A 455,140-nucleotide genomic window follows, 5' to 3' on the forward strand; every position below is an offset into this window, starting at 1 on the left:
TCGAAGACGGGGAGCACGGCCTTGCGGCTGGCCGAGGTCCAGCAGCCGAAGACGGCGGCGACCTGGTCCTGCTGGATGAGCTTGCCGGCCTTCTCGGCGAAGGTGGGCCAGTCGGAGGCGCCGTCCTCGCCGATGGGCTCGATCTGCTTGCCGAGGACGCCGCCGTCCGCGTTGATCTCCTCGATGGCCAGGAGGATGGCGTCGCGCACGGTCACCTCGCTGATGGCCATGGTGCCGGAGAGCGAGTTGAGCAGGCCCACCTTGATGGTGTCGCCCGAGGTGTCGATGGTGGCGGCCCCTGGGGCCGTGTCCTCGTCCCCGGTACGGGCGCCGCAGCCGCTGAGCGCGGCGGCGGTGGCCAGGGCGAGAACGCATGAGGCCAGACGGTATCCCCGGGCTGTGGGCATCGCGGTTCCTCCTCGGCCCTTGCGGAAGGGCCTGCACGATCGGAAGTTGCCGCCGGGCAGCGCCGCCCGGCGAGGGCATGCCACAGCTTTGGAGGGAGCCGTTTCCGGGGAATGTCACGTTCATTAATACTTCCGTCCGGAAGTATTAATGGGTCGTCAGCGGGTCCAGGCGTCCAGGTCGCCGGTCACCCGGAAGTCCAGGCCGTCCGCCTCCGCGAGATAGATGCGCTGCCGTACATGACGGCCGGTCAGCCGCAGGATGCCCCGGGCGCCCTCGTAACTGACCTCCTGCGCCGTGCCCTCGATCGCCGGGACATCCCAGGACCCGGCCCGCGCGATCAGCGCCGCCAGCAGCAGCACCCCCTCGTAACAGGACTCCCCCAGGCTGCTGGGCGCCGGGGCCGCCGGGCCGAAACGTCCCGCGTACCGGCCGTGGAAGTCCAGGGTGTCGGCGGTGGCCAGTGCCCCGAAGAAGCCGGCCGTCGCGGACAGGTTCCGGGTGCCGGCCACCCCGGAGGCGACCAGCATGTTCTCGTCCATCAGGGTGGACAGCCGCAGCGCCCGCTGGTCCAGGGCGGCGGCCCCGAAGGCCCGGTTGAACCGCACCGCGTCACTGCCCACCAGCAGCATCAGCACGGCGTCCGCCTCGCTGCGCTCGATCGCGCGCAGGGGGGCCGCGAAGTCGTCGGTGCCCAGCGGAAGATAGCTCTCGCCGCAGATCACCGTCCCCGACTCGCGGGCGTAGCGGTGGGCGGCCCGGGCGGTGTGCCGGGGCCAGACGTAGTCGTTGCCGACCACGTACCAGCGGCGCACCCGGCGTTCGGCGGCCAGCAGCCGCATGGCGGGCCGCAGCTGGCCGCCGGGGGTCTCGCTGGTGAGGTAGACGCCGGTGGTGTTCTCGCCGCCCTCGTACAGGGCGGTGTAGACGTACGGGACCCGGTGCCCGATCCGCGGGGCGAGGGCCCGGCGCACCGAGGAGATGTGCCAGCCGGTGACGCCCTGCACGGCGCCCGCCTCGATGAGGGCGCATACCTCGGCCGCCACCCGGTGCGGTGGCGCGCCGCCGTCCACGGTGATCAGCCGCAGCGCGCGTCCCATGACGCCGCCGGCCGCGTTGACCTCCTCGGCGGCGAGCTGGGCGCACAGTTCGCAGCCCGGCCCGAAGATCCCGGCCGGGCCCTGCCGCGGCACGACCAGGGCGACGCCGAGGGTGCCGGTGGCGGCGGGGGCGAGCTGTTCCCGGTACGTCACCCGGCCATCATGACGCGGTTTGTAGGATGGTCGTTCCCGCGGCCCGAGGAGCGAGATGCCCGCTGACGATCTGGCCACGCTGCTCACCCGTGCCGAACGGCTCGCGGTCCGCCGGCTGCGTGCCGTGCTGGAGGGCACGGGCTGCACGGTGGACGCCTGGCGGGTCCTGTCGCTGCTGGCGGACGGCGAGGGGCACGGCATGACGGCGATCGCCGAGCGGGTGCTGCTGCCGCCGCCCACCCTGACCCGGCTGGTGGATCAGCTGGTGGACGAGGGTCTGGTGCACCGCCGGGTGGACCCGCTGGACCGGCGGCGGGTGCTGGCCGCGCTGACCCCGCGCGGCACCGAGCACTGGCGGCGGCTGGACGGCCTGGTGCGCGCGGACGGCCCCGAACTGCCGGGCGGTGACGGGGACGAGGAGGTGCTCACCGCCCTGCTGGCCCGCCTGATCACCCGTCTCGAGGAGGTCGGCGACTCCTCCGCCCGCAGGCTCCCGGCCGGTACCTGAGCGCGGGCCGCCCGGCCCGGGGCCGCCGGTGACGGGCGGGGCAGGGCGGTACGGTCAGCCGGCCGACATCGGCCGCTACCTCCAGTGCGGCGGGCAGCTGTAGATGTACGCGGCCGCGATGGAGGCTGGATGAGTCCGCAGTCGGGGCGGTGACCGCCGTGGTGTTGCCCGCGGGGGGCCGCCGCCTCCTACTTCCGCGCGCGGCCGGCTGATCTGTGCCTGCTGGAGCGGGCGGTGGCCGTTCAGGTGCTGCCCGGGGGCCGACCGGAGATGGTGCTGCCGGCCGTCGGCCACCCCCGCAGCGGCTACCTCTCCTACACCGACCTGGGGGCCGCCCCGCCCCTCGCCGACGACATCGCCATCGAAAGCCGGTGCTACGGATACTCGCCGGCCGCGATCGCCCGGCACATCGTGTGGGTGCGGGCGAGGAAGGAGGCACGGTGATGCGGGTCAGGCCGTACGGTCGAGGAAGTCCGCCACCACCGGCACCTGGTGGTGGCCGACCAACTTGGATCGCAGGTCGGTAAGTGTGCTGCTGCCTCGGGCGGAGGTGACGCCTCCCATGTGGGTGACGGCGCGGTGTGCGGTGTCCACCGCGCCGTCGAGGTCGTCCAGGGCAATGCGTGCCTCCGCTTCCCTGGCCAGATAGATTGCCGCACCTCGGGGGAAGGCGTCTTCGCGGTAGGCGTCGCGGAGTTCGGCGGTCGCGGCCTCGAACTGTCTCAGCGCGTCAGCGGGCCGGCCGAGGTTGAGGGCGCAGGATCCGGAAAGCATCCGGAGTTCGCCGAGGTTCACCCAGTAGACGCAGTCGGGTTCTTCGGCCGGGTCTTGGCTACGGGTGCGGTCGTAGGCGTCGATGGCGGCGTTCTGGGAACGTGCGCTGGCGCGGTGGTCGCCGGCCTTGGCGTGGGCGCGGGCGGCGCGGGCGTGGAGCATCGCCCGCAGGCGCGGGGAGCCGACGGTGCGGCCGTGGGTGAGGGCGTGGTTGGTGAGGTCGGCGGCGCCGTGTGGGTCGCCGGTCGAGTAGCGCTGGATCGCCCAGAAGGCCAGGGTGTTGGCGGTGACGACCGGGTCGCCGGCGGATGCGGCAGCCCGCAGGGCGGTGACGTAGAACTCTTCGGCCAGGGCGTGGCGGCCGGAGTCGTAGGCGGTCCAGCCGCAGATACGGGCGGCTTCGGCAGCGCACGAGTAGAGGCGGCGGCTGACCGCTTCGGTGTAGGAGGCGTCCGCGAGGGTGTGGGTGATCAGGCGTAGTTGTGCGCGGGCGGCGGTGTGGACTTGGCCGCTGCCGAATTGGTCGTCCTGGCGGCGGAGCAGGGCCAGGCTCTTTTCGAAGAGTTCGGGGACGTCGGCGCCGATGCGGCGTCCGGCGGTGGCGGTGGCGGTGGCGGTGGGTGCGGTGGCGGCCTGGGCGAGTACGGGGGCCAGACCCCCGACGACCAGGAATGCTCTGCGGTCCATCTGGCCTCCCACGGTGGCGACATAGTCAAGGAGCTGGGTGGCGGTGTGCGGGTTCCACGGGGCGTTGAGGAGGTCCTGATTGCTGACGCACGCCAGGGTCAGCCAGTGGGGCCACGAGCGGGCGGTGACTTCTGCCTTCGGCACACGGTGGATGGCTGCCATCGCCAACTGGACCGTGTGCTCGGGCACGACACCGTGCCGAATCCAGCGGGTGACCCGCTTGCGGTCTTTGACTGTCAGCGCACCGAATCCAAGGTGCTGGTGCATCGCGTCCAGGCGCGTGAGGTATTGCAGGGCCGACCAGCGGTTGGCGCGCAGTAGGTAAGCCAGCGGGTGTACATCCAACTCGTCAACGCCCACGCCCACGGTGATCTCCCCGATGAAGCCGTCCGGTGAGCCTATGGTCCCGCTCCCGCAGGTTTCCCTACCCGCGTTTGCCGAACGTGGTAACACCTGGGCATAGCGCGGGCACAGGCGGGCGGTTCCGCTGCGGCCGGCGGGGCGCGATGGTGGGAGCACCCCGAGCGGTTCCGCTGGGGGAACCGGATCAGATGAGGAGGTAGCCCGATGGATGCTTACACCCCGCCTGTGGTCGAGGACGCCGGCCGTGTCACTGAGGTGACGCTCGGCAACAAGAACTTCGACACCGCCGACGAGAGCAACTACGTCAAGGACGAGAACGACTGACGTCCGACGACGCCGGCATGGGCCGGGGCTCGGCCTGGCGAACCCAGGCTGGGCCCCGGCCTTCTCATTCCACCCAGCAAGAAGGAAGGGCAGCACGATGCGGTGGTGTGCAGGAACGATCCCAGGGCGCAGCGGCGCGGTAACCCGCCCGTGTGCGGGCCGGGAAGTGCCGGGCTTGCCCGGAGCATGGTCCGTGGGCTGGGCGAAAGACGCGGTGCGGGCCGTGGAGAGCGACAGTGCCGCCCTGGCGGTGATCGGGGCGTGCGGGGCTACAGACGGCCAGCTGCGGCGGTCGCTGGCGGCGGTGCGCGCGAAACGGTGGCGCGAACTCACCACCTGGCCAGGCTCCTCCCTCACGATCGCCCGCACCGGGACCACGTGGGCAGTCATCGGGGACCTGGCCACGCAGCACCCGGTGTACTGGCGGATGCTGGAGGGCCGCGCGTGGTGGGGCACCTCCGCCATAGCCCTGGCCGCCCTCGATGACGCCCCCGTCGATCCGCTCGCCCTGGCCGCGCGCCTCGCGTTCGGGCAACCCGACGTCCTCGCCGACCGGTCGCTGTCCCGCGAGGTGCGCCGCGTGCCCGGCGGCCACCTCCTCCTCATCGAGGACGGGGTGCCGCGCACCGACCGGTACGAGCCCACCGAGTACGACCCGGTCAGCCTGCCCGACGGCGCTCCGGCGGTCCGGGCGGCGCTGTCCCTGGCCGTAGCCGCCCGCATCGACGGTCGGCCCGTCTCCGCCGACCTCGCCGGTGTGGACTCCACCACCCTGGTGTGCCTGGCCGCCCAGCACACCACCATCCGGGCCATCACCCACACCCACACCCTGCTGCGTAACGACGACATCGACTACGCGCACCGCACCGCAGCCGCCGTCGGTCTCAACCACCGGGTGGTCGAGGGCGACGACCGCACCCTCTACTACAGCGGGCTGAACGACCTCCCGGGTCTGCCGGCCACCGACGCCCCGACCGCCTACACGGTCACCGCCCGCATGAAGCGTGCCAACCTCACCGCGATCCCGGCCGGTGCTGTGCACTTCGCCGGCACCGCTGGCGACACCGTGCTGTCCGCGCCCGGCGCGTACATCGCCGATCTGCTGCGCCGCCGCGCCTACCGCACTGCCCTCTCCCACGCGCAGGCGCGCGCCCGCGTCGCGCACACCTCCCTGTGGACGATCCTGGGCCGCGCCCGGCCCTCCTCCCGCCTCACCCTGGCCGGCTGCTGGCGCCAGCACGCTGCCGAACTCCGGCGCCCGGCACCACCGTGGGCGCACAACCCGCAGGCGTCCTACATCTGGACGCCGAAGCTGGCCACGGCAGATTGGATGACCGGGGCCGCCCGCAACGCCCTGGCCCAGGCGCTCGATGACGCCGCCGACCACACCGACGATCACCCCGCCCAGCTGGTCACGTGGCTGGACCGCCAGGACATCGCCAGCCTGGGAACGGACATCGCGGGATGGCAGGCCCTGGCCGACCCGCACGGCGTGGAACTCGCACACCCGTACCTAGAGAACGAGGTGATCCGCGCCTGCCTGTCCGTGCCGCCCGAACAACGCGCCACCCCAGGGACGTACAAGGCGCTGGTGGCCGCTGCGTTTCCCAACGGGCCCGTACCCGACTTCGTTCTGCAGCGGCGCACGAAGGGCATCTTCAACGGCGTCTCACACGCCGGCCTCCAGCGCAACGCCGCCACGATCTCTCACCTCCTGGGCCCGGCGTCCCGCTTAGGGGCACTCGGGCTGATCACCCCCGAACCCGTCGCCGACGTGATTCGCCGCTCCCTCGCCGGCCAGCGCGCGCCGCACGGCTCCCTGCACCTGGCCGTGGCCACTGAGGTGTGGCTGCGCCAGCTCGAACAGCACACCGACTGGTGGGAGGCTCGCCATGTGGCAGCTGCGTGACCGCGTGCACCCTGTCCTGACCGATGATGGCGGCGCGATCCTGGACGAACGATCCGGCCGCTGGACTCATCTCGTACCGACCGCCGCAGCGGCAGTCATGGCCCTGTGTGCCTGCACCACCATGGAGCAGGCCGCCCGCCAGTACGCCACCCGCTACGGACTGACCACCGACCACGCCACCGCCGACATCACCACCGTGGCCGACGCCCTGGTGGCGGCCGGCATCGCCACCACGAACCCCCGGCCGCGCCGCTCCTGGTGGTGGTCGCGGTGACCACCACCGAGACCTACCGCACCATCCGCACCGGCACCCTCGCCGAACGCTGCGCCGCCCGCGCCGGCCTCCTCCTCGCCCTGGTGCTGCTGCGCCTGCCCTTCCGGTGGACCGCCCGCGCCGTGCGCTGCGCCCGGGTCGTCGGCCGCCGCTCACTCACCCCGGCCGCCGGCGAAACCCTGGTCGAGGCGGCCCGGTACAGCGGGCGGCGGTGGCCGGTCCGTATCGCCTGCATGGAAACCAGTCTGGGCGCGGTGCTGGCGGCGGCGCTGCTGGGGCGGCGCCTCACCTGGTGTCTGGGTGCCCGCTTCGCGCCGCCGCCGGTCGCCTACCACGCCTGGGCCGAAGTCCCCGGGCACGGTCCGGTGGGCGAGTACACCACCGGCGGATGGCACCACCACACCGCCCTGTCCATCTGACCCGCGCTGACCCGTGACCTTCACCCGTCCGGGTCAGTTGGGCACACGAGTTCCCACCGATCTCTGAGGAGTAGCACGTGACGTCCGCCGTCATCACCACCGAATCCGTGGAGCAGGCCGCCGCCACGGTGCCAGAGCAGCACTACACCCGCAACCACGAGCGGGGCGCGACCATCCACACCACCGCAGCGGCGTTCGTTCACCGCGATGTTTCCAGCATGGACATCGCCCCCGGCATGAACGTGCTGGAGATCGGCACCGGCTCCGGCTACTCCGGCGCCCTCCTGTCCGAACTCGTCGGCGAGAGCGGGCACGTGACCAGCCTGGACATCGACCACTACCTCACCCGCTGGGCCAACGCCATCCACCACGGCCAAGGCCGCACGAACGTGCGGTGCATCACCCAGGACGGTACTGCGCCACTGCCCGGCACCGGCCGCTTCGACCGCATCGGCGCCTGGTGCACACCGCCGCTGTTGCCCCGGGAATGGGCGGACCGCATCAACGACGGGGGGCTGATCGTCGCCGCACTGCCCGTGGTGGAGCTGCCGGACATCACCGTCGTCGCAACCGTGCGCGTCACGAACGGGGTGCCCGAGGTCGTCGCGACGGCGCCGGGCACGTACATCGACGCCACCAGCTCCCCCAAGCGCGACGTCCGGGTTCCGGACCGGTGGCTTGACTGGGAGTACCGCCACCCCGAGCCCGCGTGGATCTCCGTAAACTGGCGGGCCGACGACGACTGGCGCCACACCGCCGCCCGCCGCACTCTGGACCGGATCATCACCCCCGGCCTGACCGATGTCGCATCGCTGCCGGAGTGGGGGCAGTTCCGGTTCTGGGCCGCTGCCGGCAACGACGTAGCCGGCCTCACCCTCGCGTCCCTGCCCGGCGGACAGCTCGCCATCGGGCACTCAACACCGGACAGCATCGCTGTGGTCACCAAGGACGGCCGGTTCCTGGCGGACAGCCCGGACTCGGCATCCGTCGCCATCCTCCAGTCCTGGATGTCCGCATGGACGGCCGCAGGCACCCCCCATTGGTCCATCCACACCCCCCACCTCGTAGAGGTCGAGTCCGGATGGCGCCTGCGGCTCAGCCGCACCTCATAGGAAGCCGCTCAACGCCAGCAGCACGCCAGAGGGCCCGGTACACCGCCCAGCGTGCGGGGCTTCGTCGTGTTCATCTGCGGGTGGCCGGTGCGGTGGTGCCGGGCGGGGCCGCGTCGCCCGCATCGTCGCGGAGCAGCGCCATGGTCTGGCGCTGGGACAGCTCGTGCTCCTTGCCCGGCAACAGGGACACGTGCAGCATCTCGAAGCCGGTGGCCGAGACCCGGCCACTGCGTTCGCCGGTGCGCCACGGCAGCAGCCCCGCGCGGCCGGCGCGCAGCAGCAGCTGGTCGGCGGAGGCCACCGCCGTCAGCGCGATGACCAGCCCCGGCAGGGTCATGAGAACGATCAGCTCCATGCCACATCCTTCCGCCGCCGCCACTGTCGCACCGCCCACACGGCGGGCACCAGGGCCAGGACCACCACGGCCCCGGTGGTGAGCTGCCAGGCGGGGACGCCGAACCAGTGCAGCAGCCGGTCGTCGTAGTACACCCTGCGGAACTCGGTGTCCTCGGCCGTGCGGCGCAGCACGTGGTCGCCCTCGATCAGTCCCGGCCGGGCGAACTCCTGGCGGATCACGGTGAGGAAGGCGTCCTCGCCCGCCAGGTCGCGCAGGGGACCGGGCGCGGGGGTGAGGCGGCCGGCGAAGGTGACCTCGGGCTGATCGCCGCCGAGGGTGGAGGCGGGCTCCATGCGGTGGCCGGACAGCACGTAGAGGGTCAGCAGCTGCTCGGTCTCGGCCAGCCGCGACAGCCGCATGGGGTAGACGAGTTCGTCGGAGGCGAAGGTGAGGCTGATGGGGTCAAGGGTGCCGCCCAGGACCGCGTCCTGCTCGCCGGCCGCGTCCGGGGCGAGCCGCAGCGCCACGTACTCCCACTCCTGCTCGACGTAGGGGGTGAGTTCGGCGGCCATGTCCGCGGGGAGGGTGAAGCCGTTCTCCCGCAGCCAGTCCTCCAGCGCGGTGGGGTCGGTGGCGGTCAGCCGGGCGACGTCGAAGGGGCCCAGGCGGTCCCGGCTGACCACCCCCACGGGGGGTGCGCCCGTGCCGGGTGCCGCGCCCGCCATGGCGCCGTCGCCCTCCTCGCCGCGCGGCCAGTCGCCCGAGCGCGGCCAGAAGTAGAAGCGGTCGCGGTACTCGGGGGCGGCGGCCGACCACAGTTCGTCGAACAGCCCGGGGTCGCCGAGGGAGACCTCGGCACGGCTGGGCACCGGCATGATCCAGGCGGCCTCGGCGGCGTCCCCGGCCACCGTGAGGCTCATGACGATCTGTTCGGTCTCGCCGTCCCAGCGCACCGCCGAGGTCTCCTGCTCGACCGTGAGCCGCTGCCCGGGCCCGGTGACCATGCCGCCGCAGCCGCAGGCGTACGCGGGCCAGGCGACGGCGACCAGTTGGGTGGCCAGCAGCAGCAGGACGAGCAGAGCCGATCTGCGGGCCGTGGTCCGGGCCGGTGCACGGGCCGGTGTACGCATGTCTCCCCCTCGGTGGTGCCTACAGCGCGCGGGCGGCGGCGCGGCCGGCCGCACGGCCGGAGAACAGGCAGCCGCCCAGGAACGTCCCCTCCAGGGAACGGTATCCGTGCATGCCGCCGCCGCCGAAGCCGGCCGCCTCGCCGGCCGCGTACAGGCCGGGCAGCGGTTCGCCGTCCTCGCCCAGGACCCGGCCGCCGAGGTCGGTGAGCAGGCCGCCGAGCGTCTTGCGGGTGAGCAGGTTCAGCCGGACGGCGATCAGCGGGCCGGCCTTGGGGTCGAGCAGCCGGTGCGGGGCGGCCACCCGGATGAGCTTGTCGCCGAGGTAACGCCGGGCCCCGTGCACGGCGGTCAGCTGGAGATCCTTGGAGAACGGGTTACCTATCTCGCGGTCGCGCGCCTCGATCTCGCGGCGCAGCAGGGCCTCGTCGATCAGTCCGTCGCCGGTGACGCCGTTCATGCCGCGGGCCAGGGCGGCCGGGTCGCGGGCGACGACGAAGTCCGCGCCGTGCTCCAGGAACGCGCGCACCGGGGCCGGGGCGCCCGCTCGTGCCCGCCCCAGGACCTGGCGCACGCTCTTGCCGGTCAGGTCCGGGTTCTGTTCGGAGCCGGAGAGGGCGAACTCCTTCTCGATGATGCGCTGGGTGAGCACGAACCAGGTGTGTTCGTGTCCGGTGCGCATGATGTGTTCGAGGGTGCCGAGGGTGTCGAAGCCGGGGAAGAGCGGCACGGGCAGCCGTTTGCCGGTGGCGTCCAGCCACAGCGAGGACGGTCCGGGCAGGATGCGGATGCCGTGCCGGGCCCACACCGGATTCCAGTTGTGGATGCCCTCGGTGTAGTGCCACATCCGGTCCCGGTTGACCAGGCGCGCGCCGGCCCGTTCGGCGATGCCCAGCATCAGGCCGTCGACGTGCGCGGGCACCCCGGTGAGCATCCGGCGCGGGGCGGTGCCCAGCCGCTGGGGCCAGTGGGCGCGCACCAGTTCGGGGTTGCCGCCGATGCCGCCGGTGGTGATGATGACGGCCTGGGCGCGCAGTTCGAAGGCGCCGGCCACCTCGCGGCTGCTGGCCGCCCCGCGCGGCACGGAGTCGGGGGTGAGCACCTCGCCGGTGACGGTGTCCACAGTGCCGTCGGTGGTGGCCAGTGCGGTGACCCGGTGCCGGAAGCGCAGGTCCACCAGCCCGGAGGCCGCGGCCTCCCTGACCCGGCGTTCGAAGGGGGCGAGCAGGCCGGGGCCGGTGCCCCAGGTGATGTGGAACCGGGGTACGGAGTTGCCGTGGCCGCCGGCGTCGCCGCCGCCGCGCTCGGCCCAGCCGACGACGGGGAAGAAGCGCACCCCCTGGCCGTGCAGCCAGGCGCGCTTCTCCCCCGCGGCGAACTCGGTGTAGGCGCGGGCCCAGCGGCGCGGCCACGCGTCCTCCTCGCGGTCGAAGCCCGCCGTGCCCTGCCAGTCCTGCCACGCGAGTTCGTGGCTGTCGCGGATGCGCAGCCGGCGCTGCTCGGGTGAGTTGACGAGGAACAGGCCGCCGAAGGACCAGTGGGCCTGGCCGCCCAGGGACGCCTCGGGTTCCTGGTCGAGGAGGATCACCGTGCGGCCGGCCGAGGCCAGTTCGGCGGTGGCGACGAGTCCGGCGAGGCCGGCTCCGATCACGATCACGTCGGCGTCGTACGCCATGCCTGCCCCGCCCCATCGCCTCGGCCCCGGACTGGCTTCAGATCTTGGGTGCCCGGCGGGCCGCCGTCAACCTTCGGTGCGTGCCCTACTGAAGGGTGACCCGGTGTACGGCGTCGCTGCCGGGGCCGTTGGAGGTGGACAGCCACAGGGCGTCGCCCGAGGGGGTGGTGAGGACGGTGCGCTGCCGGCCGACTTCGCCCTGGTAGTACGCCTGGGGGGTGCCGGTGTCGGTGCCCTCCACCGGGATGCGCCACAGCCGCTGGCCACGCAGCGCGGCCATGTAGAGGGAGCCGTCCGCGTAGGCCAGGCCGCTGGGGGATGCCTCCGCGGTGGACCAAGTCTCCTTGGGGTCGGTGAACCCCTCGCGTCCGCAGACGCCTTCGCACTCGGGCCAGCCGTAGTTGGCGCCGGGCTCGATGAGGTTCAGTTCGTCCCAGGTGTTCTGGCCCAGTTCGGAGGACCACAGGCGTCCTTCGTCGTCCCAGGCCAGGCCCTGGGCGTTGCGGTGGCCCAGGCTGTAGACGGGGGTGCCGAAGGGGTTGCCGGGGGCGGGGTCGCCGTCGGTGGTGATGCGCAGGATCTTGCCCTCCAGGGCGGCGGGGTCCTGGGCGAGTTGCGGGTCGGCGGCGTCGCCGGTGGTGGCGTAGAGGTGGCCGTCGGGCCCGAAGGCGAGCCGGCCGCCGTTGTGGATGCTCGCCTTGGCGATGCCGGTGAGGATGGTCTCGTAGCCGCCGAGGGTGTCGCCGTCCCAGGTCAGCCGGGCGATGCGGTTGTCGCTCGCGGCGGTGTGGAAGACGTACAGCGTCCGGTCGGTGGCGAAGCCGGGGGAAACGGCGAGGCCCAGCAGTCCGCCCTCGCCGCCGTGCACGACGTCGGGGACGGTGCCGATGACCGTGCGGGTGCCGTCCGGTGCGAGGTGCACCACGCGGTGGGTGTCGCGTTCGGTGTACAGGGCGGAGCCGTCCGGCAGCCAGTCGGCGCCCCAGGGCATCGACCAGCCCGCGGACAGTTCCTCGATGCCAGCGGGCGCGCTGAACGCGCCGGGCGGCGTGGCCTCCCCGGGGCCGGTGGCCGGGGCGCTGCTGGTGGGGTTCTCGTCGGGGGTCTCGGTGGCGCAGGCACCGCCGGCGGTCAGCAGTGAGACGGTCAGTGCCGCGACGGCGGTGAGGACGGTTGTTCTGGCCCGGTGGGCGCGCATGGAATCTCCCATGTCCCTGGTGAGTACGGCAGTTCGAACCAGCCCCCACGGCGCTCCCGATCAGATCATCGGCCGCGCGCACCGTCAATGGGGCCGCCCCGGCGGCGCCGGGGCGTTGACAGTGGTGAGGGCCGTCAGCATGCTGGGCGGATGGCGGAGCCGCGGATCTTTACGTCGGTCGATGAGCTGCGGGGCGCGTCCGGCGCCCACTTGGGGACGAGTGACTGGCTGGAGGTCGACCAGCGGAGGATCGATCTGTTCGCCGAGGCGACGGGCGATCACCAGTGGATCCATGTGGATCCGGAGCGGGCGGCCGGTGGCCCGTTCGGCTCGACGGTCGCGCACGGCTATCTCACGCTCGCCCTGCTGCCCGAGTTCGTGCGCCGGCTGATCCGGGTGGAGGGGACCAGGCTGGCCGTCAACTACGGGGTGAACCGGGTACGGTTCCCCGCCCCGGTGCCGGTCGGCTCGCGGCTGCGCGGCACGGCGGGGATCCATGAGGTGGTGCAGGTGCCGGGGGACGGGGTGCAGCTCACCCTCACGGTGACGGTGGAGCGCGAGGGCGGGCACAAGCCGGTGTGCGTGGCGGAGACGGTCACCCGGTACTTCCTCTGACGCCGGGCCACGACCGCTTCCCGTGCGCGGTCGCACGCTCCTTCCCAAGGGTGACATCGCACTGAAATTCTTACCCAATGGTGTGATATTGGGTCAGAATCGGGCGGACCCGTGCGCCGATGCGCCCTGCCACCCGTGCCCCCGGCTGTGAGACCAAGAAGGCATGACGGAACGGCGCGGCCCCAATGACCAGCTGCGAGCCCTGCTGCGGGAGGCCGGCTGGACACAGGCGGACCTGGCCCGCGCGGTCAACGCCCTCGGCGCCGAGGCCGGCACCGCGCTGCGCTACGACCGCACGGCCGTCGCGCACTGGCTCTCCGGCACCCAGCCCCGGCACCCCGTCCCCCAGCTGATCGCCGAGGCGCTGTCGCGGCGCACCGGACGGCCGCTCACCGTGCGCGAGGCCGGCTTCCCCGGCGGCCCGCCGCCCGCCGCCGGCCCGCAGGCCGCCCAGCGGGCCGGCCCCGTACCCCGCTTCGCCCAGCTGTGCCGCACGGACGCGGACGGCGGACGGCGTGCCGCCCTGCTGCGGCAGCGTCCCTACCGGGTGGCGGACGCCGCGGTACCGCAGCCGGTGCCCGGGCCCCGGCCGCCCCTGCCGGAAGGACCGCCCACCGAGGCCACCCGCGCGCTGTACGAGGCGACGGTGTTCTTCGCCACCGCGATGCGCTCCCACGGCGGGCGGCACGCCCGCGGCGCGCTCGCCCTGCATCTCGCCGAGGACGTCGCCCCGTTGCTGGCCGTGCCGGGGCGGCCCCCGGCCACCCGCGCCGAACTGCTCACCGGCGCCGCCCGGCTGGCCTTCGTCCTGGCCCGGATGTATGAGGACGGCCAGCGGCACGGGCTCGCCCAGCGGTACTTCACCAGCGCCCACCAGCTGGCGGGCGAGGCCGGGGACCGGGCCACCTGGAGCGTGGTGCTGCGGGCGATGAGCGGGCAGGCGCAGCGGCTGGGCCAGCTGCCCTCCGCGCTGCGGCTGGCGGAGGCCGCCGCTCGTACCGCCCGCTGGGCGCCGCCGGCGCAGCAGTCGTACATCCAGGCGCAGCTGGGCGTCGTGCTGGCGCACTGCGGGGACCGGCGCGGCGCCCTGCGGGCGCTGGTGCGGGCCGAGTACGCGGGGCAGCGGGCGGAGGAGCGGGGGCCGGGGGCCGGGGGCCCGTTCGACAGTTATCCCCGCTGGTGTCTGCTGTACCAGACCGCGCTGACGCTGGAGGCGCTCGGCGATCTGCCGGGCGCGCTGGCGGCGCTGCGCCGCGGGGCGGTCGAGCGGCCCGCCGCCGATGTCCGCGGCCACGCGCTCACCCAGGCGAAATGCGGTCGGCTCCTGCTGCGCGCGGGGCATCTGGAGGAGGCGTGCGCGGCCTGGGAGGCGTTCGTGACCGGCCGGGAGCGGCTGCGCTCGGGCGATGTGGAGCTGGCGCTGCGCGCGATGCGGCAGGTGCTGCGCCCGTACCGGGGCCGGCCGCGGGTGGCCAGGCTGCTGGCGCGGTCCGGGCGGCCGGCCGGGGAGGGCGGATTCTGAACAAAGGATTCACCACGGGAACCGGTCCGGGTGGTTGACTTGCCCTCCTTCGATTCCTACGGTCTCTCACAGGAATGATCGTCGGGACCGATGGACGGGAGTACGCCATGGGCAGCGGACAGCGAACGACGGTGGCGGCCGGCGACGGGATCCGCTACTCCACGGGCTTCGGCAACGAGCACTCCAGTGAGGCCGTCCCCGGCGCCCTGCCCATCGGCCGCAACTCCCCGCAGCGCGCCCCGCTGGGCCTGTACGCCGAGCAGCTGAGCGGCAGCGCCTTCACCGAGCCGCGCGGCGCCTCGCGCCGCTCCTGGCTGTACCGCATCAGGCCCTCGGCGGCGCACCCCCCGTACACCCGGATCAGCCAGGGTGCCCTGCGCGGGACGCCGTTCGACGAGACGGTGCCCGACCCGAACCGGCTGCGCTGGGACCCGCTGCCCGAGCCGACCGCCGGCACCGACTTCGTCGCCGGGCTGTGGACCCTGGGCGGCAACGGGGACATCCGGCAGCGCTCCGGGATGGCGGTGCACCTGTACCACGCCAACGCGTCCATGCGGGACCGGGTGTTCGGCAACGCCGACGGCGAACTGCTGATCGTCCCGGAGCGCGGCACCGTGCTGCTGCGCACCGAGTTCGGCGTGCTGGAGGCGGGCCCCGGGCACATCGCGCTCATCCCGCGCGGGGTGCGCTTCCGGGTGGAGCTGCCGGACGGGGCGGCGCGCGGGTACGTCTGCGAGAACTACGGCCGCCCCTTCGTCCTCCCGGACCTCGGCCCCATCGGTGCCAACGGCCTCGCAGCCGCCCGGGACTTCGAGGCGCCGGTGGCCGCCTACGAGGACGTCGAACGCCCGGTGGAGGTGATCACCAAGTTCTGCGGCCATCTGTGGGCGGCCGTCCACGACCACTCGCCGCTGGACGTGGTGGCCTGGCACGGCAGCCATGTGCCCTACCGCTACGATCTGCACCGCTTCAACGTCATCGGCTCGATCAGCTACGACCACCCCGACCCGTCCATCTTCACCGTGCTGACCTCGCCCTCGGACACCCCGGGCCTGGCCAACGCCGACTTCGTGGTGTTCGCGCCTCGCTGGCTGGTGGGTGAGGACACCTTCCGCCCGCCGTACTTCCACCGCAATGTGATGAGCGAGTACATGGGCCTGATCGAGGGCGCCTACGACGCCAAGGCCGAGGGCTTCGTCCCGGGCGGCGGCTCGCTGCACAACATGATGTCGGCGCACGGTCCCGACCGCGAGACCTTCGAACGGGCCAGCGCCGCCGAGCTCGTACCGGCGAAGGTGGCGGACGGCCTGGCCTTCATGTTCGAGACCCGCTGGCCGGTGACGCTGAGCGCGGCGGCGGTCGGCGAGCACCGTCCGCAGCATGGATACGACAATGTGTGGGAGGGTCTTCAACGGCACTTCACCGCCTGAGCCCCCCAGTTCCCGGAGCGCGCCGTGACCGTCTTCGCCCCCGACTCCCTCGAACTGAACCGCAAGCTGCCCTTGTGGTATCAGGTCTCGCAGTCGCTGCGGGCGTCCATACTCGGCCGCCCGCCGCAGGCACCGCTGCGGCTGCCCACCGAGGAACAGCTGGCCGAGCACTACGGAGTGTCCGTCCTCACCATGCGGCAGGCGCTCAAGGAGCTGGAGCTGGAAGGGCTGATCAGCCGGCACCGGCGGCGCGGCACCTTCATCGAACCGGCGGCCAGGCCGGGTTCACCGGTGCGGCTGCTCGGCTCGGTGGACGCCATCGTGGCCCAGCAGTCGGGCGAGACCACCACCTTGCTCGAACACGGCCCGGTGCCGGTCCCGGTGGAGGTGGCGCCGTACTTCCCCGGCCTCGCCGAAGTCGTCGCCTTCCGGCGGCTGCGGTATGACCGGGAGAGCGGAGACGCCGCCAACTGGGCGGAGAATTTGCTCCACCCGGAGGTCGCCGCGCGCATCCGGCCCGAGGATCTGGAACGCTGGCCGATGACCAGGGTGCTGCGGGACGTCGCGGGAGTGACGGTGGGTCGGATCGCCAACACGGTTCAGGCACGGCTGGCTGACCCGACCACCTCGCAGCTGCTCGCGGTGCCGCTGCTGAGCCCGATCCTGCACATCACGGGGGTGGTGTACGACGAGAACGGACGCACCGTGGATGTCGCGCGCATCCACTACCGGGGCGACCGCTTCTCCTTTGCCGTATCGGTGGACTCCTCCCCCGAGTGACGCGTGAGAGACCAGGCGGCTGGTACGGAAGTGACGTTCCGTATCAGCCGTGACTGCCGAAGAGCGTGCGCCGCAGCCTCCGCAGCGGGGTGAACAGCCGCACCCGGGCACCACGCGTGGTGGTGTTCCTGGTGGACTGCCGATCCCGCGTCGTCAGCTCGCGCATCAGCATGGTGGCCTCTTCGGTCTCGCGCGCCGGCACGGCAGGTCCGGACAGCACGCTCAGATGGCGTTCCAGGCGCGTAGAGCTTGCGCCGCTCCCGCAATCGATCGCAGGCACTCGGGGCCTGCCGCGTGTTATCTGCTCCATGACTCTCCCACCCGTACGAGGGCACCCGGTCCGGGCAGAGTAACCCTAACGCCCCCCGAGTGCGCGTGGGTATCCCGGTCCCAGCTTTCACCTTTCCCCACAAGGGTGTTGACGAACATCGTCCTTGCACGCTTTTGCGTCAGAAATCCGGGTGCGCACCGGGCCGGCGCGGGCAATCATGGCGGGCATGACTCCCGTTCCCCCGACCGCCCGACCCCCAGAGGAGCCCGCCCTGCCCGTCACCATCACCGACAGCACCGCGCCCGCCGACATCGTCGACATGCTGCTGGTCAGCGAATTCGCCTCGGGACGGCTCCCGTACGCGCGCAGCCGCCGGCTGGAAAAGGTGCGCAGGCACCACCTGCTGGTCCCCGACGGTGCCGAGGTGCACCGCACGGTGCGCGGCGACGACACCTACGCCGTGCTGGCGAGCGGGCCTGGCTGGATGCTGCGTTCGCGGCGCTGGACGTACGGCGCCCAGGTGACCGTGATCGCCGAAAGTGATGAACTCGCGCAGCAGGTCCTCAAGCAGACGGTCACCGGTGCCGAAGCGCCGCCGGACCCCGATCCGGGGAACGTGACCATGGGCTTCTGGCACTTCTCCCCCGGTGGCCGGGGCGCGGTGCGCACCACCCGGCGGATCGCGGCGGAGAGCTGGGAGACCGTACGCCCCGGGTACTCGGCGCCGGTGGCGCGGGCCATGGACGACCTGATGGGGGTCACGGCCGCCGATGTGGCCGGCCGGCTGCTGCTGCTCCACGGGCCGCCGGGCACCGGCAAGACCTCGGCGCTGCGCACCCTGGCCCGTTCCTGGCGGGAGTGGTGCCAGGTGGACTGCGTGCTGGACCCCGAGCGGCTGTTCTCCGAGGTCGGCTATCTGATGGACGTGGTCATCGGGGACGACGAGGAGGACGAGGACGGCGGCGAGGACGAGCTGCGGTACGAGGAGGAGCCGGCCGGGGAGGGGCAGCGGGCGCGGCGGGACCGCTGGCGGCTGCTGATCCTGGAGGACTGCGACGAGCTGATCAGGGGCGGCGCGAAGGACGCGGCGGGCCAGGCGCTGTCCCGGCTGCTGAATCTCACCGACGGGCTGCTGGGACAGGGCCGCCGGGTGCTGGTGGGCATCACCACCAACGAGGATCTGGAGCGGCTGCATCCGGCGGTGGTACGGCCCGGGCGCTGTCTGGCGCGGATCGAGGTGGGGCCGCTGACCCGCCCGGAGGCGGTGGCGTGGCTGGGTACCGAGGAGGGGGTGCCGCGTGCGGGGGCCACACTGGCGGAGCTGTACGCGCTGCGCCGGGGCACCGCGCCCACGGCGGTGGCGCCGCTGCCCTCCCGCGCGGAGGCGGGGCTGTATCTGTAGGGCCTGCCGGTTGTCAGTGGCCGTTCGTAGGGTGAGGGACATGGTGAGGAACGGGGAGCCGCGGCCGGGAGAGGCTCTCGCGGCGGAGCTGGCGGCCAGGGCCGCGCGCGGTGAACGGCTGAAGTACCTGTACTTCTGGGGGCACCGGCCGCAGCGGGACGGCAGCGTGGGGGCGGGCTGTCTGAGCCAGTGGTGGCCGGCGCCGTTCACGGTGGCCGGGGAGACCTACGCCACCGCCGAGCACTGGATGATGGCGGGCAAGGCGCGGCTGTTCGGGGACGAGGAGGCGCGGGCGGGGGTGCTGGCCGCGGGTCATCCCCGCGACGCCAAGGCCGCGGGCCGCACGGTGCGCGGCTTCGACGAGGAGCGCTGGCGCGCGGAGCGGTTCGCCGTCGTGGTGGAGGGCAGCGTGCACAAATTCGGGCAGCATCCGGCGCTGCGGTCCTATCTGCGGGGCACCGGGGAGCGGGTGCTGGTGGAGGCCAGCCCGGTGGACCGGATCTGGGGCATCGGGCTGGCGGCCGACGATGCCCCGGCACAGGACCCGGCCCACTGGCGTGGGCTCAATCTGCTGGGTTTCGCGCTGATGGCGGCGCGGGAGCGGCTGCGGGCTCCGCAGCCGTAGCCGCCGGTACGGGTCCGGCCGGGGTCTTCGGCCTGCGGGCGGCGGAGGCCAGGGTGCTGACGAGCAGCGCCACGGCGGCGACGGCGAGCATGGCGTGGCGCAGGCCGGTGTGTTCGCCGAGCAGCCCCAGCAGCGGGGGCCCGGCGAGGAAGGCCAGATAGGCGATGGTGGCCACGGCGCTCACCCGGGCGGCGGCGTGGTGCGGGCTGTCGCCGGCGGCGGAGAGGGTGACGGGGAAGCCGAGGGAGGCGCCCAGGCCCCACAGCACCACGGCGGCGGCGGCCAGTGCGGGATGCGGGGCGAAGACGACGACGAGGATGCCGATGGCGGCCAGGACGGCGCTGCCACGGACCACGGCGACCCGGCCGAGCCGGGCGAGCACGAACTCCCCGCCGAACCGGCCGGTCGCCATGGCGGCGGCGAACAGAGTGTAGACGAGCGAGCCGGTGGTGGCGTTCAGCTCGTAGCCGTCGACCATGATCAGCGGCAGCCAGTCGTTGGCGGCGCCCTCGGCCAGGGCCATGCCGAGCACGATCGCGCCCAGCATGAGGGTGCGCGGTTCGCGCCACACCGCGAGCCGTTCCGCCCTGGTCAGGCGCGGCTCGTCGGTGGAGGCCGCGCCCTCGCGGCCCGTTCCGGCGGGCAGTTGCCGTACCGCCCAGGCGGCGGCCGGGGCGCACAGGGCGGTCACCAGCCACAGATGCCAGGCGACGGAGAAGTCGACGGCGGTCAGCGCGATGCCGGTGGCGGCGCCGACGACGGTGCCGGCGCTGAAGCAGCCGTGCAGGGCGGGCAGCACGGAGCGGGACAGGGCCCGTTCGACGGCGGCGCCCTCGATGTTGACGGCGATCTCCATCAGGCCGCTGCCGGCGCCGAAGATCACCAGGGCGGCGAACACCAGCCAGGCGGAGCCGGTGGCCGCGCCGATCCCCACCAGCAGGGGGCCGAGCAGCAGAACGCCAATGCCGGTCGCGGTGACGGGCCGGCCGCCGAAGCGGGCGACCAGCTGCCCCGAGCTGAGCACTCCCGTCATGGCGCCGACCGAGAGGCCGAAGATGACCAGGCCCATTCCGGCGGTGGAGGCGCCGATGGCGTCACGGATGTCGGGGGTGCGGGTGATCCAGGACGACATGGAGACGCCGACGATCACGAAAAGGACGAAGAGCCCGGCGCGCCAGCGGCGGATGTCGCTGAGCGGCTGCTCCTTCCTGCTGGTCATGAGGTCCTCTCGCAGGGACGTTCGAGTGATGCCGGTGCCCGGTCAGGCTGTCACGCGGCGCCGGAAACCGGCAAGATCCCCCGGTTTCGGTAGGCGGCGCCGGCCGCCGTGTCAGTTTCCTGCCGAGTCCTCGGGACGCCATGGCCAACGCGCGTAGACCTGGGGCAGCATGTCGGGGCACCACCTGCACGGTCATCTGATGAAATGCGCCCGCAATCCGGGCGCCCAGCAGGAGGGTTCCCCCCACCCATGAGAATCCGTTCGGTCCTCACCGCTCTCGCCCTCACCGGTGCCGCGCTGGCCGCCGCCCCGGCCGCCGGCGCCGCGACCACGTCCGCGCCGGTGTCCGAGGTCACGGATGTCACGCCGTACGCCACCAAGATCACCCACGCGCAGGCCACCTCGATGTTCCAGGCGGTCGGCATCACCTGGTCGTCCTCGGGCGGGTGCTCCAACCGCAACGTGTCCACCTGTACGTCCTTCGACCAGCTCAACCTGGAGTCGGCCCAGGGCGCCCAGACCCTCAAGCGGGCCAGCGGCTGCGCGCTCAACATCACCGGGGGCACCGAGACGGGGCACGCCAGCGGCACCTACAGCCACTGGAACGGCTACAAGCTCGACTACGGGCTGAACACCTGCATCAACAACTACATCACCGGCAGCTTCACCTTCATCGGCAACCGGGCGGACGGCGCGGCCCAGTACCGGTCGGGTTCGGGCAACATCTACGCCCGCGAGGGCAACCACTGGGATGTGACCTACTACAACTGCGGCGGCTGCTGACGCTCCGTCCAGCAGTGTCCGACATCCGGCCCCGGTGACGGCATGTCACCGGGGCCTCGGCACGCGCCCGTCCGGGCCAATCCGACCGTGTGTGCGATGACCGGGCAACTTTCCGAGCCCGAAAGTTCCCGGAGTCTACGCCCGTTGCACCAGGTCAGCGCCGTTTTCACTGGACTGGTCCACGGGGGGACGCCGAACTCCCTTTACGGGGTGCCGGTTGGTGTGCGTGACTATTGGCGCGCACACTTCAAGACACGCCGAACGTACACCCCCACGTCCCCCCACACGACGACGCGGCGGCCCGGCCTGCCCTGCCCTATGACCGTCGGGCTGTTTGACTCGCTCTGTGGCACTCACCCCACATCTCTGTGCCAGGAGGTAGTACATGTCCATCCGACGTGCCCGGACCGCCGGACCCCGCCGGCGACGGCTGACCCTCGCCGGTGTCCTCGCCGCTTCCCTCACCCTGCTGGTCGCGCCGCTGAGCGCCACCGCCGCGACCGCCGCCGACAGCGGGGCCGACGCCCCGGCCGGCGAGCCCACCACCCTGGAGGTGGGCGAGCTGGCCCCCGGAACCGCCTTCATGGGCGCCGGTGAGCTGGCGCACGGCGACGCCACCCCGGACGACGCGCCGCAGTTCACCCCGTACGCGCCGACCGACGGCGTCCAGGGCATCGACGTCTCGCACTGGCAGGGCTCCATCAACTGGACCTCGGTGCGCAACTCCGGGATCCAGTTCGCCTGGATGAAGGCCACCGAGGGGACCACGTACCGCGACCCCAGCTTCAACACCAACTACCCCGCCGCCCACGCCGCGGGCGTCATCCGGGGCACCTACCACTTCGCGCTGCCGAACTCCTCCAGCGGCGCGACCCAGGCCAACTTCTTCGCGTCCAACGGCGGAGCCTGGTCGGCGGACAACCTGACGCTGCCCGGCGTGCTGGACATCGAGTCCAACCCGTACGGCGCCCAGTGCTACGGCCTGTCCACCACGCAGATGCGCACCTGGATCCAGGACTTCTACAACACGTACAAGGCCAGGACCGGCCGTGACGTGGTCATCTACACCTCCCCGAGCTGGTGGAACACCTGCACCGGCAGCTGGAGCGGCATGGCGAGCCAGAGCCCGCTGTGGGTGGCCCACTGGACCACCGCCAACAGCCCGACCCTGCCCGGCGGCTTCAACGTGCACACCGTGTGGCAGTACACCGACTCCGGGTCGGTGAGCGGCATCTCCGGCAACGTGGACCGCGACCAGTTCAACGGCTCCCGCGACCGGCTGCTCGCGCTGGCCAACAACACCCCGTAGCGCCCGCCCCGGGGAGCCGGCCCGCGCGGCCGGCTCCCCGGGCGTTCCGTGTCCCGCCCCCCGCACGCTCAGCACGAAGGAGATCCCATGTCCGGTGCCGATCTGACGCGGCGTCGTCTGCTGCTGGCCGGTTCGGCCGGCCTGGTGGCCGGTGGAACCGCCCTCGCCCTGTCCGGAACCGCAAGCGCCGCACCCCGGTCGGCCCCCGTCGTGGAGCCGGACATCGACAGCACGGCCGTGTGGGGCGCCCGGCCGGCGTCCGGCACCATCACGGTGCTGGACAACCGGCCGAACAAAATCATCGTCCACCACGCGGCCGGCCCCAACAGCACGGACTACTCCCGTGCCCAGGCCCACGCGCACGCCAAGTGGGTCCAGAACATCCACATGGACGACAACAACTGGGCCGACACCGGCTACCACTTCGTGGTCAGCCGGGGCGGCTGGATCACCGAGGGCCGCCACGAGAGCCTGCGCACCCTGCGCGCCGGGCAGGGCCTGGTGCTCGGCGCCCACACCTCCGGGCAAAACTACGACGGCATCGGGATCTGCACCGAGGGCGCCTACCACGACGGGGCCACCCCGCCGCAGGCCCAGTGGGACGTCCTGGTCAGCCTGTGCGCCTACACCTGCCAGCGGTACGGCATCGCGCCCACCCAGCTGTACGGGCACAAGGACTTCAACGCCACCCTGTGCCCCGGGGTGCTGCACGACATGCTGCCCCAGCTGCGTACCGAGGTGGCGGCGGCCCTGGGCTGACCCGGCAGGCACGGTCAGTACACCACCGTCACCGACAGCAGGCCGACCGACTCGTCGGTGCAGCCGGTGACCCCCTCCCGCGGCAGGAACAGCGCGTCCGTCTCGTCCGGCGGGTAGACCAGCAGCCCGGCGGCCGGGGCGGGCGAGCACTCCTCGGCCGGGTAGTTCTCCGCCCGAGCCAGCCGCAGATCGGCGCGGGCCGTGCCCCCGGGCGCCAGCTCCACCCGGAGCGCCTCGCCGCCCTCGGGCCCGCGCACCGCCGGGGCACCGATCTGCTCGCCGCCCTCGGCGGTCAGCAGCGACACCCCGGGGAAGCCGGTCAGCGTGCAGGCGGTGTCACCGGTATTGGTGAAGGCCAGCGTGTACATGAGCGAACCCGCCCCGGCGTTCGGGTTCTCCACGCTGAGCGCGAGCGCCTCGGTGGCACACACCGAGGAGGTGCTCGTACCGGCCGTCCCGTTCACCTCCTCCCCCGGCGGCGTGTCGTCGGCGTCCGGTTCGGCCTGCCCGGTGGGCGGCGCGGCCGGCTCGTCGGAGGGCTCGGAGGACGGCTCGGGCGACGGCTCGGCGCGCTGCTCGTCCCCGGACGGGGGTTCGGCGGCCACCGGTGCCTGGCGCTGCTCCCCGTCGGAGCGCGCCATCGCGGCGACCACCGTCGTCCCGCCGGCCGACAGCACGACGGCCGCCGTCACCGCGACCAGCCGGCGTCTGCGCCGGGCGGCGGCGCGATGCCGCAGCTCCTCGTACGCGCCCGGCGGCGGGTCCAGCCGCAGCTCGGCCGTGGTGAACGCCTCGGCGATCTCCGAGGGCTCGTGCGGCTGCTCGGAATCACGTGCTGATCTCATGAAGTCCCCTCAAGGCGGTGCGCAGCCGCTCGCGTGCCTGGTGCAGATCGCCCTTCACGGTGCCCGGGCGCCGGTGCAGCACGGCCGCGATCTCGGCGATCGGCAGGCCGGCGTAGTAGTACAGCAGGACCGGCACCCGCAGCCGTGCGGGCAGCGCCTCCACGAGGCTGCGCAGATCGAATCCCTGGTCGGCGGCCGGCGCGTGCTCGCGTCGACCGGCCAGCAGCCGGCGTACGGCGCTGCGCTCGTTCTCGCGTGCGCGCCAGTGGTCCTTGACCAGGTTGGCGGCGATGCTGAAGAGGTACGACTCGGGTCGGTCCACGGTGCGCCATCGCGCCCACAGGCGGGTGAACGCCTCTGACGCGATGTCATGGGCGACACCGTCGTCATCCACCAGCCCCCGGCACCAGCCGGCGAGCCGCGGGTAGAAGTCGGTGAAGAACTCCTCAGCTTCCCTGTCCACGCCCCATAGACTCCGTACCGCCGCCTCCGGTTATCACAGAAGCATAACGAACCCGCCGGCCGGGCCCGGCCGCGTTTCCTCAGGGTTCTTCGGGCCGATCACCCAGAAGCCTGGGGGCCTCGGCGCCCACCTCGGGCACTTGCCGACGCAGGAGTCCCGCCAGCGCGTTGATGCATGCCTCTTCGTTCGTCATCCCGCGCTCCAGGCTCATCGCCAGGTCCCTCACGAAGATCTGATCAGCCGTGAACGTGCGCGAGAGGTCCGACCGCTCGGCCCCGGCGCGGTGAGGACTCGCGATGGTCACCTCCACCTGGGGGTACCGCGTCGGGCGAGTCTTCGGCGGTTTCTGGCTTCTCGCCCGCACCGGACGCATCTGAGGAGGCTTGACCGTCGGATACAGAACCGCGTACCAGTGCCGGTATCGCTGCAGGTGCACTGCGCCGTGCGGAGACAGCTGATATCCCTCCGTGGTGCTGTCCTGATATCGGGTGATGAGCGACGGTGGGAGACGCTTGAAGAGTGCCTTCTCGCTTTCGGTGTGCGGCTGCACTACCCGGCCGCGGTTCCATCGGGGGCGGGCAAGAGCTTCCCTGGCGTGCAGATGAACCAGCAGCTGCCACAGGTCGGAGGGCAGGGGCCGCCAGAAAAATGCCTCCAACTGGTCGGCGATCCGCTGCAGGCGGTCATCCAGGGTCGGCTCGCCGTTGAGGTTGTTCCGGGCCAGACGCCGCCGGTCCGGGTCGGGGTCATAGTCGGCGGAGATCCGCTCACGGTCCATCCGCACCTTTCTCTGGCGCAGGAGTCCGAGCTCATGGGAAAGGATCTTTGTGGCCATGCGCGTGGAACGGCCGTAGAGGGAGGCGATGGCCTGCACATCCGGATCGTGCGCATCGGGACCTGACCAGTCCCCCGGCTCTGGGACGTACCGCTCGTGAAGCTCCGAGAGGTGCCGGATCACCTGCTGGATCCGCTCCTTCACGCCCGGCACGCAGCGGATGGCGACCTCAAGGGCGCTGGTACCGACCTGGAGAGCCACAGAGAGGTCATCGACAAATGACAGCAGGCGTGCCGGAACCAGCCCCGTGCTCTCGAACCGCCGGTAGGCCTTGACGGACACCTGCAGCCGTGACGCGACGTCAGTGGCCCGCATTCCGCAGGCCTGACGCAGACCCGCCACGTCCCACCGATAGCGATCGCTCTGCTGCATGAGTTTGGTCGGGTGGACTTCCAGGGCTTCGGCGAGACTCCGCAGCCTCGGTGGGTCAGGGGCGCGGTCACCGTTCTCGTAGGCGAGGATCTGGGCCTTCGTCGTGCCCACGAGTTCCGCCAATCGTTCGCGGCTCATCGCGGGGCTGCCGAAGCCTTGCTGCCCGGTCCGAAATTCCCGCAACGCCTGTGGGCTGAAGTTCGTCACCCCCCGAGCCATGCGGCCTCCTTCTGTTCAGGATCCAGTTTAGGGGCAGTTTCCTCGTGCCGCGAAGGTGACTCTGCAAGTGGCAAAGTGCGTTGGCCTGCGACTCTTCCCTTTTAGGAGTCCAATCTGGTAGCCATGGATCGGGAAATCGGGGAGATTGAGCGCCGATTCACGAGCTGCAAGCACGACACATCATGGCGTGCGCCGCGCTCGTTGGCCGTTGCTGCCGCACTATGAAGAAGGGCCCTGCTCCCTTGGGTTAGCTACGCCGTACGGGGGCAGGGCCACGTGGAGCCACAACGGTCCCGGGGCCTCCTGTTCGCGCAGGAGGCCCTTCCGGTCAGCAGAGCCCGTCGAGCAGAGCCGCGATCAGATACGCGAGTACCTGCCGCGCGACCCAGACAACGGCTCGCACCACCGGCCGGTTCCGCCGATCCCCCTCGTTGCCTCGGGAGTTCCCCTCGTTGCCTCGGGAGTCAGCATCCACGTTCACCACCTCCCTCCCGGGGTCGATCGACCCCGATCGGGCCTGCCGATCGAACCCATTGCCGGAGGGTGGTGTGAGGATGAGGGTACCGGGTTGTCCCGACACATCACGGCCCCGAGTCGCTGCTACGGACAGCAACAACGCGAAGAACACGTACCGCTGACGGGGCATCACGCAAAGCCCCGTATTTCTGAGTGGCCATCACTTTCGCGAAGACCTTTCCCACCTGCGAGTTCAGCGCCACGTGCGGGACATGCGCCTTCCACGCGCCCGGATCGGACCGTGGAGTGATCTGAATCACTCGGATGAGAAGATGGTGCGAATCGGCGGAGACGCTCCCCGTGCCCGGGGCTTTGAGACAGCCGATGATGGCGGAGCGTGAGCGATCGCCCTTCTTGTCGTGGCGACAGCGGGCCATGGTCGGCACGCGCCAAGTGCCTCACTTCGGCCCGGTCCTGGGACGAGCCCGAAGGGCGGGCGATCGGCGTCAGCGGGTTCCCGCGGACAGGCTCTCCTCGATGGCGCCCACGGTGTCGAGCAGGGCGCGGCCCGCGCTGCGCAGGTCCCGGTTGTGGACCGTGTCGCCGACCACCACCGCGGCCATCGGGCCCGAACGCCCCAGGCTGACGGGGGCGGCCAGTTCGACCAGTTCGGGGACGCAGCGGCTCCTGGCGTACGACAGTCCGGTGCGCCGGATCCGCTCGAACTCGCGGCGCATCGAGTCGGCGCCGGCCGCGCCGCGCCGGGTGCCCGCCGGTGCCCCGTCGCTGAAGTCCGCCGGGTTGCGCATGGCCTTGGCCAGCAGCAGCTTGCCGGCCGCCGACCAGTGCGCCGGGAAGGGGCGGCGCAGCGCGGTGGCGAGCCGGACGTGCTCCTGCCCGTACAGGGTGCCCACGTGCTGGATGCGGGTCCCGGAGAGCATCCCGAGGCTCACGATCTTGTGGGTGAGCTGGAACAGCTCGATCAGGTACGGGGTGACCGTGTGGCCCAGGCTGTGCAGCCGGGCCGGGCCGCTGGTGGAGGCCAGCTGGAAGAGATAGGTGCCCAGTTCGTAGGACTTGGACTCCATGCGGACGGCGAGGCCGAGGTCGGTCAGCACCCGCATGTGGCGGTGGAGCGTCGACTTCGGCTGGTTGACCAGGCGGGAGAGTTCGGAGAGGGTCAGCGGCCCGGGGGCCTCCGCCAAGGCCTCCAGCACGGCCATCGACTTGCGCAGCGGGCCGCCCGCGAGTCCGCCCGCGCCCGGGTCCGCCACCTCGCCGGCGGCCGGCCCGGCCCAGACCGCCCGGGGTTCGCGTCCACCGTCCACCGTGATGCTCCCGTCGCAGCAGCGCGTCCAACACGCTCATGGCTACCGGAAGCGGAACGCCGCGCTCAAGATCGGGACGGTGCCCTGGCCCGTGGGACCGTGCGACCGGTCCCTTTGTGACAGCGTTCCCCGGGCCCGCCGCGGGCCCGTTCTGGAAAGTGGAAAGCGCCGTTGAGCGCACCGGCGCGGCGTTCCTACGCTGCCCGGCATGGCTGATGTGAGCTCGGACGAGTACGTGCAGAACGGAGTCACCCGTCGCATTCTGCTGGCCGGACCACGGTCCTTCTGCGCGGGTGTCGAGAGGGCCATCGAGATCGTCGAACGGGCGCTGGAGTCCCGGGGCGCACCGGTGTATGTCCGCAAGCAGATCGTGCACAACGTCTCCGTCGTGGACGACCTCGCCGGGCGCGGGGCGGTCTTCGTCGAGGAGCTGGAGGAGGTGCCGGACGGTTCGACGGTGGTGTTCTCGGCGCACGGGGTCTCCCCCGCCGTGCGCGAGGAGGCGGAGAAGCGCGGGCTGGACGTCATCGACGGGACCTGCCCGCTGGTGGCCAAGGTGCACGCCAAGGCGCGGCGTTACGCGGCGCGCGGCGACACGGTGGTGCTGATCGGGCACGCCGGGCACGAGGAGGTGGAGGGCACCCTCGGGGAGGCGCCGGAGTCGATGGTGCTGGTCCAGACGGCCGAGGAGGTGCAGCGGCTGTCGGCCGACGATGCCCCGCAGATCTCCTATCTGACCCAGACCACGCTGGGCGTCGACGAGACGGCTGAGGTGGTCGACGCGCTGCGGGAGCGGTTCCCGCTGCTGTACGAGCCGCCGTCCGAGGACATCTGCTACGCCACCACCAACCGGCAGAACGCCCTGAAGGCGATCATCCCCGAGGCCGATCTGGTCCTGGTGGTCGGCTCGGCGAACTCCTCCAACTCGGTGCGCCTGGTGGAGCTGTCGCGGTACGCGGGCACCCCCGCCGAACTGATCGACACCGCCGAGGACATCCGGCCCGAGTGGCTGGAGGGCGTGCGCACCATCGGGCTGACCGGCGGCGCCTCGGCCCCGCCCGCCCTCGTCGAGGGGGTGGTCAGCGCGCTGTCCGCGCACGGTCCCGTCACGGTCGAGGAACGCGAGATCGCCCGCGAGACGGTGTACTTCGATCTTCCGTCGGCCGTGCGCGGCGACGCGCCCCGGCCGGCGGACGGCCTTTCCAGCTGAGTGGGTGAGACATGTCGACAAGTGTGCTCGACCGTGTATCGGGGCCCCGGTCCCTCAAGGAGCTGCACCGGGACCAGTTGCCCGCGCTCGCGCGGGAGATCAGGGACCTGCTCGTCGCGCGGGTGACCGCGGCCGGCGGGCATCTGGGCCCCAACCTGGGGGTGGTCGAACTGACCATCGCGCTGCACCGGGTGTTCGACTCGCCCACCGACCGCATCGTGTTCGACACCGGCCACCAGGCCTATGTGCACAAGATGCTCACCGGCCGGCGGGACGCCTTCGGCACCCTGCGCGCGCCCGGCGGTCTGTCGGGTTACCCGATGCGCCAGGAGTCGGCGCATGACCATGTGGAGAACTCGCACGCCTCCACGGCGCTGTCCTACGCGGACGGTCTGGCCCGCGCGCAGCGGCTGCTGGGCGAGGAGCACCGGCGGGTGGTCGCGGTGATCGGCGACGGCGCGCTGACCGGCGGCCTGGCCTGGGAGGCGATGAACAACCTGGGCCGCTCCTCCCGCCCGGTGGTGATCGTCCTCAACGACAACGGGCGCTCCTACGATCCGACGGTCGGCGGCCTGGCCGAGCATCTGGCGGTGCTGCGGCGCGGCCGGCACGAGGGCCCGAACCTCTTCGAGAACCTCGGCTTCGCCTACCTCGGCCCAGTGGACGGCCATGACCTCACCGCGCTGGAGGAGGCGTACCGGCGGGCGGTGGAGCTGGGCTGCCCGGTCGTGGTGCACTGCGTCACCGAGAAGGGCCGCGGTTACGCGCCCGCCGAGACCCACGAGGCCGACCGGATGCACGGGATCGGCGTCCTGGACGCGGCGACGGGCCGGCCGCGACCGGGCGGCGGCGCGTCGGTCAGCTGGACGAAGGCGTTCGGCACGGAGCTGGAGCGGGTGGCCGCGGAGCGGCCCGAGGTCGTGGCGCTGACGGCCGCGATGCTGGAGCCGGTGGGACTGCGCGCGTTCTCGCGGCGCTTCCCCGAGCGGGTCTTCGACGTGGGCATCGCCGAGCAGCACGCGGCCACCAGCGCCGCCGGGCTGGCCATGGGCGGTCTGCACCCGGTGGTGTGTCTGTACGCCACGTTCCTGAACCGGGCGCTGGACCAGATCATGATGGATGTGGCGCTGCACCGGCTGCCGGTGACGTTCGTGCTGGACCGGGCGGGCATCACCGGTCCCGACGGCGCCAGCCACCACGGCATGTGGGACATGGCGCTGCTGGGCGCGGTGCCCGGCATGCGGGTCGCGGCCCCGCGCGACGCCCGTCAGCTCGGTGAGCTGCTGGGCGAGGCGGTGGCCACCCGGGACGCGCCGACGGCGCTGCGGTTCCCCAAGGGCTCCCCCGGGCCCGACATCCCCGCCCTCACCCGGCTCGAAGGGCTCGACATCCTGCACCGCACCCGCTCGCGTCCGCTGGACGTCCTGCTGGTCTCCGCCGGGGTGCTGGCGGGCCCCGCCGTACGCGCGGCGGAGCTGCTGGCCCGGCGGGGCATCGGGGTCACCGTCGTCGATCCGCGCTGGCTGCTGCCGGTCAACCCCACCCTCGTCCATCTGGTGTCCCGGCACCGGCTGGTGCTCACGCTGGAGGACGGGCTGCGCTCCGGTGGCGTGGGCGCGGCGCTCGCCCAGGCGTGCGCGGACGCCCGGATCGGGACGCCGGTGCACACGCTGGGACTGCCCCGGGCGTTCCTCACCCACGGGGAGCGGTCCGCCATCCTCGCCGAACACGGTCTGAGCGCGGAGTCCGTCGCCGAGACCGTCCTGTCGCTGCACCGTGCCGTTCCGGCACCTCCCGTACCCCACTTGGAAAGGACACCGCGGTGACCCAGGTCGCGCTCGGTATGCCCGCTCCGCCGCCGCTCACGCTCGCCGACCGCCGCCCGACCCGGCAGTTGCGGGTGGGCTCGGTGGGGGTGGGCAGTGAACACCCGATCTCCGTGCAGTCGATGACGACGACCGTCACGGCGGACGTCAACGCCACGCTCCAGCAGATCGCGGAGCTGACGGCGGCCGGCTGTGACATCGTGCGGGTGGCCTGCCCCAGCACCGACGACGCGGCGGCGCTGCCGGAAATCGCCAGGAAGTCCAAGATCCCGGTGATCGCGGACATCCACTTCCAGCCCAAGTACGTGTTCGCGGCCATCGAGGCCGGCTGCGCGGCGGTGCGCGTGAACCCCGGCAACATCAAGAAGTTCGACGACCGGATCGGGGAGATCGCCCAGGCGGCGACCGAGCGCGGCACCCCGATCCGGATCGGGGTGAACGCGGGTTCGCTGGACCGGCGGCTGATGGCGAAGTACGGCCGGGCGACCCCGGAGGCACTGGCCGAGTCCGCGCTGTGGGAAGCCTCGCTCTTCGCCGAACACGGCTTCCATGACCTGAAGATCTCGGTCAAGCACAACGATCCGGTGATCATGATCCGGGCGTACGAGATCCTCGCCGAGAGCTGCGACTATCCGCTGCACCTGGGCGTCACCGAGGCCGGGCCGGCGTTCCAGGGCACCATCAAGTCGGCGGTCGCCTTCGGGGCGCTGCTGCGCCGGGGCATCGGGGACACCATCCGGGTGTCGCTGTCGGCACCGCCGGTGGAGGAGGCCAAGGTCGGCGGGCAGATCCTCCAGTCGCTCAATCTGCGCCCGCGCAAGCTGGAGATCGTCTCCTGCCCGTCCTGCGGGCGGGCCCAGGTGGACGTCTACAAGCTGGCGGACGAGGTCACCGCCGGCCTGGAGGGCATGGAAGTGCCGCTGCGGGTCGCGGTGATGGGGTGTGTGGTGAACGGCCCCGGCGAGGCGCGCGAGGCGGACCTGGGGGTGGCCTCCGGCAACGGCAAGGGGCAGATCTTCGTGAAGGGTGAGGTGGTCAAGACCGTCCCCGAGTCCAAGATCGTGGAGACCCTGATCGAGGAAGCGCTGCGCATCGCCGAGGAGATGGAGACCGCCGACGAAGGCTCTCCCACCGTCGTCGTGGGCTGAATGAGGGATTCCCCTGGCGGGAACGAGAACAGCCCGATCTCGTCGACTCCCCGAAGTCGGCCACAGTATGGTCTTTGCAGTTGTCTTTCCGACTGCCAATGACCGAATGAGGCCGCTCTCGGGGAGTTTTGACGTGGTGACGAGGAAATGCACGAGAAGGTGACCATGCGGCCCCAAGCCGTACTTCCGTGCCGGATCTTCGGTGTTGACCGACCTCCACGTGCACATTTCCCGGTCTCATGGACGCAACACAGGGGAAACGGGGGGAGAACTTTCATCCTGAAACCATGGCGCCCGGCGCCCGCCACGGCTCTTGCTGTATGCCCCGGCGAACGTCCTGTGAATTCTTGGAGGTCCTCCAGTGACGACCGACACCACGACACGCACCGTGAAAGCGATCGTGCGCGCACCCGATCCGCTCACCTATACGGCCGTGCGCAATCATCTGGGTTCGACGGCGAACATCGAGGTCGCCACCGGTGAATACCGGGGCCCGGTCGACGTCGCCGTCTTCGTCGCCGAGCGGATGACCGTGGAGGTGATGTCGGCGCTGCGCAGGCTCAAGGACTCCCTGGGCGTGCCGGTGGTGCTCATCCCGTCCGAGATCGACCGGGCCGAGCTGTTCGCCGCGGTGGAGTGCAATGTGGTGGCCGTGCTGCCGCGCGCCGCGGCCACCACCGGCCGCATCGAGGAGGCGGTGCTGACCGCGGCGGCCGGCGGCGGGGTGCTCCCGCCGAAGATGCTGGGCGAGTTACTGCGGCAGATCGAACGGATCCAGCGCGAGGTGCTCTCCCCGTCCGGGCTGCACACCTCCGGGCTGACCCCGCGCGAGATCGGTGTGCTGCGGCTCATGTCGGAGGGCCTGGACACCGCCGAGATCGCCGTCAAGATGTGCCTGTCCGAACGGGCCGTCAAGCGCGTCATCTTCGGGGTCACCCGGCGGCTGAACCTGCGCAACCGGCCGCACGCGGTCGCCTACGCGCTACGCAGCGGCGTCATCTGACCGCGCGCCCGCAGCCGCACGCCGGAGGGACGCCGGCGTCGGCCCGGCGCCGGGCTCCGGCAGCGGACCGGTGCCGGGCGGGGGGGCACGCAGGGCCCACAGCGGCCGGCCCTCGCGGAGCATCGTGCGGCGCAGCAGCACGATGTAGGTGATGTCCAGGGCGACATACGTCACCACCAGGACCTGCAGCAGATGGTGCGAGGGGTAGACGACGAGGGCGGTCATCCCCGCGAACAGCGAGCCGGTGAACTTGGTGACCGCGATGTGCATCGACTGGCCCGCGCTGGAACCGCGCCGCTTGAGCAGCAGCAGGAACGAGGCGCTCAGCGGCACCTGGATGATCATGCCGGTGTACATGCCGTCCATGTCGTGGAACTCGTTGGCGCCCACCACCACGATCACCGCGGCCCACAGCAGCACCCCGGTCATCATCCACCGGAAGGCCCGCAGGGTGAGCGCCGGATAGTCGCGCGGCCCGTAGCGGAACGCCAGATACAGCAGGACGACGTTGAAGACGCACCACAGGACATTGATCTGCCGCTGTGTCTCCGTCTGTTCCAGCACGAACGTCAGGCTGAACTCCCAGGCGAAGTTCACCGCCACCAGCGGGGCGGGGATGGCGGTCCAGCCCTCCCGCAGCGCGAGCCGGATCGCCAGCACATAGGTGGCGATCCAGCCCAGCGCCGTGGGTCCGGCCACGGACCAGAACAGCCAGCCGGGAACGTCGGCCGCCCCCACCGTGACCGGTGCGACCTGCGACATCGGGATGAGGAAGGGGGGCAGCCAGTCCATGGGGTTCCTTCGGGGCGGGGGCGGGGGCGGGGCGGGGTGTCAGAGGCTGGGGACGATGGAGTCGAGGCCGAAGAAGGAGCCGCCGTACAGTTCGTGGCCGACCTGGACGTTGAGCATCGCGTGCCGGGCGGCCGTGTTGGCGTCCCGCCAGTACTGCTGGAGCGGGTTGGCCTCGGCGAAGGACGCCGCCCCGTGGGCCCACATGAGGTCATCGAGGGCACCGGTCACCAGCTGCGCCGCCTGGGAGACGTCCCCGCGGACGCGGCGCAGTTCGCTCTCGGGCAGGGCGACCGCCGCCGCCGCCGCGGCGTCGATGCTCTCCGCCGCCCGGCGCACATGCATCTCGGCGGCGTCGACGGTCAGCGCGGTGCGGCCCAGCGAGGCCACGAACGCCCCTGAGTCCGGCTGGCGTTTGTAGACGGTCGGGGTGACGCCGCGCTGCGGTGCCCGCTGTTCGACGAAGGCGAGCGCGGCCTGGCCGGCGCCCACCACCACGGAGGCGCAGATGACGGCCATGGCCGCCACCGCCGGGGAGCGCAGCAGCGGGGGCAGCGAGACATCGGTGACGTGCGCCCGCCCCAGTTGCGCGGGCAGGGGCAGCACGCGGTGCTCGGGGACGAAGACCTCGTGGGCGACGGCGGTGTGGCTGCCGGTGGCGCGCATGCCCACCGTGGACCAGGTGTCCTCGACGGTCAGTTCGGCGACCGGCACCAGGACCGACAGGGGGCGTACGGTCTCCCCGTCGGGGCTGGTCTCCTTCGCGCTCAGGATCGCCCAGTCGTCGTGCAGAATGCCTGAGGCGTACGGCCACGCGCCGGTCAGCACATGGCCGCCGCCGGCGGGTTCCGCCCGGCCGGGCGCCACGAACACCGAGGCCAGCTTGGCGCCCGGGTGGTCACCGAACACCTCGTCCCGGGCCCGGCGCGGGAAGCGGGTGGCGAGCAGGTTCGAGCCGTTGATGTTGTTGACCACCCAGGAGGTGGACGGGCAGTAGTGCGCCAGGGCCTTGGTGACCTCGCTCAGGGTGCGGACGTCGCCCTCCAGGCCGCCGTACTCCTTCGCGGTCCACACCATGCCCACCTGGGAGCTGTCGATGGCGCGCACCGAGGCGTCGGGCAGCCGCCGTTCACGGTCTCCCTCGGCGACCCCGTCCGCGAGGACAGGGCCGATGGCGTGGACGCGTTCCACCAGCTCCGCGCACAGGCCCTTGCTGTCGGTTCGTGTGGTCGTCATGTCCGGTCCTCACCCTTCCTCGTCGTCGGAGATGAGGCGGGTGATGTCGAAGTAGTCCCGCCACGCGGCGATGCGGCCCTCGCGCACCTCGAAGGCGGCCATCACCTTGAGGTTGCGGGCGATGGGGGTGCCGTCGGTGCGCAGCATGTTCTCCACCCGCTCCACCAGGACGGTGTCGCCCGCCGTGGCGACGTGCCGGAAGCGGTACTCCAGCTGGGCGAAGTCGGCCGGCATGAGGTCGAGGATCTGCCGCTTGCCCACGCACACCGGGGAACCGGGGTTCTCCCACACGCAGTCCTCGGTCAGATAGCGGTCCACGGCCGAGCGGACGGCGGCCGGGGTCGGCCCCATCGCGGACAGGAACGCGCGGACGAGGTGCTCGCCGTCCAGGTCCGTCATCACGGCCGCCCCGTGGTCACGCCCGCCGGCCGGCCCAGGGCGCGGGCCAGGGCCTCGTCCAGTTCCCGCTCGGCGTGCGGGCTCGCCGACGCCCCGCGCCAGGCGACGTGCTGGTCGGGACGGACCAGGACGGCGCCGTCGTCACCCACCCCGCGCACGGCGGACCAGGCGCCCTCGGCGTCCCGGTAGCGGGCCGTCTCGTCGTCGGCGCCGACGGACACCACCTCCAGCGGCACGCCGTGCGCCTGCGCCACCCGCTTGGCCGCGAGCCGCCAGCCGTCCGCCGCCGGCCCGGTGATGAGCACGAAGCCGCCCGCGCGGCCCACCAGGTCCTGGGTGCTGACGCGTTCGGCGCCCCGGGAGAGCCAGGCGTGCGGCAGCCGGTGGCCCGGCCGGGTGACGGGGTGGTGGACGCTGCCCATCGGGTCCAGCGGCGGGCGCTCGGTGCCGTCCGGGACGAGGGCACCCTGCTCGTAGTGGAAGCCGATCTCGATGTCGTGCGCCTGGTACTCCACGCGCTGCGTCGCGAACACCTCGGCCGTCCTGGCGCGCAGTGTGTCGCCCATCGGGGTGTCGGCGAACAGGGCGCGGAAGTTGGCCTGGGTGACCTCGGGCGGCGCGCCGGGCATCAGGCCAAGACCGGCGTGCAGCACGCCGTGGTTGCGGAAGGCGAAGAACGCCCACTCCATGGAGCGGCGCGCCACCGGCAGCCGTTCGGCCTCGTAGGTGTCCAGCAGCGACTCGTCGGCGGTGCCGCCCAGGACGGCGGCCAGCTTCCAGGCGGCGTTGTGGGCGTCCTGGACCGCCGTGTTCAGCCCCAGGCCGGTGGCCGGCGGCTGGCGGTGCGCGGCGTCCCCGGCCAGCAGGACCCGGCCCACCCGGAAGGTGTCGGCGATGACGGCCTCCGGCGTGTACCGGCTCACCTGGTGCACGGTGACGTCCAGGTCGGGCAGCTTGAGCAGTTCCCGCACCCGGGCGATGGTGGCCTCCTCGCCCAGGTCCAGGTCGACGCCGGCCGGCAGGTGGAAGTGGAGCGCCCACTCCTGGGAGGCCAGGCCCCAGCGCGGGCCCATGGCGACCATGCCGTAGCGGGAGATGAGTCCGCCGTCGGGGCTGACGAAGTTGGTGATGAGCACCTTGTCGCCGCTCCACCAGCGCGACAGGTCGGCGCTGAAGTGCACGGAGATGACGTTCCACGCGCCGCCCTGGCCCTGCATGGTGACGCCGAGGGTGTCGCCGATGCTCCGTCCGCCGTCGGCGCCCAGCAGATAGCGGGCGCGTACGGTGCGGGTGGTGCCGGTGGTGCGGTCGGTGATCCTGGCGGTCACCCCGTCCTCGTCCTGGGTGAACTCCTCCATCATGTGGTGGAAGCGCACCATGCCGGGGGCCCGTTCCTCGGCGTGCCGGCGCAGCAGCGGTTCGAGCCGGTGCTGTGGCAGGTTGGTGGAGGGGCAGGGGCTGTCGGCCGCGTACGGGGCTTCCGTGCTGCCGCCGCCGAAGGAGTCCATCCGGTGCAGGTCCCGTGCGTCCAGGGGGCCGTCGCCCGCCAGGGAGGTGCGCCAGGCGACCTCGCTCATGTTGGCCAGCGGGGCGCTGAGCGCGTAGACGTCGTCGGCGACGCCGTGCTGGCGGAAGATCTCCATGGTGCGCTGGTTGAGGTAGTGCGCTCTGGGCAGCACCGAGGTGGACTCGCGCCGTTCGACGAGCAGATGGCGGATGCCCAGGTCGGACAGGAACAGCGAGGCGGTGAGTCCGCAGCCGCCACCGCCGACGATGAGTACCGGTACGTCTTCGTCGATCATCGTTCGCTCTCCGGAAGGGGACGTGTGCTGTGACAGCTGTGACATGTCGGGGTCCTTGTTCTCTCGGGGCGCGGCGGGCCCCGGGGGCGGGGCGGGCGCCGCTCAGGCGTCGGTGAGCAGATGGCGTGCCCGGCGGGCGCCGCGCGGGCTGTTCCAGCCGATGACGCCGACGGGGCGCCCGCCGGCCTCGGCGACCGCGGTGAACGGGCCGCTGTCCGGGTCCCCTTCGGTTACCCGCAGGTGGTCGCCGGCGGCCGGGTCGCCGAAGATCTGCACCCGTACGCCGTGCTGGTCGGTCCAGAAGTACGGGACCGGGGTGTAGGCCCGGTCGGCCCCGAGGATGTTGTCGGCGACGGCGAGGGCCTGTTCCGCCGCGTGGGAGCGGTTCTCCAGCCGCATGGCGCGCCCTTGGCCGGTGTGCCACCAGCGGGCCACGTCGCCTGCGGCGTACACGTGGTCGGCCGCCCGGCACCGGGCGTCGCACACGATGCCGTCGTCCAGCGGCAGTCCGCTCCCGCGCAGCCAGTCGGTGGCGGGCAGCGAGCCGACCGCGATCACCACGACGTCCGCGGGCACCGGCCCCTGGGAGGTGACCACCGCGGTGACCCGCCCGCCCTCGGTGACCGGGGCCTCCGCCTTGGTGCCGGTCAGCAGCGTCACGCCGTGCGCACGGTGCAGGGCGGCGAGCCGCAGGCCGGTCGCGGTGCCGAGCCGGTCGGCCATCGGCACCGGCGCCGGGTCGATCACGGTCACCTCCAGGCCCAGCGCCCGGCCCGTGGCGGCGATCTCGCAGCCGAGCACCCCGGCGCCGATCACGGCGAGGCGGCGGGCATCCGCCAGGTCGGCGCGCAGCCGCCGCACATCGTCCAGGGTGCGCAGCGTGTGCACCCCGGCCACGCCCTCGAACGCCGGCAGCCGGCGGGGCGTCAGCCCGGTGGCGAGCACCAGATCGCCGTAGCCGAGCCGGGTCCCGTCGGCGAGCGTCACCTCGCGCCGTCCGGTGTCCACGGCCACGGCCCGGCGGCCCGGCAGCACGTCGATGCCCTGCCCGGCCAGGTCGGCGGGTTGGCGCAGCACCGTACGATCGGGCTCCCAGGTGCCCAGCAGGACCTGCTTGGACAGCGGCGGCCGGTCGTACGGCGGGTGCGGCTCCTCCCCCACCAGGCGGACGGTGCCGGTGAAGCCGCGCCGGCGCAGGGACTCGGCGGTGGCGAGACCGGCCGCCGAGGCGCCGACGATCAGGACATCGCTGCGCGCGGACATCACGAACCGTCGCGCTCGTGCAGCAGGATGGCGGCGGCCGGGCACAGCAGCGCCGCCTCCCTGACCCGTTCGCGCTCGCCGGCCGGCGGCGCCGCGTCGAGCAGCACCACCACGCCGTCGGAGTCGCGCTGGTCGAACACCTCGGGGGCCGCCGTGACGCAGTGCCCGGCGGCGACGCAGCGCGGTTCCTCGATCTCGACCCGCAGGACCATGGTGTCTCCGGTTTTTCTCACGGCGTCACCACGTGACCGGCAGCGCGTTGACGCTGAAGACGAGGGTGGTGGTGCGGTAGTCGATCTCCTCCTGCGGGGCGGCCAGGCGCAGCGTGGGGAACCGGCGGAAGAGGGCGGGCAGCGCCGTCCGCAGTTCCGCGCGGGCCAGTTGCTGCCCCAGGCACTGGTGGGCGCCGTAGCCGAAGACGACGTGCGGCGGCGCGGTGCGGCGTACGTCGAGGGTGTCCAGGTCCCCGTCGGCCAGGGTGTGGTCGCGGTTGGCGGCCAGCACCGACAGCACGACGCGTTCGCCCTGCTTGATCGTGCGTCCGCGGACCTCGATGTCCTCGGCGGCCTCGCGCGGCATGGTGATGGCGGGCGAGATGTAGCGCAGCAGTTCCTCGATGGCGCCGTCCACGGCCTCGGGTTCGTCGCGCAGCACGGCGAGTTGGTCGGGGTGCTGGAGCAGCAGGGTGCTGCCGGCCGAGAGCATGCTGGCGGTGGTCTCGTGCCCGGCGACCAGCAGCATGTTGCCGATGCCGACCAGTTCGTCCTCGCTCAGCTTGTCGCCGTGCTCGCGCACCACGGCGCCCAGCAGGTTGTCGCCGGGGCTGCGCCGGTGGGCGGCGACCAGTTCGCCCATGTAGGCGTCCATCTCCATGAGGTTGCTGATGTGCTCCTCACGGGTGGCGTTGACGTCCAGGCCCACCTGGGCGCGGCGCTGGAAGTCCGCCCGGTGCTCGTAGGGGACGCCCAGGAGTTCGCAGATGACCAGCGTCGGGATCGGGGTGCAGAAGGTGGAGATCAGGTCGGCGCCGGGGCCGGCGGCCTCCAGGGCGTCCAGCCGCGAGGCGACGATCTGCTCGATGGTGGGCTGGAGGGCACGCACGCGCTTGACGGTGAAGGCGCCGGTGAGCATGCGGCGCAGCCGGGCGTGGTCGGCGCCGTTGTAGTTGAGCAGGTTGCCGGGCTGGTTGAGCATGCTGCGCGGGGCGTCCGGGTCGAAGACGAAGCCCATTTGCAGGCGTTCGTCGCTCAGCAGGGCGCGGGCGTCCTCGTAGCGGGTGATGGCGACGGCCTCGAACTCGTCGAGGATGGGGCTGGGTACGCCGATGCGGGGCAGTTCCTCGTCCTTCTGCATGGCGTACAGCTCGGGCGCGGGGGTGAAGGGGCAGCCGGCGGCGCGGGCCGCGAACGGGAGCACCTTGGGTTCGGGCATGGCGGAAGTGCCTCTCTGGATGGGGGTGCGGGCGCGGGGAGGACGGCGGGGCGCGGGGTGGCCATGGTGCGGAGGGTGCGTCAGTGGGTGCGGGGTCAGAAGCGCCTGCCGACGATGAATCCGCCGATCTCCAGGAACTCGGCGTGCGGCGCGTCCGCGAGCCCGGCCTCGGCCAGGCAGCGTTCGGCCGCCGCCAGTTGACGGTCCGCCTCCTGCCGCGCCCAGTCCCGGCCGCCGGCGCGTTCCACGAGATCGGCGACGTGCTGGATCTCGGCCTCGGTCAGGGGCTCGGCGCGCAGGTACAGGGCGCGCAGCTCCTCGGTGCGGTCCGCGTTCAGCGCGGCCACCACGGGCAGGGACTTCTTGCGTACCCGCAGATCGGCGCCCACCTGCTTGCCGGTGCGCTCCGGGTCGCCCCAGATGCCGAGCAGGTCGTCGATGAGCTGGAAGGCCAGCCCGATGTGTTCGCCGAAGGCGGCGAGCCGGTCCACCAGGACGGGTTCGGCGCCCACGAGTTCGGCGCCCAGCGAGCAGGCGCAGCCCAGCAGGGCTCCGGTCTTGTCCCCGGCCATCCGGACGCACTCGGCGAGCAGGACGTCCTCGCGCCGTTCGAAGGCGACGTCGGCGGCCTGGCCGCTGATCATCCGCTGGGTGGCGGTCATCAGCGAGGCCGTGGCCGGACGTGCGCCCGGGTGCGGGGCGTCGAGCAGCGCGCTGGTGGCGGCGGTGACCATGGCGTCGCCGGCCAGGATGGCGTGCGGCACCCCGAAGACCGTCCAGGCGGTGGCCCGTCCGCGCCGGGTGGCGTCGCCGTCCATGATGTCGTCGTGCAGCAGCGAGAAGTTGTGGACCAGTTCGATGGCCACGGCCGCCGCGAGGCCGTCGGCCGCGGTGCCGCCCGCCGCGCGCGCCGAGAGCAGGGACAGGGTGGGGCGCACCAGCTTGCCGCCCCAGCTGCCGGTGGGCCGGCCGTCGGCGTCGGCCCAGCCGAGGTGGTACTGGGCGATGCGCCGCATCTCGGGGTTCAGCCGGCTTCCCACGGTGTCCCGCAGGGCGGGTTCGAGCAGGGAGCGGCCGGTGTCCAGGCTCGCGGAGAGCGTCCTGATCGGGGTCGTCGTCATGCGGTCCGCCCTCCGCCCGCACCGGGCACGGGCACGTTCGGGACCGCCGGCGGGCGGAGGGGTGACGCGCTGGGCAGTGGCATGGTGCACCTTCGCTGTCGGCTGGTGGTGGTCACGGCGTGGGCAGATCACGCGGGGTCGGCACCGCGGGGGTCAACAGGGTCCGGCGCAGGACCCGGGGTGAGGTGAGCAGGGTGTGGGGCGGCGCCAGCAGGAACAGGACGTCCCGGTTGGCGGTGCACACCACCGGGTCGCCGGGCACGTGGTCGCGCACCCGGTCGAGGTAGCGGGTGAGGACACGGGCGGCGGGGCCGGTGCGGGCCGCGTTGCCGGTGGCGCCGGGCATGGGGCTGTCCGCGCCGGTCGCGACCTCCCAGGCCGTACGGGAGGCGCGCAGGACCGCCCGCTGGAGCGCGTGGACGGACGGGGTGCGGCCGGCGCCGGCCAGGGTTTCGGCCAGCGCCAGCGCGCTCAGCGCGGCGACCGAAAGGCCCTGTCCGTAGACGGGGTTGAGCGCGCAGGCGGCGTCCCCGACGACGAGCAGTCCGGTGCGGGCGCGGTCCAGCCGGTCGTAGCGGCGGCGCCGGTTGGCGGTGTGCCGGTAGCCCACGGGCCGGCCGGCCGGTTCCGCGGTGCTGAGCCACTTGTACGGCGCGGGGTGCGGGAGCCGGTGGGCGAACTCGACGAAGCCGTCCGCGTCGTTGGGCGGCGCCTGGTCGCGCAGGCCGGAGAGGGTGACCGACCAGCGGCCGTCCTCCAGCGGCATGATGATCGCGCCGAGCGGTGCTCCCGCGTCGGGCACGATGTAGAACCCGCGCAGGTCGCCGGGTGGTTCGTCGGCCTCGAAGACACAGGTGGCGTACCCCCGGCCGGTCTCCACCACCTCCTCGGCGGGCGGTGTGCCACCGAGGTCGGCGAGCCACCGGGGGGTACGGCTGGAGCGGCCGGTGGCGTCCACGACGAGGTCGGCCCGCAGTTCCCGGGGGCCCGGCCGGCCGGTGCCGCGACCGCGCAGGGTCACGCCGGTGACGCGGTCGGGCCGGCCCAGCAGCCCGGTGACCTCGGCGCCGGTGCGCAGGTGGACGCGCGGGTGGGCCAGCACCAGGCGCCGCACGTGGTGTTCCAGCAGGGGGCGGGACGGGGTGAGGATCGGCCGGGAGGGGTTGCGGCGGGAGATCCACTGTCCGCCCAGCCACACCCCGAGGTCTCCTGGGACCGCGAGGCGCGGGGCGCCGGCCGCCGTCAGTTCGGGGACGAGGTCGGGCAGCAGTGCGCCCAGGGCGTTGATGCCGCTGGTGAGCAGCACATGGGTGTGGCGGGACTGCGGCACGCCGGGCCGGGGCGCCGGGGTGTCGCCGACCTGGTCGCGTTCGAGGATCGTCACCCGGTCCGCGTACGGGGCGAGGACGTGCGCGGTCAGCAGGCCGGCGACGCTGCCGCCGAGCACGACCACCTCGCCGAGCGAGGGCCGCCGACCGGTCCGCACGTCCTGGGGGCGCGGTTGCTCCGCGCCGTCCGGCCCGGCTCCGTGAGCCTCGGCCGCCCCCGGCCGGGGCGGGGTCTCCTCCAGGCGTGCGGCCAGGAACGCGGCGCCGGAGGTGTCGCCGCTGCCCGGCGCGTCGCCGAGCATGTGGCCGACCAGTTCCAGATGGGTGCGCCGCCAGCGCCGCACCGCGCCGCCGAGCCGTTCGTAGGGGCCGGTGCCGTCGGCGGCCAGCCGCCGCGTCAGCGTGAACAGTTCGCGGAACTGCTCGGACTGGAGCCCGCTGGCCGTGCCGAACCGGTCGCGGAACGCCAGGAACTCCTCCCGCCGCAGGGTGCCCCGAAGCAGCGTCAACTGCCCTTCCAGCGCGTCGATCAGCCGGGTCGCCCGGTCCGTGCGGTGGGCGTAGCAGGCGGGTTCGCACTGGCCGGCGTCGATGTGCCGCAGGTCGACGAGGACCTGGCTGAGCAGGGTCTCCGACGCCTGGTGGACGACGATGAACAGCCGCTCGCTGTCGCTCACGTCCCGCTGTTCCACGGGGGTGAGGGGCTGTTGCAGCGAGAGCAGTTCGTCCAGGCGCAGATACGTCGCGTAGGTCGGGCAGGTCATGGGGCCAGCTCCTCGGGGTGAGTGCGCGTTACACCAGGCGGCCCGGCACGGTGAGGTCCTCCAGCGCGTCGCGGTGCGGGCTGGGCGGGAGGGTCTCCAGCGCCTGGGTGGCCAGCTGTACGTGGCGGTGCGACACCTCCCGGGCGGCCTGCGCCCCGTCGTACGCGCCGACCAGATCGGCCATGGCCCGGTAGCGCTCGGCGGCCGGTGCGGCGGTGTCGGCGAGCAGCCGCTCGATGCGCAGCTGCTGTTCCCTGGGGGCGCGTTCGTGGGCGAGCAGCACGGGCAGCGTGGGCCGGCCGTTGCGGACGTCGGAGATGTTGGGCTTGCCGGCCCGCGTCCCGTCGTACGCCATGAGGTCGTCCCGGATCTGGTAGGCGATGCCCAGCTGGTCGCTGTACTGGCTGAGCGCCTTCAGGGCGGTGTCGTCCGCGCCGCCGAGCGTGCCGCCGACGCCGCAGGCCATCCACAGCAGGGCCCCGCTCTTGTCCGCGATCATGTCGAGGTAGTCCTGGACGGAGCAGATCTCGCGGCTCATCCGGATCTCCCGCAGGGCCGCGCTGCCGATCCGCAGTCCGGCCCGGGACAGGACGGTGAACGCCTGGGCGACCCGCTCGGCGGGGGCGCCGGCCTCCTGGCACTCGGACAGGGCGGCGAAGCCGTGGAAGAACAGGCCGTCGCCGCCGACGATCGCGGTCGGCTCACCGAAGACGGTGTGCGCGGCCGGTTTGCTGCGGCGCTGGGCGTCGCAGTCGATGATGTCGTCGTGCATCATGGCGCCGACCTGGACGCACTCCAGGGCGACGGCGGCGGGCAGGGCGGGGGCGATGTCACCCCCGACCGCCAGGGCGGAGCGGATGAGCAGCCAGGGGCCCATCATCTTGCCGAAGGGGACCAGCCCGTACCGCACCACTTCGTCGAGGCCCGAAACGCCGAGCGGCCAGCGGTCCTCCACCTCGGCTCGCACCATGGCGGCCACCTCGGGATCGGCGACCTGGGGCACATCGATGTCGGTCATGGCATCGACGGTAGGGACGGGGCCCTGGGGGTGTCCGTACGGTGTGCCGAGCTGGTCCCGAGAGGGACCACGGGTTGGCATCTTTGGTCCGGCGTGCCGCGGGGCCCGGCGGCGAGGGGCGGGCCCGGTGCGCGGGTCAGGGGGCGGGCAGCCGTCCGCCCAGGCTGGCGGCGGCGAGTTCGACCCGGGAGCGGCAGCCGGTGCGGGCGAACAGCCGGGTCAGATAGTGCTCCACGGTCTTCTCGCTGATCCCCAGCCGCTGCGCGATCTGACGGTTCGTCAGCCCCGCGCCGATCAGCTCGACGATGGCCGCCTCCGTCCCGGCGGCGGGCCCGCGCCGGCCCCGGGCGCGCGGGGCGGGTACCCCGCGCTCCCTGGTGACCGCGCGGATGCGTTCCAGCAGCACGGACGCGCCGCACTGCGTGGCCACGTCGTGCGCCTCCCGCAGCCACGGCCGGGGGTCCTCGGCGAACCGGGCGACGACCAGGCAGGAGTCCAGCAGCGCCGCCTTGTCGCCACGGTCACGTGCCAGGCCGGTGGCGACCCGGGCATGGACGATGTCGGGGCGTACCAGGCCCCGCGCCAGATGGACGCTCTCCGTCATCAGGGTGCGGCCGCCGTCGCGGTGCAACTGCTCGGTCTGCTCCAGCAGATAGGCGGCGCTGTCGTGGTCGTCGACGTAGACGGCGATCCCCACCGCCCGCATGAGCAGCGGGTCCATCCCCACCCGCAGCCCGGCCCGGTGCAGATGCCGGCAGAATTTCCTGGCCTGCCGCACCGCCCGCCGGTCCTGGCCCATCCGGCTGAACAGGCCGATCCGCGCCCAGGCGCGCAGCGCCGCGAGCCGGGGGGCGGGCGCGGCGGCGGCCAGCCACTCCGCCGCCTGCCGGAACTCGCCCCGGGCGGCGCAGATGTCGGCGGCGAACAGCCGGGCCGCGTGGTGCACCAGGGTGTCGGTGTGGCCCGAGAGTTCCAGCTCGCGGACCGCGGACATGGCCTGGGACCAGTCGGCGTCGCGGTGACTGCGCACCACCCGCTGGTAGACGCCCAGCGGGCCGGTCTCCGGCACCCGGTAGCGGTCGCCGAGGACGATCCGGGTCACGGTCGCGATGTCCAGCACGGCCGCGGCGTCGTGCAGCGCGTCCAGCTCCGGGGAGGGGGCGGGGCGGCCCGCGCGGCGCCAGGCGCGTTCGCAGGCCTCGGCGTCCCCGTACAGCGCGGCGCTCAGCATTTCCATCTCGTCGGGCGAGATGAGGCCGGGGACGCCCGACCAGTGGATCGACGCCTGCCGTTCCGGCGGCCCGCCGGCCGTCAGCCGGCGGCCGAACCACCACTGCGCGAAGCCGATCCGGCCGCCGCCGGGCAACTCCTCGTCCAGCAGCGACCGCAGGGCCGGCTCGGCGGGCGGCTCTCCGGTGTGCACGGCGACGAGGGTGGCGGCCAGCCGGAGTTCGGCCAGCGGGGCGGGTGCGGCGGCCGGTACCTGAGGCCCGTCGGGCACCTGGGGTCCGTCCGGATCGGGGTAGCCGCTCAGCACATCACCCAGCAGGGCGTACTGCCCGGTGCGCACGACGAGGGTCAGCAAGGTGGTCAGCGCCGTGGCGTGTTCGGGCGCGGTGGGCGGCAGGCGGTGCAGCGCGGCGGCGCACAGCAGGGCGGCCCGCTCCGGTTCCTCCCCGGCGGTGGCCGCCGCCAGGTCCAGCAGCCGGCCGGTCATGTCCTCGCCGAGGTCCACCGCCGCCCCGCCGCGCGCGATGTGGTCGGCCAGCGCCACCGGATCCACCCCGCCGCCGCCGCGCTGCCGGGCCAGCAGCCGTTCGGCGATCGAGGCGTGCAGCCCGGCGCCCCAGAAGACCTTCGTGCGCCGGACGGCGGCTGCCGCCAGGGCGGGGCAGCGGCAGTTCACCCGGCCCGCCGGGTCGGCGACCAGGACGCCCGCCTCGATCAGCCGGTCGAGTGTACGGCCGCAGGCCGCGAGATCCGCGCCGATCGTCTCGGCCAGCAGCGGCAGATCGTCCACGCTGATGCCGTCCCACACGGCGACCGAGGACACCAGCCAAGGCGCGAGCGGGCCGTGCGAGGCGGCCCGGCGCAAGAGCGGGTGACCGTCGGGCAACGCGATGGGCTCGGCGGGCGCGCGCAGGCACAGCCGACCGCGGAAGACCGTCAGCCGGCCCCGTTCCCGCAGGTCGGCCAGGGTGCTCAGCAAGGTGCCCGGGTGTGTGAACAGCGGCCCGAGCGCCGTGCGCAGCGCCTCCGGCACCGCCTCGTCCAGCCGGGCACCTGCCGTACGGCGCACCAGCGCTTCGGCATCGGCGTCGGCCAGTGGCCCGAGGGTGATGACCCGGTCGGCGGCGGTGAACAACTCGGCCACGCCCGGGCCGTGTTCGGTGCCCTCCTCACAGGTGACCAGCACGGGCCAGCCGCAGCGGCGGGCGGCGGCGAGCACCGGCGCCGGCTCGGCCACCAGGTGCGCGTCGTCCGCGAGCAGCGCGGTGCGCCCCCGCAGGCCGATCCGCTCGAAGAGCGCGCCCAGTTCACCCACCATGGAAGGCGCCCACCCCCGCGCGTCCCCGCCCGGACTCTGGCTCAGCCGGGCCACCGGCTGCAGCACGTCGGCGAGCTGCGCGTCCGCGAACTCCTCGAAGCGGTCGCGCACGCTGCGCACCAGCGGTGCGATCCCGTAGGTGTCGTCGGCGCCCCGCTCCCCCTGCCCGGCGCCGAACCGCACCGGCAGCACCCGGACCCCCCGCGCGCGCAGGGCACGGCCCACCTCCTTCTGCAGCGCGGATCTGCCGATTCCGGCCGGACCGCGCAGCACGACCAGGGAGCCGGCGTCCGCCGCCAGCAGCCCGTGCAGCAGTGTCAGTTCCCGTTCCCTTCCGACCAGCGCGCTACGGTCTCGGGCCACGGCCGCCTCCTTGTGGGGGGATGTCACACCTCGGCCCGGGGGCGCCTTTTGGGCCGAACTCTCATTGTGCAGAAGGCTTTACAGGTCGAAGATGTGCGAATGCGCGGCGAACCTGTGGGCATGCTGCCCGGGTGATCGACAGCCTGCCCGATCAGGTCACCACGGTCCGGCCCCCGCACGGGCTGCCGGGCCGCACCACCACCGTCACCCGCGTCATCGACACCGCCACCGCGCCCGGCAGCGGTCCGCTGGTCCTGGTCACGGGACCCCTGGGCATCGGACGCAGCGCGGTGCTCACCGCCGTCCGGGACGGGCTCACCGAGCGCGGCCACCACGTCCTGGCGCTGCGGGTGGCACGCAACGAACGTGACCGTCCCTACTCCCTGGCTGCCCGGCTGTCCGCCGAACTCGGTGCCCTGCACCGCGGCGCCGACGCCCGCCGGGCGACCCACACCGCTGCCCCGGTGCCGCATCCGGAGGCGGGGCGGCACCTGACGGCCGTGCTGCGGGCCGCCGTCACGGCCGGAGAGCCGCTGTTCGTGCTGATCGACGATCTGCACTGGACCGACCCGGCCTCGCGCGCGGTGCTGCTGCCCAAGCTCCGCTCGCTGGCGGGCAGTCCGGTCACCTTCGTGTGCAGCTTCCGCACCCTGCCCGCCGTCACCGAGCACGACCGGGTCGCGCTGGAGCGGCTGCGGGCCGCCGGACTCGTGCACGTGGTGCCGCTGCGCCCGCTGCACGCCCGGGAGATCGACACCCTCGTCGCGCACGAACTGCAGGCCACCCCGTCCGCCTCGCTCTCCGAACGGCTGCGCCGGGACTGCCGCGGCGTACCCTCCGCCGCGCTCGGCGCCGTGGCGGGGTACCGGCGCGCCGGGTCGCTGCGCGTGGTCGACCGGCACGCCTATCTCGCCTCGCCGGACCGGCCGCCCGAGATGCCCCCCGGGCTGCCCTGCGTCGAGCATCTGCGCGCTCTCGGCGCGCCCGTGTGGCCGGTGGTCAAGGCGCTGGCGGTGCTGCACCCGCTGGGCTCCGCCGCCACCGGGCTGATCGCCGAGGCGCTGGACACCGGCGAGGACGAGGTGCGCGCGACGCTGGAGTCACTGCGCGCCGAGGGGCTGGTGTGCCACGGGCCCCGGCCCGGGCACTGGCGGTTCCGGTTGCCGCTGCACGCGTCCTCGCTGGCCGCCTGCCTGGGGCAGTACGAACGGCGCAGGCTCTCCCAGCTGGCCGTCACCGCCGTGTGGTCGGGGACGGCCACCGCCCAGGGCTGTTATCTCGCCGAACACCTGGTCACGGCGGGCCGGTTCGTGGACCCGGCGCGGGCCGCCGAGGAACTGTTCACGCACGGCAGCGCCGCGATGCTGGAGGACGGCCACTCCGCCGAACGCTGGCTGCGGGCCGCCCTGGACCTGATCACCGAACCCGAACTGCGGGCCAGGGTCCTGCTCGTGCACGCCTCCACCTGCACCATCCATCTGCGCCACGCGGAGGCCGCGGAGAGCGCGTGGGCGGTGCTGTCGCGGTACGCGGACCTGGTGACCGACGAGAACCTGCTCGAAATGGAGATGGTGTACATCGTCTCGCTGGCCGGAATGTCCGACCAGGCGGCGCTCACCGCACTCGCCGACGAGGGCTGGCGCACGCTCCCCGGCGGCCCGGGGCACCGCATCATCAGCAGGTACAACGCCCTGTGCCACCTGGAGCGGTGGCAGGAGGCCGCCGACCATCTGGCGGCGACCCGGCAGGAGTGGAGCGCGGACAACGACTTCGTGGCCGGGGTGGGCCAGATCCTGGACGAGATCTCGCACGCCTTCCTGGGCCGGCCCCGGGACTTCGAGCGGGCCGTCGCCGATCCGACCCGGTGGCCGCTGTGGGAACGGGGGCCGCGGCACCGTTTCCAGCGGCTGTCCTGGCTCACCAGAACCCTGATGACCTTCGGCGAACTGGCCCCAGCGCAGCGGCTACTGGAGACGTACGGCCTGCCCTCGGGGTACCGGCCCGTGCCCGACCAGGTGGTGGCGGCCAGTCAGTCCGGGCACTGGGACCGGGCGCTGGACCTCGCCCGGCGCGCCCTGGCCACCGGGGCGTGGGTCGGCGACCTGACCAGCCACACCATGGCGTCCCGGGAGATGAGCGTCATCCTGGGCGCGCGCGGCCGGATCACCCAGGCCAGGTCGGTGATCGAGAACGCCCGTACCGTGCACTCCCTGCTGCTGCATCTGCTGGCCGGGCCCGAGGCCGAGCAGGAACAGTCCCTGGGGGCGACCGAGCGCGCCCACCGGGTGATCACCGACGCGCTCGCCCTGGCCGAGCGGCTGGGCCTGGTCGTCGGCACCGACGAACTGTGGCTGCGCAGGACCGAGGTGGAGCTGAACACGGGCGACCCGGCGGCGGCCAGGCGCTGCGCGCGGGAGGTTGCCCGGGTCGCGGAGCTGACCGGCACCGAACGCAGCCGGCTGTGCCATCTGATCGCCACCTCCATGGCGCACCGCAACCCGGCCGCCGCGGCGGAGGCGGTGGCCCTGGCCCGGCACCGCGGCCAGCCACTGGAACTGGCGGACACCCTGGTCACCGTGGTCCGCCACGGGCAGGCCGACCCGGGCCTGCTGCGGGAGGCGTACGCGGTGTACGGCGATCTCGACGCGCTGCTGCGCAAGGCCCAGTTGCGGAATCTGATGCGCGAGCGGGGGGTGCCGGTGCCGGGCCGCAGCGCGACGATGGCGGAGAACGAGCGGCTGCTGGCGGTGCTGGTGACCGAGGGCCTGACCAACCGGGAGATGGCGGTCGCGCTCGGGTGCAGCGAGAAGAGCGTGGAGAGCCGTATGACGCGGCTGTTCAAGCGCGCCGGCTACCGCTCCCGCGTCGAGCTGGCCTCGGCCATGCTGACGGGCGACTACACCGTGTGAGACGCGCCGGGCCGCGCGGTGCGGTGGGGGCGCGCGCGGTGGGCGGCCGGTCAGGCGCCCCGGGGCCGGTCGGCGGCGATCAGGAACCGGTGGGCCCGTACGTCCAGACGTCCCTCCGCACGGATCCGCCGATCCAGGCGGCGCAGCGCCGCGTCGTAACGCGCGGGGCCGAAGTCGGGGATCTGCCACGCCACCAGGCGCAGGTGGTGGACGACGGCGCCGATGTCGTGGAAGGAGAGCACCGGGTGCTCCTCCTGCGCCCGCACCGGCTCCAGACCCGCGTCGGCGAGCGCCGCGCGGGCGGTGTCCAGGGTCCAGCTGCCCGGGGGATGTGCAGGCGGGGCGCCGAGCAGGTCGTTCAGCCCGGCGCAGTCCTCGCTGCCCACCTGCTGGGTCAGCACGGTGCCCCCGGGGCGCAGCACCCGCCGGATCTCTCGGGCGGCGAGCCGCCCGTGGCGGTTGAGCACGACATCGACCGACGCGTCGGGCAGCGGCAGGAGTTCGGGGTCGGAGGCCGGGAGGACGGTGACCCCCAGTGGTTCGAGCCGCGCGCGGGCGACGGGGAGGTTGGGTGGCCACCCCTCGGTCGCCCAGGTGTGCCGGGGCAGCGGCCCGAGCGCGGCCAGCAGTTCACCGCCGCCGGTGTCGATGTCCAGCAGGCGTTCCGCTCCGGCGAGGCGGGCGCGGGCCGCCCGCGGGTAGGACCAGGACGGATCCGAGCCCCGTACCCGCCCGGCCAGCGCGCCGAAGTCCCAGCCCCCGACCGGGGCCGCCATCGCGGCGGTGACCAACTCCTCGTATCCGCTGTCGACCACCCCCGGAGGCTAGGAGAACCCCCGCCCCCGGGCAACGGGTTATCGGGCCCGCACCGGATGCCGGGCCGCCCCCGCCCGACACGGCGGGGCGACCGTCCCGTACCGGCTGGGCGAGTCGGCGGACGCGTGCCCCCGGGCGTGTCCGGGGCGGTCTCGCCCCGCTCGGGCGCTGACGTTTGTCACTACTGGCGCGGTGGCGCGGCGAGAACACTGGGCCGTGCCGTGGAAAACGTGGCCGTTCCGGCCGCACGCGGCCGGCGCGAACGCGCCCGGATCGGCGTGCCGGTCCGGGCGAACGGCCGGCGGCCGTCGTGCCGAGCGGGCCCGTTCCGGCGCCCCCGCGCTCCGAGGAGGACATCCCGATGCCCAGAACCTTGTCCCTCGCGCTCGCCGCCCTCGTGGTGGCGACCGCCCTGCCCGGGGCGGCGGTGGCCGCGACACCGGACCCTGTGCGGTGGGGCCGGTGCCCCGAGGAGGTCGCCGCGCCCCGTCTGGAGTGCTCGACGCTCGACGTCCCGCTGGACTACGGCGACCCGGACGGACGACGGATCGAGATCTCCCTCTCCCGGCTGGCGAGCGAGAAACCGGCACAGCGCCGCGGCGTGCTGCTGACCAACCCGGGCGGTCCCGGCGGCCCGGGCCTCGGCTACCCCGCCGTGCTCGCCGCCGCGGGGCTGCCGCAGGAGGTGCTGGACTCCTACGACCTGATCGGCTTCGACCCCCGCGGCGTCGGCCACAGCACCCCGGTGACCTGCGACCTGACGGAGGAACAGCAGCAGCGCGGCGCCTTCGCCCCGTACGCGCACACCGCCGCCGACGTCACGCGGGAGGCGGGATACGCGCGGACCGTCGCCGAGAGCTGCGCCGCCTCCGAGACCGCGTGGATGCTGCCGCACACCACCACCGCGAACACCGCGCGCGACATGGACGCGATCCGCACAGCGCTCGGCGAGCAGACGATCTCGTACCTCGGCGCCTCCTACGGCACCTACCTCGGCGCGGTGTACGCGACGATGTTCCCGCACCGCGGCGACCGGATGGTGCTCGACAGCGGCCTGGGGCCCGGCGGTTACGACGTCACCGCCATGCGGAAGTTCGCCCGTGGGCTGGAGGACCGCTTCCCGGACTTCGCGGCATTCGCGTCCGCCCGCCCCGAGTACGGCCTGGGCAGCACCCCGGAACAGATGCGCGCGACGTTCTTCGAGCTCGCGGAACGGCTGGAGGCGGCGCCGGTCGCAGGGGTCGACGGAACCATGTTCCGCGCCCTCACCTTCGAATACCTCTACAGCGACGCACTGATGCCCATGCTGGCCGAGATGTGGCAGGGCCTCGACACGGACAGCCCGCTGCCGCCCGCTCTGCCGCCGCCGTCGGGGGACCTGGAGAACCTCATGGCGTCCCGGCTCCATGTGATCTGCGCTGATTCCCGCTGGCCGGGGACCGTGCGGGAGTACCAGCGCAACGTCGCGGTCGACCGGATGAGGTACCCGATGCTGGGCGGGTCCACCGCGAGCATCGGTCCGTGCGCGTTCTGGCCGTCCGAGCGGGTCGAGCCGCCGGTACGCATCAATGACCGGGGGCCCTCGAACGTCCTCATCGTGCAGAACGAGCGCGACCCGGGAACACCGCTGGCCGGCGCCGTGGAGCTGCGGCGGGCGTTCGGGGACCGGGCCACGCTGGTGACCGCCGACCAGGGCGGGCACGGTGTCTACCCGTTCGGCGGCAACACGTGCGCGAAGGACGCGGCGACGGCGTTCCTCACCTCCGGGGAACGCCCGTCCGGGGACCTCGCCTGCGCGGCGGAGCCGGGCGCGTAACGGGAACGGGCACGCCGTGCGCCGTGCCCGGCGCGGCGACCACCCCGGGCCCCGGGGGCGAGGACCGGCTCGCCGCGGGCCCGGGCAGGGCCCGTCAGCGCTGTCGGCGGGCGTTGAGCCGGGCGGCCTGGCGCGTGAGGTGGTCCCGCTCGGCGAGGTGGGGGGCCACGTGGGCCGCCTCGGCGTACAGCCGTGCCGCCGTCGCCAGGTCGCCCCGGCGCTCATGGAGGTGGGCCGCCACCGCCGTGTACCGGGGCAGTGCGGCGTCCAGCCCCGAGAGCGCCGCCAGGCCGGCGTCCGGGCCTTCGGCCTCCCCGACGGCGACCGCGCGGTTGAGCCGGACGACCGGGCTGTCGGTCAGGCGCGTCAGCTCGTCGTACCACTCGACGATCTGCGGCCAGTCGGTCTCCCGGGCTGTGGGCGCGTCGGCGTGGAGCGCCGCGACGGCGGCCTGGGCCTGGAACTCGCCCAGCCGGTCGCGGGCGAGCGCCGCCTGCAGGATCCGCACCCCCTCGGCGATCAGCACGGTGTCCCAGCGCCCGCGGTCCTGCTCGGCGAGCGGCACCAGGCTGCCGTCGGCCGCGGTCCTGGCGGCACGCCGGGCGTGGTGCAGCAGCATGAGGGCGAGCAGCCCGGCGACCTCGGGGTGGTCGACGCGGGCCGCGAGCTGCCGGGTGAGGCGGATGGCTTCGGCGGCGAGGTCGATGTCGCCGGAGTAGCCCTCGTTGAAGACGAGGTAGAGGACGCGCAGCACGGTGGCGACATCGCCGGGCCGGTCGAACCGCACGCCGGAGACGGTGCGCTTGGCGCGGCTGATGCGCTGCGCCATGGTGGCCTCGGGCACCAGGTAGGCCCGGGCGATCTGGCGGGTGGTGAGGCCGCCGACGGCGCGCAGGGTGAGGGCGACCGCCGACGCGGGGGTGAGCGACGGGTGGGCGCACAGGAAGTAGAGCTGGAGCGTGTCGTCCACGGCGGGCGCGGGCCCGGGGGCCGGTTCCTCGTCGGCGAGTTCCTCGCGCCGGCGTCGTGCGGTGTCGGCGCGGGTCGCGTCGAGGAACCTGCGCCAGGCCACCGTGATCAGCCAGCCCTTGGCGTCCCGCAGGGGCTCCGCCGGGCCGGCGGAGTCAGGGGAGGAGTCGGCCGGACGGCGGCGGAGCGCCTCGATCAGCGCCTCCTGCACGGCGTCCTCGGCCGCCGCGAAGTCGGCTCCGCGGCGGACGAGGACGGTGATGACGCCCGGGATGAGGCTCCTGAGCAGGGCCTCGTCCAGCGATGAGGTCATTCGGTGACGGTGGGCGGCGCGGTCAGGAACGGGCGAACCTCCAGCCACTCGTGGATCGGCCTGCCGCCGGCTCCCGGGGCGGCCGACAGTTCTCCGGCCAGCTCGACGGCGCGTTCGTAGCTGTCCACGTCGATGATCATCCAGCCGGCGATGAGGTCCTTGGTCTCCGCGAACGGGCCGTCGGTGACCGGCGGGCGCCCCTCACCGTCGTAGCGGACCCACGCTCCCTCGGGGGCGAGTGCCTGACCGTCGACGAACTCGCCGCTGCTCTCCAGGCGGGCGGCGAAGTCGTTCATGTACTGGATGTGGGCCGAGATCTCCTCGGGGGTCCACCGGTCCATCGGCACGTCGTTGACGGCGGCCGGGGCGCCGCGGTAGTGCTTCAGCAGCAGGTACTTGGCCATGGTGGTTCTCCTCGGTGCGCGTGCGACCCATTGTGGTCGCGTTCACCCCGGGGACGGAGCCGGACACGGGTTCTCGACATCACCGTCCGGCTCTCTTTTCCGGACCCGGACCCGGACCCGGACCCGGACCCGGACCCGGACCCGGCGGTGATCCTCCCCCACCCGCGTTGTCAGTGCTCCCTGCTTCGATGGCCCCGTCGTGATGGGACACCACCAGGCGGAGGAGAGACCGTGGGCACGTGGGGCAGTGGAAACTTCGAGAGCGACACCGCCAGGGACTATCTGTCCTCCTTCATGGATCAGCTCGTCGCGGAGGTTGCCGAGGTCATGGACGGGGATCCGGTCGCCGTCGAGCCCGACGAGTACTGGGGTGTCGCCGTGCCGTGCCAGCTGGAGCTGCTGCACGTCCTGATCCGGGCCGGCCACACCTCCGACACGCCGCTGCGCCCGGAGCTGGTGGAGAAGTGGAAGACGCACTTCATGGCCGTCTGGGAGCGGACCATCGACGAGCTGGAACCCTCGCGGGGGTACAAGGAGGAACGCCGCGCCGTGCTGGTCCGCACCTTCGACCAGTTGGCCGGGGCGGCAGCCGAACGCGCCGCCTAGCCCACCCCGGCCGTTCGCCCGCCCGCCCGCCCGCCGTGACCGAACTCGGTGACGGGCGGACGACGTCGTTGTCCCGGGTGCCTACGCCACTCGCCGCAGGGGGGTCAGTGCGGAGACCGCGCCGGCGATCGCGGCGGCGAGTGCGGCGGACTGGGACAGGAAGGGCGAGTGGGAGGAGTCGAGTTCGGTCACGGCGGTCGGGGCGGCCGGTCCGGCGGCGATATGCGTGCCAACACGTCCGATCTCCTGTGAACCCTGGTGCGAAACGAGCCCGTCGGACCGACGCGAAGGGGGAGGACGCGTCGGTGCCGAGTGTGCGGGACGACACGGACCAGCCCCGGAACGTGGCACCGCGCCGCCCGTATCGCCGTTCCCGACGCTAGCGAGACATGTGCGGGTGCGGCAGTGTCAGATTTTCCGAGCGGTGCCCGTACGCCTGGTCACCCGCACGCCTGGTCGCCGGTGAAGGCGATCGCGGTGGGCCGGCCCGCGACGGTGGTGCTCAGGATCGGAGAGCCGCGCCGGTGAGGTACTTCAGAAACGGGAGCAGCGTCGCGAGCGCGGCGGCGGCGAACACCCCGAAGGCCAGACGCGGGCCGCCCGCCGCGGCGAGCACTCCCGCCAGGGCGGTTCCCACGGGCATCGCGCCGAAGGTGAACATCCGGGCGGCGGCGCTGTAGCGGCCGAGCATCGCATCGGGGACCCTGCGCTGGGCAAGGGTGCGGGCGTTGACCGACCACAGCGTGCCACCCGTCCCGCCGAGGAGAGCCCCGGCCGCCACCGCCCAGATGTTGGTGGTGAGGGCGGGAAGAGCGACCATCGCGGCGGTGCCCAGGAGGTCGGCGAGCATCGCCCGGCGGACACCGAGGAGCCGGTTGACCCAGGTCACCGAGGCCGCGCCGACGAGCCCGCCCACACCCAGGGCGCTGAGCAGAACGCCGTACTCCCGCGGGCCCAGCTCCATGGCCGTCGTGGCATGGAGCGGCATGAGCCCGAGCCAGGCTCCCCACACGGAGGCGAGCACGGCGACGACCAGCGACAGGGTCCGCAGGACCGGGTCGCGCCACAGGAAGCCCAGTCCCTCGGCGATCCTGCGGCGGGTCGGCACGGCGACGGTGCCGGACGGGGGCGGCGCGGGACGGAAGCGTCCTGCGAGCAGCAGCAGGGAGAGGGCGGCCAGCGCGTAGGCGGCGCCGGTGAGCCCCAGGGCGAGGGAGGTTCCGGCGGCCAGCAGCAGCCCGCCGACGAAGGGTCCGGCGAACTCCTGCCCCACGGTTTCCGCTCCCACCATCCAGGCGTTGGCGCGCTCGCGGCGGGCCGGTGGGACGGCGGCGGGGACCAGGGCGGAGGCGGAGGTGGCGGCGAGGACATCGGCGATGCCGAGGACGGCGCCCGCCACCAGGAGCTGGGGCAGGGACGGGCCCTGGGCCGCCGCCGAGACCGTGAGTCCTCCCATCGCGGCCATGCGCAGCGCGTTGGCCGCCCACAGCAGGCGGCGGCGGTCGACCCGGTCGGCGAGGACGCCGATGTGCAGCGCGAAGAGCAGCCACGGCAGCGTGAACGTGAGGGCCACCGCCGTGATCTGCAGCGGAGCGTCGGTGCGCTGGGCGGCCAGCAGCGGAAGGGCCATCTTGACCACGCCGTCGGCCAGGTTGGTCACGGCGGTGAAGCCGACCAGCACGGCGGTGTTGCGGGGGGCCGGAGGCGTTGGGTGCTGGGGAAGCGCTGGGTGTTCCGGTGGCGCGTCGGTCCGTTTCCTGCGGGCTGTGAGCGCGGCCATGACGATCCCCTCACCATCTAAACGCTTAGCAGGTGACGTTACTGTGGCACGACCGCGCGTGACCGCGCAACCGGCAAAGCGCTTAGCCCGTAACATGGAGAGCGAGCCACACCCACCCGCGCCGAAAGGAAGACCGCGATGCTGGAGCAGCCCGCCTCGGCCGGACTGGTGCAGGAGTTCGCCAACACGCTGGACATCCACGCCGGAACCGACGCGCTCGCCACCCCGGCGGACCTAGCCGGCTGGCTCACCGACCGGGGCCTGCTCGACTCCCCCGGCCGCTTCTCCGACACGTCGCACGCCGCCTATCTCGCCCTGCGCGCCGGGATCCGCGAGGAACTCGCCGCTCACGCCGCCCCTCCCGACCCCGCCCGCACCACCGCGGCCGACCAGGTACTCGCCGAGCATCCGGTCCTGCTCACCACGGGCGGCGCCCTCCTCCAACCGCCCGGCCTGCCGACCCTCCACACGCCCCTGGTCACGCTCGCGATCGCCTGGCACGAACTCGTCACCACCGGCGAGGCCGCCCGGCTCAAGTCATGCGCGGAACACACCTGCCGCGAGACGTTCTGGGACGCCACGAAGAACCGCAGCCGCCGCTGGTGCTCCATGAAGTCCTGCGGCGACCGCGCCAAATCCCGCGCCTACCGGCAGCGCAGGCCCACCGGCGACTGACCCCGGCCGCCGCAGGGCGATCCGAGGTGTTTTGTCCCTGACGTGACGGGTACCCGCGCCGATCACACGCGACCACCTGACGGAGGGAACACAGGGATGCCTGCGGGATCCAGCCGGAAGCGAGAGCGGCAGTACGAGCACATCAAGGAGGGCGCGGAGAAGCGCGGCACCTCCGAGAAGCGCGCCAAGGAAATCGCCTCACGGACGGTGAACAAACAGCGGGCGCGGTCCGGCGAGTCCGGAACGAAGAGCAAGGTCTCGACGCAGGACCCCAAGTCGGCCTACGAGCGAGGCGGGCGTCGTTCACACAGCGGTTCCCAGGGGCCGACAAAGGACCAGCTCTACGCGGATGCGAAGCGGCGCGGGATCGAGGGCCGCTCCTCCATGGACAAGGAGCAGCTGCGCAAGGCGCTCGGCCGCTGAAACGCCCACCGCCGCGCCGACCGACGTGCGGCCGGGGAGCGTACGGTCGGCGTACGGCCCCGGTCGGCCGGGTTCGCGCGGCGCGCGGCGGGTACCCGGCGGCCCGGCGATCGACCGGACATCGGCCCCCTCGGAAGGAAGACCAGCTCATGCGCGTCGTCATCGTGGGCGCAACCGGCAATGTCGGCAGTGCCGTCATCCGGGCCCTGGCCGCGGAACCCGCCGTCACCTCCCTCACCGGTCTGGCCCGCAGACTGCCGCACTGGGAGGCGGACAAGACGGTCTGGAAACGGTGCGACCTGCGCTTGGCCGACGGCGACGGGCCCTCGCTGACCGAACTCTTCCGGGGAGCCGACGCCGTCGTCCACCTCGCCTGGCTGATCCAGCCGACCCGGGACCCCGCCGAGACCTGGCGCACCAATGTGCTGGGCACGGCCCGCGTCCTCAGAGCGGTCTCCGCCGCCCGCGTCCCCGCCCTCATCTGTGCGTCTTCGGTGGCCGCCTACTCCCCGGGGCCCGGCGACCACCACGCGGTGGACGAGAGCTGGCCCACGCACGGCTGGCCCACCGCGGCCTACAGCCGTGAAAAGGCCTATGTGGAACGCATGCTGGACACGTTCGAGGCGGAGCATCCGGACACCCGGGTGGTCCGGATGCGCCCCGGTTTCCTGTTCTCCCGGTCCTCCGCGGCGCAGCAGCGCCGCTACTTCATCGGACCGCTCCTGTTCGGCCCGCTCGCACGTCCCGAGCTGAGCCCCGTCGTCCCCGACGTGCACGGGCTGCGCTTCCAGGTCCTGCACACCGACGATGCCGCCGACGCCTACCGGCGTGCCCTCGTCCGGGACGTCCGCGGGGCCTTCAACCTCGCGGCCGACCCGGTGATCGACCCCTCCCAGCTCTCCCGGATCTTCCACGCGCGGAAGCTGAAGGTACCGCCGGGAGTACTGCGTGCCGTGATGGCGGGCGCCTGGCACGGCCGGCTGACACCCGCCTCTCCCGGGCTGCTGGACACTCTCCTGCGGCTGCCCGTCATGGACTGTTCCCGCGCCCACGGCATCCTGGGCTGGCAGCCGCGGCGCGACGCCGAGGAAACCCTGCGCGACGTCATCGAGGGACTGCGGCACAACACCGGCGGGCCCACGCCGCCCCTGGACGCCCACCCACCGGGCGGCCGGCTGCACGAGCTCGCCACCGGCATCGGCCGGCGGCCGTGACCGCGACGCATTCTTCGAGTTCCACCGCACCCGCGTGCTCCCCGGGCTGGGCTGACCCGGCCCGGGGAGGCCCGGCCCGCCATCGCCGCGGGCGCCGCCGGGCGACGGCCCCGTTTCACGCGGTGGCGGTCAGCAGCTGCGGGCTGAGGACCTTCAACTGCGCGTTCGCCCAGCGCACCTGCCGCAGGGTGTCGGGGTGGCACTGCTGGGCGAGGCGCAGGAGTTCGGGCCTGCGTTTCGCCTGCGCCGCCTGGGCGAGCAGTTCCCAGTCGACGGACACGGCCGCGGCGTGCAGATGCAGTTGCCGCAGATCGCGCAGGAGACGCAGCCCCGCCTCCGCCTCGAGCACGGGGTTGGGGTGGCAGTCCCCGGGGACGCGCCGCACGTGGCCGTCCGGGCCGGAGCCGGTCGCTTCGGCCAACGCCTCGGCGTGCCGGCGGGACCAGCCGGCCAGGTCCCGCGCCACATGGTGCACCTCGTGCTCGGCCCGGTGACGCCCGGCCACCTCGAGCAGGTGCTGGGCGAGCGCGTTCTCCGCCTGGTGGAGCGCGTGCAGCAAGGGAGTCAGGTTCACCGGGGTTCTCCTCCCGCCGTGACGGTGAGCTGGGCACCGGCCAGCGCCGTCGGCCCACCCGCCGTGGCGGGTACGCCGGCGGCGAGGGGCGCCGAGGCGGTGGTGGTCGGTGCGGGGGCGGGGGCCTGCGCGGGGGCCAGCCGTCGCACGCGGGCGGCGGCGGTCTTGAACAGGGGCTGTTTGGAGGCCGGGTCCCAGTCGGTGAGGGTGAGTTCGTTGGCCGCACGGGGCCGGCCGTCGGGGCGGTCGCCGGCGGGGGTGTCCCAGTAGCCGTAGTGGAAGGGCAGGAAGACGACGCCCGGGCGGATACCGGTGATGCGGGCGGCGGCGGTGACGCTGCCGCGTGCGGTGGTGATCTCGACCTGGTCGCCCTCCTCGACGCCGTGCCGCCGGGCGTCGGCGGCGGAGAGTTCCGCCCACATGTCAGGCGCGGCGGACTGGAGTGGAGGGGCGCGGGCGGTCTTGGTGCGGGTGTGGAAGTGGTAGAGCGTGCGCCCGGTGATGAGCCACAGGGGATGGCTGTCGCTGGTGGTCTCGTGCGGCGGCAGATAGCCGGCGGCCTTGATGACGGCTTTGCCGAACGGGTTGAGCGCCTGGTATTCGACGGGCTCCAGTGGCGCGCCGGTCACCATGTCCTTCCCGTAGCTCTCGCATTCCTGGGGCGAGCTGAAGAACCGGCCGTCCGCGTACAGCCGTTCGGTCCCGCGCGGGTTGCGTGCGTCGCACGGCCACTGGATGCCGCCGTGCTCGCGCAGCAGGGCGTAGCTCATCCCGGTGTAGTCGCACGGCCGGCCCCGGCTGCACTCCTGCCAGGCGCGGAAGGCCGATTCGGGATCGTGCCAGCGCACCAGCGGGCCGCCGTCGCGGTCGCGCAGCCCGAGCCGGGCCGCGTAGTCGAGGAAGATGTCGAGGTCGGGCCTGGCGTCACCGGGCGGTTCGACGGCTTTGCCGGAAAGGTGCACGGTGCGGTCCGCGTTGGTGAACGTTCCGGTCTTCTCCCCCCAGGTGGCGGCCGGCAGCACCACGTCCGCGAGACGAGCGGTCTCGGTGAGGAAGATGTCCTGCACCACGGTGAACAGGCCCTCGCCGCCCAGGATCGCGCGTACCCGGGCGAGTTCGGGGAGGGAGACCGCCGGGTTGGTGCCGGAGATCCACAGCAGGCGCAGGGAGCCCTGCTCGGCGTAGCGGAACATCTGCATCGCGTGGGTGGGCGGGCCGTGGTGCGGGATACGGTCCGGCTCGACGTTCCAGATCCGGGCGAGTTCGGCGACCTGCGCGTCGTTCGCCCAGTTCCGGAAGCCGGGCAGATCGCCGTTGGCACCACACTCGCGGGTGTTCTGGGCCGTGGGCTGGCCGTTCATCTGGAGCACCCCGCAGCCGGGACGCCCCAGCATGCCGCGCAGCAGATGGAGGTTGTTGACCTGAACGGCGGCGGCGGTCGCCTGGTGCGACTGGTAGAAGCCCTGGAGCACGGTGGACAGCAACCGGCGGGCGCGGCCCAGCACACGGGCGGCCCGCCGGATGTCGGCGGCCGGGACGTCACAGATCCGCTCCGTCGCCTCGGGGGTGCAGTCCGCGACGCGGGCCCGGAGTTCGTCGAAGCCGACGGTGTGGGCGTCGAGGTAGGTCCGGTCGATCCAGTCCTGGGCGATGATCTCGTGGAGCAGCCCGTTCATCAGGGCGACGTTGGTGCCGGGCAGCGGCGCCAGATGCACGGTGGCGACCTCGGCGACACGCGTGGGCCGGGGGTCGACGCAGACGATCTGCGGCGGCCGGGGCCCGGCGAGCCGGTCCAGGACACGGGACCACAGCACGCTCTGGGTCTCCGCCATGTTGTGGCCGAAGAGCGCGATGACATCCGCGTGATCGATGTCCGTGTACGAGCCGGGCTGCCCGTCGCAGCCGAAGGTCTCCTTCAGGGCCGCCGCGGCGGTGGCGGTGCACAACCGGGTGTTGCCGTCCAGGTGCGGGGTGCCCAGGCCGGCGTGGGCGATGACGGCGAGGGTGTAGTACTCCTCCAGGAACAGCTGCCCGGTGGTGTAGAAGCCGAGGGCGGACGGGCCGTGCTCGTCCAGCAGCCGGCGGGTGCGCCGCACCACCCGGTCCATGGCGGTGTCCCAGTCGGTGGGCACCAGTTCGCCCTCGACCCGGATCAGTGGCGTGGTCAGCCGGTCCCCGGAGGCACCGGCCTGCCAGCCGTAGAGGTCCTTCGGGCCGAGCCGTCCGTGGTTGACCCGGTCGCTTCCCCGGCCGCGCACGCCGACGATCCGGCCGTCGCGGACCGCGATGTCCATGGCATCGCCGTTCGAATGGAGGAGTGAGGCGGTGGGGACCCAGCGGTCGACGTCCTCGGGGCCAACACCCTCGGCGAAGAAGGAGTCGACGCGGACGGGCCAGCGTTCGCCGGGACCGTACATGGTGCGCGCCGTCGACCTGAACCTCCCGCCCGGTGTCGAGAGCGACATGGGAGAGGGCGACGACTGGCCCGGCGTCCGGGAACGGGTGCTGTCCTCGGAGATCCTCATCATGGCGTCGCCCACCTGGCTGGGCCGGCCGTCCTCGGTGGCCCAACGGGTGCTGGAGCGGATGGACGCCAACCTGGCCGGCACCGCCAAGGCCCTGGCCGCCAACCCGCTGGGCCCGCCACCCTCCTGAAGCGCCCCGCCGTCAGGTCCGGGCGGGCCGGGCCGGTCCGGCGCGCCGCGCCCGTCAGGTCCAGGGCGGGCCGGGAGCGCGGGCCAGGTCGTCCAGGGCCCGCCGGGCATCGGTGAGCAGCGCACCGTACAGCGGCCATTCGCCCGGTGCCCGCAGGTCTGCCCGGCGGCTGTTGCCCGCCAGTTCGGCGGCCCGGCGCCGGCCACCGGCCACCGGCCCGCCGTCCGGATCCGGGCCCGCTCCGGCGGGCGCCGCGGAACCGCTCTCGCCCAGCTGATGCGCCGCCCGGCCGATGTCCTCCAGCAATCCGGCGAAGGGCAGGAGGAAGTCGCCGGCCAGCGCCGGCCGGTTGTCACGCCCGGCCGCGTAGTCGAGCCCCCGGACGACCGACTCCAGCTGGTAGGAGGCCCGCTCCAGGGCGGTCACCCGGCCGTGGTGATCCGACAGGCTCAGCAGGCCGCCGCTCACCAGCCGCCGCGGATTGAGCCGGACGTTCTCCTCGCCCAGCTCCACCGTCGCCCGGGCCTGACGGGCCATGGTCCGCAGTGCTGCGCCTCGTCCCACCAGGCACGGGTCTCCGCCTCTCCGGTCCGCCCTCGCGCAGATTGCGGGCGACCCCGGCCGCCAGATCGCCGACCCGCCCGGCCAGGTACGCGACGGACCGGTCGGCGTCCCGGTGGTGCACCGCCGGCGCCAGCACCACGACGGCCACCAGGCCGCAACCGATCCCGATCAGCACCGCGGCCGCCAGCCCGGCGCCGTAGTCCCACTCCCCGTTGCCGGTGGAAAAGGCGAACAGGGCGGTGACCGGCACCTGGAGCCGCTGGGCGCCCAGCGGCTGCGCCCGGGAGAGAGCCAGCGCCACCAGGAGCAGCACGGCCAGGGTCCACGCGGTGCGTCCCGCGGCCGATCCGAAGACGGCGGCCAGCACCACCCCGAGCGTGACGGCCGCCAGATAGCGCCAGGACTGCTGGATCGAGCGGTGCACCGTTCCCTGGATGGCCAGCAGCGTCGTGAACGGGGCGAAGGTGGCGACGCCCGGCGCCAGCAGCCACGAGGCGAGAGACCAGGCGGCCACCGCCGCGGCCACCGTCTTCAGCTGGAGCAGCAGGTCCTCCCGCTCCCAGCCGGGCCCGCGCACGGCCTGCCGGAGCCGGTCCCGCAGCACCGCGACCCGTACCGTCACCGCGTGGACGGGTCCGGTCCCGTCCTTCCGCACACGCCTCCTCACAGCCACCTCGACTGCCCCGCGAGACCGGCGGCAAACGTGCGCGGCGGGGCCGTCCGACCGCCCCTCCGAGCTGCCGCGCGCCCCGGAAAGTGCTTCCATCCGTACAGGAAGAACGCGGCGCCCTCCCCCAAAGGGAACAGCGCGGCACCCGTGAGAGCAGGCTCCGTACCGCTCGCCCAGGCGTCTGGAGGCATCCATGGCCGTACGGCACCGACTGATCGCCCATCCCCCCGACACGGTGTGGGACGTGCTGGCCGACCCCTCCCAGTACGCCGCCTGGGTGGTCGGCACCAAGGATTCCGCACCGGCGGAGGGCGAGTGGCCCCAGGTCGGCTCCGCGCTGGCCTACACCGTGCGGCTCGGCCGCAAGGATCTGCACGGCCGCACCTGGGTGCGGCGCTGCGAGCCGCCGCGGGCCCTGGAGCTGGAGGTCGACAGCGGGCGGCTGGGCACCGCGCGCATCTCCCTGGACATCCGCCCGTGGGGCGAGGAGACCCTGGTCATCATGGACGAGCACCCGCTGCGCGGCTTCGGTGGCACGGTGCACAACGCCGTGCTGGACGCGGTGCAGCAGGTGCGGCACCGCGGCATGCTCGCCCGGCTGGAACGGCTGGTGGACGAGCGGGCGCCGCTGCCGTCCGGGCACCGGCCCGGCTCCAGGGCACGGGGGCGATGACGGACGCCGTCGTGGTGGGGGCCGGACCCAACGGACTCGTCGCGGCCAATCTGCTGGCCGACGCCGGCTGGTCCGTGGAGGTCCTGGAGGCGCAGCCGGAACCGGGCGGGGCGGTGCGCAGCGACCGTGGTGTGCACCCGGATTACGTGAGCGACCGGTTCAGCGCGTTCTACCCGCTGGCGGCGGCTTCCCCCGTGCTGCGGGCGCTGCGGCTGGAGCGGGAGGGGCTGCGCTGGAGTCATGCTCCGCAGGTGCTCGCCCACCCCTTGGCGGACGGGCGCTGTGCGGTGCTGGACCGCGATCGGGCGGTCACCGCCGCCCGGCTGGACACGTTCGCCGCGGGCGACGGACGGGCGTGGGAGGACCTCAGCGCCCTGTGGGACGGCATGCGGGAGAACCTGCTGGCGGCCCTGTTCACCCCGTTTCCCCCGGTGCGTGCCGCGGCCGGGCTGGCGTTCGGACTGGGCGCGGCCGAGGGGCTGCGGGTGGCGCGGCGCCTGCTGTTGCCGGTGCGGCGGCTCGGCGAGGAGGAGTTCGACGGCGAGGGCGGCCGGCTGCTGCTGGCGGGCAGTGCGCTGCACGCCGATCTGCCGCCCGAGGCGTCGGGCAGCGGCGGTTTCGGCTGGCTGATGGCGATGCTCGGCCAGAGCTACGGGTTCCCCGTACCGGTGGGCGGGTCGGGCGAGCTGACGGCGGCGCTCGTCCGCAGACTGAGCCGGCGCGGCGTCACCGTACGGTGCGGGGAGCGGGTCACCGAGATCGTGGTGCGGGGCGGACGGGCGGTGGGCGTGCGCACGGCGGACGGGACGGCGGTCTCCGCGCGCCGCGCGATCCTCGCCGACGTGACGGCGCCACAGCTCTACCTCGACCTGGTCGGACGGGAGCAGCTGCCCGGCCGGCTGCTGGCGGATCTGCGGCGTTTCCAGTGGGACTTCGCCACCTTCAAGGTGGACTGGGCCCTCACCGGGCCGATCCCCTGGAGCGCGGGGGCGGCCTCCTCGGCCGGGACGGTGCATGTGGCCGACGGTGTGAACGACCTCACGCGCTTCGCCGCCCAGCTGGCCATGGGCGAGGTTCCCGACCGGCCTTTCCTGCTGCTCGGCCAGATGACCACCGCCGACCCCTCCCGCTCCCCCGCCGGCACCGAGTCGGCGTGGGCCTACACCCATGTGCCGCACCACGTGCTCGCGGACGCCGGCCCGCAGGGCCTGACCGGACGCTGGGACCGGCGGGAGCGGCAGCTGATGGCCGACCGGGTCGAGGAGCAGGTCGAACGGTACGCGCCCGGTTTCCGTGCGCTGATCGCGGCCCGCCGGGTGCTGAGCCCGCCCGATCTGGAGGCGTCCGACGCCAACCTGCGCAGCGGGGCCGTCAACGGGGGCACCACCGGCCTCCACCAGCAGCTGGTGTTCCGGCCGGTACCGGGCACCGGCCGGCCCGAGACCCCGGTGACCGGCCTGTACCTCGCCTCCGCCTCCGCCCACCCGGGCGGCGGCGTGCACGGCGCGCCGGGGGCCAACGCCGCCCGGGCCGCGCTGCAGGCGGGCAGCACCGCCCGGGTGGTGACCGCCGCCCGGCGGGCCTTGGCCCGCCGGGGCCGGCGCCGCCCCACGAAGCCCGGCTGAGGCAGCGCGGGAGGGCCGCGCCCGGCGAGGGTCCGCCCGTCAGTCGCCGGGCCCTGCCAGGGGTGAGCGCAACGCCGAGCCGCCCGAGCGCCAGGCGGTCAGCACCTCCCGCGCCAGGCGGTCCTCCAGATGAGCGGTCGCCCCGATGCCGAAGGCCACATCGGCCGCCAGCGCGGGCTCGTCCGCCAGCAGCCCTCCCACGACCTCGTGCCGGACCACCTGTTCGTGCACCGCGTCCGCCTCCACGTGTTCGTCGTAGAACCGGGCGGCGGCCGGGCCCGCGCCCACCGCACGCATCGTGGCGGCCAGCCGACGGGAGGCCGGCGGGGACGTCACCTCCACCGCGGCGAAGTGGCCCACCAGCGCCCCGCGCAGCGACCGGTGCAGGCCGAACAGCGACATGAGGTTGACGGTGGCCAGGGCCGGTGCCGGGGCCGCGTCGAGGTAACGGCCGTAGGCCGGGTCCAGCCCGAGATCCGTCATCAGCGCCGCGAACAGCTCGGCGTGCACCCGCTCGGCGCGCCCCGCCCCGAACTCGTCGTACTCGATGGCGACCATCGCGGCCTTCGCCCGCCCCCGCAGCCGGGGCACGACCCACAGGTGCGGGTCCGCCTCCTTGAGGTGGTAGAGGGAACGCAGCGCCGCGTACTCCCGCACCTGCCACAGGGCGCCTTCCCGGGCGAGGTGGTGGCTCATGCTGTCCCCGCTGTCGCCCACCGGTTCCACCAGCAGCTCGCCCAGGGCCTGGTCGGCGTTGTCACCGGCGGCGGCGTCGCGCCGCAGGGCCGTCAGGAAACGGTCCTCCGCGTCGGCGCGCAGCCGCAGCAGCGCGGGGTCCCACTCGTACGCGTCGTCGATGCCGGCGAAGCCCCGGTAGTGCAGTTCGTAGAGGAGGTACAGGGCCAGGTGCAGATCCGCTCCGTAGGGATCGGCGCCGGAGACCGCGGCGGCCGGCGGCAGCGGACCCGCCGCCCCGCGCAGGGCGCCGATCACCGCGCCCGACAGGTCGCCCCTGGCCGGGGGCAGCGGAGGGGACGCGGTGACGCGCAGCGGCAGCGTGGTCACGGGGCTTCCTCCGTTCCGGCGGCCGGCGGCGGTCCGGGCCGGGGCGGCCGTTCGGGTGAGTTCCGCCGGTCGTTCCCGCGGGACCGGCGGCGGTGGCTGGTGTCGCACCACGGATAGCTGCGGCTGCGCCGGCACGCGCACAGCGCGACCTGGAACCGCTGGGAGGACACGACGCCGCCGTCCGGGAGGACGACCTCCACGGGCCCCTCCACCAGGATGGGTCCGTCCGCGTCGAGCCGTATCCGGCGGGGCCGTTCAGAGTCGTTCGGCACGGATGACCACCAGCTCCTCCTCGTCCTGGCCGTGCTCCAGCAGCCCCTGGGCGCGCAGCCAGGGGGCCCGCTGCCGCAGGACGGGGCCCAGCGGGATCCGGGCCTGGTCGCCGACGGTGGCGTGCAGTCCTGAGCGTTGCAGCCGGAGCAGGGTCTCCTCCGTTCCGCACAGTGCGGAGTGGACCAGGAGCAGCACCCCGCGCGGGCGCAGCAGGCCGGGGGCGGTCGCGCAGATGCGGTTCAGCAGGGTCCGGCCGTCGGCACCCGCGTCCCAGGCGACGGCGGCGCCGTGGCGGGCGGGCCGGCGGGGCGGCGCCGGTACGTACGGCGGGTTGCTGACCACCAGGTCGAAGGTCAGGCCCCGCAGGCTTCCGGCCAGGTCCCCCCGGCGCACGTCGATGGCCACGCGGGCCAGCAGGGCGTTCAGCCGGGCCGTCCACACCGCGCGGCGGGCGATGTCCACGGCGGTCACATCGGCGCCCGTGAGGGCGGCGCGCACGGCGAGCACCCCGGTGCCGGTGCACAGGTCCAGCACGGCGGTGCCCGGGCCGGTGCGCTCGCGGGCCAGGGCACCGGCCACGAGCCGGCTGTCGTGCTGCGGCGGGTAGACACCCGGAACCGTGAGGACTCTGCCGAGGGCCGGTGGTGCGGTGGTCGTCATGCGCGCTCCTGTCGCCTCCTCGCACCGGGGGTGCGTCCGGGGGTCCGGTTCCGTGGGGCATGCGTCGACGGTGACGGTCAGCCGCGATTGAGGCCCTTCAGGTCCGGGAGGAACTCCTGGACCTTCTGCTTGATGCCTCTCTTCACCACATTCGTCCGGTCGCTGTCACCGCGCAACAGCGCTTCGGCGGTGGACTGCGCCTGCTCCCAGGTGGCGTGCGGGGGAATCGGCGGCACGGCGGGATCGGTGACGAATTCCAGCAGGCAGGGCCGGTCGGCCGCGAGCGCCTGCCGCCAGGCGGACTCGACGCCGCCCGGCTCGTCGACCCGGATGCCGTGCAGGCCGATGGAGCGGGCGAACTCCGCGTACGGGACGTCGGGCAGGTGCTGGGAGGGCTCGAACTGCGGGGCGCCGGACATCGACCGCATCTCCCAGGTGACCTGGTTGAGGTCCTGGTTGTTGAACACGCCCACGATCAGCCGCGGGTCGCTCCAGCGCCGCCAGTAGCGGGCGGCGGTGATCAGCTCCGCCATCCCGTTCATCTGCATCGCGCCGTCGCCGACGAGCGCGATCGCCGGCCGTTCCGGGTGGGCGAATTTGGCGCCGATGAGGTAGGGGACGCCCGGGCCCATGGTGGCCAGGGTGCCCGACAGGGAGCCGCGCATCCCCGGCCGCAGCCGCAGGTGACGGGCGTACCAGTTGGCCGCCGAGCCGGAGTCCGCCGCGAGCATGACGTCGTCGGGCAGCAGCGGGGACAGGGCGGCGGCCACGTATTCGGGGTTGACGGGGTCGGCCTCGGTGGCGGCCCGCCGGTCCATCACCTCCCACCAGCGGGCGACGTCGCGCTCCAGGTCTTTGCGCCACTTTCCGTGCTTCTTCGGCTCCAGCAGCGGCAGCAGTTCCCGCAGCGCGGTCGCGGCGTCCCCGATGAGGTTGACCTCGTACGGGTAGCGCATGCCCGCCATGTGCGGGTCGATCTCGATCTGCACCGCCCTGGCCTGACCGAACTCCGGCAGGAACTGGGCGTACGGAAAGCTGGAGCCGATCGTCAGCAGGGTGTCGCACCCCCGCATCAGCTCGTACGAGGGCCGGGTGCCCAGCAGTCCGATGGCGCCGGTGACGTACGGCAGTTCGTCGGAGAGCACGTCCTTGCCCAGCAGCGCCTTGGCCACCCCGGCGGACAGCACCTCGGCCGCCTGCTCCACCTCCGCGCGGGCGCCGGCGGCGCCCTGGCCCACCAGCACGGCCACCCGTTCGCCGGCGTTCAGCACGGCGGCGGCGCGCTCCAGGTCCTCCCGGGCCGGGACCGGGGCCGAGCGGCCGAGGCCCAGGGAGGAGGGCACCATCTTGAACGCGTGCGACGGTGCCTCGTACTCCAGCTCCTGCACGTCGGCGGGGACAATCACGGCGGTGACCGTGCGCCGGCCGTACGCGGTGCGGATGGCACGGTCGAGCACGTTGGGCAGCTGCTCGGGAACGGTGACGGTCTCCAGGAAGTCGGAGGCGACGTCCTTGAACAGGTTCGCCAGGTCCACCTCCTGCTGGTAGGAGCCGCCCATGGCGCTGCGGTTGGTCTGGCCGATGACCGCGACCACCGGGACGTGATCGAGTTTCGCGTCGTACAGGCCGTTGAGCAGATGGATGGCTCCGGGCCCGGAGGTCGCCACGCAGACGCCCAGCCGGCCGGAGTACTTGGCGTAGCCGACGGCCTCGAAGGCCGCCATCTCCTCGTGCCGCGCCTGCACGAACATGGGGTCGTCCGCGGCCCTCCCCCACGCGGCGAGGAGCCCGTTGATCCCGTCACCGGCGTACCCGAAGACGTGTTCCACATCCCACTCCCGCAGCCGCCGCAGCAGGAAATCCGCCACCTTCTCACCCATGCGCGCGCTCCCAGTCCTCGCTCACGTCGCGGCCCGCCCGTAGCTGCGCGCCCCGGCCCGCGTGGTCCGGCCGCAAGGGTGAACGGCGGACACGCGGACGGGCCGGGTACCCGGTGCGGCGCGCTCCAATCACGGGATCGGCCCCCCGTCCGTCACCCGCTCGGCGCAACGCCAGGGGGCGCGGGCGATGTCGTGGGACGGCCTCGCCGCGGAAGCCACGGAGCGCGCCGGTGCGCGCGGGCGCCGGTCGGTCCGTCAGGTCCCGGGGGCGGGCGGGCCCAGCCAGTGGTCGATCGCCGCCGCCAGGGCCAGGTGGTGCGGCGGGCGCAGCATGCTGTGGTGGTCGCCCTCGACGACGTCCACCGTGAGGCAGTCCCCCATCAGCTCCCGGAACACGGCCCCGCGCCGGGCCCCGTCCCCGTCCCGGGCGGCGAGGTAGAGGCACGGCACGCGCAGCGGGGCCGGCCGGTACGCGTCCAGGGCCCGCATGTTGGCCCTGAAGACCTCGAAGACACGCCGCAGACCGGCCTCCGATGTCTCCTCACCGAGGACGCCCTCGGCCCTGGCCCAGCGCAGCAGCGCCTGAAGGGGACGGCCGCGGGCCTCCCGCACCGTGAGGGTGCTGCGGCGACCGGCCGAGGCCGCGAGGTACTGGCTGTGCAGGACCGCGAGTTCCGTCTCGTCCTCGGGAGCCCGCTCCGGCTCCACCGGGGTGTCGATCAGCACCAGCGACTCCACCACCCGACCGCGCTCTGCTGCCCGTCCGGCCATCTCGTACGCCACGGAGCCGCCCATCGACCAGCCCGCCAGCACCACGGGCCCGGCGCCCAACTCGGCTTCCATCCGGTCCAGGTAGCGGTCGGCCAGCTCCTCGACGGTGTGCAGCGGGCTGCCCCCGGTGAGGCCCTCGGCCTCCACGCCGTACACCGGCCGGTCCGTGGCCAGCGCCGCGCACAGCTCCGCGTAGCCCAGGACGCTGCCGCCCACGGCGTGGACGAGCACGAGGGGCACGCCCGTACCGGTGCGCAGCCGGATCAGCGCGCGGCCCGTGCCACGGCCGGGCCGGCCGGCGGAGTCGATGAGCGCGGCGAGTTCGGCGACCGTCGGTGTCTCGAACAGCGCCGACACCCCGAGGGCCACGCCGAACTCCTCCTGCACGAGGGAGGCCATCCGCAGCGCCGCGAGCGACTGTCCACCGAGGGCGAAGAAGTCGTCGCGCACGCCGATGTCCTCGGTACCCAGCGTGCGGCGCCAGATGGCGAGCAGTCGCTCCTCGCTCTCGGTGCTCGGCTCGACCGGGCCCGGCCGGTCCGGGGCGGCCGGCCGCCGAGGGGCCGGCAGCGCGCGCACGTCGAGCTTTCCGTTGGGGTTGAGCGGAAGTGCGTCGAGCACGGTCACGGTGCCCGGCACCATGTGGGGCGGCAGCCGCCGCCCCAGCGTTCCGCGGAGGTCCGGCGGCGGTGGGTGGCCGGGCCGGTGGACCACGTACGCGGCCAGCCGGTGGTCACCGGCGACGCGGTGCGCCACCACGGCGGCCTGGGCGACCGCCGGGTGGGCGCGCAGGGCCGCCTCCACTTCGGCGGGCTCGACGCGGCAGCCGTTCACCTTGATCTGGCGGTCGATCCGCCCGAGGCACACGAGGTGGCCGTCGGAGCGGTGCCGCACCAGGTCACCGGTGCGGTACATCCGCTCCCCCGGCACGAACGGGTCGGGCAGGAACCGTTCCCCGGTGAGCTCGGGGCGGCCCAGGTACCCCCTGGACGGGCCCGCGCCGGCGATGTACAGCTCGCCGCGGGCCCCGGGCGGCACCGGACGGAACTGGGGATCGAGCACATAGAGGCGTACGCCGGGCAGCGGTTCCCCCAGGCCCGGGTGCCGGGTTCCGCGTTCGACCAGGCACCAGGTGGAGTCGGCGGTGCACTCGGTCACGCCGTAGATGTTGTAGATCCGCTTCACCGAACCCGTCGCGTACAGCCGTTCGATCAGCTCGCCCGGCAGCGCCTCCCCGCTGAGCATGATCGTGGTCACCCCGCCGGGCAGCGGCCCGGCCGCGAGCAGTTCCCGCAGCAGGCTCGGGACGCCCTGCACCAGGGTCACCGTCTCCCGCTCGGGAAGGGTGTGCAGATCGAACACCGAGTCGACGAGCAGCACCGTCCCGCCGAGCAGCAGGGTCGCGAAGTACTCCTGGATGGTGGCGTCGAAGCCGCTCGGGGTCGAGGCGAGAACGCCGGCCACCTCCTGCGGCTCCAGGGTGCGCCGGTAGTACTCGACGAGTGCCACCACGTGGCGGTGCTCCACCACGACGCCCTTGGGAGTACCCGTTGAGCCGGAGGTGTACATGACGTAGGCCATGTTCTCCGGGCCGACCCGGACCGGGGGCGGCGTGGCGGGGTGGGCGCGGAGACCCGGCTCGTCCACCGACACGACGGCGTCCGCCCACTGCGCCAGCCGGTCCCGGTGAACGTCGTCGGTGACCAGGAGGGGCATCCGGGTGTCCGCGATGAGCAGGGCGAGCCGCTCGTCGGGCAGCGCCGGTTCCATCGGCACATAGCCGCCGCCCGCCTTGAGGACGGCCAGGATCGCGACCAGCAGCCGGGGTTCCCGCGACACGCAGACGCCGACCGGCACCTCGGGGCCCACGCCCGCCGCCCGCAGCCGCCGGGCGAGGCGGTTCGCCGCCGCGTCCAGCTCCCGGTATGTGAGCCGGTCCGCCCCGCGCGCCACCGCGACGGCGTCCGGGTGGGCCGCGACGGCCGCCTCCACGAAGCGGTGCAGCAGGTCGACCGACGGCTCCAGCGCCGGGTGCCTGGCGCTCAGCAGTGCGGCGCGCTCGGCCTCGTCCAGCAGCGGCAGATCCCCCAGCGGAGTGTCCGGGGCCGCCACGACCGCCGCGGCGAGCCGGGCCAGGTGGCGGAGCATGCGCCGCGCCGTCTCGGCGTCGAACACATCGAGGGCGTAGGTGAGGGCGAGCTCCGCCCGACCGTCCGCGAGGTCGGCGACGTGCAGGTCCACATCCAGCACGGTGGTCGTCCGCGCGATGACGAGGGGTTCCCCGGGGATCCCGTCGAGCACGAAGTCCGGTCCCCCGGCGGGTTCGTGGGTGAAGAACGCCTGGAAGAGCGGGTTGCGGCCGGGTACTCGGGGCGCCCCCCGCGCCTCCACGAGGTGGTCGAACGGCACGGTGGCATGCCGGTACGCCTCCAGCGCGCGGTGCCTGGTTCTGGCCAGCAGTTCGGCGAACGACGGGTCGCCCGACAGATCGGAGCGCAGGACGACCGTGTTGACGAAGTTGCCGACGACGTGGGCGAACTCGCGCCGCTCCCGCCCGGCGTAGGGGACGCCGATCACCAGGTCGTGCTGGCCCGAGTAGTGCGCCAAGGTGGCGGCGTACAGCGCGTGGTGGACCATGAACGCGGTGGCGCCCGCCCGGCGGCCGAGATCGGTGAGCCGGCCTGCCAGATCGGCCGGCAGGGTGGCGCTCACCGTGCCGCCCCGCAGGCTGGGCCTCGGCGGGCGGGGCCGGTCGCCCGGCAGGTCGAGGACGGCCGGGGCGCCGCGCAGCCGTTCGCGCCAGTGCTCCAGCGCCGGCGCGTGCACGCCCGCCGCCGACGTCTCCTCCTGCCAGGCGGCGAAGTCCGCGTACTGGAAGGCGGGATCGGGCAGGGCCGCCGGGGCGCCGCCGAGCTCCGCCCGGTAGAGCTCGGAGAGCTCGCCCAGCAGCACCCCGAGCGACCAGCCGTCGATCACCGTGTGGTGGGCGGTGAGGAGGACGAGAAATTCCTCCGCCGCGGTCGCCACCACGAGACCACGGATGAGGGGCCCGCCCTCCAGCGTGAAGGGGCGGCGCGCCTCGTCCTCGACGAGCGAACGCCACTCCTCCTCGTCGCCCGCCCGGGCGGTCCCCCGGAGATCCTCGAAGCGGAACGGCGGCGGCGCGGCCGAGGTGAGGACCAGCAACTCACCGCGGGCGTCGACGAACCGCGCGCCGAGCGCCGCGTGCCGGTGGCACACGGCGGTGAAGGCGCGCTCCAGCGCCCCGGGGTCCAGCCGTCCTCGGAAGCGGAACGCGGCGGGCGCGTTGTAATCGCCCCGGTCGAGACCCGCGCGGTACAGGAACCACATCCGCCGCTGCGCGGCCGAGGGGGTGACCTGCCGCCGTGCGGCCGGGGAGCCGAGGAGCCGGGTGAGGAAGTCGTGGCGCTGTGTCGCGGACAGGCTGGTGTACCGCTCGTAGACGCCTTGCCTCAACACCACATCACCGCGCTCCCGCCGTCGTCCCCGCGCGTCCCGGCCGAGGCCGGGATGCCGTCAGAATGTGTGCTCCGCCCGCAGGTGGAGCAGCTCCGCCCGCGCTCCCCACTGCTCACAGCTGGCCTCAAGCCGGTCGCACTCCTTCTTCTGCGGGGAGCCCGGGTCGTAGTCGGAACCTGTGAGGTGCTTGAGCCAGGGGTCGAAGCCCATGGCGTAGGTGAAGATCCGCTTGACCCCCAGCGCCTTGGCCAGCTGCTCGGCCATGGCGGCGTCCGCGCCGTTCAGCCGGCGCCCGCGGTTGTGCCTGCGGTCGGGCATGCGGCCCATCAGCGGGCCGTACAGCCAGGACAGCGGCGCGCCCACGCATTCGAGCCCGATGAAGAGGGCGTCGATGCCGGTGATCAGGTCCTCGATCCTGCGGTACAGCTCCGGCTCGATGGGCGTGGTGTCGGTGGCGAAGACGAACCGGCGCCCCTCGATCTCCACCAGCGGCACCATCTTCGCCCGGATGTCGAGGTCGGCGTGCTCGCCGAGGAAGGGCAGCGAGGTGACGGTCAGTCCGTGGCCGGCGGTGACGCTGTCGAGTTCCTCCAGCTTGGTCACGGTGCGGAACCCGAGGGCGGTCAGCATCGCCGCGAGGGAGGGGTCGAGCACGGATCCGGAGGCCGAGCCCGGCACCACGACGGTGTCCACGATGTGGCGCAGCTGGAGCAGCGTCTCCACCGACACGTGGTCGCAGTGGGCGTGGCTGAGCACGATCGCGTCGAGCCGGCGTGGCAGGTCGTTGAGGGTGTAGTGGTCGATGCCGTCGTCGCTGTAGCCGAGCAGCGGGTCGAGCAGCACGGCCGCGTGCGCCGACTCCAGCAGCACCGAGGCGTGGCCGAAGAAGCGGACCCGCACCCGGCCCTCGGGCACGGGGGGCGGCGAGGTGGGCTCGGTGTCGGTGAAGAAGCCGGCGAATCGCGTCAGGTGTTCCTGGTCGAGGCCGAGCCGCTCCGCCAGTTCCGGGACCTCGACGGAGGACCAGCGGGCCGCGAAGAGCTCGTCGAGGACAGGGGCGTCGAACGGCACGGAGAGGTCGAGTCGGGTGTCGTTCGGCAGGATGGGGCTGTTGAAGATGTACGGCTGGGCCCGGTCGGGCCTGGGCAGCAGCGAGATCTGCTGCCCGGCGGCCATGACGGCGCGGTAGGACCGGTACAGCAGGGGCTCGAAGATCCGCATCGAGGCACGGTTGATGTCGTCGTAGACGAGTTCGACGACCCCGCGCAGCGAGTCGGGGAGCCGGTCGTAGAGCGGGGTGAGCGCGCCGCCGTCGGCCTGCTGCTCCAGCCAGGTGCGCGCGGTGCTGAAGTCGTCGGCGAGGTCGGTCAACGGTGCGGCCCTGACCGTGACCTCGTCGTGGAAGGTCTTCAGCTGGTCGTAGCTGGAGCCGTAGGCGTCGAGGAAGGGATGACCGTAGTTGGCCGGTTTGGCCACGGCCTTGGTGTGCAGGTCGGGGTCGGCGAGGTAGCTCCTGAGCGTGGCCAGCTGTCGTTCACGGAGATTGAGCCCGGCGGCAAGGGGGTTGATCATGTGTGGCCACGCGTACCACCGGTGGATGAGTGGTTGAGGACTCACTGCGGACGACAGGTAGCGCTTTCCCACGATCTCTGTCCTTTCTCGACGGTGGTGTGCCGCACGGTCACGCGCCGAAGCGGAAGCCGCCGAAGACGGCGTGCGCGGTGTCGGGTCCCGATCCGGCGCCGGGGTGGGCGAGGCGTTCCGCGGTGTCGACGACGCGGCACGCCATCCGGTCCGCGGTGTCGCGGTCGTAGCGGCTGGTGTCGTGTTGCAGCACGAGCCGCAGCCCGTGGGCGTGTTCCACGAACTGGAACGACAGTTCGGCGATGCCCTGGCGCAGGGGCACCGGGCCTCCGCTCAGCCGGATGCCGTCCGGGGCCGGGCCGGTGTCGATGTGGGGGTAGACGGCGGCGAACACATCGAACAGCGGGGGGCGCCAGGGACGGCGCGGGGGGTCGAGGTCCGCGACGATCTCGTCGAAGGACGCGGCGCTGTGGTCCACGGCTTCGACGGTGGCGGCGGCCACCTCGGTGAGCAGCGGGCGCCACCCGGCGCCCGGTTCGACGGTGACCCGCAGCGGCACGGTGACCACGTGGAAGCCGACCGCGTCGGCCAGGCCGAGCCGCGCCCGCCGGTCCACGGCGGTGCCCAGGCACACGTCCCGGGCGCCGGTGAACTCCGCCAGGGTGTGGGCGACGGCCGCCGCGGCCGGCACGAACAGGCCGGCCCGCAGTTCCCGGGCGAGCGATCGCAGCCGGTCGACGGTGGGCCGGGGGATCTCGTGGGTGACGATGTCGGTCCGCATGCCCACCGGGCCCCGCCGGGGGCGGCTGACGGGCAGCGCCAACGGCTCGGGCGGGGGTGAGAGCACCCGCCGCCAGTGCCCGAGCGCCTCCTCGATCTGCCCCTCGTCGCGGACGAGTCGCGCCGGTTCGACGACCTCGACCGGCCGCTGCGGGGTGTGATGGGCCGCGACCAGGTCGTGGGCCAGCACCCGCAGACTCGTGCCGTCGCACACCAGATGGTCGGCGACGAGCAGCAGCGACGGGCGTGCCCCGCCGCGCAGCAGGGTGGCCCGGAACAGGGGCCCGCGCGCCAGGTCGAAGGGGCGGTCGATCTCGGCCCGCACGGCGGCGGTGAGGTCCGGCACGTCCTCGATGACGGTCAGCGGCGCGAAGTGCGGTGTCGTCACCGCGTGCGGGGCGCCCCGCCGTTCGGCGAACACGGTGCGCAACACGGGGTGTCGCCGCTGTACGGCCCGGACGGCGGCGCGGAGCCGTTCGACGTCCAGCTCGCCCCGCACCTCGAAGAGGCAGGGCACGCTGTACGCCGTGGCGGGGATCTGGCCGCGCTGGCGTTCGAGCCACAGTGATCGGGCCTCGTTGCCCATGGCTCCTCGCGCGACGCGCCGGGGACGTGGCGGAGTGCGCCGCTCGCTCAGCCGCTCGGCCAGCAAGGCCGGGGTCGCGCACTCGACGAGGTCCCGCACGCTCACCGGAACGCCCAGCGCCTGTTCCACGGACATGGCGAGAGCCAGAGCGCTCAGGCTGTGCCCACCGGCGAGGAAGAAGTCGGCGTCCGGCGGCACCGAGTCCAGTTCCAGGTGCTCCGCGAACAGCGCGCACAGCGCGGCGAGGCGTTCCGGCGGGCTAGCCACGGGAGTCGGGGTCGCCGTCGAGGAGCCGCCACAGGGCGCTGTCGTCGGACGCGGTCGGGGCCGGTGCCGCGGGGGTGCCCGTCTCGCGGACGAGCTCCGCGACTTCGCGCGCGGTGCCGAGGTCGAGGAAGTCACCGAGGTCGAGCAGCACCCCGAGTCGCTCCTCGATGCGGCCGATGACCGTCACCGCGGCGAGGCTGTGGCCACCGCGCAGGAAGAAGTCGTCGTCGGGGCCGAACGGCGCCCCGCCGAGCACCGACTGGAAGATGCCGCCGATGGTGCCCACCAGGTCGGCGGCACCGGTTCCGGGCTCTGCGGGCCGCTGCGCGGCGGCGTCGAGCAGGACCTCACGGGCGAGCCCGGTGAGCCGGGCGCCGTCCGGCTTGCCGCTGACCAGGCGTGGGATCGCCGCCAAGCGGACGTGGTGGGCGGGCACCATCGCCGCCGGCAGCCGCTCGGCCACGGCGCGCGCGACGGACTCCGGGCTGCGCGCCGTCTCCAGGAACGCCACCAGGCTCGGGGCGCCTTCCCGGTCGGGTGCGGCGACGACCACGGCCGCGTCCACCCCGTCGAGGCGGCTCAGCGCCCCCTCGATCTCGCCCCGTTCGACCCGGTGGCCCCGGATCTTGAGCTGCCCGTCGGCCCGCCCGCAGAACTCCAGCAGGCCGTCGGGGCGCCACCAGCCGAGGTCGCCCGTGCGGTACCACCGGCCGCAGGCCGCCTCGTCCGAGCGGGGGAAGGCGGCGGCGGTCAGCTCGGGACCGGCGTGGTACCCGGCGGCGAGGCCGGTGCCGGTGAGCAGCAGTTCGCCGATGAATCCGGCCGGCAGGGGGCTGAGGTCGGGGGCCGCCACGCGCACGTGGGTGTTCGCGATGGGGCGCCCGATCGGGAAGCCGGGGCCGGCGTCGGGTCCGTGGTCGAAGGCGGTGGCGCAGACCGCGTTCTCGGTCGGGCCGTACTCGTTGACCAGCCGGACGCCGGGCAGCTCCGTGTGGTGCCGCGCGACCAGCTCGGCGGGTACCGCCTCCCCCGCCACGGTGACCAGTCGCAGCGCGGTGCCGTCGAGTTCGGGCAGCAGGAGCCGGTACAGGCTCGGCACGACGGTGGCGTGGGTGACGGCGTGTTCGCGCATCGTTCCGGCGAGGTCGCGCGGCAGGTCCCGGTGGGCGTCGACGAGCACGAGCAGGGCGCCGGCGGCCAGGGCCGGGAAGATGTCGGAGACGGAGCTGTCGAAGGCGAGCGAGGGGATCTGCAGCACGCGGCTGGTGCCGTCCAGCGCGTCGTAGTCGACCTTCCAGCTCACATAGCCGGCGATCGCCCGGTGGGTGACCCGGACCCCCTTGGGGGTTCCGGTGGAGCCGGAGGTGTAGATGACGTACGCGAGGTCGTCGGGCTCGGGGCCGGGGCCGGGAAGATCGGTGGCCGGGTCACCGCGCAGCACCTCACCGACGTCGGTCACCGGGGCGCCGGGCAGCCGCGTGGCGAGGTTCCCCGCGGTCAGCACGGTGACGCAGCCCGCGTCCGCGATCATCTCGGTCAGCCTGTGCTCCGGGGACCCGGGGTCGAGGGGCACGTAGGCGGCGCGGGCCCGCAGCACGCCGAGCACCGCGGGCAGTGCCTCGATCGCCTTGCCGGTCAGGACCCCGACCCGGTCCCCGGGCCGGGCGCCGAGGGCGACCAGGCGTGCGGCGACCCGGCCGGCCGCGTGCCAGAGTTCGCCGTAGGTGAGGGTGTCCTTTCCGGCGACGACGGCCGGCCGCTCGGGGTGTTCGCGGACGACGGTCTCGATCGGGGTGAGGAGCGTACGGTCGGCGGCCTCGGTGAGGTCTGCGGGCGAGCCCAGGGCGCGCGCCGTGGCGAGGTCCTGGGGCGCGGCCCGGCGCATCCGGTCGAGCGGGCGGCTGGGCTCGGCGAAGTCGGCGAGCACCTGGTCCACGGCCCGGGCCAGCACGCCGAGGAACCACGGCTCGCGGTCGCCGGCGGCGTCGCGCAGCCGGAGGAGGCCGTCCTCCAGGGTCAGTTCCAGGACGGCGCGCGACGGGGGGCCGACGCGGGAGGTCCGTACGGTGAGCCCGCCGCCGTCGCGATCCTCGCCGTTCTCGCCGTTCTCACCGGCGGCGGGCGCCCGGCGCAGCGCGCCGTCGGTGGCCCGCACCAACTCGCCGACCGTGCCCACGGTGGCCAGGTCGAGCTGGAAGATCACCGGCCCCTCGGGGCCCACGGCGAGGAGTCCGGGTTCCGCGGTGGCCTCGGCGGCGGAGGTCACCAGCGCGGCGGCGGCCACCAGGGCGACGAGTTCCTCCAGCGGTCGCCCGCCGGACACCCTCGCGAGACCGGCCACCGCTGCCGGTGAGAGGAGCTGTTCCGTGCTGCTCGGGCCGGTGGCGGCTTCGGTGCGACGGGACCGGAACCGGGTGGGAAGGGGGTCCTGATCAGAAGTCATAGCGGGTTCCAGTCCACGAGGATCGCTGTTCGTCCGAGCGGGATGCGGGATCGACCGGTGCGGTCGGCCGGGTGATGACGTCCGTGCTGAGCGCGCACATCCGGTCGACGAGTTCCTCGGCCTCCGCCGGGCGCAGGAGGGCGTTGTCGTAGGTGAGGTCCAGGTGGAGGCGGTCGCCGCGGCGGCTGGCGTACAGCCACAGGTCGCTGCTGGCCGGCAGCCGGTCGGGCAGCACGTCCTCCAGGTGGTGGCGTTCGTCCCCGACGGTGGCGTTCTCCCAGCTCACGCCGGTGTCCAGCAGGACACTGCGGCCCGGCGGGGCGAGCAGCCGCAGCTCTTCGGCCAGAACGTCGAACGGGACCCTGGCGTGCTGGTACGCCTCGGCCGTGGCTTCGGTCACCTGGGAGAGCAGCTCGCCCAGCGTCGCGTGGTCCGGGTAGCGCAACCGCAGCGGGACGGCGTTGGCGAGGTAGCCGATGACGGCGTCGGCGGCCGGGTGGTGGCGCAGTCCGGCCGCGAAGCCGACGACCAGGTCGCGTACGCCCGTCGTCCGGGCGAGAGTCGCGGTGAAGGCCGTGACCACGAGGGCGAAGGGGGTCGCGGGGGCGCCGGCGATCGCCTCCCAGGGCAGCGTCCTGCGGGCGTAGCCGGTGGTGCCCCGGGTGACGCCGCGCCGGGCGGGGTCGACCGGGTCGGGCGAGGGCCGGGCGCCCGCGAGGCGCTCGCGCCAGAAGGCGATCTCGGCCGCCGCCTCCTCGCTCGCCAGCCAGGCCCGTTCCGCCGCGACCTCGTCCATGAAGGTGCGGGTCAGCGGGGGCAGTTCGACGGCCTCCCCGGCCAGCGCCCGGTCGTAGGCGGGCCACAGCTCGTCGAGCAGGATCTGGCCGCTGGCCCCGTCGTGGATCAGGTGGTGGGCGGTGAGCATCAGCAGGTCGCCGCCCTGCGGGCCGGTGAGCAGCCGCACCTGGAACAGCGGGGCCCGGCCGAGGTCGAAGGAGACGGCGCGGCCGACGCGCAGCGCGGCGGCGACCTCGGGGCCGTCCGGGGCGACGCCGGGCAGGTCGACGACGACGAGCGGCACGTCGACATCGTCGAGCACGATCTGCCGCGCTCGCACTCCCTCACCGGTGACCTGCGACCGCAGGACGTGCTGGCGGCGCATCACGGCGCCGAGCGCGCTCCTGAGTGCGGCGGCGTCCAGGCGGCGGCCGGTTCTGGTGACGGTGGAGACGATGAACGCGTCGGCCGTCGTCCGCCGTGCGGTGAGCCACACCCGGCGCTGCGCGTGGGACAGCGGGAAGGGGCCCTCGGTGTGACGCGTGGGGAGGGACGGTGGGTGGACCTCGTGCGGCAGCACGGCGGCCAGCTGGCGGACCGTCGGGTGAGCGAAGACCACGCTCACCGGGACGCCGAGCCGCAGGCCGGCCCGGGCGGCGGTGAGGCTGTGGCCGCCCAGCCGGAACAGGCTCTCGTCCAGTTCGGTGACGGGGCGGTCCAGGAGCTCGGCCCACACGTCGGCGACCCGTCGCTGGGCCGGCGTGAAGCGCACCGGGGCGGCGGGGAGCCGCGCGGCGGGCGGGTCGGGCAGCGCGGCCCGGTCGAGTTTGCCGTTGGGGGTGACCGGGAGCGCGGGAACGCGTACGAAGACGTCCGGGATCATCGCGGCGGTCAGACGCCGGGTCAGGAAGGCCCGCAGCGCGGCCGGGTCGGCGTCCCCGGCGAAGTAGGCGACCAGCCGTGGCGCGGGATCGGTCCTGGGCACCACGACGGCCTGCCGCACGCCCTCGGCCCGGACGAGTTGGGCGGTGATCTCGCCCGGCTCGACGCGCTGCCCGCGGATCTTGACCTGGTCGTCCATCCGGCCGAGGATGCGCAGCCGACCGTCGCTGCGGCGGACTGCCACATCGCCGGTGCGGTACATCCGGGCCCCGTCGCGGACCGGGGAGGGCACGAACTTCCGGGCGGTCTCCTCGGGATCGGCCAGGTAGCCGCGTGCGAGTCCCGCTCCGCCGAGGCAGATCTCGCCGGGGGCGCCGAACGGGACGAGACGCCCGTGCGCGTCGAGGAGATCGGCCCACTGGTTCGCGATACTGGTTCCGATCGGGATCTCGCCGGTGAGACCGTCGACGCGGCACACCGTGGAGGTCACCGCGTTCTCGGCCGGCCCGTAGTCGTTGTGCAGTTCGGTGTGCGGGGCCAGCGCCCCGTGTCGTGCGACCAGGGACTCGGTGACCCGTTCGCCGCCGAGCACCACCTGCCGCAGCTTCCGCAGCGCCGACACCCCGGCGTCCAGCAGCAGTTCGTACAGGCTGGGCACCATCATCGCGTGGGTGATCCGGTGGCGCCCGATGGTGTCGGCCACCTCGACCGGGTCGAGCAGTTGCTCGCGCCCCACGACCACTTGGGGGCAGCCGGTGGCGAGGGCGGTGAAGACGTCGAGGATGCCGCCGTCGAAGTGCACCGGGTCGACCTGGAGCGTCGCGTCCCGCTCGGTCAGGGCGTAGTGGCCGATGCGGTGCGTGATCGTGTTGACGATGGCCCGGTGTTCGACCATGACGCCCTTGGGCGTTCCGGTGGAGCCCGAGGTGCACACCACGTAGGCGAGGTCCTCCGCCCGGGCGCGGGCGAACGGGGCGTGCTGCGCGGCCGGGTGGTCGGTGAGGGTCAGCACCGGAAGACCGGTGTCCGCGTACGCCTCGGCGCTCCCGGGGTCCGTCAGGACGGCGATCGCGCCGCTGTCGCGCAGCAACGCCGCGCGGCGGCCGAGGGGTTGGCCGGGATCGAGGGCCATGAAGGCCGACCCGGTCCTGAGCACCGCGAGCAGGGCGACGACCATCCGTTCGGTGCGGTCGCACACCACGCCGACGACGCGGTCTCGGCCCGCCGGTGCGACGGCGGCCAGCCGTGTCGCCAGGCGGGTGGACGCCTCGTCCAGGGCCCGGAAGGTGAGCGAGCGCGGTCCGTGCACGACGGCGACCGCCTCGGGGCGTCGTCGCACCTGTGCGTCCACGAGGTCGAGCAGGGTGGTGCCCGGGTCGAGGGCGAGGGCCGGGCCGGTACCGGCGGCGATCAGCTCGGCGGTGTGGTCCGCGGGCAGTGCGGGGACGGCGCCGACGGGCGCGGTGGGGTCGGCGACGAGTTCGACCAGCAAATGCCGCAGGTGATCGGCGAGGCGGCGGCCCGTGACGTCGTCGAAGACGTCCCGCAGATGGGTCAGGGTGATCTCGGGGGTGCCGGTCGCGGGCTCCGTCACGCCGATCGTCAGGTCGAATCCGGAGACACCGGCGTCCACCGGCAGGTGTTCCAGGACGTGCGGGGCGTCGGCGTCGAGGGCGAACGCCCCGGAGAACGGCGCCTCGACCAGCACGTCGAACAGCGGGTTGCGTCCGGCGGCCCGGTCGACGGCGAGGTCTTCGACCAGTTCACCGAAGGGAAAGTCCTCGTAAGCGCGGGCCGCCCGGGCCGTCTCGGCCACCGCGCCGACCAGATCGGCGAACCCGCGCTCGGGGTCCACCGGGGTGCGCAGGACCAGGGTGTTCGCGAAGAACCCGACGGAGTGGACGAGTCGGGGGTCATCGCGCCCCGAGGTGATCGTGCCCAGCGCGACATCCTCGGCCCGGCACAGCCGCAGCAGCAGAATCCGTACGGCGGCCACCACGGCGGAGAACGGGGTGACGCCGAGGCCGGCGCACAGGGCGCGCAGCCGGGCGACCGTGTCCGGGTCCAGGGGCCGGCGGATGGTGCGCGCCTCGGTGGCGCGTACCGCCTCGCGGCGCCGGTCCAGCGGCAGTTCGACGTCCGGCAGGCCCGCCAGCGTACGGCGCCAGAACGCGCGTGCCGCGTCGGTGTCGCGCTCCGCCAGCGCAATGCTGTGTTCGGCGTACTGCACCGGTTCGGGTGCGGGGCCGGTGCCCCGGGGGTCCAGGAACGCGCTCAGGTCACGTACCAGGACGCCGAAGGACCATCCGTCGCACACGCTGTGGTGCACCGACAGCACGAGGACGGCTTCGGCGGCGAGCCAGTGGGCGCGCAGCACGGGAGGGGTCTCCAGCCTCGCCCTGCGGCGCTGTTCGCCGGCCGTGACCTCCGCGAGCGTGCGGTCGGTCACGACCAGGCGCACGCGTGCGTCCTCGGGCGGCAGGATCACCTGGGTGACCTTGTCGTCCCTCAGGCGCAGGACCGTGCGCAGCGCCTCGTGCCGGGCGACGAGCCGGTTGAGTACCTCCTCCAGAGCGGCGGGCCCGACATCGCGGTGCACCCGGTAGGCCTCCACGACGTTGTAAGGGCGCAGTTCGGCGTCCTCGGACTGTTCGAGGAGCCACAGCCGGCGCTGGGCGTTGCTCGCGGGCAGCGTGCTCGGCCGGGCGCGGCGCACGGCGGGGGGCGCGGCGGCGGCGCGCAGGGCGGCCACGAGCCCGTCCGGGGTGGGCGCGTCGAAGATCTGACGGACCGTGACGTGATGGTCCCCGGCCGCCGTGTACAGGCCGCGGGCGAGCAGCGCGGCGCTGAGGCTGTGCCCGCCGGCCGTGAAGAAGTCCTCGTCGGCGGCGCGTGGTGGCCTGCCGAGCACCTCGGTCCACGCCGCCGCGACGTGTCGGCCCAGCTCGTCCGCGGGCTGCCAGGTGGCGTCTGCGGCGTCCGCGAACGCCGTCACGGCCGCCGCGTCCACCTTTCCGTGCGGGGTGAGCGGGATGCTGTCCATGCGGACGATCCGGCCGGGCACCATGACGCTCGGGAGCCGGGCGGTGAGCCGGGTGCGTACCGACTCGGTGGCGGCGTCCCCGGTGTAGGCGGCGATGATCAGCGGGGGGCGGCCGGGGTGGTGCGCGACCACGACCGCGCCGGTGGTGATCTCGGGGAGCGCGGCCAGCGCCGCCTCGACCTCGCCCAACTCGACACGGTTGCCGTGGATCTGGATCTGCCGGTCGCGCCGGCCGAGGAACTCGAGCCGGCCGTCGGGCCGCCAGCGTCCGAAGTCGCCGGTGCGGAACGCGGGGACGCCGGGCGCGCAGGAGAGTTCGACGAACCGGTCGGGTCCGGTGGGCGTGTCATCGAGGTATCCGTCGGCCACGGCGGGGCCGAGTACATGGATCTCCCCGGGGACGCCCGCCGGGGCGAGGTCGCCGCCGGGGGTCAGCACGGCGACGGCGTAGCCGGGCGAGGGCCGGCCGATGGGCACGGAGGTGAGTTCGGCCAGCTCCGTGCCCGCGCACAGGAAGCCGACCGCCTCGATGGTGGCCTCGGTGGGCCCGTAGAGGTTCGCGAAGGTGCCGATCCGCATGCGGCGGGCCAGCCGGGGCAGGAGGCCGGCCGGGATGAAGTCGCCGCCGAGGAAGCAGTGCCGCAGTTCGTGGTCGGCGCCCGGTCCTTCGGCCAGCACGGACAGCAGTGTCGGCACGCAGTTGACGGCGTTGATCTCCATCTTGCGCAGGAACGCCCAGAATTCGCCGGGGTCCATCTCCTGCAGCCCGTTCATCGGCACCACGCTGCCGCCCGCGGCCATGGTGGTGAAAACGTGGTAGGCCAGCATGTCCGAGGAGATCGCGGCCAGCATGGCGATGCGGGTGTGCTCGTCGAACCCGACGTGGGCGGACGAGCTGGTCGCCTTGTGCGCGAGCTGGCGGTGCCGGATGGCCACCGGCCGCGGCAGGCCGGTCGAGCCCGAGGTGAAGAAGAGCACGGCCTCGTCGTCGGGGTGTGGCCCGGCGGGGGCGGGGGCCGCGGGGGCGGTGAGCAGGTCGGCCGCCTCGATGACCGCGATGTCGTGGAGTTCCGTGGCCGGTGGCCCCTCGGTCACCACGCACCGCGCTCCGCTCAGCCTCAGCTGGCGCGCCCAGCGGGCCGGCGGGTGGTCCGGGTCCAGCGGTACACAGGTGGCGCCGGCCCGCAGGACGGCGTGCAGGACGGTCACCAGTTGGGGGCCGCGCCGCAGGAGCAGGGCCACTCGGTCGCCGCGGCCGATGCCCTGGCGGGCGGCCAGTGCGCCGGCCGCGTTCGTGGCGCTCCGGGCGAGTTCGGCGTGGCTCAGCACGGTGGCGGGCGTGACCACCGCGGGGCGCTCGGGCCACCGTTCGGCGGCGGCGTCGAGCACGTCGACGAGGGTGCGCCCCGGCAGTTCGGCGAGGCTGTCGAGCGCGGACCACGCACGCAGTTCGGTGCGCTGCTCCGTGCCCAGCACGTCGACCTGGCGGCAGCGCTGGTGCGGCGCGTCCACGACGGAGGTGATGGCGGCCGCGACGCAGCGGGCCAACGACGCGGCGGCCACCGGGAGGTCGGGGCCGGAGACCGAGACCACGAGTTCGCCCTGCTCGCGGCGCACCGAGATCAGGATCCGTACGGCGGCCGGGAGCGGGGTGTCCTCGCAGACCACGCCGAGCCGGCCGAGGGCAGCGGCGGCGGCGGGTTCGGCGGCGCCGAGGCGCTCGATGATCCGGTCGCGGTCGGTCCAGGCGAGGGCGGACCCCGATTCGAGTTCCTGGTGGAGTGCGGTGAGGAACGCGCTCGCCGGCGCGTCCGGGTCGAGCGGGGCGCACAGCGCCAACTCGCCCTCCCCCGCCGGGGCGGGCACCAGCACCGCGGGGCGGGACGATCCGGGGTCCAGCGCCGCGAGGACCAGCCTGGTCGCCGCGACGGCCACCAGGTGGTTCCCCACACCGCTGCCGCCCGTCATCCTCTCCAGTCGCGCCACGACGGATCGGGCGACTCGACCCGGTGCGGCGGTCACGGCGGCCGGCCCGGTCCCCTCCAGCAGCCCTGCCCGCCGAGCCGGAGCGAGGCGGGCGACCCAGGCTTCCGGCAGCGCCTCACCACTCAGCATGCGCACGAACCGATGACGTACACGAAATTCCCCCACGGGTACCGAAGTCGAGCCACCTATCACGAATCGGTCACTTGAAAGTACCGAGGCTCGCGCACCCGCGCAAGAGGCTCTGCATACCGTTGCCGAGGGCTTCTACAGTGACCGTGCGACGTGATTGTCGCCGCACATCACCCCATGTAAAGTGGCAACCTCACGAGGTTTGTGAGTGTTTAATTGGGGGTACCATGCTCAAGTCGAAACGACTGGCCACTCTGCCCATCCCTGACCTCACGGCGGAGTTTGCCGTACTTGATTCTCAGCAGGCCAGTGGCGAATACGACGCCTTCACCTTCGGTTCGTGGTCGAGCCATGTCCTGGCCAATGGCAGCGGATCGGCAAAGGACACCGCTTTCCGACCGCACGACGAAGCGATCACGCCGACCGAACTCGGCGGCCGGCTTCCCGGCATCATGCGACTGGTCACCGATCACTTCGCCACCGAGAACCTGCAATGGGTGCGTGTCTTCGCCCTTCAGGACGGCATTCTCGCACCGCACGTGGACTTCCTCGAATTCGACGAGCCAGGGGTGCGGCTCCAAGTGCCGCTGCGGACCACGACCGAGGCGCTGCACTCGGAGGACGACCTGGTCTACCACCTGCGCAGGGGCGAGGTCTGGCAGATCCACACCACCGTTCCGCATTCCGCCCGCAGCGGATCCGGACCCGGCCGGCTGTCGCTCTGCCTGGATTTCGCCGGCACCGGATTCGCTCCCGAGGATGTCATTCGCGACGCCGTCCCCACCGAGCAGGACATTCACATCGTGGACCGACAGCCCCCCTCGGCCGAGGAGCTGGATAAACTTCTCTCCCTCGGTGACGGCATGACACCGAGTACCCTGCGCACCGCATTCCGCCCGTTCGCGGCGATGCATTTCGAGCGGCGGGCGAGCGCCCGGGACACCTTCGACTGGTACGTGCGCGCTGCGGAACGCAGCGGTGATCCCCGGTCGGCCGAGAAGGCCGCCGCATTCCGGACGTACTGCATTGAGCAGCGCGCCTACAAGGAAGTCTTCGACTGGTGACGCAAGATCGCCAATGGGCGGGCCGCTGGACCGGGAAGGGATTTCCGGTCCAGTTTTCCGTTCGGGCTGACCGGGAATTCATCGACCACCCACCAGCGCACCGGCACCAGGTAGTCGGGCAAGGAGGCGAGCAACTCTTTACGGAGGTCGACCGCCGCCGGGGGATCACCGATCAGGGCCGCGTGCAGTTCCACCGAGCCGTCGTCCCGGCGCACCCCGAACGCGGCGGCATCGCTCACCCCCGGACAGGGCCGCAACCGCTCCTCGACCTCCCGGGGTTCCACCGCGTAGCCCCGGATCTTGATCAGGTCGTCGATGCGGCCGAGTAGCCCCAGCGTGCCGTCCGGACGCCACACGCCCCGGTCCCGGGTGCGGTACAGCCGGGCGCCCGGCCGGAACGGATCGTCTCCGAAGACGGTCCTGTCGAGTTCGGGGTCGGTGTAGCGACCCACGCCCACGCCTCCGATGTAGACCTCGCCCTCCACGCCGTCCGGGACGGGCCGCCCGTGCTCGTCGAGGACATAGAGGTAGGTGTTCCACACCGGCGAACCGACGGGCGGGCGCGGTTCGAGATTGCCCAGCGCCGCGGACATCGCGTGGCTGGTCACCATGTGGTTCTCGGCCGGCCCGTAGTGGTTGTGCAGGGTGAGCTCGGGCCGGGCGGTCAGCAGGGCCGTCAACGCGGGCGTGACGCGTACCGTTTCTCCCGCGCTGATGATGTGGCGCAGGGCCGGCGCGTGCGTGAAGTTCGTCGGCAGATCCATGATCACGTCGATCAGCGACTGGGGGAAGTCCACCACCTCGATCGCCTCGTCGACGATGAACCGCATGAGTTCGCGCGGGTCCTGCCGCTCCGCCGGACCCGGCACGACCAGGCACCCGCCCGAGGCCAGGGTGTAGAAGATCTCCTGCACCGACACGTCGAACGTGAGCGGGGCGCATTGCAGCACCTGTCGCTCACGCCCCAGACCGGAGGCGTGCACCTGCCAGGACACGAAGTTCACCAGGCAGCGGTGCGTCTGCACGATGCCCTTCGGGGTGCCCGTCGACCCCGAGGAGAAGATGACGTAGGCGGTGTCCGCGCCGTCGAGCGGGGGCCGGCGCACCTCGCCCGGCCCGCTCGTCAACAGCTCCTCGGCCGTGGTCTGTTCAGCCGCCGCGACCAGCCGCTCCATGGGCTCGGCGGTGACCACGAGCGCGGCCGAGCCGGCCCGGCAGATCGTCGCGATGCGATCGGCCGGATACCCCAGATCCACCGGCAGGTAGGCGGCCCCGCTGCGCATCGCGCCGAGCATGACGGCGGTGAACGCGCTGCCGGCCCGGGCAGCGATCAGCACCGTGTCGCCCCGTCCGATACCGAACCGGGTGCTCAGGGCGTGGGCCGCGACATCGGCCAGCCGGTCGAGCTCCGCATAGGTCACGGCACGGTCCGGCTCGATGACGGCGTAGGCGTCCGGATGGGCGGCCATCTCGCGGTCCACCAGATCGAGCACGGTCCGCTCCCGAACGGGAACCACCGGGCCCGCATGGCCCGGGAAGGCATCCTTCCTACGCATCGTCACCTGCCCGGGCCGGATTGTGCGGGTGGTGCCACGCCTCGGTACTCGGACTGGTTGCCGGCGATAACGACATCGGAACTCCCCCTGGTTGGCCGGCCCGGCGCCCGAGTGCGCCGCGCCCTCAGTCGGTGGTGGACGGGGCCGCCTCTACGGGCGCGCGCCGCGCGCGTCCGTGCCACGCTTCCCACAGATCGGCGTAGAGGCCCTCTTGGGCCAACAGCTCCTCGTGGCTGCCGTGTTCGCGTACCCGCCCGTCCTCCATGACCACCACCGTGTCCGCGTCCCGGGCCGTGTGCAGCCGGTGCGCGATCGCGATGACCGTCCGGTCGGCCAGCACCGCGGCCATGGACCGCTCCAGGCGGCGTGCCGCGCGCGGGTCCAGCAGCGAGGTCGCCTCGTCGAGGACGAGCGTGTGCGGGTTGGCGAGCACCAGCCGGGCCAGCGCGATCTGCTGGGCCTGCGCCGGGGACAGGGCAGCCCCGCCGGCGCCCAGTTCGGTGTCGAGCCCCCCGGGCAGGGCCTGCACCCACTCCAGCGCGAAGACGACCTCCAGCGCCGATTCCACCTCGGCGTCGTCCACGTCCGCGCCGAGCGCGACGTTGTCCCGCACCGATCCCATGAACAGGTGGTGCTCCTGCGTGACCAGGGCGACCTCGCCGCGCCGCTGGACCAGTGGCAGTTCGGTCAGCGGGACCCCGCCCAGCGTGACCGAGCCGGGCCGCGGCGGATGGATGCCCGCCAGGATGCGGCCGAGGGTCGACTTGCCCGCGCCGGAGGCCCCGACGATCGCGAGCCGCTCGCCGGGTCTGACGTCGAGATCGACGTCGCGCAGCACAGCGTGGCCGTCCCGGTAGGCGTATCCGACCCCGGCGGCTGCCAGGTGGTGCCCCTCGGTGGCCACCGGGCCGGCCGGCTCGGCGGTCAGCCCCTCGTTCACCCCGATGAGGCGGGCCAGCGAGGCGTCACCGATCTGCAACTCGTCCAGCCAGGAGAGCAGCAGGTCCAGGGGGTCGACCAGGGCCCTGGTGTAGAGCACGGCCGCCGCCACCTGGCCCAGGCCCACCCAGCCGTTGATGTAGAAGACGCCGCCGGCCAGCAGGGTGGCGGCGACGGGCAGCACGTAGCCGATGTCCATCAGCGGGTACCAGACGCTGCGCAGGTACAGCGTGCGGCGCTCCGCCGCCGTGGAGCGGGCGATGTCGGTCTCGACGCGCTCCATGCGGCGGGGGCCCAGGCCCAGGGCCGCCACGGTCCTGGCTCCCGACATGGACTCGGTGAGCCCCTGCGTCAGGTCCGAATAGCTGGCCGCCTCCGCGAGATAGGCGTTCCGCGCGCGGCGCAGGTACCAGCGGGTGGAGATGACGAGCAGGGGTACCGCGACCAGGCAGGGCAGGGCCATCAGCGGGCTCACGATGACCAGCGCCAGGACGGTCAGCAGCACCGAAAGGGCCGAGACCAGGATGGAGGGGGCGGCCGTGCGCACGGCCAGGGACAGCCCGTCGACGTCCCGCGAGCTGCGGGTCAACAGGTCGCCGGTGCCCGCTCGTTCGACGAGGGAGAGGGGCAGGGTCAACACCCGGTCGATGAAGCCCTCGCGGATGTCGGCGAGTACGCGTTCCCCGAGCCGGGCGCCGAGCAGCCGCGCCGTCCGGGTGAGGACGCACTGGAGCAGCAGGAACCCGGTGATCGCCGCCATGGTGACGTTGACCCGGGTCGCCGTGATGCCCTCGCCGATCCCGTCGATGAGGTCACCGATCAGCGCGGGCACGACGAGCCCGCACGCGGTGGCCAGGGCGAACCACAGCACGGTGCGGATGAGCGGCGCGCGGTGCTGCCGCATCAGGACTTTGACCTCGCGACGCACCGTGGGTGCGTCGGCCACGGGCAGGCTCACATTTCCTCCCGCAGGATGGTCGCGGTGTAGTGCTCGTTGGTCCGCACGAGTTCGTGGTGGGCACCGGTGGCCGCCACCGCGCCCTCGCGCAGGTACGCGACCTCGTCGGCGCGGTCGAGCACCAGCGGGCTCGTGGTGATCACGACGGTGGTGCGGCCCGCCCGGGCGGTGCGCAGCCGGTCCGCGATGGTCGCTTCGGTGTGCGCGTCCACCGCGCTGGTGGGGTCGACGAGGACGAGGACGTCCGGGTCGTGCGCGAAGGCTCTGGCCAGCCGGAGCCGTTGGCGTTGTCCGCCGGACAGGCTCAGGCCGCGCTCGGTCAGTTCGCTGTCGGGTCCGTCCGGCAGCGACGCGACGATGTCCTCGGCGACCGCGCCGCGCAGCGCCGCGTCCCGCTCCTCGACGGAGGCGGCCCCGATGGTGTCCGTGAGCGGACCGCTGAACAGATAGGCGTCGTTGTCGGCCACCAGGATGTGGCGGCGCAGCGTGTCGAGGGGGTACTGCTCCAGGGGCACGCCGTCGGCCGTCACCGTGCCCGCGCGGTGGCGGCCGATCCGGTCGGCGAGTTCGACGCCCTGCTCGGGGGTCTGGGGCACCACGGCGGTCAGGACGCCGGGCCGCACCACCAGTCCGGTGGTCTCGTCGACGAGCGTGGCCCGCGGCGGGAAGGGCTCGGCGGGGTGCGCGGCGGTGTCACCCCGCGGCTGCAGGGTCAGGAGCGCCACGACCTGACGTGCGGCCACCAGCGCGCCGGTGAACTCCGTGAAGGTGGCGGTGACCGTCCGCATGGGAAGCATCAGGAAGGCGGCGTACCCGTAGAACGCGAGGAGGTCGCCGGCGCTGATCGAGCCGCCCACGGCCAGGTGCGCGCTCACCCACAGCACGGCGACCACGAAGACCCCGGGGAGCAGGATCTCGGCGGCGACGAGGATCGAGTCGATCTTGGCGACCTCGACGCCGGCCTTCCGTACCCGCTGGGAGTGGGCGCGGTAGCGTCCGGCGAAGAGCCGTTCGCCACCGACTCCGCGCAGCACCGGGAGTCCGGTCACGATGTCGGTCGCCCGCCCGGCCAGGTCGGCCTGCAGCGCGCGGCGCTCGGCCATCCGGCGGTGCAGGGGGGCGAGCAGCGGGCCGGTGCCCGCCAGCAGCAGCGGGACGCCGATGAAGATCATCAGCGCCAGCGGCCAGGAGACGGTGAGCAGCACGGCGGCCACCAGCACGATGGAGACCACGCCGCCGATGCCCCGGGCGGCGACGCCCAGCGCCGCGCCGAGCCGCATGATGTCGGCCGTGCCCACGGTGACCAGGTCGCCCTTGACGACCTGTTGGTGCAGGGTGTCGCCGAGCCTGACGGTCTGCGCGGTGACGAGGCGGGCCGTGCGGTAGACGGTGTGCAGCCGGTTGAAGGTGTCGCACCGGTGCCGTACCAGGCTGCCGAGGGCGGTGGCGAGCGCCAGCGCGAACACCACGCCGGTCCAGGCCAGCACGCCGCTGTTGGACTTCTGGACGATCTGGTCCAGCGCCCGGCCAACCGCGTACGGGGTGAGCGCGAGACTCACCATCCACACGCAGCCCCAGAAGACGCCCCAGGACAGCGTGGCGGCCTGCTTCCGGGCCAGCCAGAGCAGGAACCGGGTGGGCGAGCGGGTGTCGGGCGGCCCCTCGTCCGGGGGCGGCGGCGGGATCTCTTCCCGCTGGTCGAGGGGGGTGCCCGGCGGGGCGGTGCGGTGCGGTGACACTACGAGTAGTCCTCCAGTAAGCCGGTACGCCGGATGTCGAGGGACACGCAGTGGAAGCCTCCACTGAGTACCCGGGAGTGCCTGATCGGCAGGGCCTCCGTCTCGATGCCGTGCCGGTTGAGTTCCTTGATCAGGGGCTGGGCCGCGGCGTCCACCACGGCGAGTCCGGGGTTGATCATCAGCAGATTCATGCCGATCCATGAGGAGGCACGGATCGGTTCCGCCGTGGCCACCACGCCCGGCAGCGGCGGGCACCAGATGATGTCCCAGTTCTTGAACACCGCGGGCACCCGCTCCGCGCTCACCCGTTCGGGGTTGAGCAGGACCAGGCCGGGCCGGAGCGGCATGATCGTCGTGTCGAGGTGGGAGCCGTCGTAGACGCCTTCCACGACGTGCACGGTGTACGCGTCGCCGAGCACGCGTTGCAGCCACCGGGCGCCGAGCCGGTTGCCGCTGCACGAGATCTGGTAGAGCACGTCCTTGCCGATCCGCAGCACGTTGGCCGCGTCGAAGACCGGCTCGAGGTTCGCCAGGACCTGGCCGGCGCCGGGCCCGGTCTCATAGGTCTCGTCGGCGAGTCGCGGCTTGGGCGCGGAGACCCAGTTCGCACCGGCCTCGAAGTACTCCAGCAGGATGTCCTTGTAGGAGAAGGGTTCGAAGTAGCGGGTGCGCAGGGCCATCGGGGCCTCGATCAGCGTGTCGCCGATCGGCAGGATCACATCGCGCGGGCAGTAGTTGTACTCGCCGTCGACGCTCCACTCCGGGCTCGCGAAGGGCCGGGAGTGGTCGGCGACCCGGGGGCGCCGGACCACGACCCCGTAGGAGCGCAGCAGTTCCGCGAACCGTTCGAGGTCCGCCGCGCTCTCCCGCACCACCCGCTCGCTGTAGGGGCCGCTGGGGATCTGGTCCATGCTCGTGAGCTGGTCGGCGTAGTCGACGGCGAACAGGCCGCGATCGGGCGAGGGGACGCGCGCGTTGTCCACGACCCCGACGATGACCTCTTCCAGGGGGTCCCACTCGTTGTGCGCGTTGACGACAGGCATCACGACACCTTTCGGCTACCGGCCGGGAAGCAAGGATCGGGGGGCGGCGCGGGTCAGGGCGCGGTACCGCGGAGTGTGGGGTCGGGGTTGGTGTACAGCGTCCCGTCGGACCAGATGGAGCGGGTGTGGCCCCAGCGCGCCGCGGAGGCGACGTCGGGGAAGAATCCGCGGCCGTTGAGGTTGGCGCTGGTGTTGCACAGCACGGGGATACCGCTCAGCTTCTCGTACTCGGCGAGCACCGTCGCGGTCGCGCTTCCGGAGGTCGCGTCGATGGTCTGCAGGCGCGCGGTGCCGTCCAGGTGCACCACGGCGGGCACCCGCTGGGCCCAGTCGCCGCGCAGGGTGTGTTCGAAGAGCATGTACGGGTCGGCGCCGCCCGGTTCGAACACCTGCGCCGCGCGGTCGGTCAGGCAGATCGGTGCCACCGGCCGGTAGTCCGCCCGGTCCTTGATGAGATTGAGCCGCTTCTTCATCGCGATGTCGGTGGCGGGCGCGAGAATGCTGCGGTTGCCCAGCGCGCGCGGGCCGATCTCGGCACGCCCGTCGAGGACGACGACGGGTTCGCCCTCGGTGTGCAGCAGCCGGGCCAGGGCGCGTTCGTCGCAGTCGGTGGCGGTCCAGCCGGCCGGCAGGTCGCCCACCGTGATCCGCGGACCGCAGTAGACGTTCCAGTCGAGGGCGGTGTGTTCGCCGGCTTGGAACATCTCGCAGCACGCGGTGCCGATCGCCGCGCCGGAGTCGTTGGGGAACGGCGGGATCCAGATCGAGGTGAAGAGCCCGGTCTCGCGGAGTCTGCTGTTCCATTTGATGTTCAGCGCGCAGCCGCCGCCGAGGCAGAGGTTGACCCGCCGGCCGGGGAAGCGGCGGCGTACCAGCGCGGTCAGCCGGTCGGTGAGGGCGCGGCCCAGGTACTCCTGGAAGGTCGCGATGATGTCGGCGTTGCTCAGTCCGGGCATGAACTGCTCCCGGTTGGCGAGGATTTTCTCGCCGAGCACGAACGCGTTGTCCGGGGAGATGCTGGGGAAGCCGGCGATCACCTGGCGGAACACCGGGAACGCCGCGGGCTCCACCCGGCCGAGCGCCGCGTAGGCCATGGCCTTGCCCGCCACCGACAGGTGGTGCCGCACCCGGCTCTCGCGGTCCATGCCGGTGGTGTCGCGGTGGAAGGGCTCGAAGTGCGAGCAGAAGTCCGAGAAGTAGTTGCCCGGCAGGGGCAGCAGGGACGAGACCAGCCGTACGGCGCGGGTCCCGCCGGTGACCTCGTAGAGGCGGGGGGTCGTCCCGCCGTCCCACACCAGCACGAGCGCGTCCTCACCGCGGGCCGCGAAGGGGCTGGAGCAGTAGGAGCCGAGCAGATGGTTGGCGACGTGGAAGTAGCTGGAGTACCCGCCGCCGCGCGGGCCGAAGTCATGGGCCGTGAAGGTGTACCGGTGCAGCGGGTCACGCACTCCGTCGCTCTCCAGGTAGGGCGCGACGGGCAGGACCGTCTCCCGGCCGCCGTCGGAGATGGGCACGCCGGGCTCGTCCAGCCCGTCCTCCGCCCACCATCCGTCCACGACGAAGCGGTCGACCTCGGCGGGGTCCACGCCTTCCGCGCGTAACACCTCACCCACCCGCCGGAGGTCCCCGAGGCGGCTGTATCTGAGGCCGTTGTCCAGTTTCTCTGTTTCGACGCTGAAAACGAGGCGTTGTCCGTCGATAAGCGCCACTCCACCGTCGTGTGACGCCTTCACTCCACAAATGAGCATGCGAACACCCCCTTGGTCGGTGCACGCTGGAGCATCGCGACCGAATTCCCCCAGGGCAGCCAAGAACTACCCACCATCAGGCCATGCCATGCCGTTTGCCAATACGGTGTCACCGGGCCCCGAACCGGGCCACAGGCAACGGGCGAACGCGAGTATTCCAGAGATCTTCAGCCCGCGCACCCCCTCCGCGACACTCTCGCCGCCGGTGTGGAAGGCGCGTTGACCGGGTGGGAAATAGCCCTTCCGCTTTGCTCGCCGAACCGGTTCGTAAAACGATCATGAACGGCCGGTCACTGCCTTCGGGCGGTCGGTTCGTGAGCGGTTATGGGCATTCGGTGTCTTTCCACTCGATGACCGGTGGAGGTGATCACGAGCTGTTCTCACCGGCGCACGGCTACGGTACGATCTGGATTTCTCCAGGGAAATTGCTCGCGCCATGCATGTGTCCGCCTGCCGCTGACCGACATCACACTCCTGGAGGGATCTCTGGTGAGCAGGCCCTCGACAGCCGGGGCGCTCGACGCGCCGCGTTGGTTCCTGCGCTCCGCACCGCGCGCCGACGCCGAACTCGTCCTGTACTGCGTACCGCACGCCGGCGCGGGCGCCTCCTTCTACCGCTCGTGGTCCGCGCTGCTGCCGCCCTGGATCGATGTGGCCGCGGTGCGGCTGCCCGGCCGGGAGCGCCGCATCGCCGAGCCGCCCGCGGTCGATCCCGGTCAGCTCGCCGCCGCCATCACGGCGGACGCGGCGGGGCGACCGTACGCCCTCTTCGGCCACAGCATGGGCGGGCTGCTGTCGTTCGAGGTCGCCCGGCTGCTCGCCGCGGCGCACCGGCCAGGACCGGTGCGGCTTGCCGTGTCCGCCACCGCGCCGCCGCGTACACCGGTGCCCAGCACGATCTCCGACCTGCCGCAGGAGTCGCTCCTCGCGTGGCTGCGCGAGCAGGGCGCACCCCATCAGCTCCTCGAGGACCCGCAGTTGCTCGAACTGCTGATACCGCCGCTGCGCGCGGACTCCGCCTGGATGGAGAACTACCGCTACCGGACCGGACCTTCGCTGCCCTGCCCCATCTCGGTCTTCGCGGGAGAGGCGGACCCCCGCACCCGGGCCTGCCAGCTCTCCGAGTGGTCCGCGGAAACCCGCGCCGGATGCGTCGTCCGCCGCTATCCCGGCGACCACTTCTACCTCGCGCGGCAGCCGGAGCGACTGCTCGGCGACCTCGCCGGGGACCTCACACCGTACCGGGGGAAGCGTTGACCACCAGCTACTGGGAAGACCCGTATCCGGAGTACGAGGAGGTGCGGGCGGCCGGGCCGCTGCACTTCAACGAGGACCTGGGAACCTGGATCGTGACCGGCCACGACGAGGCCAGGGCGGCGCTGACCAACGAGGACCTGTCCTCGGACTGGCTGCGCGGCCCGCTCTTCCGCGAGGTCGGGGCCCCGGCCGCCGAGCACGTGCGGGACTGGCTGATGTGGATGGACCCGCCCGCGCACGGCGCCGCCCGCACCGCCGTGGCCTCGGTCTTCAACCGCACCATGTCCCGCATCCGGGCGGCCTGGACGAGCGAACTGGTGACCACGCGGTGGGAGCGGTTCGCCACCGAGGGCGGCGGGGACCTGGTGGAGGGGTACGCCCTGCCGTTGACCACCACGGTGATCACCCGGGTGGCGGGGCTCAGCGCGACGGAGGAGACGCTGCGGGCCTGGTCGGGCGCGGCGGGCACGCTGATGGCCACGCCGCGCCACCCGCCGGCCGTGGCCGCCGCCGACCGGGCGCTGGCCGCGCTCGCGGCGGAGCTCGCGGACGCGGACCGCGCGGACCGCACGGACGGCACGGGCTCCGCCGCCGGTGCGCGGGACACGGTGGTCGGCCGCGCCGACCCGGGCGTCCGTGGCAGTGGCAGGCTGCATCTGGCGTCGCTGTTCGCCTTCGCCGGCATCGAGACGACCTCACAGGCGATCGCCCGGCTGGTCGACCTGCACCTCGACGGCGCACTCGACCTCGCCCGGCCCGCCGAGACCGTCGTCCATGAACTGCTGCGGTACGACACCCCGGTGCCGCAGGTGCCGCGACTCGCCACCCGAGACACCGTCGTGGCCGGCCGGCGGATCAGCGCGGGGGACGCGGTCTTGGTGCTGCTCGCCGCGGCGAACCGGGACCCGCGGCGGTTCCCCGACCCCACCACCGCCGCCCCCCGGGAGGACGCGGCCCGTCACCTGGCCTACGGACACGGCAGGCACCGGTGCCTGGGAGCGCCCCTCGCCCAGCACATTCTCACCGCGCTCGTCCCCGCCGTGCGCACCACCGCCCCACGCCGCGCGAGCCGCACCACCTGGCACCGGGGCCGCGGCTACCGCGGCATCGAGCGTCTTGAGGTGAGCTTCTGACATGCGCCTCACCCTCGACGCGATCCACCACCAGGTACTGGCCCGACCGCAGCACGCCGCCGTGGTCGACGGGCCGGGGACGACCACCTACCAGCAGCTGTGGGCACGGGCCGGCGCCGTGGCGACGGACCTGCGGCGGCACCTGGCCCCCGGGGACGGCGTCGCCGTGGCCGCCGAGCGGGGCACGCCGTTCATCACGGCCGCCCTCGGATGCTGGCTGGCCGGCGCCCCCTATCTGCCGCTGGACCCGGCGCAGCCCGTGCGGCGGCTGCGGGGCATCGTCGCCGACGCGGGCACACCGGTTGTCCTCGTCTCCCCCGGACACCGCGGACTCGGCACCGACCTGGGAGTGACCGAACTCCTGCCCACCGCCGCGCCGGTGTACCTCCCGCCGCCGCCCAACGCCGACACGGCCGCGTACGTGCTCTACACCTCCGGCACCACGGGCGCGCCCAAGGGCGTTGTGGTGGGCCACGATTCCCTCGCGAACCTCGTCGACTGGCACGGGCGGACCTACCGGATCACGCCCGAGGACCGTGCCCTGCACACGGCCGGGCTCGGGTTCGACGCGGCGGTGTGGGAGATCTGGCCGTACCTGGCAGCCGGTGCCACCGTGGTCACCTGCCGGGGCGATGACCGGCTGGTCGCCGACTTCATCGCGGACCGGATCACCGAGGACCGGTGCACCACGGCGTTCATGGCGACGGCCCTCGTCGAGGAGCTGCTGACGCTCGGCCCGGACCTGCCGTCACTGCGGCTGCTGCTCACCGGTGGTGACGCGTTGCGGCTGAGCGCCCCGGTCGCCGGGCCGTACCGGTTGGTGAACCACTACGGTCCGACGGAGGCCACGGTGGTGACCACCGCCCACCCGGTGCCGGACGACGCGCCGGCCGGATCCGCACCGCCGATCGGCCGGCCGATCGACGGGGTCGCCGTGGCGGTGCTGGACGAGGAGTTGCGCCCGGCGGAGGAGGGGGAGCTGTACATCGGCGGACGGGGGCTGGCCCGGGGCTATCTCCACGCGCCCGAGCTCACGGCGGCCCGGTTCGTGTCGCTGCCCGGCCGGTCCGGCCGCTGGTACCGCAGCGGTGACGTGGTGCGCAGCCGTGCCGGTCTGCTGGAGTTCGTGGGGCGGGTCGGCCACGAACAGCTGAAGGTGCGCGGCGTGCGGGTCGCCGCCGCGGAGATCGAGGCCGCCCTGACCGCCCATCACGAGGTGCGCGCGGCCTGCGCCGTGGTGGTGGGACACGGCGCGCAGGCCGCTCTCGTCGCGGTGATCGCCACCACCGGGCGGGTCGAGGGGGACGAGGTCCGCCGGTACGCGCGGACCCGGCTGCCCGCCGCGGTGGTGCCGACCAGGATGGTGGTCGTGGAACGCCTGCCGCTGACGCCCAACGGAAAGCTCGACCGCCCGGCCGTTGCCCGGCTGGCGGCGGGCGGGACGTAGCTCGTCCTGCGCCTAGGTCCTGTCCGGGCGATCTTCGAGGATCAGCCCGCGACGTCAGACGCGGTGCATCGCAAGGCACCGGATCGCAGCTCATACTTGGCCGTATTCGCGCGATGCGGTAACGCAGCGAGGTGCCGTGTATGGCGTCGCGGGCCCGAAGAAGATCGCCCGGACAGGGCCTAGGCGGCGAACGGCTCGGCGAGGCGCCGCAGGAGCGTCCGCACCTCGCCCGCCAGCCGGTCCGTGAATCGCGGGTCGACCGTGCCGGCCGAGCTCACCCGCAGCAGCGGCTCCTCCGCCGTGACCAGCTCGACCGCGAGGTCGGCGGGCGGGACCACGGTGTCCGGCCGCAGCGGCTCGGCCACGGCCCCGGGTAGCAGGAGCCGGGGCGGGGGCGCGTCCTGAACGGCGGCGAGCACCCGGTACAGGGGACGCCGCGCCGCCCCGCCGCGGGGCCGGAGGGCACGGACCACCTCGGGAAAGGGAAGATCGGAGTGGGCCAGCGCCGCCCGTACCGCGGACGCCGTCTCCCGTACCGGGTCGGGGCCGTCCGGGCGCAGGCGCACGCACACCGTGTTGACCAGGCAGCTGATCACGCCTGTGCTGGCGGTCGTGCCACGCAGTGACACCGGCACCCCCACGCCGAAGTCGTCCCTTCCGGTCAGCTCCCGCAGCGCCGCGCCGAGCGCCGTCAGCAGGAGGGTCAGTCTGCCGGTGCCGGCCGCCGCGGCGGCCCGGTCCAGGGCGCTCAGCTCCCCGGCCCGCAGCGGGAGCTGCCGCAGGGCGGGCCGGCCCGAGGGCGCGGTGGGCAGGTCCAGGTCCGGCAGATCCGCCAGGGTCACGCTCCAGTACGCACGTTGAGCGGGCAGGTCGGCGGCTTGGAGGCCGGCCAGCAGTTCCCCGACGGCCGACGTTCCGCCCGCCTCGGTGGGGAAGGCGGGCGCCGCCCCGGCCAGCCGGGCCGTGTAGGCGGCGGCCAGGTCGCTCGTCACCAGGTGCTCGGACCAGCCGTCGAAGGCGATGTGATGCACATTCACCCCGAACAGCCACTGCTGGGCCCGGTCCGTCTCCACCAGCACCGCCCGCCAGACGCGCCCGTCCCGCAGCGCCAACGGGCGGCCGAGCCGCCGCTCCAGGGTGGCACGGGGGTCCTCGCCTCCGGCGGCGATCTCCAGGGTTGTTCCGGCGGCGCCGGGCGAGGCCACGGGCTCGCCGTCCAGGTCGTAGCGCAGGCCGAGATAGGGGTGGCGGCGGTGAACGTCCGCGACCGCCGCGGCCAGCGCCTCGGGGCGCAGTGCGCCGCTGATCCGCCATGCGAGGAGGCAGTGGTTCTGCACGTCGTTGTCGCTGTCCTCGTGGGCCAGCAGGAACGACAGCTGCGCCGGCGTCAGCGGGACCTGGTCGCTGACGGCCGGCGGCGCGGGCCGGTCCTCCAACCAGGCCGCCAGGGCGGTCACCGACGGGGTGCGGGACAGTTGCGAGACGGGAATGACGCGCTGGTGCGCCGCGCCCAGCCGCGTACAGAGGCGGACGGCGTCCAGCGAGGTGCCGCCCTGGGCGAGGAACGGCACGTCCGGGTCCACGTCCCACCGGCCGAGGACGGTCGCGAACGCGGCGGCCACCCGGTCCGCGGTGGAGTCGCCGGCCGGCGCCGCCGACGGCGACCCCCACGTGATCTCGGCGCGCGCCCACGCACGCAGCCGGGCTCCGTCGAGCTTGCCGTTGTCGGTCAGGGGAAAGGCGCTCAGCTCCCGGATCAGGTCGGGGCGCGCGTACGACGGCAGCGCCTCGCGCAGCGCGGCGGCCAGCTCCCGTTCGCCGCATCCCGGTCGCGCGGCACGGAAGTAGAGCACCAGGGCGCGGCAGTTGCCCGTCTCCTCATGGACGGGTACGACCTCGGCCCGGGCGACGCCGGCCACGCCGTGCGCGGTGTGTTCGAGGGCGGACAGTTCGACGCGGTGCCCACGGATCTTCACCTGGCGGTCGGTGCGGCCGGCGAAACGGAAAACACCGCTCTCGCTGAACCGGCCCCGGTCGCCGGTGCGGTACAGCCGCTCGCCCCGGACCGTCACGAACGACCGCGCCGTCAGTTCGGGCTCCCCGGCGTAGCCGAGGGCGAGTCCGTCACCCCCGAGGCAGAGCTCCCCGGTCTCCCCCGGCGCGCAGGGGGTGTCGCCCGCCAGCACGTGCACCGTGGTGCCGGGTACGGGGCGGCCCACGGGGATGTCGTGGCCGAGGTCTGCGGGCGAGACGTCGTGGGTGAGTGCGAAGACGGTGCTCTCCACCGGGCCGTACCCGTTGACCAGCCGGATGTCCGGGTGGGCCGCGAGGAACCTGGCCGCGTGCGCCGGGCTGAGGACCTCGCCGCCCGTCATCACGCAGCGCAGACCGCGGAAGGAGTCGATGTCCTCGTCCGTGAAGAGATGGAAGAGCGAGGTGGTGAGGAACAGGACGTTGGCCCCCTCTGCCGCGATCAGCCGGCGCAACGCGCCCGGGGTGAGGGGTCGTTCGTCGAGCTGCACGCTGGTCCCCCCGGTGAGCAGGACGCCCCACAGCTCCAGGGCGAACGCGTCCCACGGAGCGGGCGCGGCCTGCGGCATCACCGTGGCCGGATCGAGTGGGGCGAAGGGGCAGTCGCGCGTCAGACGGAGGACGGCTCGGTGAGGGGTGAGGACGGCCTTCGGCGGCCCGCTGGTGCCGGAGGTGAAGAACACCATCGCCGGGTCGGCCCCGCCCACCGGGACCGGTGGCGGCGCGGGCGGGGCGACGGTCGCGGTCACGCCCGCCGGGTCGTCGGCGGCCAGGTCGTCGGCCGCCGGCGTCCAGGTGCGGGGGAACGCGTCGGTCTCCACCCCGGGGGCCACCAGCGCCGTCGGGCCGCACAGGGCGGCGATCGCCCGCAACCGTTGACGTGGCCATCCCGGGTCGATCACCGCGTACGCGGCTCCCCGCTTGAGCACTCCGAGCAGGGTCGCGACCAGCAGGCGCCCCGGGGGGAGGAGCACCGGCACGATGTGGCCCGGCCGCACCGCGCGGTGGGCGAGTTCGGCGGCGATGGCGTCGGAGGTGAGGTCCAGAGCCCGGTAGGTGACGCGCCGGGTGCCGTCGACCACGGCGATCGCGTCCGGCCGGGCGGCGGCGCGCTGCCGGAAGATCTCGTGTATCGCCTCGGTGCTCATGTCACACTCTCCAGGCCACGGAACAGAAGAACCTGTCACACCCTGCCCATCTTGGCCATCAGGCCCCCCATAGAGATATTGCAACCCCACAACACCTCGCGATTTTCGGACATTTACTGCCTCGCATATCGCCATGGGGAGAGTACGGCGTGTTATGGTATTAGCTTCCGCGAAGAAACCGTGATATCGGTGCTCGCCCGGTACCGAGTCAGCGTGACCGCTAGGTGCCCCCCGGCGAACGGGGGCTTCGTATTGGGGGGAAAGCCTTGTCCAGCGTTGAGGATATCCAGTCGTCCGTGCGGGAGATGTTCACCGCCGTCCTGAACGTGGAGAAGGTCGATCTGGACGACGATTTCTTCGCACTCGGCGGCCATTCCCTCACCGCGGGCCGTATCACCGGCCGAATCAAACGGGAGCTGGGCGTGCGCATCGCCCTCAGCGACTTCTTCTCCGAGCCGACCGTACGGGGTCTGAGCGAACTCGTCCTGGCCGCACGCCAGGTGAGGTCGACCTCCTGACCGTCGCACCGCGATGACACCGCGAACGCCCCCCGGCGTCGCTTCGCACGCTGTGTCGTCCGCGGCCCTCACGTCCGGAGGTGAACACCCGCATGTCCCCTCCCGCCGAACCCCCCTCCCAGCCCTACAGCTACGTCCGCCGTGAACTGGTCGAGCCGGACTGGCGCCGGCTCCCCGGCTGGAAGGACGTGACCGAGACGCAGTGGCGTGACGCCCAGTGGCAGCGCGTGCACTGCGTCCGGAACGCCCGCCAGCTGCGCCTGGTCATGGGGGCGTTGCTCACCGAAGCGTTCTACGAGGATCTCTCGGCGGACCGTCGCCGGTACGCGACCATGTCGATCCTCCTCCCGCCCCAGATGCTCAACGTCATGGCGGTCCACGCGCCCCTGGAGCCCGAGGCGTTCACCGCGGCGTTCCTCGTCGACCCGGTGCGCCGCTACATGCTCCCCGTCGCCTCCGATCGCGACCCGCGCTGGCCCAGTCACCCGCACGCCCAGCGCGATTCCCTGCACGAGGCGGAGATGTGGGCCGTCGAAGGGCTGACCCACCGCTATCCCACCAAGGTCCTGGCCGAGTTGGTCTCCACCTGCCCCCAGTACTGCGGCCACTGCACGCGCATGGATCTCGTGGGCCAATCCACCTCCCAGGTGGCCAAACACCGACTCGCGCTCCGGCCCGCGGAGCGCCAGGATCAGATCCTCGGCTACCTCCGGCGCACCCCCATCGTGCGTGATGTCGTCGTCTCGGGCGGCGATGTCGCCAACGTGCCCTGGGCGCAGCTTGAATCCTTTGTCATGCGCCTGCTGGCCATCGACAGCGTCCGCGATGTGCGCCTGGCGAGCAAGTCCCTGGCCGGGCTGCCGCAACACTGGCTGCAGCCCCAGGTCGTCGAGGGCCTGGAACGGATCGCCCGCACCGCCCTGCGTCGCGGCGTGAATCTCGCGATCCACACCCACGTCAATCACGCACAGTCGGTCACACCCCTGGTGGCCGAGGCGGCACGGACCGCGCTCGCCGTCGGGGTGCGGGACGTGCGCAACCAGGGTGTCCTGATGCGGGGTGTCAACGCCACCCCCGACGACCTGCTCGACCTGTCCTTCGCACTGCAGGACGAAGCCGGCATCATCCCGTACTACTTCTACATGTGCGACCTGATCCCGCACGCCGAGCACTGGCGCGTCGCCGTCTGGGAGGCGCAGGAGCTCCAGCACGCCATCATGGGGTACCTGCCGGGCTATGCGACGCCGCGCATCGTCTGCGACGTGCCCTACGTCGGCAAACGCTGGGTGCACCAGGTCACCGCGTACGATCGCGAACTCGGCATCTCGTACTGGACCAAGAACTACCGCACGCCCATCGAGCTGGACGACCCTCAGGCGCTCGAACAGCGCTTCCCGTACTACGATCCGCTCTCCACGCTCGACGAAACCGGCCGAAAGTGGTGGAGCGGCCCGCTGTGAGAGCGGAGCGGGGTGCGCCGGAAACCCGACGTCGACCGGCCGGGCGCGGACACCTGCTACGGGCCGGGCGGCGGACGGACCTCTTCGGCCGGCCGAGACACGGAGGCCCACGGATCACCTCGGACGGCCACGTCCGGCCCCGGGTGGAACCCCCTCATCGGCTGACCCGGCCGCTGCCCACATCGGCCGACGGAGTGCGATGCGAAGGCGCTCAGTTGATGATCTCTCCCCGGACCGAGGCGAGACGATCCCGCCAGTCCCGCAGCGCGTCCGGGGTCAGTCGCGTCCAGTCGTCCACCTCGCCGACGATCCGGAGCGGTTCCTCGCTGCGATAGGAGCGGGTCGGGTTGCCGGGAAACTTCTTGTCGGTCACGTTCGGGTCGTCCTGGAAGTCACCGGTCGGTTCCACCAGGTAGACCCGCGGCTCACCGTCTCCGGCGGCGAGTTCGGCCGCGAGGCCGGCACCGTCGCGAAGCGCCGTGAAGTAGATGTGCCGCATGATGACCTCTGGCCGGTAGTTGGAGCGGAAGCCCGCGGTCAGCAGGTCTCCGGCCCGCAGCGCGGCCTTCGTGCCGTGGTAGAACGGCCCCGGATCCCGTGTTTCCCCCATCCGAACAGCCTACTGGCCCGGGCCGAGGCGTCCGAGCGGGAGCCCGGGTCCCCGCTCGTTCCGGGACACCAGGCGCGTGGTCACCGCGCGCGGTCCTCCCGCAGGACAGCACGGCCTCGTTCGTACCCACCTTCCTTCCAGCCGTGGAACGGAGGTCTCCGCCCAGGAGAGCTCTCAGCGGCGGCGCGGCGGCCACGGCCGCCGAAGCCTCCCTTCTCCACTGTCACGAACACCGCCGATCGGCACTGGCGAATGGAGAGCGCCGCAGCCCGCGTTCGGCGTCTGCGCGAGCGGGAGCGCTCCCACAACAGCGTGTGAAGAACGTCGGCCCGGTGGCGGCCACCCCTCCTGAGCGACCGGCAAGGCCGACGGTGCCATCGATGCGGAACGGTAGGAGTGCCGAACCGCCCCGTCAAGCCTGCGCGCGCCCACACACCGCGCGGGCGCCCCCGGAGCCGGGTCAGCCCCGGCAAGCCGCCGGCCGGCAGGCCCGTCACCAGGGGCGATGTCCGGCCGGGGGCGCGATGCTCGGGGCCGACAGCGAATCCGTACCGGGGTCATTGACGCGGCTCGCGCCATGCTCCATCATCCATGCTGTTTGGCAAGCCGGTCGGCGTCCGGTATATCGAATGTGCTTCTGCGGGGATGACCTCCGCTCCCCCGGCACATCACAGTCTTGATCGTTTTTCTCAGCGCCTCCCCCGGGCCGGAGAGGTTTCCCCGTCCCGGAGGTCACGCTCCCCGGGAACAGGATCACTCCTTCGTGCCCCAGGGCCCGCACATCGTTCCACCGGAACGCGCACGCCGCACTTTCAGCACCATGCTCTCCCGCCGCACCGCACGGCCCGCGCCCACCTTCGGCTCCGGCCAGGGGCTGCGGTTCCGCACTCTCGCATCTTGATCAAGGAGTCACCGATGTCATTACGACGCCGCACCGTCCTGAGCAGTGCGTTTGGCATGGGCACGGCATTACTGGGCGCACCCCTCCTCAGCGCCGGTCCGGCCACGGCCGCCGGACCGCTCGACGCACCGACCCAGCGCTTCGCCATCGGCGTACGCGAGTTCGACTGGAGCCGCGGAGCCCGCCGCCTGGTCACGCGGATCTTCTACCCGGCGACCGGGAGCCCGGGCGGCAATCCGGTACGCGATGCCGCCATCGCCAACGGAGTCTTCCCGGTGGTCGAGTTCAGCCACGGCCTCGGCGGCAACCCGGAGAGCTACGCACCGCTGATCCGCCCGCTGGCGGAAGCCGGCTTCGTGGTGCCGGCCCCGGTCTTCCCCACCACCTCGACCGGGACCCCGGGCAACATCGGGGATGTCTACAACGGCAACCAGTCCCAGGACGTCTCCGAAGTCATCACCCGCACCCTGGCACTCAACACCACCGCGGGCTCCCCCTTCGCCGGGCGCCTGGACACCGCCACCGGCGTGGGCGTCGCTGGGCACTCCCTCGGCGGGATGACCACGCACGGCCTTCTCACCGCGTGGCCCGACGAGCGCGTCGTGGCCGCCGTACCGTTCGCCACCGTGGACATGGGCAACCCTTCCGGGCGCCCCGCGGCGAAGGTCCTGTTCGTCCACGGCGACCAGGACCCGATCTGCCAGTACTCCTCGGCTCGTGAGGCGTACACCGAGCTGCCGGCTCCCAAGGCGTTCCTCACCCATCTGGGCACCGGCCACGACGAGTACATCTGGAGCGGCGTCAACCACACCCAGACCGTGAACACGTACGTGGACTGGATGCGCTGGAGCCTGTACGCGGACACGGCGGCCCGGGACCGACTGCCCGCCGGCGCGGCCGGGAGCCGTACCCGCTGGGAGTCCGTCCTCACCCCGGCCGAATCCGGCCCGGCGGTCGCGCTGCGGTCCGCGGCCAATGGCCAGTACGTGTGTGCGGAGAACGCCGGGGCCGAAGCCCTCATCGCCAACCGGCCCACGGCAGGCCCGTGGGAGCGCTTTGAGTTGGTCGACGCCGGCGGTGGTTCGGTGGCCCTGCGCGCGCTGATCAACGGCCAGTACGTGTGCGCGGAGAACGCCGGAGCCAGTCCTCTCATCGCCAACCGTTCCGCCGTCGGCCCGTGGGAGACCTTCACCCGGATCGACAACGGCGACGGTTCCCTCAGCCTGCGCGCGCACGCCAACGACCGCTATGTCACGGCGGGGTCCCAGCCGTTGATCGCCGCCGCCACGACGATCGGATCAGCCGAGTCCTTCCACCTCACGGCCTCCTGAGTCCGGTCCCCGGATTTCCGCCCGCTCCACCTGATCGGAGAAACACCAGATGATCCTCACCGCACAACCAGCTTCACACAGCGCCCTGTTACGCCGCTTCAGACTGCTCGTCATGCTCCTGGCGGCCGTACTCATCGCCAGCGGCACCGTCGTGGCATCGGCGGGAACCGCCGCGGCGGGCACCACGCTGGGAACATCCGCCGCCGAACGGGGGCGCTATTTCGGCGCCGCGGTCGCCGGGCACAAGCTCAACGAGAGCGCCTACACCACGATCGTGAACAGGGAGTTCAACAGCCTCACCGCCGAGAACGAGATGAAGTGGGACGCCACGGAACCGTCCCGCGGCTCCTTCAACTTCTCCGCCGGTGACCGCATCGTCAACCATGCCCGCCAGCAGGGCATGTCCGTCAGGGGACACGCCCTGGTATGGCACTCGCAGCAGCCGGGGTGGGCACAGGGCCTGGAAGGCAGCACACTCCGCTCCGCGATGATCAACCACATCAACCAGGTGGCCGGCCACTACCGGGGCCAGATTCACTCCTGGGACGTGGTGAACGAGGCGTTCGCCGACGGCGGCAGCGGGGCGCGGCGCGACTCCAACCTCCAGCGCACCGGGAACGACTGGATCGAGGTCGCGTTCCGCACGGCACGTGCCGCGGATCCCGGGGCCAAGCTCTGCTACAACGACTACAACACCGACGGTATCAACACCAAGAGCACCGGTATCTACAACATGGTGCGCGACTTCGTCGCCCGCGGGGTGCCGATCGACTGCGTGGGGTTCCAGTCCCATCTGACGAACTCCGTACCCGGTGACTACCAGGCGAATCTCCAGAGGTTCGCCGACCTCGGGGTCGAGGTGCAGATCACCGAACTGGACATCTCGGGTGCCGATCAGGCGAACGCCTACGCCGCCGTCACGCGTGCCTGCCTGGCCGTGAGCCGCTGCACGGGCATCACCGTGTGGGGCGTACGGGACAGCGACTCGTGGCGCACGGGCCAGAATCCGCTGCTGTTCGACGCGGCGGGGAACAAGAAGGCGGCCTACACCGCCGTGCTCAACACTCTCAATAGCGGCGGCACACAGCCTCCCGGTCAGATCGACACGAGTGCGTGGTACGTGCTGGTGAATCGCAACAGCGGCAAGGCGCTCGACGTGTACAACCTGGCGACGAACGACGGTGCCCGGATCACCCAGTGGTCACGCAACGACCAGGCCCAGCAACAGTGGCAGTTCGTGGACTCCGGCGGCGGCTACTACCGGCTCCGCTCACGACACTCGGGCAAGGTCCTCGACGTCCACAACTGGTCCACCGCCGACGGCGGCGCCATCGTCCAGTGGAGCGACAACAACGCCGCCAACCAGCAATGGCGAGCAGCCGACTCCGACAGCGGAAACATCCGCCTCATCAACCGCAACAGCGGCAAAGCACTCGAAGTCCAGGGAGCCTCCACCGCCGACGGAGCCAACATCGTCCAGTACAGCGACTGGGGCGGCACCAACCAGCAATGGCAACTCGCGCGCGTGGGCTGACACAGGACACGGGGCGCCGGCGCGGGGCGGGTTCACGACGTTCGCGGTCCGCGCCGGCTGCAGTTCCTCTATCAGGGATGGATCCGGGCGCGGGCGGTGAGTACGTCCTCCTGCCGTGGCGCATGGGTCTGCTCACGCAGACCAACTCCACCTGCTGAACCACCCCGCGCGGTGCGGAGGTGGCCGGCGGGACCCCGGCTCGTCCACTCCCGCGAGCCCGTGCGGCTTCCGGGAGTGGGCGGCGTGCTGCCCCGACGGGTCCGGTGAGGAAAAGGCCGGGTCAGCGGATGCGGCCCCGGGGTTTCAGGGGGACCGGGGGGAGGGCGGGGGCGGACAGGCGGTGGCCCGCGTAGCCCTGCACCTCGCCGAAGCGGCTGCCCTGTTCCCAGTCGGCGCGCGCCTGGACGATGTCCTCGGCCGACCTGCCGATGAAGTTCCACCACATGACGATCTCCTCCTCGAAGGGAACGCCGCCCAGCAGCATCACCGCCGCGTCGTGGTCGGAGCGCAGCGGCAGTTGGCGGCGGCCCTCGCCCAGGTAGAGCAGGGAACCGGGGGGCAGCGGCACGCCGTCGATCTCGGGGGCGCCGGACATCGACAGGACCGCGTACTCGAAGTCCTCGGTCAGCGGCAGCGCGGTGTCGGTGCCGGCGGCCAGGGTGAGGTCGGCGCCCACCAGCGGGCTGAAGGTGGTGCCGGGCGAGACGGCCCCGTCGAGTTCGCCCAGGATGACGGTGGCGGAGAGCCCGCCGCCACCGCGCAGCACCGGCAGGCTGCTGTGGTGCTCGAAGGAGGGCGCGGTGTGGCGGTGTTCGCCGGGCAGCGCCACCCAGAGCTGGGCGCCGTGCAGGATCGGGGCGTTGCGGTGCGGGCTCGGCGACTCCTCGGAGTGGGCGATGGCGCGCCCGGAGGTCATCAGGCCGAGTTCGCGCGGGCGGACGGTCTGCAGGCTGCCGAGGCTGTCGCGGTGCAGCACCTCTCCGGCGTGCAGCCAGCTGACGGTCTGCAGGCCGATGTGCGGGTGCGGGGGTACCTGCATGCCGGGCTCGTCGGCGATGTCGTCGGGGCCGTAGTGGTCGACGAACACCCAGGCGCCCACCATGCGGCGGCCGAGGCTGGGAAGCAGCCGGCGCACCACGGTGCTCTCGCCGAGCGGGACCTCACGGCCCGCGAGGAGTTCGTGAACGGGGCCGGTCCTGGGCTCGGCACCGCAGGGGGTGGGGGCGGGGCGCTGGTCGAGGTTGCTCATGACCCGATCCTGCCTCACTCCGGCAGCCAGCGGCCGGTGGGGATGTCGTGGACGAGAACGGGTCCCGTGCTGCCGCTGGTGCGGAAGGGATGGCCGTCGTCGTCGATGCGGGTGGTGCCGGAGCGCCCGCCGCTGTTCCAGTCGAGTTCGATGTACCAGTCGACGTCGCCGGTGGCGGCCCTGGCCTCGAAGCGCAGCAGCAGGGGCTCGTCCGCGCCGAGCGCGAAGGGCAGGCGGGGGGCGGGGAATTCCTCGCCGGTGGCGGCGTCGCCGCCGTCGACCGGGTGGGCCAGTGGGCGGTCGGCATCGAGGTCGACGCCGAAGGCGGCGGGGGCCAGGGAGCCGCCGCAGCCGTTGTCCATGCGGTACACCGGCCAGGGCAGCGGGGCGCGGCGCTCGGCGATCCGGATGTGGGCGGCCTCCACGACGACCGGGGCGCCGGTGCCGGGTTCGGCGGTCAGGGTGATCTCGATGATGGCCGCCTCCGCGTGCACGGCCCCCTGACCGGCCGACCAGCGCTCGGCGTCCTGGGCGACCGGTGGTGCGGGGACCTCCTGCGGCTCGGCGTCCACCAGGTAGCGGTGACCACAGCCGAAGGCCCAGACGTGCGAGCGGGTGGTCCACTCCAGTGGCGCCGCGTCCTCCCCCGCCGTCCCGGCCTTCGCCCCGCCCGCGGCGTCCAGGGTGAGCGCGGCGGTCAGCAGCAGCGCGGCGAGCCCCACCGTCACGCGCGCGGTCGGCCGCCGGCGCCACCACGGGCGCGCCGGTCCGGGCGCGGCGGGGAGTTCGGCGGTGGGCTCCGCCGGGGTTGCCTCGGAAGGTACGGCGGAAGGTACGGCGGTGGGCTCCGCCGGGGAGCCGGGCGCGGGTTTCGCCGGGGTGGCGCCGCGCTGGGCGTCGGCCAGCAGCCACAGGCGGTGCAGGTGTCGCCGTTCCGGCTCGGTGGCCCCGCACAGCGCGGCGAGGCGGTCGGCCGTCGCGTACTCCTGGGGCAGCGCCGCTCCCGAGCAGTAGCGGTGCAGCGTCGAGGTGCTGGTGTGCAGCCGTGTGGACAGCGCGCCGAAGCTGAGCCCCGAACGTTCCTTCAGCTCACGCAGTGCCCGCGCGAACTCCTGTGCCGGTGTCGCGTCCCCCATGGCCTCCCCCGCCCTGTCCGCCGTCCCGTTCCACCATTCCAGCCCTCCGCATCGTCCCACGTCAGTGGGGGTGGAATGGTTCCGCCGTCCCGGTTCGGGCCGGAAGCGTTGCCGGGGCCCGGGTGGGACGCACAGGGTTTCGGGTGTCACGCCGAGCATCACCTGGAGGGGACCCACCCATGCGACGCACCCGCACCCGAATCCTTACCCGTACCGCCCTGGCCGCCGGGGCGCTGGCCGCCGTCGCGGCGTTCGCACCGGCCGCCGGTGCCGCGACCGCGAGCGCGGCCACCGCCCCGCAGGCGCCGGCGTTCCTGGAGCCCGGTGAACTGCCGCCGCACTCCTCCTCGCAGTGGTTCGCGCAGAGCCCGCGGCACGGGCAGCCCGAGCTGCCGCTGTTCTGCTTCGAGGAGGTGGAACTGCCGGCCGCCGGGACCTGGATCCGGGAGTACCACACCGACCTGGACACCACGGCGCGTCAGCTGGTCGTGGAGACCGGCGGCACCGCTGAGGCCCAGGCGCTGGCCGCCGAACTCTCGGACGCCGCGGCGGACTGCGCCGCCGACTGGCTGCGCGAGAACCCCGGCGCGGGGGCTGCCTGGGACGACTACGGCACCGTGGACGCCGCCGACGGGGCGCGCGTCTTCGGCGTACACGTCGCGCCGCCGCAGGCCGGGACCGGCGTGCACCTGTTCGGCATCGGCCGCGACGGTGACACCGTCACCGTCGTCGTGTGGGGCGAGATGGGTGACCTGGCGCAGGCGCCGGTGACCGCGTTCAAGGACACCACGGCCACCGCGCTCACCAAGCTCGGCGCCTGACCCTGGCTCGCCGGGGCGGGCAGGACCGTACGAATCCGGCCACTCATCCGCCCGCCCGCCCCGGCCGGCTCCGCTCTCCGAGGGCACTCACCCGCGCGGCAACGCCGGGACATGTACACGTTTACATCACCTTTCACGTCTCTCATCTGCGTTTTTGATGCTTCAACGGCCCGCAGCCTCCCGGCATGGCGGATATCGAAGATCTTTTCATGTAAACGATTGCATTCCCTCCGTCATCGGCAGTACGTTCGGGCTCGTCGCAGCGAACGGAGGGTCAGCAGAGCGTATGGCCGCCAGCATCATCGATGTCGCCAGACGCGCGAAGGTGTCCACGGCCACCGTCTCGCGCGCGCTGCGCGGTCTGCCGAATGTCTCCGAGACGACCCGGGACCGGGTGCTGCGGGCGGCCGAGGAACTCTCGTACGCGATCTCCCCGCACGCCTCCAGCCTCGCCTCGGGCCGGACCGGCACCATCGGTGTCGTACTGCCGTTCGTCAACCGGTGGTTCTACAGCCAGGTGCTCTCCGGCATCGACGCGGTGCTGCGCGCCAACGACCTGGACCTCCTCCTGTACAACCTGGGCGATGCCCGCGTCCATGAACGGTTCTTCGCCCGGATGCCGCTGCGCCGCCGGGTGGACGCGCTGATCGTCCTCAACCTCCCGCTGTCCGGGGCGGAGTCCGACGCGCTGGTCTCGATGGAGGTGCCGGTGGCCGTCCTGGGCACCCGGGTGCCGGGCTGCTGGCACGTCTCCATCGACAATGCCCAGGGCGCCACCACGGCGGTGCGCCATCTCATCAACCTCGGGCACCGGCGGATCGGCATGATCACCGGTGCGCTGGGCGACCCCCGGGGCTTCACCACGCCCATCGTCCGTGAGCACGCCTACCGTTCGGTGCTGGCCGAGGCCGGCATCCCGTACGAGCCCGAGCTGGAGGCCCCCGGCAACTTCGGCATCGAGGAGGGCGCCTCCGCGATGGCCCGGCTGCTGAGCCTTCCCGACCCGCCGACCGCCGTGTTCGCGGAGTCCGACCTGATGGCGTTCGGCGCGCTGCGCACCCTGACCAGAATGGGCCTGCGGGCCCCCGACGATGTCTCGGTCATCGGGTTCGACGACCACGAGACGGCCGAGTTGCTGAACCTCACCACCATCGCGCAACCCGTTGCCCACCAAGGGGAGCTGCTGGCCCGCCAGATCCTGGACGCGCTGTCCGGGGCGAGCGAGGAGCCGACCGAGGTGGTGGTGCCCACCCGGCTCGTGGTCCGGGGCACCACCGGAGCGGCCCGCGTGGCCGGCCCCCGGACCACTCCCGAGCACCCGCCCGAACCCGCGGCGGACTCCGCCCCGCACCCGGGCGGAACACCCGAACGTCACCCGGACCAGCACACCCGCACCACTGCGCGGTGAGCCGCTGAAGCCGCGCATCTCCCAGGGTCAACTCGCAAGAGGAATGGAAGATACGTGCCCCGCACCCGTATTCACCGGACACCGGCCACGCCCTGGTGGCGTACGGCCGTCAGCTATCAGGTCTACATCCGCAGCTTCGCCGACGGCAACGGCGACGGCATCGGCGACATCGCCGGACTGCGGGCCCGGCTCCCGTATCTGAAGGAGCTGGGCGTCGACGCCATCTGGGTCACCCCCTGGTACCCCTCCCCCATGAAGGACGGCGGCTACGACGTCGCCGACTACCGCGCCATCGATCCGTCCTTCGGCACGCTCGCCGAGGCCGAGGAGATGATCGCCGAGGCGCACGCGCACGGCATCCGTGTCCTGCTGGACATCGTCCCCAACCACACCTCCGACCAGCACACCTGGTTCGCCGAGGCGCTGGCCTCGCCGCCCGGTTCGCCCGAGCGGGACCGCTACCTGTTCCGCGACGGGCGCGGCCCGGACGGGTCGCTGCCGCCCAACGACTGGCGCAGCCGGTTCGGCGGCCGGGCCTGGACCCGTACGACCGACCCGGACGGCACCCCCGGGCAGTGGTATCTGCATCTGTTCGCGTCCGAGCAGCCCGACCTCAACTGGGCGAGCCGGGAGGTGCGCGCGGAGTTCGAATCGATTCTGCGGTTCTGGTTCGACCGGGGCGTGGACGGCTTCCGCGTCGATGTGGCGCACGGCCTGGCCAAGGACCCGGCGCTGCCGGACCTGGGCATACCCGAGGAACTGCTGTTCGAGCACGAGCGGCACCGCGAGGGGCATCCGCACTGGGACCACGACGACGTGCACGAGATCTACCAGACCTGGCGGAAGATCGCCGACAGCTACGCCGGGGACCGGGTGTTCGTGGCCGAGGCGCATGTCCGTGAGGACCGGCTGGCGAACTATCTGCGCTCCGACGAGCTGCACACCGCGTTCAACTTCCCGTTCCTGACCGCCCCCTGGGAGCCGGAGGCGCTGCGCTCCGTCATCGACCGCAACCTGGCTTCGCACGGCGCGGTGGGCGCGCCCGCCACCTGGGTGCTGGCCAACCACGATGTCACCCGGCAGGTCACCCGGTTCGGCCGCAAGGAGACGCTGCTGGGGGAGCACGGGTACGACATCGAGTCGGCCGGCCCGTGCGACCTCGACCTGGGCACCCGCCGGGCGCGTGCGGCGGCGCTGCTGATGCTGGCGCTGCCGGGGAACGCGTACCTCTACCAGGGCGAGGAACTGGGCCTGTGGGAGGTCGAGGACATTCCGGAGGCGCTGCTGCGCGACCCGACCTGGGAACGTACCGGGGGTACGGTGCGCGGCCGGGACGGCTGCCGGGTGCCGATGCCGTGGTCGGGTGTGGAGGCGCCGTTCGGCTTCGGGCCGCGCGGCAGCAAGCCGTGGCTGCCCCAGCCCCGGGAGTGGCACGGGCGTACGGCGCAGACGCAGTCGGGTACGCCCGGGTCGATGCTGGAGCTGTACCGCTCGGCGCTGCGGCTGCGGCGCGGGCAGCGCGGGTTCGCGGCGGAGTCGCTGCGCTGGCTGGAGGCGCCACCGGGGGTGCTGTCGTTCGAGCGGGCGGCGGTGCTGCGCTGCGCGGTGAACCTCTCCTCCGAGCCGTATCCGCTGGCCAAGGACTGGGGTGTGCTGCTGTCCAGTGACCGGATCGAGAACGGCAAGCTGCCCCCGGACACCACGGTGTGGCTGTGGGGCGGGGGCGCGCGGGCCGTGTAGGCGCGCTGCGCACCGGGGTGGTGCTGCCACGGTTGAGGGCCTGTGCGGCCCGGTGGGGACGGCGACATCCGCACCGGGAGCCGGAGGGGTCCTCGTCCCCCGCCGTGGCAGTTCCCCGAACCGAACACTCAGACGCGGCGGAGACGGTACAGCAGGCCCCGGTGTGCCCAGCCCGTTCGCTGGAGGCCGGCCCAGACGCAGCCGGCGGCGATGAGGACCGCGAGGGCGCCCGCGCCGAGGGCCGAGGGCACGGCGTTCAGCACGGCGACGCCGATCAGTACGGCGACGAACCCGTCGAACTGCCACGCCACGACGCGCAGCCCGGACAGGTCACCGAGTGGCGTGACGACCGGGAGCAGCAGTTCCAGCGGCAGGTTCAGCTTCATCTCCCGCAGGAATCTGGCGCCGAGCACCAGCACCACGGAGCCCGCGGCGAGCAGCACCGCGTGCGCCGCCGGCCGGCCGGTGAGCGGCCACGGGAGGAGGAGCGCGAGGACGCCCCCCAGCCCCGCCCCGGCCGCCACGGCGGTCAGGGGCCAGGCCAGGGCGCGGGCGAGCGTGCCGCCCCACCACTCGCCGAGCAGCGGCGCCAGGGTCAGCTCGTCGCGCAGGCCGCGCCAGGTCTCGCTCACCCAGCCGGATCCCAGGTAGACCCCGATCGCCCCGGCCAGCCACAGCGACAGCGACAGGCCGCCCTCCGGCCCGGCCACCCCGCGGGTGAGCACCGCGCCGCCGGTCAGCAGGAGCAGCACGGCCGCGAGGGCGCGGCCGCGGGTGCGCAGCGCGCGGACGGCGCCCTGGGTGAGATGGCCGCGCAGCCGCCCGTCGGGGCGGATCAGCGCGGAGGTGAGCCCGCGTGGCTCCGGGCGGTAGAGGTCCAGAGCGTGGTGGAGGGTTCCCGTCCAGGCGTACGTCTGGGCCTGGGAGGCGCGGGCCGACTCGCGGGCCAGCCGGGCGAGGTCGATCGTGCGGATCGAGCGGAAGGCCGCCCGCCCCAGGAGGGCGGCGCCGGCCGCCAGGACGGCGGCCACCAGCCACAGGCCGCCCTCGCCGTCCGGGACGGCCAGGCTCAGGGCGCTCACGAGGAGGGCCGTGCCGCCTGCGGCCGAGGCGAGGAGCAGGTTGTCGCGCACCGCCCGGACCTGGCCCCACAGCCAGGCCACCGCGGCCAGGGCGCTCATGCCCGCCGCGACCGCGAGGCCCGGCAGCGCGGTGCTCGGACGGTCGAACAGGTCGGTGGTGAGGTAGGCGGCGGTGGTCGCGGCCAGCAGGACGGCGGTGCCCGCGGCGGCCAGCCGGCGCCTGGCGATGGTGCCGAGGTAGCTCATGGGCGACATGTCGGTGGACATGAACACGTGCAGCAGGAACGGCTGGAGCACCAGCGGTCCCCAGAACCGGCCGGTCAGCTGGGCGCCCCAGCAGCCCGCCAGGGCGAGGGCGCAGGTCAGGGGCGCCGCCGCGGTCAGCGTCCGCACGGCGAGGAGGGCCGGTGAGGTGCTGGCGGTGTAGAGGACCGGCACGAGGTAGATCAGGGCGAACAGCGCGATGAGATAGACGGTGTACGCGCGGCCCCGCACCGTGGCGCGGTCCCCCCGGTGGGCGTAGTGGTGCCGTACGGCCTGGACGCGCCCCGCCGCCCCGGCGTCGGGGCCGGGGTCCGCCTCGTCGTCGGCGTCGGGTGTCGTGAGGCCGGGCGTGGTGATCATCCCAGCTCCACGCGGCCGTCGCAGGCGTCCACCAGGGCGGGTTCGTGGGTGGCGACCAGGAACGCGGTGCCGTTGCGGGCCCGTTCGGTCAGCAGGGTGGCGACCAGGTCGACGCGATGGGCGTCGAGGTGCCGTTCGGGCTCGTCGAGCAGGACGACCTCGGCGGGGCGGACCAGCGTCAGCGCGAGGTTGAACAGCTGGAGCTGTCCGGAGGAGACCTGGTGGGGGAAGCGTTCGGCCAGCGCGGACAGTCCCAGCCGGTCGATGACGGCTTCGGCGCGTTCGCCGGTCTCCGGGGTGTTGCCGTACCAAGAGGCGGCGACGAGCATGACCTGCTCGTGCAGGGTCATGTCGCGGGCGATGGGGATCGGCTCGACGAGTGAGGCCAGGAGACGGCGTTGGCGGGGGCGGGCCGGGTTGGCGGGTTCGCCCCGCACCGAGCACGAGCCGGCGCTCAGGCTGCGGCTGCCGAGGAAGGCCCGCAGGAGTGTGGTCTTCCCCGATCCGTTGCTTCCGGTGAGGCACCAGAGTTCACCCGGCCGCACGCTGAACGTGGTGGGCGCGAGCAGGGTGGTGTCACCCAGCGTGACCGTTGCACCGTCCGCCGCGATGACAGGAACTCCGGTCACTTGGCCTCCAGGACCACAAGCATTTCTCGTGAACGTGCAGTGTAATCCTCGCCCGCGTACGAGCCGTTGACGCCCGTCACTTCCAGGCCGGCCATCCGTGCCAGCAGCCGGATCTCCGGAAGCGTCGCCCAGGTGGCTATCTCGTGAAACGCGGTGAGAGTGGACGGGCCCTGCACCATGAAGATGCTCATGATCGCCTGGGTGGCGCGATCGGATGTCTGGGTGATGGTGACCATCCGGTCCCGGCCCAGGGGGTAGGACACCGAGGTCGCGTCTCCGCCGGCGCCGGTGAATTCGGCCGGGTCGGTGCAATCGAGGAAGGCCGCGCCGCCCGGCTTCAGATGCCGGGCGATGACGCGCAGCAGAGCGATTTTCTCGTCGTGGCTCTGGGCGAGGAAGAACGTGTTCCGGGACAGCGTGATGACGTCGAACGTGGAATCGAGCTGAGCGTCGCGGAAATCGGCTTCCACCACCTCGATGTCCTGGTCACCGCGGCGGCTCTCCAGCAGGTCCAGCGAGGGCCGTGACGCGTCGACCGCCACCACCCGCGCACCGGCTTCGGCGAGCGCGAACGACGACACGCCCGTGCCGGCTCCGAGGTCCAGCACGGAGGACCCGGCCAGCGGGCGGTGCGAGGACACCCATGTCACCAGGCCGGTTCCCGGGGAAATCCGCGAGGACACCAGATCGTAGGCGTCGATCGCCGCCGCGTCGTACACACTCGGGTCACTCATGGGCTCGGCCTTTCCTCACCATGTCGTTGGCCACGGACACGGCGCCGGGCAGATTGAATCCCAGCTCCGCCGGTGAACGGTCACCGGCGCGGACACCGGTCGTCCGGGGTGCGAATGCGACGTTCGAGCGCTGTCGCAGGGTGCGCAGGTGGTTCTCGACGATGTCGTTGGAACCGGGAAGCGTATCGGCGATGACGATGGGGCGGTCCGTCACCTGGAACATCATCAGGGCCGGGGAATCCGCCCTGCCCTGTGCGAGTCGCATCAGGGTGTCCAGGGTCGCGGGGAATATCAGGAAGCAGGTGGATTCCCCGCTCTTCCCGTAATTGACCTGCCGCGGAAGGTCCGGTTCGTCCCAGGAATCGGTCCACACCTGCCCGTTGGCGAGGTGACGCAGGGATTTCACCGTGACGAAGCGCGTTGCGGACCGCGTCACCGAGACATTGACGACCAGCTCGGTGTTCACCTGCCGCAGCCAGTGGATCCACCACGGCACGAGCGCGGCGCTGATGGAACCCGTGACATGCAGGTGCAGTTCGGCTCCCTCGAATGTCTCCACGTTCATCCGGCGGCTTCCTTCGGGTCGGACGCGGAGTCGAGCGGAATCCACTCGGAGGTGAGAATCGGCTTCATCCGCTGCTCGGGCGGCGCGCTGGGGAAAACATTCATGAGCAGGAACTGGAGGGCCACCGATCCGTCCGCCGCGGCGGCGCGGCTCGCGGAGAACACCAGCTGATACGGCAGGCTCTGGGTGACCCAGGAGAAATCGGCCTGGTTCGCGCTCATGACGGAGAGCTGCTGCATGGCGTCGAACAGCGCTTTCGGTCCTCGGCTGCCGGGGTTCCACAGCACCTGTTTCCACCCGTGCGACACCGCCGGCGTCACGTCCCGCCAGGGTGTGGCGGGCGCACCGCCCGCGGGGACCTCGCGCACCAGCAGATGGACGTTCTGCACCCCCGGATTCGGGGCGAAGAACCGCCAGCCGGGTATCGGCCAGCCACCGGTGAATTTCCGGAGGTCCTGATTGTAGGAATCGGGTGTGTTCTGCAGGACGGTCGAGACCAGATGCGCCGCGAGCGCTCCCACGGCGAAGGCGCCCGCCGCGCCCCGGATGCGGTTACCCGTCATGGATGAACCTTCTGATGGCGCCCTCCACCTTTTCGGCGTGCTGCTGGTAGCCGATGATCGACCGGTGTGCCGACCCCTCGACCACCTCGACGCCGGCTCCGATCTTCGCGGCGAGTTCCGCCTGTTGCCCGGCGTTCTCGGCCGACGCGACCACCAGCACGGACGGCACCGCGCCGAGGTCGGCCAGGGCGCGCTCCGTCCGCACCCTGGTGTACTCACGGACCGAGTTGATGATGTTCCGGGGCGTGAACACGAACTGCACATGGCTGTACTGGATGTCGGGGGTGTATCCGGCCTGGCGCTGCACCGCGTTCGGCGCCCATTCGTAGATTCCGGTCACGGCGGCGAAGAGCGTGTGCACCTGGACCTGGAGGAATTTGCCGAACCGCCGGCGATCGGAGCGGTCCGCCTCCAGCAGTTCCGGGTCGGTGCCGTCGACGACGACGAGCCGGCGGACGCGGTCGGCGAACCGGGCGTCCCCGACGTAGGAGGCGGCGCTCAGCGCGCCGATCGAATGGGTGACGACCACGATCTCGCCCTTGGCGCCGACCTCGTCGAGAAGGGCGGAGAGGAGATCACCGCTGGACGCGCGTGCTGTGGTGAAGCCGTAGCCGGACCGGTGGTAGCGGATGACGGTGTGGTCCCGGGCGAGCCGCTCCGCGACCCACTCCCAGGATTCGAGCGACTGCCCGAGGCCGCATTCCAGGACGACGGCGGGACGGGAGTGATCCGCCCCCGCCGGCGGCTGGTTCACCACGTATTCGATGTCGCCGGCCTCGCTCCGGAGTCGTGCGGCGCCCTTCGGCCCGAGCCGCCGCTGCTCGGCGATGTTCCGTTTCTCCCGGGCGATCAGCGCGCTCGCGACCGCCACCCCGACCGCGATTCCGGCCACGGATTTCTCGAAGGTGCGTCGTTCCCCCCGGGTGTCCAGCACATAGCCGACCGCCCCGTGGGAACCGGTGAAACCCCACACGAAGCGCGGAAGTTCCATGGTGGCCGCCACCCCGGCGTGGAACACCTTGACCGCGGACAGCGCGTAGGTCGCCTGCGGGCGCGGCAGCAGATAGATGAGCGGGAAGGACGCTTCCCACGCGATCGTGCCGATCGTCAGTGCCCTGCACAACCGTGGGTATGACCGCAGCAGTTGTGCCGCAGGACCCCTGCCGTACGCCTCGGTCCGCAGGACCTCGGGCAGCGCGTCGCCCTGGACCCAGCTGCTGCCGAATGCCTTGGAGACGCCCGAGACGGCGTAACTCAGGCCGGCCTGGAAATTGACCGCGCGCAGGAACATGTCGTCGGACGTCCGCGGGTCGGGTATCAGCGCGGTCAGCGCGCGGTACTGCGTGATCACCGCCGTCATCTGGTCCGCGCCGTCACGGCCGTACGGGGTGCGTATCTCGCTCAGCCGGTTGCAGGTGCCGATGACCGCCGCCGCCGCGATCTGCACGCGCCGGTTTCCGCGGCCCAGTGCCAGTCCGGCCGCCGCCGCGAGCGTGACGCCGGCGAGCACCTTGGGGGTGCGCCGGTGGTCGAGCAGGCGGCCCAGGCGGTGTCGCAGACTTCCCTCCGGATACTGCTGGGCGGACACGCCGCGCAGATATCCGTTGTCGTCGAAGCCGTCCTTGAGACTCAGGGTCTCGGCGGAGGCAAGAATCTGTCCGATCGCGACCGGCAGAAATACCCGGTCAGCCGCTTTCTGCGCTGCGGTCGCCTGCGGGGCGCTCGGCCGCCGCGCCCACCACCGTCGTAAGCTCACCAAACTCTTCGTCATTCCTTCTCGGACTCGGACGCCGCTGTGCACACACCGGATGTACGTACCGGAGAAGACCCGTTGACCGGGCCTTCTCCGGTACGTGGGTGAAAACCGTCAGCAGACCAGGCAGATCGTGCTGCCCTGAATCACGAACTGAACGGCGGTCGGCGTGGCCGGTGTGGCCATCGCGGGTGTCTCGGAATCCGAGTGGAATCCCGGAGCCGCCGTGCACAGAACGCTGTTCGCGAATTCCTGTGCGGCGATGGTCTCCGAGGGTGCCCCACTGCCCTGTTCTTGCGCCGCAATCGAGTCTAGTCGCATTTCGCTACCCTTCCTCGCTGTTCACGGGTGAGCGAAAGGGTCATGGCGGTCGTGTTGTTGCCTTCCCCCGTCGCTCGCTCTGAAATGAACGTGCTTCGCAACGCCAGCAACTCAACATTGCGGACTCAGGCTAACCAGTGCCATGGGGGCCGTCAATGCTTGTACATACCATCAACTCATATACGTGGCGCGCAGGGCGTCGTGGACGGCGGCCAGCGCGGCGTCGCGGTCCAGGCCGAGCCGCTGGGCGCGGCGCGCGTAGTCGAGAGCCGCCGTCGCCGCCTCCCTGCTCGCGGCGTCCCCCGCGGCGGCGACGAAGGTGCCGTTGCGGCCCCGGGTCTCGATGACGCCGTCGCTCTCCAGGGCCCGGTAGGCCTTGGCGACGGTATTGGCGGCGAGGCCGAGCTGCTCGGCGAGACCGCGTACGGTCGGCAGCCGGTATCCGGCGGGCAGGGTGCCGGCGCGGGCCTGTGCGGCGATCTGGGCGCGCAGCTGCTCGAACGGGGCGGTCGCGGAGGCGGCGTCGATGGCGATCTTCACGCCGCCCATTGTCCCCGGTGCGTGGCCGGGCAGCCCGTCCGCACGGCTGCCAGTCACACCTAGGCCGCCCCCACCGGGCCGTCGGCCTGCTCCCGCAGCCGGGCGTTGACCGTGCCCAGGGCGTCGGCGAGGGCGAGCAGCTGCCGCCGGTCCAGCTGGTCGATGAGCACCTCGCGCACCCGCGCCACATGCCCGGGGGCCGCCGCCCGCAGGACGTCCATGCCCTCGGGGGTGATCCGCGCGGTGACCCCGCGGACGTCGGCGTCGCATGCCCGGCGCAGGACGAGGCCCCGCTTCTCCAGCTGGCCGACCTGGTAGGTCAGCCCGCTCTTGGGGGTGATGAGCGAATCGGCCAGGAGCGTCATCCGCAGTCCGGCCTCGCCCGCCGCGGCCAGTTTCACGAGGATCTCGTACTGGGGGTGCGAGAGCCCCTCGTCCTCCTTGAGCTGGGTCTCCACGGAGCGGAAGACGCGATGGGTCACCTCGAGGAAGGAAATCCAGGCGGCCATCTCCTGCTCGTCCAGCCATCGCGTCGTCGCCATGCCCCCATCGTACGCGGTTGTTCAAATTCGAACCGTCCCGTACGCTCCTGGAAAACGTGGTTCGAATTTGAACAACAACGTCCCCTGGAGACCCTCACTCATGACCTCCCCCACAACTCTGACGTCCCGTGCCGCCCTCGGCGGCGGTGAGCGCACCGCGCCCAGCGGCGCCGACCTGGGACTGCTCGTGCTGCGGCTGGCCGTCGGGCTGACCATGGCCGCGCACGGCACGCAGAAGCTGTTCGGCTGGTTCGACGGCGGCGGCCTCGACGGCACCGGCCAGTTCTTCGAGTTCCTCGGCTACCCCTCCGGGAGCACCATGGCGCTGATCGCCGGGCTCTCGGAGACGCTGGGCGGCCTCGGACTCGCTCTCGGGCTGCTCACCCCGCTGGCCGGCGCCGCGATCGTGGGCACCATGGTCAATGTCATCGTCTCCGCGCACTGGGACGACCCGTTCCTCGGCGGCTTCGAGCTGCCGCTGCTGCTGGGCCTGTCCGCCGTCGCCCTGACCCTGTCCGGCCCCGGCCGGTACGCGGTCGACCACGTCCTCCCGCTGCCCGAACAGGTGCGTGAGCACCGGCTGGTCCACGGCGTCGCCGCGCTGGCGCTCGCCCTGGTGGTCGCGGGCATCACCCTGCTCATCCGGAACTGATCACAGCTCCGGGACTGACACCGGCCTGCTCCGGGACCCACCCGGAGCAGGCCGCTTTCCCCTTCGAGGAGTGCCATGACCACCGCAGCCGACCGGATGCCCGTGCTGTACCTCAGCCACGGAGCCCCGCCGCTGGCCGACGACGCCCTGTGGACCCGGCAGCTGGCGGGCTGGTCCGCCGCACTCCCGCGGCCCCGGGCGATCCTGATCGTCTCCGCGCACTGGGAGTCCGCACCGCTCACCATCGGCGCCACCCGCACCGTCCCCCTGGTGTACGACTTCGGCGGCTTCCCCGCGCACTACTACCAGGTGACCTACGCGGCGCCCGGGGCTCCCGAGCTGGCCGCGCGGGTGCGGGCCCTGGTCGGCGGTCCCGGCGCCCCCGTGCACCAGGACCCGGCGCGCGGGCTCGACCACGGCGCCTACGTACCCCTGAAGGAGATGTACCCGGACGCGGACATCCCGGTGCTCCAGGTGTCCATGCCCACCCTCGACCCGCAGCGGCTGCTCGCCCTCGGCAGGCGGCTGGCCCCGCTGCGGGACGAGGGGGTGCTGATCGTGGGCAGCGGCTTCTTCACCCACAATCTGAGCGGCTTCACCTGGGGCAGCGCCCCCCAGGAGGCGCCGGGGTGGTCCCGGGAGTTCGACGCCTGGGGCGAGGAGGCGCTGGGCGCCGGCGACATCGACGCGCTGCTCGACTTCGAACACGCCTCGCCGGCCGGGCGGATCGCCCACCCCCGTACGGAACACTTCGCCCCGCTGTTCGTGACCCTCGGCGCGGGCGAGGCGGAACTCGCCACCCAGCGGTCGGTCATCGACGGCTTCTGGGGCGGGCTGGCCAAGCGCTCCATCCAGCTGGGCTGAGGGGCGCCGGGCGGGCGGGGCTCGGCCGGGCGGCCGGCGGGCCCGCTGCCCGGGATGCCCCCGCCACCGGAATGCCCGGGCCGCAGGGAACGCCCCGTGCGACCGCTGTCACACGCGCAGCAAGCGCCAGGTGGCGAGTGCGGCGTCGGCGGCGGGCACGGGCGGGTCGGCGCTGATCCAGGTGGTGATCACCCCGCACAGCGCGCCGGCCAGATACCCGGCGTGCAGATCGAGGGGGACGTCGGCGGCGCCGGGCGGGCGGCGGCCCTGCGCGAAGCGTTCGGCGAGACCGGCCGCGAGGCGGTGCTGCATCCGCCGGGCGAACCGGGCGCTGCCGCCCTCCGAGAGCATCCGGCGGTAGAGCACGGCGCCGGCCTCGACCTCCGTGAAGAGGTCGAGGAGGGGCGGCGGCGGGGCGTCGCGGGGGGCCTGGAGCGGGCAGAGCGCGGCGGCCCGGGCGAGCCGGCCGATGGCGTCGTCCATGGCGTCGGTCACCAGGGCGTCGAGGTCCGGGTAGTGCGCGTAGACGGTGGCGCGGTTGATCGCGGCGCGCCGGGCGATGAGGGACATGGTGATGGCGCTGAGCTCGCGCTCACCGGCGAGTTCGAGCGCGGCGGCGCGCAGGCGTTCGCGGGTGCGGCGGGCGCGGGGATCGTCGGGGTTCACGGCGGCAGTGTACGACAGGTGTTGCATAACCAACACCTGTTGCTTATATTGGCGGCATGCGTATCGAGATCTGGGCGGATGTCGTCTGCCCCTGGGCGTACATCGGCAAGCGGCGCTTCGAGGCGGCCCTCGCCGGGTGGGACGGCGAGCCGGTCGAGGTCGTGTGGCAGCCGTACCGCATCGACCCCATGGCACCGGCGAAGGCCGAGCCGCTGGCGGAATGGCAGATCGATCCGCTGGTCGACGAGGCGCTGAGCGCCTGCGGCCCCGAGGGCACGACCTGGGCCGAGAACCGGACCCGGGTCTCGCAGATCGCGGCGGACGAGGGGCTCGGCACCCCCTTCGGCGCGGTGTGGCGCGCGGACAGCGGACCGGCGCACCGGCTGATCGCCCTCGCGTACGAGGAGGGCGGGGCGGACCTCCAGAACGCGGTGGTGGAAGAAGTCCTCAAGGCGCACTTCGTGGACGCCCGGGACATCAGCGACCCGGCCGTCCTGGAGCGCGTCGCCCGCACGGCGGGCTTCGGCCACGGCGGCGCGCTGCTGGCCGCCGGGGGCGGCACGCGGCAGGTGAAGGAGGCGCTGCTGCGCGGCAAGGCCGTCGGCGTGCGCACCTCCCCCACCCTGGTGGCCGGCACCCTGGCCCTGGCGGGCGCCCAGCACCCGGACGCGATGGCCGCGTTCCTGCGGGACGCGGCTCAGGCCCCGCCGGTACGGGAGCTTCCCGAGGAGGTGCGGCGCCTGCGGCAGGCGGAATCGCTGCTGGACCAGAGCGACCCGCTGGGTGCGCTGACCCTGCTGCGGCCCCTGCTGGCCGAGCACGGGACGGACCGCGCCGTCCAGGTGCTGGCCGCACGGGCGTACTACCACTCCGCGCAGCTGGAGCGGGCCCGGGTGACGCTGGAGCGGCTGACCCGGGACACCCCCGACGACGCCTACCTGCGGCTGCTGCTCGGCCGCACGCTGGAGCGGCAGGGGCGGGACGCGGACGCGGCCCCGCACCTGCGGCTGGCGGCGGCGATGCGGCCGGACGAGGCGTAGCGCGTCACGCACGGCGGAACGGACACGCGCGGGCCCCGGGGCCCGCGCGCTCCCCGGCCGGTCAGGGGCGCCGATCGAGTGTCGGGCCGACCTGGCTGGTGTGCCGTATGTAGGCGGCGAGCTCCGGACTCAGCAGGCCGGTGACGGTCAGCAGGTCCTTCGTCCGCAGAGCGACGGGCGCGGCCAGCAGGGGTTCCCAGTGCGCGGCGCGATTGCGCAGCTCGTGCAGGGCGCCGATGAGCTGGTCGACCGTCGCGCGGTGGGTACCGGGCGGGAACGCGTGATGGAGATGTGGCACCCACAGCGTCTTCTCGTGGGCGGAGGTGGACAGGTACCGCCACACGCCCAGCGACAGCTCCGCGATGACCTTTCCCGGGGGAGCCGTGTGCCCGTACCGTTTACGGGCTCCGTCGATGGCGCCGCGGGTCTTGTCGTTGATGTCGACCCGCCGCCGTGGGCCGCGGCGGCCTTTGCGCACCCGGATCAGCGGGGCCCGCAGCGGACTGCCCGGGTCGTCCAGCCAGTGCCCCGTACCGGTCCAGGTGGTGTCCAGGGCCCGCGCGTACGCGTTGCGCAGGGCGATCTCGAAGTGGCTCAGGTCGCGCAGGACCGCGCAGGCCAAGGCCGTGTTCCACTCGTAGAGGGCCAGCGCGCGGGCGCGATCGCCGTCGGCCGCGGTCAGGTAGACCGCGTACCGGGCGGGGCTCAGCCAGTTCTCCACCCACGGCCCCGGTGCGGGGACCGGGGATACCTGCGTCACAGGTTCCTCCTGCTGAGAAATCGGGTAAGGTAACGGGTGACAAGCCCCGGTGGACCGCTGATCTTCACGATCACGTCGCCGGGGCTAAGACTTTTTACGGACCCGGTACGCCTGGCCCCGGCCCCGTTCCGTGTGCTCGCCGCCCCCGGCCTGCGCTGTATGACGCCTCACCCCCTCGAACACGCGGACAGTGAGCCGCAACCTACAGGGCGGCCCGTGGTTGTCCAAACGCCCTCCGCCGGGCCGGACATGGCCTCGGCGGACGCCGATGCGGCGTGCGCCGGCCGCCAGTTGGACCCAGGACCTCCTGGGCCTCCGGTTCAGGCCGTCATGGTCCGTGCGATCAGGGCGTACCGCTCGTCCCGCACCGGGCGGCCCCACAGGGCCGGGTCGTCCGTCAGATCCTCGTGGCGGATCGCGGCGGGGGGAACGTCCGGCAACGACGAGAGCATCGCGCGGAGTGCGGTCGCCGCGATGCCCGTGGGGGCCGACTCGCCCCAGCGGCCCTCCACCAGGATCAGCCGGCCCCCGGGCCGGACCAGGGCGGCCCAGCGGGACAGGACGGCCTGGGGGTCGGACAGCGCCCACAGCACATGGCGCACCAGCAGCACGTCGAACGCCTGGGCCCGCACGGGCGGGTGGGCGGCGTCGCCCACCGCCAGGGTGGCGGCAGCGCCCGCCAGTTTGGCCCGGGCGAGCCGCACCATCGGCTCGGACCTGTCGATCGCCGTCACCGTGTGGCCGTGTTCCAGGGCCAGTTCGGACAGGCTGCCCGTTCCGCAGCCCAGGTCCAGGACCCGCGAGGGCCGCCCGGGCAGCCAGCTGCGCAGCCGCGCGTCCCACGCCGCCCGTACCGCTGGATCCCGCAGACCGTGGTCGGGTTCCTCGTCGAACGTCGCCGCGGCGTCGTCCCAGTACGTGTCCCTCATACGACCAACTCCCGCGCGTGTCCGCGATGTCGGTGCTCCCCCGACACACCACCCCATCATCTCCGGTCGGCGGACGGTCGGGCCAGGGGCGAGGACACCGGGCGCTGCGGGGGATCCGCCCGGGTCCGGGCCCGGCCGCCGCGTGCGGCCGGGCCCGGGGGCTACTGGGGGCCGAAGGTCTGGAACGCGGTACGGCGTGGGATGGGGAAGGTGTCCTTGCCGCTGACCGCGTTCAGGATCAGGGCGCCGCGGTAGGCGCCGATGCCCAGGTCGGGGGCGGCCGCTCCGTGGGTGTGGAGTTCGGCGTTCTGGACGTAGAGCCCGGCGCCCACCTCGGGGACGGTCCGTACGCGGTGGCCCTCGGTGATGTCGTACCGGCCCTGGGCGTCCCAGGCGATCAGTTTGTCCACCGGGGTCAGGCACGCGGGGCGGCGCGGCGCGTAGCCGGTGGCGGCGATGACCGCCTCCGTCTCCCGTACCGCCCGCCCGCCGGTGTCGGCGTGGGCCGTCGTCAGGCGGATCGTTTCCCCGCCCTGCCCCGTCCCCACCGTTCCCGCCGTCTCCGCCGCGGTGAGCGCCGTGGCCGGCAGCAGGGTCACCGGCGGCCGGTCGCCGTCCAGCAGATGGTCGTACAGCTCCTCGTGGATGAGGTCGATCGTCTCCGAGTCGATGCCCTTGTACAGCTGCCACTGCGAGGCGATCAGCCGGTCGCGCACCCCGGGCTCCAGGGCGTGGAAGTACCGCATGTACTCCGGGGTGGTGTACTCCAGCACCAGCTTGGAGTAGTCGAGCGGCGCGAACCCCCACGACCGGGTGAGCCAGCTGACCGCCCAGCCACTCTCCTTCTGCCGGCGGATGAGGTCGAGGAAGACCTCGGCCCCGGACTGGCCGGAGCCGAGCACCGTGATGTCGCGTACGCCGGCCGCCGCGAACTCCTCGATCCGGTGGAGGTGTTCGCCGGAGTGGATGACCCGGGGGTGGCCGGCCAGGTCCTTCAGTGGTGCGGGCAGCGCCGCCTCGGTGCCGATGCCCAGAGTGATGTTCCTGGCCGGCTGAACCCGGACGGTGCCCGTGGCCACCTCCCGCAGTGTCAGCAGCCACAGGTCGCGCCGGGCGTCCCACTCCACCGCGTCCACCGACGTGCCGAAGTGCAGCCCGGGTACGCGGGCCGCCGCCCAGGCGCAGTAGTCGGCGTACTCCCGGCGCGGGATGTGGAAGCGCTCGGAGATGTAGAACGGGTACATCCGGTCGTGCTCGACGAGGTAGTTGAGGAACGACCAGCGGCTGGTGGGCCGGATCAGCGAGACGAGGTCGGCGAGGAAGCCGACCTGGAGCTTCGCCCAGTCGAACATCAGCCCGGGATGCCAGTCGTAGTGCGGGCGTTGGTCGTACGCCGCGTAGGTCAGGCCGGGTACGTCGTCGGCCAGGGCCGACAGCGACAGGTTGAACGGGCCGATGCCGACGGCCGCGAGGTCGAGGACGGTTCCGGTTTCTTTCTCAGACATGGTGCTGTTCCTCCTCGGCCGCCCCGGCCGCGTCCACGGCGGCCAGCATTTCCTCGATGTCGCTCGTCCTGGCCTGCGGGTTGAGCAGGGTGAGTTTCAGCTGGACCGCGCCCTCGGTCTCGGTGCGTCCGATGAGCGCGCTGCCCTCGCGCAGCAGTCGCCGGCGCAGCGCGCCGTTGATGGCGTCGACGGTGGCGGGATCGGTGGTGGTGCGCGGCCGGTAGCGGAAGACGACCGTGGTGAGGACGGGTTCCGTGGTCAGTTCCAGGCGCGGGTGGGCGGCCACGGACCGTGCCGCGTGCCGGGCGAGATCGTGGCAGGCGTCGAGCATGGCGCCGACTCCCTCCCGCCCCAGGGCGAGGAAGGTGGCGGCGACCTTGAGGGCGTCGGCCCGCCGGGTGGTCTGCAGGGAGTGGCCCAGCAGCCCGTCGTAGCCGGCCTCGCCGTCGTCCTCCGGGTTGAGGTAGGCGACGCGCAGCCCGGTGGTGGCGGTGAAGCCGGCCCGGTCGCGCAGCAGCAGGGCGCTGGCGGCGGCCGGCTGCCAGGCGGTTTTGTGCAGGTCGATGGTGATGCTGTCGGCGAGTTCGATGCCGTCCAGCAGGGGGCGCAGCCGGTCGGAGAACAGGGCGCCGCCGCCGTAGGCCGCGTCCACGTGCAGCCGTACCCCGTGGTCGCGGGCGATGGCGGCGAGTTGCGGCATCGGGTCGATGGAGCCGTAGTCGGTGGTTCCGGCGGTGGCGACGACGGCGATGGGGAGTTCGTCGGCGGCCCGGGTGCGCAGCGCGCGGTCGAGTTCCTCGGGGCGCATCCGGTGGTGTTCGTCGGCGGCCACGGGGCGTACGGCGTCCTCGCCGAGTCCCAGCAGCGCGGCGGCACGTGCCATGGAGAAGTGGGCCAGTGCGGAGCAGTAGAGGACGGGGCGTACGGTCAGCCCGCTCAGCCCCGCGGCGCGTACGTCGCGGCCCGGGCGCAGGGCGGTGTCGCGGGCGATGAGCAGGGCCTGGAGGTTGGAGGCGCTGCCGCCGGGGGTGAGGACGCCGCCGGCGGCGGGCCCGTAGCCGGCGAGGTCGGTGAGGGCGGTGATGAGGCGGCGTTCGAGCTCCACGGCGTAGGGGCCGGAGTCCCAGGTGTCGACGGAGGCGTTGAAGACGGAGGCGAGGACGTCGGCGGCGGCGGCGACGCTGAGCGAGGGGGGCTGGAGGTGGGCGGCGGCGCGCGGATCGGCGAGGTCCACGGTGCCGGCCGCGTAGGCGCGGGCCAGTGCGAGAACGGCTTCCCGTCCCCCGCCGTGACGGGGTATCGGCCCGTCGGGGAGCTGGCGGTCCACGAGGGCGGCCAGTTGGCGGGGGGTCTGGACGGGCAGCGGTCCGGTGCGGCGGCGCAGGGCGCCGGCGGCTTCGCGCGTGATCTCGGTGACCAGACGGCCGACGTCGGCGAGTCCCGCCGGGTCGGCGGCCAGCAGGTCGGGCTCCAGCAGGGTGGGGGGCACGGGCACGGTTGGTGCGTGGCCGGGCATGCTCATGGGCTCTGTACGGTCCCTTGCGTTGACGGTGGGGCGGGTCGTGCGGGGTCGTGTGTCGTGGAGCGGGTGTGCTGGTGGTGCGGGTGGTGCTCAGCGGTCGAGTGCGGCTCGGCCGTCGATCAATTTAGGTTAGGCATACCTAACCATGTCAACCATGCCTGTCCCACCCCGGGCTCTATGACCGAAAGTCCACCGTCCATCCGAGGTGCCCCACCTGCCCCTTCCGTGCTTAACCCCGCCTTGCGCCCGTCCTTAGCCCGGACTTAAAGACCCGTGAAAGGCCGCTTCTCGCCAAGATCGGGCCCCGTTGGGCCGCTAGCGTGCTCACTCCCCGGGCCGTTGATCCCCCGTCACGGCCCGGGTCCCCGATCCGAGGAGACGTTCCACGATGACTGCGCTGCGCACCGCCGCCACGGTCGCCGCCCTGGCCGTAGCACCGCTGATGATCACCCTGGCCACCGCGACCCCGGCCGACGCCCACGGCTCGCTGGAGGACCCGGTGAGCCGGGTGAAGACCTGCTTCGACGAGGGACCGGAGAGCCCGGCGTCGGCCGCGTGCCGCGACCTGGTGGGCATCGGCGGCACCCAGCCGCTGTACGACTGGAACGAGGTCAACCTCGCCGACGCCGCCGGCCGCCACCAGGAACTGATCCCGGACGGCAAGCTGTGCAGCGCGGGCCGCGACAAGTACGCCGGTCTCGACCAGGCGCGCGCGGACTGGCCCGCCTCCGAACTCGCACCGGGGCAGCACACCTTCCGCTACCGGGCCACCGCACCGCACCGCGGCGGCTTCGAACTGTTCATCACCAAGGAGGGGTACGACCCCGCCGCCCCGCTGCGCTGGTCCGACCTGGAGTCCTTCGGCCAGGTGACCGACCCGCCGCTGGAGGACGGCTCGTACGTCTTCGACCTCACCGTGCCCGAGCGTTCGGGACGGCACCTCGTGTACAGCGTCTGGCAGCGCAGCGACAGCCCCGAGGCGTTCTACACCTGCTCGGACGTGGTGTTCGGCGGCAGCGGTGGGACGGGCGGTGGTGGCGACCCGGTGATCGAACCGGCGCCGCCGGCCACCGAGCCGGAGCCCGGGCCGGAGGGCGGGGGCCACGAAGGCCACGGCGACCATGGCGACCACGACCAGCACGGCGAGGACCCGCACGACGGGCACGAGGAGCCCGCCGGCGATCAGCGGGAGGAGGGCGCGGCACCCGAGGCCAACCGCCCGGCCCCGGCCGGCGGCGCGGACGAGGCCATCAACGACACCGAGCCGGCCGATGACCGCGAACTGGCCGCCACCGGCGGCGACTCCACCACCACCGCGCTCGCCCTGGGCGGCGCCGCGGCCCTGAGCGTCGGCACCGCCACGCTCCTGCTGGCCGCCCGCCGCCGGGCCGCCGCCGCCCGCCGCGCCTGACCGGCGCGGCCCCGTGAACCGGTGCCGCCGTCTCCCGGCCCCCACCTTCAGGGGAGACGGCGGCACCGCCGTACGCTTCGTGCTGTCAGCACCTGGGGGGCAGACCCGGAAAGGGGAGCGCGATGACGACGGAGCCCGACGCCTTCGTGGAAGTCACCTCCGAGAGTGAACTGCGCGAGCTGATCGGCGAACCCGCCCCGTACACCCGGGACAAGGCGCGCACCGCGCTGCACGCCCTGGACCGCGCGTGGCTGGCCCGCTCACCGCTGTGCCTGATCGCCACCAGCGCCGCCGACGGCAGCTGCGACGTCTCCCCCAAGGGCGATCCGCCCGGCTTCACCCTCGTGCTGGACGACCGCACCCTCGCCATCCCCGACCGCCCCGGCAACAAGCGTCTGGACGGGTTCCGCAACATTCTCGCCAACCCGCGGGTGGGGCTCATCTACCTGCTGCCCGGACGCGGCGACACCCTGCGGATCAACGGCCGCGCCCGGATCGTGCGCGAGGCGCCGTTCCTCGACGAGATGATCGTGCGGCGCAACCGTCCCAAGCTCGCCCTGGTGGTGGAGATCGAGGAGGTCTTCCACCACTGTTCCAAGGCGTTCCTGCGCTCGCACACCTGGGACCCGGACAGCTGGCAGCCCGAGGCGCTGCCCAGCCGGGCCCGGATCGCCCAGGCGCTGGAGCGTCCCACCGACTCCCTGGCGCGGCTGGAGGAGCACTACGGCCCCCGCTACGCCGAGGGGCTGTACGAGGCGAACTAGCACTCCGGTGCGGTTGCGTGATCCACGCAGCAGGCGCCGCATCGGCCCGGGCCGGCCATGGCCCGCCTGTTCGGCCGGCTGCCGGCAGTTCTTCCGCCCGACACCCGACAGCAGTCCGAGCAGAGGGGCGCCGGCGGTCGTCCGTGGCTCAACTCGGCCGCACCGGCCCGCGATCCGGGTCAGGCCTGGTCGAACATCGCCCCCGGCGGGCAGGACCTACGCTCTGGCCCACGGCCACCGCCAGACCTTCAGGAGTCCGCGCAAACCCCCGGTGATCACGCAGTGGGCCTGACCCGTTTCCAGCCGGCTTCCCTGCGGGATCGCGAGGTCGGACCGGAGTGCCAGGTGGGTGCTGCGCCTGTTTGCGGCAGCCTCAGCGGACTGTTGGAGCCGGTGGCGCGACCGCCTCGCGCAGCTCGGCGGCGGCCTGGGCCATGAGCTGAGCGAGGGTGGTGTCCGGCTCGGCCAGCCAGCGGGGCATGGCACGCCGGTGGATCGCCAGCACCACGTCGATGATGAAGCGTGCCGTGCCGGGCTCGACGCCGCGGCCCTCGAGCGCCGGTGCCAGCGCGTCGGCGATGTCGGCGAGCTTGATCAGATCGCGCTCGGCCAGTGCCGGGTTGGCGGCGATCACTCGTGCCCGGCGCAGCAGGAACTCGCGTGGGCGGAAGATCCCCTCGGCGGTTCCCAGCGCGGTCAGCAGCACCTCGATCGGGGTGAGGCCCGGGTCGGCCGCCTCGACCTGGGCGACAAGGTGAGCCTCGATGCCGTTGTCGGCGAAGAGGACTTCCCGCTTGTCGGGGAAGTAGCGGTAGAACGAGCGCTCCTTCAGTCCGGCGGCGCCCGCGATCTGCGCGACCGAGGTGCGCTCGAACCCCTGCGTCTCGAACAGCTGGAGCGCCGCGCGTTCGAGCCGGCCCTGTGCGTCGGATTCCCATCGCGGCATACCCACCAGGATACGACAACAGGAGCTGTCATCAGCTGATACGGTCAATGACAACAGATGCTGTCATCATCCAGGAGATCGCCATGAAGGCTCTGCAGTTCGACCGGTTCGGCTCCCCGGACGTGATCGTGCTCCGCGATGTCCCACAGCCGGAGCCGGGGCCCGGCCAGATCCGGATCGCCGTGCGGGCGTGCGGTCTGACACCGGCCGACTGGCACGTCGTCGACGGTCTCCTCGCCGACCAACTGCCGCCGCTGCCGCGCGGGCTCGGCTTCGAGGTCGCGGGCACCGTCGACGCGCTCGGCGCGGGCGTCACCGGCGTCGGGATCGGCGACCGCGTGTTCGGCCCGGCGAGCTTGGACCGCCCGACGGCCGGGGCCGCCGAGTACGCCCTGATGCCGGCCTGGGCGCGCATTCCCGAGGGCGTCACCGCCGAGCAGGCCGCCGCGCTGCCGATGGCGGCCGAGACGGCGTGGCGCGCGCTCGAGGACCTCGGTGTCCAGCCGGGTGAGCGGCTGCTCGTCCACGGTGCGGGCACCACCGTGGGTGAGGCGGCGGTGCGCCTTGCGCTGCACCGGGGTATCCGGGTGATCGCCACCGCCGGGCCGACCCGGGCCGCCGCCCTGGAAGAGATCGGCGCTCAGGTGACCGGCTACGGCGACGGCATGACCGAACGCGTTGCCGCCCTGGCAGGAGGCCGCGTCGACCGCGCCCTGGACACCACCCCGACCGGCGGCCGGATCGACCGCGCCGACCAGCCCGGCCCGGCCGGCGGCTCGCTGCCGGCCCTGATCGAGCTGACCGGGGACCCCGACCGTGTCACCACCGTCTCGGACTTCGCCGCCGCGGCCGAACTCGGCACCCGGGTCACCCGGATCGACATGCGCTACGACCTGATGGATGAGTTTGCCCGGCTGGCCGGCGAAGGCGTCCTGGTCGTATCGGTCGCCCGCACCTACACACTCGACCAGATCCAGGAGGCGGCCGGGCTCAGCCGGTCCCGCCGGCCAGGCGGCAAACTCATGCTCGTCCTGTGATCACCTTGCCGACCCGTCCGGATGACAGGAGTCCACACCATCCCCGGTGATCACGCGGTGGCCGTGCCCCTTCCCGGCCAAGGTCCCTGCGAGATCGCTCAGTAGCACGGGAGTACGAGGGACTGTATCGAAAGTAGATCTTGGGCTGTGAATGATCACAGTTCATGGGGCGGGGAGATCTCACGGACGAGCAGTGGGCGGTGCTGGAGCCGTTGTTGCCGAAGGGCACAACGGCGGGTCGGCCGCCCGTCTGGCCCCGGCGGACTACCGCGAGCGCCATGCGGTCGAGCCTCCGCGCCCTCTCAGCCGGCGCGCAGGATCCGAAAGCGATCGGGCTCCGCGGGGTCCCGGTCAACGACTTGGATCGGTGTCCAAGCCCATTGCCACACGCTGATGCCCGTGGTGCGGGAGAACCGGATCGGCCCGCGGGTGCCATCGACCACCACGCGCGGCCAAGACTCGGCGATGGCTGCCCGGTCCGTGCCGTGGGAACGCAGCACCTCGGCGAGGACAGTGACGGTGTCCCAGCCCTCGAAGGCGACGAAGGAAGGCGCTTCGCCCAGACGCTCGCGGAGCTCCTTCCCGACGCGTTCGCCAAGCGGGCCGAGGACCTCAGGCAGGTAACGCAGAAACGGGATCCCGGCGCCGTCCTCGCCCAGAAGCGCGGCCCATTCAGCGAACTCCGGTTGCCCGGCCGGAGCGCCGATCAGGATCTCCGCGAGCCGCACGTCATCCCGTACGGCCCTGACGATCGGCACCGCCGGCTCCGGGTGGCCGACCAGCAGGAGCAGCGCCGTCGCGCCGTGGTCCACGAGCGCATCGCACAGGGCCTCGGGGGTGAGCGCGCTCGTGTCGAGTTCGACGACGGTGCCGCCGTGGGGAGCCAGGTGCTCCCGCAGGACGCGGGTCCCGGACGCCCAGTAGACGCTCGGCTGGGTCGCCACGGCGATCCGGCGTCGTCCCTCACCGAGGAGGAAGTCCGCGTAGATCCGCCAGCCACGAGACTGCGCCGGGGCAAGGCGCGCGACCCACTTCGTCGGCTCCTCGGTGAACTCGTCAAGCACTGCGGACGAGCAGAGGAACGGCACGCCCAGGGCGTCGGCCCGGCCGGCGGCGGCGCGGGCGACGACGCTGTGATACTCGCCCGCCACAACAGCCACGCCCAGGGCGGCCAGTTCGTCCACGGCCGCCAAGGCCCGCTCCGGATCGGCCGCGGTGTCCCGGACCACCAGCTCCAGTGGTCTGCCGTCAATCCCGCCTGTGTCGTTGACCTTGTCAACGGCCAGCTCGAACCCTGCGAGCAAGTGTCGCCCCGCCTCGGCCCAGCCTGGCCGCGTCAAAGGGACGAGTACGCCCACACGGACAGACGACCCCTCTGCGTGCTCCGCTCCGGACAGCGATGGTGGTGTGGTCATCGGTTAGCGTCTCCCTTGGGGCTGTGCGGTCACGGTCTGCCCGAATCGCACCTGGTCAGGGCCGCCGGTCCGCATTCATCACGTCTCGCCGCGGCAGGAGCGCCCGGGTGATCATGCTGGTCATTGGATCCGCCACCAGAGCGAATAATCAACCGACTATCCGCTCGCCGAGCTGCCGAGCCCAGCAAACATCAGCACCACCAAGCACCTGCACCTCAGCAAGCCACTGTCGACACACGCCCTAGGACAGGAACGACCAGCAGTTCGTCGGCCGCGCGTTCGCCGGGTCGAGGGCGTTGGCCGTCTCGTGGAAGGCCGTCCGGTCGAGCAGCCCGATCGTGGCGTGCTCGGAGATGTTCAGCGGGCACAGATCCTGGAGCAGCACATTGCGCACCCCGGGCTCATCGATGAACTGCGAGCGGTACGGGGTGACCACCTCGTCGTACCGGGTGGCGATCACCGTGTACGTGACGCCGGGCACCGTGTAGCCGCCGGCGTTCAGTTCCCGCAGGAAGTCGGAGCCGGCGACCTGCTGGGAGAGGGCGGGGGCGGCCTCGGCGATGGCCCGGTCCAGGCCGGGGAAGAGGTCGAGCAGCCTGGTGAGTCCCAGCAGGGTGGTGCCGTTGGTGCTGGGGGCGATCGCCACGAACGCGTTGACCTTGTCCGCCGCCCCGGGGTGGTGCTTGAGGTAGTAGCGGGGCATCAGGCCGCCCTGCGAGTGGCCGACCAGGTCGACCTCGGCCGCGCCGGTGCGGGCCAGGACCCGGTCGATGTGGGCGGCGAGTTCACCGGCCGAGTCCTCCATCGGGGTCAGGCCGCCGACGATCGGCACGCCCGGCAGCCGGCCGTAGTCGAAGGAGTGGACGCAGTAGCCGCGCTGGGCGAGATAGGGCGCCAGGCCAAGCCAGTTGTTGGTGCCGTCGGCGAAGGTGCCGTGCACCAGGACCACGGGGCGGGGGTGGGCGGCGGCGGGGACGCAGTTCTCCTTGTTCCAGCCGCCGGTGGCGGCAGCGGCCGGGGCACCGGTGGAGGCGGAGGCGGTGGCGGCCGTGGCCGGGGCGGGCAGCACGGCGAGCAGGGCGGCCAGCAGCAGGCCGGTGGTCAGTCGTCTCGTGCGGGTACGGATGGCGTTCCGGGGCAGCTTCACGGGGCGGCTCCTCGCTGGACTCACATGGGGGGTGACAGCGCGGCAGATGCTGGGTCCGGACCACAGTTACTGCTGAGTACCCCTCACGTTACGAGCAGGTAACCCCGGCGCCCAGCACCCGGTACGTGAAGAATCCGGCACACCGTCACCACGTTGGCCGCACACCTGTCGCGGCCCGTCACCACCCCTGATAGGAACCGGTTATGCGCCGCTCCCCCGCCCTCCTGGCCGTCGCCGCGGTCGCCGGTACCGCACTCGTGCTGCCGCTGTCCGGCTCCCAGGGGCCGCCCGCGGTCACGGACACCGCCCCCGCCGGTTTCGTGGCGCTGCGCGAGGTCGCCCCGGCCATCCGGCAGGAGATGCGGTACGCGGGTCCGCACAACTTCACCGGCGAGCGGGTGGAGGGGTACGAGCAGGCCGAGTGCCTGCTCACCTCGGACGCGGCGCACGCCCTGGAACGCGCCGCCCGCGCCCTGGAGGGACAGGGCTACGGGCTGCTGGTGTACGACTGCTACCGGCCGCAGCGTGCCGTGGACCACTTCCTGCGCTGGATGGCACAGCCCGAGGACGGCCGCACCCGGGCGGAGTTCTATCCCCGGGTGCCCAAGGAGCGGCTGGTCGAGGACGGTTACCTGGCCGAGAAGTCGGGCCACAGCAGGGGCAGTACGGTCGATCTGACGCTGACCGGGGCGGACGGCGGCGATCCGGTGGACATGGGCACCGGCTTCGACTTCTTCGATCCGCGCTCGCACGGCGACTCCCCCGACATCCCCGGGGAGGCGCGGGCCGCGCGCCGGGTGCTGGCCTCCGCCATGGAGGCGGAGGGGTTCGCACCGGTGGAGACCGAGTGGTGGCACTTCGGCCACCGGGCCGAGCCGTACCCGGAGACTTTCTTCGACTTCCCCGTGTCCCTGGACTCGCTCAGTCGTTGACACGGGCAACGGCGGCGGCCACCGGAGCCACCCCCGTGGGTCCCGATGACCGCCACCGTCGCTGATCACCGACGCGCCGGGCGCGCCGAATGGTTTCGCCCCTCCGGGCGTTGTCACCTTTTCGCGACACGGGCGGGACAACCTCAGGACGTCACAGCCGCAACTCCCGTTCAGGACACGGCTGAACGCTGCCGTGCCGACCGGTGCAGCGCGTGCTCCACCACCGCCACCAGCGCGTCCCTGGCCGAGGAACGCTCGCGCGCGTCGCACAGCAGAACCGGCACGTCCTCATCCAGGTCCAGCGCGCGCCGCACCTGCTCCGGCGGGTAACGCACCGCCCCGTCGAAGCAGTTGACCGCCACCGCGAACGGCAGCCCACGGGTCTCGAAGAAGTCGACCACCGAGAAACTGTCCGCCAGCCGCCGCGTGTCCACGAGGATCAGCGCGCCCAGCGCCCCGCGCGCCAGCTCGTCCCACAGGAAGCGGAACCGTTCCTGCCCCGGTGTGCCGAAGAGGTACACGATCACCGAGTCGCTGATGGTGATCCGGCCGAAGTCCATGGCCACGGTGGTGGATCGTTTCCCCGCCACCCCCCGGATGTCGTCCACCGGCCGTCCGGCCTCCGTCAGCGACTCCTCCGTCTGGAGGGTCTTGATGTCGCTGACGGCGCCGACCAGCGTCGTCTTCCCGACACCGAAGGCCCCCGCGACGAGGATCTTCAGTGCCGTGGGGTCCGCGGACCTGCCGCGGCCGCGTTCAAAGGGCCCGGAGACCATCGATCACCTCACGGAGTGTGCTGTCGTCCTGCAACTGGGAGGCGGGGACCGGACGGCTGACCCGTACCAGACCGGCGTCCAGCAGATCACTGATGAGCACCCGTACCACCCCGACCGGCAGGTCGAGGCCGGTGGCGAGTTCCGCCACCGACTCGGTGGTACGGCGGCAGCGGCGCATGATCTCGGCGTGCTCGGGGGCCAGTTCGCGGTCGGTGAGATCGCTTCCGGTTCCGGCCGCGCCCTCCTGGTCACCGGTCTCGGCCGTCACCAGGGCGATCAGGTCGAGGGGATGATCGACGGTCCCGCGGGTGCGGCCGCGCGTCATCGCGTAGGGCCGCACAATGGGTCCCGCCTCCTCGTCGAACCAGCCGTGGCTCATCGGCCGGCCGGTCAGCTCTCGCCCGGGCCACCGCGCGGCGCGGTGCCCAGGTGCGCGCCGACCCGCTTGATCAGCAGCGTCATCTCGTAGCCGATCTGTCCTATGTCCGCCTCGATGTCGGCGAAGACGGCGAGCGCGCTGCCCTGGCCCGCCGCGGCCACGAAGAGAAACGCGTCATCCAGCTCCACCAGGGTCTGGCGGACCCCGCCGGTCGCGAAGTGGCGTCCCACGCCCCGGGCCAGTGAGTGGAACCCGGAGGCCACGGCCGCCAGTTGCTCGCTGTCCTCCCGGCTCAGCGCCTGGGAGGCGCCGCGCGCCAGACCGTCGGCGGAGAGTATCAGCGCGTGGCGGATTCCCGCCACTCGTCCGACGAGTTCGTCGAGCAGCCAGTCGAGCCGCTCACCATCCTGAGGTGTGCCGTCCTGGGCGTCGGCCCCCGGTGCAGTCATGGGTCTGCCCCTTACGGTGTCGGTGCCTGCGGGTCATCGCCCCGCCTGATGTTGTCGCGGTGGTCGTTGTGCTGCCGGCCGCGCCGCCAGCCGAGTTGCAGTGCGGCCATCCGGGCCCGCACCTCGTCGGCGTCCTGCTCCGTCAGGTCGGTGACGCTGGCGTGGACGCCCGGCTCCTCGTCGTCCCAGGTGTCCGGGATCGCGGCGGGGGCGGAGGCGGGTGGGGTGCGGCGCTGCCGCCGCGGCAGCCCGGCGACGGTGGTGCCACCGTCCTCCTCCTGGTGGCCGGGCGCGGGATTCTCCTCGCCCGGTGGTTCGCCGACCTGCCGCCCGTGGTCGGCGACCAGCACCGGGGTGCGGCGCCGCTGCGGCAGCGGGATCGGCGGTGCGGGATCGGCCGCGGTGGTGTGCTCGGCCTGATCCACGGGGTCCGCGGGGCGCGGTGGCGCGGGGTACGCGGAGGGTTCGTGGTGTGCGGGGTACTCGTCGGGGCGGGCGTGCCGGGGCCGTTCGCCGCGCCGGCTGTCGCCGTCGGCCTCGTCGGGGAAGGGGTAGGGCCCGAAGCCGCGTGCGCCCTCCCCCGCGTGCTCCAGGCTCCGGAAGCCGACCGGCGCCTCCAGCTCGACGGGCCCGTCCACCGGGCCGTTCAACAGCTCGGGGGGCGCGGGGCGTTCGGGCAGCGGATTGCGCTCCCCCGGGCTGTCGCCGGTCTCGGTGAGCAGCTCGCCGGGCAGCAGCACGACCGCGGTGGTGCCGCCGTACGGGGACTCCCTCAGGGAGACGCGTACCCCGTGCCGCTCCGCCAGCCGGGAGACCACGAACAGACCGAGCCTGTCGGTGTCGGACAGGTCGAACTCGGGTGTGTCCGCCAGCCGTTCGTTGGCCTCGTGGAGCGCCTCGGCGGTCATGCCCAGGCCCCGGTCGTGGATCTCCAGGGTGTAGCCGTGCGGGACCCGTTCCCCGGACACCTGGACGGCGGTGTGCGGCGGGGAGAAGACGGTGGCGTTCTCCAGGAGTTCGGCGATGAGATGTGTGAGGTCGGCCACCGCGCCGCCGGCCACCGCCAGTTGGGGCATGCGGTGCAGCTCGACGCGCTCGTAGTCCTCGACCTCGGCCACCGACGCCCGCACCACGTCCATGAGCTGGACGGGCTTGCGCCACTGCCGGGCCGGGGCCGCTCCGGAGAGGATGACCAAGCCCTCGGCGTGCCGGCGCATCCGGGTGGTGAGGTGGTCGAGGCGGAAGAGATCGGCGAGTTCGTCGGCGTCGTCGGTGCGCCGCTCCATCGCGTCCAGCAGGCCCAGCTGACGGTGGAGCAACACCTGGTTGCGGCGTGCCAGGTTGACCAGGACGTCGGAGATGCCGCGCCGCACGGTGGCCTGTTCGACGGCGGCGGCGACGGCGGCGCGCTGGAGGGTGTTGAGGGACTGGCCGACCTGGCCGACCTCGTCGCGGCCGTACTCCAGGTGCGGGGCCTCGGTCTCCACGTCCACCCGCTCGCCGGCGGCCAGGCGGCGCAGCACGCCGGGCAGCCGTACCTCGGCGGCGTCCTTGGCCTCCTTGGAGAGCGTCATCAGGTCACGGATCAGCGCCCGGCCGATGCGCAGCGAGACGACCAGCGAGAGGATCACCGCGGCGGCGCCGAGCACTCCGGCCGCCCCGGCCCGTACCAGCACGGCCGTGGCCTCGGGGTCGACGGCGTCCTGGTAGCGCTCCTGGGCGGTCTCGCCGAGGGCGCGCAGTTGTTCCAGGGCGTTGCCGCCGGTGTCCACCCACTGGTCGGCGCGGGCGGAGCGGGTGCCGCCGTCCAGCAGCCGGCCCTCGACGACGGTGAGGACGTGGCCGGGCCCGGTGTCCCAGAAGGTGTCGTGGGCCTGCTGGTCGCGCAGCGGGAGGTCGGGGAGGTAGGTGGTGTAGGCCAGGTCGCGTTCGGTGATGCGGTCGCCGACCTGGCGCAGTTCGGTGTCGGTGATGCGGCCCGCCGCCAGGGCGCCGGCCACCAGCGCGTCCTCGCGGGAGAGGTACTCACGGGCCTGGGCGATGCCGACGACGGCGCGGCCGTGCCGGTCGAGGTCCACGTTCTCCACGAGGTGCAGGGCGGCCAGGAAACGGAATCCCGGGTCGATGACGACCGTGTAGGCATCGAGTGCGGCGGTACGGGAGATGGTGTTGCTGTGGACCTGATCGCGCAGTGCGGCAAGGCCGTCCAGACCGGACAGGAAGGCGTCCAGCCGTTCCTTGGCACCGCCGTTGAGGTCGTCGCGGGCGCCGCCTGCGGCTTCTTCGCGTACCTCGGCGACGGTCTGGTTGGTGGACTCCTGGGTGGTGCGCAGCTGGGCGAGGGCGTCCGAGCGGCGCGGGTCGGCGAGGAACACCAGGGTCTGGCGCCGCTCTTGCTGGATGGCGTGGATGACGCTCTCGGCGGGGGTGCCGAGTCTGTCGGAGACGGAGGCGACGGCGAGCAGGGATCTGGCCTCGGCGACGGTGATGGCCGTGGCGAACGCCCAGATCGACACGAGCGACAGCAGAGGCACCAGCAGCAGGGCCCCTATCTTCCGTCGGATCGACTTCCCTCGCACGTGCGGGCCCTCCCAGGGGTGTGTCCGTGCTGTTGCGTGCTGCGACAGCGCGAGCCTACTACCGCTGATAGCGGCTGGGCGTGAGGACTTGGTGAGGGCGTGAGCGGGGCGGGGCCGTACCATGGAGCGGCAGGACATACCAGCACATCTCACCGTACCGGAGGACGGCGGAGTGTATGCGAGACCCCGGATGCCCGATCCGGTGCGCAACGCGGCGGTGCGGGCGGTCATCATCATCGCACTGACGCTCAGTCAGGTCGTCGTGGTCTTGTTGTGCACGCTGGCCGGATCCTGGCTGGCGCTGCCGATGACGATCTCGTCGGTGGCCTCCACGGTCGTGGCGACCTGGGCGGTGCTGGACATCTGGATCACCCGGCAGGCCTGGCGGCAGCGGAACGGCGTGACGTCCGTACCGAGCAGCGTGGCCCGCCGGCGCACCTCCCTGTGGCACTACGATCAGTGAGCCGGCGCCTGCGGGCTGTCGGCGGGCTTGCGGTAGACCCGGGTGGCGGTGATCTCCCCGTGGATGGCCTCTGATTCACCGCCGCGCTGCTGCGGCAGCCCGGGCCGCAGATGCTCCTCGACGCTGATGTACTTGAGCCCGGCCCGCAGGTCCGCGTCGTTGCGCAGCCGGATGACCAGCGGGAACTCGGCGAGCGCGGTCGTGTCGAACAGCCCCGTGGTGTACAGGAGCTGGACGCCCAGCGCGTCGGCGACCGCCCGCTGGAGCTCCAGCAGATAGGTGGCGTTGGCGCGGCCGATGGGGTTGTCGAGGAAGAGGGTGCCGGCGTGCCGGTGCTTGTCGCGGCCCCGGTCGTTGCTGCGCAGCGCGGCCATGGTGCAGTACAGGGCGATGGCGGCGGTCAGCAGCTGGCCGCCGGAGAACACGTCGCCCATCTGACCGACCGGCACCCGCTCGGCGCGCAGCACGGCGTCCGGTTTGAGGATCTCCACGGACACGCCGCCCGGGCGCAGGGCGGCGTGGGTGCCGCGCAGCAGCAGGGACATGCCGTCCCGGCGCAGGTCGGAGTTCTTCTTGACGGCGGCGCGGGTGGTCTCGTCGATGACCTCGCCGAGCCGTTCGCTCAGGGTGGCCTGGTCGGGGTCCTCGAACCGGATGCGCAGGAACTCCTGCCCCGACCACTCGCCGAGCCCCTCGGGCAGCCGGGACAGCCGCTGGGCGGAGCGCAGGGTGGCCAGCGATGACTCCACCAGGCCGCGCAGCCGGTCCACGATGGAGTCGCGGTTGCGTTCGAGCTGGGCGAGTTCGTCGGTGAGGACGCGCAGCCGGGGGGCGAACGCCTCGGCCCAGGCGGTGGCGTGCTCGGGCAGCGCGGCGGCGGGCAGCTCGCGGATCTGCTGCCGGGCGGGGGTGCGTACCTGTTCGTAGCGGGCGGCGTTGGCGTGCCGTACGAGGAGGTCGCCCGCCTCGCGGACGGCGCTGTCGGCGGCGGAGAGCGCGGTGGCGCAGGCGCGCAGGGCGCGGCGGGCGTCGGTGGCGGACTGCCGGGCCTCGGCGAGGGTGCCGGGGTAGGGCGTGTCGTCGGGCTCGGTGCCCTCGGCGGCCGGCTGCCCGGGCTGCGGGTCGCGCAGCAGATCGCGGAGCAGGGCGGCGGTCTCCTCGAAGCCGCCGGCGCCGTCGCGGGCGGTGTGGTGCTCGCGCAGCAGCTCCTCGTGGGTGGCCCGGGCGGCGTGCAGCGTGTCCTCGCGGGCGGCGAGTTCGGCGGTGGCGGTGCGCAGCAGATCGCGGGCGTGCTCGGCGTCGGCCGGGGCGCGGTCCTCCGGGAGGTCGGTGTGGGCCTCGCCCTGCTCGGGGGCGAGCCGTTCGGCCTCGCCGCGCAGCCGGCCGAGTTGCTCGCTGGCGGTGGAGGAGCGGGACTCCAGCAGTTGGACGTGGGATTCGGCGCGGGCGGCGGCGGCCTGCCGGGAGGGGCCGTCTGCGCCGTCGAGTTCGGCGAGGAGCTTGGCGGCGCGGGTACGGACCTTGTTGGTCAGCCGCTCCAGGGCGGCGCTGGCGGCGCTCTCGTCGCCCTCGGCGCGGGCCTGTTCGGCCCGCAGATCGGCGCCGACGCCGACCTTCTCGTACAGCTGGGAGGCGGTGCGGTACGCCTCGCGCAGGTCGGGCAGCGCGGCGGCCGGTACCCCGGCGGGCAGTTCGTCGGGGGCGCCGGTGACCTGGGCGCGTTCGGCGCGCAGCGCGCGGGCGGTGCGGCGGGTGTCGTCGGCGGTGCGCTGGGCGGCGCGGCGGTCCTCGTCGGCGGCCCGGGCCCGCTCCAGGCACTCGGTGGCGGCGGCCTCCGACTCGGCTGCCTCGACGGCGAGTTCACGGACTCTGAGCTGCCAGTTGACGCGTTCGCGCAGCCGGAACGCCAGCCCGGCGAGGGCGTCGGCGGAACGGCGGGCGCGCTGCACGCGTTCCTGGGCCTCGTCGCGGACGCGGGTGGCCTCGCCGGCGATCTCCTCGGCCTCGGCGCGGGCGGTGGCCGCGTGGGCGAGCCGCTGCGAGGCGGTGGCGGCGCTCTCCTTCGCCTCCCGTGCGGCGGCGGCCAGTTCGGCCAGCCGTCCGGCGGGGCAGCCGGCCCGCCAGGAGGAGAGCCGGGCGGCGAGCGTACGGTCGCCGGCGAGGCGGGCGGCCAGCGTACGGATCTCCGTGTCGCGCTCGGTGGCGCGCCGGCGCAGTGCCTGCCGCTCGTCGTCGGCGGCACGTTCGTCGTGCATGGCCGGGTTGGGCGGGACGAGGAAGACGCCGCTGTCCGGTCCGCCGGACGGCGGGGTGGGCGCGAGCAGGGCGGCGGCGGTGCCGACCGCGACGGTGGAGCGGGGCAGCAGGGCCGCGCCCGCCAGGGCCTCGCGGGCCCGGGCGTGGCTGCCGGGGTCGGTGATGATCACGCCGTCGACCAGCTCGGGCCGGGCGGCGAGCACGGCGGCGTGGTCGGCGGGGTCCACGGCCTGGGCGAGATAGCGCCAGCCGGGCAGCGCGGGGATGCCGTGCTCGCCGAGGAACTCGACGGTGGCCAGCACGTCGGGGCCCGGCGGCAGCAGCCCGCCGTCCCCGAGCGCGCCGAGGATCCGGGAGTCGTCGGCGGCGGCGGTGCGCAGCTCGAACAGCAGCCGCTCGGCCCCGCCGACCCGCTCCTCCAGCAGGGCGGTCAGCGCCTCGGCGTTGCGGTCCAGTTCCTCGGCGGTGAGCGACCCGTCGTCCTCGGCGCGCGCCGCCTCCTCGGGGCGGCCGGTGGCGGGCTCGGGCGCGGTGGCGTCCCGCGAGGTGTCGCCGCTGTCCCCGGCCGGGCGGCGGGTGGGGGCCAGGCTGAGCAGTTCGGCCAGCCGTGGTTCGCGGGCCAGCGCGGTGGCGGTGGCGTGCTCGGATTCCCAGGCGGCCTGTGCCGCTTGCGCCGCGTCCATCGAGCGGGCGGCCAGGAGATCGGCGCCGGTGTGCGCCGCGGTGGCGTCGCGCAGCGCTTCCGTGGCGCGGATCGCTGCCTCGCGGGCCGATTCCCAGGCGGCCGTCGCCGACTTCTCCGCGTCGGAGGCGGACAGGGCGGCACGGGCCGGATCCTCGCCCTCCAGCCAGCCGTTGCGGACGGCTTCCGCCGTCTCCGCCTCGACCTCGGCCAGCCGCTGGCGCAGATGCTCGGACTCGCTGCGGGCCCGCTGGGCGGCGGTGGCCGCCGCCGTGGCGTCACGGTGCGCCGACTCGGACGCACGCTGCAGCCCGGCGGAGCGCTCCTCCTGTTCGCCGGCCGCCCGTTCGCTGTCCTCGGCCGCCGCGTGCAGCGCCCGTACCAGCTCGCCGGCCGCCTTGCTACGGGCCGCCAGCGCGGGGGCGGCGTCCCGTTCCGCCTCCTGGATGGCCGCCGCCACCCGGGCCGAGCGGTCGGCGGCGGCCCGGTGGGCCAGTACGGTCTCGGCCGCCTGCCACGCGGCCTGCAGCGTCCTGGCGTCGGTCAGCTCCCGGCGCTGCGCCGCCGCCGCCTTCTCGGCCGCCGCCAGCGCCAGCGAGGCGTGGCGGTAGGCCAGTTCGGCCGCGATCAGGGAGGCGTCGGCCCGCTCGTGCTCGGCGTCGGCGACCGCCGCCTGCGCCGACTCGACCCCGGCGGCCAGCTCCGCCGCCCGGTCGCGCTCCGTCCTGCCACGGGAGGCCAGCCGGGCGGCCAGGGCGCGTACCCGCCGCTCGGCGGTGCCGTGCACCGTACGGGCCTGCTCGCGCTCGGCGGCGGACTCGGAGATGCGGCCCAGCAGGTCCAGGGACCCGGCGGTGAAGTCGCGTTCGGCGGTCAGTTCGGCGCGGCGGCCCAGTTTGTGGGCGAAGCCGTGCACCAGGTCGGCGAGCCCGTCCGTGTCCCGGGTGTCGGTGACCGCGCGCAGCAGCAGATCGGTGAAGTCGGAGTCGTTCTTGACCGCGAAGAGCCCGGCCGCCTCACCCTCGTCGGCGTTCATCTCCCGCTGGTAGCGGAAGAGTTCCGGGTCCAGGCCGAGCCGCTGCAACTGCTCGATCCACCGTTCGTGGATCTCCTCCCACACCACGTCCAGGTTCGGGTAGGCCTTGCCGGTCTCGGTGAGGACGTCCCGGAACCCCTTCATGGTGCGGCGCCGTCCGCGCGCGCCGGAGGCGCCCTCGCCCCGGTCCTCGCGGGGTCGCAGCGCGGTGGACTCGGCCACCGGCAGCGAGTCCAGGTTCATCCCCGGGCCGGGCCGGAAGGAGTACCAGGCCTCGGCGAACTTCCGCGGGTCGCCGGACACCTGGCGCCCGCGCCACTCGCTGACCTTGCCGACCACCACGCTCTCGCCGGTGAGCGTGTGCTGCCACTCCAGGGCCACGTGCCCGCAGTCGTCCGCGAGCAGGAACTTGCGCAGCACACCGGAGCTGGCCCCGCCCAGGGTGTTGCGGTGGCCGGGCAGCATCACCGAGAAGATCAGCTTCAGCAGGACGGACTTGCCGCCGCCGTTCTCCAGGAAGAGCACCCCGGCGGGCGCGGGGCGGCGCGGCGGCCCGGTGGGCTCCTCCTCGAAGAAGTCCGCCTGGGCGGGCGCGGGGGTGGGCACCACATCGCCGACTCCGCGCAGATCGAGGACGGTGTCGGCGTAGCGCGCGCCGGCCGGTCCGATCGAGTAGAGGCGGACCCGGGACAACTCGTACATGTGGCTGGGCTCTCGTAGGTCGTGGTGGCGTCGTGGTGGTGTCGGGGTGGCCTGGCCGGGAGGGAGCGGCCGAGGGGGCCGGCGGTGGAACGGTCAGCTGTGGAACGGCAGACCCGCGCCGTCCGCCAGGTCGAGGTCGTCGGTGGTGTCGGGCGGCAGCAGCGAGGCGGTGCCGTCGCTCACCGGCACGATGCCCAGCTCCAGCAGTTCGCCCATCGCGGCACCGGCCGCCATGTCGCGGACCTGGAGCTGGTAGCGGGCGGTGGTGCGGTACGCGCCGCCCGCGTCGTCCCCGGTGCGCTGCAGGAAGCCGGAGTCGGTGAGGAAGGCGACCGCCTTGCCGACGATGCCGGTGGTGGAACCGGCCAGCCGCCGCGCGTCCTTGGTCGCCCCGGTGGCGCTGCGCCGCGCGTACACCCGCCAGGCGGCCTCCAGTCCGGGCGCGCCGGAGGCCGGGTCGGTGTTCTCGCCTTCCTCGGCGGCGCGCTGCTCCAGGCGCCGGCATGCCTGCCGTACGAAGGCGTCCACCCCGTTGATGGTGATGCGGCCGATGTAACCGTCGTCGGCGAGGTCCTGGGGGCGCGGGAAGGCCAGGGCGGCGACGGCGAGATGGGCGAGCCCGTGCAGGAAGCGGTCGGTGGAGTCGGCGGTGGTGCGGCGGGCGTACTCGCTCATGCGGACCGCGAACACCGAGTCCTCGGCGGCGGTCATGGCCATCCCGGCGCGGGTGGAGACCTCCAGGACGATCAGCCCGAGCCCGGTGGCGACGGCGTCGGCGAGCCGGGCGAACGCGGGCTCCTCCTGGTAGCGGCGCAGCAGTCCCGCGTATTCGGCGTCGCGGGCGGGCAGCAGCTTGGGCTGGAGTCCGAAGGAGACCAGCCGGGCGGCGTCGGCGGCGTCGGCCGGGGTGACGGGGGCGGGTGCCGACGGCGGTGGCGCGGTGCCCTCGTCGTCGCCTTCCGTTCCCAGGACGTCGGCTGCGGTGGTCATGACGTGCTCTCCGAGCGATCGGCGGCCATCGAGGCCGCGTCCAGCAGTGCGGTGCCGACGATCAGGTCGGCGCCGCCGAACTCCGGATCCCGCAGCACCGTGCCGTCGTCGACGGCGAACAGCAGCCGGCGTTCGCCCTGCCGGTAGGCGGTGCCCACCGGGGGGCTGGCGGCGTGCACGGCCAGCAGGGTCAGCAGGTAGGGCAGTTCGGGGTCCCCGGGGGCCTTGCGGCGGGCCTGCTCCAGCAGTCCGGACAGCCGGCGCGGGGCGTCGGGCGCAAGGTCCAGTATCTCCAGGGCGGCGGCCAGTTGTTCCTCGCTGAAGCGGGAGTCGTCGGGGGTGGCGACGAGGTCGGGCTCCGGCAGTTCCGCGCCGAGGTGTTCGCGGGGCGCGGGCGGGGTCAGCAGCAGTTCGGTCAGGTCGGCCAGGCGCACCGCGCCGGGGGTGCGCGGCCCTGTGCCCTTGGCGAACCAGGCGTCGGTGACCCGGGCGGCCCGCTCCAGCGGCTCGGGCAGCAGCGGGGCCAGCAGTTGGCCGTAGAGGTCGATGCCGGCCCGGGCGGCCCGCGGGGCGAACGCCTGCCGGTCCTGCTCGGCGCGGAACAGCGGCCCGGCCTCCAGCAGCCGGGACTGGAGCTGGGTGTGGCGGCGGATGCAGTCCTTGACGATGTCGACCAGTTCGGCGGCGCGCAGCTTGTTCTCGGGCTCTATGGCCTCGTCCCTGGCGCGCCGGATGTTGGTGAGGATGGCGTTCTCGTGCCGGTAGCGGTCGGCGATGTGCTCCAGCGCCTCGCCGATGAGGTCGGGCACGGTGCGCAGCCAGTCGACGGCGCGGACGTTGCGCCGGGTGGCCTCCAGGGCGCGGCGCAGCGTCTCGGCGTACTGCACGGTGCGGTAGCGGGCGGCCTCGGCGGCGAGTTGGGCGTCGGCGAGCCGGCCGCGGCTGATCAGCACCTCCAGCTTGACCTCGGCGGCGATCTGGGCGCTGGTGACGTCGGTGTCCAGCGCGCCGACCAGGACGTTGACGGCCTCGTCGGTGGTGCGCAGATACACCCCGCCGCCGGGCCCCGGCACTTCCTCGATCAGCTTGAAGTCGTAGTCGCGGCGCACATAGGCGCCGTCGGGCCCGAAGGTGCCGTAGACGGCGCGGAAACCGCGGTCCACGCTGCCGACGTTGATGAGGTTGTCGAGCACCCAGCGGGCCACCCGCTCGTGTTCGGCGGCGGCCCGCTCCGGTGCCTGGGCCGCGACGCGCGGCAGCAGCCGCAGGATGACCTGCTCGTGGTCGGCCCCGGTGTCGAAGTCCATGCTGAGGGTGACCAGATCGATGGCGGCGAGCGCCACCTCGGCCATGGCGTAGGTGCCGTACTCGCCGGCGAGGTTGGCCTTGCGGGTGTCCAGGTCGTGCAGGGGCGCGGTGCAGGCCAGCGCGCGCAGCCGCCGGGCGAGCCCTTCGTCGGCGGCGGGACCCAGGGCCGGGGTCGCGTGGGTCGTTCCTGCTGGTGCGGTCACGGATCCCACACTAAGCGGTGGCACGGACATTGATCGATTCGGCACGGATGGTTCGGATGACCCAGATCGTTCGGATGGTGTGGATGGTTCGTTTGGTACGGATACGGACAGGACGGCTCAGGCGCCGACTTCGGCCTCGTCGTCGGCCGCCATCGCGGTCGCAGTGGAACGGCGGCCGGTCACGCGGACCGCTCCTCGCTGTCGACCCCACCCCGGTGCACCCGCGCCACCAGCAGCGCGACATCGTCCTGCGGAGCGGTGTCGCGCCCCCGGGTGCCCAGCACAGTGTCGCAGGTTTCCTCCAGTGATCCTGGCGGCCCCTCCAGCAGCCGCAGCACCGCCCGCAGCCCCTCGTCGATCGAGTGCCCGCGCTCCTCCACCAGGCCGTCCGTGAACAGCGCCAGCGTTGCCCCCGGGGCCAGCCGCACCCGGGCGCTCAGGAACGGCACACCGCCCACCCCCAGCGGCACCGCCGGGGGCAGGTGCAGCAACTCGCCCCGTCCGTCCGGCTGCACCAGCACCGGGGGCAGATGCCCGGCGCTCGCCAGCTCGCACCATCCCGCGCGGGGGTCGCACTCCGCGTACAGGCAGGTGGCGATCGAGTCGCCGAGGAACTCCGCGATGCCGTCCAGATGCCCCAGCAGTTCCGCCGGGGGCACCCCCATGCGGGCCAGCGCCCGGATGGTGGAGCGCAGTTGCCCCATGATGGCCGCGGCCCGTACCCCCTTGCCCATCACATCGCCCACCACCAGGCCGAACCGCCCCCCGGACAGCCGCAGCACATCGATCCAGTCCCCGCCCACCTCGGAGACGGCGGGCCGGTAGCGGTAGGCGATGTCGATGTCCGAACGGTCCTGGGGCAGTTGCGGCAGCAGGCTGCGCTGGAGGGTGAGCGCGGTGTTCCGCTCCCTGGTGTACAGCCGGGCGTTGTCGACACTGATCGCGGCGCGCGCCGCCAGCTCCCCGGCCAGCTCCCGGTCGTCCTCGTCGAACGCCCGGCTGCCTGCGGTCCGCAGGAGGGTGAGGGTGCCCAGCACCTCGCCGCGCGCGATGAGCGGGGTGACCAGGACGGAGTGCACCCCGGCGGACTCCAGCAGCCGCGCCTCCCGCTCGTCGCTGGTCAGCCGCCGCAGCCCCTGCGGGGTGGCCCGCGCCAGCAGGATCGCGCGGGAGTGCCGCACCGCCTGGGTGTTGATCCTGGCCGGGCCGAAGGTCACCGGGCCGCCGATGTCCTGCACCTCCGGCTCCAGCGCGGTGCCCTCGGCGCCGGCGAACGCCAGCAGCCGGAAGACCGCCGAGCCGTCGCGCTGGACGGGCGGGGCCGCGCCGCCGCCGAGCACCGCGTCGAGGATGTCGACGCCCGCCAGGTCGGCGTAGCGCGGTACGGCGGCCCGCACCAGTTCGTGCGCGGTCTGCCGCAGATCGAGGGTGGTGCCGACCTTGGTGCCCGCCTCGGCGATCAGCGCGAGCCGTACCCGGGCCCTGGCCACCTCGGTGTTGGCGCGCACCCGTTCGCTGACGTCGATGGCGGACATCGCCACGCCCAGCGGGCGCCCGTCCGGCTCGTCGAGACGGTAGAAGGAGGCGGACCACACGTGGTCGCGGTCGGGGTCGGCGGGGGTACGTCCGGTGGTGCGGTGGTCGATGACGGGCCGGCCGGTCTCCAGGACCCGGCGCAACACCTCGACGACGCCGCTCACGTCGGTCTCGGTCAGTGTCGCGCCGAACGAGCGGCCGATCAGCTCGGATGCCGGGACCCCGTGCAGCCGGGCGAGCGCGGGGTTGACCCGCCGCCAGTTCAGGTCGGCGTCGAACAGGCCCAGGGCGACCGGGGACTGGTTGATGAGCCCGGTGGACAGGGCGAGGTCGGAGGCGAGTTCGCGCAGGGTGCCGGCGTCGGCGGCCTGGCTGATGACGCGGACGGCGCCGCCGGGCGCGGGGGCGGGGCGGCTGCGGACCTCGACCAGCCGGGTGTGCCCGTCGGCGTGCCGGGCCGGCAGCATGCCGGCCCACTCGCGCCCGGTCCGGGCCTTGCGCTGCCACTCCCGCGCCAGCCCGGCGGGGCCGTCGGGGAGCAGCAGGTCGGCGGCCTGCTGCCCCAGCGCCTGCTCGGGCGGGTAGCCGAACAGCAGTTGGGCCTCCGGGCCCCACAGGATGATGGCGCCGCTCTCGTCCTGTACGAAGACGGCCTGCCGCATCAGGTCGGTGAGGGCGCCGCTGGACCGGTCCGGCATGGCGCCGCCGGCCATGGCGCCGGCCCTCTGCTCCGGTCCGCGGTTCACCATCGCCTACCCCGGTTCCGTGTCCAGGAGCTGTTCAGTCCAGATGGTCTTGCCCCGGGAGGTGTAGCGGCTGCCCCAGCGGTGGGCGAGCTGGGCGACCAGGAACAGTCCCCGGCCGCCCTCGTCGGTGGGCCTGGCGCGGCGCAGGTGCGGCTGGGTCTCGCTGGGGTCCGAGACCTCGCAGATGAGCGTCTCGTCCCGGATGAGCCGCAGTTCGACGGGGCCGCCCGCGTACCGGATGGCGTTGGTGACGAGTTCGCTGACGATCAGTTCGGTGGCGAAGACGTTGGCGTCCAGGCCCCACTCCGTCAGCCGGTCGAGGACGGCGTTGCGGGCGTCGCCCACCACGGCGGGGTCGGCGGCGAAGCTCCAGTGCGCCGTGGCGTCCTCGGGCAGGGTGCGGACGCGGGCGACCAGCAGCGCCACCTCGCTGTCGGGTGTGCGGCGCGGCAGCAGCACGTCCAGGACGGCGCGGCCCAGTTCGGCGGGGGTGCGGTCGCCGGCCGCCGAGAGTTCGGCGCGCAGCAGCTCCATCCGCTCCTCGGGGGTGTTCTCCGCCGGTTTCAGGATGTCGCCGTCGCCCGCCCTGGCCGCGACCAGTTCGTCGCTGAACAGCAGCAGCCAGCTGTCCGGTTCGAGCCGCACCCGGAAGGATTCGTAGGGGGTGCCGCCGACCCCCAGCGGCGGTCCCGCCGTCAGCGGCACGACCTCCGGCGGCCGTCCCGGCAGGGCCAGGACCGGGGGCACCCGTCCGGCGCCCGCCATCGTGCACTCGCCGCTGACCGGGTCGTACACGCAGTACAGGCAGGTGGCGCCGACCGCCCCGGTGCCGTCGCGCGGTTCGTGCTCGGCGTCGGCGAGCCGGATGGCCAGGTCATCGAGGCGGGTGAGCAACTCATCGGGGGCAAGGTCGAGGTCGGCGAGGGTCTGGACGGCGGTACGCAGCCGGCCCATGGTGGCGGTGGCGTTCAGGCCGTGCCCGGCGATGTCCCCGATGACGAACGCGACCCGCGCGGAGGAGAGCGGGATCACGTCATACCAGGTGCCGCCCGTACCGGCGGCGGTGCGGGCCGCGACGTAGCTGCCGGCGGTGCGGGCGGCGCTCAGCTCGACGACGGGCTGCGGCAGCAGGCTGCGCTGGAGCGATTCGACAGTGCGGTGCTCGCGGGTGTAGCGGCGCGCGTTGTCGAGGCTGAGGGCGGCCCGGGAGCCGATCTCCTCGCCGAGCCAGGCGTCCTGGAGGGTGAAGGTGAGCCGCCCCGGCGCGCGCCACAGGTGCAGGGCGCCCAGTACCTGGCCTCGGGCGGTGAGCGGCACGATCATCCGTGACCCCTCCCCCTGCGGCAGCTGGTACGCGGCCGGGCCCGGCTCGGCGCCCGGCGGGGTCAGCGGCGTGGTCCGCACCGCCTCGGGCAGCGGGTCGCGCAGCGCGCGGTCGGCGGTCAGCCGCTGGTCGGCGAACTCCTCGACGCGGAAGCGCGCTCCGGGCGGGTAGACCTCGGCGGGCCACTCGCCGCCGGCGATCTCGCCGCCGAGCCGGCGCAGTTGCGCGCCGGGCACGGTCCATTCGGGTTCGTCGCCGCCGAGCATCAGTCCGGAGATGTCGACGCCGGCGAGGTCGGCGAAGCCGGGCACCAGCACCTTGGCCAGTTCCTGGGCGTTGGTGGCGATGTCGAGGGTGGCGCCGATGCGTTCGGCGACCGCGTGCAGCAGGGCCATCCGGCGGCGCGAGATGTACTGCTCGGTGACGTCGGTGAAGATACTGACGGCGCCCTGGACCCGTCCGGCGCGGTCGCGCAGCTGGAACATCTGGATGCTGAGCACCCGTTCGCTGTCGGGCGCGTCCCGCAGCCGCGCCGTGTGCTCCCAGTCGATGACGGGCTCGCCGCTGTCCACGACCTGGCGCAGCCGGCCGGTGAGAGCGTCGGCGTCCTCGGGGACGAGCATGGCGCTGATCGGGGCGGGCAGCGGGGACGGCGACGACGGCCCGTCCCCGGTCTTCGTGGCGCTCAGCAGCACCTGCGGGGTGAGGTTGAGGCGGGTGATCAGCAGGTCGGTGCGGTGGATGGCGATGCCGACGCGGCGCTGCGAGAACAGCGCGCGGACCAGCGCCTGGTCCTCCTCGTGGCGGTGGGCGGCGTCCTCGGGGGTGAGGGTGACCAGGCGGCGCGCGGTGCCGCCGCCGGGAAGGTCGACGGTGGTCAGGCGCAGGCGCAGGGAGTCGGGGTGACCGGGGCGGGTGAGCGTGGCGGCGCAGTGGTCGACGCGGTCCAGCAGCCGGTCGAGGCTCTGCCCGGTGATGCGCTCGGCGGGCCGCCCCAGCAGTTCCGCGGCGTCCGGGGTACAGGTCAGTACCTCGTCGCGCGCGCCGAGCACCAGGACCACGGCGGCGTCCAGGGGCAGTGGATCGGGGCTGGCGGTCACATTCCTCCTCTGCCACGGGGGCGGGCCCTTTCCCTTCCCCACATTGAACGCCGCGGGCCGGGCGGGCGCGCGGCGGGAGCGGCGGCGGTGGGGCCCGGGGACGGCGGGGGCGGCGGCCGGGGATGCGGGATGCGCCCGAATGGGGTGCCATGGAGAGAACGGGAAGGCACGGGAGGAGGCGCGGCGATGACGGCTTCCACGCGCTTGCTGCGGGTGCTGCCGCCCACGCACCGGGAGCGGCTGATGGCACTGGCGCAGGAGGTGTCCTTCGACCAGGGCGAACGGATCTTCGAGGAGAAGGGGCGTGCGGACCGGTTCTGGGTGCTGCGCTCGGGCACCGTGACCCTGGACATGCGGCTGTCGGGCCCGCGCCCGACGCCGGTGACCTCGCTGGAGACCGGCGATCTGCTGGGCTGGTCGTGGCTGTTTCCGCCGTACGAGTGGGATTTCGGCGCGGAGGCGCTCAGCCCGGTGCGGGCGTACGAGTTCGACGGGGCCCAGGTGCAGGCGGTGTGCGACGACGATCCGGACTTCGGGTACGCGCTGCTGCGGGTGATCGCCGAGATCCTGGCCTTCCGGGTGCGGGCGGCCCGTACCCGGCTGCTGGACCTGTTCGCGCCGCATGCGGGACGGTACGGGCCGGGCGTGCCCTAAGCCCTCTCCTGCGGGTCTTCGCCGGACCGCGCCGGGCGGGGGCAGGGGGCGGGTGGCCCGTACCCCCCGCCGCCCGGCGTGTCGATGATCACCTCGTCCCCGGCCGCGACCCGCGCGGTGTCGGCACCGGCGAGCGGCTCCGTACGGCCGTCGGCACGCCGCACCGCGTTGCGGCCGAGCGCGCCGGGCGCGCCGCCCGCCATGCCGTACGGGGGCACCCGCCGGTGCCCGGACAGCACAGTGACCGTCATCGGCTCCAGGAACCGGATCCGCCGCCGCACCCCGTCCCCGCCGCGCCGGCGCCCGGGCCCGCCGCTGCCCTCGCGGATGCGGAACTCCTCCACCCGGACCGGGTAGCGCCACTCCAGCACCTCGGGGTCGGTGATCCGGGAGTTGGTCATGTGGGTCTGGACGGCGTCGGCGCCGCGGAACCCGTCCCCGGCACCGGACCCGCTGGCGATCGTCTCGTAGTACTGGACGTGGTCATTGCCGAAGGTGAGGTTGTTCATGGTGCCCGAGCCCTCGGCCTGGACCCGGAGCGCGGCGTACAGCGCGCCGGTGACCGCCTGGGAGGTCTCGACATTGCCGGCCACGGTGGCGGCCGGATGGGCGGGCGCCAGCATCGAGCCGGGCGGAATCCGTACCTCCAGCGGCTTCAGGCACCCGCTGTTGAGCGGGATCTCGTCCGCGATGAGGGTGCGGAAGACGTACAGCACCGCCGCCATCACCACCGAGGAGGGCGCGTTGGTGTTGTCGGGCCGCTGCGCGGAGGTGCCGGTGAAGTCGAGCACGGCGGACCGGTTCGTACGGTCCACGGTGACCGCGATCCGGATGACGGCCCCGGCGTCGGTCTCGTAGCGGTACGAGCCGTCGTGCAGCGCCCCGATGACGCGGCGCACCGATTCCTCGGCGTTGTCCTGGACGTGCCCCATGTAGGCGTGCACCACGTCCAGGCCGAACTGCTCGATCAGGGCGCGCAGATCGGCGATGCCCTTCTCGTTCGCGGCGATCTGGGCGCGCAGGTCGGCGAGATTGGCGTCCGGGTTCCGGGAGGGGTGGCGGGCCCCGGTGAGCAGCGCCCGGGTCTCGGCCTCGCGCAGGACGCCGTCGCGCACCAGCAGCCAGTTGTCGAAGAGGACGCCCTCCTCGTCGATGGTGCGGCTGAAGGCGGGCATGGAGCCGGGCGTGATGCCGCCGATCTCGGCGTGGTGCCCGCGGGAGGCGACGAGGAAGAGCAGGCGCCGCCCGCCCGTCCCGGCCCCGCCGCCCCCGCCACCCTCTTCATGCTCGCCGAACACCGGGGTGACGACCGTGACATCGGGCAGATGGGTCCCGCCGTGATACGGATCGTTGATCGCGTACACGTCGCCGGGTCGCATCGTGCCGGTGTTGCGCCGCAGTACCTCCTTGATGGACTCCCCCATCGAGCCCAGATGCACCGGGATGTGCGGCGCGTTGGCGATCAGGTTGCCCGAGGCGTCGAACAGGGCGCAGGAAAAGTCGAGCCGTTCCTTGATGTTGACGGAGTGGGCGGTGTTCTCCAGCCGCACGCCCATCTGTTCGGCGATCGCCATGAAGAGGTGGTTGAAGACCTCGAGCCGCACCGGGTCCACCGCGGTGCCGACGGCGGCGGTGCGCGGCCGGTCCCGCACCCGCCGCAGGATCAGATGGCCCCGCGCCCCGGCCTCGGCCCGCCACCCCGGGTCGACGACGGTCGTGGCGTCCGGCTCGGCGATGATCGCCGGCCCCTCCACGCTGTCCCCGGCCCGCAGGTCGGCCCGCCGGTGGAGTGCGGCCCGCGGGTACCAGCGCCCCGCCGCGTACATCCGTACCCGGTCGACGGGTTCCGGTGGCGCCTCGTCCGCGCCGCGCGCCGGGGTCGGCGTCTGTGGTGCGGCCGGCCCCGCCGACCCCACGGCTTCGGCGACCGCCAGCGCGACGACCAGGGGCTTGTCCATGGCGAACCCGTAGCGGGCCCGGTGGGCGGCGGTGAACTCCGCCGTCATGGCGTCGAGTTCGCCGAGTCCGACGGGCAGGTCGGCGTCGGTCCCGGCGTAGCGCAGATGGAGCCGGGAGACGGTGCGCACGGAGTCGGCCGGGATGCCGTCCGAGAGCAGTTCACCGCGCGCCCGCTCCGCCAGCTCCCGGCACATCTCCCGTACGCCGCCGAGGGCTTCGGGGGTCAGCTCCGTCTCGATGGAGTGCTCCCGCAGGGCGGTGGCGTCCGCCACCCCGATCCCGTACGCGGAGAGCACCCCGGCCAGCGGCGGGGCGATGACGGTGTCGATGCCCAGCGCGTCGGCGACCGCGCACGCGTGCTGCCCGCCCGCGCCGCCGAAACTCGCCAGCGCGTACCGGGTGACGTCACGACCGCGCTGCACGGAGATCTTCTTCACCGCGTTGGCCATGCCGAGCACCGCGATCTCCAGGAAGCCGGCCGCGACCCGCTCCGGGCTGCGGGTGTCCCCGGTCGCGCCGGAGATCTCCCGGGCGAGCCCCGCGAACTCCTCCCGCACCACGGCGGCGTCCAGCGGCTGGTCCCCGCCGGGACCGAACACGGCCGGGAAGTGGCCGGGCTGGATCCGCCCCAGCATCACATTGGCGTCAGTGACCGTCGGCGGCCCGCCGCGCCGGTAGCAGGCCGGACCGGGCACCGCCCCGGCCGACTCGGGGCCGACGCGGTAGCGCGTCCCGTCGAACCACAGGAGCGAGCCGCCACCGGCGGCCACGGTGTGGATGTCCATCATCGGCGCGCCCATCCGGACCCCGGCGACGGCGGTGCCGAAGACCCGCTCGAATTCCCCCGCGTAGTGGGAGACATCGGTGGAGGTGCCGCCCATGTCGAAGCCGATGACGCGGTCGTGGCCGGCCTCGGCACACCTGCGCGCCATCCCGACCACCCCACCGGCAGGCCCGGACAGGACGGCGTCCTTCCCACGGAAGTGGCCGGCCTCCCGCAGACCGCCGCTGGACTGCATGAACATCAGCCGTACGCCGCGCAGTTCACCCGCCACCCGGGCCACGTACCGGCGCAGCACGGGTGAGAGGTACGCGTCGACGACCGTGGTGTCCCCGCGCGTGACGAGCCGGATCAGCGGACTGACCTCGTGGGAGGCGGACACCTGGGTGAACCCCGCCTCCCGGGCGAGCCGGACGACGGCCCGCTCGTGCTCCGGGTACCGGTAGCCGTGCAGGAGGACGACGGCGGCGCTGCGGTACCCGGCGGCGTGGGCCCGGCGCAGCCGGGCGCGGAGGGCGGGCTCGTCGAGGGCGGCGACGATCTCCCCGTGGGCGCCGACCCGCTCCGGCACCTCGATGACCCGCTCGTACAGCGCCTGCGGCAGCACGATCCGCCGGTCGAAAAGCCGGGGCCGGTTCTGGTACGCGATGCGCAGGGCGTCCCGGAAGCCGGCGCTGATCAGCAGCACGGTGGGTTCGCCGCGCCGCTCCAGCAGCGCGTTGGTGGCCACGGTGGTGCCCATCTTCACGACGGAGATCCGCTCGGCGGGCACCTCCTCGCCGGGCGAGAGGCCCAGCATCCGCCGGATCCCGGCGACGGCGGCGTCGCGGTACCGCTCGGGATCGTGCGACAGCAGCTTGGCCGTCGCCAGCGAACCGTCGGGCCGCCGCCCCACGACATCGGTGAAGGTGCCGCCCCGGTCGACCCAGAACTCCCAGCGTCCGCTCACCCGCGCTCCTCGGTCGTCCGGAGACCCCTGCGTGACGTTGAGCATACGTACCGTCGCCGTGTGTGAGGGAAGGTCGGCGGGTGAGCGGTCACGGTGTCACCCGGCGATCGTGTCCCGGATCCACTCCCGCTCGGCGTGGCTGGAACCGTAGACGCCGTGCTGGTCGAGGCTGCCCCGGGAGACCACCCCGACGACGGTCCAGGTGCCGCGGGTCCGCGTCAGCAGGGGGCCGCCGGAGTCACCCGCCCGCGCGGTCTGCGGCCACTTGCTGCCCTCACCGGGCAGCGCCTCCACGCACAGCTCCCCGGGAAGGATGGGTTCGCCGCTCATGCCGGTGCAGCGTTCGGGGGCGATGAGGCGCGTGTCCAGCTGTCGCAGCATCACCGGATTCGGGCCCCACGGGTCGCCCGGGTTCTCCGGCAGCAGGTGGTCGCCCCAGCCCATGGTGCGTACGGCGTCCCCGGTGTCCGGGGCCCGGCGGGGCAGGGCGGCGGGTGTGGCCGCGACCGGGGCGTCCAGTGCGAGCAGTGCCATGTCCTGGCCCGCAGGGGCGGCGACGATCCGCTCGCCGCGCCGCACCTCGCCGCCCCGGGTGCGGTCGTCGCTGCCCACCCGGACCTGGATCGTGGCCGGATCCCGCAGGTCGCTCTCGAAGTCGCCCGGGTCGGCCAGCACGCAGTGCTCGGCGGTGAGGATCCACCGCGCCGCGATGAGCGTGCCGCCGCAGAAGTGGTCGCCGCTGCCGGCGTCCTGGAGGGAGGCCATGAAGGAGTAGGCGGCGGTGGCCTGTTCGCCGCCGGTGATGGCCTGTGCCGGCGTGGCGCCCGCCAGTGCCCCGGCCGCCGCCGCGCCGGCCGCGCACCACATCCGCAGCTTCCGGGGCGCCCGCCCCACCCGTCCGTCGTTCGCTGTGCTCGTCATGAACTCAGCTCACCACGGGGGCGATTGCAGCGCCGTAAGGCCGGCGCCCGCCCGCCCGCTCAGGACGGTGCCAGCCGGCCCCTGACCGCCGTCTGGACGCCCTCCTGCTCGGCCGGGTCCGCCGCCAGGGAACGCAGCCGGTCCAGGACGCGGGCGTCCGCCGTGGCGGCGTGGTGGGCGGCGACCTCCCTGGTCTCCTCCTCGCAGTCCCACAGGCACTCCACCGCGAACCCCGAAGCGAACGTCGGGTCGGTGACGGCCAGCGCGCGGGCGGTGTGGCCGCGCAGCTGGGAGGAGATGGTCTGCCGGTAGATGTGCCGCAGCACCGGCACCGCCGGCCCTATGGCCAGCCGGGCCGAGCCCTCCACCAGGGCCCGCAGTTCCTTGGCGTCGGTGCCCCTGGTGCGCACCACCCGGCGCAGCGCGGCCAGCACTCCCGGCGCGTCCGGTGCGGAGCCGCGGCGGGCGAGCATCACGGCGGCGGTGCGGCCGAGCTCGTCCGTGCGCTCCAGCCAGCCGCGCGCCTGGCGCAGCGCGCCGTCGTCGTTCATCCGGGCGTACGCGGTGACCGCCGCCTGGGCCAGCTCCTCGTCCGGCTCCTCCGCCGCCCGCTGGATCAGCTCGAAGACGGCCGGGTCGCCGCGTTCGGCGAGGTGGCGCAGGGCGGCGGCCCGCACCACCGGGCTGGGTCCTTCCACGGCCGCCCGGAGCAGCACCGCGCGGTCGCCGGGGCCCGCCACCGCGCCGAGGCAGCGGGCCGCGGCGGCCTCCCGCCACTGGCGCGGGGTCTGTTCATACCCTTCCCTGGCCCAGTCCAGGACGGCGCGCACGCTCCAGCCCGGCTGCGGGGTCGGCGGGCGCAGCTGGCGCTGCCAGCGGTCGAAATCGCCGATCTCCAGGGCCCTGGCCAGCCGTTCGCGCTGGCCGGAGCGGGCGGGGTCCTCGGCCCACAGATGCCAGGGGCGGGGCTCGAAGGAGTCCCGGACGGCTTCGATGAGGGCGCGTTCTCCGGCCTCGGTGACGGGGAAGCGGGCCAGGATCGCGGGGCCCAGTTCGCGCAGCCCGGCGTCGTCCTCGCGCACCGCCAGCTCGTCCAGGGCCCAGCGCCAGTTGGCGCCGGTCACCGCGTACCGGCGCAGCAGCGCCAGCGCGTCCTGCCGCCCCGCGGTCACCAGGTGGCCCAGGACGGACAGGGCGAGCCCGGTGCGCTGCTCGCACTCCTCCAGGGCGTCGACGGGGTCGAAGAGGTGCTCGCCGATGGCGTCGAGCGGGGCGTCCAGCTCGCGGTAGAGGCGCGCGTAGTAGAGCGACCGGTGTTCGAGTTGCCAGTCCGGGCGTGGGTCGCGGAGCACGCAGTGGTTCAGCGCGGCGACGGCGTCCGGCCGTGGCGCCGCGAGGGCGTGCAGCCATCCGTCGCCGCGCCCTCGCTGGAGAAGCCCGAGAAGGGTTCCGCTAGGCGCTATGTCTGTTTCGATGGGACTGGCGAACATATGAGTCAGCATCCGGTTGGGGAAGTCCGGTGGCAACGGGATTTCCGGATCGAGCAGTGGGACGCCGGTCATCCTTGCCGTTGGGAGCCTGTCTACACCTGCGGTCGGCCCGCTGTCGAAGTGTCCTCGGCCATGCCCGGCGGCAAGCGGCCGAATCTCTTACGGAGCGGCGCGCGGCATGGCACAGTCAGTAGTCAACCGCGCCCGGTTCCGACCGGCGTCGGTGTCCGGCACGAACCGCGCGCCGTACCAGGTATCAGGGATCAGACATGCTCTCCTCCCCCCATTCGGAATCCTCCGCGAACGATCTGCCAGCAGGGAGCGACACCTTCGACACCCTCGATCAGTTCGACACCCTGATGGCCAGGGCCCGCCGGCTGCGGGAGGACGCGCGGACGCTGCGGCACGCGGAACGCTCGCCGCTGCGCCGGGCGGCCTGGGACGCGGCGACGGAGCGGCTGGACGAGTTCGGCCGGCAGGTGGCGGAGCTGCGGCCGGTGCCGGCCGCCGGGCCGCCGCTGTCCGGAGCGGCGGCGCTTCCGGCGCGGGCGGCGGAGGAGGCCGGGACGGTACGGCTGGGGGCGCGGATCGGCAGTGCGGAGTGGAGCCTGCTGACGGACGGGGCGGTGTGGTCGGAGGAGCTGTTCGCGATCTTCGGGCGCTCGGAGCGGGACGGGCCGCTCACCCTGGACCAGCTGCCGTCCTGCCTGGTGGCCGCGGATCAGCCGGTGCTGTCGGCCGCGATGACCGGCTGTCTGGTGGACGGGCGGGCGATGGACTGCGAGTTCCGCGTCAACCGTCCCGACGGTTCGCAGCGCACGGTGCGGATGGCGGGCGAACCGGTGCTGGACGAGGCGGGTGGCACGGTCGCGATGTGGGCGGTGATCCGTGACATCAGCGGGCTCGACGAGGAGGACAGGGAGCGGGAGGACGAGGAGGGCCGGCCGGGGGAAGAGGCGCGGCAGCGGCGGCGGCTGGCGCTGGCCGGGCACCGGCTGACGGTGGAGCTCCAGGAACCGGCGGAGAGCGGCCCCGCGCCGTGGCTGGCCGGACCGGCGTCACGGACCGTGCCGGCGCAGCGCGCAGCGTCCGGTTCGCTGGAGCTGGCCGCCCGTTATCTGCCCGCGCTGGACGGCGGGGCACCGGGCGGGAAGTGGTACGACGCGCTGGACCTCGCCGACGGCGGCACCGTGCTGAGCCTGGGCGATCTGCCGGGCCGGGGGGCGGTCGCCACGGCGGGCACGGCGACGGCGCTGGGGGCGATCCGCGGGATCGCGCTGACGGGGGCCGGCCCCGGGGCGGTGCTGGGCCACCTCAACGAGCTGCTCGATCTCGGCAGTCATCCGCTGCTGGCCAGCGCGCTGTGCTGCCGCTACCAGCCGGGCGAGCGGCTGCTGACCTGGGCGCAGGCGGGCCATCCGGCGCCACTGCTGTGCCGGGCGGGCGCGGGGCGGGCGCTGGCGCGGCCGGTGGGCCCGCTGCTGGGCACGCTGTCGGGGGCGGGGTACGAGGAGCGGGTGGAACGGCTGGAGCCCGGGGATGTGCTGGTGCTGCACACCGACGGGCTATTTTCGGACAGCCGGGCCGCCGGGGCGCCACGGGACGATCACGACGGGAACGAGCGGCTGCTGGCGCTGGCCGGCCGGCTGGCGGCGGCGGGCAGCGCCGGGGAAGGTCTGCGGATCCTGGTGGCCGCGTCGCAGGAGGCCGGGGCGCCGCGCGAGGACGACGCGTGCGTGCTGGTGGTGCGGATCCGGCCGTGACGGACGGCGGGCCCGCCGGTGTCCGGTGACCCGCCCGGGATGACTGTCCCGCCGCGTCCGCTGTCCGTTCGGTGCCCGCTGCGGGCCCGCTCCCGGCTCACGCCTCGTCGGTGCGCAGGGTGCCCGGCGGGCGGTAACTCCACTCGCGGTCGGCGTCCGTGATCGGGCGCAGGACGCGGGCTGGGGTCCCGGCCGCGACGACCATCGGCGGCACGTTGGCCGTCACGACGCTGCCGGCGCCGATGACCGAGCCGCGGCCTATGGTGATGCCGGGCAGCACGGTGACGCCGGCGCCGATCCACACGTCGTCCTCGATCCGCACCGGTGCGGAGAACTGTCTGCCGTCCGCCCGCAGTGCGGGGTGGACGGGATGACTGGTGGTGGTGATCGTGACGTGCGGGGCGAACATCACCCGGTCGCCGATGACGACCTCGGTGTCGTCGATGAGGGTGAGGCCGAAATTGGCGTAGACGTCGTCGCCCAGCTGTACATGGGTGCCGTAGGCGACATGCAGGGGTGGCTCGATCCACGCCCGCTCCCCGATCGCGCCGAACAGCTCGCGCAGCAGGTGCTCGCGACCGGCCGCGTCGCGCGCGCCGGTCCGGTTGTACGCGTCGGCCCGTTCCTTGCCGCGCAGCCGTTCCTCCGCCAGCCCCTCAAGCCCTGGAGCGCCGTCGCTGTACAGCTCGTGGGCCGCCATCCGGCGGCGCACCTCCCGCTCACGGTCGTCCATGGCGCCGGGCCCGCCCGCGCCGTCCGTGTCCACCTCGCCCATCGGATCTCCCTCGATCAGGTGGGCGGGATTCTCCCAGAGCGGCCGGCACGGCCGGCGGCCCGGTCCGCGGAGAGCGCCGGGGCGCAACCGGGGGCAGGGCCGGGGCCGGGGGCTGACACCTCCCGCCCGGCCCGCGACTCCCCCGGCTGTGGGGTCCCCCGGACGGAGTCCGGGGGGAGGCCGGGAGGTGCCTCCGGCACGGCGCCTCGCCGCGCTCCACTCCGCTCTGTCCCCGCTGTTGCGCGAGGGCCGTGGAGGCGGAGCCGTCGGGACGCCCCCGCGACCCACGCTCCCCCGGCCTCGGCCGGGAGCCGACCCGAGCACCGGACACCGCCGGCTCAACCGGCGCTCCGGGCCGGGCCGGACGCTCCCTAGACCCGGGCGCTGCCCGAGGGCAGCGCCCTGGGCATGGCGGCCTCCAGCTCCTCCCGCAGTTCGTCCACCGTGGCGTAGCCCCGGTAGTAGGCGCTGAGCCGGTACATCTGGCGCAGCCGGACCCAGGTCCGCAGGGACGAGTTCTCGCGGATGCTGTGCAGGGCCAGCCGCGCCGTGTTCGTCGCCTGGTCGGGTTCGTCCGCGATGAAGTGCGCGGAGGCCAGCGAGATCTGGTCGAACAGCATGGCCCGCTGCCGGTCCTTGATCCGCAGCGCCAGCGCCTCATTCGCGTGCCGCTCGGCGATCCGGGCCGCCGCCGGGTCGTGTTCGGCCAGTGTGCGGTACGCCAGGGCCTGCATCCCGTGCAGATCCGCCTCGTCGAACATCTGCATCCAGCTCGGCGGCGGCACGTCGGTGCGGTCGGAGACGAACAGGTCCTCGGCCTCGCCCAGGGTGCGGCGCATCGCCTGCCCGCGCCCCAGGGACGCCTGCGCCCACGCCTCGATGGTGAACAGCATGGCGCGGGTGCGCGGCAGCGCCTCGTCCCCGGCACCGCGCTTGGCGAGCTGCATCAGGTCCAGCGCCTCGTCGGGCCGGCCCAGGTGCACCATCTGGCGTGCCGCCCGGGACAGTGCCTCCCCGGTCCGGGGCCGGTCACCACTCTCCTTGGCCGCGTGGGCCGCTATCACGAAGTACTTCTGCGCGGTGGGTTCCAGGCCCACGTCGTGGGACATCCACCCGGCCAGGACGGCCAGGTTGGCCGCCACCCCCCACAGCCGCCGCTGCAGATGCGGGGGGTGGCGGTAGGCGAGTATGCCGCCCACCTCGTTGAGCTGGCCGACCACCGCCTTGCGCTGGAGTCCGCCGCCCTTCTTGGCGTCCCAGGCGCGGAAGATGTCGACGGAGCTTTCCAGGGCGTCGATCTCCTCGGAGCCGACCGGGGCCGCCTCGTAACGGTCGAGGCCCGCTGAATCGATACTGCCGGGAGTGAGTTCGGAGGGGGAGGAGGCCCCTGAGCCCGGAGGGGTCAGAAGCCAGTCGTGCATGGCGTCGCTGAGTGCGGAGCCTGCGGCGAGCGCGGCGCCCGCGCCCACCATGCCGCGTCGGTTGAGCATGAGGTCCATTCCCGTGAATTCGGTGAGAACCTCGGCTGTCCGCCGGGGAGCCCACGGCAGCCCGTCGATGGACTGGCGTGTCCCCGCTTCCCCTGGCCGGCGCAACCCGAGATCCTCGATGGTCACGACACGGCCGAGTCGCTCGGTGAACAGCGCCGCCAGCACCCCGGGCACCGGATCACGGGGGGTTTCCCCCACCTCGATCCAGCGCCGTACCCGTGACGTGTCCGTGGACAGCTGGGGATGGCCCTGGGCGGCCGCCTGGCGGTTGACCAGGCGGGCGAGTTCGCCCTTGGACCACCCCGCCAGCCTGAACAGGTCGGCCAGGCGGTTGTTGGGTCGTCTGCTCACGTCAAGCCCCCAGGATCTCGGCTGAGTTGACAGTAACCGCCAAGGGGGGCCGCGATGCCCATTCGCCAGGGTTCGCCAGGGTCCGCTTGGTGGTGCGCCACCCGCCCGGGGCGGTGGTGTAGAACCGCGCCACCCCGGTCCGGTCTCCGGCGGGCATTCCCCAGGATGCCAGTGCGGGCCCGGGTCGGGGGCGCCCTCGAACGTACCGGCGTACGAAGGGACCCTGCCCGCCCATGTACTCAGCACCCTCACCCGTGTTCAACCGGCCCCGGCCGCGCCTGGCCGACCGGACCGGCGCAGGCGCCCCGGCCGCCGCGCTCACCGCTGAGCGACCCGGCCGGGCCGGCGGCCGTGCCGTCCCGCCGCCGGGCGGCGCCCGGCTGGACCTCTCGGGTGCGCGTGGGGCCCGGCTGCGTGCGGCGCTGGCCGCGGTGCAGGAGGTCTGTCCGGAGTTCAGCGCGGTCCAGGTACTGCGCGAGCGCGGCCCCTCCCTGGTGATCGCCGGGATGACGGGGCGGCGGGCGGCCGTCGCCAAATGCCTGCTGGACGCCCCCGCGCACCCGGCGCGGGCCGAGCGGGCCCGGCAGGAGATAGCGGCGTACCGCAGCTTCGTACGGCACCGGCCGCCGGTCCGGGTGCCGAAGCTGGTGGCCGCCGATCCGCACAGCTGCACGCTGGTGACGGAGTTCATCCCGGGGCGGCCGGCCGCCGGCGTGCGGCATCCGCTGTCGCCGCCGGGCGTGGCGGACGAGCGGGCGCTGCTGGGCGCGCTGGTGCGGCTCGGCCAGTGGCAGCCTCCGGCCGGTGCCTTCGACGACGCCGTCAACTATCCGGCGCAGCTGGCCCGCTACCACGCGCTGGGGCTGCTCACCGATCGCGACATCGGCGATCTGCAGGCGCTGCTGCACGGGTTGCGCGGGCTGCGGGACCCGGGGCAGGAGCTGCCGCGGCAGTTCTGCCACGGCGAGGCGCTGGTGAGCAGCGTGGTGCTGTCGCCGACCGGTCCTGTGCTGGTGGGCTGGGACGCGGCGGGCTGGTATCTGCCGGGGTACGACCTGGCGACCCTGTGGGCGTGTCTGGGGGACGCGCCGCTGGCGCGCCGCCGGATCAGCCAGACGGCGCAGACGTCGGGGCCGGCCGGCCGGGACGCCTTTCTGGTGAATCTGATGCTGATCCTCACCCGGGAGATCCGGATCTGTGAGGAAGCGGTGCAGCGGGCGATGCGGGCGGCGCCGGGTCCGGCGACGGCGGGCGGGATGGCGTACGGCGAGGAGCAGCGGCTGTTGCTGCGCCGGCTGCACGACGACTGGGCGCTGGCGCGGCGGGCGGTGCGGGCGGCGGTGGGGACGCGCTGAGGCGGTGCGGGCGGGGCGGCGCGCGGGTGAGGTCATTGACTCACGCATAGCAGACATATAGTCATACGAGCGTGGAGTCCGTACACCGCACCGGCCGCCGCGCCGTCCGCGCCGTCCTGGGCCTCGCCGTCGCGACGGCACTGCTGCTCCCCGGCGGCGCACTCGCCGCGCCACCGGCACCGGCACCGCCGCACGAAACGACCCTGCGGCAGGCGTTCGGCACCGCCGCCGAACGCTACGGCGTGCCCGAGGCGCTCCTCCTCGGCCTCGGCTACCTCCACTCCCGCTGGGAACACCACGACGGCGCCCCCTCGGTCACCGGCGGCCACGGCCCGATGCATCTGCGGGAGGACGGCCCCGGCTGGGCCACCGTGGAGCGCGCCGCCGAACTGACCGGCCTGCCCGCCGAACAGCTGCGCACCGACCAGGCCGCCAACGCCGCCGGCGGGGCCGCGCTCCTCGCCCGCGCCCAGCGCGACCTCGGCCTGCCCGCGAGCGGTGACCCGGCGAACTGGTACGGCGCGGTGGCCCGATACTCCGGCGCCGACACCGCGCAGGGCGCCGCGGCCTTCGCCGACGAGCTGTACGCCGTCCTCACCGAGGGCCAGGCCCGCCGCACCCCCGAGGGCCAGTACCTGCGCCTGCCCGCCCACCCGCGCCTGTCCCCCGCCACCGCCCAGCTGGCGCTGCTCGGCCTGCCCGGCGCCGCGAACACCACGGCGGACGCCACCGAATGCCCCGCCGACGTGACCTGCGTGTGGCAGCCCGCCGCGTACGAGGAGTACCCCGGCGCCGACGGCGAACCCGACTACGGCAACCACGACAAGGCCGACCGGCCCGCCTCGCAGCGCGTGGAGTACATCGTCATCCACGACATCGAGGGCTACTTCGACAGCATGACCGACCTGATCGAGGACCCGCGCTACGTCTCCTGGCACTACACCCTGCGCTCCTCGGACGGCCTGATCGCCCAGCACGTGCCCACCTCGGACGTCGCCTGGCACGCCGGGAACTGGTACGTCAACAGCAAGTCCATCGGCATCGAGCACGAGGGCTTCCTGGCCGATCCCACCGCCTGGTACACGGAGGCGATGTACCGCTCCTCGGCCCGCCTGGTGCGCCACCTGGCCGCCGCGTACGACATCCCGCTGGACCGGCACCACATCATCGGCCACCACAACGTGCCTCCCACGCTGCCCGAGAACGCCTCCGCCATGCACAACGACCCGGGCCCGTACTGGGACTGGGCGCACTACTTCGACCTGCTCGGGGCGCCCTTCGGATCGGCGGACGAGGAAGTGGCCGACGGCCCGCTGGTGGTCATCGACCCGCCGTACGCGGGCGGCACCGGCGACGGCTTCTCCGGGGTGGCGTTGCGCTCCTCCCCCGACCCGAAGGCGCCGCTGCTGGGCAACTCCTCGCTGGACATCGGGGACACCGGCGCCCGCGCCGCCGCCGGACAGACCTTCGTGCTCGCCGAGCAGCGCGGAGAGTGGACGGCGATCTGGTACGACGGCCGCAAGGGCTGGTTCCACAACCCGCCGGACGCCCGGACCGCGTACCGCGCCGACGGGGTGCGCGTCACCGGCGCGAGCGGCACCGGCAAGGGGGACACCGTTCCGGTGTACGGCCGCGCCTACCCCGAGGCGGCGGCCTATCCGGAGGACCTGCCGCCGGAGGACGTGACGCCGATCGCGGAGATCCCGGCGGACCAGGAGTACGCGCTCGGGCTGAGCACCGCCGCCGAGTTCCTCGCGGCACGCTCCTTCGATCCGACGCGGCACCGGGTGATCAGGGGCGAGGAGTACCACCAGATCCAGCTGGGCCACCGGATCGGGTACGTACGGGCGGCCGACGTCCGCCTGCTGCCACCCTCCTGAGGCGCCTCGGGCCGGCCCCTGCCGCGCCGCGCGCTACTGCTGGAACATCTCCGCGGGCAGCGGCTTCAGCAGCTGGTACAGCTCGTCGGTGATCGGCCGCTCCCAGCTGGCGATGGTGACCAGCACCCCGTCGCTGCGGTCGAACTGCACGCAGGAGACCCGGCTCTCCGAGCAGGTGATGCGGTGCACGATCAGCAGGTTGTCGTCGTGCATCACGGGGATGTCCTCGGACCCGGTGACCCGCACGTCCTCGTCGATCTCCAGGGCCGCGAGCAGCTGATGCACCTCGAAGGGCACATCGTCCTCTTCGATGTCGCGGGCCGGCGAACCCTGCGGGAGGTTGCCGATGACCATCGCGGGGCCGCGCCCGCCGAACAGGTCGTAGCGCAGCACCACACCCTGGCAGCTGCCGTCGGGCGCGGGCAGCAGGCCGGCGCCCAGAACTCCCGGCCAGTCACCGGGATCCATGGCCAGTACGTCGAAGTCCGGGCCCGCGGGGGACGCGGCGCTGCGGCGGCGGAGAAAGGACATACCCGCAATGGTACGTGGCCCGCGCCGGTCATCCGCCGGGACCGGCACCGCTGTCCCAGCCGCTCTCCCACCCGTTGTCCCAGCCGTCCGCCGCCCGCCGGTACAGCAGTGCCGCCTCCTGCGGGCGGCCCAGCCGTTCCAGGCAGTACGCCTCGTCGTTGCGGCTGGTGGCGGTGTCCGGATGGGTGGCGCCCAGCACCTTCTCCCGGGCCCGGCGCACCTGCCGGTACTCGGTCAGCGCCTCCGCCCAGCGGCCCAGCCAGCCCAGCGCGATGGCGATCTCGCGGCGGCTGACGAGGGTGTCCCGGTCGTCCGGGCCCAGCACCCTGGCGCGCAGCGACCACACCTGCCGGGCCTCCGCCAGTGCCTCCGCCCAGCGGCCCAGCCGCCCCAGCGAGATGCCCCGGCCGTGCCGGGCGCGCAGCGTCCGCGGATGGCGGTCCCCGAACCGGCCCGCGCACACCGCGATCAGCTCCTGGTACAGGGCCAGGGCCTGATCGGGGTGGCCGAGCCGGCCCAGGCAGATGCCCATCTCGAACCGGGCGTCCAGCGCCTCGGGCACACCCGTAGCGGCGACCGGCCGGTGGGCCGCGAGCGCCTCCGCCCAGCGGCCCAGCCGGCGCAGCGCGTGGGCGAGCTGGTACTGGCTGGCCAGGGTGTCCGGATGAGCGGCTCCCAGGGCGCGTTCACGTTCGGCGGCCAGCGCGCGGTGTGCCTCGTACGCCTCGGGCCAGCGGTCGAGGCGGCCCAGCGCGAGGGCGGCGCGGTGCCGTCCGGCGAGCACGGCCAGGTACTCGGGGGCGGGGCGCGGCCCCGGCAGCGTGCCGGTGACCGGGCCGGTCCACGGTCCGGTGAGGCCGGACGTGCGGTCGGGGGGCGGCAGGCGCAGCGACCACGAGCCGCTGGCCCGGGACCCGGCGCGCATCCCGCGGGTCCACTCCGGCAGCGGTGCCTCGCCGTCGAGGCCGCTGCCATTGCCGGTGCCGCCGGCCGGGGTCACCGGGCCGGCGTCCAGCTCCCGTACCAGCACGGCGGCGTCCGCCGGGCGGTCCTCGGGACGTTTGGCGAGCAGCGCGAGGATCAGCCGGTCCAGCGGCTCGGGGATCTCCGGGCGGTGGCTGCTGGGCGGTGCCGGGAGGTGGTCACGGTGGCCGATCAGGATGGCCCAGGGGTCGCCGAGGTCGAAGGGCGGGGCGCCGGTGGCCAGCTCGTACAGCACACAGCCCAGCGAGTACAGATCACCGCGGTGGTCCACGGGCTGTCCGGCGATCTGCTCGGGCGACATGTAGTGCGGGGTGCCCATGGCCATGCCGAAGCCGGTCAGTTTGGCGGAGAACCCGATGTCGTGGGCGAGCCTGGCGATGCCGAAGTCGCAGATCTTGACGGTGCCGTCGGTCAGCCGCATCACATTGGCGGGCTTGAGGTCGCGGTGCACCACACCCTGTTCGTGGGTGTAGGCGAGGGCGGCGGCGGTCTGGGCCGCGATGTCGGTGACGTCCTCGACGGGCAGCGGGGCGCCGCCGCCCTCGCTCAGCACCTGGCTGAGGTTGCGGCCGACGAGCAGTTCCATGACGAGGTACAGCAGTCCGTCGTCCTCGCCGAAGTCGTGGACGACGGTGATCCCCCGGTGCTGAAGCCCGGCCGCCACCCGCGCCTCGCGCCGGAAGCGCTGCCGCAGCACCCGCAGGAAGGACTCCTCGCGCCCCGACCCCAGCGGCTTGAGGCATTTGACGGCCACCCGCCGGTCCAGCGCCTCGTCCCTGGCGCTCCAGACCTCCCCCATGCCGCCCCGGCCGATCAGCTCCAGCAGCTGATACCGGCCGTGAATCACCGGACGCTCCGTCATGTCCCCCTTCTTCCGCCATTCCCGACCCGGGCGGAGACGTCTCCGCAGGGGGCCAGTATGACGGTCCCGGCCGCCCCCGTAACGGTGAGCGGCCGGTCTCGGAAGGGGGTGGGGAACGCCTCAGGCGGCGGCCACGGCGGCCCTCGGGTCCGGCAGCGCGTCACTCAAGGAGGTGACCGCCTTCGCCAGCCTGGCTCCCGCCTCCGCGTCCAGCCGGGCCGGGAGGCCGTCGGCCGGCCGGGTCAGGGCCCGGTCCAGGACGAAGCAGCCCTGCACGATGTGCGCCGCTCCCATGGTGGCCAGGACCGGGCGCAGCGCGTAGTCCAGCACCAGGGCGTGCGCCAGGCTGCCGCCGGTGGCCAGTGGCAGCACGGCCTTGCCGGCCAGGGCGTACTGCGGCAGCACGTCGAGCCAGGACTTGAGCACGCCGGAGAACGACGCCTTGTACACGGGGGTGCCGATCACCAGCGCGTCGGCGGCGGCGACCCGGGCGGCGGCGGCGCGCAGCAGCGGGTCACCGAAGTCGGCGCGCAGCAGGGCGTGCGGCGGGAGGTCGCGTACGGCGAGGGTGTCCGTACGGTGCCCGGCGGCGGCCAGGGCCTGGCCCGCGAGGTGGACGGCGGCGGTGGTGCGGGAAGGGTCGGAGGGGCTGCCGCTGACGAGGAGGACGCGGGGCATGGCGGGTTCCTTCCGTTACGGGCGGGGCGGGGTTGGCGGGATCGGGAGCGGGGACGGGCGGCGCGGGGCGGTACGGCGGACGAACGGCCGGGGCGGGCCCGGCGGTCAGCGCCCGTGCGGTGCGTTGTCGACGTGCTCGGCGACATCGACGTGGGGGTCCAGGACGCCGATGCCGTGCATGGTGTCGGCGGTGCCCTGGATGGCGGCGATCGCCTCGTCGGTCACCGGCCCGAAGGAGAGGTAGGAGGACCGGGCGAGGGCCTCGGCGACGTACGGGGAGGCGCCGTTCTTGTCCTGGATGACCCGGGCGTACTCCTCGGGGTGCTCGGCGGCCCAGGCGAAGGCCCGGCCCAGGCGTTCCAGCACATCGGCAAGCGCGGCGCTCTTGTCCTCGTCGGCAAGGGTGCGTTCGGTGGCGGTGATGAGCCCGTAGCCGCTGGTGAGTCCGTCCCGGCCGTCGATCAGAACGCGACCGCCCTGCTCGACGGCGCCGTGCTGGTAGGCGCCGAAGATGGCCCAGACCTCGATCCGGCCGGAGGCGAAGGCGGCCTGGGCGTCGGTGGGCAGCAGATACTGCACCTCGACGTCGTCGTAGGACAGGCCGGCCTGCTCCAGGGCGTTGGCGAGCAGCAGTTCGGCGATGCTGCCCTGGGCGGAGGAGACGACGACCTTGCGGCCGGCCAGATCGGCGACGGTGCGGATGGCGGAGTCCTCCTGGACGAGGATCGCGGTGCCGCTGCCGTCGTTGCGCAGGGCGGCGACGGCCCGCAGCGGGACGCCGCCGCTGAGAGCCTGGAGGGTGGGCAGGTCGGCGGCGTAGCCGGTGTCGGCGGCGCCGCCCTGGACGGCCTGGAAGAGGGGGGCGGCGCCCTCGAACTCGGCCCACTTGACGGTGTAGTCGGTGTCCTCCAGGACGCCGGCTGCGGTGGCCAGGGTCTGGAGATTGCCGGCCTGGTCGCCGAGGGTGAGGGTGACGGAGCCGCCCTCACCCGTGCCGCTGTCGCCGGAGCCGCAGCCGGCGGTGGTGAGCAGCAGCGCGGCGGCGGCGAGTGCGGTGGTGAGGGTACGGGCGATGCGTCGCATGACGGTGTCCAGGTGCTCGGTGGGGCGGGGGCCGGTCGGGTCGGGGTCGGGGGATTCGGGACGGTTCAGGGGGTCCGGGGGGTCTCGGTGCCGGTGACGCCGAGCCAGGAGAGCAGCCGGCCGCGCAGGGCGATGATGTCCGGGCTGTCGATGGCGCGGGGGCGGGGGACATCGACGGTGACCTCGTGGGCGATGCCGCCGCCGTCCATCACCAGGACCCGGTCGGCGAGCAGCAGCGCCTCCTCGACGTCGTGGGTGACCAGGAGGATCGAGCAGCCGTGCCGCCGCCACAGTTCGCCGACCAGGCGCTGGGCCTTGCCCCGGGTCAGCGCGTCGAGCGCGCCGAAGGGTTCGTCCAGCAGGAGGAGTTCGGGTTCGCGCACGAGGGCGCGGGCGAGGGAGACGCGCTGCGCCTCGCCGCCGGACAGCGTCTTGGGCCACACGCCGGCGCGGGAGGCGATGCCGACCTCGTCGAGGTACCGGGTGGCCAGGGCGCGGTCGGCGCGGCCGGGCAGGCCGAGGACGACGTTGCGCCACACCCGCAGCCACGGCAGCAGCCGCGGTGACTGGAAGGCGACGGCGCGGCGCGCCGGTACGGTGACCTGCCCGGCGATCTCGTCGTCCAGGCCGGCGAGGATGCGCAGCAGGGTGCTCTTGCCGCAGCCGCTGTGCCCCAGGAGGGCGACGAACTCGCCCTGCCGGATGGTCAGGTCCAAGTCCTCGATGACGGTGCGGCCGTCGAAGGCGCGGCTGAGGCCACGGATCTCGACCCCGGAGCCGGTGGCGGCCCCGGTGCCGGGCTCCGCGCCAGCGGCTCGTTCGGAGGCTCGTTCGGCGGGGTGTCGCGTCGGGTTGGCGTCGGTGGTGGCCATGGTGGGTCTCACGCACCCTCTCCGTCGAAGGACGCCCGCCAGGACAGCAGCCAGCGGGACAGCAGCCGGACGATGAAGTCGCCGAGCAGGCCGAGAACGGCGTAGACGGCGAGGCAGAGCACGATCACATCGGTGCGGAAGTACTGCTGGGCGTTGATCATCAGATAGCCGATGCCCTCGGTGGCGTTGACCTGTTCGGCGAAGACCAGGGCCAGCCAGGCGGTGGACAGGGCGTAGCGCAGTCCGACCAGGGCGCCGGGCAGGGCGGACGGCAGGATCACGTGCCGGATCAGCCCGATCCGTCCCAGGCCCAGCATCCGGGCGGCCTCCACCAGTTGGGCGTCGGTGGAGCGGATGCCGCCGTAGATGTTGAAGTACAGCGGGTAGGTGACGGCGAGCGCGACCAGGGCGATCTTGGGTGTCTCGTCGATGCCGAACCAGATGATGAACAGCGGGATGAGGCCCACCCAGGGGATGGCGCGCAGCATGCCCATGGAGGAGTCCACGAGGTCCTCGCCGATCCGGAAGAGTCCGGCGGTGAGCGCGAGGGTGATCGCGACGACGGCGCCGAGGGCGAAGCCGGTGCCGGCCCGCACCGCCGAGGTACCGATGGCGCTGGGGAGTTCACCGGAGGCGGTCAGTTCGACGGCGCGGCGCAGCACGTCGACGGGCGAGGTCAGCACCTCGGACGGCAACAGGCCGGTGACGGAGGCGAGGTACCAGGCGAGCAGCAGGGCGGCGGGGCCGCCGGCGCGGCGGACGCCGCGCGGGATCAGGGGGCCGCGGCGGCCACGGGTGGCGGGACGGATGGTGGTGCGGGGCCCGCCCGTGGGGCCGGGCGCGGACCCGGGGACGGTGCGTGGTCCAGCACCTGTTGCGGCCCGGATGCCGGGTTCGACGGTGCCGGGTTCGATGGTGGCGACGGCCGGGGCGGGGGCGGTGCCGGCGGGTGGGTGCTCCGATACGGACATCGGCGGGTTCCTTCCTCGGTCGGGGTCAGCCGGGCAGCGGACCGGTGGCGACGGGGCGGGCGGGATCGGCCGACCAGGCCGACCAGGAGCCGGGGTAGAGCGCCGCGTCGATGCCGGCGGCGGCCAGCGCGGCGATCTGGTGGGCGGCGGTGACACCGGAGCCGCAGTAGACGCCGACGGCGGGGGCAGTGTCGGCCCCGAGCGCGGCGAAACGTTCCCGCAGCCGGGCGGGCGGACGGAAGCGCCCGTTCTCGTCGAGGTTGTCGCCGGTCGGCGCCGACCGGGCACCGGGAATGTGACCGGCCCGGGGATCGACCGGCTCGTTCTCCCCCCGGTAGCGGTCGGCGGCCCGGGCGTCCAGCAGCAGCCCGCCCCTGGCGAGAGCCGCCGCCTCGTCGGCGCTCAGCACGGGCAACTGCCCGGCCGTCAGGGTGATGTCGCCGGACGGTACGGGCCCGGGCCGCCCGCTGGCCAGCGGTTCACCGGCGGCCCTCCAGCCGGCCAGCGCCCCGTCCAGAAGGCGTACCCGCGCCACCCCGCCCCAGCGCAGCAGCCACCAGGCGCGGGCGGCGGCGAGCCCGCCGGCGTCGTCGTACACCACCACGGACCGCCCCTCGCTCACGCCCCAGCGGCGCGCCGCCGCCTGGAGCGCGTCCGGCTCGGGCAGGGGGTGCCGGCCCGCCCCGGGGGTGGCGGGGGCGGCGAGTTCGCGGTCGAGGTCCACGTACACGGCGCCGGGCAGATGTCCGGCCTCGTACTGCTGCCGCCCGTCGCTCTCCCCCAGCCGCCAGCGCACGTCGAGCAGCACGGGCGGGGCGGATCCGTCAAGAAGCGCGGCGAGTTCCGCGGCGCCGATGGTCACCTGGCTCATGCGCCGGCCTCCGGGACGCGGCGGGCCGCTCCGGTGCGCCCTGCGGCTGCGTGGCCGACCGTGCCGTTCACGCGGCTACCTCCCGCAGCAGACCGGTCTCGGCGGTGGCGATGGGCGGCAACCCGGCGGCGAGCCGCAGCCGTTCCAGGAACAGCACGACGGAGGCGGCGGCGGTGCGGTGGGTGAGGTCGTTCAGGGCGTCGTGGCGAGTGCCGGCCAGGGAGACCAGATGCACCTCGGGGAAACCGCTGTAGACCCGGCGGGCCGCGCTCAGCGGACTGACGGCGTCCTTTGCGCCGTGCAGGGCGAGTACGGGCACGCCCACCCGGTCCAGCGCGGGCGGCCGGTGCTCCCCGGTGAGCGCGCCGCGCCGGAACGCGGCGTCGGCGGTGAGCCGCCCCCGGTGTGTGGGGCAGGCGGTGCGCAGTTCCAGCTCGGCTCCGAAGTCCGCGCCGGACCCGGTGGGTTCGTCCGCCGCCGTGGGCAGTCCGGCCAGGACGAGCGCGTCCGGTGCCACGACGCCGTCCGCGACCAGGGAGACCGCCGCCAGGGCTCCGGTGTCGGAGCCGAGCAGCACGCGCGGCCCGGCCGTCTCCTCCCGGGCGAGCAGCGCGGGGACGGCGGTGGCCGCGGTGGCCGGATCGGCCAATGCCCGTACCCGGTAGGCGTCGAACGCCAGCCGGCGGCCGAGCCGTTCGTACACTCCGCCGTGCTCGCCGCGCCCGGGGAGCACGATCACGGTGCCCCGGGCGGCGAGCCCCGCAGGTTCGTCCCAGTGGTGGACGGTGGGGCGGCTGGTCACGGTGGTCCTCGTTTCGGTGGGGACGGCGGGCGGCAGGGCAGCCGGGGACGCGCCGCGCGGGCAGGCCGGGGCAGCGGACGGCGGGCCCGGCGGCGCGGGCAGGCGCAGGAGTGGAGGGGAGCGGGCGGAACGGGACGGCTCGCGGGCGCCGGATCAGCGGATCGGGCCGCGGCGGTACCGGCGGTGACGGGCGCTCAGCGCAGGCGACAGCGGGTGGCGCCGGCCAGGCCGAAGTCGACCACCCGGCGCTGGGTGAGGAGCACTCCCCGGCCCACGGCGGCACCCCGCACCTCGCGGCCGGCCAGCGGCCGCCGTGCGGTGTCCTGGCGGCGCGGCCCGGCGGGGGCCGCACCCTGCGGGGTGCGCGACATGCCCTCAGCATGACGGGCTTCGCCCGGTGCCGTCCAGCGACGATTCGTCATCGGAACCGATCACGAACCGCGATCGGTCACCGGCCGGGGCAGCGACGGGGCCCCGGGTCGCGGCGAGGCGGCGCGCGTGACGCCGTGGCACGCGGGGTACGCGGACCCGGCCGGTGAGCTGATCGACGGCACGAGCGGGCGCCGGCCCCGCGCGGCGCACACCGCCGGGCGCACCGTGACCGATGATGCGGGAACAAGGACGGACCGCCCCGCCGTACAGCCGTACAGGAGTCGCCCCGATGACGGATCTGCCCCTCCCCCGCTCCACGTTCTTCGACGAGGCGTTCGCCGGTGCCCCGGTGATGGGGATCTTCCGGGGGTACGACCCGGAAGCCACCGTGGAGCTGTGCGGGCGGGCCTGGGATCTGGGCATCCGGATGGTCGAGGTGCCGGTCCAGGACCCGTCCGCCTACCCCTCCCTGCGGGCCGCCGTCGCCGCCGGGGCCGAGCGCGGGCTGCCGGTCGGGGCCGGGTCGGTGCTCTCGGCGGCGCAGGTGCGGGAGGTGGCGGTGGCGGGCGCCGCGTTCGCCGTCTCACCGGGGATGCTGCCGGAGGTGGCCGGGGCCTGCGGGGAGCACGGGCTGCCGTATCTGCCGGGGGTCGCGAGCGCCACGGAGATCGCGCAGGCGCTGGCACTCGGCCTCGGGTGGCTGAAGGTGTTCCCGGCCGCCCAGCTGACCCCGGGCTGGGTCCGTGCCCAGCTCGCCCCGTTCCCCGACGTGTCGCTGGTGGCGACGGGCGGCGTCGACGCCTACAACGCCCAGGACTTCCTGGCCGCCGGCTGCCGGGCGGTGGCAGTGGGCTCGGCCCTGGAGGACGGGGCGCAGCTGGAGCAGTTGGCGGATCTGATGCGGGCCTGACGCCGGTCGGGCCCGGTCCGACCGCTCAGCCGTCGGCGGCGTGCGCGGCGCGCTGGGACGCGCTGCGCAGCACGCAGAACTCGTTGCCCTCGGGATCTGCCAGGATGACCCACCCCGTTCCGTCGGGCCGCCGGTGGTCCGCGACCAGGGTGGCGCCGAGGGCCAGCAACCGTGCGGTCTCCTCCTCGCGGCTGGTGTCCGGACGCAGACACAGATGGATCCGGTTCTTGACGGTCTTGGGTTCCGGCACCTGGTTGAAGTGCAGCAGCGGCCCGGAGGGCAGCAGCACCTGGGTCTCCTCGTCGCCGGGAGCGTCCTCCGCGTGCTGCGGGTATCCGGTCACCTTGCTCCAGAACTCGGCCAGCTCGTAGGCGTTCGCGCAGTCGATCGCCACGTTCTCCACTATCGACACCATGGCGCCGACCCTCCCCCACCACCCCGTCCCGCCGCCACCGGATTACCCGAGGCGGCGGCGGCCACCACCAATACCGCCACCTGAGTGACCAGCGCCGGCAACAGACCCAGGAGCGGATGCCAGCGGATCAGCAGCGCCCCACCGACGGCGCCCAGCAGCAGCGCCACCGGGGCCGCCAGCCTGCGCCGCCGCCACGGGGGCTCGGCGATCGCCAGCGCGGTGAGGGTGCTGGTGATGACGGTGGTGGGCAGGTCGGCGACGCCCAGCCGCCGGACGGCGCCGCCCTGCAGCCCCATGGCGAAGCCGAGCAGCCCGGCCAGCACGTCACGGGTGGCGACCGTCCACAGGGCCGTCACCAGCACCAGCGTCAGGGTGCTCGCGGTCAGCGCCGCGACGACCCGGGCCGGCCAGGCGCCGGGCGGCACCGTCTGCCGTGCGACCCGCCCGGCCGCGACCGCGCCGGCCACGAACGCCGCCAGCGCGATGCCCGTGCGCAACAGCGGGATCTCTCCGTGCCCGGCGGCGGCGAAGCCGAGCAGGGCCACGTTGCCGGTCATGTTGGCGGTGAAGACCCGGTCCAGGGTCAGATAGCTGACGGCGTCGACCGAGCCGGTGGCGAAGGTCAGCGCGATGAGCAGTGCCACCCGCAGCCTGCTCTGCGTCACCTCGGCCTCCTCCGCCCGCCGCCGCGTCCCCCTTCTCCCTCACCCTGTCCGGCGCGGCGCCGCTCCGCATCCGGCCCGCCCGCGCCCCCGGGGTCCCGCTCCCCCGGACGCCGCGCGCCCGGGTGCCGTACCGGTCCCGCGTCCGTAGGCTGGCCGAATGAAGATGCTGATGAACGTCCCGGAACGGGTGGTCTCCGACGCGTTGCACGGAATGGCCCTGGCCCACCCGGAGTTGGTCGTCGACGTCGACAACCGGGTGATCGTGCGGCGGGACGCCCCGGTGGCCGGCAAGGTGGGCCTGGTCTCCGGCGGCGGATCGGGTCACGAACCGCTGCACGGCGGCTTCGTCGGCCCCGGCATGCTGGACGCCGCCTGTGCCGGGGAGGTCTTCACCTCCCCCGTTCCCGATCAGATGGTACGAGCGGCCGCCGCCGTCGACAGCGGTTCCGGTGTGCTGCTGATCGTCAAGAACTACACGGGCGACGTCCTCAACTTCGACATGGCGGCCGAACTGGCCGAGGACGAGGGCGTACAGATCGCCAAGGTCCTCGTCCAGGACGACGTGGCCGTCACCGACAGCACCTACACCGCCGGCCGGCGCGGCACCGGCGGCACCCTGTTCGTGGAGAAGCTGGCCGGCGCCGCCGCCGAGGAGGGCGCGAGCCTGGACCGGGTGGCGGCGATCGCCCGCCAGGTCTCCGACTCCTCCCGCAGCTTCGGGGTCGCGCTCAGCGCCTGCTCCACCCCCGCCAAGGGCGGCCCGACCTTCGATCTGCCGGCGGGCGAACTGGAACTGGGTATCGGTATCCACGGCGAGCCGGGCCGCGAGCGGCGCGCGATGATGACCTCGGGTGAGATCGCGGATGTCGCGGTGGACGCGCTGCTGGAGGACCTGCGCGCGGATGGTCCGGTGCTGGCGCTGGTCAACGGCATGGGCGGGACGCCGCTGCTGGAGCTGTACGGCTTCAATGCCGAGGTGCAGCGGGTTCTGACGGCGCGCGGGATCTCGGTGGCGCGTACCCTCGTCGGCAATTACGTCACCTCGCTCGACATGGCGGGCGCCTCGGTGACGCTGTGCCAGGTGGACGAGGAGTTGCTGCGGCTGTGGGACGCGCCGGTGAGCACGCCGGGGCTGCGCTGGGGCCGTTGAGCCAGGGGAGTGTGAGGACGAGGATGGACGCGGAATTCTTCCGTCGCTGGCTCACCGCGACGACGCGGGCCGTGGACGAGGAGGCCGAACGGCTCACGGAGCTGGACTCGGCCATCGGCGACGCCGACCACGGCGCCAATCTGCGGCGCGGCTTCCGGGCGGTATCCGAGGCGCTGGCGGCGCAGGAGCCCGATGTGGTGGTCACACCCGGCGCGGTGCTGATACTGGCCGGGCGGACGCTGATCTCCAAGGTCGGCGGGGCGTCGGGGCCGCTGTACGGGACGCTGCTGCGGCGTACCGGCAAGGCGCTGGGCGACGCGCCCGAGGTGTCGGACGCCGAGTTGCGGGCGGCGCTCGACGAGGGCGTGCGGGCGGTCGGGACGCTCGGTACGTCGCAGGCCGGCGACAAGACGATGCTGGACGCGCTGATCCCCGGGGTCCAGGCGCTGGCCGAGTCCTATCCGGCGGCGCGGGACGCCGCCGCGCGCGGGGCGGAGGCCACCATCCCGATGCGGGCGCGGCGCGGCCGGGCCAGCTATCTGGGGGAGCGCAGCATCGGGCACCAGGATCCGGGGGCGACATCCTCGGCGCTGCTGTTCGCGACCCTGGCGGAGGTGGCCGGCGATGTCTGAGGACGAGGCACTGGTCGGGGTCGTGCTGGTCTCGCACAGCAAGGAGGTCGCGGAGTCGGTGGTACGGCTGGCGGCCGGGCTGGCCGGTGGCGGGCGGCTGACGCTGCTGGCGGCGGCCGGCGGTGACGCGGACGGCGGTCTGGGCACCAACGCGGAGCTGATCACCGAGGCGGTGCGCCGGGTGGACCGGGGCGCGGGGGTGGCGGTGCTGGCGGACCTGGGCAGCGCGGTGCTCACCGTGCAGGCTCTGCTGGCCGAGGGCGACGAGCTGCCGCCGCGTACCCAGCTGGTGGACGCCCCGTTCGTGGAGGGCGCGGTGGCGGCGGTGGTCACGGCCTCGGCGGGGGCGGATCTCCAGGCGGTGGCGGACGCCGCCGGGGACGCCTACACCTTCCGCAAGATCTGAGGTCCGCCCGGCCAGGGCGGGCGCCGGCCGGTGGGACATCGCCCACGGAACCCCGCCCGCCCGGGCCGGTCGGGCGGGCGGGCGGGCGGGTCCGGCGTGGCGGCCCGGCGGGCGGGACGGCCGGCGCTACGCGGTGCGCGATCCGCCGTCATCCGTCCGGAAGGAAGCCACCACGGGCAGCGCCGACACCGCCAGCGGTACCGCGTCCGCGACCGCCAGGTCCCGGGCGGCGTACGAGCCCTCCCCCGGAACGCTGGCCCGCACGCGGCGGGCGATCCTCGACGCGGCGATCGAGGTGTTCGCGCGTGACGCGACAGCCTCCATGGGCGAGATCGCCCACGCGGCCGAGGTCGGCCGCAGTACCTTGCACCGCTACTTTCCCGACCGGTCGGCGCTGATCCGGGCCCTGTTGGTCGACTGCGCGGAGACCGCCCAGCAGCGGCTGGCGGAGGCCAGGCTCGACGACGGACCGGTCTCCGAGGCCTTCCGCCGACTGGTGAGGACGATGTTCGACCTCGGATTCCGGGTCAACTTCCTGTTCAACGAGGTCGGCTCGGGCGACTGGGACGACACGGCATGGGAACAGGCACACATCCCGATCGCCCTGCTCTTCCAGCGCGGCCAGCGGGAGCGCTACTTCGACCGCGAGCTGGAGCTGGACTGGTTCATCCGCACGCTCTGGTACCTGGTCTCCGCCGGCTGGGAGTTGATGGACGAGGAGGGCACGCCCCCTGTCACGCCCTGCTCCGGCCCGCCCGGGAAAGCTAGGGTCGGGCCATGGCTACCCCAGATTTCATTCGCGGCCTCCGGCGCTCCGCAGGGCACCAGTTGCTGTGGCTGCCCGGCGTCAGCGCCGTCGTCATCGATGACCAGGAGCGGGTGCTGCTGGTACGCAGGGCGGACAGCGGCGCGTGGACCGTCGTCGGCGGGATCCCGGAGCCCGGCGAGGAGCCGGCGCTGACGGCGGTGCGCGAGGTGTACGAGGAGACCGCCGTCGAGGTCGAGGTGGAACGGGTGGTGTCCGTCGGGCCGACCCCCGTCGTGGAGTACCCGAACGGCGACCGGTGCCAGTACATGGACATCTGCTTCCGCTGCCGCCCCGTCGGGGGCACGGCGCGGGTCAATGACGACGAGTCCTCGGAGGTCGGCTGGTTCGCACCGGACGCCCTGCCACCGCTCGCCGGCCTTCAGCTGGACCGGATCGCGCGGGCCCGGGTCGCGGACGCGGCGACCTGGTTCGGCTCGCCGGTCAGTCCGCGCGTCTCCGGGTAGGCGAGGGCGGCGGCCGGCAGCGGTGCCTCCCGGCCGCCCGCCAGCACCAGCAGGGCGCCGGTGGCGGGCGCGTCCGGCGCGGGCGCGGCACCGATCCGGCGCAGCGCCTGCGCGGCGACGGCGTCCGCCGAGCCGTACAGCGGCACGGGGCCCAGGTGCGCCAGGCGCTCCCGGATGGGGCCGGTGACGAGTTCGTAGTGGGTGCAGCCGAGCACGACGGCCGCGGTGCCGGCCGGGGTGAGCGCGGCGGCGGCCGTCACGGCGGCGTCGACGGCGTCGCGGTCGGCGCGTTCCACGGCGTCGGCGAGCCCGTGACAGGGCACCTCGGTGGCGGTGGCGCCCCCGGCGAAGTCCGCGATCAGCCGGCGCTGGTAAGGGCTGCCGGTGGTGGCGGGGGTGGCCCAGATGGCGAAGGGGCGGCCCGCGGCGGCGGCCGGCTTGATGGCGGGCACCGTGCCGATGACCGGGATGCCCGGTTCCAGCTCGGCCCGCAGCGCCTCCAGGGCATGGACGGAGGCGGTGTTGCAGGCGACGATCAACGCGTCGGGGCGGTGCCGGGCAGCCGCCCGGGCGCACTCCAGCGCCCGGGCGGTGATGTCCTGCGGGGTTCTGGGGCCCCAGGGCATGCCCTCGGGGTCGCCGGAGAGCAGCAGGGTGGCGTCGGGCCGCTGCCGGCGTACGGCGGCAGCGGCGGCCAGCAGCCCCAGACCGGAGTCGACGAGTGCGATCTTCACACCCGCCAGCCTACGTGCGCGGGGCTCCGTTCACTTGCTGCCGGGGGTCCACTGCATGCCCCAGCCGTAGACGTAGTCGACGGTGCGCTGCGGGCTGACCCGGGGCTCGGGCACCAGGTAGCGGGCCTCGCGCTGGACGATCAGCTCACCGTTGGTGTTGGTGAGCAGGGCCAGGACGCACACCGGGGAGTCGACGGTGCACTCGTCGAGGGTGAACTCGACGGGGGCGCCGTGCTGCGGGGTGAGCGTGACGGTGGCCGCGATGTCCTTGAAGCTCGCGGCGCCGGAGTAGACGGTAACGAAGATCACGATGCGACGCAGGTCACGGACGTGGTCGAGGTTGATGGTGAGGTTCTCGCCGGCGGCCACCGCGCCCGTGCGGTCATCGCCGTCGAGGTGGATGTACGGGGGCTGGTGCAGGGCGCCGAAGGCGTTGCCCAGGGCCTGGACGACGCCCTTGCGGCCGTCGGCCAGCTCGAACAGGGCGCACAGGTCGAGGTCGAGGGCCCCGCCCATGGCCTTGCTGAACTTCTGCTTCCAGCTCTGCTGCTCCTGGGCGCGTTCCTGCCAGTTGAGGTTGACGCGGATGGTGCCGCTGGTGGCGCCCTGCTTGGCCAGCGAGATGCTGGGGGCGCTCTTGGTGAGCGTGACCTTGCTCAGCCGGACCGGGGCGGCGGGCGGCGCGGGCGCCTGCGCCGGTACGGGCGGGGCGGCCACGGGCGGCGCCTGGGCCGGTACGGGCGGGGCGGCGGGCGGCGCCGGGGTGTCGTCCACCGAGATGCCGAAGTCGGTGGCGAGACCGCTCAGCCCGCTGTCGTAACCCTGGCCCACGGCGCGGAACTTCCAGCCGCCGCCGCGCCGGTACAGCTCGCCCAGGACGAACGCGGTCTCGGTGGAGGCGTCCTCACTGTCGAAGCGGGCGAGTTCGGCGCCGGTGTCGCCGTCCAGCAGCCGGATGTGCAGTCCGGGCACCGCGCCGAAGGCGCCGCCGTCGGCGGAGGCGGCCAGCACCACGGTCTCGATGCCGGGCTCCACGGAGCCCAGGTCGACGCCGAGCCGGTCGGTGACGGTGCCGCCGGTGGGCTGCTTGCCCTCGTGCCGCACGGCGCCCGAGGCGTGCCGGGGCTGGTTGTAGAAGATGAAGTCGTCGTCCGAGCGGACCTTGCGGTCGGCGAGCAGCAGCGCCGAGGCGTCCACGTCGGGTGCGCCGGGGGCGGCCTGCCAGCCGATCTCGACACGGACCGAGCGTGCCGTCACCGGGACATTGGCACCTTTGAGCATCTTCGCTTCCTCCGCGTCGGGTGGCCGGGCCGGCGCGCCGCTGTCCTGGGGCGCGTCATCAACTATGCACCACCGGTCCAACTACCCTCGGGTACGCCCCCGTCGGCGGGGGCGTGGCGGCGGTATGTGATCACTCATCGGCCATTTTTCTCCGGTTTTCCCGATATTCACGGGTATCGCGTGCTCGGGGACCCTCCAGGGACGGTAAAAGACCCGCTAATCGCTCTCCCCAACCACCACACGGTGGGCTTAACTTATGGAGCATGACCTCCCCTCGCCCCTACGGCGGTGGCTACTCCTCACCGTCATTCCCTGACACGCCCATCTACGACAGGTTGGTGGCCGAGCGGGGAACCCCGCAGATCGCCCCCATCCGGGTCTCGCTGCCCTACGATCAGCTGCACGGCTTCCCGTCCGCCAACCCCGTGCCCAGCGCCCAGCCGGCCCTGCCCGCGCTGCCGGCCCTGCCCTCGGCGGCCTCGCCCGCCCCGGCCCCGCAGCAGCACGGCTACCAGCCGAACGGCTACCCCGAGTACCAGTCGGCGATGCCGGCCCGCCAACAGCTCCCGGCGCCCGCGCCGCAGGCCCCGGCCGCCTACATACCCCAGCAGGCGCCGGTGCAGCGGCCGTACCCGGGCCAGCAGGGGGCGCCCGCACCGGCCCCGCAGCAGATGCGGCCGGCCGCCGCCGCGCCCCGTCCGGCGGCGCCGCGACCGGCGCAGCCCGGCGGGTACGGCTATCCGAACCAGGGGCACAGCCAGGGTCAGGGCCAGAACTACGCGCAGGCCGCCCAGCAGAGCCACGGGCCGGGGCAGGGACTGGGACAGGGGCAGGGGCAGGCGCAGGGGTACCAGGGTCAGTACCCGGCGGCGCAGCAGCATCAGCAGCAGCACCCGTACCCCGGTGCGGCTCAGCAGGGGCAGGGTCAGGGTCATCAGGGCGGCTACTGGAGCGAACAGTAGGGCGGCGCGGGCGGGTTCGTCGCCGGTTGCGGAAAACCGGCTCCGCGGGGGCTCCGGGCGAAACCCCCGCGGTGGCCGGCGTTCGTGCTGTCCGAAAAGCGGCGGCGGATTACGGTCAGATTTCGACGTCCTCCAGAATGCCGAGGGCGTCGGGCACCAGAACGGCCGCCGAGTAGTAGGCACTGACGAGGTAGGAGATCACCGCCTTGTCGTTGATGCCCATGAAGCGGACGTTCAGACTGGGTTCGTATTCATCGGGAATTCCCGTCTGGTGCAGCCCGACGACACCCTGGTTCTCCTGACCGGTGCGCAGGGCGAGGACGGAGCTGGTGCCGGCGGCGGTCACCGGGATCTTGTCGCAGGGCAGCAGCGGGATGCCGCGCCAGGAGCGCAGCCGGACGCCCTCGATCTCGGTGTCCTGCGGATAGATTCCCCGGGCGCTGCACTGGCGCCCGAAGGCGGCGATGGTGCGCGGGTGGGCCAGCAGGTACTGGGTCTTGCGGCGCCGTGAGATGAGTTCGTCGAGGTCCTCGGGGGTGGGCGGCCCGGTGCGGGTGTGGATGCGCTGCCGCAGGTCGGCGTTGTGCAGCAGGCCGAACTCGCGGTTGTTGACCAGCTCGTGCTCCTGGCGTTCGCGCAACGCCTGCACGGTGAGGCGCAGCTGCTGCTCGACCTGGTCCATGGGTTCGCTGTAGAGGTCGGCGACCCGGGTGTGAACGCGCAGCACGGTCTGGGCGACGCTCAGCTCGTACTCGCGCGGGTGCAGGTCGTACTCGGCGAAGGTGCCGGGCAGGGCGGGCTCGCCGGTGTGTCCGGCGGCCAGCGCGATGTCGGCCTCGCCGCGCTTGTTGCGCGCGGGGGCGCTGCGGGCGGCGGCGGCCACCTCCTCCAGATGGGTGCGGAGCGCGGGCGCCACGTCGGCGACCGCGCGGACCCGGGCGAGCGGCAGGGCGAGGACGGTGGAGCGGGTGACGGCCTTGAGGGTGTGCGGCCAGGTACCGGGTTCGGGGGCGGCCAGGGCGTCGTCACCGGTGAAGTCGCCGTCGGCGAGGGTGCCGAGCTCCGCGGCCTCGTCGTAGGCGGCCGGGCCGAGCTTCCTGATCTTGCCGTGGGCGATCAGCAGGATCTCCTCGACCGGCCGGCCGAGGGCGGCGATGACGTCGCCCGGCCCGTACTCGCGCTGTTCGCAGTGGCCGGCGAGGGTGGTGAGCAGCTCGTGGTCGGTGATGCCGTGCAGCGCGGGCAGTTCGGTGAGCTGGGCCGGGATGACCCGGACCTGCGCGCCGGAGCTGACGAATTCCACCCGGCCGTTCCCGACCGTGTGGGTGAGCCGCCGGTTGACGCGGAAGGTGCCGGCCGAGACCTGCACCCAGGGAAGGATTTTCAGCAGCCACCGCGAGGAGATTCCCTGCATCTGCGGGGGCGTTTTGGTGGTGCTGGCGAGATTCCGCGCCGCCGCGGTGTCGAGACTGGAGGCGGCGGGCGGTACGGAGGCCGCCGGATCGAGGGAAGTCGTCATGGTCAGTGCCCGATCTCCACGTCCTCGAGAATGCCGAGCGCGTCGGGCACCAGAACGGCCACCGAGTAATAGGCGCTCACCAGATAGGAGATGATGGCTTTCTCATTGATGCCCATGAAGCGCACGGAAAGGCTGGGCTGGTATTCGTCGGGGATTCCGGTGCGGTGGAGTCCGACGACGCCCTGGGCCTTCTCGCCGGTGCGCAGGGCGAGGATCGAGGTGGTGCCGCGGTCGGTGACCGGGATCTTGTCGCAGGGCAGGACGGGCACGCCGCGCCAGGCGGGGACGGCGTGGCCGTCGAGGTCGGCGTTGGCGGGGTAGAGGCCGCGGCGGCTGAGTTCCCGGCCGAAGGCGGCGATGGCCTTGGGGTGGGCCAGGATGACGCTGGGCTCCTTCCAGACGGAGGCCAGGAGTTCGTCGAGGTCGTCGGGGGTGGGCGGGCCGGAGCGGGTGTGGATGCGCTGCCGCAGGTCGGCGTTGTGCAGCAGGCCGAACTCGCGGTTGTTGACCAGTTCGTGCTCCTGGCGTTCGCGCAACGCCTCGATGGTCAGCCGCAGCTGCTCCTCGACCTGGTTCATCGGCTCGTTGTAGAGGTCGGCGACGCGGGAGTGGACGCGCAGCACGGTCTGGGCGACGCTCAGCTCGTACTCACGGGGGCTGAGGTCGTAGTCGGCGAAGGTGCCGGGGAGGTCGGGTTCCCCGGCGTGCCCGGAGGCGAGTTCGATGGCGGATTCGCCATGGGCGTTGTGGGACCGGCCGGCGGCGTCCCGTCCGCCGGCCTCGGCGAGGTGGGCGCTCAGCGTCTCGGATCGCTCGCGCACCCGGTCGAACGCGGCCCGGCTCAAGGTGAGGACGGTGCCGCTGGTCAGGGCCGTCAGTCCGTGTTCGAGGCGGCCGGGTTCGGCGTCGGAGCCGGTGAGGGCGGCGTCCCCGTAGAAGTCACCGTCCGCGAGCACCCGGAACTCGGTCTCGGCGTCGTAGAGTCCGGCGCCGCGTTCGCTGAGCTTGCCGTGGGCGATCAGGACCACCGTGTCGGCGGGCGCGCCGGGTTCGAGGATCGTCTCGCCGGGGGTGAAGTCCCGCTGCACACAGGAGGCGGCGAGTTCCGCGAGGACCTCCTCGTCGGCGAATCCGGACAGCGCCGGGAGTTCGGCGAGTTCAGCGGGGATGACCCGTACCTCGGCGCCGGTGGACACGAATTCGATCCGGCCGTTTCCGAGCGTGTGGCTGAGCCGCCGGTTCACCCGGAACGTACCGCCGGAAACCTGCACCCAGGGCAGGACTTTGAGCAGCCACCGGGAGGTGATGCCCTGCATCTGCGGGGGCGTTTTGGTGGTGGTGGCGAGATTGCGGGCGGCCGCGGTGGCCAGGCTCAACTGGGCGTGGGAAGGGTTGCCGCCGGAGGACGGTTCCGTCGAAGTCGTCATGGTGCGAGACGGTAGGAGGAAGGAAAGACGCACGGCAATCACTCAAAAGAGACGGCCATTTGAGGATTCTCGTAAAATCATCAGGGGTATCCGGGCGCCTTTTCTCCCCACTCCACCACGGAGCGTGCCCAAGTCCCCACCATCGGTGACTCTTTGGGGAGAGCGCGAGCGGATGTGCGAGATAGTGTTTGCGCAGGCCGCTGCGGTCATCCCATCAGCCCGCAGCACGCTACGGTGGGTTCTCGTACGCGTGTCAGCGCGCTCCGTCATCGCATCAGGTTGGGGCACACAAGTCCATGGCAGAAGGCTCGGTCCAGGTCACCCACACCGGAACTTCCCGCTGGCGGCGCCGGACCGCCGTCTATGGCACCGTCACCGAAGCCCTGGCCGCCGCCGCGGACGGTGACATCCTCGTGCTGGGCCCCGGCACCTACCGCGAGAACCTGGTGATCGAGCAGTCCGTCACCGTACGCGGCCCCGAGGAGAAAGAGGGCTCGGCCCGGATCGCCCCGGCCGAGGGCGTACCGCTGACCGTACGCGGCTCCGCCATCGTGCAGCGCCTGCGCATCGAAGGCCAGGACATCGCGGCCCCCGCCGTCCTCATCGAGAACAGCACGCCGGAGCTGACCGAGTTGCTCGTCCGTACCTCCTCCGCCTCCGGCATAGAGGTGCGCGGCGGCGCACGGCCCACCGTGCGGCGCTGCGCGGTCAGCAACGCCACCGGCACCGGGATCAGCGTCTCCGACAGTGCGGGCGGCCTGTTCGAGGAGTGCGAGATCGCCGAGTCGGGACAGACCGGCATCTCGGTGCGCGGCCCGGCCCACCTGCGGCTCGAACGCTGCCGGGTGCGGCGCGGCCAGGGCGCCGGGCTCGCCGTGGTGGGCGCGGACAGCGCGGTGGACGCGGTGGACTGCGACATCCACGACATCAAGGGCGCCGGGGTGCGGCTGGCCGAGCGCGCCACCGCCCATCTGACGGACTGCCGGGTGAGCGCCACCACCGGGGACGGCGTCACGCTGGAGTCGGAGGCCGTCCTGACCCTGACCGACTCCGAGATCCACGACATCCCGGAGAACGCGCTGGACCTGCGGTCGCGTTCGGTGCTGACCCTGGTGCGCTCCACCGTGCGGCGGTTCGGCCGCAACGGGGTGTCGGTGTGGGACCCGGGCACCCACGTGGACGCCCACCACACCCGTATCCACGAGTCGACCGGTGACTATCCGGCGGTGTGGGTCAGCGACGGCGCGACGACCGTACTGGAGTCCTGCACCGTCGATCACGTGCCCGACGCGCTGTTCGTCCTGGACGCGGGTTCGCGCGCCGATGTGGTGGACAGCGAGATCGAGCACGTGCGCGGCTCGGCGATCTCGGTGAGCGACGGTGCCACCGCCCGGGTGGACGCGACCCGGATGCACCGGGTGGGCACCGGCGCCTGGTTCCGCGACCGGGGCAGCGGCGGAACGGTCACCGGCTGCACCATCGACCAGGCCACCACGGGCGTCATCGTCAGCAAGGACGCCGACCCCGCCGTCGAGGACTGTGTGATCACCGCGCCCGCCGAGGCCGGTTTCTACGTCTCGGCGCGCGGCAAGGGCACCTTCACCCGGTGCCGGGTGACGGGCTCACGCGGCTACGGCTTCCACATCATCGACGGCTGCCGCAGCGAGCTCATCCGCTGCCGCACGGAGCGATGCGCGCGCGGCGGCTACGTGTTCTCCGAGAAGAGCCCGGTGCTGACGGACTGCCACAGCGACGAGGCGGTCGCGCCGGGCGAGAGCGTGACGCCCGAGCCCGTGACCCCGCCGGTGGCGCAGGTCAAGGCCACCGCGAAGGCGAAGCAGCCCCCGGCCGCCGCGGAGCCGGCGACCGCCGCGCCCGCCGAGGAGTCCGCCGAGAGCCGTCCCTCGGACGAAGTACTGGCCGAACTGGAGTCCCTGGTCGGCCTGGACAGCGTCAAGCAGGAGGTCAAGGCGCTCATCGACATGATCGAGGTGGGCCGGCGCCGCCAGGCCGCCGGTCTCAAGGCCGCCTCGGTCCGCCGCCACCTGGTGTTCACCGGCTCCCCCGGCACCGGCAAGACCACGGTGGCCCGGCTGTACGGCGAGATCCTGCACTCCCTCGGGGTGCTGGAGCGCGGCCACCTCGTGGAGGTCTCCCGGGTCGATCTGGTGGGCGAGCACATCGGCTCCACCGCGATCCGCACCCAGGAGGCGTTCGACCGCTCGCGCGGCGGGGTGCTGTTCATCGACGAGGCGTACGCCCTGTCCCCCGAGGACGCCGGGCGCGACTTCGGCAAGGAGGCGATCGACACCCTGGTGAAACTCATGGAGGACCACCGCGAGGCGGTCGTCGTCATCGTCGCCGGCTACACGGCGGAGATGGAGCGCTTCCTGGCCGTCAACCCCGGGGTCGCCTCCCGCTTCTCGCGCACCATCACCTTCGGCGACTACAACGCGGAGGAGCTGCTGAGCATCGTCGGCCAGCAGGCCGGCGACCAGGAGTACGCGCTGGGCGAGGGCACCGAGGAGGCGCTGCTGAAGCACTTCACGGACCTGCCCAAGGGGCCCACCTTCGGCAACGGCCGCACCGCGCGCCAGACCTTCGAGGCGATGGTCGAACGGCACGCCGGCCGGGTGGCCCAGCTCCCCGACCCCAGCACCGAGGATCTGACGCTGCTGTACCCGGAGGACCTGCCGGGCCACTGACACCCGGCGCGGGACGCGGCCGGGGTGCACGGCCGGGCACACCGCGCCCCGCCACGGGCCCGCCGCCCTCATGGCGTCTTCTCCGCGGCCCCCTCCCCCGGCTGCTGGCGCGGCAGCGCCACACCCGCCCCGCCGCCGGCCAGCCGGTCGAAGAGATCCGCCCGCGCCCGTCCGAAGGCCGGGTCCTCCGCGTAGTCGGCGTGCCCCAGGATCGGCTCGGGCAGCGGGCGGCGCAGATTGCGCCCGTAGTACAGGGGGTCGGGCAGCGGTCCCACATCCACCGGCTCCTGCCCCACCGGGCCGCCGATCGGATCGGTGTCGCGCCACAGGTTGCTCCAGCACGGCAGCTCCGCGCGCAGCGCGTCCAGCCGGCGGGCCCCGAAGTACGCGGGGAACCACCGGCTGTACAGCCGCTCCAGCGGGGAGCCGTACGTCAGCAGCGCCACCCGGCTGCGGGTGGCCGGATCCAGCTGCCACACGGCCGCCGCCGCCAGCACGCTGCCCTGTGAGTGACCGGAGATGATCACCCGGCCGCCGGTCGAGTCGATCCAGGTGCCCATCCGCCACGACAGATCGGGCACCGCCCGCTCCGCGTAGCACGGCGGCGCGAACGGATGGGCCGCGCGCGGCCAGAAGGTGCCCACGTCCCACAGGATGCCGATGGTGCGCCGCGCCGCCGCGTCGCGGTACGCGCGCCGGCCCACCGCCAGCAGCGCCACCACCAGGAACCCGGCCAGCCAGGACCCCAGCGTCTGCGAGACCTCCGCGAACGCCCGCACCGGCCCGGGGGCGTCCGCCGCCGCCACCGCCGGCGGCTTTCCGGTCAGCGTTCCGGCCACCACCGCGATCCCCAGCACCACCGAGGCCGCCGTCAGCACCCCTATCAGCATCGGCGCCGCGTCGGTAAGGCGGGCCCGGGCGACGGCGGAGGCGATGGCGCGGCTGCGGTCCTGGTCCGGCGGGCAGTTCTCCTCGGCGTAGCGGTGCACGATCCCCGGTTCCAGTGCGGCGCGATGCCGCGCCACGGTCCGCAGCGCCACCACCAGCAGCACCACCAGCACCACCAGCAGCGCGGGGATGGCGCTGGACTGCCAGCTCAGCTGCACCGGTGGTCCCGCGATCACCGCCTCCGGGCCGCCGGTGGCGGCCGACCCCGGCTCCAGCCAGGCGCCCAGCCACTGCACCACCGCGCCGGTGAGCATGCCGCCCAGCGCGCAGGCGATCATCGCCACCGAGGCACCGCCGATCCCCAGCAGCGCGCCCCGGTCGGTGCGCGGCGCGTGCCGGTGCAGATGGAAGGCGGTCAGGGCCAGGCCGAGCACCAGCACCCCCTGGACGATGGCGAGCACCGGATAGAAGGCGTCGCCGGCCGGGAGCGCGCCCTCGGCGGTCCACTCCGGCCGGCTCCAGCCGGTGTGCACCAGCGTCACCGCCACCAGCGCCAGTGAGGCCCACGGCAGGGCGCTGACCACGGCGGGCGCCCCCGACTCGTCCGGCTCCTCCTCGCTGCGGCCGTGCCCGGCCTCCATGGCCGCCACCGCCAGCCAGCCGCTCGCGGTGAGTACGGTCAGCGCCCACCACCACACCGTGCGCTCAAAGGTTCCCGTCGCGGTCAGCAGGACCGCGGTGATGGTCAGCAGCCCGACCGCGGTGTGCGCGGCCCGCAGCCGGCTGACCAGGGTGCGCCCGTACCAGAAGCCGGGCAGGCTCAGCAGCGGCCGCTCGGGGCCGTCCGCCAGGGTGCGCACCGGCGGTGAGGCCGACTCGTACGCGCTCCAGGTGCGGTGCGAGAGCCACCACAGCAGCGCGGTCAGGGCCAGCGGCAGCACGGTGGCCAGCGCCAGGCGGCGCCCGGGCTGGGCCCACCAGCCGCCGTCCGGGCCCCAGAAGGCCAGCCAGGAGACGTCGGCGGTGCAGGCCGCCGAGGCGCCGCACTGCCAGGCGAGCAGGTCGAGCGCCGCCGAGCAGGCGCCGGCGACCAGCAGCACGGTGAGGGAGAGGGCGAGCAGGCGTACCAGCAGGTCGTACAGCCGCTGGGTACGGCGGGTGCCGCGGACGTCGGGCCGCATCCAGTGCGCGAGGTTGACGACCATGAAGGGGAGTAACAGCAGCCACAGGGCGCGGGCGCCGTTGCCCGAGGTCAGGTTGGACCAGGAGTACGCCTCGCGCAGCGGGGTGCCGTCGTCCCAGGGCCGGTCGGCCGCGTCGTCGGTACGCCGGTGGACGGAGGCCGTGTTGTCGCCGGTGATGCGGGTGGTACGGGGGTCCTCGAGCATCTTCTGCGGCGTGGTTCCGCCGACCCCGTGTACCAGCAGCTCCACCCCGGGTTCCGGTGAGGTGCTCATGACTAGAGGCTTCTCCGCGTCAGTGGTGGTTCGAACATGCGAAGATGACTCCTTCATCAGCCAATGGGGCGAACGCCGGTCCAGCGCTCCCCGCGCACGCGCGGACGTCCCCCGGCACCCCGGAGAGGATCCCGTGGCCGACAACCAGAACCTGCTGGCGGGGCAGCGACGCGCCCTGATCCTGGAGGAGGTTCGCCGCCGAGGTGGAATCCGGGTCAGCGAGTTGACGCGGATGCTCCAGGTCTCGGACATGACGGTCCGGCGCGACCTGGACGTACTCGCCCGGCAGGGCACCTTGGAGAAGGTGCACGGCGGCGCGGTGCCGGTCGATCAGGCGCGTACCCATGAGCCGGGCTTCGAGGCGAAGTCGGAGCTGGAACTGACCGCCAAGAGCGACATCGCCCGCGCGGCGGCGGCCCTGGTCGTGCCCGGCACCGCGGTGGCGCTCGCGGGCGGCACCACCACCTTCGCCGTCGCCCAGCAGCTGGTGGACATCCCCGACCTCACCGTGGTCACCAACTCGGTGCGGGTCGCGGACGTCTTCCACGCGGCACGCCGCCCGGCGGAGGGGCGCGGCGCGGAGAGCGGGGCGGCCACGGTGGTGCTGACCGGCGGGGTGCGCACGCCCTCCGAGACTCTGGTCGGCCCGGTGGCGGACGCGGCGATCAGCTCGCTCCACTTCGATGTGCTCTTCCTCGGCACGCACGGCATCTCGGTGGAGGCCGGGTGCTCGACGCCCAACCTCGCCGAGGCGGAGACCAACCGGCACTTCATCCGCTCGGCGCGCCGGGTGGTGGTGGTCGCGGATCACACCAAGTGGGGCACCACGGGGCTGAGTTCGTTCGCCTCGCTGGACGAGGTGGACACCCTGGTGATGGACGCCGGGCTCGCGGCGGCCGACCGGGAGGAGATCGCGGAGCAGTTCGCCGAGCTGATCATCGCCGGACCGGACGCGGGCGGCAACGGCGGCTGACCCGGGCGCCGCGGTGGCGCGCCGTCAGCAGCTCCACCGTCCGGTGCGCAGGAAGCCGTCGATGGCGCGGCGGTAGGGGTCCACGTCAAGGCCCTGCCGCGCCAGCCAGTCGTCCGAGTAGTACTTGTCGAGGTAGCGGTCGCCGGGGTCGCAGATGAGTGTGACCACCGAGCCAGTGCGCCCCTGTTCCACCATCTCGGCGACGATCTTCAGCGCGCTCCACAGCCCGGTGCCGGTGGAGCCGCCCGCCTTGCGGCCGATGGCGCCCTCCAGCGCCCGTACGGCGGCCACGCTGGCGGCGTCGGGCACCTTCATCATCCGGTCGATGGCGCCGGGCATGAAGCTGGGCTCCATCCGGGGCCGGCCGATGCCCTCGATGCGCGAGGCGCAGTCGCTCACCGCGCCCGGGTCGCCGGCCAGCCAGCCGTCGTAGAAGCAGGAGTTCTCCGGGTCGGCGACGCAGATGCGGGTGTCGTACTGCATGTAGTGGACGTAGCGGGCCAGGGTCGCCGAGGTGCCGCCGGTGCCCGCGGTGGCCACGATCCAGGCCGGTTCGGGGTAGCGCTCCAGGCGCAGCTGCTGGTAGATCGACTCGGCGATGTTGTTGTTGCCGCGCCAGTCGGTGGCGCGCTCGGCGTAGGTGAACTGGTCCATGTAGTGCCCGCCCTGCTCGGCGGCGAGCGCGGCGGAGACCTCGTACACCGTGGCCGGGTCGTCCACCAGGTGGCAGCGCCCGCCGTGGAACTCGATCAGCCGGGTCTTGGCGCTGGAGGTGGTGCGCGGCATGACGGCGATGAACGGGACGCCGATCAGGCTCGCGAAGTACGCCTCGGAGACGGCGGTCGAGCCGCTGGATGCCTCGATCACCGGCCGCCCGGGCCGGATCCAGCCGTTGCACAGGCCGTACAGGAACAGCGAGCGGGCCAGGCGGTGCTTGAGGGACCCGGTGGGGTGGGTGGACTCGTCCTTGAGGTAGAGGTCGATGCCCCAGGACTCCGGCAGCGGGAAGCGCAGCAGATGGGTGTCGGCGCTGCGGTTGGCGTCGGCCTGGACCTTGCGCACCGCGTCCTTGAGCCAGGCCCGGTACGCGGGGTCGCTGCGGTCGGTGTCCCCGGTGGCCACGACCGGCGGGTGGGCCTGCTGCTCACTGCTGTTCACGCGGCGATCATAGGCCGCGCCGTCCCCGCGCGAGCAGAGGGCGAGGGCGTGGGCGCCCCGAGCGGTCGCTCAGGTGTGCGACCGGTCCTCCGGTGCGGCGCGCGGCGTGCTTGTCGGTGACACCTGCAAGAATCGAGAATGTGTACGAATACGGGGGCCGTTGGGCCCTGGCGGAGCAGCCGGACGGCTCGGCCCTGGTGTGTGCCCTGGACGAGCGGGGCCGGCCGGGCGGGCCGGTGGCGCACGCGCCGGACGCGGCCACCGCGATCACCGCACGGCCCGGGGTCACCCGCTGGGTGTGGCGCTCCACCGCCGCGCTGTACCCGCGGCTGCTGGCGGCGGGCGTACGGGTGGAGCGGTGCTACGACGTGGAGGCGGCCGAGGCGCTGCTGCTCGGGTACGACGGCGGGTACGGGCTGCCCCGTTCGCTGCCCGCCGCCTGGGCGCGGCTGCACGGGAGGCCGGTCCCCGAGGACCCCCGGCCGGCCGCCGCCGACTCCGGGCAGCCCTCCCTCTTCGACACCGGGCCGCCACCGCCGCCCGCCGGCGCCGATCCGCTGACCGCGCTCGTGGAGGTGTACGCGGACCAGCTCGTCCGCACCGCGCGGACCGACCACCCGGGCCGGATGCGGCTGCTGCTGGCCGCCGAATCGGCCGGCACCCTCGTCGCGGCCGAACTGACCCGCGCCGGGCTCCCGTGGCGGGCCGACATCCACCGCGCGATGCTCGACGAGATGCTCGGCGAGCGCTACCCCGGCGGTCAGGAGACGCGGCGGCTGGCCGAACTGGCCGAGGAGATCTCCCGCGCCTTCGGGCACGGCCGGCGGGTCCGTCCCGACCTGCCCGCCGACATCATCCGCGCCTTCGCACAGGCCGGCGTCAAGCTCACCTCCACCCGGGCCTGGGAGCTGCGCGAGATCGACCACCCGGCGGTGGAGCCGCTGCTGGAGTACAAGAAGCTTTACCGCATCCACACCGCGCACGGCTGGTCCTGGCTGCGTACCTGGGTGCGGGAGGGCCGCTTCCGCACCGAGTACATCCCCGGCGGCGCCCCCTCGGGCCGCTGGACCTCCAACGGCGGCGGAGCGCTCCAGATCCCCCGGGTGGTACGGCGCGCGGTGGTCGCCGACCCCGGGTGGCGGCTGGTGGTGGCGGACGCGGACCAGCTGGAGCCGCGGGTGCTGGCGGCGATCTCCGGGGACAGCGGACTGATGGAGGTGGCCGGCGGCGCGGGCGACCTGTACACGGCGCTGTCCCACCGGGCGTTCTCCGGCGACCGGGAACAGGCCAAGCTGGCGCTGCTCGGGGCGATCTACGGGCAGACCTCGGGAGACGGCCTCAAGCACCTGGCCGACCTGCGCCGCCGCTTCCCGGCGGCCGTGGCCTACGTGGACGAGGCGGCGCGGGCCGGGGAGAGCGCCGCCCTGGTCCGCACCTGGCTGGGCCGCACCTGCCCGCCGGAGCTGAACACCGACGACTGGTCGGACACCTCACCGGCGGCCCGCGCCCGGGGCCGCTTCACCCGCAACTTCGTGGTGCAGGGCAGCGCCGCCGAATGGGCGCTGCTGCTGCTCGCCGCGCTGCGCTCGGCGCTGCGCGGGATGCGGGCCGAGCTGGTGTTCTTCCAGCACGACGAGGTGATCGTGCACTGCCCGCGGGAGGAGACGGACCGGGTGCGCGCCGCCCTGGTCCACGCGGCGGAGACCGCGGCGGCCACCACCTTCGGCCCCGGCCCGGTCCGCTTCCCGTTCACGACGGCGGTGGCCGAGTGCTACGCGGACGCCAAGTGATCCGCCGGGAGCCGCCGGGCCACGGCGTCCGGCCGCTGCGAAGTCGCACCCCCCGGAGCGGCGTCGGCGGCGTACGGCTACTCCTCCCCCGCCTCCCCCGCACCGCCCCCGGCCGGCGCGGCCCGTACGCCGGGCCTGCGCATGCAGATCCGGGGCCAGCGGTCCAGGCCCAGTTCCGCCTCGTGGGCGCGGATGGCGCGCAGCCCCGGGGTCAGCTCCCCCGCCGGCACCTCCCGGAAGCCCAGCCGGGCGTAGTACGGGGCGTTCCACGGCACCTGCGTGAAGGTCGTCAGCGTCTGCGGCACGCCGGGCCGGGCCGCCGCGTCGATCAGGGCCCGCCCGATGCCGCGCCGCGACCGGTCGGGGTGGACCGACACCTGCTCGATGTGCACGGCCCCGTCCACCTCGTCCGCCAGCAGATAGCCGCCCACCTCACCGGCCGCCGTGGCCCACACCCACAGCCGCCCGCCCCGCCGGTAGCTGTCCAGCACCGCGAGCGAGGGCGGTTCGTCGTCCGCGATCGCCGCCATGCCCAGGGCGCGGAAGGCTTCACCCGCTGCCCGTTCGATCTCCCGCAGCCGCTCCAGCTCCCCCGCCGCGGCAGCCCTGATCCGGCCCTCGTCCGTCATGCGATGTATCCCCTCGGTGTCTGTGTTCCGTACTGCGCCCCCTCGGCCACGAACCGGGCCGCCGCCGCCAGCCGGGCCGCGGCCTCGGAGGCGGCGGGTTCCCCGATGGTGAACGGGATGCGCACATAGCCCTCGAACGCGCCGTCCACCCCGAACCTCGGGCCGGACGGCACCCGTACGCCGAACCGCTCACCGGCGTCCGCGATCCGCGAACCGGACAGCCCCCCGGTGCGCACCCACAGCGTCAGCCCGCCGCTGGGCACCGCGAACTCCCAGTCGGGCAGGTGGGCCCGCAGTGCCGGGACGATCGCCGCGCGGTGCTCACGGATCCGTTCCCGGCGCTCCTCGACGGCCGCCTCCCAGCCGCCCTCCGTCATCAGCGCGGCGATCGCCAGCTGTTCCACCACCGGGGTACCCAGGTCGGCGTAGGCGCGCCGCGCCACCAGTTCGCGGATCACGTCGGGGGTGGCCCGCACCCATCCGATCCGCATCCCGGCCCAGAACGACTTGCTGGCCGAGCCCACCGTGATGACGGTCGAGCCGCCGGGATCGAAGCCGCTCACCGGGCGCGGCGCCGGCTCGCCGGGCGCCCGGTCCAGCGCGAGGTCCGCCATGGTCTCGTCGACCACCAGGACGGTGCCGGCCGCCCGTGCCGCGGCGACCAGCTCGCGGCGCTGCTCGTCGCCGGCCAGCGCGCCGGTCGGGTTGTGGAAGTCGGCGACCACGTACGCCATGCGCGGTGCCGCCTCGCGCAGCACCCGGCGCCAGCCCGCCAGGTCCCAGCCGCCGAGCCCGTTGTCGAGCATGGGCACCGGCACCAGCCGCACCCCGGCCTCCCGCATCAGCTGGAGCACGTTGGCGTAGCTGGGGTGCTCCACGGCCACCCGTTCGCCGGCCGGGGTGAACATCCGGCAGATGGCGGCCACCGCGCCCATTGCCCCGGTGGTCACCATGATCTGCTCGGGCATGGTGGGCACGCCGCGCGCCGTGTACCGGTCGGCCAGCGCCCGGCGCAGCGCGGGGAGTCCGGCCGGGAAGTCGCCGTGCGTGCCGGCGGCGGGGCCCAGGGCGCCCAGCGCGCTGTGGAAGCCCTGGGTCAGCCAGGGTTCGGGGGCGGTCAGCGCGGCGCAGCCCAGGTCGATGATCCCGGCGGCCGATTCGGGCGGCAGCGGGTCGAGCGAGCGGGTGGGCAGCGGTTTGCCGGGCGGGACCGCCGTCCAGCTGCCGGCGCCGCGCCGGGACTGCAGGAAGCCGTCGGCGCGCAGCGCGTCGAAGGCGGCGGCCACGGTGGTGCGGCTGACCGACAGGGCGGCGGCGAGTTCCCGTTCGGCGGGCAGCCGGGCGGCGACCGGCACCCGGCCCTCCAGGACCAGCAGGCGGACACCGTCGGCCAGGTTCCGGTAGGCGGGGGCGCGGCGCCCGGGCGCCGCGGCGGGGGCGGAGTGCTGGGAGCCGAGCAGCCGGGCCAGCTGGGCGGCGCCCACGGTTGAGGTCCACTGAGGCATCGGTTGCGGGCCACCCTTCCTCGATTGGCCATGGTTCGGCGATCCAACCGGGTCACACAATGCCATGTGTCAGTCCAGTTCGGGAAAATTTTCGTGCCACCCTCCAGGAGTCCAGATGCAGCGGGCCCGCCGTCTCCTTCAACTGCTCGCCGGACTCGTGCTCTACGGCACCGCGGCCGCCCTGCTGGTCCGCTCCGAGCTGGGCACCAACCCCTGGGACGTACTCCATCAGGGGATATCCCGGCAGACGGGCGCCACCATGGGCACCGTCTCGATCATCGTGGGGGCGCTGGTGCTGCTGCTGTGGATCCCGCTGCGGGAGCGCCCCGGGGTGGGCACGGTGGCCAATGTGGTGCTGGTCGGCCTGTCGCTGGACGCCGTGCTGGCCGTTTTCCCCGAGGTGGCGGCGGACGCGTGGGCGGCCAGGGTGGGCCTGATGGTGGGCGGCATCGTGCTGCTGGGGGCGGCCACCGGGCTGTACATCACCGCGCGGCTGGGATCGGGCCCCCGGGACGGCCTGATGACGGGGCTGCACCGGCGCACCGGCCGTTCGGTGCGGCTGGTGCGGACCGGGATCGAGGTGCTGGTGCTCGCGGTCGGGTTCGCGCTGGGCGGCACGGTGGGGATCGGTACGGCCGTTTTCGCGCTCACCATCGGCCCGGTGGCGCAGTTCTTCCTGCGGCTTTTCGGCACAATGATCCCGTCGCCATCCGAGCGGATGTCCGACCGGATTTCGACGCAGGGGCGGCGGACGGGTATTCTACGCGTTCGATCCCATCGGACGGACCGTAACCGCGAGCCATCCTGTGCGGACGCCGGGTGACATCTCAGCCCTGATGTGACAAACCGGACGTCGGTGGGTACAAGAAGAGGCGGCACGACGGGCGACGCATGACCCACACGGGAATCTTTACCGCCGACCGGACGTTGACCTGACCGATGACGACAGCGACACCTGTCCTGTGGGCGATGAGCCCGGGAGGCACGATTCATGAGTGAGCGAGCTCTTCGCGGCACGCGGCTCGTGGTGACCAGCTACGAGACCGACCGCGGCATCGACCTGGCACCTCGCCAGGCCGTGGAGTACGCATGCCAGAACGGACATCAATTCGAGATGCCGTTCTCGGTCGAGGCAGAGATCCCGCCGGAGTGGGAGTGCAAGGTCTGTGGCGCGCAGGCCCTGCTCGTGGACGGCGAGAGCCCCGAGGAGAAGAAGGGCAAGCCCGCGCGTACACACTGGGACATGCTGATGGAACGGCGCACGCGTGAGGAGCTGGAGGAGGTGCTGGCCGAGCGGCTGGCCGTCCTGCGCTCCGGCGCCATGAACATCGCCGTGCACCCGCGCGACAGCCGCAAATCCGCCTGACGGAGCGGCGCACGGATCGCGGAAGGGCCCGGGTCACCGAAAGGTGACCCGGGCCCTCGCGCTGTCCGGGGGACCGTACGGCTACGGGCGTGTGCCGCCGTCCCGCGGCCCCCGGTCCCCGTACCCGCCCTCGTCGTGCCCGCCCTCGTCCTCGTCGAGCACCTCGCCCTGGACGACCTTGCCGTCCGGGCGCCGCATCCGCATCTGCTGGTTCGCGCTCCGCACATCCTGGAACAACGACCCGATGGGCCCGGTGCTGCGCCGCAGCCAGTGTCCGCCCAATCGGGTGAGCAGCGCGGCGGTGGGCGGGAAGACCAGCAGCAGACCGAGGACGTCCGACAGCAGCCCCGGCACCATGATCATCAGGCCGCCGAGCATGGTCAGCGCGTTGCTGCGCCGCCGCCCGGGCGCGGCCTGCGGCTTCTGCTCACCCGGCTGCTGCGCCGCCCGTACGCTCGCCGTCAGCTGCTGCCAGGCCCGCCGCCCCGCCACCTTGATCACCAGCGCGCCCACCAGCAGCCCGCCGGCCAGCAGCAGGAAGACGGTGAGCCCGCCCCACGCCTGCCCCACCAGCGTCAGCAGCCAGATCTCCAGGACCGCCCAGATCGCCACCCCCAGGGGCAGCAGCGGCCGGGAACGGCGCCGCGTCGCGACCGAGTGCGCGCCATGGGGACGCCCGCGGGCGCCTTCGTACGGGTTCGGGATGCCGCTCGTCATGATTCCAGTGTGCCGGTCCGGGTCAGTTTCCTGAACCGGGAGGCCACTCCCCACGCCGTCACCCGCCACAATGCCTCCACCACGATGTCCCGGCTCATCTTGCTGTCGCCGTGCGAACGCTCCACGAACGTGATCGGCACCTCGGCCACCCGGTGCCCGGCCCGCACCGCCCGATGGGCCAGGTCCACCTGGAAGCAGTACCCCTGCGAGGCCACGTCGGCCAGCAGCCCGGCGTCCAGCACATGGGCCCTGAAAGCCCGGAACCCCCCGGTCACATCCCGGATCGGCAGCCCCAGCAGCAGCCGCGAGTACGTGCTGCCGCCCCGGGACAGCAGCTCCCGGTACCTGGGCCAGTGCACGATCCGGCCGCCCGGCACCCAGCGCGAACCGATGACCACGTCCGCCCCGCCGCGCACCGCCCGCAGCAGCCGGGGCAGTTCCTCCGGCTGGTGCGAGCCGTCGCCGTCCATCTCCACCAGCACGTCGTACCCGCGCTCCAGGCCCCACGCGAAACCGGCCAGATAGGCGGCTCCCAGGCCCTCCTTGCCCGCGCGGTGCAGGACCTGGATCCGTGTGTCACCGGCGGCGGCCTCCTCGGCGATCCGGCCGGTGCCGTCCGGGCTGTTGTCGTCCGCGACCAGGATGTCGCACTCCGGGACGGCAAGACGCAGCCGTTCCAGCAGCGGCGGCAGGTTCTGCGCCTCGTTGTACGTCGGGATGATCACCAGCACCCGGCCGTCCGCCGGGCTCCGCGTCACGGGGTCGCCCCGGCGCCGGCCGCTCCGTCCCCTTGGTCCCCGCGCGCCGCGTTCTCCTCGCGGCGCCCCCGTCTCGCCCGTACCGGCACGGCCAGCCACGCCAGCGCCCCCAGGCCCGCCAGCGCCCACTCCGGGGCCGCGCCGACCCGGTCGGCGACCGTACGGGCGTCCCGCAGCGGCAGTTCGCCGACCAGCACGTCCTGGGTGAACTCCTCGGTCACCTGCTCCACCGTGCCGTCCGGGGCCACGATCGCGCTCAGCCCGCTGGGCGCGGCGGTGACGATCGCCCGGCCGTGCTCGACGGCGCGCAGCGAGGACATGGCGAGCTGCTGCTCGGGCTGCCCGGTGTGGCCGTAGGTGGCGTTGTTGGTCTGGATGACCAGGGCGCGGGCCCCGGCGTTGACGGTGTCCCGCACGATGCCGTCGTAGGCCACCTCGAAGCAGATGACGTCACCCAGCCGGGCCGGGCCGACGTCCAGCACCCCGGTGTGGTCGCCGGGCCAGAAGTCGCGCGGCACCCGGTCGAGCCGGGAGATGAAGGTGCTCAGCTGCTCCCGGAACGGCACGTACTCGCCGAACGGCACCGGGTGCTGCTTGGTGTACGAGGCGCCGGGGCCGGTGACCGGGTCCCACACGATGCCCTGGTTCTCGACGTACCCCTCCTTGGTGGGGTGGTCGACCAGCGCGCCCACCAGGACCGGCACCCCCACCGCCGCGACGGCGCGCTCGATGGCCAGCCGCGCCTCGGGGTACTTGTACGGATCGAGGTCGGAGGCGTTCTCCGGCCAGATCACCAGGTCCGGCTGTTCGACCCGGCCGGCCGCGACATCGGCCGCGAGCTGCTCGGTGGCCTCGACGTGGTTGTTGAGGATCAGCATGGGGCGGCCGAGGAAGTCCATGCCCGGCTGCTGCACGTTGCCCTGCACGACGGCGATCCGCACGGTGTCGGCGGCGTCCGTGCCGACCGGGACGGCGTAGCCGGACAGGCCCACGGCGGCGGCGAGGGAGACCGCTCCGGCGGCGGGCAGCGCGCGCCGCGCCAGGGGTGCGCTCTCGCGCGCGCCGGCGGGGCGGGCCCGGTGCTCGGCGGCCAGCCGCCAGCCTGCCCAGGCGGCCCAGGCCAGCAGGGCGCCGCTGAGCGCCACGGCGAAGGTCACCAGCGGCGCGCCGCCGAGCGCGGCCAGCGGGGTGTACGGGGTCTGGGTGTTGGCGAACGCGAGCCGCCCCCAGGGGAAGCCGCCCAGCGGCTGCCGGTCGCGGACCAGTTCCTCGGCCACCCACAGGCAGGCGGCCCACAGCGGCCAGGCGGGGAGCCGGGAGGTGAGGGCGAGAGCGGAGCCCATCACCATCATGAACAGCGCCTGGAGCAGGGAGAGTCCGACGACGACGTCCCAGCCGATGGTGTTCAGCCACTTCAGCAGCACCAGGAAGAACGGGAAGCCGAACGCGAGGCCGAACCAGGCGCCCTGCCTGCCGGTGCGGCCCCGGGTGACCAGCGACAGCACGGCCACCGCCAGGACCGACAGCGGCCACACGTCGTAGGGCGGGAAGGCCAGCGCCAGGGCCACCCCGGCGACCGCGGCGGCCAGCGAGGCCGGCCAGTGCCGCCGGGCGGCCGCGCCGATCCGGCGCAGCCGGCCCGGACGCCGCCCGGCCGGCGCGTCCCGTTCGGCGCGCGGGGCGCCGGCCGTGCCGGCGCCGCCCGGGTCGGCGGGGAGCGAGGCGGCGGGGATGACCGGCCGCGTCGTACCGGCGTCGCCGTCCTGGGGGCCGGTCACGGCGGTGGTCTCAGGGCCCGATGGCACAGTCGTGGCCTTCCTCGGTCGAGCGGTGCTGAGGTGACGGTACCTCGAATACACCGCCCGGCAGGGTTCTCCCCCGCCTCATCGAGCAGGGGTGCCCCGTGCGGAGACCGTCGCGCTGCGGGATCGGGGCCCGGGTGCCCTTCGGGCCGACCTGGGACCCGCTGGCTGCGGGTCGACCGAAAGCCGTTGTCTACTGAGCATCCGGGCCCCACCCGGGTCGCACCAGCCGGCCGGACGAAACCTTCCGCCCCCGTGCCGCGGGCGCTGGACCTGGCTCCCAGTGACGGGGCGCCGGATCAGCGGCGCCCCACCCTCTGGCCCAGCAGCGTTCGACGACTGCGCGGAAAGAGCGTCGGCCGGACGTCCTGTGGTGGACCCGGCCGAACCTACCGCTCGCCGACCGCCGCCTGTCAACACTTTCCTGACCTGGGGATTCTCATCAAAACTCCAGGTCAGTGCCAATCCGCGCCGCCGGACCGACAGACCCAGCACACATCGTTCGGCGGTATCACCGGGTCCGGGGATCACTCATTCAGCCGGTCGTACACGGTCCGTCCGGCCACCACCGTGCGCAGACAGGCGGGGGTCGGACCGCCCGGGGTGAGATCGGGCAGCCCCGGCGTGGCGGCCCGCGGATCGGTGGACCAGCGTGCGATGCGGTCGTCGGGGGTCTGGACGATCAGCTCCCCGGTGCTCCACAGCGCGTAGTCGGCGGGCGCGCCGGGGACCAGGGCGCCCGCGTCGTCCCGGCCGATGGCGCGCCAGCCGCCGCGGGTGTGCGCGGTGAAGGCGGCGCGCACCGAGATCCGGTGCTCGGGGGTGCGGTGGAAGGCGGCGGCGCGCAGCGTCCCCCACGGGTCGAGCGGGGTGACGGGGGCGTCCGAGCCCAGGGCCAGCGGCACCCCGGCGCGCAGCAGGGCGGCGTACGGGTTGAGCGTGCGGGCCCGGTCGGCGCCCAGCCGCTGCGCGTACATGCCGTTCTCGCCGCCCCACGCGGCGTCGAAGGCGGGCTGTACGGAGGCGGTCAGGGCGAGTTCGGCGAAGGCGTCGATGTGCCCGGCGGTGAGCAGCATGGCGTGCTCGACGCGGTGCCGCATGGCGCGTACCCGGGTGAGCCCGACCTGCTCGGCGGCGGCGCGCACGCCCTGGGTGACGGAGCCGATCGCGGCGTCGCCGATGGCGTGGAAGCCGGCCTGGAGCCCCGCCTCGGTGCAGGCGGCGACGTGGGCGGCGATGGTGTCCGCGTCCAGGTGGGCGGTGCCGGTGTGGTCCGCGTCGTGGTACGGGGCGTGCAGGTGGGCGGTGTGGGAGCCCAGGGAGCCGTCCGCGAAGAAGTCGCCGCCCGCGCCGATCGCGCCGAGGTCACGCACCCGGGCGGCGGCCTTGGCGCCGGTGACGAGTTCGCCCCAGTAGCCGACGACGCGCGGGCCGGGCTCGGCGGCGGCGAGCGCGAGCAGGCCCCTGAGGTCGTCCTCGCTGGAGATGTCGGGCCCGGCGCACTCGTGCAGGGTGCCGATGCCCAGGGCGGCGGCGCGGCGCAGCGTGGCACGCTGGGCGTCGGCGCGCTGGGCGTCGGTGAGGGCGGCGTCGGCGGCGTGCCGTACGGCGTGGTGGGCGTCCCCGGTGAGCGCGCCGTCCGCCCGGTAGCCGGGCAGGCCGGTGACGCCGGGCACCAGGTCGAGCAGGGCGGTGGTGGCCAGCGCGGAGTGGGCGTCGACGCGGGTCAGATAGAGCGGGCGGTGGCCGGCCGCCTCGTCGAGTTCGGCGCGGGCGGGCGGGCGTCCGCCGGGCCAGCCCGAGGCGTCCCAGCCGTGGCCCAGCAGCGCAGCGCCGGCCGGGCGGCCCGCGACGTACTCCCGGATCCGGCTCAGCGCCTCGGCGGGGGTGGCGCAGCCGGTGAGGTCGAGCCCGGTGAGCGCGAGGCCGGTGGCGGTGGCGTGCACGTGCGCGTCGGTGAACGCGGGGGTGACGAGGGCCCCGTCGAGGTCGATCACCTCGTCGGCGGTGGCGGCGAGCGAGTCGGCGGCGCCCTCGGAGCCGACCCAGGCGATGCGGTCGCCCTCGACGGCCATCGCGGTGGCGAAGGGATCGGCGGGGCTGTGCACCTCGCCGCGGCGCAGCAGTACGGTGCGGGGCCGCCCGGGGGTGGTGCTGGTGGAGCTGTCGGTCATGGGCCCAGTCTCCCCGGTGCGGACGCGGGGCTCAGATCCGGGGCGGGCGGGCCTCGTACGGGGTGGACAGGACGACGGTGGTGCGGGTGGAGACGCCGGCCAGCGAACGGACCCGGGCCAGCAGGTGCTCCAGCTCGATGGGCGTGCCGACGCGGACCTTCAGGATGTAGTTCTCGTCGCCCGCGACGCTGTGGCAGGCCTCGATCTCGGGCACCTCGGCGAGCCGTTCCGCGATGTCGTCTGGGGCGCTGGGGTCGAACGGTTTGACGGAGATGAACGCGGTCAGCGGCAGAGCGATGGCCTGCGGGTCGACGATGGCGCTGTAGCCGCGGATGACGCCGCGCTGTTCCAGGCGGCGTACCCGCTGGTGCACGGCCGAGGTGGAAAGCCCGGTGGCCTTTCCGAGGTCGGTATAGCTCATCCGCCCGTCCTTGACGAGCAACTCCACGATCCGGCGATCCAGTTCCTCCACGGTGCGTAACCTACCGGACGCGGGCGGGGCCCGGGGGCGTACCGGGGGCGGGGGTAGGGTGCGGGGGTGTCTTCCGCTATCGAACTGGTGATTTTCGACTGCGACGGGGTGCTGGTGGACAGCGAGCCCCTGGCGCTGCGCGTGTGTGTGGAGCTGGGCGCCGAGCTGGGCTGGCCGCTGACCGAGCGGGAGATCGTCGACCGGTTCCTGGGGCGCTCCGAGCGCTCGGTGAGCGCGCAGGTCGCCGAGCGGCTGGGCGCCGAGGCGGCGGCGCGGTGGAACGCGCTGTACCGCTCCCGGCTGGCGGCGGCGATCGACGCGGAGCTGCTGCCGGTGCCCGGGGTCATCGAGGCGCTGGACGCGATCGTGCTGCCGCGCTGCATCGCCTCCAGCGGCTCGCACGAGAAGATGCGGCGCACGCTGGGCCGCACCGGCCTGTGGGAGCGGTTCGAGGGGCGGATCTTCAGCGCCTCGGAGGTGGCGCGGGGCAAGCCGGAGCCGGATCTGTTCCTGCACGCCGCACAGCGGCTGGGGGTGGAGCCGGCGCGCTGCGCGGTGGTGGAGGACAGCCAGTACGGCGTGCGGGCGGCGCGGGCGGCCGGGATGCGGTCCTTCGGGTACGCGGGCGGGCTGACCCCGGCGCCGTGGCTGGAGGGCGCGGACACGGTGGTGTTCGAGGACATGCGCAAGCTGCCGGACCTGCTGCGGAGCATCGAGCAGGGATGATGCCGGCATCCGCCGATCGGTGGATGCGAGGTCTGGCCCGGTGGGCGATGTGGCGGGAGTGCCCGCCGCGGAACCCTGGTGTGCATGGCAATCATCGAAGTCAGCGGGCTGCGCAAGCGTTACGGGGGCAGGCCCGTGGTCGACGGGGTGTCCTTCTCCGTCGACGAGGGGGAGATCTTCGGCATCCTCGGGCCGAACGGGGCGGGCAAGACCACGACGGTGGAGTGCGTCGAGGGTCTGCGGGTGCCGGACGAAGGGCACGTGCGGGTGGCGGGGTTCGACCCGCTGAAGGACCGCGCGGAGGTGACCGAGCTGCTGGGGGCGCAGCTGCAGCAGAGCGCGCTCCAGCCCAAGCTCACGGTCCGGGAGTCGCTGGAGCTGTACGCCTCGTTCTACCGGCGGCCGGCCGACTGGCGGCCGCTGGCGGAGCGGCTGGGCCTGGGTGACCAGTTGGGCACGCGGTTCGCGAAGCTGTCGGGCGGTCAGCAGCAGCGGCTGTTCATCGCGCTTGCCCTGATCGGGAGTCCGCGGGTGGTCGTGCTGGACGAACTGACGACGGGGCTCGATCCGCACGGCCGGCGGGAGACGTGGGAGCTGATCGAGGAGGTACGGAACTCGGGCGTCACCGTGCTGCTGGTCACCCACTTCATGGAGGAGGCCCAGCGGCTGTGCGACCGGGTCGCCGTCATCGACAGCGGGCGGATCGCGGCGCTCGACACACCGCAGGGGCTCATCGAGCGGGCGGCCGGTTCCACGGTCATCTCCTTCGTCCCGTCCCGGCCGCTGAGCGACGACGAGCTGGCCGCGCTGCCGCTGGTGCGCTGGGAGCGGCGCAAGGACGACCGGCTGGTGATCGAGGGCGACGACGCGTCGGCCAACGCGGTCATCGCCCTGCTGGCCCGGCAGCGGATCACGGTCCGGCAGTTGCGCGTCACCGACGCCACCCTTGACGACGCCTATCTCGGCCTGACCGCGAAGGAGAGCTGACATGTCGACCACGCATGCTTCCCGGGCGGTGCTGAGGAGCGAGTTCCGGCTGTTCGGCCGGGAGCCGGGGGCGATCTTCTGGATTCTGGTCTTCCCCACCGCGCTGATCACGATCCTGGGGCTGATCCCGGCCTTCCGCGAGGTGGGCGACGATCTGGACGGCCGGCGGGTCATCGACCTGTACGTGCCGGTGGCCGTCCTGCTGTCGATGATCGTGGCCGGTATCCAGTCGATGCCGGCGGTGCTGGTGGGATACCGCGAGCGCGGCATCCTGCGCCGGCTGTCCGCCACCCCGGCCCGGCCGCAGAGCCTGCTGACGGCTCAGCTGGTGCTGCACGGGGCGGCGATCGCCCTGTCGGTGCTGCTGGCCCTGACGGTGGGCCGACTGGTGTTCGACGTGGCGCTGCCGGGTCAGCTCGCCGGGTACCTCCTGGCGGTGGTCCTCACAGCGGCAGCCGCTCTGGCGCTGGGGGCCACCATCGCGGCCGTGTCCCGTACCAGCAAGATCGCGCAGACGGTCGGCACCATCGTCTTCTTCCCGGCGATGTTCACCGCCGGTGTGTGGCTGCCGGTGCAGACGATGCCGGACACCCTGCGCGAGATCGTCCAGCTGACCCCGTTCGGGGCCGCCTCCCAGGCTCTGGACCAGGCCGCCACGGGCAGTTGGCCCGGCTGGGCACCGCTGGGGCTGACCGCGCTGTGGGCCCTCCTGCTGACCGCCGTGGCCGTCCGCCGGTTCCGCTGGGAGTAGCACCGTGCGTGCGGGCGGAGGGGAGACGGACGGCATGCTGGAGGGCATGACGGACACCCGGATCACGGTCGAGGAGGGCTGGGAGCGGTTCTACCGCTGGGGCCCCTACGGCGCGCTGGCGCTCGGCGCGCTGCTGGCCCTGCTCACCTTCGGGATCATCACCACGCCCAGGGGTCTGTACGTCGGCGGTGTGCTGGTGACCGCCGCCGTCGCCCTCCAGGTGTGGCGGGGGCGTGCGCTGCGCCGCGGCGACCCGCCGGGCTCGGTCGCCGGCCAGGTCTACTACTGGACCCGGGCCGCGCTCGCCTTCGCCCTCAACTGGATCAACCCGTTCTTCGGCGTCTACGCGGTGCTCGGCTACTTCGACCCGGCCCGGCTGCTGCCCGGCCGGGCCGTCCGGGCCGGACTGCTGGCGACCGCGGTCATCATGGCCGGCTCCAACATGGGGGGCTTCCCGCCGCAGGGGGCCGTGTCCTGGGTCGGGTTCGGGGCGCTGTTCGTGCTGCACGGCTCCCTCACCCTGGTATTCGGCCATCTCGGCGGCCGTGAGGAGGAGCGCGCCCGGGCCAGGGCCGCCACCATCGAGGAGCTGGAGCGCGCCAACACCCGACTGGAGCAGGCGCTGCGGGACAACGCCGCCCTGCAGAACATGCTGGTCGTCCAGGCCCGGGAGGCCGGGATCACCCAGGAACGGCAGCGGCTGGCGGCCGAGATCCACGACACCATCGCCCAGGGGCTCACCGGGATCATCACCCAGCTCCAGGCCGCCACCGCCGCCACCGACGAGGCCACCTCGCGGGCCCATGTGACACGGGCCGCGACGCTGGCCAGGACGAGCCTGGGCGAGGCCCGCCGCTCGGTGCAGAACCTGGGCCCCGGGGCGCTGGAGCACCACAGTCTGGCCGAGGCCCTCAAGAAGGCCGTGGACGCGTGGACGGAGGAGTTCGGGGTGCAGGCGATGTTCACCATCACCGGCACCGTGGAGCCGTTGCACGAGGAGGTGGAGGCCACCTTGCTGCGCATCGCCCAGGAGGCGCTGGCCAACGCAGGACGGCACGCGGCGGCCGGCCGGGTCGGGGTCACCCTGTCGTACATGGACGACGAGGTGACCCTGGACGTGCGCGACGACGGCCGGGGATTCGACCTGCGGGTGCCGCGTCCGAGGGAGAGCCCCGGCGGCTTCGGGCTCGGCGGGATGCGGGCCCGCGCGGTACGGCTGGCCGGCACCGTGGACATCGAATCCGAGCCCGGCCAGGGCACCGCGGTCTCCGCTCGCGTACCGTTGGTGCGCCATGGCTGAGCAACGCCCCATCACCCTGCTGATCGTTGACGACCACCCCGTCGTCCGGGACGGCCTGCGCGGCATGTTCGCCACCGCGCCCGAGTTCGAGGTCCTCGGTGAGGCGGCGGACGGGCCCACGGGCGTGGAACTGGCGCGGCGCCTGACGCCGGACGTGGTGCTGATGGATCTGCGGATGCCGGGCGGCGGCGGAGTGGCGGCCATCCGCGAACTCGGCCGCCGCGGCCTGAGCAGCAAGGTGCTCGTCCTCACCACCTACGACACCGACTCCGACACCCTCCCGGCCATCGAGGCGGGCGCCACCGGCTATCTGCTGAAGGACACCCCGCGCGAGGACCTGTTCGCCGCGGTCCGGGCGGCGGCGGAGGGCCGTACGGTGCTCTCCCCGGCGGTGGCGACGCGGCTGGTCTCCCGGGTCCGCGAGCCCGGCGGCGAGGCGCTGAGCGCCCGCGAACGCCAGGTGCTCGGGCTCGTCGCCAAGGGCGGCTCCAACCGGGAGATCGCCGCCGAGCTGTTCATCAGCGAGGCCACCGTGAAGACCCACCTGGCCCACCTCTACACCAAACTGGGCGTCAAGGACCGCGCGGCGGCCGTCGCCACGGCATACGAACGCGGCATCCTCGGCTAGCGCGTCCTCTCGGAAGCCGAACCCCGCCGCGGATACTGGGGCATGGCCGTCTACGACACGCTCGGTCCGACGTACGCGGACAACCGCCGGCCCGACCCGCGGATCGCCGCCCGCCTCCACGCGGCGCTCGGCGCGGCGGCGACCGTCGTCAACGTGGGGGCCGGCAGCGGATCCTACGAACCGGCTCGCACCGTCCTCGCGGTGGAGCCCAGCCGGGTGATGATCGACCAGCGCCCGCCGGGATCGGCCGCCGCCGTGCGCGCCATCGCCGAACGGCTGCCGCTGCGCGACAACGCCGCGGACGCCGTACTCGCGGTGCTGACGCTCCACCACTGGAGTGATGTCGCCGCCGGGGTCGCCGAACTGCGCCGGGTCGCGCGGCGCCGCATCGTCATCCTGACGTGGGATCACGAGGTCTTCCGCGAACGGTTCTGGCTGTTCCGGGAGTACCTTCCGCAGGCCGCCGCCTTCGACGACGGCCGCGCCCTGCCGATGGCCGCGCTGGTGACGCTGCTCGGCGGCGGACGCCAGGAGGCCGTACCGCTCCCCCACGACTGCACGGATGGCTTCGCCGCGGCCTACTGGCGCCGCCCGCACGCCTATCTGGACCCCGGGGTGCGGTCCGCGATCTCCTCCCTCGCCCAACTCGCCCCGGCCACGCTCGCCCCCGGGCTGGCCCGGCTGGCCGAGGACCTGGCCACCGGCCGCTGGCAGCGGCGCCACGCGGACCTGTTGGCCCGCCAGACCCTGGACGTCGGCTACCGGCTCCTGGTGGCGGACACCTGACCCGCAGGGCCCGGCAGAACTGCCCACACGAACGGCACCGCCCCGGGGGCCGCTCCCTCCTCACCCCACCTGCGGCCCGGCGGTGATCAGGTCCTCGCCGCGTGCCAGCAGGCGGGAGAGTTCCAGGCCGTCCGGGGCCAGGGCCGTGATCAGGGCGCCGGGGCCCGCCAGCGGGGTCAGGACGGCGGTGGGGCCGAGCAGCTCCGGTTCCACCGGCCGTTTCCCGAGGTCGGGATCGACCACCAGCAGTTGGCCCACGGCCCGGTGCGATCCCAGCACCGCACCGCTGCGCCACCCCGGGGCCCCGGGGCCGAAGCTCAGCTCCTGGTCCAGCAGGGGCCGCCCGCCACGGCGCACGGTCAGGCGGGTGGTGAGCCGCCCCGCCGGTTCACCCGCGCGCCCCAGGATCTGCTGTTCCCGCAGCCACAGCCGGGCGCCCGGCGCCAGCGCCACCCGCGTGGTCATCCGCAGCACGCTGTCCGCCGCACAGATCAGCGGCTCCGGCCACCAGTGCAGGACGCCGCCCTCCCCCACCGTCAGCTCGGTGTCGTAGGACGCCTCCGCGCCGTCCCGGCCCGGCCCGGGCAGGGCCACCATGGACGCCGCCGAGGTCACCCGCAGCGCCGCGCCGGGCTCCACCGTCACGGACATCCGCAGCCGGTCGCCGCCCAGCGGCCCGCTCATCCCGCCGACCGTCGTGACCTGCGCCCACGTCCCCCCGGCCCGCTCCCGGGGCCGGGTGCGCCGTACCGCCAGCGGCCCCTCACCGCTCAGCACCGGCAGCCGGCCACCGGGAGCCGCCGTGATCCTGGCCCGCGCCCGGACGGTCATACGGCCGCCGGGGCCGGTGCGGCCCACGCGGCCAGCCGCTCCCGTACCCACTCCCGCACCGGTGCCACCCCGTCCGGCGCCCGCAGCGAGGTGAAGGCGACCGGCAGGTCCCCGCGCTGCGCCTTCGCGTCGCGCGCCATGGCCGCCAGGTCGGAGCCGACGTACGGCGCCAGGTCGGTCTTGTTGACCACCAGCAGGTCGGAGCCGGTCACCCCGGGGCCGCCCTTGCGCGGGATGTCGTCCCCCGCCGCCACGTCGATGACGAAGATCTGTGCGTCCACCAGGCCCCGGGAGAAGGTGGCGGTGAGGTTGTCGCCGCCCGACTCCACCAGGATCAGATCCAGCGGGCCGTTGGCGTCCTCCAGTTCCTCCACGGCCTCCAGGTTGGCGGAGATGTCGTCGCGGATCGCGGTGTGCGGGCAGGCGCCGGTCTCCACCGCCGTGATCCGCTCGGGCGGCAGAACGGCCTCGCGCAGCAGATGGTCGGCGTCCTCGCGGGTGTAGATGTCGTTCGTGACCACCGCGATGGACAGTTCGGCACGCAGCGCCCGGCACAGGGCCGCGACGGTGGCGGTCTTGCCGGAGCCGACCGGTCCGCCCAGGCCGATGCGCAGGGCGCGCCGCCGGCCGTCCGGGCGCAGGGGGCTTCCGCTGCTGGAGGAAGGCCCGGCGCCGTGCGTGTGCCGCTCCGGGAAGGTTTCGGGATGGTCCAGGTGCATGGGCTCTCTCCTCGGGAGGCGGTGGGGCAGCGGTCAGGAGGCGAACAGCCGGCCGGTCCGCACGGCGTGCTGCTGCGCGGCGATGTCGAGCAGCGGGGCGGAGGCGGCGGGCAGGGCGTCGGTGCCGTGCGCGGGCAGGTCCAGCGCCGCTTGTACGGCGCGGGCGGCCACCGCGTCGATCCCGGGGCCGAGGCGGGCGAGCAGCGCGGTGGCGTCGAAGGGGTCGAGCCCCAGCAGCCGTACCACCGCGGTGGCCGGGCCGCTGACCGATTCGTACGCGGCGGCCTGGGCGGCGTCGTACGGGGTGAGCCCGGCGGCGCGGGCGGCCAGGCCCAGCACGACGGGCTGGTGGAGGCCGCCGGGATGGCGGCGGGCGACGGCGTCCAGGGCGGGATCGGGCCAGGTGGCACGGGCGGCGCGCAGCAGTTGCCGCCCCAGCCGGCGGGCGGTGACGCGCAGGGCGGGAGCGGGGGTCCGGGCGTCGGCGGCGGCGTCGAGTTCTCCCGGGTCGTGGCCGGCGGCCCCGGCGGCGGCGAGGGCGGCGGCGACCAGTCCGGTGGTGTGCAGCCGGCCGTGACAGAAGCCGGCGAGGTCCTCGGGGCCGGTGAGGTGTCCGGCGCGTACGGCGGCCTCCGCCCCGCCGGAGTGGGCGTGGGCCCCGGCGGGGAAGCGGCCGTCGGCGAGCAGCAGCAGTGCGGCGGCCGGCATCAGAAGAGGAAGTAGCGCTGGGCCAGGGGGAGTTCCGTGGCGGGTTCGGGGACGACCCGGTCGCCGTCGATGGTGACGGTGAAGGTGTCGGGGTCGACGGTGACATGGGGCCGCGCGTCGTTGTTGCGCATGTCGGCCTTTCCGGTCCGCCGGGTGTCGCGGATCGCGGTGAACCGTTTCCCCACCCCGAGGCGTTCGGGCAGCCCGTCGTGCACGGCGGCCTCGGTGACGAAGTTGAGCGAGTTGGCGGCCGGGGCGCGGCCGACACCGCCGAACATGGGCCGGGGCAGCACCGGCTGCGGCGTGGGGATGGAGGCGTTGGCGTCGCCCATCTGGGCGTACGCGATCTGGCCGCCCTTGAGCACCACGTCGGGCTTCACACCGAAGAACGCCGGCTGCCACAGCACCAGATCGGCGAGCTTGCCGGGGGTCACCGAGCCGATCTCGTGGTCCAGGCCCTGCGCGATCGCCGGGTTGATCGTGTACTTGGCCACGTAGCGGCGGGCCCGGTGGTTGTCGGCGGGGCCGTCCCCGGGCAGCGCGCCGCGCCGCCGCTTCATCACGTGCGCGGTCTGCCAGGTGCGCAGGATGACCTCGCCCGCGCGGCCCATGGCCTGGGAGTCGGAGGACAGGATCGAGATGGCCCCGAGGTCGTGCAGGATGTCCTCGGCCGCGATGGTGGTGGGCCGGATGCGGGATTCGGCGAAGGCCAGGTCCTCGGGGACGGCCGGGTTGAGGTGGTGGCAGACCATCAGCATGTCGAGGTGTTCCTCGACCGTGTTGACGGTGTGCGGCCGGGTGGGGTTGGTGGAGGACGGCAGCACGTGCGGTTCGGAGACCACGGTGATGATGTCGGGCGCGTGCCCGCCGCCGGCGCCCTCGGTGTGGTAGGCGTGGATGGACCGCCCGCCGATCGCGGCGAGGGTGTCGGCGACGAACCCGGCCTCGTTCAGGGTGTCGGTGTGCAGGGCGAGCTGGGCGCCGGACTCGTCGCACACCCGCAGACAGGCGTCGATGACGGCCGGGGTGGCGCCCCAGTCCTCATGGATCTTGAAGCCGACGGCGCCCGCGCGCAGCTGGGCGCGCATGGCGTCCTGGGCGGTGGTGTTGCCCTTGCCGAGCAGCCCGAGGTTGACGGGGTAGCCGTCCATGGCCTCGAAGATCCGGGCCAGGTGCCAGGCGCCGGGGGTGACGGTGGTGGCCTTGGAGCCCTCGGCGGGGCCGGTGCCGCCGCCGACGAGGGTGGTGACACCGGAGGCGAGGGACGCCTGGGCGATCTGCGGGCAGATGAGATGGACGTGGGCGTCGACGCCGCCGGCGGTGAGGATCTTGCCGTTGCCCGCGATGATCTCGGTTTCCGGGCCGATGATCAGCTCGGGGTGTACCCCGTCCATGGTGTCGGGGTTGCCCGCCTTGCCGAGCGCGGTGATCCGGCCGTCCCTGATGCCCACATCGGCCTTGCCGGTCCGGTCGTGGTCCAGGACGATCACGCCGGTGATCACCGTGTCCGGGGCGCCCTCGGCGCGGCTGACCCGGGACTGGCCCATCGATTCGCGGATGACCTTGCCGCCGCCGAAGACGGCTTCCTCCCCGGCCCGGCCGGGGCCGCCGCACAGGTCCTCCTCGATCTCGATGAACAGATCCGTGTCGGCCAGCCGCACCCGGTCCCCGGTGGTGGGGCCGAAGAGATCCGCGTACGCCGCCCTGCCGAGTTCAGCCATCGCCCGTCCTCTCGTTCGCTTCCGCACCCGCTGCCGCCTCGCACCGGAGCGCACCGGATACCGGCGTTCCGGCCGCGGCCCCGCGCGCGTCGCCGTTCACAGCGGCCCGTTCGTCTCGCCGCGCAGCCCCGGGACGATCCGCCGGCCGGCGATCGGCACCAGCTCGACCTCCACCGGGATGCCGGGCTCGAAGCGGACGGCGGTGCCCGCGGCGATGCCCAGCCGCTTGCCGTGCGCGGCGGCGCGGTCGAAGTCCAGGCCGGGGTTGGCCTCGGCGAAGTGGTAGTGCGAGCCGACCTGCACGGGCCGGTCCGCGGTGTTCCGTACGGTCAGCCGGGTGACCGGCGCGCCCTCGTTGAGCGGGACGGGGGTGTCGGCGTAGCGGATCTCGCCAGGGATCACAGGGGGGTACTCCCGCCGGTCGGAGGTCAGACGATGGGCTCGTGGACGGTGACGAGCTTGGTGCCGTCCGGGAAGGTGGCCTCGACCTGGACGTCGTGGATCATCTCCGGGACGCCCTCCATCACCTCGGCGCGGGTGAGGACCTCGCGCCCGGAGGCCATGAGTTCGGCCACGGTGCGGCCGTCGCGGGCGCCCTCCAGAATGTGCGAGGTGATCAGGGCGACGGCCTCCGGGTGGTTGAGCCGCAGCCCCCGGTCGCGCCGCCGGGCGGCCACGTCGGCGGCCACATGGATCAGCAGCCGCTCCTGCTCGTGCGGGGTCAGTCGCATCGCTCGTTCCACCTCGCCGTCGTCACCGGGCGGTACGCGCCGGTCACCGGGAGGCTAGTTCGGCCGCGTTTCATGGGCGTTACTTCCATACAGAAGTATCTTCACGGTCTCCCTCACCGGACGTGACCGACATCAAAGAATTAGCTGTTGTCGAATGGACAAGGCAGGGTAGAAGCCCCGGCGCACGGGACGTGAGCTGGACAGTCATGGATGCAAGGAGCCACATGAAGATCGGGATCGTCGGAGCCACCGGCCAGGTCGGCGGTGTGATGCGCGGGATTCTGGCAGAACGGAAGTTCCCGGCCGATCAGCTGCGGCTGTTCGCCTCCGCCCGTTCCGCGGGCCGTACGCTGCCGTGGCAGGGCGGCGAGGTCACCGTCGAGGACGCCGCCACCGCCGATTACTCCGGCCTGGACATCGTGCTGTTCTCGGCGGGCAAGACCACCTCCAGGGCGCTGGCCGAGAAGGTCGCCGCCGCGGGCGCCGTGGTGATCGACAACTCCTCCGGCTGGCGCATGGACCCCGAGGTCCCGCTGGTGGTCTCGGAGGTCAACCCCCACGCGATCGCCGACCGCCCCAAGGGCATCATCGCCAACCCGAACTGCACCACCATGGCCGCGATGCCGGTGCTGCGCCCGCTGCACGCCGCAGCCGGGCTCACCTCCCTGGTCGTCGCCACCTACCAGGCGGTCTCCGGGAGCGGGCTGGCCGGGGTCGCCGAGCTGGACGAGCAGACGCGGGCGGCCGTCGCCCAGGACGCCACCCGGCTGACCTTCGACGGCACCGCGGTGGACTTCCCCGCCCCGAACAACTACGTGCGGCCCATCGCCTTCAACGTGCTGCCGATGGCCGGCTCCATCGTGGACGACGGCCTGGACGAGACCGACGAGGAGCAGAAGCTCCGCAACGAGAGCCGCAAGATCCTGGAGATCCCGGGCCTGAAGGTGTCCGGCACCTGTGTGCGGGTGCCGGTCTTCTCCGGCCACTCCCTCCAGATCAACGCCCGCTTCGACCAGCCGCTGAGCCCGGACCGGGCCCGCGAGCTGCTGGCGGACGCCGAGGGCGTGGTCCTGTCGGACGTGCCCACCCCGCAGCAGGCGGCCGGCCGCGACGCCAGCTACGTGGGCCGCATCCGCCGTGACGAGACGGTGGAGCACGGTCTGGCCCTGTTCGTCGCCAACGACAACCTCCGCAAGGGCGCGGCGCTCAACGCCGTCCAGATCGCGGAGCTGGTGGCGGCCGAGCGCGGCTGAGCGCCGACCGCCCGTGGGTGAAGGCCGTCGGGCCGTCACCCACGGGCGGCCCGGGACGTTCCCGGGCCGCCGCGACCGGACGAGGTGGTCCGGGCCCGGGCCGACGGCTCGTCCGCGTTCTCCCCGTACGGCCCCGTACCCGCCCGGGCGCCGCCGGACTCCCCCGCGTGTGCGGCCCGGTCTCAGCAGTCGCACCCGCAGTTGCAGTCGCAGCTGTCGCAGCACCCGCCGTCGTCGCCGTCCTCACCGCAGGAACAGCACGAGCAGCAGTCGCACCCGCTGCAGCACTCGCAGTAGTGGCAGCAGCCGTGCCGCTCCTTGCCGGTCCACGGATCCGTGTAGTCCTCGCGGCAGCAGACCTGGCAGGTGCAGAACATGCCCGACCAGACCAGACAGCCGGCCGCCCAGCCCCGCCGGCGGCGCCCGGGGTCCGGCGGGTCCGTGAGGTCCGGCGGGCCCGTGAGATCGGGCACCGCCTGCGCGGTGGCACCGTGCCGGCACGCCGCCCCGCCGGGACCGGCGAACGTACGGTCCACCGCCCGCCGCAGCTCGTGCACGAGCAGCACATGCGCCAGCCGCTCGTCGCGGAACTCCGCCTCCCGCAGGGCCAGTCGCACCCCCAGCACCGCGTCGTCGCACAGCCGCCGTGCCTCCGCCCGGGTGGTGGCGGTGGCGGTGAGCGGGTTCCAGGCACCGTCCCGGGCGTCCTGATCCTGGTCCTCCACCGCGTCCAGCAGATGCGCCAGCCGCCCGAAGTACCGCCCGGCGTCCGCCAGCGCCCGGGCGTTGCCCGGACGCCCCGCCAGGGTGGCCGTGTGCGCGAACGCCGCGGCCGTCGCCGTTTCGGTCGGCTCGGTCACGGCCAGCAGCGGGCCGCCCGGCACCGCCGCCGCCTCCAGCTCCTGCTGCCGGCCGATGGCGTCCGTGAGCAGCGTCGCGTCAAACCCCACCGCCGCCCCGCCCCTGGCACCGGCCCGCTCCCAGCCGCGCGCCACCCGCCCGGCCGCCACCGCCAGCGAACGGCGGCGCAGCGCCCCGTCCCCGTCCAGCGCGTGGTCGCGCAGCTTGGCCGAGGCCAGCACCAGGGAGACGGCGGCCGCCAGCGCCGCGCCCTCCCCCCGGGCCACCGAGGCCGTGCGCATGCCGCGCAGCGGGCACGGACCGGCCGTGCGCCGCACCCGCCCGGACTCCGGCGCGGCCTGCGCCTCGTACAGCACGGATATCAGCAGGCCGTCGTAGTTCGTCGCCAGCCGGGCCGCCTGACCGTGCGTGCCGCGCAAGGCCAGGCACAGGCCGCACAAATGCGCCATCCACTGCTCGCCGAGTCCGGCCGGCAGCCGGTGCCGACAGGGCCTGATGATGCCGAACACGCCACGTCCCCCCATGGGTCCACACACAAACCGAAGCCCCCGGCCCATTCCCGGGCCGGGGGCTTCGCAGTGTGTCACCGGGTCCCGCCGCGCGCGGCGGCGGGCCGAGGACTGTGGGGATCCTGTTACGGGATGGTGGCACCCACCGCGTTCAGCGCCGCGACCACCGGCTGGAAGAAGGTGGTACCGCCGCTGGAGCAGTTGCCGCTGCCGCCCGAGGTGATGCCGTGCGCGGTGTTGCCCGAGAAGAGGGCGCCGCCGCTGTCACCGGGCTCGGCGCACACGGTGGTCTGGATGGTGCCGCGCACCGTGCCCTGCGGGTAGGAGACCGACACGTTCAGCGCGGTGACCGTGCCGCTGTGCCGCCCGGTGGTGGAGCCGGAGCGCTCGACCGTCTGGCCGACGACCGGGTTGGCCGCACCGGTGATGGAGCGGGTGGAACCGTTGTACAGGTTCACCGAGCTGGGGCTGGCGATGCTGGAGCTGTACGTGCCGGCCGCGTAGTCGGAGCCCGGGAACACGCTGGTGCTCAGGGTGCCGAAGGCCGCGCCGCCGGAGGTGGCGGACCAGCTGCTGCCGGTCGAGCCGCAGTGACCGGCCGTCAGGAAGCCGCGCTGGCCACCGATGGTGACGTTGAAGCCGAGCGAGCAGCGGGCGCCGGAGGTGTAGATGGCGTCACCACCCGCGATGTAGGGCGAGAACTCGCCCTCGGTCTGCTCCAGGACGGCCTGGCCGCCCAGGGCCTCCACGCCGCTCCGGAGCTCGGCCAGCGCGTCGCCGGTCACGGTGGAGTCCACCGTCACCTTGACGGCGTTGGAGACGGGGTCGATGCCCCAGGCCGTGCCGGGCACGGCGAGTTCCTCGACCTCGTCGGCCGCGGCCTCCAGCTGGGCCAGGGTGTGGTCCACCAGGCGCGCTTCGGCGCCGGTGGCCTGGACCTCGGAGAGGGCGGCGGTGTCCGTGACGTTCACCACGAGGGTTTCGGTCTGGGCGTCGTAGAAGGTGCCGGCCGTGTCGGCGGACAGCGTCTCGTCCAGGGTGGTCGCCAGTTCGACGGCCGCCTGCGAGGACAGGACATCCGGGGTGAAGGTGGGGGTCTGGGCGTTCGCCTGAGACATGGTGAACGTCCCGGCCAGCAGTGCGGCGACACCGGTGGCGGCCATCGTGATACGCCGCGCGGACATGCGTCGGTTTGTCACGCTCGTTTCCTCCTGTGGGGGTTGGAGCCCATTGGCTCCGGAGAGAGCAGGAACCTGACTCTTCAGCCACGTTCATGCCAAGCGGTGATGGCGAGTATTCCCATCCTGCCCCGGCCCACACAAGAACGACTTCACGCCCGACACGGCCGTTCGGCCCTCGTACACAAGTCCAGGTGATGTGTCCCGAACTCGCCCGATTTTCCTCGACACTTCGCCACGCTACGCGCGTTGAGCCCCCGTCAGCTCGCCCTAGGTAAGGTCTAGACCTGTCTGAAAAACATCGCTTGGGGTTCGCTCATCGTTCGCAGGAGTCCGGATTTCGTGACATCCGCCGTGCGCACGCTCCCCATACGGCCGCCCCCGTCCGGGTGACCCGGACGGGGGCGGCGAGTGGTGGCGAGGGCTCCCCGAGGGACCCGGCCCGTTACGGGATGCTGGCCCCGTACGCGCTCAGCGCCGCCGTGACCGGCTGGAAGTACGTGGTACCGCCGACGCTGCAGTTGCCGTTGCCGCCGGAGGTCAGACCGATGGCGGTGTTGCCGGAGAACAGCGGGCCGCCGCTGTCGCCGGGCTCGGCGCAGACATTGGTACGGATCATCCCGTAGACGATGTCACCGCCGCCGTAGTTCACGGTGTAGTTCAGGCCGGTCACCGAGCCCGAGCGCAGCCCGGTGGTGGAACCGGAGCGCTGCACCGCCAGGCCGTTGGTGGCGTTGGCCGCACCGGTGATGGTCCGGTAGGTGCCGTTGTAGAGGTAGACGTTGCTGGGACGGGCCAGCGAGGAGTTCGTGTACGAGATCAGCCCGTAGTCGTTGACGGGGAAGCTGGAGCCGATCGTGGAACCGATGACGGTGGTGCGGGCGGAGTTGGCCCACCAGGTGCCGGCCCCGTCCGTACAGTGGCCGGCGGTCAGCAGGACCGTCGTGCCGCCGCGGGTGGCGTTGAAGCCCGCGGAGCAGCGCCAGCCACTCGCGTAGATGGCGTCCCCGCCGGACAGGTAGTTCTCCAGCGTGCCCGGAGTGCGCTCGATGCTGATGGCCCCGGCCAGGGAGCCCGCGCTGTCCTTGATCTCCGCGATCTCCTCCCGGGTGACGGTGGAGTCCACGGTGACGACGACCTTGCCGGTCTCCTCGTCCACCGTCCACGCGGTTCCCGCGATGTCGGCGGCGAGCACGGCGCTGTCGGCCGTGGCCAGCTGCGCGGTGCTGAAGGTCTGTACCGGCTCGGCGGCGGCGGTGCTGGGCAGCACGAAGGCTGTCAGCGCCGCCACGCCGGAGGCGGCGGCGATCAGCCGCAGCCGCTTGACGAGGCGTCTGTGGGGGTTGGGGCGCTCGGAACTCACGATTTCCTCCGTGGGGAATCTGGGGCCCGCTGGATGTGTGGGCCCGTGAGGCGTGGCCGGAGCCGTGCCGCCGTGTTCGTCGGCATGACCCTGACAAGCGCTGCACCGAATCTTCACCACAGGCGCCCCGGTTGCCAAGAACAAGTTTCAGCCACTCCACGGAACCTCCCCACCCGGTCGGCCCTGTGCCCGAAACTCACTCTCCGTCAGCTGGGTGACGCGCCGCTTCTCCTGATGGGGCGCCATAATCGATTGCACCAGAACCGTCACGAAATCCAGTTCCGGCGCCAATCCACTTGGCGCATCATCCGCATCATGGATGACGATAGGGGTGTGGGCGGTTTCGAGCCGCGTTAGAGAGGAGGCATCCATGGGATCGGTACGCAAGGCGAGCGCCTGGCTCGGCCTCGTCGAGGACCGCGAGATGCGCTACTACGACGACGAGTACGCCGAGGGACCCGAGCCGGGCGACAGCACCGAGCCGTGGGCCACCGACCCCGCGGTGCGGGTGGTGGAGGAGCCGGAGCCCGAGGGCGACAGCGGCCGGATCGCGACGGTGACGCCGGAGAGCTTCCGCGACGCCCGCCGCATCGGGGAACTGTTCCGCGACGGTGTCCCGGTGGTCATCAACCTCACCGCCATGGAGCCCGGCGACGCCAAACGCGTCGTCGACTTCGCGGCGGGCCTGATCTTCGGCCTGCGCGGCTCCATCGACCGGGTGGCCAACCGCGTCTTCCTACTGACCCCCGGCGACTACAAGGTGGTCAGCGACAGCCGCCGGCACGCCACCGGCTTCTTCAACCAGAGCTAGGGGTTCCGGCACATCCCGCCGGCCCGGCCGGCGGGATGTGCCGGACACCCCACGGCCGTCACAGCCGGTGCGCGCCCGCCCGGGCGCGCACCACCCGGCGCGTGTTCGGGGCGTCAGCCCCGGAACGCCTCAAGTCCGGTGAGCGCCTTGCCCAGCACCAGCTGGTGCATCTCGCTGGTGCCCTCATAGGTGAGCACCGATTCCAGGTTCCCGCAGTGCCGCAGCACCGGATACTCCAGCGAGATCCCGTTCGCGCCCAGGATCGTGCGCGCGTTGCGGCAGATCTCCAGCGCTTCCCGGACATTGTTCAGCTTGCCGAAGCTCACCTGCTCCGGGCACAGCCGTCCCGCGTCCAGCCGGCGGCCCAGATGGTGCGCCAGCAGCAGCCCCTTGTGCAGTTCCAGCGCCATGTCCGCCAGCTTCGCCTGGGTGAGCTGGAAACCGGCGATCGGCCGCCCGAACTGTTCGCGCTCCCCGGCGTAGGCCAGGGCTGTCTCGAAACAGTCCCTGGCGGCCCCCAGGGCGCCCCACACGATGCCGTACCTGGCGTGGCCCAGCGCCCCCAGCGCCGCACCCAGTCCCCGCGCGCCGGGCAGTACGGCGTCGGCCGGCAACCGTACGCCGTCCAGGACGAGCTCACTGGTGACCGATGCGCGCAAGGACCATTTGTGGCGGATCTCCCGCGCCGTGAAGCCGGGCCGGTCCGTGGGCACCACGAAGCCCCGGACGCCGTCCTCCGTGCGGGCCCACACCACCGCCACGCCGGCCACCGAGCCGTTGGTGATCCACATCTTGCGGCCCGTCAGCACCCAGTCACCGCCGTCCCGTTCGGCGCGGGTACGCATCGCGGCCGGATCCGAGCCGTGGTCGGGCTCGGTGAGCGCGAAGCAGCCGATGGTCTCACCGCGTGCCATCGGCGGCAGCCAGCGTTCGCGCTGCCCGGGTGAGCCGTAGCGGTGGATGGCGTACATGGCCAGCGAGCCCTGCACCGAGACCAGCGAACGGATGCCGGAGTCGGCGGCCTCCAGCTCCAGGCAGGTCAGCCCGTACTGCACGGCGGACGCGCCGGCGCAGCCGTAGCCCTCCAGCGACATGCCCAGCGCGCCCAGTTCACCGAGTTCCCTGGCCAGCTCGGTGACCGGCGCCCGTCCGTCCTCGTACCAGCGGGCGATGTGCGGCCGGACCCGGTCGGTGGCCCACTGCCGGGTGGTCCGCCGCACGGCGAGGTCCTCGGGGCTCAGCAGGTCGTCCAGGCCCAGCGGGTCGGCCGGGTCGAAGGGCGGTGGGGAGCCGGTGGGCATGCGGGGCCTCCAGGTGCGCTCGGAGCGGCCGACGTTACGGCCGGGTAACCCCGCTGGGCAAGAGCGGCGGCTCCTCCGGGGCGCGTCGCGGCCCGTGCTCCGCGACGCGGGGCGCGGGCACCGGCGCGGCGCCGCTCCCGGCGCCCGTGCGCGCCCCGCCCGGGGGCTGGGCCTCGGCCGCCGGGGCCGTCGCGAGGTCGCGGGGCAGCCGCAGCGCGGCCAGCGCGCCGAGCAGCAGCAGGACGGCACTGGCCATCAGCGTCATGTGCATGCCGTGGACGTACGCGTCCCGGGCGGTCTGCCGCAGCGCGAGTCCCGGCCCGCCGCCGAGCTGGGTGGCCACCGAGTACGCCTCGCCCAGGGAGTGCGCCGCCGCCGCCGACTCCTCGGTGCCCACCCCCTGGGCGCCGCGGACGGCGGGGCCGTAGACGGCGTTCATGATGCTGCCCAGCAGCGCGATGCCCAGGCCCGCGCCGAACTGGTAGGCCGTCTCGCCGATCGCCGCCGCACCGCCGGCCTGGCCGGCCGGGGCGTCGGAGAGCATCGACTCGTAGGAGGCGAACAGGGTGGTCTCCAGGCCGAAGCCCAGCAGCACGAAGCCGGTGGCCATCAGCGCCGGGCGGTCCTGCTCCCCCAGCGACATCAGCACGAGGACGGCGAAGGCGGTGAGGACGAACCCGAGCGAGACCATCAGGCGCGGGCCGATCCGGTGCAGCAGCCGGGCGCCCACCAGGCCCGCGGCGATCGCCGCCAGGCTGAGCGGCAGCAGCCGCAGCCCGGTCTGCAACGGGGAGAGGCCGAGCACCAGCTGCAGGTACTGGGCGGCGATGAGGGCGAGCCCGACGAGCGCCAGCACGGTCAGCACGATGCAGCCGACCGAGGTACCGAAGGCAGGGCGGGCGAAGGCGCGCAGGTCGATCAGCGGATGCCGATGGCCGCGCTGCCGGCGGACGAAGAGGAACAGCAGCCCGCCGCCGGCCACCGCGGCGAGCAGGGTGAGCGGGCTGTACAGCTCCCCGCCGCCGGCCCGCTTGAGCGCCATGATCACGGTGAACAGCCCGCCGGCGGCCAGCAGGGCGCCGGTCACGTCCCACGGGCCCTCGCGCTCGCCGGTGGACTCCGGCAGCAGCCAGCGGGCCACCGGCAGGCACAGGACCATCAGGGGGATGTTGATGAGGAAGACCGAGCCCCACCAGAAGTGCTCCAGCAGCACGCCGCCCACCAGCGGCCCGATCGCGGCACCGACGGCCGCGACGGCGCTCCAGATGCCGATCGCCAGGGCGCGTTCCCTGCGGTCGGGGAAGACCTGCCGCAGGATGGAGAGCGTGGCGGGCATGATCATCGCCCCGCCGGCCCCCAGCAGGGCGCGGGCGAGCACCAGCACCGCGGGGGTTCCGGCGTACGCGGCCAGCGCAGAGGCCAGGCCGAAGCAGGCGTAGCCGATCAGCAGCACCCGGCGCCGGCCGATCCGGTCACCGAGCGTGCCGAAGAGGATCAGCAGCGAGGCGCACACCAGCGGGTAGACGTCCACGATCCACAGCAGCTCGACCGCGCCGGGCCGCAGGTCCTCGGTGACGGCGGGCACGGCGACGTGCAGCACGGTCGCGTCGATGGCGACCAGCAGCAGGCTGACGCAGAGCACGACCAGAACCGTCCAGCGGTTTCGGTCTTCGGCGGGGAGCGGACTCGCCATGGGCGCGGGCACCTTGGGGACGGGCGGGGTGGGCGGACGAGCCACAGCGTACGTCAGGGACCGGCCGGACCCCCAGGGACTCCGGCCCCTTCCCGCAGGGCCCGCACACCGTCTCCATGTCACCCGGAAAGCCCTGAAAGGAAAACAATCCGAATGGCCGTACCATCATCCCCAGATCGGCAAATCATGGCTTTCAGCTATTCCGTAAAGCCGGGTGAACAGTGGGAGAACTCCGGGCCAATGACCCCCGGAAAAACCCCGCGGCACATCACATCGGCATCACGAAAGCAGGCTGGAGTCGAAGCTCTCCTATCACCGGCTGTAATCTTGCTGGAGTGCGTACCGACCGATTCTTTGCCCGCCTCGAGCAGGAGCCGCAGCGACCGGCCGTCGCGGCTCCCGGCATGAGCCGCACCCGGATCGCACTCCTGTGGGCGACGCTGGGCTCGTACGCGGCGATCGTGGCGGCGGTGCTGAGCACGTCCTGGCTGGTCAGGCTCGACTGGCAGGTGATGCTGTTCCGGCCCTACAAGCAGTGGCCGCAGCTGCACGCCTTCCTCGACTACTTCGTGGTGCTGGGGCAGCGCGGGCCCACCGCGGTGCTGGTAGCCGCCTGGCTGGGCTGGCGCTCGTGGCGCCAGCGCACGCTGCGTCCGCTGCTGGTCATGGCGGTGGCGCTGCTGGCGCTGAATGTCACGGTCGGTGGCGCGAAGTTCGGCATGCGCCGGGAGGGCCCGCACTACGCGAATGACATCGGCTCCAACGAGATGTGGTTGAACGGCGATATATTTCCCTCGGGGCACACCGCCAATGCCGTGGTGACCTGGGGGATTCTCGCGTATCTGGCCACCACGCCGCAGGCCCGCCGCATCCTGTCGGTGATCGCCGCGGTCTTCGCGCTGGGCGTGGGCGGCACCACCGTCTACCTGGGCACGCACTGGGTGAGCGATGTCCTGCTCGGCTGGGCGGCGGGGCTGCTGATCCTGCTGGCGCTGCCGTGGTGCGAGCCGGTGATCCGCGAGGTGGAGCGCCGGGTGATGGTCGTGCGGGACCGGCTGCGGGGGCAACCCGTGCGCTCGCCGCACAGTGCTTCGCCGCCACCGGGGGCGCCGGTGGCGGCCCTCCCCGATCCGCTGACGGCGCCCGCCAGGCCCGCCGCGGTCCCGGCCCGGATCGGCCCGACCCACCGCACCCCGGCCCGGCCGCACCAGCCGGAGACCAGGCCGCCGGGGGCGCATCCGCCGGTGCGGCCCGTCGAGCCGCTGGGCGGCCCGTTCAGCCCTGCCAGCAGCGCACCACCTCACCGTCCTTGACCGCGAGGTTCAGCCGGCCCGGCATGTACTCCATGGTGATGATCGCGTCCGGCGCGAGCCGGCGTACGGTGCCCCAGCCGCGCTCCGTGGCCTGCCGCTCGGCCAGGTCGGCGGCCAGCCCCACGTAGGCGTCGGGGTCGTCGTCCGGCGTCTGGGGGCGGGAGGGGCGCCAGGGCTGTGATGGGGTCATGTCCCCACCGTATGCCGGGCCCCACCGCCCCCGGAAGTAGCCGGTGGACGTCCCGCCCGGATCAGCGGACTGTCACGCTTGTGTCACGGTCCACCCGGCCGGCCACCGCCCGGTGGTTCGTGCGCTTCGTGTAATGGAGAATTCCTCCGCATTCCCCTTCCGGCGGTTCGTGGAAATCACCGGAACGGCACCGAATCCGGCCCTCCGGAATGGCCTCGGACACCCGTCCGCTTTTCCGCCGCCGGCCCGTGTTCCCGCGCTCCCGGCACCGCACCGAACCGGCCACTTCAGCAGCACACTCGACACTCGCGCAGCTGTACGAACCAGGCGCGCCCCCGTACCCGTGTGTGCGAATCACGCGCCCTCGGCGTGACCCTCGCGCCGCCCCGGCCGTTGTGCACGGGGCCCGCGACGGCAGCGGGCCGCGATACCCAACCGAGGAGCCACATGTCCCCCTTGCTCGACGTCAGTGACGAGGTTCGCGCCGAGATCGGCGAGGCCGAAGCGGCACGGCTGCTCGCGGGCGAGAACGCCCCCGGCACCTATGACTGCACCTCGTGCCGCACCCCGGGCGACACCGGCCAGGAGCGCACGTCCACGGTGCTCTTCGTCGGCGGCGAGACGGCGGTGCTCGCCTTCGCCCACGCCGCCTGCATCCCCTCCCAGGTGGTGACGGTCTCCGAGGAGCAGCTGCGCGGGGCCGTGGCCTCGATCACCGGCCAGTCCACCGTCGCCGAGCCCACGGCGGCCCCCGGGACTCCGCTGGCCGCCGAGCTGGAGGAGGCCACCGGCCAGGTGGTGCTCGGGGTGACCTGCGGCCAGATCCTGATCGGTGAGGACCTCTACCCGGCGCTCGTCGTGGAGCCGTCGGGCCCGGTGGCCCGGCCCGGCTCGGACGGCCCCGGCGACGATTTCCTGCCGCTGCTGATCGAGGCCGGCTTCCTGCCGGTCACCGATGTCTCCAAGGCTCCTTCCCAGGTTCCCGGCTGGTCGGTGCTGCTGGCCATGGGACAGCTGCACTCGGTGCTCCAGGCGGACGCGGCCACCGGCCAGACAGCGGCCTGGTGGCAGGCGCACCAGCCGCTGGCGGTCACCGACGGCTGGCGCTCGACCGCCAACCAGAAGCAGACGGTGCTGGTGTACGCGGCCCCGGCCGGCTCGATCGGCCAGCAGCCGCGGGAGGACCTGCTGCGGGACGCGCTGGAGAAGGCGGCGGCCGGCGGGCTGCTGGTGGCCGCCGCGATGCCGCTGGCGGGCACCTGAGCCGCCCGCTCGGCTGACGCGATCAGGTATCCGGGCGCGGCGCCCCGCATCCGCCGCCCCGGATGATCGTTGACCGGGCGTGCACCCTTACGAATCCACCCGACCTCAGCATTCCCCCGCCCACGCCGCGATCCCCGGCCAGTCCGGTGCGCACGCACGGCGGGCTCCGTACGACCACGGCCACACCGCTTCGGAGACCCCGATCTTCGACTCGCTCTACGACGAGTACCGGCGGCTGTTCCGGGCGCTGCCGGGGGACCGCTCGGGCGAGGAGGACCTGCGGTTCGAGGGATTCGGCACCATCCACGGCACCGGCACCAGCAGCGGGGCGGCGAGCTGGCGGTACTACGGGCGGCCGGAGCAGGGGCACCTCCCCTCCTCGTACTACGGGGAGGTGTCCACCACCGGCCGGCCCTTCCCAGCGGCGCTGCCCCCCGCCCGGCGTGACGCGGGCGGGTGAGCGGGCGGCCGGACCGTACGGCTACTTCTTGACCCGGCCGCGCTTCTCGCGCACCCGCACCGACACCTTGATCGGGGTGCCCTCGAAGCCGAACTCCTCGCGCAGGCGGCGCTCGATGAAGCGCCGGTACCCGGCCTCCAGGAAGCCCGAGGCGAACAGGACGAAGCGCGGCGGCTTCGTCCCGGCCTGGGTGCCGAACAGAATCCGGGGCTGCTTTCCGCCGCGCACCGGGTGCGGGTGGGAGGCCACCAGCTCACCGAGGAAGGCGTTCAGCTTGCCGGTGGGCACCCGGGTCTGCCAGGCGTCCAGCGCGGTCTCGATGGCCGGCACCAGCTTCTCCATGTGCCGGCCGGTGAAGGCGGAGATGTTGACGCGCGGCGCCCACTGCACCTGCACCAGGTCGCGCTCGATCTCCCGTTCCAGGTAGAAGCGGCGCTCCTCGTCCATGAGGTCCCACTTGTTGTACGCGATCACCAGCGCCCGGCCGGCCTCCACCGCCATGGTGATGATGCGGGTGTCCTGCACGCTGATCGGCTCGGTGACGTCGATGAGGACGACCGCGGCCTCCGCCTTCTCCAGAGCCGCGGCGGTGCGCAGCGAGGCGTAGTAGTCGGCCCCGTCCTGGAAGTGGACGCGGCGCCGGATGCCGGCGGTGTCCACGAAGCGCCAGACCTTGCCGCCGAGGTCGATGAGCTCGTCCACCGGGTCACGGGTGGTGCCGGCGGTGGCGTCCACGACCACCCGGTCCTCCTTGGCCACCTTGTTCAGCAGCGAGGACTTGCCGACGTTGGGGCGGCCGATGAGGGCAATCCGGCGCGGGCCGCCGGGCGCGGAGCCGAAGGTCTGCGGGGGCGCCTCCGGCATGGCCTCCAGGACCGCGTCCAGCATGTCGCCGGTGCCCCGGCCGTGCAGCGCGGAGACGGGGTAGGGCTCGCCGAGGCCCAGGGACCACAGGTAGGCGGCGTCGGCCTCGCCGGAGGGGCCGTCCACCTTGTTGGCGCACAGCACCACGGGCTTGCCCGCCTTGCGCAGCAGCTTGACCACGGCCTCGTCGGTGTCCGTGGAGCCCACGGCGGCGTCCACCACGAAGACCACGGCGTCGGCGGCCTCGATGGCGTACTCGGCCTGGGCGGCGACGGAGGCGTCGATGCCGAGGACGTCCTGCTCCCAGCCGCCGGTGTCCACGACCTTGAAGCGGCGGCCGGCCCATTCGGCCTCGTAGGTGACGCGGTCGCGGGTGACGCCCGGGCGGTCCTCGACCACGGCCTCGCGGCGGCCGATGATCCGGTTCACCAACGTCGATTTGCCGACATTGGGGCGGCCCACGACGGCGAGCACGGGCAGCGGCCCGGCGTTGGCCGCCGCCAGCTCGCTGTCGATCTCCTCGGCGTCGAAGCCCTCCTGCGCGGCCAGCTCCATGAACTCCGCGTACTCGGCGTCGCCCAGCGCACCGTGCCCGCCCGCGTCGCCGGGATCGTTCTGGTCGTTCATGGGTGTGGTCCTCAATGCGAAGAAACGAAAACGAAAGGGATGGAGGGCGGCGGCCGGCCCGGGAGCCGGTGCCGCATCCTCCAGTGTCGCTCAGCGGCCGGTGAGCCGCCGTGCCTTTTCCAGGTGCGCGGTCAGCCCGTCCTGCAGCCGTACGGTGGCGGCGTCCAGCGCCGCCCGGGTGCGGCGGCCGCCCTCGCCCACCGTGAACGGGTCACCGAAGACCACGTCGAGCCGGCCGCGCAGCGGCGGCAGCCCCTTTATCAGCCGGCCGCGCCGCTCCGTGCTGCCCAGCACCGCCACCGGCACCACCGGGGCGCCGGAGCGCACCGCGAAGTACGCCAGACCGGCCCGCAGCGCGGCGAAGTCGCCCTCGCCCCGGCTGCCCTCGGGGAAGATGCCCAGCACCCCGCCGTTCTTGAGCACGTCGAGGGCGGAGGTGATCGCGGTGCGGTCGGTGGTGTCGCGGTCCACCTCGATCTGGCCGATGCGGCGCAGGAACGGGTCGAGCGGGCCGATGAACGCTTCCTTCTTGATGAGGAAGTGCACCGGCCGCGGGGCCACGCCCATCACCATCGGGCCATCCACGTTGTGCGTGTGGTTGACGGCGATGATCGCGGGCCCGGCCGCCGGCACCCGCCAGGCGCCCAGCACCCGGGGCCGGAACAGCCCGTACATCAGGCCGACCCCGATCCGCCGGCCGACCTCGGCGCCGCGCTCGGTGGGGGCGACGGGGGTACGGGAGACGGTCACGGCAGCCGCTGCTTCCGCTCCGCGTCCTCGATGACGGTGATCACGCAGGAGATGACCTGTTCCAGGGTCAGCTCGGTGGTGTCCATCTCGGTGGCGTCCCCGGCCTTGGCCAGCGGGGAGGTCTTGCGGCCGGAGTCGGCGGCGTCCCGCTTGATCAGCGCCTCCCGGGTGGCGGCCAGGTCGGGGGCGCCGGGTCCTGTGGCCTTCAGCTCACCGCTGCGCCGCGCCGCGCGCGCCTCGGGGGCCGCGGTCAGGAAGATCTTCACGTCGGCGTCGGGGAGCACGGTGGTGCCGATGTCCCGGCCCTCCACGACGATCCCGCCGGGGGCGTCCGCCGCGATGGTGCGCTGCAGCTCCGTGATCCGGGTGCGCACCGCGGGGACCGCGCTGACCGCGCTGACCGCGCCGGTGACCTCGGGGGTGCGGATCGGGCCCGCCACGTCCGTGCCGTCCACCGTGATGGTAGGGGCCAGCGGGTCGGTGCCGGAGACGATGTCCGGCTTGCCGGAGACGGCGGCGACCGCGGCCGGGTCGTTCACGTCGACGCCGTTGCTGAGCATCCACCAGGTGATGGCGCGGTACTGCGCCCCGGTGTCGAGGTAGCCCATGCCCAGCCGCGCGGCCACCGCCTTGGAGGTGCTGGACTTGCCCGTTCCGGAGGGGCCGTCGATGGCGACGATGACGGGATGTGCGGACACGTGGCTGCGCACCTTTCTCAGCGGCGGGCGGGAGGGGGCGCGCTCCCTGGATCAGGCAGCGATCGGCCCCGGCCAAGGGTACCGGCCCCCGGGCCCGCGCCCGGCCCCCGCCCACCCTCCCCGCAAAGATGTACGAGCCGGGGTCACTGCCGTATCGCCCAGCCGCGCTCGCGCAGCGAGGCGATCAGCCGTGGCGCCGCCATCGGGTCCACCATCAGCTGCACCAGACCTGCCTGCTGGCCGGTGGCGTGTTCGATGCGGACGTCCTCGATGTTGACGCCCGCCGCGCCCGCGTCCGCGAAGATCCGGGCCAGCTCCCCCGGCCGGTCGGTGATCGGCACCCCGACCGTCTCGTACACGGCGGGCGCCGCGCCGTGCTTGCCCGGCACCCGCTCGCGGCCCGCGTTGCCGCGCCGCAGCACCGTCTCGACCCGGGCCGCCCCGCCCGCGCGCCGTTCCGGGTCCCCGGACTCCATCGCGCGCAGCGAGCGCACGGTCTCCTCCAGATCGCCCGCCAGCGCGGCCAGCACGTCGGCGACCGGGCCGGGGTTGGCGGACAGGATGTCCATCCACATCTGCGGCATGGAGGCCGCGATCCGGGTCACATCACGGATGCCCTGCCCCGACAGCCGTACCGCGGACTCCTCGGCGTTCTCCAGCCGGGCCGCCACCAGGCTGGAGATCAGCTGCGGGGTGTGCGAGACGAGCGCGACGGCCCGGTCGTGGGCGTCGGCCTCCATCACCACCGGAACCGCGCGGCACAGCGCGACCAGCTCCAGCACCAGGTTGAGCACCTCGGTGCGGGTCTCGGGGGTGGGGGTGAGCACCCAGGGCCGGCCCTCGAAGAGATCGGCGGAGGCCGCCAGCGGCCCCGACCGCTCCTTGCCGGACATCGGATGGGTGCCCAGGTACCCGGCCGGGTCGCCGCCGAGCGCGGCCAGCTCACGGCGCGGACCGCCCTTCACGCTGCCGACGTCGATGCAGCCGTCCGCCACCGCGCGCCGCTGCACCTCCGCCACGGCGGCGGCGATGTACGCCGGGGGTACGGCGACGACGGCCAGCTCCACCCGCCCCGTCACCGGCTCCTCGGTGCCCGCCCCCAGTGCGGCGGCGGTACGGACCTGGTCCGGATCCCGGTCCTCCAGGTGCACCCGTACGCCGCGCGCGCTGAGCGCGAGAGCGATGGAGGTACCGATCAGACCGGTGCCGATGACCAGGGCGGTGCGCATCCGACCAGCGTAATGGGGTCAGCGGACGGTCACAGACCGACCTCCCGCATCAGCTGGCCCACCTCGGTGTTGGTGAGCCGGCGCAGCCAGCCCGACTTCTGCGAACCGAGGGCCAGCGGCCCGAAGTGGGTACGGACCAGCTTGTCGACCGGGAACCCGGCCTCCGCCAGCATCCGCCGCACGATGTGCTTGCGGCCCTCGTGCAGGCTCACCTCGACGAGGTAGTTGTTGCCGGTGTTCTCCACGACCTTGAAGTGGTCGGCGCGGGCGTAGCCGTCCTCCAGCTTGATGCCGTCCTTGAGCCGCTTGCCCAGGTCGCGCGGGATGGGCCCGCGGATGGCGGCGAGGTAGCTCTTCTTGACGCCGTAGCGGGGGTGGGTCAGGCGGTGCGCCAGCTCGCCGTGGTTGGTGAGCAGGATCAGGCCCTCGGTCTCGGTGTCCAGGCGCCCGACGTGGAAGAGCCGGGTCTCCCGGTTCTGCACGTAGTCGCCCAGGCACTGGCGGCCCTCGGGGTCCTCCATGGAGGCCACGACGCCGGCCGGCTTGTTGAGGGCGAAGAACAGGTACGACTGGGAGGCGATGGTCAGCCCGTCGACCTTGATCTCGTCCTTCTCCGGGTCGACCCGGCGGCCCTGCTCGGTGACGATCTTGCCGTTGACCTCCACCCTGGCCTGGTCGATCAGCTCCTCGCAGGCCCGGCGGGAACCGAGCCCGGCACGCGCCAGCACCTTCTGCAGGCGCTCGCCCTCCGGCTCCCCGTGGGTCTTGGGGAGCTTCGGCGCCGGCTTGTCGTGCCGGGCGCGGTTGCGCTCCTCGATCTGGGCGTCGTACTCGCGCGACCGCGCGGGCGCCGGACGCTTGCGGGCCGGCTTGGCGGGCCCGCCCGGGCCGCCCTGCTTGCCGTACCTGCGCTCTTCGGGACGGGGGGGCCTGCCCGTCCGCTTCTGCTTGTCGTCGCGGCTGTTGCCCGCGCCCCGGTGGTTCCGGTTGCTGTTATTGCCGCTGCTTCGCATCAATGATCCGTAGGAGTCTCGCCGCTGTCGTCAACTTCGAACGACGGCACTCCTTCCTGGCTCTCGCCCTCGACCTGATCGGCCTCGGGAAGGAAGGGAGCCAGCTGCGGGAGCTCGTCCAGGCCGGTGAGGCCCAATCGCTCCAGGAAGTAGTGTGTCGTCCCGTACAGGATCGCACTTGTTTCGGGTTCGGTGCCCGCTTCCTGGATCAGCCCCCGCTGGAGCAGGGTGCGCATGACCCCGTCGCAGTTCACGCCGCGCACGGCGGAGACCCGGGAACGGCTGACCGGCTGCCGGTACGCGACGACCGCCAGCGTCTCCAGCGCGGCCTGGGTGAGCCGGGCCTGCTGCCCGTCCAGGACGAAGCTCTCCACCGCCTCGGCGTACCGCGCCCGCGTGTAGTAGCGCCAGCCGCCGGCGACGTACCGCAGCTCGAATCCCCGGTTCTGCGCGGTGTACTCGTCGGCCAGCTCGCGCAGCGCGTCGGCGATCTCCCGGCGCGGCCGGTCCAGGACCTTGGCCAGGTGTTCCTCGGTCGCCGGCTCGTCGACGACCATGAGCACGGCTTCCAGGGACGGCTTGAGCGCGGGCGGTGGGGCCGGTTCACTCATGGGGTGCCTCCTGATCGAACTCGTCGGTGACCAGCGTCCGCCCGGCCTCCTCCGGGGCGGCGCTCCAGCGCACCAGCAGCGGCCCCAGCGCCTCGGGCTGGTCCAGGTGCACGGCGCGCTCGCGGTACAGCTCCAGCAGCGCGAGGAAGCGGGCCACGACGGTGAGGGTGTCGGGGGCATCGGCGGTCAGCTCGGCGAAGGACACCTGCCCGGCGTCCCGCAGCCGCTCCACGACGAGGGCGGCCTGCTCCCGTACGGAGACCAGCGGCGCGTGGATGTGGTCGACGTACACCTGGGGCACCGGCTTGGGCTGCATGGCCTTCACGGCGAGCGCGGCGAACCCCTCGGGGCCGACGCTGATCATCACCTCGGGCAGCAGCTGTGCGTGGTGCGGTTCGAGGCCGACGGTACGGGGGTGGCGCAGCGCCTCGCCGGTGAGCCGCTCGGCGAAGATCTCGGCGACGCGTTTGTACGCGCGGTACTGGAGCAGCCGGGCGAACAGCAGGTCGCGGGCCTCCAGCAGGGCCAGGTCCCCCTCGTCCTCGATCTCGGCGGCGGGCAGCAGGCGGGCGGCCTTGAGGTCGAGGAGGGTGGCGGCGACGACGAGGAACTCGGTGGTCTGGTCGAGGTCGCCGTCGGGGCCCATGGCCCGCAGATGGGCGAGGAATTCATCGGTGACCCGGGAGAGGGCGATCTCGGTCACATCGAGCTTGTGCCGCGAGATCAACTGCAACAGGAGGTCGAAGGGCCCCTCGAAGTTGTCCAGGACGAGCCGGAACCGCCCCTCCCCCGCGGCGTTCGCCTCGCCACCGGGGTCCGCGGCCCGCGTCGCGTACCGGCCGGGCGGGGCTTCGCCGGCACCGGCCCGGCCGTCCCCGGGGCGGGGCGCGGCAGCCGCGCCGGTGTCCGGCTCCGCCGGTGCCTGCGGCGGTGGCACGGACACCTCAACGTGCGGTGCACCACCCGCCGCCGCGCCCCGGGAGGACTCCGGTGGCTGCGGCCCCTCGTCGCCGTCCGCCGTCCCCGCGCGCCCGGGCGCGGGCAGCGCTCCCGCGCCGCGGCCCAGGGGGCGGCGGCGTCTCGGGTTGGGTGGGTCGGCGGGGGGCATCGCGGGGCACATTACCCCTCGGTGCTGACAATTGGGACGTGCCGCGACGCGACGTGCCGTCCGGCCTTGCCCGCGTCATGCGGTGGGCCTCAGCGGCCCCGCAACCGCCGCACCAAGATGCTGGCGTCGCCCCGTGATTCGAGGTCCGCCAGGACCACGGCGACCGCCTCGCGGACGATCCGGCCGCGGTCGACGGCCAGTCCGTGCTCGCCGCGCAGTACCAGCCGCGCGTGTTCCAGGTCCATCAGTTCCTCGGCGGACACATAGACCGTGATCTTCTCGTCGTGCCGTTCCCGCCCGCTCGGCCGTCGCGCCGAGCGCCCCTTGCGCGGCTGCTGTTGTGCCTGCCCCGGCCCCGCCGCGGCGGCCCCCGCGCCCGCCGCCGCTGTCGGCTGCTGCTGCGCCGATCGCCGTTTGCCCTGCCCCGGCACCGCGGCCTGGGCACCGGCCTCGCCGCCTCCGCCGCCCGGCGCCGTGGGCGCCGGGCCGTCGGCGGAGGAGGGCGGCTGCTGTGCCTGCTCGTTCGGGCCGGTGGACTGGGTGGGCTGAGCTGGCTGGGAGGGCTGGACGGCCGCCGACCCCCCGGTGCTGCGGAACAGTTCGTCGGCTGCCGGGAGACTCACTCGGCGTGGCACCGGGCGAGCACCTCCCTGGCGAGCTGGCGGTAGGCGGCCGCGCCCACCGAGTTGGAGGCGTACGTGGTGATCGGCTCACCGGCGACCGTGGTCTCCGGGAAGCGCACGGTACGTCCGATCACCGTGTGGTACACGCTGTCGTCGAACGCCTCGACGACCCGCGCGAGCACCTCACGGCTGTGCACCGTACGGGAGTCGTACATGGTGGCCAGGATGCCGTCCAGGCTCAGCTGCGGGTTGAGCCGCTCCTGCACCTTCTCGATCGTCTCCGTCAGCAGCGCGACACCCCGCAGCGCGAAGAACTCGCACTCCAGCGGCACGATCACCTTGTGTGCGGCGGTGAGCGCGTTCACGGTGAGCAGGCCGAGCGAGGGCTGGCAGTCGATGACGATGAAGTCGTAGTCGGGCAGCAGCGGTTGCAGGGCGCGACTGAGGGTCGACTCGCGCGCGACCTCGCTCACCAGCTGTACCTCGGCGGCCGACAGGTCGATGTTGCTGGGCAACAGGTCCATGCCGGCCACGGCGGTCTTCAGCAGCACCTCGTCGGCGGCCATGCCGCGTTCCATCAGGAGGTTGTAGATGGTGAGGTCCAGCTCCATGGGGTTGACCCCCAGGCCGACCGACAGGGCGCCCTGCGGGTCGAAGTCCACCAGCAGTACGCGGCGGCCGTATTCGGCGAGCGCCGCGCCCAGATTGATGGCGGAGGTCGTTTTGCCGACGCCGCCCTTCTGGTTGCACATGGCGATGATCTTGGCCGGTCCGCGCTCGGTGAGCGGGCCGGGGATCGGGAAGTACGGCAGCGGGCGCCCGGTGGGGCCGATGCGCTCGCGGCGCTGTCGGGCCGCGTCGGGCGCGATGGTCGCCGCGTACTCGGGGTCGGGTTCGTATTCCGCGTCCGGGTCGTAGAACTGTCCGTCGGGCAGTTCTGCGTCATCGGGGATACGGTCGGCGTCTTTCACGTCGTGGCCGTCCGTGCTCTGAGGCGCTGTCATGGTCGCGTGGCTTTGGTGAGTTGCGAAGGTACGGACGGCGACGGAGCCGCTGCCCGCGTGTCCACCCCGGGGAGTAATTGTCGACTCATTCACAAGTCGTCCTACCTCCTAGGGGATCAGGAAACTTCTGGACAGAGTCAGCGTTGCACCATGCCGACGATTGGCGACTCTATGGCGTGTCGGCGGTCAGCGGCAACACAATCCGCCGGACCGGTACCGATGTGTCGGGCTTCGCACACCCCCCTGTCAAGAGTGCGAGAGGCGTTCCAAGGTCCGTTCCCGCAGTACCCACTTGGTTGAAAGGGGCACCGGCGGGAAATCGGCGCCCGCCTGTCAGCCGATGTGTCGACAAGAGGATGTGATCTTCCCGATGTTGACGCCTCCGGTTGACGGAACGATCGGATCAGGCCAGAACGGCGGCCAGTTCGGCGTGGGGCATTCCGTGCGCCTCGGCGACGGGGGCGTAGACGACCTGTCCCTCATGGATGTTGAGGCCCAGGGCCAGCGCCGGATCGCGGCGCAGGGCGCCGGTCAGGCCGCGTCCCGCCAGCTCCACGATATACGGGAGAGTGGCATTGGTCAGGGCATATGTGGAGGTGTGGGGCACCGCGCCGGGCATGTTGGCCACGCAGTAGAAGACCGAATCGTGCACCCGGAAGGTGGGTTCCGCGTGCGTGGTGGGGCGGGAGTCGGCGAAACAGCCGCCCTGGTCGATCGCGATGTCGACAAGGACACTTCCGGGGCGCATCCGCGCCACCAGCTCATTGCTGACCAGTTTTGGTGCCCGCGCGCCCGGGATGAGCACCGCGCCGATCACCAGATCGGCGGCGAGCACGGCCCGTTCGAGCTCGAAGACGTTGGAGACGATGGTCTTCACCCGGGTGCCGAAGATCCGGTCGGCCTCCCGCAGTTTGGCCACATCCCGGTCCAGCAGCGTCACATGGAAGCCCAGGCCGATGGCGATCTGGGTGGCGTGCCAGCCGGAGACCCCGCCGCCGATGACGACCGCCTCACCGGGCGCGGTGCCGGGCACACCGCCGGGCAGCACGCCCCGGCCGCCCGCCGAGCGCATCAGGTGATACGCGCCGACCTGCGGCGCGATGCGGCCGGCCACCTCCGACATGGGGGCCAGCAGCGGCAGGGCGCGCCCGGCGGTCTCGACCGTCTCGTAGGCGATGGCCGTGGTGCCGGAGTCCAGCAGCGCCTGGGTGCACTCCCGCGAGGCGGCCAGATGGAGGTACGTGAACAGGATCTGGCCCTTGCGCAGCCGGTGGTACTCCTCGGCCACCGGCTCCTTGACCTTGAGCAGCAGTTCGGCGCCGGACCACACCTCGTCGGCGGTGGGGACGATCGAGGCGCCGGCGGCGGTGTACTCCTCGTCGGTGATGGCGGAGCCGAGACCCGCGCCGCGTTCGACGGCGACCTGGTGTCCGGCGGTGACCAGCTCGTGCACGCCGGCGGGGGTGATGGCGACCCGGAACTCGTTGTTCTTGACCTCGCGGGGAATTCCGACCTTCACGTCGATCACGGTCCTCTTGCGTCATTGCCAAAGGCAGAACGGAAAGCTGTCAGACCAGTCTAATGAAGGGCTGATCCCTGTCCAGCCTTACATTCATTCGATCATTACCCGGTGAACTCTATGTTTCGTAAGACCCTTCCTCGGTGACCGCAGAGGATTCCAGGGCGGCGCCGGACCCCGCCGCCCGGTACCTGGCCGCCTGCGCCATCCGCCCCATCCGCTCCGCCATCCGCGCCAGCAGCAGCCGCACCTGCCCCGCCAGCTCCGGATCCCCCGCCTCGCCCGCCAGCCGCAGCGCCTCCTCACCGCTGCGCAGCGCCTCCTGCGGGCGGCCCGCGTACTCCTGGACGGTGGCCAGATCCGCCAGCGCCGCCGCCTGACCGCGCCGGTCCCCTCCCCTGCGGTGCGCCGCGGCTGCCGCCCGCCAGGCGCGCAGCGCCTCGGTCCAGTGCCGGGTACGGGTGAGGGCCGCCCCGATCCGCCCGTGCAGCCGGGCCACCGCCGCGGGCTCGTCGCGCGACTGCTGGATCGCCAGCGCCCGCCCGTACCAGTCGGCCGCGCGCTGCCAGTCCGCCAGTTCCGCGTAGGTGTCACCGACCGACTCCAGGGCCCGGGCGGCGAGCGGGCCGTCCGGACCGCCCCGGTCCGCGCGCGCGGCATCCAGCGCCGCCCGGTACCGCTCCAGGGCCAGGACGGGGCGGCCGACCGCCAGGTCCAGATCGCCAAGACCCAGCAACGCCGCCGCGCGCTCCCCCGCGAGACCGCGCCGGGTCGCCACCTCCAGCACCAGTTCGTGCAGCCGGTACAGCTCGGGGGCCGCGCCGTCCCGGTCGTGGTGTGCCAGCAGGGCACCGGTCAGCGCCCCGATCAGCCGCCGGGCCAGGGTGTCCAGATCCCCGCCGTCCGCCACCGCCATCCGGGCGGCGGCGGTCAGCGCCGGCAGCCGGGCGGCGAGCCAGCGGGCCGCGTCCGCCGGGTCCTCGAAACGCAGCGCCGCCGGGAGCCCGGACAGCCACTGCCGGGCCGGGCTGCCCAGCGGCTCGGTGACGGCCTGGCAGGCGCGCAGCCGGCGCACCGCGCGCTCCAGCATCCTGGCCCGCGCCAGCAGCACCTCGGCGGGTCGTTCCCGGGTCCGCAGCAGGATCCGCAGCAGCGGATCGAGTGCACCGGGAACCCGGTACTCGCCGCGCTCACTGCCGGGCGGGGCGGGGCGCACCAGACCCAGCAGCGCGAAGTTCTCCAGCGCCCCGCGCGCCGCGCCCAGCGCGCAGCCCGTGAGCGCGGCCACGGTGTGCGCGTCCAGTACTCCGGAGGGGGCCAGCGCCATCAGCCGCAGAGTGCGGGCGGCGCCGGACGGCAGCGCGGCGTACACCAGCCGGAAGGCCAGGGCCACCGGGTCCTCGGCACCGCCGAGGCCGTCCGCGTCATCCGGTCGGGTGATCTTGGCCAGGGCTTCGGCGATGGTCGACTCGGGGCGCATCGCCAGCCATCCCGCCACCAGCACGACGGCGGCCGGCAGGCCGCCGCAGGCCACGATCAGCCGGTCGGCGGCGGTGGGGTCCACGGTGATCCGGATCTCCCCGGCGCCGCGCCGCAGCAGGCTCAGCGCGGTCGGCGGGTCCAGGGCGCCCAGGGTGCACGGACGGACATCGGGGATGCCGGTGAGCGGGCCGCGCGAGACGGCGAGCACCAGGCAGTCGCGGGTGTCGGGGATGAGCTCGGCCAGCTGTCCGGCGTCCTTCACGTCGTCGAGCAGCAGCAGCGCGCGGTGTCGGGCGAGGGCGGTACGGAGCACATCGGTGAGGTCGTCCTCGTCCGCGCCGGCCGGGGCCGGCACGTCCAGGGCCGTCAAAAGTTCGCGGGTGACCCGCTCCAGGGGAACCGGTTCGCCGCCGGGATCGGTGAGCCGGGCACGCAGCAGGCCGTCCGGATAGCGGCCGGTGGCGAGCTGCTCCTGGGCGAACTCCTCGGCGAGGGCGGTACGGCCGCTGCCCGGGCGGCCGGCCACCAGCAGCACCCGGCTGCGCGGCGCGGGCCGGCCTGCCATGGTGTCGAGACCGGCCCCGTCGATGTCGGCGCGCAACCGCGCGAGTTCGCTCTGCCGCCCGAGCAGTCCCCCGAGACCGGGGGACCCGTCAACCGCCGCTTCCGTCACTGCGCGCCCTCTGCTTCGCGTGCGTGGTGAGTGGTGAGCGCAGCGTATGCCACCGGGGGCGTGCGCCCCGCCAGGACACGGGCCCCCGCACCGGGCCCGGGCCTCCCCCGCCGTGAGCGGGGCGCGCGGCGGGCGCCGGAGGGGAGCGGCGGCGTCCCGGTGCGGGCAGCGGACCCGCACCGCGTGGCGGAGCATCCGACGGGAGCGCGAACCGGATCAGCGCCGCACCCCTGCCGGAGCCGGAACGGCGCACGGCATCTCGCCGCGCGCCGTCCGCCCGGGACCGGAGCGGGCGGACGCGCCCGGCGGCGGGCGCCCGCCACGACGGCACGGCCGGTACGGGCCTACGCCGGGAACGGGCGCGCCGGCCACGGCGCCAGGGCGGGCCGCAGCGCGTCCTCACCGTCCCCCGCCCGGGCCGCGGCGAGCGCCAGCGCGCCCACCACCAGGCAGTTGTTGTGCAGTTCCCCGGCCAGCACCCCGCTCAGCAGCTCGGCCAGCGGCACCCGCGCGTGATCCATGTCGGCCTCCTCCTCGGAGACCGCGTACCGCTCGCCCTCCGCGTCGGACAGCCCGCGGGCCAGGAAGATCCGCACCGCCTCGTCGCAGCCGCCGGGCGTCGTGTACACGTCGGCCAGCACCCGCCAGTCCTCGGCCTTGATGTGCGCCTCTTCGTACAGCTCGCGCTGGGCGGCGTGCAGCGGGTTCTCGCCGGGCACGTCCAGCAGACCGGCCGGGATCTCCCACAGCCGGGCGCGGACGGGGTGCCGGTACTGGCGGATGACGACCACCCGGTCCTGGTCGTCCAGCGCCAGGACGGCCACCGAGCCGGGGTGCACCTGGTAATCGCGGCGCACCACCGACCCGTCCGGCATCACCACGTCGTCCGTGCGGACGCTCGTCTTGTTGCCGGTGAAGGGGGTGGCGGTGGCGTTCACCGGCCAGGAATCGGGGGTGTCGCGCAGTTCGCGGGGCATGGTCGGTCAGGAGGCCTTTCGCTCGACGGCGGCCTTCACCAGGCCGGCGAACAGCGGATGCGGACGGGTCGGCCGGGAGCGCAGCTCCGGGTGGGCCTGGGTGGCGACGAGGTACGGGTGGGTCTCGCGCGGGTACTCCACGTACTCCACCAGCTTGTTGTCGGGCGAGGTGCCGGAGAAGACCAGCCCCGCCTTCTTCTCCAGGTCCTGGCGGTAGGAGTTGTTGACCTCGTAGCGGTGCCGGTGGCGCTCCTCGACGTACGGCTCGCCGCCGTACACCTCGCGCACGATCGAGCCCTCGGCCAGCTTCGCCGGGTACAGGCCAAGACGCATGGTGCCGCCCATGTCACCCTCACCGGCCACGATGTCCAGCTGCTCGGCCATCGTGGAGATCACCGGGTGCGCGGTGGCGCGGTCGAACTCGGTGGAGTCCGCCCCCTCGATGCCGGCCAGGTTGCGCGCGGCCTCGATGACCACGCACTGCAGCCCCAGGCACAGGCCCAGCAGCGGCACCCCGTTCTCCCGGGCCCAGGTGATCGCGGAGATCTTGCCGTCCACACCCCGGTCACCGAATCCGCCCGGGATGCACACCGCGTCGCAGTCGGCCAGCTGCTCGGCGGCGCCGCCCGGCGTCTTGCAGTCGTCCGAGGTCACCCACTTGATCTTCACCCGGGCGTTGTTGGCGAAGCCACCCGCCCGCAGCGCCTCGGTCACCGACAGGTAGGCGTCGGGCAGGTCGATGTACTTGCCCACCAGCGCCACCGTCACCTCGTGCGCGGGGTGGTGGACGCGGCGCAGCAGATCGTTCCACTGGGTCCAGTTCACGTCGCGGAACGGCAGGTCCAGCCGGCGCACCGCGTACGCGTCCAGACCCTCGGTGTGCAGCACCTTGGGGATGTCGTAGATCGACGGCGCGTCCATGCAGGCCACCACGGCGGCCTCGTCGACGTCGCACATCAGGGAGATCTTGTGCTTGATGGCCAGCGGCACCTCGCGGTCGGCGCGCAGCACGATCGCGTCGGGCTGGATGCCGATGTTGCGCAGCGCGGCCACCGAGTGCTGGGTGGGCTTGGTCTTCAGCTCGCCGGAGGGGCCGATGTAGGGCAGCAGCGAGATGTGCACGACGAAGACGTTGTCGCGCCCCACCTCGTGGCGCACCTGGCGCACGGCCTCCAGGAACGGCAGCGACTCGATGTCGCCGACGGTGCCGCCGACCTCGGTGATCACCACGTCCACGTCGTCGGTGGCCATCCGCCGTACGCGGTGCTTGATCTCGTTGGTGATGTGCGGGATGACCTGCACGGTGTCGCCCAGGTACTCGCCGCGCCGCTCCTTGGCGATCACGGTGGAGTAGATCTGCCCGGTGGTGACGTTCGCGGTGCCGTCCAGATCGACGTCGAGGAACCGCTCGTAGTGCCCGATGTCCAGGTCGGTCTCGGCTCCGTCGTTGGTGACGAAGACCTCGCCGTGCTGGAAGGGGTTCATGGTGCCGGGATCCACATTCAGATACGGATCCAGCTTCTGCATGGTGACGCGCAGCCCGCGCGCCTTGAGCAGCGCGCCGAGCGAGGACGCGGTGAGTCCCTTGCCGAGCGAGGAGGCGACCCCACCGGTGACGAAGATGTGCTTGGTCGTCTTGTGGGGACTGGAGACAGTGGCCAAAGCGGGCTCCCGTGGTCGCGAGGTCGGATGCGGCTCGGGGGTCCTGCTGCCCTCCGCTCCACGGGCTACCAGCGTATCAGTGAGCGGGCTGTAGCCAGGCGGTACACGGATGGCGCGCGAGGACCCGCGAGGCGTCGTATATTGCTCGGACGCTCAATTGAGCGACGTACATCACGCACGTCCCACGGGGCTGCCCCACCGTTCGACTGGAGATGCAAGTGGCCGGGCGCATCGAGGATTACGCACTCATCGGCGACATGCAGACCGCCGCCCTCGTTTGCCGGGACGGCTCGGCCGATTGGCTGTGTCTGCCCCGTTTCGACTCGCACGCGGTCTTCGCCGGCCTGCTCGGCACGGATGAGCACGGTTTCTGGCGCATCGGGCCCGCGCACGGCAAGGACGTGCCGCCTCCGCCCGCCACCCGGCGCCGTTACGTGGGCGATTCGCTCATCCTGGAGTCCGAGTGGGACACCACGCGCGGCACCGTGCGTGTGACCGACTTCATGCCGCCGCGCGACGACAGCGCCCCGCAGCTGGTGCGGATCGTGGAGGGCGTCAGCGGCCGGGTGCCGATGCGTTCGGCGCTGCGGATGCGGTTCTCCTACGGCTGGGTGGTGCCGTGGGTGCACAAGGTCGACGACCGGACGGTCGCCGTCGCCGGGCCCGACTCGGTGTGGCTGGACACCTCGGCCGAGACGTACGGCAAGAACCTCACCACCTACTCCGACTTCACGGTCGCCCCCGGTGACCGGATCGCGTTCACCATCAGCTGGCAGCCCTCGCACAAGGAGCCGCCGGCGGTGCCGCAGCCCGAGGAGGCGCTCGCCGCCACCGAGGAGTTCTGGCGCGACTGGGTCAGCCACTGCACGTACCACGGTCCGTACCGCGAGGCGGTGGTCCGCTCGCTGATCACCCTCAAGGCGCTCACGTACGCGCCGACGGGCGGCATCGTCGCGGCCCCCACCACCTCACTGCCCGAGGAGATCGGCGGCTCGCGCAACTGGGACTACCGCTACACCTGGCTGCGGGACGCCGCGATCACGCTCTCCTCGCTGCTGCGCACCGGCTACCACGAGGAGGCCCGTGCCTGGCGCGAGTGGCTGCTGCGCGCGGTGGCCGGGGACCCGGAGAACCTCCAGATCATGTACGGGGTGGCGGGCGAGCGGGAGCTGTCGGAGGCCGAGCTGAGCTGGCTGCCCGGGTACGAGAACTCGCAGCCGGTACGGATCGGCAACGGCGCGGCCGGCCAGCTCCAGCTGGATGTCTACGGCGAGGTCACCGAGGCGCTGCATCTGGGCCACATGACCGGCCTGGCCCGCAACGATCACGCCAATCTTCTCCAGCTGAAGCTCATCCGCTACCTGGAGGACCACTGGAACGAGCCGGACGAGGGGATCTGGGAGGTGCGCGGTCCGCGCCGCCACTTCGTGCACTCGAAGGTGATGGCCTGGGTCGCGGTGGACCGCACCGTCAAGCTCATCGAGTCGGGCGAGGTGGACGGCCCGCTGGAGCGGTGGCGCGACCTGCGTGACGAGATCCACCGCGACGTGTGCGAGCACGGCTACGACAAGGAGCGCAACACCTTCACCCAGTCCTACGGTTCGCAGGAACTGGACGCCTCCCTGCTGCTGATCCCGCAGATGGGCTTCCTGCCGCCCGACGACAAGCGGGTCATCGGCACCGTCGAGGCGATCCAGCGCGAGCTGTCCACCCTGGACGGCTTCATCCTGCGCTACCCGACCGCCGGTGACGAGGCGGGAGTGGACGGTCTGGAGGGCGACGAGGGCGCGTTCCTGGCCTGCTCGTTCTGGATGGCGGACGACCTGGCGATGATCGGCCGGGTGGACGAGGCCCGCAAGCTGTTCGAGCGGCTGCTGTCGCTGCGCAACGACCTGGGTCTGCTGGCCGAGGAGTGGGACCCGCGCCGCCAGCGCCAGGTGGGGAACTTCCCGCAGGCGTTCTCGCACGTGCCGCTGATCGACACGGCGCTGCGGCTGACCGCCTCGGGCGCGTACGGCGGCTGACGCCCCGCCCCTAGTACGGCACCGGTGGCCGCCCCGACTCGGAGTCAGGGGCGGCCACCGGCGGTTGGGGGGACGCGTGGTCCTTCGCCTCAGAAGGGGCTGAGGGTCAGCGTGAACTGCTGCGGCGCGTGGTCCTGGATGTAGGACGCGAAGTCGGCGACGTCGTCGAAGGCGAAGCCGTAGGCGCGGCCGTCCTCCATCGCGGCGTGCAGTGCCTTGGCGTAGTGGTGGGTGACGTCGCCCTGGTAGAACGCGGCGGCGTCGGTGACCGGCTGCTCGATGTGGCTGTGCGCGGTGGTGCGGTTGAGGGCGGCGCCCAGGATGGCGGCCACCGGGCCGCGCATCCCGTCGTTGGGGGCGTGCAGGGCGCCGTCGCAGAACAGCACGTCGCGGGTGGTGGGGCGGTCGAACGCCACTTCGGCGGGGCCGTTGAAGACCAGCCGCCCGCCACTGCCCCGGCCGGTGAAGTAGCCCTCGTTCGTACGGACGTTCAGCTGGTGGCCCTCGCCCCAGATCCGGTCGATGTACGCGTCGAAGTAGCCGCTGGGGAAGAGCCCGGCGTCCAGCCCGTGGCTGGGGGCCAGCACCCGTCGGTCGCCGATCACCAGCGGCGCGTAGGTGTCGTCGCGGCCGACCTCGGTGAAGATCTGCTGCCGGCCGCCGGGCTTGAGCACCCCCGCGGTCTGGTCGGCGGTGCCCTGGAGCCGGACGTCCAGCGGGACGCTGAACATGTCGACCATGGTGACGTTGCAGAACATGCCGTCCGCGTTGTACGTGAACTCGGCGCAGTCGTGCAGCACGTCGTAGTTGGGGTCGGTGGGCACCCAGCCGGCGGGGTAGGCCAGCGCCGGGGCGCCGTTGCCGTCCGCCACCGCCTTGAACTTGAGCTTGGCGCCCAGCGCCGTGTAGATCCGGCCCGACATGTACGGCAGGTGCAGGGTGGTGGTGCCGGAGCCGGCCAGCGGGATGGCGTAGTCGGTGAAGCCGTCCGGGCCGTTGTCGTCGAGCGAGATCGGGGCGAGCGCGCCGTCCGGGGTGAGCCGTACCTGACGGCCGTCGACATTGCCGACGACGTACAGGTACACCGAACTGTTGGCCCATTCACCCGTGTTGTTGACGATGTGCACGGGGAGGGTGGCGGCGGTCGAGGGTGGTGCGACGGCGGTGTCCGTGCCGCCGAAGGCCCGGGTGGCGAGCAGTCCGGCGGCCGGGACGGCGATCGCGCCGGCGGCGGCGCCCTTGAGCAGGTTCCTGCGGTTGACCATCGGGATCACACCTCACCGATCTGGACGGAGACATCGTCGAGGAGCAGGGAATGACCGGGCTCGGTGGCCGCGGTGGGGGCGGCGGAACCGGCCGCCGGCCGCCTTGCTTTTTTCATGCGCATGACAGTGCACATCTTCCGTGTGGGGGTGCGGTGTTGCGTCGGACGGGTCCCGTGGGGGAGCTTGTGAGAGCGCTCTCAGGCGTTGCCAAGCACACTGCCGGGGGCGAGCGGTACGGTCAAGGGCCCGCGACTTAAGAGGGTCCTAAGTGTCAGCACACCACCCCACGCTCGAAGCCGTCGCCGCCCACGCGGGCGTCTCGCGCGCCACCGTCTCCCGGGTGGTCAACGGAACGCCCGGCGTACGGGCCGAGTTGCGGGAGCGGGTGCGGCGGTCGGTGGCGGCGCTCGGGTACGTGCCCAACAGCGCGGCCCGCTCCCTGGTCACCCGCCGTACCGGCGCGGTGGGCGTGGTGATCGCCGAACCGGAGTCGCGGGTCTTCGCCGACCCCTTCTTCGCCCAGCAGTTGCGCGGCATCGGCCGCGAACTCGCCGCCCACGACACCCAGCTGCTGCTCATGCTGGTGGAGCGGCCGGGCGACGACGACCGCATCGGCCGCTATCTGGCGGGCGGCCACGTGGACGGCGTACTGATGTTCTCGCTGCACAACGACGAGCCGCTGCCGGCGCTGGCCCGGTCCTCCGGGCTGCCGACGGTCTTCGGCGGGCGCCCAGGCTGGCCGGGCGCCGAGCGGGAGAGCGGACTGCTGTACGTGGACACGGACAACCGCGACGGCGCACGGCAGGCGGCGGAGCACCTGCTGGCGCGCGGCCGGCGCCGGATCGCCGTGATCACCGGACCGCTGGACCAGACCGCGGCGCAGGACCGGCTCGCCGGGTACCTGGACGCGCTGGGACGGACCGCGCCCGACCCGGCGCTGCTGGCGCACGGCGATTTCACGGCGGAGGGCGGGGAGGCGGCGATGGCGCGGCTGCTGGAGACCTCCCCCGATCTGGACGCGGTCCTCGCGGGCAACGACCTGATGGCCACCGGCGCGCTGCGCACCCTGCGCCGGCACGGCCTGCGGGTGCCCCGGGATGTGGCGGTGGCCGGCTACGACGATCTGGAACCGGCCGCCTGGGCCGAACCCGCCCTGACCACGGTCCGTCAGGACGTCCAGCTGATGGGCCGCCTGATGGCCGAACTCCTGCTCCGCCGGCTGACCCCCGCACCGGACGACGGGGCCACCCCGCCGGCCCCGGTGATCACCCCGGCCGAACTGGTGGTGCGCGCCTCGACGTAGGGGCGGCAGCGCTCCGGCGCCCCCGGGTAGCCTGCGGGGATGTCCGAACACGAGGCGAACCGCCACCGTTCCGCCCGGGTGATCCTGCTCGACGGCGCGGACCGGGTGCTGCTGTGGAAGTCCCTCGACCGTCCGGGAATGCCGGAAGCCGGGCATCGCTGGCACACCCCCGGCGGCGGAGTGCGGGACGGCGAGACCCCGGCCGCTGCGGCGGCCAGAGAACTGCGTGAGGAGACGGGGCTGTCCGTACGGCCCCAGGACCTCGGGCCGAAGATCGCGGAAACCTCCGGGTACGCGGACCTCGGCTGGGCCAGGGGCGTCTTCCAGGACGACTTCTTCCACCTCGCGGTCACGGCGCACCACGTGGAGAGGGCCGGCCAGGAGGCTCACGAGAGCCGGTACCTCGCGGGGCACCGCTGGTGGCCCATCGCGGAGCTGGCCGTGACCACCGAGACCGTCCACCCTCTCGGCCTGGCGGACCTGGCCGCCGACCTGGCCGCCGGCCGGGTGCCGTCCACCCCGGTCGTCCTCCCCTGGCACCACTGACCCCGGGCGGCCGGACCGCGACCCGGCCGCCGCCGGGCACCGGACGCCCGCTAGCGGGCGCCGGACAGCTCGTCGTAGACGCTCAGCACCTGCGCCACCGTCGTGTCCTCGGTCGGCCAGGAACGCGCCCTGGCACGGCCCGCCAGTGTCAGGGCCGCCCGGTGGTCCGGGTCCTCCAGCAGGGTGCGCACCGCGCTCGCCAGCGCCCCCGGGTTGCCGTAGGGGATGAGCACCGCCGCGTCACCCACCAGCTCCGGTACGCCGCCCACCGCCGTCGCCACCAGCGGCACCCCGCCGCGCAGCGCCTCCTGCGCCAGCTGGGGCCTGGCCTCCCAGCGCGGTGCGGCGAGCGCCACGTCGGCCGCCGGAAGCAGCCGCCGTACGTCCTGGGCGCGGTCCAGCAGCCGCACCGGCAGGCCCTCGCGTTCGATGCGCCGCTGCCAGGCGCCGCGCTGCGGCCCCTCCCCCGCCATCACCAGCAACGGCTGCGGGTCAAGACCGCGCCAGCCGCGCGCGGCGGCCAGCAGCAGGTCGTGGCCCTGTTCGGCGATCAGCAGCGGCCGGTCGACGACGCCCAGCTCCGCCCGTACCTTGTGCGGCTCGCCCTCACCGCTGCGCCCGGTGCGCTGCGCGGGCAGCGCCACCGGCGCCAGCCGGGCGTCGCGCGCGCCGCGCCGTCGGGCCCGGTCCACCAGGTCGGAGGTGGCGCCGAGCACGACGGAGGCGGCGCGTGCCACCCAGCGTTCGGTCAGCCGGCGCAGCCGCTCCCGTACGCCGTGGTCCCCGGGGCGGGCGTGCCAGGTGACCACGAGCGGGACCGCGCGGCGCCGCAGTGCCAGCGCGGCGACCAGTCCGGCCCGCATGCCGTGGGCGTGCACCAGGTCCGCGTCGCAGCAGATCGCCCGCAGGGTGCGGACGGCGTCGGCCTGGGCCCGTACCGGGAGCGGGATGAAGCGGGCGCCGGTGCCGGCGAAGTCGTAACGGCGCTCGGCGTACTGGGAGGCGCATACCGTCACGCGCACGCCCCGGGCGTCGAGCCCCGCCGCCAGCGAGCGCACATGCGCCCCCGTGCCGGCGCTGCCCCCGCCGAGCAGCTGGACCACATGCAGCTGCGGGGCACGTCCGGCCACTGGCGGCACGACGGGCATGGCCGGCACGCTCCTCTCCTCGACTGTGTCCTGGGTCACTCCGCGGTCACACACCGCGCGGGGCGTCCAGAATGCCAGCTCGCGACGGCATCGCGGTAGCGCGCGCCACTCTCCTGGACTACCGGCGGCGTCCCAGCCGGGCGGCGGTGGCCAGCAGCTCCTCGGCGTGCGCGCGGGCGAGCGCGGAGTCCTCCTGCCCCGCCAGCATCCGGGACAACTCCCGTACCCGGCCCTCACCGTGCACGGACTGCACGCCGCTGCGGGTGACCGACCCGTCGTTGGTCTTCTCGACCACCAGATGCCGGTCCGCGAAGGCCGCGACCTGCGGCAGGTGTGTGACGACCACCACCTGCGCGGAGTCCGCCAGCTTCGCCAGCCGGCGGCCGATCTCGACGGCCGCCTTGCCGCCCACCCCGGCGTCCACCTCGTCGAACAGATAGGTGGGCACCGGTGCCGACCCGGCGAAGACCACCTCGATGGCCAGCATCACCCGCGACAGCTCACCCCCGGAGGCGCCCTTGGCGATCGGCCTGGCCGTGGCCCCGGGGTGCGGGGCCAGCAGCAGCTCGACCTCGTCCACCCCGTGCGGCCCGTACGCCACGGTGCGACCGCCGACCTCGATGCCCTCGGCGGGCAGCGCGGCCTCGGTGTGCCGCAGCGCGACCTCGATCCGGGCGTGCGCCATCGCCAGCTGCGTCAGCTCGTCGGTGACGGCCTCCCCGAAACGCTTGGCGGCCTCCGCCCTGGCGTCGCTGAGGGTCTGCGCGAGCACGCTCAGCTCGGAGCGCAGGGCATCGCGCTCGGCGGTCAGCTCCCCGATCCGCTCGTCGTCGCCCTCCAGCTCGGCGAGCCGGGCGGCGCTGCCCTCGGCCCACACCAGCAGCGCCGAGCAGCCGTCGCCCGCCGCCGTCTCCTCGGGGCCGCCGCCGTACTTGCGGATCAGGTGAGCCAGGGTCGCGCGGCGCTCCTCCACGGCGGCGAGCCGCAGCGGGTCGGCGTCCAGGCCGTCGGCGTAGGAGGCGAGTTCACCCGCCACGTCGGTGAGCAGGATGTGCACCTCGGCCAGCCGGTCGGCGAGCTCAGCCAGCTCGGCGTCGTGGCCGCGCACCGCCTCCAACGCCCGGTGCGCGCCGCCGACCAGCACCCCGGCGTCCACGCCCGCCGGGTCGGCGGGGTCGCCCGCCAGCGCGCCGTGCGCGACGGCGGCGGCCGAGGCGAGCGCCTCGGCGTGGCCGAGCCGCGCGGCCTCCGCGGTGAGTTCGCCGTCCTCACCGGGGCGCGGTTCGGCGGCGGCGATCTCCTCCAGGCCGAAGCGCAGCAGATCGGCCTCCTGGATCCGTTCCCTGGCCAGGGTGGTCAGCTCGGACAGCTCGGCGGAGACATCACGCAGCCGCCGGTACGCCTCGCGGTACCCGGCCAGCGGCGCGGCGACGGCCTCGCCCGCGTACCGGTCGAGCGCCTCGCGCTGCCGGGCCGGGCGCAGCAGCCCCTGCTGGTCGGTCTGGCCGTGCACCGCGACGAGTTCGTCGGCCAGCTCCGTCAGCAGCCCGGCCGGCACCGACCGGCCGCCGACGTACGCTCTGGAACGCCCCTCGGCGGAGACGGTGCGGCTGATGAGCAGCGCACCCTCGTCCAGTTCGGCACCGGCCTCCTCGGCGCGGTGCGCGGCCGGCGCTCCGGGGGGCAGGCTGATGCGGCCCTCCACGACGGCTGTCGCAGCCCCGGCACGCACCAGCGCGGCGTCCGCCCGGCCGCCCAGCAGCAGGCCGAGGCTGGTGACGACCATGGTCTTGCCGGCGCCGGTCTCGCCGGTCACCGCGGTGAAGCCGGTGGACAGTTCGACGATCGCGTCGTCGATCACGCCCAGGTCCTTGATCCGCATCTCCTCCAACACGGATACGACCATACGAGGTCATCGGGGGATGTGGCGACGCCCGGGGTCGAACATTAGTGCGGAGCGCCGCGCCATCCGGCCACCGGCAGGGCGAACTTGGCCACCAGCCGGTCGGTGAACGGCGCCCGGTGCAGCCGCGCCAGGCGGACCGGCACCAGACCGCGCCGCACCTCCACCCGCGCACCGGCGGGCAGTTCGACCGTGCGCCGCCCATCGCACCACAGCACACCCGGCCCGGTGTCCGGGCGCACCTCCACCGCGAGCACCGATCCCGGCGCGGTGACCAGCGGCTTCGCGAACAGCGCGTGCGCGCTGATCGGCACCATCAGCAGCGCCTCGACCTCCGGCCACACCACCGGGCCGCCGGCCGAGAAAGCGTACGCGGTGGAGCCGGTGGGCGTGGCACACACCACCCCGTCCCCGCCGAAGCCGGAGACCGGGCGGCCGTCCACCTCGATGACGACCTCCAGCAGCCGCTCGCGGGCGGCCTTCTCCACCGAGGCCTCGTTCAGCGCCCAGTCCCGGTGGATGACCTGCCCGTCGTCGCTGACCAGCACATCGAGGGTCATCCGCTCCTCGACCTCGTAGGCGCGGGTGACCACCCGGTCCACGACCTGGTCCAGGTCGTCCCGCTCCGCCTCGGCGAGGAACCCGACCCTCCCCAGGTTCACCCCGAGCATCGGCACCCCCGAGGCCCGCGCGAGTTCCGCGCCGCGCAGCAGGGTGCCGTCGCCGCCGAGCACGATCAGCAGTTCGCAGCCGTCGGCCACCCCGGGGCCGGCCTCCACCCACTCCACGCGGTCGTCGTAGGCGCCATGCCCGGGCATCGGCAGGTCCGCGGCCTCCTCGGCCAGGACCCGCACCCCCACCCCGTGCGACAGCAGCCCGCGCACCACGAGTTCGGCGCTGCGCACGGCGGCCGGCCGCCCGGTGTGGGCGAGCAGAAAGACGGTACGCGGCGGGTTGATCGTGGTCACTGGGGCCCTTCCGTCACGGCGCGTTCGACATCGGCGGGGTCGAGTGCGGGTGCGCCGGCGCGCAACCACAGGAAGTATTCGACGTTGCCCGAGGGTCCGGGCAGCGGACTGGCGGTGACGCCCCGCACGCCGAGGCCCAGCTCCGCCGCCCGTCCCGCGACGGCGGTGACCGCCTCGGCGCGCAGCAGCGGGCTGCGCACGACGCCGCCGCTGCCGAGCCGTTCCTTGCCGACCTCGAACTGCGGTTTGACCATCAGCACCAGATCGGCGTCGGGCGCGGCACAGGCGATCAGGGCGGGCAGCACCAGCCCCAGGGGAATGAACGAGAGATCACCGACGATCAGTTCCGCCGGCCGCCCGCCAATCTGTTCGAGCGTCATCTCCCGCACATTTGTCCGGTCCTGTACGGTGACGCGCTCGTCGGCCTGGAGCGACCAGGCGAGCTGCCCGTAGCCCACGTCCACGGCGATGACATGAGCCGCGCCGGCCCGCAGCAGCACATCGGTGAACCCCCCGGTGGAGGCCCCGGCGTCCAGCGCGCGGCGGCCCTCCACGCGCAGCCCGAGCGGGGTGAAGGCCTCCAGCGCGCCGGCGAGTTTGTGCCCGCCGCGCGAGACGTAGCCGGGGTCGTCGGCGTCCTCACGCACCACCAGGGCCGCGCTGGTGGCGACCTGGGTGGCGGGCTTGGCGGCCACCAGACCGTCCACCGACACCCGGCCGGTCTCGATCAGCGTCCTGGCGTGCTCGCGCGAGCGGGCGAGCTTGCGCCGCACCAGTTCGGCGTCGAGGCGGGACAGGCGTCGGCGGGTCGCTGCCACGGGTGGTTCAGCTCCTGGGGGTCACGGGATGAGGGTGCGGGACGTCGAGCGCGGTCAGCGTGTCACGCAGCCCGCGGTGAACATCCTCGTACACCTCCCCATGACCGCCGACGGCGAGGTGATCGGCGTCGGTCAGCCGGGCGAGTACGGCGTCCACACCCGGGTGCCCGGTGGCGCTGATCCCGATCCCCAGCGGTCGCGGCCCCTCGTCCTCCTGGGGCGCCTCGACCGGTTCCGGCTGCCGCGTGGGCGTGGACTCATCCATGCGCCCGACGCTACCGCCTGCCCGCCCCCGAACGCCGTCGCCCCACCCTCACGTCCCGTGGCCCGGCGTTCGGTGGACAGCGACCACGGGGAGCAGCCGGCACGCGGCCGGGGCCGGTGGGCGCCGCCGGCGCGGAACCGGCCACCGTGAGCGCCTCCCCCGTCACTCACAACTCCCCCTGGGGCCCCTCACACTCGACGCGAAAGTTAGGTTAGCCTAACCTCCAGTTCCGGCGTTTCCGAGAGACCGGGCCCCATGACGCTGCCCCGCACCACGCTCCTGCCGCGCCACCGCCCGCCCGGGCGTCACCAGACATCTCGCCGCGGACCGCACCACCGCACGCCCGCCGGGCGGAATCCCACGACCGAAACGAGAGGACACGACACATGACCGCCGCGCCCTTCGAGTTCTTCGATCTCCAGGTGCTCCGGACAACCCGGCTCAGCCCCAGCTTCACCCGCGTCACCCTCGGCGGCGACCGGCTCGGCCGGCTCGCCAGCGGAGGGCGCGACCAGCGCTTCAAACTCTTCCTGCCCCAGCCCGGCGACCACGAGGTGGCCATCCCCCGGCACGCCGGACAGGGCTGGTGGCCCGCCTGGCAGCAGATGGACCCGTCCAAACGCGGCATCATGCGCACCTACACCGCGCGCGAGCAGCGCCGCGGCCCGGACGAGCTGGACATCGACTTCGCCCTGCACGGCGAACACGGCGGCCCCGCGTCCCGCTGGGCCGAGAAGGCCACCCCCGGCGACGCCATCGCCATCCTCGGCCCGGTCGAGGAGGACAACGCCGCGGTCGACTTCCGCCCGCCCCCCGAGGCCGAGTGGATGCTCATCACCGGTGACGAGACGGCACTGCCCGCCATCGCCGGCATCCTGGACTGGCTGCCGCCCGGCATCCCCGCGAAGGTCTGGCTGGAGGTCGCCCACCACGAGGACCGCCAGGAGCTGAGCACCAAGGCCGACGCCGACATCACCTGGGTCGTCCGCGACGACGAGACCACCCTGCTGGATTCGGTACGCGCCACCCACCTGCCCGCCGGGCGCCCCTACGCGTGGATCGCCGGCGAGGCGGGCTCGGTGCGCACCCTGCGCCGTCACCTGGTCAACGACCGGGGCATCGACCGCAAGAACATCAAGTTCACCGGCTACTGGCGCAAGGGCACCACCGAGGACGACCTGATCGCCCAGATCTCCACCGGCCCGGCCAAGGCCGAGGAGAACGACTGACCGGCACCACCGCCCGACCCGGGCGGTCCGGTACGGGCCACGCCACACCCGTACCGGACCGCCCGTCACCCCTCCCGCGCCGCCGGCCGTCGCAGCATGAACACATCGACGGAGTCCTGGCCGGTCACGGTGAACCCGTGCCGCTCGTACAGTCGCCGCGCCGCGCTCCCCCGGAGCACCGTCAGCCGCACCGAAGCCCCGGCCGCGTCCCCGCGCGCCAGCAGCGCCCCCAGCACGGCCGTGCCGAGACCGCACCCCTGGAACTCCGGCGCCAGGTAGAAGTGCTCCAGCTCCCAGTCGGGCACCGCGGCGCCCCCGCGCAGCGTCACGCACCCCGCGAACGCACGCCCGGCCTCGATGACGGACGTGTGGTCCGCCGAGAAGCCGTCGCGCAGCCGCTGCCGCACCCGGTGCTCGTCATAGCGCCCCAGCCGTTCCAGGTCCGCGCGCATCACCACGGCCCGCAGTTCGGCGATCGGCTCGACATCGCCCGCGCCGGCCGCCCGCAGGGACCAGGCGAACGGCTCGGTCCCCGCCCGCCGGGGCCGCGCCGTCCGTAGGTTCACCGCCGGTCGGCCAGCAGCCCGGCGAGACCGGCCGGCAGGCCGAGCCCGCACGCGCCGTCCCCGGCTGCCGTCCAGCCGGCCGCGCACAGCGCCCGCAGCGCGTCCACCGGGTCCCCGTCCCCGGTGAGTTCCAGCGCCCGCTCTCCGGCCACCGCCCGCCAGCCGCCGCACCCGAACCCGCCGCCGGTGCCCGGCTCCGCGACCACGGCGGGCTGCGCCACCAGCAGGTCCCGCAGATCCGCCGCCACATACGTGGGCCGGTGCTCGGGCCTGGCCGCCACCGCGCCCGCCGCGTCCGTCACCCCGGTCAGCACGAGCAGCGAGTCCACCCGCCCGTTGAACGCGCCCTCGATATCGGTGTCCAGCCGGTCCCCCACCACCAGGGGCCGCTCGGCACCCGTCCGCAGAATCGTCTCGCGGTGCATCGGCGGCAGCGGCTTCCCCGCCACCACCGGCTCCACCCGCCCCCCGGAGCCGATGCGTACGACCTCCACGGCCGCGCCGTTCCCCGGCATGATGCCGCGCCCGCTGGGGATCGTCAGATCGGTGTTCGACGCGAACCACGGCAGCCCCCGGTTCACCGCCAGCGTCGCCTCCGCCAGCGCCCCCCAGGGAAGTTCGGGGCCGCCGTACCCCTGCACCACCGCCGCCGGGTCGTCGTCCGCCGAGGCGACCGGCACGAGCCCCCGCTCGGTCAGCGCCACCCGCAGCCCCTCGCCCCCCACGCACAGCACCCGCGCCCCCGCCGGCAGCCGCTCGGCGATCACCCGCGCCACCGCCTGCGCCGAGGTCACCACCTCGGCCTCCTCGGCCGGCACCCCGAGTTCCGTCAGATGCCCGGCCACGGTGCGCGGCGTGCGGGAGGCGTTGTTGGTGACGTACGCCAGCCGCATCCCGCCCTCCCGCGCCGCCCGCAGCGCGTCCACCGCGTGCGGCAGCGCCTCGCCGCCCGCGTACACCACCCCGTCCAGGTCCAGCAGCGCGGTGTCGTACGCCGTGAACAGCGCGCGCTCGCTCCCCGCCGGGCTCGTCCTGACCTTCGTCTCAACCCTGTCATCAGCCATAACACCCCGATCATCCCCCACCACCGCCGATCGCCCCCATCTGCCCCGGACAAGGGCATTCGGCATAGCATGCCGGGATGGCTTCCGACGTCCCCGCCGGCCCCGGCGGACTGGATCTCGCCCCATTCCGGGGACTGCGTTACGCCCCCGGGCGCGTGAGCGACCCGGCCGCCGTCACCTCACCCCCGTACGACGTGGTGGTCCGCCCCGACGGGCTGAACGAACTGCGCACCGCCGACCCGTACAACATCGTGCGCCTGATCCTTCCGCAGGCCACCGACCCCGCCGAGGGCCACCGCCGCGCCGCCAGGACGCTGCGCCAGTGGCTCGCCGAGGGCGTCCTCACCCAGGACGCGCGGCCCGCCCTGTACGTGTACGAACAGCGCGGCCCGGACGCCGTGCACCAGCGCGGCGTGATCGGCGCCCTGCGGCTGACCGAACCCGGCTCCGGGACCGTCCTGCCGCACGAGGACGTCATGCCGGACGTCGTCGCCGACCGCGCCGCCCTCACCCGCGCCACCGGCACCAACCTCGAACCCCTGCTGCTCTCCTACCGGGCCGCGCAACCCGACGACGCCGACGCCGTCATCGAGGAAACCGTCCGCACCACCCCGCTGCTGGCCACCCGCACCGCCGACGGCATCGCACACCGGCTGTGGGCGGTGACCGGCCCCGACGCCGTCGCCCGGCTGCGCACCGCCCTGCACCGGCACCGCGCGCTGATCAGCGACGGCCACCACCGCTGGGCCACCGCGCTGCGGCTGCGCGACGAACACGCCGGCCGTCCGCCCTGGGACCGGACCCTGGTCCTGCTGGTCAACTCCGCCCGCCATCCGCTGCGGGTCCAGGCCATCCACCGGGTGCTCCCCGAACTCCCCGCCGCACAGGCGCTGGAGCGGGTACGGGCCACCGCGGCCTTCCGCGTACGCCCGCTGACCGCCCCGCCCGGCGAGGCCCTGCGCGCCCTCGCCGCCACCGAGGGCACCGCCTTCCTGCTGGCCGGCCCCGCCGGGGGCGGACTCCACCTGCTGGACCGCCCCGACCCGGCGCTCCTGGCACGGACGATCCCGGCCCACCGCCCCGCCGCCTGGCGGGCCCTGGACGCCACCGTCCTGCACACCACCCTGCTGGAGGCGGTGTGGGGCGTCCCCGACCGTCCGGGGGCCGTCCGCTATCTGCACGAGGCCGACGCCGCGCTCGCCCAGGGCCTGGACACCGGTGGCACGGCCGTACTGCTGCGCCCGGTCTCCGAGGAGACGGTTCGTTCGCTTGCGGAGGCGGGCATCATGATGCCGCGCAAGTCCACCTCCTTCGGCCCCAAACCGGCCTCGGGGCTGGTGCTGCGCCCGCTGGAGGAGGAGCCGGAGCAAGGGCCCATTGCCCCAGAAAATTAGGTTAGGCTAACCTCACTTCCGAGTTGCCCCATCGCACCCGGGAGCCGCATGAGCACCGCCCTGTTCACCAGAACCGACGAAGCACTCGGCCGGTTCACCGTCCGCGCCGTCGACCCGGCCGCCGACACCCCGCTGCTGCACAGCTGGCTCACCCACCCCAAATCGGCGTTCTGGCTGATGCAGAACACCACCCGGGAGCAGGTGCGCGGCTATTTCGACACCATCGCCGCGTCCACCACACACCATGCCTACCTCGGGCTGCACGACGGAAACCCCGCCTTCCTGGCGGAGCGGTACGACCCGGCCGCCGAGCCGGTCGGCAAGGCGTACCCCGTCCAGGAGGGCGACGTGGGCATGCACTTCCTCACCGCCCCCACCGACACCCCCCGGCACGGCTTCACCCTCGCCGTCATCACCACCGTCATGGAACTCCTGTTCAGCGACGCCGCCACCCAGCGCGTCGTCGTCGAGCCCGACGCCCGCAACCGCGCCGTCCACGTCCTCAACACCGCCGTCGGCTTCCAGGTGGCCGCCCGTGTCGAACTGCCCGGAAAGGAAGCCCTGCTGAGCTTCTGCACCCGCGACCAGTACCTGGCCGCTTCCCTCCGGCAGCACCCGGCAGCCACCGACTAAGGAGCACGCCCCGCCATGCACCCCCAGGACCCCCACCAGGCCGTCGCCCACCTCACCCCCGCGCTGTGGGAACAGGCCGGCCGCCGGCTGATACGCAAGGCGCTCGCCGAGTTCTCCCACGAGCGGCTGCTCACCCCCACCGAGGACCCGGAACACCCGGGTCACTTCACCGTCCCCACCGACGACGGCACCGTCACCTACCGCTTCACGGCCCGCCGCCGCGCCCTGGACCACTGGCAGATCGACGCGGACAGCATCACCCGCCGCCACCGCGACGGCAGCGAACTGCCACTCTCCGCACTCGACTTCTTCATCGAGCTGCGCACCGCGCTCAAACTGAGCGACGCGATCCTGCCGGTCTACCTGGAGGAGATCAGCAGCACTCTGGCGGGCGCCGCCCACAAACTGGCCGGAGAACTCAGCTCCGACCCGGCCACCCGCCGCCCCTCCGCCTCCGAACTGGCCCGCGCCGACTTCCAGACCGTCGAAGCCGGCATGACCGAGGGCCATCCCTGCTTCGTCGCCAACAACGGCCGCCTCGGCTTCGACGCCGCCGAATACCACGCGTACGCACCGGAGACCGGCGCCCCCGTCCAGCTGATCTGGCTCGCCGCGCGCCGCGACCTCACCACCTTCTCGGCCTCCGCGGGGCTCGACTACGAGGACCTGATCGCCGCCGAACTCTCCCCCGCCGACCGGGACGCCTTCGCCGCACACCTCACCGGGCAGGGCCTGGAACCGGCCGACTACCGGCTCATCCCCGTCCACCCCTGGCAGTGGTGGAACCGGATCTCCGTCACCTTCGCCGCCGAGGTCGCCCAGCGGCACCTCGTGTGCCTCGGCCCCGGCGAGGACAGCTACCGCGCCCAGCAGTCGATCCGTACCTTCTTCAACACCGACGCGCCCGGCAAGCACTATGTGAAAACCGCCCTGTCCGTCCTCAACATGGGCTTTCTGCGCGGACTCTCAGCCGCCTACATGGAAGTGACACCGGCCATCAACGACTGGCTGCACGAGCTGGTGAGCGAGGATCCCCGGCTACGCGCGCTGGGCTTCGGCATCCTGCGCGAACGCGCCGCCGTCGGCTACCACCACCCGCAGTACGAGAGCGTCGCCGCCAAGGGCTCCCCGTACCTGAAGATGCTGGCCGCCCTGTGGCGGGAGAGCCCGGTACCGTCCCTGGAACCCGGGCAGCGGCTCGCCACCATGGCCTCCCTGCTGCACGTGGACGCCCGGGGCGACGCGCTGGCCGCCACCCTCATCAAGGACTCCGGGCTGGCCCCCGAGGAGTGGCTGCGCCGCTACCTCGACGCCTACCTCGCGCCGCTGCTGCACTGCTTCTACCGCTACGGCCTGGTCTACATGCCGCACGGCGAGAACGTCATCCTGGTGCTGCGCGACGGCGTTCCCGAGCGCGCCATCATGAAGGACATCGCCGAGGAGATCGCGGTCTTCGACCCGGCGACGCCGATCCCGGCCGGCATCGAGCGCATCAGGGTGGACATCCCGGAGGAGGAGAGGCCGCTCTCGCTCTTCACGGACGTCTTCGACTGCTTCCTCCGCTTCCTCAACAGCACCCTGGCCGAGGCCGGAGTGCTGACGGAGGACGCCTTCTGGGGGACCGTCGCCGGCTGCGTCAGCGACTACCAGGAGCTGCACCCCGAACTGGCCGACCGGTTCAAGCGGTACGACCTGTTCACGGAGACGTTCGCGCTGTCCTGCCTGAACCGCCTCCAGCTGCGCAACAACCAGCAGATGGTCGACCTGACCGATCCCTCGGCCGCCCTCCAGTTCATCGGCACCCTGGACAACCCGATCGCGAAATTCGCCTGAGCACGACGAAGCGGCGAGAGGGAACGCATCCCCTCCCGCCGCTTCGGTCAGGCGTGGCGGTCAGTCCTCTTCGCCGAGCTCGGGATCGAGCGCGTCGACGAACTCCACGCCGTCCAGTTCGGCCAGCCGGTCCGAGGCGTTGGTGATCCCGCCGGAGTCCGCGTCCAGCGTCTTGGCGAACCAGTCGCGGGCCTCGGCCTCACGCCCCACCGCCAGCAGCGCGTCCGCGTACGCGTACCGCAGCCGGGCGACCCAGGGCTGGGTGGAGCTGGAGTTCAGCTCCGGGCTCTGGAGCGTGACCACGGCGGCCTCCGCCTCGCCCATGTCCCGCCGGGCGCCGGCCGCGACCAGCCGCATCTCGACCTGGCCGGCCTTGTCCAGCCGCCGCACCTCGGGCTCACCGGCCATCGCCAGCGCCCGCTCCGGGCGGCCGAGCCCACGCTCGCAGTCGGCCATGACCGGCCACAGGTGGTCAGCCCCGGACATCCGGCGCGCCGCCCGGAACTCGGCGAGCGCCTCGGCGTACTTCTCCACCGCGTACGAGGCGAACCCCGCGGCCTCACGCACCGCGGCTACCCGCGAGGCGAGCCGCAGCGCGACCCGCGAGTACGCGTACGCGCGCTCGGGGTCCTCGTCCAGCAGCTGGGCGCACATCACCAGGTTCCGCGCCACATCGGTGGCGAGGGTCTTCGGCAGGCTCATCAGCTCCTGCCGCACCGAGGGGTCGATCTCGGCCCCGGTCACATCGTCAGGGATCGACAGCCTCCGCGGCGCCGGCCCGCGCTGCCCGCGGTCGTCCCGCCGGAAGCCACCCCCGCGCCGGTCATCGTTCCCCCGGTAGCCGCCGCCACCACGCGGCCCACCCCGGTCATCACGCCGGAACCCGCCACCACGGCGGTCATCACGCCGATCATCACGGCGGTCATCGCGCCGGAAGGCCGGCCGGTCGCCATCGCGACGGGGACGGTCATCACGGCGGTCATCACGCCGGAACGGAGGCCGGTCACCATCACGACGGGGACGGTCGTCACGCTGATACGGCGGACGGTCCCCATCACGACGCGGGCGGTCGTCACGCCGGAAGGGCGGACGGTCGCCGTCACGGCGAGGCCGGTCATCCCGCTGATACGGCGGACGGTCCCCATCACGGCGGGGACGGTCATCCCGCTGATACGAGGGCCGGTCACCATCGCGACGCGGGCGGTCATCACGCTTGAACGGAGGCCGGTCACCGTCACGGCGAGGCCGGTCGTCTCGCTGGTACGAGGGCCGGTCACCATCGCGGCGGAAAGGCGGCCGGTCACCGTCACGACGCGGACGCTCATCACGGCGGTCATCACGCTTGAACGCGGGGCGGTCGCCGTCACGACGAGGACGGTCATCACGCTGATACGGCGGACGGTCATCACGCCGGAAGGCCGGCCGGTCACCGTCACGACGCGGGCGGTCATCACGCTTGAACGGAGGCCGGTCGCCATCGCGGCGGGGACGGTCATCCCGCTGGTACGAGGGCCGATCGCCATCCCGCCGGAAAGGCGGCCGGTCGCCATCACGACGCGGACGCTCATCACGGCGGTCATCACGCCGGAAGGCCGGCCGGTCACCATCGCGGCGGGGACGGTCATCCCGCTGATACGAGGGACGGTCGCCATCCCGCCGGAAAGGCGGCCGGTCACCGTCACGGCGGGGTCGATCGTCCCGCTGATACGAGGGACGGTCATCGCGCCGGAAAGGCGGGCGCTCTCCCTCACGACGCGGAGCGTCATCGCGGCGGGGCCGGTCACGGTCGTCCCTGCGGTCATCCCGCCGGAACGCCGGCCGGTCACCATCACGGCGAGGCCGGTCATCACGCCGGGGTCCTCGCCTCTCAGATCGGTCCTCGGGTGAATACGACATGGGGTACAGCTCCTGTTCCTACGAGCAATAAAAAAGACCGGTTGGTCTTTCAGCAAGTGTGCTGAAAGACCAACCGGTCTTCTCAAAGATTGTTCGGCGGCGACCTACTCTCCCACACGGTCCCCCATGCAGTACCATCGGCGCTGAAAGGCTTAGCTTCCGGGTTCGGAATGTAACCGGGCGTTTCCCTTTCGCCATGACCACCGAAACGCTTACAAACGTCTCAGCGTGAACAAGCACACTTTTCAGTTTGAAGAAATCATAGTTGTCTAAGACAAATTCACAGTGGACGCGAGCATCTGAGGACAAGCCCTCGGCCTATTAGTACCAGTCAACTCCACCTCTCACGAGGCTTCCATATCTGGCCTATCAACCCTGTCGTCTACAGGGAGCCTTACCCCATCAAGTGGGTGGGAGTCCTCATCTCGAAGCAGGCTTCCCGCTTAGATGCTTTCAGCGGTTATCCCTCCCGAACGTAGCCAACCAGCCATGCCCTTGGCAGAACAACTGGCACACCAGAGGTTCGTCCGTCCCGGTCCTCTCGTACTAGGGACAGCCCTTCTCAAGACTCCAACGCGCACAGCGGATAGGGACCGAACTGTCTCACGACGTTCTAAACCCAGCTCGCGTACCGCTTTAATGGGCGAACAGCCCAACCCTTGGGACCAACTCCAGCCCCAGGATGCGACGAGCCGACATCGAGGTGCCAAACCATCCCGTCGATACGGACTCTTGGGGAAGATCAGCCTGTTATCCCCGGGGTACCTTTTATCCGTTGAGCGACGGCGCTTCCACAAACCACCGCCGGATCACTAGTCCCTGCTTTCGCACCTGCTCGACCTGCCAGTCTCACAGTCAAGCTCCCTTGTGCACTTACACTCACCACCTGATGACCAACCAGGCTGAGGGAACCTTTGGGCGCCTCCGTTACTCTTTAGGAGGCAACCGCCCCAGTTAAACTACCCACCAGACACTGTCCCCGATCCGGATCACGGACCCAGGTTAGACATCCAGCACGATCAGAGTGGTATTTCAACAACGACTCCACCTGAACTAGCGTCCAGGCTTCACAGTCTCCCACCTATCCTACACAAACCGAACCGAACACCAATATCAAGCTATAGTAAAGGTCCCGGGGTCTTTCCGTCCTGCTGCGCGAAACGAGCATCTTTACTCGTAGTGCAATTTCACCGGGCCTATGGTTGAGACAGTCAAGAAGTCGTTACGCCATTCGTGCAGGTCGGAACTTACCCGACAAGGAATTTCGCTACCTTAGGATGGTTATAGTTACCACCGCCGTTTACTGGCGCTTAAGTTCTCAGCTTCGCCACACCGAAATGTGACTAACCGGTCCCCTTAACGTTCCAGCACCGGGCAGGCGTCAGTCCGTATACATCGCCTTACAGCTTCGCACGGACCTGTGTTTTTAGTAAACAGTCGCTTCTCGCTGGTCTCTGCGGCCACCCCCAGCTCAGAGAGCAAGTCTCATCACCAGAAATGGCCCCCCTTCTCCCGAAGTTACGGGGGCATTTTGCCGAGTTCCTTAACCATAGTTCACCCGAACGCCTCGGTATACTCTACCTGACCACCTGAGTCGGTTTAGGGTACGGGCCATTGTGAAACTCGCTAGAGGCTTTTCTCGACAGCATAGGATCATCCACTTCACCACAATCGGCTCGGCATCAGGTCTCACCCTCGTGTGGAACGGATTTACCTGCTCCACGGGCCACACCCTTACCCCGGGACAACCACCGCCCGGGCTGGACTACCTTCCTGCGTCACCCCATCACTCACCTACTACAGGTCTGGACCACCGACTCCACCACTCCACCCACCCCCGAAGGGACAGATGGCGGCTTCGCGGGCTTAGCATCGCCTGATTCAGCGTTGGCGCTCCACAACGGGTACCGGAATATCAACCGGTTATCCATCGACTACGCCTGTCGGCCTCGCCTTAGGCCCCGACTTACCCTGGGCAGATCAACTTGACCCAGGAACCCTTAGTCAATCGGCGCAAGAGTTTCCCACTCTTGTATCGCTACTCATGCCTGCATTCTCACTCGCATACCATCCACAACTCGTTTCCACGGCTGCTTCACCCGGCACACGACGCTCCCCTACCCACCACAACCTTCGTTAGAAGTATTGTTGCAGTGACACGACTTCGGCGGTGTACTTGAGCCCCGCTACATTGTCGGCGCAGAATCACTCGACCAGTGAGCTATTACGCACTCTTTCAAGGGTGGCTGCTTCTAAGCCAACCTCCTGGTTGTCTCTGCGACTCCACATCCTTTCCCACTTAGCACACGCTTAGGGGCCTTAGTCGATGCTCTGGGCTGTTTCCCTCTCGACCATGGAGCTTATCCCCCACAGTCTCACTGCCGCGCTCTCACTTACCGGCATTCGGAGTTTGGCTAAGGTCAGTAACCCGGTAAGGCCCATCACCTATCCAGTGCTCTACCTCCGGCAAGAAACACACGACGCTGCACCTAAATGCATTTCGGGGAGAACCAGCTATCACGGAGTTTGATTGGCCTTTCACCCCTAACCACAGGTCATCCCCCAGATTTTCAACTCTGGTGGGTTCGGGCCTCCACGAGGTCTTACCCTCGCTTCACCCTGCCCATGGCTAGATCACTCCGCTTCGGGTCTAGGGCATGCTACTCAATCGCCCTGTTCGGACTCGCTTTCGCTACGGCTACCCCACACGGGTTAACCTCGCAACACACCGCAAACTCGCAGGCTCATTCTTCAAAAGGCACGCAGTCACGGCACACAGAGCAAGCTCTGTGCACGACGCTCCCACGGCTTGTAGGCACACGGTTTCAGGAACTATTTCACTCCGCTCCCGCGGTACTTTTCACCATTCCCTCACGGTACTATCCACTATCGGTCACCAGGGAATATTTAGGCTTAACGGGTGGTCCCGCCAGATTCACACAGGATTTCTCGGGCCCCATGCTACTTGGGAAACCTTTAAGTGAGCCATGCAGATTTCAGCTACGGGGGTCTTACCCTCTACGCCGGGCCTTTCGCATGCCCTTCGCCTATCCACACAGTTTCTTACTCACCGACCGTCCGGCAGAACGATCAAAAAAGCTCCCACAACCCCGCATGCGCAACCCCTGCCGGGTATCACACACATACGGTTTAGCCTCCTCCGGTTTCGCTCACCACTACTCCCGGAATCACGGTTGTTTTCTCTTCCTGCGGGTACTGAGATGTTTCACTTCCCCGCGTTCCCTCCACACCGCCTATACATTCAGCAGTGGGTGACAGCCCATAACGACTGCCGGGTTTCCCCATTCGGAAACCCCCGGATCACAGCTAGGTTGACAACTCCCCGGGGACTATCGCGGCCTCCCACGTCCTTCATCGGTTCCTGGTACCAAGGCATCCACCGTGCGCCCTTAAAAACTTGGCCACAGATGCTCGCGTCCACTGTGCAATTCTCAAACAACAACCGAAGATTCGACCTTTCACAGCCGTACCTTCAGACACCCAACAGCGAACCAAATGTTGCAGTCAATGTTCCACCCATGAGCAAACCACCGCCGAACACTCGCCGGCGTAGTGGCTCTGGACCGCTATCGCGGTCTAGAAGCTCCTTAGAAAGGAGGTGATCCAGCCGCACCTTCCGGTACGGCTACCTTGTTACGACTTCGTCCCAATCGCCAGTCCCACCTTCGACAGCTCCCTCCCACAAGGGGTTAGGCCACCGGCTTCGGGTGTTACCGACTTTCATGACGTGACGGGCGGTGTGTACAAGGCCCGGGAACGTATTCACCGCAGCAATGCTGATCTGCGATTACTAGCGACTCCGACTTCATGGGGTCGAGTTGCAGACCCCAATCCGAACTGAGACCGGCTTTTTGAGATTCGCTCCACCTCGCGGTATCGCAGCTCATTGTACCGGCCATTGTAGCACGTGTGCAGCCCAAGACATAAGGGGCATGATGACTTGACGTCGTCCCCACCTTCCTCCGAGTTGACCCCGGCAGTCTCCCGTGAGTCCCCGGCACCCCCGAAGGGATCCGCTGGCAACACAGGATAAGGGTTGCGCTCGTTGCGGGACTTAACCCAACATCTCACGACACGAGCTGACGACAGCCATGCACCACCTGTACACCGACCACAAGGGGGCGACCATCTCTGGCCGTTTCCGGTGTATGTCAAGCCTTGGTAAGGTTCTTCGCGTTGCGTCGAATTAAGCCACATGCTCCGCCGCTTGTGCGGGCCCCCGTCAATTCCTTTGAGTTTTAGCCTTGCGGCCGTACTCCCCAGGCGGGGCACTTAATGCGTTAGCTGCGGCACGGACAACGTGGAATGTTGCCCACACCTAGTGCCCACCGTTTACGGCGTGGACTACCAGGGTATCTAATCCTGTTCGCTCCCCACGCTTTCGCTCCTCAGCGTCAGTATCGGCCCAGAGATCCGCCTTCGCCACCGGTGTTCCTCCTGATATCTGCGCATTTCACCGCTACACCAGGAATTCCGATCTCCCCTACCGAACTCTAGCCTGCCCGTATCGACTGCAGACCCAGGGTTAAGCCCTGGGCTTTCACAATCGACGCGACAGGCCGCCTACGAGCTCTTTACGCCCAATAATTCCGGACAACGCTTGCACCCTACGTATTACCGCGGCTGCTGGCACGTAGTTAGCCGGTGCTTCTTCTGCAGGTACCGTCACTTTCGCTTCTTCCCTGCTGAAAGAGGTTTACAACCCGAAGGCCGTCATCCCTCACGCGGCGTCGCTGCATCAGGCTTTCGCCCATTGTGCAATATTCCCCACTGCTGCCTCCCGTAGGAGTCTGGGCCGTGTCTCAGTCCCAGTGTGGCCGGTCACCCTCTCAGGCCGGCTACCCGTCGTCGCCTTGGTAGGCCACTACCCCACCAACAAGCTGATAGGCCGCGGGCTCATCCTGCACCGCCGGAACTTTCCACACACGAGGATGCCCTCATGTGTCGTATCCGGTATTAGACCCAGTTTCCCGGGCTTATCCCAGAGTGCAGGGCAGATTGCCCACGTGTTACTCACCCGTTCGCCACTAATCCCCGGCCGAAACCGGTTCATCGTTCGACTTGCATGTGTTAAGCACGCCGCCAGCGTTCGTCCTGAGCCAGGATCAAACTCTCCATGAATGCTTCATGTAAGAGCAAGGAAAATCCTCGCTTAAATGCTGCACCTCAGACGAGGTCGAGATGCAGACTCAGTAAATAATCTGGCATTGACTATTTGGCACGCTGTTGAGTTCTCAAGGAACGGATGCTTCCTTTGGTTCCCTCTCGGGCCCCTCCGGGCTTTCCCTTCGTGTCCACTACTCTAGCCGACTTTCCGGCCGACTCCTAATCGGACCCTTTTCGCTTTCTTCAGCCACTCAATGAGCGCACCAAAGAAACCAGAACTGGGAAGTTCCGATCAGATGGAGTGGGTGCCGCCTCCGAGGCTTCCCCGGGCGATCTTCCGACCGCTTCCCTGGGGTTGCCGCCTCAAGCGACTCGATCTACATTACGGCCCGACGACATCCGCGTCAAGTCGCCTGGTCCGGCGCTTGGGCTGGTGCGGCCGGTACGGGCTCACCGTGGGGTCGCCGGCGATCCAGAAGCGCCACGGATGGACGCCTCCGTCGCCCGCGACGCCCGTGCGCGGGCCGGTGCTGATCCGGCTCTTGGGCACCGGGGCGCCGGCCAGCACCCGCAGGTCGAAGTCCTCGGGGTCCGTACCGCAGACATCGGTGCCGTTCAGCACCCGGTCCACGTCCAGCGCGGTCGCCAGCCGGGCCGGCCCCTTGGCCAGCTCGTGGTCGCGGCCACGGGCCGAGGCCCGGCGCGGCCGGGCCAGCTCCGCTCCCGTCAGTACCTCGCCGGCCCGCAGCAGCACCCCGCTCGCGTGGCCGTCCGGGCCGCACACCAGGTTGAGGCAGTGCCACATGCCGTAGGTGAAGTAGACGTACGCGTGCCCGGGCGGGCCGAACATCGAGGCGTTGCGCTGCGTCCGGCCCCGGAAGGCGTGCGAGCCGGGGTCGATCTCCCCGGCGTACGCCTCCACCTCCGTGAGCCGCAGCGTGATGGTGCCCTCCGCCGACCGCCGGACCAGCGTGCGGCCCAGCAGGTCGGGCGCCACCTCCAGCACCGGGCGGTCGAAGAAGGCGCGGGGCAGGGGCTCAGTGGTGTGGTCGCTGCTCATCGTCATCCAGTGTCACCGTCAGGGGAACGCCCCGGTTCCGCCAGTGGGTCGCGGCGTCCGCCAGGATCTCCCCCAGGAGCCGCGCCGACTCCGGCAGCTCCCGGCGCAGCTCGTCCCAGCCGCGTACCGCGATCACCCAGCCGACCGCCGGGGGCTCACCCCACCACACCAGATCGCGCAGGCAATCGTCCAGCGCGTCCCAGTTGTGCCCGAAATAGTCGGGGAACCCCAGGTCCTCCGCGCACCGCCGCAGCAGCGCGTCCCGGTCGCGCACCCCCGTGAGGTCCAGGCGGTGCGGTGCTGGTTCGGTCATGGCACGAGTAGTACCGCATCCGGTGTGGCAGGCGCTGGCTAGGGTGATCAGCACCACCCTTCCCGATCCCGAGGAGAGGCCCATGACGTCCGAGTCCCCCCGCCGTCCGCTCCCCCACGACTTTCATCCGCCGGTGGCGTCCTTCACCGTGACCAGCGACGACCTGGCCCCGGGCGCACGGCTTGGCGAGGCGCAGGTGTACGCGGCCGGCAACACCTCTCCGCAGCTGCGCTGGGAGGGCTTTCCGGAGGGCACGAAGAGCTTCGCGGTCAGCTGCTACGACCCGGACGCGCCGACCGGCAGCGGGTTCTGGCACTGGTCGCTGTTCGACATCCCGCTCTCGGTGACCGAGTTGCCGGCCGGGGCGGGCAGCGGGGCGATGGCCGGGCTGCCGCAGGGCGCGGTCCATGTACGCAATGACTACGGCACCCGGGACTTCGGTGGCGCCGCGCCGCCGGCCGGTGACGGGCCGCACCGCTATGTCTTCACGGTGTACGCGGTGGACAGCGAGAAGCTGGGCCCGGGAGCGGACGCCACCCCGGCGCAGGTGGGGTTCATGCTGCGCTTCCACGCCCTGGGGCGGGCCCAGCTCATCGGTGAGTACGAGGTGCCCGCGGGCGGCTGACCCTGCGGTGATCCCCCGGTGCCGGACGATGCCCGATCGATCCCTCACCGGGGGTTTACCCGTCATCTCCCGTTTTTGTTACCTCCCTGGAAATTGCATTGTCGGGCTCATCGGGTCCCGGCAGAGTGAGAGCCGTCCCGCCGCGGGGCGGGCAGCTCAAGGGGAGGTGGGCGGGATGCGGCAGACGCTGGTGCTCAATGCGACCTACGAGCCGCTGTCGACGGTGTCGCTGCGGCGGGCGGTGGTGCTCGTCATCCAGCACAAGGCGGTGGTGGAGCACGCGCATCCGGGGCTGCGGGTGCGGGCGGCGGCGGTGGAACTGCCGGTGCCCCAGGTGATCAGGCTGCGGCGGTTCGTGAAGGTGCCGTTCCGACAACGCGCCCCGTGGTCGCGGCGTGGGGTGCTGGTACGGGACCGGCACCGGTGCGCGTACTGCGGGCGCCGGGCGACCACCATCGATCACGTCGTACCGCGGTCCCGGGGTGGCGGGGACACCTGGCTGAACACGGTGGCGGCGTGTGCCGAGGACAACCACCGCAAGGCGAACCGGACACCTGCCCAGGCGGGGATGCCGCTGCTGATCCAGCCCTTCGAGCCAACGCCGGCGGACGCGCTGTGGCTGGCCCTGGGGTTGCGGGAGGGTGAGGGGGTGCCGCTGGGGGCGCCTCCGTCGGCCGCCGGCTGGGTGGGGGTCCCTCCGGCCGAAGGGTGGGGGAAGATGCCGCTGCCCGAGTCGGCCTGATCCGTCCGGTCCGTACGACCTGGCCGGCACACCATGAGTTCGACAAGGGCGCGGGCCCCGACCGGAGAACGGTCGGGGCCCGCGCCCTTCAGCGTGGTGGCCTCGTGCTCACTCGATGCGCGGCTGCTGCCGGCCGACCGAGGGCTTGCTCAGCGCGCCCGGGTCGGTGGCGCCGCCGTCGGGGCCGTTGCCCGTGCCGTTGCCGGTGATCCGGTTGAGGTTGCCGCCCAGGCCCTTGAGGGCGTCGCCGATCTCGCTGGGCACGATCCAGAGCTTGTTGGAGTCGCCGGAGGCGATCTTCGGCAGCATCTGGACGTACTGGTACGAGAGCAGCTTCTGGTCTGCGTCGCCGGCGTGGATCGCCTCGAAGACGGTGCGGATGGCCTGGGCCTCACCTTCGGCGCGCAGGGCGGATGCCTTGGCGTCACCTTCGGCGCGCAGGATCTCGGACTGCTTGGCACCCTCGGCCTGGAGGATCTCGGACTGCCGGACACCCTCGGCCTGGAGGATCGCGGCGCGCTTGTCACGGTCGGCGCGCATCTGCTTCTCCATCGAGTCCTGGATGGAGGTCGGCGGCTCGATGGCCTTGAGCTCGACGCGGTTGACGCGGATGCCCCACTTGCCGGTGGCCTCGTCGAGGACGCCGCGCAGGGCCGCGTTGATCTCCTCGCGGGAGGTGAGGGTGCGCTCCAGGTCCATGCCACCGATGATGTTGCGCAGGGTGGTGACCGTCAGCTGCTCGATGGCCTGGATGTAGTTGGAGACCTCGTAGGTCGCGGCGCGGGCATCGGTCACCTGGTAGTAGATGACGGTGTCGATGTTGACCACCAGGTTGTCCTGGGTGATCACCGGCTGCGGCGGGAAGGGCACGACCTGTTCGCGGAGGTCGATGCGGTTGCGGATGCGGTCGATGAACGGGACCACGATGTTGAGGCCCGCGTTCAGGGTCCGGGTGTAACGGCCGAATCGTTCGACGATCGCGGCGCTGGCCTGCTGGATGACCTGGATTGTCTGGACGAGCGCGATGATGACCAGCACCACCAGGATGACCAGCACGATGATGATGGCGTCCACCGTGACTCCCCCTGCGGCTAGATGAGTTGAACGGTTGTCTGTATGGGGTCCATCACATCACGATGGCTGTGGCTCCGTCGATCTCCACCACGCTGACCTCGTCGCCCGGTTCGTGCGTGATGTCGCTGTCCAGGGCGCGGGCCGACCATTCCTCGCCGGCGAGCTTGATCCGGCCGTCGCGGGAGTCGACCCGTTCCAGCACGACCGCGGTGCGGCCCCGGAGTCCGTCCACACCCGAGCTGAGTTTGGGGGGCAGCACTCTGGCGCGGCGGGCGATGGGCCGTACGACCACGAGCAGGGCCGTGGAGACGACGGCGAACACGATGACCTGGAGGGCGATGTTGTCGGTGACCGCGCCGGAGGCCGCGGCGGCGGCCGCCCCGATGGCGAGCATGCCGAGTTCGGGCATCGCGGTCAGGACGAGCGCGATCGAAAATCCTCCGGCGGCGATCAGCCACCACACCCAGAAGTCCACACGGCCCATGGTAGGGGCGCCGACGCCGGGCGAACAGGCCGGAATTCGTCAGAGACCGGCCGGAATTCGGGGGGTTGGGCCGCTACCCAAGGGGAAGGCCGTGGGCGGTGAAGCGGTCGCCCTGGCGTTCCACGATGAGCGGCAGGCCGAAGCAGTGCGAGAGCGCTGCGGAGGTGAGGACGCTGTCCACGGGACCGGCGTCCAGGACCTTGCCCTGCCGGATGAGCAGCACGTGCGTGAAGCCGGGAGCGATCTCCTCGACATGGTGGGTCACCATGATCATGGCGGGCGCGTAGGGGTCACGGGCGAGCCGGCCCAGCCGGCGCACCAGGTCCTCGCGACCGCCGAGGTCAAGACCCGCGGCGGGCTCGTCCAGCAGCAGCAGTTCGGGGTCGGTCATCAGGGCGCGGGCGACCTGGGTGCGCTTGCGCTCACCCTCGGAGAGGGTGCCGAACCTGCGGTCGAGCATCTCGCTCATGCCCAGCCGGTCGAGGAAGGCGCGGGCGCGCCGCTCGTCGACGTCCTCGTAGCTCTCCTGCCAGCCGGCGGTCATGCCGTACGCGGCGGTGAGCACCGTCTGCAGGACGGTGGCCCGCTGGGAGAGCTTGCCGGCCAGGGCGCTGGAGGCCATGCCGATACGGGGGCGCAGCTCGAAGACGTCGACGCCGCCGAGCTTCTCGCCGAGGATCTGCACCCTTCCCGTGGTGGGGAAGAGATAGCTGGACGCGATGTTCAGCAGGGTCGTCTTGCCGGCGCCGTTGGGACCGAGGATCACCCATCGTTCGCCTTCGGCGACCGACCAGGAGACGTCGTTCACCAGAGCGCGGCCATCGCGGACCACGGATACGTCCACCAGCTCCAGTACATCGCTCATGCGCGCGGTCTCTCCCATTGCAGTCGCCGTCTGACCGTGCCTGCCGGCACTTCCCCGGAACAAAACTTACGCCACACCCGTCATGTCCCGGGCGTCAGGAGGGCCCTTGGGCCTTCTTCCCTATGCTGAGGCCATGCTCGATGAACCTCGTGCCGGGCGGTTCGCCGCCTGGGGCAACGCTCTGCTGGCCGGTTTGGTGTCCCCCGACGAGGCCGCCACGCGTGCGGTGGCGGACGACGCCTCGCACCGGGTGGTGGAGCTGCCCGGGGAGCCGGGGCCGGTGGGGCTGACCCTGGCGTTCGGCCGGCTGCGGGCGCTGGGCGTGGCGGGGCTGCGGATCGCGCTGCCCGCGTCCGGACATCCGCTGGGCTTGTGCGGGCCGCCGGAGTTCAACGAGCGGGCGCTGGAGGCCGGGGAGGCGGTCCTGGCCGCGGGTGCCCCCGGACGGGCGGCGGGGGCGGATACGGCGCTGGGGCTGATTCCGGAGGTGAGCACGGCCGGCCCGGCCGGGGACGTGCTGACCCAGGTGGTGTGGCGGTGTGTGCCGGTACGGCAGGCGCCGCCGGCCAATGTGCCCTCGCTCGGCGAGGCGGAGCGGGAGCTGAACGAGGTGCTGCGGGAGACGACCGCGGCGCTGATGACGCTGGACGTCGCGGGGGCGGGCGCGGCGACCCGGGCACGTCTGGACGCGTACCGGGCGCGGATGGAGCGCGGGCGGCAGTTGCTGGCGCCGGGGTATCCGCCGCGGGCGGCGCGGGTGCTGGAGCTGGCGCAGCGGGTGGCCGGGCTGGTGGAGCTGGCCGGGGGCGGCGATCACGGGGGCGCGGTGAGCGCCGCGGAGATCGCGGAGCGGGACCGGCTGCTGCGCCCGGTGGAGCGGGCGGCGCGGCGGGCGCGGGTGGCGGCGTACAACGCGTACGCGGAGGAGTTGGAGCGGCAGCGCGGCTGACGGGCGCGGGGCGGGACGGCGCGGGTCAGGCCGCACCGTGCCGGAACGGATCACGGCCCCGCGGGGGATGGGATCCGCGGGGCCGTGATGACCGTGGGGGGTGGCGTCAGACGATGGCGCCGACGTTGCCGAACGCCGGGTTCAGGATGCCGATCACGTTGACGGTGTTGCCGACGATGTTGATCGGCACGTCCACCGGGATCTGAACGATGTTGCCGGAGATGACACCCGGCGAGTGGACGGCCCCGGCCTTGGCGCTCGCGCCACCGTGGGCGGTGGCCATGCCGGCGGCGCTGCCGACGGCGACACCGGCGACAGCGAGCACGAAAGCGGCCTTCTTCGCAGTGTTCATGACGTGCGATCCTCCTGGGACGGTTCTTGGCGGTGACTCCGACGGAAGAGCCACGCGCTGCACAACGCTGGGCGTGTCCGGATGACACGGGGGCGCCGGGCGACAACCGCCGTTCGGCCCAATAGGCCGATCAGCTGCGCGCGCGACCGCCCGTCCTCAGGAGGCGACGGACCCGGTGGGTCAGTGGGCCAGGCCGAAGTTGCCGAAGGCCGGGTTCAGCAGGCCGATGACGTTGACGGTGTTGCCGACGACGTTGACGGGCACGTGGATGGGGGCCTCGACCACGTTGCCGGAGATGACGCCGGGCGAGTGCACGGCGTTGCCGTGGGCACCGGAGGCGGCGGTGGCCACACCGGCACCGGCGGCGGCCAGACCGCCGGCCACGGCGGAGACGACGGCGATCTTCTTCATGCTGTTCATGAAACGAACCTTTCGGACGCTGCCGCGGCCAGGTTGCCGCGGCATGTCCTGCAGAACGCGTCACTCCCGGTCGGGTTCCGCCATGTGGGGGACATCCACTCGACCGAATGAATCCCGCGCCGGATCGCACACCTGTCGGGTGCGCCGGCCGCCGCGCCGCGCGTCAGTCGGCCACTCCGTGCCGTACCGCCCACAGCGCCGCCTGGGTGCGGTCGGCCAGATCCAGCTTCATCAGGATGTTGGACACGTGGGTCTTCACGGTCTTCTCCGACAGCACCAGGTCACGGGCGATCTCCCGGTTGGAGCGGCCCCGGGCGATCAGCGCCAGCACCTCCCGCTCCCGCTCGGTGAGCTGCCCGCCGCGCCCGCTGCCGCCGTACGGGGTCTCCTGCGCCAGCAGCGCGCCGGCCACTTCGGGCTGCAGGAGCACATGCCCGGCGTGCACGGAACGGATCGCCCCCGCCAGCGCGGTGGGGTCGATGTCCTTGTGGACGTAGCCGGCCGCCCCGGCGCGCAGCGCGGGGACCACGGTGCGCTGCTCGGTGAAGCTGGTGATGATCAGCACCCGGGCCGGGTTGCCCAGCTCGCGCAGCTTGCGCAGCGCCTCCACGCCGTCCCCGCCGGGCATCTTGACGTCCATGAGCACCACATCGGGGCGCAGCTCCTCGGCCCGGGCGACCCCGGCGGGGCCGTCCGCGGCCTCACCGACCACCTCGATGTCGTCCTGGATCTCCAGGAAGGTGCGCAGCCCGCGCCGTACGACCTGGTGGTCGTCGACCAGCAGCACACGGATGACGTCAGACACCGGGTACCTCCATCTCGATCACGGTGCCCGCTCCGGGCGCCGAGCGCACTGTCAGGGCACCGCCGACCGCCTGGGCGCGGTCGCGCATGGAGACCAGGCCCAGGTGCCGCCCCGCGCTGCGCACCGCCTCCGGGTCGAAGCCGGTGCCGTCGTCGCTGACGCGCAGGACCGCCCGGCCGCCGGGGTGCTGGTCGAGGCTGACGGTGACCTTGGCCGCGGTGGCGTGCCGCAGCGCGTTGTGCAGCGCCTCCTGGGCGACCCGCAGCAGGGCCTCCTCCTGGGCGGCGGGCAGCGCCTTGGCCTCACCGGCGACCAGGGTGACCCGGGCGGGGTGGGCGCGGTCCAGGACCTGGATCTGGGCGCGCAGGGTGGCGACCAGGCCGTCCTCCTCCAGGGCGGCGGGGCGCAGCTCGATGACGGCGGCGCGCAGTTCGTCGGTGGCCTCGGCGGCGAGCCGGGTGACCTGGCGCAGTTCGCTGCGGGCGCGGGCGGGGTCGCGGTCCATGAGGGTGGTGGCGGCCTGGGCGGTGAGCCGCAGCGAGAAGAGCTTCTGGGCCACGGCGTCGTGCAGTTCGTGGGCGAGGCGGGCGCGTTCCTCGGCGATGGTGAGCTCGCGGCTGCGTTCGTACAGCCGGGCGTTGGTGAGGGCGATGGCGGCGTGCTGGGCGAGGATGCCCAGCAGTTCCTCGTCCTCGGCGGTGAAGGCGCAGCCGTCGCCGGGGGTGCGGCGGTGTTCGGGGGTGCCGCGCTTGGTGGCCAGGAAGATGGCGCCCAGGACCTCGTCGCCGTCGGCGATGGGCATGCCGAGGAAGTCGGACATCTCGGGGTGGGCGGCCGGCCAGCCCTCGAAGCGGGGGTCCTGGCGGACGTCGGCGAGGCGTACGGCGGTGGCCTCGTGCAGCATCGCGGCGAGGATGCCGTGCTGGCGGGGCAGCGGGCCGATGGCCTTCCACTGGCGGTCGCTGATGCCGTCGACGATGAACTGCGCGAAGCCGCCGGCGCCGTCGGGTACGCCGAGGGCGGCGTAGCGGGCGTCGAGCAGTTCGCGCGCGCTGGAGACGATGGTCTGCAGCACGTCGCGCACCTCCAGGGTGCGGTTCATGGCGAGCAGGGCGGCGCTGACGGCGGCCAGGCCGGTTCTTCTGACCATGAGGGGAACGCTACCGGGGCGGACGGCCCGGGCGGATCGGTCCGCGGCGGGGGGTGGGTGCGTCGGGGGTCCTAGGACCGGTGGACGACACGACGGTGGTGGCGCCCCGTACGGGGTGCCACCACCGTCGTGGGTGGAGCGTGTGCGGTGCCGCGGTGCCCGGTGTCAGTCGCGCATGACCTCGGGCTCGTGGCGGCGCAGGAACTTCATCACCAGGAAGCCACAGGCGACGCCGAGGGCGATCAGCATGGAGACGTCCAGGAGCCACCAGCCGGCCGCGTGGTTCCACAGCGGGTCGCCGCCGGCGTCGGGGTCGGCGATGGAGGCGGTGAGGGTGTTGAGGTCGGCGGTGGTGGCGGTGCCGGCCAGGGCCCAGCGGGAGGGCATCAGCCAGGCGAGCTGTTCCACGCCGAGCTTGCCGTGCACCTCGAAGAGGGCGCCGGTGAACACCAGCTGGACCACGGAGATCATCACCAGCAGCGGCATGGTCATCTCGGAGGTGCGGACCAGCGAGGAGATGACGAGGCCGATCATCATGGAGGTGCAGCCCAGGACCATGATCACCAGGGTCATCTCCAGCGCGGGAGAGCTGGTGAACAGCACGCCCTCGGCGGGCATCTCGCGGGGGCCGAAGCCGATGGCGCCCAGGATGGCGGCCTGGAAGATGGTGACGATGCCCAGCACGAAGACCTTGGACATCAGATACGCGGAGCGGGAGAGGCCGACCGCCCGTTCGCGTTCGTAGATCACCCGTTCCTTGATGAGTTCCCGTACGGCGTTGGCGGCGCCGGAGAAGCACATGCCGACCACCAGGACCAGCAGGATGATGCTGGCCTGGCTGTTGCGGCCGCCGTTCTCCGGTCTGCCGTAGCCCAGTCCGAAGTCGGCGGGGATGGCCAGGGAGACGGCGCCCAGGATGACCGGCAGGGCGACGGTGAGACCGAGGAAGCCCTTGTCGGCGAAGATCACCGCCGCGTATCTGCGCATCAGGGTCCACACCTGGGAGCCCCAGGTCTGGGCCTTCTGTTCGGCGGCGGCGGCCACCGGCTGGAAGTTGGCGGCCTGCGGCTGCACGGCGTCGAGGTCGGCCGCGTATATCTGGTAGTGCTGCGAGCCGCGCCAGCGGCCCATCCAGTCGTAGTCGCGGTAGTTCTCGAAGGCGGAGAAGACGTCCGCCCAGTTGTCGTAGCCGAAGAAGTTCAGCGCCTCGTCCGGCGGGCCGAAGTAGGCGACGCCGCCGCCGGGGGCCATGACCAGCACCCGGTCGCACAGGCCCAGCTCGGCCACCGAGTGGGTGACGACCAGGACGGTGCGGCCGTCGTCGGCCAGGCCGCGCAGCAGTTGCATGACGTCGCGGTCCATGCCCGGGTCCAGGCCGGAGGTCGGCTCGTCCAGGAAGATCAGCGACGGCTTGGTGAGCAGTTCCAGGGCGACGGAGACGCGCTTGCGCTGGCCGCCGGAGAGCGAGGAGATGCGCTTGGTGGCGTGGATGTCGAGCTTGAGTTCGCCGAGCACCTCCTCGACCCGGGCGTTGCGCTCGGCCTCGGCGACGTCGCCGGGGAAGCGGAGCTGGGCGGCCAGCCGCAGGGCCTGCCGGATGGGCAGTTCCTTGTGCAGGATGTCGTCCTGGGGGACGAGGCCGATGCGGTGCCGCAGCTCGGCGAAGTGCGTGTACAGGTTGCGGTGGTCGTACAGCACCTCGCCGTAGGTGGCGGGGCGGTAGCCGGTGAGGGCGCGCAGCAGGGTGGACTTGCCGGATCCCGAGGGGCCGATGACGCCGATCAGGGACTTCTCGGGGACGCCGAAGGAGACGTCGTTGAGGATGGTGGTGCGGCCGTTGTTGACCTGGACGGTCAGGTGGCGCGCCGAGAAGGAGACCTCACCGGTGTCGACGAATTCCTGGAGCTGGTTGCCCACCAGCCGGAAGGTGGAGTGGCCGATGCCGACGGTGTCGTTCTGGCCCAGGTAGCGGCGGCCGTTCTTGTCCATCCGCTGGCCGTTGACGTACGTGCCGTTGTGGCTGCCGAGGTCGTGCAGCTCGTAGCGGCCGTCCGAATGGGCCAGGAATTCGGCGTGGTGGCGGGAGACCTGGAGGTCGGAGACCACCAGTTCGTTCTCCAGCGCACGGCCGATGCGGGTGACCTGGCCGACCGCCAGGTGGTGGAACGTGGTGGCGCCGCGGTCGCCCCCGCCGGCCGGGTCCGCGCCCGGCTGGTGCCCGGGGGGCTGCTGGCCGGGCGGCTGGTGCGGCGGCATGGCGGGCGCGTGGCCCGCCATCACGGGCACCGGGTCCCCGAACGCCTGCTGCGGGGCCTGCTGCGGTGGCTGGTACTGCTGGTGCTGCTGCGGCTCCTGCTGTTGCTGCGGGACGGGCGCGGTTCCCGAGAAGGTGAGCCGCGGTCCGTCGGTGGCGTTGCCCAGATGGATGACCGATCCCGGGCCGAGCGGCAGCTCCTGGACGCGCTGCCCCTGGGCGTAGGTCCCGTTGGTGCTGCCGTGGTCCTCCAGGATCCAGTTCTGGCCGCCCCACCGCACCGTGGCATGCCGCCAGGAGACCCGGGCGTCCTGCAGGACGAGGTCGCCCTGCGGGTCCCGCCCCACTCCGTATGACCGGGTCGGGTCCAACGACCAGGTCTGACCGTTCAGTTCGAGTACGAGTTCTGGCACTCCATGCCCCACAAAGTTGTCCCCCGACCGACCCCCTCGACATGAGGGTCCGGGATGGTCGAACACCGTCCAGGCACTATTCCAGTCCCGGGCCGGAAACGGAAAGTCGGGCCCGGATAGTCACGGAGCTGGTGCGAAGCGTCGGCAACTCTGTGACCTTCCTCTCCGTTCCTCCGCATGGCGGCCCGTGGTCATCGTCCCGCAACCGGGAGCGACTACCGTGGTGGGCACCATGATCCCCGCACAGACGCCCACGCTGCTGGTGAAGATCTTCGGCAGGGACCGGCCGGGTCTGACCGCCGGTCTCTTCGAGACGCTCGCCGCCTTTCATGTGACGGTCATCGACATCGAGCAGGTCGTGACACGGGGCCGCATAGTGCTGTGCGCCCTGGTGAGCGCGCCGGCCGGCGGCTCGGGGACGGAGGGCGAACTGCGTGCCACCGTCCACGGCTGGGCCGAGGGCCTGGGCATGCAGGCCGAGATCATCTCGGGTCTCGGCGACAACCCGGCCCGGGGCGACGGCCGCTCCCACGTGACGGTGCTGGGCAATCCGCTCAGCGCGGAGGACACCGCCGCCATCGCGGCCCGGATCACCGGCTGCGGCGGCAACATCGACCGGATCTTCCGGCTGGCGAAGTATCCGCTGACGGCCGTCGAGTTCAATGTCTCCGGGGTGCCTACCGAGAAGCTGCGCACCGAGCTGGCGACCGAGGCGTCGGTGCGGTCCATAGACGTGGCGGTGGTCTCGGCCGGGCTGCACCGGCGCGCGCAGCGTCTGGTGGTGATGGACGTGGACTCCACGCTCATCCAGGACGAGGTCATCGAGCTGTTCGCGGCGCACGCGGGCTGTGAGGAGCAGGTCGCCGAGGTGACGGCGGCGGCGATGCGCGGGGAGCTGGACTTCGAGCAGTCCCTGCACGCCCGGGTGGCGCTGCTGGAGGGGCTCGACGCCTCGGTGGTGGACAAGGTGCGCTCGGAGGTACGGCTGACCCCCGGGGCGCGCACTCTGATCCGTACCCTCAAGCGGCTGGGCTACCAGGTGGGGGTCGTCTCTGGCGGCTTCACCCAGGTCACGGACGCGCTGGCGGAGCAGCTGGGTCTTGACTTCGCCGCGGCGAACACGCTGGAGATCGTGGACGGGAAGCTGACCGGGCGGGTGACCGGGGAGATCGTGGACCGGGCGGGCAAGGCGCGGCTGCTGCGGCGGTTCGCCGACTCGGCGGGGGTGCCGCTGGCCCAGACGGTGGCGATCGGGGACGGCGCGAACGACCTGGACATGCTGAACGCGGCCGGGCTCGGGGTGGCGTTCAACGCGAAGCCGCTGGTGCGGCGGGCGGCGCACACCGCGCTGAGCGAGCCGTTCCTGGACACGGTGCTGTATCTGCTGGGGATCACCCGGGAGGAAGTCGAGGCGGCGGACGCCGGGAGCTGAGGCTCCGGTGGGCTCCCGCCGCCGGGGGCGTCAGGAGTGCGGCGTCCAGAAGGCCGCGAGGCGGGCCACGCCGTGTTCCACGGATTTCCAGTCACCGGTGAAGGTCAGCACGGCGAGGGACGCGGTGGGGAATCCGGAGCGGTTCATCCGGGAGAGCACGTCTCCCTCCGACTCGCCGGCGAGGGCGTCGGCCAGTGCGTGCAGTCCGGGGTTGTGGCCGATGAGCAGCAGATCGCGCACCTCGTCAGCGGTCTCGTTGACGAGGGCGATCAGCTCGCCGAGCGAGGCCTCGTAGACCCGGTCCTCGTAGACGGTGCGGGGGCGCTGGGGCAGTTCGGGGACCGCGAGCTTCCAGGTCTCCCGGGTGCGGACCGCGGTGGAGCACAGGGCGAGGTCGGGGGTGACGCCGGTGCCGGCGAGCCAGCGGCCCGCGACCGGGGCGTCCTTGCGGCCGCGCTCCGCCAGCGGGCGATCATGATCGGAGACGTCGGGCCAGTCGGCCTTGGCGTGTCGGAAAAGAACGATCCTGCGGGGTGCGTCAACGCTCATGTGTCCCAGCTTTGCATGAAACGTGCCCTGGGTGACGGCGGTTGGAGAACCCGGTGGATGCGGGTGCCGGCCTCAGCCGAGCCAGCTGCTCCTGGCGTGCTCGACCAGCTGGGAGACGGGCTGGGGCCCGCTGCTCGCGTCGGCCTGGGTGCTGGCGGCGAGCAGGAACAGCAGGGCGCTGAACGCCGCGACGGGCAGGGCCAGGGCCCACCAGCGCAGCCGGATGTCGCTGCCGGCCGCCGCCCGGTGGCGGGGGTTGGTCATCAGGGCCGTGCGACCGCTCATGGGCGCGCCTCCATCCGTGGTCCGCGTGGTCATCGCCGCGATACGTCCACGGTAGGCGGGCGGGCTCATCGGGCCCATCGGGTAAGCCACCCACGCTCCCCTGACGATGGCCCCCTAGGGGATGGTGGGGCCTGCCCCACCTCCGGGGTGCGCGCCTGGGGGCCGCCGGGTCAGTTGCCGGCGGCGAAGGTCGCGATCACCCCGATCACGACGCTGACCGCGAGCATCACGCCGAGGATCCGCAGCAGGGTGCGCTGTCCGCCGGTGGGGTTCGGTTCAAGAGCTGGCATGGGCCCAGTCTGCCATTCACGCCCCGTCCTCGATGTGCCGGTCCCGGCCGGCCAGGACACCCGCGACGATCTGGAGGGCCATCAGCGCGGCCATGAAGAGCAGCGGGAGGTGCCAGCTGCCGGTGGTCTCGTTCAGTACGCCGACGATCAGCGGTCCGGGCAGCGAGATGAGGTAGCCGGTGCTCTGGGCGAAGGCGGACAGCCGTACCACTCCGTGGGCGCTGCGGGCGCGCAGCCCGAGCATGGCCAGGGCCACCGGGAAGGAGCAGTTGGCGATGCCGAGGAGGGCGGCCCAGGCCCAGGCGCCGCCGTGCGGGGCCAGCCACAGCCCGGCGTATCCGGCGAGGCCGCAGGAAGCCAGCACGGCGAGCAACGGGCCCTGCCGGCGCATCCGGGTGGCCAGGCGGGGGACGACGAAGGACAGCGGGACGCTCAGGCCCATGGCGACGGCGAACAGGACGCCCGCGGTGCCGGCGGGGACTCCGGCGTCGCGGAAGATCTGCGGCAGCCAGCCCATGATGATGTAGGCGGCGGTGGCCTGGAGGCCGAAGAAGCAGGCGAGGGCCCAGGCGGTGGGCGAGCGCAGCAGCCGCACGGGGGTGCCGTCGGGGCGGGTCATGGTCGTGGTGGCCCGGGCGGTGCCGTTGCCGGCCGCGGGGGCGGCGGGGGCGGCCGGGACGGAGCGGCCGCGGATGAGCACGGTCAGCCAGACGGCGGCGGCGAGCACGGCGGGGAGCGCCCAGACGCCGATGCCCAGCCGCCAGCTGTCGCCCAGGGCGGCGGCCACCGGCACGGTGATGGCCCCTGCTCCGGCGGCGCCCAGGGACAGGGCCATGGTGTAGAGGCCGGTCATGCTGCCGATGCGGTCCGGGAAGTACCGCTTGACGATGACCGGCATCAGGATGTTGCTGACCGCGATGCCGGCCAGGGCGAGGGCGCTGGAGGCGAGGAAGACGCCGGTTCCGCCGGCCAGCGAGCGCAGGCCGAGTCCGGCGGCGACGGCGGCCATGCCGGCGGCGACGACCGCGACGGGGCCGTACTTGCGGGACAGGGCCGGGGCGGTGATGCCGAAGACGGCGAAGCACAGGGCGGGTACGGAGGTGAGCAGCCCGGCGACGGTGCCGCTCATGCCGAGGTCGGCGCGTACCTCTTCGAGGAGCGGGGCGAGCGCGGATATCGCGGGGCGGAGGTTGAGGGCCGCCAGGGCGAGGCCGACGGCGAGGAGCCACGGCGCCACGGGGGTGACCACCGTGGCGAGTGCGGTACGGAGCGGGGGTCGGCCGGCTGCGGGTGCGGGGGCGTCCTCTGCGGAGATACGGTCATGCTTCGCCAACGACATGACCTCATCATAGAATCATCCGATGATTGGGTCATGAAGAGATTCCTGTAGCTGACAGGAGAGCCATGTCACTCACCTCCCCCCGCCGCTCGGCCCTCGCCGACCAGGTGATCGACCAGTTGCGGAACGAGATCACCTCGGGCGCCTGGCCGGTGGGATCGCGCATCCCCACCGAGCCCGAGCTGGTCGAACAGCTGGGGGTGGCCAGGAACACCGTCCGCGAGGCCATCCGCGCGCTGGCCCACAACGGGCTGCTCGACATCCGGCAGGGCTCGGGCACCTACGTGGTGGCCACCAGCGAACTGGCCGGGGTGATGCACCGCCGGTTCGCCGACGCCGACCCGCGCCATGTCGCCGAACTGCGCGGCGCGCTGGAGACCGCCGCCGCCCGGATGGCCGCCGAGCGCCGGACCCCGGCCGATCTGCGCCGCCTCGACGCCCTGCTCACCACCCGCGAGGCCGCCTGGCGCACCGGGGAGGTCGAACGGTTCGTGGAGGCGGACGCCACCTTCCACCTGGGGATCGTCAAGGCCTCCCACAACGAGGTGCTCACCGGCCTGTACGCCGACCTGGGCACCGTCCTGCGCACCTTCCTGCGCCACGACGTGGGCGACCAGCTCGACCCCGAGTCCTACATGGACCACGCCCGGCTGCTGACCGCCGTCCGCGAGCGGGACGCCGAACGGGCCGAGCGCGAGGCCGCCGCCCACACCCGGACCTGCCGCGCCTTCACCGCGGCGGTCACCGGGGCCTCCTGAGACACCACGCGGCGGCGGCCGGCACGGAAGGGTCTCCCCTCCGTACCGGCCGCCGCCGTGTTCAGCCGTGCCGTGCTCAGGCACCCATCATGTGCACGCCACCGTCGACGTGCACAATCTCGCCGGTGGTCTTCGGGAACCAGTCCGACAGCAGGGCCACCACACCGCGGGCCGCGGGCTCGGGGTCCTCGAGGTCCCAGCCGATCGGCGAGCGGGTGTTCCACACGTCCGCCAGCTCCTCGAAGCCGGGGATCGACTTGGCCGCCATCGACTTGATGGGGCCGGCCGAGACCAGGTTGACGCGGATGTTCTTCTCGCCCAGGTCGCGGGCGAGGTAGCGCGAGGTGGCCTCCAGCGCCGCCTTGGACACGCCCATCCAGTCGTACTTGGGCCACGCCACCTGGGCGTCGAAGTCCATGCCGACCACCGAGCCGCCGCGCTGCTCCAGCAGCGGAAGCAGCGCCATCGTCAGCGACTTGAGGGAGTAGGCGGAGACCTCGACGGCCGTGGCCACCGACTCCCACTCGGTGTTGAGGAAGTTGCCGCCGAGCGCGTCCTGCGGCGCGAAGCCGATGGAGTGCACCACACCGTCGAGCGAGTCGACGTGCTCGCGCACCGCGTCGGCCAGCGACGCCAGCTGGTCCTTGTTCTGCACGTCCAGCTCGATCACCGGCGCCGGCTTGGGCAGCCGCTTGGCGATCCGCTCCACCAGGGAGAGCCGGCCGAAGCCGGTCAGGACGACCTCGGCGCCCTCCTGCTGGGCCAGCTTGGCGGTGTGGAAGGCGATCGACGACTCGGTGAGCACCCCGGTGACCAGGATGCGCTTACCGACAAGAAGTCCACTCATGGTTCAGTGCCCCATGCCCAATCCGCCGTCAACGGGGATGACGGCTCCGGTGATGTACGCGGCCTCGTCGGAGGCCAGGAAGCGGACCGCGCTCGCGATCTCGTCGGGCTGGGCGTAACGGCCCAGCGGCACCTGCTCCACGATGCCCGCGCGCTGCTCGTCACTGAGCACCCGCGTCATGTCGGTGTCCACGAACCCGGGGGCCACCACGTTGCAGGTGATGTTCCGGGAGCCCAGCTCGCGGGCGAGGGAGCGGGCGAAACCGACCAGACCCGCCTTGGAGGCCGCGTAGTTGGCCTGCCCCGCCGAGCCCATCAGGCCCACCACCGAGGAGATCAGCACGATCCGGCCGGTGCGCGCCCGCAGCATGCCCTTGGAAGCGCGCTTGACCATCCGGAAGGTCCCGGTGAGGTTGGTCTCCACGACCGAGGCGAAGTCCTCCTCGGACATCCGCAGCAGCAACTGGTCGCGGGTGATGCCGGCGTTGGCCACCAGCACCTCGACCTTGCCGTGCTTCTCCTCGATCTCTTTGTATGCCTGCTCCACCTGCTCCGGGTCGGTGATGTCACACCTGACCGGCAGCACGCCCCGCTCCACCAGTTCCTGGGGCGGTTCTCCGGAACGGAAGGTAATGGCGACCTTGTCACCCGCGTCCACGAGGGAACGGGCGATGGCCAGGCCGATTCCGCGGTTCCCTCCGGTGACGAGTACCGAGCGACTCAAGGGATCACCCCTTCTCTGCGACATGTGCTCGCCACCAAACTAGCCCGCCCGGTGGAGCGGACAGGGATCGGGGGCTGACAGGCGCAGTGCCGGGGGCCTGTGGGGTTCCTACATCCGCGGCGCCATTTCGGCAGGGTGCAGCAGACATTCGCACCACACGGTCTTGCCGTGCGGCGCACGGGCCACACCCCAGGCGGCGGCGAAGGCGTCCACCAGCAGCAGACCGCGGCCGTTCTCCTGCTCGCCGCCGGAGGGGCGCAGCACCGGGTAGCGGTCGGCACGGGAATCGGTCACCTCGATCCGCAGCGGTACGGCGGCGGCACCGTCGCGCGGGCCCTCCGCGCCACCGGGCGCGAGGGCGGCCATCGATACGGCGAGGGTGAAGCCTCGCCCCGGGGCGGACCCGTGCCGTACGGCGTTCGCGGCGAGTTCACCGACCAGCAGGGCGACGGTGCGGGCGGCGGGGCAGCCGGCCGGCACGCCCCACTGGGCGAGCCGGTCCGCGACGAGCTGCCGGGCCTGGCGTACGGCGTGCGGGGTCGCGCTGAACGACATGCTGAGCGACGTCATGGCCTCGGTGGGGATCAGCTCCTGCTCCATGGACCGAGCGTGGCGAAAAGAAGCCCTGGCTAGCCAGTCCCGCTTCGGACACGGATCGTTACTCTCGGCAGTCGCGGAGGGTTCCGCCGCAGGTGGCGGGGGACGTGGGGAAACGATGTCCCGGACCGCGAAAAGCGCGCGGAATATGACGCCCGCAGGGGACAACCCCTGGTGGGACGGCAGTTGGGGGCCGGGAAGGACGGTCGCCGCTGGTGCGGCGGATCGATTACGGTTCGCGCATGCCCGAGCAGCCGCCGATATCCCCGCCGCCGAGCCCTCCCCCGGGCCCGCCGCCCGGGCCGCCGGAACCCGCCCCGGGTCGACCGTTCCCCTCCCGCCGGTACCGGGGCATGTGAGGTAACGGACGCCCGCCCGGGGGGCATTCTCCCGGTTTCTGCCTGGGCAGCGGCGCGCCGAACGGGCATGATCGGTGGTTCCCGGGGGCTGTGCCATGCCCCGGACCACCCAAGATGGCCATGGACAGGAGAGACTGTGCCCCCATCCATCGATGAGAGCTTCCTCGCGCTTCCGCTGCGACAGCTCGCCGATGCCGCCCTCGCGCGGGCGAAGGCGCTGGGCGCCGAGCACGCGGACTTCCGCTTCGAGCGGGTGCGCAGCGCCAACTGGATGCTGCGCAACGCCCGTCCGGCCGGCTCCTCGGACGTCACCGACACCGGATACGCGGTCCGGGTGGTGCACGGCGGCAGCTGGGGTTTCGCCGCCGGTGTCGATCTGACGATGGACGCCGCCGCGAGGGTCGCCGGGCAGGCGGTGGCGATGGCGAAGCTGTCGGCGAAGATCAGCGCGGCGTCCGGGTCCACCGCCCGGGTGGAGCTGGCCCCTGAGCCCTCCTACGGCGAGCAGACCTGGGTCTCCTCCTACGAGATCAACCCCTTCGACATCCCGGACGCGGAGAAGACCGCGCTGTTCGCCGACTGGAGCGAGCGGCTGCTGGCGGCGCCGGGGATCAGTTACGTGGACACCCGGCTGTGGGCGGTCCAGGAGAACAAGTTCTACGCCGACACCGCCGGTACCGTCACCACGCAGCAGCGGGTGCGGATCAACCCCGAGCTGACCGCGACCGCCGTGGACTCCGCGAGCGGCCGGTTCGACACCATGAACACCCTGGCGCCGCCCGCCGGGCGCGGCTGGGAGTACCTGACCGGCACCGGGTACGACTGGGACGCGGACCTGGAGCAGATCCCGTCGCTGCTGGCCGAGAAGCTGGCCGCGCCGTCGGTGGAGGCCGGCGCGTACGACCTGGTGGTGGACCCGTCGAATCTGTGGCTCACCATCCACGAGTCGATCGGGCACGCGACCGAGCTGGACCGGGCCCTCGGATACGAGGCGGCCTACGCGGGCACCTCGTTCGCCACCTTCGACCAGCTGGGGAAGCTGAAGTACGGCTCGCCGCTGATGAATGTGACGGGTGACCGCACCGTCGAGCACGGCCTGGCGACCACCGGCTTCGACGACGAGGGGGTGCGCACCCAGTCCTGGGACGTGGTCAGGGACGGCACCCTGGTCGGGTACCAGATGGACCGGCGCACGGCGCGGTTGCAGGGCTTCGACCGCTCCAACGGCTGCGCGTTCGCGGACTCCTCCTCCCATGTGCCGATCCAGCGGATGGCGAACGTCTCGCTCCAGCCGGACCCGGAGGGGCCGGACACGGCGGGGCTGATCGCCGGGGTGGAGCGCGGCATCTACGCGGTGGGCCGCAACTCGTGGTCCATCGACATGCAGCGCTACAACTTCCAGTTCACGGCGCAGCGGTTCTTCAGGATCGAGAACGGCCGGCTGGCCGGCCAGCTGCGGGACGTCGCCTACCAGGCCACGACCACCGACTTCTGGGGCTCGATGGAGGCGGTCGGCGGGCCGCAGACCTATGTGCTGGGCGGCACCTTCATGTGCGGCAAGGCCCAGCCGGGTCAGGCGGCGGCGGTCTCGCACGGCTGCCCGTCCGCGCTGTTCCGGGGCGTCAACATTCTCAACACCACCGCGGAGGCGGGCCGATGAGCGGGAAGAGCAGCAGGCCGCACGAGATCGTGGAGCGGGCACTGGGACTGTCGCGCGCCGACGGTCTGGTGGTGCTCGCGGAGGAGAACTCCAGCGCCAATCTGCGCTGGGCGGGCAACGCGCTGACCACCAACGGGGTCACCCGGGGCCGGACGCTGACCGTCATCGCCACGGTCGACGGGGCGCAGGGCACCGCGGCCGGGGTGGTCTCGCAGGGCGCGGTGACCGACGCCGATCTGGAACCGCTGGTGCGGGCCGCCGAGGAGGCCGCGCGGCAGGCGCCGGCGGCCGAGGATGCCCGGCCGCTGCTGAGCGGGGACGGCGCGCCGGCGGGCGCGGGCGGCGGCTTCACGGAGGAGCCGCGGGTCACCTCGCCGGAGATCTTCGCGGAGTTCGCGCCGGCGCTCGGTGAGAGCTTCGCGCGCTCGCGGGCGGCGGACCGGGAGCTGTTCGGTTTCGCCAGCCATGACATCACCTCCACCTACCTGGGCACCTCGGGCGGGCTGCGGCTGCGGCACGACCAGCGGGCCGGGCACGTGGAGATCAACGCGAAGTCCCCGGACCGTACCCGCTCCTCCTATGTGACGGTGCCCACCGCCGACTTCTCGGACGTGGACGTGGCCGCCCTGGAGGCGGACCTGGCGCGGCGGCTGGGCTGGGCCGAGCGGCGGGTGGACCTGCCCGCCGGGCGGTACGAGACGCTGCTGCCCCCGTCCTCGGTGGCCGATCTGCTGATCTACCTGTACTGGACGGCGGACGCGCGCAAGTCCCACGACGGCCGTACGGTGTTCAGCCGCGCGGGCGGCGGCACCCGGGTGGGCGAAAAGCTGTCCGGGCTGCCGGTGGACCTGTACAGCGATCCGGCGGCGGCCGGGGTGGAGGCGGCGCCGTTCCTGATCGCGCACGCTTCGGGCGGTGGTCTGACCCCCGAGGTGTCGGTGTTCGACAACGGGCTGCCGCTGGGGCGTACCGACTGGGTACGGGACGGGGTGCTGCGGCAGTTGCCGACCACCCGGGACTCGGCGGAGGTGACCGGGCTGCCGGTGGCGCCGCTGACCGACAACCTGCTGCTGGAGGCCGGGGGCACCCGTTCCCTCGACGAGCTGGTGGCGGACACCGAGCGGGGCCTGCTGATCACCTCACTGTGGTACATCCGGGAGGTCGATCCGGCCACCCTGCTGCTGACCGGGCTGACCCGTGACGGGGTGTACCTGGTGGAGAACGGGGAGGTGGCGGGGGTGGTGAACAACTTCCGCTTCAACGAGTCCCCGGTGGACATCCTGGCCCGGGCCACCGAGGCCGGGCGCACCGAGGTGACCCGGTCGCGGGAGTGGGGCGACTACTTCCCGCGGACCGCGATGCCCGCGCTGCGGGTGCCGGGCTTCAACATGAGCTCGGTGAGCCCCGGAGTCTGAACACAAGGGCTGCCCCGTCATCCCCGCCGGGCGCACGGCGCCAGCCCTTAGACTCTGCCTGTTCTTCTGTTTTCCTTTCCGACCGTCGACCTTCAGGACTGAACGTGACACGCCTCGGCGACTCCGTGCAGCGCGCATCCGCGCTGCTCGCGCAGGACCTCTCCTCCGACACCACCGTGCGGCAGCTGCTGGAGGAGACGGGATCGCGGCGTTATCTGGACCTGACCGATCTGCCGGCGAGGGAACAGGCGGAGCTGATCGGGGCCCGCGCGGTCGAGGTGCTGCCGTCGGTGGACAAGCTGGCGGCGGACATCGAGGCGGCGCGGGCCGAGGGGCGCGGGCTGCACGTGAAGCTCGGCATCGACCCGACGGCGGCCGATGTGCATCTGGGGCATGCCGTGCCGGTGATCGTGCTCAGCCGCTTCCAGCGGATGGGCCACCGGGTGACGCTGATCATCGGCGACATCACGGCGAAGATCGGCGACCCGTCGGGGCGTTCCGCGGAGCGCCCGCCGCTGTCGGACGAGGACATCGCGGCGAACCTGGCCGGCTACCGGGGCCAGGTGAAGCCGTTCTTCGACTTCGAGCGGGTGGACTTCCGGCACAACAGCGAGTGGCTGACCGGGATCACGCTGCCGAAGCTGATCGGGGTGCTGGCACAGGTGCCGGCGTCCTCGCTGCTCCAGCGCGAGGACTTCCGTACCCGCCTGGAGGGCGGCCACGGGCTGACCATGTCGGAGCTGATCTACCCGGTGGCGATGGCGATCGACTCGGCCGAGATCGACGCGGACATCGAGCTGGGCGGGGTGGACCAGCTGCTGAACATGCAGATGGGCCGCCGCGTGATGGAGATCTACGGGCTGAAGCCGCAGCTGGTGGTGACGATGCCGCTGGTGGAGGGCACCGACGGCACCGGGGCCAAGATGTCGAAGTCCAAGGGCAACTACGTGGGGCTCTCGGCGCCGGCCGACGACGTGTTCGGCAAGATCATGTCGGTGCCCGACCGGCTGATGGAGCCCTACCTGCGCGCGTGGACCGAGTGGACCGATCCGGAGATCACCGGGGCGCTGGCCCGGGTGGCGGACGGTTCGCTGCACCCGATGGACCTGAAGAAGGTGCTGGCCGGGGAGATGGTGGCCGCGCTGTACGGGGTGGAGTCGGCGATGACGGCGCGGGCCGGATTCACCGCGCAGTTCTCGAAGAAGAGCTTCACCGAGGTGGCCGCGCTGCCCGAGGTCGAGCTGGCCGAGCACGGCGCGGAGCGCCTCGACACGGTGCTGACGAAGGTGCTGGAGTTCACCGCGTCCTCGTCGGCGGCGCGTCGGCTGGCCAAGCAGAACGCGCTGCGGCTGGTGCTGGAGTACGCCGACGGCGAGCAGCGCGCCGAGGTGCTGGGCGAGGCGGCGGTGACCCGGTCGCTGGCGGAGGTGGCCGAGGAGGCGACCGCCGCGCAGGACACCGGGGAGCGGCCGGCCGGGGTGTACCTGAAGGCCGGGCGTAAGCTCGCACTGCTGGTGCGCCGCTGATCCAGGGCGGCGGCCGGCTCCGAGTGAGGAGTGTGCGGCATGGCGCGGTGGCGGCGGAGCGGGGCCCCGGATGCGTCCGTTTACCGGATCACCGGGGCCCGGCGCGGGCTTGCGGAGGATGTGCGCGGGCGGCAGCGACGTTATGTCATTTCCATGTTGATCCGTACGGCTGCGGTCCTTCTCACATTCGTGCTGTGGGACCTCAGCAGGCCGCTTGCGGTCGCAACTCTGGTGGTGGGAACGGTCATGCCGTACATCGCCGTGGTGATCGCGAATGCGGGCCGGGAAAACTCTCCGGCGATGCCGTCCACCTTCATCACCAGTGCTTCCCGATCGGCGTTGCCACCGGCGACGGATTCCGTGCCGGAGACCAACAGACAGCGTGAACAAGCACGTTGATGTATTCAGTTGCGAAGCTCAGGAAAAGCTCAACGGAAATTGGGCTGTTCGGCTGCACACCGGCGTGCATTGCATGTCATACTTCAAGAGCGCTCCGTATCCCCCGTCGGAGCGACGGACCGACGCCGGGCGGCTCCCCCCGTGGCTGCCCGGCGTCGCCATGTCCGGGGTAAGGGTGTTGGATGGATTCCGTGTCCGATGAACCCACCAGCGATGATCCGCTGATCTGTTCCGCCAAGGGCTGCCGTGCGCCCGCCGCCTGGGTCGTGGCCTGGAACAACCCGAAACTCCACACCCCCGAGCGCCGCAAGACCTGGCTGGCGTGCGAGGAGCACCGCGAACATCTCGCGCAGTTCCTGAGCGTGCGCGGGTTCTTGAAGGACGTGGTGCCGCTCGCGCAGTGGCAGGCGGCCGAGCGCTCCGGGGAGAGCTGACCGGCGGGCGCGGGCGCCTCAGCCGCCGATGGCGGACATGGGGCGCTGCGGCTGGAGGAAGGACGGGTCATCGAGCCCGGACCCTGCCTTCTTGCCCCACATCGCGGTGCGCCAGCGCGCGGCCAGCTCCGCGTCGTCGGCGCCGTCGCGCAGCGCACCGCGCAGATCGGACTCCTCGCGGGCGAACAGGCAGGTACGGACCTGCCCGTCGGCCGTCAGCCGCGTGCGGTCACAGGTGCGGCAGAACGGCCGGGTGACGGAGGCGATCACCCCGACCCGGTGCGGGCCGCCGTCCACCACCCAGCGTTCGGCGGGCGCGGCGCCGCGTGCCGCCTCGCTCTCGGGGACGAGGGTGAAGCGGGCGGCGAGGTCGCGCAGGATGTCCTGCGCGGTGACCATGGTGTCGCGCTGCCAGCCGTGCTGCGGGTCCAGGGGCATCTGTTCGATGAAGCGCAGTTCGTAGTCGTGCGCGATGGCCCAGGCCAGCAGATCCGCGGCCTCGGTGTCGTTGACGCCGGGCATGAGCACGGTGTTGACCTTGACCGGGTCCAACCCGGCGGCGCGGGCGGCGGCGAGACCGCGCAGCACGTCGGCGTGCCGGTCGCGACGGGTGAGGGTGCGGAAGGTGTCCGCGTCGAGGGTGTCCAGGGACACATTGACCCGGTCCAGGCCCGCGGCGCGCAGCGCGCCCGCCACCCGTTCCAGGCCGATGCCGTTGGTGGTCACCGAGAGCCGGGGGCGGGGGGCCAGCGCGGCGCACCGCTCCACGATGGACACCAGACCCGGGCGCAGCAGCGGCTCGCCGCCGGTGAATCTGACCTCGGTGACGCCGAGTTCCCGCACGGCGACGGTCACCAGGCGGACGATCTCGTCGTCGGTCAGCAGTTCGGGCTTGGGCAGCCAGCGCAGGCCCTCTTCCGGCATGCAGTAGGTGCAGCGCAGATTGCAACGGTCGGTCAGGGAGACCCGCAGATCGGTGGCGACGCGGCCGTAGGTGTCCGACAACATGTTTGGCAGGGTACGTCACCTCTGTGACAGGGCCGTCAACTCCCGGCGGCGGTGGGGGCGCTGTCGGTGGCGGCCCGTATCCTCAGGGACCATGCTCGAAGACCACCAGGCAACCACAGTTGAGGTTCCCGCACAGCAGTCGGCGGGCGTGCCCTGGCCCACCGGATACCCCGGCGGGTACGCGGTGGTGGATGTGGAGACCACGGGGCTCGCACCGGATGACCGGATCGTATCGGCGGCGGTCTACCGACTGACCGCCAGGGGGGAGGTGGAGGATCACTGGTACACGCCGGTCAACCCGGAGCGTGACCCGGGTCCGACCTGGATTCACGGGCTGACCAGCGACATGCTGGCCGACGCGCCGCTGTTCGCCGAGATCGCCGGCGATTTCGCGCAGCGCCTCGAAGGGCGGGTGCTGGTCGCGCACAACGCCGTCTTCGACTGGAAGATGATCGCCCGCGAGTACGCGCGGGCCAAGCGGGTGGCGCCGGTGGAGCAGCGGCTGTGCACCATCCAGCTGTCCAAGGCGCTGGGGCTGCCGCTGGCCAACCACCGCCTGGAGACGCTCGCCGCCCACTTCGGTGTGGAGCAGCGGCGCGCGCACCACGCGCTGGACGACGCGCGGGTGCTGGCGGAGGCGTTCCGGCCCAGCCTGGAGCGGGCCGCGCGGCTGCGGCTGCCGCTGCCGCTGCTGGCGTGTCTGCCGGTCACCGACTGGCCGCAGGCCGCCTCGGGCGGCGCGGCGCGCGCGTCGGGCGGCAGCGGGGCGGGCTGGCAGCCCGGGTGGCGGGCGACGAAGCGGCGTCCGCCGTGCCCGTACCCCAACCCCGGCCGCTACGAGCCGGGCGGCCGGCTGACGCAGGGCATGCGGGTGGCGTTCTCCGGGGACACCTCGGTGGACCGCGAGCTGCTGGAGGACCAGGCGTTCGAGGCGGGTCTGCACATCGCCACCAGCGTGTCCCGGCTGACCAGTGTGCTGGTCACCAACGACCCGCAGGCACCGACCAGCAAGGTGGCGAAGGCCAGGGCGTACGGCACCCCGGTGCTGGACGAGGCGGCGTTCACGCATCTGCTGCGGGAGGTGGCCCCGGCGCCGGAGGTCTGACCACGTTCGGGTAACGTCGTCAGCCGTGTACCGCTTTCTGCTGACGCGGCAGTGGGTGACTCTCACGCTGGTCGCACTCGCGCTGATCCCGGCCTTCGTCTGGCTGGGCTTCTGGCAGCTGCACCGGCACGAGCAGCGGGTCGCCCGGAACGATCTGATCTCCCAGAGCCTGGCGGCACCCGTGGTGCCGATGACCGAGCTGACCTCGGTGGGCACCGGACCGGACCCGGGGGACCGCTTCCGGCCGGTGACCGCCACCGGCGTGTACGACGCCGGCCACGAAGTGCTGACCCGCTCCAGAACCGGGCCGAACGACGAGGTCGGCTATCTGGTGCTGACGCCGCTGCTCCAGGACGACGGCACGGCGGTGCTGGTCAACCGCGGCTGGGTGCCGGCCGGCGGTGATGTGACGGTGGCGCCCGAGGTGCCGGCCCCGCCGGCCGGCGAGGTCACGGTGACCGGGCGGCTGATGGTGGACGAGACCACCGCGAACACCGGCATCAAGGACCGGCCCGGCCTGCCGGAGCGCATGGTGATGCTGGTCAACAGCGAACAGCGCGCCGAGGCGCTGGGCACGCCGATGCTCGCCGGGTTCATCGACCTGACGGACAGCTCCCCCGCCGACGAGGCGGAGGGCGCGCCGCTGCCGCGCGACGCCCCCGACCACACCGGGATCGGCGCGCACTTCGCCTACGCCATCCAGTGGTGGATCTTCGCCGCCGGCGTCCCGGCGGGATGGATCATCCTGCTGCGCCGCGAGGTCAAGGACCGCGAGGCGGAAGCCGGGAGGCAGAACCGGACGCCCGCCCCCTCCCCCGCCCCGCGCAAGGAACCGGCGGCCGCCACCGGCGGTTGAGCCGCCCGTACGGGACGGGTCAGCTGACGCGCTCCGGCGGATGCTTCGCCGCACGCAGGCGGACCTCCGTGGGCAGGGACTCCAGACCGGCCGAGCGGCCGGCGTGGGTGAGCGCCTCGGCCTCCAGCCGGCGGACCACATCCGCCGGTTCGGCCTGCGGGGAGAGCAGCAGACCCACCCGGGCCCGGGGCTCGGTGCGACGGCCGGTGAGGGTGACCGTCGCGCGGTCGATGCCCGGCAGTGACTCCGCCTCGGCCGTCACGACCTCCTCCATCGCCTGCCCGCGCAGCAGCGCGCCCACCCCGTCCTCGCTGTCCACCAGGATCTCGCTCAGCCGCCGGCGGCGCAGCTGGGCGAGCAGCCACCACAGGGCCAGCAGCACCAGCAGGCCGAGCACGCCCAGCACCACCGGCCAGAACCAGCCCGTCCCGTGCCAGCGGGTCCGGCCGTCCGCGCCCAGCAGGACGTTGCCTGGGCCGCGCCAGGTGTAGCCGGACGGCAGGGTGATGCCCCAGCGGGCGGGCAGATCGAGGGCCGCGAACAGCACGGCGAGGCCGCCGGTCAGCAGGCCGAGACCGGTCAGGGCGAGCAGGATCCGGTTGGTGATCCGCAGCATCGTGGTCTCATCCCTTCGGCCGGCGGACCTGGACGGTCAGCGCCGGTTGTCTGGCCAGGCCGAGCCCGGCGATGCCGTCCTCCAGGACCTCATCGAGATCGGCCCGCACCTCGTGCAGATCCCGGAAGTGCGCCTGCGCCCAGACCCGGACCCGGCGCCGGCCGACGCGGACGCGTACCGTCCGCACTCCCGGCACCTGAAGCCCCCGGTCACGCAGCACCACGGCCGCCGCGCGGCGCTCTATCCCGGCGCGCAGCACCGCGCTGTCCCGGCGCATGGGCAGCAGTCCGCGCAGCCCCGGAGTCAGGGCCAGCACGATCAGCACCAGCCCGAGCACCACGGCGGACACCGCCGCCGCGATCACCCACGGGTCCTCCAGGGGGCGGGTGGCGAGCTCGTCGGCTAGCCGGCGGCGCCAGGCGCCGACCGGGCGGTCGGCGCGCACCGAGGCGACGTCGTACAGCAGCAGGGCGGCGGCCAGCAGCAGGACGAGGGCCACGAACGCGGCCGGGCAGCGGCGCACCGACCAGAAGCGGCCGGCGGGCTCCTGGCCTGCGACGCCTTCCGGTTCGTAGCGCGCCGCCGAGGAGGACACGGCCATGCCACCGGCGGGGGTGACGTCCGGCTCCGGCTCCCGCTCCGCCTCCGGCTCCTTGGCCAGGGAGAGCGGCCGCTCCTCGCTCACCGCACTCTCCCCGCGCTCGCGCCGCGCGACTCGGCCGAGTGCAGCCGTTCCACGTCGACGGCCACCTCCGGTGCGTCGATGTCGGCCAGCTCCTTCATCCGCAGGACGATCTGCCGGCGCACCGCCCCGCACTGGGCACCGATGTCGGAGGGATAGGCCAGTTCCACGGCGACCCGGATCCTGGCCGGGCCCCGGGTGGGCCGCAGCACCGCCGTGGCGGAGGGACGCGCGCCGGGCGCGGGGCGGCCGAGTGCCTCGCGCGCGGCCTGGGCCGCGAGCTTGGCCACCACGCGCTCGGTGATCCGGGTCGCGCCGCGCTCAGCGGCAGGCACCACCGATGTCATCGGATCTCACCTCCGCCGGTCCCGCTCGCCGCGGTCCCTGACCCGGAAGAAGTCCCCGGGCTCCAGGTCACCGTCGGCGAACCGGCCGGCCACGAACCCGATCGCTCCCAGCGCCGCGACCAGCAAGAAGGCCCCGAACCCGCCGAAATACCCGGCGAATCCCAGTGCCATGCCGGCCACCATGCCGACCACCGCCATGCTCATCCGTCCGCTCCTTCGCCGCGCGACGCCCCGGTAACCCCTGGCGCTGTCCTAGCTCCTGTCCGACACATCCTGACCGGTGCTGTGTGCCGGACACTTCCTAGTGCAACGCCGGGCGGGAGTCCTCGTCATCTTCCTCGCTGTCGGGCAACTTCACATCCACCACGGCGATATTGACCTCGACCACTTCCAGTCCGGTCATGCGCTCCACCGCGGTGATCACATTCTCCCGGACGGTGCGCGCCACATCGCCGATGGAGACCCCGTACTCGACGACGATCTCCAGATCGAGCGCCGTCTGCACCTCCCCGACCTCGGCCTTGACGCCCCGGGTGGCGGACTTGCCGCTGCCCGGCACCCGGTCCCGTACGGCGCCGAACGTGCGGGCGAGGCCGCTGCCCATCGCGTGCACGCCCACCACGTCCCGGGCCGCCATCCCCGCGATCTTGGCCACCACGCCGTCGGCGATGGTGGTGCGCCCCCGGGTGGCGGGATCGCCGGTGCCACGGCGCCCCGCAAGGGACTTGCCGGGCAGCTCGGTCGTCGTCCCGACCTCGGTTTCGGTATCGGACACGGAACCTCACCCCACTTCGACATCCACATCATCCGAACGGCGGTCAATTCACCGTTCGCCGGCAACCCTACGCGTGCCCGCTGACACCCCGCTCCACGCATGACGCATGCTGGTCGCGGCGAAGGGATGCGGACGATGAACGACGAGCGGCTGTTGCACGCGGTCCGTCAGCAGGTGGAGCTGGGGCGGCTGGTGCCGCTCGGTCCGGCGGCCGACGGGGCGTGGCTGGCGGAGCGGGCGGCAGCCGGGGCGCTGCGCCGGGCGGTGGCCGCGGCGGTACCGGCGGCGCGCATCGAGGAGTTGCGGCTCGCGGTCACCGAGCCGGATCCCGCGCCCGCGGCGGTGCCCCCGCCGGCCAGCGCGCTGCCGCCCGGCCCGCTGGCCATGACGGTCACCGTGGCGGCCCCGGTGAACCAGCCGCTGCCGGAGTACGCCAACACCCTGCGGCTGGCGCTGGCCCAGGCGGCCCGCGACCGGCTGGGGCTCGCGGTGGCCACCATCGATCTGCGGGTGGCCGGACTCATCGAGGAAGCCGGGGAGATCGGCGAGGGGGAGGTGACCGCGACGGCGCCGGGGCCGGCGGACCGGGCGGGCGGGGGCGCGGTGGCCGCGGCGGTGCGAGCGGTGCCCGGGGTGTACGCGCTGCCGCACCGCGTGGAGATCACCGACAGCGGGGAACCGCCGTGCCGGCTGGTCCGGCTGGTGCTGGCGGTGACGGACGGCCGCCGGGTGCTGGACATCGTCCGGGAGGCCCGGACGGCCGCCGCCGCCGCGCTGGACGACCGGGCGCCGGGCCCCGTGCGGGTGTCCGCCGTGGTGACCGATGTGCTGCCGGACGGCCGGCAGCCGGCCGGCGGGTAGCGCCGGAGGGCACCGGCCGGCCCGGCACCGTCCCCGCACGTCGCGGGGCCGTCCGGGTGGCAGTCCCCTCGGACGGGCCCGACAGCGGCACGTGTGCCGGGCGGCCGGTCCGTACCGGGCGCGGGGGCGGCGGGCGTTCCCTTCGGCGCGGCGCACCGCGCGGTGTCAGCCGCGTGGCGGGCACCACCGGACGAACCCGTCGGGGTGACGAGGCGCGCCGGGCGGGACCGGCGGCACCGCGCCGCTCCGTGCGCTCACTCGCCCAGGCCGGTCAGGTCCCGCAGCCGGCGGGTCTGGGCGGCGCGTTCGGCCTCGCGCTGTTCCTCGGGGGTGTGGGTGGCGGCCGTCGCCAGCAGGGCCTTGGTCTCGGTCACCGCCGCGCGCGGTGCGGCGAGCAGCGCGGTGGTCAGATCCTCGATGGCGCCGGCCAGTTCCGCCGCCGGGACCACCAGATTGGCCAGGCCGGTGCGCTCGGCCTCCTCGGCGTGGAGCGTGCGGCCGGTGGCGCACACCTCCAGCGCACGCGGGTAGCCCAGCAGTTCGACCAGCGGCTTGGTGCCTCCGAGGTCGGGCACCAGGCCCAGGGTGGTCTCGGGCATCGCGAAAGCGACGTCATCGGCGCAGATCCGCAGATCGCAGGCGAGGGCGAGCTGGAAGCCCGCGCCGATGGCGTGCCCCTGCACGGCGGCGACGCTGATCAGGTCGCTGCGGCGCCACCAAGTGAACGCCTCCTGGTACTCGGCGATGACGGCGTCGATCTCCCCGTCCGGGCGGCGGGCCAGGGCGGGGAAGGACACCTCACCGTCGATGCCCTCGGGGGTGAACGCCCGCCGGTCGAGACCGGCGGAGAAGGAAACCCCTTCGGCGCGCAGCACGACGACGCGTACAGCGCCGTCCAGCCGCCGCCCGGCCTCGGCCAGCGCCCGCCACAGGGCAGGGGTCTGGGCGTTGCGCTTGGCCGGGTTGGTCAGGGTGACGGTCGCCAGGGCACCGTCGGCGTCGACGGTGACCCGTACACCGTCCTTCTCCAGCAGCGTCATCGGGTCAGGTTATCCGCCCCCGGCGGCGGTGTGATCAGGCCGCCGGGGTCTTTTTTCCTCTGGTCGCGCCGCCGCGGCCACGCAGGGTGACGTCGGCTTCGCTGAGCATGCGGTGCACGAAGCCGTAGGACCTGCCGGTCTCCTCGGCCAGGGCCCGGATACTCGCGCCGGATTCGTATTTACGCTTGAGGTCCGCCGCGAGCTTCTCGCGTGCGGCGCCGGTTACCCGGCTGCCCTTCTTCAGAGTCTCGGCCACCCGTGCCTCCTCGTGGGAAGTGCGCTGTTGGACTCTCCGAACTGACTCTCATGATCACCCCTATCCCGCTTCCTGGCCACCCATTCGACGATGTCCGTACGACAAGCGGACAACGGCTTCCCGGCGCGTCGCGGCCGTACGGCGGGGCGCCGTCGCGCCGCGGGCCGCGCGGGCACGGCGGGCCTCGGGCCGAATCCGCTGGTCAGCGAGGTGGTGCGGCGGGCGTGCGCACGCGAGGAGGGCGGTCGTACGACCGGCGCACTGACACGCCGCGGTACGAGCCGCCCTCACTCATATGAAGGATCAAGGCTGGGCCGAATGATCCATCCCGGATGATCACATCCGGTGGATCGGGCCGTCATCAGGCGAGCGCCACCAGGTCCAGGTAGTCCTTGCCCCACAGGTCCTCCACGCCGTCCGGCAGCAGGATGATCCGCTCCGGTTCGAGCGCCTGCACGGCGCCCTCGTCGTGCGTCACCAGGACCACCGCGCCGGTGAAGGTGCGCAGGGCGCCCAGGATCTCCTCGCGGCTGGCCGGGTCGAGGTTGTTGGTGGGCTCGTCCAGCAGCAGCACGTTGGCGGAGGAGACGACCAGGGTGGCCAGGGCCAGCCGGGTCTTCTCGCCGCCGGAGAGCACCCCGGCCGGCTTGTCCACGTCGTCGCCGGAGAACAGGAAGGAGCCCAGCGTCTTGCGGATGGCGACCAGGTCCATGTCGGGGGCGGCCGTGCGCATGTTCTCCAGCACGGTGCGCTCGGGGTCCAGCGTCTCGTGCTCCTGGGCGTAGTACCCGAGCTTGAGTCCGTGGCCGGGGGTGACCTGGCCGGTGTCGGGCTTCTCCACGCCGCCCAGCAGCCGCAGCAACGTGGTCTTGCCCGCGCCGTTGAGGCCCAGGATCACCACCCGGGAGCCCTTGTCGATGGCGAGCGAGACATCGGTGAAGATCTCCAGCGAGCCGTACGACTTGGACAGGCCCTCGGCCATCAGGGGGGTCTTGCCGCACGGGGCGGGGTCGGGGAAGCGCAGCTTGGCGACCTTGTCCTGCTGCCGCGCCTCCTCCAGGCCGGACAGCAGCCGCTCGGCGCGGCGGGCCATGTTCTGTGCGGCGACGGTCTTGGTGGCCTTGGCGCGCATCTTGTCGGCCTGGGCGTTGAGGGCGGCGGCCTTCTTCTCGGCGTTGGCGCGCTCGCGCTTGCGGCGCCGCTCGTCCGCCTCGCGCTGGGCCAGGTACTGCTTCCAGCCCATGTTGTAGATGTCGATCTGGGAGCGGGTGGCGTCGAGGTAGAAGACCTTGTTGACGACGGTCTCCACCAGCTCGATGTCGTGGGAGATGACCACGAGCCCGCCCCGGTAGGTCTTCAGGAAGTCCCGCAGCCACCCGATGGAGTCGGCGTCCAGGTGGTTGGTGGGCTCGTCCAGCAGCAGGGTGTCGGCGTCCGAGAAGAGGATGCGGGCCAGCTCGACGCGGCGCCGCTGGCCGCCCGAGAGGGTGTGCAGGGGCTGGCCGAGCACCCGGTCGGGCAGGCCGAGGCTGGCGGCGATGGTGGCCGCCTCGGCCTCGGCGGCGTATCCGCCCTTGGTGAGGAACTCGGTCTCCAGCCGCTCGTACTTCTTCATGGCGCGCTCGCGGGTGGCGCCCTTGCCGGTGGCCATCCGCTGCTCGTTCTCGCGCATGCCGCGCAGCACGGTGTCCAGGCCGCGGGCGGAGAGCACCCGGTCGCGGGCGAGCACGTCGAGGTCGCCGGTGCGCGGGTCCTGCGGCAGATAGCCGGTCTCGCCGCCGCGGGTGATGGTGCCGCCGGCCGGGATGCCCTCGCCGGCCAGGCACTTGGTCAAGGTGGTCTTGCCGGCGCCGTTGCGGCCCACGAGACCGATCCGGTCGCCGCGGGCGATGCGGAAGGACGCGGATTCGATCAGAACGCGGGCGCCGGCGCGCAGCTCGACACCGGTTGCGGTAATCACAGGAACACTCCAGGTGAGGACGTACGGGCAGAAGCTTCTTGTGGAGCGGGTACGTCCGCTAAGCAACGAGGAGCGAGATGTCCATACGGGGTAGTTTACCGGGGGCCCGCAAACCTTTTTCGCGCCCCACCCGCCCCCGGAAACCCCCGGGACGCCCCCCTCAGACGCCGCCGTTGTGGACCTGGAAGGCCGCCCGGCGGACGCGTTTGGCGGTGGCGGGGTCGGGGTGGGCGGCGGCCAGCGCGAGCAGGACCTGGACGGTGTGCGGGTGGCCGCAGGTGCGGATCTCGGTGAGCAGTTCGGGGATGGAGGGCTGGAGGGCCGAGTCGAGGTGGTCCAGCAGCAGCTGCCCCGAGCCGTGCTCGTGGGCCGCCGACGCGGTGTCCACCCACAGCCAGGTGGCCTCCTGCCGGGTGAGGACGGTCAGCGGTGCCTCCTCGGGGTCGGCGTCCGCGCCCTCCCCCTCGTGCTCGGCCAGCCACAGCAGCGCGTAGGGCCGCAGTCCGGCCTCCACGGCGGCGGCCCGTACGGCGCCGCGGGCGGGGGCGCCGACCACCCGCAGCGCGTCGAAGGCCAGGCCGCGGATGAGGGCGTCCTCGCCGCGCGCGGCCTCCAGCAGCTCGTCGACGGCGGGGCCGGTGGGGCGGGCGGCCAGCCAGGCGCGGTACTCGGCGCGGGCGGGTCCTGGCGTGAGCCCGGCGCAGCCGCGCAGCATGCCCACGGCGGACTGTTCGATGTTGCCGGCCGGGCTCTGGGCGGCGATGCAGATCTGTTCCAGCTTGGTCCACATCGCCCAGCCGCCGAGCGGGGTGAGCCGGGCCCGGGCGGGGGTGTCGCCGTAGCGGGCGTGCAGGGTGAGGGCGCCGACGGCGGCGAGCGCGTCCAGGGCCCAGCCCAGCAGGCGTACGAGTTCGGGGTCGGGGGTTATCGAGGCGGCGGCGGCCGGGGCGGGCCCGCTGCCCGGCCTGCCCTCGCGCAGCTCGGTGACGCGCTGGCGCAGCAGGTCCAGGAGTTCCACGGCGGTGACGGGGCCGTCGGACAGCTGCATGAAGGCGAGCAGCTGCGGGACGGCGGTGATGATCTCGGCCACCAGGGTGGTGTCCGCGTCGCCGGGGGCGGGGCGGGCCAGGGACCAGGCGTCGAAGAGGGCGACCCAGCCGCGCAGCACGGCGGTGTCGTCGCTGTCCCAGGCGCGCAGCCGCCAGCCGCCGCGTACCTCTCCCGCGGTGCTGCCGGGTCCGGGGTCGCCCTGTTCGACGAGGCCGGCGAGGCGGGCGTTGCCCCACAGTTCACGCAGTTGGGCGGGGCTGAGCCGCAGCGCCGCGGCGGCCCGGTCGGTGGCGGCGTCCGGGGCGCTGCCGGTGAGCTGGGCCCAGCGGGCCACGCGTACGGCGTCGGCCAGCCGGTCGCGGGCCTGCCGGGCGAGCTCGGCGCGCGGCGGGATGCCGCGGGGCGGGGTGGGGGTGCGTCGTGCGGCGGGGCGGGTTCGGGTTCGCCGGCCCGCGGCGCCGGGCTGGGCGGGCACTTCGGGGACCAGGTGCAACCGGGGCTCGCGCGGAGTTCGGGACGTCACCCGAGCAGTTTCACCGCTGAGGGCTCGAAAGCCCAAACGGCGGCCGTCCGCGCTCACATGAGGGGGGTGACAAAGCGCCGCAGGACGTCCTCGTAGTCGGCCGGGTCGGCGTTCCACATGGCGGCGTGCTCGGCCTGCCGGACGGTGTGCAGGACGACGGCCTCGGGGTGCCGTGCGGCCAGGGCGCGGGAGGCGTCCCAGGGGGCCACGGTGTCGCCGGGGCCGTGCAGGATGAGCACCGGCAGCGGCCTGCCGTGCGGCCCGGGAATCAGCGGCGGCGGGTCGGCGTCGTGCGGGAGGAGCCCGCCCTGGGCGCCGGCGACGGCCAGCGGCAGCAGCGGGGTGGGGACACCGCGCCGGGCGGCCAGCGCGCGCCGGGTGGCGGCCCGGTCCAGGACGGGTGAGTCGAGGACGAGTCCGGCGACATGGTGGCCGAGCGGGGAGTGGGCGGCGGCGTACAGGGCCATGGTGGCGCCGGTGGACCAGCCGTGCAGGATCACCCGGCGGGCGCCCAGGTGCAGGGCGTGCCGGATGGCGGCGTCGGCGTCGTGCCATTCGGCGGCGCCGAACCGGTTCATGTCCTGGCGGGTACGGGGGGTGCCGGGGCCGCCCGGATCGCCGCGGTAGCGCGGGATCAGCACCGGGAACTGGTCCCGCTGCCAGCGGGGCAGCAGGTTGAGCGCCTGTTCGCGGGTGGCGCCGAGGCCGCCGTGCAGGGCGATGATCCAGGTGTCGCGGTCCCCGGCGACCCACCAGGTCGGCAGTGCGCCCAGTTCACCGGGGACGGTGATGTCGGTGTACGGGATGCCGAGCGCCGTGAACGGGTCGCCGTGGTAGAGCTGCGGGGTGACGGTGACGTGGGTGCCGGGAGTGAGCCGTGGGCCCTCCTCCGGGGTGGTGCCGATCAGGCGGCGCACGACGGTGCGGTCGCCGGCCGGTACGTCGAGCAGTTCACCGACGACAGCCCGGGCGGGCGGGTCGCCGTGGCTCGCCACCAGCGCGTACGTGCCCGGGCGCAGGGTTTCCAGCGTGCGGGTGAGGGTGATGCGTCCGGCGGCGGTGGCGTGCACCGTCAGCGGGACACCGGTGAAGCCGACCGGGGTGGTGGCTCGTCTGCCGCTGCGTACCGCCGCCACGGCTGCCGCGGCGGTGGCTCCCAGCAGGGCTGTGGCGGTCATCGCCGCCGTAGTGCGCCGGACCATGGGTCCAGCATGCGGGCGGACGTGGAGCGCGGCCACTCGGGGCGGGCGAGGGGGTGTGTGAAGGGGTGTGATGCGCCTCGTTCACCTGCGCATTCACCGTTCTGACAAGGGTCCTTGGGACACAGCACCGGGTGGCTGCCAGCAGTTCACTTTCCGTTCATCTGTTTCTTTTACGTTCACCGCGGCCTTGCCCCGTCGAACTGATTGTCCGGTGGATGGAACACATCACGCTGTTGATCGCGATCGTGATCGTCACGGCTTTGGCATTTGACTTCACCAATGGCTTCCACGACACGGCCAACGCCATGGCCACCACCATCTCCACCGGGGCCATGAAGCCCAAGGCGGCGGTGGCCATGTCGGCCGTCCTGAATCTGGTCGGCGCCTTTCTGTCGGTCGAGGTGGCACGGACCATCTCGGGCGGGATCATCGACGAGTCGGCGGGTGTCCGGCCCGAGGTGATCTTCGCCGGTCTGGTGGGCGCCATCATCTGGAACCTGCTCACCTGGCTGGTGGGGCTGCCCTCCAGTTCCTCGCACGCCCTGTTCGGCGGGCTGATCGGGGCGACCATCGCCTCGGTGGGCCTGGACGCCATCCACGGTGACGCCGTGGTGATGAAGGTGATCGTCCCGGCGCTGGTGGCGCCGCTGGTGGCGGGGTTCGCCGCGATGTGGGCGACCCGGCTGACGTACCGGGTGGCGCGCAACGCGGACGAGCGGGCCACCTCCAAGGGGTACCGGGCGGGCCAGATCGGTTCGGCCGCGCTGGTCTCCCTGGCGCACGGCACCAATGACGCGCAGAAGACGATGGGTGTGATGACCCTGGCGCTGATCGCGGGCGGGGCGCTGGCCCCGGACTCGGATCCGCCCATGTGGGTGATCGCCTCGGCCGGGATCGCGATCGCGCTCGGTACCTACCTGGGCGGCTGGCGGATCATCCGCACGCTGGGCAAGGGCCTCACCGACATTCAGCCGCCGCAGGGCTTCGCGGCCCAGACCAGCGCGGCGACCACGATCCTGGCCTCCTCCCACATGGGCTTCGCGCTCTCCACAACCCAGGTGTGCTCGGGCGCGGTCATGGGCTGCGGCCTGGGCCGCAAGGGCGGCGTGGTGCACTGGTCGACGGCGCGCAAGATGGTGGTGGCGTGGGGGCTGACGCTGCCGGCCGCCGGCATCATCGGCGCGCTGGGCGCGCTGCTGGCGGAGCAGGGCACCTGGGGTGTCAGCGCGGTGCTGGCGCTGCTGATCGTGGTGAGTGCGGCCATCTTCGTGCGGTCGCGGCGCGACCCGGTGGACCACTCGAACGTGAACGATGTGAACGACGTGAACGAGCCGGTGGCCGGCGGTGCCGCCGGCCGTGCGGACGGGGAGCCGGCCGCGACCGCCGGGGCGAGCGCGATGCCGCTCCAGGTGACGATTCCGCAGGCGGCCTCCGCCGCCCGGGCCGGCGATGAGCCGTCCGTACCCGACAAGCCCACCACGACGGTCTGAGGTAGCAGCGATGAACATCGAGTGGTCCGTACTGGGCGAGGTCGTCCTGGTCTCCGTTCTGATGACGGTGGCGCTGGTCGGCCTGTTCACGGTCGGCATCGTCACCGGGTCCGCCCAGGAGGGCGGCACGGCGACCGCCGCCGCCCGGCCGCGGCTGGCCGTGGCGCTGAGCAAGCTGATCGCCTACACGTGCTTCGCGCTGTGTGCCGCCGCGGTTGTCTTCGGGATCTATCTGATCGCGTTCTGAGCGCGCTCGGCCGATCGTCTTCCTCCGGGGTGCCCCCGGCCCGGGACAAGGGCCGGGGGCACCGCTACGGAACGAGGGCGATCAGAGCGGGATCAGCCCTCGGCGGTCCTGCGGGCGGCTGCCGCAGCCATGGCGCGGCGCCGGGCGACCAGGAGGATGCCGCCGCCGCCCAGCAGGGCGATGGCGCTGCCCGCGAGGTACGGCGTGCGGGGGTCGCCTCCGGTGGCGGCCAGGTCCGGGGTGCGCTGGTCGACCTCGCTCCGGTCACCGGTCTGGGTGCTGGGGCCCTGCGGCTCCGGCTGCTCCTCCTCGGCCGGCGGCTCGGGCTCCTCGCGCTCCGGCTCTTCCTCCTCCTCGCCCGGGTCCCGCGTGCCGTCCGGGGTGGTGCAGCCGACCTCGGCCAGGGTGATGCGGCCCTCGACCTCCGCGACATTGAGCTTGAGCGGGTTGACGGAGATCTGGAGGTCCAGCGCGCTGGCGGCCGCGGTGTCGGTGGTGGTCTCGGTCCTGGACAGGTCCAGCTGGACGGAGCCGACCCCCGGCACGTCCACCGTGGTGCTGCCGCCGGTGGTGAGGGTGATCTCCTTGCCGAGCACCGTGACGCTCGCGCCGAGGTTGGCCTCGGCGACGGGGGCGGCTCCGGTGGCGCAGACGGCGCGGGCGGTGACGGCCTCCAGTTCGACCACGGACAGCAGGGGCAGCCCGGGGACGTGGATCTTCGCCTCGGCGAGCGAGACCTCGGCCTCGGTGCCGTCCGCGGTGGCGGAGGCGGAGGCGGAGGCGACATCGGCGCGCAGCACCTGGAAGGGGCGTCCGCCGTCCACCCCGTCGAGGGTGGCGCTGAGGGCGGTCTTGTCCGCGGTGCCCTCGGTCTCGGGGGCGTTCACCTCGTTGAGCGTGAGTTCGAGCGGCAGCTGGACGGTGCGGTTGAGCAGGCCGACGTCCAGGCCGGTGCGGAGCACGGTGGCGCGGGCTGAGCCGCGGCCGTCGTGCTCCTCGCCGGTGCTGTCCCCGCCGGTCGTCGCGTACGCGGGGCCCGCGGCCCCCAGCAGCGCGGCGGTGGCCAGCAGGACGGCTGACCGGCGGAAGGCAGAGTTGTACACGTGTGGAACCCCCACAGAAAAGTTGGCGCCGCCACGCGTGCCGATGGGGGACATCACACGCGTTGGCGACTGGGACTCCGCCATCCTTGACGTTCAAACATGGAAACGTCAGCAATCTTCGGGCACTTCACTCGAACGGGGCAAAGTCGCTCAGGCATGCGAATCCTGGGCCACTTCTGTTCGCCCACGTCCCCGTTTTCACCCGGACGCGCGCCCCCTCAGGCCACCACACGCCCCCGCAGCACCACCCGGCGCGGGCGGGCCAGCACCGCGAGTCCGGCCCGCGGGTCCTCCCCGTACACCACCAGATCGGCCGGCGCGCCCTCTGTCAGACCCGGACGACCCAGCCACTCCCGCGCCCGCCAGGACGCCGCGCCCAGCGCCGCGTGCACCGGCAGTCCGGCCGCCCGCAGTTCGGCCACCTCCTGGGCGATCAGCCCGTGCCCCAGCGAGCCCCCGGCGTCGGTTCCGGCGAAGACCGCGATCCCCGCGTCGTACGCCTCCCGCACCGTGTCGTACCGGCGGGCGTGCAGCCGCCGCATGTGGTCCGCCCAGCGCGGGAACTTCGCCTCCCCGCCCTCCGCGAGCCGGGGGAAGGTGGCGATGTTGACCAGCGTCGGCACGATCGCCACCCCACGCTCCGCGAACAGCGGGATCATCTCCCGGGTCAGCCCGGTGGCGTGCTCCACGCAGTCGATGCCCGCCTCCACCAGATCGCGCAGCGAGTCCTCGGCGAAACAGTGCGCGGTCACCCGCGCGCCCTCCTCGTGCGCCGCCGCGATGGCCTCGCGCAGCGCCGGGGCGGGCCAGCACGGCGTCAGGTCGCCGCGCTCGCGGTCGATCCAGTCGCCGACCAGCTTCACCCAGCCGTCACCGCGCCGCGCCTGCTCCCGTACCGTCGCGGCCAGCGCGGCGGGCTCGACCTCCTCGGCGTAGTTGCGGATGTAGCGCCGGGGGCGGGCGATGTGCCGGCCCGCCCTGATGAGGTGCGGGAGGTCGGCGCGGTCGTCGATCCAGCGGGTGTCGGCGGGCGAGCCGGCGTCCCGCAGCAGCAGGGCGCCCGCGTCCCGGTCCGTCAGCGCCTGCCGTTCCGTGGTGGCCCGGTCCACGGCGCCGTGCGCGTCCAGTCCGACATGGCAGTGCGCGTCCACCAGGCCGGGCAGCACCCAGCCGCTGACCGTGGTCATCTCCCGCACCCCCACGGGGCGCCGGAAGGTGATCCGGCCGCCGACGACCCACAGTTCGTCCCGCACCCGCCATTCGGCCCGCGCACCGTCCACCGCGGCCGGGCCGAGGAGGACCCGTCCCTTGATGTGCATCGCCGGTGTGTCGTCAATCATGCTCGGCAGCCTACAAATTGACTGCTAGTCTCCAGGGTCGCCGGGGGCTGGACGCAGGTCCGAACGTTGCACGACCTGTCGACCAGGACGGAGGGGTTCGACGGGAGAACCGGGTCCGCAACACCAAGGAGGCCGGCGTGGCCGACCCCAGCGACGATTTCAGCGCGGAGTTCGACGCGTTCTTCGAACGGCACCACGCCGAACTCGCCAGGCTCGCCCACCTGCTGCTCGGCGGGCCGGACAGCGCCGAGAGCGCCGACGACCTGGCGGCGGACGCGCTGGTCGCCATCTGGCACCGCTGGGAGCGGGTACGGGCCGCCGACCGCCCCATCGCGTACGCCCGGGGTGTGGTGGCCAATATGGCGCGCTCCCGGATCCGCAGCAGAACCCGCGAGCGGCGCAGGATCGCGCTGTTCTGGTCGCAGCACAGCACGCACACCAACGGTCCGGACATCCCCGCGGTGCTCGATGTGCGGGCCGCGCTGGGCCGGCTGCCCTACCGCAAGCGCGCCTGTGTGGTGCTGCGGCACGCCTTCGACCTGTCCGAACGCGAGACCGCCCGCGCGCTGGGCATCTCGGTCGGTACGGTGAAGAGCCAGACCTCGCGCGGCATCGCCGAGCTGGAGCGGTTGCTGACGCCGGGTGAGGCGGGCCGCGGCCAGGGCGGTGGCCCGCCGCTGCGGGTGCTGCGCACCGGACCGGTGGAACGGAGTAGCTGATGGCGGAGCGCACAGAGCCGTCCGGGGTGACCGGCGCGCTGCGCGAGGCGGCCGGGGCGCACCGGCCGGACCGGGAGCGGATGCGGGCGCGGGTGAGTGCGGGCATCGCGGACGGCGGCGGGAGGCTCCCGGAGCGTACGCCGCGCCGGGTGCCGTGGCCGGCCGCGCTGCCCGCCCGGGCGCGGGCCGTCGGTGCCGCTGTGGTGCTCGCGGTGGCGGCGGGCGCGGTGGTGCTGGCGGTGGCCTGGTGGGGCCCGGCCGCGGGCCCCGGCCCGGTGCCGCCCGCGGGCGAGGCGCCGCCGCCCGCGGCGGTGACGGCCGGGCCGCTGAGCGCGCTGGGCGAGGTGGATCCGGGCTCGCACGCCTACTGGTCGCAGAGCAATGTCACGGTGCGCACGGCGGAGCCGCTGACCGCGTTCGCGCTGGAACTGCGGGTGACCGGCGGGGAGGGGGTGCGCCCGACGGGGGCCTGGCGGACGCTGCCCGGCGAGGACTTCGAGCTCACGGTGAGCCAGGAGGCGGGGCAGCTGGTCCACCGGTGGGAGCTGCGGGCCGGGGCCGAGGTGCCGGCCGGGACGCATGTGTTCGCCGCGCAGTACGACCATCCGGCGGGCGAACGGGAACCCGAGCGCGACCGTTACCTCGTCCGGGCGACGGGTGCGGGCGGCCCGTTGTCCGCCGAAGGTGCTTTCCGGTGAATGGCACGCGTCAATTCAGTGCCTTTTCAACCATCGCGCGGACTGCTCTTTCCGGGTGAATATTTTGGCCGACATATCAAGGACCTCCTGCCCCGTTTTCCGGACCTCAAACGCGCGCATTGTGGTGGATGTAATGCACCGCACAACCCCGTGAACAGATCACAGATTCGTTACACATCCGTGACAAACGGCAGACCAGCGCCCCATTTGTCACGGTAACTAACCGACATATCCGTGCAATGCACCAAGCCTTCGGGCGATCATGGAGCCGCGCCCATAACATATCGCCCACCGCCGGGGTAACCCCCTCTCGCGATGCGATTTCCGCCCATGCTCGGTAAATTCGATGGGCATGACCCCCGCACAAGCAGACCATGCACGTGCCGACCAGGAATTCATCGAAATAGCCGGCGGACTACGGCTGGAAAGCCCGCGTCTTGAGGATGGAGCAGCATTGTGGCGCATCGCCCGTGACTCCAAGGCCCTCGACCTGAACTCCTCCTACAGCTACCTTCTGTGGTGCCGTGACTACGCGGGCACCTCGATCGTGGCGAGGGACCGTACCGGTGAACCGGTCGGGTTCATCACCGGCTACACCCGCCCCGAGGCCCCGCGCACCCTGCTCATCTGGCAGGTGGCCGTCGACGCGGCACAGCGCGGCAAGGGACTCGCCGCGGCGATGCTGGACGGCCTGGTCCTGCGCACCGGCCGCGAGCGGGGGGTGGACATGGTGGAGACCACCATCACGCCGGACAACACCGCCTCCAACCGGCTGTTCGCCTCCTTCGCCGAGCGTCACGGCGCCGGGCTCGAACGCGAGGTCCTGTTCGACTCCGGAGTCTTCCCGGAGAACGGACACGAGCCGGAGGTGCTCTACCGGATCGGCCCCGTCCCGGCACCCGGCGGGCCCTAGGCCCGCGCTCCCCTCCCCACCCGACCAACCCCACTCGCGTACCGCATCCCCCAGGGAGAACGCCGTGACCATCACCCAGCCCGATCTGAGCGTCTTCGAGGCCGTGGAGTCCGAAGTCCGCAGCTACTGCCGTTCCTGGCCCGCCATCTTCGACCGGGCCCACGGCAGCTACCTGTACGACGAGGACGGCCGCACCTACCTCGACTTCTTCGCCGGGGCGGGGTCGCTGAACTACGGGCACAACAACCCCGTCCTCAAACGCGCCCTCATCGACTACCTGGAGCGCGACGGCATCACCCACGGCCTGGACATGTCCACCACCGCCAAGCGGGCGTTCCTGGAGACCTTCCGCGACGTGGTGCTGCGCCCCAGGGACATGGACCACAAGGTGATGTTCCCCGGCCCCACCGGCACCAACGCGGTCGAGTCCGCCCTCAAGCTGGCCCGCAAGGTGAAGGGCCGCGAGTCGATCGTCTCCTTCACCAACGCCTTCCACGGCATGTCGCTCGGCTCGCTCGCGGTCACCGGGAACGCCTTCAAGCGGGCCGGCGCCGGCATCCCGCTGGTGCACGGCACCCCGATGCCGTTCGACGACTACCTGGATGGGCAGACCCCGGACTTCATCTGGTTCGAGCGGCTGCTGGAGGACTCCGGGTCCGGGCTGAACCAGCCCGCCGCCGTGATCGTGGAGACCGTCCAGGGCGAGGGCGGCATCAATGTGGCGCGCCCCGAGTGGCTGCGCGCGCTGGCCGATCTGTGCCGGCGCCACGACATGCTGCTGATCGTCGACGACATCCAGATGGGCTGCGGCCGTACCGGGGCGTTCTTCTCCTTCGAGGAGTCGGGCATCGTGCCGGACATCATCACCGTGTCGAAGTCGATCGGCGGCTACGGGCTGCCGATGGCGCTGACCCTCTTCCGTCCCGAGCTGGACATCTGGGAGCCGGGTGAGCACAACGGCACCTTCCGGGGCAACAACCCGGCCTTCGTCACCGCCGCCGCCGCGCTCAACACGTACTGGAGCGACGGCCAGATGGAGAAGCAGACCCTGGCCCGCGGTGAGCGGGTGGAGCAGGCGCTGCGCCAGATCGTCGCCGAACACGCGCACGCCGGGGCCTCCTACCGCGGTCGCGGCCTGGTCTGGGGACTGGAGTTCCAGGACCCGGCGCGCGCCACCGCCGTGTGCAAGCGCGCCTTCGAACTCGGCCTGCTGCTGGAGACCTCCGGCCCGCAGAGCGAGGTCGTCAAGTTCCTCCCGGCCCTGACCATCACCCCGGAGGAGCTGGACGAGGGCCTGCGCATCGTCACCCGCGCCATCCGCGACACCGACTGACCGGCCGGTGGGCCCGCCTCCGGCCGGAGGCGGGCCCACCGTCGCTCCCGGTCCACCGACCATCCGACCGATCAGCACCGAGACAGCCACGAGAAGGGAAGTCGAACACCGTGATCGTCCGATCCATCAGCGACATCGAGGGCACCGACCGGGACATCGAATCCGCGTCGGGCACCTGGCGCAGCAAGCGCATCATCCTGGCCAAGGAGCGCGTCGGGTTCTCCCTCCACGAGACGGTGCTGTACGCCGGCACCGAGACCTCGATGTGGTACGCCAACCACGTGGAAGCGGTCTTCTGCGTGTCGGGCGAGGCCGAGCTCACCAACGACAACACCGGCGAGAAGCACCGGATCACCCCCGGGACGATGTATCTGCTGGACGGCCACGAGAAGCACACCGTCCGGCCGGTCACCGACTTCAAGGTGCTCTGCGTCTTCAACCCGCCGGTCACCGGCCGCGAGGACCACGACGAGAACGGCGTCTACCCGCTGCTCACCGAACCCGAGGTGAGCTGAGCAGCACAGCCGCTACCGGCGGCACCACCACCCGGAACCGGAAAGGGAAGGCACGCACCATGACCATCGCCCGCGAACGCACCGCTGACCTGTACCCGACCCGTGGCGCCACCGAGGTGTCCACCCCGCGGCAGGACCCGGTGGTGTGGTCCCCGCCCGGCACCGCCGGGCCGGTCGGCGCGCAGCAGCTGGCCGGTCTGGAGCGGGACGGTTTCCTGGCCGTCGACCAGCTCATCACCGCGGACGAGGTGGCGGTGTACCGCGCCGAACTCGACCGGCTGATCGCGGACCCGGACATCCGTGCGAACGAGCGCTCGATCATCGAGCCGCAGTCGCAGGAGATCCGTTCGGTGTTCGAAGTGCACAAGCTCAGCCAGGTCTTCGCGGATCTGGTGCGCGACCCCCGGGTGGTCGGGATGGCGCGCCAGATACTGGGCTCCGAGGTGTACGTCCACCAGTCGCGGATCAACGTCAAGCCGGGGTTCGGCGCCAGTGGCTTCTACTGGCACTCGGACTTCGAGACCTGGCACGCGGAGGACGGGCTGCCACGGATGCGCACGATCTCGGTGTCGATCGCGCTGACCGAGAACTACGACACCAACGGCGGCCTGATGATCATGCCGGGGTCGCACCGGACGTTCCTGGGCTGCGCCGGTGAGACGCCCAGGGACAACTACAAGAAGTCGCTGCAGATGCAGGACGCCGGGACCCCGTCCGACGAGGCGCTGACCCGGTTCGCGCAGGAGCACGGCATCAAGCTGTTCACCGGTGCGGCCGGTTCCGCCACCTGGTTCGACTGCAACTGCATGCACGGGTCGGGGGACAACATCACCCCGTACCCGCGCAGCAATGTGTTCATCGTGTTCAACAGCGTGGAGAACACGGCCGTGGAGCCGTTCGCCGCGCCGGTCCCGCGCCCCGACTACATCGGGGCCCGGGACTTCACCCCGGTGCGGTAACCGGGATCAGTGGTACGGCGGGGGTCGCCGTCGGCTGGGGGGAGGGCCCCGGCGCCCCGCCAGCGGCGCCGGGGCCCTTCCATGCCCTGTCTTATGCCCCGTTACGCCCACCACATGGCGGGCAGCGCGCGGTCGTTGTAGTCGAACAGCGCCTGGTTCTCCCAGCCGTTGCCCGAGGACGGGTCGGTCTCGTCCCAGCCGTTGCCCGGCACCGCCGTCCAGGCCGGTTCCCAGTAGAAGATCCCGAGGCCCCGGCCGCCCGGCACCGAGGCCACCACCTGGCCGATGTCCCGCATCCAGGCGGTCTGCCCCTGCGGGGTGGCCGGGTAGCCGGGGACCAGCTGCGAGGGACTGGCGATGATGTCCTCGTGGTTGTCCTTGCTGCCGAGCCGGAACGGGTACGCCGTCTCCGCCACCAGCACGTCCTTGCCGTAACGGCTCGCCGCGTCGTGCAGGTTGGTGCGCAGCTGGGCCAGTGTCCCGTGCCAGTAGCCGTAGAAGGACAGGGCGATCACATCGAAGGGGACGCCGCGCGAGGTGGCGTTGTCGAACCACCAGCGGGTACCGCCGTTGTCACCGCCCTCCGCCAGGTGCAGCGCGAGCCGGGTGCCGGGCGAGGCGGAACGGGCGCCCTGGACCCCGGCGTTCAGCAGTCCGGCCAGCTTGCCCCAGTCGGTGGAGCGGCCGTCGGGCCACAGCATGCCGCCGTTGATCTCGTTGCCGATCTGTGCCATGGCGGCGGGGGTGCCCTGCCGGGCGAGGGAGCCGAGGATGTCGGCGGTGTGGTCCCGTACCGCCGTCTCCAGCGCGGTGCCGGTGAGGCTGTTCCAGGCGGCGGGCTTGAACTGCTTGCCCGGGTCGGCCCAGGTGTCGGAGTAGTGGAAGTCCACGAGGAGTCGCATGCCCTGGGCCTGGATCCGGCGGGCCATGGCCAGCAGGTGCTGCTTGCCGTGGTAGCCGTCGGCGGAGTTGACCCAGACCTTGATCCGGGCCCAGTTGGCGCCGGCCTCGCGCAGGATCTGGATGGCGTCGCCCCGGGTGCCGTCCGCGTAGCGGAAGACGGCGCCCTTGTCCTCGCCCTTGGGGAGCGAGGACAGGTCGACGCCCCGGATGTTCAGCGCGGCGGCCTGCGCGCCGGATACGGGGAGGGCGGCGAGCACGGCGGGGGTGGCGAGAGCCGCCGTGCCCAGGCGGAGCACACTGCGTCGGCGCATCGTCAAGGGTCCCTTCCTTGAGTGGTGCCTGAACGGTGGGGGTTGGCGCTGTTCCTCGTGGCCCGGTGGTGCGTGGATACGGGGTCCCCCGGCGCCGGCGGTGCGGTGCCGGGGGACGCCCGGGTCAGTCGTCGAGGTGCAGGACGCGGACGGTGCCCGCCGGTACGGACAGGTCGCCCTCCACCCGCCGGCCGCCGAACAGCTCGCGCCCGGTGCCGCCCACCGGCACCTCGGCGTCGGCGGCGGTGTGGTTGATGACGAACACATAGCGGCCGGCGGCGCCTTCGCGGCGCACCACCTCGACATCGCGCGGCAGGTCCTCGCGCGCGGCGATCCCGGCGTCCAGCCCGGCGGCGGCCAGCACGGTGTCCAGACCGTCCGCGTCGAGCCGGGTGGAGAGGTACCAGGCGCTGCCCTCGCCCAGTTCGTGCCGGGTCACGGCGGGGCAGCCGGCGGCCGGGCCGTCCGTGTACGTCCACACCGGCTCGGCGCCGCGCGCCACCACCGTCTCGGCCCACACATCGGCGGTGAGGCGGTGGCCGTCGGGGCCCTCCAGGGTGACCCGCTCGTGCTCGCGCAGGGGCTGGAACTCCTCCACCGTCAGCCCCAGGACGTCCCGCAGCGCGCCCGGGTGCGGGCCGGGGTGCACGGCGTCGTGCTCGTCGACGATGCCGGAGAAGTGGCCGACGACCAGGGTGCCGCCGCCCTCGACGTAGGCGCGCAGATTGCGGCCCGCCGCCTGCGTCATCAGGTACAGCGCGGGCACGACCACCAGCGGGTAGGCGCTCAGGTCGGCCTCGGGGTGCGCGAAGTCGACCGTCAGATGGCGGTCGAAGAGGGCGGCGTAGACGGCCTCGGCCCGCTCGCGGGTGTCCAGGTCCTCGCTGGGGCGCCACTCCAGCTTCTGCGCCCACCAGGACTGCCAGTCCCACACGATCGCGGCGTCCGCCACGGTGCGGGTGCCGCGCAGGGCGGACAGGGAGCCGAGGTCGGCACCCAGCGCCACCACTTCGCGCCAGATCCGGCTGTCGGTGCCGGCGTGCGGCACCATCGCCGAGTGGAACTTCTCGGCGCCGGAGCGGGAGGCGCGCCACTGGAAGAACATGGCGCCCTCGGAGCCGCGCGCGACGTGGGCGAGGCTGTTGCGGGCCATCTCGCCGGGGCGCTTGCTGATGCCGCGGGTCTGCCAGTTGACGCCGCTGGTGGAGTGTTCGAGCAGCAGCCAGGGCTTGCCGCCGCCGACGGAGCGGGTGAGGTCGGCGGCCATCGACAGATTGATGTGGTTGCGGTCGTCCTCGGCCACCAGGTAGTGGTCGTTGGTGACGATGTCGACCTCCCGGGCCCACTTCCAGTAGTCGATGGTGTCGCACTGGGTGGGCGAGACCATGAAGTTGGTGGTGACGGGGATGCCCGGTGACAGCTGGTGCAGCAGGTCGCGCTCGCGGACGAAGTTCTCCAGGGCGCTGTCACTGGCGAACCGGGCGAAGTCCAGGCGCTGGGCGGGGTTGCAGGTGGTGGGGGTGGCCCGGGGCGGCTGGATCTCCTCCCAGTCGCCGTACGCCTGGCCCCAGAAGGCGGTGCCCCAGGCGGCGTTCAGCGCGTCCAGGGTGGTGTAGCGCTCGGTGAGCCAGCGGCGGAAGTGCGCGGCGGAGGTCGCGCAGTAGCACTCCAGGACGGGCACCCCGTACTCGTTGTGGACGTGCCACATGGCGACGGCGGGGTGGCTGCCGTAGCGCTCGCCCAGGGCGCGGGTGATGCCGGCGGCGGCCTCGTGGTAGGCGGGCGAGCTGTGGCAGATGGCGCCCCGGGAGCCGAACTCCCAGCGCACGCCCTCGCGGCTGACCGGCAGCGCCTCGGGGTGGGCGCGGTAGAACCAGGCGGGCGGGACCACGGTGGGGGTGGCCAGGTCGGCCCGGATGCCGGCGTCGTGCAGCAGGGCGAGCAGCCGGTCCAGCCAGCCGAAGTCGTACACCCCCGGGCTGGGCTCCAGCTTGGCCCAGGAGAAGATCCCGACGCTGACCATGGTCACGCCGGCCTCGCGCATGAGCGCGATGTCCTCTTCCCAGGTCTCCTCGGGCCACTGCTCGGGGTTGTAGTCACCGCCGTAGGCGAGGCGGTCCAGGCCCTGGGGGGCGGCGTGCGGCATGGAAACTCCTGGGCATCGCTGGGAACGTGCACAGCCTCCGTCGGCTGCATCACACCAACATAACCGCACAGCATCAACCATTGACAAGTGTCTGTTCTGTTTCTCTACTGTGAACGCTCACAGTCCCTGCCAGGGAGGCATTATGAATCACCGCACCGTCGCGGTACTGGCCGCCACCGTCGTCTCGTCCCTCGCCCTCACCGGCTGCGGCGGCTCCTCGGACGACTCCTCCTCGTCATCCGGCCCCGTCAAGCTCACCTACTGGGCCTGGGCCCCGGGCATGGACGAAGTCGTCAAGCTGTGGAACGACGCCAACCCCGACATCCAGGTCACGGTGAAGAAGCAGGCAAGCGGCGACGACCTGGTCACCAAGACCATCACCGCCGCCAAGGCGGGCAACGCCCCCGACCTGATGCAGGCCGAGTACCAGGCCCTGCCCACCCTGGTCAGCAACGATGTCCTCGCCGACATATCCGGGCAGGCCGGCGACGCCGAGGACGCCTTCGCCCCGGGACTGTGGCAGCAGGTCACCCTCGGCACCGACGCCGTGTACGCGATCCCCCAGGACTCCGGTCCGCTCATGTTCTACTACCGGGCCGACCTCTTCGAGGAGTACGGGCTGACCGTCCCCACCACCTGGGACGAGTTCGCCGACACCGCCCGCGACCTCAAGGAGCAGCAGCCGGACAAGGCCCTCACCACCTTCTCCGCCAACGACGCGGGCCTGTTCGCCGGGCTAGCCCAGCAGGCCGGCGCCCAGTGGTGGACCACCGAGGGCGAGCAGTGGAAGGTCGCCATCGACGACGAGGCCACCGGGAAGGTCGCCGACTTCTGGGGCGGCCTGGTCGCCGAGGGCGCCATCGACAACCAGCCCATGTACACCCCGGCCTGGAACAACGCCCTCAACACCGGCGAGCAGATCGCCTGGGTGAGCGCCGTGTGGGCCCCCGGCACCCTCACCACCGCGGCCCCCGACACGGCCGGCAAGTGGGCCATGGCCCCGCTCCCCCAGTGGAACGCCGGCGAGAACATCACCGGCACCTGGGGCGGCTCCACCACCGCCGTCACCAACGACGCGAGCGACAAGGACGCCGCCGCCCGGTTCGCCACCTGGCTGAACACCGACCCCGAGGCGCTGACGGCCCTGGTCACCCACGGCGGGATCTACCCGGCCGCCACCGCCGCCCAGACCGGTGAGGCGCTGGCCGAGGCCCCCGAGTTCTTCGCCAACCAGCCCGACTTCTACACCGTCGCCGCCGAGGTGGCCGAGGGCACCGCGCCCGCCGCCTGGGGCCCCAACACCAACGTCGCGTACTCCACGTTCAACGACGCGTTCGCCCAGGCCGCCCGCGACCGCAGCGACTTCGGCGCCGCGCTGACCCTCATGCAGCGCGCCACCGTCGACGACCTCGCCGGCCACGGCTTCCAGGTCACCGAATGACGAAGCACCGCACGTCGTACGGGGCGCCACGGCGCGCCCCGTACGCGTTCCTCCTCCCCGCCGGGGTCCTGTTCGCGCTCTTCTTCGCGCTCCCCATCGGCTACGCGATCTATCTGTCGCTGCGCAAGATCGAGGTCAAGGGCCTGGGTCTGGGCAGCGGCGCCCGCTCCGAGGTGTGGGCCGGATTCTCCAACTACACCGCGGCGCTGAGCGACCCGGTGCTGCTGGACGGCGCCCTGCGGGTGCTGATCTACGGCCTGATCGTGGTCCCGGTGATGCTGGGCCTGGCCCTGGTGTTCGCCCTGATGCTGGACTCCGACCGGGTCCGCGGCCGGGCCTTCACCCGGCTGGCCATCTTCCTGCCGTACGCCATCCCCGGAGTGATCGCGGCGCTGCTGTGGGGCTTCCTCTACCTGCCCTCGGTCAGCCCGCTGCACTACACGCTGGACTCCTTCGGGCTGCCGCAGCCCGATCTGCTCAGCGGCGGCGCCCTGTACGTGGCGCTGGCCAACATCGCGGTGTGGGGCGGCACCGGCTTCAACATGATCGTCATCTACACGGCGCTGCGCGCCATCCCGGCCGAGGTGTACGAGGCGGCCCGGCTCGACGGCTGCTCGCAGTGGCAGATCGCCTGGCGGATCAAGATCCCCATGGTGGCGCCCTCGCTGGTGCTGACCTTCTTCTTCTCGGTCATCGCCACCCTCCAGGTCTACAACGAGCCGACCACGCTGCGGCCGCTCACCAACAGCCTGTCCACCAACTGGAGTCCGCTGATGAAGGTGTACCAGGACGCCTTCGTGGGCGGCGACATCCACTCCGCCTCGGCCACCGCCGTGATCATCGCCGCGGTGACGTTCGCGCTGTCCTTCGGCTTTCTGCGGGTGGCCAACGCCCGTTCCCGGCGGGAGGAGAACCGATGACCGCCCCGACCACCACCCTCCGTGCGCGGCGCCGGGGCGGCTGGCTGCCCACAGCGGCGCTGTTCCTGGGCGCGGCCTACTGTCTGCTCCCCGTGGTGTGGGTGGTGATGGCCGCCACCAAGTCCGGCAGCGAGCTGTTCTCCACCTTCACCTTCTGGCCCGGCACCGGCTTCGCGGAGAACCTCAGCGATCTGTCGGCGTACCGGGACGGCGTCTACTGGACGTGGATGGCCAACTCGGCGCTGTACGCGGGGCTCGGCGCGCTGCTGTCCGCCGCTGTGTCGGCGGTCAGCGGTTACGCGCTGGCGCAGTACCGCTTCCGGGGCCGGGAGACCATCTTCAACATTCTGCTGGCCGGTGTGCTGATGCCGCCGGTGATCCTGGCGGTGCCGCAGTATCTGCTGATGGCCGAGGTGTCGCTGACCGACAGTCATCTGTCGGTGCTGCTGCCGGTGATCCTCTCCCCGTACGGCATCTATCTGGCGCGGATCTACGCGGCGGCCGCCGTGCCGCCGGATGTGGTGGAGGCGGGCCGGATGGACGGGGCCGGGGAGTGGCGGATCTTCCGTACCGTGGCGCTGCCGATGATGGCGCCGGGTCTTGTGACGATCTTCCTCTTCCAGTTCGTGGCCATCTGGAACAACTTCCTGCTGCCGTACATCATGCTCAGCGACGACGAGAAGTTCCCGCTGACGCTGGGTCTCTTCACGCTCCTCAACCAGGGCGCCAACACCCCGGCGCTGTACACCCTGGTGATCATCGGCGCGCTGCTCGCGGTGCTCCCGCTGATCGCGCTGTTCCTGTTCATCCAGCGGTTCTGGAGCCTTGACCTGCTCTCGGGCGCCGTAAAGTCATGACCATGTCCGTACCAGCGCGGCGCCGGCGGGCGCCGACGATCCACGACGTGGCCCGGGAGGCCGGTGTCTCCCGGGGCACCGTCTCCCGGTTCCTCAACGGCGGCCACAACGTCTCGGCCGTCTCCGCGAAGGCGGTGGAGGAGGCCATCCGCAAGACCGGCTACGTCGTGAACCGGCATGCCCGTTCACTGATTACCGGCCGGTCCGGGTCGGCGGCGTTCCTGCTGACGGAGCCGCAGGAGAAGTTCTTCGAAGACCCGAACTTCAATGTGCTGCTGCGCGGTTGCACCCAGGCGCTGGCCGCGCACGACATCCCGCTGCTGATGATGATCGCGGGGAACCGGGAGGAACAGCGGCGGCTGCTGCGCTATGTGACCTCCGGGCACGTGGACGGGGTGCTGCTGGTCTCCAGCCACACCGGTGATCCGGTGGCCGAACAGCTGGTGGGGGCCGGGGTGCCGGTGGTGCTGTGCGGCAAACCGATGGGCCCCGGCGGCCGGATGGCGCACGTGGCGGCGGACGACCGGGACGGCGCCCGGGAGATGGTGCGCCACCTGGTGGGCCTGGGCCGGACCCGGATCGGCACGGTCACCGGCCCGCTGGACACCCCGGGCGGGGTGGAACGGCTGGCCGGCTACCGGGAGGTGCTGGCCGAGTCGGGGCTGCCCGTCGCGGAGGAGCTGATCGCCACCGGGGACTACAGCAGGGAGGGCGGCGAGGCCGCGGCGACAGCGCTGCTGGCCCGCCGCCCCGATCTGGACGCGCTGTTCGTCGCCTCGGACCTGATGGCGCAGGGCGCGCTGGCGGCGCTGACGGCGGCGGGCCGGGGGGTGCCGCAGGACGTGGCGGTCGGCGGCTTCGACGACTCCTCGGCGGCGGTGGCCTCCCGGCCCGCGCTGACCACGATCCGGCAGCCGTGGGACCGGATCAGCCAGGAGATGGTGCGGCTGCTGCTGGCCCAGATCAGCGGGGAGGACACGTCGGCGGTGATTCTGCCGACCGAGTTGGTGCGCCGTCAGTCCACGTAGTGGGATGTCCGCATGAACGAGATGCGAAGGATCGGCATCGCGCTGTTCCCCCAGGTCGAGGAGTTGGACGCGATCGGCCCGTGGGAGGTGCTCGCGTACTGGACGCGGAACTTTCCCGGCGACGGCTGGGAGGTGTTCACCTTCTCCGCCGACGGGGCGCCCGTGGAGTGCGCCAAGGGCCTGACGGTCGCGGCCCATCACGCGCGGGACACGATGCCCGCCCTCGACGTCCTGCTGCACCCCGGCGGGCAGGGCACCCGGCCGCAGTTGACGGACGCCGAGCACCTGGCGTGGCTGCGCGCCCAGCGGGACCGCGTACCGCTGCTGACCAGTGTGTGCACCGGGTCCCTGGTGTACGCGGCGGCCGGCCTGCTGAGGGGCCGGCCCGCCACCACCCACTGGGGTTCGCTGGAGCGGCTCGCGGAACTGGACCCCACGATCGAGGTGCGCGGCGAGGAACGCTTCGTCGACGACGGCGACCTGATCACCTCGGCCGGGGTCTCGGCGGGCATCGACATGGCGCTGCATCTGGTGGCCCGGCTGGCGGGCGAGGAACGCGCCCGGACGGTGCGCCGGGGCATCCAGTACGACCCGCGACCGCCCGTGTGAGCCGGGCTCCCACCGTCAACGGCCCGCCCCCGTACCGGCAGTCGGTACGGGGGCGGGCCCACGGGGCGGGTGGCTAGGTGTATTGCCCTGTGAGGTTGGGGACGCGGCTGGCGGGTGGTTTGCCTGCGAGCGCGGTGTGTCCGCGGTGGTGATTGTAGGTGTGTAGCCATTGCGGGAACGCGTCGCGTCGTTCCTGCTCGGTCCGGTAGGGGCGGGCGTAGGCCCACTCGTCCAGCAAGGTCCGGTTCAGCCGCTCAACCTTGCCGTTGGTCTGGGGCCGGTAGGGCCGGGTTCGCTTGTGAGCGATCCCGGCCTGGGCCATGGCCTGGCGCCAGTCGTGGGACCGGTAACAGGCCCCGTTGTCGGTCAGGACGCGTTCGACGGTGATTCCGGCTTGCTCGAAGAACGCCTGGGCGCGTTGCCAGAACGCGGCGGCGGTGTCTTTCCTCTCGTCGGTGTGGATCTCGCTGTAGGCGAGGCGGGAGTAGTCATCGACGGCGGTGTGCAGATAGCTGTAGCCGGCGCCCGCGCGGGTCTTGCGGCCTGCTTGCCGGCCCAGGACCTTGTGTCCGCCACCGTCGGGAATGTTGCCGAGCTTCTTGATGTCGACGTGCACGAGTTCGCCGGGCCGTTCGCGTTCGTAGCGGCGTATGACGCGGCCGGTGGCCCGGTCCAGATGCGTGAGCCGGGCCAGCCGGTAACGGGTCAGGACCCGGTGGACCGTGGAGGGCACCAGCCGCAGCAGATGAGCGATCCGGGCCGGCCCCCACCGACGCACCACGCGGACCTTGATGATCCGGCGTTCGGTGCGGGTCGGGGTCCGGCGCGGGCTGCTGCGTGGCCGGGAGGTCCGGTCGCACATCCCGCCCTCGCCCTGCTCGCGGTAGCGGGCCGCCCACCGTGCCGCGGTGGTGGCTGAGACCTGGAAACGTTCAGCGGCCCGGCGCAGAGGCCATCCGTCATCCACGACGCAGCGGGCAAGCCGCAGACGGCCGGTCTCGGTCAGGGGTGCGTTACGGTGAGGCACGAGGGCCTTTCTGGTCGCCGGTGCAGATGTCGCAATCCACACCAGGCCAGAAGGCCCTCACCCATATCAAGACCAACCAACCGTGAACCCCGTCACCAACCTCTGTGATCAGTACAACTAGGCCGTTTCTTTTGGATCATCGTGCTGACCAGGTGTGGATGGCGGCGATGTGGAGTGCGGCCTGGTAGATGGTGGCGGTCTTGTCGTATCGGGTGGCCAGGCCGCGCCATTGCTTGAGTTTGTTGATGCAGCGTTCGACGGTGTTGCGCTGCTTGTATGCCTCTCGGTCGAACGCGGGCGGGCGGCCGCCCCGGCTGCCGCGTCGTTTGCGGTTGGTTGCCTGGTCAGCGGGAACGGGAATGACTGCCCGGATTCCGCGCCGACGGAGGTGGGCCCGGATAGCGCGTGAGGAGTAAGCCTTGTCGGCCAGGACCATCTCCGGTGTTGTCCGGGGCCGGCCGGTCGGCCGGGGCACCCGTAACTGGTTCATGACCTGGGCGAACGCGGGTGCGTCCCCTGCCTGGCCCGGGGTGAGGACGAAGGCCAGGGGCCGACAGCGGCTGTCGGCGGCGAGATGGATCTTGGTGGTCAGTCCGCCGCGGGACCGTCCGAGGGCATGGTCGTCCGGCTCGCCGGCCGGGGCCCCTTTTTGCGGGCCCCGGCGGCGTGCTGGTGAGCACGGACGATCGTGGAGTCGACCGCGATGACCCAGTCCATGTCGCCCTCGGCGTCGGCCTGGGCGAGCAGGGCGGTGAAGACCTTCTCCCAGGTGCCGTCGGCGGCCCAGCACCGCAGCCGGTTGTGGACGCCCTTCCACGACCCGAAGCGCTCGGGCAGATCCATCCACGGCGTCCCGGTGCGGTATTTGAAGGCGATCGCGTCGATCACCGGGCGGTGATCCCGCCACCGCCCTCCCCGCCGAGGTGTCCGGTCCGGCAGCAACGGCTCGATCCTCGCCCACTGGGCATCAGTCAACGACACACATCAACCAACGATCCGATGATCCGCAGGAAACGGCCTAGGTCCCGTCTGCCACATCCCGCCTGGCCCGCGACCCCTGGCACGGCACCTCGCTGCGTTGCAGAGACGCCCAAGTAGCCCACTACGAGGCCGCCCCTGCGCCTTGCGATGCACCGCACCAGACGCCGCGGGCCTGACCGGCGCTATGTGTCAGACAGGACCTAGGCGCCGATGACGCCGCCGTCCGTGCGGCGGATGGCGAGGGTCGCGGAGCGCGGGCGGCCCTCGGGGTCGAAGTCGGGCCAGTTGCTGACGGCCCGGGGGTTGCCGGGGGTCGGCTCGCCCCAGGCGGGGGTGGCCTCGCCGGGGTGCTGGACGTTGACGAACAGGGTGCGCTGGTCGGGGGTGGTGATCACCCCGGTGATCTCGCAGCCGCGCGGCCCGGTGAGGAAGCGCCGGATCTCGCCGGTGTGCGGGTCGGCGGCGAGCATCTGGTTGTTGCCGATGCGGTCGTAACCCTTCTCCGGCAGGTTCTGGGAGGAGTTGGAGACGTCGGTGAGGATCCACAGCCGGCCGTCCGGGTCGAACCACAGGCCGTCGGGCGATCCGAAGCGGGTCTCGTCGGTGAGGTCGGTGCGCTCGTCGTACGCGGGATCGCCGGCCAGCAGGAAGATGTCCCAGGTGAACGTGGTGGCGGTGTTGTCACCGCGGGACTCGCGCCAGCGGATGATGTGCCCGTACGGGTTGGGCGTACGGGGGTTGGCGGCGCCGCCCCGGCCGCTGCCGTTGGTGAGCGAGCAGTACACGTCCTGGTTGGCGGGGTTGACGGCGATCCACTCCGGGCGGTCCATCGGGGTGGCGCCGAGCGCGTCGGCGGCCTCGCGGGTGCGCAGCAGCACATCGGCCTGGTCCGCCCAGCCGTTCGTGCGGGTCAGCGGCCCGGTGCCGTGGGTGAGCGGCAGCCAGCGGCCCGTGCCGTCGTCCTCGAAGCGGGCGACGTACAGCGTGCCGTGGTCCAGGGGGCTGCGGCCCCGGGCGCGCTGGTCGCGCCAGGTGCCCTCGCCGATGAACTTGTAGAGGTAGTCGCCGTCCTGGTCGTCCCCGGTGTAGGCGACGATCCGGCCGCGCGCCTCGGTGGTGACGCAGCCCTCGTGCTTGATGCGGCCCAGCGCGGTGCGTTTGACGGGGACCGCGTCGGGGTCCATGGGATCGATCTCCACGACCCAGCCGAACCGGTTGGCCTCGTGCGGGTTGACGGCGATGTCGAAGCGGGGGTCCGCCTCGTGCCAGCGGTAGCCGAAGCCCTCGTGGTCGATGCCGTACCGGGCCTGTTCGGGGGTGGGTTCCCAACCGGGGCGCTCGGTGCCGAAGTAGGCGTTGAAGTTCTCCTCGCAGGCGAGGTAGGTGCCCCAGGGGGTCACGCCGTGCGAGCAGTTGTTGATGGTGCCCCGGGGCGGGCCGTCGGCGCGCAGCGCGGGGTGCCGCGGTCCCACCGGTCCGGAGAAGGTGACGGGGGTGTCGGTGGTGACGCGCCGGGCGCGCGGCGAGTCCGCGACCTGCCAGCCCCGGTCGTCGGTGCGGACGAGTTCGACGATGCTGACGCCGTGCGCGGCGAGGGCCTTGGCGACCTTCTCGCGGGTCATCTCGGCGTCGCCGTCCGGGAAGAGGAGTTGCTGGTCGATGTACTCGTGGTTGAGGACGAGCAGGCCGCGGCGGCTGCCCTCGGCGCCCTTGCCGAGCGGGAAGAAGTGCATGCCGTCGTGGTTCATGCCGACCTGCTCGGCCTGGTCCGCGGCGGAGTTGGAGGCGTCCTTGCGCCAGGCGGGTCCGCCGGGGCGGATCGGGGTGCCCCAGGGGATGATGACCTGTGCCTCGTACCCGGCGGGCAGGGTGATCCCGTCGGCGTCGGAGGTGGGGACCGGGGTGAAGCCGAGGGTGGGCCGGCGGCCGGTGGGCCCCGTCGGCGGGGGGCCGGGGGTGGCCTGCGCGGTACTGGTACTCCCGGTGAGAAACCCGGCCGCGGCGGCGACGGCACCGGAGGCGAGCACGGACCGCCGGCTGAACCGGGCGGCGGCGACCTCGTGGAAGGGCCGGTTGGCCGAGGGGTTGGAACTCACCTCGTCCGGGTCGAACTCAGGGAAGACCGGGCGACGCTGGACGGACATCCGCTGATCCTTACTTCCGGAAACAGGACATTTCCGAGAGGTTAGGAGCGATCAGGGGTCGCGTGAAGCATCAAAGGTGACAACACGACCAGTTTTCGCCGGACAGCGGAGCGACGGCGACGTCGTCGCCGCAGGGACGGCAGCGTGCGCCGCGCCGGTGACACGGACCCCGTACGGAAGGCGGCCCAGCCACCGGGGCCGGACCACGGGAACGGACGGGGCCCCGCCGGGCCGTGCGGGCCGGCTCGCGGTCGGGTGCCGGGCGGGATCGCGGCCTGTGCGGGCCGCGGGAACCGGCGGTGGGACGAGCGGTCCCCAGGCGTGCCGGTGGCAGGGGGAACGGCGGCGCCCCGGTCTGTACGGGAGGCCGGCGGACCGGGCCGCGAGGACCGGGCCGCGCGCACAGCCGCGAGGACCGGAAGCCCATGGCTTCCGGCCCTCGTGGCGCCTGTGCGCCGGCGTGCGGGGGTGGGCGGTCAGCCCTCGCGCTTGCCGTTCACCCGGCGGGGCAGGCCCAGCGGGTTGGCGTCCTTCAGTTCCTGCGGGAGCAGGGCCTGGGGGGTGGACTGGTAGGCGACCGGGCGCAGCCAGCGTTCGATGGCCGTGGCGCCCACCGAGGTGGAGGTGGAGGTGGTGGCGGGGTACGGGCCACCGTGGTGCTGCGCGGTGGTGACCGCGACGCCGGTGGGCCAGCCGTTGACCAGGACGCGGCCGGCGAGCGGGGTCAGCTCGGCGACGAGCGCGGCGCCGTCGCCGCTCTCCCCCGCCGCCTCGGCCGTGCTCAGCTGCACCGTGGCGGTGAGGTTGCCGGGCAGCCGGTCGAGCACCTGGCTGATCTCCTGGCCGTCGGTGTAGCGGGCGATCACGGTGACCGGCCCGAAGCACTCCTCGATCAGCAGTTCGTGGGCGCTGCCGTCCTCCGCGAGCCGGGCGGCGGGCACCGTGAGGAAGCCGGGGACGACCGTCTGCTCCTCGCCGCCGCCGGCGGCGGTGCTGGTGGTCACCTCCGCCAGTTCCGTACGGGCGGCGACGCCGCTGATGAAGTTGTCGCGCATCCGGGTGTCCAGCAGGACGCCGGGGGCGGCGGCGGCGAGCTTCTCGCCGAGGGTGGCCACCAGCCGGTCGCCCGCCTCGCCCTGCGGGGCGAGGACGAGTCCGGGCTTCACGCAGAACTGGCCGGTGCCCAGGGTGACCGAGCCGGCCAGGCCCTCGCCGATCTCCTCGGCGCGCTCGGCGGCGGCGGCCTCGGTGATGACGACCGGGTTGAGGCTGCCCAGTTCCCCGTGGAAGGGGATGGGGGTGGGCCGGGCGGCGGCGGCGTCGAACAGCGCGCGTCCGCCGCGTACCGAGCCGGTGAAACCGGCCGCCGAGACCAGCGGGTGCTTGATCAGCTCGATGCCGGCCTCGAAGCCGTACACCACCGAGACGACGTCCTCCGGCAGCCCCACCTGGGCGGCGGCGCGGCGCAGCGCGGCGCCGGTCAGGGCGGAGGTGGCGGGGTGGTCGGGGTGTGCCTTGACGACGACGGGGCAGCCGGCGGCGAGCGCGGAGGCGGTGTCGCCGCCGGGCACGGAGAAGGCGAGCGGGAAGTTGGAGGCGGAGTAGACCGCGACCACGCCCAGCGGGATCTTGTAGCGGCGCAGATCGGGCCGGGGCGGGGTGAGGGAGGCATCCGCGTGGTCGATGATGACGCCGAGGTAGGCGCCGTCCTCGATCTCGTCGGCGAAGGCGCGCAGCTGGCCGGTGGTGCGGCCCAGCTCGCCGGTCAGCCGGGGCAGGCCCAGGGCGGTCTCGGCGTCGGCCGCGGCGATGATGGCTTCGCGGTCGGCCTCCAGCGCGTCCGCGGCGGCCCGCAGCAGGGCGATCCGGGTGTCACGGTCGGCGAGCCGTCCCACCGTGGCGTGCGCGGCGCGGACGGCCTGGTCCACGTCGGCGGCCGTGGCCTCGGTGGTGACCTGTTCCCGCCGCTTTCCGGTCCGGGGGTCCACGCTCCACACTGGTTCTGCTGGCACCGGTCGTTCCTCCCGCACTGAACGTTCGATATGCTGAACACCGTCCCTGTATGTGAATAGGGAACGTGCAGTGACTCTATAGCGGTTCGAACAAAGGGGTCAAGGTCGATGGCAGCCGGTGAGACAGGCGCATCCCCGGTCAAATCCGCGGTGCGGACCGTGGAACTCTTGGAGTTCTTCGCGGGGCGTCCCGGCATGCACTCGCTCGCCGACGTGCAGTCGGCGGTCGGCTACCCCAAGTCGAGTCTGTACATGCTGCTGCGCACCCTGGTGGAGCTGGGGTGGGTGGAGACCGACCCGACCGGCACCCGGTACGGCATCGGGGTGCGGGCGCTGCTGGTGGGCACCTCGTACATCGACGGCGACGAGGTGGTGGCCGCGGCGCGCACGACGCTGGACCGGCTCTCGGACGAGACCACGGAGACCATCCACCTGGCCCGCCTGGACGGCACCAGCGTGGTCTATCTGGCCACCCGGCAGTCGGACCACTATCTGCGCCCGTTCACCCGGGTCGGCCGCCGGCTGCCGGCGCACTCCACCTCGCTGGGCAAGGCGCTGCTGGCCACGTATCCGGACGAACGGATCAGGGAACTGCTGCCACCTCGGCTGGAAGCGCTGACCGAGCACACCGTCACGGACCGCGAGCAGCTGATCGAGGAGCTGGGGACGGTGCGCGAGCGCGGGTACGCGATCGACCGTGAGGAGAACACCGTGGGGCTGACCTGTTACGGGGTGGCCATCCCGTACCGGACCCCGGCGCGCGACGCGATCAGCTGCTCGGTCCCGGTGGCCCGGCTGACCCCCTCCCACGAGCAGCAGATCAAGGAGGCGATGCTGCACGCGCGGGACCGGCTCACGCTGGCCACCCGTCATCTGTAGCGGCGCCTGACGCGGCGCGCCGCCGGGCGGAGTGACCCGAGCGGCGGTCTCGCGTCGCCGGGCCGTGATCCGGCCGGCCCGGAGGTGGACGATCAGCGCATCACGCCGGGTGCGCCGCCCGCCAGGCGGGAGTGGCGACGCCCGCCAGCACGGTGCCGACGACCTGTTCGGCCAGGTCGGGACCGATGGGCAGGTGGTTGAACAGGGCCCGGTAATAGGTCGTGGCCCCCAGCATGTCCAGCAGGAGGTCGATGTCCGCGTCCTCGCGGATGTCGCCCCTAGCGATGCCCCGGCGCAGGGCCGCCGCGGTCGTGGCGCGCCGGGGGTGGAAGAAGCGGTCGAGGAAGGCCGCTTCCAGCTCCGGGTCGTCCGACAGATCGGCGACCAGTGCCGGGAGCGCGCGGCGGCCGATGTCGGTGGTGAACGCCTGGGTGAGGGTGGTGATCCCGGCGATCAGGTCGCAGTGGGTGCAGCCGGTGTCCGGGGTGGGCTCGGTGCCGATCGCCACCGCCAGCGCGTCCACCACCAGGTGCTGGCGGGAGCGCCAGCGCCGCCGCAGCGCGGGTTTGCTGGTGCCGGCCCGGCCGGCGACCGCCTCCAGGGTGAGTTTGCCGTAGCCGCTCTCGTTGAGGATCTCCAGCACGGCTTGAGGCACGGCCTCGTCGATGCGTACGTCCCGTGGCCTGCCGGGTCGCTGCTGCGGGGCGCCGGTGGGGGTGCTGAGCATGCCTCCACTATAGGTAAGCTTCAATAACGTTTCGATGCAGAACGAAACGAAATTAGTGGAGGAGAGACCCCTATGGCCCGGCAGAGCGTCCTCGCACCGCCGCATCGCGCACTCACCCTCGGCGTCATCCTGTCCGTCAGCACCGTCGCCTTCGAATCGCTCGGTGTCGCCACCGTGCTGCCCGACGTGGCGCGCCGGCTCGACGGCCTGGGCTCCTACGGCTGGGGCCTGTCCGCGCTGATGCTCGCCAACATCATCGGCACCGTGCTCGCCGGCCGCGCCGCCGACCGCGGCGGCGTGCGCAGCCCCATGGCGCTCGGCCTGCTCGTCTTCGCCGTCGGCTGCGCCCTCGCCGGCGCCGCCGGAAACTGGCCGCTGTTCCTGCTCGGCCGCTTCGTCCAGGGGCTCGGCGTCGGCGCCGTCATGGCCATGGCCTACACCGTGATCGGCCTCGCCTACCCCGAGCGGCTGCGCGCCCGGATGTTCGCGCTCCTCTCCTCCGCCTGGACCATCCCTTCCCTCATCGGCCCGGTCCTCGCCGGCACCCTCACCGAACACACCACCTGGCGCGCGGTCTTCCTGCTGGTGCCGCCGCTGGTGGGCATCGCCGCCCTGCTCACCCTCCCCGCGCTGCCCGCCTCCGCCGCCTCCCCGGCGTCCGCCGGGGACACGGCCGCCGACCGGCGCGGCCCGCTGATCGCCGCCACTGCCCTCACCGTGGGCACCGCCGTCTTCCTCCAGGCGCTGCTGCTGCGCAACATCCCCGTGCTCGTCCTGCTGGTGATCGCCGGGCTCGCCCTCGCCGTCCCCGCCCTGCGCCGGGTCACCCCCGAGGGCACGCTGAGCCTGCGGCGCGGCATCGGGGCGGGCGTCGGCATCCGGGCCCTGCTGTGCGCCGTGTACTTCGGCAGTGAGGCGTTCCTGCCCCTGGGCCTGCAGGAGGTGCGCGGTCTCGGCGCCACCGAGGCGGGCCTGGGCCTGGCCGCCGGGGCGGTCACCTGGGTGGCGGGCTCCGCGCTCCAGGCCCGCCGGGACACCGCCGTGGCCGGCGCGCGCGGCCGGGCCACGGCGTACGGGTTCGCCGTGCTCCTGGCCGGGGTGCTGCTCATCGCGGTGGCCATTTTGACCCATGCCATACCGGCCCACGTCGCCATCCTCGGCTGGGCGGTCGGCGGGCTCGGGATGGGCATGGCCTTCAACGCCTCCACCACCGACACCCTCGAACAGACCCCGGCCGAGCGGCAGGGCGAGGTGAGCGCCGCGCTTCAGCTGGCCCAGACCCTGGCCACCGCCGTGCTCGCTGGGCTGGGCGGGGCCGCCATCGCGCTCGCCGGGGACGACGCGGACGGCACCCGTACCGCACTGGTGGCCACCTTCGCCTTCACCGGCGTGCTCGCCGCCCTGGGTGCGGCGCTCTCCGGGCGGCTGCGGGCGAAGGTCTGACCGCACACGACGGCGCGCCCCGGGCCACCTGGGGGTGGTGAGCAGGTGGAGGCGGAATCCCCGGGAGAAGCGGGAGTGGGAGCGGCAGCAGCCGTATCCGGCGTGTCCGGCCAGGAGTCACACCCAGGCCGACGGACGCCCTTCGCCGTGGCCGCCGCCAGCCCACACACAGCGGCCTCACTCATCCGGGCCCGGGGCGCGCGTGCGGGGCACCGTCAGCTGACGCCGAGCACCTGCTGCACCGGGTCGATCGCGAAGTAGATCACGAACAGGGCGCCGGTCAGCCACAGCATCCAGTTGATCTCGCGGACCCGGCCGGTCGCGATCTTCATCAGCACGTAGGTGACGAAGCCGGCGCCGATGCCGTTGGTGATCGAGTAGGTGAAGGGCATCACGGCGATGGTGACGAACGCCGGGACGGCCAGGGTGTAGTCGTTCCAGTCGATCCGGGCCACCTGCGTCATCATCAGGAAGCCGACCGCCACCAGCGCGGGCGCCGCGGCCTGGGCCGGGACCACCGCCGCCAGCGGGGCGAACAGCAGGGCCAGCGCGAACAGCGCGCCGGTGATCAGGTTGGCGAAGCCGGTACGGGCGCCCTCACCGACGCCGGCCGCCGACTCGATGTACGAGGTGCCCGAGGAGGCGGAGGCCGCCCCGCCCGCGGCAGCCGCCAGGCCGTCCACGAACAGCAGCCGGCCCAGGCGCGGCACCCGGCCCTTCTCGTCCAGCAGCCCGGCCTCGCCGGAGACGGCGACCGCGGTGCCCATGCTGTCGAAGAAGTCCGTCAGGAACAGCGTGAAGGTGATGAGCAGCACGGTGATCCAGGTGATCTCACCGAACGCGCCCAGCAGGCTGAACTGGCCGAGCAGGCCGAAGTCGGGGGTGCCGACGATGTCGTCCGGCAGCTGGGGCACGGTCAGGCCCCAGGCCAGGTCGTCGATGTCGGCGATGGAGTTGATGATGATCGCCACGACGGTGGTGACGACGATCGAGATGAGGATGGCGCCCTTGGTCCTGCGGGCCATCAGCGCCAGCGTCAGCAGCAGGCCCAGGCAGAACACCAGCACCGGCCAGCCGGTCAGTTCGCCGGTGGCGCCCAGCGACAGCGGGGTGCCGTCGCCGGGGGCGGTGAAGCCGGCGTTCACGAAGCCGATCAGGGCGATGAACATGCCGATGCCGACCCCGATGGCCTGCTTGAGCGCCATCGGGATCGCGTCCATCACCTTCTGCCGCAGCCCGGTGGCCGCCAGGGCGCACAGGATGAGCCCCTCGATCACCACCAGGCCCATGGCGTCGGGCCAGCTCATCCGGGGCGCGATCTGGTAGGCGACCATCGCGTTGATGCCGAGCCCGGCGGCCAGGGCCAGCGGCAGGTTCGCGGTGATGCCCATCAGCACGGTCATGATCGCCGCCACCAGCGCGGTGACCGTGACCACCTGCTGGAAGTCCAGCTGGTTGCCGTAGGCGTCCTCGGCGCCGCTGAGGATGATCGGGTTCAGCACCAGGATGTAGGCCATGGCGAAGAACGTGGCGAGCCCGCCGCGCACCTCCCGGCCCAGGGTGGAGCCGCGCGCCGATATCTGGAAGAAGGTGTCGGCACGTTCGATGAGTGCGGGGCGGGGCGGCATGGGCTTCCTCGGTGATGTGGTCCGGGTGGCACGAAGGTGTGCGACCGGGGGATTCTGCCTGCCAAGCCAGCCGGATAGGTTTACGCGGCGTAACACGATGCCGCACCGTTACGGAATCGCGTTCTCGGGGCACCGCTCAGGGCAGCCGGGCGAGAGCGTGCCGGACCAGGGCCAGATCATCGGCGGTGGCCAGGCCGGCGTGGTAGAGCCGCAGTTCGGTGGCGCCCAGAGAGGCGGCGTGTGCGGCGTCGTCCACCAGGGTACCGGGGCTGCCACCCATTCCCGCGACGACCTGGAAGTTGGCCGCCAGCACCGTGTCCGCCCGGCGGTGCGCGGCGAACGGCGGCAGCACTGCGGTCCGGGCCCGCTCACCGCCGGTGCACGGCAGCACCACCCCGTCGGCGTGGTCCAGCACCGCCTTCGGGTCGACGCCGGCGTTGGCGCCCAGGGCGCCGGGCGCCGGGTGGGCGTGCAGCAGCACCCGGAAGTGCGGCAGTCCGCGCTCGCGGGCCCGCTCCCGTACGGCGGCCACCGTCTCCCGCTGGAAGGTGTCGGCCGCCGCGCCGCGCCAGCCGGCCACCGCCGCCGCGTCCCGCCCGCTCAGCTCGCCCTCGACGGACCGCCCCTCCCAGGCCGGGGCCAGCAGCTCCCGCACCCGGGCGCGCAGGCCCAGCGGTTCTGCGCCGTGCTCCGCGTACCCCCGCTCGCACACGGCGCAGAAGCACAGGGACATCAGCCACCGCCCGTACTCCCCCAGCGGGGCCCCGGCGATCTTGTCGTGCGCGTGCGGGTGCTCCAGGCCGTACCAGCCGCAGGACTCCAGTTCGGTGCCGGTGGTGCCGGGGCGCACCGCCGCCTCGGCGGCCAGCCGGACCGCGTACGCGCGCACCTCGGGGCGCGCGATGCACGGCGCCCAGGGGTAGTGGTCGCCGTGCGCGTTGCGCACCGTGCTGTCGGGGTGCTCGCGGCCGAGCCGGGAGTTGTGGGCGAGGATCACCCACGAGTGGACGTCGAGCCCGGCGGCGGTGAGCGCGCCGGCGGCCTCGCCGTACGGGTCTTCGCCCGGCAGCCAGGTCTGGGCGGCGGGGCGCAGCGCGGATCCCGCCCAGTGCGCGGGGTCGGCCGGGTAGTACACGGCGGAGTGCCGGGCCGTGACGATGCGGTGGCCGGGGTGGCGCGGGGTGAGGGCTCGGGTGGCGTGGTACGCGGCGGCGAGGGTGACCTGCTGGACGCCGAGGCCGGCGATCAGCTCGGGGGCGGCGGGGTCGCCGGTGACGTCCCAGGGGTAGAGGAAGGCGGCGGTGCGCATCGGCATCGGGTCAGCGTCCTAGCAGGGTGAGGCCGCGCTCGATGAGCGCGGCGAGTTCGGTGACGTGGGCGGGGGTGGGCTCGGTGAGCGGGGCGCGCACCGGGCCGACGTCCAGGCCGCGCAGCCGTACCCCGGCCTTGATCAGGGAGACGGCGTAGCCCTTGCCCCGGTCGCGCAGCTCGACCAGGGGCCGGTAGAAGCCGTCCAGGAGCCGGTCGGCGGTGTCCCGGTCGCCGGTGGCGAGCGCGGTGTGGAAGGCGAGGGCGATCTCGGGGGCGAAGCAGAAGACGGCGGAGGAGTAGAGGTCCACGCCCAGGGCGCGGTAGGCGCTCTGGGTGAGTTCGGCGGTGGGCAGTCCGTTGAAGTAGCGGAACTCCTCGCCGGGGGCGTCGGTGCGCACCGCGCTGATGACGCGCTGGAGCAGGTCGAGGTCGCCCAGGCCGTCCTTGAAGCCGGTGATGCCCGGGACGCGGGCGAGTTCGACGACGGTGGCGGGGGTGAAGACGGCGTTGTCGCGCTGGTAGACGATGACGTCCAGGCTGGTGGCGGCGGCGATCCGGGTGTAGTGGTCGAGCAGGCCGTGCTGTTCGGCGCGCACCAGGTAGGGGGGCAGGGCGAGCAGTCCGTCGGCGCCCGCGGCCTCCGCGCTGCGCGCGAAGTCCACGGCGAGGGCGGTGCCGTAGCCGGTGCCGGCGACCACGGGGAGGCGTCCGGCGGCCTCCTCGACGGCGGCGGCGACGCAGGTGCGGAACTCCTGGGGGGTCAGGGCGTGGAACTCCCCGGTCCCGCAACAGGCGAAGATGGCTCCGGCGCCCGCTTCGATCCCGGCGCGCAGATGGGCACGGTAGGTGTCGGTGTCGAGGGCGCCGTCCGGTCCGTAGGCGGTCACGGGGAAGAAGAGCGGACCCGCCAGCCGTGCGGCGAGTGAGGTGGTCGTCATGCGGGCCCCCAGGGACTCGTACAGGATGATGACTATCGTCCATATACCTGAACGACCACGCTAGATGAGTACGGAATCAATGGTCAACAGGTCATTGACAGCACGTTGACGGGCACACGGCGACCACTTAGCGTGTCCCGATATATGAATGATATTTATGGATGGAGACTCGATGAGTGCCGCTGAGCCCACAGGTCGTACCGGATCCACGGTTCTGCTCACCGGAGCCGCCGGCGGCGTGGGCACCCTGATGCGGGAACTGCTCCCCGCTTACGGCTATACGCTGCGGCTGCTCGATGTGGTCCCCGTGCCCGGCGCCCCGGAGGCCATCACCGCCGACCTCGGTGACCGGGACGCGCTGCGTGAGGCGGTGCGCGGGACCGACGCCATTCTCCATCTCGCGGGGATCTCCCTGGAATCCTCCTTCGAGAAGATCCTGCGCGCCAATATCGAGGGCACCTACAACCTCTACGAGGCCGCCCGCGAGGAAGGGGTCCGCCGGGTCGTCTTCGCCTCCAGCAACCACGCGATGGGCTACCACCCGTGGCCCGCCGCCGGCGCGGACACCCCGCTGCTGCCGGCCGACGCCCCGCACCGCCCCGACACCTTCTACGGCCTGTCCAAGTGCTTCGGCGAGGATCTGGCCCAGCTGTACTGGGACAAGCACGGTATGGAGACGGTGTCGGTCCGGATCGGGTCGCTGTTCCCCGAACCCAACTCGGTGCGGATGCTGTCGATGTGGCTGAGCCCCGAGGACGGGGCCCGGCTCTTCCACGCCGCGCTGACGGCGCGGGAGGTCGGCCACACCGTCGTCTACGGCTCCTCGGCCAACACCCGCCTGGTGTGGGACCTGGCCACCGCGCGCGGCCTCGGCTACGCGCCGCAGGACGACTCCGAGAAGTTCGCGGAGAAGCTGATCGCCGAACAGGGCGAGCTGGACCTGGCCAACCCCGACCAGGCGCACCTGGGCGGGCACTTCGTCACCAGCCCGCCCCAGTGGCCGGTCGGGCACCGGCCGCACCCGACCCCCGAGGCGGACTGAGCGCGGCGCACCCGGCGACGGCCGGGCGGGTCCTGCCCAGGGCCCGCCCGGCGGCCGGGCCGTCCCTTCACGCGCCCAGGGCCAGCGCGCAGGCCCGCGCGGTGCGGGCCAGCCGCTCCGCGTCGGGCCCGGCACCGCCCGGTACCGGGAAACGGCGGCGCACATAGCCGAAGGTGAGGCCGGAGCGCGGATCCGCGAAGGCCATCGAGCCGCCCGCCCCGTCGTGTCCGAAGGATCCGGCCCCCAGGAACGGCAGCCCGATCATGAAGCCGACGCCATACGGGCGGTGGATGTCCAGCACCAGGTCCTGGCCCGCCACCTGAGGCAGCGCCCACCCGCCGTAGGTCTCCGGGCGCAGCAGCGGCGGCCGGCGGGTGCCGTCCTCGTCCGCCGTGCCGTGCACGGCCGCCGCGTAGAGCCGGGCCAGGCCGCGCGCGCTGCCCACTCCCCCGGCCGACGCCTGGCCGCCGGCCCGGATCAGCCGGGAGTTGGGCCATTCCCACAGCGGCCCGGCGTCCGGGCGGTGTTCGTTGCCGGCGATGCCGCCCAGGCGGTCGGGCGCGAACGGGTTCTCCGGCAGCGGATCGGGCGGCAGCACGGTCGCCACCCGCTCCTCATACTCCTGCGGCAGTCCCAGGAACATCTCGATGCCGTACGGGCGGCGGATCCGCTCCTCGTACACCTGCTGGAGCGTGCGTCCGGTCGCCCGGCGCACCACCTCGCCGAGCAGCGCGCCGATGGTCGCCGTGTGGTAGCCGAACAGCCCGCTGTCCGGGTTCCAGTACGGGCGGTGCGGGGCCAGCAGTTCGGCCAGTACGCGATCGTCCGCCAACTCCGCGAGGCCGAACCCGGCCTCGGTGCCGATCGCGCCGGCCCGATGGGTCAGCAGCTGCCGCAGGGTGACTCGTTCCTTGCCGGCCACGGCGAACTGCGGCCAGTAGTGGCGCACCGCGCGATCGAGGTGCAGCACGCCCTCCTGCGCCAGCAGCGCGGCGGTCAGATAGGCGGCGCCCTTGGTGGAGGAGAACACCCCGATCAGCGCGTCGCCCGCGAGGCCCGGCCCGCCCCACAGATCGACGACAGGGCGGCCGTGCAGGTAGGCCGCGACCTGTGCCGAGTGCTCCGGATCGGCGGCGAGCAGCGCCGCCAGCTCCTCCCGCACCGGCTCGAATCCCCGGGCCGTGCGGCCGTGTGTCTCGCTCAACACCTGTGCCTTCTCTTCCGTTCCGTTGTCCGAAAGTATGCCCGCGCGACGGTGCCCCGGCGGGCGTGCGCCCGCCGGGGCACCGTTGCGCAGCGGCGCGCGGATCAGCCGATGAGCCGGCCGCTGCCCGCGTAGAGGCCCACCAGGACCGGCACCGCCGCCGGGTGGTCGACCCGGGTGCGCAGCTCGGGGGTCCAGCCGGCGTCCTCGCCGACCGTGCGGGCCGGCCCGGTGGCGTGGTAGGCGGCGATCAGGTCCACCGGGCGCCCGTTGAACCAGTTGTTGCCCGCGCTCAGCGACTGGCCGTCGTTGAAGGGCCGGATGACCCGGTCGGGGGTGGTTCCCCGGGCGAGCGTGAACGCGTTGTGCTCGGCGACGAGATGGGACTCGAAGCCGACACCCCAGCTGTAGCCGAACCGGCCGCCCGCGTCCTGCCGGTAGTGGTTGTTGTAGACGTCCACCTGGCCGAAACGGACCCGGGGCGCCCGCTCGTTGACGTTGTGGAAGAGGTTGTGGTGCAGGGTGATCCGCAGCCGGCCCCGGTCGTCGGCGCCCGCGCCGTCACCGTTGCCGATGATCATGGTCTTGTCGTGCTCGCGGAAGACGTTCCAGCTGACCGTCACCAGGTCCGTACCGCGCACCATGTCCAGCAGCCCGTCGTGCTGCTGGTACAGCCGCCCGAAGTAGTGCGGCAGCCCGCTGTCGGGGTTGCGGCCGTCGGTGAAGGTGTTGTGGTCGATCCACACGTGGCGTGCGCCGCGCAGCTCGATGGCGTCGTACTCGGAGTTCCAGTTGCCGTACTGGCCGTCCGTGGGATCCCAGGAGGGGAAGCAGTCGGCGGCGTCCTCCAGAGTGAGGTTGCGGATGATCACGTTCTCGGCGTTCTGCACGCTCAGGCTGGCGCCCAGCAGACGGGCGTCGCGGCCCTCGCCGATGATGGTGGTGTTGGAGCCGACCGACAGCCGCACCCGTTCGCGCTGCGCGAGCTGGGAGGCGTGCCGGGCGTCCTCGACGGGCCCTTCCGGCTCGCGCTCCCAGCCCCACACCTCCGGGTCGTAGGCGGCGAGATAGTCCTCGATGGTGTAGCCGTCGACCGCGTAGTCGGCGCAGCCGAGCACCCGGCCCGCGTCGTCGGTGTTGACGTCGACCGTGCCCCTGATCTTGATGATCTTGGGGGTGGGGTCCTGGTCGTTGAGCGCGGCGACCAGCCCGGCGCGGTCGGTGACCGTGTACGTGTGCGCCCGGTCGGCGCCCGACCCACCGGTCACCCCGCCCTCGGCCGAGCCCCAGCCGTCACCGGCCCCCAGGACCGTACGGGAGGGGTCCGGCAGGCCCGCGGGGCCGGCGGCCTGGGCGGAGGCCCCCAGCGGCAGCAGGCCCACGGCCAGCGCGGCGCACCCGGCGAGGGCACCGGCTCTCAGACGGCGTACGGGCATGGCGACTCCTTCAATTCGGCGGTGAACAAAGGGGAATGCGGACAAGCAGTGGAACGGGGCGGGCGCGGGGCGGCGTACGGGCCGGGTCAGCCGGCCCAGGGCACCCCCAGCTCGGAGTACAGCGCCAGCCGCCGCGCCCCGGCGGCGGTCAGCGCGTCGATACCGTCGATGATCCGGCGCGGCCCCTGCACGGCGGGCTCGGTGCGCCAGGCGGCGTCCGGCAGCACCCGAGGCTCGGGCGCGGTGCGGACCGCCTCCACCAGCCGCATGAAACCGCCGGTGCGCTCCGGGGGCACCAGCAGCGCGGTGTCCGGGTCCCGCAGATGGGCGATCAGGTTCTCCAGCAGATCGGTCCGGCCGTGGTCGGTGTACTCCGGCTCGTGGCCCTCGCGTTCCAGCAGCACCCGGTCCTGCTTGTACCAGAAGGTGATGCGGCCCCGTTCGCCGTGCACCTCGACGTACGGCTCGCCCGGCTGCTCGGCGGCCAGCGTGACGGCGGTGACGATCGGCGTACCGCCCGGCGTGGTCATCCGGGCGCTGGAGGTGTCGTCGGAGGCGATGTCATTGACCCGGTACAGCTCCAGGTCGATGGTGGCGATGTCCTCGGCGCGGTCGGCCCGCGCGATGCACAGCGCGGTGGCCACGGCGTGCGCGAGCGGGTTGGTGAGCACCCCGTCCACCACGTCCCGGCCGTCCGGGGTGCGGCGCAGCCCGCCCCACGGCGCGCGCTGCCAGTACGCCTCCTCCCGCACCCAGGCACCGGCCGCCCCGTACCCGCGCACCGCACCGATCGCCCCGTCGTCGATCAGGGCACCGATGTACGGCAGCGCGTGCGAGCCCAGGGACTGGAAGCCGATCTGGCACCGCACGCCGGCCGCCGCGGCCCCGTCGGCCATCCGCCAGAACTCCGCCAGCGAGGGGGCCGGCGGCTTCTCCAGCAGGATGTGCGCGCCGGCCGCGGCGGCGGTCAGCGCCAGATCGGCGTGGGTGTGGATGGGGGTGCAGATGATGACGATCCGGGCACCCGTGCGCTCCAGCAGCTCCGCGAGGTCGGCCGACTGGACGGGGGCGCCGAGCCCCTCGCCCAGCTCCTCGGCGCTCAGCGGCTGGAGTTCGCAGATCCCGGCGAGGGTGACGGCGCCGCTCGCCGTCAGCCGGCGCAGATTGCGCAGATGCCAGCGGCCGTGCCCCCGGGCGCCCACGAGCACCACGGGAAGCGGGTTGTTGCTGTTCGTTGTCATGAGTGGCCCTTCAGCCCGCGTACGGCTCGGGCACCTCGCCCGGCTGGGAGAGGAAGGCGAAGTCGCAGCCGGTGTCGGCCTGGGTGATGTGCTGCTCGTACAGCACGCCGTACCCGCGGCCGTACCGCAGCGGCGGCGCCTGCCAGTCGGCGCGGCGGCGCTCCAACTCCTCGTCGTCCACGTGGAGGTGGAGGCGGCGTCCCTCGACGTCCAGGGTGATGAGGTCACCGGTGCGCACCAGCGCCAGCGGGCCACCGACGTGCGACTCGGGGGCGATGTGCAGCACGCAGGCCCCGTAACTGGTGCCGCTCATCCGGGCGTCGGAGAGCCGCACCATGTCGGTGACGCCCTCCTTGAGCAGGTAGTCGGGGATCGGCAGCATCCCGTACTCGGGCATGCCGGGGCCGCCGAGGGGGCCCGAGCCGCGCAGCACCAGGACGCTGTCGGCGGTGATGCCGAGCTCCGGGTCGTCGATGTTCTTCTGCATGGTCTTGTAGTCGTCGAAGACCACGGCCGGGCCGGTGTGCTGGAGCAGGTGCGGCTCGGCGGCGATGTGCTTGATGACGGCGCCGTTGGGAGCGAGGTTGCCGCGCAGCACGGCGACGCCGCCCTCGGGGGCGAGCGGGTTGTCCAGGGTGCGGATGACGTCGTCGTCGTGGACGAGGGCCCCGGCCAGCTGCTCGCGCAGGCTGGGGTGGCTGATGGTGGGCCGGTCCAGGTGGAGGTGCTTGTCGCCCAGGCGCGCGAGCAGTCCGGGAAGGCCGCCCGCGTAGTGGAAGTCCTCCATGAGGTGGGCGCCGCCGGGCCGCAGGTTGGCCAGCACCGGGACGGTACGGGCGATGCGGTCGAAGTCGTCCAGGGTCAGGTCCACGCCCGAACGGCCGGCCATCGCGATGAGGTGGATCTCGGCGTTGGTGGAACCGCCCAGCGAGAGCACCGTGGTGACGGCGTCCTCGTACGCCTCGCGGGTGAGGAACTTCGAGAGCTTCTCACCGCGCTTGACCAGCTCCACGGCGCGCAGGCCGGCGGCGGCGGCCATCCGGCTGTGGCCGGAGTCCACGGCGGGGATGGAGGCGGCGCCGGGGACGGTGACGCCCAGGACCTCGGCGGCGGAGGTCATGGTGGAGGCGGTGCCCATGGTCATGCAGTGGCCCGGCGAACGCGCCAGCCCGCACTCCAGTTCGGCCAGCTCGCAGTCGCCGATCTTCCCGGCCCGCTTCTGGTCCCAGTACTTCCACATGTCGGTGCCCGAGCCGAGCGTCTCGCCGCGCCAGTGGCCGCGCAGCATCGGCCCGGCCGGCACGAAGACGGTCGGCAGATCGACGCTGGCCGCGCCCATCAGCAGCGCCGGGGTCGTCTTGTCGCAGCCGCCCATCAGCACCGCGCCGTCCACCGGGTAGCTGCGCAGCAGCTCCTCGGTCTCCAGGGCGAGGAGGTTGCGGTACAGCATGGGGGTGGGCTTCTGGTACGTCTCGGAGAGCGTCGAGACGGGGAACTCCAGCGGGAAGCCGCCGGCCTGCCACACCCCGCGCTTGACGGCCTCGGCCCGTTCGCGCAGATGCTGGTGGCAGGGGTTGATGTCCGACCAGGTGTTGAGGATGGCGATCACGGGCTTGCCCATGTGCTCCTCGGGCAGATAGCCCAGCTGCCGGGTACGGGCCCGGTGCGAGAACGAGCGCAGCCCGTCCGTGCCGTACCACTGGTGGCTGCGCAGGGTGGCCGGGTCGAAGTCCTCGGCGGGGTGCGCGCTCTCCTCGCTCATCGCACGTCCCACCCTTCGACGATGGCGGCCACGGCCGCGCGGCCCTCGGCCGACAGCGGGGCGCTGGGCGGCCTGATGTCGCGGCGGGCCAGGCCCAGCACGGCCAGGGCCTCCTTGACCACGGACACGTTGTTGGCCGACTGCTGGGCGGCGCGCAGCTCCTCGAAGCCGCGGATCCGCTCCCAGACCTTCATGGCGACGGGGTAGTCCCCGGCGCGCAGCGCGGTCAGCATGTCGAGGGAGACCGACGGCGCGACGGTCACCAGGCCCGAGGTGAAGCCGGTGGCGCCGGTGGCGAAGTAGCCGGGCGCGTACAGCTCGGCGAGGCCGGCCACCCACACGAACCGGTCCAGGCCCGCCTCGCGGGCGAAGGTGGCGAACCGTACGGCGTCCGGCACGGCGTACTTCACGCCGATGACGTTGGGGCTCAGCTCGCCGAGCCGGGCCAGCGCCGACCCCTCCAGGAGCGGGTTGCGCACGTAGGGGACCACGCCGAGACCGGGTACCGCCTCGGCGATGACGCGGTGGTACTCCACCCAGCCCTCGGCCGAGACGTACGGGTTGACGGGCTGGTGCACCATCACGAGGTGCGCGCCGGCGTCGGCCGCGGCGCGGGCGTCGGCGACCGCGGTGGCCGGGTCCAGGCCGATCCCGACGACGATCTGCGCCTCGTCGCCGGCCTCGGCGACGGTCAGCTCGACCTCCAGCCGGCGCTCGGCGGGGGTGAGGGAGTAGAACTCACTGGTGTTGCCGTTCGGCGTGAGGGTCCGGATGCCGCCGTCGAGGAGCCTGCGCAGCAGCGCGCGGTAGGTGTCCTGGTCGAGCGCGCCCTCGGCGTCGAACGGGGTGACCGGGATGGCCACCACATCGGCGAGGGCGGCGCGCTGGGCCGCGAAGTCGGTCATGGTGTCTTCTCACTGCCTTCCTTGGGGAGCGCGTCCTCGGGAAACGCCCGGGACACAAACCCCGCTATGTGCGCGTGCAACAGCCGGGCGGCGCCGTCGGCGTCGCCCTCCTCGGCGCGGGCCAGGATCGCCCGGTGCTCGTCCGCCTCGCCGTCCCAGCTGGGGGTGATCTGCCAGGCGACGGAGGAGACGAGGGCGGCCTGATCGCGCAGGTCGTCAAGGGTCTTCACCAGCAGCGGGTTGCCGCAGGGGGCGTACAGGGCGCGGTGGAAGTCGCGGTTGGCCTCGGCGCGGTCGGCGGCGTCGGTGGCGGCCAGCGCGCGGGCCAGGGCCTCGCGGGCCGGGGCCAGCTCGCGGCCGGCGGCGACGGTGCGGCGCAGCGCCTCGGGCTCCAGCAGCTGCCGGATGTCGTACACGGCGCGGGCCATGCCGGCGTCCACGGTGCGTACGGCGGCGCCCTTGTACTCGTTCATCTCGACCAGCCCACGGCCCGCGAGGGTCTTCAGCGCCTCGCGGACCGGGGTCTTGGACACCCCGAAGCCGGCGGCCAGTTCGGTCTCCACCAGGGGCGACCCGGGCGCCAGCGCTCCGCTGAGGATGGCGTGGGTCAGATGCTCCAGGACGTAGCTGGTCCGGGAGGGGATGGGGACGGGAACCGGGGGTGTGCCGGGACGCGGGGGGCTCATGGCGTGGGCTGGCTCGTCTCGTATATGAGATATGGCGTATGACGTATGAGGTGCACAGCGCACGCTAGAGGCAGGCGCGGGGGACGTCAACGGTTGGGACAGAACTGGGGGAAAGGGCTTTCTACGAACCACCGGCCGACCCGCCGCGCACCTCCGCGCGAACGGGCCGGCCGGTGTCCCGCCGCTGCGATCAACTACAGGTGTTGCGACTGGAGTTGTTCAGGGTGAGATTGCGGAACTGGATGTTCACGCCGCACGGGTTCTCAGTGACCGCCGAGTTGGTCACCGTGAGGTTCTGGAGGGTGACGTCCCGGGTGTTGGCGAACTCCGTACGGGCGGCGATCCGGATGTCCCCGGGGCCGGTGACCGTGCCGCTGACGGCCGCGAGGGTCACGTTGTAGCAGTTCTCGATGAGGATGGCGTTGTTGCCGGTCTGCGCGATGTCGATGCGGTCGATCACGGCGCCGCCGCTCTCCGACACGCAGAAGATCCCGCGCCCGCCGCCGCGGGCGATGACCTCGCCCACCCGGATGTTCGTGGGGTAGCTGTCCCCGACCCGGCCGTTGCGGTTGGCCATCCGGAACGCCGCGTAGCCGGTCCCCGTCCCGGTGCCCTGGCCGTCGACCCGCTGCACGGTGGCGTTGATGGTGTCGTTCAGCAGGAGCCCCGAGTAGGCCGTGTTCCGGGCCGTGACGGTCCCGATGGTCAGCCCGTCGACCCCGTACGTCTCCACCCCGTGGTTGTTGGTGCCGGAGACGTAGACGTTGTCGATGCGGACATTGCGGGTGCGGACATTGCGGTTGCTGTGGTTGTCGATCCGGACGCCGAGCCCGCCGGAGAGCCGCAGATCGAGCTGGCCGAGGGTGATGTTCGTCCCGTTGCGCACGAACACCCCGAAGTAGGGGGCGCCGGTGACGTTGAGGTACGGCACCTCGATGTCGGTCACGTTGCGCCCGCGCACCACGGCGTGGTCACCGCCCGGGGTGCCCGTGACGTTGATCGTGCCGCAGACCTCCAGGATGGTGTAGCTGGGCAGGTCGAGCGACTGGTTGGCGGGCATGTTCCCGGACCCGCGCACCACGACGCGCTGCTTGCTGGTGCGCCCCGGGGTCAGGCTGTTCACCGCGGCCCGCATGGCGGCGAGCATGTCGGTGCCGGAGTACCCGGGCGCGGTCCAGGTGTTGCCGTTCTGCACGGCTTGGGCGTGTGCCCCGGAGTCGCCGCAGGCCAGGGCGCCGACATCACCGGCGGTGACCGCGTCGGCGGTGGCCCGGGGTTCGGCCGCGTCGGCGGCGGAGGCGCCGCCGGCCCCGGTGAGGGTGGCGGCGGCCGTGACCATGGCGAGGAAGCCGGCGACGACGAGGGAGGACCTCCGCCTGCGGAAGGGCGTCACGGCTCTGATCTTGCGCGTTCCCATGCGTTCTCTCCTACGGTGGGGGGAGTGTGCTGAAACGATTCACGAGAAGCGCGGGAACGTCCCGTACCCGGTGCTCGCGAACCGGAGGAGCGTGCGGGGACCACAGGCCGGGTGAAAGCGCTTACGGCTGGCGCGCGCAAGGGACCCGGCCTCTCCGGGATCCTCGCAACGGCCCCCAGCCGCGTCAAGAAGAACGACGGCACGGGGACGTGCGGCGCGCCACGACAGGCCGGCTCGGGCCGCGTCAGCGCCCGCGCGGCGCCCGGAGTCCACCGGAATCCGGTGTCCGGCTCGACCGGCTTGTGATGGGGTGGTCGCGCGGCAGATACCAGGACACGAGTGAGCGGAGCCGGAGCGGATGAGGGACGAGAGCGGCAGGACGGACGGGACGGACGGGATCGCGGCCCGGATGGAGCGGAACCTGGCCGAGCACGCCTGCCATCTGCACCGGCGGCTGGTCGGGGCGTCCGTCGTGGAGGGTGGTGATCTGCTGGTCGCCGACAGTGGGCTGGCCGACGACACGTTCAACATCGTGGCCGGGGCACGGTTCTCGCTCAGCACCGCCGACTCCCGGATCGCCGGGACGGCGCGGAACCTGGCGGCCACCGGGCGGCCGTTCTCCTGGTGGGTGGGCCCGGCCTCCTCCCCCGCCGATCTCGGCGAGCGGCTCGCCGCCGCCGGGTTCGGCGCGGCCGAGCGGGAAGCCGCCATGTGGAAGGCCCTCGCGGAGCCGCCGCCCCCGGCGGCCCCCGCGCCCCGTGGTCTCACCATCCGTCCGGTGACCACCGCCGCCCAACTGGCGGACTACGCCGCCGTGCTGTCCGCCAACTGGGAGCCGGCCTCGGCCACCGTCGTGGAGTTCTTCCGCCGCACCGCCGGCTTCGCGCTCGCCCCGGACAGTGCGGCGCGGTACCTGGTGGGCTACGACGGGGACCGCCCGGTCAGCTCGGCCGAGGTGTTCCACCACGCGGGCGTGGCCGGTCTCTACAACATCAGCACCCTGGCCGCCGACCGCCGACGCGGCCACGGCACGGCGATGACCGCCGCCGCGCTGCGCACCGCGTACGGGACGGGCGCCCGTACGGTGGTGCTCCAGGCCTCCGCGCAGGGCGAACCCGTGTACCGCCGGCTCGGCTTCGTCTCCCTGGGGTACTTCACCGAGCATCCGCTCGGCGTCGCCCAGGGTGCGTGACCCGCCAACGAGCGGCTACCCTGCATGATCACCACATCATCTGCATGTCCTCGGGGGACTCATGAACATGCGCGCACGCCGCGCCGCCGCCGCCTGCGACGACAGCGACGCGGCCCTGCCCGTCCCGACGCAGAGTCAGCCCCCCGGGGACGACGACGCGTCCGACGGCGACGCCGGTGAGGAGGAGACGCAGGAGCCGCCCGCGCCGGACACCCGGGGGCAGGACGACCTCGACCTCGGCACCACCCACACGTGGGAGCACAGCGGACTCGCCGTCACCGTCGACCGGATCGAGGCCCTCGACCCGGCCGCCATCGAGGAGTGGGAACGGCCGGAGGAGGGGCTGACCCCGTTCCGGGTGCACGTGACCGTTGCCAACACCGGTGACGCGCCGGCCGATCTCGACTCGCTCGCGCTGAGCGTGGCCGGTGCCACCAGCGGCGGCGAGGTGGAGTTCGGCATGTACGAGGGCGACGAGCGGCTGACCGGCCGTCTCGCTCCGGGAGTGAGCGCCGAGAAGAGCCAGAGCTGGGCCTTCGACACCGGGGCGCACGGCGCCGACATCCTCATCACCGCCTCCTACTGGGGCGACGACGAGGACCTCCGGGCGGATGACCCCCAGTGGATCGGCAGCATCCGCTGAGCGGTGCCCGGCACCGGAAAGCTCCCCGCACCCGAGGTGCGGGGAGCTTCCTTGTCACTACTGCCCGCGGTTGCGCGCCCGCAGCGCCGCCTTGCGGGCCTCCTCGGCCAGGGCGCGGTCGGGGTGCAGGCGGCCCATGGCCTCCAGAACCTCGGCCGTGGCGGGGTGTTCGACCCGCCAGGCGTGCTCGAAGAAGGAGCTGTGCTGGACCGTCAGGCCGTCGATGAGGGTGCGGAGTTCGTTCTCCTCTTCCTCCTCTTCCTCGTCGACCGTCGCCAGCTGGGCCGCGAGGGTGTCGATCGTCAGCCAGAAGATCAGGTCCTCGTCCGGCGGCGGTACGTCCGCGGCGCCGCGTTCCGCCAGCCAGACACGCGCCAGGCCGCCCAGTTCGCGGTCCGCCAGGACCTCCCGCAGGGCCGGCTCGGCCGGTGCGCCCACGAGGGCGAGCGCCAGCTGGCAGCCCAGCCGCCGCAGCGGCGCGTCCTCGTCCGTGCCGCGCGCCGCCGTCAGCAGTTCCCGGGCGGCGGCCAGCGGGTCGCGGTCCGCCAGCCATGCCTCGGCCTCCGCCTGGGCCGCGCCGTGCGCGCGGTGCGGGAGCTCGGTCAGCAGCGCCCCCGCGCCGGCCGTGGCCAGGTCGCCGACGGCCGGGGCGTTCAGGCCCGCCTCCCGCATCCGGCGGCGTACGCCGTACACCCCGAGCGGGGTCAGGCGCACCTGGCCGTAGCGGGTCAGGTCCTCCTCCTCCGCCGGGAGTTCGTCCGCCGTCTCCTCGCCCTCGGCCACGATGAGGGTCTGGTCCACCGGGTCGTACTCCAGCAGCCCGGTGCCCTCCAGGACCCGGAACTGCTCGTCCAGCCGCATCATCACCGACGAGACCTCCTCCAGGGTCTCGTCGCTGGGCTCCTCGCCGCCCTCCGGCTCCTCCTCGTCCGGGACGACGAGGGCGGCGGCGACCACCGGCAGCGGGACCATGGCGCCGGACGCCACGTTCTCGTCGGTGGCGGCGAGCAGATAGAGCTGGGCCAGGGCGGAGTCCAGGAAGGCGGCCTCCTCGTCGGGGTCCCACTCCAGGGCGTCCAGGTCGAAGGTCTCGGGGTCGAACGACTCCAGGTCCTCACCCAGCAGGTCTTCGATGGTGGGGGTCGCGGCGTCGGCGAGCACGGCTTCCAGGCCGTCCGCCCAGATGTCGAGGATCTCCTCGGGGGCGCCGGCCGTCAGCCGGTCCAGCTCCGCTCCGGGCGTGGCGGTGCCGGCCGCCGCGCCGGGCTCGCCGTCCTCCTCCTCGGTGACGTCGACGAGTCCGGTGTCGACGGCGAAGTTCCATGCCTCGACGGTCAGTTCCGTGGCGTACTCGTGCGCGTCCAGGCCGAGCGCCGCGATCGCCTCCGGCAGTCCTTCGGCGAGCAGCTCCGCCCCGGCGCCGACCGGGACCCCGGGGCGGGCCCAGCGGGCGAGGGCGGCGGCCCGGGAGACCAGCGGGACGGCCAGCGCGTCGCGCGCCAGTTCCGCCTCGGTGGGCAGCCGCACGGGGGGCAGGGTGGGCAGGTCCGCACCGGACATGATGTGGGGGCTCCTCGGCAACGATGGCGTGTCGGTTCAGCCTAGAGCGTGATCCACAGCACGCCCAAAGACACAGCGCACCGGCCCGCGAGCCTTCGGCGCCGGTTCACGGGAAAGTCCCCCGGCCGACCCCTGCCAGGCGTTGACAACACCTGGCGCGTACGGGAGCTTTACGCGCGTAGAAGTGCAGCGCTGTCCCCAACAGGTCCCCCACCCGCCCCCGGAGGGCATTTTGTTCGCTCTGTCCCGCCCGTCCAGACGCGCCACCGCCGTGGGCGCGTTCGGCGTCTCGGCCGCTCTCGGCGCCACGCTCCTGGTCACCTCGCCCTTCTCGGCCTCCGCCGCCGACGCCGGCGAGCTGCGCATCCACGACATCCAGGGGAACACCCGCATCTCCCCGTTCCGGGGCGAGCAGGTCACCGACGTGCCCGGAATCGTCACGGGGGTACGGACGTACGGCTCGCGCGGCTTCTGGATCCAGGACCCGCGGCCCGACAACGACCCGGCCACCAGTGAGGGCATCTTCGTCTTCACCAACGCGGCGCCCACCGTCGCGGTCGGCGACTCGGTGACCGTCAGCGGTGCCGTCACCGAGTACTACTACGGCGGCGTCGCCCGGGGCGACACCTCGCTGACCCAGATCTCCCGGCCCACCGTCTCCGTGGTCTCCTCCGGGAACGAACTGCCCGCGCCCGTCGTCCTGGACGCCGACGCGATACCGGCCAGGTACGCCCCCGAGGGTGACAGCGCCGACGGCAACAGCATCGAGAACCTGCCGCTGCGGCCCGAGAAGTACGCCCTGGACCTGTACGCCTCGCTGGAGGGCATGAACGTCCAGGTCGAGGACGCCGCCATCGTCGGCCCCAGCACCGCGTACTTCGAGCTGTGGGTCAACGTCCAGCCCGAGCTGAACGCCACCTCCCGCGGCGGCACCCGCTACGCCTCGTACGAGGACCCCAACCCGGGGCGGCTGAAGGTGGAGTCGCTGGTGCCGGTGGGCCAGGCGCCGTTCCCCACCGCGAACACCGGGGACACGCTGAGCGGTGTCACGGCGGGCCCGCTGGACTTCGACGAGTTCGGCGGCTATCTGGTGGCCGCCCGTGAGCTGGGCACCGTCACCTCCGGCGGCATCGAGCCGGAGACCACCCGCGCCCAGGAGCGCAAGGAACTGGCGGTCGCCGCGTACAACGTGGAGAACCTGAACCCCGGCAACGAGCAGGCGAAGTTCGACCGGCTGGCCGCCGGCATCGTCGATCACCTCGCCTCCCCCGACATCGTCGCCCTGGAGGAGATCCAGGACGACAACGGCGCGGTGGACGACGGCACGGTGAGCGCCGAGCTGACCCTGACCCGGTTCACCGACGCGATCGTCGCGGCCGGCGGCCCCCGCTACGACTGGCGCGGCATCGACCCCGAGGACGGCCGGGACGGCGGTCAGCCGGGCGGCAACATCCGCAACGTCTTCCTCTTCAACCCGGACCGGGTCTCCTTCACCGACCGTCCCGGCGGCGACGCCACGACCGCCGCCTCCGTGGTCAAGGAGCGCGGCAAGGCGGCGCTCACCCACTCCCCCGGCCGGATCGAGCCCACCGACGCGGCGTGGAACGCCAGCCGCAAGCCGCTGGCCGGCGAGTTCAGCTTCCGCGGCACCCCGGTGATCGTGATCGCCAACCACTTCAACTCCAAGGGCGGGGACCAGTCCCTGTACGCGCGGTACCAGCCGCCGACCCGCTCCAGCGAGACCCAGCGCCTGGCCCAGGCCGAGCTGGCCAACTCCTTCGTCCGCGACATCGTCCGGGTCCAGAAGAACGCCCAGGTCGTGGTGCTCGGTGACATCAACGACTTCGAGTTCTCCGGCACCACCGCGGCGCTGACCTCCGGCGGGGTGCTGCGCAGCGCGGTCCACTCGCTGCCGGCCGCCGACCGCTACACCTACCTCTTCAACGGCAACGCGCAGGTGCTGGACCAGACGCTGGTCTCGCCCGGCATCAAGAAGTTCGACTACGACATCGTGCACATCAACGCCGAGTTCGCCGATCAGGCCAGTGATCACGATCCGCAGGTAATCCGTTTCAAGCCCTGAGCGGGGGCCGTTACGGTGGGGCCATGCGCCCCGAACCCCCCTTCGGCCGCCGTGCCGCGGCCATGATCACCCCGTTCACGGCGGGCGGTGCCCTCGACCTGGAGGGCACCGCCCGCCTCGCCGTTCATCTCGTGGACCGGGGCGGCTCCGACGCCCTGGTGCTCAACGCGACCACCGGCGAGTCGGCGACCACCACGGACGCGGAGAAGGACGCGGTGCTGCGCGCCGTCCTGGAGGCGGTCGGCGACCGGGCCTCGGTGATCGCCGGTGTCGGCACCAGCGACACCCGGCACACGATCGCGCTGGCCCGGGCCGCGGCGTCGGCGGGCGCGCACGGACTGCTGGTGGTCACCCCCTACTACTCGCGCCCCACCCAGGAGGGGATCGTCCGCCACCTGGAGACGGTCGCGGACGCCACCGAGCTGCCGGTGATGCTGTACGACATCCCGGCCCGTACCGGCGCGGGGACGGAGCTGACCGCCGATTCGCTGCGGCGGCTCGCGGGCCATCCGCGGATCCGCGCCGTCAAGGACTGCGCGTACGACCTGCTGAAGTCGGGTCTGGTCATGGAGAGTACGGATCTGTCGTACTACTCGGGCTGCGACGAGCTGCATCTGCCGCTGTACGCGCTCGGCGCCACCGGCTACGTGAGCACCGTCGCCAATGTGGCGGGGCCGCAGGTGCGGGCGGTGCTGGACGCCGTGGACGCGGGCGACCTGGCCACCGCCACCCGGCTGCACCGGCGGCTGCTGCCGCTGGTGGACACGATGATGACCGGGGTGCCCGGCACGGTGTCCGTCAAGGCGCTGTTCGCGGCGGCCGGGATGCCGGGCGGCCCGGTGCGCGGGCCGCTGCTGCCGGCCGGCGAGGAGCTCACCGGCCGGCTGGTGGAGGACCTCAAGGCTGTGCTGGCGCCCGCTTCGTGAGGTCGGGGCCGGTGCCGGGGCCGCCGTCGGTGTCCGCGTCCGGGTCGGCGGCCAGGCGTTGCGTCGCGCCGTCCCCGACGAGGTCGCGGGCGAGCAAGGTGGCCCCGGCGACGGCGCCCGGCATCAGGAAGATCGCCAGGGGCGGCACCATGAAGGCCGCCACCAGCGGGACGCCGAAGCCGACCGCCAGCCAGCGGCGCCCGCGCAGCATCCGCAGCCGCTCGCGGACGTCGATGCCCCGGCGGCCCAGGGCGTAGCAGACCAGTTCCAGGGTCAGGAAAAAGCCGGAGACGGCGAAGCCGATCACCGGGATCACGGTCTGCCCGATGACGGGCAGGAAGCCGAGGACGAACAGCGGCACGGTCCACAGCGTGGCGCGCCACAGCACGTACAGCGCCTCCACCAGCGCGGCCCACAGCTCACGCCACAGCGGCCGTTCCGGGGCCGCCGGGCACGCGCCCTCGCTCTCCTCCACGGCGGCCGACAGCGCGTCGTAGAAGGGGTCGCCGATGACGAGGGTGACGGCGGTGAAGGTGAGGACGGCGAGCGCGAGTCCGGCGGCCAGCAGCAGGGCGACGGCCAGGCCGCGCACCAGCCCGCGCCAGGGGGATTCCCAGTCGTCGGCGAAGGGCGTGATCCAGGCGGCGAGATCGCCCGCGTTGAGCAGCAGGACGAGCAGCGCCGCCGCGTACAGCACCAGCGCGATCAGCGCGGGCAGCAGGGCGCGGCCGTACCGTCCGGGGTGCTGGGCGAGCCATCGCTGGCCCAGCACCACGTACCGTATGCCGGCCGCGAGATCAGTCATCATCGGATCTTGACTTCCTCCCCCTCGTGAACGAGGGGGGATTCCTACGGCTCGCGCCGGGGGGTTTTCTGCTTCGTCGCCGACTGCCCGCCCGGAGTTCTCCGTTGAGGTCTTACACCGGCTCCACAGACCGATGCCGCCAGCCCGGCGGCCTTGAGGTTGCGTGCCGCGTTCACATCCCGGTCATGGGACGCGCCGCAGCCCCCGCACGTCCAGACGCGGACGTGCAGCGGCATGGCCCTGGCGAGGGTGCCGCAGGCGGAGCACAGCTTGGAGGAGGGGAAGAAACGGTCGACCGCGATCACTTCCCGCCCGTACCAGGCGGCCTTGTACTCCAGAAGCCCCCGGAATTCGGCCCAGGACGCGTCCGAGATCGCCCGGGCGAGTGTGTGATTCTTGACCATGTTGCGCACGGTCAGGTCCTCGATCACGATCGTTTGGTTCTCACGAACGAGCCGAGTAGACAGTTTGTGCAGGTGATCCCGGCGCCGGTCGGCGATCCGCGCATGAACCCGGGCCACCTTCCGCCGGGCCTTGACCCGGTTCGCGCCATCGCCCCTGGCCTTGCGCGACAACGCCCGCTGAGCCCTGGCGAGCCGGGCCCGGTCGCGCCGCTCATGCCTCGGATTGGCGATCTTCTCCCCTGTCGACAGGGTCAGCAGATGGTCCAGGCCGACATCCACCCCGACCACCGCATCCGTGGCCGGAAGCGAACGCACCGACGCGTCCTCACACAGCAGGGATACGAACCAGCGCCCCGCGGCGTCCTGGGAGACGGTCACCGTGGACGGCGCGGCCCCCTCAGGCAGCGGACGCGACCACACAACATCCAGCGGATCGGACATCTTCGCCAGAGTGAGCCGCCCCTCACGGAACCGAAACCCGGAGGTGGTGTACTCAGCGGACCTCCGCGACCGCTTCCGCGACTTGAACCGCGGATACCTCGCCCGCTTCCCGAAGAAGTTCGCGAACCCAGCCTGCAAATGCCGCAGCGTCTGCTGCAACGGCACCGACGACACCTCATTCAGGAAGGCCAGCGCCTCGGTCTTCTTCCACACCGTCAACATCGCCGAGGTCTGGTTGTAGTTCACCCGCTCACCCCGCGCCCACGCCTCCGTCCGGGCGGCGAGGGCCATGTTGTAGACCTTCCGCACACACCCGAACGTGCGCGACAGCTCAGCCGCCTGCGCATCACTGGGATAGAAGCGGTACTTGAACGCCCGCTTCACATGGCCCGTCCCCATGCTCACAAATTAGCTGGGCAATCGGTAAAGTTCAACTGCGGGTCAGGGGACCACGATCCGCCCTGCCGGCGAATCGCGGTCCCTCGCCCCGCTCCGCAGGAGTCCGTTTCCTCCCCTGTCTGAAGGCAGGGGTATCCACGGAGGAATCAGATGATCTCGCACCGGCGGGGGTGAACGGTGTCAGTTGTGGCTGTGCAGCGCCTCGTTGAGGCCGCCCCAGGAGCCGGTGCGCTGGAGCGCCTCGACGGTGCCGGTGGTGGAGTTGCGGCGGAAGAGGAGGTTGTTGGCGCCGGAGAGGGCGGCGGCCTTCTCGATGCTGCCGTCGGGCAGGGTGACGCGGGTGCCGGCGGTGACGTACAGGCCGGCCTCCACCACGCAGTCGTCGCCCAGCGAGATGCCGATGCCGGACTCGGCGCCGAGCAGGCAGCGTTCGCCGATGGTGATGGTCTGCTTCCCGCCGCCGGACAGGGTGCCCATGATGGAGGCGCCGCCGCCGACGTCGGTGCCGTCGCCGACGACGACGCCCGCGCTGATGCGGCCCTCGACCATGGAGTTGCCGAGGGTGCCGGCGTTGAAGTTGCAGAAGCCCTCGTGCATGACGGTGGTGCCGGCGGCCAGGTGCGCGCCGAGCCGGACCCGGTCGGCGTCGCCGATGCGGACTCCGGCCGGGACGACGTAGTCGGTCATGCGGGGGAACTTGTCGACGCTGGTGACGTTCAGCGCGGTGCCGGCGGCGCGGGCGGCCAGCCGGGTCTCCTCGACGCGCTCCACGGCGACCGGGCCGCGGCTGGTCCAGGCGACGTTGGCGAGCAGTCCGAAGATGCCGTCCAGGCTCAGGCCGTGCGGGCGCACCAGGCGGTGGCTGAGCAGGTGCAGGCGCAGGTAGACGTCGTGGGCGTCCAGCGGCTTGTCGTCGAGGGAGGCGATGACCGTACGGACCGCCACGACCTCGACGCCGCGCACCGGGTCGGGGCCCAGCGCCTGGGGGGCGGCGGAGCCGAGGAGTTCGGCGGCGCGCTCGGGGGTGAGGCGTTCGCTGCCGGCCTCGCCGGGTTCGTCGCTGAGGGCCGGGGCGGGGAACCAGGTGTCGAGCACGGTGCCGTCGGCGGCGAGGGTGGCCAGGCCGGCGGCGACGGCACCGGTGGTACGGGGGGTGGGTGCGGAGGCGGTTGCGTCGGTCATGCCCCAGACGCTAGCCGGTGGGCGGCGCGGCTGGCCAACCGGTCCCGGATGCCGGTATCCGCCGGTTGACCTGGTCGGCGATGGCGTGGGGGGTGGGTGCGTCCGGCGAGGAGTTCCCGGATCAGCGGCCCGTCCGTGAGGGGCGAGGACGGCGCGCGGTCGCGTCGATGAGGTGCCGCCGCCGTTCCGGGTCGTGGCGGCGGGCCGTCAGTGGGCTCCTCCGAGGTTGAGCAGGGTGACGCCGCCGATGACGAGGGCGACGCCGGCGACCTTGGCGGCGGTGACGCTCTCGCCGAGGAAGAGCATGCCGATGGCGGCGATCAGGGCGGTGCCGGCGCCGGCCCAGATGGCGTAGGCGATGCCGACGTCGATGGTCTTGAGGACCCGGGCGAGCAGGGTGAAGGCGACGGCGTAGCCGGCCAGGGTGCCCAGCGTGGGCCAGAGCTTGGTGAAGCCGTCGCTGAACTTCATCAGGGTGGTGCCGGCGATCTCGAAGAGGATCGCCCCGGCGAGCAGAACGTAGGCCATGCCCGGAGCGTAGTGATGATGTGTTCGTCCGTAGACATGATGGCCGGTCCGTGGCCGGGTGCGCCTCGGCCGGTTCGTCGAGCGGCCGGATGCGGTCGAAGGCTCGCCCGGGGCGCTCCCGCGCCGCCGGATCGGGCACCGAGGCCGGGTGAGATCGGCTCCCCACCGGAGTGACCCACCCCGCGCGCCACCCGGGGCGCACTCCCCCGCCCGCGCATCCTGAGCACGGAGCACGACGGACGACAGACGGAGAGAGGATCACCCATGGCCCAGTGCGAGGTCTGCGGCAACGACTACCAGCTGACCTTCGAGGTGCGCGCCGCCGGCGAGGTGCATGTCTTCGACAGCTTCGAATGCGCCATCCAGCGGATGGCCCCGATCTGCGAGAACTGTCAGTGCCGCATCATGGGCCACGGCGTGGAGACGACGGACGGCCACATGTACTGCTGCGCCCACTGCGCCCGCGTCCAGGGGCACCAGCAGCTGGCCGACCACGCCTAGGGACGCCAAAACACCCGCCACGGAAAAAGCGGGAGGCGGGGCCGGCCGGCCCCGCCTCCCGCACGAACGGTGCGGCCTCGCGTCTCAGACGTTGAAGCCCAGCGCGCGCAGCTGCTCGCGCCCGTCATCGGTGATCTTGTCGGGGCCCCACGGCGGCATCCAGACCCAGTTGATCTTCAGGTCCTTCACCAGCCCGTCGGTGGCCGACTTCGCCTGGTCCTCGATGACGTCCGTCAGCGGGCACGCCGCCGACGTCAGCGTCATGTCGAGGGTGGCGATGTTCTCCTCGTCGACGTGGATCCCGTAGATCAGTCCGAGATTCACCACGTCGATGCCGAGCTCGGGGTCCACGACGTCGTACAGCGCCTCGCGGATCTCTTCCTCGCTCGCCGGCTGGGCCGTCGTGGCCGTGCCGCCTGTCGTCTCGCTCATGCCGCCTCCTTCAGGGCCTGGGCGGTTGCTTCCTTCCAAGCCATCCAGCTCAGCAGTGCGCATTTCACCCGGGCCGGGTACTTGGAGACCCCGGCGAACGCGACCGCGTCCTCCAGCAGGTCCTCCATCGCGTCGTCCGGCTCCAGCCGGCCCTTGGACTGCATCAGCTCCAGGAAGGTCTCCTGGATCCGCCGCGCGTCCGCCAGCTCCTTGCCGACCAGCAGGTCGTTCAGCACCGAGGCGCTGGCCTGGCTGATCGAACAGCCCTGCCCCTCGTAGCTGACGTCCCCGATGGTGGTCCCGTCCATCCGCACCCGCAGGGTGATCTCGTCACCGCAGGTCGGGTTGACGTGGTGCACCTCGGCATCGCCCGGGCGCAGACCGCGCCCGTGCGGGTGCTTGTAGTGATCGAGGATCACTTCCTGGTACATCGATTCCAGCCGCATGCTCAGGGGCACCTCATCCGAAGAAGCCGCGTACGTACTCCAGCCCCTCGATCAGGGCATCCACCTCGGCGGGCGAGGTGTACAGATAGAACGACGCCCGCGTGGTCGCCGGAATTCCGTACCTCAGGCACACCGGCCGTGCGCAGTGGTGACCCACCCGCACCGCGATGCCCCGCTCGTCCAGCACCTGACCCACATCGTGCGGGTGGATGTCACCCAGGGTGAAGGAGATGGCGGCGCCCCGGTCCTCTGCCGTCCGGGGGCCGATGATCCGCAGCTCCGGCACCTCGGCCAGCCGCGCCAGCGCGTACTCGGTCAGGGCGTGCTCGTGCGCCGCGATCCGGTCCATGCCGATGCCGCTGAGGTAGTCCACGGCCGCCCCGAGCCCGACCGCCTGGGCGATCGGCGGGGTGCCCGCCTCGAACTTGTACGGCGCCGGGGCATAGGTGGAGGAGTGCATCGAGACGGTCTCGATCATCTCGCCACCGCCGAGGAACGGCGGCAGGTCCTCCAGCAGTTCCTGCCGGCCCCACAGCACGCCGATGCCGGTCGGGCCGCACATCTTGTGACCGGTGAAGGCCACGAAGTCGGCGCCCAGGTCCTGCACGTCCAGCGTGGCGTGCGGAACGGCCTGCGAGGCGTCGATCAGCACCAGCGCGCCCACCTCGTGGGCCCGCCGGACGATCTCCCGCACCGGGTTGTGCGTGCCGAGGATATTGGACACCAGCACGAACGAGACGATCTTGGTCCGCTCGGTGATGATCTGATCGATGTTCGACAGATCGAGCCGGCCCTCGTCGGTCAGCCCGAACCACTTCAGCTGCGCGCCGGTGCGCTGCGCCAGCAGCTGCCACGGCACGATGTTGGAGTGGTGCTCCATCTCCGTGATGACGATCTCGGTGCCCGAGTCCACCCGGTAGGGCTCATCGGCCCAGCCGAGCATGTTGGCCACCAGGTTCAGCGACTCCGAGGCGTTCTTGGTGAAGATCACCTCGTCCCGGCTGGGCGCGTTGATGAACGCGGCGACCTTGTCCCGGGCGCCCTCGTACAGCGCGGTGGCCTCCTCCGCCAGCACGTGCACACCCCGGTGCACGTTGGCGTGGTGCCGCTCGTAGTACGCGTTCATCGCGTCCAGCACCTGGCGCGGCTTCTGCGAGGAGGCCGCGTTGTCCAGGTAGACCAGCTTCGTGCCGTCGTGGACCATGCGGTCCAGGATCGGGAAGTCCTTGCGGATCGCCTCGGTGTCCAGGAGGCCGGCCGGGAGACCGGGGCGGCCCGCCCGTGGCTCGGTCATGAGGCGCCACCACCCTTCGTGTACGCCTCGTAGCCCTCGGCCTCGAGCTTGTCGGCCAGCTCGGCGCCGCCCGACTCGACGATCCGGCCACCGGCGAAGACGTGCACGTGGTCGGGCTTGATGTAGCGCAGGATGCGCGTGTAGTGGGTGATCAGCAGGGTGCCGGACTCGCCCGCCTCGCGCACCCGGTTGACGCCCTCGGAGACGATGCGCAGCGCGTCGATGTCCAGCCCGGAGTCGGTCTCGTCCAGGATGGCGATCTTCGGCTTGAGCAGCTCCAGCTGGAGGATCTCGTGGCGCTTCTTCTCACCGCCGGAGAAGCCCTCGTTGACGTTGCGCTCGGCGAAGGCCGGGTCCATCTCCAGGCGGGCCATCGCCTCCTTGACCTCCTTCACCCAGGTACGCAGCTTGGGTGCCTCGCCGCGCACGGCGGTGGCGGAGGTGCGCAGGAAGTTGGAGACGGAGACGCCGGGGACCTCGACCGGGTACTGCATCGCCAGGAAGACGCCGGCGCGGGCGCGCTCGTCGACGGTCATCTCCAGTACGTCCTCACCGTCGAGCGTGACGGTGCCGCCGGTGACGGTGTACTTGGGGTGGCCGGCCAGCGAGTAGGCCAGGGTGGACTTGCCGGAGCCGTTGGGGCCCATGATGGCGTGGGTCTCGCCCTGCTTCACGGTCAGGTCGACGCCGCGCAGGATCTCGGTGGGTCCGCCTTCGGCTTCGACGGAGACGTGCAGGTCGCGGATCTCAAGGGTTGCCATGGGTGCTTCAGGACTCCTGGGTGACGGAGACGAGCACAGCGGCGCCGGGGCCGTCTCCTTCGATCTTGACGGAATAGACGGGGATGGGGCGGGTCGCCGGCAGGCCCGAGGGCTTGCCGGTGCGCAGATCGAAGCTGGAGCCGTGCAGCCAGCACTCGATCCGGCAGTCCTCCACCTCACCCTCGGAGAGCGAGACATTGGCGTGCGAGCAGATGTCGTGGACCGCGAAGACCTCGCCCTCGGTACGGACCACGGCCACCGGCACCCCGCCGACCTCCACGCGCTTGGGGGTGTCCTCCGTGAGGTCCCCCAGCACGCAGGCCCGCACATAGGACGCCTGTGGTGTGCTCATGCGTGCGACGCCTCCAGTTCGGCGGAGAGCTTGGCGATCAGCCGCTCCTCGACGTCCGGGACGCCGATCTGCTGGATCAGCTCGGCGAAGAAGCCGCGGACGACCAGGCGCCGGGCCTCGTCCTCCGGGATGCCGCGCGCCATCAGGTAGAACAGCTGCTCGTCCTCGAAGCGTCCGGTGGCGCTGGCGTGGCCGGCGCCGGCGATCTCGCCGGTCTCGATCTCCAGGTTGGGGACCGAGTCGACCCGGGCGCCGTCGGTGAGGACCAGGTTCCGGTTCAGCTCGTAGGTGTCGGTGCCGGTGGCGGCGGCCTGGATCACCACGTCGCCGATCCACACCGCGTGCGCGTCCGTGCCCTGGAGCGCGCCCTTGTACGCCACGTTGCTGCGGCAGTTGGGGGCGGAGTGGTCCACCAGCAGGCGGTGCTCCTGGTGCTGGCCGGCGTCCGTGAAGTACAGGCCGTACAGCTCGGCCTCGCCGCCGGGGCCCGCGTAGGTCACCCGGGGGTGGATGCGGACCACGTCGCCGCCGAAGGTGACGATCACGGACTTGAAGGTGGCGTCCCGGCCGACCAGCGCGTTGTGCTGCGAGCAGTGCACGGCGGTGTCGGCCCAGTCCTGGACGGAGACCACGGTGACCTTGGCGCCGTCGCCGACGACGAAGTCGACGTTGGCGGCGCGCACGGTGTCGCCGGTGTGGTCCAGGACGAACACGACCTCGGCGAAGGCGCCGACCTCGAAGACGGTGTGCCCGAAGGTCACGCCGCCCTCGCCGTGCACGGACACCCGCACCGGCTCACCGAGGACGGCCTCGGCGGGCACGGTGATCACGGTGGCCTTCTCCACCGTGCTGAACGCCTGCGCGGCGACCCGGTCCACCGGGGTTCCCGCCTTGCCGACCCGGGCGTCGTCGCGGCTCACGGTCTCCACCGTGACACCGGAGCCCTCGGGGGCGATCACCTCGGCCTTGACACTGCCGCCACCGGTGGCGGTGCCGTCGTGCAGGCCGCGCAGCCGAGCCAGGGGAGTGAAGCGCCACTCCTCCTCGCGGCCGGTGGGCACCGGGAAGTCGGCCACATTGAAGGACGGCGGGGCGCTCATCCGGGTGGCGACGGTGGACTCCGCCGCCAGCGCGACCGGATTGCTTGGGGCCTCAGCCATGGGTCTCGTCGTGCTCACTCTCTTGATAGGGGAAACGGCTCACACAGGGGGGCGGGCGGGGTCAGCCGACCGAGCCCTCCATCTGGAGCTCGATCAGCCGGTTGAGCTCCAGGGCGTACTCCATGGGCAGTTCCTTGGCGATCGGCTCGACGAAGCCGCGCACGATCATGGCCATCGCCTCGTCCTCGGACAGGCCGCGGCTCATCAGGTAGAACAGCTGGTCGTCGCTGACCTTGGAGACGGTGGCCTCGTGCCCCATGGTCACGTCGTCCTCACGGACGTCGACGTAGGGGTAGGTGTCGGAGCGGGAGACGGTGTCCACCAGCAGCGCGTCGCACAGCACGTTGGACTTGGAGCCCTCCGCGCCCTCACCGATCTCGATCAGGCCGCGGTAGGAGGTGCGACCGCCGCCGCGCGCCACCGACTTGGAGACGATGTTGGAGGAGGTGCGGGGCGCCATGTGCACCATCTTGGCGCCGGCGTCCTGGTGCTGGCCCTCGCCCGCGAAGGCCACCGACAGGGTCTCGCCCTTGGCGTGCTCGCCCATCAGGTAGATGGCCGGGTACTTCATGGTGACCTTGGAGCCGATGTTGCCGTCGACCCACTCCATGGTGGCGCCCTCGTAGGCCACCGCCCGCTTGGTCACCAGGTTGTAGACGTTGTTCGACCAGTTCTGGATGGTCGTGTAGCGGCAGCGGCCGCCCTTCTTGACGATGATCTCCACGACCGCCGAGTGCAGCGAGTCCGAGTTGTAGATCGGCGCGGTGCAGCCCTCGACGTAGTGCACGTAGGCGTTCTCGTCGACGATGATCAGGGTCCGCTCGAACTGGCCCATGTTCTCGGTGTTGATGCGGAAGTACGCCTGGAGCGGGATGTCCACGTGCACGCCCGGCGGCACGTAGATGAAGGAGCCGCCGGACCACACCGCGGTGTTCAGCGCGGAGAACTTGTTGTCGCCGGCCGGGATGACGGTGCCGAAGTGCTCCTGGAACAGCTCCGGGTGCTCCTTGAGCGCGGTGTCGGTGTCCAGGAAGATGACGCCCTGCTGCTCCAGGTCCTCACGGATCTGGTGGTAGACGACCTCCGACTCGTACTGGGCGGCGACACCGGCGACCAGCCGCTGCTTCTCGGCCTCCGGGATGCCCAGCTTGTCGTAGGTGTTCTTGATGTCCTCGGGCAGGTCCTCCCAGCTGGTGGCCTGCTTCTCGGTGGAGCGCACGAAGTACTTGATGTTGTCGAAGTCGATGCCCGACAGGTCCGAGCCCCAGGTGGGCATCGGCTTCTTGCCGAACAGCTTCAGGCCCTTCAGGCGCTGGTTGAGCATCCACTCCGGCTCGGACTTCTTGTCCGAGATGTCCTTGACGACAGCCTCGCTCAGTCCGCGCTTGGCGGCGGAGCCGGCCGCGTCGGAGTCGGCCCAGCCGTATTCGTAGGTACCCAGCCCTTCGAGTTCGGGGTGGGCGGTCTCCGTGGGGAGCGTCATGCGGGGTTCCTCCCGGCTGTGCGTGGTGTCGCGGTGGTGGGTGTCTCCGGCGCCGGTGACGGCCGGTGGCCGGCCGGTGGCGCGGAGGGGACGAAGGTGGTGCAGACGCCATCGCCGTGCGCGATGGTGGCGAGCCGCTGCACATGGGTGCCCAGCAGGTGGGAGAAGACCTCGGCCTCCGCCTCGCACAGCTGGGGAAAACGCTCGGCGGCGTGCGCCACCGGGCAGTGGTGCTGACACAGCTGCTCCCCCGGCGCGCCGGGTGCGGTGCGCGCCATCGCAGCGTACCCGTCCTGCGTGAGGGCCTTGGCCAGCGCCCGGGTGCGCTCGGCGGGGCTCGCGCCGGCCAGCAGCTGCTGGTAGCGCTCGCCCTGCGCGGCGGCCCGCTCGCGGGCGAAGGCGAGGACGGCGGCTGCGCCGCTCTCCCCGCCGCCGGCGGCGCGGGCGATGAAGCCGAGCGCCTCGACGGCCAGCGCGTCATAGGCGTGGTCGAACGCGTCGCGGCCACCGTCGGTGAGCGCGAAGACCTTGGCGGGCCGGCCCCGGCCCCGGGAGCCGTAGACCCGCTTCTCGCGGGCTTCGACCGTGCCATCGGCGACCAGCGCGTCCAGGTGCCGGCGCACGGCGGCCTGGGTGAGGGCGAGCCGGTCGGCCAGCTCGGCGGCGGTGGAGGGGCCGTGATCCAGGATGGAACGGGCCACTCGCTGCCGGGTGCCGTGCTGCTCCCCGTCCGGTGCGGACAACGGGGCGGCGCCGGTGGCATCCGCTGCCACCGGCGTCGTACGCTGCGCCTCACCGTTTTTCACAACGCCATTGTTGCGTAATTCCCGCAAAGCGAGCAAGCCGCGTTCCGGTTCCTGGAAATGCGGTACATCACGTAAGGCATACCTAAGCTGAACCGGGGCGCCCGGCCAGTGGCGATACCTCCCCGGCACTCCGGAAGGCGTGTCCGGGGCAACTGACCGAAGCCCGGGACCGCGCCTCTCCCGTGCTCGCCCGCGCCGGGGAAGAGCTGTCGGCCCATCTCCGCCGTTTTCCGGATCGCCGCGCGGCCGGGCTGTTCCCGGACGGCCCTCGGGTAACAATTTCCGCGTTTCCGACCGCCTCGCGGAAGGGGGAATATCCGGCCCTGCTGGACCCCGGAAACGGTTGTCACCGGCATCGGGTCACTCGTTGGGATGACCTGGAGGGGGCGGGAGGGCTCGCGGTGACGGCCAGGGGTAAATCTCCCGTCATCGGACGTTTCGGCTCCGTGGCCGGGCGTCCTCGGCAGGAGATCGGAGTGGTGGCAGGTGGGCGTGTTTTCTCGGAGCCTGGCCGCGATGGCCGCGATGGTGCTGACGGGTGGGTTCGCGTTTCCGGCGGCGGCTGCCTCGCCGGACGCTTCCGTGCTCGCGATCAGGACACTGCAGAACCTGGGAACACAAGGGTGTCTGACCGACGACGGCGAAGAACTCGCCAGGGTGCGCGAATGCGTCACCGGCGGTACGGAACAGCAGTGGGAGGTGCGTGGCTCGACGCTCGCGCAGCAGTTGCGCAATGTCGCCACGGGTCGATGTCTGTGGGACGGAGGCGAAGGGGTCGCCGTCATGGGCTCGTGCGGCGAGCAGCCATTCGTGGAACTGGGCTCGCTGTGGATCGCGACCGGGCCGGAGGACGCCCGGCAATTCCGGAACATCACCACGCTGCAATGCGTGAGCAGCGTCCCGGGGATCACGGTGGCCCCGATCGGACAGTGTGACGACGTCCCGAACCAGCAATGGAGGACGGCCGGCTGAGGAGCGCGCCTCGCGCGCTCCCGCCGCACTCCCGTTTCTGACACCGCGACCCCGTCCGGCAGGCCGGACGGGGTCGCGGAGAGTGGGAAGGCCCGTTTCACGAGGGCGGGGGCGCGGTCGACTCCCGGACCACCAGCGAGGTCTCCAGCGTGGTCTTGGCCGCGCCCCGTCCGCCCGGCATGTCGATCGCGTGCAGGAGCAAATCGACGGCCGAGCGGCCCGCCTCCTGGGTGGGCATCGCGATGGTGGTGAGCTTGGGCCGGGCCACCCGGCCCGCGACGGTGTCGTCCACCCCGACCACGCTGACCTCGCGCGGCACCTCGACGCCACTGCCGGACAGCCCCTCGATGGTGCCGATCGCCATCAGGTCGTTGTACGCGATGACCCCGGTGGCACCCGCCGCCAGCACCGCGGCGGCGGCCAGCTGGCCGCCCCGCTCGGTGGGCGCGTTCGGCCCGGTGATCTCCAGCGAGACCCCGGACCGCTCCGCCGCCGCGGCGGCCGACTTGCGCATCTGCTCGCTGGTCCACGAGCCGCGCGGCCCGCCCAGCAGCATCAGCCGGCGGTGACCGAGCCCGGCCAGGTGCTCCACGGCCGTCGCCGCACCGCTGCTGATGTCCATGAGCACCGCGGGCAGACCCTTGACATTGCGGTTCACGACCACGAATGGCAGGTCGGCGCTCAGCCCGGCGATCGCGGCGTTCGACAGTCTGGGACTGACCAGCACCACCCCGTCCACCTGCTTGGCGAGGATCGAGATCAGCTCCTCCTCGGCCCGCGGGTCCTCGTCCGTGTCCGCCACGAACACCTGATAGCCGCGCACTCTCGCGTACGACTGGGCGGACTTGATCAGCGGCGGGAAGAACGGATTGGCGATGTCGGCGACGATCAGGCCCAGGTTGTGGGTCACGCCGGTGGTCAGCGCGCGGGCCGCCTGGTTGGGGCGGTAGCCGAGTTCGGCCGCCGCGGCGAGAACTCGTTCCCGGGTGTCGACTTTGACCAGGTTCGGTGCCGAGAATGTCCGGGAGACCGTGGACACATGAACGCCGGCGGCTCGGGCCACATCACGGATGGTCACCGCCATGAGCGCCCGCCCCCCTCCACAGTCGTCTCTCTGTCACGGCGGTCACCATAGCCTGCAATCGGTTGCCATGAAAATCCGTCCAGACCCTTGACGTTTCTTGCTGGTTACACCAGCCTGCTGCAACCGGTTGTATTAACGGAGCACCAACCCGGACCCCGCGTCGTCCCTCAACACGCTCGGTGTGCTGCCCCTCGTCTCCTCGAAAGGAGCGCTCCCGCATGACCGACACCCAGGTGCGCCCCAGGCCACCGGGCGCCACTGACCGCCCTCCCGTGGCGGACACCAAGGGCGCGCTGCGCAAACGGCGGCGCAAGGAGTACCTGACCGCCTATCTCTTCCTGCTGCCCTGGTTCGTCGGCCTGATCGCCATCACCGCCGGACCCCTGCTGACCTCGCTGTATCTGTCCTTCACGGACTACAGCCTGATCGGCGACTCCCAGTGGGTGGGCTTCGACAACTACACGCGGATGTTCCAGGACGACCCGCGGTTCATCAAAGCCCTCACCAACACGGCCATCTACGTCTTCGTCTCCGTACCACTGCAGCTGGCCTTCGCGCTCGCACTGGCGATGGTGCTGGACCGGGGCGTGAGCGGACTGCCCATCTACCGCTCCGTCTACTACCTGCCCTCGCTGCTCGGCTCCAGCGTGGCCATCGCCATCCTGTGGCGGCAGATCTTCGGCGCCGACGGCCTGGTCAACGAGTTCCTCGGCATCTTCGGCATCGAGGGCATGGGCTGGGTTTCCCACCCCGACACGGCGCTGGGCACCCTGATCATCCTCAACGTGTGGACCTTCGGCTCCCCGATGGTCATCTTCCTGGCCGGTCTGCGGCAGATCCCGACCAGCTACTACGAGGCGGCCAGCCTGGACGGGGCCAGCAAGGCCCGGCAGTTCTTCTCCATCACCCTGCCGCTGCTGTCGCCGATCATCTTCTTCAACCTCATCCTCCAGCTGATCAACGCCTTCCAGTCCTTCACGCAGGCGTTCGTCATCAGCGGCGGCAACGGAAGCCCGGCCGACTCGACGCTCCTCTACACGATGCACGTGTACCAGAAGGGCTTCAACAGCTTCGAGATGGGCTACGCGTCGGCGATGGCGTGGGTCCTGGTTCTGATCATCGCGGCGCTGACCGGGGTGAACTTCCTCATGTCAAAGTATTGGGTGTTCTACAGTGACAAATAACGTCAAACCGCGCCCCGACGCCCGCGCAGGCGCCGCCCGCGACGGCAACGGTCACCCCGAACTGAACGACACCCTGTTCGCCCGTGTCCTGAAGGCCCTGGCCGGCAAACGCATCCTGACGCACATCCTGCTCATCGCGTTCGGGTTCGTCATGCTGTACCCGGTCCTGTGGATGATCTCCAGCTCCCTCAAGCCGGAGGAGCTGATCTTCCGCGAGCCGGGGCTGTGGCCCTCCAGCTTCACCTTCGACAACTTCTCCAACGGCTGGGACGCGCTGCGCTACCCGTTCAGCCACTACTTCCTGAACTCGGCGATCATCACCGGCTTCTCCATCGTCGGCAACCTGGTGGCCTGCTCGCTGGCCGCCTACGCCTTCGCCCGGCTGGAGTTCCCGCTCAAGAAGATCTTCTTCGCCCTGATGCTCGGCTCCATCATGCTGCCGCTGCACGTGGTGATCGTTCCCCAGTACATCCTGTTCTCGGACCTGGGCTGGATCAACACCTTCTATCCACTGATCGTCCCGAAGTTCCTGGCCACCGACGCCTTCTTCATCTTCCTGATGGTGCAGTTCATCCGCACCCTGCCCCGGGAACTGGACGAGGCCGCCGTCATCGACGGCGCGGGCCACTGGCGGATCTTCACCAGGATCATCCTGCCGCTGTCCACACCCGCCCTGGCCACCACGGCGATCTTCACGTTCATCTGGACCTGGAACGACTTCCTCAGCCAGCTGATCTTCCTCACCAACCCGGACAAGTTCACCGTTCCGGTGGCACTGCGCACGTTCCTGGACTCCAGCGGAGAGTCCTCGTGGGGCCCGATGTTCGCCATCTCGGTGCTCTCCCTCGGCCCGATCTTCGGGTTCTTCCTCGCCGGCCAGAAGTACCTGGTGCGCGGTATCGCCACCACCGGCCTCAAGTAGTCCCCCCTTCTCGCGTCTGTATCGACAAGGAGTTTCAGTGAACGGCAGAAAGAACGGTGCGACGAAGCTCTGTTCGGCGCTCCTCATGGCCGGCGCCCTGACCCTCACGGCCGCCTGCGGCGGCGGTGACAGTGGCGGCGGCGACGGCACGACCACCCTGCGCGTCGCCTGGTGGGGCAACGACACCCGCCAGGCGATCACCGAGGAAGTCCTCGACCTCTTCATGGAGAAGAACGAGGACATCAAGGTCGAGATGGAGTACTCCGACTGGGACAACTACTACGACCGGCTGACCACCCAGATGGCCTCCGGTGACGCCCCCGACGTTTTCGCCACCGAGATCCGGCGGATGGGCGAGTTCGGCACCCGCAACGCGCTCGCCGACCTCGACGGCCTGGTGGACATGAGCGGTCTGGACCCCCAGCTGCTGCAGTCCGGCCAGCTGGAGGGGACCCAGTACGCCATACCCACCGGCGTCAACGCCTTCATCATCGCGGCCAACAAGACCGTCCTGGACGAGGCGGGCATCGAACTGCCCGACGACACCACCTGGACCTGGGACGACTACCGCGACTTCGCCGCCGAGGTCACCGCCGCCACCGGCGACGGCAGCTACGGCACCCAGCTGAGCTTCAACGACGCCTACCTCAACATCTACGCCCAGCAGCACGGCGAGATCTTCTACGGCGAGGACGGCAAGATCGGGATGTCCGAGGAGGTCATCGCCGACTGGTACTCCTTCCAGCAGGAACTGATCGACTCCAAGGCCAGCCCCGACGCCTCGCGCAGCGCCGAGCTCGGCTCCACCGGTGTCGAGGCCTCGCTGGTCGCCACCAACAAGGGCGCCTTCGGCATGTGGTGGTCCAACCAGCTGAACGCCATCACCACCGGCTCCGGCTCGGAGATCGTGCTGCTGCGGATGCCCAAGGACGAGGACGCCGTCAGCGGCGGCCACTTCCTGCAGCCCAACATGTTCTGGTCGGTCGCGGCCAGCAGCGGCAAGAAGGAGGCCGCGGGCCAGCTCGTCGACTTCCTGGTGAACGACCCCGAGGCCGCCGCCATCATCGGCTCCGACCGCGGTCTGCCCCGCAACGAGGCCGTCCTGGAGGAGATCCGCGCCGGTCTGCCCGAGACCGACCAGGCGTCCCTGGAGTTCATCGGCGCGCTCGCCGACGAGCTGAACGACCCGCCCAAGGCCAACCCGAACGGCGCCGGCGAGATGCCCGCCATGCTGGAGCGGTACGGCCAGGAGGTCGTCTTCGGCCGGATGACCCCGCAGGAGGCCGCCTCCGGCTTCATCAGCGAGGCCAACTCCGTCCTCAGCAAGTAACACCGAGCCGGCCCGCGTACCCCTTCACGGCGGTGCGCGGGCCGTCGGCCGTACCACCGCCACACAGGGAGAACCAGGGATGACCCGCCGCTACGCCTTCGTCGGACTCGGCAACCGGGCGCAGATGTATGTCGACGCGCTGCTGGGCGACTGGAGCGACACCGGACAGATCAGCGCGCTCTGCGACATCAACCGCACGCGCATGGACTACTACAACCAGCTCATCACCGCCACCGGGCGCGAGGCGGTGCCCACGTACACCCCCGACGCGTTCGACGCGCTGCTGGAGCAGGCCGACGTGGTCGTGGTCACCACCATGGACTCCACCCACGCCCACTACGTGTGCGCGGCGCTGGACGCGGGCCGGGACGTCGTGGTGGAGAAGCCGCTGACGATCGACGCGGAGAGCTGCGCGCAGATCGCCGACGCCGCGGAGCGCAACCCCGGGCAGCTGATCGTCACCTTCAACTACCGCTACTCGCCCCGCAACTCGGCGGTACGGCAGGTCATCGCGGACGGCCGGATAGGCGATGTCACCTCGGTGCACTTCGAGTGGGCGCTGGACACCATCCACGGCGCCGACTACTTCCGCCGCTGGCACCGGCGCAAGCACGAGTCCGGCGGGCTGCTGGTGCACAAGTCCACCCACCACTTCGACCTGGTCAACTGGTGGCTGGCGGCCAGCCCCGAGCTGGTGTTCTCCCAGGCGGACCTGCGGTTCTACGGCAGCGAGGAGGCCGGCGCCGAGCAGGCGGGCGAGCGCCCCGAGCGCGGCCAGGGCTCGGCGGGCCTGGGCTCCGACCCGTTCATCCTGGACATCTCGATCGACCCGAAGCTCAAGGCGCTGTACCTGGACGCCGAGCACGAGGACGGCTACATCCGCGACCAGGACGTGTTCGCGGACGGGGTGACGATCGAGGACAACATGTCGGTGCTGGTGCGGTACGACAATCGCGCCCTGCTGACGTACTCGCTGAACGCCCACTCCCCGTACGAGGGCTACCGGGCGATCTTCAACGGCACCAGGGGACGCCTGGAGCTGGAGGTCGTCGAGCGCTCGTGGACCCCGCCGCACGCCGCGGTCGACCCCTCGGCGGCCAGCAAGTCGAAGGCCGAGGGCGTCTCGGAGCGCCTCACGCTCCAGGAGCACTGGAAGCGGGCCGAGGAGATCGAGATCCCCTCGGGCGAGGGCGGTCACGGCGGCGGCGACCGGCTGCTGCTGAACGACGTCTTCCGCGGCCCCGACAACGACCCGCTGGCCCGCCAGGCCGGCTACCGCGACGGCATCCGCAGCGTCCTGACGGGCGTGGCCGCCAACGAGTCCGTGCGCACCGGGGCGCCGGTCCACCTCACGGACGAGGGCACGAAGCTGCTGCCGCCGGAGTGAGGACGGCGGCCCCGGCTTCCCGGTGACCGGGAAGCCGGGGCGGGCGGCCGAGGTCCTAGACTCGTGCGCATGCAGACCGCAGGGGCCGGGGCGGCCGTCGAAGCCGTGGGATTGGTCAAGCGGTACGGGGAGGTCACGGCCGTCGACGGGCTCGATCTGACCGTCGGGCGGGGCACCGTCACCGCCGTGCTCGGGCCCAACGGGGCGGGCAAGACGACCACCATCGAGGCCTGCGAGGGCTACCGGCGGCCCGACGCGGGCACGCTCAGGGTGCTCGGGCTCGACCCCTACGTCCCCTCGGACGCCGCCGCCCTGCGGCCCCGGATCGGCGTCATGCTCCAGAGTGACGGCGTCTACCCCGGCGTGCGCGCCCTGGAGATGCTGCGGCACATGGCCGCCCTGTACGCGCACCCCCTCGATGTCGACGCCCTCGCCGAGCGGCTCGGCCTCGCCTCCTGCGGCCGTACCCCCTACCGCCGGCTCTCCGGCGGCCAGCGCCAGCGGCTCGCGCTCGCCCTGGCCGTCGTCGGCCGCCCCGAGCTGGTCTTCCTGGACGAGCCCAGCGCCGGCCTGGACCCCCAGGCCCGCCACGCCACCTGGGAGCTGGTCCGCGAGCTGCGCGCCGCCGGCGTCACCACCGTGCTCACCACCCACTTCATGGACGAGGCCGAGGAGCTGGCCGACGAGGTGGCCATCATCGACGGCGGCAGGGTCATCGCGCACGGCAGCCCCGCCGCCCTGTGCCAGGGCGGCGCCGCCGACACCCTGCGCTTCGGCGGTCCGCCCGCCCTCGACCTCACCTCCCTCAAGGCCGCGCTCCCGGCGGGCAGCGACGTCAGCGAGCCGGTGCCCGGCTCCTACCGCGTCTCCGGCGAGATCGACCCCCGGCTGCTGGCCACCGTCACCGCGTGGTGCGCCCAGCACGGCGTCATGCCGGACCGCATCACCACCCGCCGGCACACCCTGGAGGACGTCTACCTCGAACTGACGGGCAAGGAGCTGCGTTCATGACCACCACCGAGGCGACCGGCACCGCCCTCACCCCGCGGCCCGCGCCCGCCCCGCTCTCCCGGATGATCGCCGCCCAGGCCTCGCTGGAGACGCGGATGCTGCTGCGCCACGGCGAGCAGCTGCTGCTCACCGTGGTCATCCCGACCCTCCTGCTCGTCCTGTTCAGCGCGGTGCGGATCGTGGACACCGGCGACGGCGAGCGCGTGGACTTCCTGGCCCCCGGCATCCTGGCCCTGGCCGTGGTCTCCACCGCCTTCACCGGCCAGGCCATCGCCACCGGCTTCGAGCGCCGCTACGGCGTCCTCAAGCGGCTCGGCGCCTCCCCGCTGCCGCGCTGGGGCCTGCTGTGCGGCAAGACCTGCGCCGTCCTGGTCACCCTCGCGCTCCAGACGGTTCTGCTCACCGGTACGGCGCTGGCCCTGGGCTGGTCCCCGCGCGGCAATCCGCTGGCCCCGGCCGTGCTGATGCTGCTGGGCACCGCCGCGTTCTCCGGTCTGGGCCTGCTGCTGGCGGGCACGGTGCGCGCCGAGGCCACCCTCGCGGCAGCCAATCTGATCTTCATCCTGCTGCTGCTCGGCGGTGGTGTGGTCGTCCCGCTGGAGAACTTCCCCGACGCCCTGCGCGGCCTCCTGGAACTGCTGCCGGTCAGCGCCCTGTCCACCGGCCTGCGCGACGTCCTCCAGGACGGCGCCGCCATGCCCTGGGGCCAGGCGGGAATCCTGGCCGCCTGGTCCGTGGTCTCGCTGACCGCCGCCGCCCGCTTCTTCCGCTGGGAATGACCGGGGTACGGCCTGAACCCACCCCCTCGTGAAAACGCGCACAAGCTCGGGGCCTACCATGAGCGGGTGCTGAAAGCAGTGCGAAACCCCCTCGCGTACATTGCCGAGCGCTGGACGCCGCGTCCCGAGACCGTGCGCCGCGCCGCGTTCACCGCCCTGGTGATGAGCGTGCTCATCATCGTCACCGGCGGCGCCGTCCGGCTGACCGGCTCCGGTCTGGGCTGCGACACCTGGCCCAAGTGCACCGACGACTCGCTCACCACCACCTCCGAGATGGGGGTGCACGGCCTGATCGAGTTCGGCAACCGGATGCTGACGTACGTGGTCTCCGCCGCCGTCGGCTGGACGATCATCGCGGCCCGCGCCGCCAAGCCGCGCCGCCACCCGCTGACCCGGATGGCCTGGGCCCAGTTCTGGGTGGTCATGTGCAACGCCGTCATCGGCGGCATCACCGTGCTCACCGAGCTGAACCCGTGGATCGTCGCCGGTCACTTCCTGGCCGCGATGGCGCTGCTGACCACCACCACCCTCACCTGGCTGCGCGCCCGCGAGGGCGACGACCCGCCGCGCCCGCTGGTGGGTGTGCCGGTGCGCCGCGCCGTGTTCGGCCTGACCGTGCTCACCGGGGTGCTGCTGGTGGCCGGCACCGCCGTGACGGGCAGTGGCAAGCACGCCGGGGACAGCGGGGACATCGAGCGGATGCCGTTCGACTGGGAGACCGTCACCCGGGTGCACTCGATGCTCGCCTGGTCGGTGGCGCTCGGCGCGCTCGCCGTGTGGATGGTGCTGCGTCTGGTGGACGCCCCGGCGGGGCCGCGCGCCCGTTCCCGCGATCTGCTGCTGATCGTCCTGTCCCAGGGCGCGATCGGCTATGTGCAGTACGCGCTGGACGAGCCGGAGTGGCTGGTGGGGATCCACATGTTCGGCTCGGCCCTGGTGTGGATCGCGATGCTGCGGCTGCTCCTGTCCACCCGGGAGCGCGGGCTCGCGCCGGCCCCCGAGGTCCACGCGGAGCCCTCGGCCGGTGACCCGGCGGCGAAGGAACCTCAGCCCGTCTGAGGCACGCTCTCGGCGGGGGCCCGTTCCTCCAGCCGGTAGACGCCGCGGGCGGTGCCGCCGCTGATGCGGTCGGCGATCCGCCGGGCGTCGGCCCGCGAGCACTCCCCCTGGGTGATCCACTCCCCCAGCAGCCGCGTCATGGCCCGCTGGTACTGCCGTACCCGCACCACGTGGAGTTCGGGCAGTCCGCCCGCGCCGGTGGAGAACAGCAGCTTGCCGAACGGCGCCCGGGCCATGGTGACCGCGGGCTCCGGGCCCACATCGGCGTAGACATGCGGAAAGGCCGCGGCCAGCCGGGCCGCGGCCTCGTGGTGCGGGCGGCGCGGCAGCAGCACGATGACGGCCCGGCCGGCGGTCGCGCGCAGCAGCGGGATCAGCGGCCGGGGGTCGGCGCAGCGCAGTTGTACGGGGAGCCCGCAGGCGAACGCGGCCCACAGCAGGTGCCCGGTGAGGGCGGGCTCGGTACGGCGCCGGCCGCAGGCGAGCCAGCGGCCGGCGGCGCGGCGTACCTCGGCGGGTTCCGGCGGTGCGCCGTCCCGCAGGGTCGCGGTGTCGCAGACGAAGGCGACGGCGCGCCGGGCGGCGGTGTGCAGCGCCTGGGCGATGTCCTGCGGGAAGGTGCGCACTCCCCCGCCCCGGTCGGCGACCCGGGCGGCGAGCGCGGTGAGGGCGACCAGTTCGTGGGCCCGGGAGCCGGCGGCGGCGGCGAGTTCGCGGACGTCCGTCACCGCGTCGCTCTCCCCGTCCCCGGCCCCCTCCCCCTCGCCGGGTATCGAGGGGTCCACGAGGTAGGTGTGGATGCCGCTGCCGCGCAGCAGGGCCCGGGTGGCCGCGTACGCCCCGAGTTCGCGCCGCCGGGCCAGGTAGCGCACGGCCGTGGTGTGCGGGGGCAGCCCGAGCAGTGGGGGGCACCAGCGGCGCAGCGCGAGGCCCGTGGTGGTGTCATAGGAGCTCCCGGTGCCGGCGGGTCCGCCGAGCGCGGCGGCGAGTTGCCGCTCGAAGGTGCCGAGGCCCAGTTCCCCGTGGAGCACGCCGTGGCCGTGCTGATCCACCAGGGGCGAGGTGTGCATATTCCGCCTAACGCCCGAAACCGCTCTCAGGTATTGCGGGGTCCGCCGATCTGGAGGCCCGCCATGCGGGTCCATTCGTAGGGCCCGGTGCGTACCTTCGCGGCGAGCGGGGCGTCGAAACCGTCCCGGGGGGTGATTCCCGCTGCTTCGAGGGCCTGCCGGGCGGTGTCGCCGTCCGGTGCCATCAGATCTCCCCAGTCGCCGTCGGCGGCCACGAGGACGATGCGGGCACCGCGTGCGCCGACGTGGCTCACGGTGGCCTCGGCGGAGCCGCCGTGGGAGCGGGCGAAGGCGGTGATCTGCCGGGTGAGCCGCTTGCCTGCCCGGTCGGTGCGGGTTGTCATGCCCGGCATGTTACGGCGCGGTAATCCGGTGGGGGAACACCCCCCGGCCGGCCGCCGGGAGCACGCGCGGACCGTTCGTCCGTTCCTTCGGGGACGGCGCTCGCGCGCCCCTTCGCCGGACGCACCGGGTGGCTCAGCGCAGGAAACCGGGTGGCTCAGCGCAGGAAGGGGTCGACGGCCACCGCGATGAAGATCAGGGAGACGTAGGTGATGGACCAGTGGAACAGCCGCATCTCCTTGAGCTGGGAGCCGGTCATCCCGGCCCGGGCGCGCGCCTGGAGCGCGTGCGCCTCCCACAGCCACCACACGCCGGCGGCCACCGCGACGGCCGGGTAGAACCACCCGACGTACCCCAGCGGCCACAGCAGCAGCGAGACCCCGACCATCACCCAGCTGTAGACGACGATCTGCCGGGCCACCACCTTGTTGCTCGCGATCACCGGCAGCATGGGCACCCCGGCCCGCGCGTAGTCCTCGCGGACCTTCATGGACAGCGGCCAGTAGTGCGGCGGCGTCCAGAAGAAGATGACCAGGAAGAGGATCACCGCGGCCCAGGACAGCGAGTTGGTCACCGAGGACCAGCCGATGACCACCGGCAGACAGCCGGCGATGCCGCCCCACACGATGTTCTGCGCGGTACGCCGCTTGAGCCACATGGTGTAGACGAGGACGTAGAACAGCAGCGCGCCCAGCGCCAGCGCCGCCGACAGCCAGTTGACCAGCAGGCCGAACATCGCGGTGGAGACCACCGCGAGCGAGATGCCGAAGACCAGGCATTCCGCCGGGCTCACGATCCCGGTGACCAGCGGCCGGTTCGACGTGCGGTGCATGAGCGCGTCGATGTCGCGGTCGTAGTACATGTTCAGCGCGTTGGCGCCGCCCGCCGACAGATAACCCGCCGTAACGGTAACGATCACCAACCAGAGGTCGGGAACCCCTTGCTGAGCGAGGAACATCACCGGGATGGTGGTGATGAGCAAAGTCTCGATGATGCGGGGCTTGGTCAGCGCGATGAACGCCCTGATCCGGGCTCCACGCGTCCACTGGCCGGAGCCGGTACCGCGCTCTGCCACCGGACGGGAATCGACGGCCGTCACGGACACCCCTGATTCTGCGAGATCAGCGTCGGGGCTCCGGCGACGCGACGGTTCTCCGTCACGGGCCGCTCATGGACGCCCCTCACATGAACACCGTCACTCTAGACGCCCGAGATACCCACCTTGTCTTCGGGGTGGCCCCCGCGCGGGCGCGCCGCCCGCGACGGCGCGGTACGCCCTGGGATGGTGGTGCGCGTCATCGCCGTCACGGCCGGCACCGTCGCCGGGCGCGGGCCGCCCACTGGATGAACGCGGCCACAGGGGCGACGCCCGCCAGAGGTAGGCTCGGCACCGCCCGGTGAGCCTCGCGCCGCTTCCGGTGGGAGAACGCATCACCGGACCTACCCGACCGCGGAGAGGAGCCCTGACGCAGGGTGAGCACCAAGCCGACCACCTCAGCCCTCGACTGGACCGAGCTGGACCAGCGGGCCGTCGACACCGTTCGTGTTCTGGCCATGGACGCCGTACAGAAGGTCGGGAACGGCCACCCCGGCACGGCGATGTCCCTGGCGCCCGCCGCCTATGTGCTGTTCCAGAAGCTGCTGCGGCACGACCCGTCCGAGCCGGACTGGACCGGCCGGGACCGCTTCGTGCTGTCCGTGGGTCACACCAGCCTCACGCTGTACATCCAGCTGTACCTGGCCGGGTACGGCCTGGAGCTGGAGGATCTGAAGTCCTTCCGTACCTGGGACAGCCGTACCCCGGGGCATCCCGAGCACGGGCACACCGTGGGCGTGGAGACCACCACCGGGCCGCTGGGCCAGGGCGTGGCGAACGCCGTGGGCATGGCGATGGCCGCCCGCTACGAGCGCGGTCTGTTCGACCCGGACGCCGACCCCGGCACCTCCCCCTTCGACCACACCATCTGGGTGTTCGCGGGTGACGGCTGCCTGCAGGAAGGCGTCTCGGCCGAGGCCGCCTCGCTGGCCGGCCACCAGAAGCTCGGCAACCTCGTCCTGCTGTGGGACGACAATCACATCTCCATCGAGGGTGACACCGAGACGGCGATCTCCGAGGACACCCTGGCCCGCTTCGAGGCGTACGGCTGGCACATCCAGCGGGTCGCCCCGCTGGAGAACGGCGACCTGGACCCCAAGGCCGTGCACGAGGCGCTGCTCGCCGCCCAGGCGGTCACCGACCGGCCCTCCATCGTGGCCGCGCGCTCGATCATCGCCTGGCCCGCCCCGAACGCCCAGAACACCGAGGCCGCGCACGGCTCGGCGCTCGGCGCCGACGAGGTCGCGGCCACCAAGGAGCTCCTGGGCTTCGACCCGACCAAGACGTTCGAGGTCTCCGACGAGGTGATCGCCCACACCCGGGCGGCCACCGTACGGGGGCAGCGGGCCCGCGCCGCCTGGGACGAGGAGCTCGCCGCCTGGCGCGAGGCCAACCCGGAGCGCGCGGCCGAGTTCGACCGTATCCGCGCCGCCCGGCTGCCCGAGGGCTGGGAGAAGGCCCTGCCGTCCTTCCCGGCCGGCAAGGACGTCGCCACCCGCAAGGCCTCCGGCAAGGTGCTCACCGAACTGGGTCCGGTCATCCCCGAACTGTGGGGCGGCTCCGCCGACCTGGCCGGCTCCAACAACACCACCATCGACGCGAGCTCGTCCTTCCTCCCGGCCGGCAACCCGCTGCCCGAGGCGGACCCGTACGGCCGCACCGTGCACTTCGGCATCCGCGAGCACGCCATGGGCTCCGCCATGAACGGCATCGCCCTGCACGGCAACACCCGCGTGTACGGCGGCACCTTCCTGGTGTTCTCCGACTACATGCGCCCCGCCGTACGGCTGGCGGCCCTGATGCAGGCGCCCGTCACCTACGTGTGGACGCACGACTCGATCGGTCTCGGCGAGGACGGCCCGACCCACCAGCCGGTGGAGCACCTGTCCGCGCTGCGCGCCATCCCGGGCCTGAACATCGTGCGCCCGGCCGACGCGAACGAGACCGTGCTGGTGTGGCGCGAGATCCTGGAGCGGTACGCCACCCACCCGGCCCCGCACGGCCTCGCCCTGACCCGGCAGAACGTGCCCACCTACGCGCCGAACGAGGACACCGTGCGCGGCGGTTACATCCACACCGAGGCCGAGGGCGGCACCCCGCGCCTCATCCTCATCGGCACCGGTTCCGAGCTCCAGCTGGCGGTCGCCGCCCGCGAGGTGCTCCAGGCCGAGGGCATCCCCACCCGGGTGGTGTCGATGCCGTGCGTGGAGTGGTTCGAGGAGCAGGATCAGTCCTACCGCGACCATGTGCTGCTGCCGGTCGTGGCGGCCCGGGTCGCCGTGGAGGCCGGGGTCGGCCTCACCTGGCACCGCTACGTGGGCACCGCCGGGCGGATCGTTTCGCTGGAGCACTTCGGTGCGTCCGCCGACTACCAGACGCTCTACCGGGAGTTCGGGATCACCCCCGAGGCCGTCGCCCAGGCGGCCCGGGAATCCCTGGCCGCCGCAGAGCGCTGAGACAGACAGACAAGCAAGCAGGGGATGCGATTCTCATGACCGACGCACTCAAGCGACTCTCCGAGGAGGGTGTCGCGATCTGGCTGGACGACCTGTCGCGCAAGCGCATCACGTCCGGCGACCTCGGCGAACTGCTCGACCAGCAGCACGTCGTCGGGGTGACCACCAATCCGGCGATCTTCCAGAAGGCGATCTCCCAGGGCGACGGCTACGAGAGCCAGCTCGCCGACCTCGCCACCCGCAAGGTCACGGTCGAAGAGGCCGTCCGCATGATCACCACCGCCGACGTGCGCGACGCCGCCGACGTGCTGCGGCCGGTGTACGACGCGACCGACGGGCGCGACGGCCGGGTGTCCATCGAGGTGGACCCCCGTCTGGCACACCACACCGAGGCGACCGTCGCCGAGGCCAAGCAACTGGCGTGGCTGGTCGAGCGGCCCAACACGCTCATCAAGATCCCGGCCACCCGCGCCGGGCTGCCCGCCATCACCGAGACGATCGCCCTGGGCATCAGCGTCAACGTCACGCTGATCTTCTCCCTGGAGCGCTACCGCGAGGTGATGGACGCCTACCTGACCGGTCTGGAGCAGGCGAAGGCCAAGGGTCTTGACCTGTCGACGATCCACTCCGTGGCGTCCTTCTTCGTCTCCCGTGTCGACACCGAGATCGACAAGCGGCTGGCGGAGCTGGGCGGGGAGGCCGAGCAGCTGCGCGGCAAGGCCGCGGTGGCCAACGCCCGCCTGGCCTACCAGGCGTTCGAGGAGGTCACCGCTTCCGACCGCTGGGCCGCCCTGGCCAAGGCCGGCGCCAACGAGCAGCGCCCGCTGTGGGCCTCCACCGGCGTGAAGGACCCGTCCTACCCGGACACCCTGTACGTGACCGAGCTGGTCGCCCCCGGCACCGTGAACACCATGCCGGAGGCCACCCTCAAGGCCACCGAGGACCACGGGGAGATCACCGGCAACACCATCGCCGGGACCTACGAGCAGGCCCGCGCCGACCTGGACGCGCTCGCCGCCGCCGGCATCTCGTACGACGACGTCGTGCGGGTGCTGGAGGAGGAGGGCGTGGAGAAGTTCGAGTCGGCGTGGACCGCGCTGCTCGACTCCACCCAGGCCGAACTCGAGCGGCTCGCCGGCGGGGAGGACTGAGCGACGGTGAGCGGCTCAGCTGCGAACGCGCCGGGCGCCGGGCAGATCCCCGGCGTCCGTGCCAACCCGCTGCGCACCCCGCAGGACCGGCGGCTCCCGCGTATCGCGGGGCCGTCGGGCCTGGTGATCTTCGGGGTCACCGGCGATCTTTCCCGCAAGAAGCTCATGCCGGCCGTGTACGACCTCGCCAACCGGGGGCTGCTGCCCCCGGGCTTCTCCCTGGTCGGGTTCGCCCGCCGGGACTGGGCGCACGAGGACTTCGCCCAGGTCGTCCACGACTCCGTGATGGAGCACGCCCGCACCCCCTTCCGTGAGGAAGTGTGGGAGCAACTGGCCGAAGGAATGCGCTTCGTGCCGGGCACCTTCGACGACGACGTGGCGTTCGACACGCTGCGCACGACGATCGAGGAGCTGGACAAGGAGCGCGGCACCGGCGGCAACTTCGCCTTCTACCTCTCCGTACCGCCGAAGTTCTTCCCCACGGTGGTGCGTCAGCTCAAGAAGCACGGCCTGTCCGAGGGGCAGGGCGACAGCTGGCGGCGGGCGGTGATCGAGAAGCCGTTCGGGCACGATCTGGCCTCCGCGCAGGAGCTGAACGCCGTCGTGCACGACGTGTTCGCGCCGCACGAGGTCTTCCGCATCGACCACTACCTGGGCAAGGAAACCGTCCAGAACATCATGGCGCTGCGGTTCGCCAACACACTGTTCGAGCCGCTGTGGAACCGGTCGTACGTCGATCACGTGCAGATCACCATGGCCGAGGACATCGGCATCGGCGGCCGGGCCGGCTACTACGACGGCATCGGCTCGGCCCGTGACGTCATCCAGAACCACCTGCTCCAGCTGCTGGCGCTCACCGCGATGGAGGAGCCCTCGGGCTTCGACGCCGAGTCCCTGGTCGCCGAGAAGCTGAAGGTGCTCAGCGCCGTACGGCTGCCGCAGGACCTGGGCCGGCACACGGTGCGCGGCCAGTACACCGGCGGCTGGCAGGGCGGCCAGAAAGTGGCCGGCTATCTGGAGGAGGACGGCATCGACCCCAAGTCGGTGACCGACACCTACGCGGCGATCAAGCTGGAGATCGACAACCGGCGCTGGGCCGGGGTGCCGTTCTACCTGCGCACCGGCAAGCGTCTGGGCCGCCGGGTCACCGAGATCGCGGTGGTCTTCCAGCGCGCCCCGTACTCCCCCTTCGACGCCACCGACACCCAGGAGCTGCGCAACAACGCGCTGGTGATCCGGGTGCAGCCGGACGAGGGCGTCACCATCAGGTTCGGCTCCAAGGTGCCCGGCACCCAGATGGAGATCCGGGACGTGACGATGGACTTCGCGTACGGGGAGTCGTTCACGGAGTCCAGCCCCGAGGCGTACGAGCGGCTCATCCTGGACGTGCTGCTCGGGGACGCCAACCTGTTCCCGCGGCACCAGGAGGTGGAACGCTCCTGGGAGATCCTCGACCCGGTCGAGGAGTTCTGGGCCGCGCACGGCCGCCCCGAGCCGTACCCGGCGGGTACCTGGGGCCCGCAGGCGGCGGACGACATGCTCGCGCTCGACGGACGGAGCTGGCGGCGCCCATGAAGATCGACCTCACGGACACCACAGTCAGTCAGATCAACGCCGCCCTGGTCCGGGCGCGGCGCGCGACGGGAACCCCGGCGGTGGGCATAGTGCTGACCCTTGTCATCGTCACCGACGAGGGCAACCACTACGACGCCCTGAAGGCGGCCAGCGACGCGTCGACGGAGCATCCGTCGCGCATCCTGGTCGTCATCCGGCGCCCCGGGCGTTCCTCCCGGGACCGGGCCGGCGCGCATCTGGACGCTGAGGTGCGGGTCGGCGGGGAGACCGGCAGCGGGGAGACCGTCCTGCTGCGGCTGCACGGCGAGCTGTCGGCGCACGCCTACAGCGTGGTGCTGCCGCTGCTGCTGCCGGACGCCCCGGTGGTGGTGTGGTGGCCGCAGGACGCCCCGGCCCACCCGGAGCGCGATCTGCTGGGGACGCTGGCGCAGCGCCGCATCATGGACGCGGCCGCGACGGAGGACCCGGTGGCGGCGCTCGCGGCCCGGGCGGAGGTCTACTCGCCGGGCGACACCGACCTGGCGTGGACCCGGATCACGCCGTGGCGCAGTGTGCTGGCGGCGGCGCTGGACCAGAAGCACGGCGTGATCAGCTCGGCCGTGGTGGAGGGCGAGAGCAACAGCCCCTCCACCGAGCTGCTGGCGCTGTGGCTGGCGCAGCGGCTCGGCGTCCCGGTGGAGCGGGTGGTGACACCCGGCCCCGGGATCACGGCGGTGCGGCTGATCACCGAGGACGGCACGATCTGTCTGGACCGGCCCACCGGGTCGCTGGCGAAGCTGGCGGTGCCGGGGCAGCCCGACCGCAGTGTGGCGCTGCACCGGCGCACCGTGGCCGAGCTGATCGCCGAGGAACTGCGGCGGCTGGACCCGGACGAGGCGTACGCGGAGGCGCTGCGGTTCGGCGCGACGGCGGGGGCGCAGCGGTGACGGGCACCCCGCAGGTGGTCGTCCACCGCGACAAGGAACTGATGGCGCAGGCCGCCGCCGCCCGGCTGATCACGAAGATCGTGGACGCCCAGGCGGCGCGCGGCTCGGCGTCGGTGGTGCTGACCGGTGGCCGCAACGGCAACGGGCTGCTGGCGGCGCTGGCCGCCTCCCCCGCGCGGGACGCGGTGGACTGGGCACGGCTGGATCTGTGGTGGGGGGACGAGCGTTTCCTGCCCGCCGGGGATCCGGACCGCAACGAGGTGCAGGCCCGCGCGGCGCTGCTGGACCAGGTCCCGGTGGACCCGGCCCGGGTCCATCCGATGCCGGCCTCCGACGGCCCGTGGGGCAATGACGCGGAGGCGGCGGCCGAGGGGTACGCGGCGGAACTGGCCACGGCCCGCGACGTGCTGAACCACGACACGGTGCCGCGCTTCGACGTGCTGCTGCTGGGCGTGGGCCCCGACACCCATGTGGCGTCGCTGTTCCCCGAGCATCCGGCGCTGCACGAGAAGGAGCGTCCGGTGGTGGCGGTGCACGGCGCCCCCAAGCCGCCGCCCACCCGCATCTCCCTCACCCTGCCGGCGATCCGCACCGCACGTGAGGTGTGGCTGCTGGCCGCGGGCGAGGACAAGGCGGAGGCGGCGCGGATCGCGCTGTCGGGCCCGGGCGAGCTACAGGCACCGGCGGCGGGCGCGTACGGGCACAGCCGCACCCTGTGGCTCCTGGACCGGGCGGCGGCCTCGGCGCTGCCGCCCCAGCTGTACCCGCCGGCGACGGCCTGACCAGGCCGCCGCCGGCGGGGCGCCGGGGGACGGGGGCTCAGCGCCCGCGCAGCTCCCGGTACCTGCTGACGAGGGCCCCGGTCGAGGCGTCGAGTCCCGGCACCTCGGCCCCCTCGGTGAGGGCGGGCTCCACGCGCTTGGCGAGGACCTTGCCCAGCTCGACTCCCCACTGGTCGAAGGAGTCGATGTCCCAGATGGCGCCCTGGACGAACACCTTGTGCTCGTACAGGGCGATCAGCTGGCCCAGGACGGACGGGGACAGCTCGGTGGCCAGGACCGTGGTGGTGGGCCGGTTCCCCGGGAACGTCCGGTGCGGCACCAGCTCCTCGGCGACGCCTTCCTCCCGCACCTCCTCGGCGGTCTTGCCGAAGGCCAGCGCCTGACCCTGCGCGAAGAGATTGGCCATCAGCAGGTCGTGCTGGGCGGCGAGATCGGGCGCCAGCTCGGCCACCGGCCGGGCGAACCCGAGCAGATCGGCCGGGATCAGCTTCGTGCCCTGGTGCAGCAGCTGGAAGTAGGCGTGCTGGCCGTTGGTGCCCGGCGTGCCCCACACCACGGGCCCGGTCTGCCAGCTCACCGGCTCGCCCTGACGGTCCACCCGCTTGCCGTTGGACTCCATGTCGAGCTGCTGGAGGTAGGCGGTGAACTTCGACAGGTAGTGGCTGTACGGCAGCACGGCATGGGACTGCGCGTCGTGGAACGCCCCGTACCAGACCCCCAGCAGGCCCAGCAGCAGCGGTACGTTCTCCTCCGCCGGCGCCGTGCGGAAGTGCTCGTCGACGAGGTGGAATCCGCCGAGCATCTCGCGGAACCGCTCGGGGCCGATCGCGATCATGAGGGAGAGGCCGATGGCCGAGTCGTAGGAGTACCGGCCGCCGACCCAGTCCCAGAACTCGAACATGTTGTCGGTGTCGATGCCGAACTCCGCCACCTTGCCGGCGTTGGTCGACACGGCGACGAAATGCTTGGCGACCGCGCCCGCGTCCCCGCCCAGCCCGTCGAGCAGCCACCCGCGCGCCGAGGTGGCGTTGGTGATGGTCTCGATGGTGGTGAACGTCTTCGAGGCGACGATGAACAGGGTCCGCGCCGGATCGAGATCCCGCACCGCCTCGTGCAGATCGGCACCGTCCACGTTGGAGACGAACCGGAAGCCGATGTCCCGCGCCGTGAACGGCCGCAGCGCCTCGTACGCCATCGCGGGCCCCAGATCGGAGCCGCCGATGCCGATGTTGACGACGGTGGTGATCCGCTCCCCGGTGTGCCCCTTCCACTCGCCCGAGCGCACCCGGTCCGCGAAGCCGGCCATCTTGTCGAGGACGGCGTGCACGGCCGGTACGACATTCTCGCCGTCGACCTCGATCACCGCGTCCCGGGGCGCGCGCAGCGCGGTGTGCAACACGGCCCGGTCCTCGGTGGTGTTGATGCGCTCGCCCCGGAACATGGCGTCCCGCAGCTCGGCGACCCCCCGGGCGGCGGCCAGTTCGCGCAGCAGCCGCAGGGTCTCATCCGTCACCAGCTGCTTGGAGAAGTCCACATGGAGATCCCCGACGGGGAGAGCGAGCCGCTCGGCCCGCCCCGGGTCCTTGGCGAACAGCTCCCGGAGCGAGACCTCCCCCAGCGCCTCCCGATGCTCCCCGAGCGCCTGCCACTCACCCGTACGGTCCACCCTGCCACGACGCTCGCCGCCGTTGTTGTTCTTCGTCACTCCTCACAAGCTAGTCGATCCCCGCACCACGCGAGGCGGCACCCGTCCGTGTGCTCGCCCCTTCATGTGAAGCCGGAGTTCGCGGGAATCGGCAGCACCGGCGGCCACCAGGCGGCCCCGCGCGACGCGTGGCGCGGGAACCCGCCGCCCTCGGCCGAGAGGCCGGGCACGGCGCCGGAGAAGTACGGGGGGAGGCCGTTTTGATCGGCGGTCGGGGCGAGGCCGGGAAACGGCGCCTCAGCGGGATCGCCGCCGAAGTCCTCCCGGGGCGCGGTGACATCGGCGGCGTCGTGAGCCGCTCCGTCACGCGGGTCGAGCGGGTCACACGGAGCGCTGAAGGTGACCCGTCCCCGGACGACGACGCGCCCGTTATCGTCTCCGGCGGCCACCGCGTACGCCACGGGGTTCTCCGCCGACTCGCGGGCCGCTGCGGGATTCTGCGGGGTGGTGATCTTCCCGTGGTAGACGCGGACCTCCGGGGCCTGCGGGTGCTCCCCCGCACTCACCGGGACGGCGAGCAGGCCGAGCGACATCGCCGCGCCCAGCAGAAAGACCCCTAACGAGCGGGCGATCATGCCCCCACGCGCCCCATACGTCACATCCCGCGACCACATGGTTCAAGATCGTAAAAGATGATCAGCGCACGCGTCCATGGGGTGAGGCCACGGTGACCCACCGTACGCTCACAGCGGAATCGGTGGGCGGCGTCAGATCTCGCCGCGCAGTTTCGCCAGGGCCTCCGCCAGGATGGCCTCGCCGTCCGCCGCGCTGCGGCGTTCGCGGACGTAGGCCAGGTGGGTCTTGTACGGCTCCGTACGCGGCGGGGCCGGCGGGGCCTCGCGTTCCGGGCCGGCCGGGAAGCCGCAGCGCTGGCAGTCCCAGGTGTCCGGGATCTGGGCGTCGCTGGCGAAGCTCGGCTGTGTCTCGTGTCCGTTGGCGCACCAGAAGGAGACCCGCAGCCGCGGCGCGGATTCGCCCCGCTCTGCCTCGCCCATGGGCCCCGCGCCGACCCGGCTGCCCCGGATCGCGTTGCCACCTGCCACTGTCGTAACTCCCTGCCTCACTACACGTGCTAAGAAGTCGCCTCAGTCTATGCAAGGCTCAACGCACGTCCAGTGCCCGAGTTACGAGGGATCGCGGACCGTCCCCGCTCGCGCGGGGACGTGCGGTGGTTCAGGACTTCATCTGCAGACCGAGCAGCACGATGATCACAAACCAAGCGAGCCCGACGATCACGGTGATCCGGTCAAGGTTGCGTTCGGCGACCGACGAACCGCCCACCGAGGACTGCATGCCGCCACCGAACATGTCGGAGAGGCCGCCGCCCTTTCCCTTGTGCATGAGCACAAGCAGCCCCAAGAGGAAGCTGAAGACGATCAGGGCGATCTGGAGCGCCAATTCCACGACTGGGACCAACTCTCTCGGACGGATGGACACACACAATGTACAGGGCATCGGGGGCCGGGTGGAGACGTGGGACGTCACCGGTCCGGCCCCCGCACAGGGTATCGCTAGGTCCCGTCTGACACATCCCGCCTGGCCCACGTCGCCTGGCACGGCACCTCGCTGCGTTGTCGAGACGCCCAAGTAGCCCACTACGAGGACGCCCCTCCGCCTTGCGATCCACCGCACCAGACAACGCGGGCCTGACCGGCGCTATGTGTCAGACAGGACCTAGTGCACGGTCGAACCGTTACTGATCGCGGAACCGCACGATCTTGGTGAACTCGTCGGCGTCCAGCGCCGCACCGCCCACCAGGGCGCCGTCCACATCGGGCTGCGCCATGATCGCGGCCACGTTGCCGGACTTCACCGAGCCGCCGTACTGGATGCGGATCCCGTCCGCCAGGTCGGCGCCGTACAGCTCGGCCAACCGGGCACGGATCGCCCCGCACACCTCCTGGGCGTCGTCGGGGGTGGCCACCTCGCCGGTGCCGATGGCCCACACCGGCTCGTAGGCGATCACGATGCTCGCCGCCTGCTCCGCGGGGACATCCTTGAGCGCGCCGTCCAGCTGGGCCAGCGTGTGGGCGACCTGGCCGCCCGCCTTGCGGACCTCCAGGCCCTCCCCCACGCACAGGATCGGGGTGAGGCCGTGCCGGTAGGCCGCCTGGACCTTGGCGTTGCAGGTGGCGTCGTCCTCGCCGTGGTACTGCCGGCGCTCGGAGTGGCCGATCACCACGTACGCGCAGTTCAGCTTGGCGAGCATCGCGCCGGAGATCTCCCCGGTGTACGCGCCGGAGTCGTGCGCCGAGACGTCCTGCGCGCCGTACTTGATCTTCAGCTTGTCGCCGTCGACCAGCGTCTGCACCGAGCGCAGATCGGTGAACGGCGGCAGCACGGCCACCTCCACCGCGTCGAAGTCCTTGTCCGACAGGCCGAAGGCCAGCTTCTGGACCTGGGCGATGGCCTCGAGGTGGTTGAGGTTCATCTTCCAGTTGCCCGCCATCAACGGGGTACGTGCCATGGTTCAGTCCTCCAGTGCGGCGAGGCCGGGGAGGGTCTTGCCCTCCAGGTATTCGAGGCTGGCGCCGCCCCCGGTCGAGATGTGGCCGAACGCCGTCTCGTCGAAGCCGAGGATGCGCACCGCCGCGGCCGAGTCACCGCCGCCGACCACGGTGAAGGCGGGCGAGTCCAGCAGCGCCTGGGTGACCCCGCGGGTTCCCGCCGCGAAGTCGGGGTGTTCGAAGACACCCATGGGGCCGTTCCAGAAGACCGTCGCGGCGTCGGCGAGCTTGGCCGCGTACAGCTCGGTGGTGCGCGGGCCGATGTCCAGGCCCAGCTCGCCGGCCGGGATGGCGTCGGCGGGCACCACGGTGGGGTGCGCGGGCGCCTTGGTGGCCAGGTCGGGGAACTCCTTGGCCACGACCACGTCCACCGGCAGCACGAACTCCACGCCGCGCTCGGCGGCCCGGCGCAGATACTCGCGCACCACGGGGAGCTGGTCCTCCTGGAGGAGCGAGGCGCCGACCTCGTGGCCCTGGGCCTTGAGGAAGGTGAACACCATGCCGCCGCCGATCAGGATCCGGTCGGCGCGCTCCAGCAGGTGGTCGATGACCCCGAGCTTGTCGGAGACCTTGGCGCCGCCGAGCACCACCGCGTAGGGGCGGCGAACGTTCTCGGTGAGCTGCTTCAGCACACCCACCTCGGTGGCGATCAGCCCGCCGGCGGCGTGCGGCAGCCGGGCCGGGAGGTCGTACACGGAGGCGTGCTTGCGGTGCACGGCGCCGAAACCGTCCCCGACGTACGCGTCCGCGAGCTCCGCCAACTCGCCGGCGAAGGCGCCGCGCTCGGCGTCGTCCTTGCTGGTCTCGCCGGGGTTGAAGCGCAGGTTCTCCAGCAGCGCCACCTGGCCGTCGGCCAGGCCCGCCACGGTGGCACGCGCGCTCTCGCCGACCGTGTCCGAGGCGAACGCGACCGGGCCGCCGAGCAGTTCACCGAGCCGGGCGGCGACCGGGGCCAGCGAGAACGCCGGGTCCGGGGCGCCCTTGGGGCGGCCGAGGTGGGAGGCGACGATCACCCTGGCGCCGGCCTCGGCCAGCTTCCGGATCGTCGGGACGGCGGCCCTGATGCGGCCGTCGTCGGTGATCTTCCCGCTCTCCAGCGGGACGTTCAGATCGGCGCGGACGAAGACCCGCCGCCCGGCGACCTCAAGATCGTCAATCGTCTTCATACGTGTGATGCGCTCCTCGTGAGGGCGGGCCCGTGCCGCTCCGGGGCGGCCGGGACCGCACGCACAGGGCCCGCGACGCGCGTGGTGCGCGGCTCGCGGGCCCTGCTGCGTGCCGGACCGGTGCCTGTGGAAGGGCCGGTGCCCGTACGACCGCTGTGGCCCTGACCGTGGGAACGGTCAGCGGGTCACAGGCGGTCGCCGACGTAGACGGTCAGGTCGACGAGGCGGTTGGAGTAGCCCCACTCGTTGTCGTACCAGCCGACAACCTTGACCTGGTTGCCCTGGACCATGGTGAGCTGCGCGTCGAAGGTGCAGGACGCGGGCCAGTTCACGATGTCCGAGGAGACGATGGCGTCCTCGGTGTACTCCAGGATGCCCTTCAGCTCGCCCGAAGCGGCGGCCTGGAAGGCGGCGTTGACCTCCTCGACGGTGACCTCACGGTCCAGGTCCACGACCAGGTCGGTGACCGAGCCGGTGGGGACCGGCACACGCATCGAGATGCCGTCCAGCTTGCCCTTGAGCTGCGGGAGCACCAGGGCGGTGGCCTTGGCGGCACCCGTGCTGGTCGGGATGATGTTGATCGCGGCGGCCCGGGCCCGGCGCGGGTCGCTGTGCGGGAAGTCCAGGATCCGCTGGTCGTTGGTGTACGCGTGGATCGTGGTCATCAGACCCTTGACGATGCCGAAGCTCTCGTCCAGGACCTTCGCCATCGGCGCCACACAGTTGGTGGTGCAGGAGGCGTTGGAGATGATGTCGTGCTGCGCCGGGTCGTACGCGTCCTGGTTGACGCCCAGGACCACGGTCACGTCCTCGTTCTTCGCCGGGGCGGAGATCAGGACCTTCTTGGCGCCGGCGGCCAGGTGCTTGGCGGCATCCTCACGCTTGGTGAAGATGCCGGTGGACTCGATCACGATGTCGGCGCCCAGCTCGGCCCACGGCAGGTTCGCCGGGTCGCGCTCCGCCAGGGTCTTGAAGGTCTGGTTGCCCACCGTGATGGTGTCCTCGGTGTGGCTCACCTCTTCCTTGAGGCGGCCGAGGATGCTGTCGTACTTCAGCAGATGAACCAGGGTGGCGTTGTCGGTCAGGTCGTTGACGCCAACGACCTGAACATCTGCACCCTGCTCAAGGAGCGCGCGGAAGTAGTTGCGGCCGATACGGCCAAAGCCGTTGATTCCTACGCGGATCGTCACGAACCGATCTCCTCGTTGGTACGCCGGATGCGGATTCCGGCGATGCTGTATGGGACGTCCCCGACCTCTTCCGACCCTACCGCGCCCGGGTCCAAGCGGTGACATCGGCCGGGGACAGGCGGCGGGCTCGGGTGCCCGAGGGCACCACGGGTGCGGCTCAGCCGACCATCTCCTCGGTGAGGTTGGACTCGGTGCCCGGAACGCCCAGGTCCTGGGCGCGCTTGTCGGCCATCGCCAGCAGCCGGCGGATGCGGCCGGCGACCGCGTCCTTGGTCAGCGGCGGGTCGGCCAGCGCCCCCAGTTCCTCCAGGGAAGCCTGCTTGTGCTCCATGCGCAGCCGGCCGGCCGCCGCCAGGTGCTCGGGGACCTCCTCGCCCAGGATCTCCAGAGCGCGCTGCACCCGGGCCCCGGCCGCCACGGCGGCGCGGGCCGAACGGCGCAGATTGGCGTCGTCGAAGTTGGCCAGCCGGTTGGCGGTGGCCCGCACCTCGCGCCGCATCCGGCGCTCCTCCCAGGCCAGCACCGACTCGTGCGCGCCGAGCCGGGTCAACAGGGCGCCGATCGCGTCACCGTCCCGGACGACGACGCGGTCCACACTGCGCACCTCGCGCGCCTTGGCGGCGATCTGGAGCCGGCGGGCGGCGCCCACCAGGGCCAGGGCCGCCTCCGGACCCGGGCAGGTGACCTCCAGGGAGGAGGACCGGCCGGGCTCGGTGAGCGAGCCGTGGGCCAGGAACGCGCCGCGCCAGGCAGCCTCCGCGTCACAGGTCGCCCCGGAGACCACCTGCGGCGGCAGCCCGCGGATGGGACGGCCGCGGCCGTCCACCAGACCGGTCTGCCGGGCCAGCTGATCGCCGCCGGCCACCACGCGCACCACATAGCGGCTGCCGCGCCGCAGCCCGCCCGGGGCCATCACCACCAGGTCGGAGGAGTGTCCGAAGATCTCCAGGATGTCCCGGCGCAGCCGGCGGGCGGCGATTCCGGTGTCCAGCTCCGCCTCGATCACAATCCGCCCGCTGACCAGGTGCAGGCCGCCGGCGAACCGCAGGACCGACGACACCTCCGACTTGCGGCAGCAGGTGCGGGTGACGGGGAGCCGTGAGATCTCGTCCTTCACCGCGGCCGTCATCGCCATGGGCCGATCCTTCCATGCATACGAAAAATACGGTCATACGCGGCGGCCAGCAGCTCCGGGTCGTGCCGTGCGGAGCCGCCGCCGGTCAGCGGGTCACCGGCGGCGGCCACCGGGGCCAGCTGGACCGAAGCCCCCAGCCGCTCGGCGGCCAGGCTCAGGCTCTCCTGGTCGGGCACCGCTGCCCGGTCGGCCAGCACCACGTCAAAGGCGAGTTTAGGGGCGTGTTGTACCAAAACCTCCACATGACGCTGCGGGGAGAAGCCATCAGTTTCCCCGGGCTGCGGTGCGAGGTTGAGCGAGAGCACCCGGCGGGCCTTGGTACGGGTGAGGGCGTCCAGCAGTTCGGGCACCAGCAGATGGGGGATCACCGAGGAGAACCACGAACCCGGCCCCAGGATCACCCAGTCCGCGTCGAGGACCGCCTGCACCGCCTCGGGGACCGCCGGCGGGTCGTGCGGCACCAGGACCACTTGGAGCACCTCGCCCGGGGTCAGCGCGACGGTGGCCTGGCCCCGTACCCGGCTGAGCGCCTGCGGACGGCCGCTCTCGTGCCCGCGTACCAGCGCCTCCAGTTCCAGCGGCACGGCCGACATCGGCAGTACCCGGCCGTGCGCGCCCAGCAGTTTGCCGACCAGGTCGAGGGCCTGGACGTGATCGCCCAGTTGTTCCCACAGTGCGACGATCAGCAGGTTGCCGACCGCGTGGTCGTGCAGCGCGCCCTCGCTCTTGAAACGGTGCTGGACAACCTCGGACCAGGTACGGCCCCAGTCGTCGTCGCCGCACAGCGCGGCCAGGGCCTTGCGCAGGTCGCCCGGGGGCAGGACGCCCAGCTCGTCGCGGAGCCGGCCGCTGGAGCCACCGTCATCGGCGACGGTGACCACGGCGGTGAGATCACCGGTGATGCGGCGCAGCGCGGTGAGTGAGGCGGACAGCCCCATGCCGCCGCCCAGGGCGACCACCTTGGGCTGGGCGCCGCGCCGCGGGGCACGGCCGGTGCGGCCCGTGCGGCCGATCCGCCGCATGACGGTGCGACGGTGCTCGGGGTCCCGGCCCTGCCGGGCGGCCTTTCGTGGCATGTTATTCGCGCCCCATGTCCCGGTGTACGACGACGGTTTCGATGCCTTCGGCGGCGAGCACCTTGGCCAGCCGCTCGGAGACGGCCACCGAGCGGTGCTTTCCGCCGGTGCAGCCGACCGCGATGGTCACATAGCGCTTGCCCTCGCGACGGTAGCCGGTGGCCACCAGGTGCAGGAGTTCGGCGTAGCGCTCCAGGAACTCCTTGGCGCCTGGCTGGTCGAAGACGTAGCCGGCGACCTGCTCGCTGGTGCCGGTGAAGGGCCGCAGTTCGGGGACCCAGTGCGGGTTGGGCAGGAAGCGGCAGTCCACGACGTGGTCGGCGTCCACCGGCAGGCCGTACTTGTAGCCGAAGGACATGACGGTGGCGCGCAGTTCCGGCTCGTCGCCGCTGGTGAACTGGGCGTCCATCTTGGCGCGCAGTTCGTGGACGTTGAGGTTGGAGGTGTCGATCACCAGGTCGGCGTCGCCGCGCAGTTCGCGCAGCAGGTCGCGTTCGGCGTCGATGCCGTCCACGATCCGGCCGTCGCCCTGGAGGGGGTGCGGGCGGCGGACGGACTCGAAGCGCTGCACGAGGGCGTTGTCGGACGCCTCCAGGAAGACGATGCGCCGGGTGACGGACTTGGCGTCGAGGTCGGCCAGGGATTCCCGGAGGCTGTCGAAGAAGCTGCGGCCGCGGACGTCCACGACGACGGCGATCCGGGCGACGTTGCCCTGGGAGCGTGCGCCGAGGTCGACCATGGTGGGGATCAGGGACGGCGGCAGGTTGTCGACCACGAACCAGCCGAGGTCCTCCAGACACTTGGCGGCGGTGCTGCGGCCGGCCCCCGACATGCCCGAGATGATCACCAGTTCGGGAGTGGGACCGCTCTCCTCACCGGCGGTGACGGTCCCGTTGACGGTGGGTTCGGGCTGTTCTTCGGTTCTGCTGTGTTCGCTCATGATCTCTCTTCCCCCGCCGTTGTGTGGTGTGTGGGTGATGTGGTGCGGGTGGTACGGGGTGGGGCGGGTGGACGTGACGACCCCGGCCCCGGGCCGGACGGCGCCACCCCGGGGGGCGGACCGCTCAGTCCTCGATGATCTCGCCGGTGGCCGTGTTGACGGCCGGAGCGGCCGGGCCGCCCTCGGCGAGCGCGGCGAGCACCGTCTCCGCGGTTTTCCGGCCTATGCCGGGAACCTCGCAGATCTCCTCCACGGAGGCGTTGCGCAGCCGCTTGACGGAGCCGAAGTGCTTCAGCAGCGCCTTCTTGCGGGTCTCGCCGAGGCCGGGGACCGCGTCCAGTGGCCCCTTCCTCATCGATTGTGCCCGTTTGCCGCGCTGGTAGCGGATGGCGAAACGGTGCGCCTCGTCGCGCACCCGCTGGAGGAGGTAGAGCCCCTCGCTGGTGCGGGGCAGGATGACGGGGTCGCTGTCGCCGGGCAGCCAGACCTCTTCGAGCCGCTTGGCGAGGCCGCACACGGCCACGTCGTCGATGCCCAGCTCGTCCATGGCGCGCCGGGCGGCGGCCACCTGGGGGGCGCCGCCGTCGACGACGACGAGCTGCGGCGGATACGCGAAGCGCTTGGGGCGGCCGTCCTCCTCGCGGTGGGCGTCCTCGTGGTGGGTCTCGCCGTGGACGGCCTCCTCGTGGGTGGCCTCCTCGCCCCGGGTCTCCCCGTGGACGGCCTCCCCCGGCCGCGCGCCGGCGCCCTCGCCCTCGCCGTTCCCGTTGCCGTTCGCCTCGCTCTCCGGGGACTCCTCGACCCAGCCGCCGCTCTTCTCCTTCTCCCGCAGATAGCGGCGGAAGCGGCGCGAGATCACCTCGTGCATCGCGCGGACGTCGTCCTGTCCGGCGAAGCTCTTGATCTGGAAGCGGCGGTACTCGCTCTTGCGGGCCAGGCCGTCCTCGAAGACGACCATGGAGGCGACCACATCCTCGCCCTGGAGGTGGGAGATGTCGAAGCACTCGATGCGCAGCGGCGCCGAGTCCAGGCCGAGCGCCTCGCTGATCTCCTCCAGGGCCCGGGAGCGGGTGGTCAGGTCGGAGGCCCGCTTGGTCTTGTGCAGGGCCAGCGCCTGCTGCGCGTTGCGCTGCACCGTGGCCATGAGGTCCTTCTTGTCGCCGCGCTGCGGGACGCGCAGGCTGACCCGGGAGCCGCGCCGTTCGCCGAGCCAGTCGGTGAGCGCCTCCTCGGCCTCCGGCAGGGCGGGGACCAGCACCTCGCGGGGGACGCCACCGGTGCCGCCGGCGCCGGCCTCGTCCCCCCACTCCTCGCCGTACAGCTGCTGGAGCGCGTGCTCGACGAGCTGCGGGGTGGCGACGTGCTCGACCTTGTCGGTGACCCAGCCGCGCTGGCCGCGCACCCGTCCGCCGCGGACGTGGAAGATCTGGACGGCCGCCTCCAGCTCGTCCTCGGCGACGGCGATGAGGTCGGCGTCGGTGGCGTCGGCGAGGACGACGGCGTTCTTCTCCATGGCGCGCCGGAGCGCCTCGATGTCGTCGCGCAGCCGGCCGGCCCGCTCGTACTCCATGTCCTCGGAGGCCTCCTGCATCTCGGCTTCCAGCCTGCGCAGGTAGGTGCCGGTGCGGCCGGCCATGAAGTCGCAGAACTCTTCGGCGAGTTGGCGGTGCTCCTCGGGGGTGACCCGGCCGACGCAGGGGGCCGAGCACTTGTCGATGTAGCCCAGCAGGCAGGGGCGGCCGATCTGGTGGGCGCGCTTGAAGACCCCGGCGGAGCAGGTGCGTACGGGGAAGACCCGCAGCAGCAGATCGACGGTCTCGCGGATGGCCCAGGCGTGCCCGTAGGGGCCGAAGTACCGTACGCCCTTGCGCTTGGGCCCGCGCATGACCTGGGCGCGGGGGAACTCCTCGTTCATGGTGACGGCGAGCGAGGGGTAGCTCTTGTCGTCGCGGTACTTGACGTTGAAGCGGGGGTCGTACTCCTTGATCCAGGTGTACTCCAGCTGGAGCGCCTCCACCTCGGTGGCGACCACGGTCCACTCCACGGAGGCGGCGGTGGTGACCATGGTGGCGGTGCGCGGGTGCAACCCCGTGAGGTCCTGGAAGTAGGAGGACAGCCGCGGCCGCAGGCTTTTGGCCTTGCCGACGTAGATGACCCGGCCGTGCTGGTCGCGGAAGCGGTAGACGCCCGGGTCTTCGGGGATCTCGCCCGGCTTCGGGCGGTAGCTGGAGGGGTCGGCCATGTGCGTAACCCTACTGCCGGGCACCGACACTTCATGGTCACCGGGCGGCCGTCCGAGGTGGCCGGGGGCTACCAGCCGCGCTCGCGCCAGGCGGGGAGCTGGGGGCGTTCGGCGCCCAGGGTGGTGTCGGCGCCGTGGCCCGGGTAGACCCAGGTCTCATCCGGAAGGGTGGCGAACAGCCGGGTCTCCACGTCGTGCAGCAGGGCGGCGAACGCGGCCGGGTCGCCGTGGGTGTTGCCGACCCCGCCGGGGAAGAGGCTGTCGCCGGTGAACAGGTGCGGGTGGCCGTCGGGGTCGTCGTAGACCAGGGCGACGGAGCCGGGGGTGTGGCCGGTGAGGCGGCGTACGGTGAGTTCGATGTCACCGACGGTGAGGGTGTCGCCGTCGTCCAGCGGGACGTCGGTGGGCACCGGGATGCCCTCGGCGTCGGGGCGCCCGGCGTAGGTGGTGGCGCCGGTGGCGGCGACGACCTCGGCGAGGGCGCCCCAGTGGTCGCCGTGCCGGTGGGTGGTGACGACGGCGGTGATGCCGTCGTCACCGATGAGCTCCAGGAGGGTGGCGGGCTCGGCGGCGGCGTCGACGAGCAGCTGGGCGCCGGTGGTCCGGCAGCGCAGCAGGTAGGCGTTGTTGTTCATGGGGCCGACCGCCGCCTTGGAGATGATCAGGCGGGCCAGCTCGTGGGCGTCCGCCGGCCCGCCGACCGTGACATTTCCGGTGTACGACATGGCGGTCAGTGTGTCAGAGCGGGGGCAGGACAGGGAGCGTGCCGCCGCTGGTGGTGAGGCCGGAGCCGGTGGTGCGGCCCGAGAGCCAGCCGACGAGGGCGGTGGGGGCGCCGGCCACCACGACGCGGGCGCCGTCGTGCCCTCCGCTGTACCAGCTGCGCCCGTCCTCGGCACGCAGGTCGAGGGGCGGCAGGTCCTGGTGTCCGGTGAACCGGCGGGTGAGGTAGTCCACGGTACGGTCGGTGAAGGTGCCGGGGAGCCGGTCGACGGTGTGCCCGATGCCGAGGTCGACGTGGTGCAGCTCGATCTCCACCCAGCGGCGCAGCGGCAGGGCGGAGAGCCGGTCGCGGACGCCGTTGCGCAGTTCGGCGGTGGTCTGCCAGCGCTCGGCGGGCAGCGCCTCGAAGGCGTCGGCGAGCCGGGCCGCGCTGTCGCGCACGTCGGCGAGCTGCTCGGCGGCGGGCCGGGCCGCGCCGCGCTCGATGTCGGCGTCCCTGACCTCCTCGCCCGGGTACATGGGACGGCCGGCGAGCACGTTGCCGAGGGCGTCGGCATTGCGGGCGAGGTGCGTGGTGAGGTGGCCGCGGGTCCAGCCGGGCAGCTGGGAGAGCGCGGCGAGGTCTGCGTCGTCCAGGGCGTCGAGGGCGGTCAGCAGGCGCCGGGTGGCATCCCGCAGACCGATGAGGTCACCGGTGGGCTTCGTCATGATCACACGCTATCCGGGTCCACTCCTTCGAGTGAAGATGGCGATATCCACCCGGTAATCGAACGCACGTGCTATAGGCTGGTTCGGTGCCGCTGGAGGCCGTATCGGCCTTGCTTCATTCCGCCGCCCCTACTCTTGGACGGGGGTGCTCCGTGCGCCATGGGGTCCCCGTTCTTCACACGAAAGGTGCCATCCGCGTGGCCGACCGGCTCACCGTTCGCGGAGCTCGCGAACACAACCTCAAGAATGTCTCGCTCGACCTGCCGCGCGATGCCCTGATCGTCTTCACCGGCCTGTCGGGCTCGGGCAAGTCGTCCCTGGCCTTCGACACGATCTTCGCCGAGGGCCAGCGCCGCTACGTCGAGTCGCTGTCCGCGTACGCCCGGCAGTTCCTGGGCCAGATGGACAAGCCGGACGTGGACTTCATCGAGGGCCTGTCCCCGGCGGTGTCCATCGACCAGAAGTCCACCTCGCGCAACCCGCGCTCGACGGTGGGCACCATCACCGAGGTCTACGACTACCTGCGGCTGCTGTTCGCCCGCATCGGCAAGCCGCACTGCCCCGAGTGCGGCCGGCCCATCGCCCGCCAGTCCCCCCAGGCCATCGTGGACAAGGTGCTGGCCCTGGAGGAGGGCAGCCGCTTCCAGGTGCTCTCGCCGCTGGTGCGCGAGCGCAAGGGCGAGTTCGTCGACCTCTTCTCCGACCTGCAGACCAAGGGCTACAGCCGGGCCCGGGTGGACGGCGCCACCATCCAGCTCGCGGAGCCCCCCAAGCTGAAGAAGCAGGAGAAGCACACCATCGAGGTGGTCGTCGACCGGCTCACCGTCAAGGACAGCGCCAAGCGGCGGCTGACCGACTCGGTGGAGACGGCGCTGGGCCTGTCCGGCGGCATGGTGGTGCTCGATTTCGTCGACCCCCCGGAGGACGACCCCCAGCGCGAACGGATGTTCTCCGAGCATCTGTACTGCCCGTACGACGATCTCTCCTTCGAGGAGCTGGAGCCGCGCTCCTTCTCCTTCAACTCCCCCTTCGGGGCCTGCCCCGAGTGCACCGGCATCGGCACCCGGATGGAGGTCGACCCGGAGCTGATCATCCCGGACCCGGAGAAGTCCCTGGAAGAGGGCGCCATCCACCCGTGGTCCCACGGCCACACCCGTGGCTACTTCCACCACCTCATCGCCGCCCTGGGCGACGCCCTCAGCTTCCGCACCGACGTGCCCTGGGAAGCGCTCCCGCAGCGCGCGAAGAAGGCCCTGCTCAACGGCCACCGCACCAAGATCGAGGTCCGCTACGAGAACCGGCACGGCCAGGAGCGGGCCTACGCCACCGCCTTCGAGGGCGTCATCCCCTTCCTGCGCCGCCGCTACGCGGAGGCCGACACCGACGCCGGGCGCGAGCGGTTCGAGGGCTACATGCGCGAGGCGCCCTGCCCCGCCTGCCACGGCACCCGGCTCAAGCCCCTGGTGCTGGCCGTCACCGTGCAGGGCAGGTCCATCGCCGAGGTCTCGGCGATGTCCATCAGCGAGTGCTCCGACTTCCTGCGCGGCATGAAGCTGGACGCCCGGGAGAAGGCCATCGCCGAGCGGGTCCTCAAGGAGGTCAACGAGCGGCTGCGCTTCCTGGTCGACGTCGGCCTGGACTACCTCTCCCTCAACCGCGCCGCGGGGTCGCTCTCCGGCGGCGAGGCGCAGCGCATCCGGCTGGCCACCCAGATCGGCTCGGGCCTGGTCGGGGTGCTCTACGTGCTGGACGAGCCGTCCATCGGTCTGCACCAGCGCGACAACCACCGGCTGATCGAGACCCTGGTGCGGCTGCGCGACCTGGGCAACACCCTGATCGTCGTCGAGCACGACGAGGACACCATCAAGACCTCCGACTGGGTGGTGGACATCGGCCCCGGGGCCGGCGAGCACGGCGGCAAGGTCGTGCACAGCGGCCCGCTGGCGGAGCTGCTGACCAACGAGGAGTCGATCACCGGCCAGTACCTCACCGGCGCCCGCTCCATCCCGATGCCCGAGGTACGGCGCCCGGCCGACCCGAAGCGCCGGCTGACCGTGCACGGCGCCCGGCAGCACAATCTGAAGAACGTCGACGTGAGCTTCCCGGTCGGGGTGCTCACCGCGGTCACCGGGGTCTCCGGGTCCGGCAAGTCCACGCTGGTCAACGACATCCTCTACACCCACCTGGCGCGCGAGCTGAACCGCGCCAAGGCGGTGCCAGGGCGGCACACCCGGGTCACCGGCGACGACCTCGTCGACAAGGTGGTGCACGTCGACCAGTCCCCCATCGGCCGCACCCCGCGGTCCAACCCGGCCACGTACACCGGTGTCTTCGACCACGTCCGCAAGCTGTTCGCGGAGACGATGGAAGCCAAGGTCCGCGGCTATCTCCCGGGCCGCTTCTCGTTCAATGTGAAGGGCGGCCGCTGCGAGAACTGCTCGGGCGACGGCACCATCAAGATCGAGATGAACTTCCTGCCGGACGTCTACGTCCCGTGCGAGGTCTGCCACGGCGCCCGGTACAACCGGGAGACGCTGGAGGTGCACTACAAGGGCAAGTCCATCGCCGAGGTGCTGGACATGCCCATCGAGGAGGCCATGGACTTCTTCGAGGCGGTGCCGGCCATCTCCCGTCATCTGCGCACCCTCAACGACGTGGGCCTGGGCTACGTACGGCTGGGGCAGCCCGCCACCACGCTCTCCGGCGGCGAGGCGCAGCGCGTCAAGCTGGCCTCCGAGCTGCAGCGGCGCTCCACCGGCAGCACCGTCTACGTGCTGGACGAGCCGACCACCGGGCTGCACTTCGAGGACATCCGGCGGCTCATCGAGGTGCTCTCCGGCCTCGTGGACAAGGGCAACACGGTGATCGTCATCGAGCACAACCTCGACGTCATCAAAACCGCCGACTGGGTCGTGGACATGGGCCCCGAGGGCGGGTACGGCGGCGGCACCGTCGTCGCGGAGGGCACCCCCGAGGAGGTAGCGGCCGTCCCGGCCAGCCACACCGGGAAGTTCCTGCGCGAGGTGCTGGGCGACCGGTTCAGCGACGCCACCCCGGCGCGGCGCACCACCCGGAAGAAGGCGCCGGCCAAGAAGGCCGTGGCCGGGCGGAAGAGCACCGCCAAGAAGTAGGCCGTCCGGCTCCGTTCACCGGAGTTCGCCGGAAATTGGCGGCGTCGCACTGGTGCGGCGCCGCCTCCCTTGGAACGCTGAGGCGCCCGATGCCGACGCGTCCGAGGGAGTCCTGGTGATCCACCGCGCACCGAGCACGCCACGACACAGCCGAGCAGGGGACATTCTGCGCGCCAGGGCCCCGGTCGTGGCCGCGGCGATCGCCGCGCTCGCCGTGACCCTGCTGCCGTCCGGCCCCGCCGTCGCCGCCCCGAGCAGCGGGGGCGGCCTCGAACTGTCCCGCGACGTCCAGCCGCTGGGCCCGGGCACCGAACTGACCAGCTTTCAGAGCCTGGAGCCCACCGGCTGGCGCAGCGCGCACGCCGTCACGATCGATCTGACCGCCGGGGCCCGGGTGGAGTCCGTGGCCCCTGACGACGTGTCGGACGCCGCGCCGCTGAGCGAACTCGTCCGCGACCACGACCCCGGCCCGGGGCGCGCCACGGTGGCGGCCGTCAACGCCGACTTCTTCGACATCAATGGCTCCCTCGCGCCGCTGGGCCCCGGCGTCAGCGGCGGCGAGCTGCGGCATTCCGCGTCGGACGGGGCCCCCACCGAGGCGGTGGGCCTGGGCCCCGGCGACACCGGGCGCCTCCTGGACCTCCGGTTCGAGGGCACCGTGCTGCTCCCGGACGGGGTGGCTCCGCTCGCCTCCTACAACGCGGCGCGGGTGCCCGGCGGGGGCATCGGCGTGTACACGTCCGGCTGGGGCGGGGCCGACCGGGCGCTGACCGTTCCCGGGGCGGCGCGGGTCACCGAGGTCCTCGTGCGCGAGGACGTCGTCGTGTCGGTGTCGGAGCTCGCGGGCCGCGACCGGATCCCGCCCGGCGCCACCGTGCTGCTGGGCCGCGACGCCGGCGCCGGGGCACTGGCCGCGCTCGCGCCGGGCGACGGGGTGGCGCTGGAGTACGGGCCGCGCACCGGGGACGGCGGACCGCTGCCGGCGGAGGCGGTGGGCGGCCGGGGCCTGCTGGTCATCGACGGCGAGCCGCAGAACTGGGAGGGCCGGCCCAACAACACCGCGGCACCCCGCACGGCGGTGGGCTTCTCCCGGGACGGCGGCGAGATGTTCCTGGTCTCGGTGGACGGCCGGCAGCAGCACTCGGGCGGCGCCACCCTCACCGAGCTGGCGGTGCTGCTCGCCGACCTCGGCGCGTACACGGCGCTCAACCTGGACGGCGGCGGCTCCAGCACCCTCCTCGCCCGGCAGCCGGGCGACCACGAGCCACGGCTGGTCAACCGTCCCTCGGACGGCGCCGAGCGGCCGGTGCCCAACGGTCTGGCCGTCACCGTGCCGACCGGCAGCGGTACGGCGGCCGGGTTCCGGGTGGAGACGGTGGCCGATCCGGCACGTGCCCCCACCGCGGACCCGGTGCCCGGCGGCCATCCCGAACGGGTCTTCCCCGGGCTGACCCGGGCGCTGGCGGCGACCGGCCACGACGAGACGTACGGTCCGGCGCCGGCGCTCCCGGCCTGGAGCACGGCACGCCCGGCCATCGGCTCGGTGGGCGCCGACGGCGTGTTCACCGCGCGCCGCACAGGCAGCACCAGGGTGACCGCCGGGCGGGGCCGGGCCAGCGGCACCGTCGAGCTGACCGTGCTCGGCGCGCTGGAGCGGCTGGAGCCGACCGCGCGCCGCGTCGGTCTCGCCGGGCCCGGGGAGAGCGCCGGGTTCGGGCTGCTCGGCCAGGACGCCGAGGGGAACAGCGCCCCCGTCGAGCCGGCCGATGTGACGCTGGAGTACGACCGCGCGCTGTTCACCATCGACCCGGACCCGGCGGCCGGCGGGTTCACGGTCACGGCGGCCGAGGGGTCGGACGGGGCCGCCGGGGAGGTACGGGCCACGGCCGGCGGGCGGAGCACCGTCCTGGCCGTCACCGTCGGCGGCGAGGAGAGCACCGTGGCCGACTTCGAGAACGCGGCGGAGTGGACGTTCAGCCACGCCCGCGCGGCCGGCGCCATCACCCCGGAACCGGCCGGGCAGGACGGGGGCGGCGCGCTGCGCCTGGAGTACGACTTCACCCTCAGCACCGCCACCCGCGCCGCGTACGCCACCCCGCCCGCCGATCTGCCGGTGTCGGGCCGGCCGCAGAGCTTCGCCCTGTGGATCGAGGGGGACGGCCACGGCGGCTGGCCCTCGCTGCATCTGCGGGACGCGGCCGGCACCGATCAGGTGCTGCGCGGCGAGCACCTCACCTGGCAGGGCTGGCGGCAGGTGGTCTTCGAGGTTCCCGAGGGCATCGCACTGCCGGTCTCGGTGCACCGCTTCTACGTGGCCGAGACTCGGCCGGACGCCGCGTACACCGGCTCGATCGCCATCGACGGGCTGACGGTGCGCACCGCCCCGGAGGCGGAGCTGCCGCCGGACGGCGCCCGGAGCGGGCCGCTGATCGGGGCCGGGCGGGAGGTGGCGGCGCGGGAGTGGCGCTTCGCGGTGGTCTCGGACGCCCAGTTCGTGGCCCGGGACCCGGACAGCGCCATCGCGGCGGCGGCCCGGCGCACCCTGCGCGAGGCGCGGGCGGCCGATCCCGACTTCGTGGTGATCAATGGGGACTGGGTGGACGAGGGCTCCCGGGCCGATCTGGAATTCGCCCGGGAGATGATCGAGGAGGAGCTGGGCGACGCGCTGCCCTGGTACTACCTGCCCGGCAACCATGAGGTGATGGGTGGCTCCATCGGGCTGTTCGAGGAGATCATCGGGCCCGCCCGGCAGACCTTCGACCATCGCGGGACCCGGTTCATCGCCCTGGACACCTCGTCGCTGACGCTCAGAGGCGGGGGGTTCGCCCAGTTCCAGCAGCTGCGGGCGGAGCTGGACGCGGCGGCGGAGGACCGGTCGGTGCGCTCGGTGGTGGTGCTCAGCCATGTGCCGCCGCGTGATCCGACCGTCCGGCCGGCCAGTCAGCTCACCGATCGCATGGAGGCGGCGCTGCTGGAGCGCTGGCTGGCGGACTTCCGCCGTTCCTCGGGCATGGGTGTGGCGTTCTTCGGGGCGCATGTCGGGGTCTTCGACAGCTCCTGGCGGGACGGGGTGCCGTATGTGATCGGCGGGGACGCGGGGAAGGCGCCGGCCGCTCCCCCGGGGGAGGGCGGATTCACCGGATGGGCGCTGGTGGGCGTCGACGGCGCCGCGGGTGCCCGCTCGCGGGAGGACGGGGCGTGTGGTCACGGCGGGGGTGGCGGGTGGCTCTCGGTGCAGACCAGGCCCCATGTGGACGCTCTGACGCTGGACGCCCCGGCCGCGCTGCCGGCCGGCGGTGCGGAGCGGGTGACGGCGACGGTGTCGCAGGGCACCGGGCCCGGGGCGCGGGAGGTGCCGGTGGCGTTCCCGGTGAGCGCCGACTGGTCGGGGTCGCGTGGCCTGTATGTGGGCCCGCCCGGCGGGGCGGGACGGGGGCAGGTGGCGGCCTTCGACCCGGCGACCGGCCTGCTGACGGGGCTGCGGGCCGGCGAGGTCACCCTCGAGGTGCGGGTGAGCGGGGTACGGGAGCGGGTGACCGTTCGGATCACCCGCTGAGCGCGGCGTGACGTACGGCCGGTGCCGGGGCCGGGTCGACCCGGCCCCGGCCCCAAGACCGCTTCCGGGCTACAGGTACGGGGCGATGGCGGGCAGCAGGTCCTGGAAGGTCCGCCCGGAGGCGGGCTCGCCGATCGCCGTCATCTGCCACTCACCGCCGTCACCGCGGCTGACCTTGGCCATGATCTGCGCGGTGTGCGCGCCGCCGCCGGCCAGTGTGTAGCGGGCCAGTTCCTCGCCGGTGTTCTCGTCCACCAGCCGGCAGAACGCGTTCTCCACCTCGGCGAAGGTCTGGCCGGTGAACGAGTTCACGGTGAAGACGATGGTGTCGACGGCCGCGGGCAGCCGGGCGAGGTCGACGATGATCGACTCATCGTCCTCCTGGCCCGCGCCGCCCACGACGTTGTCCCCGGTATGGATCACCGAGCCGTCGTCACTGGTGAGCTTCTGGAAGAACACCACGTCCTTGGACTCGGTCCCGGCGTACAGCACCGCGGAGGCGTCGAGGTCGATCTCCCCGCCGCCACCGAGCATCTTGCTGAAGAACCCGCGCCGCACCGCCTGCCAGCCGAGGCCCATCCGTACGGCGGACAGACCGCCGCCCCCGGACTTGACCAGACTGACGGCCTGTCCCTTCGAGAGATTGACGCCCACAACAGCTCCCCTTCCTTGTCAGGCGACTCCGGTAAAGAAAGAGTCAAGGGCGACGCTAGCGCAGGCCCACCTCACGCATCTGACGCAGTTCCTTCTTCAGGTCGGAGACCTGGTCCCGCAGCCGGGCGGCGACCTCGAACTGAAGTTCGGCGGCGGCCGACCGCATCCGCTCGGTGAGCGCCTCGATGGTCTCCGCCAGCTCCGCGGCGGGCCGCTCGGTCAGCTGCTCGGCGCCCGCGTTCTCCCGGGCCACCTTGGCCGGCACCGGCGCCTTGCCCCGGCCCTTGGCCGGCTCCCCGCCCTTGCGGTACCCGCTGCCCAGCAGCTCCTGGGTGTCGACCTCCTCGCGGGCGATGGTCGCCACGATGTCGCCGATCTTCTTGCGCAGCGGCTGCGGGTCGATGCCCCGCTCCTCGTTGTAGGCGATCTGCTTGGCGCGGCGCCGGTTGGTCTCCTCGATGGCCCGCTCCATGGCGGCGGTGATCCGGTCCGCGTACATGTGCACCTGCCCGGAGACGTTACGGGCGGCCCGGCCGATGGTCTGGATCAGCGAGGTGCCGGAGCGCAGGAAGCCCTCCTTGTCGGCGTCCAGGATCGCCACCAGGGAAACCTCGGGCAGGTCGAGCCCCTCCCGCAGCAGGTTGATGCCGACCAGCACGTCGTACTCACCGGCCCGCAGCTCGCGCAGCAGCTCCACGCGGCGCAGGGTGTCCACGTCGCTGTGCAGGTAGCGGACCCGGATGCCCAGCTCCAGGAAGTAGTCGGTCAGGTCCTCGGCCATCTTCTTGGTCAGCGTGGTGACCAGGACCCGCTCGTCCTTGTCGGTGCGGGTGCGGATCTCGTGCACCAGATCGTCGATCTGGCCCTCGGTGGGCTTGACCACGACCTCCGGGTCCACCAGACCCGTGGGCCGGATGATCTGCTCCACGACGCCGTCGCCGCGCGACAGCTCGTACGAGCCGGGGGTCGCCGACAGGTACACCGTCTGCCCGATCCGCTCCAGGAACTCCTCCCACTTCAGCGGCCGGTTGTCGACCGCCGAGGGGAGCCGGAAACCGTGGTCGACCAGGGTGCGCTTGCGGGAGGCGTCCCCCTCGTACATGGCGCCGATCTGCGGGACGGTGACATGCGACTCGTCGATGACCAGCATGAAGTCGTCGGGGAAGTAGTCCAGCAGGGTGTGCGGCGCGGTGCCGGGGGCACGGCCGTCGATGTGCATCGAGTAGTTCTCGATGCCCGCGCAGGTGCCGATCTGGCGCATCATCTCGATGTCGTAGGTGGTGCGCATCCGCAGCCGCTGGGCCTCCAGCAGCTTGCCCTGCTGCTCCAGCGTGGCCAGCCGCTCGGTCAGCTCGCTCTCGATCCCCGCGATGGCGCGTTCCATCCGCTCGGGACCGGCCACGTAGTGCGAGGCGGGGAACACGTACAGGTGATCCTCGTGGGAGATGACCTCGCCGGTGAGCGGGTGGAGGGTGGACAGCGCCTCGATCTCGTCGCCGAACATCTCGATCCGGACGGCCAGCTCCTCGTAGACCGGGAAGATCTCGATGGTGTCCCCGCGCACCCGGAAGGTGCCCCGAGTGAAGGCCACGTCGTTGCGGGCGTACTGGATGTCGACGAAGCGCCGCAGCAGCGCGTCCCGGTCGATCTCCTCGCCCACCTTGAGCGGCACCATCCGGTCCACGTACTCCTGCGGGGTGCCCAGGCCGTAGATGCAGGAGACGGAGGCCACCACGACCACGTCACGCCGGGTGAGCAGGGAGTTGGTGGCGCTGTGCCGCAGCCGCTCCACCTCCTCGTTGATCGAGGAGTCCTTCTCGATGTAGGTGTCCGTCTGGGGGACGTACGCCTCCGGCTGGAAGTAGTCGTAGTACGAGACGAAGTACTCGACCGCGTTGTTCGGCAGCAGCTCGCGGAACTCGTTCGCCAGCTGGGCGGCCAGCGTCTTGTTGGGCGCCATCACCAGGGTGGGGCGCTGGACCCGTTCGATCATCCAGGCCGTGGTGGCCGACTTGCCGGTGCCGGTGGCACCGAGCAGGACGACGTCCTTCTCACCGCCCTTGATCCGGCGCTCCAGGTCGGCGATGGCCGCCGGCTGGTCGCCGTTGGGCTGATAGGGACTGACGACCTCGAAGGGCGCCACCGTACGTTCGATGTGGGAAACGGGCCGCATGTCCCCCACGGTACGACCCGGCACTGACAATCGGCTCCGCAGCGCTTCGCGACCACCGTTGATGACAGATTGTCGCTACCTGTTCAGCCCTAGGTCATCGTTTTTCTGTCTGGTGAGGGCATACGCGGGGAAAAGATCATCACGTCCTATCACCGACGCATCGGAGTCATTGTGTCGAAACGCCCCGGATCGGCGGTCGCGGCGGCCGCCCTCGGTGTCATCACGCTCCTGCTCACCGTGATTCCCGCCGGCGGCGCCGCTGCCGCTCCGGCGGGGAGCACGACGACCCTCACCGGCACCACCACTCCGCTGATCGTCGCCCATCGCGGTGCTTCCGGGTACGCGCCCGAGAACACCCTGGTGGCCGCCGACGAGGCCGCTCGGCTGAACACGGAGTGGGTGGAGATCGATGTCCAGCGCACCAAGGACCACAAACTCATCCTGATGCACGACACCACGCTGGCGCGCACCACCAACGCGGCGGCGGTCTTTCCCGACCGCGCGCCGTGGAACGTCGCCGACTTCACCTCCCGGGAGATCGCCCGGCTGGACGCCGGCAGCTGGTTCGGTGACGAGTTCGTGGCCGAGCGGGTGCCCACGCTGGCGCAGTTCCTGCACCGGCTGACGGCGAACGAGCAGAAGCTGCTGCTGGAGATCAAGTCGCCCGAGCTGTACCCGGGCGTGGAGCGGCAGATCCTGCGGGTGCTGGACGACGCGGGCTGGCTGGAGGAGGAGCACCCCGGCGAGCGGGTGGTGCTCCAGAGCTTCAGCGCCGACTCGGTGCGCACGGTGCACGAACAGGCACCGGAGGTGAAGACCGGCTTCCTCGGCACGCCGAAGGTGGCCGAGCTGCCCGCCTACGCGGAGTTCTCCGACCAGATCGGCCCCCGGTACACGGATCTGACCGCCGAGTACGTGGCGGCCATCCAGGCGGTGGACGGCGTGCACGGGGAGCCGCTGGAGGTCAACGCCTGGACGATCAACGACGGTCCGACCGCCGCCCGGATCGCCGGGCTCGGGGTGGACGGGATCATCACCAACTTCCCGGACGTGGTGCGGGAGGCCATCGGCGGCTGAGAGCACGGATCGGGGAGGCCGGGGCGGGGATGCTCGGGGCCGGGAGGCCAGGGGCCGGCTGTCAGTGGCCGGCCCTAGGCTGCCCGGCATGAGCGAGGAGAGCGCCGGGCGCGCCTGGGCGTGGACCGTACGGCGGACCCCGATCGGGCCGCTGCTGCTGGCGGCGACCGACCGGGGGCTGGTCAACGTGGGCTTCCATGCCGATGAACGGGTCGTACAGCGGCTCGTGCCCCGGCTGACCGCAGCCCTGGGGGCGCCGCCGCGGAGCGGTTCGGCGGACGATCCGCGACTGGTGGGGGCGGTGGCGGAGCTGGACGCGTACTTCCACGGCGGGCTGACCGGGTTCACGGTGCCGCTGGACTGGTCGCTGACGTCCGGCTTCCATGAACGGGTGCTGCGCGAGCTGGCCGCCTCGGTGCGGTACGGCCAGGTGGTCGGCTACCAGGATCTGGCGGTGCGGGTGGGCGATCCGGGGGCGGCGCGGGCCGTGGGCGCCGCGATGGGGGCGAACCCACTGCCGGTGTTCGTGCCCTGTCACCGCGTGGTGGCGGCGGACGGCGGCATCGGGGGTTTCGGGGGCGGGCTGCCGGTGAAACGGACCCTGCTGGCGCTGGAGGGGGTCCTGCCGGAGCCGCTGTTCTGAGCGGCTCCGGCAGGGGGGCCGGACATGGCGGCGCCCCGCCCGGCACCTGTGCGGTGCCGGACGGGGCGCGGTCGATGGAGCGGGGCGGCAGGCGTCAGAACGAGGCGCCCTTGCTCTGCATGAAGGCCACCGGGTCCACGGCGCTGCCGTAGTCCGGAGTGGTCCGGATCTCGAAGTGCAGGTGCGGGCCGCTGCTGTTTCCGGTGTTGCCGGACTCGGCGATCTTGTCGCCGGTGTTCAGCTTCTGGCCGACCTTCACGTCGATCTTGTTCAGGTGGGCGTACTGCGAGTAGCTGCCGTCGTCGTGCTTGATCACGATGGCGTTGCCGTAGGCGGGGCCGTCACCGGCGCCGTTGCCACCGGCCTTCACGACGGTGCCGCTGTGCACGGCGCGCACGTCGGTGCCCACCGGTACGGCGAAGTCCTGGCCGCTGTGCTTGCTGGCCCAGCGGTCACCGCTGTTGCCGAACTTCGCGCTCAGGCTGTAGTCGCCGCCGATCGGGCTGACCCAGGACTTCTGGGTCGCGGTCACGGCGTCGGCCTGGGCGCCGGTGGAGTCGGCGAGCTGGCTGGCGGTGTGGGCGGCGAACAGGTCCGGGGTCTGCTGGGAACCCTCGGCGGCCGTCGCCACGCCGACCGTCAGGACCGCCGATGCCCCCAGGCCTGCGGCCAGGACGGCGGCACGGGTGCGGACATGGGAGACCTTGGCGATGCGGTTCGTGATGCGGTTCGACATTCGGGGATTACCTCGCGGTGCTCGGGGATATTCGACCATCGGCCGGAACAACACCCATTCTTAGCGACCGATTCCCCGGCATTCAAACGCCCTTATTACTATCGCAAGGCGTAGCGAGCAGAGGGGAAAAAGGTCCCTTAACAGGGCCGGAAAATCCCCGGCGCATCCACCTTTCCGGCCCCACCTGCGGCGTCACCCCGCCCCCTGCGGCCCAGGGCCGGGCCCGGCCGCCGCCTACCGGAATTCCCGGCCTCCCCCTGCCGAATTCCCCGGGCCGCCGGGACGAAAGTCCCGGCCTTTGGTCACATTTCTCTCCTACGGCCCTTCGTAAGGTCGGAATGCGCTGTGTCGAGGGCCACAGGAAAGTGCCATCAAATGCGCTGCGGCGCCCTTTCCTGGGTCCGCGAAGCCATCGGATCAAGGCCCACGAAGAGCCCGGTGAGCAGCATCAGCAGCAGCGGGACGATCAGGATCGGCATGAGTGTCTCGATGGGCGCCCGGGTCTCCAGCGCGCTGACGGTGTGCGCGTGCACCGACATCGCCGCCATCCCCGTGTAGTGCATGCCGCTGACGGCGATGCCCAGCAGCGCGCTGGCCCCGACCGCCGCCTTGAGGCCGCGCACCGCGACGGCGCACCACAGGGCCAGGACGGCCGCGACCACCGCGATGACCACGGACGCCACCACGTACACCGGTTCGTAGCGCACCTCGGCCGCCATGACCAGGCCGCTCATGCCGACGTAGTGCATGGCCGCCACCCCGAGCCCGGTGATCAGTCCGCCGCCCAGTACGGCGAGGGCGGTGCGGCGGGCGGCCCCGACCAGCAGCAGCCCCATGGCCACCACCACGATGGCGATGGCCAGGCTGGCGAAGGCCCGCCCCAGGTCGTAGGCGATGTGCACCCCGCCGGTGGTGAAGCCCATCATGGCGATGAAGTGCATGGTGAAGATGCCGGAGCCCAGTGACAGGGCGCCCAGGGCCAGCCAGCCCGGCCGCCGGCCGCCGCCGGACTGCCCGGACAGGGCCCGTGCGGCGCAGCGAAGGCCGAGGGCGGCGCCCAGGACCGCCATCAGATAACCCAGTACCGGGGTGATCGACCCATAGCTGAAGTGATCGACGGTTACCTCGACTGCACGCACCCTACATCTCCCCACCTGGTCATTTGTGAGGATATTAAGGCGGAACCGATCGAGGCTGTACCGTCCGTGATCAAAGTGTGCTGGGGCATATTCCGCCCCGGTGGCCCCGGTGGCCCGGCCCACCCCGGCCGGGCCGTGGCGTCACCGCCAGCCGTGCCGCGCCTGGAGGCTGTGCACCACACTCTGGTACCGGGCCCGGTCCAGTGCGCACGCCTCGCGCCGCATGCCCTCCGGATGCACCCGCAGCACCCGCTCCAGGTCCACCCACGACTCCCGGCCGGTGCGGTCCCACGGGCCGGTCCCCAGCGGGAACCACTCGGGGTCCCCGTCCCGGTCCTTGCTGCTCAGCTGTACGGCGAGCACGGTGCCGGCGTCCTCCCTGGCCACCACCAGCACCGGGCGGTCCTTGCCGCGGCCGTCGTTCTCCTCGTAGGGCACCCAGGTCCACACGATCTCGCCCGGGTCGGGGTCGCCGTCGAACTCCGGCGCGTACTCGGCACGCACCACGCCCAGCGAGCCCGCCTGCACCTCGGTGGTCCCAGTGGGCCCACCGCGCCCATGCACCTCATCCGCATCAATAGTCATACCGCCACGCTATCGCCGCCCGGTCAATTGTCAGTGCGCGCCTCTACGTTGTGACCACTGACGCGACCGACGCAACGGCAGGGAGATCGCCATGTCCACCACCACGTACCTCGAGCTGTCCGAAGACGGCGGCGGCGCGCACAAGTTCTACGAGGTGACGGTGGACGGCACGGCGGTGACCGTACGGTACGGGCGGATCGGCGCCGGCGGGCAGCTGAAGACCCAGAGTTTCCCCAGCGTGGAGAAGGCCAAGGCGGCGGCCGCCAGGAAGATCGGCGAGAAGGTCCGCAAGGGGTACGCGCCGGCCGTCCCCGGTGGCCGCGCCGCCCGCCCGGTGACCCGCCGCCAGGTGACCTCGGCTCCTTCCACCGCCCGCTCGGTGGCGCCGGTGATGTGGCGCTTCCGCACCGACGCCGCCGCGTTCGGGATCCACATCGACGAGGACCGCTGCTGGGTGGGCAACCAGAACGGCGACGTCTACACCCTGGGCCACGACGGCGAGGTGCTCGCGCGCTACCGGCTGCCCGAGGGCGTCAAGTGCCTGGTGGCGGACGACTTCTGGATCTACGCGGGCTGCGACGACGGCACCGTCTACGACCTCTCCTCCAAGCTCCCCTTCGCCGCCTACGAGATAGCCACCGATGTCGACATCTTCTGGCTCGACATCCACGAGGGGGTGCTCAATGTCGCCGACCGCCAGGGCGGGCTGACGGTCATCGACCACGAGGACGAGTTCCAGTGGTCCCGCAAGAGCTCCGGTGACCACGCCTGGATGGTGCGCCGCGACGACCACGCCGTCTACCACGGCCACGGGGACGGTGTCACCGCGTACAGCCGGGACGGCTCGGGGGAACTGTGGCACACCCGGACCCGGGGCTCGGTGCTCTTCGGCTGGCAGGAGGACCGCTCGGTGTACGCGGGCACCGACCGCCGAGTGGTGCAGCGGCTGGCCAAGGACACCGGCCGGGTGGAGGCCACCTACACCTGCGACTCCGTCGTCTACTCGTGCGCCACCGCGCCCGGCGGCCGCTACGTCTTCGCCGGTGACTCCTCCTCCTCCGTGTACTGCTTCGCCGAGGACGGGACCCGGCTGTGGAAGCTGGGCACCGGCGCCGGCTCCGCGCTGTCCATGCAGTACCGCGACCAGAAGCTGTACATCGTCACCACCGACGGCTCGCTGGCCTGCGTCGACGCGAGCGAGGCGGCCATCGCGGACGCCCAGCGCGGTACGGTCCCCACCGCCGTGGACATCAAGTCGGCCGCCGGCATGCCCACCTTCACCCCCGCCCGGTCCGCCGAGAGCGTGCAGGTGGTGGCCTCGGTGCCGGCGAACGGGGTGGTCGTCGAATGCGTCCAGGAGGGCTCCCGGCTGCGGATGCGGGTCACCAGCGCGGGCTACGACCCCACCTGGAACGTGCAGTTCCCGCGGCACATACGGCAGGCCGGCGCCCGCTACGTCGTCGACTCGCTGCACACCTCCCCCGGTGGTTTCTACCGGGTGCACGGCGAGATCCAGCGACTGCTCTGAGCGGTGGCCGCTCGGCGGCGCCGGGTCGGCGCAGATCAGTCCGCCCCGTACCGCACCCCGTTCAGCCGGTCCCGTTCGGCCTGGGCCTCCACCGGCAGCTCCGGATCCCAGTCGGAGGCCCGCGGCGACTCGGGCCCGTCGGGCCCGACCCGGATCAGCCGTTCCAGACGCATCACCCGGTAGTGCCGGTCGGCGCATCGCACCTCGTCGCGCCGGGTGCCCGCCAGCGCCTCGGCCGCCGCGCGGAAGTGCGCCGCCGGCACCGCGTCCTCGGCGTGCACCGCGGGCGCCACGTCCCGCAGATACGTCACCAGCGTGTCGCGGATCTCCTGCGGGGTGTCCGCGCCACCGGTCATCGGCGTCCAGCGCCCCTCGGTGAACTCGGTGATGGCGAACACCGGCGGCAGCAGCACCCCGCCCGGATGGCTCTGCAACGCCCGCAGCGAATCGGCCCGTACATCGTGCGGCACCCGGGAGGACGGGTACACGAAGCTCAGCAGATCGATGCGGAGCATGCCCTCGGACATGCCGGTGGCCGCCGCCGGGTCGATCAAAAATCCCCTGGTCCGCGGCCTCGCCCGGTACCCCTCCCCCGGGCGCATCGGATCGGGGTCACTGGGCCGGGGTGGCTCGGGCCCGTCGGGGCCCATGCGGATGAACATGTCGCCACGGGCGATCCGGAATCGGTACTCGCCCACCTTCAGCTCGTTGAGCTTCTCCCAGTCCATGCGGCGCGCCCCGGTCAGCCACAGCCGCTGCGCCTCCCGGTCCTTCACCGCCACCGCGTCGGCCGCCCGCAGCCGGCACTCCCGGGCCAGCTCGTCCCGGCACCCCTGCGGATTGCCCTCATCGGCGAGCAGCACCCGCCACCGGCCGTCGGCCTCCTGCTCGACCAGGGCGAACATCGGGCCTCTGCCCATGATGTCCGGATAGGTGTCCCGCGCACGCCACGCCTCCGTATCGGAGATCACCGATACCGGGTCATCGAAACGCGTCATGCTGATGACGCGGTGGGGCTCGGGAAGTTCCGCTTGGCCATCGCTCATACACGCATTGTGATGGCGCTGTCAGCCAGTTGACAGCGAATCAGCCCCACGTCATCCTCCCGGGGGTCAATCCGGCCGGTACACCGCCCATGTCCTGGGCGTCTCCGATACCCTCACCGCTGCCAGCTCGGGTACCCGCTCCACCCAGGAGTCGAAGATCCACTTCGCCAGGTTCTCGGCCGACGGCGAGACGCTCGCCCCCATCGCCTCGTTCAGATGCCGGTGATCCAGCGTCTCGTCCAGCCACTTCTTGAACGGGTCGAGATCACGGTAGTCCCGGACGAAGCCCGCCTCCGTCAGGTCCTCGGCGCGGGCCGACAGCTCCAGCACCACGACGTAGTTGTGCCCGTGCATCCGGGCGCACTGATGCCACGCGGGAAGACGGTCCAGGACATGACTCGCGGAGAAGTGGAACTCCTTGCTGATCATGAACATCCGGCACCACCCCCTTCCGCGTTCTCCTGTGCTCGCACCGTACCCGTCAGCCCAATCCCTCGCCCGTGGTGATCCACCGGTTCAGTGGCACGCGCAGAAAGCTCTCCCGCCGGGCCGGGTGCTCCGCCAGGCTCTCCGCCTTGCGCGCCACCACCGCCCGCGCCCGCGCCAGCAGCGCCCCGGCCTCCTCCCGCGCGCCGTCCGCCCCATCGGCCACCAGGGCGCGGGCGGCCCAGTACAGCACCTCCTCGGTACGCAGCGCCGGCAGGTCCCCATGCTCCTCCAGGAGCGCCAGCGCCGCCCGGCCCAGCTCGGCGGCCTCCGTCGCCGCGCCCTGCCGCAGCCTGATCCGTGCCCGCAGCACCAGCGCCGCGATCTCGCTGCGCACCATGCCGCTCCCGTCCGGACCGGCGGTCTCCACACACGTGTCCACCGCCAGCCGCAGCGCCCACTCCAGGTCGGCGGGGCCACGCGCGGTGTCCAGGATCAACTCCGCGTACAGATTGCGGACGATCGGCACCAGATTCGCCAGCCAGGTGCGCTGGGTCTCCAGCCAGCCCGCCTCCGCCAGCTCCAGCGCCTGCGCGCGACGGGCCGGATCACGGGAGAGCAGCAGGGCCAGCAGCGCCGTATTGTAGGCGTGCCAGCCGCTGTCCCCGCCCCGCTCCTCCTCGAAGGCCAGCGCCTCGCGCAGCACGACGGCGGCTTCCTCCTCCGCGCCGACACCGAGGTAGAGCTGCGCCAGATAGTTGAACGCGATCGGCAGCTCGGCGCGCAGCGACTCGGTGCGCAGCCGCCCGGTGCAGTCCTCCAGCCGCTTCAGCGCCTCCCCCAGCCGGCCGGCGTCGAAAAGGCTGACGCCCAGCTGCATCTCGTTGAGGTTGCGGGCGTGCCGCAGCACGGGGTTGTCGGACGCGCCCAGCAGCGGCTCGTTGTCGTACAGCTCATCCGCCTCGCACAGCTCGCGCAGCCCGGCCGCCAGATCGCGCTTGGACACCTGCCGCCCGTACTCGACCTTGGCGACGAACAGCGGAACCGGGTCTCCGCTCTCCCGCGCCCGGCGCACCGCCTCGGCCAGTTTCTCCAGGGAGCGCCGCAGCCCCTGGGTGGCCATCAGGGTCTTGCCGCGCTGAAGCGCGGTGCGGGCGATCAGCTGCCGGTCGGCGAGCCGGCGGGCCGCCGCCTCCGCCTCCTCGGCCAGCGCGTCGATGTCGGCCCCGGTGCCCTGGGCCGCACGGTGACCGCGCCAGCGGACCTCGGTGAGGGAGAGCAGCAGTTCCACCGAGCGCACCAGTGCCCGGTCGCGTTCGCCGCCGTCCGGGGGCAGTCGGCGGGCCGCGTCGATGGCGATCGCGCAGTAGCGTTCGGCGTCGGCGAAGGACAGGGCGGACAGCGCGGCGCTCAGCGCCAGTTCGTGGTGGGCGGTGGCGGAGGCGGCCAGCCGGCGCGGCCCTGCGGCCCGCAGTTGTCCGGCGATGTCCCTGCGCAGTTCGTACGGCACCTCGTCCGCCCCGAACTCCTCGGCCAGCCTGCCCAGGGCGGCGGCCAGTTCGGCGTGCCGCTGCTCGCGCTGCGCAGTGGACTGCTCCTCCCGGTAGATGCCCTCACGCAACGCCAGATGTTCGAACTCGTACAGATCGGACCCGGCCCGCCGTACCCACTCGGGCGCCCGCTCGGTGCGTTCACGGATCAGCCGGCGGCCGGCCGCCACCCGGTGCAGTCGCTCCACCGCCTCGGAGTGGGACATGCCGGCCACCTCGGCGACCGTGCGGGAGAGGAAGGCCCGGCCCTGCACCGCGCCGACCCGAAGCAGTTCCCGGGTGGGCGCGTCCAGCTCACGGAAGCGGTTGCGCACCGCCTGCGGCAGATCGTGCGGCAGCCGTACCCGCTCCAGACCGCCCGGCGGCAGCTGGCGCAGGATCTGCTCGACGAAGATCGGATGGCCCGCGGTCGCCTCTGCGAGCTGGGCGGCGAAACCGGCGGAGACGGCCCGCCCGGTCAGCCGTACGTGGGCCAGCTGGGCCACCGCCTCGTCGGGCAGTCCGCCCAGCCGCTCCCGGTGCAGCGTCCCGGCGTACTCCCAGCGCTGGAGGAGTTCGGCGATCACGCCCTCGTTGTCCAGCCCGTCCACCCGGTGCCCGAGCACCAGGCCGAGCGGGGCGTCGGGCATCGCGCTGATCAGCCGGTCCAGAACCTGGAGGCTGCTGAGGTCGAGATACTGGATGTCGTCGAGCAGCACCAGCGCGGGGCGGCCGTCGGCGGCCTCGGCCAGCAGCGCCTCGGCGGTGCGCAGGGCCATCGACTCCTGCTGCGGGAGCAGGCTGTCCCCCGGCATCGAGCCGGTCCGCAGCGCCGCTCTCACGATGTCCTGGCCGGTGTCGAGGAGGTCTCCCGCTCCGGGAACGAACTGGCCGAGCAGGCGCGGAATGCCGCGGCCGAGCGCTCCGGCGGCCCGCTGCCAGCGCCGCCAGGCTCCCGCCTGACCGTTCAGCTTCAGCAGGATCTCGGCCATCGGTGCGTACGGGCTGGTGCCGGCGTCCCCGACGTCGGGCGCGCAGCGGACCGTCACCAGGCGTACGGCACGGCGCTGTTCCGGATCGTTCTCGATGGTGTGGGCGAAGGCGTTCAGCAGGGCGGACTTACCCATCCCGGAAGGGCCTTCCACGACCAGCGCCCGGCCCCTGCCGGCCGTCAGCCCGTGTGCCACCTCCAGCAGCACACCCATGGAGTCGACCCGGTCCACAAAGGCGGTGCGCATTGTTGTCCCCCCGCTTCACCCTCAGCCGTCAACGGCGCTCCGGCGCGGCGGACTTACCAGAGGTGGTCGCGGTATGTGACCAGCCGGGAACGGAGCCGGCCGCCAGGCTATCGTGCCCCGGCGGCCGGCTGTGGAGAACACCCCGCGGTGCCGGGTCAGCTCTCCCGGTGCCGCGGCCGGATCAGCACGTAGCCGGCGACGCCCGCGATCGCGCCCAGCACGCCGCCGGCCGCCGTCCACACCCAGCGATCGGTCCACCACGAGCCCATCCAGCCGGACTCGGGCTCGCTGACCGCCACCGGCTGCACGCCGCCGGCCGTGTCGTCGTCACCGCTGCCCCCGGCGTCCGGGTCGGCCTCCAGGTCGACGATCGAACCGGCCCTGGCCATCGGGATCAGCGGCTCGGACAGCTCTCCGCCGCTCGCCCGCGCGCCACCCGACTCCACGGCGGTGACCTGCACCTGCGTGGAGACGCCGAGGCCCAGGTCACGCTCGGGCAGTTCGACGACCGTCAGCCGCAGGTAGTAGGCGCCGGGCAGCGGGTCGTCCGCCCACGGCTCCGACCACGCCTTCACCGGGCGCAGGGTGCAGCTCAGCGTCAGCGAGGCGGCGCTCTCCGCCGCCGTCACCGTCTGCTGCCCCTCGGTGCAGGCCTGCCGGCGGCGCAGCCCGTCGTACACGTCCAGCTGCCAGGTGACCGGGCCGCTGCGCGCGGCCGGGTCCGGCAGGGTGACGGTGGCCTCGGCGGTGGCGGTCTGCCCGGCGCCGGCCGGGAAGGTCCAGTACAGGTAGTCGCCGGTCGAGGCCGTGGCGGTGGCGCTCTCGTCCTGGTCGATGACGGTGGCGGTACGGAAGTTGGTGCCCGCCTCGCCGGGGGCCGCCTGGTCCTCGGCGGCGGCTGTGCCCGTTCCGGCACCGGTGAGCAGCAGCCCCACGAGCGGCAGCAGCGCCGCGCCCTGGATCGTACGTCGCAGTCCCTGTCGCATCAGTGGGCCCTCCCCAGCGCGATCCCCATGCGGACCAGCAGGCCCCACAGCACGCCGGCGACCAGGCCGACGACGGTCAGCAGCAGCAGCGGCACCCAGCCCCGGGCGAGGCCGAAGGCGGCGACGTCCGAGGGGTTGTCGGGTCCCGACACCACGTCGACGGACAGCTCCACCGGCAGGCCGGGGGTACGGGGCTGGCCCTCGGGGACGGAGAAGGAGTTGGAGACCTCCAGGCACACGGCGACGGCGGTGGAGGAGTCGCCCTCCTCCGGTTCGGGCAGCGGGTAGCGCAGCCCGGTGGACATCACATCGGTACGGCCGTGGCCGGCGCCGGTGCCACGGGTCAGCTCCTGGCCGTCCTCGCTCACCGCGCGCAGCAGCACCCCGTGGTCGGGGTCCATCGCCCGGTCGGCGGCCACGCTCACGGAGGCCCGCAGTTCCTGGCCGGGGCGCACCGGCACCCGGTACCAGCGGGGCTCGCCGAACTCGGCGCGGTCGATGTAGACCCCGGCGCCCAGCAGCGGCGCGTCGGCGCACACGGTGGCGCCCTCGACGGCGGCCGGGTTCTCCACCGGCACATCCGCGCGGCGGACGAGTTGCCCGATCCGGTCGGCGAGCTGGTCGGCGTCCTGGACGGCGGTGTACGTACCGCCGGTGGCCTCGGCGATGCAGCTCAGCTGCTCGCGCACGGCGTCGTCCAGGGTCAGGCCGAGGGTGTCGATGACCAGGTGGGTGCCGCTGGCCGCCAGTTCACGGGCGACCACGCAGGGGTCGGGCTGGCCGCAGGAGTCCTCGCCGTCGGTGATGAGCACGATCCGGCGGGTGCCGGGGTCGTCGCCGAGGTCGTTGTCGGCCTCGCGCAGGGCGAGGCCGATCGGGGTGAATCCGGTGGTGGGCCGCAGCGTGGCCACCGCGGTCTTGGCCTCGAGACGGTCCACCGGCCCCACGGGGTACAGCTGGTCGCTGTCGAGACACCCGGCGACCTTGTCGTCGCCGGGGTTGCCGGCCCCGAGGGTCCGGATGCCGAGGTGCACCTCCTCCGGCATCGCGTCGAGCACCTCGTTGAACGCCTGCTGGGCCGCCGCGATCCGCGACTGCCCGCCGGCCATGTCGCGTTCTTTCATGGAACCGCTGACATCGAGGACCAGTTCCACTCGGGGCGGTGGCTCGCCCTCGCGCGCCACACCATCGGCGAGGGCGCTGGGCGCGAACGCGCCCGCCATCAGGACGGTCAGCAACCCGCTCAGGGCAACCGACCACTTTCTTATGATCATTGGCGGATCCTATTGACCGTCAGGTGTGCATCTCAAAACGAGCGGGTCGCCTCCCGGCCAACACACCACGGCCACCACTACCTTGTCGGACATGACTGCCGATAACCCCGGAACGGTGCCCGCGACGATGCGCGCCTGGACGGTACGGACCCCCGGCCGCCTGGAGGCGGCCGAACTCCCGGTGCCGCACCCGGCCGAGGACGAACTGCTGGTACGGGTGCGGGCCTGCGGGGTGTGCCGCACCGATCTGCACGTACGGGACGGGGACCTGCCGCCGCACCGGTCACCGGTGGTCCCCGGGCACGAGGTGGTCGGCGAGGTCGTCGCCGCCGGACCGCGTGCCCAGGGCCATCCGGTCGGCTCCCGGGTGGGCGTCCCGTGGCTGCGCCACACCTGCGGGCGCTGCCGCTTCTGCCGGCACGGACGGGAGAATCTGTGCCCGCGCTCGCGCTACACCGGCTGGGACGCGGACGGCGGCTACGCCGAGTACACCACCGTCCCGGCCGCGTACGCCTACCCGCTCCCCGACGGCTACTCCGACGCCGAACTGGCGCCGCTGCTGTGCGCGGGCATCATCGGGTACCGCGCGCTGCGCCGCGCCGAACTACCGCCGGGCGGACGGCTCGGCATCTACGGCTTCGGCGGCTCCGCACATCTGACCGCGCAGGTGGCCATGGCCGAGGGCGCCACGGTGCATGTCCTCACCCGCTCGGCCGAGGCCCGCCGGCTGGCCCTGGACCTGGGCGCCGCCTCGGCCGCCGGCGCCCACGACGCCCCGCCCGAGCCGCTGGACGCGGCGATCCTGTTCGCCCCGGTCGGCGATCTGGTCCCCACCGCGCTGGCGGCGCTGGACGCGGGCGGCACCCTGAGCGTCGCCGGCATCCACCTCTCCCCCATCCCCGCCCTGGACTACGAGCGCCACCTCTTCCACGAACGCACGCTGCGCAGCGTCACCTCCAACACCCGCGAGGACGGCCGTACCTTCCTCGCCTCGGCACAGACCCACTCCCTGCGCACGACCGTCACCCCCTACCCCTTCGCGGAGGCCGACCGCGCCCTGGACGACCTGGCGGCGGACCGGGTGAACGGCGCGGCCGTGCTGCTCATGTGACGGCCGGCGGGCGGTGGGCCACCACGATGATCATGCCGTCGCTCTGCTCGGCCGCGGTGAACTCCGCCCAGTCGACGTGCTCGCCCATGGCGTGGATGCGGGCCAGGTCCGGCGGGAGCGTGCCGTGCCGCCGCAGATGGTCGCGGGTACCGGTGTAGATGTGGGCGGCGGTGTACTTGGTGTGTTCGGTGATGTCGGCGATCTCGTCGATCACCAGTCCGGCGTCCCGGGCGAAACCGGGGTAGTCCTCGGCGCGCGTCATGGGGGCGGCCCGCCAGATCGCCAGCATCTCGGCGACCGCGCGCCGTTTGTGCTCGTCATCCTCCGGCGCGCCGCGCTCCACCAGGTCGGTGAGGACGAGCCGACCGCCGGGGCGCAGCACCCGGGCGATCTCCCGCAGGGCCCGGCCCCGGTCGGGGAGGTGGACGATGGACTCGAAGGCGAGCACGGCATCGAAGGAGGCGTCCCCGTAGGGCAGTTCCATGGCGTCGGCCAGCTCGAAGCGGACCTGTCCCGCCACCCCTTCGGCCGCCGCCCGGGCCCCGGCCAGGGCGACGTCCCCGGCGCTGATGGACACGCCGGTGACCCGGGCGCCGGTCGCCCGCGCCAGCCGCACGCCGGGCCCGCCGGTGCCGCAGCCCAGGTCCAGCACCTCGCTGCCGGGCCCGGCGCCCAGCCGGCCGATGAGGAGGTCGGTGAGGCGCTCCCCCGCGGTGGCGAAGTCGCTGGTGTCGTCCGGGCCCAGCCAGTACCCGTAATGCATGCTGCCACCGTAGATCTCGGTGATCGCCCGGTTGTTCGCGTCGTAGAACTCCCCCACCGCCTGCGGTGTCGGCGCCCCCGGCAGCCCGGTGTCCGTGGTCTCCGGCATCGTCTCGCTCCCCCTTCCGGTCGGCGGCAGCTCTGCTCGCCGCCCCGAACCTGCCCGCACGCCGCCCGTCCCAGTGCCCGCCGCACCCCGATTCACCCGCACGGTGGAAGGTGCGGCGGGCAGGTTGACGTCGGGGCGTCCGCTCAGGCCATGGCCGGCTTGAGGAGGACCTTGGTCCAGCCGTCGTCCCGCTGGTCGAAGTGCTGGTACGCGTCGGGGGCCTCGCTCAGCGGCAGCCGGTGGGAGACCAGGAAGCTCGGGGTGGCCCGGCCGGCGACGATCATGTCCCGCAGCTGCCGGTTGTACGCCTTCACATTGGCCTGGCCGGTGCCCATCCGCAGGCCCTTCTCGAAGAAGCGGCCCATCTTGAAGAGCAGCTCACCGTGCTTGGCGCTCTCCGAGGGGCCGCCGGGGTCGGCCGGGACGTACAGGCCGACGACGCCGAGCATCCCGGTGGGCCGCACGCACTCGATCAGCGTGTTGAGCACCACCACCGGCTGCTCGTCGCCCTCGCGCACCGTGGCCTGGTAGCCGACCGCGTCGATGCCCTTGTCGGTGCCCTCGCCCCCGGTGCGGTCCTTGATCTGCTCGACCGGATCGCCCTGGCCGAAGTCGATGGGGACGGCACCGATCCGTTCCGCGAGCCGCAGCCGGTCGGGCTGGCGGTCCACCACGAACACCAGGGCGGCGCCGCGCAGGATCGACGAGTAGGCCGCCATCAGGCCCACCGGCCCCGCGCCGAAGACACACACCGACTCCCCCGGGGACACCTGGGCCATCTCGGCGGCGTGGTAGCCGGTGGGGAAGATGTCCGCGAGCAGGGCGAAGTCGTCCTCGTGCTCCTCTCCCATCGGCAGCTGGAGACAGTTGAAGTCGGCGTACGGCACCCGCAGGTACTCGGCCTGGCCACCCATGTAGGGGCCCATCGAGACATAGCCGTACGCGCCGCCCGCGAACCCCTTGTTGACCGTCAGACAGAACCCGGTCCTCCCGGCCAGGCAGTTCTTGCAGAAGCCGCAGGCCACGTTGAACGGCATCACGACCCGGTCGCCCTTCTTGACGGTGGTGACGCCGGATCCCACCTCCTCGACGATGCCCATGTTCTCGTGGCCGAAGACGATGCCCGGCTCGGCACCCGTCCTGCCCTCGTACATATGGAGATCGGACCCGCAGATCGCCGCCGTCGTCACCCGGACGATGGCATCGTTCGGCGCCTGTATTCGGGCGTCGTCGACGTCCTTGACCTCGACGGAGAAAGGCTCCTGATACACGACCGCCTTCACTGGGTCCTCCCTGCTGTGTGGCCCCCGACCAATGGCTGCCATCCTTTTTGTCATATTAAGGTGTGGTATCTGGTCCAGCCACATGGGTGTGAGCGGCGGGAAGAAGCACCAGAAGGGCGGCAGCGTGCCCGATCTGTCCGAGCAAGTCGTCGACCTCGCCAAGCGCGGCGGCCGGGAGCCGGTCGTCGCCCAGACGCTGCGCTCCACCGCCGCCGCCACCCTCGCCTACCTCGCCGCGCTGTGGCTCACCAGCGTCAGCGCTCCGCTGCTCGCCCCGCTCACCGCCCTGCTCGTCGTCCAGGTGACTCTGTACGCCACGATCACCAGCGGCATCCGCCGGGTCACCTCCGTGGTGGTCGGCGTCGTCGTGGCGGCCGGCTTCAGCGCCATCGTCGGACTCAGCTGGTGGAGCCTGGGCCTGCTCATCCTCTGCGCGCTGTGCGTGGGGCACGTGGTGCGGGTGAGCGAGTTCGTCCCCGAGGTGGCCATCAGCGCCATGCTGGTGCTCGGCGTCGCGCAGGTCGCCGAAACCGCCTGGGACCGGGTCGCCGAGACCCTGATCGGCGCGGTGGTCGGGCTGCTGTTCAACGTGATCTTCGTGCCACCGGTGTGGGTGCAGACCGCGGGCGAGGACATCGAGGACCTCGCAGCCCGGATGCGCGATCTGCTGCTGCGGCTGGCCGAACAGTCGGAGACCCAGCGGCTGTCCGTCACCCGCGCGGAACAGAAGCTCGACGAGGCCCGGCAGCTCGACCAGGACATCACCTACGTGGACGCCTCACTGCAGCAGGCCGAGGAGAGCCTGCGGCTGAACCCGCGGGTGAAGGAGGGCCTGCTGACCCGGATCGTGCTGCGCACCGGCCTGGACACCCTGGAGGTCTGCGCCGTCATCCTGCGCACCATGTCCCGCTCCCAGACGGACATCGCCGCCCGGCGCACCGGCGAACCCCTGGTCCCCCCGGACGTCGGCCCGGCACTGCGCGACCTGCTCGCGCACCTGGCGAGCGCCGTGGACAGCTTCGCCACGCTCATCACCAGCCAGGTGAACGCCGCCGCGGAGGAGGCGGAGGACAACCTCATGAAGCAGCTGGAGGCCAGCCGTGCCAGCCGGGAGCGGCTGGCACGGCTGATGCTCGCGGGCGTGCAGGAGCATCCCCGGCAGTGGCAGTTCCACGGCTCGATGCTGGCCGAGGCGGACCGGATGCTGGACGAGCTGGACGTGGAGAAGCGGTCCCTGCGCGTGATGGAGGAGCTGGACCGCTACTCGCGGGAGCGCAGCGACCGGATGCGGCGGCTGCGCCGCAAGGCCAGAATCCGGATCAAACGTTCCGAGTGATCCCCCGGAACGCTCCCGGCCCCGGCGCGCTCACCGGGGTACGGGCACCCCGCCCGGGCACCCGCCGGGGGCCTCCCCCTTCATCCCCGTCCGGCGCCGATCCGCTCCCACAGCCGGTCGACCTGCTCCGCCAGCTCCTCCCGGGTGCCGTCGTTGTGCAGCACCACATCGGCGACCGCCAGCCGCTCCTCCCGGCCGGCCTGGGCCGCCATCCGGGCCCGGGCGTCCTCCTCGCTCATCCCCCGCAGCCGCACCAGCCGGTCCCGCTGCACCTCGGGCGCCACATCCACGACCACCACCAGGTCGTACCGGTCCGCCAGCCCGTTCTCGGTCAGCAGCGGCACGTCGTGCACCACCACCGCGTCCTCGGGGGCCTGCGCCTGCAGCTGCGCCGAGCGCCGCGCGACCAGCGGGTGCACGATCGCGTTGAGTGCCGCCAGCCGCTCCCGGTCGGCGAAGACGATGCGGCCAAGACCCGGCCGGTCCAGCGTCCCGTCGGCCGCCAGCACCCCGGGCCCGAACTCCTCGACCACCGCCGCCAGCCCCGGCGTGCCGGGCGCCACCACCTCCCGCGCGATCCGGTCCGAGTCCACGATCACCGCGCCATGGCCGGCCAGCAGCCGCACGGCCTCGCTCTTGCCCGCCCCGATCCCGCCGGTCAGTCCCACGCTCAGCATGCCCGCAGGCTACGTCACCGGTCGCCGTCCCCCTGCTCCCGCTCGGCCAGGAACCGCTCGAAGACCTCGCCCAGTTCGTCGGCGGACGGCAGTTCGGCCGGCTCCGCCACCAGCGAGCCCCGCGTCGCCGCCCCCGCCAGCGCGTCGTACTGCTGCTCCAGGCCGCGTACCACCGCCACCAGCTCGGAGTCGCCCTCGGCGAGCTCCCGCTCGATCTCGTTCTGCGTCTTCAGCGCCCGGTTGCGCAGCGCGTGCGCCACCTGTGGCAGCACCAGGCCCGTCGCCCCGGTGACCGCCTCCAGCACCACCAGCGCCGCGTCCGGATAGCGCGAGCGCGCGATGTAGTGCGGTACGTGTGCCGCGACGCCCAGCACATCGTGCCCGGCCTCGGCCAGCCGCAGCTCGACCAGCGCCGCCGCGCTCCCCGGCACCTGCGCCTCGTCGAACATGCCCCGGTGCCCCGGCAGCAGATCCGTCCGGTTGCCGTGCGGCGTCAGCCCCACCGGCCGGGTGTGCGGCACCCCCATCGGGATGCCGTGGAAGGTCACCGCGAGCCGTACCCGCAGCCGCTCCACGATCTGCCGCACGGCCGCCGCGAAGAGCTCCCACTCCACGTCGGGCTCCGGGCCCGACAGCACCAGGAACGGCTGATGCGTGTCGTCGTGCACCAGCCGCAGTTCCAGGGCCGGCGTCTCGTACGCCGTCCAGCGGTCGCGCCGGAACGTCATCGCGGGGCGCCGCGCCCGGTAGTCGATCAGCCGGTCGTGGTCGAACCGGGCCACCGTGGTGTAGGGGCGGCCGTCCAGCAGTTGCTCGATCAGCTGCGTTCCGGTCTCGCCCGCGTCGATGAAGCCGTCGAACTGGTGGATGAGCACCGGCCCGGCGCCGCCCACTCCGTCCGCGCTCTGCTCGGCCACCCGGAGACCACGAGCGTCCCATGTGTACAACTCCTGCGGATCCCGCACCGTCACCGCACCCCTTCCGCCGTCTTGCGTGCACAGTGCAGAACGCCCCGTGACAGCAAGGCATTCCCGTTCCCGCCCGCTTGTACCGCCGGGCCGCGTCCCGTTCCGGACATGCGTCAGGGCCCGCACCCCTGATGGGGTGCGGGCCCTGACCGCGTCAGCCCGCCTCAGTCGGCGGGATCAGCGGTGAGCGTTCAGCTCTGGCCGCCGGCCAGCTTCTCGCGGAGCGCCGCCAGCGCCTCGTCGGAAGCCAGCGCGCCGGTGTCCTCAGCGCCCTCGGAGGAGTAGGAACCCCCACCGCCGCCGCCGCTGCCGGACTGCGGAGCCGGAACACCGGCACCCGCCGCCTCGGCCTCGGCCTGGGCGTCCGCCTCGCGGGACTTGACGACCTGCGCCTGGTGCTGCTCGAAGCGGGTCTGCGCCTCCGCGTACTGGCGCTCCCACTCCTCGCGCTGCTTGTCGTACCCCTCCAGCCAGTCGTTGGCCTCGGGGTCGAAGCCCTCGGGGTAGATGTAGTTGCCCTGGTCGTCGTAGGACGCGGCCATGCCGTACAGGGTCGGGTCGAACTCGACGGCCAGCGGGTCCGGGCCGAAGTTCTCGTTGGCCTGCTTCAGCGAGAGGCTGATGCGGCGGCGCTCCAGGTCGATGTCGATGACCTTGACGAAGATCTCGTCGTTGACCTGGACGACCTGCTCCGGGATCTCCACGTGGCGCTCGGCCAGCTCGGAGATGTGGACCAGACCCTCGATGCCCTCGTCGACGCGGACGAACGCACCGAAGGGCACCAGCTTGGTGACCTTACCCGGAACGACCTGGCCGATCTGGTGGGTGCGGGCGAACTGCTGCCACGGGTCTTCCTGGGTCGCCTTCAGCGACAGGGAGACGCGCTCGCGGTCCATGTCGACGTCGAGGACCTCGACGGTGACCTCCTGGCCGACCTCCACGACCTCCGACGGGTGGTCGATGTGCTTCCAGGACAGCTCGGAGACGTGGACCAGACCGTCCACGCCACCCAGGTCCACGAAGGCACCGAAGTTGACGATGGAGGAGACGACGCCGGAGCGCACCTGACCCTTCTGGAGGGTGGTGAGGAAGGTCTGGCGGACCTCGCTCTGGGTCTGCTCCAGCCAGGCGCGGCGGGACAGGACCACGTTGTTGCGGTTCTTGTCCAGCTCGATGATCTTGGCCTCGAGCTCCTTGCCGACGTACGGCTGAAGGTCGCGGACACGACGCATCTCGACCAGGGACGCCGGCAGGAAGCCACGGAGGCCGATGTCGAGGATGAGACCACCCTTGACGACCTCGATGACGGTACCGGTGACGATGCCGTCCTCGTCCTTGATCTTCTCGATGGTGCCCCAGGCACGCTCGTACTGCGCGCGCTTCTTGGACAGGATCAGACGGCCTTCCTTGTCCTCCTTCTGGAGAACAAGGGCCTCGATCTCGTCACCGACGGCCACGACCTCGTTGGGGTCCACGTCGTGCTTGATCGACAGCTCGCGGGAGGGGATGACCCCTTCCGTCTTGTAGCCGATGTCGAGCAGGACCTCGTCCCGGTCGACCTTCACGATGACGCCGTCGACGATGTCGCCGTCGTTGAAATACTTGATCGTCTCGTCGATCGCGGCGAGGAAGTCTTCCTCGGAACCGATGTCGTTGACCGCAACCTGCGGGGTGGTCACGGTGGTCTCGGTGCTGCTCGTCATGTGGTAAAGGGCTCCGGTACGGACAAGGTGTCGTAGGCACTGCTACGCATGGGGCCCGTATCGCACTGCCGAAGCCGGACAGCCTGAGAAGCGCTCTCCAGAAGTCACCTTCCGGAAGCGCCCCGAAAACCGAGGGGACATACAACAGATGCGAGCGCGGCCTGCTCCGTCCGAGGCGCACAGGCCCGCAGCGCGTCTTATAGCATACGGGCGCATCCGGGCAGGGTCAATGCGTGGTTCGCCCCACGCCATGCGATATCCAGCCAAAACCGGCAGTTCACGGGTCGGGCGGGACGTACATCACCCTCCCGCCGGGCGTGGCGCGCCGCCGATCGCACGCAAACGGCGCGCCCGGGGCCTCGGTGGCCCCGGACGCGCCGTGCGCGGTGGCGGTGGATCAGACGCGGCGGGTGAGCGTCGCGGCGCTCTGCGTCACGGGGTCCTCGCCCTGCGAGGCGTCCTCCTCCTCGTCGCCGGCGTCCTCGTCCCCGTCCTCGTTCTCGTCCGTGTCCTCGTCGTCGTCACAGCCCTCGATCGCGTCGGGGTCCTCGGACTCCTCCCCGCCGTCCTCGGTGCCCTCGTCGTCCGCGTCGCCGGTGGCGTCCGGGGCGGAGGAGGCGTCCTCGCTCTCCTGCGCGCCGTCCTCGGTGCCGGAGTCCTCGCCGGGCTCCTCCTCGTCCGGGTCCACGGGGCACTCGGGCTGCTCGCCCGGCTCCTCGGGGTTCTCCGGATCCGGGTCCTCGGTGCCGGGCTCCTCCGTGTCGGGGTCCTCGGTGCCGGGGTCCTCGGTGTCCGGGTCCTCCCCGGGCGGGTCGCTCGGGTCCGGGTCCGGGGCCGGAGGCGGGTCGATGGGCTTGATGCCACCCTCGACGGGGTCCGGGGGCTTCGGGGCGGTGGGCTTCTCGCCGGACGGCCGCTTCCCGTCCTCCGCGCCGGGGGCCTGCGGCTCGCGCTCCGCGTTCTGCTCCGGCCCGGCCTCCCGTCCGCCGTCCGAGGGCTTGCCGGGGCCGGGACTGGTGGGCAGCCGGCCCGTACCGTCCGGGACCTCGTGGGTGCCCTCGTAGTAGAAGTCGAGCCAGGAGCGCACCGTGCGGACGTAGTCCCACGAGTGGTTGTAGCTGAGCAGCGCCCGGTTGAGGCCGTCCTCGGTGGTCAGGTCGCGACCGCCGGCGCACAGGTAGTTCCCGGCGGCCAGGGCCGCGTCGTAGACGTTGTTGGGGTCCTTGACGCCGTCCCCGTTGCCGTCCGCGCCCCACATCGCCCAGGTGGAGGGGATGAACTGCATCGGCCCCACCGCCCGGTCGAAGACGGGGTCGCCGTCCCAGCGTCCGCCGTCGGTGTCCAGGATCCGGGCGAAGCCGTTGCCGTTGAGCTGCGGTCCGGTGATGCGGTTGAGGGTGTTGCCGTCGGCGTCCACCCGGCCGCCGCTCGCATGGCCGGACTCGACCTTGCCGATCGCCGCCAGGACCTGCCAGTCCAGTCCGCAGCCGGGGGTGGAGCGTGCCACCGCGGCCTCGGCCTGCCGGTAGGCGTCCAGGACGGTCGCCGGGATCCCGGCCTCCGCGGCTCCGACGAGGCCGCCGCCACCGCCGCCCGCCTCGCCCTCACCGTCCGGGTCGTACCCGAGGTCCAGCGGCGGCTCCGCCGGGCCGATCGGAAGCAGTGGCGGAAGATCGGTGTGATAGGGAAGGCCGAGATGTTCCTGGGAGTACTCCGGCTCCCCCTGTGCGGTGTTCTCCCTCGGGTCCTGCTCGGCCGCGGGCTCGGCGCCCAGCACCTCGGACGCCTGGGAGGCGGTCAGCGCGGCCATGGCGACCGCCGCCACGGCCGAACCGGATATCCCCCTGCGGATCTTCCCGATGCGCAACGTCACACGCGTCCCCTCCCGATAACGCTCAGTCCCCATCGACGGGTTCGACATTACGATACGTGCGAACACCCTTGCCCGCAGGCGTCCGGCCCTGCGCATCTGTCCCAACCGCGTGACACTTTGAGGAACTTGGGGTTTCCCGCCCGGGTACGGCCGGGCCACCGCCCGCCGGAGGCGCCGGGAGCGCACCGACGCACCGGCGGGGCCGCACCGGCAACCCGCCCCCCGTGCCCCTCTCCCGCCCCGCTCAGTGGGCGGCCGCCTCCCACGTCGGGCCCCAGCCGACCGAGACATCCAGCGGCGCCCGCAGGCTGACGGCGTTCGGCATCTGTTCACGCACCAGCGCCTCCACCGCCTCGCGTTCGCCCGGCGCGACCTCCAGCACGATTTCGTCGTGCACCTGGAGCAGCATCCGCGAGGTCAGCCCCCGCTCCGTGAGCGCCTCGTCCACCCGCAGCATCGCGATCTTCACGATGTCCGCCGCGGTGCCCTGGATCGGCGCGTTCAGCGCCATCCGCTCGGCCATCTCGCGGCGCTGCCGGTTGGAGCTGGTGAGGTCCGGCAGATAGCGGCGGCGGCCCAGCACCGTCTCGGTGTACCCGGTGGCCCGCGCCTCGTCCACCACGCGCTGGAGGTAGTCCCGTACCCCGCCGAAGCGTTCGAAGTAGGTGTCCATCAGCTTCCGCGCCTCGTCGGGGCTGATCGACAGCTGCTGGGAGAGCCCGAAGGCCGAGAGCCCGTACGCCAGGCCGTAGCTCATCGCCTTGATCTTGCGGCGCATCTCGGCGTCCACGGCGTCCTTGCCGACGCCGAAGACCTGTGAGGCCACCGTGGTGTGCAGGTCCTCCCCGGAGGTGAAGGCCTCGATCAGCCCGGCGTCCTCCGACAGATGCGCCATCACCCGCAGTTCGATCTGGCTGTAGTCGGCGGTCAGCAGCGTCTCGAAGCCCTCGCCGACCACGAAGCCGCCGCGGATGGCGCGCCCCTCGTCCGTACGGACCGGGATGTTCTGGAGGTTGGGGTCGGTGGAGGACAGCCGGCCGGTGGCCGCCACCGTCTGCTGGAAGGTGGTGTGGATCCGGCCGTCCGAGGCGATCGTCTTGATCAGCCCCTCCACCGTGGTGCGCAGCTTCGCCTGCTCCCGGTGGCGCAGCATGATCACCGGCAGGTCGTGCTCGGTCTGCCCCGCCAGCCACGCCAGGGCGTCGGCGTCCGTGGTGAAGCCGGTCTTGGTCTTCTTCGTCTTCGGCAGGCCCAGCTCGCCGAAGAGAACCTCCTGGAGCTGCTTGGGCGACCCGAGGTTGAACTCGTGGCCCACCGAGGCGTGCGCCTCGGTCACCGCCTGCTGCACGGCGGCGGCGAACCGCTGCTCCATGCGCTCCAGATGGGCCCGGTCGGCGGCGATGCCGGACCGTTCCATGCGGGCGAGCAGCGCGGAGACCGGCAGCTCCAGATCGTGCAGCAGCCCGGCGGCGCCGACCTCGGTGAGCCGGCCCTCGAAGGCCGCGCCCAGGTCCAGCACGGTGCGCGCCTGGCGCATCAGGTTGTACGCCTCGGCCTCGTCGTCGGCGCCGAACGCCAGCTGGCCCCCGTCGTCCTCCGGCTTGTCCAGCTCCCGGCCCAGGAACTCCACGCTCAGTGCGTCCAGCGCGAAGGAGCGGCGCCCGGGCTGCACCAGGTAGGCGGCGAGCGCGGTGTCCATGCCGACCCCGGCCAGGCCCCAGCCGTGCTCGGCGAACACCCGCAGCAGGCCCTTGGCGCCGTGCACCACCTTCGGGCGGTCGGCGTCGGCCAGCCAGGCGGCGAACGCCCGCTCGTCGTCGGCGTCGATGGCGGCCGGGTCGAACCACAGCGCGGGCCCCTCACCGGTCGCCAGCGCCACGGCACGCACCGCGCCCGCGCCCAGCTTCCAGTCGTCCAGGGTGGCCACCCCCAGCCGCTGCCCGCCGTGCTCGGCCAGCCAGGCCCCCAGCTCGCCGGCCGCCGGCAGCGTGCCTTCCACGGTGACGCCCTCGGCGAGCACCGTCTCCTCGCCCTCGGCGCCCGGGTCCACCGCGAACAGCCGCTCCCGCAGGCTGGGGTTGCGGAACTCCAGGACGTCCAGCAGGACCGTCATGGCCTCGCGGTCATAGGGCGAGCGCACCAGGTCCACCGGGCCGCACTCCAGCTCCATGTCCCGCACCAGCTCGGTCAGCTCCCGGTTCAGCCGGACCGAGTCCAGGTGCTCGCGCAGATTGGCGCCGGCCTTCCCCTTCACCTCGTCGGCCCGCTCCAGCAGATCGTCCAGCGAGCCGAACTGGTGGATCCACTTGGCCGCTGTCTTCTCCCCCACCCCCGGGATGCCCGGCAGGTTGTCGGACGGGTCGCCGCGCAGGGCGGCGAAGTCCGGGTAGCGGGCCGGGGTCAGCCCGTACCGCTCCTCGACCTTCTCCGGGGTGAACCGGGTCAGCTCCGAGACGCCCTTCGTCGGATACAGCACCGTGACCCGGTCGCTCACCAGCTGGAAGCAGTCCCGGTCACCGGTGACGATCGACACGTGGAAACCCTCGTCGGCCGCCCGGGTCGCCAGCGTGGCGATCACGTCGTCGGCCTCGAAACCGTCCACCGCGAACCGCCGCACCCGCATCGTGTCCAGCAGCTCCCCGATCAGCTCCACCTGCCCCTTGAACTCGTCGGGGGACGCCGAACGGGTCGCCTTGTAACCGTCGTAACGGTCCGAGCGCCAGGTCTTGCGCGAGACATCGAACGCCACCGCCAGATGCGTGGGCTCCTCATCACGCAGGGTGTTCGCCAGCATGGAGGCAAAGCCGTAGATCGCGTTCGTCGGTTGCCCCACGGCCGTCGTGAAGTTCTCCGCGGGCAGCGCGAAAAACGCGCGGTACGCCAGCGAGTGCCCGTCCAGCAGGAGCAGGCGCGGCGCCGGGGTCGTCTCGGTTTGCGATGCGTTCTCAGCCACACATCGATCCTCCCACGGACCACTGACAGTCCCCGCCTGCGACGACATCCGCCGTGTACACCCCGTGCGGCCCCGCACGGTGCCCGCCGCCGCCCGGCATGGCACGATCATGTCCGACCCCGTACCGAGCCGTCGCCCGCCGTCAAGGTCAAGGGAGCCGCCCCATGTCCGCCAAGCCGCCCGCCTCCGATCCGGTCCAGGACGCCCCGCACGTCAGCGCCCCCAAGGAATCAGCCGTCGGCCTGCCGGCCATCACCCACGCCCTGCGCGCCGCCCAGCAGCAGATGGGGGTACGGCGCACCGCGCTCACCCTGCTGCGCGTCAACCAGCCGAACGGCTTCGACTGCCCCGGCTGCGCCTGGCCGGAACCCGGCAAGACCCACACCGCCGAGTTCTGCGAGAACGGCGCCAAGGCCGTGGCCGAGGAAGCCACCCTGCGGCGGGTCACCCGCGCGTTCTTCGCCGAGCACCCGGTGGCCGAACTGCGCGAGCGCTCCGGGTACTGGCTCGGGCAGCAGGGCCGGCTCACCGAGCCGATGTACCTCGCCGAGGGCGCCACCCACTACACCCCGATCGGCTGGAACGCCGCCCTGGACCTGATCGCCGACGAGCTCAAGGCCCTGGACTCGCCGGACGAGGCCGCCTTCTACACCTCGGGCCGCACCAGCAACGAGGCCGCGTTCGTCTACCAGCTGTTCGCGCGCGAGTTCGGCACCAACAACCTGCCGGACTGCTCCAACATGTGCCACGAGTCCTCCGGCCACGCCCTGGGCGACACCATCGGCGTGGGCAAGGGCAGCGTGCTGCTGGAGGATCTCGAAAAGGCCGACCTGATCATCGTCGCCGGACAGAACCCGGGCACCAACCACCCGCGCATGCTGACCGCCCTGGAAGGCGCCAAGCGCGCCGGCACCAAGATCATGACGATCAACCCGCTGCCCGAGGCGGGGATGCAGAACTTCCACAACCCGCAGACCCCGCGCGGCCTGGCCGGCCCCGGCACCAGCCTCACCGACCTCTTCCTGCAGATCCGGCTCGGCGGCGACCAGGCCCTGTTCCGGCTGCTGAACAAACTGCTGCTGGAACGCGACGGCGCCACCGACGACGCGTTCATCCGCGACCACACCCACGGCTTCCAGGACTTCGCCACCGCCGCCCGCACCGCCACCTGGGACGAGACCCTGGAGGCCACCGGGCTCACCCGCGAGGCCATCGGGTCCGCCCTGGAGATGATCCTCGCCTCGCGCAGCATCATCGTGTGCTGGGCCATGGGCCTCACCCAGCACAAGAACTCCGTGCCCGCCATCCAGGAGATCGTCAACTTCCTCCTGCTGCGCGGCAACATCGGCCGGCCTGGCGCCGGCGTGTGCCCCGTGCGCGGCCACAGCAACGTCCAGGGCGACCGCACCATGGGCATCGTCGAACGCCCCACCCCGCAGCTCCTGGACGCCCTGGAACGCGAGTTCGGCTTCACGCCGCCACGCGAGCACGGCCTCGACGTCGTCGACACCATCCGCGCGCTGCGCGACGACCGCGTCAAGGTGTTCTTCGCCGTCGGCGGCAACTTCGTCTCCGCCACCCCCGACTCCGACCTCACCGAGGCCGCCCTCTCCCGGGCCCGGCTCACCGTGCAGGTCTCCACCAAGCTCAACCGCTCACACTGCGTCACCGGCCGGCGCGCCCTCATCCTCCCCACCCTGGGCCGCACCGAACGCGACCGCTCCCCCGAGGGCGACGAACAGTTCGTCACCGTCGAGGACTCCATGGGCATGGTGCACGCCTCCCGCGGCCGGCTCGCCCCCGCGGGACCCCAGCTGCGCTCCGAGACCGCCATCCTGTGCGACCTCGCCCGCCGCGTCCTGGGCCCCGGAAGCACCACCCCCTGGGAGGAGTTCGCCGCCGACTACGCCCGCATCCGTGACGCCGTCGCCCGCGTCGTCCCCGGCTTCACCGACTTCAACACCAAGGTCGCCCGGCCCGGCGGCTTCGCCCTCCCGCACCCGCCCCGCGACAGCCGCACCTTCCCCACCGCCACCGGCAAGGCCAACTTCACCGCCGAACCGCTCACCTGGCCCCGCGTCCCCGAAGGCCGGCTGCTGCTCCAGACGCTGCGCTCGCACGACCAGTACAACACCACCATCTACGGCCTCGACGACCGCTACCGCGGCATCAAGAACGGCCGCCGCGTCGTCTTCGTCCACCCCGGGGACGCGGAGCGCCTGGGGCTGCCCGACGGCTCCTACGCCGACCTCACCAGCGAGTGGACCGACGGCAGCGAACGCACCGCCCCCGGCTTCCGCGTGGTGCACTACCCCACCGCGCCCGGCTGCGCCGCCGCGTACTACCCCGAGACCAACGTGCTCGTCCCGCTCGACTCCACCGCCGACCGGTCCAACACCCCCACCAGCAAATCCCTCGTCGTCCGCCTCACCCCCACCGGCCCCGACGCCACCTGATACAACGCTGTACGGACCACCGTCCCGTTGTCACGACCACGCGCCACAAGCGACGCACGATCGGAGCCGTACCGCCATGACCGACCAGACCACCAGCACCCGGTTCCCGCACGAGACCATCGAGCAGTGGGCCGGCCTGGGCTTCGACCTGCCCCGGCTGTTCTCCGCCGGCGCCCTCGGGGAACGCATGGGCGTGCGCGTCCTGGAGGCCTCCCCCGCCAAGGTCGTCGGCACCCTCCCCGTGGAGGGCAACACCCAGCCCTACGGGCTGCTGCACGGCGGCGCCTCCGCCGTACTCGCCGAAACCCTCGGCTCGGTCGGCGCCATGCTGCACGGCGGCCCGCAGAAGGTCGCCGTCGGCGTCGACCTCAACTGCACCCACCACCGCGCCGTACGCTCGGGCACCATCACCGGCACCGCCGCCCCCGTGCACGCCGGACGCACCTCGGCCACCTACGAGATCGTCATCACCGACGACAGCGGCAAGCGGGTGTGCACCGCACGCCTCACCTGCGCCCTGCGCCCCGCCGCACCCAACGGCAACGCGGACGCCGCGGGCCCCGCCTCCCACTGAACGGGAAGACGGGGCCCGGCGCATCGGGGGGCGGCCACTACTCGGCGGCCTCCCCCAGGTACGCCGCCCGCACCCGCGGGTGCGACAACAGCTCGGACGCCTCGTCCGACATCACCACCGCACCCGTCTCCAGCACATAGCCGCGGTCGGCCAACTGCAGCGCCTGCGAGGCGTTCTGCTCCACCAGCAGCAGCGTCGTGCCCTGCTCGTTGATCTCCCGCAGAATGTCGAAGATCTGCTGCACGATCAGCGGCGCCAGACCCATCGACGGCTCGTCCAGCAGCAGCAGCTCGGGCTTGCCCATCAGGGCCCGCCCGATCGCCAGCATCTGCTGCTCACCACCGGACAGCGTCCCCGCCACCTGCTTGCGGCGCTCCGCCAGCCGCGGGAACAGCGTGAACACCCGGTCCAGGTCCGCCGGATCGGGGCGGCGCAGCCGGTACGCGCCCATGTGCAGGTTCTCCAGCACCGTCATCCGGGCGAACACCCGCCGGCCCTCCGGCACATGGCCGATGCCGAACTTCACCAGCTCGTGCGAGGGGATGCCGTCCACCCGCTCCCCGCGCAGCACCACCTCACCCGAACGCGGCTTCAGCATCCCCGAAGCGGTCTTCAGCGTCGTCGACTTGCCCGCGCCGTTCGCGCCCAGCAGGGCGACGACCTCGCCCTCGGCCACCGTCAGCTCGACACCCTTGAGCGCCTCGATCGCACCGTAGAACACATGCAGATCGCGCAGCTCAAGCAGCGCCGGCGCCGGTGCGTCCGTCGTGGGACCGCCCGCGGGGTCCTTCTCCAGCTGCGTACTCATGCGCCCTTCACCTCTCACCCTCGGCCACATCGCCCTCGGACTCCGCCTGCGCGGCCACCACATCGGCCACCGCCGCCGCGTCCTCCTCCGCCGACGCACCCAGATACGCCTCGATCACCGCCGGATCCCGCTGCACCTCCGCCGGCGTTCCCTCGGCGATCTTCTTGCCGAAGTTCAGCACCACCACCCGGTCCGCCACCGACATCACCAGCCGCATGTCGTGCTCGATCAGCAGCACGCTCACGCCCAGATCGGTGTTGATCCGGCGGATCAGATCCTCCAGATCCCGCTTCTCGGTCGGGTTCGTCCCCGCCGCCGGCTCGTCCAGCAGCAACAGCTCCGGACCGGTCGCCAGCCCCCGCGCGATCTCCAGACGCCGCTGCTCGCCGTAACTCAGCGAGGACGCCAGCTCGTTCAGCCGGCCCTCCAGGCCCACGAACGACAGCACCTCGTGCGCGCGCCGGTCGCTCTCCCGCTCCGCACGCCGGGCGTGCGGCAGCCCCAGCATGATCGACAGGGCGTCCGTCTTCTGCCGCGTCTCGACCGCGATCTTCACGTTCTCCAGCGCCGTCAGCGCCCCGAACAGCCGGATGTTCTGGAACGTACGGGACACCCCGCGCCGCGACACCAGATGCGGCTTGCAGCCCCGCAACTCGTGCCGGCCGCCGCCGCGCGGCAGAAAGCCGATCGAGCCCTCCTGCGGAATGTACGCGCCCGTCAGCGAGTTGAAGAACGATGTCTTGCCCGCGCCGTTCGGCCCGATGATCGCCAGGATCTCCCCGCGGCCCATCGACAGCGCCACATCGTTCAGGCTCGTCAGACCCCCGAACCGCAGGGTGACACCCGAAACCTCCAGCACATTCTCCGCGGCCACCTCGGGCCGCGTCTCCTGGATCCGCTCCGCCGCGGCCATCACGCCTTCACCTCCGCCAGCTGGAGCTCACGCTGTCTGCGCTTGGACGGCAGCAGACCCTGCGGCCGGTAGATCATCATGATCACCAGCAGCGCGCCCAGATACATGAAACGGTCCTGCGGATCCACCGAGTCGCGCAGGAACTCCGGCAGCCACACCAGCAGCGCCGCCCCCGCCAGCACGCCCGGCACCGACCCCATGCCGCCGAAGATGACGTACGCCAGCACCAGGATCGACATCAGCAGCACGAAGTTCTCCGGCGAGATGTACGCCACCTTGCTCGCGTACACCACCCCGGCCACACCCGAGGTCGAGGCGCCGATGCCGAACGCCAGCAGCTTCATCCGCACCGTGTTCACACCGGTCGCGGCCGCCGCCACCTCGTCCTCGCGGATCGCCGTCCACGCCCGGCCCACCCGCGAGTGCTCCAGCCGCAGGAACAGGAAGATGATCACCACGATGAAGCCCAACAGCAGCCAGTAGTACGGCTTCGGGTCAAGACCCCACTCGAAACGCCAGAACCCCAGATCGATCACGAACCGCTCCGACATCCGCGCGCCGCGCGAACCACCCGTGAAATCGGTCCAGTTACGGGCTGCCAGGTACACGATCTCGTGGAAGCCCAGCGTCACGATCGCCAGATAGTCACCCCGCAGCCGCAGCGTCGGCGCCCCCAGGAGCACCCCCGCCAGCAGACACGTCACGATCGCGATCGGGATCACCAGGAAGGTGTTCAGCACCATCGGCGGCTCGACCGGCAGCGAACCCGTCCAGTACGCGGCGGAATAGGCCCCGATGGCGAAGAACGCCACAAAGCCCAGATCCAGCATGCCCGCCCAGCCGATCACCACGTTCAGGCCGATCGCCAGCAGCACGAAGATGGCGATCTGGTCCACCATCACCTGCTGCCAGTACGTCGAGACCCACAACGGCAGCGCGATCAGCACGATGAGCAGCACACCCCCGCCGCCGTACCGCAGTCGCGGATCGCCCTGCCACACCCCGCGCGCCCGCGCCACCGGCGGCGACACCTGGTCCCGCACCGACGTCCAGGCGCTGTTCACCGGCGCGCTCAGGAACTCCCGGATCAGCCACACACCGACGCACAGCGCCAGCCAGATCCAGATTCCCGTGCCGGTGAAGTTCTCACCCAGCGCGTAGAAGATGTCCGTCGAGGTGCCCTGCACCCCGGTCACCTGCGCGCCGACCACCGCCAGCACCAGCAGCGCGCCCAGCCGCTTCCAGCGCGGCTCCTGATACCAGCGCACCTGCCGCAGCTTCGCGGCGGAGGGCACCCGCTCCCCGCCGGAGCCCCTGCCCTTCGTTTCCTTCACCGTGCTCATGCCGTCCTCGCCACCCGCTCGCCCAGAATTCCGGTCGGACGGAACATCAGCACCGCCACCAACACCGCGAACGCCCCGACGTAACGCCAGGAATCGCCCCAGATCTCCACCGTCATGGCCTCAACCACACCCAGCAGCAGACCACCGAGCATCGCGCCGCGCACATTGCCGATACCCCCCAGCACCGCGGCGGCGAACGCCGTGATGCCCGGCAGGAAGCCCATCGTGTACCAGACCTGCGTCGTCGTCCCGTACAGGAAGCCGGCCACACCACCCATCAGGCCGCCCAGCACGAAGGTCCGCGACACCACCCGGTCGATGTTCACCCCCATCAGCGACGCGACCTCCGGGTCCTGCGCCACCGCCCGGATACCCGACCCCAGCTTGGTGCGATTCACCACGAAGTCCACCAGGATCAGCATCAGCACCGCCGACACGACCACCAGCGCCTGCGTCACATTGATCGGCGTGCCGAACAGCGTGAACAGCGTCTTGTTCTCGTACATCACCGGCATCCGCGCCGCGTTGCGGCCGAACACCTTCCCCGCCAGGTTGTAGATGAAGAACGACGCACCGATCGCGGTGATCAGGAACACCAGCCGCGGCGCACCCCGTCTGCGCAACGGGCGGTACGCCACCCGTTCCAGACCGAACGCCACACCGCCGCCGATCAGCGCCCCCGCCGCGATCCCGAGCAGCACATAACCCACCGACTGGATCCCACTGGGATCGGCGGCCGGAACCACGATCGTCAAAATGATGAGTCCGCCGAAACCGCCGGACATGAACACTTCGCTGTGCGCGAAGTTGAGAAGCTGAAGAACACCGTAAACAAGGGTGTAACCAATGGCGATGACGGCATAGAGCGAGCCGAGCACCACCCCGAGGACGAGAACGTCCCAGAAATCCTGGAGGGACATGGAGCTGACTTCCTTGTGGGAACGGAGACAAAGCGAGCGGGGCGCGATGAGTACACCGCGCCCCGCCAAGACACTGGGAAAGCGACGGAAGCCCGCCGAATCAGCCGCCGGTCAACTCCTCGATCGGCCCCAGGTACTCGATGCCGTCACCCTCCACCTGGTAGATGAAGATGGCATCGTTCGTGAACTCACCCGTCTCGTCGAACTCGAAGGTCTTCGTCAGCCCCTCGTACGAACCGGTCGCGACCGCCTCGTACACCGACTCACGGCTCGCGTCCGCACCCAGCTCCGCGATCGCGCTGATGATCATCTGCGCCACGTCGTACGACTCGGCCGAGTACGTACCCGGCGGCTGGTTGAACGCCGTCTGGTACCGCTCGGCGAAGTCGACCGTCGCCGCCTCGGCCGTGGCGTCCGTGCACGGGCACGTCAGGTACCACTGGTCCGAGGCCGAACCCGCCAGCGAGATGAACTGCACGTCGTTGCTGCCGTCACCCGAGACGCCGATGCCGTCGAAACCGGCCGACTCCAGGCTCACCGCGAACGGGCCGAGCGCCTCGTAGTAACCCGCGTAGATCATGGCGTCCGCACCGGACTGCACCACATTGCGGGCGGCACCACTGTAGTCCGGGGTGTCGGCCGGAACACTCGCGCGCTCCACCTCGAGACCCAGCTCCGTCAGCGACTCCACGGCGACATCGGAAAGACCCTCACCGTACGGCGACACGTCGTCGACGACGATGACCTTCTCCACACCGTCCTGCGCCGCCAGGAACTGCGCCATGCCCGAGCCCTGCGCGTTGTCATTGGGAACGGCCCGCAGGAACGTCGGGAAACCCTGCTCGGTCAGCGTCGGGTTCGTCGCCGACGAGGAGGCGGCCAGCAGGCCGGCCTCGCCGTACAGCGGCGCCGCCACCTCGGCCGGGCCCGAGAACGCGGGGCCGATCGCGGCGATCACATCGGAATCGTCGATGACCAGTTGCGCCGCGGCCGAGGACTGACCCGGCTCACCGCGGTCGTCCGTGGCCACGTACTCCAGGGTGAAGTCGTAGTCGCCCGAGGCATTCGCCTCGTCGATGGCCAGCTGGATACCGTTCTGCATGTTCTCGCCCAGGGCGACGTTCTTGCCGGAGAGCGGACCCTGAAAGGCGATCTTGTACGTCGTACCGCCGCCGCCTCCGCCACCGCCGCCGTCACTGCCGCCATCGTCGCTGCCGCACGCGGTGAGCGCGAGCGCGCCGATGGCGACAGGTATCGCCAGCTTCACGATGGATCTGTTGAGCACGAGGAAACCCCCTGGAGGCAGCCACAAGATCTATATGAACGCCGTACGACATCCGCATGGCGTGTGCGGAATCTATTGCCCAGGTATGCGGCGCAGATAGACGGCCGACACAGATGTGACCGCCTCGTGATGTGCGTCACGCGTCGGAAACAGAACACTGCTTACCGCTGAGCGAACATTCCAGCCAACCCATGACGCCACCCCCGAAGAAGCAACAACAAGGGGAAGCCGGGCAAAATTTGCCCGGCTTCCCCTTGTGCCTTCAGCTCAAACCTACTTGCGCTGCTTCTTTTCCTCGGCGTCCTGAATCACGGCCTCCGCCACCTGATGCATCGACAACCGCCGGTCCATCGACGTCTTCTGAATCCACCGGAACGCCGCCGGCTCGGACAGCCCGTACTGCGTCTGCAGCACACTCTTCGCCCGGTCCACCAGCTTCCGCGTCTCCAGCCGCTGCGCCAGGTCGGCGACCTCCTGGGTCAGCGTCTTCAGCTCGGTGAAACGGGACACCGCGATCTCGATGGCCGGAATCACATCGCTCTTGCTGAACGGCTTCACCAGGTACGCCATGGCCCCGGCGTCGCGCGCCCGCTCCACCAGATCGCGCTGCGAGAAGGCGGTGAGCATCAGCACCGGGGCGATCCCCTCCCCGGCGATCTTCTCGGCGGCCGAGATGCCGTCCATCACGGGCATCTTCACATCGAGGATGACCAGATCCGGCGCCAGCTCCCGCGCCAGCTCCACGGCCCGCTCACCGTCACCGGCCTCGCCGACGACGGAGTACCCCTCCTCCTCCAGCATCTCTTTGAGATCCAGCCGGATCAGGGCCTCGTCCTCGGCGATGACGACACGGGTGGTCAGCGGCGGCACATGCGCGCTTCCCGCGCCGGAGCCGGTGTCGGTACCAGTGGGCTCGTCGGGGACCTCGGGGGTGCTCACGATGCTCCTCGTTTCCTGCCAGAAGGGGGCACCCACGAGACTACCTATCCGGGATAAGTTTGAGGCACGGCGGGTTTCCGGTAGCCTTCACTTCGCAGGGCGCCCCGGTAGCCCAGCGGAAGAGGCAGTGCTCTCAAACAGCATCCAGCGTGGGTTCGAATCCCACCCGGGGCACATTACCTTCGTTTCCAAGGTTGTCATTCGATTGGACCCAGGCCCCACAAGGGTCCTTCAACTGGCTTGTTCCAACGGCTGAAACTCCACGGCCAACCGGAGCTCAAGAGCCTGTGCATATCGCTCCAGCATGGCGAGCGTCGGCATGGTGCCACCGGCTTCGAAACGGGCCACCGCGGACTGCTGAAGCCCTGCCGCCTCTGCCAGTTGCCGTTGTGTCAATCCAAGGGCCAGCCGGCGATTGCGCACCGCCATTCCGAGCTCGAAACGCAGTTTCGCCGCCTCGTAGGCAGCGCCGGCACCGGGCCGGCCCAGTACTTCGGCCCGCTGCTCGGCCCAGGATTTCCGCTCCGTCATTCCCCTACCCCTTCTTCGGTCGCCGTGTGCGCCTGCGCCACGCATCGTTCCATCACCCTTCGGGCCCGCTCCACCTCGGCGCGCTCCCGCATGCGCTGCTTCCGGAACACCGTCAGCAGGATGATTCTCCGGCCGGGCGCGATCCAGTAGGTGATCCGTACCGCGTCACGGGTGAGATAGAAGCGCAACTCGCGGAGCTTGCCGAGGAGTTGACGCGTGTACGGCTCCCCCAGGTGCACTCCATTGGCGGCCAGCAGATCCACGTAGAAGATCACCGTCTCCTGGTCCTCCTGCCCCAGCGAACCGAACCACTCGTGCACCTCCGGCTCGAGCTCGACCTCTCCCCACTTCATAACATGGATGTTATGTCGATGCCAGAGAGTTTCCCCGGTCCAGGACGGGATCTCCACCCGTACGAGTGGCTACTCCCCGTAGTACGGCAGCGTCGTGCCCGGGATCTCGTACTCCTGGCGGCGGCCGCACATGCCGTAGCCGGCGGCCCTCGTGGGGGTGCTCGTGGTGATCCGGGCCTCCGCCAGGTGGGTGGGGTCGGCCTCGGCCAGGGCCTTGAGGTGTTCCTCCGTCTTGCGCGCGGCGGCCAGCGCCCCGTCCTGCCAGCGGGTGTGCCATTCGGCGACCTTCGGCGCCACCAGGCGCGCCGCCGCGCGGTGGAAGGCTTCCAGCGGGGCGGCGTCCCCGGCGCGCAGGGCCGTGCGCAGCACCTCGTACCCCTCGATGGCCAGGTCCCGGCGGGCCCGGGTCGCCGTTGCCACGGCCTCGCCCTCCTTGCCGGGCAGCGCGGCGGCCGCCGCGTACCGCTCGGGGTCGGCGAGGATCTCGGGCGGGAAGGTGAAGACGGCGTCGCCTGCCTCGGGGAGGCCGCTGTTCTGCATGAGGACGGTGACCCGCAGGGCGCCGTCCCCGTTGATCATCCGGTGGACGGTGCCGGGGGTGAACCAGGCGATGACACCGGGGTGCAGCGGGGTTTCCGTGTAGCCGTCCGGTGTGAGGGTCTGCACCGCCCCCTCCCCCGCGGTGACCACGTAGGCCTCGATGCAGGCGAGGTGCATGTGGGGGCTGCCGCCGCAGGCTCCGTCCGCCGCGAGCCAGTCGTAGGCGGAGATGTGGGAGACGCCGACGGCGCCGGGGAGGGGGTTGTGCAGGGTGGTCATGTGTGCCGTCCCGTCCTTACCAGGGGTGGTTCTTGAGGTAGCCGGCGATGCGGTCGGTGTCCCATGCGCCGTCCGCCACCACGACGCGGTAGCGGTAGCGGAAGGATTCCCCGGGGGCGAGTTCGAATTCGTCGAAGAAGGCCCAGGAGAAGGCGACCGTGGGGATGGGGGTGGAGCGGACGAACCAGTGCGAGGGGTGGATGGCCGCCTCGCCGGTGTTCTCGGGGGCGTGGTCGAAGATCAGGGTGGAGTGGCCGTCGTGGTCGTCGTGCTGGGTGGTGAAGCCGATCCACGGCGCGTCGGCGGCCGGTGTGCCCATGGTGTCGGCGTCGGTGCTGGGGCCGGTGGGGGTGAGGACCTGGCCGCCGGTGAAGTCGCGGGGGCCGCGCCACTGCAGTCCGGTGTAGCCGGCCATGGTGCGGCCGGCGGTGGTGGGGCTGCCGAAGTGCAGGGGTTCGCCGCGGACGTTGGTGAGGTCGATGGACCACTCCAGGGTCCAGGCGCCTTCGCCGGTGTCGGCGGAGTGCACGGCGAGGGTGCGGGTCTCGCGGGCCCAGTCCTGGCCGCCGTGGTTGACCCAGGTGAGGTTCTCGGTGATGTCGGCGCGGTCCCGGGTGGCGGTGACGGCCTCGAAGCCGTCGTGGCGCATGGAGCCGACCCGCTCGGGGATGCGCTGGTATCCCTGGCCGTGGATGTAGGAGTTGCCGCCCCAGAAGTTCTGTTCCGACAGGTGGCTGGCGGTCATCTGCACGCCTTTGTGCCAGCGGTGGTCGTTGGGCCGGTAGCCGGTGACGAGGTTGCCGGCGAGGGTGCGCAGGGGGTGGGCGTACGGCTTGGGCGATTCGTACGCGTCCGGGTCGGGCCGGTAGACGTAGGCGAGGATGTCGGTGCCGGCGGCGGTGACGGTGATGCGGTCGCCGTGGGTGTGGGTGACGGTGAGGGGGGCGACGGTCACTGCTGCTCCTCGGTGGCGGGGGCGGGGGCCCAGTCGGGGTGGTTGCCGTGCATGGCGGTGTAGTAGGGGTCGCCCGCGGTGATCTCGCCGGCGTGCACGGGGCGGCCGGTGAAGGCGGCCTTGTACAGGGCGGCGTTGAGTTCGATGGTGCGGCGGGCGTCGTCGCCGCTGCCGGGTGGGCGGGTGCCGGCGCGGAAGGCGTCGATGATGCCGGCGAGCTGGGCGGCGTGGGAGCTGGGGGTGTTGTCGGGGTTGGTGCGCCACTGGGTGACGCGGTCCTCGTCGATGCCGGGCCGGGGGGTGTAGCGCCAGTCGTCGTTGGTGTGCCCGTAGAGGTGGGTGAGTTCGACGGTGGCGTCGTCGCAGTCGATGCGGATGCGGCTGACCTGGTCGGGGGAGAGCACGCTGTTGACGACGGTGGCGATGGTTCCGTCGGTGAAGCGGACGAGGGCGGTGGAGACGTCCTCGCTCTCGATGTCGTGGACGAGGCGGCCGGCGAGGGCACGGATCTCGGTCCAGTCGCCGAGGAGGTGGAGCAGCAGGTCGGTCTGGTGGATGCCGTGGCCCATGGTGGGGCCGCCGCCTTCGGTGGCCCAGCGGCCGCGCCAGTCGACGGCGTAGTAGTCGGTGTCGCGGTACCAGGTGGTCTGGCAGTGGGCGACGCGGGGTGCGCCGAGTTCGCCGGTGGTCAGCAGGCGGCGGGCGTGGGTGGTGCCGGAGCCGTAGCGGTGCTGGGCGACGACGGCGGCGTAGGGGCCGTGGCCGATGTCGTCGCCTTCGGCGGCGGCGATGTCGTCGAATTCGGCGAGGGTGAGGCACAGCGGCTTCTCGGCCCAGACCCAGGCTCCGGCGGCCAGCGCGGCGAGGGCCTGCTGGTGGTGGAGGGAGGGCGGGGTGCCCAGGAGGACGAGCTCGGGGCGCTCGGTGGCGAGCATGGTGGCCAGGTCGGTGTGGCCGGTGACGGGGCCGATGCCGTCGATGGCGGTGGCCGTGGCGTGGAAGGCGTCGAGGCGGCCCTGGTCGATGTCGACGGCGGCGACGAGTTCGAGTTCGTCGAGGTGCGCGGCGATCGCGGGGAGGTGGGCGCCGGTGACGATGCCTCCGGTGCCGACGACGGCGGTGCGGATGCGGGTGCGGGCGGGCTGGTCAGCCATGCGGTGCGACTCCTGGCTGGGCGATAGTAAGCGCTTTCAATCGGAAATCGCCAAAAGCCAACCATGCCGTCGCCCGGCATGACAAGGGGCGCCGCCCAAACTGCGCGGCGCCCGGGAGCACTCCTTGTCGGTGCGCGTGCGCGCGTGTGCGAGGCGTACCCGCACACGCGCGCCGCGCCCCGCGGGGACATCGGTGCGACGCCGGCGCGGGAGGTCGGTACGGGAGGTCAGTGCGGGGCGTCGTCCTCGCCGACGTGGTGCACGCGTACCAGGTTGGTGGTCCCGGCCATGGCGGGCGGCGAGCCCGCGGTCACCACCACGATCTCGCCCTTGGCGCACCGGCCGATGCGCAGCAGCTGCTCATCCATCTGGGTCACCATCTCGTCGGTGGAGCGGACGGTGGGCACCAGGTAGGTCTCCACGCCCCAGGTGAGGGTGAGCTGCGCGTGGGTGGCGGGGTCGGGGGTGAAGGCGATGACGGGGATGGGCGAGCGGTACCGGGAGAGCCGGCGCGCGGTGTCGCCGCTCTGGGTGAAGGCGACCAGGAGCGCGGCGCCCAGGAAGTCGCCGATCTCGGCGGCGGCGCGGGCCACGGCGCCGCCCTGGGTGCGGGGCTTGGTGGCCTCTTCCAGCGGTACGAGGCCGCGCGCGAGGACTTCTTCCTCGGCGGCGGTGACGATACGGCTCATGGTGCGCACCGTCTCGATGGGGTAGCGGCCGACGCTGGTCTCGCCGGAGAGCATGACGGCGTCGGTGCCGTCCATGACGGCGTTGGCGACGTCCGACGCCTCGGCGCGGGTGGGGCGGGAGGCGTCGATCATGGAGTCGAGCATCTGAGTGGCGACGATGACCGGCTTGGCGTTGCGCTTGGCGAGCTTGATGGCGCGCTTCTGGAGCATCGGGACGACTTCGAGGGGGACTTCGACACCGAGGTCGCCGCGGGCGACCATGATGCCGTCGAAGGCGTCGACGATGTCCTGGAGGTTCTCCTCGGCCTGCGGCTTCTCGATCTTCGCGATGACGGGGAGGAAGCGGCCCTCCTCGGCCATCACCCGGTGCACGTCCTTGATGTCGTCGCCGGTGCGCACGAAGGAGAGGGCGATGATGTCGACGCCGGTGCGCAGGGCCCAGCGCAGATCGTCGATGTCCTTGGTCGACAGGGCGGGTACGGAGACGGCGACGCCGGGGAGGTTGATGCCCTTGTGGTCGGAGATCATGCCGCCTTCGGCGACGGTGGTACGGATCTCCGGTCCTTCGACGGCGGTGACGTCGAGGGCGACGCGCCCGTCGTCGATGAGGATGCGTTCACCGGGGCGCACGTCGGTGGCGAGGCCGGAGTACGTGGTGCCGCAGCGGTGCTGGTCGCCCTCGATGTCCTCGGTGGTGATGGTGAACGTGTCGCCGGGTTCGAGGAGTACGGGGCCTTCGCGGAAGCTGCCGAGCCGGATTTTCGGGCCCTGGAGATCGGCCAGAATTCCGATGCTGCGCCCCGATTCGGCGGCGGCGCGGCGGACGCGCTGGTAGCGCTGTTCGTGGTCGCGGTGGCCGCCGTGGCTGAGGTTGAGCCGGGCTACGTCCATTCCTGCTTCGACAAGCGCGGCGATGCGCTCATATGAGTCAGTGGCGGGCCCAAGTGTGCAGACAATTTTTGCTCGGCGCATACCTCAACAGTAGGCCGTACCAGCGGGTAGAGAGCTATCGGAAAGTGACCAGGCAACGACCTGAAATTAAAGAGGCATTGACAACTCGCCCATGAGCAGAAGACCGCTCCTTTGAGCCGCCCGGCATTTCCGGGCGGCATATGTTCGGAATATTCAGACGGTTTCGATTCTCCTGTGCCATTCGGCCCGCGCGCGCCGACCCCGGCAGCTACACGCCCACCCTCCGTACCCCCTGGGACGCTCCAGCCGCGCCCGGTGCCGTGCCGCCCGCACCGGGCCGCCGCAGCCCGAAGGTGGTGAACGCGCTCCGCTCCGGCAGCGCATAACGCTCCTGCCCGGTCAGCGCGTTGAGGATGGTGGCGCTGCGATGCGCCACCAGGCCCAGGTCCGGCGCCCCGACCCCGTGCGTGTGCCGCTCCGCGTTCTGTACGTACACCGAACCGGTCACCTCCCGGTCCAGCACCAGCCGGTACTGCTCGTCCACCACGACACGCCCCGCCGCGTCGCGGCGCAGCACCGGATCGAGCGCGGCCAGCAGGGGGTCGAGCGGACGCTCACGATAGCCGGTGGCCATCACCACGGCCTCGGTCACCAGCCGGGAGCGCTCTCCCTGTTCGGCGTGGTCGAGGTGGAGTTCGACCTGCGTCGTGCCCAGCCGTCCGGCGGTGCGGACGCTCACCCCGGGGGTCAGGACCACGTCCGGCCAGCCGCCTCCGATGCTGTGCCGGTACAGCTCGTCGTGGATGGCCGCCAGCGTCTCGTGGTCGATCGCCTTGTGCAACTGCCACTGACGCGCCACCAGTTCGTCACGGCGCTGCTCCGGCAGGGCGTGGAAGTACCGGGTGTAGTCGGGTGTGAAGTGTTCGAGCCCGAGCTTGCTGTACTCCATCGGCGCGAAGGCCGGGGTGCGGGTGATCCAGTGCAGCCGCTCGCGCCCGGGCGGCCGGCGGCGCAGCAGGTCGAGGAAGACCTCGGCGCCGGACTGGCCGGAGCCGATGACGGTGATGTGCCCGGCGTCCAGGAGCTGTTCGCGGTGGTCGAGGTAGTCGGCGGAGTGCACGACGGGGACGACGGGCCGCTCGGCGAGCGGGCGCAGCGCCTCGGGGACGTGCGGGGCGGTGCCGATGCCGATGGCCAGGTGGCGGGCGTGGGAGCGTCCGACCGCCTCGGCCTCGCCGTTGGGGCCGAGGCGGGTGTAGTCGAGGTCGAACAGGGCCTGTTCGGGGTTCCAGCGCACGGCGTCGATGTGGTGCCGGAAGTGGAGGGAGGGCAGTTGGCGGCTGACCCAGCGGCAGTAGTCGTCGTACTCGGCGCGCGGGCTGTGGAAGCGTTCCGAGAAGTAGAAGGGGTACAGCCGCTGGTGGTGCCGCAGGTAGTTGAGGAAGCTCCACGGGTTGGTGGGGTCGGCCAGGGTCACCAGGTCGGCGAGGAAGGGCACTTGCAGGGTGGCGCCCTCGATCAGCAGCCCGGGGTGCCAGTGGAAGGCGGGGCGCTGCTCGTACCAGGCGGCCTTCAGTCCGGGCTGGGTGTGGGCGAGGGCGGCGAGCGAGAGGTTGGCGGGGCCGATGCCGATGCCGACGAGGTCGTGGGGCTGTGGGTGGGTCATCGTCGCGGGTCCCGCTCCTGGCGCTGGTGACGGTGCTGGTGCTGGTGTTGGTCGAGGACGAGTTTGAGCAGGCCGTGCAGGTCGCTCTCCTGCGTGTGGGGGTTGAGGAGGGTGACCTTGAGCCACAGGGCGGGGCGGCCGGTGTCCGGGTCCACCGCCCGGGCCCTGCCGAGGACCGCGTGCCCTTCGTGGAGGAGGCCGCGGCGGATGGCGGCGACCTGTGCGTCGGTGGCGTCGTGCGGGCGGAAGAGCACGGTGCTGATGCCGGGGCGGGCGCGGAGCCGCAGCAGGGGTTCGGCCTCGATCAGATCGGCGAGCTGGTGGGCGGCGGCGCAGACGGCGTCGACGAGTTCGCCGAGGCCGCGCCGGCCCAGGGCGCGCAGGGTGACGGCGATCTTGAGGATGTCCGGGCGGCGGGTGGTCCGGAGGGAACGGCCCAGCAGATCGGGCAGGCCGGCCTCGGTGTCGTCGTCGGCGTTGAGGTAGTCGGCGCGGTGGGCGAGCGGGGCGAGGGCCGTGCGGTCGGGCACCGTGAGCAGTCCGGCGGCGACCGGTTGCCAGCCGAGCTTGTGCAGGTCGAGGGTGACGGTGTCGGCCCGTTCCAGCCCGGCGAGGCGGGTGCGGTGCCGGTCGCTGAACAGCAGCGGGCCGCCGTAGGCGGCGTCGACGTGCAGGGTGACGGCGCGGTGCGGGCGGTGGGCGGCCACCACGTCGGCGAGCGTGCCGAGCGGGTCGATGGCGCCGGTGTCGGTGGTGCCGGCGGTGGCGAAGACGACGGCGGGGGTGGGCGGTCGCGGTGACGGGCACTCCAGCGCGTCGAGTTGGGCGAGTGCCTCGTCGACCGTCGTGGGGTCGAGCACGCCGCGCGGAGTGGGGAGCACCAGGGGGGCGTCGAGGCCGAGAAGCCAGGCGGCGCGGTGGGCGCTGTGGTGCGCGTCGGCGCCGCAGATCAGTCGCAGGCGCCGGCCGTGGACCTCGCGGGCGAGAAGGACGCCGACCAGGTTGGACTCGGTGCCCCCGGTGGTGACGAGTGCGTCGGGGTCCCGGCCCGAGGGGTGGACGAGCGCTCCGATCCCGGCGGCGACGCGCTCTTCGAGGGCGGAGGCGGCGGGGGCCTGGTCCCAGGAGTCCATCGACGGGTTCAGCGCGGAGGCGGCCAGGTCTGCGGCGGTGGCCACGGCCAGCGGCGGGCAGTGCAGATGGGCGGCACAGTGCGGGTCCGCCGGGTCGGCGGCCCCCTCAGCCAGGACGTACACCAGTTCGCGCAGCGCGTCGTGGGCGCCGTGCCCCTGCTCGGGCAGGACGGGGGTGCCGTGGTCGGCGACCCGTCTTGCCACGCCGTCCGGTCCCCCACCGGGCAAGGGCCCGCACCGGGCGGCGGCACCGTCGGCGAGGGCGGTGAACACGGTGTCGACCAGCGGCCGCAGGGCGCGCGGCCCGCCGGTGCCGCCGGCGAGCAGGGTGGGGTCGTGGGGCGGTGAGGCAGGCATGGGAGAGCCCTTTCGACGAGGGCGGATGAGTGGCCACAAGCTACGCGCCACGCGGACCATCGATCCCACGGAATGCCATTCTTCCCCCGTACGGGTGACCCGGGGGCGTCCCTTCCCGCCAACTTTGCGGGGCGGTGGGGTGGGTGAAGGGATTTCGGTGAATGCGTTGCCGCCACCGGGGAAGGCGCGATCACCCAACGAAAGAATCGAACGGAGAAAGAATTCCCTCTCTCCGCATAAAGCGATCACGGAACATCACAGGTGATCAGAGTTGGTGGGGGCCCTCACCCGTCACCACGTGGAGGAGTTCCGGCTCCCGCCACGACCCGGCCCCCGGCCGGCCCCTCCCGGGCCGGCCGGGGCCGTGCGGCCGTCAGCTCCTGGACCGCACCCGCAGGGCGCGGCGCAGGTCATCCGTTTCGTCGGTCAGTTTGCGGTGGAGCGCGGCGGGGAGGTCCTCGCGCAGTGCCGCCTCCGCCAGGGTCAGCGTGGCCTGCTCCGTGAACGGGTGGGGGAAGGCCGCCTTCGCCGCGGCCACCGCCAGGGCGTGACCCCGACGGGTGGCCACGCCCGCCGCGGCCGGGAAGTAACGTTCCACGTACGGGCGCAGCAGCTCCAGCTGGGCTTCCTCCGCCTGCCAGAAGCCCTGGGCCGTGGCCGTGAAGAGGTAGTTGGAGAGCACGTCCGCCGGGTCGAAGAGCGCGTCCCAGGCGGCGGCCTTCGCCGCCTCCTGCGGCAGGGCCGCCCGGCAGCGGGCGGCGCCCTCCTCGCCCTTCGCTCCGGGGTCCCGTTCGGCCTCCGCCCGGATCTCGGCCTCCTGCGTTGCGCCCAGGGCCGCGAGCCGGTAGAGGATCTGCCAGCGCAGTTCGGGGTCGCCGCCGATGGCGTCGTCCGCCAGCCACTCCCGCAGCGGGCGTTCGGTGGTCGCGCAGCGGATGGAGGTCCGTACGGCGATGAGCTGTTTCGCCTCGTCCTTCGTCTCCCGTGCCCGGTTCAGCAGGTCGGCGGCCAGGTCGGAGAGCAGATGGAGGGCTTCGGTGCGGCCGGCTGCCGTCGGCAGGTAACGGTTCGCGATCTGGCCGGTGGCGAAGGAGAGGACGCCTTCCACGATGGCGGTCTCCGGTTCGGCGGGCAGGTGTCTGCGGGCCGCCTCCAGATAGGCCCGCGGGGCGAGTTCGGCGTCGCGCACCATGTCCCGTGCCGCGTTCCACACCACGGTGCGGGTGAGGGGGTCGGGCAGGTCGGACAGGACACGCTGGGCCGTGTCCCAGGACGGCGCGTCCAGTCGTACCTTGGCGTACGTCAGGTCGCCGTCGTTCACGATCAGCAGGTCGGGGCGGTGGCCGCCGGCGGTCACCTCCTGGGCGGTCTCGTCGGCGCCCAGTTCGACGTCCAGCGTCTCCCGGTGCCGCGCGCCGTCGTACACGCCCAGCCGCAGCCGGTGCGGGCGGCGTCCCTCGTGGGTCAGCGTCACCGCCCACCCCTCTTCGGTCTCGCGCACGCGGGGGGCCAGGAGGTCGGGGCCGCTGGTGCGCAGCCAGGCGTCCGCCCAGCCGTGGACGTCGCGCCCGGAGGCGCGTGCCATGGCGTCGATGAAGTCGGCGAGGGTGGCGTTCCCGAAGCGGTGCCGGGCGAAGTGGTCGTTGACGCCGGCCAGGAAGGTGTCATCGCCGAGCCAGGTGACGAGCTGCCGCAGCGCGGAGGCGCCCTTGGCGTAGGAGATGCCGTCGAAGTTGAGCCAGGCGGAGGCGGTGTCGGGTACGCCGTCCGGTTCGGGCGCGACGGGGTGGGTGGTGGGCCGCTGGTCGGCGTCGTAGCCCCAGGACTTGCGGTCCACGGCGAACTCGGTCCACGGGGTGAAGCGGGGTACGGCGTCGGCGAGTACCTGGTAGCCCATGAACTCGGCGAAGGACTCGTTGAGCCAGATGTCGTCCCACCAGCGCAGGGTGACGAGGTCGCCGAACCACATGTGGGCCATCTCGTGCGCGATGACGACGCCGCGCAGCTGCCGCTGGGTGTCGGTCACCGCCGAGCGGTAGATGTACTCGTCCCGCAGCGTCACCAGGCCGGGGTTCTCCATCGCCCCGGCGTTGAACTCGGGGACGAAGGCCTGGTCGTAGGAGTCGAAGGGGTAGGGCTCGTCGAGGATCTCGTGGTAGCGGTCGAAGACGGCCCGGGTGATGCCGAGGATCTCGTCGGCGTCCTGGTCGAGGTACGGGGCGAGGGATTGCCGTACGTGGATGCCGAAGGGCAGTCCGGCGTGCTCGGTGCGCACCGAGTGGTACGGGCCGGCGGCGACCGCCATCAGGTAGGTGCTGATGGGCGGGGTGGTGGCGCAGCGCCAGCGGCCGGGGGCGCCGGCGACGGGGGTGGCGATGCCGTTGCCGAGGACGGTCCACTCCTCGGGGGCGGTGACGGTGACGTCGAAGGTGGCCTTGAGGTCGGGCTGGTCGAAGGCGGCGTAGACCAGCGGGCTGTCGGTCATGCAGCACATGCTGTAGAGGTAGGTGAGCCCGTCCGCCGGGTCGGTGAAGCGGTGCATGCCCTCTCCGGTGTGGGAGTAGGGCATGTCGGCGGCGACGGTGAGTTCGTGGGGGCCCGCGGCGAGTCCGGTCAGGGGCAGCCGGCCGTCGACGAGGGTGCCGGGGTCGAGGTCGTGGCCGTCGAGGGTGGCGCGGTGCAAGGTGTGCGGGCGGAGCTCGATGAAGGTGTCGGCGGCGGCCTCGCGGGTGCTGAAGCGGACGGTGGTGGTGGAGGCGAAGGTGTCCTCGCCGCGGGTGAGGTCGAGGTCGATGGCGTAGGTGTGGACTTCGAGCAGTCCGGCCCGGGTCCGGGCTTCGTCGCGCGTCAGTGTGGCCATGGGGTCATGCTGCCAAATGGTGTGCCGTGCCGGACTGCTCGTCGTGGGTGTGGGCGCGAGGCGTCAGACCTGTTCCCAGGTGCAGCCGCTGGTTTCGAAGTACTCGCCGGTGTTGACGGTGACGCGGCCGGGTCCCTCGAAGAAGTCGTTGGCGATGATGGAGTCGAACTCGCCGGATGCGTCGCTGTTGCGGGACCAGTAGCAGGCGCCCATGAGGCTGTCTCCCCCGCCGTCGGTGCGGTATTCGCCGGGGTCGATGTCCTCGCCGACCAGGTAGGTGCCCGGCCCGAAGGTGGTGTTCTCCGGCTCGGGCTCGGGTTCCGGTTCGGGCTCGGGTTCCGGCTCCGGCTCCGGCTCCGGCTCCGGCTCCGTGGATTCCTCTTCCGCCGGCTCCGCCCCGGGGGATGTCGCGGGCGGCTCACTGGCCCGGGCGGAGCCGGATGCCTCGTCCTGCTCCGCGCCGCCGGCCCCCAGGCCCACACCGATCAGCAGGCAGACGATCCCGACGGCGGCGTGCGTGAGGATGGTCTTGCCCTGGCCCTTTTTCTTCGGTCCCGGGACCGTGGGCGGCCCCGGGACCGTGGGCGGGGGCACCTGCTGGGGATGCGGCGGGTAGGCGGGCTGCTGCGGCGGTTGGGTCATGGTCCACCCCATGGGTCGTCGGCGAGCACGGTCGTGGCGGTGTGGGGGAGACCGATCCTGCGCGAAGCAGGCCCGAACGCGCAGACGTTCGGGCCCGATGTGATGATTCTGTGATCGTGACGTGTGCCCGGGGGGCGATCCGAGGCGGGGCGGGGGCCCCCGAGCCCGGGGAAGCTCACTCCTCGACGGCTCCCATGAACCACACCGCGTCGCGATCGCCGATACCGAGACCGAACTCCAGTCCCTGGCCCTCGCCGAGGTTGCATGCCTCCGACCACGCGGCGTCCCCGCCGTCCTCGACAACGGACGGCGGTGCGACGGTGATGCCGTCGAAGGTCGCCCGCTCGGCGGGTATGCCGTCCACCACGCACTCGACCACCAACCCGTCCAGCGTGAGCGGGGCACCGGTGCCGTTCGTGGCGGAGACCACGACCAGCGCGTACCTGCCGCTGTCGTCGTGGCCGCCGAACTCGTGGGGGACGAACACCTCGCCGACCTCCGCGGAAAGGCGGAGCCCGTCGTCGAGCTCCACTTCCGCACCGAGGTCGGAGAGGATCCAGCCGAGTTGCTGCGGGTCGGGCGTGCCGGTGACGTCCGGCGGCTCGGGGGTGGGGGTGGGGGTGGCCGTGTCGTCCTCGCCGCCCGAGCCGCACCCGGCGAGCGCCAGGAGCGAGAGGACGGCAACAGCGGTCATCACGCGGTTACGTGTCATCCCGTCACCCTTCCCCACCGTCGCGACGTGTGTGTGCCGCGTGACGGGACTGTGATCCTCGGCGGGTCGAGAAGACCGCCGAAAGTGAGGCCGCTGCGGGTGTCACCGCGCCGTCCCATCCGCCCCCGGACCTCCGGCGGTTATCGGTCCCCGGTCTCTTCCCTGCTCACGGACTCGTTGGCGATGGTCTCGTGGTGCCGGATGACCTCCGCGATGATGAAGTTCAGCAGCTTCTCGGCGAACGCCGGGTCCAGGTGGGCGTTCTCGGCCAGCTGCCGCAGCCGGGTGATCTGGCGTGCCTCGCGCGCCGGATCGGCGGCTGGCAGCTGGTGGCCCGCCTTGAGGCGGCCGACCTGCTGGGTGCACTTGAAGCGTTCGGCCAGCATGTGGACGACGGCGGCGTCGATGTTGTCGATGCTCTCCCGCAGCCGTGTCAGCTCCGCGCGCACGTCGTCGTCGATGTCGTTCATGCCGTATACCCTATGCGGCTTATGCTGCCTGCATGATCGCGACGTTGCAGTGCACAGTGATCGACTGTCCGGACCCGATGGCCCTGGCCGTTTTCTACCGTTCGATCCTCGGCTGGGAGCTGGATGACTCCTCGCCGCCGTGGGTGACGCTCACCGACGCGGCGACCCGCCAGAAGATCGCCTTCCAGTACGCCCCCGACCACCAGCCGCCCCGCTGGCCGGATCCCTCGCATCCTCAGCAGATGCATCTCGATTTCGACGTGGCCACCCGCGAGGATGTGCTGCGCGCGGAGGAGGAGGTGCTGGCGTTGGGGGCGAAGTTCCTGCACGACAGCGGCGGTGAGACCCGGGGGTTCCGGGTGTACGAGGACCTTGCCGGTCATCCGTTCTGCCTCTGCTACGGGCAGTTCCCCTGAGCTCCGCCGCCGCCCGCGGGGCGTTTCCGCATCTGGCGTCGGTGCGTTCGGCGGTGACGGCGCTGTACCGCGGGCTGTCCCCGGAGACGGTGCGGGGTTTCGCGACGAGCGTGCTCCCGGTGGATGTGGCGTTCGACGACGCCGAAGATCTGGCCGCCGGCGTGGAGCGGGTGGCGCTGGTGATGGTGCGTCATCTGGGCCTGCCGCCGGGACCGGTGCGGGTGCGGTTCCGCGATGACATGCCGGAGGCCGCGTGGGTGGAGGTCGAGGCGGCGCCGGGTGGCGCGTACACCGTGGATCTGCACCGCCGGTTCGACGGTCAGCGGCGTGACATCGGCGGGGTGCTGGCGCACGAGGTGATGCACGTGTACCTGCATCGGGCCGGTCTGTCGCTGCCGGTGACGGCCGAGGACGAGATTCTCACGGACACGGCCGCCGCGTATCTGGGAGCCGGCTGGCTGCTGTTGGACGCGTTCCGCGAGGACGCGCTCGGTTCGCAGCGGCTCGGTTATCTGACGCCGCAGGAGTACGGGTACGTACTGGCGCGGCGGGCGGCGGTGTTCGGGGAGGATCCGCGGATCTGGTTCACCAGCCCGCAGGCGTACGAGGCGTACGAGGCGGGCCGTCGGCTGGCGGAACGGGACGCGGTCCGGCCGCCGTTGGCGGGCGGTCCGTGGGCGGTACGGCAGCGGTACGCGGCGGAGCGGGCGCTGGCGGTACGAGGGCGCTCGGTGCCGGGTGAGGGCGGCGCGGGGTACGCCTTCGAGCAGGGGGATCCACTGAGGGTGGTGTTCGGCTGTCCGGTGTGCGGGCAGCGGTTGCGGCTGCCGGTGGCGGGGCGGCGCCGGGCCCGCTGCGGGTTGTGCCGTACGGTCCTGGACTGCGACACCTGACGGCCGGTCGGGGCCGGGGCCGCTACTTGATGGCGCCGGCCGCCAGTCCGCCGGCGAGCCGCCGCTGCACCACGACGAAGAAGATGAGTACGGGCACGGTGATGAGGGTGGAGCCGGCCATGACGGCGCCCCAGTCGGTGCTGTACTGGCCGAAGAACCGGTGCAGTCCGACGGCGGCCGTGTACTTGCTGTCGTCCTGCATGAAGGTGAAGGCGAAGATGAACTCGTTCCAGGCCACGATGAAGGCGAAGATGCTGGTGGCGACGAGTCCGGGGGCCACCAGCGGCAGCAGGACGGAGCGGAACATCCGCCACCAGCCGCAGCCGTCCAGGTAGGCGGCCTCCTCGATCTCCTGGGGGACTGCGGCGACGAAGCCGCGCAGCGTCCAGATGCCGAACGGCAGGGAGAAGGCCAGGTAGACCACGGTCAGCCCGAGCAGGCTGTTGAGCATCCCGAGGTCGCTCATCTGGAGGAACAGCGGGATGACGAGGGCCTCCAGCGGCACCATCTGCACGATGAGGATCATCACCAGCACTTTGGTCCGCATCCGGAACCGGAAGCGGGCCACGGCAACCGCGGCGAACAGGGAGAGCAGCCCGGACAGCAGCACCGTACCGGCGCCGACGAGGGCGGAGTTGGCGAGGAAGGTGGTGAAGTCGCCGGTGTCCAGGACGTACCGGAAGTGGTCGAGGGTGAAGCCGGAGGGCAGTACGGACGCGCCGCGGGTGCCGGCTCCGGGGTCGAACGCGGAGGACACCATCCAGTAGACGGGGAAGAGGGAGAAGGCGAGCAGCGCGGCGACGGCCAGGGCCAGCCCGGCGCGGCGTGCGCGGCCGCTGGTCGTTCCGGCCGTCACGGCTGCCGTCCTCGGGTCCGGGGTCGTCTTCGGGGCCGGGACCGGGGCCGGGGTCGGGGTGATCGCCATCGTCAGAGTTCGTCCCTCTCCTTGAACAGGGCCCTGATGTACGCCACGGTGATGGCGAGCAGCAGCAGGGTGAGCAGGACGGCGATGGCCGAGCCCATGCCGTACTGGTTCTTGACGAAGGACTGGTGGTAGGACCAGACCCCGAGATTGAAGATGTCGGGGTTGGATCCGGAGCCGCCCGGCATCAGGTAGATCTGGGCGAAGACCTTGAAGTCCCAGATGGTCGACAGGATGGTGACGACCATGAAGACGGGTTTGATGGTCGGCACCGTGATCTTCCAGAACCGCTGCCAGGCGTTGGCCCCGTCCATCAGGGCGGCCTCGGGGAGTTCCCTGGGGATGGTGAGCAGTCCGGCGAAGACGGTGATGGCCACGAACGGGAAGCCGTGGTGGACGACGTTGAGGGTGGCGATGGCGTAGAAGGACCAGCGGTCGGTGAACCAGTTGGTCTCGCGGGGTTCGATCAGGCCCAGGGCGTCCAGGCCGCCGCTGACGATGCCGTTGAGCGGGTCGAAGATCCAGATCCACACGTAGGTGCCGGTGACGGCGGGCATGGCCCAGGCCATCATGATCACGGTGGAGCAGATGACCCGCCATACGGTGCCCAGGCGTTGCAGCAGGAGGGCGACGAGGGTGCCGGTGATGACGGTGAGGGCGACGCAGACGACGGCGAAGACGACGGTGTTGGGCAGCACCGTGGACCACAGGGCGCCGTCGCCGAGCAGGGTGCGGTAGTTGTCGAGACCGGTGTAGTTCGATGTGCCGGTGTAGATCTGGCGCAGGCCGTAATCCTGGAAGGACAGGAGCACCACGCGCAGCAGGGGCCACAGCAGCAGGACAGCCAGGACGGTGAGGGCGGGGGCGAGCAGCAGCCAGGGGCGCAGGGCGCGGGTGCGATGTGCGCGGCGGCGGGCGAGGTGCCGTTCCCGTTCGGGGTCCGGTGTCCGGCCCCGGTCGCGGCGCCGGTTGCCGTTCCGGTGCCGCGCGGGGTCGGTGGTGTCGGTGCTCATCGGCTAGTTGCCAAAGGTCTCGTCCATGGCCGCTGCCGCCGTGTCGGCGGCTTCCTGCACGGTGGCCGAGCCGGAGAGGATGGACTGGAGCATCTGCGGGATGACCTGGGCGCCCTGGACCTGGCCGTACAGCTCGGTCACCGGCACGCTGGCGCCGGCCTCCAGCATCTGGGTGGCGAAGGGGGCGACGAGGGGTCCTGCCCGGTCCGCCACGTCTTCGAGGAGGGACTGCTGGCCGGGGAAGAAGCCGGACTGCTCGGCCCAGCGGGCGCCGTACTCGCCGGTCGACATGAGCTTGATGAGTTCCCAGGCGAGTTCGGGTTCGTCGCTGTTGAAGTCGCCGAGGAGTGAGCCGCCGACGAAGGAGGGGTTGTAGGTGCCGGGCTGCTGGCCGGGGATCGGGACGACGCCGAGCCGGTCGGCCCAGGTGGGGTCGTCCTCCAGGAGGGTGTTGACGGTCCAGTTGCCGTTGATGACCATGGCGGCCTGGCCGGTCTGGAAGCTCTGGAGCTGGTCGGTCTCCAGCCAGGTCTCGGCGGCGGCGACGGACAGGCCGTGCTCGGTGGCGAGCGAGGTGTAGAACTCGATGCCGGCGACCGCCTCGGGGGCGTTGATGGTGGAGGTCCACGCGCCGTCGTCGCCGGCCTGGGCTATCTGGCCGCCGGCGCCCCAGATGAACGGGTCGACGGTGTACTCGGTGCCGCCGATCACCGGGAACGGGATCATGTCGGGCTCCAGTTCCTTCAGCTGGAGGGCGACATCGCGCAGTTCGTCCCAGGAGGTGGGCGGCTGGAGGCCGTGTTCGGCGAAGAGGTCGGCGCGGTACATCA

The 455,140-nt window shown here is 72.4% G+C and carries 393 protein-coding genes, 1 tRNA gene, 3 rRNA genes and 5 pseudogenes (2 of these 402 only partly in view); 142 read left to right on the forward strand and 260 right to left on the reverse strand.

All coding sequences use genetic code 11. From position 1 onward, the window contains the following. Both urtA and ACTFAP_RS02945 read right to left on the reverse strand, forming a co-directional pair. On the reverse strand, positions 1-407 hold the 5' end (the start) of the coding sequence (urtA, locus tag ACTFAP_RS02940) for an urea ABC transporter substrate-binding protein (protein WP_500468151.1). 844 nt of this gene lie to the left of the window's left edge; only the first 407 of its 1,251 coding nucleotides appear in the window; the start codon lies at positions 405-407; its stop codon lies beyond the left edge, outside the window. A 156-nt stretch (positions 408-563) separates the two neighbouring features. Next, entirely contained in the window at positions 564-1,658 is a 1,095-nt protein-coding gene (locus ACTFAP_RS02945) for a substrate-binding domain-containing protein (protein ID WP_500468152.1), read from the reverse strand. Between the two features lie 55 nt (positions 1,659-1,713). Here ACTFAP_RS02945 and ACTFAP_RS02950 point away from each other — a divergent pair, with 55 nt between their 5' ends. Next, positions 1,714-2,166, forward strand: a complete 453-nt coding sequence (locus ACTFAP_RS02950) for a MarR family transcriptional regulator (RefSeq protein ID WP_495683342.1) — start codon at positions 1,714-1,716, stop codon at positions 2,164-2,166. 234 nt (positions 2,167-2,400) lie between these two features. After that, complete coding sequence (locus ACTFAP_RS02955) at positions 2,401-2,610, forward strand: hypothetical protein (RefSeq protein WP_495683343.1); 210 nt, start codon at positions 2,401-2,403, stop codon at positions 2,608-2,610. A 6-nt stretch (positions 2,611-2,616) separates the two neighbouring features. On the opposite strand, the gene ACTFAP_RS02960 is transcribed toward ACTFAP_RS02955, so the two are convergent. After that, positions 2,617-3,993 carry an NsdA family TPR-like regulatory protein gene (locus ACTFAP_RS02960; protein ID WP_500468153.1) on the reverse strand — a complete coding sequence of 459 codons (1,377 nt, stop codon included), beginning with the start codon at positions 3,991-3,993 and terminating at the stop codon, positions 2,617-2,619. Positions 3,994-4,194: 201 nt separating this feature from the next. Here ACTFAP_RS02960 and ACTFAP_RS02965 point away from each other — a divergent pair, with 201 nt between their 5' ends. The 5 genes from ACTFAP_RS02965 (at position 4,195) to ACTFAP_RS02985 (ending at position 8,028) form a co-directional block, all read left to right on the forward strand. Next, positions 4,195-4,314, forward strand: a complete 120-nt coding sequence (locus ACTFAP_RS02965; protein ID WP_500468154.1) for a lasso RiPP family leader peptide-containing protein — start codon at positions 4,195-4,197, stop codon at positions 4,312-4,314. Between the two features lie 193 nt (positions 4,315-4,507). Next, positions 4,508-6,223, forward strand: a complete 1,716-nt coding sequence (locus ACTFAP_RS02970) for an asparagine synthase-related protein (protein ID WP_500468155.1) — start codon at positions 4,508-4,510, stop codon at positions 6,221-6,223. Further along, the gene (locus ACTFAP_RS02975; RefSeq protein WP_500468156.1) at positions 6,207-6,497 is read left to right on the forward strand and encodes a PqqD family peptide modification chaperone; all 291 of its coding nucleotides are present in this window, start codon (positions 6,207-6,209) and stop codon (positions 6,495-6,497) included. Before ACTFAP_RS02970 ends, ACTFAP_RS02975 begins: the two co-directional genes overlap by 17 nt. Beyond that, positions 6,494-6,916 carry a lasso peptide biosynthesis B2 protein gene (locus ACTFAP_RS02980; RefSeq protein WP_500468157.1) on the forward strand — a complete coding sequence of 141 codons (423 nt, stop codon included), beginning with the start codon at positions 6,494-6,496 and terminating at the stop codon, positions 6,914-6,916. The genes ACTFAP_RS02975 and ACTFAP_RS02980 overlap by 4 nt, the downstream gene beginning before the upstream one ends. A gap of 77 nt (positions 6,917-6,993) precedes the next feature. After that, positions 6,994-8,028, forward strand: coding sequence for a fibrillarin-like rRNA/tRNA 2'-O-methyltransferase (locus ACTFAP_RS02985; RefSeq protein ID WP_495683349.1), 1,035 nt, complete (start codon positions 6,994-6,996; stop codon positions 8,026-8,028). A gap of 70 nt (positions 8,029-8,098) precedes the next feature. Here ACTFAP_RS02985 and ACTFAP_RS02990 read toward each other — a convergent pair whose 3' ends face one another. The 4 genes from ACTFAP_RS02990 to ACTFAP_RS03005 all read right to left on the reverse strand — a co-directional run bounded on the left by ACTFAP_RS02990 (position 8,099) and on the right by ACTFAP_RS03005 (position 12,365). Beyond that, a complete protein-coding gene (locus tag ACTFAP_RS02990) occupies positions 8,099-8,383 on the reverse strand; it encodes a DUF6191 domain-containing protein (protein WP_500468158.1) in 285 nt (94 codons plus the stop codon). Then, positions 8,374-9,495 carry a DUF2330 domain-containing protein gene (locus ACTFAP_RS02995; protein ID WP_500468159.1) on the reverse strand — a complete coding sequence of 374 codons (1,122 nt, stop codon included), beginning with the start codon at positions 9,493-9,495 and terminating at the stop codon, positions 8,374-8,376. Before ACTFAP_RS02995 ends, ACTFAP_RS02990 begins: the two co-directional genes overlap by 10 nt. Before the next feature lie 19 nt (positions 9,496-9,514). Next, positions 9,515-11,167, reverse strand: coding sequence for an FAD-binding dehydrogenase (locus ACTFAP_RS03000; protein WP_495683352.1), 1,653 nt, complete (start codon positions 11,165-11,167; stop codon positions 9,515-9,517). Between the two features lie 85 nt (positions 11,168-11,252). Further along, positions 11,253-12,365 (reverse strand): PQQ-dependent sugar dehydrogenase, encoded by a 1,113-nt coding sequence (locus ACTFAP_RS03005; protein WP_500468160.1) that lies wholly within the window; start codon positions 12,363-12,365, stop codon positions 11,253-11,255. A 150-nt stretch (positions 12,366-12,515) separates the two neighbouring features. On the opposite strand from ACTFAP_RS03005, the gene ACTFAP_RS03010 reads away from it, so the two are divergent. The 4 genes from ACTFAP_RS03010 (at position 12,516) to ACTFAP_RS03025 (ending at position 16,712) form a co-directional block, all read left to right on the forward strand. Next, positions 12,516-12,980 (forward strand): MaoC/PaaZ C-terminal domain-containing protein, encoded by a 465-nt coding sequence (locus ACTFAP_RS03010; RefSeq protein ID WP_495683354.1) that lies wholly within the window; start codon positions 12,516-12,518, stop codon positions 12,978-12,980. Positions 12,981-13,143: 163 nt separating this feature from the next. Next, positions 13,144-14,502 (forward strand): NsdA family TPR-like regulatory protein, encoded by a 1,359-nt coding sequence (locus tag ACTFAP_RS03015; RefSeq protein WP_500468161.1) that lies wholly within the window; start codon positions 13,144-13,146, stop codon positions 14,500-14,502. Between the two features lie 107 nt (positions 14,503-14,609). Further along, positions 14,610-15,932: a homogentisate 1,2-dioxygenase gene (gene hmgA / locus ACTFAP_RS03020; protein WP_500469384.1), complete on the forward strand. Its 1,323-nt coding sequence runs from the start codon at positions 14,610-14,612 to the stop codon at positions 15,930-15,932. 24 nt (positions 15,933-15,956) lie between these two features. Continuing rightward, positions 15,957-16,712 (forward strand): GntR family transcriptional regulator, encoded by a 756-nt coding sequence (locus ACTFAP_RS03025; RefSeq protein WP_390120032.1) that lies wholly within the window; start codon positions 15,957-15,959, stop codon positions 16,710-16,712. A gap of 43 nt (positions 16,713-16,755) precedes the next feature. Here the strand turns inward: ACTFAP_RS03025 and ACTFAP_RS03030 are convergent, their stop codons facing one another. After that, positions 16,756-17,022, reverse strand: a complete 267-nt coding sequence (locus ACTFAP_RS03030) for a hypothetical protein (RefSeq protein ID WP_390120035.1) — start codon at positions 17,020-17,022, stop codon at positions 16,756-16,758. 178 nt (positions 17,023-17,200) lie between these two features. Between ACTFAP_RS03030 and ACTFAP_RS03035 the strand changes: the two genes are divergently transcribed. Both ACTFAP_RS03035 and ybiA read left to right on the forward strand, forming a co-directional pair. Further along, the gene (locus tag ACTFAP_RS03035) at positions 17,201-18,385 is read left to right on the forward strand and encodes a DUF5925 domain-containing protein (RefSeq protein ID WP_495683356.1); all 1,185 of its coding nucleotides are present in this window, start codon (positions 17,201-17,203) and stop codon (positions 18,383-18,385) included. A 40-nt stretch (positions 18,386-18,425) separates the two neighbouring features. Next, complete coding sequence (gene ybiA / locus ACTFAP_RS03040; protein ID WP_500468162.1) at positions 18,426-19,010, forward strand: riboflavin biosynthesis intermediates N-glycosidase; 585 nt, start codon at positions 18,426-18,428, stop codon at positions 19,008-19,010. On the opposite strand, the gene ACTFAP_RS03045 is transcribed toward ybiA, so the two are convergent. Further along, positions 18,949-20,229 carry an MFS transporter gene (locus ACTFAP_RS03045; protein ID WP_500468163.1) on the reverse strand — a complete coding sequence of 427 codons (1,281 nt, stop codon included), beginning with the start codon at positions 20,227-20,229 and terminating at the stop codon, positions 18,949-18,951. The two genes, ybiA and ACTFAP_RS03045, sit on opposite strands and share 62 nt — an antisense overlap. A gap of 249 nt (positions 20,230-20,478) precedes the next feature. Here ACTFAP_RS03045 and ACTFAP_RS03050 point away from each other — a divergent pair, with 249 nt between their 5' ends. The 3 genes from ACTFAP_RS03050 to ACTFAP_RS03060 all read left to right on the forward strand — a co-directional run bounded on the left by ACTFAP_RS03050 (position 20,479) and on the right by ACTFAP_RS03060 (position 23,080). Further along, positions 20,479-21,012, forward strand: a complete 534-nt coding sequence (locus ACTFAP_RS03050; RefSeq protein WP_390120046.1) for a hypothetical protein — start codon at positions 20,479-20,481, stop codon at positions 21,010-21,012. Between the two features lie 385 nt (positions 21,013-21,397). Continuing rightward, positions 21,398-22,321 (forward strand): GH25 family lysozyme, encoded by a 924-nt coding sequence (locus ACTFAP_RS03055; RefSeq protein WP_495683360.1) that lies wholly within the window; start codon positions 21,398-21,400, stop codon positions 22,319-22,321. Between the two features lie 87 nt (positions 22,322-22,408). Next, the gene (locus ACTFAP_RS03060) at positions 22,409-23,080 is read left to right on the forward strand and encodes a peptidoglycan recognition protein family protein (RefSeq protein ID WP_390120052.1); all 672 of its coding nucleotides are present in this window, start codon (positions 22,409-22,411) and stop codon (positions 23,078-23,080) included. Positions 23,081-23,094: 14 nt separating this feature from the next. On the opposite strand, the gene ACTFAP_RS03065 is transcribed toward ACTFAP_RS03060, so the two are convergent. From ACTFAP_RS03065 to ACTFAP_RS03080, 4 genes are all read right to left on the reverse strand, one after another. Further along, entirely contained in the window at positions 23,095-23,925 is an 831-nt protein-coding gene (locus ACTFAP_RS03065) for a DUF4232 domain-containing protein (RefSeq protein ID WP_500468164.1), read from the reverse strand. After that, positions 23,909-24,388 (reverse strand): RNA polymerase sigma factor, encoded by a 480-nt coding sequence (locus tag ACTFAP_RS03070; RefSeq protein WP_390120058.1) that lies wholly within the window; start codon positions 24,386-24,388, stop codon positions 23,909-23,911. The genes ACTFAP_RS03065 and ACTFAP_RS03070 overlap by 17 nt, the downstream gene beginning before the upstream one ends. Before the next feature lie 79 nt (positions 24,389-24,467). Continuing rightward, the gene (locus ACTFAP_RS03075; RefSeq protein WP_495683362.1) at positions 24,468-25,814 is read right to left on the reverse strand and encodes a helix-turn-helix domain-containing protein; all 1,347 of its coding nucleotides are present in this window, start codon (positions 25,812-25,814) and stop codon (positions 24,468-24,470) included. A gap of 962 nt (positions 25,815-26,776) precedes the next feature. Beyond that, on the reverse strand, positions 26,777-27,598 hold the full coding sequence (locus ACTFAP_RS03080) for a helix-turn-helix domain-containing protein (protein WP_495683363.1): 822 nt from the start codon (positions 27,596-27,598) through the stop codon (positions 26,777-26,779). 208 nt (positions 27,599-27,806) lie between these two features. On the opposite strand from ACTFAP_RS03080, the gene ACTFAP_RS03085 reads away from it, so the two are divergent. The 4 genes from ACTFAP_RS03085 (at position 27,807) to ACTFAP_RS03100 (ending at position 32,785) form a co-directional block, all read left to right on the forward strand. Continuing rightward, positions 27,807-28,808, forward strand: a complete 1,002-nt coding sequence (locus tag ACTFAP_RS03085; RefSeq protein WP_495683364.1) for a 4-hydroxy-3-methylbut-2-enyl diphosphate reductase — start codon at positions 27,807-27,809, stop codon at positions 28,806-28,808. A gap of 11 nt (positions 28,809-28,819) precedes the next feature. Then, complete coding sequence (locus tag ACTFAP_RS03090; RefSeq protein ID WP_500468165.1) at positions 28,820-30,634, forward strand: 1-deoxy-D-xylulose-5-phosphate synthase; 1,815 nt, start codon at positions 28,820-28,822, stop codon at positions 30,632-30,634. Continuing rightward, positions 30,631-31,782, forward strand: coding sequence for a flavodoxin-dependent (E)-4-hydroxy-3-methylbut-2-enyl-diphosphate synthase (ispG, locus tag ACTFAP_RS03095; protein WP_495683366.1), 1,152 nt, complete (start codon positions 30,631-30,633; stop codon positions 31,780-31,782). Before ACTFAP_RS03090 ends, ispG begins: the two co-directional genes overlap by 4 nt. 361 nt (positions 31,783-32,143) lie before the next feature. Next, positions 32,144-32,785, forward strand: coding sequence for a helix-turn-helix transcriptional regulator (locus tag ACTFAP_RS03100; protein ID WP_234390055.1), 642 nt, complete (start codon positions 32,144-32,146; stop codon positions 32,783-32,785). Here ACTFAP_RS03100 and ACTFAP_RS03105 read toward each other — a convergent pair. The 11 genes from ACTFAP_RS03105 to ACTFAP_RS03155 form a co-directional block, all read right to left on the reverse strand. Continuing rightward, positions 32,765-33,577: a transmembrane-type terpene cyclase gene (locus ACTFAP_RS03105; protein WP_500468166.1), complete on the reverse strand. Its 813-nt coding sequence runs from the start codon at positions 33,575-33,577 to the stop codon at positions 32,765-32,767. The two genes, ACTFAP_RS03100 and ACTFAP_RS03105, sit on opposite strands and share 21 nt — an antisense overlap. Before the next feature lie 39 nt (positions 33,578-33,616). Continuing rightward, on the reverse strand, positions 33,617-34,810 hold the full coding sequence (locus tag ACTFAP_RS03110; RefSeq protein WP_500468167.1) for an acyl-CoA dehydrogenase family protein: 1,194 nt from the start codon (positions 34,808-34,810) through the stop codon (positions 33,617-33,619). Positions 34,811-34,819: 9 nt separating this feature from the next. Next, the gene (locus ACTFAP_RS03115; RefSeq protein WP_390120081.1) at positions 34,820-35,209 is read right to left on the reverse strand and encodes a limonene-1,2-epoxide hydrolase family protein; all 390 of its coding nucleotides are present in this window, start codon (positions 35,207-35,209) and stop codon (positions 34,820-34,822) included. After that, positions 35,209-37,011 (reverse strand): FAD-dependent monooxygenase, encoded by a 1,803-nt coding sequence (locus ACTFAP_RS03120; RefSeq protein ID WP_500468168.1) that lies wholly within the window; start codon positions 37,009-37,011, stop codon positions 35,209-35,211. Before ACTFAP_RS03120 ends, ACTFAP_RS03115 begins: the two co-directional genes overlap by 1 nt. Positions 37,012-37,113: 102 nt before the next feature. Next, positions 37,114-38,274: an NAD(P)/FAD-dependent oxidoreductase gene (locus tag ACTFAP_RS03125; protein WP_500468169.1), complete on the reverse strand. Its 1,161-nt coding sequence runs from the start codon at positions 38,272-38,274 to the stop codon at positions 37,114-37,116. After that, a complete protein-coding gene (locus ACTFAP_RS03130; protein ID WP_390120530.1) occupies positions 38,274-38,486 on the reverse strand; it encodes a ferredoxin in 213 nt (70 codons plus the stop codon). The genes ACTFAP_RS03125 and ACTFAP_RS03130 overlap by 1 nt, the downstream gene beginning before the upstream one ends. Before the next feature lie 25 nt (positions 38,487-38,511). Further along, the gene (locus tag ACTFAP_RS03135; RefSeq protein WP_500468170.1) at positions 38,512-39,705 is read right to left on the reverse strand and encodes a cytochrome P450; all 1,194 of its coding nucleotides are present in this window, start codon (positions 39,703-39,705) and stop codon (positions 38,512-38,514) included. A 95-nt stretch (positions 39,706-39,800) separates the two neighbouring features. Then, a complete protein-coding gene (locus tag ACTFAP_RS03140; RefSeq protein WP_495683372.1) occupies positions 39,801-40,826 on the reverse strand; it encodes a polyprenyl synthetase family protein in 1,026 nt (341 codons plus the stop codon). Between the two features lie 112 nt (positions 40,827-40,938). Next, positions 40,939-42,918 carry a tryptophan 2,3-dioxygenase family protein gene (locus ACTFAP_RS03145; protein ID WP_500468171.1) on the reverse strand — a complete coding sequence of 660 codons (1,980 nt, stop codon included), beginning with the start codon at positions 42,916-42,918 and terminating at the stop codon, positions 40,939-40,941. A gap of 28 nt (positions 42,919-42,946) precedes the next feature. Further along, positions 42,947-43,936, reverse strand: a complete 990-nt coding sequence (locus ACTFAP_RS03150; protein WP_500468172.1) for a polyprenyl synthetase family protein — start codon at positions 43,934-43,936, stop codon at positions 42,947-42,949. 136 nt (positions 43,937-44,072) lie between these two features. After that, positions 44,073-46,847 carry a helix-turn-helix transcriptional regulator gene (locus ACTFAP_RS03155; protein ID WP_500468173.1) on the reverse strand — a complete coding sequence of 925 codons (2,775 nt, stop codon included), beginning with the start codon at positions 46,845-46,847 and terminating at the stop codon, positions 44,073-44,075. A 131-nt stretch (positions 46,848-46,978) separates the two neighbouring features. Here ACTFAP_RS03155 and ACTFAP_RS03160 point away from each other — a divergent pair, with 131 nt between their 5' ends. Continuing rightward, entirely contained in the window at positions 46,979-49,756 is a 2,778-nt protein-coding gene (locus ACTFAP_RS03160) for an AAA family ATPase (protein WP_495683375.1), read from the forward strand. 50 nt (positions 49,757-49,806) lie between these two features. Here ACTFAP_RS03160 and ACTFAP_RS03165 read toward each other — a convergent pair whose 3' ends face one another. After that, entirely contained in the window at positions 49,807-50,571 is a 765-nt protein-coding gene (locus tag ACTFAP_RS03165) for a methyltransferase domain-containing protein (RefSeq protein ID WP_495683376.1), read from the reverse strand. A gap of 362 nt (positions 50,572-50,933) precedes the next feature. Between ACTFAP_RS03165 and ACTFAP_RS03170 the strand changes: the two genes are divergently transcribed. Further along, the gene (locus ACTFAP_RS03170; RefSeq protein WP_500468174.1) at positions 50,934-52,388 is read left to right on the forward strand and encodes an alpha/beta hydrolase; all 1,455 of its coding nucleotides are present in this window, start codon (positions 50,934-50,936) and stop codon (positions 52,386-52,388) included. Between the two features lie 94 nt (positions 52,389-52,482). Here the strand turns inward: ACTFAP_RS03170 and ACTFAP_RS03175 are convergent, their stop codons facing one another. Beyond that, the gene (locus ACTFAP_RS03175; RefSeq protein ID WP_500469386.1) at positions 52,483-53,658 is read right to left on the reverse strand and encodes an RNA polymerase sigma factor; all 1,176 of its coding nucleotides are present in this window, start codon (positions 53,656-53,658) and stop codon (positions 52,483-52,485) included. Positions 53,659-53,666: 8 nt separating this feature from the next. Beyond that, entirely contained in the window at positions 53,667-54,074 is a 408-nt protein-coding gene (locus ACTFAP_RS03180; RefSeq protein WP_390120115.1) for a YciI family protein, read from the reverse strand. A 231-nt stretch (positions 54,075-54,305) separates the two neighbouring features. Here ACTFAP_RS03180 and ACTFAP_RS03185 point away from each other — a divergent pair, with 231 nt between their 5' ends. After that, on the forward strand, positions 54,306-54,680 hold the full coding sequence (locus ACTFAP_RS03185; protein ID WP_495683378.1) for a DUF4259 domain-containing protein: 375 nt from the start codon (positions 54,306-54,308) through the stop codon (positions 54,678-54,680). 502 nt (positions 54,681-55,182) lie between these two features. Here the strand turns inward: ACTFAP_RS03185 and ACTFAP_RS03190 are convergent. Beyond that, complete coding sequence (locus ACTFAP_RS03190) at positions 55,183-56,460, reverse strand: MFS transporter (protein WP_500468175.1); 1,278 nt, start codon at positions 56,458-56,460, stop codon at positions 55,183-55,185. Between the two features lie 138 nt (positions 56,461-56,598). Between ACTFAP_RS03190 and ACTFAP_RS03195 the strand changes: the two genes are divergently transcribed. The 3 genes from ACTFAP_RS03195 to ACTFAP_RS03205 all read left to right on the forward strand — a co-directional run bounded on the left by ACTFAP_RS03195 (position 56,599) and on the right by ACTFAP_RS03205 (position 58,772). After that, positions 56,599-57,135, forward strand: coding sequence for a CGNR zinc finger domain-containing protein (locus ACTFAP_RS03195; RefSeq protein WP_495683380.1), 537 nt, complete (start codon positions 56,599-56,601; stop codon positions 57,133-57,135). 96 nt (positions 57,136-57,231) lie between these two features. After that, positions 57,232-57,558, forward strand: coding sequence for a plasmid stabilization protein (locus ACTFAP_RS03200; RefSeq protein WP_495683381.1), 327 nt, complete (start codon positions 57,232-57,234; stop codon positions 57,556-57,558). A gap of 149 nt (positions 57,559-57,707) precedes the next feature. Next, a complete protein-coding gene (locus ACTFAP_RS03205) occupies positions 57,708-58,772 on the forward strand; it encodes an NAD-dependent epimerase/dehydratase family protein (RefSeq protein ID WP_500468176.1) in 1,065 nt (354 codons plus the stop codon). 115 nt (positions 58,773-58,887) lie between these two features. Here the strand turns inward: ACTFAP_RS03205 and ACTFAP_RS03210 are convergent, their stop codons facing one another. Further along, positions 58,888-59,346 carry a hypothetical protein gene (locus ACTFAP_RS03210; RefSeq protein ID WP_500468177.1) on the reverse strand — a complete coding sequence of 153 codons (459 nt, stop codon included), beginning with the start codon at positions 59,344-59,346 and terminating at the stop codon, positions 58,888-58,890. Beyond that, complete coding sequence (locus ACTFAP_RS03215) at positions 59,343-61,763, reverse strand: molybdopterin oxidoreductase family protein (protein ID WP_500468179.1); 2,421 nt, start codon at positions 61,761-61,763, stop codon at positions 59,343-59,345. Before ACTFAP_RS03215 ends, ACTFAP_RS03210 begins: the two co-directional genes overlap by 4 nt. On the opposite strand from ACTFAP_RS03215, the pseudogene ACTFAP_RS03220 reads away from it, so the two are divergent. After that, positions 61,762-61,956 (forward strand): annotated as a pseudogene (locus ACTFAP_RS03220) (flavodoxin family protein); the annotation flags it as partial. The gene ACTFAP_RS03215 and the pseudogene ACTFAP_RS03220 overlap by 2 nt on opposite strands. Positions 61,957-62,055: 99 nt before the next feature. On the opposite strand, the gene ACTFAP_RS03225 reads toward ACTFAP_RS03220, so the two are convergent. Both ACTFAP_RS03225 and ACTFAP_RS03230 read right to left on the reverse strand, forming a co-directional pair. Continuing rightward, complete coding sequence (locus ACTFAP_RS03225) at positions 62,056-62,427, reverse strand: hypothetical protein (protein ID WP_500468180.1); 372 nt, start codon at positions 62,425-62,427, stop codon at positions 62,056-62,058. Further along, on the reverse strand, positions 62,354-63,220 hold the full coding sequence (locus ACTFAP_RS03230; protein WP_500468181.1) for an aromatic acid exporter family protein: 867 nt from the start codon (positions 63,218-63,220) through the stop codon (positions 62,354-62,356). Before ACTFAP_RS03230 ends, ACTFAP_RS03225 begins: the two co-directional genes overlap by 74 nt. Positions 63,221-63,428: 208 nt before the next feature. Between ACTFAP_RS03230 and ACTFAP_RS03235 the strand changes: the two genes are divergently transcribed. Further along, entirely contained in the window at positions 63,429-63,908 is a 480-nt protein-coding gene (locus tag ACTFAP_RS03235; RefSeq protein WP_495683386.1) for an SRPBCC family protein, read from the forward strand. Next, the gene (locus ACTFAP_RS03240) at positions 63,905-65,533 is read left to right on the forward strand and encodes a phytoene desaturase family protein (protein WP_500468182.1); all 1,629 of its coding nucleotides are present in this window, start codon (positions 63,905-63,907) and stop codon (positions 65,531-65,533) included. Before ACTFAP_RS03235 ends, ACTFAP_RS03240 begins: the two co-directional genes overlap by 4 nt. A gap of 39 nt (positions 65,534-65,572) precedes the next feature. Here ACTFAP_RS03240 and ACTFAP_RS03245 read toward each other — a convergent pair whose 3' ends face one another. From ACTFAP_RS03245 to ACTFAP_RS03285, 9 genes are all read right to left on the reverse strand, one after another. Beyond that, a complete protein-coding gene (locus ACTFAP_RS03245; RefSeq protein WP_500468183.1) occupies positions 65,573-66,598 on the reverse strand; it encodes an iron-containing redox enzyme family protein in 1,026 nt (341 codons plus the stop codon). Then, a complete protein-coding gene (locus ACTFAP_RS03250) occupies positions 66,595-66,870 on the reverse strand; it encodes a CDGSH iron-sulfur domain-containing protein (RefSeq protein WP_500468184.1) in 276 nt (91 codons plus the stop codon). Before ACTFAP_RS03250 ends, ACTFAP_RS03245 begins: the two co-directional genes overlap by 4 nt. Then, the gene (locus ACTFAP_RS03255) at positions 66,854-67,531 is read right to left on the reverse strand and encodes a HemK2/MTQ2 family protein methyltransferase (protein WP_500468185.1); all 678 of its coding nucleotides are present in this window, start codon (positions 67,529-67,531) and stop codon (positions 66,854-66,856) included. Before ACTFAP_RS03255 ends, ACTFAP_RS03250 begins: the two co-directional genes overlap by 17 nt. A gap of 77 nt (positions 67,532-67,608) precedes the next feature. Next, entirely contained in the window at positions 67,609-69,411 is a 1,803-nt protein-coding gene (locus ACTFAP_RS03260; protein WP_495683391.1) for a thiamine pyrophosphate-requiring protein, read from the reverse strand. Positions 69,412-69,666: 255 nt separating this feature from the next. Beyond that, positions 69,667-73,665, reverse strand: coding sequence for a non-ribosomal peptide synthetase (locus ACTFAP_RS03265; protein ID WP_500468186.1), 3,999 nt, complete (start codon positions 73,663-73,665; stop codon positions 69,667-69,669). Between the two features lie 54 nt (positions 73,666-73,719). Beyond that, positions 73,720-75,234, reverse strand: coding sequence for an MBL fold metallo-hydrolase (locus ACTFAP_RS03270; RefSeq protein WP_495683393.1), 1,515 nt, complete (start codon positions 75,232-75,234; stop codon positions 73,720-73,722). Between the two features lie 109 nt (positions 75,235-75,343). Further along, positions 75,344-76,879 (reverse strand): condensation domain-containing protein, encoded by a 1,536-nt coding sequence (locus ACTFAP_RS03275; protein WP_500468187.1) that lies wholly within the window; start codon positions 76,877-76,879, stop codon positions 75,344-75,346. Then, positions 76,872-79,322, reverse strand: a complete 2,451-nt coding sequence (locus ACTFAP_RS03280) for a non-ribosomal peptide synthetase (protein WP_500468188.1) — start codon at positions 79,320-79,322, stop codon at positions 76,872-76,874. The genes ACTFAP_RS03275 and ACTFAP_RS03280 overlap by 8 nt, the downstream gene beginning before the upstream one ends. Next, positions 79,312-85,992, reverse strand: a complete 6,681-nt coding sequence (locus ACTFAP_RS03285) for an amino acid adenylation domain-containing protein (protein ID WP_500468189.1) — start codon at positions 85,990-85,992, stop codon at positions 79,312-79,314. The genes ACTFAP_RS03280 and ACTFAP_RS03285 overlap by 11 nt, the downstream gene beginning before the upstream one ends. Positions 85,993-86,366: 374 nt before the next feature. Between ACTFAP_RS03285 and ACTFAP_RS03290 the strand changes: the two genes are divergently transcribed. Beyond that, a complete protein-coding gene (locus ACTFAP_RS03290) occupies positions 86,367-87,203 on the forward strand; it encodes a putative nonproteinogenic amino acid hydroxylase (protein ID WP_500468190.1) in 837 nt (278 codons plus the stop codon). Here the strand turns inward: ACTFAP_RS03290 and ACTFAP_RS03295 are convergent. The 5 genes from ACTFAP_RS03295 to ACTFAP_RS03315 all read right to left on the reverse strand — a co-directional run bounded on the left by ACTFAP_RS03295 (position 87,179) and on the right by ACTFAP_RS03315 (position 95,186). Continuing rightward, on the reverse strand, positions 87,179-88,696 hold the full coding sequence (locus ACTFAP_RS03295; protein WP_500468191.1) for an amino acid adenylation domain-containing protein: 1,518 nt from the start codon (positions 88,694-88,696) through the stop codon (positions 87,179-87,181). The two genes, ACTFAP_RS03290 and ACTFAP_RS03295, sit on opposite strands and share 25 nt — an antisense overlap. A 187-nt stretch (positions 88,697-88,883) precedes the next feature. Continuing rightward, complete coding sequence (locus ACTFAP_RS03300; RefSeq protein ID WP_500468192.1) at positions 88,884-90,644, reverse strand: ABC transporter ATP-binding protein; 1,761 nt, start codon at positions 90,642-90,644, stop codon at positions 88,884-88,886. Between the two features lie 8 nt (positions 90,645-90,652). Continuing rightward, positions 90,653-92,395, reverse strand: a complete 1,743-nt coding sequence (locus ACTFAP_RS03305) for an ABC transporter transmembrane domain-containing protein (protein WP_495683400.1) — start codon at positions 92,393-92,395, stop codon at positions 90,653-90,655. Beyond that, a complete protein-coding gene (locus ACTFAP_RS03310; RefSeq protein WP_495683401.1) occupies positions 92,395-93,438 on the reverse strand; it encodes an inosamine-phosphate amidinotransferase 1 in 1,044 nt (347 codons plus the stop codon). Before ACTFAP_RS03310 ends, ACTFAP_RS03305 begins: the two co-directional genes overlap by 1 nt. A 53-nt stretch (positions 93,439-93,491) precedes the next feature. Then, positions 93,492-95,186 carry a carbamoyltransferase N-terminal domain-containing protein gene (locus tag ACTFAP_RS03315; protein WP_500468193.1) on the reverse strand — a complete coding sequence of 565 codons (1,695 nt, stop codon included), beginning with the start codon at positions 95,184-95,186 and terminating at the stop codon, positions 93,492-93,494. Between the two features lie 489 nt (positions 95,187-95,675). Here ACTFAP_RS03315 and ACTFAP_RS03320 point away from each other — a divergent pair, with 489 nt between their 5' ends. Genes ACTFAP_RS03320 through ACTFAP_RS03330 form a run of 3 tightly spaced genes read left to right on the forward strand, consistent with a single transcriptional unit; the run spans position 95,676 to position 99,023 of the window. Continuing rightward, positions 95,676-96,443: an alpha/beta fold hydrolase gene (locus ACTFAP_RS03320; RefSeq protein WP_495683403.1), complete on the forward strand. Its 768-nt coding sequence runs from the start codon at positions 95,676-95,678 to the stop codon at positions 96,441-96,443. Beyond that, positions 96,440-97,576 carry a cytochrome P450 gene (locus ACTFAP_RS03325; protein ID WP_500468194.1) on the forward strand — a complete coding sequence of 379 codons (1,137 nt, stop codon included), beginning with the start codon at positions 96,440-96,442 and terminating at the stop codon, positions 97,574-97,576. Before ACTFAP_RS03320 ends, ACTFAP_RS03325 begins: the two co-directional genes overlap by 4 nt. Before the next feature lies 1 nt (position 97,577). Further along, positions 97,578-99,023: an amino acid adenylation domain-containing protein gene (locus ACTFAP_RS03330; RefSeq protein WP_500468195.1), complete on the forward strand. Its 1,446-nt coding sequence runs from the start codon at positions 97,578-97,580 to the stop codon at positions 99,021-99,023. A 179-nt stretch (positions 99,024-99,202) separates the two neighbouring features. Here ACTFAP_RS03330 and ACTFAP_RS03335 read toward each other — a convergent pair whose 3' ends face one another. Further along, positions 99,203-102,202: an AMP-binding protein gene (locus tag ACTFAP_RS03335; RefSeq protein WP_500468196.1), complete on the reverse strand. Its 3,000-nt coding sequence runs from the start codon at positions 102,200-102,202 to the stop codon at positions 99,203-99,205. A gap of 266 nt (positions 102,203-102,468) precedes the next feature. Here ACTFAP_RS03335 and ACTFAP_RS03340 point away from each other — a divergent pair, with 266 nt between their 5' ends. Then, positions 102,469-102,720, forward strand: coding sequence for a phosphopantetheine-binding protein (locus tag ACTFAP_RS03340; protein WP_390120203.1), 252 nt, complete (start codon positions 102,469-102,471; stop codon positions 102,718-102,720). Positions 102,721-102,812: 92 nt separating this feature from the next. Further along, positions 102,813-104,180, forward strand: a complete 1,368-nt coding sequence (locus tag ACTFAP_RS03345; protein ID WP_500468197.1) for a KamA family radical SAM protein — start codon at positions 102,813-102,815, stop codon at positions 104,178-104,180. A 211-nt stretch (positions 104,181-104,391) separates the two neighbouring features. On the opposite strand, the gene arr is transcribed toward ACTFAP_RS03345, so the two are convergent. Then, positions 104,392-104,790, reverse strand: coding sequence for an NAD(+)--rifampin ADP-ribosyltransferase (arr, locus tag ACTFAP_RS03350; protein WP_400012723.1), 399 nt, complete (start codon positions 104,788-104,790; stop codon positions 104,392-104,394). A gap of 957 nt (positions 104,791-105,747) precedes the next feature. Here arr and ACTFAP_RS03355 point away from each other — a divergent pair. The 3 genes and pseudogenes from ACTFAP_RS03355 to ACTFAP_RS03365 all read left to right on the forward strand — a co-directional run. After that, positions 105,748-107,022: an alpha/beta hydrolase gene (locus ACTFAP_RS03355; protein ID WP_500468198.1), complete on the forward strand. Its 1,275-nt coding sequence runs from the start codon at positions 105,748-105,750 to the stop codon at positions 107,020-107,022. Positions 107,023-107,134: 112 nt separating this feature from the next. Beyond that, the gene (locus tag ACTFAP_RS03360) at positions 107,135-108,556 is read left to right on the forward strand and encodes an endo-1,4-beta-xylanase (RefSeq protein WP_500468199.1); all 1,422 of its coding nucleotides are present in this window, start codon (positions 107,135-107,137) and stop codon (positions 108,554-108,556) included. Positions 108,557-108,610: 54 nt separating this feature from the next. Continuing rightward, positions 108,611-108,714, forward strand: a pseudogene (locus tag ACTFAP_RS03365) (non-reducing end alpha-L-arabinofuranosidase family hydrolase); the annotation flags it as partial. A 122-nt stretch (positions 108,715-108,836) separates the two neighbouring features. Here the strand turns inward: ACTFAP_RS03365 and ACTFAP_RS03370 are convergent. Both ACTFAP_RS03370 and ACTFAP_RS03375 read right to left on the reverse strand, forming a co-directional pair. Continuing rightward, positions 108,837-109,805, reverse strand: coding sequence for a pirin family protein (locus tag ACTFAP_RS03370; protein WP_500468200.1), 969 nt, complete (start codon positions 109,803-109,805; stop codon positions 108,837-108,839). 14 nt (positions 109,806-109,819) lie between these two features. Beyond that, positions 109,820-110,941 (reverse strand): helix-turn-helix domain-containing protein, encoded by a 1,122-nt coding sequence (locus tag ACTFAP_RS03375; protein WP_500468201.1) that lies wholly within the window; start codon positions 110,939-110,941, stop codon positions 109,820-109,822. Positions 110,942-111,120: 179 nt separating this feature from the next. Here ACTFAP_RS03375 and ACTFAP_RS03380 point away from each other — a divergent pair, with 179 nt between their 5' ends. The 3 genes from ACTFAP_RS03380 (at position 111,121) to ACTFAP_RS03390 (ending at position 114,910) form a co-directional block, all read left to right on the forward strand. Continuing rightward, positions 111,121-111,762, forward strand: a complete 642-nt coding sequence (locus ACTFAP_RS03380) for a hypothetical protein (RefSeq protein ID WP_500468202.1) — start codon at positions 111,121-111,123, stop codon at positions 111,760-111,762. Positions 111,763-112,048: 286 nt separating this feature from the next. Then, positions 112,049-113,170: a substrate-binding domain-containing protein gene (locus ACTFAP_RS03385; protein ID WP_495683412.1), complete on the forward strand. Its 1,122-nt coding sequence runs from the start codon at positions 112,049-112,051 to the stop codon at positions 113,168-113,170. Between the two features lie 54 nt (positions 113,171-113,224). Continuing rightward, a complete protein-coding gene (locus ACTFAP_RS03390) occupies positions 113,225-114,910 on the forward strand; it encodes a glycoside hydrolase family 13 protein (RefSeq protein WP_436981581.1) in 1,686 nt (561 codons plus the stop codon). Between the two features lie 128 nt (positions 114,911-115,038). Here ACTFAP_RS03390 and ACTFAP_RS03395 read toward each other — a convergent pair whose 3' ends face one another. The 9 genes from ACTFAP_RS03395 to ACTFAP_RS03435 form a co-directional block, all read right to left on the reverse strand. Continuing rightward, positions 115,039-116,616 (reverse strand): hypothetical protein, encoded by a 1,578-nt coding sequence (locus tag ACTFAP_RS03395; RefSeq protein ID WP_500468203.1) that lies wholly within the window; start codon positions 116,614-116,616, stop codon positions 115,039-115,041. Beyond that, a complete protein-coding gene (locus ACTFAP_RS03400) occupies positions 116,613-117,245 on the reverse strand; it encodes an ABC transporter ATP-binding protein (RefSeq protein ID WP_390120232.1) in 633 nt (210 codons plus the stop codon). Before ACTFAP_RS03400 ends, ACTFAP_RS03395 begins: the two co-directional genes overlap by 4 nt. Then, entirely contained in the window at positions 117,242-117,964 is a 723-nt protein-coding gene (locus ACTFAP_RS03405) for a class I SAM-dependent methyltransferase (protein ID WP_390120233.1), read from the reverse strand. Before ACTFAP_RS03405 ends, ACTFAP_RS03400 begins: the two co-directional genes overlap by 4 nt. 7 nt (positions 117,965-117,971) lie before the next feature. Continuing rightward, positions 117,972-118,544: a CypD family RiPP peptide-cysteine decarboxylase gene (locus tag ACTFAP_RS03410; RefSeq protein ID WP_500468204.1), complete on the reverse strand. Its 573-nt coding sequence runs from the start codon at positions 118,542-118,544 to the stop codon at positions 117,972-117,974. Then, positions 118,541-119,107: a hypothetical protein gene (locus ACTFAP_RS03415; protein WP_495683416.1), complete on the reverse strand. Its 567-nt coding sequence runs from the start codon at positions 119,105-119,107 to the stop codon at positions 118,541-118,543. Before ACTFAP_RS03415 ends, ACTFAP_RS03410 begins: the two co-directional genes overlap by 4 nt. After that, positions 119,097-120,878, reverse strand: coding sequence for an alpha/beta fold hydrolase (locus ACTFAP_RS03420; RefSeq protein WP_500468205.1), 1,782 nt, complete (start codon positions 120,876-120,878; stop codon positions 119,097-119,099). The genes ACTFAP_RS03415 and ACTFAP_RS03420 overlap by 11 nt, the downstream gene beginning before the upstream one ends. A 96-nt stretch (positions 120,879-120,974) precedes the next feature. Next, positions 120,975-121,181, reverse strand: coding sequence for a cypemycin family RiPP (locus tag ACTFAP_RS03425; protein ID WP_390120243.1), 207 nt, complete (start codon positions 121,179-121,181; stop codon positions 120,975-120,977). Positions 121,182-121,352: 171 nt separating this feature from the next. Continuing rightward, entirely contained in the window at positions 121,353-121,730 is a 378-nt protein-coding gene (locus ACTFAP_RS03430) for a GntR family transcriptional regulator (protein WP_390120245.1), read from the reverse strand. A gap of 50 nt (positions 121,731-121,780) precedes the next feature. Next, a complete protein-coding gene (locus ACTFAP_RS03435) occupies positions 121,781-122,263 on the reverse strand; it encodes a MarR family winged helix-turn-helix transcriptional regulator (RefSeq protein WP_400013292.1) in 483 nt (160 codons plus the stop codon). 100 nt (positions 122,264-122,363) lie between these two features. Between ACTFAP_RS03435 and ACTFAP_RS03440 the strand changes: the two genes are divergently transcribed. Together ACTFAP_RS03440 and ACTFAP_RS03445 are read left to right on the forward strand one after the other, a co-directional pair. Continuing rightward, a complete protein-coding gene (locus ACTFAP_RS03440; protein WP_500468206.1) occupies positions 122,364-122,915 on the forward strand; it encodes a DoxX family protein in 552 nt (183 codons plus the stop codon). 75 nt (positions 122,916-122,990) lie between these two features. Then, positions 122,991-123,779: a DODA-type extradiol aromatic ring-opening family dioxygenase gene (locus tag ACTFAP_RS03445; RefSeq protein WP_495683419.1), complete on the forward strand. Its 789-nt coding sequence runs from the start codon at positions 122,991-122,993 to the stop codon at positions 123,777-123,779. 108 nt (positions 123,780-123,887) lie between these two features. On the opposite strand, the gene ACTFAP_RS03450 is transcribed toward ACTFAP_RS03445, so the two are convergent. Then, a complete protein-coding gene (locus ACTFAP_RS03450) occupies positions 123,888-124,445 on the reverse strand; it encodes a TetR family transcriptional regulator (RefSeq protein ID WP_495683420.1) in 558 nt (185 codons plus the stop codon). Between the two features lie 56 nt (positions 124,446-124,501). On the opposite strand from ACTFAP_RS03450, the gene ACTFAP_RS03455 reads away from it, so the two are divergent. Then, positions 124,502-125,485 (forward strand): DsbA family oxidoreductase, encoded by a 984-nt coding sequence (locus ACTFAP_RS03455; protein ID WP_500468207.1) that lies wholly within the window; start codon positions 124,502-124,504, stop codon positions 125,483-125,485. Positions 125,486-125,546: 61 nt separating this feature from the next. Here ACTFAP_RS03455 and ACTFAP_RS03460 read toward each other — a convergent pair whose 3' ends face one another. The 4 genes from ACTFAP_RS03460 to ACTFAP_RS03475 all read right to left on the reverse strand — a co-directional run bounded on the left by ACTFAP_RS03460 (position 125,547) and on the right by ACTFAP_RS03475 (position 130,174). After that, a complete protein-coding gene (locus tag ACTFAP_RS03460; protein ID WP_500468208.1) occupies positions 125,547-126,245 on the reverse strand; it encodes a hypothetical protein in 699 nt (232 codons plus the stop codon). Positions 126,246-126,565: 320 nt separating this feature from the next. Beyond that, a complete protein-coding gene (locus tag ACTFAP_RS03465) occupies positions 126,566-127,174 on the reverse strand; it encodes a class I SAM-dependent methyltransferase (protein WP_500468209.1) in 609 nt (202 codons plus the stop codon). A 161-nt stretch (positions 127,175-127,335) separates the two neighbouring features. After that, positions 127,336-128,679, reverse strand: coding sequence for a lysine N(6)-hydroxylase/L-ornithine N(5)-oxygenase family protein (locus tag ACTFAP_RS03470; protein WP_500468210.1), 1,344 nt, complete (start codon positions 128,677-128,679; stop codon positions 127,336-127,338). Then, positions 128,672-130,174, reverse strand: coding sequence for a pyridoxal-dependent decarboxylase (locus ACTFAP_RS03475; RefSeq protein ID WP_495683425.1), 1,503 nt, complete (start codon positions 130,172-130,174; stop codon positions 128,672-128,674). The genes ACTFAP_RS03470 and ACTFAP_RS03475 overlap by 8 nt, the downstream gene beginning before the upstream one ends. Positions 130,175-130,589: 415 nt before the next feature. Here ACTFAP_RS03475 and ACTFAP_RS03480 point away from each other — a divergent pair, with 415 nt between their 5' ends. Then, positions 130,590-131,612 carry a lytic polysaccharide monooxygenase gene (locus tag ACTFAP_RS03480; protein ID WP_495683426.1) on the forward strand — a complete coding sequence of 341 codons (1,023 nt, stop codon included), beginning with the start codon at positions 130,590-130,592 and terminating at the stop codon, positions 131,610-131,612. Positions 131,613-131,734: 122 nt separating this feature from the next. Then, positions 131,735-132,376, forward strand: a complete 642-nt coding sequence (locus tag ACTFAP_RS03485; protein WP_495683427.1) for an MSMEG_1061 family FMN-dependent PPOX-type flavoprotein — start codon at positions 131,735-131,737, stop codon at positions 132,374-132,376. Positions 132,377-132,391: 15 nt separating this feature from the next. On the opposite strand, the pseudogene ACTFAP_RS03490 reads toward ACTFAP_RS03485, so the two are convergent. Both ACTFAP_RS03490 and ACTFAP_RS03495 read right to left on the reverse strand, forming a co-directional pair. Then, positions 132,392-132,559, reverse strand: a pseudogene (locus tag ACTFAP_RS03490) (IS701 family transposase); the annotation flags it as partial. A gap of 190 nt (positions 132,560-132,749) precedes the next feature. Beyond that, a complete protein-coding gene (locus tag ACTFAP_RS03495; RefSeq protein ID WP_500468211.1) occupies positions 132,750-133,322 on the reverse strand; it encodes a TetR/AcrR family transcriptional regulator in 573 nt (190 codons plus the stop codon). 83 nt (positions 133,323-133,405) lie between these two features. Between ACTFAP_RS03495 and ACTFAP_RS03500 the strand changes: the two genes are divergently transcribed. Next, positions 133,406-134,359, forward strand: coding sequence for an NADP-dependent oxidoreductase (locus tag ACTFAP_RS03500; RefSeq protein ID WP_500468212.1), 954 nt, complete (start codon positions 133,406-133,408; stop codon positions 134,357-134,359). A gap of 302 nt (positions 134,360-134,661) precedes the next feature. Here the strand turns inward: ACTFAP_RS03500 and ACTFAP_RS03505 are convergent, their stop codons facing one another. Both ACTFAP_RS03505 and ACTFAP_RS03510 read right to left on the reverse strand, forming a co-directional pair. Further along, entirely contained in the window at positions 134,662-135,774 is a 1,113-nt protein-coding gene (locus ACTFAP_RS03505) for an ABC transporter substrate-binding protein (RefSeq protein ID WP_500468213.1), read from the reverse strand. Between the two features lie 241 nt (positions 135,775-136,015). Next, entirely contained in the window at positions 136,016-136,921 is a 906-nt protein-coding gene (locus tag ACTFAP_RS03510) for an esterase/lipase family protein (protein ID WP_500468214.1), read from the reverse strand. A 203-nt stretch (positions 136,922-137,124) separates the two neighbouring features. Between ACTFAP_RS03510 and ACTFAP_RS03515 the strand changes: the two genes are divergently transcribed. Further along, positions 137,125-137,853, forward strand: a complete 729-nt coding sequence (locus ACTFAP_RS03515; RefSeq protein ID WP_500468215.1) for a M15 family metallopeptidase — start codon at positions 137,125-137,127, stop codon at positions 137,851-137,853. Between the two features lie 170 nt (positions 137,854-138,023). Here ACTFAP_RS03515 and ACTFAP_RS03520 read toward each other — a convergent pair whose 3' ends face one another. Genes ACTFAP_RS03520 through ACTFAP_RS03535 form a run of 4 tightly spaced genes read right to left on the reverse strand, consistent with a single transcriptional unit; the run spans position 138,024 to position 142,036 of the window. After that, on the reverse strand, positions 138,024-138,629 hold the full coding sequence (locus ACTFAP_RS03520) for a GTP-binding protein (RefSeq protein WP_386532402.1): 606 nt from the start codon (positions 138,627-138,629) through the stop codon (positions 138,024-138,026). After that, positions 138,610-139,008 carry a DUF742 domain-containing protein gene (locus ACTFAP_RS03525; RefSeq protein WP_400013274.1) on the reverse strand — a complete coding sequence of 133 codons (399 nt, stop codon included), beginning with the start codon at positions 139,006-139,008 and terminating at the stop codon, positions 138,610-138,612. Before ACTFAP_RS03525 ends, ACTFAP_RS03520 begins: the two co-directional genes overlap by 20 nt. Before the next feature lie 11 nt (positions 139,009-139,019). Further along, positions 139,020-139,457, reverse strand: coding sequence for a roadblock/LC7 domain-containing protein (locus tag ACTFAP_RS03530; RefSeq protein ID WP_390120287.1), 438 nt, complete (start codon positions 139,455-139,457; stop codon positions 139,020-139,022). Positions 139,458-139,468: 11 nt separating this feature from the next. Continuing rightward, complete coding sequence (locus tag ACTFAP_RS03535; RefSeq protein WP_500468216.1) at positions 139,469-142,036, reverse strand: sensor histidine kinase; 2,568 nt, start codon at positions 142,034-142,036, stop codon at positions 139,469-139,471. A 121-nt stretch (positions 142,037-142,157) separates the two neighbouring features. On the opposite strand from ACTFAP_RS03535, the gene ACTFAP_RS03540 reads away from it, so the two are divergent. Next, positions 142,158-142,499, forward strand: coding sequence for a hypothetical protein (locus ACTFAP_RS03540; protein ID WP_390120293.1), 342 nt, complete (start codon positions 142,158-142,160; stop codon positions 142,497-142,499). On the opposite strand, the gene ACTFAP_RS03545 is transcribed toward ACTFAP_RS03540, so the two are convergent. The 5 genes from ACTFAP_RS03545 to ACTFAP_RS03565 all read right to left on the reverse strand — a co-directional run bounded on the left by ACTFAP_RS03545 (position 142,493) and on the right by ACTFAP_RS03565 (position 154,382). Further along, complete coding sequence (locus ACTFAP_RS03545; protein ID WP_500468217.1) at positions 142,493-147,175, reverse strand: coiled-coil domain-containing protein; 4,683 nt, start codon at positions 147,173-147,175, stop codon at positions 142,493-142,495. The genes ACTFAP_RS03540 and ACTFAP_RS03545 overlap by 7 nt on opposite strands. Positions 147,176-147,268: 93 nt before the next feature. Then, positions 147,269-148,165 carry a hypothetical protein gene (locus tag ACTFAP_RS03550; RefSeq protein ID WP_500468218.1) on the reverse strand — a complete coding sequence of 299 codons (897 nt, stop codon included), beginning with the start codon at positions 148,163-148,165 and terminating at the stop codon, positions 147,269-147,271. Next, positions 148,162-149,706, reverse strand: a complete 1,545-nt coding sequence (locus ACTFAP_RS03555; protein WP_495683435.1) for a hypothetical protein — start codon at positions 149,704-149,706, stop codon at positions 148,162-148,164. The genes ACTFAP_RS03550 and ACTFAP_RS03555 overlap by 4 nt, the downstream gene beginning before the upstream one ends. Before the next feature lie 149 nt (positions 149,707-149,855). After that, positions 149,856-151,961 (reverse strand): SpoIIE family protein phosphatase, encoded by a 2,106-nt coding sequence (locus ACTFAP_RS03560; RefSeq protein WP_500468219.1) that lies wholly within the window; start codon positions 151,959-151,961, stop codon positions 149,856-149,858. 3 nt (positions 151,962-151,964) lie between these two features. Next, positions 151,965-154,382 carry a SpoIIE family protein phosphatase gene (locus tag ACTFAP_RS03565; protein ID WP_500468220.1) on the reverse strand — a complete coding sequence of 806 codons (2,418 nt, stop codon included), beginning with the start codon at positions 154,380-154,382 and terminating at the stop codon, positions 151,965-151,967. Between the two features lie 186 nt (positions 154,383-154,568). Between ACTFAP_RS03565 and ACTFAP_RS03570 the strand changes: the two genes are divergently transcribed. Continuing rightward, complete coding sequence (locus tag ACTFAP_RS03570; protein ID WP_200368150.1) at positions 154,569-155,036, forward strand: Crp/Fnr family transcriptional regulator; 468 nt, start codon at positions 154,569-154,571, stop codon at positions 155,034-155,036. Here ACTFAP_RS03570 and ACTFAP_RS03575 read toward each other — a convergent pair. From ACTFAP_RS03575 to ACTFAP_RS03585, 3 genes are all read right to left on the reverse strand, one after another. Then, a complete protein-coding gene (locus tag ACTFAP_RS03575; RefSeq protein ID WP_500468221.1) occupies positions 155,033-158,725 on the reverse strand; it encodes a hydantoinase B/oxoprolinase family protein in 3,693 nt (1,230 codons plus the stop codon). The genes ACTFAP_RS03570 and ACTFAP_RS03575 overlap by 4 nt on opposite strands. 96 nt (positions 158,726-158,821) lie before the next feature. Continuing rightward, positions 158,822-159,646, reverse strand: a complete 825-nt coding sequence (locus tag ACTFAP_RS03580) for a S1 family peptidase (RefSeq protein WP_500468222.1) — start codon at positions 159,644-159,646, stop codon at positions 158,822-158,824. A gap of 59 nt (positions 159,647-159,705) precedes the next feature. Next, positions 159,706-161,136, reverse strand: coding sequence for a HEAT repeat domain-containing protein (locus ACTFAP_RS03585; protein WP_495683440.1), 1,431 nt, complete (start codon positions 161,134-161,136; stop codon positions 159,706-159,708). Between the two features lie 269 nt (positions 161,137-161,405). Between ACTFAP_RS03585 and ACTFAP_RS03590 the strand changes: the two genes are divergently transcribed. Next, positions 161,406-162,899 carry a PP2C family protein-serine/threonine phosphatase gene (locus ACTFAP_RS03590; protein WP_500468223.1) on the forward strand — a complete coding sequence of 498 codons (1,494 nt, stop codon included), beginning with the start codon at positions 161,406-161,408 and terminating at the stop codon, positions 162,897-162,899. Positions 162,900-162,996: 97 nt separating this feature from the next. Here ACTFAP_RS03590 and ACTFAP_RS03595 read toward each other — a convergent pair whose 3' ends face one another. Together ACTFAP_RS03595 and ACTFAP_RS03600 are read right to left on the reverse strand one after the other, a co-directional pair. After that, complete coding sequence (locus ACTFAP_RS03595; protein WP_500468224.1) at positions 162,997-163,674, reverse strand: sugar O-acetyltransferase; 678 nt, start codon at positions 163,672-163,674, stop codon at positions 162,997-162,999. Between the two features lie 371 nt (positions 163,675-164,045). Next, positions 164,046-165,515 (reverse strand): DNA-binding protein NsdB, encoded by a 1,470-nt coding sequence (locus ACTFAP_RS03600; protein ID WP_500468225.1) that lies wholly within the window; start codon positions 165,513-165,515, stop codon positions 164,046-164,048. A gap of 233 nt (positions 165,516-165,748) precedes the next feature. Between ACTFAP_RS03600 and ACTFAP_RS03605 the strand changes: the two genes are divergently transcribed. Then, a complete protein-coding gene (locus ACTFAP_RS03605) occupies positions 165,749-166,870 on the forward strand; it encodes a phosphotransferase (RefSeq protein WP_495683444.1) in 1,122 nt (373 codons plus the stop codon). A 71-nt stretch (positions 166,871-166,941) separates the two neighbouring features. Then, positions 166,942-168,750, forward strand: coding sequence for an N-acetylmuramoyl-L-alanine amidase (locus ACTFAP_RS03610; protein WP_500468226.1), 1,809 nt, complete (start codon positions 166,942-166,944; stop codon positions 168,748-168,750). Positions 168,751-168,783: 33 nt separating this feature from the next. On the opposite strand, the gene ACTFAP_RS03615 is transcribed toward ACTFAP_RS03610, so the two are convergent. The 9 genes from ACTFAP_RS03615 to ACTFAP_RS03655 form a co-directional block, all read right to left on the reverse strand. Continuing rightward, positions 168,784-169,281, reverse strand: coding sequence for a hypothetical protein (locus ACTFAP_RS03615; RefSeq protein ID WP_390120331.1), 498 nt, complete (start codon positions 169,279-169,281; stop codon positions 168,784-168,786). A 28-nt stretch (positions 169,282-169,309) separates the two neighbouring features. After that, positions 169,310-171,127, reverse strand: coding sequence for a serine/threonine-protein kinase (locus tag ACTFAP_RS03620; RefSeq protein WP_500468227.1), 1,818 nt, complete (start codon positions 171,125-171,127; stop codon positions 169,310-169,312). A 120-nt stretch (positions 171,128-171,247) separates the two neighbouring features. Beyond that, positions 171,248-171,805: an NADPH-dependent FMN reductase gene (ssuE, locus tag ACTFAP_RS03625; protein WP_500468228.1), complete on the reverse strand. Its 558-nt coding sequence runs from the start codon at positions 171,803-171,805 to the stop codon at positions 171,248-171,250. Between the two features lie 105 nt (positions 171,806-171,910). After that, entirely contained in the window at positions 171,911-172,888 is a 978-nt protein-coding gene (locus ACTFAP_RS03630) for an ABC transporter substrate-binding protein (protein ID WP_500468229.1), read from the reverse strand. Between the two features lie 65 nt (positions 172,889-172,953). Further along, positions 172,954-173,760: an ABC transporter ATP-binding protein gene (locus ACTFAP_RS03635; RefSeq protein WP_500469388.1), complete on the reverse strand. Its 807-nt coding sequence runs from the start codon at positions 173,758-173,760 to the stop codon at positions 172,954-172,956. 8 nt (positions 173,761-173,768) lie between these two features. Then, positions 173,769-174,731, reverse strand: a complete 963-nt coding sequence (locus ACTFAP_RS03640) for an ABC transporter permease (protein ID WP_500468230.1) — start codon at positions 174,729-174,731, stop codon at positions 173,769-173,771. A 25-nt stretch (positions 174,732-174,756) separates the two neighbouring features. Next, entirely contained in the window at positions 174,757-175,602 is an 846-nt protein-coding gene (locus ACTFAP_RS03645) for a rhodanese-like domain-containing protein (protein WP_495683450.1), read from the reverse strand. A 67-nt stretch (positions 175,603-175,669) separates the two neighbouring features. After that, on the reverse strand, positions 175,670-176,404 hold the full coding sequence (locus tag ACTFAP_RS03650; RefSeq protein ID WP_500468231.1) for an alpha/beta hydrolase: 735 nt from the start codon (positions 176,402-176,404) through the stop codon (positions 175,670-175,672). Between the two features lie 194 nt (positions 176,405-176,598). Then, positions 176,599-176,775 carry a hypothetical protein gene (locus tag ACTFAP_RS03655; protein ID WP_400013256.1) on the reverse strand — a complete coding sequence of 59 codons (177 nt, stop codon included), beginning with the start codon at positions 176,773-176,775 and terminating at the stop codon, positions 176,599-176,601. Positions 176,776-177,065: 290 nt separating this feature from the next. On the opposite strand from ACTFAP_RS03655, the gene ACTFAP_RS03660 reads away from it, so the two are divergent. Further along, a complete protein-coding gene (locus tag ACTFAP_RS03660; protein ID WP_495683452.1) occupies positions 177,066-177,686 on the forward strand; it encodes a bifunctional 4-hydroxy-2-oxoglutarate aldolase/2-dehydro-3-deoxy-phosphogluconate aldolase in 621 nt (206 codons plus the stop codon). Between the two features lie 25 nt (positions 177,687-177,711). On the opposite strand, the gene ACTFAP_RS03665 is transcribed toward ACTFAP_RS03660, so the two are convergent. Both ACTFAP_RS03665 and ACTFAP_RS03670 read right to left on the reverse strand, forming a co-directional pair. Continuing rightward, positions 177,712-178,101 carry a VOC family protein gene (locus ACTFAP_RS03665; protein ID WP_390120357.1) on the reverse strand — a complete coding sequence of 130 codons (390 nt, stop codon included), beginning with the start codon at positions 178,099-178,101 and terminating at the stop codon, positions 177,712-177,714. Beyond that, positions 178,089-178,766 (reverse strand): YoaK family protein, encoded by a 678-nt coding sequence (locus tag ACTFAP_RS03670; RefSeq protein WP_500468232.1) that lies wholly within the window; start codon positions 178,764-178,766, stop codon positions 178,089-178,091. Before ACTFAP_RS03670 ends, ACTFAP_RS03665 begins: the two co-directional genes overlap by 13 nt. Before the next feature lie 157 nt (positions 178,767-178,923). Here ACTFAP_RS03670 and dhaK point away from each other — a divergent pair, with 157 nt between their 5' ends. Genes dhaK through ACTFAP_RS03685 form a run of 3 tightly spaced genes read left to right on the forward strand, consistent with a single transcriptional unit; the run spans position 178,924 to position 180,954 of the window. Then, the gene (gene dhaK, locus ACTFAP_RS03675) at positions 178,924-179,916 is read left to right on the forward strand and encodes a dihydroxyacetone kinase subunit DhaK (protein ID WP_436981516.1); all 993 of its coding nucleotides are present in this window, start codon (positions 178,924-178,926) and stop codon (positions 179,914-179,916) included. A 23-nt stretch (positions 179,917-179,939) separates the two neighbouring features. Further along, positions 179,940-180,548, forward strand: a complete 609-nt coding sequence (gene dhaL / locus ACTFAP_RS03680) for a dihydroxyacetone kinase subunit DhaL (RefSeq protein ID WP_495683455.1) — start codon at positions 179,940-179,942, stop codon at positions 180,546-180,548. Continuing rightward, positions 180,541-180,954, forward strand: a complete 414-nt coding sequence (locus tag ACTFAP_RS03685; protein ID WP_495683456.1) for a PTS sugar transporter subunit IIA domain-containing protein — start codon at positions 180,541-180,543, stop codon at positions 180,952-180,954. Before dhaL ends, ACTFAP_RS03685 begins: the two co-directional genes overlap by 8 nt. Positions 180,955-181,080: 126 nt before the next feature. Here the strand turns inward: ACTFAP_RS03685 and ACTFAP_RS03690 are convergent, their stop codons facing one another. Then, positions 181,081-181,278: a hypothetical protein gene (locus ACTFAP_RS03690; protein ID WP_495685048.1), complete on the reverse strand. Its 198-nt coding sequence runs from the start codon at positions 181,276-181,278 to the stop codon at positions 181,081-181,083. On the opposite strand from ACTFAP_RS03690, the gene ACTFAP_RS03695 reads away from it, so the two are divergent. Next, positions 181,277-181,915, forward strand: a complete 639-nt coding sequence (locus ACTFAP_RS03695; RefSeq protein WP_500469390.1) for a TetR/AcrR family transcriptional regulator — start codon at positions 181,277-181,279, stop codon at positions 181,913-181,915. The two genes, ACTFAP_RS03690 and ACTFAP_RS03695, sit on opposite strands and share 2 nt — an antisense overlap. Then, entirely contained in the window at positions 181,834-182,226 is a 393-nt protein-coding gene (locus ACTFAP_RS03700; protein ID WP_500468233.1) for an NUDIX domain-containing protein, read from the forward strand. Before ACTFAP_RS03695 ends, ACTFAP_RS03700 begins: the two co-directional genes overlap by 82 nt. Here ACTFAP_RS03700 and ACTFAP_RS03705 read toward each other — a convergent pair. Next, entirely contained in the window at positions 182,142-182,960 is an 819-nt protein-coding gene (locus tag ACTFAP_RS03705; protein ID WP_495683458.1) for an aspartate/glutamate racemase family protein, read from the reverse strand. The two genes, ACTFAP_RS03700 and ACTFAP_RS03705, sit on opposite strands and share 85 nt — an antisense overlap. A gap of 30 nt (positions 182,961-182,990) precedes the next feature. Beyond that, the gene (locus ACTFAP_RS03710) at positions 182,991-184,241 is read right to left on the reverse strand and encodes a TerD family protein (RefSeq protein ID WP_500468234.1); all 1,251 of its coding nucleotides are present in this window, start codon (positions 184,239-184,241) and stop codon (positions 182,991-182,993) included. Positions 184,242-184,504: 263 nt separating this feature from the next. Between ACTFAP_RS03710 and ACTFAP_RS03715 the strand changes: the two are divergent. Further along, positions 184,505-185,011, forward strand: a pseudogene (locus ACTFAP_RS03715) (DUF6643 family protein); the annotation flags it as partial. 307 nt (positions 185,012-185,318) lie between these two features. Here ACTFAP_RS03715 and ACTFAP_RS03720 read toward each other — a convergent pair. Together ACTFAP_RS03720 and ACTFAP_RS03725 are read right to left on the reverse strand one after the other, a co-directional pair. Beyond that, positions 185,319-186,722, reverse strand: coding sequence for a family 2B encapsulin nanocompartment shell protein (locus tag ACTFAP_RS03720; protein ID WP_453855076.1), 1,404 nt, complete (start codon positions 186,720-186,722; stop codon positions 185,319-185,321). 2 nt (positions 186,723-186,724) lie between these two features. Continuing rightward, positions 186,725-188,149, reverse strand: coding sequence for a family 2B encapsulin nanocompartment shell protein (locus ACTFAP_RS03725; protein WP_495683460.1), 1,425 nt, complete (start codon positions 188,147-188,149; stop codon positions 186,725-186,727). A 296-nt stretch (positions 188,150-188,445) separates the two neighbouring features. On the opposite strand from ACTFAP_RS03725, the gene ACTFAP_RS03730 reads away from it, so the two are divergent. Beyond that, positions 188,446-190,854 carry a right-handed parallel beta-helix repeat-containing protein gene (locus ACTFAP_RS03730; RefSeq protein WP_495683461.1) on the forward strand — a complete coding sequence of 803 codons (2,409 nt, stop codon included), beginning with the start codon at positions 188,446-188,448 and terminating at the stop codon, positions 190,852-190,854. A gap of 68 nt (positions 190,855-190,922) precedes the next feature. On the opposite strand, the gene ACTFAP_RS03735 is transcribed toward ACTFAP_RS03730, so the two are convergent. Continuing rightward, on the reverse strand, positions 190,923-193,199 hold the full coding sequence (locus tag ACTFAP_RS03735; protein ID WP_500468235.1) for a hypothetical protein: 2,277 nt from the start codon (positions 193,197-193,199) through the stop codon (positions 190,923-190,925). A 133-nt stretch (positions 193,200-193,332) separates the two neighbouring features. On the opposite strand from ACTFAP_RS03735, the gene ACTFAP_RS03740 reads away from it, so the two are divergent. Beyond that, positions 193,333-194,172, forward strand: coding sequence for a DeoR/GlpR family DNA-binding transcription regulator (locus ACTFAP_RS03740; RefSeq protein WP_390120392.1), 840 nt, complete (start codon positions 193,333-193,335; stop codon positions 194,170-194,172). Between the two features lie 24 nt (positions 194,173-194,196). Here the strand turns inward: ACTFAP_RS03740 and ACTFAP_RS03745 are convergent, their stop codons facing one another. Beyond that, entirely contained in the window at positions 194,197-195,330 is a 1,134-nt protein-coding gene (locus ACTFAP_RS03745; RefSeq protein ID WP_495683464.1) for a pyridoxal-phosphate dependent enzyme, read from the reverse strand. A gap of 140 nt (positions 195,331-195,470) precedes the next feature. Here ACTFAP_RS03745 and ACTFAP_RS03750 point away from each other — a divergent pair, with 140 nt between their 5' ends. Continuing rightward, positions 195,471-197,120, forward strand: a complete 1,650-nt coding sequence (locus ACTFAP_RS03750) for a bifunctional 3'-5' exonuclease/DNA polymerase (RefSeq protein ID WP_500468236.1) — start codon at positions 195,471-195,473, stop codon at positions 197,118-197,120. 77 nt (positions 197,121-197,197) lie between these two features. Here the strand turns inward: ACTFAP_RS03750 and ACTFAP_RS03755 are convergent, their stop codons facing one another. Both ACTFAP_RS03755 and yczR read right to left on the reverse strand, forming a co-directional pair. After that, complete coding sequence (locus tag ACTFAP_RS03755) at positions 197,198-197,749, reverse strand: GNAT family N-acetyltransferase (protein ID WP_500468237.1); 552 nt, start codon at positions 197,747-197,749, stop codon at positions 197,198-197,200. Beyond that, the gene (yczR, locus tag ACTFAP_RS03760; protein ID WP_500468238.1) at positions 197,746-199,254 is read right to left on the reverse strand and encodes a MocR-like transcription factor YczR; all 1,509 of its coding nucleotides are present in this window, start codon (positions 199,252-199,254) and stop codon (positions 197,746-197,748) included. The genes ACTFAP_RS03755 and yczR overlap by 4 nt, the downstream gene beginning before the upstream one ends. A gap of 115 nt (positions 199,255-199,369) precedes the next feature. Here yczR and yczE point away from each other — a divergent pair, with 115 nt between their 5' ends. Together yczE and ACTFAP_RS03770 are read left to right on the forward strand one after the other, a co-directional pair. Continuing rightward, positions 199,370-200,077: a membrane protein YczE gene (gene yczE, locus ACTFAP_RS03765; protein ID WP_500468239.1), complete on the forward strand. Its 708-nt coding sequence runs from the start codon at positions 199,370-199,372 to the stop codon at positions 200,075-200,077. A gap of 168 nt (positions 200,078-200,245) precedes the next feature. Further along, positions 200,246-200,620 (forward strand): RNA polymerase-binding protein RbpA, encoded by a 375-nt coding sequence (locus ACTFAP_RS03770; RefSeq protein ID WP_026047558.1) that lies wholly within the window; start codon positions 200,246-200,248, stop codon positions 200,618-200,620. Between the two features lie 81 nt (positions 200,621-200,701). Here the strand turns inward: ACTFAP_RS03770 and fxsA are convergent, their stop codons facing one another. From fxsA to ACTFAP_RS03795, 5 genes are all read right to left on the reverse strand, one after another. Further along, positions 200,702-201,337 (reverse strand): FxsA family membrane protein, encoded by a 636-nt coding sequence (fxsA, locus tag ACTFAP_RS03775; protein ID WP_400013224.1) that lies wholly within the window; start codon positions 201,335-201,337, stop codon positions 200,702-200,704. After that, the gene (locus ACTFAP_RS03780) at positions 201,334-202,095 is read right to left on the reverse strand and encodes a polyprenol monophosphomannose synthase (RefSeq protein ID WP_500468240.1); all 762 of its coding nucleotides are present in this window, start codon (positions 202,093-202,095) and stop codon (positions 201,334-201,336) included. The genes fxsA and ACTFAP_RS03780 overlap by 4 nt, the downstream gene beginning before the upstream one ends. Continuing rightward, the gene (lnt, locus tag ACTFAP_RS03785; protein WP_500468241.1) at positions 202,092-203,900 is read right to left on the reverse strand and encodes an apolipoprotein N-acyltransferase; all 1,809 of its coding nucleotides are present in this window, start codon (positions 203,898-203,900) and stop codon (positions 202,092-202,094) included. Before lnt ends, ACTFAP_RS03780 begins: the two co-directional genes overlap by 4 nt. Before the next feature lie 524 nt (positions 203,901-204,424). Further along, entirely contained in the window at positions 204,425-206,071 is a 1,647-nt protein-coding gene (locus tag ACTFAP_RS03790; protein WP_500468242.1) for an amidohydrolase, read from the reverse strand. Between the two features lie 31 nt (positions 206,072-206,102). Next, a complete protein-coding gene (locus tag ACTFAP_RS03795) occupies positions 206,103-206,543 on the reverse strand; it encodes an Lrp/AsnC family transcriptional regulator (protein WP_390120419.1) in 441 nt (146 codons plus the stop codon). A gap of 66 nt (positions 206,544-206,609) precedes the next feature. Between ACTFAP_RS03795 and ACTFAP_RS03800 the strand changes: the two genes are divergently transcribed. The 6 genes from ACTFAP_RS03800 (at position 206,610) to ACTFAP_RS03825 (ending at position 211,721) form a co-directional block, all read left to right on the forward strand. Then, the gene (locus ACTFAP_RS03800) at positions 206,610-207,269 is read left to right on the forward strand and encodes an HAD family hydrolase (RefSeq protein ID WP_500468243.1); all 660 of its coding nucleotides are present in this window, start codon (positions 206,610-206,612) and stop codon (positions 207,267-207,269) included. Positions 207,270-207,353: 84 nt separating this feature from the next. Beyond that, entirely contained in the window at positions 207,354-208,256 is a 903-nt protein-coding gene (locus ACTFAP_RS03805) for an ABC transporter ATP-binding protein (protein ID WP_500468244.1), read from the forward strand. A gap of 1 nt (position 208,257) precedes the next feature. Next, positions 208,258-209,007 (forward strand): ABC transporter permease, encoded by a 750-nt coding sequence (locus tag ACTFAP_RS03810; protein ID WP_495683474.1) that lies wholly within the window; start codon positions 208,258-208,260, stop codon positions 209,005-209,007. Between the two features lie 34 nt (positions 209,008-209,041). Continuing rightward, positions 209,042-210,307, forward strand: a complete 1,266-nt coding sequence (locus ACTFAP_RS03815) for a sensor histidine kinase (RefSeq protein ID WP_500469392.1) — start codon at positions 209,042-209,044, stop codon at positions 210,305-210,307. Further along, positions 210,300-210,935 (forward strand): response regulator, encoded by a 636-nt coding sequence (locus tag ACTFAP_RS03820; protein WP_390120430.1) that lies wholly within the window; start codon positions 210,300-210,302, stop codon positions 210,933-210,935. Before ACTFAP_RS03815 ends, ACTFAP_RS03820 begins: the two co-directional genes overlap by 8 nt. A gap of 42 nt (positions 210,936-210,977) precedes the next feature. Next, on the forward strand, positions 210,978-211,721 hold the full coding sequence (locus tag ACTFAP_RS03825; protein WP_500468245.1) for a methyltransferase domain-containing protein: 744 nt from the start codon (positions 210,978-210,980) through the stop codon (positions 211,719-211,721). Positions 211,722-211,781: 60 nt separating this feature from the next. On the opposite strand, the gene ACTFAP_RS03830 is transcribed toward ACTFAP_RS03825, so the two are convergent. The 6 genes from ACTFAP_RS03830 to ACTFAP_RS03855 form a co-directional block, all read right to left on the reverse strand. Continuing rightward, on the reverse strand, positions 211,782-212,552 hold the full coding sequence (locus ACTFAP_RS03830; protein ID WP_495684879.1) for an urease accessory protein UreD: 771 nt from the start codon (positions 212,550-212,552) through the stop codon (positions 211,782-211,784). After that, a complete protein-coding gene (gene ureG / locus ACTFAP_RS03835) occupies positions 212,549-213,271 on the reverse strand; it encodes an urease accessory protein UreG (protein WP_495683476.1) in 723 nt (240 codons plus the stop codon). The genes ACTFAP_RS03830 and ureG overlap by 4 nt, the downstream gene beginning before the upstream one ends. A 33-nt stretch (positions 213,272-213,304) precedes the next feature. Then, on the reverse strand, positions 213,305-213,979 hold the full coding sequence (locus tag ACTFAP_RS03840; RefSeq protein WP_400013213.1) for an urease accessory protein UreF: 675 nt from the start codon (positions 213,977-213,979) through the stop codon (positions 213,305-213,307). Then, positions 213,979-215,700: an urease subunit alpha gene (locus ACTFAP_RS03845; protein ID WP_500468246.1), complete on the reverse strand. Its 1,722-nt coding sequence runs from the start codon at positions 215,698-215,700 to the stop codon at positions 213,979-213,981. Before ACTFAP_RS03845 ends, ACTFAP_RS03840 begins: the two co-directional genes overlap by 1 nt. A 96-nt stretch (positions 215,701-215,796) precedes the next feature. Next, complete coding sequence (locus ACTFAP_RS03850) at positions 215,797-216,102, reverse strand: urease subunit beta (RefSeq protein WP_030728120.1); 306 nt, start codon at positions 216,100-216,102, stop codon at positions 215,797-215,799. Between the two features lie 26 nt (positions 216,103-216,128). Then, positions 216,129-216,431 carry an urease subunit gamma gene (locus ACTFAP_RS03855; protein WP_390120453.1) on the reverse strand — a complete coding sequence of 101 codons (303 nt, stop codon included), beginning with the start codon at positions 216,429-216,431 and terminating at the stop codon, positions 216,129-216,131. A 224-nt stretch (positions 216,432-216,655) separates the two neighbouring features. Between ACTFAP_RS03855 and ACTFAP_RS03860 the strand changes: the two genes are divergently transcribed. After that, positions 216,656-217,684 (forward strand): aspartate-semialdehyde dehydrogenase, encoded by a 1,029-nt coding sequence (locus tag ACTFAP_RS03860; RefSeq protein ID WP_390120455.1) that lies wholly within the window; start codon positions 216,656-216,658, stop codon positions 217,682-217,684. A gap of 182 nt (positions 217,685-217,866) precedes the next feature. Here ACTFAP_RS03860 and ACTFAP_RS03865 read toward each other — a convergent pair whose 3' ends face one another. The 3 genes from ACTFAP_RS03865 to ACTFAP_RS03875 all read right to left on the reverse strand — a co-directional run bounded on the left by ACTFAP_RS03865 (position 217,867) and on the right by ACTFAP_RS03875 (position 221,595). Next, positions 217,867-219,054, reverse strand: coding sequence for a DUF5685 family protein (locus tag ACTFAP_RS03865; RefSeq protein WP_436981480.1), 1,188 nt, complete (start codon positions 219,052-219,054; stop codon positions 217,867-217,869). Positions 219,055-219,179: 125 nt separating this feature from the next. After that, positions 219,180-220,253 (reverse strand): S1 family peptidase, encoded by a 1,074-nt coding sequence (locus tag ACTFAP_RS03870; protein ID WP_449657409.1) that lies wholly within the window; start codon positions 220,251-220,253, stop codon positions 219,180-219,182. A gap of 424 nt (positions 220,254-220,677) precedes the next feature. After that, the gene (locus ACTFAP_RS03875) at positions 220,678-221,595 is read right to left on the reverse strand and encodes a S1 family peptidase (RefSeq protein WP_390120461.1); all 918 of its coding nucleotides are present in this window, start codon (positions 221,593-221,595) and stop codon (positions 220,678-220,680) included. A 370-nt stretch (positions 221,596-221,965) separates the two neighbouring features. On the opposite strand from ACTFAP_RS03875, the gene ACTFAP_RS03880 reads away from it, so the two are divergent. After that, a complete protein-coding gene (locus tag ACTFAP_RS03880; RefSeq protein ID WP_386538273.1) occupies positions 221,966-222,406 on the forward strand; it encodes a cell division protein SepF in 441 nt (146 codons plus the stop codon). 113 nt (positions 222,407-222,519) lie between these two features. Here the strand turns inward: ACTFAP_RS03880 and ACTFAP_RS03885 are convergent, their stop codons facing one another. Next, positions 222,520-223,707, reverse strand: coding sequence for an acyl-CoA dehydrogenase family protein (locus ACTFAP_RS03885; protein ID WP_500468247.1), 1,188 nt, complete (start codon positions 223,705-223,707; stop codon positions 222,520-222,522). A gap of 34 nt (positions 223,708-223,741) precedes the next feature. Then, positions 223,742-225,400: an MFS transporter gene (locus tag ACTFAP_RS03890; RefSeq protein ID WP_500468248.1), complete on the reverse strand. Its 1,659-nt coding sequence runs from the start codon at positions 225,398-225,400 to the stop codon at positions 223,742-223,744. Between the two features lie 404 nt (positions 225,401-225,804). On the opposite strand from ACTFAP_RS03890, the gene ACTFAP_RS03895 reads away from it, so the two are divergent. Next, positions 225,805-226,713, forward strand: a complete 909-nt coding sequence (locus tag ACTFAP_RS03895) for a phosphatase PAP2 family protein (RefSeq protein WP_451749908.1) — start codon at positions 225,805-225,807, stop codon at positions 226,711-226,713. Here ACTFAP_RS03895 and ACTFAP_RS03900 read toward each other — a convergent pair. Beyond that, on the reverse strand, positions 226,676-226,903 hold the full coding sequence (locus ACTFAP_RS03900) for an I78 family peptidase inhibitor (protein ID WP_500468249.1): 228 nt from the start codon (positions 226,901-226,903) through the stop codon (positions 226,676-226,678). The genes ACTFAP_RS03895 and ACTFAP_RS03900 overlap by 38 nt on opposite strands. A 447-nt stretch (positions 226,904-227,350) precedes the next feature. Here ACTFAP_RS03900 and ACTFAP_RS03905 point away from each other — a divergent pair, with 447 nt between their 5' ends. Together ACTFAP_RS03905 and ACTFAP_RS03910 are read left to right on the forward strand one after the other, a co-directional pair. Then, positions 227,351-228,166: a DUF8842 C-terminal domain-containing protein gene (locus tag ACTFAP_RS03905; RefSeq protein ID WP_030728149.1), complete on the forward strand. Its 816-nt coding sequence runs from the start codon at positions 227,351-227,353 to the stop codon at positions 228,164-228,166. A 79-nt stretch (positions 228,167-228,245) separates the two neighbouring features. After that, positions 228,246-228,626, forward strand: coding sequence for a hypothetical protein (locus tag ACTFAP_RS03910; RefSeq protein WP_495683482.1), 381 nt, complete (start codon positions 228,246-228,248; stop codon positions 228,624-228,626). 21 nt (positions 228,627-228,647) lie between these two features. Here the strand turns inward: ACTFAP_RS03910 and der are convergent, their stop codons facing one another. From der to pyrG, 13 genes are all read right to left on the reverse strand, one after another. Further along, positions 228,648-230,117, reverse strand: a complete 1,470-nt coding sequence (der, locus tag ACTFAP_RS03915) for a ribosome biogenesis GTPase Der (protein ID WP_030728156.1) — start codon at positions 230,115-230,117, stop codon at positions 228,648-228,650. 90 nt (positions 230,118-230,207) lie between these two features. Further along, positions 230,208-230,915 (reverse strand): lysophospholipid acyltransferase family protein, encoded by a 708-nt coding sequence (locus ACTFAP_RS03920; RefSeq protein ID WP_500469394.1) that lies wholly within the window; start codon positions 230,913-230,915, stop codon positions 230,208-230,210. Then, positions 230,864-231,565, reverse strand: a complete 702-nt coding sequence (cmk, locus tag ACTFAP_RS03925) for a (d)CMP kinase (protein ID WP_432747410.1) — start codon at positions 231,563-231,565, stop codon at positions 230,864-230,866. The genes ACTFAP_RS03920 and cmk overlap by 52 nt, the downstream gene beginning before the upstream one ends. A gap of 143 nt (positions 231,566-231,708) precedes the next feature. Next, on the reverse strand, positions 231,709-232,794 hold the full coding sequence (locus ACTFAP_RS03930; protein ID WP_500468250.1) for a prephenate dehydrogenase: 1,086 nt from the start codon (positions 232,792-232,794) through the stop codon (positions 231,709-231,711). A 29-nt stretch (positions 232,795-232,823) separates the two neighbouring features. Then, positions 232,824-233,807, reverse strand: a complete 984-nt coding sequence (locus ACTFAP_RS03935; RefSeq protein ID WP_390120480.1) for a pseudouridine synthase — start codon at positions 233,805-233,807, stop codon at positions 232,824-232,826. Further along, positions 233,807-234,418, reverse strand: coding sequence for an SMC-Scp complex subunit ScpB (scpB, locus tag ACTFAP_RS03940; protein ID WP_030728170.1), 612 nt, complete (start codon positions 234,416-234,418; stop codon positions 233,807-233,809). The genes ACTFAP_RS03935 and scpB overlap by 1 nt, the downstream gene beginning before the upstream one ends. Next, positions 234,411-235,526 (reverse strand): segregation and condensation protein A, encoded by a 1,116-nt coding sequence (locus tag ACTFAP_RS03945; RefSeq protein WP_500468251.1) that lies wholly within the window; start codon positions 235,524-235,526, stop codon positions 234,411-234,413. Before ACTFAP_RS03945 ends, scpB begins: the two co-directional genes overlap by 8 nt. 89 nt (positions 235,527-235,615) lie before the next feature. After that, on the reverse strand, positions 235,616-236,161 hold the full coding sequence (locus ACTFAP_RS03950; RefSeq protein ID WP_400013202.1) for a hypothetical protein: 546 nt from the start codon (positions 236,159-236,161) through the stop codon (positions 235,616-235,618). Then, the gene (locus ACTFAP_RS03955) at positions 236,146-237,246 is read right to left on the reverse strand and encodes a ParA family protein (RefSeq protein WP_078635192.1); all 1,101 of its coding nucleotides are present in this window, start codon (positions 237,244-237,246) and stop codon (positions 236,146-236,148) included. The genes ACTFAP_RS03950 and ACTFAP_RS03955 overlap by 16 nt, the downstream gene beginning before the upstream one ends. Positions 237,247-237,556: 310 nt before the next feature. Then, a complete protein-coding gene (gene ald, locus ACTFAP_RS03960; RefSeq protein ID WP_390120556.1) occupies positions 237,557-238,672 on the reverse strand; it encodes an alanine dehydrogenase in 1,116 nt (371 codons plus the stop codon). A 118-nt stretch (positions 238,673-238,790) separates the two neighbouring features. Next, the gene (locus ACTFAP_RS03965) at positions 238,791-240,827 is read right to left on the reverse strand and encodes a tetratricopeptide repeat protein (protein ID WP_495683486.1); all 2,037 of its coding nucleotides are present in this window, start codon (positions 240,825-240,827) and stop codon (positions 238,791-238,793) included. 344 nt (positions 240,828-241,171) lie between these two features. Then, positions 241,172-241,804, reverse strand: a complete 633-nt coding sequence (locus ACTFAP_RS03970) for an NUDIX domain-containing protein (RefSeq protein ID WP_390120490.1) — start codon at positions 241,802-241,804, stop codon at positions 241,172-241,174. A 6-nt stretch (positions 241,805-241,810) separates the two neighbouring features. After that, positions 241,811-243,466 carry a CTP synthase gene (pyrG, locus tag ACTFAP_RS03975; RefSeq protein WP_200368095.1) on the reverse strand — a complete coding sequence of 552 codons (1,656 nt, stop codon included), beginning with the start codon at positions 243,464-243,466 and terminating at the stop codon, positions 241,811-241,813. Positions 243,467-243,678: 212 nt separating this feature from the next. Between pyrG and ACTFAP_RS03980 the strand changes: the two genes are divergently transcribed. Continuing rightward, positions 243,679-245,490 carry a glycoside hydrolase family 15 protein gene (locus ACTFAP_RS03980; protein ID WP_495683488.1) on the forward strand — a complete coding sequence of 604 codons (1,812 nt, stop codon included), beginning with the start codon at positions 243,679-243,681 and terminating at the stop codon, positions 245,488-245,490. Between the two features lie 89 nt (positions 245,491-245,579). On the opposite strand, the gene ACTFAP_RS03985 is transcribed toward ACTFAP_RS03980, so the two are convergent. Continuing rightward, positions 245,580-246,755, reverse strand: coding sequence for a beta-1,3-glucanase family protein (locus ACTFAP_RS03985; RefSeq protein ID WP_495683489.1), 1,176 nt, complete (start codon positions 246,753-246,755; stop codon positions 245,580-245,582). 268 nt (positions 246,756-247,023) lie between these two features. Between ACTFAP_RS03985 and ACTFAP_RS03990 the strand changes: the two genes are divergently transcribed. Further along, positions 247,024-248,058: a LacI family DNA-binding transcriptional regulator gene (locus tag ACTFAP_RS03990; protein WP_400013197.1), complete on the forward strand. Its 1,035-nt coding sequence runs from the start codon at positions 247,024-247,026 to the stop codon at positions 248,056-248,058. 39 nt (positions 248,059-248,097) lie between these two features. Further along, the gene (locus tag ACTFAP_RS03995; protein ID WP_500468252.1) at positions 248,098-248,604 is read left to right on the forward strand and encodes an NUDIX hydrolase; all 507 of its coding nucleotides are present in this window, start codon (positions 248,098-248,100) and stop codon (positions 248,602-248,604) included. 50 nt (positions 248,605-248,654) lie between these two features. Here ACTFAP_RS03995 and ACTFAP_RS04000 read toward each other — a convergent pair whose 3' ends face one another. The 5 genes from ACTFAP_RS04000 to ACTFAP_RS04020 form a co-directional block, all read right to left on the reverse strand. Further along, positions 248,655-249,752 carry a glycosyltransferase family 4 protein gene (locus ACTFAP_RS04000; protein ID WP_390120559.1) on the reverse strand — a complete coding sequence of 366 codons (1,098 nt, stop codon included), beginning with the start codon at positions 249,750-249,752 and terminating at the stop codon, positions 248,655-248,657. 118 nt (positions 249,753-249,870) lie between these two features. After that, the gene (recN, locus tag ACTFAP_RS04005) at positions 249,871-251,658 is read right to left on the reverse strand and encodes a DNA repair protein RecN (protein WP_500468253.1); all 1,788 of its coding nucleotides are present in this window, start codon (positions 251,656-251,658) and stop codon (positions 249,871-249,873) included. Between the two features lie 41 nt (positions 251,659-251,699). Beyond that, positions 251,700-252,623: an NAD kinase gene (locus tag ACTFAP_RS04010; RefSeq protein ID WP_030728207.1), complete on the reverse strand. Its 924-nt coding sequence runs from the start codon at positions 252,621-252,623 to the stop codon at positions 251,700-251,702. Continuing rightward, positions 252,620-253,441 carry a TlyA family rRNA (cytidine-2'-O)-methyltransferase gene (locus tag ACTFAP_RS04015; protein ID WP_495683492.1) on the reverse strand — a complete coding sequence of 274 codons (822 nt, stop codon included), beginning with the start codon at positions 253,439-253,441 and terminating at the stop codon, positions 252,620-252,622. The genes ACTFAP_RS04010 and ACTFAP_RS04015 overlap by 4 nt, the downstream gene beginning before the upstream one ends. Before the next feature lie 7 nt (positions 253,442-253,448). Continuing rightward, complete coding sequence (locus ACTFAP_RS04020) at positions 253,449-253,706, reverse strand: hypothetical protein (RefSeq protein ID WP_390120508.1); 258 nt, start codon at positions 253,704-253,706, stop codon at positions 253,449-253,451. A 386-nt stretch (positions 253,707-254,092) separates the two neighbouring features. Here ACTFAP_RS04020 and ACTFAP_RS04025 point away from each other — a divergent pair, with 386 nt between their 5' ends. After that, positions 254,093-254,935 carry a siderophore-interacting protein gene (locus tag ACTFAP_RS04025; protein WP_390120510.1) on the forward strand — a complete coding sequence of 281 codons (843 nt, stop codon included), beginning with the start codon at positions 254,093-254,095 and terminating at the stop codon, positions 254,933-254,935. A 65-nt stretch (positions 254,936-255,000) separates the two neighbouring features. Here ACTFAP_RS04025 and ACTFAP_RS04030 read toward each other — a convergent pair whose 3' ends face one another. Together ACTFAP_RS04030 and ACTFAP_RS04035 are read right to left on the reverse strand one after the other, a co-directional pair. Further along, positions 255,001-255,501 (reverse strand): GNAT family N-acetyltransferase, encoded by a 501-nt coding sequence (locus ACTFAP_RS04030; RefSeq protein WP_500468254.1) that lies wholly within the window; start codon positions 255,499-255,501, stop codon positions 255,001-255,003. Beyond that, on the reverse strand, positions 255,498-256,565 hold the full coding sequence (locus ACTFAP_RS04035; RefSeq protein ID WP_500468255.1) for an HAD hydrolase-like protein: 1,068 nt from the start codon (positions 256,563-256,565) through the stop codon (positions 255,498-255,500). The genes ACTFAP_RS04030 and ACTFAP_RS04035 overlap by 4 nt, the downstream gene beginning before the upstream one ends. Before the next feature lie 77 nt (positions 256,566-256,642). Between ACTFAP_RS04035 and ACTFAP_RS04040 the strand changes: the two genes are divergently transcribed. Genes ACTFAP_RS04040 through ACTFAP_RS04050 form a run of 3 tightly spaced genes read left to right on the forward strand, consistent with a single transcriptional unit; the run spans position 256,643 to position 260,425 of the window. Then, positions 256,643-257,959: a DUF1015 family protein gene (locus ACTFAP_RS04040; RefSeq protein ID WP_500468256.1), complete on the forward strand. Its 1,317-nt coding sequence runs from the start codon at positions 256,643-256,645 to the stop codon at positions 257,957-257,959. Between the two features lie 48 nt (positions 257,960-258,007). Continuing rightward, positions 258,008-258,592, forward strand: coding sequence for a GNAT family N-acetyltransferase (locus ACTFAP_RS04045; protein ID WP_390120518.1), 585 nt, complete (start codon positions 258,008-258,010; stop codon positions 258,590-258,592). Positions 258,593-258,607: 15 nt separating this feature from the next. Next, positions 258,608-260,425 (forward strand): IucA/IucC family protein, encoded by a 1,818-nt coding sequence (locus ACTFAP_RS04050; protein ID WP_500468257.1) that lies wholly within the window; start codon positions 258,608-258,610, stop codon positions 260,423-260,425. A gap of 60 nt (positions 260,426-260,485) precedes the next feature. Here the strand turns inward: ACTFAP_RS04050 and ACTFAP_RS04055 are convergent, their stop codons facing one another. The 7 genes from ACTFAP_RS04055 to ACTFAP_RS04085 all read right to left on the reverse strand — a co-directional run bounded on the left by ACTFAP_RS04055 (position 260,486) and on the right by ACTFAP_RS04085 (position 268,821). Beyond that, positions 260,486-261,169 carry a hypothetical protein gene (locus tag ACTFAP_RS04055; RefSeq protein ID WP_234306778.1) on the reverse strand — a complete coding sequence of 228 codons (684 nt, stop codon included), beginning with the start codon at positions 261,167-261,169 and terminating at the stop codon, positions 260,486-260,488. Beyond that, complete coding sequence (locus ACTFAP_RS04060) at positions 261,166-262,272, reverse strand: hypothetical protein (protein ID WP_500468258.1); 1,107 nt, start codon at positions 262,270-262,272, stop codon at positions 261,166-261,168. Before ACTFAP_RS04060 ends, ACTFAP_RS04055 begins: the two co-directional genes overlap by 4 nt. Before the next feature lie 140 nt (positions 262,273-262,412). Further along, positions 262,413-262,529, reverse strand: a 5S ribosomal RNA gene (gene rrf / locus ACTFAP_RS04065). Between the two features lie 93 nt (positions 262,530-262,622). Then, positions 262,623-265,745, reverse strand: a 23S ribosomal RNA gene (locus tag ACTFAP_RS04070). Positions 265,746-265,933: 188 nt separating this feature from the next. After that, positions 265,934-267,463, reverse strand: a 16S ribosomal RNA gene (locus ACTFAP_RS04075). Together the 16S, 23S and 5S rRNA genes form the textbook arrangement of a ribosomal RNA operon. A gap of 367 nt (positions 267,464-267,830) precedes the next feature. Continuing rightward, positions 267,831-268,514: a DNA-3-methyladenine glycosylase gene (locus ACTFAP_RS04080; protein ID WP_500468259.1), complete on the reverse strand. Its 684-nt coding sequence runs from the start codon at positions 268,512-268,514 to the stop codon at positions 267,831-267,833. Then, positions 268,486-268,821 (reverse strand): barstar family protein, encoded by a 336-nt coding sequence (locus ACTFAP_RS04085; RefSeq protein ID WP_390122390.1) that lies wholly within the window; start codon positions 268,819-268,821, stop codon positions 268,486-268,488. Before ACTFAP_RS04085 ends, ACTFAP_RS04080 begins: the two co-directional genes overlap by 29 nt. An 82-nt stretch (positions 268,822-268,903) precedes the next feature. Here ACTFAP_RS04085 and ACTFAP_RS04090 point away from each other — a divergent pair, with 82 nt between their 5' ends. Next, positions 268,904-269,446: a YbhB/YbcL family Raf kinase inhibitor-like protein gene (locus ACTFAP_RS04090; RefSeq protein ID WP_400012523.1), complete on the forward strand. Its 543-nt coding sequence runs from the start codon at positions 268,904-268,906 to the stop codon at positions 269,444-269,446. Positions 269,447-269,621: 175 nt separating this feature from the next. Continuing rightward, positions 269,622-270,188 carry an HNH endonuclease gene (locus tag ACTFAP_RS04095; protein ID WP_495683503.1) on the forward strand — a complete coding sequence of 189 codons (567 nt, stop codon included), beginning with the start codon at positions 269,622-269,624 and terminating at the stop codon, positions 270,186-270,188. 108 nt (positions 270,189-270,296) lie between these two features. On the opposite strand, the gene ACTFAP_RS04100 is transcribed toward ACTFAP_RS04095, so the two are convergent. From ACTFAP_RS04100 to ACTFAP_RS04110, 3 genes are all read right to left on the reverse strand, one after another. Next, positions 270,297-271,262, reverse strand: coding sequence for an SPFH domain-containing protein (locus ACTFAP_RS04100; protein WP_390122397.1), 966 nt, complete (start codon positions 271,260-271,262; stop codon positions 270,297-270,299). A 52-nt stretch (positions 271,263-271,314) separates the two neighbouring features. Then, positions 271,315-271,746, reverse strand: coding sequence for an NfeD family protein (locus ACTFAP_RS04105; RefSeq protein WP_390122399.1), 432 nt, complete (start codon positions 271,744-271,746; stop codon positions 271,315-271,317). 73 nt (positions 271,747-271,819) lie between these two features. Next, positions 271,820-272,611, reverse strand: coding sequence for an ABC transporter ATP-binding protein (locus tag ACTFAP_RS04110; RefSeq protein WP_390122401.1), 792 nt, complete (start codon positions 272,609-272,611; stop codon positions 271,820-271,822). A gap of 133 nt (positions 272,612-272,744) precedes the next feature. Between ACTFAP_RS04110 and ACTFAP_RS04115 the strand changes: the two genes are divergently transcribed. Then, entirely contained in the window at positions 272,745-273,560 is an 816-nt protein-coding gene (locus ACTFAP_RS04115) for an Rv1486c family protein (protein WP_500468260.1), read from the forward strand. A 106-nt stretch (positions 273,561-273,666) separates the two neighbouring features. Here ACTFAP_RS04115 and ACTFAP_RS04120 read toward each other — a convergent pair whose 3' ends face one another. From ACTFAP_RS04120 to ACTFAP_RS04140, 5 genes are all read right to left on the reverse strand, one after another. After that, positions 273,667-273,912, reverse strand: a complete 246-nt coding sequence (locus ACTFAP_RS04120; protein WP_030733784.1) for a chaplin — start codon at positions 273,910-273,912, stop codon at positions 273,667-273,669. Between the two features lie 180 nt (positions 273,913-274,092). Then, on the reverse strand, positions 274,093-274,332 hold the full coding sequence (locus ACTFAP_RS04125; RefSeq protein ID WP_030733786.1) for a chaplin: 240 nt from the start codon (positions 274,330-274,332) through the stop codon (positions 274,093-274,095). Between the two features lie 163 nt (positions 274,333-274,495). After that, positions 274,496-275,137, reverse strand: a complete 642-nt coding sequence (locus ACTFAP_RS04130; RefSeq protein WP_390122407.1) for a response regulator — start codon at positions 275,135-275,137, stop codon at positions 274,496-274,498. Next, the gene (locus ACTFAP_RS04135; protein ID WP_390122409.1) at positions 275,130-276,287 is read right to left on the reverse strand and encodes a GAF domain-containing sensor histidine kinase; all 1,158 of its coding nucleotides are present in this window, start codon (positions 276,285-276,287) and stop codon (positions 275,130-275,132) included. Before ACTFAP_RS04135 ends, ACTFAP_RS04130 begins: the two co-directional genes overlap by 8 nt. A 165-nt stretch (positions 276,288-276,452) precedes the next feature. Further along, positions 276,453-278,954 carry an FHA domain-containing protein gene (locus ACTFAP_RS04140; protein WP_495683505.1) on the reverse strand — a complete coding sequence of 834 codons (2,502 nt, stop codon included), beginning with the start codon at positions 278,952-278,954 and terminating at the stop codon, positions 276,453-276,455. Between the two features lie 232 nt (positions 278,955-279,186). Here ACTFAP_RS04140 and serB point away from each other — a divergent pair, with 232 nt between their 5' ends. Next, positions 279,187-280,386: a phosphoserine phosphatase SerB gene (serB, locus tag ACTFAP_RS04145; protein ID WP_390122413.1), complete on the forward strand. Its 1,200-nt coding sequence runs from the start codon at positions 279,187-279,189 to the stop codon at positions 280,384-280,386. A gap of 30 nt (positions 280,387-280,416) precedes the next feature. Here serB and ACTFAP_RS04150 read toward each other — a convergent pair whose 3' ends face one another. The 4 genes from ACTFAP_RS04150 to ACTFAP_RS04165 all read right to left on the reverse strand — a co-directional run bounded on the left by ACTFAP_RS04150 (position 280,417) and on the right by ACTFAP_RS04165 (position 282,849). Further along, the gene (locus ACTFAP_RS04150) at positions 280,417-280,935 is read right to left on the reverse strand and encodes a SixA phosphatase family protein (protein WP_390122415.1); all 519 of its coding nucleotides are present in this window, start codon (positions 280,933-280,935) and stop codon (positions 280,417-280,419) included. Between the two features lie 72 nt (positions 280,936-281,007). Beyond that, positions 281,008-281,220 carry a hypothetical protein gene (locus tag ACTFAP_RS04155; protein WP_390122417.1) on the reverse strand — a complete coding sequence of 71 codons (213 nt, stop codon included), beginning with the start codon at positions 281,218-281,220 and terminating at the stop codon, positions 281,008-281,010. Between the two features lie 170 nt (positions 281,221-281,390). Next, positions 281,391-281,510, reverse strand: coding sequence for an SGM_5486 family transporter-associated protein (locus ACTFAP_RS04160; protein ID WP_262832665.1), 120 nt, complete (start codon positions 281,508-281,510; stop codon positions 281,391-281,393). A gap of 16 nt (positions 281,511-281,526) precedes the next feature. Beyond that, complete coding sequence (locus ACTFAP_RS04165; RefSeq protein WP_495683506.1) at positions 281,527-282,849, reverse strand: MFS transporter; 1,323 nt, start codon at positions 282,847-282,849, stop codon at positions 281,527-281,529. 65 nt (positions 282,850-282,914) lie between these two features. Between ACTFAP_RS04165 and ACTFAP_RS04170 the strand changes: the two genes are divergently transcribed. Beyond that, the gene (locus ACTFAP_RS04170) at positions 282,915-283,607 is read left to right on the forward strand and encodes a FadR/GntR family transcriptional regulator (RefSeq protein WP_500468261.1); all 693 of its coding nucleotides are present in this window, start codon (positions 282,915-282,917) and stop codon (positions 283,605-283,607) included. 76 nt (positions 283,608-283,683) lie between these two features. On the opposite strand, the gene fabI is transcribed toward ACTFAP_RS04170, so the two are convergent. The 3 genes from fabI to ACTFAP_RS04185 all read right to left on the reverse strand — a co-directional run bounded on the left by fabI (position 283,684) and on the right by ACTFAP_RS04185 (position 285,777). Continuing rightward, entirely contained in the window at positions 283,684-284,454 is a 771-nt protein-coding gene (gene fabI / locus ACTFAP_RS04175; RefSeq protein ID WP_030733804.1) for an enoyl-ACP reductase FabI, read from the reverse strand. A 3-nt stretch (positions 284,455-284,457) separates the two neighbouring features. Next, on the reverse strand, positions 284,458-285,177 hold the full coding sequence (fabG, locus tag ACTFAP_RS04180; protein WP_400012513.1) for a 3-oxoacyl-[acyl-carrier-protein] reductase: 720 nt from the start codon (positions 285,175-285,177) through the stop codon (positions 284,458-284,460). A 108-nt stretch (positions 285,178-285,285) separates the two neighbouring features. Next, the gene (locus tag ACTFAP_RS04185; protein ID WP_500468262.1) at positions 285,286-285,777 is read right to left on the reverse strand and encodes an ATP-binding protein; all 492 of its coding nucleotides are present in this window, start codon (positions 285,775-285,777) and stop codon (positions 285,286-285,288) included. Between the two features lie 492 nt (positions 285,778-286,269). Between ACTFAP_RS04185 and ACTFAP_RS04190 the strand changes: the two genes are divergently transcribed. The 5 genes from ACTFAP_RS04190 (at position 286,270) to ACTFAP_RS04210 (ending at position 291,567) form a co-directional block, all read left to right on the forward strand. Further along, positions 286,270-287,793, forward strand: coding sequence for a TldD/PmbA family protein (locus ACTFAP_RS04190; RefSeq protein WP_400012508.1), 1,524 nt, complete (start codon positions 286,270-286,272; stop codon positions 287,791-287,793). Continuing rightward, positions 287,790-289,208: a metallopeptidase TldD-related protein gene (locus ACTFAP_RS04195; RefSeq protein WP_495683509.1), complete on the forward strand. Its 1,419-nt coding sequence runs from the start codon at positions 287,790-287,792 to the stop codon at positions 289,206-289,208. The genes ACTFAP_RS04190 and ACTFAP_RS04195 overlap by 4 nt, the downstream gene beginning before the upstream one ends. A gap of 104 nt (positions 289,209-289,312) precedes the next feature. Then, complete coding sequence (gene tyrS, locus ACTFAP_RS04200; protein WP_500468263.1) at positions 289,313-290,734, forward strand: tyrosine--tRNA ligase; 1,422 nt, start codon at positions 289,313-289,315, stop codon at positions 290,732-290,734. A gap of 39 nt (positions 290,735-290,773) precedes the next feature. Then, a complete protein-coding gene (locus tag ACTFAP_RS04205; protein WP_390122436.1) occupies positions 290,774-291,133 on the forward strand; it encodes a DUF3099 domain-containing protein in 360 nt (119 codons plus the stop codon). 182 nt (positions 291,134-291,315) lie between these two features. Beyond that, positions 291,316-291,567 (forward strand): hypothetical protein, encoded by a 252-nt coding sequence (locus tag ACTFAP_RS04210; protein WP_453855367.1) that lies wholly within the window; start codon positions 291,316-291,318, stop codon positions 291,565-291,567. Positions 291,568-291,585: 18 nt separating this feature from the next. Here the strand turns inward: ACTFAP_RS04210 and moaA are convergent, their stop codons facing one another. Continuing rightward, complete coding sequence (gene moaA, locus ACTFAP_RS04215; protein ID WP_390122441.1) at positions 291,586-292,575, reverse strand: GTP 3',8-cyclase MoaA; 990 nt, start codon at positions 292,573-292,575, stop codon at positions 291,586-291,588. Between the two features lie 91 nt (positions 292,576-292,666). On the opposite strand from moaA, the gene ACTFAP_RS04220 reads away from it, so the two are divergent. Together ACTFAP_RS04220 and ACTFAP_RS04225 are read left to right on the forward strand one after the other, a co-directional pair. Further along, positions 292,667-293,680: a DEDDh family exonuclease gene (locus ACTFAP_RS04220; protein ID WP_390122443.1), complete on the forward strand. Its 1,014-nt coding sequence runs from the start codon at positions 292,667-292,669 to the stop codon at positions 293,678-293,680. A 25-nt stretch (positions 293,681-293,705) separates the two neighbouring features. Continuing rightward, positions 293,706-294,536, forward strand: coding sequence for an SURF1 family cytochrome oxidase biogenesis protein (locus ACTFAP_RS04225; protein WP_495683511.1), 831 nt, complete (start codon positions 293,706-293,708; stop codon positions 294,534-294,536). 19 nt (positions 294,537-294,555) lie between these two features. Here ACTFAP_RS04225 and amaP read toward each other — a convergent pair whose 3' ends face one another. The 5 genes from amaP to ACTFAP_RS04250 all read right to left on the reverse strand — a co-directional run bounded on the left by amaP (position 294,556) and on the right by ACTFAP_RS04250 (position 296,917). Further along, positions 294,556-295,152 (reverse strand): alkaline shock response membrane anchor protein AmaP, encoded by a 597-nt coding sequence (gene amaP / locus ACTFAP_RS04230; protein ID WP_500468264.1) that lies wholly within the window; start codon positions 295,150-295,152, stop codon positions 294,556-294,558. Between the two features lie 7 nt (positions 295,153-295,159). Continuing rightward, entirely contained in the window at positions 295,160-295,837 is a 678-nt protein-coding gene (locus ACTFAP_RS04235; RefSeq protein ID WP_495683513.1) for a DUF6286 domain-containing protein, read from the reverse strand. Further along, the gene (locus ACTFAP_RS04240) at positions 295,834-296,181 is read right to left on the reverse strand and encodes an Asp23/Gls24 family envelope stress response protein (RefSeq protein ID WP_495683514.1); all 348 of its coding nucleotides are present in this window, start codon (positions 296,179-296,181) and stop codon (positions 295,834-295,836) included. The genes ACTFAP_RS04235 and ACTFAP_RS04240 overlap by 4 nt, the downstream gene beginning before the upstream one ends. 6 nt (positions 296,182-296,187) lie before the next feature. Next, complete coding sequence (locus tag ACTFAP_RS04245) at positions 296,188-296,385, reverse strand: hypothetical protein (RefSeq protein ID WP_046722961.1); 198 nt, start codon at positions 296,383-296,385, stop codon at positions 296,188-296,190. Positions 296,386-296,482: 97 nt separating this feature from the next. Further along, entirely contained in the window at positions 296,483-296,917 is a 435-nt protein-coding gene (locus ACTFAP_RS04250; RefSeq protein WP_046725418.1) for an Asp23/Gls24 family envelope stress response protein, read from the reverse strand. Positions 296,918-297,091: 174 nt separating this feature from the next. Between ACTFAP_RS04250 and ACTFAP_RS04255 the strand changes: the two genes are divergently transcribed. Continuing rightward, positions 297,092-297,817: a hypothetical protein gene (locus ACTFAP_RS04255; protein WP_500468265.1), complete on the forward strand. Its 726-nt coding sequence runs from the start codon at positions 297,092-297,094 to the stop codon at positions 297,815-297,817. A gap of 254 nt (positions 297,818-298,071) precedes the next feature. Here ACTFAP_RS04255 and ACTFAP_RS04260 read toward each other — a convergent pair whose 3' ends face one another. The 5 genes from ACTFAP_RS04260 to ACTFAP_RS04280 form a co-directional block, all read right to left on the reverse strand. Continuing rightward, positions 298,072-298,857: an enoyl-CoA hydratase-related protein gene (locus ACTFAP_RS04260; RefSeq protein WP_495683516.1), complete on the reverse strand. Its 786-nt coding sequence runs from the start codon at positions 298,855-298,857 to the stop codon at positions 298,072-298,074. Between the two features lie 34 nt (positions 298,858-298,891). Continuing rightward, complete coding sequence (locus tag ACTFAP_RS04265; protein ID WP_385602814.1) at positions 298,892-299,113, reverse strand: helix-turn-helix domain-containing protein; 222 nt, start codon at positions 299,111-299,113, stop codon at positions 298,892-298,894. 361 nt (positions 299,114-299,474) lie between these two features. Further along, entirely contained in the window at positions 299,475-301,073 is a 1,599-nt protein-coding gene (gene abc-f, locus ACTFAP_RS04270) for a ribosomal protection-like ABC-F family protein (RefSeq protein WP_200368059.1), read from the reverse strand. A gap of 160 nt (positions 301,074-301,233) precedes the next feature. Next, entirely contained in the window at positions 301,234-302,646 is a 1,413-nt protein-coding gene (locus tag ACTFAP_RS04275) for a hypothetical protein (protein WP_500468266.1), read from the reverse strand. A gap of 53 nt (positions 302,647-302,699) precedes the next feature. Continuing rightward, entirely contained in the window at positions 302,700-303,848 is a 1,149-nt protein-coding gene (locus ACTFAP_RS04280) for an alpha/beta fold hydrolase (protein WP_495683518.1), read from the reverse strand. A 215-nt stretch (positions 303,849-304,063) separates the two neighbouring features. Between ACTFAP_RS04280 and ACTFAP_RS04285 the strand changes: the two genes are divergently transcribed. Both ACTFAP_RS04285 and ACTFAP_RS04290 read left to right on the forward strand, forming a co-directional pair. Continuing rightward, positions 304,064-305,338, forward strand: a complete 1,275-nt coding sequence (locus tag ACTFAP_RS04285; RefSeq protein ID WP_495683519.1) for an inorganic phosphate transporter — start codon at positions 304,064-304,066, stop codon at positions 305,336-305,338. Positions 305,339-305,348: 10 nt separating this feature from the next. Then, the gene (locus ACTFAP_RS04290) at positions 305,349-305,585 is read left to right on the forward strand and encodes a hypothetical protein (protein WP_495683520.1); all 237 of its coding nucleotides are present in this window, start codon (positions 305,349-305,351) and stop codon (positions 305,583-305,585) included. A gap of 92 nt (positions 305,586-305,677) precedes the next feature. Here ACTFAP_RS04290 and ACTFAP_RS04295 read toward each other — a convergent pair whose 3' ends face one another. Together ACTFAP_RS04295 and ACTFAP_RS04300 are read right to left on the reverse strand one after the other, a co-directional pair. Further along, positions 305,678-306,742 (reverse strand): SCO1860 family LAETG-anchored protein, encoded by a 1,065-nt coding sequence (locus ACTFAP_RS04295; RefSeq protein ID WP_500469397.1) that lies wholly within the window; start codon positions 306,740-306,742, stop codon positions 305,678-305,680. 164 nt (positions 306,743-306,906) lie between these two features. After that, complete coding sequence (locus tag ACTFAP_RS04300) at positions 306,907-308,028, reverse strand: amidohydrolase family protein (protein ID WP_495683521.1); 1,122 nt, start codon at positions 308,026-308,028, stop codon at positions 306,907-306,909. Positions 308,029-308,165: 137 nt separating this feature from the next. Here ACTFAP_RS04300 and ACTFAP_RS04305 point away from each other — a divergent pair, with 137 nt between their 5' ends. The 6 genes from ACTFAP_RS04305 to thpD all read left to right on the forward strand — a co-directional run bounded on the left by ACTFAP_RS04305 (position 308,166) and on the right by thpD (position 313,165). Then, on the forward strand, positions 308,166-308,747 hold the full coding sequence (locus ACTFAP_RS04305) for a SigE family RNA polymerase sigma factor (protein WP_495683522.1): 582 nt from the start codon (positions 308,166-308,168) through the stop codon (positions 308,745-308,747). Then, a complete protein-coding gene (locus tag ACTFAP_RS04310; RefSeq protein WP_500468267.1) occupies positions 308,747-309,445 on the forward strand; it encodes a hypothetical protein in 699 nt (232 codons plus the stop codon). Before ACTFAP_RS04305 ends, ACTFAP_RS04310 begins: the two co-directional genes overlap by 1 nt. 352 nt (positions 309,446-309,797) lie before the next feature. After that, entirely contained in the window at positions 309,798-310,358 is a 561-nt protein-coding gene (ectA, locus tag ACTFAP_RS04315) for a diaminobutyrate acetyltransferase (RefSeq protein WP_500468268.1), read from the forward strand. Positions 310,359-310,422: 64 nt separating this feature from the next. Then, positions 310,423-311,691, forward strand: a complete 1,269-nt coding sequence (gene ectB, locus ACTFAP_RS04320) for a diaminobutyrate--2-oxoglutarate transaminase (protein ID WP_495683524.1) — start codon at positions 310,423-310,425, stop codon at positions 311,689-311,691. Positions 311,692-311,801: 110 nt separating this feature from the next. Beyond that, a complete protein-coding gene (locus tag ACTFAP_RS04325) occupies positions 311,802-312,206 on the forward strand; it encodes an ectoine synthase (RefSeq protein WP_030733865.1) in 405 nt (134 codons plus the stop codon). A 59-nt stretch (positions 312,207-312,265) separates the two neighbouring features. Beyond that, on the forward strand, positions 312,266-313,165 hold the full coding sequence (thpD, locus tag ACTFAP_RS04330; protein ID WP_386535235.1) for an ectoine hydroxylase: 900 nt from the start codon (positions 312,266-312,268) through the stop codon (positions 313,163-313,165). Between the two features lie 101 nt (positions 313,166-313,266). Here the strand turns inward: thpD and ACTFAP_RS04335 are convergent, their stop codons facing one another. Both ACTFAP_RS04335 and ACTFAP_RS04340 read right to left on the reverse strand, forming a co-directional pair. Further along, positions 313,267-314,379 (reverse strand): glycoside hydrolase family 53 protein, encoded by a 1,113-nt coding sequence (locus ACTFAP_RS04335; RefSeq protein ID WP_500468269.1) that lies wholly within the window; start codon positions 314,377-314,379, stop codon positions 313,267-313,269. 124 nt (positions 314,380-314,503) lie between these two features. Then, positions 314,504-316,525: a beta-galactosidase gene (locus tag ACTFAP_RS04340; protein ID WP_500468270.1), complete on the reverse strand. Its 2,022-nt coding sequence runs from the start codon at positions 316,523-316,525 to the stop codon at positions 314,504-314,506. A 142-nt stretch (positions 316,526-316,667) separates the two neighbouring features. Here ACTFAP_RS04340 and ACTFAP_RS04345 point away from each other — a divergent pair, with 142 nt between their 5' ends. Genes ACTFAP_RS04345 through ACTFAP_RS04365 form a run of 5 tightly spaced genes read left to right on the forward strand, consistent with a single transcriptional unit; the run spans position 316,668 to position 321,380 of the window. Then, a complete protein-coding gene (locus ACTFAP_RS04345) occupies positions 316,668-317,966 on the forward strand; it encodes an extracellular solute-binding protein (RefSeq protein WP_495683526.1) in 1,299 nt (432 codons plus the stop codon). Continuing rightward, the gene (locus ACTFAP_RS04350; protein ID WP_495683527.1) at positions 317,963-318,886 is read left to right on the forward strand and encodes an ABC transporter permease subunit; all 924 of its coding nucleotides are present in this window, start codon (positions 317,963-317,965) and stop codon (positions 318,884-318,886) included. The genes ACTFAP_RS04345 and ACTFAP_RS04350 overlap by 4 nt, the downstream gene beginning before the upstream one ends. After that, on the forward strand, positions 318,883-319,743 hold the full coding sequence (locus tag ACTFAP_RS04355; protein ID WP_030733877.1) for a carbohydrate ABC transporter permease: 861 nt from the start codon (positions 318,883-318,885) through the stop codon (positions 319,741-319,743). The genes ACTFAP_RS04350 and ACTFAP_RS04355 overlap by 4 nt, the downstream gene beginning before the upstream one ends. Then, positions 319,740-320,771 (forward strand): substrate-binding domain-containing protein, encoded by a 1,032-nt coding sequence (locus ACTFAP_RS04360; protein WP_495683528.1) that lies wholly within the window; start codon positions 319,740-319,742, stop codon positions 320,769-320,771. The genes ACTFAP_RS04355 and ACTFAP_RS04360 overlap by 4 nt, the downstream gene beginning before the upstream one ends. A 12-nt stretch (positions 320,772-320,783) precedes the next feature. Beyond that, positions 320,784-321,380 (forward strand): DJ-1/PfpI family protein, encoded by a 597-nt coding sequence (locus ACTFAP_RS04365; RefSeq protein WP_495683529.1) that lies wholly within the window; start codon positions 320,784-320,786, stop codon positions 321,378-321,380. A 73-nt stretch (positions 321,381-321,453) separates the two neighbouring features. Here ACTFAP_RS04365 and ACTFAP_RS04370 read toward each other — a convergent pair whose 3' ends face one another. The 4 genes and pseudogenes from ACTFAP_RS04370 to ACTFAP_RS04385 all read right to left on the reverse strand — a co-directional run bounded on the left by ACTFAP_RS04370 (position 321,454) and on the right by ACTFAP_RS04385 (position 327,529). Further along, positions 321,454-322,407: an IS481 family transposase gene (locus ACTFAP_RS04370; RefSeq protein ID WP_500468271.1), complete on the reverse strand. Its 954-nt coding sequence runs from the start codon at positions 322,405-322,407 to the stop codon at positions 321,454-321,456. Positions 322,408-322,543: 136 nt separating this feature from the next. Next, a pseudogene (locus tag ACTFAP_RS04375) lies at positions 322,544-323,388 on the reverse strand (IS5 family transposase). A 200-nt stretch (positions 323,389-323,588) separates the two neighbouring features. Next, positions 323,589-325,532: a PhoX family protein gene (locus ACTFAP_RS04380; RefSeq protein WP_500468272.1), complete on the reverse strand. Its 1,944-nt coding sequence runs from the start codon at positions 325,530-325,532 to the stop codon at positions 323,589-323,591. A gap of 476 nt (positions 325,533-326,008) precedes the next feature. Then, positions 326,009-327,529: an aldehyde dehydrogenase family protein gene (locus ACTFAP_RS04385; RefSeq protein WP_495684883.1), complete on the reverse strand. Its 1,521-nt coding sequence runs from the start codon at positions 327,527-327,529 to the stop codon at positions 326,009-326,011. 123 nt (positions 327,530-327,652) lie between these two features. Between ACTFAP_RS04385 and ACTFAP_RS04390 the strand changes: the two genes are divergently transcribed. Continuing rightward, positions 327,653-328,423: an IclR family transcriptional regulator gene (locus ACTFAP_RS04390; RefSeq protein ID WP_500468273.1), complete on the forward strand. Its 771-nt coding sequence runs from the start codon at positions 327,653-327,655 to the stop codon at positions 328,421-328,423. A 100-nt stretch (positions 328,424-328,523) separates the two neighbouring features. On the opposite strand, the gene ACTFAP_RS04395 is transcribed toward ACTFAP_RS04390, so the two are convergent. After that, positions 328,524-329,150: a TetR/AcrR family transcriptional regulator gene (locus ACTFAP_RS04395; protein ID WP_500468274.1), complete on the reverse strand. Its 627-nt coding sequence runs from the start codon at positions 329,148-329,150 to the stop codon at positions 328,524-328,526. Between the two features lie 72 nt (positions 329,151-329,222). On the opposite strand from ACTFAP_RS04395, the gene ACTFAP_RS04400 reads away from it, so the two are divergent. Continuing rightward, positions 329,223-330,593: an MFS transporter gene (locus ACTFAP_RS04400; RefSeq protein WP_500468275.1), complete on the forward strand. Its 1,371-nt coding sequence runs from the start codon at positions 329,223-329,225 to the stop codon at positions 330,591-330,593. 215 nt (positions 330,594-330,808) lie between these two features. On the opposite strand, the gene ACTFAP_RS04405 is transcribed toward ACTFAP_RS04400, so the two are convergent. From ACTFAP_RS04405 to ACTFAP_RS04415, 3 genes are all read right to left on the reverse strand, one after another. Continuing rightward, complete coding sequence (locus ACTFAP_RS04405) at positions 330,809-332,221, reverse strand: NCS2 family permease (RefSeq protein ID WP_500468276.1); 1,413 nt, start codon at positions 332,219-332,221, stop codon at positions 330,809-330,811. 136 nt (positions 332,222-332,357) lie between these two features. Beyond that, a complete protein-coding gene (locus ACTFAP_RS04410; RefSeq protein ID WP_500469399.1) occupies positions 332,358-333,530 on the reverse strand; it encodes a hypothetical protein in 1,173 nt (390 codons plus the stop codon). A 10-nt stretch (positions 333,531-333,540) separates the two neighbouring features. Then, a complete protein-coding gene (locus ACTFAP_RS04415; RefSeq protein ID WP_500468277.1) occupies positions 333,541-334,470 on the reverse strand; it encodes a 5-dehydro-4-deoxyglucarate dehydratase in 930 nt (309 codons plus the stop codon). Positions 334,471-334,642: 172 nt separating this feature from the next. Here ACTFAP_RS04415 and ACTFAP_RS04420 point away from each other — a divergent pair, with 172 nt between their 5' ends. After that, positions 334,643-335,512 (forward strand): NAD-dependent epimerase/dehydratase family protein, encoded by an 870-nt coding sequence (locus ACTFAP_RS04420; protein ID WP_046722977.1) that lies wholly within the window; start codon positions 334,643-334,645, stop codon positions 335,510-335,512. A 67-nt stretch (positions 335,513-335,579) separates the two neighbouring features. On the opposite strand, the gene ACTFAP_RS04425 is transcribed toward ACTFAP_RS04420, so the two are convergent. The 7 genes from ACTFAP_RS04425 to ACTFAP_RS04455 all read right to left on the reverse strand — a co-directional run bounded on the left by ACTFAP_RS04425 (position 335,580) and on the right by ACTFAP_RS04455 (position 344,163). After that, positions 335,580-336,719, reverse strand: coding sequence for a serine hydrolase domain-containing protein (locus ACTFAP_RS04425; RefSeq protein ID WP_500468278.1), 1,140 nt, complete (start codon positions 336,717-336,719; stop codon positions 335,580-335,582). Positions 336,720-336,820: 101 nt separating this feature from the next. Further along, positions 336,821-338,152, reverse strand: a complete 1,332-nt coding sequence (locus tag ACTFAP_RS04430) for a pectate lyase family protein (protein WP_500468279.1) — start codon at positions 338,150-338,152, stop codon at positions 336,821-336,823. An 86-nt stretch (positions 338,153-338,238) separates the two neighbouring features. Beyond that, positions 338,239-339,393, reverse strand: a complete 1,155-nt coding sequence (locus tag ACTFAP_RS04435; RefSeq protein WP_500468280.1) for a Gfo/Idh/MocA family protein — start codon at positions 339,391-339,393, stop codon at positions 338,239-338,241. A 10-nt stretch (positions 339,394-339,403) separates the two neighbouring features. After that, positions 339,404-341,155 carry an L-arabinonate dehydratase gene (araD, locus tag ACTFAP_RS04440; protein ID WP_500468281.1) on the reverse strand — a complete coding sequence of 584 codons (1,752 nt, stop codon included), beginning with the start codon at positions 341,153-341,155 and terminating at the stop codon, positions 339,404-339,406. Then, positions 341,152-342,060, reverse strand: a complete 909-nt coding sequence (locus ACTFAP_RS04445) for a dihydrodipicolinate synthase family protein (protein WP_500468282.1) — start codon at positions 342,058-342,060, stop codon at positions 341,152-341,154. The genes araD and ACTFAP_RS04445 overlap by 4 nt, the downstream gene beginning before the upstream one ends. Then, a complete protein-coding gene (locus ACTFAP_RS04450) occupies positions 342,057-342,746 on the reverse strand; it encodes a GntR family transcriptional regulator (protein WP_390122519.1) in 690 nt (229 codons plus the stop codon). Before ACTFAP_RS04450 ends, ACTFAP_RS04445 begins: the two co-directional genes overlap by 4 nt. 190 nt (positions 342,747-342,936) lie before the next feature. Further along, a complete protein-coding gene (locus ACTFAP_RS04455) occupies positions 342,937-344,163 on the reverse strand; it encodes a right-handed parallel beta-helix repeat-containing protein (RefSeq protein WP_500468283.1) in 1,227 nt (408 codons plus the stop codon). Between the two features lie 409 nt (positions 344,164-344,572). On the opposite strand from ACTFAP_RS04455, the gene ACTFAP_RS04460 reads away from it, so the two are divergent. Together ACTFAP_RS04460 and ACTFAP_RS04465 are read left to right on the forward strand one after the other, a co-directional pair. Next, complete coding sequence (locus ACTFAP_RS04460) at positions 344,573-345,355, forward strand: GNAT family N-acetyltransferase (protein WP_495684885.1); 783 nt, start codon at positions 344,573-344,575, stop codon at positions 345,353-345,355. Positions 345,356-345,422: 67 nt separating this feature from the next. Beyond that, the gene (locus ACTFAP_RS04465) at positions 345,423-345,998 is read left to right on the forward strand and encodes a DUF4352 domain-containing protein (protein WP_500468284.1); all 576 of its coding nucleotides are present in this window, start codon (positions 345,423-345,425) and stop codon (positions 345,996-345,998) included. Positions 345,999-346,055: 57 nt separating this feature from the next. On the opposite strand, the gene ACTFAP_RS04470 is transcribed toward ACTFAP_RS04465, so the two are convergent. Next, positions 346,056-347,558 (reverse strand): hypothetical protein, encoded by a 1,503-nt coding sequence (locus tag ACTFAP_RS04470; protein WP_500468285.1) that lies wholly within the window; start codon positions 347,556-347,558, stop codon positions 346,056-346,058. Between the two features lie 232 nt (positions 347,559-347,790). On the opposite strand from ACTFAP_RS04470, the gene ACTFAP_RS04475 reads away from it, so the two are divergent. Together ACTFAP_RS04475 and dapA are read left to right on the forward strand one after the other, a co-directional pair. After that, on the forward strand, positions 347,791-349,641 hold the full coding sequence (locus ACTFAP_RS04475) for a DUF8508 domain-containing protein (protein WP_500468286.1): 1,851 nt from the start codon (positions 347,791-347,793) through the stop codon (positions 349,639-349,641). A 23-nt stretch (positions 349,642-349,664) separates the two neighbouring features. Then, positions 349,665-350,567, forward strand: coding sequence for a 4-hydroxy-tetrahydrodipicolinate synthase (dapA, locus tag ACTFAP_RS04480; RefSeq protein WP_500468287.1), 903 nt, complete (start codon positions 349,665-349,667; stop codon positions 350,565-350,567). Here the strand turns inward: dapA and ACTFAP_RS04485 are convergent. From ACTFAP_RS04485 to ACTFAP_RS04500, 4 genes are all read right to left on the reverse strand, one after another. Next, the gene (locus ACTFAP_RS04485; RefSeq protein WP_500469401.1) at positions 350,539-351,372 is read right to left on the reverse strand and encodes an EI24 domain-containing protein; all 834 of its coding nucleotides are present in this window, start codon (positions 351,370-351,372) and stop codon (positions 350,539-350,541) included. The two genes, dapA and ACTFAP_RS04485, sit on opposite strands and share 29 nt — an antisense overlap. 44 nt (positions 351,373-351,416) lie before the next feature. Continuing rightward, complete coding sequence (locus ACTFAP_RS04490) at positions 351,417-352,616, reverse strand: RNA-guided endonuclease InsQ/TnpB family protein (RefSeq protein ID WP_500468288.1); 1,200 nt, start codon at positions 352,614-352,616, stop codon at positions 351,417-351,419. Positions 352,617-352,796: 180 nt separating this feature from the next. Beyond that, positions 352,797-353,798 (reverse strand): 2,3,4,5-tetrahydropyridine-2,6-dicarboxylate N-succinyltransferase, encoded by a 1,002-nt coding sequence (gene dapD / locus ACTFAP_RS04495; RefSeq protein WP_500468289.1) that lies wholly within the window; start codon positions 353,796-353,798, stop codon positions 352,797-352,799. A gap of 207 nt (positions 353,799-354,005) precedes the next feature. After that, positions 354,006-354,326 carry a DMT family transporter gene (locus ACTFAP_RS04500; protein WP_390122535.1) on the reverse strand — a complete coding sequence of 107 codons (321 nt, stop codon included), beginning with the start codon at positions 354,324-354,326 and terminating at the stop codon, positions 354,006-354,008. A 264-nt stretch (positions 354,327-354,590) separates the two neighbouring features. Between ACTFAP_RS04500 and ACTFAP_RS04505 the strand changes: the two genes are divergently transcribed. Further along, positions 354,591-354,827 carry a metallothionein gene (locus tag ACTFAP_RS04505; protein WP_400012466.1) on the forward strand — a complete coding sequence of 79 codons (237 nt, stop codon included), beginning with the start codon at positions 354,591-354,593 and terminating at the stop codon, positions 354,825-354,827. A gap of 84 nt (positions 354,828-354,911) precedes the next feature. Here the strand turns inward: ACTFAP_RS04505 and ACTFAP_RS04510 are convergent, their stop codons facing one another. The 8 genes from ACTFAP_RS04510 to ACTFAP_RS04545 all read right to left on the reverse strand — a co-directional run bounded on the left by ACTFAP_RS04510 (position 354,912) and on the right by ACTFAP_RS04545 (position 361,561). Beyond that, positions 354,912-355,259 carry a metal-sulfur cluster assembly factor gene (locus ACTFAP_RS04510; RefSeq protein ID WP_030733926.1) on the reverse strand — a complete coding sequence of 116 codons (348 nt, stop codon included), beginning with the start codon at positions 355,257-355,259 and terminating at the stop codon, positions 354,912-354,914. Next, a complete protein-coding gene (gene sufU, locus ACTFAP_RS04515) occupies positions 355,256-355,705 on the reverse strand; it encodes a Fe-S cluster assembly sulfur transfer protein SufU (RefSeq protein ID WP_030733929.1) in 450 nt (149 codons plus the stop codon). Before sufU ends, ACTFAP_RS04510 begins: the two co-directional genes overlap by 4 nt. Before the next feature lie 13 nt (positions 355,706-355,718). Continuing rightward, positions 355,719-356,999: a SufS family cysteine desulfurase gene (locus ACTFAP_RS04520; RefSeq protein ID WP_495683546.1), complete on the reverse strand. Its 1,281-nt coding sequence runs from the start codon at positions 356,997-356,999 to the stop codon at positions 355,719-355,721. After that, positions 356,996-357,760 (reverse strand): Fe-S cluster assembly ATPase SufC, encoded by a 765-nt coding sequence (gene sufC / locus ACTFAP_RS04525; RefSeq protein ID WP_030733933.1) that lies wholly within the window; start codon positions 357,758-357,760, stop codon positions 356,996-356,998. The genes ACTFAP_RS04520 and sufC overlap by 4 nt, the downstream gene beginning before the upstream one ends. Positions 357,761-357,767: 7 nt before the next feature. Then, positions 357,768-358,112: a non-heme iron oxygenase ferredoxin subunit gene (locus ACTFAP_RS04530; RefSeq protein ID WP_390122541.1), complete on the reverse strand. Its 345-nt coding sequence runs from the start codon at positions 358,110-358,112 to the stop codon at positions 357,768-357,770. Beyond that, positions 358,109-359,272, reverse strand: coding sequence for a Fe-S cluster assembly protein SufD (sufD, locus tag ACTFAP_RS04535; RefSeq protein WP_495683547.1), 1,164 nt, complete (start codon positions 359,270-359,272; stop codon positions 358,109-358,111). The genes ACTFAP_RS04530 and sufD overlap by 4 nt, the downstream gene beginning before the upstream one ends. Positions 359,273-359,333: 61 nt before the next feature. Next, a complete protein-coding gene (gene sufB / locus ACTFAP_RS04540; RefSeq protein WP_390122547.1) occupies positions 359,334-360,755 on the reverse strand; it encodes a Fe-S cluster assembly protein SufB in 1,422 nt (473 codons plus the stop codon). Beyond that, positions 360,752-361,561 (reverse strand): helix-turn-helix transcriptional regulator, encoded by an 810-nt coding sequence (locus tag ACTFAP_RS04545; protein WP_386540225.1) that lies wholly within the window; start codon positions 361,559-361,561, stop codon positions 360,752-360,754. Before ACTFAP_RS04545 ends, sufB begins: the two co-directional genes overlap by 4 nt. Before the next feature lie 516 nt (positions 361,562-362,077). Between ACTFAP_RS04545 and ACTFAP_RS04550 the strand changes: the two genes are divergently transcribed. Continuing rightward, positions 362,078-362,533: an RICIN domain-containing protein gene (locus ACTFAP_RS04550; protein ID WP_500468290.1), complete on the forward strand. Its 456-nt coding sequence runs from the start codon at positions 362,078-362,080 to the stop codon at positions 362,531-362,533. Positions 362,534-362,630: 97 nt separating this feature from the next. Here ACTFAP_RS04550 and ACTFAP_RS04555 read toward each other — a convergent pair whose 3' ends face one another. Then, positions 362,631-363,617, reverse strand: coding sequence for a substrate-binding domain-containing protein (locus ACTFAP_RS04555; RefSeq protein WP_495683549.1), 987 nt, complete (start codon positions 363,615-363,617; stop codon positions 362,631-362,633). 218 nt (positions 363,618-363,835) lie between these two features. Here ACTFAP_RS04555 and ACTFAP_RS04560 point away from each other — a divergent pair, with 218 nt between their 5' ends. The 7 genes from ACTFAP_RS04560 (at position 363,836) to ACTFAP_RS04590 (ending at position 371,289) form a co-directional block, all read left to right on the forward strand. Beyond that, on the forward strand, positions 363,836-364,801 hold the full coding sequence (locus tag ACTFAP_RS04560; protein ID WP_030733945.1) for a carbohydrate ABC transporter permease: 966 nt from the start codon (positions 363,836-363,838) through the stop codon (positions 364,799-364,801). Next, positions 364,791-365,723, forward strand: coding sequence for a carbohydrate ABC transporter permease (locus tag ACTFAP_RS04565; protein WP_390122552.1), 933 nt, complete (start codon positions 364,791-364,793; stop codon positions 365,721-365,723). Before ACTFAP_RS04560 ends, ACTFAP_RS04565 begins: the two co-directional genes overlap by 11 nt. Before the next feature lie 37 nt (positions 365,724-365,760). Further along, positions 365,761-367,053, forward strand: coding sequence for an ABC transporter substrate-binding protein (locus ACTFAP_RS04570; protein WP_500468291.1), 1,293 nt, complete (start codon positions 365,761-365,763; stop codon positions 367,051-367,053). A gap of 79 nt (positions 367,054-367,132) precedes the next feature. Further along, entirely contained in the window at positions 367,133-368,440 is a 1,308-nt protein-coding gene (locus tag ACTFAP_RS04575) for a Gfo/Idh/MocA family protein (protein ID WP_500468292.1), read from the forward strand. Positions 368,441-368,509: 69 nt separating this feature from the next. Further along, a complete protein-coding gene (locus ACTFAP_RS04580) occupies positions 368,510-369,451 on the forward strand; it encodes an ABC transporter ATP-binding protein (protein WP_500468293.1) in 942 nt (313 codons plus the stop codon). Further along, positions 369,448-370,230 carry an ABC transporter permease gene (locus ACTFAP_RS04585; protein ID WP_500468294.1) on the forward strand — a complete coding sequence of 261 codons (783 nt, stop codon included), beginning with the start codon at positions 369,448-369,450 and terminating at the stop codon, positions 370,228-370,230. Before ACTFAP_RS04580 ends, ACTFAP_RS04585 begins: the two co-directional genes overlap by 4 nt. A 69-nt stretch (positions 370,231-370,299) precedes the next feature. Next, entirely contained in the window at positions 370,300-371,289 is a 990-nt protein-coding gene (locus tag ACTFAP_RS04590) for a COX15/CtaA family protein (RefSeq protein WP_500469402.1), read from the forward strand. Here ACTFAP_RS04590 and ACTFAP_RS04595 read toward each other — a convergent pair. The 3 genes from ACTFAP_RS04595 to ACTFAP_RS04605 form a co-directional block, all read right to left on the reverse strand. Then, positions 371,277-372,359 carry an amidohydrolase gene (locus ACTFAP_RS04595; protein WP_500468295.1) on the reverse strand — a complete coding sequence of 361 codons (1,083 nt, stop codon included), beginning with the start codon at positions 372,357-372,359 and terminating at the stop codon, positions 371,277-371,279. The two genes, ACTFAP_RS04590 and ACTFAP_RS04595, sit on opposite strands and share 13 nt — an antisense overlap. 26 nt (positions 372,360-372,385) lie before the next feature. Beyond that, complete coding sequence (locus ACTFAP_RS04600) at positions 372,386-372,712, reverse strand: hypothetical protein (RefSeq protein ID WP_200368018.1); 327 nt, start codon at positions 372,710-372,712, stop codon at positions 372,386-372,388. A 146-nt stretch (positions 372,713-372,858) separates the two neighbouring features. Continuing rightward, entirely contained in the window at positions 372,859-373,800 is a 942-nt protein-coding gene (locus ACTFAP_RS04605) for a heme o synthase (RefSeq protein WP_453855421.1), read from the reverse strand. A gap of 374 nt (positions 373,801-374,174) precedes the next feature. On the opposite strand from ACTFAP_RS04605, the gene tkt reads away from it, so the two are divergent. The 5 genes from tkt to pgl are packed head-to-tail and all read left to right on the forward strand — an operon-like array spanning position 374,175 to position 380,687. Next, the gene (gene tkt, locus ACTFAP_RS04610; protein ID WP_495683557.1) at positions 374,175-376,253 is read left to right on the forward strand and encodes a transketolase; all 2,079 of its coding nucleotides are present in this window, start codon (positions 374,175-374,177) and stop codon (positions 376,251-376,253) included. A gap of 35 nt (positions 376,254-376,288) precedes the next feature. Continuing rightward, on the forward strand, positions 376,289-377,404 hold the full coding sequence (tal, locus tag ACTFAP_RS04615) for a transaldolase (protein ID WP_495683558.1): 1,116 nt from the start codon (positions 376,289-376,291) through the stop codon (positions 377,402-377,404). 6 nt (positions 377,405-377,410) lie between these two features. Further along, positions 377,411-378,979, forward strand: coding sequence for a glucose-6-phosphate dehydrogenase (gene zwf / locus ACTFAP_RS04620; protein ID WP_234306902.1), 1,569 nt, complete (start codon positions 377,411-377,413; stop codon positions 378,977-378,979). Next, positions 378,976-379,905, forward strand: coding sequence for a glucose-6-phosphate dehydrogenase assembly protein OpcA (opcA, locus tag ACTFAP_RS04625; protein ID WP_495683559.1), 930 nt, complete (start codon positions 378,976-378,978; stop codon positions 379,903-379,905). The genes zwf and opcA overlap by 4 nt, the downstream gene beginning before the upstream one ends. Continuing rightward, positions 379,902-380,687: a 6-phosphogluconolactonase gene (gene pgl / locus ACTFAP_RS04630; RefSeq protein ID WP_400012454.1), complete on the forward strand. Its 786-nt coding sequence runs from the start codon at positions 379,902-379,904 to the stop codon at positions 380,685-380,687. The genes opcA and pgl overlap by 4 nt, the downstream gene beginning before the upstream one ends. 37 nt (positions 380,688-380,724) lie before the next feature. On the opposite strand, the gene pgi is transcribed toward pgl, so the two are convergent. The 13 genes from pgi to ACTFAP_RS04695 all read right to left on the reverse strand — a co-directional run bounded on the left by pgi (position 380,725) and on the right by ACTFAP_RS04695 (position 394,079). Next, positions 380,725-382,353: a glucose-6-phosphate isomerase gene (gene pgi, locus ACTFAP_RS04635; protein ID WP_500469404.1), complete on the reverse strand. Its 1,629-nt coding sequence runs from the start codon at positions 382,351-382,353 to the stop codon at positions 380,725-380,727. A 101-nt stretch (positions 382,354-382,454) separates the two neighbouring features. Continuing rightward, on the reverse strand, positions 382,455-383,006 hold the full coding sequence (locus ACTFAP_RS04640; protein WP_500468296.1) for a hypothetical protein: 552 nt from the start codon (positions 383,004-383,006) through the stop codon (positions 382,455-382,457). 93 nt (positions 383,007-383,099) lie between these two features. After that, positions 383,100-383,435, reverse strand: coding sequence for an RNA polymerase-binding protein RbpA (locus ACTFAP_RS04645; protein ID WP_019433819.1), 336 nt, complete (start codon positions 383,433-383,435; stop codon positions 383,100-383,102). Positions 383,436-383,565: 130 nt separating this feature from the next. Then, complete coding sequence (secG, locus tag ACTFAP_RS04650) at positions 383,566-383,790, reverse strand: preprotein translocase subunit SecG (RefSeq protein ID WP_375878650.1); 225 nt, start codon at positions 383,788-383,790, stop codon at positions 383,566-383,568. Positions 383,791-384,085: 295 nt separating this feature from the next. Beyond that, positions 384,086-384,859: a triose-phosphate isomerase gene (gene tpiA / locus ACTFAP_RS04655; RefSeq protein WP_495683561.1), complete on the reverse strand. Its 774-nt coding sequence runs from the start codon at positions 384,857-384,859 to the stop codon at positions 384,086-384,088. Between the two features lie 3 nt (positions 384,860-384,862). After that, positions 384,863-386,065, reverse strand: coding sequence for a phosphoglycerate kinase (locus tag ACTFAP_RS04660; protein WP_500468297.1), 1,203 nt, complete (start codon positions 386,063-386,065; stop codon positions 384,863-384,865). 185 nt (positions 386,066-386,250) lie between these two features. Next, a complete protein-coding gene (gene gap / locus ACTFAP_RS04665; RefSeq protein ID WP_030733997.1) occupies positions 386,251-387,255 on the reverse strand; it encodes a type I glyceraldehyde-3-phosphate dehydrogenase in 1,005 nt (334 codons plus the stop codon). A 157-nt stretch (positions 387,256-387,412) separates the two neighbouring features. Further along, positions 387,413-388,390: a DNA-binding protein WhiA gene (whiA, locus tag ACTFAP_RS04670; protein ID WP_030734000.1), complete on the reverse strand. Its 978-nt coding sequence runs from the start codon at positions 388,388-388,390 to the stop codon at positions 387,413-387,415. After that, on the reverse strand, positions 388,381-389,466 hold the full coding sequence (locus tag ACTFAP_RS04675) for a gluconeogenesis factor YvcK family protein (protein WP_500468298.1): 1,086 nt from the start codon (positions 389,464-389,466) through the stop codon (positions 388,381-388,383). The genes whiA and ACTFAP_RS04675 overlap by 10 nt, the downstream gene beginning before the upstream one ends. A gap of 1 nt (position 389,467) precedes the next feature. Continuing rightward, positions 389,468-390,406, reverse strand: a complete 939-nt coding sequence (gene rapZ / locus ACTFAP_RS04680; RefSeq protein ID WP_390122593.1) for an RNase adapter RapZ — start codon at positions 390,404-390,406, stop codon at positions 389,468-389,470. Between the two features lie 124 nt (positions 390,407-390,530). Continuing rightward, positions 390,531-392,648 (reverse strand): excinuclease ABC subunit UvrC, encoded by a 2,118-nt coding sequence (uvrC, locus tag ACTFAP_RS04685; protein ID WP_500468299.1) that lies wholly within the window; start codon positions 392,646-392,648, stop codon positions 390,531-390,533. A 68-nt stretch (positions 392,649-392,716) separates the two neighbouring features. Beyond that, complete coding sequence (locus tag ACTFAP_RS04690) at positions 392,717-393,373, reverse strand: MBL fold metallo-hydrolase (RefSeq protein ID WP_495683564.1); 657 nt, start codon at positions 393,371-393,373, stop codon at positions 392,717-392,719. A gap of 13 nt (positions 393,374-393,386) precedes the next feature. Next, positions 393,387-394,079, reverse strand: coding sequence for a maleylpyruvate isomerase family mycothiol-dependent enzyme (locus tag ACTFAP_RS04695; protein ID WP_500468300.1), 693 nt, complete (start codon positions 394,077-394,079; stop codon positions 393,387-393,389). Positions 394,080-394,276: 197 nt separating this feature from the next. On the opposite strand from ACTFAP_RS04695, the gene uvrA reads away from it, so the two are divergent. Beyond that, positions 394,277-397,210: an excinuclease ABC subunit UvrA gene (gene uvrA / locus ACTFAP_RS04700; protein ID WP_500468301.1), complete on the forward strand. Its 2,934-nt coding sequence runs from the start codon at positions 394,277-394,279 to the stop codon at positions 397,208-397,210. A gap of 187 nt (positions 397,211-397,397) precedes the next feature. Then, positions 397,398-400,766 carry a phosphodiester glycosidase family protein gene (locus ACTFAP_RS04705; protein WP_500468302.1) on the forward strand — a complete coding sequence of 1,123 codons (3,369 nt, stop codon included), beginning with the start codon at positions 397,398-397,400 and terminating at the stop codon, positions 400,764-400,766. A gap of 69 nt (positions 400,767-400,835) precedes the next feature. Here the strand turns inward: ACTFAP_RS04705 and ACTFAP_RS04710 are convergent, their stop codons facing one another. Beyond that, complete coding sequence (locus ACTFAP_RS04710) at positions 400,836-401,420, reverse strand: TerD family protein (protein ID WP_436981377.1); 585 nt, start codon at positions 401,418-401,420, stop codon at positions 400,836-400,838. A 55-nt stretch (positions 401,421-401,475) separates the two neighbouring features. Further along, entirely contained in the window at positions 401,476-403,593 is a 2,118-nt protein-coding gene (gene uvrB / locus ACTFAP_RS04715) for an excinuclease ABC subunit UvrB (RefSeq protein WP_500468303.1), read from the reverse strand. A 171-nt stretch (positions 403,594-403,764) separates the two neighbouring features. On the opposite strand from uvrB, the gene ACTFAP_RS04720 reads away from it, so the two are divergent. Both ACTFAP_RS04720 and ACTFAP_RS04725 read left to right on the forward strand, forming a co-directional pair. Continuing rightward, a complete protein-coding gene (locus ACTFAP_RS04720) occupies positions 403,765-404,670 on the forward strand; it encodes a glycerophosphodiester phosphodiesterase (protein WP_390122613.1) in 906 nt (301 codons plus the stop codon). Between the two features lie 88 nt (positions 404,671-404,758). Further along, a complete protein-coding gene (locus ACTFAP_RS04725; RefSeq protein ID WP_500468304.1) occupies positions 404,759-405,313 on the forward strand; it encodes a methylated-DNA--[protein]-cysteine S-methyltransferase in 555 nt (184 codons plus the stop codon). 94 nt (positions 405,314-405,407) lie between these two features. On the opposite strand, the gene ACTFAP_RS04730 is transcribed toward ACTFAP_RS04725, so the two are convergent. The 3 genes from ACTFAP_RS04730 to ACTFAP_RS04740 all read right to left on the reverse strand — a co-directional run bounded on the left by ACTFAP_RS04730 (position 405,408) and on the right by ACTFAP_RS04740 (position 407,773). After that, positions 405,408-406,049, reverse strand: coding sequence for a M23 family metallopeptidase (locus ACTFAP_RS04730; RefSeq protein WP_453855438.1), 642 nt, complete (start codon positions 406,047-406,049; stop codon positions 405,408-405,410). Between the two features lie 371 nt (positions 406,050-406,420). Further along, positions 406,421-407,188: an MHYT domain-containing protein gene (locus ACTFAP_RS04735; RefSeq protein WP_495683569.1), complete on the reverse strand. Its 768-nt coding sequence runs from the start codon at positions 407,186-407,188 to the stop codon at positions 406,421-406,423. Positions 407,189-407,329: 141 nt separating this feature from the next. Then, positions 407,330-407,773 (reverse strand): type II toxin-antitoxin system PemK/MazF family toxin, encoded by a 444-nt coding sequence (locus tag ACTFAP_RS04740; protein WP_390122619.1) that lies wholly within the window; start codon positions 407,771-407,773, stop codon positions 407,330-407,332. Between the two features lie 91 nt (positions 407,774-407,864). Between ACTFAP_RS04740 and ACTFAP_RS04745 the strand changes: the two genes are divergently transcribed. Then, complete coding sequence (locus ACTFAP_RS04745; protein WP_500468305.1) at positions 407,865-409,301, forward strand: WGR domain-containing protein; 1,437 nt, start codon at positions 407,865-407,867, stop codon at positions 409,299-409,301. A gap of 35 nt (positions 409,302-409,336) precedes the next feature. Here the strand turns inward: ACTFAP_RS04745 and ACTFAP_RS04750 are convergent, their stop codons facing one another. The 5 genes from ACTFAP_RS04750 to ACTFAP_RS04770 all read right to left on the reverse strand — a co-directional run bounded on the left by ACTFAP_RS04750 (position 409,337) and on the right by ACTFAP_RS04770 (position 415,800). Further along, on the reverse strand, positions 409,337-410,347 hold the full coding sequence (locus ACTFAP_RS04750) for a DUF5954 family protein (RefSeq protein ID WP_400012441.1): 1,011 nt from the start codon (positions 410,345-410,347) through the stop codon (positions 409,337-409,339). Positions 410,348-410,413: 66 nt separating this feature from the next. After that, positions 410,414-410,782: a 6-carboxytetrahydropterin synthase gene (locus ACTFAP_RS04755; protein WP_495683571.1), complete on the reverse strand. Its 369-nt coding sequence runs from the start codon at positions 410,780-410,782 to the stop codon at positions 410,414-410,416. 46 nt (positions 410,783-410,828) lie between these two features. Then, complete coding sequence (locus tag ACTFAP_RS04760; protein WP_500468306.1) at positions 410,829-413,540, reverse strand: AAA family ATPase; 2,712 nt, start codon at positions 413,538-413,540, stop codon at positions 410,829-410,831. Positions 413,541-413,695: 155 nt separating this feature from the next. Further along, on the reverse strand, positions 413,696-414,526 hold the full coding sequence (locus tag ACTFAP_RS04765; RefSeq protein WP_495683573.1) for a hypothetical protein: 831 nt from the start codon (positions 414,524-414,526) through the stop codon (positions 413,696-413,698). Continuing rightward, entirely contained in the window at positions 414,526-415,800 is a 1,275-nt protein-coding gene (locus ACTFAP_RS04770; RefSeq protein ID WP_200367992.1) for a VWA domain-containing protein, read from the reverse strand. Before ACTFAP_RS04770 ends, ACTFAP_RS04765 begins: the two co-directional genes overlap by 1 nt. Before the next feature lie 127 nt (positions 415,801-415,927). Between ACTFAP_RS04770 and ACTFAP_RS04775 the strand changes: the two genes are divergently transcribed. Continuing rightward, on the forward strand, positions 415,928-416,911 hold the full coding sequence (locus ACTFAP_RS04775) for a zinc-dependent alcohol dehydrogenase family protein (protein ID WP_500469406.1): 984 nt from the start codon (positions 415,928-415,930) through the stop codon (positions 416,909-416,911). Here the strand turns inward: ACTFAP_RS04775 and ACTFAP_RS04780 are convergent. Further along, on the reverse strand, positions 416,904-417,782 hold the full coding sequence (locus tag ACTFAP_RS04780; protein ID WP_500468307.1) for an SAM-dependent methyltransferase: 879 nt from the start codon (positions 417,780-417,782) through the stop codon (positions 416,904-416,906). The two genes, ACTFAP_RS04775 and ACTFAP_RS04780, sit on opposite strands and share 8 nt — an antisense overlap. Before the next feature lie 143 nt (positions 417,783-417,925). Then, positions 417,926-419,065 (reverse strand): glutathione-independent formaldehyde dehydrogenase, encoded by a 1,140-nt coding sequence (locus ACTFAP_RS04785; protein WP_500468308.1) that lies wholly within the window; start codon positions 419,063-419,065, stop codon positions 417,926-417,928. A gap of 124 nt (positions 419,066-419,189) precedes the next feature. Between ACTFAP_RS04785 and ACTFAP_RS04790 the strand changes: the two genes are divergently transcribed. Beyond that, entirely contained in the window at positions 419,190-420,401 is a 1,212-nt protein-coding gene (locus ACTFAP_RS04790; protein ID WP_453855611.1) for an FUSC family protein, read from the forward strand. A gap of 80 nt (positions 420,402-420,481) precedes the next feature. Here the strand turns inward: ACTFAP_RS04790 and coaE are convergent, their stop codons facing one another. From coaE to polA, 5 genes are all read right to left on the reverse strand, one after another. Continuing rightward, entirely contained in the window at positions 420,482-421,078 is a 597-nt protein-coding gene (coaE, locus tag ACTFAP_RS04795) for a dephospho-CoA kinase (protein ID WP_390122639.1), read from the reverse strand. Between the two features lie 14 nt (positions 421,079-421,092). After that, positions 421,093-422,043 (reverse strand): proteasome assembly chaperone family protein, encoded by a 951-nt coding sequence (locus ACTFAP_RS04800; protein ID WP_390122806.1) that lies wholly within the window; start codon positions 422,041-422,043, stop codon positions 421,093-421,095. Between the two features lie 194 nt (positions 422,044-422,237). Continuing rightward, positions 422,238-423,749, reverse strand: a complete 1,512-nt coding sequence (gene rpsA / locus ACTFAP_RS04805) for a 30S ribosomal protein S1 (RefSeq protein WP_200367988.1) — start codon at positions 423,747-423,749, stop codon at positions 422,238-422,240. Between the two features lie 397 nt (positions 423,750-424,146). After that, positions 424,147-425,622 carry a lytic transglycosylase domain-containing protein gene (locus ACTFAP_RS04810; RefSeq protein WP_500468309.1) on the reverse strand — a complete coding sequence of 492 codons (1,476 nt, stop codon included), beginning with the start codon at positions 425,620-425,622 and terminating at the stop codon, positions 424,147-424,149. Between the two features lie 244 nt (positions 425,623-425,866). Continuing rightward, on the reverse strand, positions 425,867-428,575 hold the full coding sequence (polA, locus tag ACTFAP_RS04815) for a DNA polymerase I (RefSeq protein ID WP_500468310.1): 2,709 nt from the start codon (positions 428,573-428,575) through the stop codon (positions 425,867-425,869). 164 nt (positions 428,576-428,739) lie between these two features. On the opposite strand from polA, the gene ACTFAP_RS04820 reads away from it, so the two are divergent. Then, positions 428,740-431,031 carry an FdhF/YdeP family oxidoreductase gene (locus ACTFAP_RS04820; RefSeq protein ID WP_495683577.1) on the forward strand — a complete coding sequence of 764 codons (2,292 nt, stop codon included), beginning with the start codon at positions 428,740-428,742 and terminating at the stop codon, positions 431,029-431,031. Positions 431,032-431,107: 76 nt separating this feature from the next. After that, positions 431,108-431,605: a hotdog fold thioesterase gene (locus ACTFAP_RS04825; protein WP_495683578.1), complete on the forward strand. Its 498-nt coding sequence runs from the start codon at positions 431,108-431,110 to the stop codon at positions 431,603-431,605. A gap of 37 nt (positions 431,606-431,642) precedes the next feature. Here ACTFAP_RS04825 and ACTFAP_RS04830 read toward each other — a convergent pair whose 3' ends face one another. From ACTFAP_RS04830 to ACTFAP_RS04855, 6 genes are all read right to left on the reverse strand, one after another. After that, positions 431,643-432,413 carry an ABC transporter ATP-binding protein gene (locus ACTFAP_RS04830; RefSeq protein WP_390122651.1) on the reverse strand — a complete coding sequence of 257 codons (771 nt, stop codon included), beginning with the start codon at positions 432,411-432,413 and terminating at the stop codon, positions 431,643-431,645. 7 nt (positions 432,414-432,420) lie between these two features. Then, a complete protein-coding gene (locus tag ACTFAP_RS04835) occupies positions 432,421-433,326 on the reverse strand; it encodes an ABC transporter ATP-binding protein (RefSeq protein ID WP_390122653.1) in 906 nt (301 codons plus the stop codon). Beyond that, complete coding sequence (locus ACTFAP_RS04840; RefSeq protein ID WP_500468311.1) at positions 433,326-434,669, reverse strand: branched-chain amino acid ABC transporter permease; 1,344 nt, start codon at positions 434,667-434,669, stop codon at positions 433,326-433,328. The genes ACTFAP_RS04835 and ACTFAP_RS04840 overlap by 1 nt, the downstream gene beginning before the upstream one ends. After that, on the reverse strand, positions 434,666-435,589 hold the full coding sequence (locus tag ACTFAP_RS04845; protein ID WP_500468312.1) for a branched-chain amino acid ABC transporter permease: 924 nt from the start codon (positions 435,587-435,589) through the stop codon (positions 434,666-434,668). The genes ACTFAP_RS04840 and ACTFAP_RS04845 overlap by 4 nt, the downstream gene beginning before the upstream one ends. A gap of 100 nt (positions 435,590-435,689) precedes the next feature. Beyond that, the gene (locus ACTFAP_RS04850; protein ID WP_500468313.1) at positions 435,690-436,874 is read right to left on the reverse strand and encodes a branched-chain amino acid ABC transporter substrate-binding protein; all 1,185 of its coding nucleotides are present in this window, start codon (positions 436,872-436,874) and stop codon (positions 435,690-435,692) included. Positions 436,875-437,147: 273 nt separating this feature from the next. Beyond that, positions 437,148-437,813, reverse strand: a complete 666-nt coding sequence (locus ACTFAP_RS04855; protein ID WP_500468314.1) for an ANTAR domain-containing response regulator — start codon at positions 437,811-437,813, stop codon at positions 437,148-437,150. A 101-nt stretch (positions 437,814-437,914) separates the two neighbouring features. On the opposite strand from ACTFAP_RS04855, the gene ACTFAP_RS04860 reads away from it, so the two are divergent. After that, positions 437,915-437,987, forward strand: a tRNA-Leu gene (locus ACTFAP_RS04860). A 57-nt stretch (positions 437,988-438,044) separates the two neighbouring features. Here ACTFAP_RS04860 and ACTFAP_RS04865 read toward each other — a convergent pair. The 12 genes from ACTFAP_RS04865 to ACTFAP_RS04920 form a co-directional block, all read right to left on the reverse strand. Beyond that, positions 438,045-438,344 (reverse strand): helix-turn-helix domain-containing protein, encoded by a 300-nt coding sequence (locus tag ACTFAP_RS04865; protein ID WP_500468315.1) that lies wholly within the window; start codon positions 438,342-438,344, stop codon positions 438,045-438,047. Next, positions 438,341-438,697 (reverse strand): type II toxin-antitoxin system RelE/ParE family toxin, encoded by a 357-nt coding sequence (locus ACTFAP_RS04870; protein ID WP_495683580.1) that lies wholly within the window; start codon positions 438,695-438,697, stop codon positions 438,341-438,343. Before ACTFAP_RS04870 ends, ACTFAP_RS04865 begins: the two co-directional genes overlap by 4 nt. Before the next feature lie 69 nt (positions 438,698-438,766). Beyond that, positions 438,767-439,516 carry a cupin domain-containing protein gene (locus ACTFAP_RS04875; protein ID WP_500468316.1) on the reverse strand — a complete coding sequence of 250 codons (750 nt, stop codon included), beginning with the start codon at positions 439,514-439,516 and terminating at the stop codon, positions 438,767-438,769. A 16-nt stretch (positions 439,517-439,532) separates the two neighbouring features. Continuing rightward, positions 439,533-440,471, reverse strand: coding sequence for a DUF6807 domain-containing protein (locus ACTFAP_RS04880; protein WP_500468317.1), 939 nt, complete (start codon positions 440,469-440,471; stop codon positions 439,533-439,535). Further along, on the reverse strand, positions 440,468-441,625 hold the full coding sequence (locus tag ACTFAP_RS04885; protein ID WP_500468318.1) for a Gfo/Idh/MocA family protein: 1,158 nt from the start codon (positions 441,623-441,625) through the stop codon (positions 440,468-440,470). Before ACTFAP_RS04885 ends, ACTFAP_RS04880 begins: the two co-directional genes overlap by 4 nt. Before the next feature lie 227 nt (positions 441,626-441,852). After that, entirely contained in the window at positions 441,853-443,286 is a 1,434-nt protein-coding gene (gene pyk, locus ACTFAP_RS04890; RefSeq protein ID WP_390122672.1) for a pyruvate kinase, read from the reverse strand. Between the two features lie 208 nt (positions 443,287-443,494). Beyond that, positions 443,495-444,892 (reverse strand): lysine N(6)-hydroxylase/L-ornithine N(5)-oxygenase family protein, encoded by a 1,398-nt coding sequence (locus ACTFAP_RS04895; protein ID WP_500468319.1) that lies wholly within the window; start codon positions 444,890-444,892, stop codon positions 443,495-443,497. Further along, positions 444,889-446,382 (reverse strand): pyridoxal phosphate-dependent decarboxylase family protein, encoded by a 1,494-nt coding sequence (locus ACTFAP_RS04900; protein WP_500468320.1) that lies wholly within the window; start codon positions 446,380-446,382, stop codon positions 444,889-444,891. The genes ACTFAP_RS04895 and ACTFAP_RS04900 overlap by 4 nt, the downstream gene beginning before the upstream one ends. A 373-nt stretch (positions 446,383-446,755) precedes the next feature. Beyond that, a complete protein-coding gene (gene pepN / locus ACTFAP_RS04905; protein WP_500468321.1) occupies positions 446,756-449,242 on the reverse strand; it encodes an aminopeptidase N in 2,487 nt (828 codons plus the stop codon). 63 nt (positions 449,243-449,305) lie between these two features. Beyond that, positions 449,306-449,884: an Rv1352/Rv1906c domain-containing protein gene (locus ACTFAP_RS04910; RefSeq protein WP_500468322.1), complete on the reverse strand. Its 579-nt coding sequence runs from the start codon at positions 449,882-449,884 to the stop codon at positions 449,306-449,308. Between the two features lie 175 nt (positions 449,885-450,059). Beyond that, a complete protein-coding gene (locus ACTFAP_RS04915) occupies positions 450,060-450,596 on the reverse strand; it encodes a hypothetical protein (protein WP_500468323.1) in 537 nt (178 codons plus the stop codon). A 140-nt stretch (positions 450,597-450,736) separates the two neighbouring features. Continuing rightward, positions 450,737-451,066, reverse strand: a complete 330-nt coding sequence (locus tag ACTFAP_RS04920) for a chorismate mutase (RefSeq protein WP_390122682.1) — start codon at positions 451,064-451,066, stop codon at positions 450,737-450,739. 32 nt (positions 451,067-451,098) lie between these two features. Between ACTFAP_RS04920 and ACTFAP_RS04925 the strand changes: the two genes are divergently transcribed. Both ACTFAP_RS04925 and ACTFAP_RS04930 read left to right on the forward strand, forming a co-directional pair. Next, a complete protein-coding gene (locus ACTFAP_RS04925) occupies positions 451,099-451,482 on the forward strand; it encodes a VOC family protein (protein ID WP_500468324.1) in 384 nt (127 codons plus the stop codon). Between the two features lie 53 nt (positions 451,483-451,535). Further along, positions 451,536-452,375 carry a hypothetical protein gene (locus ACTFAP_RS04930; protein WP_500468325.1) on the forward strand — a complete coding sequence of 280 codons (840 nt, stop codon included), beginning with the start codon at positions 451,536-451,538 and terminating at the stop codon, positions 452,373-452,375. A 22-nt stretch (positions 452,376-452,397) separates the two neighbouring features. Here ACTFAP_RS04930 and ACTFAP_RS04935 read toward each other — a convergent pair whose 3' ends face one another. The 3 genes from ACTFAP_RS04935 to ACTFAP_RS04945 all read right to left on the reverse strand — a co-directional run. Beyond that, positions 452,398-453,231, reverse strand: a complete 834-nt coding sequence (locus ACTFAP_RS04935) for a carbohydrate ABC transporter permease (RefSeq protein ID WP_400012412.1) — start codon at positions 453,229-453,231, stop codon at positions 452,398-452,400. Positions 453,232-453,302: 71 nt separating this feature from the next. Beyond that, on the reverse strand, positions 453,303-454,310 hold the full coding sequence (locus tag ACTFAP_RS04940) for a carbohydrate ABC transporter permease (RefSeq protein WP_500468326.1): 1,008 nt from the start codon (positions 454,308-454,310) through the stop codon (positions 453,303-453,305). Positions 454,311-454,313: 3 nt separating this feature from the next. Beyond that, positions 454,314-455,140, reverse strand: partial view of an extracellular solute-binding protein gene (locus ACTFAP_RS04945; RefSeq protein ID WP_495683587.1) — the 3' portion only. The gene runs 478 nt beyond the window's last position; only the last 827 of its 1,305 coding nucleotides appear in the window; its start codon lies off the right edge, out of view — the gene reads right to left on this strand; it ends in the stop codon at positions 454,314-454,316.

It is taken from the genome of Streptomyces sp. PH9007 (assembly GCF_059813725.1).

Coding starts and splice junctions, on each gene's coding strand:
- ACTFAP_RS02950 (WP_495683342.1), top strand. CDS start 1,714: ATGCCCGCTGACGATCTGGCCACGCTGCTCACCCGTGCCGAACGGCTC.
- ACTFAP_RS02965 (WP_500468154.1), top strand. CDS start 4,195: ATGGATGCTTACACCCCGCCTGTGGTCGAGGACGCCGGCCGTGTCACT.
- ACTFAP_RS02975 (WP_500468156.1), top strand. CDS start 6,207: ATGTGGCAGCTGCGTGACCGCGTGCACCCTGTCCTGACCGATGATGGC.
- ACTFAP_RS02990 (WP_500468158.1), bottom strand. CDS start 8,383: ATGGAGCTGATCGTTCTCATGACCCTGCCGGGGCTGGTCATCGCGCTG.
- ACTFAP_RS02995 (WP_500468159.1), bottom strand. CDS start 9,495: ATGCGTACACCGGCCCGTGCACCGGCCCGGACCACGGCCCGCAGATCG.
- ACTFAP_RS03000 (WP_495683352.1), bottom strand. CDS start 11,167: ATGGCGTACGACGCCGACGTGATCGTGATCGGAGCCGGCCTCGCCGGA.
- ACTFAP_RS03005 (WP_500468160.1), bottom strand. CDS start 12,365: ATGCGCGCCCACCGGGCCAGAACAACCGTCCTCACCGCCGTCGCGGCA.
- ACTFAP_RS03010 (WP_495683354.1), top strand. CDS start 12,516: ATGGCGGAGCCGCGGATCTTTACGTCGGTCGATGAGCTGCGGGGCGCG.
- ACTFAP_RS03015 (WP_500468161.1), top strand. CDS start 13,144: ATGACGGAACGGCGCGGCCCCAATGACCAGCTGCGAGCCCTGCTGCGG.
- hmgA (WP_500469384.1), top strand. CDS start 14,610: ATGGGCAGCGGACAGCGAACGACGGTGGCGGCCGGCGACGGGATCCGC.
- ACTFAP_RS03030 (WP_390120035.1), bottom strand. CDS start 17,022: ATGGAGCAGATAACACGCGGCAGGCCCCGAGTGCCTGCGATCGATTGC.
- ACTFAP_RS03035 (WP_495683356.1), top strand. CDS start 17,201: ATGGCGGGCATGACTCCCGTTCCCCCGACCGCCCGACCCCCAGAGGAG.
- ybiA (WP_500468162.1), top strand. CDS start 18,426: ATGGTGAGGAACGGGGAGCCGCGGCCGGGAGAGGCTCTCGCGGCGGAG.
- ACTFAP_RS03045 (WP_500468163.1), bottom strand. CDS start 20,229: ATGACCAGCAGGAAGGAGCAGCCGCTCAGCGACATCCGCCGCTGGCGC.
- ACTFAP_RS03050 (WP_390120046.1), top strand. CDS start 20,479: ATGAGAATCCGTTCGGTCCTCACCGCTCTCGCCCTCACCGGTGCCGCG.
- ACTFAP_RS03055 (WP_495683360.1), top strand. CDS start 21,398: ATGTCCATCCGACGTGCCCGGACCGCCGGACCCCGCCGGCGACGGCTG.
- ACTFAP_RS03060 (WP_390120052.1), top strand. CDS start 22,409: ATGTCCGGTGCCGATCTGACGCGGCGTCGTCTGCTGCTGGCCGGTTCG.
- ACTFAP_RS03065 (WP_500468164.1), bottom strand. CDS start 23,925: ATGAGATCAGCACGTGATTCCGAGCAGCCGCACGAGCCCTCGGAGATC.
- ACTFAP_RS03075 (WP_495683362.1), bottom strand. CDS start 25,814: ATGGCTCGGGGGGTGACGAACTTCAGCCCACAGGCGTTGCGGGAATTT.
- ACTFAP_RS03085 (WP_495683364.1), top strand. CDS start 27,807: ATGGCTGATGTGAGCTCGGACGAGTACGTGCAGAACGGAGTCACCCGT.
- ACTFAP_RS03090 (WP_500468165.1), top strand. CDS start 28,820: ATGTCGACAAGTGTGCTCGACCGTGTATCGGGGCCCCGGTCCCTCAAG.
- ACTFAP_RS03105 (WP_500468166.1), bottom strand. CDS start 33,577: ATGGACTGGCTGCCCCCCTTCCTCATCCCGATGTCGCAGGTCGCACCG.
- ACTFAP_RS03110 (WP_500468167.1), bottom strand. CDS start 34,810: ATGACGACCACACGAACCGACAGCAAGGGCCTGTGCGCGGAGCTGGTG.
- ACTFAP_RS03115 (WP_390120081.1), bottom strand. CDS start 35,209: ATGACGGACCTGGACGGCGAGCACCTCGTCCGCGCGTTCCTGTCCGCG.
- ACTFAP_RS03120 (WP_500468168.1), bottom strand. CDS start 37,011: ATGATCGACGAAGACGTACCGGTACTCATCGTCGGCGGTGGCGGCTGC.
- ACTFAP_RS03125 (WP_500468169.1), bottom strand. CDS start 38,274: ATGTCCGCGCGCAGCGATGTCCTGATCGTCGGCGCCTCGGCGGCCGGT.
- ACTFAP_RS03130 (WP_390120530.1), bottom strand. CDS start 38,486: ATGGTCCTGCGGGTCGAGATCGAGGAACCGCGCTGCGTCGCCGCCGGG.
- ACTFAP_RS03135 (WP_500468170.1), bottom strand. CDS start 39,705: ATGCCCGAACCCAAGGTGCTCCCGTTCGCGGCCCGCGCCGCCGGCTGC.
- ACTFAP_RS03140 (WP_495683372.1), bottom strand. CDS start 40,826: ATGACGACGACCCCGATCAGGACGCTCTCCGCGAGCCTGGACACCGGC.
- ACTFAP_RS03145 (WP_500468171.1), bottom strand. CDS start 42,918: ATGACCTGCCCGACCTACGCGACGTATCTGCGCCTGGACGAACTGCTC.
- ACTFAP_RS03150 (WP_500468172.1), bottom strand. CDS start 43,936: ATGACCGACATCGATGTGCCCCAGGTCGCCGATCCCGAGGTGGCCGCC.
- ACTFAP_RS03170 (WP_500468174.1), top strand. CDS start 50,934: ATGCCCAGAACCTTGTCCCTCGCGCTCGCCGCCCTCGTGGTGGCGACC.
- ACTFAP_RS03180 (WP_390120115.1), bottom strand. CDS start 54,074: ATGGCCAAGTACCTGCTGCTGAAGCACTACCGCGGCGCCCCGGCCGCC.
- ACTFAP_RS03190 (WP_500468175.1), bottom strand. CDS start 56,460: ATGGCCGCGCTCACAGCCCGCAGGAAACGGACCGACGCGCCACCGGAA.
- ACTFAP_RS03195 (WP_495683380.1), top strand. CDS start 56,599: ATGCTGGAGCAGCCCGCCTCGGCCGGACTGGTGCAGGAGTTCGCCAAC.
- ACTFAP_RS03200 (WP_495683381.1), top strand. CDS start 57,232: ATGCCTGCGGGATCCAGCCGGAAGCGAGAGCGGCAGTACGAGCACATC.
- ACTFAP_RS03205 (WP_500468176.1), top strand. CDS start 57,708: ATGCGCGTCGTCATCGTGGGCGCAACCGGCAATGTCGGCAGTGCCGTC.
- ACTFAP_RS03215 (WP_500468179.1), bottom strand. CDS start 61,763: ATGTACGGTCCCGGCGAACGCTGGCCCGTCCGCGTCGACTCCTTCTTC.
- ACTFAP_RS03235 (WP_495683386.1), top strand. CDS start 63,429: ATGGCCGTACGGCACCGACTGATCGCCCATCCCCCCGACACGGTGTGG.
- ACTFAP_RS03240 (WP_500468182.1), top strand. CDS start 63,905: ATGACGGACGCCGTCGTGGTGGGGGCCGGACCCAACGGACTCGTCGCG.
- ACTFAP_RS03255 (WP_500468185.1), bottom strand. CDS start 67,531: ATGACGACCACCGCACCACCGGCCCTCGGCAGAGTCCTCACGGTTCCG.
- ACTFAP_RS03260 (WP_495683391.1), bottom strand. CDS start 69,411: ATGGGTGAGAAGGTGGCGGATTTCCTGCTGCGGCGGCTGCGGGAGTGG.
- ACTFAP_RS03270 (WP_495683393.1), bottom strand. CDS start 75,234: ATGATCAACCCCCTTGCCGCCGGGCTCAATCTCCGTGAACGACAGCTG.
- ACTFAP_RS03280 (WP_500468188.1), bottom strand. CDS start 79,322: ATGACTTCTGATCAGGACCCCCTTCCCACCCGGTTCCGGTCCCGTCGC.
- ACTFAP_RS03285 (WP_500468189.1), bottom strand. CDS start 85,992: ATGACGGGCGGCAGCGGTGTGGGGAACCACCTGGTGGCCGTCGCGGCG.
- ACTFAP_RS03290 (WP_500468190.1), top strand. CDS start 86,367: ATGCTCAAGTCGAAACGACTGGCCACTCTGCCCATCCCTGACCTCACG.
- ACTFAP_RS03310 (WP_495683401.1), bottom strand. CDS start 93,438: ATGCCTGTCGTCAACGCGCACAACGAGTGGGACCCCCTGGAAGAGGTC.
- ACTFAP_RS03315 (WP_500468193.1), bottom strand. CDS start 95,186: ATGCTCATTTGTGGAGTGAAGGCGTCACACGACGGTGGAGTGGCGCTT.
- ACTFAP_RS03330 (WP_500468195.1), top strand. CDS start 97,578: ATGCGCCTCACCCTCGACGCGATCCACCACCAGGTACTGGCCCGACCG.
- ACTFAP_RS03335 (WP_500468196.1), bottom strand. CDS start 102,202: ATGAGCACCGAGGCGATACACGAGATCTTCCGGCAGCGCGCCGCCGCC.
- ACTFAP_RS03345 (WP_500468197.1), top strand. CDS start 102,813: ATGTCCCCTCCCGCCGAACCCCCCTCCCAGCCCTACAGCTACGTCCGC.
- arr (WP_400012723.1), bottom strand. CDS start 104,790: ATGGGGGAAACACGGGATCCGGGGCCGTTCTACCACGGCACGAAGGCC.
- ACTFAP_RS03355 (WP_500468198.1), top strand. CDS start 105,748: ATGGGCACGGCATTACTGGGCGCACCCCTCCTCAGCGCCGGTCCGGCC.
- ACTFAP_RS03360 (WP_500468199.1), top strand. CDS start 107,135: ATGCTCCTGGCGGCCGTACTCATCGCCAGCGGCACCGTCGTGGCATCG.
- ACTFAP_RS03370 (WP_500468200.1), bottom strand. CDS start 109,805: ATGAGCAACCTCGACCAGCGCCCCGCCCCCACCCCCTGCGGTGCCGAG.
- ACTFAP_RS03375 (WP_500468201.1), bottom strand. CDS start 110,941: ATGGGGGACGCGACACCGGCACAGGAGTTCGCGCGGGCACTGCGTGAG.
- ACTFAP_RS03380 (WP_500468202.1), top strand. CDS start 111,121: ATGCGACGCACCCGCACCCGAATCCTTACCCGTACCGCCCTGGCCGCC.
- ACTFAP_RS03385 (WP_495683412.1), top strand. CDS start 112,049: ATGGCCGCCAGCATCATCGATGTCGCCAGACGCGCGAAGGTGTCCACG.
- ACTFAP_RS03395 (WP_500468203.1), bottom strand. CDS start 116,616: ATGATCACCACGCCCGGCCTCACGACACCCGACGCCGACGACGAGGCG.
- ACTFAP_RS03410 (WP_500468204.1), bottom strand. CDS start 118,544: ATGAACGTGGAGACATTCGAGGGAGCCGAACTGCACCTGCATGTCACG.
- ACTFAP_RS03415 (WP_495683416.1), bottom strand. CDS start 119,107: ATGACGGGTAACCGCATCCGGGGCGCGGCGGGCGCCTTCGCCGTGGGA.
- ACTFAP_RS03420 (WP_500468205.1), bottom strand. CDS start 120,878: ATGACGAAGAGTTTGGTGAGCTTACGACGGTGGTGGGCGCGGCGGCCG.
- ACTFAP_RS03425 (WP_390120243.1), bottom strand. CDS start 121,181: ATGCGACTAGACTCGATTGCGGCGCAAGAACAGGGCAGTGGGGCACCC.
- ACTFAP_RS03430 (WP_390120245.1), bottom strand. CDS start 121,730: ATGGGCGGCGTGAAGATCGCCATCGACGCCGCCTCCGCGACCGCCCCG.
- ACTFAP_RS03435 (WP_400013292.1), bottom strand. CDS start 122,263: ATGGCGACGACGCGATGGCTGGACGAGCAGGAGATGGCCGCCTGGATT.
- ACTFAP_RS03440 (WP_500468206.1), top strand. CDS start 122,364: ATGACCTCCCCCACAACTCTGACGTCCCGTGCCGCCCTCGGCGGCGGT.
- ACTFAP_RS03445 (WP_495683419.1), top strand. CDS start 122,991: ATGACCACCGCAGCCGACCGGATGCCCGTGCTGTACCTCAGCCACGGA.
- ACTFAP_RS03455 (WP_500468207.1), top strand. CDS start 124,502: ATGCGTATCGAGATCTGGGCGGATGTCGTCTGCCCCTGGGCGTACATC.
- ACTFAP_RS03465 (WP_500468209.1), bottom strand. CDS start 127,174: ATGAGGGACACGTACTGGGACGACGCCGCGGCGACGTTCGACGAGGAA.
- ACTFAP_RS03470 (WP_500468210.1), bottom strand. CDS start 128,679: ATGTCTGAGAAAGAAACCGGAACCGTCCTCGACCTCGCGGCCGTCGGC.
- ACTFAP_RS03480 (WP_495683426.1), top strand. CDS start 130,590: ATGACTGCGCTGCGCACCGCCGCCACGGTCGCCGCCCTGGCCGTAGCA.
- ACTFAP_RS03485 (WP_495683427.1), top strand. CDS start 131,735: ATGACGACGGAGCCCGACGCCTTCGTGGAAGTCACCTCCGAGAGTGAA.
- ACTFAP_RS03495 (WP_500468211.1), bottom strand. CDS start 133,322: ATGCCGCGATGGGAATCCGACGCACAGGGCCGGCTCGAACGCGCGGCG.
- ACTFAP_RS03500 (WP_500468212.1), top strand. CDS start 133,406: ATGAAGGCTCTGCAGTTCGACCGGTTCGGCTCCCCGGACGTGATCGTG.
- ACTFAP_RS03505 (WP_500468213.1), bottom strand. CDS start 135,774: ATGACCACACCACCATCGCTGTCCGGAGCGGAGCACGCAGAGGGGTCG.
- ACTFAP_RS03515 (WP_500468215.1), top strand. CDS start 137,125: ATGCGCCGCTCCCCCGCCCTCCTGGCCGTCGCCGCGGTCGCCGGTACC.
- ACTFAP_RS03520 (WP_386532402.1), bottom strand. CDS start 138,629: ATGGTCTCCGGGCCCTTTGAACGCGGCCGCGGCAGGTCCGCGGACCCC.
- ACTFAP_RS03525 (WP_400013274.1), bottom strand. CDS start 139,008: ATGAGCCACGGCTGGTTCGACGAGGAGGCGGGACCCATTGTGCGGCCC.
- ACTFAP_RS03530 (WP_390120287.1), bottom strand. CDS start 139,457: ATGACTGCACCGGGGGCCGACGCCCAGGACGGCACACCTCAGGATGGT.
- ACTFAP_RS03540 (WP_390120293.1), top strand. CDS start 142,158: ATGGAGCGGCAGGACATACCAGCACATCTCACCGTACCGGAGGACGGC.
- ACTFAP_RS03545 (WP_500468217.1), bottom strand. CDS start 147,175: ATGTACGAGTTGTCCCGGGTCCGCCTCTACTCGATCGGACCGGCCGGC.
- ACTFAP_RS03550 (WP_500468218.1), bottom strand. CDS start 148,165: ATGACCACCGCAGCCGACGTCCTGGGAACGGAAGGCGACGACGAGGGC.
- ACTFAP_RS03555 (WP_495683435.1), bottom strand. CDS start 149,706: ATGTCCGTGCCACCGCTTAGTGTGGGATCCGTGACCGCACCAGCAGGA.
- ACTFAP_RS03560 (WP_500468219.1), bottom strand. CDS start 151,961: ATGGTGAACCGCGGACCGGAGCAGAGGGCCGGCGCCATGGCCGGCGGC.
- ACTFAP_RS03570 (WP_200368150.1), top strand. CDS start 154,569: ATGACGGCTTCCACGCGCTTGCTGCGGGTGCTGCCGCCCACGCACCGG.
- ACTFAP_RS03580 (WP_500468222.1), bottom strand. CDS start 159,646: ATGACGAGCACAGCGAACGACGGACGGGTGGGGCGGGCGCCCCGGAAG.
- ACTFAP_RS03585 (WP_495683440.1), bottom strand. CDS start 161,136: ATGTTCGCCAGTCCCATCGAAACAGACATAGCGCCTAGCGGAACCCTT.
- ACTFAP_RS03590 (WP_500468223.1), top strand. CDS start 161,406: ATGCTCTCCTCCCCCCATTCGGAATCCTCCGCGAACGATCTGCCAGCA.
- ACTFAP_RS03595 (WP_500468224.1), bottom strand. CDS start 163,674: ATGGGCGAGGTGGACACGGACGGCGCGGGCGGGCCCGGCGCCATGGAC.
- ACTFAP_RS03605 (WP_495683444.1), top strand. CDS start 165,749: ATGTACTCAGCACCCTCACCCGTGTTCAACCGGCCCCGGCCGCGCCTG.
- ACTFAP_RS03615 (WP_390120331.1), bottom strand. CDS start 169,281: ATGTCCTTTCTCCGCCGCCGCAGCGCCGCGTCCCCCGCGGGCCCGGAC.
- ACTFAP_RS03620 (WP_500468227.1), bottom strand. CDS start 171,127: ATGACGGAGCGTCCGGTGATTCACGGCCGGTATCAGCTGCTGGAGCTG.
- ssuE (WP_500468228.1), bottom strand. CDS start 171,805: ATGCCCCGCGTCCTCCTCGTCAGCGGCAGCCCCTCCGACCCTTCCCGC.
- ACTFAP_RS03630 (WP_500468229.1), bottom strand. CDS start 172,888: ATGCGACGCATCGCCCGTACCCTCACCACCGCACTCGCCGCCGCCGCG.
- ACTFAP_RS03635 (WP_500469388.1), bottom strand. CDS start 173,760: ATGGCCACCACCGACGCCAACCCGACGCGACACCCCGCCGAACGAGCC.
- ACTFAP_RS03640 (WP_500468230.1), bottom strand. CDS start 174,731: ATGTCCGTATCGGAGCACCCACCCGCCGGCACCGCCCCCGCCCCGGCC.
- ACTFAP_RS03645 (WP_495683450.1), bottom strand. CDS start 175,602: ATGAGCCAGGTGACCATCGGCGCCGCGGAACTCGCCGCGCTTCTTGAC.
- ACTFAP_RS03655 (WP_400013256.1), bottom strand. CDS start 176,775: ATGTCGCGCACCCCGCAGGGTGCGGCCCCCGCCGGGCCGCGCCGCCAG.
- ACTFAP_RS03660 (WP_495683452.1), top strand. CDS start 177,066: ATGACGGATCTGCCCCTCCCCCGCTCCACGTTCTTCGACGAGGCGTTC.
- ACTFAP_RS03665 (WP_390120357.1), bottom strand. CDS start 178,101: ATGGTGTCGATAGTGGAGAACGTGGCGATCGACTGCGCGAACGCCTAC.
- dhaK (WP_436981516.1), top strand. CDS start 178,924: ATGAAGATGCTGATGAACGTCCCGGAACGGGTGGTCTCCGACGCGTTG.
- dhaL (WP_495683455.1), top strand. CDS start 179,940: ATGGACGCGGAATTCTTCCGTCGCTGGCTCACCGCGACGACGCGGGCC.
- ACTFAP_RS03685 (WP_495683456.1), top strand. CDS start 180,541: ATGTCTGAGGACGAGGCACTGGTCGGGGTCGTGCTGGTCTCGCACAGC.
- ACTFAP_RS03695 (WP_500469390.1), top strand. CDS start 181,277: ATGGGCGAGATCGCCCACGCGGCCGAGGTCGGCCGCAGTACCTTGCAC.
- ACTFAP_RS03690 (WP_495685048.1), bottom strand. CDS start 181,278: ATGGAGGCTGTCGCGTCACGCGCGAACACCTCGATCGCCGCGTCGAGG.
- ACTFAP_RS03710 (WP_500468234.1), bottom strand. CDS start 184,241: ATGCTCAAAGGTGCCAATGTCCCGGTGACGGCACGCTCGGTCCGTGTC.
- ACTFAP_RS03720 (WP_453855076.1), bottom strand. CDS start 186,722: ATGACGACTTCCCTCGATCCGGCGGCCTCCGTACCGCCCGCCGCCTCC.
- ACTFAP_RS03725 (WP_495683460.1), bottom strand. CDS start 188,149: ATGACGACTTCGACGGAACCGTCCTCCGGCGGCAACCCTTCCCACGCC.
- ACTFAP_RS03730 (WP_495683461.1), top strand. CDS start 188,446: ATGGCAGAAGGCTCGGTCCAGGTCACCCACACCGGAACTTCCCGCTGG.
- ACTFAP_RS03735 (WP_500468235.1), bottom strand. CDS start 193,199: ATGAGCACCTCACCGGAACCCGGGGTGGAGCTGCTGGTACACGGGGTC.
- ACTFAP_RS03755 (WP_500468237.1), bottom strand. CDS start 197,749: ATGACGGACGAGGGCCGGATCAGGGCTGCCGCGGCGGGGGAGCTGGAG.
- yczR (WP_500468238.1), bottom strand. CDS start 199,254: ATGCCTCAGTGGACCTCAACCGTGGGCGCCGCCCAGCTGGCCCGGCTG.
- yczE (WP_500468239.1), top strand. CDS start 199,370: ATGCAGCGGGCCCGCCGTCTCCTTCAACTGCTCGCCGGACTCGTGCTC.
- ACTFAP_RS03770 (WP_026047558.1), top strand. CDS start 200,246: ATGAGTGAGCGAGCTCTTCGCGGCACGCGGCTCGTGGTGACCAGCTAC.
- fxsA (WP_400013224.1), bottom strand. CDS start 201,337: ATGACGAGCGGCATCCCGAACCCGTACGAAGGCGCCCGCGGGCGTCCC.
- ACTFAP_RS03790 (WP_500468242.1), bottom strand. CDS start 206,071: ATGACCGACAGCTCCACCAGCACCACCCCCGGGCGGCCCCGCACCGTA.
- ACTFAP_RS03805 (WP_500468244.1), top strand. CDS start 207,354: ATGGCAATCATCGAAGTCAGCGGGCTGCGCAAGCGTTACGGGGGCAGG.
- ACTFAP_RS03810 (WP_495683474.1), top strand. CDS start 208,258: ATGTCGACCACGCATGCTTCCCGGGCGGTGCTGAGGAGCGAGTTCCGG.
- ACTFAP_RS03815 (WP_500469392.1), top strand. CDS start 209,042: ATGCTGGAGGGCATGACGGACACCCGGATCACGGTCGAGGAGGGCTGG.
- ACTFAP_RS03820 (WP_390120430.1), top strand. CDS start 210,300: ATGGCTGAGCAACGCCCCATCACCCTGCTGATCGTTGACGACCACCCC.
- ACTFAP_RS03825 (WP_500468245.1), top strand. CDS start 210,978: ATGGCCGTCTACGACACGCTCGGTCCGACGTACGCGGACAACCGCCGG.
- ACTFAP_RS03830 (WP_495684879.1), bottom strand. CDS start 212,552: ATGACCGTCCGGGCGCGGGCCAGGATCACGGCGGCTCCCGGTGGCCGG.
- ureG (WP_495683476.1), bottom strand. CDS start 213,271: ATGCACCTGGACCATCCCGAAACCTTCCCGGAGCGGCACACGCACGGC.
- ACTFAP_RS03840 (WP_400013213.1), bottom strand. CDS start 213,979: ATGCCGGCCGCCGCACTGCTGCTGCTCGCCGACGGCCGCTTCCCCGCC.
- ACTFAP_RS03845 (WP_500468246.1), bottom strand. CDS start 215,700: ATGGCTGAACTCGGCAGGGCGGCGTACGCGGATCTCTTCGGCCCCACC.
- ACTFAP_RS03855 (WP_390120453.1), bottom strand. CDS start 216,431: ATGCGACTGACCCCGCACGAGCAGGAGCGGCTGCTGATCCATGTGGCC.
- ACTFAP_RS03860 (WP_390120455.1), top strand. CDS start 216,656: ATGAAGATCGGGATCGTCGGAGCCACCGGCCAGGTCGGCGGTGTGATG.
- ACTFAP_RS03880 (WP_386538273.1), top strand. CDS start 221,966: ATGGGATCGGTACGCAAGGCGAGCGCCTGGCTCGGCCTCGTCGAGGAC.
- ACTFAP_RS03885 (WP_500468247.1), bottom strand. CDS start 223,707: ATGCCCACCGGCTCCCCACCGCCCTTCGACCCGGCCGACCCGCTGGGC.
- ACTFAP_RS03890 (WP_500468248.1), bottom strand. CDS start 225,400: ATGGCGAGTCCGCTCCCCGCCGAAGACCGAAACCGCTGGACGGTTCTG.
- ACTFAP_RS03895 (WP_451749908.1), top strand. CDS start 225,805: ATGAGCCGCACCCGGATCGCACTCCTGTGGGCGACGCTGGGCTCGTAC.
- ACTFAP_RS03900 (WP_500468249.1), bottom strand. CDS start 226,903: ATGACCCCATCACAGCCCTGGCGCCCCTCCCGCCCCCAGACGCCGGAC.
- ACTFAP_RS03905 (WP_030728149.1), top strand. CDS start 227,351: ATGTCCCCCTTGCTCGACGTCAGTGACGAGGTTCGCGCCGAGATCGGC.
- der (WP_030728156.1), bottom strand. CDS start 230,117: ATGAACGACCAGAACGATCCCGGCGACGCGGGCGGGCACGGTGCGCTG.
- ACTFAP_RS03930 (WP_500468250.1), bottom strand. CDS start 232,794: ATGCGCACCGCCCTGGTCATCGGCACCGGTCTGATCGGTACCTCCATC.
- ACTFAP_RS03935 (WP_390120480.1), bottom strand. CDS start 233,807: ATGCGAAGCAGCGGCAATAACAGCAACCGGAACCACCGGGGCGCGGGC.
- scpB (WP_030728170.1), bottom strand. CDS start 234,418: ATGAGTGAACCGGCCCCACCGCCCGCGCTCAAGCCGTCCCTGGAAGCC.
- ACTFAP_RS03945 (WP_500468251.1), bottom strand. CDS start 235,526: ATGCCCCCCGCCGACCCACCCAACCCGAGACGCCGCCGCCCCCTGGGC.
- ACTFAP_RS03970 (WP_390120490.1), bottom strand. CDS start 241,804: ATGCCCCGCGAACTGCGCGACACCCCCGATTCCTGGCCGGTGAACGCC.
- ACTFAP_RS03980 (WP_495683488.1), top strand. CDS start 243,679: ATGCAAGTGGCCGGGCGCATCGAGGATTACGCACTCATCGGCGACATG.
- ACTFAP_RS03985 (WP_495683489.1), bottom strand. CDS start 246,755: ATGGTCAACCGCAGGAACCTGCTCAAGGGCGCCGCCGCCGGCGCGATC.
- ACTFAP_RS03995 (WP_500468252.1), top strand. CDS start 248,098: ATGTCCGAACACGAGGCGAACCGCCACCGTTCCGCCCGGGTGATCCTG.
- ACTFAP_RS04000 (WP_390120559.1), bottom strand. CDS start 249,752: ATGCCCGTCGTGCCGCCAGTGGCCGGACGTGCCCCGCAGCTGCATGTG.
- recN (WP_500468253.1), bottom strand. CDS start 251,658: ATGGTCGTATCCGTGTTGGAGGAGATGCGGATCAAGGACCTGGGCGTG.
- ACTFAP_RS04020 (WP_390120508.1), bottom strand. CDS start 253,706: ATGGATGAGTCCACGCCCACGCGGCAGCCGGAACCGGTCGAGGCGCCC.
- ACTFAP_RS04025 (WP_390120510.1), top strand. CDS start 254,093: ATGACCGCCGCGCCCTTCGAGTTCTTCGATCTCCAGGTGCTCCGGACA.
- ACTFAP_RS04035 (WP_500468255.1), bottom strand. CDS start 256,565: ATGGCTGATGACAGGGTTGAGACGAAGGTCAGGACGAGCCCGGCGGGG.
- ACTFAP_RS04040 (WP_500468256.1), top strand. CDS start 256,643: ATGGCTTCCGACGTCCCCGCCGGCCCCGGCGGACTGGATCTCGCCCCA.
- ACTFAP_RS04045 (WP_390120518.1), top strand. CDS start 258,008: ATGAGCACCGCCCTGTTCACCAGAACCGACGAAGCACTCGGCCGGTTC.
- ACTFAP_RS04050 (WP_500468257.1), top strand. CDS start 258,608: ATGCACCCCCAGGACCCCCACCAGGCCGTCGCCCACCTCACCCCCGCG.
- ACTFAP_RS04060 (WP_500468258.1), bottom strand. CDS start 262,272: ATGACCGGCCTCGCCGTGATGGTGACCGGCCGGCGTTCCGGCGGGATG.
- ACTFAP_RS04080 (WP_500468259.1), bottom strand. CDS start 268,514: ATGACGATGAGCAGCGACCACACCACTGAGCCCCTGCCCCGCGCCTTC.
- ACTFAP_RS04085 (WP_390122390.1), bottom strand. CDS start 268,821: ATGACCGAACCAGCACCGCACCGCCTGGACCTCACGGGGGTGCGCGAC.
- ACTFAP_RS04090 (WP_400012523.1), top strand. CDS start 268,904: ATGACGTCCGAGTCCCCCCGCCGTCCGCTCCCCCACGACTTTCATCCG.
- ACTFAP_RS04095 (WP_495683503.1), top strand. CDS start 269,622: ATGCGGCAGACGCTGGTGCTCAATGCGACCTACGAGCCGCTGTCGACG.
- ACTFAP_RS04105 (WP_390122399.1), bottom strand. CDS start 271,746: ATGGGCCGTGTGGACTTCTGGGTGTGGTGGCTGATCGCCGCCGGAGGA.
- ACTFAP_RS04110 (WP_390122401.1), bottom strand. CDS start 272,611: ATGAGCGATGTACTGGAGCTGGTGGACGTATCCGTGGTCCGCGATGGC.
- ACTFAP_RS04115 (WP_500468260.1), top strand. CDS start 272,745: ATGCTCGATGAACCTCGTGCCGGGCGGTTCGCCGCCTGGGGCAACGCT.
- ACTFAP_RS04120 (WP_030733784.1), bottom strand. CDS start 273,912: ATGAACACTGCGAAGAAGGCCGCTTTCGTGCTCGCTGTCGCCGGTGTC.
- ACTFAP_RS04125 (WP_030733786.1), bottom strand. CDS start 274,332: ATGAACAGCATGAAGAAGATCGCCGTCGTCTCCGCCGTGGCCGGCGGT.
- ACTFAP_RS04135 (WP_390122409.1), bottom strand. CDS start 276,287: ATGGTCAGAAGAACCGGCCTGGCCGCCGTCAGCGCCGCCCTGCTCGCC.
- serB (WP_390122413.1), top strand. CDS start 279,187: ATGATCCCCGCACAGACGCCCACGCTGCTGGTGAAGATCTTCGGCAGG.
- ACTFAP_RS04150 (WP_390122415.1), bottom strand. CDS start 280,935: ATGAGCGTTGACGCACCCCGCAGGATCGTTCTTTTCCGACACGCCAAG.
- ACTFAP_RS04155 (WP_390122417.1), bottom strand. CDS start 281,220: ATGAGCGGTCGCACGGCCCTGATGACCAACCCCCGCCACCGGGCGGCG.
- ACTFAP_RS04160 (WP_262832665.1), bottom strand. CDS start 281,510: ATGCCAGCTCTTGAACCGAACCCCACCGGCGGACAGCGCACCCTGCTG.
- ACTFAP_RS04165 (WP_495683506.1), bottom strand. CDS start 282,849: ATGTCGTTGGCGAAGCATGACCGTATCTCCGCAGAGGACGCCCCCGCA.
- ACTFAP_RS04170 (WP_500468261.1), top strand. CDS start 282,915: ATGTCACTCACCTCCCCCCGCCGCTCGGCCCTCGCCGACCAGGTGATC.
- fabI (WP_030733804.1), bottom strand. CDS start 284,454: ATGAGTGGACTTCTTGTCGGTAAGCGCATCCTGGTCACCGGGGTGCTC.
- ACTFAP_RS04185 (WP_500468262.1), bottom strand. CDS start 285,777: ATGGAGCAGGAGCTGATCCCCACCGAGGCCATGACGTCGCTCAGCATG.
- ACTFAP_RS04195 (WP_495683509.1), top strand. CDS start 287,790: ATGAGCGGGAAGAGCAGCAGGCCGCACGAGATCGTGGAGCGGGCACTG.
- ACTFAP_RS04205 (WP_390122436.1), top strand. CDS start 290,774: ATGGCGCGGTGGCGGCGGAGCGGGGCCCCGGATGCGTCCGTTTACCGG.
- ACTFAP_RS04210 (WP_453855367.1), top strand. CDS start 291,316: ATGGATTCCGTGTCCGATGAACCCACCAGCGATGATCCGCTGATCTGT.
- moaA (WP_390122441.1), bottom strand. CDS start 292,575: ATGTTGTCGGACACCTACGGCCGCGTCGCCACCGATCTGCGGGTCTCC.
- ACTFAP_RS04220 (WP_390122443.1), top strand. CDS start 292,667: ATGCTCGAAGACCACCAGGCAACCACAGTTGAGGTTCCCGCACAGCAG.
- amaP (WP_500468264.1), bottom strand. CDS start 295,152: ATGCTGCGGATCACCAACCGGATCCTGCTCGCCCTGACCGGTCTCGGC.
- ACTFAP_RS04240 (WP_495683514.1), bottom strand. CDS start 296,181: ATGACATCGGTGGTGCCTGCCGCTGAGCGCGGCGCGACCCGGATCACC.
- ACTFAP_RS04245 (WP_046722961.1), bottom strand. CDS start 296,385: ATGAGCATGGCGGTGGTCGGCATGGTGGCCGGCATGGCACTGGGATTC.
- ACTFAP_RS04255 (WP_500468265.1), top strand. CDS start 297,092: ATGAACGACGAGCGGCTGTTGCACGCGGTCCGTCAGCAGGTGGAGCTG.
- ACTFAP_RS04260 (WP_495683516.1), bottom strand. CDS start 298,857: ATGACGCTGCTGGAGAAGGACGGTGTACGGGTCACCGTCGACGCCGAC.
- ACTFAP_RS04280 (WP_495683518.1), bottom strand. CDS start 303,848: ATGGTCCGGCGCACTACGGCGGCGATGACCGCCACAGCCCTGCTGGGA.
- ACTFAP_RS04285 (WP_495683519.1), top strand. CDS start 304,064: ATGGAACACATCACGCTGTTGATCGCGATCGTGATCGTCACGGCTTTG.
- ACTFAP_RS04290 (WP_495683520.1), top strand. CDS start 305,349: ATGAACATCGAGTGGTCCGTACTGGGCGAGGTCGTCCTGGTCTCCGTT.
- ACTFAP_RS04295 (WP_500469397.1), bottom strand. CDS start 306,742: ATGTCCCCCATCGGCACGCGTGGCGGCGCCAACTTTTCTGTGGGGGTT.
- ACTFAP_RS04300 (WP_495683521.1), bottom strand. CDS start 308,028: ATGATTGACGACACACCGGCGATGCACATCAAGGGACGGGTCCTCCTC.
- ACTFAP_RS04310 (WP_500468267.1), top strand. CDS start 308,747: ATGGCGGAGCGCACAGAGCCGTCCGGGGTGACCGGCGCGCTGCGCGAG.
- ectA (WP_500468268.1), top strand. CDS start 309,798: ATGACCCCCGCACAAGCAGACCATGCACGTGCCGACCAGGAATTCATC.
- thpD (WP_386535235.1), top strand. CDS start 312,266: ATGACCATCGCCCGCGAACGCACCGCTGACCTGTACCCGACCCGTGGC.
- ACTFAP_RS04335 (WP_500468269.1), bottom strand. CDS start 314,379: ATGCGCCGACGCAGTGTGCTCCGCCTGGGCACGGCGGCTCTCGCCACC.
- ACTFAP_RS04340 (WP_500468270.1), bottom strand. CDS start 316,525: ATGCCGCACGCCGCCCCCCAGGGCCTGGACCGCCTCGCCTACGGCGGT.
- ACTFAP_RS04345 (WP_495683526.1), top strand. CDS start 316,668: ATGAATCACCGCACCGTCGCGGTACTGGCCGCCACCGTCGTCTCGTCC.
- ACTFAP_RS04350 (WP_495683527.1), top strand. CDS start 317,963: ATGACGAAGCACCGCACGTCGTACGGGGCGCCACGGCGCGCCCCGTAC.
- ACTFAP_RS04355 (WP_030733877.1), top strand. CDS start 318,883: ATGACCGCCCCGACCACCACCCTCCGTGCGCGGCGCCGGGGCGGCTGG.
- ACTFAP_RS04360 (WP_495683528.1), top strand. CDS start 319,740: ATGACCATGTCCGTACCAGCGCGGCGCCGGCGGGCGCCGACGATCCAC.
- ACTFAP_RS04365 (WP_495683529.1), top strand. CDS start 320,784: ATGAACGAGATGCGAAGGATCGGCATCGCGCTGTTCCCCCAGGTCGAG.
- ACTFAP_RS04380 (WP_500468272.1), bottom strand. CDS start 325,532: ATGTCCGTCCAGCGTCGCCCGGTCTTCCCTGAGTTCGACCCGGACGAG.
- ACTFAP_RS04390 (WP_500468273.1), top strand. CDS start 327,653: ATGGCAGCCGGTGAGACAGGCGCATCCCCGGTCAAATCCGCGGTGCGG.
- ACTFAP_RS04395 (WP_500468274.1), bottom strand. CDS start 329,150: ATGCTCAGCACCCCCACCGGCGCCCCGCAGCAGCGACCCGGCAGGCCA.
- ACTFAP_RS04400 (WP_500468275.1), top strand. CDS start 329,223: ATGGCCCGGCAGAGCGTCCTCGCACCGCCGCATCGCGCACTCACCCTC.
- ACTFAP_RS04405 (WP_500468276.1), bottom strand. CDS start 332,221: ATGCCGCCCCGCCCCGCACTCATCGAACGTGCCGACACCTTCTTCCAG.
- ACTFAP_RS04410 (WP_500469399.1), bottom strand. CDS start 333,530: ATGCGCACCGCCGCCTTCCTCTACCCCTGGGACGTCACCGGCGACCCC.
- ACTFAP_RS04415 (WP_500468277.1), bottom strand. CDS start 334,470: ATGACGACCACCTCACTCGCCGCACGGCTGGCGGGTCCGCTCTTCTTC.
- ACTFAP_RS04420 (WP_046722977.1), top strand. CDS start 334,643: ATGAGTGCCGCTGAGCCCACAGGTCGTACCGGATCCACGGTTCTGCTC.
- ACTFAP_RS04430 (WP_500468279.1), bottom strand. CDS start 338,152: ATGCCCGTACGCCGTCTGAGAGCCGGTGCCCTCGCCGGGTGCGCCGCG.
- ACTFAP_RS04435 (WP_500468280.1), bottom strand. CDS start 339,393: ATGACAACGAACAGCAACAACCCGCTTCCCGTGGTGCTCGTGGGCGCC.
- araD (WP_500468281.1), bottom strand. CDS start 341,155: ATGAGCGAGGAGAGCGCGCACCCCGCCGAGGACTTCGACCCGGCCACC.
- ACTFAP_RS04445 (WP_500468282.1), bottom strand. CDS start 342,060: ATGACCGACTTCGCGGCCCAGCGCGCCGCCCTCGCCGATGTGGTGGCC.
- ACTFAP_RS04450 (WP_390122519.1), bottom strand. CDS start 342,746: ATGAGCCCCCCGCGTCCCGGCACACCCCCGGTTCCCGTCCCCATCCCC.
- ACTFAP_RS04455 (WP_500468283.1), bottom strand. CDS start 344,163: ATGGGAACGCGCAAGATCAGAGCCGTGACGCCCTTCCGCAGGCGGAGG.
- ACTFAP_RS04460 (WP_495684885.1), top strand. CDS start 344,573: ATGGAGCGGAACCTGGCCGAGCACGCCTGCCATCTGCACCGGCGGCTG.
- ACTFAP_RS04465 (WP_500468284.1), top strand. CDS start 345,423: ATGCGCGCACGCCGCGCCGCCGCCGCCTGCGACGACAGCGACGCGGCC.
- ACTFAP_RS04470 (WP_500468285.1), bottom strand. CDS start 347,558: ATGTCCGGTGCGGACCTGCCCACCCTGCCCCCCGTGCGGCTGCCCACC.
- dapA (WP_500468287.1), top strand. CDS start 349,665: ATGCGCCCCGAACCCCCCTTCGGCCGCCGTGCCGCGGCCATGATCACC.
- ACTFAP_RS04485 (WP_500469401.1), bottom strand. CDS start 351,372: ATGACTGATCTCGCGGCCGGCATACGGTACGTGGTGCTGGGCCAGCGA.
- ACTFAP_RS04490 (WP_500468288.1), bottom strand. CDS start 352,616: ATGGGGACGGGCCATGTGAAGCGGGCGTTCAAGTACCGCTTCTATCCC.
- dapD (WP_500468289.1), bottom strand. CDS start 353,798: ATGACCGACGCAACCGCCTCCGCACCCACCCCCCGTACCACCGGTGCC.
- ACTFAP_RS04500 (WP_390122535.1), bottom strand. CDS start 354,326: ATGGCCTACGTTCTGCTCGCCGGGGCGATCCTCTTCGAGATCGCCGGC.
- ACTFAP_RS04505 (WP_400012466.1), top strand. CDS start 354,591: ATGGCCCAGTGCGAGGTCTGCGGCAACGACTACCAGCTGACCTTCGAG.
- ACTFAP_RS04510 (WP_030733926.1), bottom strand. CDS start 355,259: ATGAGCGAGACGACAGGCGGCACGGCCACGACGGCCCAGCCGGCGAGC.
- sufU (WP_030733929.1), bottom strand. CDS start 355,705: ATGCGGCTGGAATCGATGTACCAGGAAGTGATCCTCGATCACTACAAG.
- ACTFAP_RS04520 (WP_495683546.1), bottom strand. CDS start 356,999: ATGACCGAGCCACGGGCGGGCCGCCCCGGTCTCCCGGCCGGCCTCCTG.
- sufC (WP_030733933.1), bottom strand. CDS start 357,760: ATGGCAACCCTTGAGATCCGCGACCTGCACGTCTCCGTCGAAGCCGAA.
- ACTFAP_RS04530 (WP_390122541.1), bottom strand. CDS start 358,112: ATGAGCACACCACAGGCGTCCTATGTGCGGGCCTGCGTGCTGGGGGAC.
- sufD (WP_495683547.1), bottom strand. CDS start 359,272: ATGGCTGAGGCCCCAAGCAATCCGGTCGCGCTGGCGGCGGAGTCCACC.
- sufB (WP_390122547.1), bottom strand. CDS start 360,755: ATGACGCTCCCCACGGAGACCGCCCACCCCGAACTCGAAGGGCTGGGT.
- ACTFAP_RS04550 (WP_500468290.1), top strand. CDS start 362,078: ATGGCCGCGATGGTGCTGACGGGTGGGTTCGCGTTTCCGGCGGCGGCT.
- ACTFAP_RS04555 (WP_495683549.1), bottom strand. CDS start 363,617: ATGGCGGTGACCATCCGTGATGTGGCCCGAGCCGCCGGCGTTCATGTG.
- ACTFAP_RS04560 (WP_030733945.1), top strand. CDS start 363,836: ATGACCGACACCCAGGTGCGCCCCAGGCCACCGGGCGCCACTGACCGC.
- ACTFAP_RS04575 (WP_500468292.1), top strand. CDS start 367,133: ATGACCCGCCGCTACGCCTTCGTCGGACTCGGCAACCGGGCGCAGATG.
- ACTFAP_RS04580 (WP_500468293.1), top strand. CDS start 368,510: ATGCAGACCGCAGGGGCCGGGGCGGCCGTCGAAGCCGTGGGATTGGTC.
- ACTFAP_RS04585 (WP_500468294.1), top strand. CDS start 369,448: ATGACCACCACCGAGGCGACCGGCACCGCCCTCACCCCGCGGCCCGCG.
- ACTFAP_RS04595 (WP_500468295.1), bottom strand. CDS start 372,359: ATGCACACCTCGCCCCTGGTGGATCAGCACGGCCACGGCGTGCTCCAC.
- ACTFAP_RS04600 (WP_200368018.1), bottom strand. CDS start 372,712: ATGCCGGGCATGACAACCCGCACCGACCGGGCAGGCAAGCGGCTCACC.
- tal (WP_495683558.1), top strand. CDS start 376,289: ATGACCGACGCACTCAAGCGACTCTCCGAGGAGGGTGTCGCGATCTGG.
- opcA (WP_495683559.1), top strand. CDS start 378,976: ATGAAGATCGACCTCACGGACACCACAGTCAGTCAGATCAACGCCGCC.
- ACTFAP_RS04640 (WP_500468296.1), bottom strand. CDS start 383,006: ATGTGGTCGCGGGATGTGACGTATGGGGCGCGTGGGGGCATGATCGCC.
- tpiA (WP_495683561.1), bottom strand. CDS start 384,859: ATGGCACGTACCCCGTTGATGGCGGGCAACTGGAAGATGAACCTCAAC.
- ACTFAP_RS04660 (WP_500468297.1), bottom strand. CDS start 386,065: ATGAAGACGATTGACGATCTTGAGGTCGCCGGGCGGCGGGTCTTCGTC.
- whiA (WP_030734000.1), bottom strand. CDS start 388,390: ATGGCGATGACGGCCGCGGTGAAGGACGAGATCTCACGGCTCCCCGTC.
- ACTFAP_RS04675 (WP_500468298.1), bottom strand. CDS start 389,466: ATGCCACGAAAGGCCGCCCGGCAGGGCCGGGACCCCGAGCACCGTCGC.
- rapZ (WP_390122593.1), bottom strand. CDS start 390,406: ATGAGCGAACACAGCAGAACCGAAGAACAGCCCGAACCCACCGTCAAC.
- uvrC (WP_500468299.1), bottom strand. CDS start 392,648: ATGGCCGACCCCTCCAGCTACCGCCCGAAGCCGGGCGAGATCCCCGAA.
- ACTFAP_RS04690 (WP_495683564.1), bottom strand. CDS start 393,373: ATGTCGTACACCGGAAATGTCACGGTCGGCGGGCCGGCGGACGCCCAC.
- ACTFAP_RS04695 (WP_500468300.1), bottom strand. CDS start 394,079: ATGACGAAGCCCACCGGTGACCTCATCGGTCTGCGGGATGCCACCCGG.
- uvrB (WP_500468303.1), bottom strand. CDS start 403,593: ATGCGGCCCGTTTCCCACATCGAACGTACGGTGGCGCCCTTCGAGGTC.
- ACTFAP_RS04725 (WP_500468304.1), top strand. CDS start 404,759: ATGAGCGAGGAGAGCGCCGGGCGCGCCTGGGCGTGGACCGTACGGCGG.
- ACTFAP_RS04730 (WP_453855438.1), bottom strand. CDS start 406,049: ATGTCGAACCGCATCACGAACCGCATCGCCAAGGTCTCCCATGTCCGC.
- ACTFAP_RS04740 (WP_390122619.1), bottom strand. CDS start 407,773: ATGACTATTGATGCGGATGAGGTGCATGGGCGCGGTGGGCCCACTGGG.
- ACTFAP_RS04745 (WP_500468305.1), top strand. CDS start 407,865: ATGTCCACCACCACGTACCTCGAGCTGTCCGAAGACGGCGGCGGCGCG.
- ACTFAP_RS04750 (WP_400012441.1), bottom strand. CDS start 410,347: ATGAGCGATGGCCAAGCGGAACTTCCCGAGCCCCACCGCGTCATCAGC.
- ACTFAP_RS04755 (WP_495683571.1), bottom strand. CDS start 410,782: ATGTTCATGATCAGCAAGGAGTTCCACTTCTCCGCGAGTCATGTCCTG.
- ACTFAP_RS04760 (WP_500468306.1), bottom strand. CDS start 413,540: ATGCGCACCGCCTTTGTGGACCGGGTCGACTCCATGGGTGTGCTGCTG.
- ACTFAP_RS04765 (WP_495683573.1), bottom strand. CDS start 414,526: ATGCGACAGGGACTGCGACGTACGATCCAGGGCGCGGCGCTGCTGCCG.
- ACTFAP_RS04770 (WP_200367992.1), bottom strand. CDS start 415,800: ATGATCATAAGAAAGTGGTCGGTTGCCCTGAGCGGGTTGCTGACCGTC.
- ACTFAP_RS04775 (WP_500469406.1), top strand. CDS start 415,928: ATGCGCGCCTGGACGGTACGGACCCCCGGCCGCCTGGAGGCGGCCGAA.
- ACTFAP_RS04780 (WP_500468307.1), bottom strand. CDS start 417,782: ATGCCGGAGACCACGGACACCGGGCTGCCGGGGGCGCCGACACCGCAG.
- coaE (WP_390122639.1), bottom strand. CDS start 421,078: ATGCTGAGCGTGGGACTGACCGGCGGGATCGGGGCGGGCAAGAGCGAG.
- rpsA (WP_200367988.1), bottom strand. CDS start 423,749: ATGACGAGCAGCACCGAGACCACCGTGACCACCCCGCAGGTTGCGGTC.
- ACTFAP_RS04820 (WP_495683577.1), top strand. CDS start 428,740: ATGTCCGCCAAGCCGCCCGCCTCCGATCCGGTCCAGGACGCCCCGCAC.
- ACTFAP_RS04825 (WP_495683578.1), top strand. CDS start 431,108: ATGACCGACCAGACCACCAGCACCCGGTTCCCGCACGAGACCATCGAG.
- ACTFAP_RS04830 (WP_390122651.1), bottom strand. CDS start 432,413: ATGAGTACGCAGCTGGAGAAGGACCCCGCGGGCGGTCCCACGACGGAC.
- ACTFAP_RS04835 (WP_390122653.1), bottom strand. CDS start 433,326: ATGGCCGCGGCGGAGCGGATCCAGGAGACGCGGCCCGAGGTGGCCGCG.
- ACTFAP_RS04840 (WP_500468311.1), bottom strand. CDS start 434,669: ATGAGCACGGTGAAGGAAACGAAGGGCAGGGGCTCCGGCGGGGAGCGG.
- ACTFAP_RS04845 (WP_500468312.1), bottom strand. CDS start 435,589: ATGTCCCTCCAGGATTTCTGGGACGTTCTCGTCCTCGGGGTGGTGCTC.
- ACTFAP_RS04865 (WP_500468315.1), bottom strand. CDS start 438,344: ATGACGGAGCGGAAATCCTGGGCCGAGCAGCGGGCCGAAGTACTGGGC.
- ACTFAP_RS04870 (WP_495683580.1), bottom strand. CDS start 438,697: ATGAAGTGGGGAGAGGTCGAGCTCGAGCCGGAGGTGCACGAGTGGTTC.
- ACTFAP_RS04875 (WP_500468316.1), bottom strand. CDS start 439,516: ATGACCACCCTGCACAACCCCCTCCCCGGCGCCGTCGGCGTCTCCCAC.
- ACTFAP_RS04885 (WP_500468318.1), bottom strand. CDS start 441,625: ATGGCTGACCAGCCCGCCCGCACCCGCATCCGCACCGCCGTCGTCGGC.
- pyk (WP_390122672.1), bottom strand. CDS start 443,286: ATGCGCCGAGCAAAAATTGTCTGCACACTTGGGCCCGCCACTGACTCA.
- ACTFAP_RS04895 (WP_500468319.1), bottom strand. CDS start 444,892: ATGACCCACCCACAGCCCCACGACCTCGTCGGCATCGGCATCGGCCCC.
- ACTFAP_RS04900 (WP_500468320.1), bottom strand. CDS start 446,382: ATGCCTGCCTCACCGCCCCACGACCCCACCCTGCTCGCCGGCGGCACC.
- pepN (WP_500468321.1), bottom strand. CDS start 449,242: ATGGCCACACTGACGCGCGACGAAGCCCGGACCCGGGCCGGACTGCTC.
- ACTFAP_RS04910 (WP_500468322.1), bottom strand. CDS start 449,884: ATGACCCAACCGCCGCAGCAGCCCGCCTACCCGCCGCATCCCCAGCAG.
- ACTFAP_RS04915 (WP_500468323.1), bottom strand. CDS start 450,596: ATGACACGTAACCGCGTGATGACCGCTGTTGCCGTCCTCTCGCTCCTG.
- ACTFAP_RS04920 (WP_390122682.1), bottom strand. CDS start 451,066: ATGAACGACATCGACGACGACGTGCGCGCGGAGCTGACACGGCTGCGG.
- ACTFAP_RS04925 (WP_500468324.1), top strand. CDS start 451,099: ATGATCGCGACGTTGCAGTGCACAGTGATCGACTGTCCGGACCCGATG.
- ACTFAP_RS04940 (WP_500468326.1), bottom strand. CDS start 454,310: ATGAGCACCGACACCACCGACCCCGCGCGGCACCGGAACGGCAACCGG.